This window comes from Clostridium sp. YIM B02555 (assembly GCF_022320955.1).
Taxonomy (GTDB): domain Bacteria; phylum Bacillota; class Clostridia; order Clostridiales; family Clostridiaceae; genus Clostridium; species Clostridium saccharoperbutylacetonicum.
The window spans coordinates 57,672-503,688 of record NZ_JAKJJY010000002.1 but is presented as its reverse complement, the minus strand read 5'-3'; the positions used below and the strand labels follow the sequence as shown (position 1 = coordinate 503,688).

General features: G+C 30.2%; 339 protein-coding genes, 7 pseudogenes and 1 riboswitch (1 of these 347 running past the window's edge). Of the genes and pseudogenes, 70 read left to right on the top strand and 276 right to left on the bottom strand.

All coding sequences use genetic code 11. The features are described from left to right. Positions 1–302: 302 nt before the first annotated feature. The 6 genes from L3B98_RS05500 to udp all read right to left on the bottom strand — a co-directional run bounded on the left by L3B98_RS05500 (position 303) and on the right by udp (position 5,353). Positions 303–1,412, bottom strand: coding sequence for a BMP family ABC transporter substrate-binding protein (locus tag L3B98_RS05500; RefSeq protein WP_238915898.1), 1,110 nt, complete (start codon positions 1,410–1,412; stop codon positions 303–305). Positions 1,413–1,434: 22 nt separating this feature from the next. After that, positions 1,435–2,148 carry a purine-nucleoside phosphorylase gene (gene deoD, locus L3B98_RS05495; RefSeq protein WP_015394741.1) on the bottom strand — a complete coding sequence of 238 codons (714 nt, stop codon included), beginning with the start codon at positions 2,146–2,148 and terminating at the stop codon, positions 1,435–1,437. A gap of 25 nt (positions 2,149–2,173) precedes the next feature. After that, a complete protein-coding gene (locus L3B98_RS05490) occupies positions 2,174–2,848 on the bottom strand; it encodes a hypothetical protein (protein ID WP_238915897.1) in 675 nt (224 codons plus the stop codon). 29 nt (positions 2,849–2,877) lie between these two features. Further along, entirely contained in the window at positions 2,878–4,068 is a 1,191-nt protein-coding gene (locus L3B98_RS05485) for a phosphopentomutase (protein WP_077365809.1), read from the bottom strand. 68 nt (positions 4,069–4,136) lie between these two features. Further along, complete coding sequence (gene cdd, locus L3B98_RS05480; protein WP_077365811.1) at positions 4,137–4,538, bottom strand: cytidine deaminase; 402 nt, start codon at positions 4,536–4,538, stop codon at positions 4,137–4,139. A gap of 38 nt (positions 4,539–4,576) precedes the next feature. Next, entirely contained in the window at positions 4,577–5,353 is a 777-nt protein-coding gene (gene udp / locus L3B98_RS05475; protein WP_077365813.1) for a uridine phosphorylase, read from the bottom strand. A 361-nt stretch (positions 5,354–5,714) separates the two neighbouring features. On the opposite strand from udp, the gene L3B98_RS05470 reads away from it, so the two are divergent. Further along, a complete protein-coding gene (locus L3B98_RS05470) occupies positions 5,715–6,449 on the top strand; it encodes a GntR family transcriptional regulator (RefSeq protein ID WP_077365815.1) in 735 nt (244 codons plus the stop codon). 111 nt (positions 6,450–6,560) lie between these two features. On the opposite strand, the gene tkt is transcribed toward L3B98_RS05470, so the two are convergent. From tkt to L3B98_RS05425, 9 genes are all read right to left on the bottom strand, one after another. After that, the gene (tkt, locus tag L3B98_RS05465) at positions 6,561–8,552 is read right to left on the bottom strand and encodes a transketolase (RefSeq protein WP_238915896.1); all 1,992 of its coding nucleotides are present in this window, start codon (positions 8,550–8,552) and stop codon (positions 6,561–6,563) included. Positions 8,553–8,657: 105 nt separating this feature from the next. Then, the gene (gene mmsB, locus L3B98_RS05460) at positions 8,658–9,872 is read right to left on the bottom strand and encodes a multiple monosaccharide ABC transporter permease (RefSeq protein WP_077365819.1); all 1,215 of its coding nucleotides are present in this window, start codon (positions 9,870–9,872) and stop codon (positions 8,658–8,660) included. Between the two features lies 1 nt (position 9,873). After that, the gene (mmsA, locus tag L3B98_RS05455; protein WP_077365821.1) at positions 9,874–11,424 is read right to left on the bottom strand and encodes a multiple monosaccharide ABC transporter ATP-binding protein; all 1,551 of its coding nucleotides are present in this window, start codon (positions 11,422–11,424) and stop codon (positions 9,874–9,876) included. 69 nt (positions 11,425–11,493) lie between these two features. After that, on the bottom strand, positions 11,494–12,624 hold the full coding sequence (gene chvE / locus L3B98_RS05450; RefSeq protein ID WP_015394750.1) for a multiple monosaccharide ABC transporter substrate-binding protein: 1,131 nt from the start codon (positions 12,622–12,624) through the stop codon (positions 11,494–11,496). A gap of 117 nt (positions 12,625–12,741) precedes the next feature. Continuing rightward, a complete protein-coding gene (locus tag L3B98_RS05445) occupies positions 12,742–13,014 on the bottom strand; it encodes a hypothetical protein (RefSeq protein WP_077365823.1) in 273 nt (90 codons plus the stop codon). Between the two features lie 63 nt (positions 13,015–13,077). Continuing rightward, a complete protein-coding gene (locus tag L3B98_RS05440) occupies positions 13,078–14,685 on the bottom strand; it encodes an FGGY-family carbohydrate kinase (protein ID WP_077365825.1) in 1,608 nt (535 codons plus the stop codon). 226 nt (positions 14,686–14,911) lie between these two features. Next, on the bottom strand, positions 14,912–15,565 hold the full coding sequence (gene fsa / locus L3B98_RS05435) for a fructose-6-phosphate aldolase (protein WP_077365827.1): 654 nt from the start codon (positions 15,563–15,565) through the stop codon (positions 14,912–14,914). 76 nt (positions 15,566–15,641) lie between these two features. Further along, positions 15,642–16,328: an L-ribulose-5-phosphate 4-epimerase gene (locus L3B98_RS05430; RefSeq protein ID WP_077365829.1), complete on the bottom strand. Its 687-nt coding sequence runs from the start codon at positions 16,326–16,328 to the stop codon at positions 15,642–15,644. 456 nt (positions 16,329–16,784) lie between these two features. Then, positions 16,785–17,867, bottom strand: coding sequence for a GntR family transcriptional regulator (locus L3B98_RS05425; protein WP_077365831.1), 1,083 nt, complete (start codon positions 17,865–17,867; stop codon positions 16,785–16,787). Positions 17,868–18,271: 404 nt separating this feature from the next. On the opposite strand from L3B98_RS05425, the gene araA reads away from it, so the two are divergent. Continuing rightward, entirely contained in the window at positions 18,272–19,738 is a 1,467-nt protein-coding gene (gene araA / locus L3B98_RS05420; protein ID WP_077365832.1) for an L-arabinose isomerase, read from the top strand. A 144-nt stretch (positions 19,739–19,882) separates the two neighbouring features. Here the strand turns inward: araA and L3B98_RS05415 are convergent, their stop codons facing one another. The 7 genes from L3B98_RS05415 to L3B98_RS05385 all read right to left on the bottom strand — a co-directional run bounded on the left by L3B98_RS05415 (position 19,883) and on the right by L3B98_RS05385 (position 29,080). Next, a complete protein-coding gene (locus tag L3B98_RS05415; protein ID WP_238915895.1) occupies positions 19,883–21,652 on the bottom strand; it encodes a sensor histidine kinase in 1,770 nt (589 codons plus the stop codon). Positions 21,653–22,151: 499 nt separating this feature from the next. Next, positions 22,152–23,144, bottom strand: a complete 993-nt coding sequence (yjfF, locus tag L3B98_RS05410; protein ID WP_077365834.1) for a galactofuranose ABC transporter, permease protein YjfF — start codon at positions 23,142–23,144, stop codon at positions 22,152–22,154. Further along, the gene (locus L3B98_RS05405) at positions 23,141–24,181 is read right to left on the bottom strand and encodes an ABC transporter permease (protein ID WP_238915894.1); all 1,041 of its coding nucleotides are present in this window, start codon (positions 24,179–24,181) and stop codon (positions 23,141–23,143) included. The genes yjfF and L3B98_RS05405 overlap by 4 nt, the downstream gene beginning before the upstream one ends. Continuing rightward, the gene (locus L3B98_RS05400) at positions 24,178–25,698 is read right to left on the bottom strand and encodes a sugar ABC transporter ATP-binding protein (protein ID WP_015394760.1); all 1,521 of its coding nucleotides are present in this window, start codon (positions 25,696–25,698) and stop codon (positions 24,178–24,180) included. Before L3B98_RS05400 ends, L3B98_RS05405 begins: the two co-directional genes overlap by 4 nt. Positions 25,699–25,802: 104 nt before the next feature. Continuing rightward, positions 25,803–26,807 (bottom strand): ABC transporter substrate-binding protein, encoded by a 1,005-nt coding sequence (locus L3B98_RS05395; protein ID WP_077365836.1) that lies wholly within the window; start codon positions 26,805–26,807, stop codon positions 25,803–25,805. Positions 26,808–26,923: 116 nt separating this feature from the next. Next, positions 26,924–27,877: a substrate-binding domain-containing protein gene (locus L3B98_RS05390; protein ID WP_077365838.1), complete on the bottom strand. Its 954-nt coding sequence runs from the start codon at positions 27,875–27,877 to the stop codon at positions 26,924–26,926. Continuing rightward, the gene (locus L3B98_RS05385; protein ID WP_077365840.1) at positions 27,878–29,080 is read right to left on the bottom strand and encodes a response regulator; all 1,203 of its coding nucleotides are present in this window, start codon (positions 29,078–29,080) and stop codon (positions 27,878–27,880) included. It lies immediately after the preceding gene. 233 nt (positions 29,081–29,313) lie between these two features. Here L3B98_RS05385 and L3B98_RS05380 point away from each other — a divergent pair, with 233 nt between their 5' ends. Then, a complete protein-coding gene (locus tag L3B98_RS05380; protein ID WP_238915893.1) occupies positions 29,314–30,369 on the top strand; it encodes an aldose epimerase family protein in 1,056 nt (351 codons plus the stop codon). Positions 30,370–30,587: 218 nt separating this feature from the next. On the opposite strand, the gene L3B98_RS05375 is transcribed toward L3B98_RS05380, so the two are convergent. From L3B98_RS05375 to L3B98_RS05340, 8 genes are all read right to left on the bottom strand, one after another. After that, entirely contained in the window at positions 30,588–31,460 is an 873-nt protein-coding gene (locus L3B98_RS05375) for a Cof-type HAD-IIB family hydrolase (RefSeq protein WP_077365844.1), read from the bottom strand. Positions 31,461–31,950: 490 nt separating this feature from the next. After that, a complete protein-coding gene (locus L3B98_RS05370) occupies positions 31,951–33,267 on the bottom strand; it encodes a PTS sugar transporter subunit IIC (RefSeq protein WP_238915892.1) in 1,317 nt (438 codons plus the stop codon). 230 nt (positions 33,268–33,497) lie between these two features. Next, positions 33,498–33,806 (bottom strand): PTS sugar transporter subunit IIB, encoded by a 309-nt coding sequence (locus L3B98_RS05365; RefSeq protein WP_015394767.1) that lies wholly within the window; start codon positions 33,804–33,806, stop codon positions 33,498–33,500. Positions 33,807–34,046: 240 nt separating this feature from the next. Then, positions 34,047–35,315, bottom strand: a complete 1,269-nt coding sequence (locus tag L3B98_RS05360; RefSeq protein WP_077365846.1) for a L,D-transpeptidase family protein — start codon at positions 35,313–35,315, stop codon at positions 34,047–34,049. Positions 35,316–35,680: 365 nt separating this feature from the next. Beyond that, a complete protein-coding gene (locus L3B98_RS05355) occupies positions 35,681–36,583 on the bottom strand; it encodes a chemotaxis protein (protein WP_077365848.1) in 903 nt (300 codons plus the stop codon). 169 nt (positions 36,584–36,752) lie between these two features. After that, positions 36,753–37,898 (bottom strand): toxic anion resistance protein, encoded by a 1,146-nt coding sequence (locus L3B98_RS05350; protein ID WP_238915891.1) that lies wholly within the window; start codon positions 37,896–37,898, stop codon positions 36,753–36,755. A 27-nt stretch (positions 37,899–37,925) separates the two neighbouring features. After that, positions 37,926–39,137: a 5-bromo-4-chloroindolyl phosphate hydrolysis family protein gene (locus L3B98_RS05345; RefSeq protein WP_238915890.1), complete on the bottom strand. Its 1,212-nt coding sequence runs from the start codon at positions 39,135–39,137 to the stop codon at positions 37,926–37,928. A gap of 258 nt (positions 39,138–39,395) precedes the next feature. Further along, positions 39,396–40,091: a manganese catalase family protein gene (locus tag L3B98_RS05340; protein WP_238915889.1), complete on the bottom strand. Its 696-nt coding sequence runs from the start codon at positions 40,089–40,091 to the stop codon at positions 39,396–39,398. 370 nt (positions 40,092–40,461) lie between these two features. Between L3B98_RS05340 and L3B98_RS05335 the strand changes: the two genes are divergently transcribed. Further along, positions 40,462–42,177: a methyl-accepting chemotaxis protein gene (locus tag L3B98_RS05335; protein ID WP_238915908.1), complete on the top strand. Its 1,716-nt coding sequence runs from the start codon at positions 40,462–40,464 to the stop codon at positions 42,175–42,177. A 74-nt stretch (positions 42,178–42,251) separates the two neighbouring features. On the opposite strand, the gene L3B98_RS05330 is transcribed toward L3B98_RS05335, so the two are convergent. The 8 genes from L3B98_RS05330 to argS all read right to left on the bottom strand — a co-directional run bounded on the left by L3B98_RS05330 (position 42,252) and on the right by argS (position 54,157). Then, positions 42,252–43,478: an aminopeptidase gene (locus L3B98_RS05330; RefSeq protein WP_238915888.1), complete on the bottom strand. Its 1,227-nt coding sequence runs from the start codon at positions 43,476–43,478 to the stop codon at positions 42,252–42,254. A gap of 169 nt (positions 43,479–43,647) precedes the next feature. Continuing rightward, positions 43,648–45,153 (bottom strand): glutamate/gamma-aminobutyrate family transporter YjeM, encoded by a 1,506-nt coding sequence (gene yjeM / locus L3B98_RS05325; RefSeq protein WP_077365860.1) that lies wholly within the window; start codon positions 45,151–45,153, stop codon positions 43,648–43,650. 337 nt (positions 45,154–45,490) lie between these two features. Next, complete coding sequence (locus L3B98_RS05320; protein WP_238915887.1) at positions 45,491–46,048, bottom strand: rubredoxin-like domain-containing protein; 558 nt, start codon at positions 46,046–46,048, stop codon at positions 45,491–45,493. Between the two features lie 209 nt (positions 46,049–46,257). Next, a complete protein-coding gene (locus L3B98_RS05315; protein WP_238915886.1) occupies positions 46,258–48,816 on the bottom strand; it encodes a LuxR C-terminal-related transcriptional regulator in 2,559 nt (852 codons plus the stop codon). A gap of 37 nt (positions 48,817–48,853) precedes the next feature. Beyond that, positions 48,854–49,810 (bottom strand): ABC transporter permease, encoded by a 957-nt coding sequence (locus L3B98_RS05310; protein WP_238915885.1) that lies wholly within the window; start codon positions 49,808–49,810, stop codon positions 48,854–48,856. Positions 49,811–49,887: 77 nt separating this feature from the next. Beyond that, positions 49,888–50,634, bottom strand: a complete 747-nt coding sequence (locus tag L3B98_RS05305; protein WP_238915884.1) for an ABC transporter permease — start codon at positions 50,632–50,634, stop codon at positions 49,888–49,890. A gap of 11 nt (positions 50,635–50,645) precedes the next feature. Then, positions 50,646–51,590: an ABC transporter ATP-binding protein gene (locus L3B98_RS05300; RefSeq protein ID WP_015394780.1), complete on the bottom strand. Its 945-nt coding sequence runs from the start codon at positions 51,588–51,590 to the stop codon at positions 50,646–50,648. Positions 51,591–52,393: 803 nt separating this feature from the next. Then, positions 52,394–54,157 carry an arginine--tRNA ligase gene (gene argS / locus L3B98_RS05295; RefSeq protein ID WP_238915883.1) on the bottom strand — a complete coding sequence of 588 codons (1,764 nt, stop codon included), beginning with the start codon at positions 54,155–54,157 and terminating at the stop codon, positions 52,394–52,396. A gap of 392 nt (positions 54,158–54,549) precedes the next feature. Here argS and greA point away from each other — a divergent pair, with 392 nt between their 5' ends. Further along, positions 54,550–55,014 (top strand): transcription elongation factor GreA, encoded by a 465-nt coding sequence (gene greA, locus L3B98_RS05290; RefSeq protein WP_015394783.1) that lies wholly within the window; start codon positions 54,550–54,552, stop codon positions 55,012–55,014. 125 nt (positions 55,015–55,139) lie between these two features. Here the strand turns inward: greA and L3B98_RS05285 are convergent, their stop codons facing one another. The 3 genes from L3B98_RS05285 to L3B98_RS05275 form a co-directional block, all read right to left on the bottom strand. Beyond that, entirely contained in the window at positions 55,140–55,820 is a 681-nt protein-coding gene (locus L3B98_RS05285) for a DUF5680 domain-containing protein (protein ID WP_238915882.1), read from the bottom strand. 227 nt (positions 55,821–56,047) lie between these two features. Further along, positions 56,048–56,881, bottom strand: a complete 834-nt coding sequence (locus L3B98_RS05280) for a PRD domain-containing protein (RefSeq protein ID WP_238915881.1) — start codon at positions 56,879–56,881, stop codon at positions 56,048–56,050. A gap of 23 nt (positions 56,882–56,904) precedes the next feature. Further along, positions 56,905–59,028, bottom strand: a complete 2,124-nt coding sequence (locus tag L3B98_RS05275) for a PTS transporter subunit IIABC (protein WP_238915880.1) — start codon at positions 59,026–59,028, stop codon at positions 56,905–56,907. A gap of 293 nt (positions 59,029–59,321) precedes the next feature. Between L3B98_RS05275 and L3B98_RS05270 the strand changes: the two genes are divergently transcribed. Beyond that, positions 59,322–59,552, top strand: a complete 231-nt coding sequence (locus L3B98_RS05270; protein WP_015394787.1) for a hypothetical protein — start codon at positions 59,322–59,324, stop codon at positions 59,550–59,552. 110 nt (positions 59,553–59,662) lie between these two features. On the opposite strand, the gene L3B98_RS05265 is transcribed toward L3B98_RS05270, so the two are convergent. The 8 genes from L3B98_RS05265 to L3B98_RS05230 all read right to left on the bottom strand — a co-directional run bounded on the left by L3B98_RS05265 (position 59,663) and on the right by L3B98_RS05230 (position 70,660). Beyond that, positions 59,663–60,139: an Lrp/AsnC family transcriptional regulator gene (locus L3B98_RS05265; RefSeq protein WP_238915879.1), complete on the bottom strand. Its 477-nt coding sequence runs from the start codon at positions 60,137–60,139 to the stop codon at positions 59,663–59,665. Next, entirely contained in the window at positions 60,132–60,599 is a 468-nt protein-coding gene (locus tag L3B98_RS05260) for an AsnC family transcriptional regulator (protein ID WP_238915878.1), read from the bottom strand. Before L3B98_RS05260 ends, L3B98_RS05265 begins: the two co-directional genes overlap by 8 nt. A 27-nt stretch (positions 60,600–60,626) precedes the next feature. Beyond that, entirely contained in the window at positions 60,627–61,610 is a 984-nt protein-coding gene (nirJ2, locus tag L3B98_RS05255) for a putative heme d1 biosynthesis radical SAM protein NirJ2 (protein WP_238915877.1), read from the bottom strand. Between the two features lie 55 nt (positions 61,611–61,665). Further along, positions 61,666–62,835 carry a putative heme d1 biosynthesis radical SAM protein NirJ1 gene (gene nirJ1, locus L3B98_RS05250; RefSeq protein ID WP_238915876.1) on the bottom strand — a complete coding sequence of 390 codons (1,170 nt, stop codon included), beginning with the start codon at positions 62,833–62,835 and terminating at the stop codon, positions 61,666–61,668. 706 nt (positions 62,836–63,541) lie between these two features. Further along, a complete protein-coding gene (locus L3B98_RS05245) occupies positions 63,542–64,600 on the bottom strand; it encodes a cadherin-like beta sandwich domain-containing protein (protein ID WP_238915875.1) in 1,059 nt (352 codons plus the stop codon). Between the two features lie 350 nt (positions 64,601–64,950). Further along, positions 64,951–66,222, bottom strand: a complete 1,272-nt coding sequence (locus tag L3B98_RS05240) for a TolC family protein (RefSeq protein ID WP_238915874.1) — start codon at positions 66,220–66,222, stop codon at positions 64,951–64,953. Between the two features lie 106 nt (positions 66,223–66,328). Continuing rightward, the gene (locus L3B98_RS05235) at positions 66,329–69,418 is read right to left on the bottom strand and encodes an efflux RND transporter permease subunit (protein ID WP_238915873.1); all 3,090 of its coding nucleotides are present in this window, start codon (positions 69,416–69,418) and stop codon (positions 66,329–66,331) included. Positions 69,419–69,430: 12 nt separating this feature from the next. Further along, the gene (locus L3B98_RS05230; protein ID WP_238915872.1) at positions 69,431–70,660 is read right to left on the bottom strand and encodes an efflux RND transporter periplasmic adaptor subunit; all 1,230 of its coding nucleotides are present in this window, start codon (positions 70,658–70,660) and stop codon (positions 69,431–69,433) included. A gap of 710 nt (positions 70,661–71,370) precedes the next feature. Here L3B98_RS05230 and L3B98_RS05225 point away from each other — a divergent pair. Continuing rightward, the gene (locus L3B98_RS05225; RefSeq protein ID WP_238915871.1) at positions 71,371–72,081 is read left to right on the top strand and encodes a sensor histidine kinase; all 711 of its coding nucleotides are present in this window, start codon (positions 71,371–71,373) and stop codon (positions 72,079–72,081) included. Positions 72,082–72,101: 20 nt separating this feature from the next. Next, a complete protein-coding gene (locus L3B98_RS05220; protein ID WP_015394797.1) occupies positions 72,102–72,764 on the top strand; it encodes a response regulator transcription factor in 663 nt (220 codons plus the stop codon). A gap of 37 nt (positions 72,765–72,801) precedes the next feature. Here L3B98_RS05220 and L3B98_RS05215 read toward each other — a convergent pair whose 3' ends face one another. Beyond that, positions 72,802–73,767, bottom strand: a complete 966-nt coding sequence (locus L3B98_RS05215; RefSeq protein WP_238915870.1) for a DHH family phosphoesterase — start codon at positions 73,765–73,767, stop codon at positions 72,802–72,804. A 287-nt stretch (positions 73,768–74,054) separates the two neighbouring features. Between L3B98_RS05215 and L3B98_RS05210 the strand changes: the two genes are divergently transcribed. Continuing rightward, positions 74,055–74,561 (top strand): flavin reductase family protein, encoded by a 507-nt coding sequence (locus L3B98_RS05210; protein ID WP_238915869.1) that lies wholly within the window; start codon positions 74,055–74,057, stop codon positions 74,559–74,561. Positions 74,562–74,629: 68 nt separating this feature from the next. Here L3B98_RS05210 and L3B98_RS05205 read toward each other — a convergent pair whose 3' ends face one another. From L3B98_RS05205 to L3B98_RS05195, 3 genes are all read right to left on the bottom strand, one after another. Beyond that, complete coding sequence (locus L3B98_RS05205; protein ID WP_238915868.1) at positions 74,630–75,307, bottom strand: fructose-6-phosphate aldolase; 678 nt, start codon at positions 75,305–75,307, stop codon at positions 74,630–74,632. Between the two features lie 36 nt (positions 75,308–75,343). Then, entirely contained in the window at positions 75,344–77,749 is a 2,406-nt protein-coding gene (locus tag L3B98_RS05200) for a glycyl radical protein (protein WP_238915867.1), read from the bottom strand. Between the two features lie 239 nt (positions 77,750–77,988). Further along, a complete protein-coding gene (locus L3B98_RS05195; RefSeq protein ID WP_238915866.1) occupies positions 77,989–78,741 on the bottom strand; it encodes a DeoR/GlpR family DNA-binding transcription regulator in 753 nt (250 codons plus the stop codon). A 251-nt stretch (positions 78,742–78,992) separates the two neighbouring features. Here L3B98_RS05195 and L3B98_RS05190 point away from each other — a divergent pair, with 251 nt between their 5' ends. Together L3B98_RS05190 and L3B98_RS05185 are read left to right on the top strand one after the other, a co-directional pair. Further along, positions 78,993–79,895, top strand: coding sequence for a glycyl-radical enzyme activating protein (locus tag L3B98_RS05190; RefSeq protein ID WP_238915865.1), 903 nt, complete (start codon positions 78,993–78,995; stop codon positions 79,893–79,895). 147 nt (positions 79,896–80,042) lie between these two features. Further along, on the top strand, positions 80,043–81,593 hold the full coding sequence (locus tag L3B98_RS05185; RefSeq protein WP_238915864.1) for a nitrite/sulfite reductase: 1,551 nt from the start codon (positions 80,043–80,045) through the stop codon (positions 81,591–81,593). Between the two features lie 100 nt (positions 81,594–81,693). Here the strand turns inward: L3B98_RS05185 and L3B98_RS05180 are convergent, their stop codons facing one another. Together L3B98_RS05180 and L3B98_RS05175 are read right to left on the bottom strand one after the other, a co-directional pair. Further along, on the bottom strand, positions 81,694–81,828 hold the full coding sequence (locus L3B98_RS05180) for a hypothetical protein (RefSeq protein WP_015394805.1): 135 nt from the start codon (positions 81,826–81,828) through the stop codon (positions 81,694–81,696). Positions 81,829–81,855: 27 nt separating this feature from the next. Continuing rightward, positions 81,856–83,037 (bottom strand): MFS transporter, encoded by a 1,182-nt coding sequence (locus L3B98_RS05175; protein WP_238915863.1) that lies wholly within the window; start codon positions 83,035–83,037, stop codon positions 81,856–81,858. Between the two features lie 521 nt (positions 83,038–83,558). Here L3B98_RS05175 and L3B98_RS05170 point away from each other — a divergent pair. The 5 genes from L3B98_RS05170 (at position 83,559) to L3B98_RS05150 (ending at position 89,416) form a co-directional block, all read left to right on the top strand. Then, complete coding sequence (locus L3B98_RS05170) at positions 83,559–84,620, top strand: Gfo/Idh/MocA family oxidoreductase (protein WP_238915862.1); 1,062 nt, start codon at positions 83,559–83,561, stop codon at positions 84,618–84,620. A gap of 38 nt (positions 84,621–84,658) precedes the next feature. Next, positions 84,659–85,774 (top strand): Gfo/Idh/MocA family oxidoreductase, encoded by a 1,116-nt coding sequence (locus L3B98_RS05165; protein WP_238915861.1) that lies wholly within the window; start codon positions 84,659–84,661, stop codon positions 85,772–85,774. Positions 85,775–85,854: 80 nt separating this feature from the next. After that, complete coding sequence (locus L3B98_RS05160) at positions 85,855–86,769, top strand: sugar phosphate isomerase/epimerase (RefSeq protein ID WP_238915860.1); 915 nt, start codon at positions 85,855–85,857, stop codon at positions 86,767–86,769. Between the two features lie 108 nt (positions 86,770–86,877). Beyond that, complete coding sequence (locus L3B98_RS05155; RefSeq protein ID WP_238915859.1) at positions 86,878–88,326, top strand: FAD-dependent oxidoreductase; 1,449 nt, start codon at positions 86,878–86,880, stop codon at positions 88,324–88,326. 382 nt (positions 88,327–88,708) lie between these two features. Beyond that, on the top strand, positions 88,709–89,416 hold the full coding sequence (locus L3B98_RS05150; protein ID WP_238915858.1) for a methyl-accepting chemotaxis protein: 708 nt from the start codon (positions 88,709–88,711) through the stop codon (positions 89,414–89,416). A 61-nt stretch (positions 89,417–89,477) separates the two neighbouring features. Here L3B98_RS05150 and L3B98_RS05145 read toward each other — a convergent pair whose 3' ends face one another. From L3B98_RS05145 to L3B98_RS05115, 7 genes are all read right to left on the bottom strand, one after another. Then, entirely contained in the window at positions 89,478–90,035 is a 558-nt protein-coding gene (locus tag L3B98_RS05145) for a nitroreductase family protein (protein ID WP_238915857.1), read from the bottom strand. Positions 90,036–90,135: 100 nt separating this feature from the next. After that, on the bottom strand, positions 90,136–91,188 hold the full coding sequence (locus L3B98_RS05140) for a TIM barrel protein (protein WP_238915856.1): 1,053 nt from the start codon (positions 91,186–91,188) through the stop codon (positions 90,136–90,138). Positions 91,189–91,200: 12 nt separating this feature from the next. Further along, positions 91,201–91,608 (bottom strand): DUF6379 domain-containing protein, encoded by a 408-nt coding sequence (locus L3B98_RS05135; protein ID WP_238915855.1) that lies wholly within the window; start codon positions 91,606–91,608, stop codon positions 91,201–91,203. A 331-nt stretch (positions 91,609–91,939) separates the two neighbouring features. After that, a complete protein-coding gene (locus tag L3B98_RS05130; protein WP_238915854.1) occupies positions 91,940–92,890 on the bottom strand; it encodes a flavodoxin family protein in 951 nt (316 codons plus the stop codon). Between the two features lie 206 nt (positions 92,891–93,096). Beyond that, positions 93,097–94,860: an N-acetylmuramoyl-L-alanine amidase family protein gene (locus L3B98_RS05125; RefSeq protein ID WP_238915853.1), complete on the bottom strand. Its 1,764-nt coding sequence runs from the start codon at positions 94,858–94,860 to the stop codon at positions 93,097–93,099. Positions 94,861–95,003: 143 nt separating this feature from the next. After that, positions 95,004–96,317 carry an NADH-ubiquinone oxidoreductase-F iron-sulfur binding region domain-containing protein gene (locus L3B98_RS05120; RefSeq protein ID WP_238915852.1) on the bottom strand — a complete coding sequence of 438 codons (1,314 nt, stop codon included), beginning with the start codon at positions 96,315–96,317 and terminating at the stop codon, positions 95,004–95,006. Between the two features lie 2 nt (positions 96,318–96,319). Then, positions 96,320–98,449 (bottom strand): FAD-dependent oxidoreductase, encoded by a 2,130-nt coding sequence (locus L3B98_RS05115; RefSeq protein ID WP_238915851.1) that lies wholly within the window; start codon positions 98,447–98,449, stop codon positions 96,320–96,322. A gap of 413 nt (positions 98,450–98,862) precedes the next feature. Between L3B98_RS05115 and L3B98_RS05110 the strand changes: the two genes are divergently transcribed. Further along, a complete protein-coding gene (locus L3B98_RS05110) occupies positions 98,863–99,867 on the top strand; it encodes a LacI family DNA-binding transcriptional regulator (RefSeq protein ID WP_077365930.1) in 1,005 nt (334 codons plus the stop codon). 93 nt (positions 99,868–99,960) lie between these two features. On the opposite strand, the gene L3B98_RS05105 is transcribed toward L3B98_RS05110, so the two are convergent. The 5 genes from L3B98_RS05105 to L3B98_RS05085 all read right to left on the bottom strand — a co-directional run bounded on the left by L3B98_RS05105 (position 99,961) and on the right by L3B98_RS05085 (position 106,533). Then, complete coding sequence (locus L3B98_RS05105) at positions 99,961–101,010, bottom strand: 2-hydroxyacid dehydrogenase (RefSeq protein ID WP_238915850.1); 1,050 nt, start codon at positions 101,008–101,010, stop codon at positions 99,961–99,963. Positions 101,011–101,022: 12 nt separating this feature from the next. After that, positions 101,023–102,570: an FGGY family carbohydrate kinase gene (locus tag L3B98_RS05100; RefSeq protein ID WP_015394821.1), complete on the bottom strand. Its 1,548-nt coding sequence runs from the start codon at positions 102,568–102,570 to the stop codon at positions 101,023–101,025. 162 nt (positions 102,571–102,732) lie between these two features. Then, positions 102,733–104,709, bottom strand: coding sequence for an FAD-dependent oxidoreductase (locus L3B98_RS05095; RefSeq protein ID WP_238915849.1), 1,977 nt, complete (start codon positions 104,707–104,709; stop codon positions 102,733–102,735). A 30-nt stretch (positions 104,710–104,739) separates the two neighbouring features. Continuing rightward, positions 104,740–105,885, bottom strand: a complete 1,146-nt coding sequence (locus L3B98_RS05090) for an iron-containing alcohol dehydrogenase (RefSeq protein WP_238915848.1) — start codon at positions 105,883–105,885, stop codon at positions 104,740–104,742. A gap of 12 nt (positions 105,886–105,897) precedes the next feature. After that, positions 105,898–106,533: a class II aldolase/adducin family protein gene (locus L3B98_RS05085; RefSeq protein ID WP_238915847.1), complete on the bottom strand. Its 636-nt coding sequence runs from the start codon at positions 106,531–106,533 to the stop codon at positions 105,898–105,900. 166 nt (positions 106,534–106,699) lie between these two features. Here L3B98_RS05085 and L3B98_RS05080 point away from each other — a divergent pair, with 166 nt between their 5' ends. Next, the gene (locus tag L3B98_RS05080; RefSeq protein ID WP_238915846.1) at positions 106,700–108,667 is read left to right on the top strand and encodes an HTH domain-containing protein; all 1,968 of its coding nucleotides are present in this window, start codon (positions 106,700–106,702) and stop codon (positions 108,665–108,667) included. Positions 108,668–108,705: 38 nt separating this feature from the next. On the opposite strand, the gene L3B98_RS05075 is transcribed toward L3B98_RS05080, so the two are convergent. The 8 genes from L3B98_RS05075 to L3B98_RS05040 form a co-directional block, all read right to left on the bottom strand. After that, positions 108,706–109,515 (bottom strand): hypothetical protein, encoded by an 810-nt coding sequence (locus L3B98_RS05075; RefSeq protein WP_015394826.1) that lies wholly within the window; start codon positions 109,513–109,515, stop codon positions 108,706–108,708. Between the two features lie 2 nt (positions 109,516–109,517). Then, positions 109,518–110,705, bottom strand: a complete 1,188-nt coding sequence (locus L3B98_RS05070) for an MFS transporter (protein ID WP_238915845.1) — start codon at positions 110,703–110,705, stop codon at positions 109,518–109,520. Positions 110,706–111,052: 347 nt separating this feature from the next. Further along, complete coding sequence (locus L3B98_RS05065) at positions 111,053–112,429, bottom strand: glycoside-pentoside-hexuronide (GPH):cation symporter (RefSeq protein ID WP_238915844.1); 1,377 nt, start codon at positions 112,427–112,429, stop codon at positions 111,053–111,055. A gap of 273 nt (positions 112,430–112,702) precedes the next feature. After that, entirely contained in the window at positions 112,703–112,843 is a 141-nt protein-coding gene (locus tag L3B98_RS05060) for a hypothetical protein (protein ID WP_017810385.1), read from the bottom strand. Positions 112,844–113,098: 255 nt separating this feature from the next. Next, positions 113,099–113,722: a TetR/AcrR family transcriptional regulator gene (locus L3B98_RS05055; protein WP_238915843.1), complete on the bottom strand. Its 624-nt coding sequence runs from the start codon at positions 113,720–113,722 to the stop codon at positions 113,099–113,101. Continuing rightward, positions 113,715–114,920, bottom strand: a complete 1,206-nt coding sequence (locus L3B98_RS05050; RefSeq protein ID WP_238915842.1) for an MFS transporter — start codon at positions 114,918–114,920, stop codon at positions 113,715–113,717. Before L3B98_RS05050 ends, L3B98_RS05055 begins: the two co-directional genes overlap by 8 nt. Before the next feature lie 522 nt (positions 114,921–115,442). Then, complete coding sequence (locus L3B98_RS05045) at positions 115,443–117,392, bottom strand: FAD-dependent oxidoreductase (protein ID WP_238915841.1); 1,950 nt, start codon at positions 117,390–117,392, stop codon at positions 115,443–115,445. Positions 117,393–117,510: 118 nt separating this feature from the next. Continuing rightward, positions 117,511–118,758 (bottom strand): OFA family MFS transporter, encoded by a 1,248-nt coding sequence (locus L3B98_RS05040; RefSeq protein ID WP_238915840.1) that lies wholly within the window; start codon positions 118,756–118,758, stop codon positions 117,511–117,513. Between the two features lie 263 nt (positions 118,759–119,021). Here L3B98_RS05040 and L3B98_RS05035 point away from each other — a divergent pair, with 263 nt between their 5' ends. Beyond that, positions 119,022–119,567, top strand: coding sequence for a PadR family transcriptional regulator (locus L3B98_RS05035; RefSeq protein WP_238915839.1), 546 nt, complete (start codon positions 119,022–119,024; stop codon positions 119,565–119,567). 100 nt (positions 119,568–119,667) lie between these two features. Here L3B98_RS05035 and L3B98_RS05030 read toward each other — a convergent pair whose 3' ends face one another. Together L3B98_RS05030 and L3B98_RS05025 are read right to left on the bottom strand one after the other, a co-directional pair. Further along, positions 119,668–120,513, bottom strand: a complete 846-nt coding sequence (locus L3B98_RS05030; RefSeq protein ID WP_077365960.1) for a Cof-type HAD-IIB family hydrolase — start codon at positions 120,511–120,513, stop codon at positions 119,668–119,670. Positions 120,514–120,711: 198 nt separating this feature from the next. After that, complete coding sequence (locus L3B98_RS05025; protein WP_015394835.1) at positions 120,712–122,187, bottom strand: family 1 glycosylhydrolase; 1,476 nt, start codon at positions 122,185–122,187, stop codon at positions 120,712–120,714. 247 nt (positions 122,188–122,434) lie between these two features. Between L3B98_RS05025 and L3B98_RS05020 the strand changes: the two genes are divergently transcribed. After that, positions 122,435–123,298: a MurR/RpiR family transcriptional regulator gene (locus L3B98_RS05020; protein WP_238915838.1), complete on the top strand. Its 864-nt coding sequence runs from the start codon at positions 122,435–122,437 to the stop codon at positions 123,296–123,298. Between the two features lie 126 nt (positions 123,299–123,424). Here the strand turns inward: L3B98_RS05020 and L3B98_RS05015 are convergent, their stop codons facing one another. Both L3B98_RS05015 and L3B98_RS05010 read right to left on the bottom strand, forming a co-directional pair. Beyond that, positions 123,425–123,796 (bottom strand): hypothetical protein, encoded by a 372-nt coding sequence (locus L3B98_RS05015; RefSeq protein ID WP_015394837.1) that lies wholly within the window; start codon positions 123,794–123,796, stop codon positions 123,425–123,427. Positions 123,797–124,083: 287 nt separating this feature from the next. Beyond that, complete coding sequence (locus L3B98_RS05010) at positions 124,084–127,062, bottom strand: glycoside hydrolase family 3 protein (protein WP_238915837.1); 2,979 nt, start codon at positions 127,060–127,062, stop codon at positions 124,084–124,086. A 156-nt stretch (positions 127,063–127,218) separates the two neighbouring features. Between L3B98_RS05010 and L3B98_RS05005 the strand changes: the two genes are divergently transcribed. Continuing rightward, positions 127,219–128,400: a helix-turn-helix domain-containing protein gene (locus L3B98_RS05005; RefSeq protein ID WP_077365970.1), complete on the top strand. Its 1,182-nt coding sequence runs from the start codon at positions 127,219–127,221 to the stop codon at positions 128,398–128,400. A gap of 200 nt (positions 128,401–128,600) precedes the next feature. On the opposite strand, the gene L3B98_RS05000 is transcribed toward L3B98_RS05005, so the two are convergent. The 3 genes from L3B98_RS05000 to L3B98_RS04990 all read right to left on the bottom strand — a co-directional run bounded on the left by L3B98_RS05000 (position 128,601) and on the right by L3B98_RS04990 (position 132,749). Then, positions 128,601–129,797, bottom strand: coding sequence for a cadherin-like beta sandwich domain-containing protein (locus tag L3B98_RS05000; protein ID WP_238915836.1), 1,197 nt, complete (start codon positions 129,795–129,797; stop codon positions 128,601–128,603). Positions 129,798–129,973: 176 nt separating this feature from the next. Next, on the bottom strand, positions 129,974–130,942 hold the full coding sequence (locus L3B98_RS04995) for a tRNA-dihydrouridine synthase family protein (protein WP_238915835.1): 969 nt from the start codon (positions 130,940–130,942) through the stop codon (positions 129,974–129,976). A 94-nt stretch (positions 130,943–131,036) separates the two neighbouring features. Next, a complete protein-coding gene (locus L3B98_RS04990; protein ID WP_015394842.1) occupies positions 131,037–132,749 on the bottom strand; it encodes an MCP four helix bundle domain-containing protein in 1,713 nt (570 codons plus the stop codon). Positions 132,750–133,120: 371 nt separating this feature from the next. Between L3B98_RS04990 and L3B98_RS04985 the strand changes: the two genes are divergently transcribed. Further along, entirely contained in the window at positions 133,121–134,662 is a 1,542-nt protein-coding gene (locus L3B98_RS04985; protein ID WP_238915834.1) for a helix-turn-helix domain-containing protein, read from the top strand. Between the two features lie 141 nt (positions 134,663–134,803). On the opposite strand, the gene L3B98_RS04980 is transcribed toward L3B98_RS04985, so the two are convergent. The 5 genes from L3B98_RS04980 to L3B98_RS04960 all read right to left on the bottom strand — a co-directional run bounded on the left by L3B98_RS04980 (position 134,804) and on the right by L3B98_RS04960 (position 141,065). Continuing rightward, positions 134,804–136,198: an amino acid permease gene (locus L3B98_RS04980; RefSeq protein WP_015394844.1), complete on the bottom strand. Its 1,395-nt coding sequence runs from the start codon at positions 136,196–136,198 to the stop codon at positions 134,804–134,806. A gap of 164 nt (positions 136,199–136,362) precedes the next feature. After that, a riboswitch (glycine riboswitch) is annotated at positions 136,363–136,462 on the bottom strand. A 306-nt stretch (positions 136,463–136,768) separates the two neighbouring features. Then, positions 136,769–137,740, bottom strand: a complete 972-nt coding sequence (locus tag L3B98_RS04975; RefSeq protein ID WP_015394845.1) for a U32 family peptidase — start codon at positions 137,738–137,740, stop codon at positions 136,769–136,771. Positions 137,741–137,758: 18 nt separating this feature from the next. Continuing rightward, positions 137,759–139,099, bottom strand: a complete 1,341-nt coding sequence (locus tag L3B98_RS04970) for a hypothetical protein (protein WP_238915833.1) — start codon at positions 139,097–139,099, stop codon at positions 137,759–137,761. 11 nt (positions 139,100–139,110) lie between these two features. After that, complete coding sequence (locus L3B98_RS04965) at positions 139,111–140,232, bottom strand: serine hydrolase domain-containing protein (RefSeq protein ID WP_015394847.1); 1,122 nt, start codon at positions 140,230–140,232, stop codon at positions 139,111–139,113. A 323-nt stretch (positions 140,233–140,555) separates the two neighbouring features. After that, positions 140,556–141,065, bottom strand: a complete 510-nt coding sequence (locus L3B98_RS04960; RefSeq protein ID WP_238915832.1) for a QueT transporter family protein — start codon at positions 141,063–141,065, stop codon at positions 140,556–140,558. 514 nt (positions 141,066–141,579) lie between these two features. On the opposite strand from L3B98_RS04960, the gene L3B98_RS04955 reads away from it, so the two are divergent. Together L3B98_RS04955 and L3B98_RS04950 are read left to right on the top strand one after the other, a co-directional pair. Next, positions 141,580–143,634 (top strand): 5'-nucleotidase C-terminal domain-containing protein, encoded by a 2,055-nt coding sequence (locus L3B98_RS04955; protein WP_238915831.1) that lies wholly within the window; start codon positions 141,580–141,582, stop codon positions 143,632–143,634. Between the two features lie 540 nt (positions 143,635–144,174). Continuing rightward, complete coding sequence (locus L3B98_RS04950) at positions 144,175–145,350, top strand: YibE/F family protein (RefSeq protein ID WP_015394850.1); 1,176 nt, start codon at positions 144,175–144,177, stop codon at positions 145,348–145,350. 71 nt (positions 145,351–145,421) lie between these two features. Here the strand turns inward: L3B98_RS04950 and L3B98_RS04945 are convergent, their stop codons facing one another. The 9 genes from L3B98_RS04945 to L3B98_RS04905 all read right to left on the bottom strand — a co-directional run bounded on the left by L3B98_RS04945 (position 145,422) and on the right by L3B98_RS04905 (position 156,129). After that, complete coding sequence (locus tag L3B98_RS04945) at positions 145,422–146,750, bottom strand: prolyl oligopeptidase family serine peptidase (RefSeq protein ID WP_238915830.1); 1,329 nt, start codon at positions 146,748–146,750, stop codon at positions 145,422–145,424. A 168-nt stretch (positions 146,751–146,918) separates the two neighbouring features. Next, positions 146,919–149,408 (bottom strand): helix-turn-helix domain-containing protein, encoded by a 2,490-nt coding sequence (locus L3B98_RS04940; RefSeq protein ID WP_238915829.1) that lies wholly within the window; start codon positions 149,406–149,408, stop codon positions 146,919–146,921. 221 nt (positions 149,409–149,629) lie between these two features. Further along, positions 149,630–150,436, bottom strand: a complete 807-nt coding sequence (locus tag L3B98_RS04935; protein ID WP_015394853.1) for an ABC transporter ATP-binding protein — start codon at positions 150,434–150,436, stop codon at positions 149,630–149,632. Continuing rightward, positions 150,436–151,467: an iron chelate uptake ABC transporter family permease subunit gene (locus L3B98_RS04930; RefSeq protein WP_238915828.1), complete on the bottom strand. Its 1,032-nt coding sequence runs from the start codon at positions 151,465–151,467 to the stop codon at positions 150,436–150,438. The genes L3B98_RS04935 and L3B98_RS04930 overlap by 1 nt, the downstream gene beginning before the upstream one ends. Beyond that, entirely contained in the window at positions 151,464–152,462 is a 999-nt protein-coding gene (locus L3B98_RS04925) for an iron ABC transporter permease (RefSeq protein WP_238915827.1), read from the bottom strand. The genes L3B98_RS04930 and L3B98_RS04925 overlap by 4 nt, the downstream gene beginning before the upstream one ends. Next, the gene (locus tag L3B98_RS04920) at positions 152,462–153,487 is read right to left on the bottom strand and encodes an iron-siderophore ABC transporter substrate-binding protein (protein WP_077366000.1); all 1,026 of its coding nucleotides are present in this window, start codon (positions 153,485–153,487) and stop codon (positions 152,462–152,464) included. The genes L3B98_RS04925 and L3B98_RS04920 overlap by 1 nt, the downstream gene beginning before the upstream one ends. A gap of 189 nt (positions 153,488–153,676) precedes the next feature. Beyond that, complete coding sequence (locus L3B98_RS04915) at positions 153,677–154,552, bottom strand: formate/nitrite transporter family protein (RefSeq protein ID WP_238915826.1); 876 nt, start codon at positions 154,550–154,552, stop codon at positions 153,677–153,679. 31 nt (positions 154,553–154,583) lie between these two features. Further along, positions 154,584–155,321 carry an alpha/beta hydrolase-fold protein gene (locus L3B98_RS04910; protein WP_015394858.1) on the bottom strand — a complete coding sequence of 246 codons (738 nt, stop codon included), beginning with the start codon at positions 155,319–155,321 and terminating at the stop codon, positions 154,584–154,586. A gap of 4 nt (positions 155,322–155,325) precedes the next feature. Further along, on the bottom strand, positions 155,326–156,129 hold the full coding sequence (locus tag L3B98_RS04905) for an AraC family transcriptional regulator (protein WP_238915825.1): 804 nt from the start codon (positions 156,127–156,129) through the stop codon (positions 155,326–155,328). Between the two features lie 178 nt (positions 156,130–156,307). Between L3B98_RS04905 and L3B98_RS04900 the strand changes: the two genes are divergently transcribed. From L3B98_RS04900 to L3B98_RS04885, 4 genes are all read left to right on the top strand, one after another. Further along, positions 156,308–157,402, top strand: coding sequence for an iron ABC transporter permease (locus L3B98_RS04900; RefSeq protein WP_238915824.1), 1,095 nt, complete (start codon positions 156,308–156,310; stop codon positions 157,400–157,402). 4 nt (positions 157,403–157,406) lie between these two features. Beyond that, a complete protein-coding gene (locus tag L3B98_RS04895) occupies positions 157,407–158,177 on the top strand; it encodes an ABC transporter ATP-binding protein (RefSeq protein ID WP_238915907.1) in 771 nt (256 codons plus the stop codon). Between the two features lie 28 nt (positions 158,178–158,205). Continuing rightward, entirely contained in the window at positions 158,206–159,246 is a 1,041-nt protein-coding gene (locus L3B98_RS04890) for an ABC transporter substrate-binding protein (RefSeq protein ID WP_238915823.1), read from the top strand. A gap of 379 nt (positions 159,247–159,625) precedes the next feature. Beyond that, complete coding sequence (locus L3B98_RS04885; RefSeq protein WP_238915822.1) at positions 159,626–161,428, top strand: cell wall-binding protein; 1,803 nt, start codon at positions 159,626–159,628, stop codon at positions 161,426–161,428. Positions 161,429–161,487: 59 nt separating this feature from the next. Here the strand turns inward: L3B98_RS04885 and fliB (L3B98_RS04880) are convergent, their stop codons facing one another. The 5 genes and pseudogenes from fliB (L3B98_RS04880) to L3B98_RS04860 form a co-directional block, all read right to left on the bottom strand. After that, on the bottom strand, positions 161,488–162,630 hold the full coding sequence (gene fliB, locus L3B98_RS04880) for a flagellin lysine-N-methylase (protein ID WP_238915821.1): 1,143 nt from the start codon (positions 162,628–162,630) through the stop codon (positions 161,488–161,490). Between the two features lie 303 nt (positions 162,631–162,933). After that, a complete protein-coding gene (locus L3B98_RS04875; protein WP_238915820.1) occupies positions 162,934–164,046 on the bottom strand; it encodes a 5-methyltetrahydropteroyltriglutamate--homocysteine S-methyltransferase in 1,113 nt (370 codons plus the stop codon). 165 nt (positions 164,047–164,211) lie between these two features. Then, on the bottom strand, positions 164,212–165,120 hold the full coding sequence (locus tag L3B98_RS04870; protein ID WP_238915819.1) for a LysR family transcriptional regulator: 909 nt from the start codon (positions 165,118–165,120) through the stop codon (positions 164,212–164,214). Positions 165,121–165,193: 73 nt separating this feature from the next. Beyond that, the gene (locus tag L3B98_RS04865; protein ID WP_015394880.1) at positions 165,194–165,946 is read right to left on the bottom strand and encodes a TSUP family transporter; all 753 of its coding nucleotides are present in this window, start codon (positions 165,944–165,946) and stop codon (positions 165,194–165,196) included. Positions 165,947–166,029: 83 nt separating this feature from the next. Continuing rightward, positions 166,030–166,926: pseudogene (locus L3B98_RS04860) on the bottom strand (DEAD/DEAH box helicase); the annotation flags it as partial. 589 nt (positions 166,927–167,515) lie between these two features. Between L3B98_RS04860 and tnpA the strand changes: the two are divergent. The 4 genes and pseudogenes from tnpA to L3B98_RS04840 all read left to right on the top strand — a co-directional run bounded on the left by tnpA (position 167,516) and on the right by L3B98_RS04840 (position 174,983). Further along, a pseudogene (gene tnpA / locus L3B98_RS04855) lies at positions 167,516–167,987 on the top strand (IS200/IS605 family transposase). 418 nt (positions 167,988–168,405) lie between these two features. Continuing rightward, positions 168,406–171,558: a hypothetical protein gene (locus L3B98_RS04850; RefSeq protein WP_238915818.1), complete on the top strand. Its 3,153-nt coding sequence runs from the start codon at positions 168,406–168,408 to the stop codon at positions 171,556–171,558. A 224-nt stretch (positions 171,559–171,782) separates the two neighbouring features. Next, positions 171,783–172,904 (top strand): hypothetical protein, encoded by a 1,122-nt coding sequence (locus tag L3B98_RS04845; RefSeq protein ID WP_238915817.1) that lies wholly within the window; start codon positions 171,783–171,785, stop codon positions 172,902–172,904. Positions 172,905–173,003: 99 nt separating this feature from the next. Then, positions 173,004–174,983 (top strand): radical SAM protein, encoded by a 1,980-nt coding sequence (locus L3B98_RS04840; protein WP_238915816.1) that lies wholly within the window; start codon positions 173,004–173,006, stop codon positions 174,981–174,983. A 290-nt stretch (positions 174,984–175,273) separates the two neighbouring features. On the opposite strand, the pseudogene L3B98_RS29065 reads toward L3B98_RS04840, so the two are convergent. Continuing rightward, a pseudogene (locus L3B98_RS29065) lies at positions 175,274–175,560 on the bottom strand (hypothetical protein); the annotation flags it as partial. Between the two features lie 132 nt (positions 175,561–175,692). Between L3B98_RS29065 and L3B98_RS04835 the strand changes: the two are divergent. After that, positions 175,693–175,791 (top strand): annotated as a pseudogene (locus L3B98_RS04835) (transposase domain-containing protein); the annotation flags it as partial. A gap of 400 nt (positions 175,792–176,191) precedes the next feature. Here the strand turns inward: L3B98_RS04835 and L3B98_RS04830 are convergent. The 4 genes from L3B98_RS04830 to L3B98_RS04815 all read right to left on the bottom strand — a co-directional run bounded on the left by L3B98_RS04830 (position 176,192) and on the right by L3B98_RS04815 (position 184,689). Then, positions 176,192–176,419, bottom strand: a complete 228-nt coding sequence (locus L3B98_RS04830) for a hypothetical protein (protein ID WP_238915815.1) — start codon at positions 176,417–176,419, stop codon at positions 176,192–176,194. Positions 176,420–176,910: 491 nt separating this feature from the next. After that, on the bottom strand, positions 176,911–181,560 hold the full coding sequence (locus tag L3B98_RS04825) for a hypothetical protein (RefSeq protein WP_238915814.1): 4,650 nt from the start codon (positions 181,558–181,560) through the stop codon (positions 176,911–176,913). A gap of 302 nt (positions 181,561–181,862) precedes the next feature. Beyond that, positions 181,863–182,363: a hypothetical protein gene (locus L3B98_RS04820; protein WP_238915813.1), complete on the bottom strand. Its 501-nt coding sequence runs from the start codon at positions 182,361–182,363 to the stop codon at positions 181,863–181,865. Between the two features lie 676 nt (positions 182,364–183,039). After that, complete coding sequence (locus tag L3B98_RS04815; RefSeq protein ID WP_238915812.1) at positions 183,040–184,689, bottom strand: ATP-binding protein; 1,650 nt, start codon at positions 184,687–184,689, stop codon at positions 183,040–183,042. 105 nt (positions 184,690–184,794) lie between these two features. Here L3B98_RS04815 and L3B98_RS04810 point away from each other — a divergent pair, with 105 nt between their 5' ends. After that, positions 184,795–185,028, top strand: a complete 234-nt coding sequence (locus L3B98_RS04810; RefSeq protein WP_238915811.1) for a helix-turn-helix transcriptional regulator — start codon at positions 184,795–184,797, stop codon at positions 185,026–185,028. A 140-nt stretch (positions 185,029–185,168) separates the two neighbouring features. Here L3B98_RS04810 and L3B98_RS04805 read toward each other — a convergent pair whose 3' ends face one another. From L3B98_RS04805 to nagB, 7 genes are all read right to left on the bottom strand, one after another. After that, a complete protein-coding gene (locus L3B98_RS04805) occupies positions 185,169–185,852 on the bottom strand; it encodes a hypothetical protein (protein ID WP_238915810.1) in 684 nt (227 codons plus the stop codon). A 193-nt stretch (positions 185,853–186,045) separates the two neighbouring features. Next, complete coding sequence (locus L3B98_RS04800) at positions 186,046–186,429, bottom strand: hypothetical protein (protein WP_238915809.1); 384 nt, start codon at positions 186,427–186,429, stop codon at positions 186,046–186,048. Beyond that, on the bottom strand, positions 186,426–188,594 hold the full coding sequence (locus L3B98_RS04795; protein ID WP_238915808.1) for a site-specific integrase: 2,169 nt from the start codon (positions 188,592–188,594) through the stop codon (positions 186,426–186,428). Before L3B98_RS04795 ends, L3B98_RS04800 begins: the two co-directional genes overlap by 4 nt. A 12-nt stretch (positions 188,595–188,606) precedes the next feature. Next, the gene (locus tag L3B98_RS04790; protein ID WP_238915807.1) at positions 188,607–190,616 is read right to left on the bottom strand and encodes a phage integrase N-terminal SAM-like domain-containing protein; all 2,010 of its coding nucleotides are present in this window, start codon (positions 190,614–190,616) and stop codon (positions 188,607–188,609) included. Next, entirely contained in the window at positions 190,594–191,991 is a 1,398-nt protein-coding gene (locus L3B98_RS04785; RefSeq protein WP_238915806.1) for a site-specific integrase, read from the bottom strand. The genes L3B98_RS04790 and L3B98_RS04785 overlap by 23 nt, the downstream gene beginning before the upstream one ends. Positions 191,992–192,486: 495 nt before the next feature. Continuing rightward, positions 192,487–194,544: an SNF2 helicase associated domain-containing protein gene (locus tag L3B98_RS04780; protein WP_238915805.1), complete on the bottom strand. Its 2,058-nt coding sequence runs from the start codon at positions 194,542–194,544 to the stop codon at positions 192,487–192,489. Positions 194,545–194,723: 179 nt separating this feature from the next. Next, complete coding sequence (gene nagB / locus L3B98_RS04775) at positions 194,724–195,458, bottom strand: glucosamine-6-phosphate deaminase (RefSeq protein WP_238915804.1); 735 nt, start codon at positions 195,456–195,458, stop codon at positions 194,724–194,726. A gap of 301 nt (positions 195,459–195,759) precedes the next feature. On the opposite strand from nagB, the gene L3B98_RS04770 reads away from it, so the two are divergent. Then, on the top strand, positions 195,760–196,515 hold the full coding sequence (locus tag L3B98_RS04770) for a MurR/RpiR family transcriptional regulator (protein WP_238915803.1): 756 nt from the start codon (positions 195,760–195,762) through the stop codon (positions 196,513–196,515). A gap of 169 nt (positions 196,516–196,684) precedes the next feature. On the opposite strand, the gene L3B98_RS04765 is transcribed toward L3B98_RS04770, so the two are convergent. From L3B98_RS04765 to L3B98_RS04665, 21 genes are all read right to left on the bottom strand, one after another. Continuing rightward, positions 196,685–198,421, bottom strand: coding sequence for an N-acetylmuramoyl-L-alanine amidase family protein (locus L3B98_RS04765; RefSeq protein ID WP_077366025.1), 1,737 nt, complete (start codon positions 198,419–198,421; stop codon positions 196,685–196,687). Positions 198,422–198,815: 394 nt separating this feature from the next. Then, positions 198,816–199,394 (bottom strand): TetR/AcrR family transcriptional regulator, encoded by a 579-nt coding sequence (locus tag L3B98_RS04760; protein WP_015394885.1) that lies wholly within the window; start codon positions 199,392–199,394, stop codon positions 198,816–198,818. Between the two features lie 222 nt (positions 199,395–199,616). Further along, positions 199,617–200,762, bottom strand: coding sequence for a glucose-1-phosphate adenylyltransferase subunit GlgD (gene glgD / locus L3B98_RS04755; RefSeq protein ID WP_238915802.1), 1,146 nt, complete (start codon positions 200,760–200,762; stop codon positions 199,617–199,619). Next, positions 200,752–201,897 (bottom strand): glucose-1-phosphate adenylyltransferase, encoded by a 1,146-nt coding sequence (locus tag L3B98_RS04750; protein WP_238915906.1) that lies wholly within the window; start codon positions 201,895–201,897, stop codon positions 200,752–200,754. Before L3B98_RS04750 ends, glgD begins: the two co-directional genes overlap by 11 nt. A gap of 801 nt (positions 201,898–202,698) precedes the next feature. After that, positions 202,699–203,964, bottom strand: coding sequence for a PTS transporter subunit EIIC (locus L3B98_RS04745; protein WP_238915801.1), 1,266 nt, complete (start codon positions 203,962–203,964; stop codon positions 202,699–202,701). Positions 203,965–203,991: 27 nt separating this feature from the next. Next, the gene (locus tag L3B98_RS04740) at positions 203,992–205,602 is read right to left on the bottom strand and encodes a DUF4038 domain-containing protein (protein ID WP_238915800.1); all 1,611 of its coding nucleotides are present in this window, start codon (positions 205,600–205,602) and stop codon (positions 203,992–203,994) included. After that, positions 205,602–207,077 (bottom strand): alpha/beta hydrolase domain-containing protein, encoded by a 1,476-nt coding sequence (locus L3B98_RS04735; protein WP_238915799.1) that lies wholly within the window; start codon positions 207,075–207,077, stop codon positions 205,602–205,604. The genes L3B98_RS04740 and L3B98_RS04735 overlap by 1 nt, the downstream gene beginning before the upstream one ends. A 533-nt stretch (positions 207,078–207,610) precedes the next feature. Next, positions 207,611–208,633, bottom strand: a complete 1,023-nt coding sequence (locus L3B98_RS04730; protein ID WP_015394891.1) for a substrate-binding domain-containing protein — start codon at positions 208,631–208,633, stop codon at positions 207,611–207,613. 301 nt (positions 208,634–208,934) lie between these two features. Continuing rightward, on the bottom strand, positions 208,935–210,230 hold the full coding sequence (locus L3B98_RS04725) for a DUF4038 domain-containing protein (protein ID WP_238915798.1): 1,296 nt from the start codon (positions 210,228–210,230) through the stop codon (positions 208,935–208,937). 280 nt (positions 210,231–210,510) lie between these two features. Then, complete coding sequence (locus L3B98_RS04720; RefSeq protein WP_238915797.1) at positions 210,511–211,935, bottom strand: L-fucose/L-arabinose isomerase family protein; 1,425 nt, start codon at positions 211,933–211,935, stop codon at positions 210,511–210,513. A gap of 149 nt (positions 211,936–212,084) precedes the next feature. Further along, the gene (locus L3B98_RS04715) at positions 212,085–213,566 is read right to left on the bottom strand and encodes a glycerol kinase (RefSeq protein WP_238915796.1); all 1,482 of its coding nucleotides are present in this window, start codon (positions 213,564–213,566) and stop codon (positions 212,085–212,087) included. A gap of 49 nt (positions 213,567–213,615) precedes the next feature. After that, positions 213,616–214,548, bottom strand: a complete 933-nt coding sequence (locus L3B98_RS04710; RefSeq protein WP_238915795.1) for a transketolase C-terminal domain-containing protein — start codon at positions 214,546–214,548, stop codon at positions 213,616–213,618. Then, the gene (locus tag L3B98_RS04705) at positions 214,548–215,372 is read right to left on the bottom strand and encodes a transketolase (protein ID WP_238915794.1); all 825 of its coding nucleotides are present in this window, start codon (positions 215,370–215,372) and stop codon (positions 214,548–214,550) included. Before L3B98_RS04705 ends, L3B98_RS04710 begins: the two co-directional genes overlap by 1 nt. 453 nt (positions 215,373–215,825) lie before the next feature. Then, the gene (locus L3B98_RS04700) at positions 215,826–217,928 is read right to left on the bottom strand and encodes an alpha-glucuronidase family glycosyl hydrolase (RefSeq protein ID WP_238915793.1); all 2,103 of its coding nucleotides are present in this window, start codon (positions 217,926–217,928) and stop codon (positions 215,826–215,828) included. Positions 217,929–218,069: 141 nt separating this feature from the next. After that, positions 218,070–219,134 (bottom strand): mannonate dehydratase, encoded by a 1,065-nt coding sequence (uxuA, locus tag L3B98_RS04695; RefSeq protein WP_238915905.1) that lies wholly within the window; start codon positions 219,132–219,134, stop codon positions 218,070–218,072. A 193-nt stretch (positions 219,135–219,327) separates the two neighbouring features. Further along, a complete protein-coding gene (locus L3B98_RS04690; protein ID WP_238915792.1) occupies positions 219,328–221,295 on the bottom strand; it encodes a hypothetical protein in 1,968 nt (655 codons plus the stop codon). A 155-nt stretch (positions 221,296–221,450) separates the two neighbouring features. Next, complete coding sequence (locus L3B98_RS04685) at positions 221,451–222,290, bottom strand: carbohydrate ABC transporter permease (RefSeq protein ID WP_015394900.1); 840 nt, start codon at positions 222,288–222,290, stop codon at positions 221,451–221,453. Continuing rightward, entirely contained in the window at positions 222,290–223,225 is a 936-nt protein-coding gene (locus L3B98_RS04680) for a sugar ABC transporter permease (protein WP_015394901.1), read from the bottom strand. The genes L3B98_RS04685 and L3B98_RS04680 overlap by 1 nt, the downstream gene beginning before the upstream one ends. 175 nt (positions 223,226–223,400) lie before the next feature. Continuing rightward, positions 223,401–224,729, bottom strand: coding sequence for an ABC transporter substrate-binding protein (locus L3B98_RS04675; RefSeq protein WP_077366038.1), 1,329 nt, complete (start codon positions 224,727–224,729; stop codon positions 223,401–223,403). 211 nt (positions 224,730–224,940) lie between these two features. Beyond that, a complete protein-coding gene (locus L3B98_RS04670; RefSeq protein ID WP_238915791.1) occupies positions 224,941–226,656 on the bottom strand; it encodes a methyl-accepting chemotaxis protein in 1,716 nt (571 codons plus the stop codon). A gap of 38 nt (positions 226,657–226,694) precedes the next feature. Next, on the bottom strand, positions 226,695–227,516 hold the full coding sequence (locus L3B98_RS04665; protein ID WP_238915790.1) for an MBL fold metallo-hydrolase: 822 nt from the start codon (positions 227,514–227,516) through the stop codon (positions 226,695–226,697). Positions 227,517–228,271: 755 nt separating this feature from the next. On the opposite strand from L3B98_RS04665, the gene L3B98_RS04660 reads away from it, so the two are divergent. Further along, positions 228,272–229,060 carry a response regulator gene (locus L3B98_RS04660; protein WP_077366041.1) on the top strand — a complete coding sequence of 263 codons (789 nt, stop codon included), beginning with the start codon at positions 228,272–228,274 and terminating at the stop codon, positions 229,058–229,060. 9 nt (positions 229,061–229,069) lie between these two features. Further along, positions 229,070–230,815, top strand: a complete 1,746-nt coding sequence (locus tag L3B98_RS04655; RefSeq protein ID WP_238915789.1) for a sensor histidine kinase — start codon at positions 229,070–229,072, stop codon at positions 230,813–230,815. An 86-nt stretch (positions 230,816–230,901) separates the two neighbouring features. Here the strand turns inward: L3B98_RS04655 and L3B98_RS04650 are convergent, their stop codons facing one another. Together L3B98_RS04650 and L3B98_RS04645 are read right to left on the bottom strand one after the other, a co-directional pair. After that, positions 230,902–233,490: a glycosyl hydrolase gene (locus tag L3B98_RS04650; protein WP_238915788.1), complete on the bottom strand. Its 2,589-nt coding sequence runs from the start codon at positions 233,488–233,490 to the stop codon at positions 230,902–230,904. 44 nt (positions 233,491–233,534) lie between these two features. Beyond that, positions 233,535–234,902, bottom strand: a complete 1,368-nt coding sequence (locus tag L3B98_RS04645) for a PTS transporter subunit EIIC (protein ID WP_238915787.1) — start codon at positions 234,900–234,902, stop codon at positions 233,535–233,537. 260 nt (positions 234,903–235,162) lie between these two features. Between L3B98_RS04645 and L3B98_RS04640 the strand changes: the two genes are divergently transcribed. After that, complete coding sequence (locus L3B98_RS04640) at positions 235,163–236,152, top strand: AraC family transcriptional regulator (protein ID WP_077366045.1); 990 nt, start codon at positions 235,163–235,165, stop codon at positions 236,150–236,152. A gap of 118 nt (positions 236,153–236,270) precedes the next feature. Here L3B98_RS04640 and L3B98_RS04635 read toward each other — a convergent pair whose 3' ends face one another. The 25 genes from L3B98_RS04635 to L3B98_RS04515 form a co-directional block, all read right to left on the bottom strand. After that, positions 236,271–237,068, bottom strand: a complete 798-nt coding sequence (locus L3B98_RS04635; protein ID WP_238915786.1) for a polysaccharide deacetylase family protein — start codon at positions 237,066–237,068, stop codon at positions 236,271–236,273. A gap of 116 nt (positions 237,069–237,184) precedes the next feature. Continuing rightward, on the bottom strand, positions 237,185–237,439 hold the full coding sequence (locus tag L3B98_RS04630) for a DUF6171 family protein (protein ID WP_015394911.1): 255 nt from the start codon (positions 237,437–237,439) through the stop codon (positions 237,185–237,187). A gap of 6 nt (positions 237,440–237,445) precedes the next feature. Then, positions 237,446–238,924: an alpha-N-arabinofuranosidase gene (locus L3B98_RS04625; protein ID WP_238915785.1), complete on the bottom strand. Its 1,479-nt coding sequence runs from the start codon at positions 238,922–238,924 to the stop codon at positions 237,446–237,448. Positions 238,925–239,000: 76 nt separating this feature from the next. Beyond that, complete coding sequence (locus tag L3B98_RS04620) at positions 239,001–240,596, bottom strand: response regulator (RefSeq protein ID WP_238915784.1); 1,596 nt, start codon at positions 240,594–240,596, stop codon at positions 239,001–239,003. A gap of 14 nt (positions 240,597–240,610) precedes the next feature. Then, positions 240,611–242,425 carry a sensor histidine kinase gene (locus L3B98_RS04615; protein ID WP_015394914.1) on the bottom strand — a complete coding sequence of 605 codons (1,815 nt, stop codon included), beginning with the start codon at positions 242,423–242,425 and terminating at the stop codon, positions 240,611–240,613. A gap of 221 nt (positions 242,426–242,646) precedes the next feature. Then, positions 242,647–244,185, bottom strand: a complete 1,539-nt coding sequence (locus tag L3B98_RS04610) for a glycoside hydrolase 43 family protein (RefSeq protein ID WP_238915783.1) — start codon at positions 244,183–244,185, stop codon at positions 242,647–242,649. 21 nt (positions 244,186–244,206) lie between these two features. Continuing rightward, positions 244,207–245,754, bottom strand: a complete 1,548-nt coding sequence (locus L3B98_RS04605; RefSeq protein ID WP_077366051.1) for a glycoside hydrolase family 43 protein — start codon at positions 245,752–245,754, stop codon at positions 244,207–244,209. 12 nt (positions 245,755–245,766) lie between these two features. After that, entirely contained in the window at positions 245,767–246,903 is a 1,137-nt protein-coding gene (locus tag L3B98_RS04600; RefSeq protein ID WP_238915782.1) for a glycosyl hydrolase family 8, read from the bottom strand. Further along, positions 246,903–247,799 carry a carbohydrate ABC transporter permease gene (locus L3B98_RS04595; protein WP_015394918.1) on the bottom strand — a complete coding sequence of 299 codons (897 nt, stop codon included), beginning with the start codon at positions 247,797–247,799 and terminating at the stop codon, positions 246,903–246,905. The genes L3B98_RS04600 and L3B98_RS04595 overlap by 1 nt, the downstream gene beginning before the upstream one ends. Positions 247,800–247,815: 16 nt before the next feature. Next, a complete protein-coding gene (locus tag L3B98_RS04590) occupies positions 247,816–248,775 on the bottom strand; it encodes an ABC transporter permease subunit (RefSeq protein WP_015394919.1) in 960 nt (319 codons plus the stop codon). A gap of 81 nt (positions 248,776–248,856) precedes the next feature. Continuing rightward, the gene (locus tag L3B98_RS04585; RefSeq protein WP_077366053.1) at positions 248,857–250,527 is read right to left on the bottom strand and encodes a sugar ABC transporter substrate-binding protein; all 1,671 of its coding nucleotides are present in this window, start codon (positions 250,525–250,527) and stop codon (positions 248,857–248,859) included. A 613-nt stretch (positions 250,528–251,140) separates the two neighbouring features. Continuing rightward, entirely contained in the window at positions 251,141–252,673 is a 1,533-nt protein-coding gene (locus L3B98_RS04580) for a carboxylesterase family protein (protein ID WP_238915781.1), read from the bottom strand. A 119-nt stretch (positions 252,674–252,792) separates the two neighbouring features. After that, positions 252,793–254,298: a glycosyl hydrolase gene (locus tag L3B98_RS04575; RefSeq protein ID WP_238915780.1), complete on the bottom strand. Its 1,506-nt coding sequence runs from the start codon at positions 254,296–254,298 to the stop codon at positions 252,793–252,795. 33 nt (positions 254,299–254,331) lie between these two features. Next, positions 254,332–256,146 carry a family 43 glycosylhydrolase gene (locus L3B98_RS04570; RefSeq protein WP_238915779.1) on the bottom strand — a complete coding sequence of 605 codons (1,815 nt, stop codon included), beginning with the start codon at positions 256,144–256,146 and terminating at the stop codon, positions 254,332–254,334. Between the two features lie 48 nt (positions 256,147–256,194). Next, positions 256,195–259,038, bottom strand: a complete 2,844-nt coding sequence (locus L3B98_RS04565) for a glycosyl hydrolase 115 family protein (protein WP_238915778.1) — start codon at positions 259,036–259,038, stop codon at positions 256,195–256,197. A gap of 19 nt (positions 259,039–259,057) precedes the next feature. After that, entirely contained in the window at positions 259,058–260,821 is a 1,764-nt protein-coding gene (locus L3B98_RS04560; RefSeq protein ID WP_238915777.1) for an ABC transporter ATP-binding protein, read from the bottom strand. A gap of 5 nt (positions 260,822–260,826) precedes the next feature. Then, a complete protein-coding gene (locus L3B98_RS04555; RefSeq protein ID WP_015394926.1) occupies positions 260,827–262,647 on the bottom strand; it encodes an ABC transporter ATP-binding protein in 1,821 nt (606 codons plus the stop codon). A 114-nt stretch (positions 262,648–262,761) separates the two neighbouring features. Continuing rightward, positions 262,762–264,477, bottom strand: a complete 1,716-nt coding sequence (locus L3B98_RS04550; protein ID WP_238915776.1) for an SGNH/GDSL hydrolase family protein — start codon at positions 264,475–264,477, stop codon at positions 262,762–262,764. Between the two features lie 694 nt (positions 264,478–265,171). Continuing rightward, positions 265,172–266,026 carry a carbohydrate ABC transporter permease gene (locus tag L3B98_RS04545; protein WP_015394928.1) on the bottom strand — a complete coding sequence of 285 codons (855 nt, stop codon included), beginning with the start codon at positions 266,024–266,026 and terminating at the stop codon, positions 265,172–265,174. 21 nt (positions 266,027–266,047) lie between these two features. Beyond that, positions 266,048–266,932 (bottom strand): sugar ABC transporter permease, encoded by an 885-nt coding sequence (locus tag L3B98_RS04540; RefSeq protein WP_015394929.1) that lies wholly within the window; start codon positions 266,930–266,932, stop codon positions 266,048–266,050. 251 nt (positions 266,933–267,183) lie between these two features. Then, on the bottom strand, positions 267,184–268,491 hold the full coding sequence (locus L3B98_RS04535; protein WP_015394930.1) for an extracellular solute-binding protein: 1,308 nt from the start codon (positions 268,489–268,491) through the stop codon (positions 267,184–267,186). Between the two features lie 170 nt (positions 268,492–268,661). Then, positions 268,662–270,269, bottom strand: a complete 1,608-nt coding sequence (locus L3B98_RS04530) for a response regulator (protein WP_238915775.1) — start codon at positions 270,267–270,269, stop codon at positions 268,662–268,664. Further along, positions 270,262–272,079 carry a sensor histidine kinase gene (locus L3B98_RS04525; RefSeq protein ID WP_238915774.1) on the bottom strand — a complete coding sequence of 606 codons (1,818 nt, stop codon included), beginning with the start codon at positions 272,077–272,079 and terminating at the stop codon, positions 270,262–270,264. Before L3B98_RS04525 ends, L3B98_RS04530 begins: the two co-directional genes overlap by 8 nt. A gap of 485 nt (positions 272,080–272,564) precedes the next feature. Continuing rightward, complete coding sequence (locus tag L3B98_RS04520) at positions 272,565–273,539, bottom strand: glycoside hydrolase family 43 protein (protein ID WP_238915773.1); 975 nt, start codon at positions 273,537–273,539, stop codon at positions 272,565–272,567. A 37-nt stretch (positions 273,540–273,576) separates the two neighbouring features. Further along, the gene (locus tag L3B98_RS04515) at positions 273,577–275,709 is read right to left on the bottom strand and encodes a glycoside hydrolase family 3 C-terminal domain-containing protein (protein ID WP_238915772.1); all 2,133 of its coding nucleotides are present in this window, start codon (positions 275,707–275,709) and stop codon (positions 273,577–273,579) included. A gap of 127 nt (positions 275,710–275,836) precedes the next feature. On the opposite strand from L3B98_RS04515, the gene L3B98_RS04510 reads away from it, so the two are divergent. The 5 genes from L3B98_RS04510 to L3B98_RS04490 all read left to right on the top strand — a co-directional run bounded on the left by L3B98_RS04510 (position 275,837) and on the right by L3B98_RS04490 (position 279,330). Beyond that, complete coding sequence (locus L3B98_RS04510; protein WP_015394935.1) at positions 275,837–276,622, top strand: AraC family transcriptional regulator; 786 nt, start codon at positions 275,837–275,839, stop codon at positions 276,620–276,622. A 407-nt stretch (positions 276,623–277,029) separates the two neighbouring features. Next, positions 277,030–277,995 carry a hypothetical protein gene (locus tag L3B98_RS04505; protein ID WP_238915771.1) on the top strand — a complete coding sequence of 322 codons (966 nt, stop codon included), beginning with the start codon at positions 277,030–277,032 and terminating at the stop codon, positions 277,993–277,995. A gap of 4 nt (positions 277,996–277,999) precedes the next feature. Beyond that, positions 278,000–278,536, top strand: coding sequence for an RNA polymerase sigma factor (locus tag L3B98_RS04500; RefSeq protein ID WP_015394937.1), 537 nt, complete (start codon positions 278,000–278,002; stop codon positions 278,534–278,536). Then, positions 278,517–278,822, top strand: coding sequence for a hypothetical protein (locus L3B98_RS04495; protein ID WP_238915770.1), 306 nt, complete (start codon positions 278,517–278,519; stop codon positions 278,820–278,822). The genes L3B98_RS04500 and L3B98_RS04495 overlap by 20 nt, the downstream gene beginning before the upstream one ends. A 4-nt stretch (positions 278,823–278,826) precedes the next feature. Further along, the gene (locus tag L3B98_RS04490) at positions 278,827–279,330 is read left to right on the top strand and encodes a hypothetical protein (protein WP_238915769.1); all 504 of its coding nucleotides are present in this window, start codon (positions 278,827–278,829) and stop codon (positions 279,328–279,330) included. A gap of 134 nt (positions 279,331–279,464) precedes the next feature. Here the strand turns inward: L3B98_RS04490 and L3B98_RS04485 are convergent, their stop codons facing one another. The 12 genes from L3B98_RS04485 to L3B98_RS04430 all read right to left on the bottom strand — a co-directional run bounded on the left by L3B98_RS04485 (position 279,465) and on the right by L3B98_RS04430 (position 296,773). After that, the gene (locus L3B98_RS04485) at positions 279,465–279,839 is read right to left on the bottom strand and encodes a DUF956 family protein (RefSeq protein WP_015394940.1); all 375 of its coding nucleotides are present in this window, start codon (positions 279,837–279,839) and stop codon (positions 279,465–279,467) included. Between the two features lie 273 nt (positions 279,840–280,112). Continuing rightward, entirely contained in the window at positions 280,113–281,024 is a 912-nt protein-coding gene (locus L3B98_RS04480) for a PTS system mannose/fructose/sorbose family transporter subunit IID (protein ID WP_015394941.1), read from the bottom strand. Positions 281,025–281,043: 19 nt separating this feature from the next. Next, a complete protein-coding gene (locus L3B98_RS04475; RefSeq protein WP_015394942.1) occupies positions 281,044–281,850 on the bottom strand; it encodes a PTS mannose/fructose/sorbose transporter subunit IIC in 807 nt (268 codons plus the stop codon). Between the two features lie 36 nt (positions 281,851–281,886). Further along, positions 281,887–282,864, bottom strand: coding sequence for a mannose/fructose/sorbose PTS transporter subunit IIA (locus L3B98_RS04470; RefSeq protein ID WP_015394943.1), 978 nt, complete (start codon positions 282,862–282,864; stop codon positions 281,887–281,889). Positions 282,865–283,308: 444 nt separating this feature from the next. Further along, complete coding sequence (locus tag L3B98_RS04465; protein ID WP_077366070.1) at positions 283,309–285,798, bottom strand: TIM-barrel domain-containing protein; 2,490 nt, start codon at positions 285,796–285,798, stop codon at positions 283,309–283,311. A gap of 96 nt (positions 285,799–285,894) precedes the next feature. Then, positions 285,895–286,836 (bottom strand): alpha/beta fold hydrolase, encoded by a 942-nt coding sequence (locus tag L3B98_RS04460; protein WP_077366071.1) that lies wholly within the window; start codon positions 286,834–286,836, stop codon positions 285,895–285,897. A gap of 402 nt (positions 286,837–287,238) precedes the next feature. Further along, a complete protein-coding gene (locus L3B98_RS04455; RefSeq protein WP_238915768.1) occupies positions 287,239–289,749 on the bottom strand; it encodes a TIM-barrel domain-containing protein in 2,511 nt (836 codons plus the stop codon). 153 nt (positions 289,750–289,902) lie between these two features. Beyond that, positions 289,903–291,405 (bottom strand): MFS transporter, encoded by a 1,503-nt coding sequence (locus L3B98_RS04450; protein ID WP_015394947.1) that lies wholly within the window; start codon positions 291,403–291,405, stop codon positions 289,903–289,905. Positions 291,406–291,453: 48 nt separating this feature from the next. Then, positions 291,454–292,857, bottom strand: a complete 1,404-nt coding sequence (gene uxaC / locus L3B98_RS04445; protein ID WP_077366073.1) for a glucuronate isomerase — start codon at positions 292,855–292,857, stop codon at positions 291,454–291,456. Positions 292,858–293,155: 298 nt separating this feature from the next. Further along, complete coding sequence (locus tag L3B98_RS04440) at positions 293,156–294,766, bottom strand: mannitol dehydrogenase family protein (RefSeq protein ID WP_275298368.1); 1,611 nt, start codon at positions 294,764–294,766, stop codon at positions 293,156–293,158. A gap of 104 nt (positions 294,767–294,870) precedes the next feature. Further along, positions 294,871–295,932, bottom strand: a complete 1,062-nt coding sequence (gene uxuA, locus L3B98_RS04435) for a mannonate dehydratase (RefSeq protein ID WP_077366075.1) — start codon at positions 295,930–295,932, stop codon at positions 294,871–294,873. 169 nt (positions 295,933–296,101) lie between these two features. Then, positions 296,102–296,773 (bottom strand): GntR family transcriptional regulator, encoded by a 672-nt coding sequence (locus L3B98_RS04430; protein ID WP_015394951.1) that lies wholly within the window; start codon positions 296,771–296,773, stop codon positions 296,102–296,104. A 338-nt stretch (positions 296,774–297,111) separates the two neighbouring features. Here L3B98_RS04430 and L3B98_RS04425 point away from each other — a divergent pair, with 338 nt between their 5' ends. Further along, positions 297,112–297,987, top strand: coding sequence for an AraC family transcriptional regulator (locus tag L3B98_RS04425; protein WP_015394952.1), 876 nt, complete (start codon positions 297,112–297,114; stop codon positions 297,985–297,987). 187 nt (positions 297,988–298,174) lie between these two features. On the opposite strand, the gene L3B98_RS04420 is transcribed toward L3B98_RS04425, so the two are convergent. Both L3B98_RS04420 and L3B98_RS04415 read right to left on the bottom strand, forming a co-directional pair. Then, the gene (locus tag L3B98_RS04420; protein WP_077366076.1) at positions 298,175–299,752 is read right to left on the bottom strand and encodes an AMP-binding protein; all 1,578 of its coding nucleotides are present in this window, start codon (positions 299,750–299,752) and stop codon (positions 298,175–298,177) included. Between the two features lie 47 nt (positions 299,753–299,799). Further along, positions 299,800–300,786 (bottom strand): 3-oxoacyl-[acyl-carrier-protein] synthase III C-terminal domain-containing protein, encoded by a 987-nt coding sequence (locus tag L3B98_RS04415; RefSeq protein ID WP_238915767.1) that lies wholly within the window; start codon positions 300,784–300,786, stop codon positions 299,800–299,802. A 457-nt stretch (positions 300,787–301,243) separates the two neighbouring features. On the opposite strand from L3B98_RS04415, the gene L3B98_RS04410 reads away from it, so the two are divergent. Both L3B98_RS04410 and L3B98_RS04405 read left to right on the top strand, forming a co-directional pair. Further along, positions 301,244–302,086: a methyl-accepting chemotaxis protein gene (locus tag L3B98_RS04410; RefSeq protein WP_238915766.1), complete on the top strand. Its 843-nt coding sequence runs from the start codon at positions 301,244–301,246 to the stop codon at positions 302,084–302,086. 320 nt (positions 302,087–302,406) lie between these two features. Further along, positions 302,407–304,521 (top strand): M6 family metalloprotease domain-containing protein, encoded by a 2,115-nt coding sequence (locus L3B98_RS04405; protein WP_238915765.1) that lies wholly within the window; start codon positions 302,407–302,409, stop codon positions 304,519–304,521. A gap of 115 nt (positions 304,522–304,636) precedes the next feature. On the opposite strand, the gene L3B98_RS04400 is transcribed toward L3B98_RS04405, so the two are convergent. From L3B98_RS04400 to thiS, 10 genes are all read right to left on the bottom strand, one after another. Further along, positions 304,637–306,007, bottom strand: a complete 1,371-nt coding sequence (locus L3B98_RS04400; RefSeq protein WP_238915764.1) for a HAMP domain-containing sensor histidine kinase — start codon at positions 306,005–306,007, stop codon at positions 304,637–304,639. Next, the gene (locus tag L3B98_RS04395; RefSeq protein WP_238915763.1) at positions 305,997–306,698 is read right to left on the bottom strand and encodes a response regulator transcription factor; all 702 of its coding nucleotides are present in this window, start codon (positions 306,696–306,698) and stop codon (positions 305,997–305,999) included. The genes L3B98_RS04400 and L3B98_RS04395 overlap by 11 nt, the downstream gene beginning before the upstream one ends. 12 nt (positions 306,699–306,710) lie before the next feature. Then, positions 306,711–307,967: a hypothetical protein gene (locus L3B98_RS04390; protein WP_238915762.1), complete on the bottom strand. Its 1,257-nt coding sequence runs from the start codon at positions 307,965–307,967 to the stop codon at positions 306,711–306,713. Positions 307,968–308,027: 60 nt separating this feature from the next. Further along, positions 308,028–308,393 (bottom strand): hypothetical protein, encoded by a 366-nt coding sequence (locus tag L3B98_RS04385; RefSeq protein ID WP_238915761.1) that lies wholly within the window; start codon positions 308,391–308,393, stop codon positions 308,028–308,030. Between the two features lie 105 nt (positions 308,394–308,498). Beyond that, positions 308,499–308,672: a hypothetical protein gene (locus L3B98_RS04380; RefSeq protein ID WP_238915760.1), complete on the bottom strand. Its 174-nt coding sequence runs from the start codon at positions 308,670–308,672 to the stop codon at positions 308,499–308,501. A 269-nt stretch (positions 308,673–308,941) separates the two neighbouring features. Beyond that, complete coding sequence (locus L3B98_RS04375; RefSeq protein ID WP_238915759.1) at positions 308,942–309,538, bottom strand: thiamine phosphate synthase; 597 nt, start codon at positions 309,536–309,538, stop codon at positions 308,942–308,944. Further along, complete coding sequence (gene thiH, locus L3B98_RS04370) at positions 309,531–310,688, bottom strand: 2-iminoacetate synthase ThiH (protein WP_238915758.1); 1,158 nt, start codon at positions 310,686–310,688, stop codon at positions 309,531–309,533. The genes L3B98_RS04375 and thiH overlap by 8 nt, the downstream gene beginning before the upstream one ends. 13 nt (positions 310,689–310,701) lie before the next feature. Beyond that, complete coding sequence (locus L3B98_RS04365; RefSeq protein ID WP_238915757.1) at positions 310,702–311,478, bottom strand: thiazole synthase; 777 nt, start codon at positions 311,476–311,478, stop codon at positions 310,702–310,704. Positions 311,479–311,539: 61 nt separating this feature from the next. Beyond that, positions 311,540–312,349, bottom strand: a complete 810-nt coding sequence (gene thiF, locus L3B98_RS04360) for a sulfur carrier protein ThiS adenylyltransferase ThiF (protein WP_238915756.1) — start codon at positions 312,347–312,349, stop codon at positions 311,540–311,542. Position 312,350: 1 nt separating this feature from the next. Further along, positions 312,351–312,548 carry a sulfur carrier protein ThiS gene (gene thiS / locus L3B98_RS04355; RefSeq protein ID WP_238915755.1) on the bottom strand — a complete coding sequence of 66 codons (198 nt, stop codon included), beginning with the start codon at positions 312,546–312,548 and terminating at the stop codon, positions 312,351–312,353. A 330-nt stretch (positions 312,549–312,878) separates the two neighbouring features. On the opposite strand from thiS, the gene L3B98_RS04350 reads away from it, so the two are divergent. Next, positions 312,879–314,207 carry an APC family permease gene (locus L3B98_RS04350; protein WP_077366085.1) on the top strand — a complete coding sequence of 443 codons (1,329 nt, stop codon included), beginning with the start codon at positions 312,879–312,881 and terminating at the stop codon, positions 314,205–314,207. 59 nt (positions 314,208–314,266) lie between these two features. On the opposite strand, the gene L3B98_RS04345 is transcribed toward L3B98_RS04350, so the two are convergent. From L3B98_RS04345 to L3B98_RS04265, 17 genes and pseudogenes are all read right to left on the bottom strand, one after another. Then, positions 314,267–316,834, bottom strand: a complete 2,568-nt coding sequence (locus tag L3B98_RS04345; protein WP_238915754.1) for a Ryanodine receptor Ryr — start codon at positions 316,832–316,834, stop codon at positions 314,267–314,269. 191 nt (positions 316,835–317,025) lie between these two features. After that, positions 317,026–317,874, bottom strand: coding sequence for a helix-turn-helix domain-containing protein (locus L3B98_RS04340; protein ID WP_238915753.1), 849 nt, complete (start codon positions 317,872–317,874; stop codon positions 317,026–317,028). Positions 317,875–318,007: 133 nt separating this feature from the next. Next, a complete protein-coding gene (locus tag L3B98_RS04335; protein WP_015394969.1) occupies positions 318,008–318,412 on the bottom strand; it encodes a Rid family hydrolase in 405 nt (134 codons plus the stop codon). Positions 318,413–318,638: 226 nt separating this feature from the next. Then, positions 318,639–319,766 (bottom strand): FAD-binding oxidoreductase, encoded by a 1,128-nt coding sequence (locus L3B98_RS04330; RefSeq protein WP_015394970.1) that lies wholly within the window; start codon positions 319,764–319,766, stop codon positions 318,639–318,641. A gap of 1 nt (position 319,767) precedes the next feature. Next, the gene (locus tag L3B98_RS04325; RefSeq protein WP_009172312.1) at positions 319,768–320,097 is read right to left on the bottom strand and encodes a (2Fe-2S)-binding protein; all 330 of its coding nucleotides are present in this window, start codon (positions 320,095–320,097) and stop codon (positions 319,768–319,770) included. Between the two features lie 11 nt (positions 320,098–320,108). Next, complete coding sequence (locus L3B98_RS04320; RefSeq protein ID WP_238915752.1) at positions 320,109–321,686, bottom strand: FAD-dependent oxidoreductase; 1,578 nt, start codon at positions 321,684–321,686, stop codon at positions 320,109–320,111. A gap of 29 nt (positions 321,687–321,715) precedes the next feature. Then, positions 321,716–322,027 carry a (2Fe-2S)-binding protein gene (locus L3B98_RS04315; protein ID WP_238915751.1) on the bottom strand — a complete coding sequence of 104 codons (312 nt, stop codon included), beginning with the start codon at positions 322,025–322,027 and terminating at the stop codon, positions 321,716–321,718. 33 nt (positions 322,028–322,060) lie between these two features. Next, positions 322,061–323,197: a tyramine oxidase subunit B gene (locus L3B98_RS04310; RefSeq protein WP_238915750.1), complete on the bottom strand. Its 1,137-nt coding sequence runs from the start codon at positions 323,195–323,197 to the stop codon at positions 322,061–322,063. Positions 323,198–323,408: 211 nt separating this feature from the next. Next, positions 323,409–324,029: a hypothetical protein gene (locus L3B98_RS04305; RefSeq protein ID WP_238915749.1), complete on the bottom strand. Its 621-nt coding sequence runs from the start codon at positions 324,027–324,029 to the stop codon at positions 323,409–323,411. A gap of 33 nt (positions 324,030–324,062) precedes the next feature. Further along, positions 324,063–324,200, bottom strand: a complete 138-nt coding sequence (locus L3B98_RS28830; RefSeq protein WP_343073621.1) for a hypothetical protein — start codon at positions 324,198–324,200, stop codon at positions 324,063–324,065. A 124-nt stretch (positions 324,201–324,324) separates the two neighbouring features. Beyond that, positions 324,325–325,689, bottom strand: a complete 1,365-nt coding sequence (locus L3B98_RS04295) for a PTS transporter subunit EIIC (protein ID WP_015394975.1) — start codon at positions 325,687–325,689, stop codon at positions 324,325–324,327. 41 nt (positions 325,690–325,730) lie between these two features. Next, positions 325,731–326,030 carry a PTS sugar transporter subunit IIB gene (locus L3B98_RS04290; protein ID WP_077366092.1) on the bottom strand — a complete coding sequence of 100 codons (300 nt, stop codon included), beginning with the start codon at positions 326,028–326,030 and terminating at the stop codon, positions 325,731–325,733. A gap of 89 nt (positions 326,031–326,119) precedes the next feature. Further along, a complete protein-coding gene (locus L3B98_RS04285; RefSeq protein WP_077366093.1) occupies positions 326,120–326,422 on the bottom strand; it encodes a PTS lactose/cellobiose transporter subunit IIA in 303 nt (100 codons plus the stop codon). Positions 326,423–326,627: 205 nt separating this feature from the next. Next, a complete protein-coding gene (locus tag L3B98_RS04280) occupies positions 326,628–329,378 on the bottom strand; it encodes a sigma-54-dependent transcriptional regulator (RefSeq protein ID WP_077366094.1) in 2,751 nt (916 codons plus the stop codon). Positions 329,379–329,709: 331 nt separating this feature from the next. Beyond that, positions 329,710–330,100: pseudogene (locus tag L3B98_RS04275) on the bottom strand (transposase); the annotation flags it as partial. 724 nt (positions 330,101–330,824) lie between these two features. Beyond that, positions 330,825–330,959 (bottom strand): annotated as a pseudogene (locus L3B98_RS04270) (two-component sensor histidine kinase); the annotation flags it as partial. Continuing rightward, positions 330,941–331,768, bottom strand: coding sequence for a helix-turn-helix transcriptional regulator (locus L3B98_RS04265; protein WP_077366095.1), 828 nt, complete (start codon positions 331,766–331,768; stop codon positions 330,941–330,943). The pseudogene L3B98_RS04270 and the gene L3B98_RS04265, both read right to left, overlap by 19 nt. Before the next feature lie 140 nt (positions 331,769–331,908). Between L3B98_RS04265 and L3B98_RS04260 the strand changes: the two genes are divergently transcribed. After that, the gene (locus tag L3B98_RS04260) at positions 331,909–332,763 is read left to right on the top strand and encodes an NAD(P)-dependent oxidoreductase (RefSeq protein WP_238915748.1); all 855 of its coding nucleotides are present in this window, start codon (positions 331,909–331,911) and stop codon (positions 332,761–332,763) included. 273 nt (positions 332,764–333,036) lie between these two features. On the opposite strand, the gene L3B98_RS04255 is transcribed toward L3B98_RS04260, so the two are convergent. The 3 genes from L3B98_RS04255 to L3B98_RS04245 all read right to left on the bottom strand — a co-directional run bounded on the left by L3B98_RS04255 (position 333,037) and on the right by L3B98_RS04245 (position 336,887). Continuing rightward, the gene (locus L3B98_RS04255; protein ID WP_343073599.1) at positions 333,037–333,276 is read right to left on the bottom strand and encodes a hypothetical protein; all 240 of its coding nucleotides are present in this window, start codon (positions 333,274–333,276) and stop codon (positions 333,037–333,039) included. A gap of 218 nt (positions 333,277–333,494) precedes the next feature. After that, a complete protein-coding gene (locus L3B98_RS04250; RefSeq protein ID WP_238915747.1) occupies positions 333,495–335,210 on the bottom strand; it encodes a methyl-accepting chemotaxis protein in 1,716 nt (571 codons plus the stop codon). A 42-nt stretch (positions 335,211–335,252) separates the two neighbouring features. Then, positions 335,253–336,887, bottom strand: a complete 1,635-nt coding sequence (locus L3B98_RS04245) for a helix-turn-helix domain-containing protein (protein WP_238915746.1) — start codon at positions 336,885–336,887, stop codon at positions 335,253–335,255. 181 nt (positions 336,888–337,068) lie between these two features. On the opposite strand from L3B98_RS04245, the gene L3B98_RS04240 reads away from it, so the two are divergent. Next, positions 337,069–339,033 (top strand): alpha-L-arabinofuranosidase C-terminal domain-containing protein, encoded by a 1,965-nt coding sequence (locus tag L3B98_RS04240; protein ID WP_077366099.1) that lies wholly within the window; start codon positions 337,069–337,071, stop codon positions 339,031–339,033. 270 nt (positions 339,034–339,303) lie between these two features. Then, positions 339,304–339,864, top strand: coding sequence for an RNA 2',3'-cyclic phosphodiesterase (gene thpR, locus L3B98_RS04235; RefSeq protein WP_077366100.1), 561 nt, complete (start codon positions 339,304–339,306; stop codon positions 339,862–339,864). Positions 339,865–339,980: 116 nt separating this feature from the next. Here thpR and L3B98_RS04230 read toward each other — a convergent pair whose 3' ends face one another. The 8 genes from L3B98_RS04230 to L3B98_RS04195 all read right to left on the bottom strand — a co-directional run bounded on the left by L3B98_RS04230 (position 339,981) and on the right by L3B98_RS04195 (position 351,082). Continuing rightward, complete coding sequence (locus tag L3B98_RS04230; protein WP_238915745.1) at positions 339,981–342,320, bottom strand: ATP-binding protein; 2,340 nt, start codon at positions 342,318–342,320, stop codon at positions 339,981–339,983. Between the two features lie 4 nt (positions 342,321–342,324). Continuing rightward, complete coding sequence (locus L3B98_RS04225; RefSeq protein WP_077366102.1) at positions 342,325–343,368, bottom strand: uroporphyrinogen decarboxylase family protein; 1,044 nt, start codon at positions 343,366–343,368, stop codon at positions 342,325–342,327. Then, on the bottom strand, positions 343,368–343,997 hold the full coding sequence (locus tag L3B98_RS04220; protein ID WP_015394987.1) for a cobalamin-dependent protein: 630 nt from the start codon (positions 343,995–343,997) through the stop codon (positions 343,368–343,370). Before L3B98_RS04220 ends, L3B98_RS04225 begins: the two co-directional genes overlap by 1 nt. 507 nt (positions 343,998–344,504) lie before the next feature. Further along, a complete protein-coding gene (locus tag L3B98_RS04215) occupies positions 344,505–344,816 on the bottom strand; it encodes a glutaredoxin (RefSeq protein WP_077366104.1) in 312 nt (103 codons plus the stop codon). 174 nt (positions 344,817–344,990) lie between these two features. After that, positions 344,991–346,406 (bottom strand): hypothetical protein, encoded by a 1,416-nt coding sequence (locus L3B98_RS04210; protein ID WP_238915744.1) that lies wholly within the window; start codon positions 346,404–346,406, stop codon positions 344,991–344,993. Positions 346,407–346,651: 245 nt separating this feature from the next. Further along, the gene (locus L3B98_RS04205) at positions 346,652–348,106 is read right to left on the bottom strand and encodes a glycoside hydrolase family 1 protein (RefSeq protein WP_238915743.1); all 1,455 of its coding nucleotides are present in this window, start codon (positions 348,104–348,106) and stop codon (positions 346,652–346,654) included. 80 nt (positions 348,107–348,186) lie between these two features. Next, positions 348,187–350,052, bottom strand: coding sequence for a beta-glucoside-specific PTS transporter subunit IIABC (locus L3B98_RS04200; protein WP_238915742.1), 1,866 nt, complete (start codon positions 350,050–350,052; stop codon positions 348,187–348,189). 190 nt (positions 350,053–350,242) lie between these two features. Continuing rightward, positions 350,243–351,082 carry a PRD domain-containing protein gene (locus L3B98_RS04195; protein ID WP_238915741.1) on the bottom strand — a complete coding sequence of 280 codons (840 nt, stop codon included), beginning with the start codon at positions 351,080–351,082 and terminating at the stop codon, positions 350,243–350,245. A gap of 378 nt (positions 351,083–351,460) precedes the next feature. On the opposite strand from L3B98_RS04195, the gene L3B98_RS04190 reads away from it, so the two are divergent. Further along, on the top strand, positions 351,461–352,522 hold the full coding sequence (locus L3B98_RS04190; RefSeq protein WP_238915740.1) for a lactonase family protein: 1,062 nt from the start codon (positions 351,461–351,463) through the stop codon (positions 352,520–352,522). Positions 352,523–352,616: 94 nt separating this feature from the next. Here L3B98_RS04190 and L3B98_RS04185 read toward each other — a convergent pair whose 3' ends face one another. The 6 genes from L3B98_RS04185 to L3B98_RS04160 all read right to left on the bottom strand — a co-directional run bounded on the left by L3B98_RS04185 (position 352,617) and on the right by L3B98_RS04160 (position 357,756). Continuing rightward, the gene (locus L3B98_RS04185; RefSeq protein ID WP_238915739.1) at positions 352,617–353,858 is read right to left on the bottom strand and encodes a pectate lyase; all 1,242 of its coding nucleotides are present in this window, start codon (positions 353,856–353,858) and stop codon (positions 352,617–352,619) included. A 281-nt stretch (positions 353,859–354,139) separates the two neighbouring features. After that, positions 354,140–355,765, bottom strand: a complete 1,626-nt coding sequence (locus L3B98_RS04180; protein WP_238915738.1) for a family 43 glycosylhydrolase — start codon at positions 355,763–355,765, stop codon at positions 354,140–354,142. Positions 355,766–356,361: 596 nt separating this feature from the next. Then, complete coding sequence (locus tag L3B98_RS04175) at positions 356,362–356,637, bottom strand: barstar family protein (RefSeq protein ID WP_077366112.1); 276 nt, start codon at positions 356,635–356,637, stop codon at positions 356,362–356,364. 27 nt (positions 356,638–356,664) lie between these two features. Then, positions 356,665–357,186, bottom strand: a complete 522-nt coding sequence (locus tag L3B98_RS04170) for a ribonuclease domain-containing protein (protein WP_238915737.1) — start codon at positions 357,184–357,186, stop codon at positions 356,665–356,667. 2 nt (positions 357,187–357,188) lie between these two features. Continuing rightward, positions 357,189–357,353: a hypothetical protein gene (locus tag L3B98_RS04165; protein WP_238915736.1), complete on the bottom strand. Its 165-nt coding sequence runs from the start codon at positions 357,351–357,353 to the stop codon at positions 357,189–357,191. A gap of 61 nt (positions 357,354–357,414) precedes the next feature. Beyond that, positions 357,415–357,756, bottom strand: a complete 342-nt coding sequence (locus L3B98_RS04160) for a helix-turn-helix domain-containing protein (protein WP_015394999.1) — start codon at positions 357,754–357,756, stop codon at positions 357,415–357,417. Positions 357,757–358,060: 304 nt separating this feature from the next. Between L3B98_RS04160 and L3B98_RS04155 the strand changes: the two genes are divergently transcribed. Next, the gene (locus tag L3B98_RS04155) at positions 358,061–358,966 is read left to right on the top strand and encodes an aldo/keto reductase (protein WP_238915735.1); all 906 of its coding nucleotides are present in this window, start codon (positions 358,061–358,063) and stop codon (positions 358,964–358,966) included. 250 nt (positions 358,967–359,216) lie between these two features. Here the strand turns inward: L3B98_RS04155 and L3B98_RS04150 are convergent, their stop codons facing one another. The 10 genes from L3B98_RS04150 to L3B98_RS04105 all read right to left on the bottom strand — a co-directional run bounded on the left by L3B98_RS04150 (position 359,217) and on the right by L3B98_RS04105 (position 371,366). Continuing rightward, positions 359,217–360,683 (bottom strand): MFS transporter, encoded by a 1,467-nt coding sequence (locus tag L3B98_RS04150; RefSeq protein WP_238915734.1) that lies wholly within the window; start codon positions 360,681–360,683, stop codon positions 359,217–359,219. Positions 360,684–360,987: 304 nt separating this feature from the next. Further along, positions 360,988–361,410, bottom strand: a complete 423-nt coding sequence (locus L3B98_RS04145) for an HIT family protein (protein WP_238915733.1) — start codon at positions 361,408–361,410, stop codon at positions 360,988–360,990. A 175-nt stretch (positions 361,411–361,585) separates the two neighbouring features. Beyond that, complete coding sequence (locus L3B98_RS04140) at positions 361,586–363,091, bottom strand: MFS transporter (protein WP_238915732.1); 1,506 nt, start codon at positions 363,089–363,091, stop codon at positions 361,586–361,588. Positions 363,092–363,131: 40 nt separating this feature from the next. Next, positions 363,132–364,544 (bottom strand): glucuronate isomerase, encoded by a 1,413-nt coding sequence (gene uxaC, locus L3B98_RS04135; protein ID WP_238915731.1) that lies wholly within the window; start codon positions 364,542–364,544, stop codon positions 363,132–363,134. A 409-nt stretch (positions 364,545–364,953) separates the two neighbouring features. Continuing rightward, complete coding sequence (locus L3B98_RS04130) at positions 364,954–366,567, bottom strand: mannitol dehydrogenase family protein (protein ID WP_275298367.1); 1,614 nt, start codon at positions 366,565–366,567, stop codon at positions 364,954–364,956. 111 nt (positions 366,568–366,678) lie between these two features. Further along, a complete protein-coding gene (uxuA, locus tag L3B98_RS04125; RefSeq protein WP_015395006.1) occupies positions 366,679–367,740 on the bottom strand; it encodes a mannonate dehydratase in 1,062 nt (353 codons plus the stop codon). Between the two features lie 145 nt (positions 367,741–367,885). Further along, positions 367,886–368,557, bottom strand: a complete 672-nt coding sequence (locus L3B98_RS04120) for a GntR family transcriptional regulator (RefSeq protein ID WP_238915730.1) — start codon at positions 368,555–368,557, stop codon at positions 367,886–367,888. A gap of 391 nt (positions 368,558–368,948) precedes the next feature. Beyond that, positions 368,949–369,557: a hypothetical protein gene (locus L3B98_RS04115; RefSeq protein ID WP_015395009.1), complete on the bottom strand. Its 609-nt coding sequence runs from the start codon at positions 369,555–369,557 to the stop codon at positions 368,949–368,951. A 157-nt stretch (positions 369,558–369,714) separates the two neighbouring features. Continuing rightward, on the bottom strand, positions 369,715–370,431 hold the full coding sequence (locus L3B98_RS04110) for a DUF2461 domain-containing protein (RefSeq protein ID WP_238915729.1): 717 nt from the start codon (positions 370,429–370,431) through the stop codon (positions 369,715–369,717). 116 nt (positions 370,432–370,547) lie between these two features. Further along, positions 370,548–371,366 carry a helix-turn-helix transcriptional regulator gene (locus L3B98_RS04105; protein WP_238915728.1) on the bottom strand — a complete coding sequence of 273 codons (819 nt, stop codon included), beginning with the start codon at positions 371,364–371,366 and terminating at the stop codon, positions 370,548–370,550. A 182-nt stretch (positions 371,367–371,548) separates the two neighbouring features. On the opposite strand from L3B98_RS04105, the gene L3B98_RS04100 reads away from it, so the two are divergent. Further along, positions 371,549–372,790 (top strand): MFS transporter, encoded by a 1,242-nt coding sequence (locus L3B98_RS04100; protein ID WP_238915727.1) that lies wholly within the window; start codon positions 371,549–371,551, stop codon positions 372,788–372,790. Positions 372,791–372,841: 51 nt separating this feature from the next. Further along, on the top strand, positions 372,842–373,636 hold the full coding sequence (locus L3B98_RS04095) for a nitroreductase family protein (protein WP_238915726.1): 795 nt from the start codon (positions 372,842–372,844) through the stop codon (positions 373,634–373,636). Positions 373,637–373,823: 187 nt separating this feature from the next. Here the strand turns inward: L3B98_RS04095 and fliB (L3B98_RS04090) are convergent, their stop codons facing one another. Continuing rightward, a complete protein-coding gene (gene fliB, locus L3B98_RS04090; protein WP_238915725.1) occupies positions 373,824–375,035 on the bottom strand; it encodes a flagellin lysine-N-methylase in 1,212 nt (403 codons plus the stop codon). A gap of 322 nt (positions 375,036–375,357) precedes the next feature. On the opposite strand from fliB (L3B98_RS04090), the gene L3B98_RS04085 reads away from it, so the two are divergent. Further along, a complete protein-coding gene (locus L3B98_RS04085; RefSeq protein ID WP_238915724.1) occupies positions 375,358–376,242 on the top strand; it encodes a LysR family transcriptional regulator in 885 nt (294 codons plus the stop codon). 90 nt (positions 376,243–376,332) lie between these two features. On the opposite strand, the gene L3B98_RS04080 is transcribed toward L3B98_RS04085, so the two are convergent. The 10 genes from L3B98_RS04080 to L3B98_RS04035 form a co-directional block, all read right to left on the bottom strand. Beyond that, on the bottom strand, positions 376,333–377,298 hold the full coding sequence (locus L3B98_RS04080) for an NmrA family NAD(P)-binding protein (protein WP_238915723.1): 966 nt from the start codon (positions 377,296–377,298) through the stop codon (positions 376,333–376,335). A 468-nt stretch (positions 377,299–377,766) separates the two neighbouring features. Continuing rightward, complete coding sequence (locus L3B98_RS04075; RefSeq protein ID WP_238915722.1) at positions 377,767–379,173, bottom strand: family 1 glycosylhydrolase; 1,407 nt, start codon at positions 379,171–379,173, stop codon at positions 377,767–377,769. 2 nt (positions 379,174–379,175) lie between these two features. Continuing rightward, a complete protein-coding gene (locus tag L3B98_RS04070; protein WP_238915721.1) occupies positions 379,176–381,032 on the bottom strand; it encodes a beta-glucoside-specific PTS transporter subunit IIABC in 1,857 nt (618 codons plus the stop codon). Between the two features lie 148 nt (positions 381,033–381,180). Then, entirely contained in the window at positions 381,181–382,014 is an 834-nt protein-coding gene (locus L3B98_RS04065) for a MurR/RpiR family transcriptional regulator (protein WP_238915720.1), read from the bottom strand. Positions 382,015–382,143: 129 nt separating this feature from the next. After that, the gene (gene hxlB / locus L3B98_RS04060; RefSeq protein WP_238915719.1) at positions 382,144–382,686 is read right to left on the bottom strand and encodes a 6-phospho-3-hexuloisomerase; all 543 of its coding nucleotides are present in this window, start codon (positions 382,684–382,686) and stop codon (positions 382,144–382,146) included. Further along, on the bottom strand, positions 382,683–383,306 hold the full coding sequence (locus L3B98_RS04055) for an orotidine 5'-phosphate decarboxylase / HUMPS family protein (RefSeq protein ID WP_238915718.1): 624 nt from the start codon (positions 383,304–383,306) through the stop codon (positions 382,683–382,685). The genes hxlB and L3B98_RS04055 overlap by 4 nt, the downstream gene beginning before the upstream one ends. 262 nt (positions 383,307–383,568) lie before the next feature. Next, complete coding sequence (locus L3B98_RS04050) at positions 383,569–384,894, bottom strand: 6-phospho-alpha-glucosidase (protein ID WP_238915717.1); 1,326 nt, start codon at positions 384,892–384,894, stop codon at positions 383,569–383,571. Between the two features lie 123 nt (positions 384,895–385,017). Then, entirely contained in the window at positions 385,018–386,613 is a 1,596-nt protein-coding gene (locus L3B98_RS04045; RefSeq protein ID WP_238915716.1) for an alpha-glucoside-specific PTS transporter subunit IIBC, read from the bottom strand. A 356-nt stretch (positions 386,614–386,969) separates the two neighbouring features. Next, positions 386,970–387,743, bottom strand: coding sequence for a MurR/RpiR family transcriptional regulator (locus L3B98_RS04040; RefSeq protein WP_238915715.1), 774 nt, complete (start codon positions 387,741–387,743; stop codon positions 386,970–386,972). 216 nt (positions 387,744–387,959) lie between these two features. Continuing rightward, complete coding sequence (locus tag L3B98_RS04035) at positions 387,960–389,411, bottom strand: DHA2 family efflux MFS transporter permease subunit (protein ID WP_238915714.1); 1,452 nt, start codon at positions 389,409–389,411, stop codon at positions 387,960–387,962. Positions 389,412–389,595: 184 nt separating this feature from the next. Here L3B98_RS04035 and L3B98_RS04030 point away from each other — a divergent pair, with 184 nt between their 5' ends. Continuing rightward, a complete protein-coding gene (locus L3B98_RS04030) occupies positions 389,596–390,468 on the top strand; it encodes a LysR family transcriptional regulator (RefSeq protein WP_238915713.1) in 873 nt (290 codons plus the stop codon). Between the two features lie 57 nt (positions 390,469–390,525). On the opposite strand, the gene L3B98_RS04025 is transcribed toward L3B98_RS04030, so the two are convergent. The 4 genes from L3B98_RS04025 to L3B98_RS04010 form a co-directional block, all read right to left on the bottom strand. Beyond that, positions 390,526–390,672, bottom strand: coding sequence for a hypothetical protein (locus L3B98_RS04025; RefSeq protein WP_238915712.1), 147 nt, complete (start codon positions 390,670–390,672; stop codon positions 390,526–390,528). A 21-nt stretch (positions 390,673–390,693) separates the two neighbouring features. Continuing rightward, a complete protein-coding gene (pepF, locus tag L3B98_RS04020) occupies positions 390,694–392,502 on the bottom strand; it encodes an oligoendopeptidase F (protein WP_238915711.1) in 1,809 nt (602 codons plus the stop codon). 323 nt (positions 392,503–392,825) lie between these two features. Continuing rightward, entirely contained in the window at positions 392,826–395,249 is a 2,424-nt protein-coding gene (locus L3B98_RS04015) for a flavocytochrome c (protein ID WP_238915710.1), read from the bottom strand. Between the two features lie 14 nt (positions 395,250–395,263). Next, positions 395,264–395,863, bottom strand: coding sequence for an NADPH-dependent FMN reductase (locus tag L3B98_RS04010; protein WP_238915709.1), 600 nt, complete (start codon positions 395,861–395,863; stop codon positions 395,264–395,266). 173 nt (positions 395,864–396,036) lie between these two features. Between L3B98_RS04010 and L3B98_RS04005 the strand changes: the two genes are divergently transcribed. Continuing rightward, on the top strand, positions 396,037–396,960 hold the full coding sequence (locus L3B98_RS04005; RefSeq protein WP_238915708.1) for a LysR family transcriptional regulator: 924 nt from the start codon (positions 396,037–396,039) through the stop codon (positions 396,958–396,960). Positions 396,961–397,047: 87 nt separating this feature from the next. Further along, a complete protein-coding gene (locus tag L3B98_RS04000) occupies positions 397,048–397,986 on the top strand; it encodes an FAD:protein FMN transferase (RefSeq protein ID WP_238915707.1) in 939 nt (312 codons plus the stop codon). A gap of 232 nt (positions 397,987–398,218) precedes the next feature. On the opposite strand, the gene L3B98_RS03995 is transcribed toward L3B98_RS04000, so the two are convergent. Genes L3B98_RS03995 through L3B98_RS03985 form a run of 3 tightly spaced genes read right to left on the bottom strand, consistent with a single transcriptional unit; the run spans position 398,219 to position 402,376 of the window. Then, positions 398,219–398,962, bottom strand: a complete 744-nt coding sequence (locus L3B98_RS03995; RefSeq protein WP_238915706.1) for an SDR family NAD(P)-dependent oxidoreductase — start codon at positions 398,960–398,962, stop codon at positions 398,219–398,221. Positions 398,963–398,990: 28 nt separating this feature from the next. After that, entirely contained in the window at positions 398,991–400,421 is a 1,431-nt protein-coding gene (locus L3B98_RS03990; protein WP_238915705.1) for an MFS transporter, read from the bottom strand. A 41-nt stretch (positions 400,422–400,462) separates the two neighbouring features. Next, on the bottom strand, positions 400,463–402,376 hold the full coding sequence (locus L3B98_RS03985; protein ID WP_238915704.1) for an NAD(P)/FAD-dependent oxidoreductase: 1,914 nt from the start codon (positions 402,374–402,376) through the stop codon (positions 400,463–400,465). A gap of 179 nt (positions 402,377–402,555) precedes the next feature. On the opposite strand from L3B98_RS03985, the gene L3B98_RS03980 reads away from it, so the two are divergent. Beyond that, entirely contained in the window at positions 402,556–403,149 is a 594-nt protein-coding gene (locus tag L3B98_RS03980) for a TetR/AcrR family transcriptional regulator (RefSeq protein ID WP_238915703.1), read from the top strand. 276 nt (positions 403,150–403,425) lie between these two features. Here L3B98_RS03980 and L3B98_RS03975 read toward each other — a convergent pair whose 3' ends face one another. The 7 genes from L3B98_RS03975 to L3B98_RS03945 all read right to left on the bottom strand — a co-directional run bounded on the left by L3B98_RS03975 (position 403,426) and on the right by L3B98_RS03945 (position 412,267). Continuing rightward, complete coding sequence (locus tag L3B98_RS03975) at positions 403,426–404,877, bottom strand: family 1 glycosylhydrolase (protein ID WP_238915702.1); 1,452 nt, start codon at positions 404,875–404,877, stop codon at positions 403,426–403,428. Between the two features lie 13 nt (positions 404,878–404,890). Beyond that, positions 404,891–406,741 (bottom strand): beta-glucoside-specific PTS transporter subunit IIABC, encoded by a 1,851-nt coding sequence (locus tag L3B98_RS03970; RefSeq protein WP_238915701.1) that lies wholly within the window; start codon positions 406,739–406,741, stop codon positions 404,891–404,893. A 161-nt stretch (positions 406,742–406,902) separates the two neighbouring features. Then, complete coding sequence (locus L3B98_RS03965) at positions 406,903–407,733, bottom strand: PRD domain-containing protein (RefSeq protein WP_238915700.1); 831 nt, start codon at positions 407,731–407,733, stop codon at positions 406,903–406,905. A gap of 221 nt (positions 407,734–407,954) precedes the next feature. Then, a complete protein-coding gene (locus L3B98_RS03960) occupies positions 407,955–409,304 on the bottom strand; it encodes an MATE family efflux transporter (RefSeq protein WP_238915699.1) in 1,350 nt (449 codons plus the stop codon). A gap of 197 nt (positions 409,305–409,501) precedes the next feature. Beyond that, the gene (locus tag L3B98_RS03955; RefSeq protein ID WP_238915698.1) at positions 409,502–410,557 is read right to left on the bottom strand and encodes a HAMP domain-containing sensor histidine kinase; all 1,056 of its coding nucleotides are present in this window, start codon (positions 410,555–410,557) and stop codon (positions 409,502–409,504) included. Further along, complete coding sequence (locus L3B98_RS03950) at positions 410,554–411,231, bottom strand: response regulator transcription factor (protein WP_015395039.1); 678 nt, start codon at positions 411,229–411,231, stop codon at positions 410,554–410,556. Before L3B98_RS03950 ends, L3B98_RS03955 begins: the two co-directional genes overlap by 4 nt. Before the next feature lie 184 nt (positions 411,232–411,415). After that, positions 411,416–412,267 carry an undecaprenyl-diphosphate phosphatase gene (locus L3B98_RS03945; protein WP_238915697.1) on the bottom strand — a complete coding sequence of 284 codons (852 nt, stop codon included), beginning with the start codon at positions 412,265–412,267 and terminating at the stop codon, positions 411,416–411,418. A gap of 211 nt (positions 412,268–412,478) precedes the next feature. On the opposite strand from L3B98_RS03945, the gene L3B98_RS03940 reads away from it, so the two are divergent. The 3 genes from L3B98_RS03940 (at position 412,479) to L3B98_RS03930 (ending at position 414,985) form a co-directional block, all read left to right on the top strand. Next, positions 412,479–413,114, top strand: coding sequence for a TetR/AcrR family transcriptional regulator (locus tag L3B98_RS03940; RefSeq protein WP_238915696.1), 636 nt, complete (start codon positions 412,479–412,481; stop codon positions 413,112–413,114). Between the two features lie 107 nt (positions 413,115–413,221). Further along, positions 413,222–414,430: an alpha/beta hydrolase gene (locus tag L3B98_RS03935; protein ID WP_238915695.1), complete on the top strand. Its 1,209-nt coding sequence runs from the start codon at positions 413,222–413,224 to the stop codon at positions 414,428–414,430. Positions 414,431–414,529: 99 nt separating this feature from the next. Next, positions 414,530–414,985, top strand: coding sequence for a DMT family transporter (locus tag L3B98_RS03930; RefSeq protein WP_238915694.1), 456 nt, complete (start codon positions 414,530–414,532; stop codon positions 414,983–414,985). Between the two features lie 463 nt (positions 414,986–415,448). Here L3B98_RS03930 and L3B98_RS03925 read toward each other — a convergent pair whose 3' ends face one another. From L3B98_RS03925 to L3B98_RS03895, 7 genes are all read right to left on the bottom strand, one after another. Further along, positions 415,449–415,652 carry a DUF4177 domain-containing protein gene (locus L3B98_RS03925; RefSeq protein WP_015395043.1) on the bottom strand — a complete coding sequence of 68 codons (204 nt, stop codon included), beginning with the start codon at positions 415,650–415,652 and terminating at the stop codon, positions 415,449–415,451. Positions 415,653–415,996: 344 nt separating this feature from the next. Beyond that, positions 415,997–416,569 (bottom strand): dihydrofolate reductase family protein, encoded by a 573-nt coding sequence (locus tag L3B98_RS03920; RefSeq protein ID WP_238915693.1) that lies wholly within the window; start codon positions 416,567–416,569, stop codon positions 415,997–415,999. A gap of 505 nt (positions 416,570–417,074) precedes the next feature. Then, complete coding sequence (locus L3B98_RS03915; RefSeq protein WP_238915692.1) at positions 417,075–418,715, bottom strand: alpha-glucosidase; 1,641 nt, start codon at positions 418,713–418,715, stop codon at positions 417,075–417,077. Between the two features lie 53 nt (positions 418,716–418,768). Next, entirely contained in the window at positions 418,769–419,593 is an 825-nt protein-coding gene (locus L3B98_RS03910; protein WP_065417157.1) for a carbohydrate ABC transporter permease, read from the bottom strand. Further along, positions 419,590–420,453: a sugar ABC transporter permease gene (locus tag L3B98_RS03905; protein ID WP_015395047.1), complete on the bottom strand. Its 864-nt coding sequence runs from the start codon at positions 420,451–420,453 to the stop codon at positions 419,590–419,592. The genes L3B98_RS03910 and L3B98_RS03905 overlap by 4 nt, the downstream gene beginning before the upstream one ends. 174 nt (positions 420,454–420,627) lie before the next feature. Continuing rightward, a complete protein-coding gene (locus L3B98_RS03900) occupies positions 420,628–421,878 on the bottom strand; it encodes an extracellular solute-binding protein (protein ID WP_238915691.1) in 1,251 nt (416 codons plus the stop codon). Positions 421,879–422,257: 379 nt separating this feature from the next. Beyond that, positions 422,258–423,283, bottom strand: coding sequence for a LacI family DNA-binding transcriptional regulator (locus tag L3B98_RS03895; protein WP_238915690.1), 1,026 nt, complete (start codon positions 423,281–423,283; stop codon positions 422,258–422,260). A gap of 51 nt (positions 423,284–423,334) precedes the next feature. Here L3B98_RS03895 and L3B98_RS29060 point away from each other — a divergent pair, with 51 nt between their 5' ends. From L3B98_RS29060 to L3B98_RS03880, 4 genes are all read left to right on the top strand, one after another. Next, entirely contained in the window at positions 423,335–423,505 is a 171-nt protein-coding gene (locus L3B98_RS29060; protein ID WP_343073595.1) for a WYL domain-containing protein, read from the top strand. A 79-nt stretch (positions 423,506–423,584) separates the two neighbouring features. Next, positions 423,585–424,382, top strand: a complete 798-nt coding sequence (locus tag L3B98_RS03890; RefSeq protein ID WP_238915689.1) for an SDR family oxidoreductase — start codon at positions 423,585–423,587, stop codon at positions 424,380–424,382. 180 nt (positions 424,383–424,562) lie between these two features. Continuing rightward, positions 424,563–424,850: a Dabb family protein gene (locus L3B98_RS03885; RefSeq protein ID WP_238915688.1), complete on the top strand. Its 288-nt coding sequence runs from the start codon at positions 424,563–424,565 to the stop codon at positions 424,848–424,850. Between the two features lie 649 nt (positions 424,851–425,499). Continuing rightward, the gene (locus L3B98_RS03880; protein ID WP_015395052.1) at positions 425,500–425,886 is read left to right on the top strand and encodes a MerR family transcriptional regulator; all 387 of its coding nucleotides are present in this window, start codon (positions 425,500–425,502) and stop codon (positions 425,884–425,886) included. A 114-nt stretch (positions 425,887–426,000) separates the two neighbouring features. Here L3B98_RS03880 and L3B98_RS03875 read toward each other — a convergent pair whose 3' ends face one another. From L3B98_RS03875 to L3B98_RS03840, 8 genes are all read right to left on the bottom strand, one after another. Further along, on the bottom strand, positions 426,001–426,933 hold the full coding sequence (locus L3B98_RS03875) for an oxidoreductase (RefSeq protein ID WP_238915687.1): 933 nt from the start codon (positions 426,931–426,933) through the stop codon (positions 426,001–426,003). 978 nt (positions 426,934–427,911) lie between these two features. Then, positions 427,912–428,868 (bottom strand): D-2-hydroxyacid dehydrogenase, encoded by a 957-nt coding sequence (locus L3B98_RS03870; protein ID WP_238915686.1) that lies wholly within the window; start codon positions 428,866–428,868, stop codon positions 427,912–427,914. Positions 428,869–428,890: 22 nt separating this feature from the next. Beyond that, the gene (locus L3B98_RS03865) at positions 428,891–429,793 is read right to left on the bottom strand and encodes a sugar phosphate isomerase/epimerase (protein ID WP_238915685.1); all 903 of its coding nucleotides are present in this window, start codon (positions 429,791–429,793) and stop codon (positions 428,891–428,893) included. 152 nt (positions 429,794–429,945) lie between these two features. Further along, positions 429,946–430,644, bottom strand: coding sequence for an RraA family protein (locus tag L3B98_RS03860; RefSeq protein WP_238915684.1), 699 nt, complete (start codon positions 430,642–430,644; stop codon positions 429,946–429,948). Positions 430,645–430,714: 70 nt separating this feature from the next. Beyond that, a complete protein-coding gene (locus L3B98_RS03855) occupies positions 430,715–430,939 on the bottom strand; it encodes a hypothetical protein (protein ID WP_238915683.1) in 225 nt (74 codons plus the stop codon). Positions 430,940–431,087: 148 nt separating this feature from the next. After that, positions 431,088–432,071, bottom strand: coding sequence for a hydroxyacid dehydrogenase (locus tag L3B98_RS03850; RefSeq protein WP_238915682.1), 984 nt, complete (start codon positions 432,069–432,071; stop codon positions 431,088–431,090). Positions 432,072–432,120: 49 nt separating this feature from the next. Continuing rightward, on the bottom strand, positions 432,121–433,260 hold the full coding sequence (locus L3B98_RS03845) for an amidohydrolase family protein (protein WP_015395060.1): 1,140 nt from the start codon (positions 433,258–433,260) through the stop codon (positions 432,121–432,123). A gap of 109 nt (positions 433,261–433,369) precedes the next feature. Next, entirely contained in the window at positions 433,370–434,782 is a 1,413-nt protein-coding gene (locus L3B98_RS03840; RefSeq protein WP_238915681.1) for a DASS family sodium-coupled anion symporter, read from the bottom strand. A 428-nt stretch (positions 434,783–435,210) separates the two neighbouring features. On the opposite strand from L3B98_RS03840, the gene L3B98_RS03835 reads away from it, so the two are divergent. Beyond that, positions 435,211–437,088, top strand: coding sequence for a sigma 54-interacting transcriptional regulator (locus L3B98_RS03835; protein ID WP_238915680.1), 1,878 nt, complete (start codon positions 435,211–435,213; stop codon positions 437,086–437,088). Between the two features lie 427 nt (positions 437,089–437,515). Here L3B98_RS03835 and L3B98_RS03830 read toward each other — a convergent pair whose 3' ends face one another. Together L3B98_RS03830 and L3B98_RS03825 are read right to left on the bottom strand one after the other, a co-directional pair. Continuing rightward, on the bottom strand, positions 437,516–438,241 hold the full coding sequence (locus L3B98_RS03830) for a phosphatase (RefSeq protein WP_077366160.1): 726 nt from the start codon (positions 438,239–438,241) through the stop codon (positions 437,516–437,518). A gap of 32 nt (positions 438,242–438,273) precedes the next feature. Continuing rightward, complete coding sequence (locus L3B98_RS03825; protein WP_238915679.1) at positions 438,274–438,984, bottom strand: ATP-binding cassette domain-containing protein; 711 nt, start codon at positions 438,982–438,984, stop codon at positions 438,274–438,276. 288 nt (positions 438,985–439,272) lie between these two features. Here L3B98_RS03825 and L3B98_RS03820 point away from each other — a divergent pair, with 288 nt between their 5' ends. After that, positions 439,273–440,049: a DeoR/GlpR family DNA-binding transcription regulator gene (locus L3B98_RS03820; RefSeq protein WP_173696445.1), complete on the top strand. Its 777-nt coding sequence runs from the start codon at positions 439,273–439,275 to the stop codon at positions 440,047–440,049. Positions 440,050–440,216: 167 nt separating this feature from the next. Here the strand turns inward: L3B98_RS03820 and L3B98_RS03815 are convergent, their stop codons facing one another. The 4 genes and pseudogenes from L3B98_RS03815 to L3B98_RS03800 form a co-directional block, all read right to left on the bottom strand. Continuing rightward, positions 440,217–441,011 carry an ABC transporter permease subunit gene (locus tag L3B98_RS03815; RefSeq protein ID WP_238915678.1) on the bottom strand — a complete coding sequence of 265 codons (795 nt, stop codon included), beginning with the start codon at positions 441,009–441,011 and terminating at the stop codon, positions 440,217–440,219. An 18-nt stretch (positions 441,012–441,029) separates the two neighbouring features. Beyond that, positions 441,030–441,666: pseudogene (locus L3B98_RS03810) on the bottom strand (ABC transporter ATP-binding protein); the annotation flags it as partial. After that, positions 441,665–442,801 carry a helix-turn-helix transcriptional regulator gene (locus L3B98_RS03805; protein WP_238915677.1) on the bottom strand — a complete coding sequence of 379 codons (1,137 nt, stop codon included), beginning with the start codon at positions 442,799–442,801 and terminating at the stop codon, positions 441,665–441,667. The pseudogene L3B98_RS03810 and the gene L3B98_RS03805, both read right to left, overlap by 2 nt. Before the next feature lie 215 nt (positions 442,802–443,016). Beyond that, a complete protein-coding gene (locus L3B98_RS03800) occupies positions 443,017–443,343 on the bottom strand; it encodes a helix-turn-helix domain-containing protein (RefSeq protein ID WP_015395070.1) in 327 nt (108 codons plus the stop codon). Between the two features lie 225 nt (positions 443,344–443,568). On the opposite strand from L3B98_RS03800, the gene L3B98_RS03795 reads away from it, so the two are divergent. Together L3B98_RS03795 and L3B98_RS03790 are read left to right on the top strand one after the other, a co-directional pair. Further along, positions 443,569–443,877 carry a cupin domain-containing protein gene (locus L3B98_RS03795; protein ID WP_077366170.1) on the top strand — a complete coding sequence of 103 codons (309 nt, stop codon included), beginning with the start codon at positions 443,569–443,571 and terminating at the stop codon, positions 443,875–443,877. Between the two features lie 93 nt (positions 443,878–443,970). Beyond that, on the top strand, positions 443,971–444,393 hold the full coding sequence (locus L3B98_RS03790) for an EamA family transporter (RefSeq protein ID WP_015395072.1): 423 nt from the start codon (positions 443,971–443,973) through the stop codon (positions 444,391–444,393). 207 nt (positions 444,394–444,600) lie between these two features. Here L3B98_RS03790 and L3B98_RS03785 read toward each other — a convergent pair whose 3' ends face one another. Then, on the bottom strand, positions 444,601–446,017 hold the 3' portion of the coding sequence (locus L3B98_RS03785) for a phosphomannomutase/phosphoglucomutase (RefSeq protein WP_238915676.1). The gene runs 98 nt beyond the window's last position; only the last 1,417 of its 1,515 coding nucleotides appear in the window; the start codon falls outside the window, past its right edge; its stop codon occupies positions 444,601–444,603.

The window sequence follows — 446,017 nt, the reverse complement described above, 5'->3', positions numbered from 1 at the left end:
ACTTACCAGCTCCATTTTCACCAAGTAACGCGTGAATCTCACCCTTTTTCAATCTAAGAGTAATATTATCATTAGCTACTATTCCTGGGAATTCTTTTCGAATATTTAGCATTTCAACTACATATTCCATTAATTACTCCTCCTTATTTAACTCCTAATTGTTATAACTATAATTGATCTTTGCAAAAAATAAAGGATGAAATTTCTTTCAGATTTAAATCTATAAGATTAACAAACCTGTAGAAATTCATCCTTTTTGTTTTACTATTAGTAGAATCCTAACTACATTGTCTTAGGAATTATTATTTTATTAATGATCCATCATTTTTGTCATTCACTTTAACTGATCCATCTTTAAGTTTTCCAACCACATCATTAACTGTTTTCATTGTATCGTCAGTTAAATTTGGATTCTTTTCTGGGATACCAACTGCATCCTTTGTAATATCAAATATTAATGTTTGACCACCTGGGAACTTACCATCTTTTAATTGCTTAACCATTTCATAACTTGCTGTTTCAACTTTCTTTACAGCAGAAGTAAGAACTACTGATTTATTATCTGCACCAACACCATCTTGATATTGATCTCTGTCAACACCAATAACCCAAACTGGCTTACCAGCTGCTGCTCTTGCTTTAGCTTCTGTTATAACACCATTTCCAACTCCACCAGCTGCACAGAATACTGCTTTTACGCCTCTGTCATACATTTGAGCTGCAAGTTGTTGTCCTGCTGCTGAATCGTTGAATGTACCTTGATATACTACATTTTCTGCTTTTAATGTCATTTTAGTTCCTAAATTCTTGTTTGCATAAGCAACACCTTGTTGGAATCCCCAGTTGAATTTTTGAACAGCAGGAATTTCCATACCACCAATAAATCCTAGGTCTCCTTCTTTAAGTTGAACTGATGCTGCAACACCTGCAATAAATCCTGCTTGATGTTCTGCAAATAATATAGATACTGCATTGTCTCCTACTTTGTAGTTTGCTTTTGGAGTAGCACCATCATTTGGAGTACCATCAATTAATACAAAGTGTGCATCCTTATATTGATCTTGAGCTTTGAAAATAGCTGTTTCAAATTTAAATCCTGGAGTAGCTATAAACTTAAATCCAGAGTCGTAAAGATCCCCAATGTTCTTTAAGTAATCCGCTTCAGTTTCTCCACTTGGTTTAACATATTTTGTTTCAGTTCCAAAATCTTTTTCAGTCTTCTTTAATCCTTCCCAAGTACCTTGGTTGAATGACTTATCGTCGATTGTTCCTGAGTCAGTTACCATACCTACTTTTAATTTTTCTTCTGACTTACCTGATTTATCTCCAGCACCTGATGAACTTCCACATCCAGCAAATAAAGTAACCGTAATTGCTGAAATTGCTAATAATGATAATAATCTTTTTTTCATAAAATTTTCCTCCTAAAATTTATTATTTTGCTATTTCAAGGGCTATTTTCATCATTTCTGTAAAACTCAATTGTCTATCTTCTGCTGAAAGTGATTCTCCAGTTAACACGCTATCTGAAATTGTAAGTAAACATAATGCATTTTTTCCAGCCTCTGCAGCGTTCATATAAAGTGCAGCTGCCTCCATCTCTACAGCAAGAATACCCATGCTTCTCCACTTATCAGTTGCTGTTTTATCTGCGCAATAAAATGTATCAGATGATAATATATTTCCTACAACAACATTAATATTATTTTCTTTTGCTGCTTCAACTGCATTACTAACTAAATCAAAGCTTGCTATAGGAGCGAAAGTTCCTGGTAAATTATATTGAGACGCATAATTAGAATTAGTAGATGCACCTAAACCGATTACAACATCGCGTAAATTTAACTTCTCAGATAAACTGCCTGCTGTTCCAATTCTGATAATGTTGTCTACACCATAAAAATTAAACAATTCATAGGAATATATTCCAATAGATGGCATTCCCATTCCGCCTCCCATAACAGAAACGCGTTTTCCTTTATAGTTACCTGTGTATCCAAACATATTTCTAATTGTATTAAATTGAACAACATCCTCTAAGAAATTTTCTGCAATAAATTTAGCTCTCAGTGGATCACCTGGCATTAACACTGTTTTGGCTATTTCTCCTAATTGTGCCCCAATATGGGGAGTTGGTGTATTTGTCATAATTCTCTCCTCCAAAAATCACATTTTAAATCTTATCTTTATTTATTTTTAAATGTACCAGAACTACTTTTTTAAATAGTTCTGATACAAATTGTATACTTGGGCCTCCTGCAAAGGCAGCAATTGCTGTTACCAAGCCAGCCTTCCCACCTAGGGTAAATCCAATAGTAACTGAAGTAATATCACATATTATCTTTGCTGTTCGAAATTGAGACTTTATTTTATCTCTCAATATCATTGCTATACATGTAAACGGATCTAATCCAATGTCTATAGCTATGAAAATTCCTAGACCTATAAATATCATTGAACACCCACAAATTGCACTTAATATTCTCCATTCTAAAATAAAAGGGAAATTGATATAATCATAAATTTTGGCACCTATTCCTACAAAAGTTCCCATAGGAATAGTATATATAAATGTACCTATATTAATATATCTTCTATTTAGTATCACTACTATTATTATCAACGAATAATTTACTACATTTGTTATTATTCCAAGTCCACTTTGTGGAAGTCTACATGCATTACGAACTCCATCATATAAAATTGCCACTGCATCATTTCCAAGCATTGCAGCTGAATTAAATGCAATTCCAAAGCCTATAAATGCTACCCCAATTAATGCTATTGCAATTTTTACAAGAAATATTTTATTGTATTCCTTCTTAATTTTATTAATGAAACTATTCATTAACCACTACCCTTCCTTAGCTATACATATTAAACAAGCTTACTTAATACTGATTCACCGATTGTATTTTTTGGCATTTCTATTTGAAAATTATCTGCTATTGTAGCACCAATTGCAGCAAAACTATTACTGGTTTCCATCAAACCACTTTGTGTCATTGATGGTGAATATGCTAAGAAAGGAACAAATTCACGTGTATGATCAGTACCTTTATAAGTAGGATCATTACCATGATCAGCAGTGATTATTAATAAATCATCCCCTCTTAATTTATCTAGTAATTTACCTAAATTAACATCAAACTTTTCTAATTCCTCTGCATAACCAACTGGATTTCTTCTATGTCCCCACAATGCATCAAAATCAACTAAATTGATAAAGCATAATCCTTTAAATTCTTTATCTACAAGCTCTAAAGTTTGTTCCATACCATGAACAGAGCTTTTTGATTTATTAGATTCTGTAATTCCTTCTCCGTCAAAAATATCATTAATTTTTCCTACAGAGATAACGTCTAGTCCACTATTTTTTAATACGTTAAGAGCAGTTTCTCCATATGGTTTTAAAGCATAATCATGTCTATTACTTGTTCTTTTAAATTCACCTTTTTTTGCTCCTAAATATGGTCTTGCTATAACTCTTCCAACTTTCCATTCATCTTTAAGAGTTATTTCTCTAGCTATTTCACAGCAACGGTAAAGCTCCTCTAATCCAAAGGTTTCTTCATGACCACAAATTTGTAACACAGAATCTGCTGAAGTATATACAATCATATCCCCTGTTTTCATTTGATGTTCACCAAGTTCATCTAAAATTTCTGTACCGCTGGCACTCTTATTCCCTACAATATTATGTCCTGTTCTTTTTGTTAACTCATCTAGCAATTCCTTTGGGAAACCTGTATCTGTAAATGTTTGAAATGGAGTTTCTATTTTTAGTCCCATCATTTCCCAATGGCCAGTCATTGTATCTTTACCTACACTTGCTTCTTTCATTTTCATAAAATGAGCTAATGGCCTTTCAACTGCTGCTACATGCTTTATTGGATGTAAATTTGCTAACCCAAGCTTTTGCAAATTAGGTATTTTAAAGCTTTCAACACTTTCTGCTATATGCCCAAGCGTATCTACTCCAGTATCTCCATATTCTCTTGAATCGTTCATTTCTCCAACTCCAAGAGAATCTATTACAATTGTAAAAATTCTATTATATTTTTTCATATTTCATCCTTTCTAAGTTAATAATGCTTTAATTATTTTATGCATTATAAACAATTGATTTTATTTTTTTACTTCAAATCTTCTTCGCCAAAAGACATTGGTAATAATTCTTCTATATCAGTAAGTTTTTCTATCTTTTTATTAGATAATACTATTGGTGTATTTTTTTCTAATAACTCTGCTAATACCTGTCTGCATGCTCCACATGGAGTTGCTACTGTTTTTCCATCACTTACAATAGCTATTGCTTCTATATCACTTTTACGATATCCATTGGAATAAGCTTGAAAAATTGCATTTCTTTCAGCACAATTTGTTAATCCATAAGATGCATTTTCTATATTAGCTCCTATAAAGTATTTCTTATCTTTAGTTAAAACACAAGAACCAACATGATACTTTGAATAAGGTGCATATGCATTTTCCATAGCTCCAAAGGCTTTATCTAAAATATCTTGATATTTATCCATATTTCCCATCTCCCATAATTAAATAATTTATTATTAAATTATTTATTCATATCAGCTTTTATTAGATTTCTAATTCCTTCAATAGCAACTTCTATTGCAGCTTCCGTATCATGCACTTGTGCATTTTCTAACCCTGCCTTTTCACGTTCTTGGTTTGCTACTACTAGGAAAACTGATCCTACTCTGACTTTTAAATAACTTCCTACTACAAATAATGCAGCTGACTCCATTTCAGAAGCAAGACATCCACATCTTAACCATGCATCCCATTTATTTAATAAGTCATAACTTACTGGTTTTGTTTCTGGTGAATGTTGTCCATAAAATGAATCTTTACATTGAACAACTCCTGCGTGGTAAACTTTATTTAATCTCTTAGACGCATCTACTAAAGAATTTATAACCTCTAAATTTGCTACAGCAGGAAATTCAATTGGCGCATATTCTTTACTAGTACCTTCTGCTCTAATTGCTCCAGTGGCTACAACTACATCTCCACCTTTAACATTTATATCCATTCCACCACATGTACCTATTCTTACAAATGTATCAGCTCCACAGTTTACTAATTCTTCTAAGGCTATTGCAGCTGATGGTCCACCTATCCCAGTTGATGTAACACTTACTTTAACCCCATCTAAATATCCAGTATAAGTTACATATTCTCTGCTATCAGCAATTAACTTTGGATTCTCGAAATGTGCTGCTATCTTTTCACATCTTTTTGGATCTCCTGGCATGATAACATATTTTCCAACTTCTCCTTCACCAACATTTATATGATATTGTTTCCCTGAACCTTGTGAATAATTCATATTTATCCCTCCATTTATTTCATAAAAATCATTTTTAGAATACGATTACAAGAGTCTTTTAAAAAAATGTCGGACACATCATTAACTTGTCTATTAACTTGTATCTTTGTCTGTACACTGAGAATATCATGCCTAATTATTTCTGTCAAGTTCTTTTTATTTATTTTATATTTTAGGGTTATACCTAACTTCAAATCTATGTTAAAATATATTGTGTTAATAACGATAATTGAGTATTATAAAAATATTATTGTCATTAATATGAAATCGAAATTATATTTATTATTATATACTTATAATAATATTATGTATATGTCTACTTGTCTAAACAACCTTATGTCTGTAGAAAGGTGATATTTTTATGAATGAGTTTAATATAACTGTAAATGAAAAAGAATTGAGATATGTGAGTGTTTATAATCAACTTTTTAAAATGATAAATGAAGGAACTTTTCCTGAAGGCAGTAGATTGCCATCAGAACCCGAACTTTCAAAATTAATTGGTGTGAGCCGAACAACCTTAAGACAGGCACTTGCATTATTGCAAGATGATGGATTAGTAAATAATATTCGAGGCAAAGGAAATTTTATAGTGAAGGCTAAACCAAAAAAGGATATTGGTTTAGAAACAATGGGGCATCCTATATACAAATGTATAAACGATACCATTGATGAAGTTAAAATCCAATTGCGTATAGAACCGTCTACAGATTATTTTAATCAAATTTTAATAAAAAAGACTGCTGCTGTTGTATTAATAGATAGGTGGTATAAGGCTCAAGGTAAGGCTATAGCATACACTTTTACTTTACTACCAATTGAAACCATTTCCAAATTTAATTTGGATTTAAACAACCAAGATCAAATTTTAGAATTTATAGAGAGAGAGCTTTATGAAATATCTAGTGATATTTTGGTTGAAATTAAGTATTCAACTTCTGGAAATTTTGCTGCCAAAGCTTACCCCATTTCACCAGAAAATCAATTTCATCTAATACAAGAAACTATCCATAAAGACTCAGAATTTCCAATAGCCTCTAACAAGCACTATTTACCTATAAAAACTAGCTCTATCAAATTTCATCCAAAAAAATAATCAGACAAATGGAGCAGCCACACTAAAAAATTAGTGTGGCTCTTTTTCACGAAAGAAATAAATCCCAAACTAAATAAGTTTGAGATTTATTGTAAAACATTATTATATTACTTATTTTTCAACTACTTTGATTGCTTTTTCAACAACATTTTCTACAGTAAATCCAAATTGTTCAAATAAAACTTCTGCTTTACCTGATGCGCCAAAGGTATCTAAGGAAATAACATCTCCATCTAAACCTACATATTTATGCCATCCAAAGGATGTTAAAGCTTCAACAGCTAGTCTAGCTCGTACTGCTTTTGGCATTACTGATTCTTTATAAGCTTCATCTTGAGCATCGAATAACTCAAAGCTTGGCATACTTATTACTCTTGCATCAATTCCTTTTGCTGCTAGTTCATCTGCTGCTTTAAAGATTAATTCTACTTCTGAACCTGATGCCATTAATAGTACATCTGGAGTTTCTTTCTTTGAATCTTTAAGGATATATCCACCCTTTAAAGCTCTCTTTGGACATCCATCATATAGTGGTAACTTTTGTCTTGTTAATACTAATGAAGTTGGTGTAGCTCCATTTGTTACAGCATAATACCAAGCGGCTGCTGTTTCTTTTGAATCAGCTGGTCTAAACACTGTCATATTTGGCATGCTTCTAAGTGCTGCTAAATGTTCTATTGGTTCATGAGTTGGACCATCTTCCCCTACTCCAATACTATCATGAGTTAATACATAAGTTACTGGAAGCTTCATAAGAGCCGATAATCTCATAGCACCTTTCATGTAATCACTGAATACAAAGAAGGTTGCACAGAATACTTTTAGTCCTCCATGAGCATACATACCATTAGCTATAGCTGCCATAGCATGTTCTCTAACTCCAAAGTGAAGGTTAGATCCACTTCTATCTTCTGCTGAGAAATCTCCTCTATCATTCATATGAGTTTTATTAGATGGTGCTAAATCTGCTGATCCACCTATAAAATTAGGAATAAGCTTAGCTAATCTATTTATCATTATTCCTGAAGATTCTCTTGTAGCCATTTCTTTATCAAAGCTCCAAAGTTCTTCATTATTTAATAATGCATCTTTATCAATTTCTCCACTCATCCATTTTGTATACTCTGCTGCTAATTCTGGATAAGCTGCTGAATAAGCTTTAAATAATTCATTCCAAGCTGTTTCAGTCTTTTCACCTTTTGCTACATGTTCGTTCATATTTGTGTAAACTTCATCTGGAACATAAAATGCAGGTTCAGCCTTCCAGCCTAAGTTTTCCTTCATAGCTTTTACATTGTCTGCTCCTAAAGGTTCTCCATGAGCTGAAGCTTTTCCTTGTTTTGCTGGACAACCAAATCCAATTTGATTTTTAACTATTATCATTGATGGCTTTTTAGTTTCTGCTTTAGCTTCTGCTATTACTTTTTCGATTGCATCTATATCATTTCCATCTGCAACCTTTAATACTTGCCAGCCATAAGCTTCATATCTCTTTGCTACATCTTCTCTAAATGCTATATCTGTATTTCCTTCTATTGAAATGTTATTTGAATCGTATAGTACTATTAGCTTTCCAAGTTCTAAAGTTCCTGCAAGAGATGATGCTTCTCCTGAAATTCCTTCCATAAGGCATCCATCACCAACTATAGCATATGTATGGTGATCAACTATGCTATACTCTGGCTTATTAAACTTTTCTGCTAAATGCGCTTCTGCTATTGCCATACCTACTGCATTACAAATACCTTGTCCAAGTGGTCCTGTTGTTATTTCAACACCTTTAGTATGACCATATTCAGGATGTCCTGGTGTTAAACTTCCTACTTGTCTGAAGTTCTTTAAATCTTCAACGGTTAATCCATATCCAAATAAATGTAGTAATGAATATTCAAGCATTGAACCATGTCCTGCTGATAATACAAACCTATCTCTATTATCCCATTCAGGATTTTTTCCATTATGATTCATTTTTGTCCATAATGTAAATGCCATTGTTGCTGAACCAAGTGGTAATCCCGGATGTCCAGATTTTGATTTTTCTATAGCATCTGCTGATAATACTCTTACTGCATTAATTGATAACTTATCTAATTCTCTACTCATTTCTTACCTCACTTTAACTTATTTTACTATTTTTTCTAAATTAGCAATATGGAATTTAATTGACAATTTATAACATAACATTGTCAAGCTATAATTTAATACTCATTATTTCTTCTTCTTTGAGTATAAATCAAATACTACTGCAAATAGTAAAACAAAACCTTTAATAGCCATTTGCCAGTTATTATCGACTCCTAGTAAAGACATACCATTATTAAGAACACCTAATACTAATCCACCGACAACTGCTCCCATAATTCTTCCTGTACCACCACTTGTTGATGCACCACCAATATAACAAGCTGCCATTGCATCAAATTCAAAGTTAACTCCTGCTTTTGGTTGTGCCGAATTAACACGTGCTGCATAAACTAATCCTGCTAATGCTGCCATTACTCCCATATTGATAAATACTAAAAATTGAGTTCTAGCAACCTTTACACCAGATAATGCTGCTGCTTTTCTATTACCACCAACTGCATAAACTTGTCTACCAAATACTGTCTTAGTAGTAATAAATGAGTAAATCCCTATTATTATTCCAACAAGTATCAATACATTAGGTATTCCTTTGTAACTTCCTAACATAAAAGCTCCAATTAGAATTACTGCAACTACCACAGCATTTTTAGCAAAAAATACATTCTTGCTTTCAACTGTAAAATTATATTTCTTTAGTTTCTTCCTGTTTTTAATATTTTTTAATACTACAGCTAACGAGAATATAATTCCTATAATTACTGTTGATCCAACTAAATAACCTGCACCCATTTTGAAGTAAAATAGTGGTGGTAAGAAACCAGATCCTATCTCTGCAAATGATGTTGGAAATGGTGCTATTGTTTTACCATTTAATATTATCATCGCAAATCCTCTAAATGCTAACTGACCAGCTAAAGTTACTACAAATCCTGGAATTTCTTTGTAAGCTATCCAATATCCTTGAGCTGCTCCAACAATTCCGCCTAATACAAGTGATATAATAATAGATAATCCTGGATTAAGGCCTTTACTAACCATACACACACCAGCTATGGCTCCAATAAATGCGCAGACTGAACCTGCTGAAAGATCAACTGTACCTATTATTACTACCAATAACATACCTATTGCAACAATCAATACATATCCATTTTGTTGAATTAAATTAGTTATATTAAGAGAGTTTAACATAATTCCTTTAGTTAGAATTTCAAATATAGTTATTACCGCTATTAATACAGCAAACATTCCGTTTTTTCCCATAAAACTCTTAAATGAACTACCTTTTTTAACTTCGTCTTTTACACTATTATTTGTTTCAACTTTTACTTCACTCATCTTACTCTGCCTCCTTGTTTTTTGCCGTAACTATTTTACTCATAATAACTTCTTGAGTTGCATCCTTAATATCTAGTTCCCCTATCATTTTCCCTTCATTCATGATGTAAATTCTATCGCTTATACCAAGAACTTCTGGTAATTCAGAAGAAATTACAATAACAGCTTTTCCTTGTGCTACTAAGTCATTTATAATTGTATAAATTTCATATTTTGCTCCAACGTCAATTCCTCTAGTAGGTTCATCAAGAATTAATAAGTCTGGTTCTGCATAAATCCATCTTGAAAGGATTACTTTTTGTTGATTACCACCACTTAAATTTCCTGTAAGCTGCAATATACTTGGACTTTTTATATTCATTGATTTTCTAAATTCTTCTGCAGCTAAAATTTCAACTTGTTCATTTATAACACCCTTATTAGAAATTTTATTTAAAGAAGCAATTGTAATATTATGACGTATATCATCAATTAAATTTAAACCTGCATCTTTTCTATCTTCAGTTACGTAAGCAATACCTGCATCAATTGCATCTTTAACTGTTTTTATATTGATTTCTTTTCCTTCTTTTATAAGAGTTCCAGAAATATTTGCACCATATGTTTTTCCAAAAATACTCATTGCAAGTTCAGTTCTTCCTGCACCCATAAGCCCTGCAATTCCAACCACTTCACCTTTTCTCACATTTATATTGACATTATCAACTTTTTTTCTATCTGGATATTCCGGATTATATACATTCCAATCCTTTACTTCAAATAACACCTCTCCTATTTTAGGAGTTCTCTTAGGATAACGATCTGAAAGTTCACGTCCTACCATACCTTTTACAATTCTATCTTCAGGAATTCTTCCGCCAGATGCATCTAAAGTTTCAATAGATGCTCCATCACGTAATATAGTTATAGAATCACAAACTTTAGAAACTTCATTTAATTTATGTGAAATCAAAATACATGTTATTCCTTGTTTTTTTAACTCCAACATTAAATCTAATAGATGTTCACTATCATCTTCATTTAATGATGCTGTTGGCTCATCTAATATTAATAATTTAACATTTTTTGATAGGGCTTTAGCAATTTCAATTAGCTGCTGCTTACCAACACTTAATGTATTTACTATGGTATCTGGATCTTCATTTAATCCAACTTTTTTAAGTAATTCTTGAGTTCTTGTTCTTACCTCATGCCAATCTATAACTCCATGACTCGCAATTTCATTTCCAATAAAAATATTTTCACCTATACTAAGGTAAGGACTTAACGCTAATTCTTGGTGTATAATAACAATTCCATCTGCTTCACTATCTTTAACAGTTTTATATTTACATTCTTTTCTGTTGTACAAAATAGCACCTTCATACGATCCATAAGGATATATTCCACTTAAAACTTTCATTAAAGTAGATTTACCTGCTCCATTTTCTCCACAAAGTGAGTGAATTTCTCCTTGTTGTACTTGTAAATTAACATTATTTAATGCTTTTACACCTGGAAATGTCTTAGTTATATTTATCATTTCAAGAATAATATCATTATTCCCTAACATATATTATGTCCCTCCTTGTTTAAATAATAGTAGCAATTTATTGCTACTATTATTTTTATAATTTGATTACTATTTGTTAAGGTCTGCTTCTTTTATATATCCTGAGTCAATTAATTCTTTTTTATAATTATCCTTATCTACAGAAACTGGAGTACATAAATATGATGGTACAACCTTTACTCCATTGTTATAAGTTTTTTCATCATTAACTTCTGCTTTTTGTCCTTTTAAAACTGCATCAACTGTTTTAACTGCTTGAGCTGATAGTTTTCTTGTATCTTTAAATATTGTTTGTGTTTGCTCACCTTTAACAATTGACTTAACTGTAGCTGTTTCTGCATCTTGACCTGTTATTACTGGCCATGGAAGATCAGCACTACCGTAACCAACACTTCTTAAAGCTTCTACAATACCACGACTTAAACCATCATAAGAAGAAAATACAGCATCAACTTTTTTACCTTTTGAATAATTAGCAGTTAATATGTTTTCCATTCTATTTTGTGCTAAAGCGCCATCCCATCTTAATGTACAAACTTCATCAAATTTAGTTTGACCTGAAGCTACAACTAATTTTTTAGAATCTATATAAGGTTTAAGAACTTCCATTGCACCATCATATAACATATGTGCATTATTATCATCTGGAGAACCTGCAAATAATTCTATATTGAATGACTTAGTTGCATTTTTTAAATCTAATTTCTTTTCAATATATTGTCCTATTTGAGTCCCTACAAGCTTATTATCAAAAGAAATATAGTAATCTACATCTGCAGTATTTTTAATTAAACGGTCATAAGCTATAACAGGAATATTAGCTGCTTTAGCTTTTGCACAAACGTCTGTTAATGATTCACCATCAATATTTGCAATTACTAAAGCACTTACACCCTTTGTAATTAAGTTTTCAGCTTGTGATACTTGTGTTTCTACAACATCTTCTGCATATTGAAGATCTGTTTTATAGCCAAGATCTTTTAAACCTTTTACCATATCGTCTCCATCTTTTATCCAACGTTCAGAAGACTTTGTTGGCATTAAAATACCAATTGTTTTTCCACTAGTATTTGAATCACTTGTTGCACTACTAGAATTTTTGTCATCTGCACCTCCTGGAGCAGTAGTTGTAACACCACATCCTCCTAATGATCCTAAAAGTGTCATAGATAGTAACATTGCCATTAATTTCTTTTTCATAATTGTTTCCCCTTCCATCTACACATATTTAATTTAATTTTTATATTTTCTTTTGTTCCATCTAATCGTTATCATGTGTGATAAATTCAAACAGATCAAAAGGTAATATCTTTACATTTACTTGTAAAAGTTGTAGGACAATTCCCAAATAACTAACAATGCCATAGCATTCGCATATAACTTATTTACATCAAACTTATACTCTACATTCTTTTTTTTGTATAACAGATGAATAGCCACACACAAAATAATAATTGCTCCAAACATCGCCAATGGCAAAAAAGATGGTGTTAGAAATCCAGCATCGATCATAACAAAATATAGTAATAATCCTGGTGCTATTAGATAATATAATAACCTATTGCTCAATGTTACATTCTTTTCATTCATTGAATCATCTCCAATCTAATAAAAATTATGGTTTAATATTCAATAATAAAGTATATTTAATATTTATTTAAGTTTATCTACTGCTGCCCTTTCAATTGTAAGTCCATTTATATAACGATTTATAAATTGGTTAAAACCTTCAACGTCATTTTTATCAGGACTAACCTTAGTACCAATCTTTCCTGCAAATACTTTCTCTACTAGATAATTCTCTAATGTCTCATTTTCAGCTTTATTAAGCATATAGGATGCAAGCAATGCAATTCCCCATGCGCCACCTTCTCCAGCAGTTTCCATAACAGAAACTGGAGCATCTATAGCGGCAGCCATAATCTTCTGTCCAACCTCTTTAGTTTTGAATAAACCTCCATGACCTAAAATTTCATCTAATTTAACACCTTCTTGTTTAAGGAGGATATCTAAACCAATTTTTAATGCCCCTAATGCTGTGAATAAGTTAACACGCATAAAATTAGCTAAGCTAAATTTACTTTCTGGTGACCTTACAAACAAAGGACGTCCTTCTTCAAAATTAGTTATATGTTCACCTGAGAAGTAGTTATATGCTAATAATCCACCACAATCTGAATCTCCTTCAAGAGCCTTATTATATAATGTTGCAAAAAGCTTTGTCATATCAACATCTACACCCATTGCTTCTGCAAATTCTTTAAACAAACCAACCCAAGCATTAAGATCTGATGTACAGTTGTTACAGTGAACCATAGCTACTAGATTGCCAGTAGGTGTTGTAACTAGATCAATTTCTTCATACACCTTTGATAGTTCTTTTTCAAGTACAATCATTGCAAACACAGATGTTCCTGCTGAAACATTACCTGTACGCTTTGCGATGCTATTAGTAGCAGCCATTCCTGTTCCTGCATCACCTTCCGGAGGACAAAGTGGAATACCTGCCTTTAATTGTCCTGTGACATCTAAGAGCTTTGCCCCTTCTTCAGTAAGTGTACCTGCATCTTCACCAGCCAATAAAACTTTAGGTAATATTTCTTCCAGTTTCCATGAGAAATTCTTTGAAGTTATTAATTCATCAAACTGTTTAATCATATTTTTATTAAAGCTTTTACTATCAATATCTATAGGGAACATTCCTGATGCTTCACCTACACCTAAAACTTTTTGTCCTGTAAGTTTCCAATGAATATACCCTGCTAAAGTTGTTTGGAAACTTATATCATTTACATGTTCTTCATTATTTAAAATAGCCTGATAAAGATGTGCAATGCTCCATCTTTGTGGTATATGATAATTAAATACTTTTGTCAATTCTTCAGATGCTTTTTGTGTAATTGTATTCCTCCATGTACGGAAAGGTACCAAAAGTTTTCCTTCTTTATCGAAAGCCATATATCCATGCATCATTCCACTAAATCCAATTGCTCCTATAGTTTGAAGTGTAACACCATATTGCTTCTTAACATCTTCAACCATATTCTTGTAACTATCTTGAACACCAGCCCATATATCATCTAAACTGTAAGTCCATATGTTATTAATATATCTATTTTCCCAATCATGACTACCTGAAGCTATAGGTGTATTATCTTCATCAATTAGAACAGCTTTAATTCTAGTTGAACCAAGTTCTATGCCAAGTACTGTTTTTCCATTAATAATAGCATTCTTTAATTTGCTCATATCGTGACTCATAAAACCCTCCATTTTATTCAGTTAGGAGTTAAGAGTTAACTGTTATGAGTTAACAGTTAGTTCTTAACTTATTAGCTGAATTTTTTAATTTATTATAAGATGCATATCTTTTTTACTATACATTAATTATTTTCTTAGTATCCTCTAAAAAATTTAGACTTAAACATAAATTCACCAAAATTACTTAGTAATTTCATTCTTAACTATGATCTGTGAACTTAGTTTGTTAACTGTTAGCTGGAAAAGCTGCTGCCCAGTCTGCTTTAAATTTTTCTAATCCTTGATCTGTTAATGGATGCTTTAGCATTTGCATTACTAAATTAAATGGTATTGTTGCTATATCTGCTCCTGCTTTGGCTGCTTCAATTACGTGAATTGGATTTCTTACACTTGCTGCTATTATTTCTGTTTCTATTCCATGTACTGCAAATATTTCTGCTATATCTCTTACTAAATCCATTCCTATCATTGATATATCATCTACTCTTCCTAAAAATGGACTTACATAAGTTGCTCCTGCATTTGCTGCAAGTAGTGCTTGAGTTGCTGAGAATATTAAAGTTACATTTGTCTTTATTCCTTCACTAGATAATACCTTTGTTGCCTTTAAGCCTTCAGCTGTCATTGGAATTTTTACTATCATATTTTTATGAATTGCTGCAATTTCTCTTCCTTCTTTTATCATTCCTGCTGCATCTTCACTTATTACTTCTCCACTTATTGGTCCATCAACTATTCCTGTTATTTCTTTAATTACTTCGTTAAAATCTCTGCCTTCTTTTGCTACTAGTGATGGATTTGTTGTTACTCCACAGATTACTCCCATTTCATTTGCTTCTTTAATGTGATCTACATTTGCTGTGTCTAAAAAAAATCTCATAATATTACATCTCCCATTTATTAATTTAAAATTTTTACTTATTTAATATCTTACATATTTATTTAACTTAATTTCATTATTGTCCATAATAAGCATTTGCACCATGTTTTCTCAAGTAATGCTTATCTAAAAGATGCTGCTTAACTCTTTCAACATTACTATTTAATGTCATTGTTTTATAAGCCATTTCAGCAACTTTATCCAATACAACTGCATTATATACAGCTAAATCTGCATCTTTTCCCCATGCAAATGGTCCATGATTTTTTACTACAATAGCTGGAACTTCTAATGGATTTTTATCACCTATTGTTTCAACTATCACATTTCCTGTTTCTTTCTCATATTCGTTGCTGATTTCTTCATCAGTCAAGTCCCTAGTGCACGGAACATCTCCGTAAAAATAATCTGCATGAGTTGTACCAAAAGCTGGTATATCCATTCCAGCCTGAGCAAAAGTTGTTGCCCATTCTGAATGAGTATGAACCACGCCTCCGATATTGGAATATTTTTTATATAAAACTAGGTGAGTTGGGGTATCTGTTGATGGTTTATATTTTCCTTCAACAACATTCCCTTCTAAATCTACAACCACCATATCTTCAGCTTCCATTGTTGCATAATCAACACCACTTGGCTTAATAACTACCAAGCCTGTTTCTCTATCAATTTCACTTACATTTCCCCATGTATAAATAACAAGGCCTTTTCTTTGAAGTTCCATATTTGCTTCATAAACTTTTTCTTTTAATTTTTCTAACAATTTTAACACCCCATTTTGTCAGTTTACAGTTTACAATTTACAGTTCACAGTTGTGGTGTAAATCACTACATATATGTTAATATTTTTTAGTGTTACAGAACTTTTTTCACTGTTTACTATTAAATTAAAACTATTAGCTGATTTTTAAATTATTATTTTGGCTTGATAAATGATATACTTACGGTTAATCGTAAGTATTTCTTATACTCTCTAGAGTATACGGTTACACGCTTTGCAAGGTTTTACACCGTCTTTTTTCAAGAACTTCTGTTTCCCTTGCTGAATAAACTTTCATAATACACTTTAATTTTAATACCTTTCCTACCTCCTTGTTGCATATATGTACGTACAAGAATACGTAAAAAGAATAAAAATTTATATATATTATTTAAATTTATCTTTGCTTTAGTACAAAGCAAAGATAAAAATTTTAACCATTCTAACTTGTCCACATATTTATTGTAACTCTACTCTTGAACAAGATTCTCTAACAATAAGTTCAGCACTGTAAGTATACTGAGGTTTATCTATTCTACCCTCTATCATATCTATAACACATTTTGCTGCTCTTACTCCCATATCCTCTTTAGGGTGTTTTATTGTTGTAAGTTTAATGTCGGATGAAACTGCAAGACTTGAATCATCAAAACTCACAATTGACAGGTCTTTAGGTATTTTTATGTTTTCTTTTCTACATTCATCTATTACCCTTAAAGCAACCTTATCATTATAACAAACAATTGCAGTAGGCCTGTTTTCATAACTAAGAATTCTTTTAATAAACTGGTCAATGTACATTTCTTGATTATCTGTTATATATTCTCCAACTATGCTTTTATTAAAGCTCAAGTTATATTCACTAAGTGCCTTAATATATCCTCTTCTTCTTTTTTCACCCTGTAAGTCATCGGCCTTGAATAAGGCTGCTATATTTCTGTGCCCAAGTTCCAATAAATAATTTGTTAATTTGTATCCACCCTGTTCATCATCTACTAAAATATAAGCAGAATTTTCCTCATCACAATTTGCATTGATTGCAATATATTTAATATTATTTTTTTCCAACTTTTTAATACTCTCATGGTGTAAATTGTTTATTGTACTTTGAGCTGGTTCTACTATTAATCCTGCTATATCTTGGTTAATAATGTTTTCAAAACAAATTCTTTCATTGTTTATATCATTGTTACTATTAAATAGCAGTAAATTATATCCTTTTCTTCTCAGTTCTTCTTCTATACCTGATATTATCTTTGGAAAAATATAATCTGATATATATGTTGTAAGAACCGCAACGTTTTTCTTTATTTCATTTTGCTTTTTATTTGAGTAAAAGCTTCCTTTTCCTCTTTCTTTATATATCCAGCCTTCTTGAGCTAAATAATTAAGAGCTTGTCTTACAGTGTGCCTACTAACATTAAATTGCTTGGCTATATCATTTTCAGAAGGTAATTGTTCCCCCGCTGAAACCTTATTGTTTTCCAGAAGGCCGATATAATATTTTTCAATAAGCTCATGCTTTGTTTCAGCTTCTTTCATTTTCCTCAACTACTTTCATCAAATAAAATATGCAATACTACTTTACAAACATAATTTTTTTCAAGTTGTACGCACTTGATAATTTGATTATATAATCTTTTTTTTATTATATCAACTGTTTTTACAAAAAATTTTCTTTATCAATCATTTTTTTAAGTGAATACAACCATTTTTTCTAAAATAATTTAACATTCACCTACCAAACAAACCCTTGATTTTATTACATCTTGGATATCTCCCCTCAACTTTTATATAGTTATTTTTTCTAAATATTTATTTTTATCTTGTATGCACAACTATGTTATATTATAATAAGATTGTACAAACAACATTGTATTTTGAAAAACATGTAAATGAATACATGAAAAAATAGTCATTTTATTATATTTTAGGAGGAATGTTAAATGATAAAGTTAAAAAACTATGAATTTTGGTTCATTACTGGAAGCCAACCTCTTTATGGCCCAGAAGTAATTGATCAAGTAGCTGATAATTCAAAAAAAGTAGTTGAAGGTTTAAATTCAAAAAATCTGCCTTACAAAATAATATTTAAAACAGTTGCAACTGATTCTGATTCAATCAGAAAAGTATGTAATGAAGCTAATAATACTGAAAATTGTGCAGGTATAATCACATGGATGCATACATTCTCACCAGCAAAAATGTGGATTCATGGTTTAACTCAACTTAGAAAGCCATTACTTCATCTTCATACACAGTTTAATAAAGAAATTCCTTGGGGAACAATAGATATGGACTTCATGAACTTAAATCAAGCTGCTCATGGAGACAGAGAATTTGGATATATTGGTGCTAGACTAGATATACCAAGAAAAATAGTTGTTGGACATTGGACTGAAGATTCTGTTGCATACGACATTGCTAAATGGATGGCTCCAGCTGTTGCTGTGACTGAAGGTCAACATATTAAAGTTGCCCGTTTCGGTGATAATATGAGAGATGTAGCAGTAACTGATGGTGATAGAATTGAAGCTGAAATTAAATTTGGCTGGACTGTAGATTACTATGGTGTTGGCGATTTAGTTAAATCAATGGACAAGGTTACTGAAAGTCAAATCGATGAACTTATGGCTGAGTATGCTAAATTGTATGATATAGATCCTAAAGCATCTTTAGCTTCAATTCGTGAACAAGCCAAAATAGAAATAGGTATAAGATCTTTCTTAGATGCTAAAGGTTATACTGCTTTCACAACTAACTTCCAAGCTCTTCATGGAATGAAACAACTTCCTGGATTGGCTGCTCAGCATTTAATGGCTGAAGGTTATGGATTTGGTGCTGAAGGAGATTGGAAAACAGCTGCTCTTCTTAGAGCTATGAAAATCATGGCAAATGGAAAAGCTACAGGATTGATGGAAGACTACACTTACAATATGGATTCTGAAAATGGATTAATTCTTGGAGCTCATATGCTTGAAGTTTGTCCAACTCTTGCTGGAACAAAACCTGTTATTGAAGTTCATCCTCTTGGAATTGGTGACAAAGAAGATCCAGCTCGTTTAGTATTTAAAGGAGCATCTGGTCCTGCTGTTGCTGCTTCATTAATAGACATGGGAAATAGATTCCGTTTAGTTGTCAATAGTGTTGATGCAGTTGAAATGACTGAGGACATGCCTAATTTACCAGTAGCAAGCGTTCTTTGGAAACCACAACCATCATTAAAGGAAGGTGCAAAAGCATGGATACTAGCTGGTGGTGCTCATCATACAAGTTTCTCTTTTGTTCTTGATGAAGAGCAATTAGTAGATTGGGCTGACATGGTTGGTATTGAATGCATTTTGATTAATAATGAAACAAAATTATCTACATTCAAAAATGAATTGAAAATTTCTAGTACAGCTTGGAAATAGTCAATTTTAAATTAGCTATAATCTTTTTTAAATAAACAAAATGGTGAATTGTAATTTCCTTATAAATAATACATTTTACTCTATAAGGTTCCCCTCCTTTATATTACAATTCACCATTTTATATTTGCAAAAAATGAAATTTATCTACTCACCATCTATTATTGGATGCTTAAGCAGAACTGTAGTCCCTTCACCATATATACTTTCATATTGTAAGCCATATTCATCCCCATATATAATTTTTATTCTTTCATTTACATTAAAAATTCCATACCCTATCTCATTTTTCTTTTCATTACCATTTCTAAGCATATAATTTATTTTATTCAACAATTCTTCTTCCATCCCTTTACCATTATCACTAATTGTGAAGATTAACGTATTTTCTTTAATTTCTCCCTTAATGAGAATTCTCCCACTTCCTCTTTTTTCTTTTATTCCATGATAAATAGCATTTTCTACTAAAGGCTGCAATATTAATTTTATCAATTTATATTCTAGCATATTATCATCAACTTGAATTTCATAATCTAATTTATCTTCATACCTTATTTTTTGTATGGTTAAATAACTCTTTATGTGGCTTAGTTCTTCATTCACACTTATTATTTCTTTCCCTTTACTTAAGCTAATTCTAAGTAAATTAGTAAAAGCCTCTATTATTTCTATAATATCTTCTTCATTATGTTCTTCTGCCATCCACCTTATTGTATCTAACGTGTTATACATGAAATGCGGCTTTATTTGTGCTTGCAAAACATTCATTTCTGCAATTCTTTTTTTCTTTTCTTCAACTTGAACTAAATTTATTAAATTACTTATTTCTTTAACCATAGTATTAAAAGATCCACCTAGTTCTCCTATTTCATCATTATACTTAGCATTAAATGTTACAGTTAAATCGCCTTCTTGCGCTTTCTTCATAAGTTTCTTCAATTTTTTTATAGGATTAACAATAGACCTTGTGAATATTATAACTAATATTTGTGCAATTATTAGTGCTAAAACTGCAACTATTGCTGAATAGTATTTTATATCTTCAATAACGCGAAGGCTCTCACTTTCAGGAAATACACCTATTGTTTCCCAACCAGTATATTCTGATTTAATTTTTGTTAACTGATAATTTTCTCCATTAATATTTTTTATTATGATTTCATTATTAATTTTATCTATCCATTCATTTTTAATTCTATATACCACATTATTCACTGGTGTATAAACTATTTCCTTATTGCTATCCATAATATAAATAAAACCTGCTGTACCTGGTTTTGAATTTTCAATAATATCTTTAATTACATCTAACTTAACATCAATAAGAATTACACCATTTATTTTTTTACTAGAAGAATCAACTACTGCTTTTGAAACAGAAAAAACTTCATCTGCTGAATATCGAAAAATATTATCAATATTTCGTCCTGTTGGCTTAGTAAACAAGTGTATCTTATCAGGTTCATTATAAGCTCTTAAATACCATTCTTCATTTATCAAGGATTCTCTAGACACCTTATTCATAACATCACTTATGTATCCGCCATTATTATTAACCACCATTATCCCAGCTATTTTAGGGTTAAACTTCACAAAACTATATATTGATTTATAAGCCTCATCTTCTAAATTGTCATTTTTCAATTTATTATCACTTAGAAATTTCAATATTCTTGGATCGGTAGACATATAATTCATAATATTTTCAGTGTTATCAACATATGATTCTATATTATAATTTATTTGTTTTATTATTTGATTAGTATTTTCATTTTGAGAGAAATTTATTGAATTTCTATATGACAAATTTCCCAATATTGTTATCATCATCGTAACAATTAAAATAACCCCAAAAAAATAAAAAATAAGCTTACTGCTTATGCTTCTATTCATAAAATATGTCTTAAGCTTATTCAATCCATCCCCTCCCAGTCATAAAAAACTCTATAAATCTTCAATTTATACTACTATTCTACTATAAACCAATCTTATAATCTATTTTTAAAGAAATATAATAGCTATAAAAAAATCGCAGGCGACTGTGGAGCCGTAGATTTTTAATATTAAGTTCCGTATTGTGCTTCGCACTCTTTTTATAGGTGCGCATCTGCCTTTTCGAACGTATGTGAGAAAAATGTGCACCTTAGAAAAGGCAGCTATGCTGCATATAAGAACGTTTTATGCAGGCGAATATGATTTGTTTTTTATTCTTCTCGTATACACAGTTCATATAAATAGCCCTTTTCATATATTATCCACAGATTTTACTAGATTATAAATTCCTGAAGAATAAAAAACCTATTATTTAAAACTTAAAATAATTAATAGCAGATTGCTTATTTTTGACTTATCCAAATTTGTTTAATTCAAAGATAAGCAAGTACAATCTGCTATTATAAATTTTAAATTATATATATTAAGTTAATGCACTTTTCCGTTTTTCATCTCTAATAACAATGATTCTCTGTAATACAATAAACATGAATAGCAACATTCCAACAGCAATTTTAGTCCACCATGAATTCAAAGTACCATCAAACATTATAAGGCTTTGAATTATACCTGTTGTAAGTACTCCAAATAATGGACCAATAATATTTCCATAACCTCCAGTTAATAATATTCCTCCAATTACACACGCTGCTATAGCATCCATTTCTGTTCCATTACAATGAAGTCCATAGCCTGATAGAGTATATATTGTAAACAACAACCCACCTAGAGCTGAACAAAATCCTGAAAATGTATATACAAGAATTTTTGTTCTTTCTACTGGTAATCCCATTAGTTTTGCTGAATTTTCATTTCCTCCAATTGCATATACTGTCCTTCCAAACCTAGTGAACTTTAGCATATAAAAAGCACCAGCTACAACCATTAAACTAACAATAACATTAATTGATATAAAAGCATCTGGGAGTATCGAAATTCTGTATGAAGAAATATCAATAAATAATGGATTATCAATCATAATTGTATCAATACTTATAATATAACTGGCACCTCTTGCAAAGAACATTCCTGCCAATGTAACTATCCATGGATGTAAATTAAATTTTTGAATTAAAATTCCTTGAACAGTTCCAAAAACAATTCCAACTATAAGCACAATTAGTATAACCAAAACAGGATTCACACCTTTTTGTAATAAACTTGCAGTGATCATACTTACAAAAGCTATCATAGCACCTACTGATAAATCAATTCCACCTGTTAAAATCGCAACAGCTTCACCAATTGCTATAACAATTAAATATGCATTATCTATAAACAAATTTGAAAATACTTGCGGAGATAAAAATCCATTATATAGGATTGAACCAATTAAAAATAAACTTATAAATAATACTATAGTAGCATAAATGGCAATGTAATCTTTGTTTAATTTCAATAAACTCTTTTTATTCATGCTCTTGCCACCTCTTTTTCCTTAGCTTCATTTTTAGATGTCTTCTTTATCCTGATCATCTTTCTAAATTCTGGCGATTGAATTATACATACAACTATAACAACTATTGCTTTTACCACCAAAGTTATTTCTGGCGGAACCCCTAAACTATATATTGTAGTTGTTAATGTTTGTATAAACAGAGCTCCAACAACAGTTCCTGCAAGATAAAATCTTCCTCCAACCATTGATGTTCCACCAATAACTGTTGCTAATATTGCATCGAGTTCTAGCCATAAACCAACATTATTAGCATCAGCACTTTTTATATTTGCACATAAAATTATGCCAGCTATCCCTGCAAGAACTCCGCAAATAACATAAAGTGAAAAAACAACCTTTCTAGATTGAATTCCTGCAAATTTACAAGAATTGCTATTAACGCCTATAGATTCAATAAAAAGGCCTAGAGCCGTTTTTCTTATTAAAGCATACATAATTAATCCCACAAAAAATACAATAAATATTGCTACTGGAAGTATAACGTAACCAGTTCCTATAAATATAAATTCCTTATTTGTAAAAGTTAAAATCTGTCCACCTGTTATAAGTTGTGCAATTCCCCTACCTACTATATATAAAATCAAAGTTCCAACCATTGGTTGAACCCCTATATATGAAACTAAAAATCCATTCCATACTCCACATAGTAGGCCACTGATTATTCCAACAGCTACTGCCATTGGAACCGATCCTCCATCAACTATAACTGTTGCTGATAGTGCTGCACTTATTGCAATTATAGACCCAACAGAAATATCAATTCCTTGGGTTGCTATAACAATTGTCATTCCAAGTGATATTAGAATTAACGGGGCTGCACGATTTAAAATATCAATTGTATTTCCAAATAAATGTCCATCCTTCATAGTTATACTCAAAAAGCTTGGTGTCATTATAAAGTTAAATAATAATAATATTATCAAACTTGCTAATGGCCAAAATATTTTTGTATTGTAAATTTTCACAAAAAAATTCTTTTCCTTTTTATCTATCATGCAGTTGCACCTCCTGCTATAGTTTTCATAATATTTCCTTCTTCTATTTCATCACCACTTAATTCGCCTATAACATTTCTATCTCTAAGAACTATAACCCTATCACAACACTTAACTACTTCTGGAAGTTCTGATGAAATAAATAAAATTGTCATTCCCTGTTTTGCTAATTTCAAAATTAATTCTGTTATTTCATTCTTAGCTCCTATATCAATTCCTCTTGTTGGTTCATCTAAAATTAGTAACTCAGGCTCGGTTGCAAGCCATCTAGCCAAAATCACTTTTTGTTGATTACCTCCACTTAAATTACTGATCTTTTGTTCCATACTTGGTGTTTTTATTCTAAGTAAATCAATATATTTTTGGGAAATTTCTTGCTGTTTTTTCATTGGGATATATTTAAATATTCCTTTGCGAGCCTGTAATGCAAGTATTATATTTTCTCTTATTGTTAAATCTCCAACTATTCCTTCAACTTTTCTATCTTCAGGGCAAAATCCAATTCCCTCTTCAATTGCCTTTTGCGGATAAATATATGAATAAGACTTTCCATTAATAGTAATTTTGCCACTTGTAGCCTTATCAATTCCAAATATAGCTCGTGCACATTCGCTTCTTCCAGATCCAAGAAGTCCTGCAAAACCAAGAATTTCTCCTTTCTTTATTTCTATATCAAAAGGACTAATAGTTCCTATTCTTCCAAATTTATCGGTTTTAATAAAATTTTCTCTTTCTTTATTTACAACTTCTTTTTTAGTCTTTGCATTTTTTTCTATCTCACTATAATCTTTCCCTATCATTTTAGAAACCAATTCAATTCTAGGCAGTTTATCTGCATCATAAGTTCCAACTAATTCACCATTTCTAAGTACTGTAAGTTTATCCGAAACTTCATATACCTGATCCAAAAAATGAGTTACAAATATTATTGACATTCCTTCTTCTCTAAATTTTTTCATTATCTTAAATAACTGCTTTACTTCTTTTTCATCTAAACTAGATGTTGGTTCATCTAGAATTAATATGCCTTTAGATATATCTACTGCACGTGCAATAGCAACCATTTGTTGAACAGCAACAGAATAATTGTTTAAGGCCTTTTTTACATCTATTTTTAAGTTCAACCTTTCCTGCAATAACTTGTCCGCATCAGTATTCATTTTTTTCCAATCTATACTTCCATGCTTCATAGGTTCGCGCCCAATATATATATTTTCAGCCACTGTTAAATTTGCGCATAAATTAACCTCCTGATAAACTGTGCTAATACCATGGCTTTGAGCTTCCTCAGTAGATGATATTTTTATTTTATTTCCTCGCAAAATAATTGTGCCTTCATCTATTTTATATACTCCCGTAAGTACCTTTATTAATGTTGATTTCCCAGCTCCATTTTCCCCCATAAGTGTGTGTATTTCACCTTTTCTAAGAGTAAAATCAACATTTGAAAGGGCTCTAACACCTGGAAAAACCTTACTGATATTTTTCATTTCTAAAACTATATCAGAATTTTCCATATATATCACTCCTCATACTTTTATGTAACGCAAACTTGTACGTACTTCATTTTATTAAACATAAGAGCATGGACTAGTATCCTGCTCTTATATTTATCTTTAAACTAATATTTTCTATTAGGTAATTCTGCTGCTGCATCCTTTTGTAAGAATTGGCTTTCTTTTGAGTTAATAGTTTTTTCAACATTCTTACCATCTAATATATTTTTAGATACTTCTAATAATTGTGGTCCAAGAAGAGGATTACATTCAACAGTTGCATTAGCTTTACCATCAACCATTGCTTGGAAAATATCCTTGATTCCATCAACTGAAATTATATATATATCTTTTCCTGGCTTCTTACCATATTCTTCTATAGCTTGTATAGCTCCCATTGCCATATCATCATTATGAGACCATAATACATTTATCTTATCTCCATCTGATTTCAAGAAAGCTTCCATAACTTCTTTACCTTTTGCACGTGTGAAGTCACCAGTTTGCGATTTTATTATCTTATAATTTGGACAGTCTTTGATTGTATCATTAAAGCCTTGTTGTCTTCCAACCATTGCTGTAGATCCAACAGTTCCTTGAAGTTCTGCTATATTTAATTTTGCATCTTTACCAAATTGATCTATTATTATTTGAGCTGCCTTTTTACCTTCTGCAACCATATCTGAACCTAAAAAGCATTTATAAAGTGAATCGTCTGATACTGTAACTTTTCTATCAACTATTACTACTGGGATTTTAGCATCTTTAGCTTCTTTAAGTACAGTATCCCATCCTGTTTCTACAACTGGATCTAAAGCTATTATATCTACTTTTTGAGCAATAAATGATCTTATAGCTTTTATTTGATTTTCTTGTTTTTGTTGACCATCAGAAAATTTCAAATCAAAATTAGAATCTAGCGTTGGAATTGATTTTATTGAGTCAGTTTCTGCTGTTCTCCATCCGCTTTCTGCTCCAACTTGTGCAAATCCAATTACTTTTTTAGCTGATGAACTTTTCGCTGATGTTTGTGCAGCGTCTCCTTTTGATGCTGAGCCTCCACAACCTGCAAGCATACCAACACATAATACGGTACTTGCCACTAATGCAATCATCTTTTTTAGTTTCATAATTAATTCCCCCTATATTTATGTTTTCGTTTTCATGAGTTAATTATATAACTGCTCTTTAAAATTGTATTTGCATTAATTGGCACTTTTGTATACTTTTAAGACTTATATTAATTTTAATTACTTCCAATAGTTTCTTTAGTTATTTTATTGCATTCTAATAATATTTTCTTTGGAATTTCCTCTTTATTTAATATTTTAAGAGCATACTCCACGGCTTCTTTTCCTCCAGTTTTACAAGTAAAGGTCCCTTGAAGTATACCATTCCTAACCATCTCTTTTCCACCTTCCTGACCTTCAAGCCCATCAACTCCAATTATCTTTATATTCTTTAAATTGTTCTTCACTGCAGCATAATACGCTCCAAGTGCCATATAATCACTATGTGCAAAAATAATATCTACATTATTGTCTTCTTTTAAAATCTCCTCAAGTTTATCTTCTGCTTCAGTTTCTTGCCAATTTCCAACAATAGTTCTATCCACAGAAACATTTTTATGTTTAGTGATTGAATTTCTAAAGCCATTAGTAATTTCTTTATCTGTACTTGAATCTAACATTCCTTGAACTTCTATAACTTTGACTTTATCTTTATCTTTACCTGCTAATTCACCGACTAACTCTCCAGCCTGCATACCTATAGATTCTGTATCAGAACCAATATACAAAGTGTAATCGTATCCACTTATAGCCCTATCTAACATAATAACAGGTGTAGTTTTATATATTTTCCCTACTGTACCTGTTAATTCTTTCGAATCGTTTGTTGATACTATAAGGACATCTGCACCAAAATTAATTAAATCTTCAATATCTTTTTTTTGTTTTTCAGTATCTCCACCTGCATCTTTAAATATCATCTTTATATTACTATGCTTTTTAGCTTCCTCCTGGATTTCCTTATTCATATATACTCTCCAGGGCTCATACAAGTTAACTTGGGACATTCCAATAATAAAAGTATCTTTTTTTTGAGAGTTTATCCTACTGGAATAGAGTTTATAAATGATAATAAATAATATTAAAATCAATATTGTAAACAAATAAATTATATATTTTTTATTCTTCATTTATTTTCCCCTCTTAAACTCTGTTGGTGAAATTCCAACTACTTTTTTGAAAGCTCTACAAAAATAATGTTGATTACTATACCCCACTAACTCCGCAACATCATATATTTTAATTGATGGATCTTCCATAATACACATAGCCTTTTTTATTCTTACATTAGTTAAATAATCAATAAAGGAAAGGCCTGTCTCTTTCTTAAGCAACTTGCTTAAATACGATGATGTAACTTCCAATTTATCAGATATATCATTTACGCTTAAATCATTTGAATAATAATTATCCTCTATATATTTTATGGCCAACAAAATTATAGGGCTACATTTTCTTTTTTTATTCAAATCATTTACTATTTTTAAATATTCATGCTTTATTTTTAATATTCCCTCTGCAACATTTGCTTGTTCAACAAGCACATTGCACTTTAAATATTTACCAATTTCCATTTCCACCTGATTGCCAAGGTTAATCCATTCCACCATATCATGTATATTTGCAATCAATACTACGTTATTCTTATCATCGTTAAAAATAAACTTTTCATTTGATTTATTAAATTTTTCATTTAGCAAATTAGCAATTGCAAATTCTAAAAGTTCCATATTCCATCTTTTCTCTGCAGTTTCTAAATTTAATTTTTCTATTGGTTTAACTAAAATAAGCCCAACATTATTATTAAATTTAATTTTAAAATATTCAATTTCTTTTAACATCTGTTGATCATTTAATTTGTTATCTAGCCATTCACTAAAAAAATTTTTCTTCAATATTTCTATATTTTCATTTAATTGCTTTTCTACCCAATCTAAATAATTAGTTTCATTTTGAATTTCATTAAGTTTGGATACTGCTTTTAATATTATCTCTTCCATATTCTTTTTGTTGACTGGCTTTAAAACATAATCGAAAACATTATACTTTAAAGCTTTTTGTGCATAGGAGAAATCATCATATCCACTTATAATAATAACAATGCTTCTATAATTAATCTCCTTAAGTTTTTCCAAAAGATTGAGGCCATTCAGAAAAGGCATATTTATATCTAATAAAATTATATCAGGTTTCTTTTCTTTTATAACTTCCAATGCGATTTCGCCATCTTCTGCCTCACCTACGATATTAATATTAAGTTCATGCCAATCTAATAGATTCTCAATTCCTCTTCTAATTTTAGGTTCATCATCAGCAACAACTAATTTCCACATAAAACCCTCCGCTATTCTGTTTTTTGTATCAAATGGTAGTACTTATTTCCCCGATATTATTAATAGTAGTAATCTTTTGGAAATTTATCAATAGATTTTTGAAATAATTTTCCAAAACATTGTATGTACAATTCTTATGTATTATAATATACTTGTGCATACATTAAATCAATATATTTTATGTAAATGTATACTTTATGAGAAATATTTATTACTAATCGGAGGTGTTCATAGTGGCAATAGAAAAAAGACCTTTTGGAAAAATGCCTAATGGAGAAGAAGTTGATATCTATACATTAAAAAATGATAATGGAATGAAAATAGAAATAAGTACTTATGGTGGTACAATTGTATCCGGAATAGTTTCAGATAAAAACGGAAATTTTCATGATATAGTATTAGGTTATGATAATCTAAATAGTTATTTAAGTGGAGATAAGTATTTCGGTGCATTAATCGGACGTTTCGGAAATCGAATACAATATGGTAAGTTTACTCTTAATAATAAGGAATATACTTTAGTACAAAATAATGGAGAAAATCATCTTCATGGTGGCACTAAAGGCTTTGATAAAGTAATCTGGAACGCTAAAGTAATTGAAACTGAACCAAATACATTAGAACTTTCTTATTTAAGTCCTGATGGTGAAGAAGGATACCCTGGAAATCTTGATATAAAAGTTAAATATGTACTCACTGAAGATAATGCTTTAGAAATTAATTATTTAGCAACTACTGATGAAGATACTGTTGTAAATCTTACGAACCATGCTTATTTCAATTTATCTGGGCATTCTTCTGGAGATGTGCTTAAGCAAAAGTTAATGATTAATGCAGATAAATTTACTCCAAACGACAAATATTCAATTCCTACTGGGGAAATAACAAGTGTTGAAAATACACCTATGGATTTCAGGACTTTGACTCCTATTGGTACAAATATAAATTCTGATCATGAACAAATTGTTTTTGGAAATGGATTTGACCATAATTGGGTACTAAATTCTAATGGTTCAATTGATGTGAAGTCAGCTCAAGCTGTTGATGAAAACACTGGCATAGTAATGGATGTATATACAACAACTCCAGGAGTTCAATTCTACAGTGGAAATTTCCTTGATGGATCTGATATAGGCAAAAACAATACTGCCTACAATATTAGAAATGGTTTCTGCCTTGAAACTCAATTTTTCCCTAATTCTATTAATTGCAGCAATTTCAAATCACCAATATTGAAAGCTGGGGAAATATACAAGCATAAAACAATATATAAATTTTCCATACTATAAATAAAGCTTATAAATATTGCCCATAAAACTTTATGACTAAAGAATTATGAGTAAATAGGAGTTTAATGTCAAAAGCCTGAGAGGCTTTTGGCATTAAACTCATTTAAGAAATCACCAGTTAATCTCAACCTTATCCATTCATTATTCATCATCACCTATAATTACTATCTTTTACTTCTTACACAAATGAACTATTGTTGAAATTACCGCTCTATATTTTACATATGTTTTTGCTCATCCAAAACTCTATAAATTGCCTTAGCAACCCCCAGATTATCATTAGTATCTGTTATGTATTTTGCAATTTCTTTTATTTCTTGAATTGCATTTCCCATAGCAACTGATTCAGTAAATTCTGTAAACATTGAATAATCATTAAAACTATCCCCGATAACCATAACCTCATCTTTATCAAATCCCATTTTTTTCGCTACTTTAGCAAGAATAATACCTTTTTGGGCCGTTACATGAGTAATTTCTATATTATCTTTAAAGGAAGATGAAACCGCAATTCCTTCTATTTCACTTGTTATTTTCTTCATTTTATTGATAATTTCTACATCCTTATGAAATGCTACAAATTTTCTAACTTCTATATCAGAATTAAAAAATTCCTGTAAATTTTCTATATAATTTAGCTGTATAAAATATGCTTCTTTTTTTGCCCATTCAATAGCTTCATCTTGACTCAACTCTGGATGAAATGATAATGTCCTATACACCATTTCCTTTAATGCTTCTTCTTCTGTATCCGTAGTAAATATTCCTTTATTGGTAAATATCCTTGCAGATACTTTTTCTTTATGTAATAATTCTGTTATTTTCAATGCAGTCTTCAATTCTATATTAATTTCTTCTAATATATTCCCATCTTCATCTCTATATTCTGCACCATTCATTAGAACACATTGACATCTTATGTTGTTTTCTTTTAAGAGAGATTGGACAGTAAAATATTCCCTCCCTGTTGATATAGCAAATGCTATTCCAGCTTCTTCAGCTTTCTTAATAGCTGTTACAGTTTCCTCATCTATTTTATGCATTTTGTTTAGCAATGTTCCATCCATGTCAGATGCAATTAATTTTATCATTCTGGAATCAGCTCCTTGTTTCTATTATATTTTTATCCTAGTATATTATAACAATAATATACTACTTGATAAACCTATAGATATCCAAATTAATAATCAAACTTATAAATGTAATATACATGCATCATTGAGAAATTATAATCGTAACACTACACTAGAAATTACATACATATTTGTGCAAGCGGCATATGAAATTAAGCTGTGATGGTTATTAGTGGAAGGTTGTTCCACTTTCTGCTTGTCATAAATTTACTTTAGGAACATGCAGAAATGGGTGCAACCTTCCACTTAGAACCCATCCAGCGAAAATTTCATTAGTCCGCTGTAATAAATATGTGTTTAATTTCTGTAAGTTCCGCATATGTTTAATTCTTGCTTTGGATATCTATATCTATTAACAAATTCACCATAAAAAACCCAGTATTTCATTTGCATATTTGCATAGAAGATACTGGGCTTAATTTTAGTTATTTATATTTAAAATTTATTTTCAAGAATTTTGAGCTTCTTGTTCATTCTTATAATTAATATTATCTTGTTTCTTAAAGAATGGTAGATAAATAAAGAAAGAAATTACTAATACTACAATTTGCAATAATGCGGTTCTAACTCCTCCAACTAAAAGACCTGAAATTGGAGCTGGAGTTGTCCATGGAACTGATACTGCACTAAATGGAGGCACTAATCCTGTACCTATTGCAAAATAAGTTATTAATCCAGATACTACTGGTGTAAGTATAAACGGAACTGCCATAAATGGATTCATTACTATTGGTGTTCCAAAAGTAACTGGTTCATTTATATTAAATATACCAGGTAATATTGATAATCTACCTAATTGTTTAGATTGAGCTGATTTTGAAAAGAACAACATACATATTACAAGACCAATTGTCATACCAGAGCCTGTTACTGTCATGAATTGATCAACAAATTGTTGTGTTACTATATGAGCTCCATTTGCAATTGTTAATTCCTTACCACTATTAATTATTGCTTGATTATCTAATGTATTAGATGCTAGTATTCCTGACATTACACCACCGACAATTGATGCACCATGAACTCCAAACCACCATAAGAAAGGAATTAGGAATCCGATTACAATAACTCCACCTAAAGAATCAGTCATACCTTGAAGTGGTGTTTGTAATACTTTATATATCCATTCAATTAATGTTGTTTGTAGTCCCCATTTAAAACCTGAGTAAACAATTGTAGCGCCTAATATTATAACTGCTGCTGGTATTAATGCTGCAAATGAATTAGCAACTCCTTGTGGTACACCAGCTGGCATTTTAATTGTAATATTTCTACTCATAAACAATGAATAAACTGCACCTACTACTAAACCAATAATAATAGCTGTAACCATTCCTTTTCCGCCAGCCCATGCTATTGGAATAACATCTCCAACTACTTCACCACTTTTTGGAGCAATAACTGTTGAACTTGTTGTTAATAAAAATACAACAAATGAGATTACTCCAGCTGATAAAGGCTCATGTCCTTCATTTTTTGCATAAGTATAACCTATTCCAATTGTTGCTATAAGAGCTATTACGTTAAAAGTTGCTCCGAATGCTTTCCATAAAGGGTCTGTCCATCCTGCACCTAAAGTTGCAGCTAACCAATCGTTTAAAGGTTGATAAGGAAGTTGTGCAAGTAATAAAAAAACTGAACCAACAAGTGTTAACGGCAATGTGTACAAAATACCGTCCTTTAATGCTACAACACCTTTCATACTAACAAATTTCATAATTGCTGGCAGTATTTTTTCATTAAATGTAGTTGCAAATGATGACATAAATAATTCCTCCTTAAAAATAATTTACTATAAGTTCAAAAAATGATAAAATATATGAATAATAATAAATGAGTCAGATTTATTATTATTTTTACTTTTTAATTATGATTGTCCATGTGGTTTACTTACTAATTTATGCCACATGGCACTTTTTATTATAACTATCACTTTAATATAAATTATTATTTAGCTTTTTTATTATTTATTTCCCTGTCATACTTATTTAACTTCTATTTATTTGCTAATTTTAAAGCAAAATCTAATACTTTTTGGCCATTCATCATTCCATAATCAACCATTGGAATTACATCTACCGGAATGCCCTTTGGTTCACATACTTTTTTGGCCTTTGGCAATGTATAGCCAACTTGAGGTCCTAATAACGCTACATCTACTCCATCTAAATTTTTATCCATCTGCCCTTCTGGAAAGGCTTCAATATCAACATCTACACCTTTAGCCTTAGCTGCATCCTTCATTTTATTAACTAAAAGGCTTGTCGACATTCCAGCTGCACAAAATAATCTGATTTTTATCATAAACATCCTCTCCTTAAATTTAAAATAAATTAATTGGTATAAACTTATTATAAATGATAATTTTTTCTATGTAAAGGTTTTAATAAAACTTATTTTTTATATTTCGACACAAATACTTCTTATAAAAAATCAGATTTAAATCAATTTTTATATTATTAATGAATTTTACTTAATAGTTTAAAATATTTTCTATTTAAAAAAGAAAGTTTCAATAAATTTTATTGAAACTTTCTATAATATTTAGTAGTGACAAATAACTGTATCCCCTACATTTATATAGTTATATATTGATTGTGCTAAATAATATGGTAGATTAACGCATCCATGAGATCCATCTGTTTTGTAAATTTGTCCTCCAAATACTGATCTCCAGCTTGCATCATGTAAACCTATATTTTTATTGAACGGCATCCAAAAACTAACAGGAGATCGATAATCTTCTCCAACTAATTCTGTGTCTCTTTGTTTAGCATATAAACGATAAACTCCATCAGGTGTTGAATTTCCATTGCTTTCATTTCCAGTAACAGTATCTCCCTCTGTGACTAAATTACCATTTTTATAAAACCATACGTGTTGCTTTGATAAATCAACTTCCACAAAAGTATCTCCAACATTACTAAAATATCCAGCCGCAGCTGTTTGCGTATATATTGGACTCTTCGATATAGCTTGTCCATTTCTAATATTAGTTATTAAAGCTTGTGTTTCCTGCGAACTATCGATCATCCAACTATGATTATTACCATAATATCCACCAGAAACTTTTATCCCTGAACCTAGTGAAGAAGTATAAAGATATGCCAAGTTATCTACATAACTTCTTACCATACTTTCATAAAGAACTATCTGCAAATTTGCATCAAAGCTTATCCAATCCTTTATTGTAGATCCATCTAAAACTTGAGTCATACCTCCTATATCATATGTTATCTTAGAAGATATATATCTATTCGCTGCATTCTTTGCATTAACAATTTGAGGAGTGGTCTCAGTAATTTTAGGATTTTCATAACAATTAGCTGATTCTAAATTTATTACAGCATCACTATGTTTAATAGCTTTTACTATATTTTGATATAGTGCATCCCTATTTACTTTATTTCCTTCCATTTCTTTTATAATAACGTAGTTATTATTTTGATACACAATATAAGCATTTCTAGGTTGAATTGTTCTATTTGGATCAAGACATACCAACTTGTTTATAATTTCTTGTAATAGCTTGTCATCAAAAGAAACAGCATCATTATTATTAGAATCAGTTTTCAACTGAATATCAGTCCCCTTAATTACTTCTTTGCTCCCTCCTTTTTCTTCTAATGTTAACGCATATGAATCTAAAGATGTTATCTCACTTTTTGTAGTCATAGAAGAAGTTTCTTTTTTTGTTTTAGCTGAAACACCTACTGAACTAACCAAAAACATACAAACTATAATTGCTAATATACCGAAAAAATTAATAAAACTTTTTATATTTTTATTTTCTATATATTCTTTTCTCTCCATAAAGTATCCCCCGTAGTTTATCTAAATTAAGTTGACAATTTGAAATTTGGTTAATCTTATTACCTTATATAAATCACTCCTTTTTAACGTTATATATAACATAAAATTTTCTAAAGATAGATTGTAAATTTATCAACCCTCTGATATTATACAATATTTTCCACTAAAAATCCAATCTATTATATCTTTATTTTATTATGCATTTTCTATAGCAAAAAAGCATAGTATTTCCATAGAGACACTGAAAAGTCATACTTTTTTTGTAACCTGGTTTTTCAGTAGTCTCAATTTCTATACCACACTTTATACCATACTTACCTTTATATATTTTTTGCAAACAAATAAATTAAAAGTGTTAATGGTTCCTATTTTTCTAATAACCTATCTATAGTATCAACTAAGTCACTAACTTCAGGTTTACTTAATTGTGCATCAGCCTTTACCGATTCTCCTTTATGTCTCAATTCTTCTGTAATCAATGATGAGAATATTACAACAGGAAGTTTGCCAAGAGTTAAATCTTCCTTAATTCTTCGTGTAAGAGTAAGTCCATCTAATTGTGGCATTTCTATATCTGTAATAAGTAATTGTGCCTCTTGTGTGAAGTCTTCACCTTTATCTTCTGCTAATTTAGTCAAATAATCTAATGCTTGTTGTCCATCATCAAAAACTTTCATGTTCCTAAATCCTGCTTTTGTCAAGGTATCCTTTAAAAGTCTTCTAATTAAAGCTGAATCATCCGCTAAAACTAATTTTATATCCGATCTATCCTTATAATTAACTTTAACAAGTCTATCTTCACTTATTCCAACACTTGGCGCTATATCTGTAACTATTTTTTCAAAATCAAGCATAATTAATACTTTACCATTTAAAAGTATATTACCAACAGATAGAGAATTTTCTGATAAATCATCCGGCTTCCTTATTTCACTCCATTTTATACGATGAACTCCAACTATGTCATCAATATTAAAGGAAACTTTAATTTTATTAAATTGACATATTATAACTTTCTTTCCGAGATCAGACGGTAATTTTTTAGACAAAATATACTTTAGGTCAATTAAAGTAATGATTTCATTTCTACATAAAATAAGTCCTGCTATTTCTGGTTTAGGATCTGGTAATCTAGTTAATCCACTAGTTGGCATTTCTATTACCTCTTTAACTTTTACAACATTAATAGCATAGTGATTTCCGTTGGCAACGAATTCAATTATTTCTAATTCCCCAGTACCTGATTCTAATAATATATTATTATTCATAATCTCTCTACCCCTTATCTAAAATTTATAATATTACTTTTTATAAATTCATTAAAATCTTTATTCATATTATCGCTATTATTAACAAATTCTTTATAAACTTATTATACCATTTATCTATACTAAATGGTAACATTTTAATACAATATTAGTCATAATATTCTTGTATCTATTGTCTAAGACTTAAAAGTTTGTTTTTTAATTGTTCTTCTATATTTCGCAATTCAACTTCTGCAGATTTACGCTTTTCTCGGCCTTCTGTTTGTATACGAAGTACTTCGTCTAAAGTTGTGATTAATGATTCATTTGTATTTCTAAGGGTTTCAATATCAACAATTCCTCTTTCAGATTCTTTAGCTGTTTGAATAGTTGACATTTTAAGTGTTTCGGCGTTCTTACGTAAAAGTTCATTTGTCATATTAGTAACTTCATTTTGAACTTTTGCAGCATTATTAGAATGTGCTACCCCTAATGCTAGTACAATTTGACTCTTCCAAAGAGGAATAGTATTTACAATAGTAGATTGAATTTTTTCTGACATTAAAGAGTCATTATTTTGAACCAACCGAATTTGTGGTGCCATTTGTAATGAAATCATTCTTGTTAATTCTAAATCATGAATTTTTTTCTCAAAGCGGTTGCAAAGAGCCACAAAATCATTTGTTGATTGTGCATCTTCAGGAAGCCCACTCAACTTAGCCCTTTCAACTAAAATTGGAAGATCTTCATTTTCCAACTTTTGAAGCTTCTTTTTGCCCGCTAATATATACATAGACAATTCTTTAAAATAAGTCTTATTTATTTCATACATCTTATCAAGCATAGCAATATCTTTTAAAAGTTGAATTTGATGTGTTTCAAGCATTCCACAAATTTTATTTATATTTCCTTCAACTTTATCATATTTTGCTTTCATTTGAGTAAGCTTTTCTGAAGTTTTCTTAAATAAACCTAAAAAGCCTTTCTTTTCTTCTATAGACTCAAAGTTCTTTAACTCACATACTACATTAGTAAGCATATCTCCAACTTCACCAAGATCCTTAGTCTTTACATTGTTTAAAGCTGTTTCAGAAAAATCCGCTATTTTCTTTTGAGATCCTACACCATATTGTAAAATTGAATTTGAATTTGTCACATCTATTTTCTCAACAAATTCATCTACCATCTTTTTCTCTTCTTCTGTTAAAAAACTATCATCAAGGGCTTCAACTTGCTTTGCTTCCTCCCCCACCTTAACAATAGGCGCCTCATCTTTAAAAGGTTCAAATGTTAAATTTGGTGTAACATTAATATCTTCTTTAAATGGATCATTCACTTTTAATTCCTCCTTATGCAAGCTAAATTATTTTTCAAAATCTTTTTTAGTTAAACCTTCTTGTGTAAATAATGTTTCAAGAACAGATATATCAGTTGAAATATCTAAAGCTAACTCTTCAAATAAATCATCAAGTAACTTCTCAAAAGCCATATTTATGCTATCTATTGCTTTTTCAATTTCACTTTTTGCATTTTTTATATTCACTCCTTGAACTGGCTGCTCATTTAATTCTTTATATGAATTAACCAATTTTAAAGTCATAGGAAGATAATGATTAATAAATTTATTAACCTCTGATAATTTGTTAGGATTCTTTTCTATATACTTAAGTATTTGTATCACTATATTTTGAAGTTTATCTAATTTTCCAGATATCTTTTCCTCCTGTATTGCATTATTTACATTATTTATTTGTTCAATATAATTCTGCCCAATTTCAATCACTTGCAGTAATTCTTTTTTTTCAGGGTCACTTTTTTCTCTTTCCATTTGCTCTTGTTTTTTCAATTCATCTTCTTGTCGCTTTTTAAAAGCCTTTTCTGCATTCAAATAATTTTCATAAACCTCATAATTTAACATAAAATAAGTTTGTTTCTCATCAAACCTACCTTCTGGAAACATATTTAATTCAACCATTTTCTTTAAGTCTTTTATAACAAATTTATTTTTCCTTTCAATTGATACAGCTAATTCCTCTGTGCTACAATATTTTTTTTCTTCAAGACAAGTTACATATTTTTTGAATCTTTTCACTCTATTTCTTAATGTTCTCCCTTTTAAATAAAAAAATAAACTCACAAGAAAAAAACAAATAAAAACTGTTAAAAATACATTATAAGTAGTTGAATAATTTTCCATAATTAATATATATATTAATCCAATTATTGATAACGTCCCAAATAATCCACTTCCAATTGAACCAAATATAGTGTAAAGCATACCTGATATTCGTCCAACAGGTTTTCTAGCAATATATCGTTGTAATTCATTTTGATTTTTGGCTACGTTATAATTATTCATTGTGTTAATATTCCTATATTTGTCTTTCATTTTAACTTTAATTTTATCATTTATATGATCTGATTTATCTTTAAACTTTACTTTTATTTCGTTTATTGTTCCTTCAGTTTTATCATCAATTTCTTTTTTAATTTTAGCAAAATCTATAGCATCAAATGCACTTTTTACTGTATCCATAATTTGATCTTCCAGATCAGAAAAATCCTTTTTTCCCATACTCATGCCTCCAAATTATTTTCTTAGGATACTCTTACAATACTATGTATATTGTAATAATATTTTGTTTAATTATATCTCATTCTTTAGATAATTACAATTTGTAACAACTTTATCATTTATATTTATTATTTAACTTAATATATTTCTAGGTTACTTGCCTATAAAACAAAAAGCATCTGCAGTACAGATGCTTTCACTATTATAAATGATTTACTTAGTTAGTATATATGTTAAGATTACCTTTTTCTAAATCATCTATTTATGAACCAAAACCCTATCTTCTTTATTTGGACTTTCAAATTTCACTGATGTTGGATCTGGTGTCTTATGTGAAGGTCCAGGTGTTGATAAATCAAAATAAAGTTTAGAATCTTTTGTAACCCCAAAATCTTTATTTGAGCCTGTATTTTGAACTTTATTCAATGCCTCTCTAAACAATGCATTATGTGCTTCTTCTCTATTTAACAAGAAATCAATTGTTGCTCTAACTTCTTTATCTTGAATTTGACGATACAAATATTCATATACTACTTTCGCTCTTTGTTCAGATGCTATATTAGATAATAAATCTGCAACTAGATCTCCAGTAACTGTTACATAATTGGCTGTCCATGGCTCTCCAGAAGAATTAATTAATACGGGCGACAATCCACACTGAACATGAGTTTGAATTTCTCCACTAGTAACTTTTTGATTATCAACTTCATGACCATTAAGTAAATTTATTGTTTGCGCTACCATTTCCATATGACTAAGTTCTTCTGCTCCAATATCCATAAATAAATCTTTTATTTCAGGATCTTTTATTCTAAAACTTTGTGAAATATACTGCATTGCAGCTTTAAGTTCTCCATTACCTCCACCTAACTGTTCCTGCATTAATACTGCATACTGAGGGTTTATTCTCTCTACCTTTACATCCTTTAATAACTCCTTTTTATGTTCAAACACAAATAACACCTCCTAATAATATAAATATTACCCTTTTAGTATTTCTACTTTCATTTTTAAATATTCATTTCAAATTTATTTTGTAGAAATATGTATAATTCTAATTCATATATACATTCATAATTTATATTTGCTAGATTTCATTAAGTTTTTCCCATAACAATCCAGTTAAAAACTTATAAATATAATAATAAACTCTCAAAGTGGTAACGTTTTTTGTAGAAATTTTAGATTTTTTGGGTATATATTGCTATTTACCTTGCGTATTTATTAACTAATAGCGTATATTATAAGTAAGTAATTATCATTTTGTGTTATTATTTATTCAGTATTTTCAATAATAATACAATGTTTTTAGGGGGAATTTATGATGAAGTGGTTTAATAACTTAAACATGTCAAAAAAACTAATACCTGCTTTTATAGGTATTGCATTACTAATAGCATTAGTTGGTTCTGTCGGAATACGAAACATGCAAATTATGAATAAAAATTCAAATACTGTTTATCAACAAAATCTTTTATCTATTGAACAAATGAATAAAATTAAGCAAAATATTTTAGAGATAAGATATAATCTATTAAAAATTTCAAATCAAGCCAATAAGGAAAATCAAAATCCTGGTTTGGAAAAAGAAATTTCAAATTACTCAGCTGAAACAGATGAACTTTTGAATACTTATGAAAAGAATTTTTTAACTGAAGAACAAAAACCAATCTTAGAAAAGTTAAAAAAGGATTTGCAAGAATTCAGATCAATCTATAATGATGTTATAAAATTATCAGATCAACAAGATTTTGAAAAATCTAAAGTTAGATTTACTGAAATAGCTACTGCAAGAGCTAATGTATTTAAAGGGTTAGATGATTTAATTCAAATTAATGAAGAACTTGCTGCCAATTCACATAGCCAAAATTCAAATGCATACAATTCTTCATTATATTTCATACTAACTGTGGTTATCATTGGATTAGCGCTTTCTATAATAATTGGTACATCTATATCAGTCATCATTTCAAAACAATTGAAACAAGTCTTAAATTTTGCGGAAGCAATTGGTGAAGGTGATTTAACCAATAAAATAGCTATAGATAGTAGCGATGAAATAGGACGACTTTCAAAAGCTTTAAATAAAGCTGGTGAACACATAAAGGAACTTATAACTAAAATAGTAATTAGCGCCGAAAAAATAAATTCTTCTAGTGGAGATTTATCTGCTACTACCGAAGAAATATCATCAATGATGAATACTTCTGGAGAAGCCACTGAATCTATTGCTAAGGGTGCGCAAGATTTAAGTGCTACAACAGAAGAAGTCCATGCTTCCATGGATGAAATAGCACGAGATACGCATGACTTAGCAGATAAATCCGAAGAATCAAAAACTTCTGGAGATGAAATAAACAAAAGAGCTATTGAAATTAAACAAAAAGCTGCTGAAAATATTAAACAAGGTAATATAATATATGAAGAAAAGAAACTTAATATAATAAAAGCTATTGAAGAAGGTAAAGTTGTTGAAGAAGTCAAGATAATGGCTGATTCAATTGGAAGTATATCTGAACAAACTAATTTACTTGCACTAAATGCAGCTATAGAAGCAGCTCGGGCAGGAGAACAAGGAAAAGGCTTTGCAGTAGTAGCTGATGAAGTAAGACAGCTAGCCGAACAATCTTCTGAAGCTGTAATTCAAATTCAAAATATGGTTACTCAAGTTAGAAATGCTTTTGATGCCATATCTTCAAGTGGCCAAGATATATTAGATTATATTGCCAATAATGTACAACCAAGTTATAACTTGTTGCTAGATACAGGTGTACAATATGAAAAAGATGCTGAATTTGTTAGTCACATGGCTATAGGTATATTTAATGCCACTAAACATATGAATGACACGGTAACTCAAGTCAATAAAGCCTTTGAAAGTGTTTCTCTCACAGCTGAAAAATCAGCTGCAAGCTCTGAAGAAGTATTAGCCAGCATCAGTGAAATTACTAAAGTAGTAGCTCAAGTTGCAGATTCAGCTCAAAGTCAAGCTGAACTAGCATTAGAATTACACGAACTAGTTCAAAAATTCAAGATTTAATTCTATTTATAATAAGTTTAAGCACAATCTAATGATTTATATATTAATCATTAGATTGTGCTTATTTTAACTACCTATATTAACCAATCACCATTCTTAAATACTTGAATTTTTTCACCATCAGCTGTTTCACCAATAATTTCAAGGTCTGCTGAACCTACCATAAAATCAACATGTGTTAATGAATCATTAACACCATTTTCTAAAAGTTCCTCTTCCGACATATTGTCACTATCTTTCAAGCAACTTGGATATGCCTTACCAAATGCAAAATGACAAGATGCATTTTCATCAAATAATGTATTATAAAATATCAATCCTGAATTTGATATCGGCGAATTATATCCAACCAAAGCAACTTCTCCAAGATATCTTGCGCCTTCATCAGTATCCAAAATTCCCTTTAATATTTCTTCTCCCTTTTCTGCTGAAAAATCAATTATCTTTCCATCTTTAAAAGTCAATTTAAAATTATCTATTAAATTACCACCATAATTTAATGGCTTTTTACTAGTAACATAACCATTTACACCATCTCTCTTTGGAAGTGTAAATACTTCCTCAGTTGGCATATTAGCTACAAATTTAGCTCCATCTTTAGTATATTCTGCTCCTGCTAACCATTCATGTCCTTTTGGAAGCTCCACAGCTAAATCTGTACCTTCAGATTTGTAATAAAGAAATTTAAAACTTTTTTCATTCAAATAATTTTTTCTAGTTTCTAATTTTGATAAATGTTCTTCCCACGCCAAAATCGGTGACTCTTTATCTACTCTTACGATTTTAAATATTGATTCCCATAGCTTCTCAACAGCTTCTGTCTCTGATACATTTGGAAATACCTTTTTAGCCCATCCTTTTGTAGGTATTGATACAACACACCATGGCACTTCATTACTCATATAAGCATCATTAACCTTTTTCAAAGTTTTACTTGCTGTTTTAAGTTGAGCCGCTATTTTATTCGGATCCACTCCTCCTAAAAGCTCTGGATCTTGTGCCGCTATACTAATTAATCCAGTTTTTTCTTTTATAAGTTGTTCTCTTGCTAGTGCACGATATATTGGCTCCATTTCAAAACTCTCCATCGGAGCTTTATTATATCTTATTAATGAAAGCTGCTCATCATTATATTCTACGATTACATTTATAGCTCCAGCTTCATAAGCTTTTTCCGCTATCATTCTAGCAAACTCTGCACATTCTATTGGTGAATTTATAAGTAACTGTTGATTTTGTTGTAAATTAATACCTGTTTTAACTACGAGTTCTGCATATTTTTTTAACATTTCTGTATTCATTTTTACTATCTCCTATAATTTTACGATATTTTACCATCATTATATCATACTTTACAATAATCATTATTGAGTTATAAAATTAATTTTACTTAACATTTTAAAATAGAAAAAGGATACTTAATGATTTATACATAAAAAGTATCCCTTTTCTATATTACACGAATCTAATCTAGATATCTTTTTTAGTTTTATTTTCATAATTCCAATACATTATCAATGCAATAATTGAAAAAATTGCAGGGCCAACAACACTCCAAATTGTAGTTTGCATATCACCTTCTAATGCTGGCTGTATAATTGAGAACAAATTAGCGAGCCCTACTGTTAATACAACTATACAAGTCCAAAGGTTAGCAACCCCTTGAGATTTAAATACTACAAAAGGCTTATTTATTTCACTTTTCTTCTTAAAATAAGGAAATGCAGCTGCTATAAACATATATGGAAGTGTCATTGCAACATTGGTCATTGATACAAGTATATTGAAGAAAGCTGCCATTGAGTTTCCTCCAAACGCAACTAATGCTATTACTATACAAACTATTGTTGCTTGAATCCACATTGCATTAATTGGCAACCCATTTTTAGTTTCTCCAATTTTCCCTGGCCATAGTTTAGCTGGAGTTCCTTCTATTATCTGCTTTAATGGTGAATACATTAGTGTAAAAAATGCCCCAGATAGTGCCAAGAACATTGAAAGTCCAACAAATCTTGCAACACCATGACCTAACGCTACAGCTGTAGCTTCACTTGCCCCAAACGCAGAACCAAGTGAATATCCTAAATTAGACATAACTATATAACTCGCATTACCTAAATTAACGTTTTTAATTCCCATTACAGTCGACCAGTTTGTGAATACTCCAACCAATAATATTCCTAAAGAATAACCAATCGAAATTATAGCTGATGATATTAGTATCCCCTTTGGAAAAGTCCTTTCAGCATTCTCAGTTTCATCAACTAATCCTCCAACTGCTTCTATTCCTCCATATGCAAATAAAGCATAAACCACAAATGCTAAAGAAGCAATTATATCTCCTGAATATTTGGGATTTGGTGTTTGTGTAAATGAACTAATACCTTTAATTGGTTCAGCCAATTGTCCACCATTTCCTAAAAATACGCATATTGCGCCAATCCACAAAAATACATTCAACAACAAAACTGCTGTTCCACCTAATGAAGTTACCTTCTTTATCTTTTCAAGACCTTTAGTAGATGTATATGTCACTGTTATTATCCATATAATTCCCAAAACTCCTAATACTTGTGGTCCCTGAAGTCCTAATATACTCCAGCTTTGTGTTGTATCTTCTCCAAATATAGCATTTGATACTGGAACCCACATACCAGATGACACATTAACCATCCATGTTATATAAGAAAAGTACCACATAAAGGTTCCTATAAATGCAAATCTTGGTCCAATAGATTTCTCCATCCATGAATAGATTCCACCTTTTTCTTCTTTAAAAGCGGCTCCCATTTCAGCTACCATTAATGCAAATGGAACAAAGAATGTTATCCCTGATAATATATACCAAGGAATCGCAGCATACCCCATCTTATAAAATGATCTTGGAATATTGTTAAATCCATATACAGATGTAAAAATCATTAATGCTAAAGGTATCAACGTTAATTTTTTTGATGATTTTTCTTTCGCTTTCATTTTTCCTCCTTAATTTATATTGTAATCATTATCATTAGAACAAAAAATTTTTCGTATGTTTTTACAATTTCACTCAATGTAATATTTTAATTATAATTTTATTTTTTCCACACCATTCTATTTTATGTATCCATTCTGACAACTCATTTTAATATAATAAATTTCTTCTTTTTAAATTTTACAGAATTTTAAAAGCTTAATGTAGTAACACTAAGCTAATCACAAATTATATTATATTTTATCCATGCCTATAATGCAATGTTTACTTTATTACGCAAAAGAGAAGCTTCTCATATAACTAGAGTTAGCTTCCCTTAGATATTGATTCAAATTTATTTTAACCTGGCATTACACACTCAAAAAGTTTGCTTCCCATCTTTCCTAATACCACGCATAATCCTAAATTTATTAAAGCTACAATGAAAATAAAAATCTTTGAAACGGCTGTATAAGATGCAATTATGAAAAGACCAGGCATTATTAATGATCCTATAAACAAAGCTATTCCTAGATATATTTTTATTTTTAAATATGGTGGAGATAGTTTTTTAAATCGAACTTTTGCATCATAAATTCCAGCTATAAATGCCAAGATAACAGTTATTGGGAAAAATATAGACAATGTTTTATTTACTGTAAGTAAATTATTACTCATATCTTCTGGTAATATAAACGATAATATGAAAAATCCTAATATAAATACAGCTATAGCTTCCGGGAAATGTACAGATATTGGATGCAAATGTAAATCTAAAATCTTTTGTCTTTTTTCATTAATATTAAACTTATGTTCAACAAAGGCTGTCTTGGGAACTCCACAAGCTGGGCAAACATCTTTTAATTCCGCCTCTTCCATTATAAATCCACAAACTTTACAACGTACATACTTCTTCATATTCTAACCTCCTCAAAATTATAGCTAATTTATTTTTAACTATATTACCTATATATATTATCTCTCAATACTACCTATTTTCGCAAGTTTTTCATATATTTTTCACAAAAATACTTTATCCTACAGTTTCTATTCAAAAATATAAGAATAATAGAATTGCTTAACATCTTCTATTATTCTTATTCACCAAAAAATTCTATACTTTTTTCTTATATAATTATTTTCCTACCTTCATTTACTGCTTCAACCCTATTTTTAACTCCAAGTTTGGAGTATATGTTTATTATATGAGTTTTTACAGTTGATATAGATATAAATAGCCTTTCTCCAATTTCTTTATTACTCAGCCCATCTATTAAAGCCTGAAGAACTTCTATTTCTCTAGGACTTAAAACTTCATTTTCATCCCTTATCCCTATTAAATCACAAAGCTTCTTTACAAATACTTTATTATCTGCATCTTCTAATAATTGAGTTTTAAATTTTTGTATTATTTCTTTTAAATAAACTCTTGTTTTATAATAAGGAAATAATATATCTTCATCCCTAGAATAATATATTGCTTCTTTCAGACTGTTTATACATTCTCTTGAATTTTCTAATTTAATTTTATCCAATAATATTACTCTCCAAATTAATGAATATACAAGTAAATATCCAATTCCACTTTTTCTACAAGCAAATACAATATTGCTAAACTCATCAAAACTCTCTTTATATTTCTCTTTTTTATACAGAACCATCCCATAAGTTAACCTTAAAATATCTGGATAAACTGATTTTTTATACTTTTCCTTAAATATCTTTACAAATTCATCATATTCTTCTGCTTTTATCCTATTTTCAAAAAACAACAATCTAATTTTAAGTGCAAGCATTTGAATATAAGAATAGTTATCTTTATTTTCTTTATCTATGTTATTTAATAATTTTTCGCACTCATCAATATTACCTTGTATATATTTTACTTCTGCAAGATTATAATTAATGTTAACCTCTAAAGGTTTAAAAGCAGCTCTTTCTTTAAACTCTTCAAGTGTTTTTTGGGCTTCCATTAAAAGTTCTTCTGCCTCTTTATCCATAAGTTTTTTAATATAAATTCCTGGAAGTCCCACTGTTCTCATTATATCAAAACAATACCTATAATTTTTATTATTAATGTGTTCATTTAATTCTTCATAGTACTTTAAACACTCATTTAGCTTTCCTATACTTTCCAACACAGAAACTTTATTATATTTATATATTAAATCCACATAGCGGTTATTTAATTCTTTATTTGATTCTTTAATTAGTTCCATCATTTCAAAAGATTTTGTGTATTCATTAGCAAATCCTAATGCCCATGACGCTAAAATATAGTAAACTGTCTTAGTAAGCACATTTAAATCCTTATCAATTTCTTTAGGAAAATTAAAGCAACTCTCTTCTACATAAGTATTATTTAATATAATACCAAATAATTTAATCGCATTCCCAAGGTTATTCTCCTTGCTATAATTAAGTGATTTAATTATTGTATTGCATCTCTCATAATCTAAATTTAAATAATTGAAAAATAATGAGATAAGCGTTAAATCTGCGCTTCCATTATAATATTCTAATGGAAATTCATTTAATACTTTTGTTGATACAATGTTATGTGCATTTTCTTCTAGTATTTTTAATGCACTATTATATCTATTATAATTTATATAAATCCTTATAACTTCATCATAATTATTCTCTTTAATTAATGAAGCTGTAAGCTTATCTATAATATCATTTTTGACGCTTTCTTCATATTTATCAAAAAGTTCTACAAGATGCTGCCTTAAGATATTATGATATCTATATATCTTTTTTTCTTCATCGATTGTAATTATCAACATATTTTTTTCTATTAAATTCTTTATTATTTTAAAGCCATCCTTATTATCAATATCTTTATAAATATCAGGATTCACATAGTTTAAGGGCGAAGTTTTAACCAAAAAATCAATTTCATCTTGTGACAAACTCCCTATAATTTCATTATTCATATAATCAATAAATAATTTATTTCCACGCGGTATATTTTTTATAGTTTTATTATTTCCTAATACAGTTAACAAAAGCTTAATTGCTCCTACCCAGCCCTCCGTAATTGAATAGATTTCTTTAATTATCGCCTCATCAATGATTTTATCAGTATTATTTTTTATAAATTCCTCTGTTTCTATTAAAGACAAATTAAAATCTGCTGAACCTACTGTAACTATTCCACCTTTCATAAGAATATTTCCTATATAAAGTTTAACATCATATCTTGAAATCAAGATAAAATGTACATTTTCTGAAGAATTTGCTACAAAATATTCAATAGTTTCAAGTAGAAATTGATCTTCTATATAGTGAAAATCATCTAATACTATAAATAGCGTGTCTTTATTTATAAGCTCGTTAATTAAGGATGATATCAATTCAAAAATATCCTCTCTTTTTACTAATGGATTTATCATATCAATGTAAAAATTCAAATCTTCAATATTATCTCTTAATCCATGTAAAACATAAGTCCAAAAGTAAGTTAAATCATCACTGTTTTCATCTAATGAAAGCCACATATAATTAGCTTTATCTTCAATGTAATTAGAAATAAGTGTACTTTTGCCAACAGCAGCTCCACCTTTTACAACTGCCAGCTTATTTTCTTTAATGTTAAGAAGCTTGTCTTGTATATTTTTATTTCTATGAAGCATATTTTTACTTTTTGGTCTTATTAGTCTTGTATGAAGAATATTTTTCATTTAAATCACCCTAATAACTTATTTTGTTGTATATATTTTAGCATATATTGGCTTTTCTAAGCTTAATTTTATTTATTAAATATGAAAGAATTATCATTATTATACAAACAAAAATAACATTAATTATATCAATATAATTTGTCTTTCCGTTTTCTAGTGCAATTGTAAAATTCAAAATATGCTTTTGTGGCATTATATCACTAATTATATTTATTAAAGTATTATTAGAAATAGTAAAGAAGCTTCCTGCAAGCAAAGTTGTTATTATATTAATCATAACTCCTAACATACTTGCACTTTCTTCTTCTTTTACAATTGAAGAAATTAGTAATCCAAAAGCCGAAGCTAATAAAGCTAATTCCAACACTATAAAATCCAATTCAAATACAGTAACATTTGTATCTAATTTCAGCACTTCTTTTGCTATTGTTACTACTATTACCGTTGGGACAAAAATCATAATAAAGACTGAAACAAAATGGCTTAATATATACTGTTCATAAGATATATCAGCACTTATAACTCTTTTTGATATCCCCTTTTTTTCATCAAAGTAAAATCTATAAAGCATTACTCCTAATAATATTATAAACATAGTTATATATCCAACTATATTAGCAGCCACACCTCTCTTTTCACCATCTTTAATTTCAACATTTTCTCCATTAGCTATTTTCAATAACTTGCTTTTAAAATCATTTCCTTTAACAGTATCTACCTGCACTTTCCCATCTTCATAATATATAACAGCATCATACTTGTTTTTTACCAAATCCGAAAGAGGCACTTTATTTTCAAGTTGTGTGATATTAGCCTCAGCACTGTTAAAATTAATATTATCATTTCTAACCACTCCAATATTTGCTCTTTCAACAAAGCTACTTGAAAAATATATAGCAGCTGTTATAACTATTGGTGTTATAATAATAGGCATTATCAAATAGGTTTTACTATTTATCATTCTATATAAAATTCCTTTTATAACATTTATCATATAAATTCTCCTTATCTTTCAGAATAATTAGTTCTATCTTCCGTTTATGACTTCTGGTCTTTCAATTCAATCATCCTCTAACCGATATAGTCTTCTGGTTTATAATTAATATGCACAACAATCAGACATATTATAGAGAGAAAAATTAATCCTAAAATAATTGCATTATAGTTTTCAAAATTATTATCATATATTACATTAAAACTCGAATCTAATATCCACTTTATAGGTGATAAGTTTGAAACTTTACTAATAACTTTTCCTAAACTATCTACAGGAAAAAACATTCCAGAAAGTAGTGATAAAACAGCTCCTATATCTGAAAGTATCATATTAGTAAGCTCCTCTTCCTTTATAATCATACATACTGCACCTCCAATTGTAACTGTAAACAGCAAAAATACCCAAAACAATCCTAGTATATATACAAAATTACTTCCACCAAAATTTACTAGTCCAAAATAATTCATCAATGACATATTTATAGAAACTGTTATTATCATAAATAAATATGAACTTAGTATCTTAGACATGTAAATAGATATTTTTGAAACTGGTGCATAAGCTATCCTTATATTTCCCTGCCTTAACTTCTTTTCCAAAAAAGTGTTTGGAGTTATTGTAATAGACATAATTATTATATATATCATCATAGTAACGCCATAATAATCATAGGAAGTAATTCCCTCTCCTCCATAAAGACTTGAAAATACGAAGCCAAATAACCCCAATAAAAGCCAAGGATAAATAACACATGCCATTACAACAACAGGCGTTGTAATTAAATTTTTAAAATCTTGCTTAATAAGCTTCCAAAAAACCATTTTATTCACCTCTAATCCCTTAAGTTTCTTCCTGTAAGCTTTAGAAATACCATTTCTAAGTTTCCTTCTTCGCTTGTTATATGGCTTATTTTTATATTCCTTTCAATTAAGCCTAAAATAATCTTATCAAGATTTTCTATTTCCTTAATAGTTGTTATACTAAAACAATTCTCTGTAAGTTCAACTTTTTGAATTCCTTCTATTTCATATAAAAAATCAAACTTCATATTATCATTTTTCATAGACGATATTGATATTTTATAAACTCTTGTGTTTCTATAACTTTCCATCAGTTCTGGTATTGTACCTTCTGCTATCTTTTTTCCTTTGTCCATTATTACTACTCTATCGGCTATCTCCTCAACCTCTTCCATATAATGAGTTGTATAAATTATTGTAGTACCAGTATCTCTTAGTTTTTTAATTGATTCTAATATGTGATTTCTTGATTGCGGATCAATTCCTACAGTAGGCTCATCTAATATTAATATCTTTGGCTTATGAGCTATTGCACAAGCAATATTAAGTCTCCTCTTCATCCCTCCTGAAAAGGTTATTGGCTTGCTATTCTTTTTATCCTCTAGCCCAACCATCCTTAAAGCTTCTAATACAGCATCTTTAAGTTCTTTTCCTCTCAACCCATACAAGGATGTAAAAAATTCAATATTTTTATATGCAGATATCTCTTCAAATATGGCAAGTTCCTGCGGCACTATGCCTAGCTGAGCTTTTATCCACCTTTTATTATCCTTTATGTCGCTTCCAAAGAATTTTATTTCGCCATCATCATGCTTTAATATGGTAGAAAGAATATTTATTGTTGTACTTTTTCCTGCCCCATTAGGTCCTAAAAATCCTAGTATCTCTCCTTTAAACAAATTGAACTCTAATCCGTTAACAGCCTTATTCTCCTTATAATATTTTATTAAATTTTTTACTTCTAATATTGTTTCCATTAATCTCACCTCTTAAAACTATATTACTCTCTAGTCCTAGTAGTTGTATTCAACCGAAAGGTTGATTTTAATATATTAAAAATCAGGACTGTCAAATCCTATCAAGTTATTTTTCCAATTTATAATTTCATGCAATAAAAAAATCGCAGGCGACTGTGGAGCCGGAGATTTTTTTTACGCATCTGCCTTTTCGAACGTATGTGAGAAAAACTTGGCAGGCGAATATGATTTGTTTTTTATTCTTTTTTTATACACAGCTTATTTAAATAGCTTTTTCATATATTACCCACAGATTTTACTGCATTATAAATTAATAAAGAATAAAAAAAAGCCTTAGATTTCTCTAAAACTATCTGTTCATAAGTTCTATAAAATTATCATGTCCCATTAAAAGTGAAAAATAAATGCTGAAAACTGCTAGAAACGAGTTTGCCATCGGTACAATACTTAAGATCACCAGGCTCATAATTACTTGCCAACAAAATTTATTATGTTTAAAGTCTATATTTTTCCTATTTATTAATACTCTAATTAGAAATAATAACAAAAATATGTAACTTAACAATGTTGATACAGAAAATAGAAATAACATATGGAATCAAACTCCTTTGTCATAATATAAATTTATTTGTCTCTACTAAAATTATATACCTATATTTCCTCATTTACCAATTATGAAACTTTTTTATTACATTACCATTATTATCTTTAATCTCCTTAAAATATATTAAAAAAACCCTAAGTATTATTAATATTTAATAATATTTAGGGGTAATAATTTCATAAAATTATCTTTAATGTTATTACATTTTATCAGGAACTTCCATACCTAATAAGTCTAATGCAGTTTCTAAAATATTTACAGTTAAGGCTAATAGGTTAAGCCAGGAAACCTTCTTTTCTTTATCTTCTTCTGTTAATATTCTATTTTCATGATAGAATCTATTGAATAAATTTGATATTTCATAAATAAATTCACATAATCTATTAGGTGATTTATCCTTAAATGTGCTTTCAACAACAGAATTAAATCTTACAAATGCAAGCATTAAATCTCTTTCTACATCAGTAGAGGGAACCTTAATTTCACTTGCAAAATCTCCAAGTTCTTCCTTAGCCTTATTAAGAATAGATTTAATTCTAACTGCAGTATATAAAATATATGGTCCTGTATTTCCTTCAAAAGAAGAAAATTTATCAATATCAAAAATATAATCCTTTGTAGGTATATTTGATAAATCTCCATATTTTAAAGCTGATAAACCAACTATTCTTGCTATCTCATCAACTTCATCTGCTGATATTCTATTATTATCATTAAGTCTTTCTTTAACATTACCTTTTATTATAGAAATAAGATCTTGAAGTCTCATAACTCCACCTTCTCTTGTTTTAAAAGGCTTTCCGTCTTTACCATTCATAGTTCCAAATCCAACAAATTCAAAGTTTAATTCATCAGATACAATTTTAGTCTTTCTAGCACATCTGAAAACCTGTTCAAAATGTAAGCCTTGACGCTTATCAACTACATATATAATTTCCTTTGGATTATAATCTCTAACTCTTTCAATTATAGTTGCTAAATCAGTTGTTCCATAAAGTGATGCCCCATCTGACTTTTGTATTATAATTGGAGGCATTGGTTTCTTGTCTGTTTCCTCTTCTACTTCTATTACAAGAGCACCTTCACTTACATGAGTATAATTATTATCGTTGAAATATTTGATCATATCTTCTATATAAGGGTTTGCATCACTTTCACCCTTCCATAAATCAAACTCAACGTTAAGAGCTGCATAATTCCTTTTTAAATCAGAAACTGAAACATTAATTATATGCTTCCAAAGAGCTATATACCCTTTTTTTCCTTCTTGAAGTTCTGCTGTCGCCTTTTTAGCTAAAGCCATTGCTTCTTCATCACTCTTCGCAAGCTTACTTGCAGCTGGATAAATATCCTCAAGCTCATCAATTGTAAATGGTGCCACTTCTGGATATTCTCCAGTAAAGTTTTCATCAAAATATGGAAGCTCTGGATGTCTTCTTTGAACTTCTGTAATAACCATACCTATTTGAAGGCCCCAGTCTCCTAAATGAACATCGCCTATTACTGAGTGACCTAAATATCTTCCAATTCTCTTTATTGATTCCCCAATGATAGCCGAACGTAAATGTCCAACGTGTAATGGTTTAGCAATATTAGCTCCGCCGTAATCCACTACTATAGTCATAGGTTTTTCAGCAACTGTACATCCAAACTTCTCATCTTTGTAGATATCGTTTATGTAGTTAGTTAAGAAGCCATCTTTTATATTTATGTTAATAAAACCAGGTGCAACAGCAGTAATATCTGCAAAAACTTCTTCTTGTTTTAAGACTTCTGCAACTTCATTCGCTATTGCTATTGGTGCTTTCTTATAAACCTTTGCTGCTTTTAATGCACCGTTACATTGATATTGACATAAGTCAGGTCTGTTTGATATTTCTACCTTACCATATTCCTTATCATAACCTAAGCTTTCAAATTTAGCTTGAACTAATTCGGTTAATTGGATAACTAAATTTTTCATTGAAACCTCCTAAAATTATTAATATTTAAGTATTCTCAAAAAATACATTACAATCTTTATTTGTTTTTGAAGATACTAAAAATCAAAAAAGTCTCTTATGGATATAAGAGACAAATAATCTGTTAATAGCTCCCTTTGATTTACAAAAATGAATCTGCAATAATAAATTAATTGTAATGCTAAGAGGCTTTTCTGTCAAGAATTGAACATATTATTCTTACTTTCTGTATATATATTACAATTGTCAATTTATAATCAATATTGATTTCCTATTGAAATCTTTAAGCTTTAGAGAATTAGTTTTACTGTATATAATATTAAAATCACTTTCATTTTTTCTTTAATATTATATAATATTAACATAATGTATTTTTAGGGAGGTTTAGTTTTTTATGAATAATGTTCTAACTGAAGAAAATATTAAAAAGCTAAGAGAAGAGTTAGATTATAGAATGACTGTAAAAAGAGCTGAAATTGCAAAAGAAAAATTGGTAGCTGCAGCACATGGTGATAGATCTGAAAATGCTGAATATAAAGAGGCCTGTAGAAACTACAGGGAAAATGATAATAGAATTCAATATTTATTAACTATGATTTCAACAGCAACCGTAATTGATGATACAGATTTAGATACATCAGTCCTTGGCATTAACAGCAAGGCTAAAATTAGATTTGTAGAAGATGGTGATGAAGCTATTATAAGTCTAGTAACAACTATGGATTTAGATCCTGAAAATATGCTAATAAGCATAGAATCTGATTTAGGAAAAGCTCTATCTGGGAAAAAAGTTGGAGATATTGCCGAAGTCAATGCTCCAGGTGAAAAATACACAGTTGAAATATTAGAAATACTATAATTTTATAATTAAGTTTTATTTTTTGATGCTAATAAAATATCTGTACAAAATTAAAAACAACTAATGATGAGTGAAGAATAATCCCACTCAAGATTATTCTTCACTCATCATTAATTTTCCATGCCTCATTTGATTTCTCCACCGTGAAAAAAGCATTCATATACCTTAGTATCTTCAAAATAGATTTCTTCATATCCTTGAAACCATTCAAATTCACCATTTATAATACAATGATACTTATATTGTCCGTTTTGATAAATAATAGGTCCCCTGTATGGATTTTCTTTAGAAACTAAGCTTAAAGCTTCCTTCAAAAAACTCCCTGAGAATCTCTCATCCAAAACCCTCCCCATATAATTCATTGACCAAAATGGAATTTCATCTTTCCATAAAGCTTCTTCACCTGCGAATTGTTCTCCACCTAAATATGTATCTATATATTTTAAGCTTCCTTCTAAATATTCTAAATCATGTGAATTTGGCCTAGACGGTCTGATTTCTGGACCTTTTCCTGCATATGTTGCCTTTTTAGCTTTACATAAAAAGGTAATTATTTCTTCATTTATTGGCTTCTCTTTATTTTCCTTTATACATAATCGGCAATTTTCTTCATAATCATTAACCAATTTATCAATACTTACTTTAAAAAATTCACTCAGTAAAATTAAGTTTGCAATATCTGGATAAGAGTGTCCAACTTCCCATTTTGCCACTGCTTGTCTTGATATCCCTAAGAATTCTGCTAATTTTTCTTGTGATAATCCTTTTGCTTTTCTAAGTATTTGTAACTGTTCTTGAAAACTCATCTTTTATCCACCCCCATTATGAGTATACTTTGAATATTATCATATTTCTATCAAGCAAATATAACAATCTTGTCAACTAATAGTTGCTTTTTCAAAAATTAAACTCACATTAATGTATTGCTACATCATTGTGAGTCCTATTATTGTTATAATTTATACCTTCACTTATTTTATACAGAAGTATTTAATAGAAGTTATTCGTCTAATTTTAATCAAATAAAGCCCTATTACTCTGATTCATCAGAAAATACTCTTTCAATATGCATAGCAAGATAACCAATCTCTACAGCTTTAAAATCTTTTTTTAATCCACTGCCTAATTTCTTACATATTCCTTCTGCTATTGCAAATGATCTTGGGAATCTTTCACTTATATAGTCATTCATATCAAGCTTTATTTCTTCACCTTTTAATATTCTTGCAGCCATGTATTTAATATGACTCATAAGACGATTATAAGATAAGGATTCAATATCAATCTTCTTTCCAATACTATCTTCTATGGATGTGATACATGATCTAACAAGAATTGCTATTTCCATTGCCTGCGACACTTTCTCGTTGCCTAAACTTGAATGAATATGGATTGCTATATACCCTATCTCATCTTCATTTATCTCTACACCTACTAGATCTTTTATAATATCTTTCCCTTTGTCGGCCACCTCATATTCTTCTGGAAATAGTGCTTTAATATCTTGTGTGAATGGATTACTAATTTCTTCTTTATTTATTATTCTTTTTACCGCAAATGAAATATGATCAGCAAGAGGAAATAAAATGTTAGCATCAATCTTTTTAAATTTCTTTTCTGCTTCTAAAATGATTGAACTTGCAATTTCTAAGAACTCAGACTCTATATCATTAATTAAATCTTTTAATGGGCCTCTCTCTGTTTGTTGCTGCAAAAGATATATACTTGAATTATCAGGTGCTTCCATACGTTCATTTACTTTTTTACCAAAACCTATGCCTTTTCCAAGCAAAATGTATTCTTTATTAGTATCCATGTTGATTGCAAGCACACCATTATTATTTAGTGCTTTTATCACTCTGAACATCTTATGCCTCCTCCTTATATATTTTATTCTAATATATCAACTGCAATTAAAGCTTCTCCCATTTTTACTTCACCAGTTTTTAATAACCGTACTTTTTGCTTTCTGCTTAATGTAGTACAAATACATGGTGATATAATTGATGGCGCATTGTTTTTTATAAATTCTAAGTCAAAGCTTAATAACTTGTCACCAGCTTTTACTTTATCACCATCTTTTACAAAAGTTTGAAAGCCTTTACCATCAAGTCTTACTGTATCTATTCCAATGTGTATAAGTAATTCAATTCCATCAGCTACGGTTACTCCAACTGCATGCTTTGAAGGGAATACAAAACTTATCATCCCATCTGCTGGCGCTACAACTATACCCTCACTTGGAATAACTACTGCTCCATCTCCCATCATTTTGCTTGCAAAAGCTTCATCCGGTGCCTCAGATAAATCTTTAGCTTCACCTGTTAATGGACTATTTAATATTATTGTATTAATAATTTTTCCTTGAATTTCTTTTTCATCAGCTTTTTCTTTTTCTAATACTGTATCCATTATAACTTCTTCATTTGGAGCTGTAATTAAATACTCCTCTAAATTTGATTTAATAACAGTTACCATTGGTCCATATATAATCTGAACCCCTGTACCTTTATGAACTACCCCTGATGCGCCAGTTTGTTTTAATAATGCCACATCAACCAATTCAGATTTATGTACTGTGCAACGTAATCTAGTAGCACAACAATCAATATCTGAAATGTTCTTTTTTCCACCAAGTGCTCTGCAAACCATGGCTGAAAATACATCTTCAACATTTTCACTTTGAGAATTTTTCTTAGCATTTACATCGCTTCTTGTATACAATTTAACTTCCTCAGCATCCTCACGACCTGGAGTTTTTAAATCAAATTTCTTAATTAGAAATGTAAACAATACATAGTATACCACAAAATATCCAACCCCTACAATAACAACCCATATCCAACTTGTTTTAGCATTTCCTTGTAATATACCAAATAAAAACAAATCAATAAATCCACCTGAAAATGTCATGCCTACGCCAACACCACACATGTGCATTAACATATATGCAGCTCCTGCAAATATACAATGAATTCCATATAATGCTGGTGCAACAAATAAGAATGTAAATTCAATTGGTTCTGTAATCCCAGTAAGCATTGAAGTTAAAGCTGCTGATAATAACAATCCACCAACTACTTTTCTCTTTTCTGGTTTAGCACATTGATACATTGCAAGTGCTGCCCCAGGCAAACCAAATATCATTAGTGGGAACTTACCCGACATAAATCTTGTTGCTGAAACGCTGAAGTGTGTTATTCCTGGAGTTCCAAGCTCTGCAAAGAATATATTTTGCGCACCTTCAATAACTTTACCACCAACTTCTGCTGTCCCACCAACTGCTGTTTGCCAGAATGGTAAATAGAATACATGATGAAGTCCAAAAGGTATTAATAAACGTTCCATTAACCCATAAACCCAAGTTCCAGCATAGCCTGATGCAAGTACTATACTTCCAACTTTATAAATACAACCTTGAACTGGTGGCCAAATATAAAACATTAAAATTCCGACAATTAAATAAACTATAGAACTAATAATAGGTACAAACCTTGTTCCACCAAAGAATGATAATACTTGTGGAAATTTAATTTTATAATACTTGTTATGTAATACAGCAGTTCCAAGCCCTACAATAATACCACCAAAAACACCCATTTGTAATGAAGTAATACCCAGTACTGATACTGTTGCCCCAGTTAACATTGCCTCAGAACCACCATGAATTTTAATCATAGCACCAAGTGACGCATGCATTATGAGAAATGCAATACCAGCAGCTAAAGCTGCAACTTCTTTTTCTTTTTTAGACATACCAATTGCAACGCCTATTGCAAATATTAAAGATAAGTTATTGAATACTATATTTCCTGCATCATTCATTACTAAAAGAAGGGCATTAATAATTGTACCAGGACCTATTAACTCAGTAAGTCCATAGGCATCAAGCATTGTACTATTTGTAAACGACCCACCAATTCCTAAAAAAAGACCTGCCACTGGTAAAATCGCGATTGGAAGCATAAATGCTCTTCCTACACGTTGCAAAACACCAAAAATCTTCTCTTTCATTGTTTTCTCCTTTTTACTTTATTAGGTTTCTTTAACTTAGGGTGTTTTTTCTGCCTTTCGCGCGCAAAAAAGCATCAACCAACATAAACATCCTAAAATATTCACGTATAGTTAATGCCTACCTGTCAGTTACACACTATCTCATTATGAGAAATAATATCATATTTAAAATAATAGGTCAATATTTTTATTCCTATGTATTAATAGCTAATTTCTTGAAAGACTAATAATATACTACAATTTTCAATCAACAATTGTAAGTTAGCGAAATTATTTTGTTAGGAGTGATCATAGTGACCAAAGAAAGGACACCTTACAATCCAACCCCTGGAGATTATGATACAGAAAAGTTAACTGATCTCCATTCCTCAGAAACAAATCCATCTTCTTATGCTAGAAATATAAAACAAAATTCTGAAAATAAAAGTAGTCTTTCCGACTCCACAGAAAGGATACCTACATTATCAAAATATTCTAACATGAATTCTGATAATGATGAAATTGAAAAAAAAGGTGAAATATAAGCTGTTTATAAAATATTATTACTCTGAATTTTTAAAATAAATGTAACAGCTCAAGATAATGCAAAAATATTATCTTGAGCCTTATTTATTTTATTAACCAATAAACACCATTAATTAAAATTCATAAAATATTTCATACTAGTCTTCTTCAATTCCCTAGTACTATATAAAACCTTATAATTTTTCACACCGATATTATCAGCTATTTTTTCTATAATTCTATTACAGCTTTCCCTATCCTTTTCGTGAATCATTGTATATAAATTATAGTCCCATGCTTCAAAGGGTTTTCTCTCATAACAGTGACTTACTTCAGAAATAGATGCCATATATTTTCCGATTCTATCTAAATCCTCACCACTGACCTTCCACACTACCATAGCATTAGCCTTAAAACCTGCTTTTCTATGGTAAATTATAGCTCCTATTCTCTTTAAAATGCCACTATCACTATAAGTTTTCATTTTGCTTAATAGTTCATCTTCATTTATATCAAGTTCTGTTGCCATTTCTCTATATGGATCTGCTGTAATTGAAATATCTTCTTGTAATCTTCGTATTATTTTCTTATCTAAATTATTAAGCATTATTATCATCTCCTTGAAAATTCAAAGCAACTTTTACTTTAAATAATTTAACAGATGGCAAACTTATTATTTGATCTAAAGCCGTTTTTTCTTTTATTTCTTGTAAAATATTATTTAGATTTTCATTTGAATTTGTTATTATTGTAAACCACATGTTATATTCATCTTCTCTTAAATAATTATGGGTTACTTCATAATAATCATTTATACAAGCTGCTACTTCATCAATTCTATTTTCAGGTACTTTAGCTGCACATAAGGTACTTGTATATCCTATTTTTCTAGAATTAAAAATCCCGCCTATTCGTCTTATAATCCCCTGATTTTTCAAATTATTTACACGCTCTAAAACTTCATTTTCTGTAAGTAATAATTTTTCTCCTAATAATTTAAATGGCCTTTTATCTATTGGAATTTCATTTTGCATAAGATTAAGTAATTTTTTATCTATTGTATCCATAGAAATCCTCCATACCATAAATGAATTTTAATTGTTAAAAATACATATTCTATCTGAAGACATATAGTCACCGTCGTTATAATATGCTGCTCTTGCTCTGCAGCCTCCACAATTCTTTTTAGCTTTACAACTATTGCAAATTCCTTTATAATCTTGAGTTCTTAGATTATTAAACAGCTCATTGCTCTTCCATATTTCATCAAAAGGCACTTCTTTAACATTACCAGCTACTTCTGGTAAATAAGCACAAGCTTGGACATCCCCTCTTGGATTAATAATACAATAATGCAATCCTGCTATACATCCTCTTTTAAATCTAATATCCATCCCAAGTTTTTCAGCAATTCTTACAAATTGAGGTGCACAGGTTGGTTTAATTTCTATATCTACTTCCTTTTGCTTTTTCATTATTGCTGTTAATAATTCTTCATATTCTTTTGAAGTTAATAGTTCATCTTCTATATTTTTTCCTCTTCCTGTAGGAACAAGGAAGAATATGTGATGAGCTGCTGCACCCATTGCAACTGAAAAATCTGTTAGACTTGTTATCTCATCTTTATTCCAATCCATAACTGTTGTATGTACTTGAAATCTAATTCCTAAATCTCTACAATTTTTCATAGCATAAATAGTGTCTTTAAATGCTGAATCGCTCCCTCTAAAATGATTATGTTTTTCCGAACTTAGACTATCTAGACTTATTCCTATTGCAGAAATTCCTGAATCTTTCAGCTTTTGTGCCATTTCGATTGTTATTAGAGTTCCGTTGGTTCCAAGTACAGGGCGAAGTCCAGCCTTAGCTGCATGACTTATTAACTCAAAAATATCTTCTCTCATTAATGGCTCTCCACCTGAGAAAATCATTATTTTAAAATTAGCTTTTGCAATTTCATCTATAAGTTTTTTTGCCTCTTCTGTAGTTAATTCTCCTTGACTCTCCTTACCTGAATCTCTATAGCAATGGCTGCATTTCAAATTACATTTATTTGTAGTATTCCACGATATTATCATTTTTCTCACTCACCTTTACTCAAGCTTCTCTTAATCAAAAATCATTAATCATATATTAGCAGCCAGAATGAATTTCTTCATCTGTAAGATAACATGCAGGATCTTCTGCCCAAAAATCATTATGTACAGCTTCTGCCCTTGTTCTAAAATTTCCATTACAAACATTTAGCCACTTACAATTAGAACATCTTCCTTTTAGTAATTCCTTTCTATTTCTTAGTCCATTAAGTATTTCATTATTTGAATTTCTCCATATCTCCCCAAACTTCTCTTCTTTAACATTTCCAAAAGTATACTGCCAGGTAAATTGATCTGGATGAACATTCCCATAAAAATCTACATTAGCGAAAGCCATTCCTGACCTATTTCCACCATTTGTTTTTAAGAGTCTTAATATATTCTCACTTTTATCTTTATATTTTTCTAAGGAGCTCAAATATGTATACACTGCATCTGCATGATTATCTACAGTAAGAATCTCAACACTTGGTCCAAACTCTATAGCCTTACTTATAATTAAATCCAAAACCTCTCTTGTTTCTTCCTTTGAAATATCTTCTTCCACCATCTTGCTTCCTCTTCCTGAATAAACCAAATGATAAAAACATACCCTAGGGATTTTTTCTTCTTTTATTAATCTAAATATATCTTCTAATTCCTTATAATTATTTTTATTTATGGTAAATCTAAGCCCTACTTTTTGTCCTACTTCAATACAATTTCTAATTCCTCTTAAAGAACTTTCAAATGCTCCATTGACTCCTCTAAATTTATCATGATTTGAGCCAATACCATCAAGACTCACACCTACATAACCTAAATTTATTTTCTTTAAATCTTTACAAATATCTTTATCTAAAAGAGTACCATTAGTTGATATGGTGCTTCTTATTTTTCTATTACTTGCATGTTCAATAATATCAAGAATATTTTCCTTCATTAAAGGTTCTCCACCTGAAAACAACAATGCTGGTACATTAAATTCTTTTAAATCATCAATAAATTTCTTTGATTCCTCTAAAGTTAATTCACCTTCATATATCTTACTGTCTGAACTTGCATAACAATGCTTACATTTCAAATTACAAGTCTTTGTACAATTCCAAGCAACTACTGGTCCTCTTCCTGGGCTTACTCCATACTTCTCTAATGAAGCTCCTTCCACATACCTTAAACTATCTCCATAGTTATTAGAATCACATAAAAGCTTAGTTATACTTATCATGTTTTCTCATCCCCCTCTTAATGTCATATCTTATTATCAATAACTTTTCTTTTTTCATAATTGTTATATTTTGATTATACACTAAAAAGGTACAGATTGTTATATTTACTAATTATTTTAGTTGTATATTCTATGATATTAAGGCTTTGTATTTTTCTGAAGGAGTTAGATAATATTAGATAATAGATTACTTCATAAAAAATATTATAGTTTGTTTTAATAACAATGAAAATTTTTTTATTTTAGATAAAGTAAAATTTAATACTTTCATCGACTTAACTACGTTATTAAAATAGTAAGATTATTTTTTGAAGTATTGCACAAAAAAGAAGACTCAAAACTTAGCATAGCTTTGAATCTTCTTTTTTTGTAATTTTTAATCATATAGATATCCAATTTAATAATCAAGCTTATAAGTGGAATATACATGTATGATTGAGAAATTATAATAGTAACACTACACTAGAAATTAGATACATTTTTCTGGAAGCAGGCATGTGAAATTGAGCTGATGATGGTTCTTAATGGGGGCTTGTTTTATTTACAGTTTGTCCAGATTTTACATCTGGAACACACTGAAATGACGACAAGCCGCCATTTAGAACCTTTCAGCGAAAATTTCACTAGTCCTGTGGAAGATAAATGTATCTGATTTCGGTAATTGTTGCATAAGTATAATTCTTGCATTGGATATCTATATATAATCTTATTTAACTTGAAGTAAAGCTCCTTTAAAGCCATTAGATAATGGGTTTAAATAATATGATTTCCCATTAGCGGAGCTCTTTATCCAGCCTACCTGCATAACTCCATTTTCATTCATGTAGTACCATCTACCACCTATGTTTTGCCATCCAGTTTGCTTTGACCCATCTGGTCCTATATAGAACCAGTCTGCTCCTATTTGCTGCCAACCTTCACCTAGTGATGTATTAAGACCGCTTGTACTACTTGTAGTTGATGATGAGTTTGTATTACTTGTACTAGACTCTCTAGTAATATTTAAAGTATATTCTCTTTCATTACTATCATCATCTTTAATCTTTACATCAATCGTATTTTTACCTTCCGATAATGAAACCTTATCTGTCCAATCATCGCTGTCATCATCTACTTTATCTCCATTAATTCTAACAGTGTAATCTGAATCAGTTGGTTTTGCACGTACTTTAACACGATCTACTTTATTTTTAACAGTTATATCAAATGATGATTTCTTCTTATCAAAATTAAAATCAATATCATCATTATTATATGATAAAGTTAATTCATCTAAATAAATATCATCATTATTGTTGTCATTATTATCACTATCTTCTTGTTCTATCTTTAGGTTATATGTTTCTTTAAGATCAGACCCTTTATATGCTTTAAGTTTAAGAGTCATATTTCCTGAAATTTTAACATACTCATCTTGATCAATTTCAGTATCACTTTTGTATATTTTTACTTTATCACAATCGGTTCCTAGATCAATATCAGTAACTTTAATTTTGCTAACATTACTATTGACCTTAGCATATAAAGTTGTAGGAGCTTTTCCATCTATTTTACTCAACTTATACTTGCTATTATAACTGCTTTTTGAATATACATATACATTATCATCTTTATTAGTTTCTAATTTCACATCAGTAATATATCCTGAAGAATCTGCTGCATATGCTGTTTTTATCCCTAAATTCAAAACATTTGGTGCTGCAGTAGTTACCAAACTAAACGCTAAAGCAAATGATATTATTTTTTTAATACTTTTCCTATTCATTATCATCCCTACCTTATAATTACTAATTATTTTTATCTTTGAAATTGTAGTTTATTAAATAAGCATCCATAAATTCTGTATAATATATTCATTTTACAAAATTTACTATTTAATTATACTAAAAAATATTCAATCTAAACTTAAATCAACCTTAAATTTTAATATTATTTCTAATAATATTTTTTAAGATTTTAAATTTATCTAATTATAATACAATTCAAATTAGTAAAGTGTTGCAAAAAAATAAAAAAATAACTGTCACATTAAACAAGGTGATCTCTGTTTAGTGTAACAGCTACTTTTAATGAAATTCTAGTAAGATTTTATATCAATTCTATAATTTAAATTACTTACTTTGAACCTGAAGATAGAGTCCAAGGCTTTTGAATTTCATCTTTTAAAGTATTGTATCCATCAATAGCAGTTCTTAATTGAATATTCAAATCTAGACTATTAACAACTAATGCATCATAATCTGATTTAGTCATCATCCCCAAATCATACTTGAGTTTTGCATTACTAATTTGTTTATTAGTCAATTCTATATTACTCTTTAGGTAGGTTATACTATCTTCAGTTTTAAGAAGATTTGTGTATAAATTTCTTAAAGTATCTTTTAACTGCTTTTTAGTCATATTTAATGATATATCAGTTGTATCCATACTTAGTTTCTTACCTAAATATTGTAAACGTGCTGATAATGCATTTGAATATGCACTCTTCTTCGCTGTATAAATATTATAGTCATTCATATATGTTTCAATTGGTTCTCCCAGAGTTGATGTTGGTGGTGCTCCTGCATTATCAGTCTTATCTTTTGCATCTCGTACCATCTGTTCAGATACTTGGTTATCATGATCATTATAATACTCTTTATCAATCTTATTTGCTTCTATTTGGTATTTTAAATCTTTATCTATAACGTCATCAAAATATTCATCTATATCTCCATCAATTTTTAATTTGTCAAACTGAATATCTTGTTCTAAGCTATATTTCGTTACATCTTTACCAGTTAATACTTTAAAACTATATATTGCATCCTTTAAAGTATTTTCATTAAATTTTTGTGTATATTGTAAATTTTGAATATTAAGCTGACTATTTTGTAAATCAACTTCAGTTACAATTCCTAGATTTTTTTTCAATTGTAAATCATTTAACTGCTTAGTTCTAACTTCTAAATCTTTTGCTGCTTTATCTATTTTCATTTGACTTGTAACAATGTTGTTATACGCAGTAGTAGTTTTTTGTATTACAGCATCTTCATCAAATTCCCTTTTTTGCTCAGCCTGATTAAGTGAATTATCTCTAGTATCCTTGTTATAATCTTCTTTGTCACCTGAAACACTAGTTGCATCATCTATTCTTTCATTTACATCATTAACTTTATCTTGATAACTTACTTTTTTATCATCAATTGCTAATGTATCACTATTACTTATTGCCACCTTTATAGCTTCATCTAAAGTAAAAAGTGGTTTTCCACTTATTGTTTGTGTACTTGTCACAGTATTAGAATCTTGTTTTGTAGTATCTGCTGCAAAAACTGGCATTATACTTCCGCTCATAATACTAATACCAATTGCAAAGGCAACAAGCTTATTTATATTCTTTCTCATGCATATTCTCCTTTTCATTTAATTATCTACTTATTAATTCAAAGCTGAATTTAAAGGGACTATATAAAAATAAATTTTAGTATAGTCTCTTTAAAATTTTTGATATCTATAAATTTAAATTAGATTCTTCTTTAGGTACTTTTGAACTTTTTTTACTCTTTAACCTAACAAACTTTTTCTTTAAATCATCTAACAATGTATATGCTATAGGAACTACCACCAAAGTTAATATTGTAGCTGTGATTAATCCTCCAATTATAGCTTGTGACATTGGTGCACTCATTTCTGAACCTGTTTTATTAGAAACAGCTGAAGGCAGCATACCAAATATCATAGCTAAAGTAGTCATAATTATTGGACGAAGTCTTACAAGTCCAGCTTCCCTTAGAGCTTCTCTTATAGGCATACCTTCATTCATTCTTTCCTTAGCTGCATCAATAAGCAAGATTCCATTTTTTGATACCAATCCCAAAAGCATTACTATACCAATTAGTGCCGGCATAGTTATTTCATTTCCAAAGGCGAATAATCCAAGCATAGCTCCTATAATAGCAAGCGGTAATGCAAACATTATTGCTCCTGGATCAATGAAACTTTCAAATTGTGCTGCCATAACTAAGTATAAGAACAGGATTGACAATATTATTGCTTGAACTAAACTCACCATACTCTTTTGCATCATTTGATTCGTTCCACCTAGAGATAAAGAAACTCCAGCTGGTAATTCACTTTTGATTTTTTGAAGATATTTATTTTGGAAAGTACCTGATGGAGTACCTGAAACATTACAAGATATTTCAATTTGTCCTTGTCTTCCGTATCTGTGTAATTCCGATGAAGTTGTCCCAATTACTTTCTTAGTCACTTGTTTTATCGGAACTTGAGTATTATTTGTACCAGAAACATAAATTCCATCAAGATCACTAAGATTTTTACGTTGCCCTTCATCAAGAAATACTTTAACGTCATACCTATCTTTACCACCATCATATTTTGTTACAGTTGAACCATTGAATAATATTCCTAAAGTATTTGCAACATCTGAACTATTAACTCCTAAATCTGCTGCTTTATCACGATCTACATCTATCTTTGCTACAGGCGTACCAGATTTATCATTACTACTTACATCTCTTGCATTAGGATCTTTAGCCATTTCTTCTTTTATTTTATTTGCAAAGGCTTGAAGCTTTTCTCTATCATCACTGACAAGATTATAAGTTACATCCTTTGAACCTCCGCCGCCTCCCATAGACGCAGCTGCAACTGTAACTTGTGTCCCTGGAATTCCACTTAAATCTGCCCTAAGTTTTTCAGCTATTTGCCTTGAACTATCCTTACGCTGTGTTTTATCAGTTAATTCCAGTTTGATTGATGTCTTACTTTTACTTACATTAGAATACATAGATTTCACTTCTGGATACTTGCTTTTTATAATTTCCTCAAATTGTTTATTTTTTTGATTTGCTATATCCAAAGTTATTCCAGCATCAAAATTAACATTAACAGTAACTTGTCCATTATCAGTTGTCGGCATCATAGCAAATCCCAAAGTACTAGCTAATCCTAAACTCACAACAAACATAAGCGCACAGGCAATTAAAATTATCAATCTGTGCTTAAGAGCTTTTGTTAAGAAATTTGCATATTTTTTAGATAAACTATCAAATTTCTTATTAAATGATTTAAAAAACTTACCAATGAAGGTTTTGCTTTCCTTTCTCTCTGCTTTAAGCATTCTAGAGGACATCATAGGAACTAAAGTGAAGGATACAAATAAAGAAACTGCCATGCTGAAAACAATTGTCATTGCAAACTCAATAAAGTATTTTCCAAGCATTCCTTCTATCATTGCTATCGGTAAAAATACGGCTATAACAGCAGATGTAGTTGCTATAACTGCAAATCCAATTTCAGATGTAGCTTCTCTTGCTGCCTCTAGTGGACCTTTACCCATATGCAAGTGCCTTACAATATTTTCTATAACAACTATAGCATCATCAATTAAGAGTCCAACCGCCAAAGATAAACCCATTAATGACATTGTATTTAATGAAAAGTTCATTAATTTCATGCAAATAAAGGTGGTTATAATTGAAATTGGAAGTGACAATGCACTAATAAGAGTACTTTCCCATTCATTTAAGAACAAGAAAACAATAATAACTGCTAATGCACATCCCTCTATAATAGTTTCTTGAACACTGTCTACTGTTCGTTGAATTGATGCTGAATTATCACTAACAATATCAACCTGAGCACCTTCTGGTAGCGAACCTTTAATTTGGCTTATTATTTTTTTTACATTTTCTGCAACTTCAACAGTATTTGCACCTGATTGCTTAACTATATTTATACCAATTGACTTATTACCTTGATAATAAGCTTGACTAGTTCTCTCTTGAACAGAATCTTCAATTGTAGCAATATCTTTTAATCTAATTTCTGTTCCCTTGTTATTTTTTATCAAAATATTTTTTAAATCTTCGACCTTTTGTATTTTACTATTTGTTGTAATAGAAATTTCATTATTTCCATCGACAACTTTACCACTCGATTGATCAATATTATCATTTTTAATACTACCTACAACTTGACTTGCAGTAAGACCATTTGAAAGTAATTTATCATTATCTAATTTTATATGAATTTCTCTTGTATCTTCTCCTGATACATCCACAGATCCAATACCAGAGATTGTATATAATTTTGGTTTTATAGTATTATCTACAACATCAGACAAGACTTGATTATCATCTAATCCATAAACTGCAATAGATAAAATAGATGATGCTGACATATCAAATTTAGAAATTACCGGGTCATTAGCATCTGTTGGTAATTGCCCTACAATAGCAGAAACCTTATCTCTAACTTCCTGAGCTGCAACTTCAGAATCTTTACTCAATTCAAATCCTATAGTGGTTTGTGACATACCCGAGGTTACAGTTGTAGTTATGGTATCCACTCCTGAAATTTTTTGAACTGCATCTTCAACTTTTTTTGCGACCTTCGTTTCTAGCTCTTGTGGTGTTGCACCTGGTTCTGTTACAACAACTGAAACATAAGGTATATCTGCATTCGGCATGTCATTAAGTACTAATTTTTGATAATTTGTATACCCTAAAATAGTGAGAGCAATCATAATAACTGTTACAAATACAGGTCTTTTAATACTAATATTAGCTATATTCATTTATTCTCCCTCCTATTTAGAAACATCTTTTGCAGAATCACCATTTGATGAATTATCACTTGTACTAGAAGTTTCTATTGTATCTCCATCTTGTAAAGTACCTGTATTAGAACAGATGATTTGATCTCCATCCTTTATACCATCATTTATTTCTACATTGTTATCATCAGTTTCTCCAATTTTAACTTTTTCCTTTTTAGCTTTTCCATTATCATTTATAAAAACTGAATAATTCCCTTCTGTTCCAACTAGTGCATTTATTGGTACTGTTATAATTTGAGTCTTTTCTGAACTTAAAAGTTCTGCTTTTGCATAAACTCCTGGATATAATGACTTATCACTATTATCTATTTTTATTTTACAATTAAAAACTCTTGTTGTTGTATCGGCTAATGCCTCTATGTTTTGTATTGTACCGTCATATGCTTTATCATTTCCTTCTATTTTAACAGTTGCGGCTTGTCCAGTTTTTATACTGCTTATTTTTTCCTGTGGCACTTGTATTGTTGCATATACTGAAGATATATCATTAACCTTTGCAAGTACTCCCCCTGCAGATACCATTTGTCCTACACTCAAAGCTTTGTCACTTATTACTCCACTTATAGGTGCTTTAAGGACTGTATTAGCTAAATCACTTTGATATTTCGCTATAGACACATTTTGTGCTTCTAAATTTGCTTTTGCAGTTTCAATACTTGCTTCTCCTGTATTATAGTCTGCTTTAGCATTATTTAAAGCTTTCTCTGCTGCTTCAAAATCAGTTTGCGATATAGCTTTACCATCAAAAAGAGTTTTCTGTCTGTTATAAGTACGCTGAGCATCATCTAAATTAATTTGAAGTTTTTGCAATGATACTTGCGAGGAATTTAATTGTTGTTGAATTACTTGTAATTGTGCTTGTGCTGAGTTAATACTATTTTGTATATCTTGATTATCTAATGTTGCTATTATATCACCGGCATTTACATATTTACCATTTTCTATGGCTACAGAAATAACCTTTGCTGATATCTTACTTGTAACTGCACCTTGTTGATATGCTTCTAACGTTGCCTTATATGTATCACCATTATTTTTTTCTACCGATTTTGCTGTTTTTACTTCAACAGCCGTTTTACTTTCTGTTGCTACAGTATTAACCGTTTTAGCATTTGAAGCCATTTTATTCTTAACAACTATAGCGCTCACTACTGCAATAATAAGAACAGCACATATAACTATTTTTTTTACGTTCTTCATTTTTACCCCCCTAGTCAAATAAATTAACTTAGTATCAATTCATGATCTTGTTTATTTTTACATTATCTCCTACATATTATATATATTTTTTGGCATATTCTCCATAGTTAAATTTTATTTGTTAATTTGCCTTTATAATAGTTACTTTAGTTACCAAAATTTATATGACTTTAGTAACATATTTTCAAATAGGATAAATGTTATAATATAAATATGACATTTGAACTGAAGTAGGTGATATTAATAAAATGATAAACTCAAAAAAATATATTTCTATCATGAAATATATTACTTGTATAATAATCTTTGTATCAATGTATATAAATACTTATATTGAATACTCAAATCACTATATTGATATGATCTCATGCTTTCTTCTTATCACAATCATAATTATCAATACATATTTTATAGATTTAAAATCAAAATATCCAAAGAAATTTTTTTATATTCTATTATTTATTACTATTTGTATTTCATCAATACTTCAATATTCTTTGCCTGGAATAAATACCGCTAGTTATAGTTATGTCTTATTGGTATATATCTTTAAAGAACAGAAAAATAAAATGAAAATGTTTTTACCAATACACTTTATCTTATTTTTTACCACTACTTATTTTGTCCTTTTAAGACGAAATGGAATTACTATTTCACTTCAATTATTTATAATGTGTGTTATACTATTATCTTATCTCGGTTTTTCTGGTATGTTATACAGCATAAGAACTCTAGAAATAGAAAAAGAAGAAGTAAAACAATTAAATTCAAAACTTAAATTAGCTAACATAAAATTGCAAGAATATGCACTAAATATAGAGGAAGTAGCAACTTCTAGAGAAAGAACAAGGGTTGCTCAAGAACTTCATGATTCATTAGGACATTCTCTAATGGCACTTGCGATGCATCTTGAATTTGCAAAAAAAATATGTAATACAAAACCTCAAAAAGTTGAAGAAGTATTATCACAATCTGAAAAAATAGCAAAATCAAGTATTAATGATCTTCGAAAAGCCGTTACTGTACTAAATTCAGAAGTTGAAATAACTAATTTTAATGAGGCAATAAAAAAACTCATAGATAATTTTTATTTATTTAGTAACATTCAAATTACTTATAATAAAAATGAAGAAATTGAAACTTTAAGTCCAATTATAAAAACTTCATTTTATAAAACCATTCAAGAATCTATAACTAATAGTTTGAGGCATGGTAACGCAACAGAAATTAATGTAAAAATAAAGAAAAGTGATCAAGATTTAGAACTTACTGTTACAGATAATGGGATAGGTTGTAATAATATAGTTAAATCAAATGGATTGAATGGTATTGAAAATAGAGTAACTGCCTTGGGTGGCTCAACTTATTACTTCAGTCATAACGGTTTAGGTTTTGGCTTAAAAGTTTCTATTCCAATATAAAAAGCGAGGTAAATATAATTATGATAAATGTTATTTTAGTTGACGACCAAAAAATAGTTAGAGAAGGAATTAAAATGATTTTAAGCTTAGATGACGAAATAAAGGTTGTAAATGAAGCTGAAAATGGCAAGGAGCTTGTAGAGTTTCTAAAAACTAACGAATATCCTGATGTAATTCTTATGGATGTCAGAATGCCAATTATGGATGGTGTCCAAGCAACTAAAATCGTTAAAGAGAATTTTAAAAATATAAAAGTAATAATATTAACTACTTTTAATGAAGATGAGTATATATTTGATGGAATTAAAAATGGCGCTGATGGTTATATATTAAAGGATGCTGGGTCTGAGGAAATAATTAAAGCTATTAAAACAGCATATAGTGGAAATATACTTCTTAATCCTGAAGTGGCAACAAAAATAGTTAGGGCTTATACTGCAATTTCAAGCGGCAAACAAACTTCAAGCCTTTTAAATGAAGAAAAAAAGAAATTAGAGATCCTTACAAAAAGAGAACTTGAGGTTGCAAAATTAGTTGCTCAAGGAAAAAGTAACAAAGAGATTTGCCTTGAACTTTTCATAACAGAAGGAACAGTAAAAAACTATTTAACAAAAATCTTTGAAAAATTAGAATTAGCAAGTAGAACTGAATTAGCACTCTTAATTAATCAAACCAATATATAACAACAATTCCATAGCGATACTTAGAAGCAAAGTATTGCTATGAAATTAAAATCCTATTTATTTTATCAACAAAAAGACTATATATTTTTTCTTCATTAAATTTAGAAATATCTTTTATTAAACCACCAGCCATATCTGCATGACCCCCTCCAAATCCAATTCCATTTAATACATCTTGAATAATAATTGCAGCATTTAACTCACTTTTTTCACTTCTAATAGAAAAATTTATAACTTCATTATTTTTTGCACATAAAATCACAAAATTCACTTCCTGCAATGATAATGCAAAATCTCCAAGAATTCCAAGTAAATTTTGATCACATCCTTTATCAAAATAGCAGAAAGCTATAGTTGAATTGAATTGGATATTAGAAATCAAAAACTTATAAAAATTCAAATCCTCTATTCTAATATAGTTCCTAAGTATTGAATTAACTAATTTTATGTCAGCTTTCATATATAAACAATTGAAGGCATTAACATCTTCTTCTGATACTCCTCTTGAAAGATGCGCTGTATCCATATTTAATCCAATCATAAGGGCAGTTGCTACATCTTTAGATATATTCTTTTCAAGTTCTTTATAATATGTATAAATAATAGTTGAGCAAGAACCATAATTTTTTCTTATATCAACATACTTAATGTTTTCAGGATCTTTAACCTCATGATGATCAATCACTAGTATTTCTTCCCCATTCAAATCATCAACATTGCTGTTTCCTTTGCAACCATCGACTATTATTATTTTATCTTCTTTGCATATATTAAATTCTTCATATTTACTAATTTTTATTTGCAGAACCTCAATCATTTTTGTTAGTGAATCTCGTTGAATTTCACCTTTATATATGATATTAGTTTCAATCCCAAATCCAAGCAAAAGCCTGCTTAATCCAAATGCTGATGCCACTGCATCATGATCAGGAAAATTATGTGTTTGTACGAAAATTCTTTTTGCATTTTTTAGTTCATTAATTAAAGCTCTAATTTGAAACATTTTAATATGCCTCCTTATGTAAATTAATATATAAACTTAAAATTTATATATTATCTTTTAGAAAATTTTAATTCTTTTTTCTACCATCAATGGATATATTCCATATAATCAGCAAAACTCCTTTAAAATCTCTCAATAAAGTTCATTATATCCTTTTTTCATTTTCACTCTAATAGAAATTGTGAATACTTTTAATTTTATTCATCAAGAGTTATAATTCAAATATGCAAATAAAACAATATTTTTCGCAACAATAAATTTAATATATTTTTAAAGGATGTGCTGTTATGTCAAATTTTTTTACTGAAAATATAAAAGAAGGAATGAATTATTTACACAAGCACGGTGCTTTTCTTACAGCTAAAGCTGGAGATATTACCAATACTATGACTATCTCTTGGGGGAATATAGGTTTTCAGTGGAATAGACCAGTATTTACTGTTCTAGTTAGAAAATCAAGATATACACATGATCTAATTGAAAAGGCTAATGAATTTACTGTAAGTATACCTCTAACTGATAAAATGAAGTCTCAATTGGCACTATGTGGAAGTAAATCAGGTAGAGATATAAATAAGTTAGATGCAGCTAATTTAATACTATGCGACGGAAAAACTTTAAACACTCCTGTAATAGAGGATTGTGAACTTCATTATGAATGTAAAATTGTATATAAACAAGAAATCAATTCTGACCTTTTAGATTCAGATATTAAAGCTTCTTTCTATGGTGAAGATGATTATCATACAATTTATGTTGGTGAAATAGTTGACTGCTATAAAATTGAAAAATAATTACAATAAGAGAACCTGTTATGTTTTAAATTCTAAACACTTCAGGTCCTCTTCGTAAAGATTAATTTCTATAAATCAGCAATGGACACTTTTCCAAATACGGCTTCCCAATCCTTTGAGAAATCATCAACTGCTTTTTCAATTGCTGGCATTTTTAAAGCATCAAGTAAAATTTCAGGTGCCATTGTTGCTGTTTGTGCACCAGCAGCAAAAGAATCATTTACTTGTCCTATGTTTTTAAAACTTGCAGCAAGTATTTTAGTTGAATAATTATATTTTTCAATCATATCTGCAAGAGCTTTTATAACCTCACGCGGATTAATATTCATATTTTCCATACGGTTAAAATATGGTGCTATAAAATCTGCTCCTGCTTCCATAGCTAATAATCCTTGCGCAGTTGTATAAATTGCAGTTGCTGTTATTGGTACTCCTTGAGCCTTTAAGACTTTTATTGCTTTTAATCCTTCTGCATTAACAGGAATTTTAATGCATACCTTGTTATCAATATTCTCTAAAATAGCCTTTGCTTCTTTTAAGATTCCTTCACAATCTTCTGCAACAACTTGAATATGAAGAGTCTTTTCTATACCTATTATTTCGCGAATCTTCCTAAAGTGATTAAAAAAATCAATTTTACCTTCCTTTTTAATTATACTTGGATTACTTGTTACCCCTGCAATAGGAAAAATTTCAACTCCCATTTTAATCATTTCAATATTGGCTGTATCTAACATATATTCCATTCAAATTCTCTCCTTACTATTTACTCAACTCACTTCTTATAAAGCTTGTTCAGTTCTTTCAATTATGTCATCTTGAGTTTGCTTAGATAATACATTGAAAAATGCACTATATCCTGCAACTCTTACAATTAAATCTCTATATTTTTCCGGATTTTTTTGAGCATCAAGCAAGGTATCTCTTGATACTACATTGTATTGTACATGAAATCCTTCCAATCGATTAAAGAAAGTTCTTATCAATGCAATTAATTTCATTCTATCTTCTTCTTTTGCTAGCATTTGAGGGGTAACCTTTTGGTTTAATAATACTCCACCGGTTATATCATGAGTTGGTAATTTAGAAACTGACTTAAACACTGCTGTAGGGCCATTTTTATCCATTGCATGAGAAGGTGAGCATCCTTCTGCTAAAGGCTCCCCTGCCTTTCTTCCATCTGGAGTTGCCATAGTTCCAGCTCCTTGTGGTACATTTGCTGAAATTGACGAAGTTCCTGCATAATAAGTGCCTCCAATTGGTCCTCTTCCATATCTAGTATTTTTGTGTTTCTTTATTTCATCTATATAAATATCGTAAGCCTCTTTTAATAACAAATCTATATAATCATCATCATTTCCATACTTCGGTGCTTCCTCAACTAATATTTCTTGAATCTTTTTATATTCCTCTCCTTCAAAATTATTAATTAATGAATCCCATAACTGTGCAGGAGTGAAATTTTTATCTTCAAAAACGCATTTTTTAATTGCCGCAAGAGAATCACCAAGATTTGCAATTCCTACTTGAAGGTCACTTATAAAATCATATACTGCTCCACCTTCCTTTAAATTCAATCCTCTTTCAATGCAATCATCCGTTAAAGCTGAGCACAATACATCTGCTGTTACTTCTTCCAAGGCTAAATCTGCACAGCTATCAATTATTACACTATGTCTTGTAAATTCACGTATAATTTTCTCCCATGCTTTCATAACTTCTTCAAAAGAAGTCATATCTTTAAAGTGTCCCACACCTTCACAAAGCTTAATTCCAGACTCAGGATCAACTCCATTATTTAAAGCAATTAATAAAGATTTAGGGAAATTCAAGAAGCTCATTCCAGTACATCTGTAACCCCATTTACCCGGAACAGCTACTTCAACGCAACCTATTGCACTATAATTATATGCATCTTTTTCTGCTACTCCTTTTTCTATAAATGATGAAATTATAACTTCATCACTATTAAAAGCAGGCATACCAAACCCTAATCTCACTACTTCTATGCACTCCTTCATAAAATCATTAGGTAATCCTCTATGATAACGCACTGTTAAATTAGGTTGTGGCAATTTAGTCTGTGCAACACTTTTTAATATTAAATAACTTAATGGATTTACTGCATCTTTCTTATCTACAGTTTGTCCTCCAACTGTAACATTTTGATACAAAGGACTTCCTGCACTAAAGCGTGTATGAGACCAGCTTCTTATTTTATTTATAGTAAAAGTCTTAAGCCATAAATTGGTTAATAGTTCAGTTGCACTAGCTTCATTGATTTTATTAGATTTCAAATCTTCTTTATAAAACGGATATAAATACTGATCCATTCTTCCATAAGAAAGTGAATGCCCATTGGATTCAATTTGCAGAATCAAGTGAATCATCCAAAGAGATTGTACTGCTTCGTGAAAGGTTTCTGCTGGATAATATGGAACTTTATTTAGTATTCTTGACATTTCAAGCAGCTCTGCTTTTCTAGACGCATCAGTTTCTTTTTCCGCCATTTTAAGTGCTAAATCTGCATAACGTTTTGCAAAAACTACAACTGCTTCGATTACAATTAAAATTGACCTATAAAAATATGATTTCTTTAAATTCCTATAATCAGTGAGATCTAATTCCTTCAATTTTTTTTCTGTTCTTTCTTTGAAATTAATCAATCCAAGTTTTAATACTTTTTCATAATTCACTGCTATATGAGCATCCCCTGAAGTAATATTTCCTTCTGCCTTTATTATTCCCAAATCATAAAAAACTTTACTTTCAGCTGGCATTCCAGCAAGTCCTCTATCTTTTAAGGTTTTATGCTCCCAAAATGGTGCAATTTCTCTTAAGACTTCTTTACTTTTCTCTGTAATATAAAATACATCTCCATCTCGTTTTTCAAATTCATCCAGTTCATCTATAACCCAATCCATAGCATATTCAGGAAAAATAGGTGCTGAACGATTAGAGGATGCTTGGTTACCTGCAATTAGTGTCTCATCTTCAATAAATATACTCATATTTTCCAATATATTTTCTAAACACAATGCTCTACGTAAAACCATAGGCTTATCTGCATGTTCACTATAGCTATCTGTAATAAGTTTTGCTCTTTCCACACAAACCATGGGTTTTACATTTAATAATTCCTCTCTGAAATTGTGCATTCTTTTAGTTAATTCTCCAAAATGACTCATAACCATTCTCCCTTCATTAAAATCATATTTTCTTTCATTTGAAACTATATTCTTTTCTTTTATAATTTAATTATATATTCAAATTATCATTTGTCAATATTATAGTTTCATTCGAAAGTAATTTTGTGTTTTTCAAAATAAAAAGTAAAAAATACACAGGATATAATTTTTAAATAAAATATCATATCCTGCGTATCTCTTGTTTTCTTTTATTATGCTACTTTTCTTTCTCCAATGTATTAATTTACACTTACCATTTGAACCTCAACTTTTTCCTTTTTCAAATTTTCAAAAATCTCTTCAGGAATATTATCATCTGTAAACAAATAACTTATTTCATTAATTTTAAACTGAGATACAACTCCACGCTCTGAAAATTTTGATGAATCAGTTAAAATTATTATTTTATCAGCACTTTCTGCCATAGCCTTAACGGTTTCTGTCCTCATAAGGTTTTTCCCAGTAAACCCTATTTTAGAGCTATACCCATCAGTTCCAATAAATAATTTATCTACAAAAAAATCTTTAACACACTTTCTAGTTAAAGGTCCTACTGAAACTTGAGATTCAGGTTGATAATCTCCACCTAACAACACCACTTTAGCATTTCCTTCTCTAATATAATTTGCAATGAAAGTTGAATTAGTAATTATAGTTATATCTTTCTTATTAAAAGCAAGCTCTTCTGCAAGCAACGCACAAGATGAACCAGACTCAATCATGACAGTTTCTCCATCTCTTACAAGCTCACTTGCTAAACGGGCTATCTTTCGTTTTATATCATAATTAAAAGCTAATCTGCTGCTGATATCATCACTTGAAGTCATAACGGCATAGCCATGCTCACGCTTTAATAGTCCTTTTTCTTCTAATGCACCAAGGTCTTTACGTATAGTTACTTGAGATACTTTTAAAAGTTCTGCTAATTTACTAACTTCTATGCGCTTATTTTTATTTACAATTTCAAGAAGCTTTGTATATCTATTTGTCATAAAGCCCCCTCCTATCTATTAATATAATGGTAATTATAACATAACTCCTTTGTTAAATGAACCATTTAAATTTCGAATAAAATTTGATTAAGTAATCATTGCACATTTTCAGCTAGATTATATTCTTTTTCTTTTATTTTATTCATTTGAAATAATATTAATTTCAAATGAAATTTTATATTTACACTTATTTTTTTTCATGTTAAGATTAATCCAATAGAAAAAGATTAATTTATATGGAGATGATTTATATGAATGATATAAATGCATGTATTTTTAATATTCAAAAATATAGTATACACGATGGTCCTGGAATTAGAACTGTCATTTTTTTCAAAGGTTGTCCTTTAAGCTGCCTATGGTGTTCAAATCCAGAATCACAAGATAAAAATATACAGCTTATATGTGATGAAGCAAAATGTGTACAATGCCTTCATTGTATAAGTGTATGTCCCAAAAGCGCTATAACTTCATATAAAAATCATATAAAAATTGATTCTAACAAATGTGTTTCTTGTTTTAATTGTAAAAATTCTTGTCCTCAGAAAGCACTTTCAGTTGAAGGTAAATTTATGACAATTTCAGAAGTAGTAAAAGAAGTAATGAAAGATGAAATGTTTTATGAAGAATCAAATGGAGGTGTAACTTTATCTGGTGGTGAAGTATTTATGCAACATGAATTTGCATCAGAACTTTTAAGATCTTTGAAGGAAAAGAATATACACACTGCAATTGAAACTACTGGATATACTTCAAAAGACATATTCTCAAGCCTAATTGAACATATAGATTTATTATTATTTGATATAAAACATTCTGATAGAGAAAAGCATTTAAAAGCTACTAATGTTTATAATGATATTATTATTGAAAATTTAAAAATTGCCATAAATAATGAAAAAGATATTATAATACGCATTCCTGTTATTCCAACTATTAATTCTAGCTTAGAAGATGCCAGAGGCTTCTGTAAGTTACTAAAATCAATAAATGCAAAAAAAGTGAATTTACTTCCATTTCATCAATTTGGACAGAAAAAATATACACTTTTAGATAAACCTTATGCTTTTCAAGACACTAAGCAACTCCATGAAGAAGATTTGCTAGACTACCAAAATATATTTCTTGAAAATGGCTTTGATTGTTATTTTTAATACATTGGCAAATATTTAAAATGTTATTCTAAATGTAAACTAGATTTTTACTATGAATAACATTTTGTTTTTTATAATACACTAACCCTATAAATTTATGGTATAATACTTTATGAGAATAATTTTCAAATCAAGGAGGCAACCATTTTGAATAAATTAAAAGAAGAATTATTGCTTGAAATAGAAAGCTTTAAAGAGTTATGTAATAAATTTATAAAAGGTGAAGTTTCTGCAGCAGATTTTAAAAAAGTATCTGGCGGAATGGGTGTGTATTCTGAACGTAGCAAACAAGAACTTATGATAAGACTTAGAATACCTTCTGGTATAACAAATATATCTCAAATGAATTGGTTATGTGATATCGCTGAAAAATACAATTTAGATAAAATACACTTCACCACAAGAGAAGCTGTTCAGTATCACAATCTTTCAGTTGATGCAGTTTGTGGAATAATGAAAGATGGAATTGAAAATGATGTATATTCTAGAGGAGGTGGTGGAAATTATCCAAGAAATGTTGCTTTGTCACCTCTTTCTGGTGTAGATAAATTAGAAGCTTTTGACGTTACTGAATATGCCCTAGCTGTTAATAATCACTTTTTAAGTAAAATAACCTCTTATAAATTTCCTAGGAAATTTAAAGTATCTTTTTCTAGCAGCAAAACTGATCTTGGTCATTGCAATATAACTGATTTAGGATTTTTAGCAACAATTAAAGATGGAAAAGAGTATTTCAAAGTGTATATGGGTGGAGGTCTTGGACAAAACCCCAAAATTGGAGTTGAATATGATGAGCTTATCGAACCTAGCAAAGTTTTATATCATATTGAAGCCATGACTAGTCTTTTCATAGCTGAAGGAGATTATGAAAATAAAAATAAAGCTCGTATAAGATACATCGTTGAAAGACTTGGCAAAGATGCTTTTATCGAAACATATAAAAAACATCTAAAGGAAGTTTGTGACAAAGAAACTTTAGATCTTAATATATCACAAAAAAACATTATTAAAGAAGGTAAAACAATAAATCTAAAACATTCTAGATTATATGAACAAAAACAAGAAGGTCTATATAGTGTCTATTTTCATCCAATTGGAGGACAAGTATATATTAAACAATTAAGAGAAATTTTAGATAGTTTAAAATCTGTGGAAGCCTTAAACATAAGACTAACTATGACAGAGGGAATTTATTTTAGAAATTTAAATGGTGATGAAGCAAAAAAACTTCTAGAGTTAACTCAAAATCTTGGAGGAGAAACAGCTCTTGAACAAAGTGTTTCTTGTATTGGTGTTCCAATTTGCCAAGTTGGAATTTTAGAAAGCCAAAAGACTTTAAATCAAATATTAACTTACTTTAAAGAAAAAGGATATACAAAAGATGTATTGCCAAGAATTCATATTTCAGGATGTCCTAATTCATGTGGAGTTCATGAAGTAGGTGCAATTGGATTCACTGGTAAACGTAAAAGAGTTAATGATGTTGTTGAAGATGTATTTCAACTTCATATTAATGGATCTTTTGAAGATAATAATGCTAGACTTGGAAAGGTATATGGAGATTTACTAGCACGTGAAATTCCTGAATTTTTATACGAACTAGCTTTATTATTAGAAAATAAAAATATCGATTTTATTGATTATTTAAATAGCAACGAATCAGAATTTGAAGAATTAATAACTAAGTATCTTAAATAAGCTAAATACATAATCAAAATAAACATTCTAAAGGTATCTGTTTTTCAGCACCTTAAGAATGTTTATTTTTTTACACTATTCCATTATATAAAAATTTCTTCTATAGGTTTAACACTAACTCTACTCCACCATAGATACCTGCATCATTTCCTAACTTAGCAAGTTCAAATTTTGTATCTTCGCAAGCATGAAATGCCTTCTCAGCAAAGTATTTTCTAAATCCATATTGTCTCATTTCTTTTCCCACATTAATATTCTTATTTTAGTTAAGTATTTGTTCTTTAGCATTTTTACTTTTTATTATAACTAAAATATAGCTGCAAATTGATAATACAAACATTCCGATAGCACAAATAATAAATACTCCATTAGTTGATATGTTTTTGAATATATAATTAGTAAGATTATTTATTATAATTGGCGACAATAGACCTCCAATTCCTCCAATTACTGCAAAAACACCATTTGCAAGAGCTATAGAAATTTGAGGTACTGATACTGAAATAATATATGAAGCCTGCGCCATAAAGCAGCTCAAAGAAATTCCTAGGCATGCACTTCCAAAAAGTATCCCCAAAATATTATGGGTTAAAATTATAACAGATAAATATCCTAATCCAGCTGCAAAAATAGCAAAAGGTAATGTATTACGCTTTAAAGCTGATGATATTCTTGAAAAGTTAAAACCAACTAAAAGTGCAAATCCGCCTTGCACTGCAGCTACTATTCCTGTAAGCGCTGAACTTCCATTTAAATTCTGTAAAATATGAGTAGCTATATTAGTCATAAAGGCTGTTATAAACAAAGTATGAAAAAAGCTAATTAAAGATAATTCAAATACCATTTTATTTAACTTTAATTTTTGTGTAGCACTTTGAGTCTGTGCTCCTGTATCTGGCAATTGATATATTACAATTATGAATGCTGCAAGGGCAATTAAGTGAACTAAGAAATACTTTTGATATCCAAAGTTCCCCAATATTCCACCAACAATATTTATGAATATCGAACCAATTCCCATTCCTGTAACATGAAGTCCCATAAGCGCAGCACGATCCTTCCCATCAAAGAAATCACTAATTATTGCAGCATTAAGTGGAGATATTATTCCAAATCCAAAGCCTACAAGAACTCTTGAAATCATCACAAATGAGAAACTATCTATCAAAAGCGGACTGGTTCCTACAAAAGCAATGAGTAATAAACCAATTGACACTATTTTTCTTTTTGAAATTTTAGTTACTAACCATCCAACCAATATTGATGCTACCATTAGCAAAAAATAAGGTATAGTTTGAAGTGTTTGGACTGCATTGGCTCCCTCTTCTTTAAACGCTACATCTAACATGCCTAATATAGGTGCTACTCCAGTTATATTTAATCCAAGTACAAAAGCTATAGAAAATATTGATATTTTTATACTGTTATTACTTTTTTGTCTCATGAATAAATTCCACCTTTCTGATCAATATTTAAACGTAATATTATCTATAAGTATATTTTTATGATACTGTTTACATAAATTTGTAAATCATCTGAAATTATCTGTAATAATAATACCACACTCTTAAACATCTTCAATGTATTTTCTGAAAAATATTTATTTTTTCATGAATCTTATTTTATAAATTCTATAAATACATTATTTAATATGCTACTTTTGAAAAAATCACTACTTATATATAATTGATTTTATATGTGTTTTCATATTACTTAGTAAAAATTTTCTTCTAATCTTTTTTTCTGAAGATTTTATTTTGATTTATATTATATCAATTACTTTAAAGCTAAGTTATAATCATAATTTGCAACTTTATTTAACTTCAATATAACCATATACATTTTTTTCTGAAAAAATATTCACTTTTTTCGATTTATATCTTGTATTTTTCATGAAAAAAGTGTTATAATGTTTTCATGAAATATGATATGTTATTTCAAACTCATATAAGGAGGAGTAATTAAATGAAAGTTAATTTTGGAATAATCGGATTTGGATTTATGGGACATGTACATGAAAAAACATTAGCTTCATTAGATTCAGCTAATTTAGTTGCAGTATGCGATATTGATGAAGAAAAAATGTCTGATGCTATAACTGAAAATGTTATAAGAACTACCAGCTTTGATGAATTGTTAAAGATTGATGATATTAATACAGTAATAATTTCAATAAGTAATCATGTTCATAAAGAAGTTGTAATCAAGGCTGCAAAGGCAGGTAAAAATATAATTTGCGAAAAACCTGCTGCTATGAATGTAAAGGAATACGATGAGATGATAGCTGCTGTAAAAGATGCGGGAGTAATGTTTACAGTACATCAGCAACGTAGATATGATGTAGACTTTAGAACTGCCAAAGAAGTATATAATCAAGAAACCTTAGGCAATGTATATACTATTCAATCCAAGTTATATGGGATAAATGGAAATATGCATGATTGGCATGTATTTAAAAAGTACGGTGGTGGAATGTTATATGACTGGGGTGTTCATTTAATAGATCAAATGCTTTATATGGTTGATAGCAAAATAAAGACTATCTATGCTGATTTAAGAAATGTTATTAATGAAGAAGTAGATGATTACTTCAAAATTTTATTTAAATTTGAAAATGGCATAACAGCTGAAATAGAGCTTGGAACCTACTTCCTAGCTGATAAACCAAAATGGTTTGAAAGACATTGGTTTATTGGTGGAGATAAAGGAACTATGTATAGTGATGGTTTTGATCCAGAAGGAAAAATTGCAAGAACAACTAGACTTCTTAAAAATGTTCCTGGAAAAACTACTATGACGGCTTCTGGTCCAACACGGTCATTTGGTCCACCACAAGATGGAGTTTTAATCACTGAAGATTTGCCTAAAGTAAACGTTGCCCACATAATGTTTTTTGAAAATTATTTTAGGGCATTAGAGGGAAAGGAAGAATTAATTGTTAAAATCCCTGAAGTAAGAAGAGTTCTTGCTGTTATGGAAGCCGTAAGAGAATCAGCAGCCTCTGGAAAATCTGTTGATTTTGAATAAATACTAAATGAGTTTTAAATGAAAAGGAGAAATTAATTATGAGAAACGGAAAAGTTCAAATTGCTATCGTAGGTTGTGGAGGAATTGCTAATCAAAAACACATGCCATCTATAAAAGCTAATTCAAGCAAGGCAGAAATTGTTGCCTTCTGTGATATTATCCCTGAACGTGCTGAGAAAGCTGCTGCCGACTTTGGAACACAAGATGCAAAAACATATACAGAATATAAAGAAATGTTAGCAGATAAAAGTATAGACTTTGATGTTGTACATGTATGTACGCCTAATGTTGCTCACTGTCCAATTACAGTTGCAGCCTTTGAAGCTGGAAAACATGTAATGTGTGAAAAACCAATGGCTCATAACACTGAAGATGCACAAAAAATGATCGATGCTTGGAAAAAATCAGGAAAGAAATTTACAATTGGATATCAAAATAGATTCCGTGATGATACAACAACATTAAACGCTTCATGCAAAAATGGAGAACTTGGAGAAGTTTATTTTGCAAAAGCACACGCATTAAGAAGAAGAGCTGTTCCTACTTGGGGTGTATTCCCTAACAAAGCACTACAAGGTGGTGGTCCATTAATAGATATCGGTACTCATGCTTTAGATATAACACTTTGGATGATGGATAACTATAAACCAGTTTCTGTAACTGGACAAGTATTTTATAAGTTAGGACGTCAAGCTGATGGTCCTGATGGAAATGTATTTGGACCTTGGGATCCTGAAACCTTTGAAGTAGAAGATTCAGCCTTTGGTATGATTAAAATGGAAAATGGAGCTGTTGTTTACCTTGAATCCTCTTGGGCATTAAATGTACTAAAATCTATGGAAGCTTCTACTACACTTTGTGGTACAAAAGGTGGAGCTGAAATTCATCATGGTGGAAGTTATCCAAAAGATGAGCTTATCTACAACAGCGTAGAACATAATCAACTAATGGAAAAAGTTATCTCACCTGCTGGTATTGTTGACTTCTTCCAAGGTGGAGCTTCAGCAGAAGGTGTACGTGAGCAGTCACAATGGATGGATGCAATCATAAATGATACAGATCCACTAGTTAAACCTGAACAAGCTTTCGTGGTAACACAAATTTTAGATGCAATTTATAAATCAGCTGAAACTGGTAAAGAAATATACCTTTAACAAATAGTAATTTAAGCCTTAAGAGTGAGTCTCTTTTGGCTTATACTATGAAAATTTTTCTAAATTGGAGGAATCATAACATGAAATTAGGTTTTGTAAGTGCTATTTTAGATACTTATACATTTGAAGAAATGATTGATTTTGCAAGCGAAAACGATTTCGAATGCGTAGAAGTAGCCTGTTGGCCAAAAGGAAAAGCAGAACGTAGATATGCTGGCGTTACACACATAAATGTAGATGAACTTAATGACAATAAAATTACTTATATTAAAGATTATTGTTCTAAGAAAAATGTAGCTTTATCTTCTCTTGCATATTATCCAAACACCTTAGATCCTGATCTTGAAAAAAGAGAAACTCATATTAACCATATCAAGAAGTTAATCGTTGCATCTAACAAATTAAATATAGGTGTAGTAACTACTTTTATAGGTAGAGATCAAAATAAAACTGTAGAAGAAAATCTCGAAATATTTAAAGAAGTTTGGACTCCAATAATAAAATTGGCTGAAGAAAATAAAGTTAAAGTTGCTATAGAAAATTGTCCAATGTTATTTACAAATGATCAATGGCCAGGCGGACAAAACCTTGCAACAACTCCTGCTATTTGGAGACAAATGTTTACTGCAATAAAAAGTGATTATTTCGGACTAAATTATGATCCATCACATTTTGTATGGCAACAAATCGATTATATTAAACCACTATATGAATTCAAGGATAAAATATTCCATGTACATTATAAAGATATTAAAGTTTACAAAGATAAACTAGATGATGTTGGGATTATGGCTACTCCACTACAATACATGTCTCCAAAATTACCAGGTCTTGGCGATGTAAACTGGGGTAAATATGTTTCTGCTTTAACTGATATCGGATATAAAGGCAATACATGCATAGAAATTGAGGATAAAGCTTTTGAAAGCTCAGATGAAGAAATTCAAAAATCTCTATTACTTAGTCAAAAGTATTTAAAACAATTTGTGATCTAATACTTCTTTACTCACAAAAATTTTTTAAATAAGTAAATACAAAAATATAATATAAACTAATTTAAAACTATAAAATTTGAAGAATTAAAATCTAAGGAGGATCTTATTATGAAAGAAATTACATGCGATGTAGTTGTCGTTGCTGCTGGTCCATCTGGACTTGCTGCTGCAATTTCAGCTGCTGAAAATGATATGTCAGTTGTAGTATTTGAAAAGTCAATGAACACAGGAGGGGCAGCAAATATGGGTATGGGGCCCTTAGGGCTTGGAACTAGCGTTCAACGTAAAGACTTAGCAACTGTAGATAAAGATAAAGCTTTTGACATGTTTATGAATTATACACATTGGAGAGTAGATGCAACTTTAGTTAGAAAATATTTTGACAAATCTGCTGATACTATAGATTGGTTACAAGATATGGGCGTTGAATTCTATAAAGCTTCTAAGTATTTCCCTGCTTCAGAGCCTACTTGGCATATTGTAAAACCTGAATCTGGTATGCCTGGTCCAAGAGCTGCTGCTACTATGATAAAACGTATGACTGAAAGAGCTGTAGAATTAGGCATTCAATTCTATTTTGAAACACCTGGAAAAGAATTAATAAAAACTGATGGCAAGATAACTGGAGTTATCGGCGAAACTAAAGATGGTGAAGAAATAAAAGCAAACTGTAAAGCAGCTATTATTTGCACAGGTGGTTTTGGTGATAATGTTGAAATGATAAAAGAATACACTGGATATGAATGTGGAAAAGACTATTTTGGTTTCCGTATTCCTGGTTTAGTTGGAGATGGAATCAAAATGGCTTGGAATGCTGGTGCTGGTAAAAGTGATGTTAGTATAGAAATGTGTTCATCTCTTCCTGGAGAAAATATCACAGCTTCAATTCATGCTGCATTCAACCAACCAAATCTATTAGTTAATTTACAAGGTGAACGTTTCTTTAATGAAGAACACTTTGAAAACAGTACTTATGCTGGAAATGCTATAAATATCCAAAAAGATCGTTGTGCTTTCATGATTATTGATGAATCGATTAAAAGACAATATCTTAAAAGAGGTGTTGATGTAGTAAGTATGGTTTTAAACCAAGAAACTATTGATGGTTTTGATGAACATATGGAAACAGCAATTTCTCAAGGAAATCCTTACTTATTTATTGCTGATACTATTGAAGAATTAGCAGAGAAAACTGGAATTAATTGCGATAACCTATTAGATACAATTGATGATTATAACGATGCTTGTGACTCAAGAGACGAAGCTTTTGGTAAAAAGGCTGAATATATGAGACCAATAAGAAAAGGAAAATTCTATGCTGCTAAATTCTTCCCTGGTGCATATGGTTCATTAGGTGGAATTAAGATTAATCATAGAACAGAAGTTGTTACACAAGATTACGAAGTTATTGAAGGCCTTTATGCAGCCGGAACAGATACTTGTACAATTTACGGTGACAGTTATATGTTTTTATTACCAGGTAACACTATGGGATACGCATTAAACAGTGGACGTATGGCTGGTGAAAATGCTTCTGATTACGTAAATACCTTATAACTTCCTTAAACTATAATTGAAAATTAAATATATACACATATAATAGTATAAACCAAATCCCATACATACAAACTCCTCTATGTATGGGATAATTCTTAATTTACAAAACTTAATATCATTACTATTAAAGAATTCTAAAACTACATAAATCAATTTAATTATTTAGTCCATAAATTCCAAAATAAACACTATTTCAAATATGAAAGGAGAAAATTTAAGCACTACATATTTTGTGTTTGATGTGTGATAATCTATGAAAAATGAACAGATAAACTCTCTAATTGAATTAATGCCTTATATTAATTCACTTTTTAACATAAATACAAACATCGCTATAACCGACCTAAATCAATTTATTTCAGTTCAGCAAGGTGATGGCGCAATGAACGTAAATTGTAAGGCAGGAGACCCATTCAATACTAATAACCCCTTTTTTGAATCTATATCTAAAGACAAAAAGACTTTTACAGCCTTTAGAGCTCCTGATGATACATTCAAAGTCCCTACCTGCTCAACAATTACACCTTATTATAATGCTGATAACTCCATAGCAGGTTTTATACTTGTTGTACGTGACCTTGAACAACAAACAACGGTGCAAAACCTATCCATTAATATTTCACAGACCTTCTCAGACTTTAATAAAAGCTTTGATAATATTCTTAAAGAAATTTCTAAATTATCAGAAGAAGCCCATTCTAATGTTCAGGATGCTAATATGCTAATGCAGCGTATCGATGATATAGATATTATAATAAAATCAATTCAGAATATTGCCAATCAGTCTGGCCTACTAGCTTTAAATGCGAAGATTGAAGCTGCACGAGCTGGAGAAGTTGGAAAGGGATTCGGAGTTGTTGCTACAGAAATCGGAAAACTAGCTAGTTCAAGCAAAAATTCTGCTGAAGCTGCTAAAAACTCTTTATCAGCTATGAAACAAGCTATTGAAGAAATTAATATACGGATCAATTCTATTGAAAATAGCACCAACAATCAAGTAGCATCAATTAGTGATATATCAAAAAATGTAATCGATATCCATGATGATTTATCAAATTTAGCAGAAACTGCAAAACTTATTAAAAGTTAAACAAAAGCCCAAGTGACTTGGGCTTTTTATTTAACACTTTATTTGAATAATCTCGTTAAACTTATTTAATTCTAGTTATTTTATTTTCATCTAATTCATGTTGCTTTGAAATCATATCTGCATGCCCAATAGCAATAGCTGCTACAAATTGATTTCCTTTTGGAATGCAAAATAATTCCTCATAAACGGCTTTCTTATTTCCAATAAACGCTACTCTCATTCCACCAAGTATAATGCTAGAAAGACCAATACTCTCAGCAGCAATTACAATATTTTCAATTGCAATTCCACAGTCAAGCATGTCAAAATGTCCTTTTAATGGAGATGAGACTACCACTAATAATGGTGCATCAAAAATAACTTTGTTATTACGTGACTTTAATCTTTCAATTGCTATTTCATCACCTGAATTCATAGCAAGTTCAACAAGATAATCTTCTAAACCTGTTATTAATTTTGTATCTTCTACAAAGGAGAAATGCCAAGGCTGTAAATTAGCACCACTAGGTGCTGCTAGAGCTGCTTTCATTAAAATATCTATCTCTATTTCACTTATTTTATCTTTCTTAAATTTACGTATAGAACATCTTTTCATTATTGATTTTATTGTACCATTCATATTAATTCCATATCCTTTCTATTAATTAATAAATGTGCATAATATAATAAATTATTATGCACATTTATATGTTAAATATCTAGTTAATTATAGGTAATTATTATTCTTCTATAGCACGTCTTAAAGCTTCTTGATGACGTCTAACTTGTTCAATGCTGTCAACTTCAAAAGCATCATTAATCATTCCATGTCCTTCATATTCAGTAGACAAGAAGCCATGGTAGCCTGCCTTTTTATAAGCTACAACTATTTCTTTAATTGGCATTGATGTTTCTTCATAATTTTCATCTATTTCATAACATTTTGCATGTGTATGATAAATATATTTTATATTATCAATAACATCTTGAGGATCACACCATGTGTAATTAAATGAAGCTCCTGCATACGCCATATCCACTTTGCTTCCATTAGCTTTAGTAATTGCTTCCATTAATTCTGGCATTCCATTAGCCTTCATGTATTCACCATGTGCACGCCCAAGATTTGTATCATATTTAATCTTTGTAAATCCTTTTGCTACTCTATTTGCAAAAGCTTCATCTACAAGCTTAACACAGTCTAAGTTAGCACCTCTACGTATAGCTTGTTCACGAAGTTGTCTTGGAATCTTATTGCAGAATATACCAAAGTCAGGCATAAATCCAAAGTGCTTTGTTCCAGTACGAAGGATCATTTCCATATATCCATCTGCCCAACCAGAATTTAAAGAGAATGGTGAATGAACTTCAATACATACTTTAATATCATTTTTTTCTGCACACTCAAGACTTCCTTCAATAACGTCCATTGGTGTTGCAACAAGAGTACGTAAAGTTTTGAATCCAAGTTCTTTTGCTATTTTAATATCTCTTTCCATCATTTTAACTTGCTCACGAAGAGTAAGAGTTCTATTATCATAAATATGATTTTCCAAAAAGGCATCATAGCAAGTAGGTTCCGTACCGTACTTTTCCATCCAACCAAACCATTGTTCTTTAAATTCTGATGTGATTATAGGAAAAGAATCCACCATTTGTTCAGCTAAAAGTTCAATTCCTGTAGCTCCAGCTTTTGCTGCTTCTCTAATACATCCTTCTAAATCGAGTTTACCAACATAATATTCTGATTGATAACTATATAACGATACACTTCTTCCAATTTTATAATCCATTGCTATTTCCCCCTATCTAATCTCAAAATCATATTCACCAGGATGTACTAAAATCATTGGCATATATGACGGTGCAATAGTTTGAGTACATTTAATATGATGTTTACCTGTTTTTAATCCGCCTTGTTTCATTACAGTAACTGTAGCAAATTGCCCAAATAACCAACGATTATCTATAACTGTACGCATTTCTTCTAAAGTAAAGGTTTCACCATTTACAGCAAAACGAATATCTTCTCTTTGATATGCTTCTCCATCAACCTCAACTTCAATATTTCTTATAATAGAAAGTGTAACTCCACGATAATATTGGATTCTCATATCAAATTGGAATCCTACTATTTCATCATTCACTACAGTATTTTTAAATCCATCTGGATTATACATATGCTTTGCAAACATTTCCTTTACTCCCTTCATTTTTTATCTAATAACTATATACTTTAAAATTATCAATTATCAATGATCAGTACTCGATTGTCAATGATCATTGATAATTGACAATTGAATATTAAGTTCAGTTTTGAATCTTTAAGATTTGAACAATTCTTTTTTCAATATATATAGCTTAATTTTCAATTTTGAAATTATAGATACCAATCATATTTTTCATTGTCTGCACTTTATAAATATTAATCTTTTTATTATCAAATATTATATGGCTTTATATAATATTTTAATTCCATAAATATATGTCACTTACACAATTGATATAATTGGCATCTACTAATAAGTTGAATTAAAATATACCTTATTTAATTAATTCATCAAAATTCTTATATTTTTCTAACATTTTAGGTAAAGTCTCTTGGTTTGCTTGTAATTTTGGAACACAAACTTTTATCATACCTTGGATTTCATCATAATGTTCTTGTAATCCAATCTTAGTTCCTCTTGCACGATTTTGTTGCTCTTTACTAAATTCAACCTTTACTTTATCTCCCTCTATAGATAAATGACCTTCTATTCCACAGATTGGACATTCAACTGTTGTAGTTTTATTTACAGTAATTAAATTACAATGGCAAACTGGACAAGTCCCCTCTTCTCCAAACCATTCAACTTCTTCATATGGCTTTCCAACCGCTTCAGCAACTCTCTTTCCTAATTCTCCAACCCTGTTCATTAAATCTTGATCTAAAACAGGATTTGCAGTTCTTCCCATATCATAAGCATCAATTTGTCCAACAACTTTCATCATTAATGAAAATCCAAATATATTCATTGTTGGAAGTCCTAATGAAACCCAGTTTTGTGTACTAGCTCCACCTACAGAAATATATCCTACATATCTATCTTTAAATGCTCTTTCATCTAATAATTCTGTACCTGCTGCAATACGCTTATTTTGTTCTGCTACAAGCGCGGCTCTGTCATGAGCTGGTCCAAAACGATCAATAAAATTCTTTAGTTGCCCTGATGGTGCAATTGCAAATACTGGTGCAGCTAATATTACTGCATCCGCATCTAAAACAGCTTGTTCTAATATTTCATAATCATCTTTTATAATACATTTAATTTGTTTACCATTATTTCTTCCTGCACTACAAGCATCACAGCCTTTGCAGTGTTGAATATTCATATTAACAGCATTTATAAATTGTACATCCGCACCTGCTTCTTTTGCTTTATAAAGAGCCTCCTTAACTAATATTTCACCACATCTCATTTTTCTTCCAAAAGATATTCCTAATACTTTCATTTCAATCTCCTTTTCTTGATTATCTTCTAATCAAAATCATATTTTATATTTAAATAATATTAATTTAATTATTTACTAATTTGTTTTATAGGCATTCATTCAAACAATGAATGCCCATACTAAATCATATATTTTTACTTTTAAATTTACTCACTCGCATTGATCGCTGAGAAATATATTTAACAAAATATTTGCTTTTGTATAACTTACTTAACCCAAGCTCCATTGGTACCTAATACATATCCATCAACTGTTGTATTAGCAAGCATTGCTCCTGATGCATTACAGTAGTACCAAGTTCCATTGTCATTGATCCAGCCTGTTTGCATTGCTCCTGATGCATTTAAGTAATACCAAGTATTACTCACATTTTTCCATCCAGTTGCCATAACACCTGTAGTTGGATCTAAATAATACCAAACAGTCCCATCTTGTTTCCAGCCTTTAGCTGCTGTTCCATCTGTATTAACAAAAGTCCATGTTCCATCTACTGCTTTTGTCCATCCCGTTTTTGCAGCTTCTGTAGTTTTTGTATCAGTTGTTGTTTTATCTCCAGATGAAGCTTTGTTTGATATTACTGAATAAACGTTATTACTATTGCTTGCTTCATCGCTCCATACTAATATATTATTTTTATCACTAGCCTTTATCTTGCTCATTGCTCCATCTACTTTATAGATCTTCTCAAAACTCTCTTTTCCATCCCAATCCTTAATATATCCATTACTTAAGCAATATAAATCTCCTCCACCTATTGCCCATGCATCTTTATTTTCTATATCTGTTGAATCACTATCACTTAAATCTACGTAGCTATAGCCATTTTTATTTTTTAAAGTAACAGTTTGTCCATATAATTTATTATTACCGTTGTCTACATAAGCACTTGTTATGCATTTTGCACTTGTTGTAAATAACGGAGTATGATCACCACGTGATGGATCATAAATTCCAAACAATGATTCATATGTTCCATTTTCATCAGTTAAAAAATAAATATTTGTTGACTTAGGATACTTAATTCCATCCACGTCCCCAGAAGCTTGTTCTTTTGATAATTTTTCTAGCACTCTTACTGAACCATCGCCATTAATATTGCCGCTTACTGCCTTATGACCATTTTGTCCACCAAACTTTACTGTACTAGTTACGTCTTGATAACTTCCAACACCTTTTTGTCTCGAATATATTGATAAATCTGCTACTCTAAATATGTCTGCATATCCTTCTGTCAAAACAGCATTCTCCTTTATTGCTGCTTTAAATTCATATGTATTCCCATCAGTACCTTTTAATTCATAAGTGTCTTTTGTGTTTTTAATAGTAACGCTCGCACCTGTTGAGTAAACTTTAAGATCTCCTAAGCTATAGTCCCCATCTATATATTTTCCTTCTGTATCTGCATATATTGTAGATTTTGTTTGTCCATTAAGACTAGCAGTTTTTAGATCATATTGATAATGGCTCCAAGTTCCAAAAGGACCATCGAAAAACACTTCACGAGTTCCTGCACCATATCGTTTTGCTTGAGCTACAGGTATAGCATTAACTGCTGCATCAGTAAATCTTCCATCATTATCATTTTTTATATTTTTTCTTACAGCTGATGCTGCATCATCTATTACATCATCACCTATGCTGTCATCTGTTTTTTTACCAGTTTTATAGTCTAAATAGTAATCTCCATCTTGAAATTCTAGATATTCATTCTTGTAAGTTTTTCCTACACTATCACCTGTTTCAATTCCATCAACCTTAGTATACTTATTATCGGCTACATAATAACCAGCTTCTTCACCATTTATTTCTCCACCAATGTAGAATAATCCATCACCTTTTGCATCACCTTGATAAACCGTGCCTTCTTGAGCATCAATTGTTTTAACATCTGCCGCCATAACTGGAACCATTGATACAACAGATGCAGCAGCAATCAATAAACTTGTAACTTTTGTAAATCTTTTTAACATATTCTTCATTTCCCCTTACTTTATTATTAGTTTATTTATTTTAATATTTTCTTTACATTCAAAAAGCTTTGTAGATATATAATCAAAGTTTTTTAATACTAATAAAGAAAATTAATTAAAAACAGAGGTCAAATATATTATTTTCATCTTCTCTTTTTCCATCTTCCAACGCGAGTAAGCTTATCCGGACCTATAGATTTATTCCCTGAAATTTTTACTATTGCAGAAACTGGACAAATATCTATGCATTTACCACATTTAGTACAGTCAAACTCATCAATCATATGAATATATCCACTTTTTCCTTCAATTGCATCAAATTCACATACCTCCATGCATTCACCGCATCCATCACAAACATCGCCCTTTATAGCAATATTTTGAGAATTCCCACATAAATCAACAGGACATTTTTTTCTTTTAATATGTGATTCATAGTTAGTTTTGAATAATTCCATTGAAGTTTTTACAAATTCAGTTGACTTTTGTCCGTAGCTGCATAAAGTTTCTTCTGATACTTCACTCGCAATTTCTTCTATTAATTCAAGATCTTCAGCTTTACTTTTTCCTTCTGTAGCATCTGAAATCATTTGCTTTAATTGATATAAGCCCTCTCTACAGAAAGTACATTTTCCACATGTACCTTCATACATTTTTGTTATTCCTTGTTTTGCAAAATCTACAATACATTCTTTTTTATTTAGAACAATAATTTCATTAGTACTGCTATTTTCAAAAATAGTTTTTTCTGCTTCAGACTCAGCAAGACACCTTCCACTTTGTCCTCCAAGGACAATTGCTTGAATTTCGTCTGCAAAACCTCCTGAAACTCCCTCAACTATCGCTTGTACATTGGTATTTCCAGGAACTTCTCCAATACCTGGTTTATTAACGGCTCCTGTTACTGAAATAATCCTTGAAGGAATATATTCTTCTTCTACATCAAAATATGCTGCAATAGATGCCATTGTATCAACATGATGTATTAAATCATATTCTTCTACTTGTCTCACATCAATTTTTCCAATAGCAAATTCAACTTCAAAACCATATAATTCTATTTCTTTTATTTTATTTTCTAAAACTTTTTTTAAATTTGCCTTTTCTTCTGGAATATAAAGAATTCCTTTTAAGACGTCTACTGCTCTTCCTGCTATTGCCATGCCCCCTAAAACATTAGCTGGATCATTTTCAAGAAGACATATTGAAACATACGAATTATCTATATTATTAAAGCCAGTAATCAACTTTTTTTCTTCATTATTAGGTGCAGAAATCACTTTTTTCCACTTATCAGCAACACTTTCTGAATACACACCACATTCTTTTAACTGAATCTTCTCAATTCTAGCTATTATTTCTTGTGCTGATAAACTCATTGCTTTATATAATCCTTCAGATTCTAAATTATTTGTATTAAAATTACGCATAAGAATTGGTTTAAATTCATTTATCATAGTTAATCGTTGCCCCTTTCAATAGTAATTCCAGCAAAATCATTCCAAGTTTTAGGCTTTGATATTCCTAGACGCAAATCACATTGTAAGCATCTGCTGCTTTCTTTATTTGCTTGTTCACAGGTAAATCCATTTTCTGCTCTGCTAAAATTATTCTTTCGAGAATTCACATCAACTTCATTAGTAATAATTCTTTCTTCATATCCAAAGCCTGCTTTTTTACCTATACATTTGTTAGGCTCGTCTACATCAATAAGTTGTTCTTCTATATTTCCATCTCCACCCAAAAATTTATCTATGGATTTAGCTGCATCTCTTCCTGAAGCAACAGCTTTTACTACAGAATTAGTGCCATAAATTGCATCTCCTGCAGCAAAAATACCTTTTTTATTAGTTTCTTGCATGTCATTAACAACAATTGTATTTCCTCTACCTAATTCAAAGCCACTACCTTCATTAATTTCTGGCCTTTGTCCTGTTGCAAATATAATTTGATCAGCTTCAAGTGTATGATTTGAACCTTCAACTAAATTTATTGTCAATCTTCTGTTTTCATCAAATGACATCGATTCTACATCTACCAATTCAATCCCTGTAACCTTACCTTCTTCACCTAAAATTTTTGCAAATGATTTAGAATGATGAATAATAATGTCTTCTTCAATGCCTGCTTTTACTTCATCTTTTGAAGCTGGTATATTTTCTTCATTTTCTAAGCATGCCAAATGAACATTTTTTGATCCAAGTCTTACTGCAGTACGTGCACAGTCAAAAGCAACATTTCCACCACCAAGAACTATTACCTTATCACCTATCTTTAAATCTTCATTCAAACTTGCAGCTCTTAAAAAATCCGTATTAACCAATACACCATCTAAATCGTTTCCTTCAATTGGTAAACGTATACCTTTATGTGCTCCAATTGCAGCTAGAACTGCATCATAACCTTCATTTAATAATGATTCAAAGTTTTCTATTCTTTTATTAGTAACAATTTCTACCCCTATTTCTTTAATAAGATTAGCTTCTTCTTCTATTACATCTCTTGGTAGTCGATACTCTGGAATTCCTACTCTTGTCATACCACCAACATAAGGAAGTGCTTCATAAACTGTTACATCATGTCCTTGCTTTTTCAAATAATATGCTGCACTTAATCCCGATGGACCTGCACCAATTATTCCAACCTTTTTCCCTGTAGGAGGAAGCTGTTTTCTATTTTTCTTCCAAAGTTCTTTTTCATCATTTTCTACAGCAAAAAGTTTTAATTCTCTAATAGATATTGGTTCATTTACATTTCCTCTACGACACTCTGCTTCACAGGGATGACTACAAATATGCCCTAGTATTTTAGGTATAGGAAGTTTCTCTCTAATGACCGCTGTTGCTTCTGAATATTTGCCTTCATTTACAAGTCTAATATATGTAGGAATATCAGTTCCAGCTGGACAAGTATTTCTACATGGTACTAACGCTGTTTCTTTATTCTTATTAAGATCAATTAGTTCTTTTTTATCCATTAAAGCTCCTGTAGGACAAATTTCAACGCAGGCCCCACAAAATTTACAATCTGCATCAATAAGTAATTTTTCATGTGGCGAACCAATATAAACTTCGCCATTTTTCTTTTGATAATCTATAGCATTGACTTTACGAACCTTCTGACATACTCTAGCACATCTTCCACATAATACACATCTTGTCATATCATGATCAAATAATAGATTAGAGGTATTTTTAGGAAACGGTTTCACTCTCATCCTCAAACGCTCAGGTCCAACTCCTAAATATTGAATTAAAACTTGTAATTCACATTTTCCATATTTGGGACAAGTAGAGCACTCTTCTGGGTGTGCTGCTAGAATTAATTCCATTGCAAGCTGACGTTTCTTATTAATTTTTTCTCCTTGAGTCTTAATAACCATTCCATCCTCAACCTTTAAAGTGCAGCTTGTAACTATCTCCCCATTATTTTCAACAACACAAAGTCTACATGCACCAAGTTCTGGTAAGTCAGGATGATGACATAAGTGTGGTATGTATATTCCTGATTCTAACGCACAATCCAATACACTTTTGCCTTCTTTAGTTATAATTTCTTTTCCATCAATATTTATCTTAATGTCTTTCAAACTAAATACCTCCATTCATTTTCATTAAATGTCGTTTATTTCATCGTATCGTTTTCATTAATTGCTTTTTATTTTTCATGATATTTCATAATTAAATTATATCATTTTTTCATTAAAAGTCAAACTTTTTACAGAAAATAATGAAACTTTTTTCTTTATTTTCTGTAAAATTGATTTTTCATTCTATTTTTTTTAATTTACTGGCAATGTATTTCCATATCCTTCTAATTTAAATAATCTATTGATTTTATTTTTCATATATACTATAATTTATTACAAATGTTTTACAGAATTATCATATTAAAATTTGCCTATTAATTTATCTAACTATTCTAATATTTCATATAATAATAAATAATTTAATGCTATTTTCTTTAAAGCATTCTAATTCAACCAATGTAAGGAGGTACGTCATGGCTACAGTTATAGATGTTGCAAAAGAAGCAGACGTTTCAGTTGCAACCGTTTCCCGTGTATTAAATAATAGTTTTATGGTAACAGAAGAAAAGCGCGCACGTGTTCTTGCTGCTATCGAAAAGGTTGGCTACAAAGTCAGTACTAAAAATAAAGAATTAAAGCGTAACAATTCAAAGGTTATCTTAGTTATTACCGGTACCCTTCTTGAAGATTTATTTAGTAGTTTTCAAGATACTGCTAGCGAACTTGGATATCATGTTATCTACCATTATTGCGGTAATCAAATTAGTACAGAAAGTGCAAAGGAAGTTGTTAATATACTTAAAAATAATGTCATTGCAGGAATTGTATTGTTAGATATAACAGAAAGTAATAATGACTTTAAACAACTACTTAGTCATTATCCTATAGTTCAGATAGGAAATCCTCTTATAGATACAACTGATAATTATATTGTTTCAGCTGATGATCGCAAAATAGCTTATGATGTAGTTTCTCATCTCATTGAAACTGGTAAAAAAAGAATTGCTATTATTTCTGCTGAAACTGAAGGTAGATTTGTACATTTTGAAAGAGATCGTGAAAGAGGTTACATGGATGCATTAAGAGACAATGACTTACCTTGTGATGACTCCTTGAAATTCCATGTTGACTTTACAATGGATGGCGGAAGTGATGCAACAAAAAAAATTCTTGCTTCAGAAAACAGGCCTGATGCTATTTTCTGTATAAGTGATACTCTAGCGGTAGGATGTATTTACAGATTAAAAAGAGCTGGCATCTCTATTCCAGATGAAATTTCTGTTGCAGGTATTGATAATACTGAAATTACAGAGTTTTTTGATCCTCCAATCACAACTGTTGATCAATCCTTTAAGGAAATCGGCTCAGAAACCATTAAAATGCTAGTCTCGTTAATTAACGGTGAATTATCTAGAGGTAGAAAAATATATATAGAACATCAGCTTATAATAAGAAAATCTACACAAAAAGATAATTAATATATTAAAATTTTGACATATTTACAATAGAAAATAGGAACCATAGAGATTACTTTCACTCTATGGTTCTTCTATATATAACTTTCCTCTAAACTATCTTGTCCAAATGTATTTTCTTTCTTTTCCTTCTAGATAAGCTATAACATCCTGTGCCATAATTTCGCCTGACCAATTATCTACATCTATTGTTAAGCCTGCCATATGAGGAGTACAAACAACATTTTTCATCTTTAATAATGGGTGATTTGCTGGGACAGGTTCTTGCCAGTAAACATCTATCGCTGCTCCTGCAATCACTTTATTTTCTAATGCTTCAATTAATGACTTTTGATCAATTACAGCTGCTCTTGCTGTATTAATTAAAAATGCACTTTTTTTCATTTTGCTAAACCATTCAAAATTAACACTTGCTTTTGTTTCCTCTGTTACTGGTAAATGAATACTCACAAAATCACTAGATGCTAAAAGCTCATCTCTTGATACTGGTTTAACATTATCTTTTTCCATTTTCTCTGATGGGCAATAAGCATCAAAGGCAACTACTTTCATTCCAAAAGCTTGGCAGATTTGTGCAACTTTTGATCCAATTGCACCATATCCAACTATACCAAGGGTCCTTCCATACAGCTCACATCCGATACCATAATCAGTGTATGGATGATTTTCATCTAAAGGTCCCCAAATAACATTTTTTTCATCTGGTACATTATAAATATCTTCTACCGGCTCGCCTAAATGATCCCCCATCAATAACCCTGCAGCACTTGACACCATATTTCTTGATACAGCAATCATTAAACCTATATTAAATTCAGCAACCGCTTGAGCATTTCTACCTGGTGTATAAGATAATTGAATTTCCTCTTCTTTAAGTGTATTGTTATCTACTGTTACAGGTGTTCCTTTTGCAACTCCAATAAATTTCATTCCAGAAGCTATCCATTCCTTTAATGTATCAGCTCCAGCATTTTCATCTCCTAAAACAACAATTTCATAACCTTTACATTCTTCACGAATAATTTCTTCTGTAACATTACCTTTACCATGCTTTAATTCACCAGCAATTGTTACATCACAATACTGTTTAATTTCCTCCATACGCTCATTTGGAATACTTGTACATAAAACTAATTTCTTTTTCATTAACTTTTCCTCCTAACATATACTGTTTATAACAGATTCATATTCTTTTAAGTTACTATTTAAAGCTTTATACATCGAAACATAAAAAGGATAAATTTTTTCATATTTTTTTATCCATTCTTCCTTTGGATGAATCACTTCTTTTATTTTAATCATTTTTTCCATAGTTTCATTTATATCTGGATAAATTCCCACTGCATTTCCTGCAATCAAAACATCCCCAAAAGGTACATCAAGGTTACTATCTAATATTTGAATATCCATATTTAATATTGATGCTTTAATTTCAAGCCAAGTTTTACTTTTAGCTCCACCACCAGCAATTTTAAAACTATTAACTTCTGCTCCAGCTGCTTTCATCTCTTCTAAAACATGTTTCACAGCAAAAGTTGTCCCTTCAAACACGGCCCTTAGCAAATCTTCTTGAGTAGTATTCATTGACATGCCAATAAACATTCCTTTTGCATGAGTATTCCATAATGGAGCTCTTTCCCCTAATAAATATGGAAAATATAGTACTCCATTACTTCCGGCTTCAACTTTAGCTGCCAACTCATTTATGATATCGAATACATTCTTGCCTGTAAAATTAGCTTGTTCAAGATAATTCTTACCAAGTGTGTCCAAAAACCATTTAATGCTAGCACCTGTACAACTAATAGGTGCATCAAATACATATGGTAATCCATTAATAGATGAAACCTTCGAAATAACTGGTCTATCATAAGCACTTTGTCTTGTATGTCCTGCAAAAATCAAAGATGAAGTTCCTGCAATTTCTGCTGCTTGACCCGGTTTAGAAATCCCAATGGCACACATTGATGCAATCCCATCTGTTGTTCCTGCCATAACAGGAATCCCTGGTAATAATCCTGTTTGCTTTGCCGCTTCTTCTGTTACATATCCAATTATTGTATTACTAGCTACTGGTTTTGGAAAAATTTTTTCAAAATCCACACCAATAATATCCCCTAATCTTTTTGACCATTTCTGGCTGTTAACATCATAGCACTGAGATAAAATCGCCTGGTCTATATCTGCACTATAAACCCCTGTAAGCTTATAATTCACGTAAGAACTCGCCTGAAGAAACTTATGTGCATTTTTAAAAATTTCAGGTTCATATTTTTTTAACCACATTAATTTACATGGAAGAAATGATGCATCTGGCTCTCCACCAACAATAGCTTTATATTCATTTCTATCAATTTTGTTAAGTAATTCATTGAATTCCTTTTCTGCTCGCTTATCCATCCATATAATAGCATTTCTTAAAGGTATTCCATTTCTATCTACAGGTAAAATCGTTGGAGTTTGAGAACTAATGCATAATCCTGCAATATTTTCAGCAATGTTTGCTGGCAAATCACTGCAAATTGTGAGCAAAATATTTTTTATTCCATTCCACCAATCATCTGAGTTTTGTTCTGCCCAGATATTGTTTATAAAATGCGTCTTATAAGTTTCAGAATGATTTTTCACTACATTTCCATCTTCGTCAAACAATATTCCTTTTGAATTTGTAGTTCCAAGATCAATTCCTAATAAATATTTCTTCATTAAAATAGTTTCCTCCTCTCTTTTGCTTATGTTTGATTTACATTTAATAACCTATATATTTTATACACCTAAAAATAACAAGTCCAAGGTTACCATATATTATTGGCAAGGAGGTAAATCATTTGGTAGATGAACTTGTTATTTTTCCAACATGCCTTGCTTTTATATCATCATTGCTGAATAATATGCATTATTTATAGCGTGATAAATCTGTCCAACATTTTTACAATCACCAATTATATAATATTCATCCACTAAGTCACATAATTCATCAACTTTATCATATGGTGCTCTAAAACCAAGTGCACAAACTATACTATCTGCTTCAATAATAAATTCTTCACCATTTCGTGTGCATAATACACCTGAAGGTACTATTTCCTTTACCATTGTATTTCTATATATAGTAGCTGATTTTTCAACTTCTACCATTAAACCACCTCTATAGAATGAATTCACATCTTCAGCAACATCATTTTTCATTTCAATAATTGAACATTCTTTTCCATCATGTTTAAAAGAAACTGCCGCTTCACTTCCAACTAATCCGCCTCCTAAAATCACAACCTTTTCCCCTAATTTATCGTGATTTAGTTCTGCATCAATAGCCATAATAACTTTTGGAGAATCTATTCCTTTGATTGGTGGTACAAGTTCTTTTGAACCTATTGCAACAATTAGCGCATCGGGAGCAAATTCTTTAACATATTCTTTTGTAACTTCTGTATTAAGAATTACTCTTACTCCAGCATCTTCTACTCTCTTAATCAAGATATTACAAAAATCTATAATATCCTTTTTAAAATATGCCGCACCAGCTGGATAAAGGTTTCCACCTAATTTATCAGACTTCTCAATTAAAGTTACATCATGTCCTCTTTCTGCCACTGTAATTGCTGCTTGCATTCCAGCTGGGCCACCACCTGCTATCAAGACTTTTTTCTTATTAAATGCTGTCTTATCTCTTAATTTTTCAGGAAATTGCTGCCCCATAGTTGGATTAACTGAACATTTTACTGTTTCACTCTTGCTAGTCTCACCAAAACATTCATAACAACGTAAACAAGGAGTTATATCCTCAGTTCTTCCTTCAAATGCCTTTTTAGGTAAATACGGATCTGCCAATAAAGCTCTACCAATTTCCACAAAATCTGATTGTCCTGTAGCTATGATTTCTTCCATATGAGCTGGATCATTTAGACTTCCAACACATGCAACTGGTGTTTTTACATGTTTTTTTATCTCAGCTGCAAGATATACATTAACTCCTCTTGGAAAGAAAGATGATGGATGCGTTCTGCAAAACATTGCAGGATCTTCATGATTTCCGCAGGAAATGTTAAATAAATTAATTTTATTTTCAACCATTTTCGCTACTTCAATACAATCATCAAGATTAAGTCCAACCTCAGTCATATCATCTCCAGAAAGACGAAGTTCAATTGGAAAATGTGGACCTACAGCTTCACGCACAGCATCTAACGCCATGATCAGAAATCTAGCGCGATTTTCCAATGGACCTCCAAACTCATCTGTCCTTTGATTCATAACAGGAGATAAAAACTGTGAGAACAGCCATCCATGTGCTGCATGAACTTGAACCATATCAAAACCACAATCTTTACATAATCTTGCTGCTTTTCCGTAGGACTCAACTATTTCTAGAATTAACTCCTTAGGCATTTCAAAAACTTCACCTTCTGGTGTAATTTCATGACTAGAACCATAAGCAACAGTACAACAATCCATATCCCCACCAACACTAGCAAGTCCTCCGTATTTACCACCATGTGATAATTGAATATTGGCATATGCACCAGCATTGTGAATTGCTCTTGTACATTCTGCAAGCCCTTGTTTTACACCAAAAGAATCTAACTGTAATTGCTTATTATGAGACTTTCCAGTTGCTGAATGAACAATTGCTTCTCCGTATGTAACAACACTTGCACCACCTAAGGCTTTTTCTTCTAAGTAGGCTATCATTTCTTTTGTAAAATGACCTTCTGTTGTAATCATACTAGGACTTGTAGGTGCTGCTATTATGCGGTTTTTCATTCTTATATTTCCAATTCGAAGTGGAGAAAATAGGTGTGGATATTTTGCTCCCTTTCTACAACACGGATTTTCTTTTTCCATAAATTTTCCTCCTCAAGTAATAGAACACTACTATAATGCTTTCTTTAAAATTTCTAATACTTGTTGTTTAGTAATATTCTGTCTAGGATTAAAATTTAATACTGGTTCTTTTATTACATCTTCCGCAAGCATGTCAAAATCTTTTTCTTTAATTCCTTGTTCTGATAATGTTTTTATACCAAGAGTTTTTATTAGCCTTTTTAATTCATTTGATATCAAATACTTATCTTTTTCAATTTCTCCTGATATTGAAAGTCCAATAGCCTTTGCAAGTTCCACCATTTTTTCAGGGCAACTTTCTGCATTAAACTCCATAACATATGGAAGCACCGATGCATTTGCCATACCATGAGCAAGATGAAAATGTGCACTTAACGTATGTGCAATTCCATGAACTAGTCCTAAATTAGCATTAGAAAAACCAAAACCTGTAACGATACAACCTAACATCATTTGTTCTCTTGCTTCCATATCAGTTCCATCAGCAACTACTTTAGGTAAATTATTGTACAGAATTTCTAATCCTTTTAAGGAATTATATTCAGTAAGAGGTGTTGCCATATTTGAAATATAACTTTCAACTGCATGAGTAATTGCATCCATACCTGTTGCTGCAGTTACTGATGCTGGCATAGTTTTTGTAAATTCCGGATCAATGATAACATTATTTGGTGTAAGTTTATTATCAATAATAACGTATTTGCACACTGCCACTGTATCAGTTAATGCAACTACATTTGTAATTTCACTTGAAGTACCAGCTGTTGTAGGTATTGCAATTAGTGGTAGTACATCATTTTTTACATTTCCAATTCCACCATATTGTCCAATTGGCCCTGGATTTGTCATTAATATATTCACTGCTTTTGTAAGATCAATACTACTTCCTCCCCCAACTGCAATAAACAATTCTATTTTTTCATTTAATGCAAGTTTAGCAGCTTCTTCCACTAATTCATTAGTTGGATTTGGAAGTACCTTATCAAAAATCACAACATTTACATCAACTTCTTTTAGTGTTTCCAGTACTTGATCTGCAATTCCTGCCATTTTAACACCATTATCATAAACGATCATTACATTTTCTGCACCATATTGCTTTAACATAGCAGGTAGTTCTTTTACAGAATCCTTACCAAACATAATATTGCTACTCACGAAAAAGTTACTTACCATTAATTTTTCCCCCTATACAGCTTGATCTGCCGCAATCAACTCTTTCATTTTTTGTACTGCTTCTTCTGGAAGTGGTTTGAATATTCCAGCTGATTTTGCATAATATTGAGTAGTTGCCATTTCTTCTGTATAAATAGTGGCTGCCATTGCTGCTTTAATATTTTTTCCACAACAAATCATTCCATGATTTTTCATTAATACAGCTCTTCCATCGCCTAATGTTTTTACTACTAAATCTGCAAGATCATTACTTCCTGGCATAGTAAATGGAACAATATTAATTGGTACAAATTCAGCTTGTGGTGGTGTTGTTGGCAGTAATTCACCCTCCATAGCTGCTATTGTTGCAAACATACCATGTGTATGAACTGTTGCTTTAATGTCTGGTCTTGCTCTAAGAATTGCAGTATGCATTGGAACTTCTGATGAAGGTTTATATGGTCCATCTAACCATTTTCCATTTAAATCTACAATTGCAATGTCTTCTGCTTTCATTGTTTTGTATGCAATTCCACTTGGAGTAATTGCAACAACATCTTCTTCTTCATCTCTTACTGCAATATTTCCTGATGTACCCTTAATTAATCCCATATCAACCGCATCTAAAATTGCCTCTAGTACTTGTTTTCTAATTTTTTCGTATTTCATTTATGAATTCCTCCTTGTTTTTTATAATATAATATTAATATAAGGTTTTCATGCTTCTCAACTCATGTTTTTCCTCTTTAAAACGGAAATATTATTCTTCTATACTTACTATAAAGTTTATTATTTGATATAATTTTATAAACGTATGACACAGGAGGAGCATTTCATGAATTCCAATAACTTGATACTTAGGCAAAGAAAACTATTAAATTATATACAGAATCAAAAGAGTTATGTGACTGGTACTGAATTAGCAACTTATCTTCAAGTATCACCTCGCACCATTCGTAATGATATCACTGAAATTAACAGTAAATTGTTCAATAGAAAAATACAGATTATATCGGTACGAAGCAAGGGTTACATGCTAGAAGCATCAAATCCTGAAACATTAAATAACTTTAGCAATTCTAACAATACATTTTTAACACGCGAGGATCGCGTTCGATATATTGCTTTTAAGTTATGTTTATCAGATTCTCCAATTAATATTTATGATTTTGAGAGTGAAATGTTTATCAGCCATACTACTCTGGATCACGACTTACAAGCATTGAGAAAAAAATATATTTTTTCTTTTCCTCATATAAAGTTAATGAAATCAAAGGATTCTTTAACATTCGAACACAACGAAAGAAAGCGCCGTGCAATACTCAACGCTCTCTTTCATGAAGATTGGGATTATAACTCACATGGAAACGCTTATTACAATTATGAATATGTAGACGAACAAGTTTTGGATATCATTACAAATGAAGTTAAATATTTTTTAAATAAATATTCTATCCAGTTGGAAGATTTGAATAATGTAACATTAAATCTATCCATATCAATTATGTACCACCGTATACAATCCGGATATAAATTAAATGCTGATCCATCTGTAACTGACATTGCTCTAGACACTACAGCAAAACTAGCAGTAGACGACATATTAACCTCACTAGAAAAAAAACTCAACTGTCAATTCGATTCAATTGAGAGATTCGATATCTATCTTTATGTATCTAGTAATCGTCTTATGGATGCTTCTAAATTAAATTTTGATACAGTATCACATTTTTTTTCAAAAGAAATATTATATATAACTGATGTTTATTTACAATCAGTCAAAAATACTTACCATATAGACCTTAGTCTTGATGAAGATTTTTATATTACACTATTGCAATATGTCCGTTATTTACAATTTCCTATGCATAATTTTATTAAAATCCAGGATAATTCTGATATTGCAAGAGCTAATTTAATAATTGAATTTGAAATTGCCTACTTATTCCAAAACGTTGCTTTAAAATATATGAAATATCGCCTAAATTATATAGAACTCTTGTACCTTGCATTTTGTATCTCAGGCGCTTTGAAATATAGAAATCAAAATATTGAAAATTCTAAATTTAAAACTGTAATCTTATGCCATCTAAATCTATATGCACTTTGGTCACTTAAAAGAAGATTATTAGATAGATTTAATACATACATAGACATTGTATCCTTATTGCCTGTAAGTTCAAAAGATAACTATGATTTTTCAAAAGTAGATCTTATTATAACTACAGTAAACAAAAAAATTACAGATACACCTAACCCTGAGATATTTTATATATCTCCACTATTAACTCAAATGGATCAAACAAATCTAGAACTATATCTTTTAAAGAGGCAATCAGACAGATTATATTCTTTAAATCTTCCGCCTCTACAAGATTTGTTCAATTGTGCTTTTTGGCACGAAAAATTAATTCTTGACGATAAGATTTCTATTATAAAATTACTAGCTTCAGATTTTATAAATGAACAGTTAGTTAGCGCAGAATATTTATCGAATATATTACAACGAGAATCTATATTAACCTTTGCTTTTCAACCTGGAATTGTTTTAATGTATTCTCTTGTTCCAAGTATGAAAACTTGCCTATCCATTGCAACTTTAGAACACAGAATTAAGTGGAACAATTATAAAATCCGTACAATAATAATGGTTGCTATTAAACCAGAGCATGCAACAATTATTTTTAAACTTTTCAATAATTTATTTTATAGTGGATACAATCCAGATTATATTCAGCACCTAAAAACAAAAGATGAGTTAATGAAATATCTTCAAAAAATATTTAGATTAAAAATTGAGTAAGAGGTAGACAAATGTCTACCTCTTACTCAATTTTAATATCATATTTCTGTTTTCTTTTCTAGATATTCTTCTTTATATAATTGTGGAAGTATTACTTTTAGTCCACCTTCCATCTCCAGTACATTATGTTCTAAAAGACCTAAAAGACTCTCTTCTGTTACAATATCATCACTCTTTAAAACTGGTATAAATCTATTTCCCAAAACTTGATATCCTTTCCAAAACCTTGTTCTCATTTCTATTCCATCTTCTGTTTCATATATAAAATGAGCTACTACAGTTGGTATTGGTCTTACAGAATAATCACCATTAAGTACTCTAGACGTTGCATTAGCTCCATCTACCATTACTAACTTAGATTCTTTCATTTTTTCAACATCTATACCCATTCGTTCTGGAACTTCCCTGAACAAATCTTGAATATATACATCTTCTAATGGGAACCCTGTACCACAAGTTTCAAGATTCCATTTAAATCCTGAATCATAATGGTGCTTTGGACACCATATTTTATATTTTAAATTACTTTCTTCTCCTGATGTCCACCAACTATTCCACCATTTGTACATTTCTAAAGTTACTCCTGGCATCTTGTGATAAGCTGCAACATATCCACATCCATTTGGCAAAATACAATATCCATTCTCAACTTTTATTTTTTCAGGTTCTATCATATCATTTATTCTATCCCCTAAAATTACATCTTCTGGATTCATCATAATTTTATTGTCTATAATCTCTTTGACTTCATCGTTTATTGGAGTGTCTTCTCTATAAAAATACTTTGAATATGAAATTTTTTTTTCTTTTTCAGTTAGTATTGGCCTATTGTTTTCACACGTAAACATTATTATCTCTCCTCTACTTGCACAAAACTTTTTTCTATATTATTAGTTTCAATATATTTTTTTATTGGATTTGTAAAAAGATATAATCCAGCTATTACTATAGTGGAAATACCACATACAACGAATATACTACTCACATCATTTCCAATAATATTAGCTATCATTTTAATTACAAATGGTGTTACAAAATTTCCAATATTAGCGAAAGCCCCTACAATAGCCATTGCCATAGCAGCACTCTCTGAACTTACAAGCTCTACTGTAAAAGTCATTGCTGATGGTGATCTAACAGCAAAACCAAACCCTATAAAAAATGCTCCTAGGTACACAAATTTAATATCATTTGAAAACGCAGTAATAAGAAATCCACATGCTATAAAAGAAACCGCTATACAAAATATATTTCTTTTAAATATCTTGGTTAATCTTCCTACTATGAAGCCTGCTGGAATACCTATCAACATAAATAACGAATTTACAACCCCTGCTACTTCAACACTTCCAAGATTCTTATCTTGAATGAAAAATGCTATATTAGAATTGTATGCAGTCACAAAAATCTGACATAAAAAGCCTAAAAATGCGAAATAAAACAACCTATTATTTAAATTATTATTAGTTTTTTCACTTTTTTTTAAAGGCCTATCATTAGGTAAAAATTTCAACACAATAAATATACATGGTATAAACATTAAAAGTATCAAATAAGAATATGACCAATTTATTGCTGCTACTTTTCCACTAATAACAGATACAATTGCTCCGCCTATGCTAATTGCTGTTGATTGATACCCCATAATACTTGCACATTCCAAATCTTCGAAATAATCTGAAACTATATTCGAGCTTAGGGTTGTAACAACTCCAACTCCACTTCCAATCAAGCCACTTGCAATATATAAAACAATTAAATTGCTATTAAAAAGTACTGGTATCAAACCACTTATCACTATAATAAACATACTTATCAGTACCATATTTTTTTTACTAAAATAACAAACCATTTTTCCCGAAATCAACATAGCTGGAACTGCAATTATAGAGGGAATCGTATAAATCAATTGTATTTGAGTGGCTGTTGCATTTGGAAAGGATTTATTTATCTCCGCTAATAGTGGTGCAATTAACATATAGCAAAGCGCCAATGTTGACATACATAATACTGCAATTATTATTTTTCTTTTTTCCATCTTATCTTCCTCTCAATTTTATAGTTCTATGATTAATTTTAAATACGAACTTTCTCTGCCAGAATCTAAAAACTCTCAAAGCATTCTTTTCTTTTTATCAATATCTGAAAACATTCATTTCCATATACTCATATTAATAAAATTTCAGCATTTAAACAAACCGTTATTTTCCGCTGTATAAAGGAATTATTTAGTTTTAACTTTTCTTGAAATAATACAATAACTCTAACATAATATACCTAATTCTATTAAAAACATTTAAGTAAGTAATTAATAAACATAGTATATATGTTAGAGCTATATGATCAAATATTCAAAATTTTAACTATTCTAATTCAAATATTATTTTATTCAGCATGTTCTCCATGACGAATTTTTAATTCTTTACGTATCTCTTCTACCTTTGACTCAGGTAAGTTATACATTAATAATGGAATAAGTGCTAATATAAAGCAAGCTGCTGGCACTAAATTAACAGAGATATTAATACCTCTAGCTATTTCGGGAGTAACTGGTTGCCCTGCTACAAATCCGAAAAGACCAATGATAAATATGCCTAATGAAGCACCAACTGCTGAAGCAACTTTTGTTCCTAAAACTTGCATTGCAAAAGCTGTACCATCTGGACGTCCACCATATTTCCATTCACCAAAATCAATTGAATCTACTGTCATACTGCTTCCACATGGTCCTGATATATATCCTAATCCATATACAACGTGCGATGCAATTAAGAATGGTATATTTGTAGGATCACCAAAGAATATCATTAACATTGCTAATGTTTGAAGTACCATCGCTAAAATAGCAGTATTTTTCTTACCAATCTTTCTGATAACTTTTGGAGAAAAAGGCATTATAATTGTTCCAACTATAACTTGCATCATCATAAAAAGTGTAATAAGATCAAATCTTCCAACTACAAACATGTAATAGAATACTGCAACACCAAGACGACCAAACATTCCAATCATTGAAACAATAGTATATATCGTTGCAAGAATTAATGGTTTATTTTTTACTATAAGCCTTGCAGCTTCTTTTACAGGAAGTGCATTTTCTTTCTTAACTGTAACTACTTCTCTTGAAGTTTTAAATACAAGGAAGAATATAGGCAAAGATACTAACGCAAAGATACCTGCAGTTCTTTGATACCCAACAGATTCAACACCATTACCAAAGTACTGAACAAGTGGTAATGTACATAAATTAAGAGCAATCATACCTATTGTCATACCAAGCATTTGAGCTGCATATAAACGATTAATTTCATTACCGTCTCTTGACATAACTCCTGGTAATGAAAGATATGGAACATTAACTACTGAATAACACATGCTTAAAAGTAAATAAGTAACAAATGCATATATTATTTTGCCAGTAGCACTAAAATCAGGAACTGTAAAAGTTAAAATTGTTAGTACTACAAGAAATGGTGCACCAAATAAAATATAAGGCCTAAAACGTCCCCATTTTGTATGTGTACGTTCCATTATTCCTCCAATAATCGGATCAAATATAGCATCCCATATTCTTACAATTAACATAATTAATGCAACTGCACCTGCAGCAATTCCAGCTGCATTTGTATAAAACAAAATTAAATAAGTACTTACCATTGTCCAAGATAATTGAGAAGCAAAATTTCCAGAACCATAAGCAAATATACTAGCAAATGATAATGGTTTTTCATTACTATTTACATTTTTTTCATTACTTGACATAAAGATCCCCCTTGTTTCTTTTTATATTTTATGTGCATCACTCTACACTCATCTTAAGTCTAAACAATTCCAATAGTTAAATTTTTATATATTATATATACGTTTTCATAACTATTGCATTGAATCACTAATTACAAGTATTGTTATATCACCTCAACTCATATTAAAATATAAAAACTCTCATTCTTCATATGATTTTTTATGTAATTTTTAGGAATTTTATTCTGAAAACCCCATTTAAATATTACATTTTTATCCTATGAACATACAAAACTATATCTTGATCAAGGACATTAAATTTTTAACAGCTGTTTTCTGTAATGTATAAAGCAAGTATATAACGTTTTCATTTCCTTTGCAATACTTTTTTTCTGTAATTTTTTTATTTTCTTTATTTTTTACATCTTTTTTCATATTTAATTTCAGAAAAAGCATTGATGTGTGTCCTTTAGCTTTCTTTTATATCCACAAATTTTATAGTAACTTATAGTTTTTTATAGAAAAAGGCTTCATAAACTTTTTAGAGTTTATGAAGCCTTTATTATTTGTATATATATTAACTTTCTATTTCCTTATTCTTTTCATTTTTTTACACATTTTATCCTAATTTATTTCTGAAAAACAGATATAAAACTTCTATCAGCTTTACAAAATTTAATAATATATACATTAACAAATGTATTTTATAATCATATCTACTACTGAAAATGCGATTTCTTCATAAGATACAATCCCATATTTGCAAGGTAGTTTTGCATAGCACATTCTCTGCAAAACTCCTGTTATTGTTTGATATATATAATATTCTGTTTTTACAGGATCTAAATCCTGCCTAAAAGTTTTTTCTTTAATACCTTTATTAATTATTGAATTTAAAAAATCTTTATCATTTTCTTCATTAATAAAATTTTCAAACATTTCATTTGATTTTTCATTTCTATCATAATATAGATCAAACAAAACCATAAATTTCATTTGATTTCCAAATTCCTTTGCAAAATCTATCCATGCACCAAGTACTAATTTAAGTCTATCAATTGCACTGGCATTAACATCATCCCTAGCTGTTATAAACTCCACCATATTATCCAAAACATCTATTTGAACTTGAAATATCAACTCGTCAATAGATTTAAAATGTTTATAAAATGTAACTCTGCTAACACATGCTAACACGCAAATATCTTTGACATTAACATTAGTGAAATTATTTTTTAAAAATAACTCTCTTCCTGCTGCAATAATATCTTCACGATTTTTATTTTTTATATTTTTATGCCAAGAATCACTCATTGTCCATCCTCTCATTCTTAGGTGTAATTTTTTTATTCTTAACTAAAAATATACTTCCTAAAAGAATTAATGCACTAAATATGTACGGAAGATTAATTTGTTTATCAAATAGTGTTCCTGCTATAATTGGACCAACTATATTCCCCATACTCATATATGTTGTATTCAGTCCTGAAACAAATCCTTGTTCATTACTTCCAGCTGCATTTGAAAGCAAGGTGTTTACTGTTGGTCTTAAAAAAGAATTGAATGCAAAAAATATTGACGAAATAACAATAAGATAAGCAAAGTTAACTTTTATTATCATTAGTAAAAGAGAAACAGCTAATATAAAAAGAGAAATTTTAATCAAATTATATTCACCAACTAATCTTATTGCTTTATCAAGAAGCCACATCTGCACCACAATTCCAATAGCAGCTCCTAAAGTTATCAATATCGATATATCCTTTGATGTGAAGCCATATTTATCTTGAACAAATAATGAATAAACTGTTTCAAAGCCAACTAAACCAAAAGTCATAACTAAAATAAGTAACAAATACTTGAAATAAGGTTTATGAAATGATTGTGTAAGCTGCTTAACAATAGATTCCTCAGCTCCTGATGCTTTTAATTCATTTCTTTTTTCTAAAGGTAAAGTTTCTGGTAATATAAAAGTTAATATGGTTGCAATAAGTCCTAACCCTGATGCAAAAAAATAAGGAATTCTTATACCAAACTGAGCAATAAGTCCACCTAGTCCTGGACCTAATACAATACCTAAATTCATAGCAGCACTTAAATATCCCATGCCTTTTCCACGAGTCTCTCTAGTAGTAATATCTGCCACATATGCGAGAACAGAAGGAACCATAATTCCAATACCTATTCCACCAATTACTCTAGCCAAATATAAAAGTATTAGCGTATGAGAAATTGCAAATATAAAATCTGAAATAACAGTTAAAAACAAACCACATAATATCATTATTCTTCTTCCATATTTATCTGAAAGCTTTCCACCTATAGGTGAAAAGATGAATTGCGTTGTACCAAAAGCAGCTACTAAGTATCCTGCTGCTGTTCCACCTGCATTAAATTGTTTTAAATAATCTGGTAATATAGGAATAACCATTCCTTGCCCTAATAATGCAATAAATAAGTTTAGCATTAATATAAATAAAGGGAACATATTTTTATTTTTTGAATTTGTCATTTTAACCTCCTTGGATTACACACAGTAAATAGTTTACTCTATGTAACTCATTATAATCTAATTTTAAAAAAAGGTAAATACATTTTATTGTTAACTCTAAGTAAAACAATTTTATAGATATGCAAAGCAAGAATTAGACTTATGTTGTAACTTACCAAAATCCAATACATTTGTCTTCTGCAGGACTAGTGAAATTTTCGCTGGAAGGTTCTAAATGTGAGCTTGTCATCATTTCAGCGTGTTCCAGATGTAAAATCTGGACAAGCTGAAATGAAACAAGCCCCAATTAAGAACCTTCAACAGCTCAATTTCACATGCCTGCTCCAGAAAAATGTATCGGATTTCTAGTGTAGTGTTACGATTATAATTTCTCAATAGTGGATTTATATTCCATCTATAAGTTTGATTATTAATTGGGATATCTATAAACTAAACAAACCCTAAACCATTTTCAAAAAATAGTTTAGGGTTGTCCTTTTACAACAAAAATATTTCTCAGTTTTTAATTCTTAAATCTCAATATTAAATATCAAGAGCTGCATGATATCCTTGATATACTGCAGTTGTTATAGTTGATGGACGTACACAATCTCCAATTTCTCTAACCCAAAGTGCAGAATCAACTAATTCATCTACAGTATTTCTGCTTGCTCTCTGTCCAAGTGCACAGATTACTGAAGTACCTGGTACTAAATGTTCAGAACCTTCTGTGTCTGCACATAGCACTCCTTCTTTTGTAACTTTTAATCCTTTATATTCTGTATGAACTTGAATACCATTCTTTTCAATTTCAGCTAATAAAATTGGACGATGTCTTATATTTGCATCTGGAGCAAGTTCAGGTCTCATTTCTACTAAGTGTACTTTCTTTCCTTCTTGTGCAAGATGAATTGCTGCTTCACAACCTGCAAGACCTCCACCAAGAACTACAACTTCATCACTAACTTTATCCTTTTCTAAGTAATAGTTATTAACAACCACTACATTATCTCCATCTAAACCTGGAATTGGTGGGACAAGTGGATCAGAGCCAACTGCTATAATTAATGCATCAACATTTTCTTTTTCAACGTATTCCTTAGTAACAGTTGTATTTAATCTAATTTCAACACCTGCATCTTCTGCTAATTTTCCTAGAGTAACACCTAATTCATACATTTCATATTTAAATGGAAGAGCTTGTTCTCCTTTAAGTATGCCACCTACTTCATTAGTTTTTTCACAAAGTATAACTTTATGTCCACGTTTTGCAGCAGTTATAGCCGCTTCAAGACCACCTGGTCCACCACCTGCTACAAGAACTTTACGAGAAGTTGCTGCAGGAACAACTTCCATTCCACCTAATTCACGACCAATTAATGGATTAACAGTACAACGTCTTGTAGATGTCATAGCACGTTCAGCCATACATGTGAAACATCTTAAACATTTTACAATATCCTTATCACGATTGCTAACAACCTTTTGTGGAAGTTCATGGTCAGCTAAAAGTGCACGAGCCATTTCAACAACATCGGCTTTTCCACTAGCTATTATTTCTTCCATCATTTCTGGATCATTTAATCCACCAAGAGTTGCAACAGGAACACTTACATGTTTCTTAATTTCAGCTGCAAGATGAACATTTGAACCATGTGGTAAGAACATAGAAGGATGTGTTAAACCAAATCCTCTTTGGTATGTTCCTGCTGATACATGAAGTAAATCTACTCTTGATTCAATCAGCTTAGCTATTTCAACACCTTCTGCTAGATCATATCCCCCATCAAATAATTCAGATCCACTAAATCTAAATTCTATTGGGAAGCCTAGTCCAACTGCTTTACGTACACTATCAAGAACTTCTTGTGCAAAACGAACTCTATTTTCTAAAGAGCCACCATATTTATCTGTTCTCTTATTGAAGTAAGGAGATAAAAATTGATTAATTAACCATCCATGTCCACCATGAATCATGACCATTTCAAATCCTGCTCTTTTAGCTAATGCAGCAGTATCTCCATAATATTTTACTATATCATCTATTAATTCTTGAGTAAGTTCTTTTACAGGTCTTCCATCTGGACGAACCCCTTCACTTGGTCCCCATTGTGCCATTCCTTCTTTTTTATCCTTATCAGTTAAATATGTTCCAGCATATTGCCCTGAGTGAGATAATTCAACACTTGCAATTGCACCGTGACGACGAATAGCATCTGCTGTATATGTAAAACTTGATAATGATCCAACTGTTTGTAAATCTAAATGATACATATGTGATGCTTCTGTTTTTGGATGAACCACAACTTCACTTACAGTAACAGATGCAGCTCCTCCTTTAGCTCTTAATTCATAAAAAGCTGTAGATGCTGGTCCAATGGTACAATCAGCTGTAATATCTGTTCCACCCATAGGAGCAGAAAACATTCTGTTTCTAAAAGTTACATTTCCAATTTTAATTTGTTTACTTAAGTTTGGATATTTTCTTTCCATCTTTTCATTCTCCTTAATAAAATAAATTTAAATTTATATTTTGTTATTTAATTAACTCAATTCACCTAAAATTCTTGTCTAATAATTAACAGGCAATGGTTTACATATTCATCTGTTTTTACTTATTTCCCGCAATTTCCTTTTTGTGCATATATCGATAAATAAAAGTTAATCCAAAACCAATAACGCAAAGTATAGCTGCTATTAAAAAGGCTCTTTGATAACTCTGATCAGCTGCATATACATTTTTCATTACTGTTGGTCCAAAATAACCTGATATTGCAAAACCAATAAACATTATTCCATAGTTAACACTATTATGCGTAGTACCAAACTGATCCGCTACAAATCCTGGTAAAACACTCATAAATGCTCCAAAAGATAAACCTACAACTATGATTCCTGCATAAAATTTCATCACATCTCCTTGCCCTGAAAAATACAAGCATGTAAGCCCAACAACAGCAAGAACAAAACCAGCAGAAAGTGTATTATTTCTACCTATTTTATCTGAAAGATAACCTGCAATTATACGACCACAAGTACTAAATAACGCTAACACAGAAACTACAGTAGTAGCAGCAGTAACTGACATCCCAATCATTCCTTGTGCTAAAGGAGACGCCATTGATGAACACATCAATCCATAAAAAGCACCACATAAGAATACTAACATCATTACATAGAAAATCGGAGTTGAAATCATTTCTTTCCAGTTTTTATCGTTCTTATTTAATTTGTTTCCTTGAGAAACTGGTGGTGTCCAACCTTCAGGTACAAACCCTGCTGGGCACTTTTCTATTAAAACTGAGCAGCCACATACAATGATTAGGAAAGTAGCACCTATTATCTTAAATGCTGCGGTTACTCCAAAATTATTTATTAATATATTTGCAACTGGTGATATTATTACCGTACTAAAACCATAGCATGCAGTTGTAATACCTCCAACAAATCCACGTTTATCTGGGAAAAATTTAATTGAATTATTGATTGTACATCCGTAAACCATTCCAATACCAAGACCAGTTAGTATACCATAACCAATTACTAACATTCCTAATCCGTTAGCAAACCCTGATAAAATCATCCCTCCACCAAAAAGTATTCCTCCAAAGAAGATAACTTTTTGAGGACCAAAAGTATCATTTATTCTTCCTCCAGTAATCATAGTAATAGGTCCAACAGAATTAGTAACAGTAAAAACTATCGCCAGTGTACCAGCTGTCAAGGTTGCACCTGTAACTTGACTCAAGTACTTTGCCATAGGACCTGCGAAAACACTCCAAGCATACATAGAACCAATACATAAGTTAATAAAACAGCTTGAGATTAAAATAATCCATCTTTTTTTTGTTAATTCCATAAAAGATCCCCCTTATTTATTTTTGTTAATATTATCACAATTTCATGTTAATAATATCACAATTAGACAAAGCTGTAAATATAAACATATAAATATTTACATGTTTTATTGTATATATTTTTCATTATATATTGTTTAGGCTCTATTAAGTAAGATATACTTAATAATGCTTATGCATTCCATATTTCCGAATGTACTAATTTTATAGAATTGTAATTTTAGAAAACAATGTTATAATAAATGTCGAAGAAAGAGGTGTGTTTATGAGAACACTTAAATATGCAATTTTAGGATTATTAAATAGAAGACCTATGACTGGTTATGATATAGGAAAAGAATTTAACTTTCAATTAGCTGAATTTTGGAATGCAAAACATAGTCAAATATATCCAGAATTAAAAAAATTAGTAGACGAAAAACTTATAGTTTATGATATTGAAATCACGGGAGATGTTCTAGAAAAAAAAGTTTATACTATCACTGAAAAGGGAAAGAAAGATTTTTTAAAATGGTTAAAAAAAGATGAGCCTATGGAGCCGACTCCAAAAAACATTTTTCGCCTTAGAATGTATTTCTCTAATAATTTAGAGTTAGAGACTAGAATCCATCTGCTAACTCAACAACTAGAACAACATCAAGACAGGCTTACATTTTTACATACACAATTAGAACCATATAAGGGTGTTCCTGATCCAAATAGTGATGCTTTTGGAGATTTTCTTGTTTTAAATGGAGCAATAATAAGAGAAGAGTCTAGTATAAAATGGTTAAAACTATGCCTTAATCATTGTAATAATGCAGTTAAATGAAATGCATAACTTTGTATATTTTATACATATTGATTTTTTAATTAACTTTTTTAAATATAAATAGGAATGTTGCTTTTTTACAACATTCCTATTTATATTACTATATTAATCCATGCTTTTTTAAACTATTATAAATACCACCTTCATCGTGAGTATCAGTAATTTCATCTGCTATTTCCTTTAACCCTTCCTTGGCATTTCCCATAGCAATTCCTAATTCACAAAACTCAAACATTTCAATATCATTCAATCCATCACCAAATGCAATTGTATCTTTAACATCTATGCTTAGATGTTTTAAAAGAACTTCAATTGCAGTTGCTTTATGAACTTCTGGCACACCAAGTTCACCACTATCCTCACCAAAAGCTGGAACTGTACAATGTATAACTTCAAATTCATTTTTAAATTCTTCTTTTATTTGTTCAAAAGAAATTTCTTTAGGTTCTAGAAAACATGCTTTATTAACATCATCTCTATATAAGTCTTGCCCTGTAATCAATGCTTCAATAAAGTGATTAGGATTATGTTCTTTCTTATGTCTGGCAACAGGATCATTTTCTATATCTCCATAAATAATTTTTTCTAATTTTGGGATTAAATTTTTACTTGCATATAATCCGCCATTAGATTCAATATAGAAATCTACATTATGTTTGTTAAAAAACTCTACTAAATGCCTGACATTTTCTTCACTGACTTTTTTATGATAAAGCATTTCATTACCAACTTCAACAAATCCTCCTCCTGCACCAATTATCCCATCAAAGCCAATTTCCATTATATAATCGTATATTTCTGCTTTTGATCGTCCAGTGCATAAATAAACCAAATGTCCATTTTTTCTAGCTTCCTTAACTGCTATTGCAGCTGATTCAGGGACAAATCCCTCATCATTACACAGTGTTCCATCTACATCTATAAAAATAATTTTTCTATCTGTCATAATACTCCCTCATTTCCTTATAAGTGTAAAGTTTATGCGACATGTTTAATAAATTATGAATAATGAATGATTAATGAGGATATTCATTTGGAATATCCTCATCTTAATAAATTTCAATTTGCATATAAGATCCGTTGTTGCAGCATAGCTGCTTTTTTTATAGGTGGAATGATCCGAATTGTGGCATAGCCACTCTTTTTATATGTGGATATCTTCTCCATTTGAATTAATTACTTTCTTATACCATTCAAAGGAATCTTTTTTACTTCTTGTAAGAGGTCCATTTCCATCATCATTTTTATCTACATAAATGAAACCATAGCGCTTTCTCATTTCACCAGTACCTGCTGATACGAGATCAATACATCCCCAAGGTGTGAATCCCATTAAATCCACTCCATCTTCCTCTACTGCGAGCTTCATTGCTTCAATATGTTTAGCTAAATATTCTATACGATAATCATCGTGAATTGAACCATCTGCTTCTACCTTGTCAATAGCTCCCATTCCATTTTCAACAATGAATAGTGGTAAGTTATATCTTTCTTGTAATCTGTTTAATGCTAATCTTAAACCAACTGGGTCAATTTGCCATCCCCAATCTGTAGCTTTTAAGTAAGGATTTAAAACTGAAGTAGACATATTCCCATCTGTTACTTTTTTAGATTTATCTGCTGTTACAACTGAACTTGAATAATAAGAGAAACCAATATAATCTACAGTGCCATTTTTAAGTAACTCATCGTCGCCTTCTTCTTTAACTAATTTTACTCCTAATCTTTCATATTCCTTTAACTTATATTCAGGATAGACCCCACGACATTGAACATCTGAGAAGAAATGTTTTTGTTGGTCACTCTTCATTAATAATAATTCATCTTCTGGATTACATGTTAATGCATATGTAGAACCATAAGCAGTCATCATACCTATCTTAAAATCAGGATTGATTTTATGTCCTAATTGTACTACTTTTGCGCTTGCTAAAAATTGATGATAAACACTTTGAGCTTTAGACTGATCATCATTTTTAGTAACTCCTCCTGCAAAAACAGGCATGAAGTCCATAATATTTATTTCATTGAAAGTCATCCAATATTTAACCTTATCTTTATATCTATTAAATATTGTCTCACAATATCTTGCATAAAAATCAATAACTTTTCTATTTAACCATCCACCATAATTATTTGCTAATGCAAGTGGAGTTTCATAGTGAGAAATTGTAACTACTGGCTCAATTCCATATTTTAACAATTCATCAAATACATTATCATAAAATTCTAATCCTTTTTCATTTGGTGCTGCATCGTCACCATTTGGGAAAATTCTTGCCCAGTTAATAGATAATCTAAAACACTTAAATCCCATCTCAGCAAATAAAGCTATATCTTCTTTATAATGATGATAAAAGTCAATAGCTTGATGACTTGGATAATATTCTCCTTCATGGCATTCTAATTTTGCTCCATCAGGAATCGATTCAAACGGAAATACTCCTTGTGATTTTTTAGTTCCATCCGGCATAGTATAAGTAATTCTTCTTGAAGATTTATGACTTCCATTAGTCATAATATCAGCAGTACTTAACCCTTTACCATCTTCTAAATATGCTCCTTCAAATTGATTGGCAGCTGTAGCACCGCCCCATAAAAAATCTTTTCTAAATGCCATTTTTATGATCTCCTCTCATTACTTAAATTTTGATAAAAACTATTCAAAAATAACTGAACCATATATATTACAATTATCAATGAATATTAACGTTTTCTTTCTATGGTATAATCATATATAATCTATACTTGAATTTAAAGCTTTTAATTATATTTTAGAAGGGTATTTCATTTTTTCCACTTATTTTGTAGTAAATTATGAAATGCAATTCTAATTTGATTAATCTATTAGTAAAAGGAGTACAATTATGCTAATTTCAAATAAACTAGAATCAATGAGCTCTTTATCTAAATCTGAAGAAGTTCTTGCTAATTATATTCTTAAGGAAAAAGAAAATATTGAGAATTTATCTACTAAAGATTTAGCAAATGCAACCTTTACATCTCCTTCAACTGTAGTCCGTTTATCTCAAAAATTAGGGTTTAGTGGCTGGAATGAATTTAAAGGAAAGTATCTTCAAGAGCTTAAATATCTAAATACTCATTTCTCTTCTGTTGATGCTGATTTTCCCTTTGAAGCCCACGATACCTTTATGAATATTGCATCAAAAGTAGGTCATCTTGCTTCAAACAGCATTGAAGATACTTTATCTTTAATAAAAAATGACACTCTCAAAAAGGCTGTTCATTTATTATGCAAATCTCAAATAATTAATGTATATGGTGTTAGCAATTCATTACTTATGGCTTATGATTTCAAGCACAAAATGCTGCGAATCAATAAACAGGTTGAAATTATGAGTTTACCAGGTGAACAGCTATTAGTAGCTTCAAATTCTTCCCCTGCTAATTGTGCCATATTAATTTCTTATTCCGGTGAATCCCAGGAAATTTTAAGAATTGCTGAAATATTAAAAGCAAAAAACACCCAAATGATTGTATTAACAAGTATTGGTGAAAACTCATTAACAGCCTTTGCTGATTGTATTTTTTCTATATCAACTAGAGAAAAGTTATATTCTAAAATAGCAACCTACTCTAGTAATAATTCCATTCATTTAATTTTAGATATTTTATATTCTTGTGTTTTTAAAATGAATTATGATTATAATCTAAAGTATAAAGCTGATATTTCTAAAAACATAGATGAAAGATTTTCTACTAAATTATGAGACTGAAGATGAATAATAAAAATTTCATCTTATCCATAAGTAAAAATTAATATATTGAAAATAAAGCCTAAATCTAAAAGCATCTGCAGGATATATTTACTACCCTGCAAATGCTTTTATAATGATTTATTTATTTGGCTCACATGGATATATATAATTTGCTATGGTACGAGCTTTTAAGTGATGTGGTTCACAATCCTCATCTTCTGGAAGTACAAACACTATTTTACGTTCAATTGTTCCACATGCATCTTTAACACATTCATCGTGTTTATCTGCCATTGTAATAAAACCTTTAAACGCAAGTATTCTATTATATTGGTCGTATATAATACATGCAACAGCTACTTTTTTGCCAATACATACATCATTTACTTTTACATTTACTGATACCAATTTAGCGCCATGTCTTTCCAAATCTATTGGACGAGAATTAAGATAACTACATAATTCACATGAACTTTCAGTGCACCTAGAAAAACTACCATATTTGCCCATTTAATCCAACTCCTTTTTACATTAAATTAGTAATGAGACAAGAATTATTCAACCTGATTCGGTCATTCGAAGTTCTCATAACTACATATATCATCAAAATATATTCTTAAAATAAAGCTTATAAGTTGATATATGTTCTCCTAAATCAGATTACTCTTTCATTACAAATTTATGCTTTTGGATTCTTCGAGCTTATATAAAATATAGTTTCTTTATATTTTATATTCTTAATATATTCCACTAGAAATATTTTTGTGAAAAAACAACTTGTTTTCCTAACTAAAAATTTATTTATTTCCAGCTACAACATTGTCCTTTGCAAGTTCTAAATAATCTTTAAGATTATTATATTTTTTTGTATATGATTTAGCAGTAACACCTTTATCTGAATTCATTTTTGCAAATTGTGTTGATTGCATTATAGTATTTAACACACGACTTGCAGATCTTTGAACGTCCCCCAAAGAAAGTGTATTATTATCTAAATAGTTGCCCTTGTAAGTTACAGTTCTATCATAACTCGAAGTTACTGACATTACGTCTGAATCATTCACTTTTGAAGTTGAATTTTGAGCATCCTTTTTATCAAAGGATATGCTTGCTTTACCTGCTTTTATCATTTCTATCGCCTTAGCATTTAAAGCTGTCCCAGCTGTGACTTTTGCTGCTACTGTTGCTTTTCCATCTGAACTTGGAATAAAATCATTCCATAATTCAACTTTTTTTATATCAACCCCAGTTCCAGTAAAATTAAAGGTTGTTTTTGTATCAACATAACCATCTTTAGCAAATGTAGGAGGGCAATCTTCTATACCTTGTAATATTTCTAATTGAGAACCTCCTGGCATAATTAAATCATTTCCTGCATGCATAGATTCAACGGGCTTTGCCTGTGAAAACCAGTCTGTCATTACAAGTCCATCAAACTTCCATTCACCACGAGCAATATCTGTTAACAAATCATAATTAGCTCCTGAATATTTTCCATTTATTTTATTATACGATGACATAATTGCCATAGGCTGTGCATTTTTAACTGCCATTTCAAAGCCTTTTAAGTAAATTTCTCTTAGAGTCCTTTCTGAAATTGTGTTATTTTCAAAAAATCTACTATCCTCTTGGTTGTTTACAGCAAAATGCTTTATTGTCACTCCTATACCAGGGTTAGCTTGCACACCTCTTGTAGCAGCTGCTCCCATTGTTCCTGTTATAAATGGATCTTCCGAATAATATTCAAAATTACGCCCACAAAGTGGATTTCTATGAATATTCATACCTGGAGCAAGCCATAGAGTAACGCCAAACTCTAACATTTCCTGTCCTATTCCATTGCTAACTTCCTCTACCATTTTAGGATTCCAAGTTTGAGCCAATAAGCTTCCAATTGGCCATGCAGTAGCATATTGATAATAAGTTTTATTGTTCTCTTCATAAGATTGTGTGATTCTAATTCCTGCTGGCCCATCTGATAATACTATGTTTGGAATTCCATCTGTGTCATAATAATTTCCTGTCGTTTCCCCAGCTGCACCTTTTACTGAATTTGCCTGTGCTCCAACAATTGATGAACTTCCTCCCATACCAACACCTTCGACAATATCAGCCAATTTTTCATTTGGTAATCCAGCAACAAATTGCTCCATGCTTATTTTATTATTATAAACATCAATTAATTTAGCATCCTTTTTCACATCAACTTTTTCAATATTTTGTTTACAAGGTGACATGTTTTTTATAGCTTCATTTGAATCTTTTGGAATATAAGTAGTAGTTTCTTCATTATCGTATTTTGATGCATTATTTCCATCTATCAAATTTAATGCTTGTGCAGATAAATTAATTTTTTGAGCCTTTCCTATTTCATCTGCTTCACCTGAATATGAATAATGTGTAGCTCCTTTATCAGATAAAACATCTATATTTTTATCAAGTTTCATTTGGTTGCTAATTTTTTCTGTAGCAACATCAGAATCCAATGTTAAGACAGCAGCAACATGGGTATTCCTAGAACTATTACCTACGCGAACAATATAATTTCCTTTTTCCATTATATATGAAGCATCTGACTCATTGTAGGAAGACATTTCAGAAGTATCATAGCCAATAGTAAGAGTTTGACTTTCTCCTGGCGCTAATAAATCTGTCTTTCCATATCCAGCTAATTCTTGATATGGCTTATCTAATTTTCCATCAGGTGCTGAAAAATAAACTTCTGCAACTTCCTTACCTGAATACTTCCCAGTATTTTTAACTTTTACCTTTACTGTTACTTGCTTTTCATTAGCTTCAACCGAAACAACATTCATATCGAAAGTTGTATATGATAATCCATATCCAAATTCATAATTAGGTTTTTTGTTAAAACTATCAAAATATCTGTAGCCTACATAAATGCCTTCTTTATAATCTTCTTGAGTGTTATTTCCATCATTACTGCTAAATGTAGCTGAAGATGGATAATCACTATAGTTTGCAGCCCAAGTATCTGTAAGCTTTCCAGAAGGAGTTACTTCTCCATCTAACATTTTTACAACCGCTGTTCCGCCTTCCATTCCAGCTTGAGATATAAGCAGGACTGAATCTAATTCTTGAATTTCCTTAACAAAATTTGTATCAATTACACCTCCAACATTCAATACTACGATGCTATTTTTAAAAGATTCAGCCATTTTTTTGATATTTCCATATTCCTCATCTGATAAATAATAATCACCTTTTGAAGCCGTTCTATCCTTTCCTTCACCAGAACTTCTACTTATAACATAAATTGCTGTATCTGTACCTGCTGCTGCTTTTATATCTTCATCCGTCAATTTATAATCCGGAAGACTGTAGGCTAGAACCAGAAGATTTCCTGCATATTTTTTATTATATTCAGCAAGTCCCTTATCATATTTTTCTTTATAACCCTCTAACCACCCAGAAGTTGTTATGTTATATCCTGCATTCTTAAAAGCGTCCCATACAGATACTTTATATCTCTCATTTACATCTCCCGAACCTGTACCACCTTTAATAGTGCCATAGGCTCCTCCTCCAAATAACGCTATTTTACCTTTTGAAGCTATTGGTAATGAATTATTTTTGTTTTCTAATAACACCATTCCCTCTGTTGCGGCATTCATAGAAAGTTCTGCATTTCTTTTTTCTCTTTCACTAACTGCATTAGAAGTTGTTGCTGCATATGCTGAAATACAAGGTGTCATGAGCATGACGCAAGTTACTATACTAGCAGTAATTTTACTTAATAAGAATCTTCTTTTCATTATATCCCCTCCATACATTTAATAAAATAACCATTTTTAATAACATCATTATTATATTTATCACCCAAATATTATTTTAGTATACGTTTACTTCTATGTATTGCATTTTTATTAGCTATATTATATTATTGTTATATATTGGAGGTAAATTAAGTCATGATTGATGTAAAAAAGTATTGTGAGTATATATACAGTTCTTTCTTTATTCCAATTTATATATACGAAAATAAGGAACTGACACTTTGTTATCCTATTCAAAAAAAATATACTTTGCCACCAACGACTTATCTTATAAAATTATTGGAAATGAGAAATAATTTAAACTATACCATTACAAAGTTCTATTCTTATTATGGATGCATTCAAATTAAAGATAGCAATACTTGTATTGTTATAGGTCCAATAAGTGCCTTACCATATTCAAAAGAAACTCTATTTAGTATGAGAAACGATTTTTCCATTGATGAATCTAGTTGGGAATCCTTTTGCAATTTTTTCTATAATATTCCTACTCAAAACCTTGATATCTTTATAAATACTCTTATACTTATAAATTACACCTTAAATAATGAGGAGATGTCACATAAAGATTTAAATAATAATTTAGATTCCAAATTACATAATATAATTAACCAAAATTATTCTAAACATACCGCTGAATCAATGGAAGAAAATATTTTAAATAACAATTATTCTATTGAAAATGAATTTTTCAGATATATTGAAAATGGTGACATTGAAGGATTATCAAATTTTCGTATTCAAACCCAAAATATGAAGGTAGGAAAAATAGCTGATAATAACTTAAGGCAATCAAAAAATATATTTATTGTGGCAGTTACTTTAGCAACCCGAGCAGCAATAAAAGGAGGCCTCTCGCCTAATATTGCCTATAACCTGTCAGATATTTATATCCAACAAATGGAGCGATTAACGGATATTAATGCTATTAATTCTCTTTTAAATAATGTTTTGTATGATTATACTAATCGTACTGCCAATTCAATAATTCCATTAAATTCTGATACAGTACTTCATCGTGTTATTCAATATGTACGCGAAAATACAAATAAAAATATTACAGTTGCTGATATAGCTGAATATTTTGGTTTTAATCGTTCTTATCTCTCTCATAAAGTCAAAAAACAATTAGGCTTTGATTTAAGCAATTTTATTAGACAATGTAAATTAGAAAATGCAAAAGATCTATTAGCCTATTCAAATAAGAGTATAAGTGAAATAAGCAATTTTCTTTGTTTCTCTAGCCAAAGTCACTTTCAAAGAGCCTTTAAAAATCAATTTGGTATTACACCACAAACTTATCGTAAATCTGTATAATAAAATAACCTTTTATGCATGCGAATATGATTTGTTTTTTATTCTTTTCTTATGCACAACTCAGTTAAATAGTCTTTTTTATATATTATCCACAGATTTTACTGAATTATAAATTCCTCGTAAAGAATAAAAATAAACTCACAAAAATCTCATATATGACTTTTGTGAGTTTCCTAATTAAAGTTATATCTTAATATATATTATTGTATCCAAGCTCCATCAACCCCGACTTTATATTGACCAATCATAGTATTAGTTGCCATCGCTCCATCAGCACCAACATAATAATATTTACCTTCCGTCAATATCCAAGAATTCACTGACATCATTCCATCTGTACCTAAGAAATACCACTTTCCGTAACCTCTATCAAAATACCATGTTTTCTTCAATAAATTTCCTGTAGAATCATAAAATTGCCACCCGCCATTTACTTGAACCCATCCAATTTTAGTAGCTACATCATTTGATTTTTTCTGATCCAGAGGTGCAGGGCCTGCTTGAGGATTAGTAATACCATTAGGCTTACTTGAATCACTATCATTCGTTGCTGCTACTGCAGACTTACCACTTTCTCTTGTTATCTTTAAAGTATACTCCCTTTCATTATCACTGTCATCTTCAAGTTTTATTTTAAATTCATTTTCACCTTCGCTTAAATCTACTGTTTTCTTAAACTTATCATCGCTATTTACATCAGATCCATCAATTGTAACTGAATAAGTGTCATCATCTTCATCTGGTGGTACAGCTTTAATGGTTGCTTCTGTCACATCATTATCTACACTATATGTATATGTAGTCTTCGAATCTGATAATGAAATGCTATCACCATTTACAGAAAGTTTGTCCAAATAAATGTCATCATAACTATCAGAATTATCTTCGTCATCACTGGTGCTAGTAGATGTACATTCAACTTTAATTGTATATGTTCCTATTACATTATCATCATCACCATATCTTACATCATCATCTGGTTCTGAACTGTATATCCTTACAATTAATTTTGTAGTATCCGAGGATAATGAAATGCTATCTCCTAGTTCTTTACCTTTAGTTGACCCTGAAGTTCCTTTAAATACTCTAACATATTTTTCATCAGGTCCATCAGCTTCAATTTTAACCTTACTAGTTGAAGTTTTTGCATAATAGGTATCACCTTTTGTCACATCATTATCATCTACTTTGTTATCACTTTCATAATCACTATCACTATAAAGTTGTATATCACTTCCACTTGCTTTTTCTAATCTCAAACTACTCAATGTATCTGTAGAATTATCTGCAGCATAAACTTTTGTCGTCAACAAGTTTAAGTGGGTTGCTGGCGTTGATACCGAAAATGCTCCTATTGCTAGGACAAGTGCTATAACACGCTTAAGATTTTTGTTCATAAATTATCCTCCCTTATTTCCAAATAAAAAAGTATATTAATTCTAGCTTTGAAATATTTCCTTTTAGGAAATCATTTCCTATAATAGCTTTCAATTATTATATTAACCATGTTTTGTTACATTTATGTCACATTTTCATCACATTATTATAACAAAACTCTAAAAATATATAAAAATCATAAATCTTCCTTATAGAATAATCCTGCTCCTACTATAATATTCTGCTCTTCAAATAAACTTGAAACTGCTTCATTATAATCAAATAATTTTTGTGACTTCTTTATTTTTTTAGCATATTTTTTATTATCAGAAAATATGTAGATCATATATCCCCATAATTCTTTCATTCTAAAAATTGCATTTTTTTCTTCATTGAATAATTCAATATATTTATTTAAAATTTCATCATGAAAATCTTTTAATATTTTTTTATCTAGATTAATATTGCTTTTTATTAAATTCATTAAACCTGGATTAGCTAATATACCTCTTCCTAGCATTACTGCTTGCACTTCTGGAAAAGCTTTTGTTAATCCTTCATAATTTTGAACTGTAAAAATATCTCCATTATAACACAATGGATTAGTACTTAACCTTAAGGCATCACTAAATACCTCTAAATTAGGTTTATTACCATAAAAATCTTTTTGTGTTCTAGGATGAATTATTAATTCCTCTATAGGATATTTATTGTAAATTTTTATTAGCTCGTAAAATTCTTCTGGATTATCCTTCCCTATTCTAGTCTTTATTGATATTTTCATATTATTTATCTTAAATATTTCGTCTAAAAAAATATCTAAATCTTCTCTTTTGGCCAAAAATCCTGAACCTCTGTTTTTAGAAACTACTGTTCCAGCAGGACAACCTAGATTCAAGTTGACTTCTTCATAACCTAATTCTTGTAATTTCTTAGTAGTATATATAAATCCCTCTGAATCATTAGTTAGAATTTGTGGAACTAAATTCATCCCAATATTATTTTCAGGTAAGATATCTCTTAATTCTTTAGTTTTAAGACTCCTACTTTTATTTGGAACAATAAAAGGTGCAAAATATTTATCAATATTTCCAAAAAACTTTTCATATGAATTTCTATAAATAAATCCAGTAATACCTTCCATTGGGGCAAAGTAATATTTCATTTAAAAACTCCTCTTAATTATAATGTTTTAAATATTCTTTTCTATTATAAATAAAAATCCACGATATTTCCATCGTGGATTTTTAAACAAGATTTTAAATTTTAAATTTATGAATTATTTCATTAAGATTTTGAGCTAATTCTGCTTGACTTTGAGCTGTTACTGCAACCTGTTCTATTGCTTGAGTTGTTTCGTTCATACTTTCTTTTATTGTTTCTGCCTGTTCTGTAGATTTTTGGGTTGATTCTGCCATATTTTGAATTGCTCCACTTACTTGTCCAACTGTAGCTGTGACTTCTTCTGACATTGCTGCTATCTCTTCTGACATATTACTTACAAACTCAGAATCATCATAATATTGTTCACCTGTTTTCTTATATTCTCTAAATTGATCATCTATATCATTATTTATAAATTCTAAGATCTCATTCCCTGTATCCAAACTCTTTTTAAAAGCTGCTTCTACTTTAACTATAGTATCTTTAATATTTTTTACTGCTTCTCCCGATTCTTCTGCAAGAGTTCTAACCTCTTCAGCTACAACTGCAAAACCTTTTCCCATCTCTCCAGCTCTTGCAGCTTCTATAGCTGCATTTAATGCAAGTAAATTTGTTTGATCTGCTATATCAGCTATTGTATCTGCCATAACTCTAATATCATTAACCACTTTTCCATCTTCAATAACATCTAACATTCTTTGTTGTTTTTCAACATATATAAGTCTAGCATCTTCAATTGTTTTTTGACTTTCAATTTTAACCTTATTTGCTCTTTCCTTAGACTTATTTGCATTAGTACTTCCATCCATTGCTTTTTGTGAAAGTATATTTATACTTGAATCCACTTCTTGGATAGATGCACTTATTTCTTCTGCTCCTGCACTAGAATCATGCATATTATCATTAATATTATTTACTGCCTCATCTATACTTACTGCTTTTGATGCTAGTTCCTCAACAGTTGCTGATAGTTCCTCACTATATGCACCTATATCCTGAGATTTTTCTTGAATAACCTTAACCAGATTGCTTACATTTTCCTGTGCTTTATTTAATTCAACACCAGTTTGGCCAAATTCATCTTTTCTTGTAATTGTCATTGCCGTTGAAAAATCGTAAGACGATAATCTTTTAGCAAATTCAACTATTTTTTGAAGTGGCTTATTTATATTTTGTGCCATAAGGAATCCTAAAGTAATTGCAATTATAAAGCCTAACACTGTTATTGCAATCATAGCCGTAGTTGATTTAGCATTAATTGCTTGAATATTTTCATTAGCTACGTTAGCATCGTGTAAGTTTATCTCTATCAATTTATCTAAACTGTCAAACATCGCCTTTCTAACTTTAGGGATATCAGCATATTTCTCTTCTGCCTTTACATAATCATCTGAATCTACATACTTAGTAATTTCTGTTCTTATCTCCCCATATTGCTTAAAGCAACTTATAAATATCTCATATTCTTTCTTTTCTTTATCACTTACAATGAGATTTTCATACTCATTAATATATTCATCATTTTGTTTTTGATTTTCCAAAATATCATTCATCAAATCTGATTTTTCTGAAGATTTTTTTTTGAATACTAGTGATAAAATATCAGTTCTGATTTCCGAAAGATTTTCCTTCATATCAGTTAAAATATAGACACTACGCAAATTAATTGAATACATTAATTCTGATTTTTCTCCTATATTCTTAAATGATATAATACCAACCACACCTACAATTCCAATTAGAACTGTTACTATTAAAAATGCTGCTATTAACTTGACCCTAACTTTTACATTTCCTAAAAACCCCATTAATTATCCCTCTCCTTTATTTTTGCGAATTTAAAATACTAAAAACATTCCTACCATAAAATCATTTAAATGTAATAATTTACAATTTAATAATTCATAATGTTGATTTATCTATTATGATATAATATTAAATAATTGTAATCATAATAATATATATGTTGCAAAAAATTGTTAAAAACTCAACTATTTCTATCTGAAATCAGCATTAATTTATTATTGTTCATTAATCAGCTAATTAATAAAAATATATACAGCAATTTAGTCCATTTAATATTATAATATTTTATCATTTATAATTCATTGTGCAGAACTAAAAACATTATTACTAATAAAAGTGCAAAAAGCACAATCATTGTCGAAAGGTTGATTAAATGTTAACGTTCCATAGCTTATTAAAAAGAATAGATAAAACCAACTTAACAATTCATAGTAATAAAAAGAACGCCATTCAATATACTATGGTTACTCTGCTCATTAACGCATCATCTTTGCACGATAATACTTTATATGTTGGTTTTATTTCAGATTTAGATAATATGTGTCTAAATCAATCTTATGTTGGTTTTATTTTAATACCAGATATTCCTTTAAAAGAAGATATACATATATCAGGTGAATTTGCTATTTGGGATGAGACCATTTCACTAGAAGTTCTTTATGACATTATTCAAATTGAATTTCGTAAAAAAGTAGAATTAGCTTCAAATATGTCATCAATTTTTTCTGCATTAATCAAGGGACATAGCTTAAGAGAATTAATTGATATTGGAACAAAAATATTAGGGAATCCTATTATTGTCACAAATTCTGCATATAAGGTACTAGCTATGTCAAATTTCCATATAGATGAACCTTTTTGGGAATTTGCTAGGACTCATGGGTACTGTTGTCAGGATTCCATTACTTGCTATAAAAATGAAGGTATTACTAAAAAAGTTATTGAAAGCGATATTCCAGTATTATTTACCGATGGAGTAGCGAAAAAAATTAACATAATATCAAATAAATTAACTATGGGAAATCAAATTTTAGGCTATATTGGAGTACATGCAATAAATAAAGAATTCTCTCCAAGTGATATTGATACAGTTAAAATGCTTTCTGATATTCTTACAGTTGCAATACGAACGGATATTTATGAAGAGGCAATTACCCCTACAGTCCATGAGGATATAATAATAGACCTGTTAAATGGAGAAATTCCTGCCACAATTATTCTTTCAGATCGCTTACATAATGCTAATTGGTCTTTAAAAAAATACTTCTGCCTTGTAAAAATTCCATTATTTAAATCAGATCAAAGCATAAGTTTTTTGGACTATTTATATACTAGATTAATAGAAAGATCTACTATTTCTAAGATTGCACGATACCATGATTCTCTGGTAGTAATAATCAATTATAATAAGCAAACTGAATATGATATAGAGCTCAATAACATCAAAGATATTTTAAACAACAACAATATTAAAGGTGGTATTAGTAGGATTTTTTCTAAATCTGAATTTGAAAATTTAAGTTCTTATTATCACCAAGCCTCCATAGCCTATGAAATTGGTACTCGTACTAATAAAGCTTCTATTTGTATATATCCTTATGAAAATGTTGATTTATTTCATTTATTTTCTAAACTTAAATATAAAGATGAACTAAAAATATTTTGCCATCCTTCGTATAATAAATTATTAAAACATGATAAATTAAATGGAACAGAATATTGCAAAACTATTTATGAATATATTTTATGTGCAAATAACATCTCTGCAGCAGCAGATAAATTATTTATTCATAGGAACACCATGGCCTATCGCCTCAATAAAATCAGTGAAATTACAGACCTAGATTTAACAAATGGGATAAATATTTTCAAATTATATTTTTCTCAAAAAATTAGCGAGTGGTTAAAATATTAGTGCTTTTAAGAATTTTATGCAACAATTACCGAAATCTTATACATTTATATTCCTCTTCTATTTAAAAATCTTCATGAAAAAGAAGTTAACGTATTTTATAATCTAATACATTAACTTCTTTTAAATCTATTATGATTCTATTTATATTTGTTTTGACATAACTACTTCTTCATTTTTCTTTTTTGATTTAGCTACATTATATATTAATGCAAGCATTATAAACCATGCGGGTGTTACAAATAATGCTACGCGCGTTTCATTATTAAGTGCTAATGTAACAAGGACAAAAGCAAAAAATACTAAAATTATATAGTTAATAACTGGATAAAACGGCATTTTAAATTTATTCTTAGCTGCAAGTTCAGGTTTAGTTTTGCGATATTTAATATGGCAAATCACGATAATTGCCCAAATAAATATAAAACAAAATGTTGATATACTTGTTATTAATACAAACACGCCTTCAGGCATAATATAATTCAAAACAACTGAAATTAAAATAACAATTGCAGAAAATACTGTAGCATTAGAAGGTACTTGAGTAGAAGTTAATTTTTTCATAGATTCAGGAGCATTCCCTTCTTTAGCAAGAGAGTATACCATTCTGCTTGTACTAAAAATTCCACTGTTACATGCAGAAGCTGCTGAAGTTAATACAACAAAATTTACAATACTTGCTGCTGCTGCTATTCCTACTGCTGAAAACACTTGTACAAATGGACTTTTTTCTGGATTGATTGAATTCCAAGGGTATATGCTCATAATAACAAAAAGTGCTCCAACATAGAAAATAATTATTCTAATTGGAATATTGTTAATAGCTTTAGGAATAACACGTTCTGGGTCTTCAGTTTCTCCAGCTGTTAAACCAACTAATTCTATTCCAGTAAAAGCAAATACCACCATTTGAAATGAAAGTATAAATCCATTTATTCCATTTGGAAACAAGCCTCCATTACTCCAAAGATTTGCAAAGCTTGATGCACCAGCATCTGTAGAAAAGCCCTTAATAATCATAAAGGTACCAATTACAATTAATGCTAAAATTGCAATAACTTTAATTAGTGCAAACCAAAATTCCATTTCACCAAATAATTTTACAGCTGTAAGATTCATAATTAATAATATTACAAGAATCATAAGACTTGGAACCCATTGTGCCACATTTGGAAACCAATATTGTATATAAAGTCCAGCAGCTGTTACATCTGCCATAGCGAGTGAAATCCAACAGAACCAATAAGTCCATCCTGTAATAAAGGCTGCTCTTTCACCTAAATAATCATATACAAAGTCAACAAAAGAATGGTAATTTAAATTAGAAAGTAGCAATTCCCCAAGGGCACGCATAACAAAGAAACAAATTATTCCAGTTATCATATAAGCAAATAAAATAGATGGTCCAGCTAAGTGAATGGACCTTCCAGAACCAAGAAAAAGTCCTGTTCCTATTGCTCCACCGATTGCAAGTAGTTGCACGTGACGATTTTTAAGACCTCTTGATAAATTTTGATTGTTTGATTTTGATTGTTCCATTTTATCCCTCCATCTTAGTTAAAAGGCTGTTATTTTATAATGCCTTTTCCTATAAGTATTTTGTGGTTGGAGATACAAATGGGAATAGATAAGATCTAAATGAAGCAATAATACTATTAAATAGTTATCTATAAAATAATAATATATCACTTTGATAAGATATGTATCTGTCCCCTGTCCTTTTACCTGAGAGTTTCACCATATGATTTCTCATATAACTTGCTCCTTCGGTGCTCTATTTCGAGTCTCTCCAAGGGTTCATCCAATAACGGTCATCTCTAACTTAATAGGTACCTGAAAGATTTACTTCTTCGGTGAACAGCATTGCCATTACTCTCCCGCTATCTTCATCTGAACTTTTTTAAATTTTATAAATAAAATATTAAATTTTACTGTTATATATTAATATATTTTCATCAAACTTGCAATATTTTTTTCATTTTAATTAGAATTAAAATATATTTTTATCACAATTCCAAATTAACCATGAATTGTATAAAAAAATAGTAGATGATCCTATTTTTTCATCAAACCACCTACTATATTATGTATATTATTAAATTTTTTAATTTAATAATAACATGAACCACTACACTTATTACAAAATAGTTTATCTTTCATTTTTTCTTCAAAAGCTTCACACTCTTCAAGATCTTCAAGTATGCTTAATGCTTTTCTTAAATCTTCCACATCTCTTTTCATATTATCAACAGAATTCCCTCTTCCAACAACTTTTAAATGTGTAACACCAGCAATTTTCATTTTTTGTAAAGAACATAATCCACAACCAGTACCACCAAGTACATCTGAATCTTCCATTTCATCTACTATGTCATAATCACTTTCCATATAAGCTTCAAGTTTTTGATCAACTTCCTTAAAATTATTAGCAAATTTATTTTCTTTAGTTAACTTATATGGCATTTTGCATAAATGAATCATCTCATCACAATGTAGAGAGTTGCAAAAAGCTCCTGTATAATGACATCTCTCATTTAAAATAAATGCCTCATACTCAATATTTTTATCTTTATTATCTTCTATACATGCTTTCATATCTTCAATGGAATTTTTCCTATGAAATATATAACGTGATATATCAAATTTATTAAAAAAATCAACAGAAAGACGATTAAGTTCAACACATTCCCCACTTAAATGAATTGAACATTTTATCCCGTTTTCTTTTAAATATAATATAAGTGCAAGGTCTGCTATAATAAACTCATAGAATCCAATATCTATCAAAGCTTTTATCATTTTAGCTATCATTTCATATTGTTCTTCTAGGTAATACAAATAATTAAATGTTATATTTACTGGAACTTTGTATCTATCCATCATTTTTTTAAGTATTTTCATATCCTCAAAAGAATTTATTTGAACATTATAGTAAAGTACTTCTCTCCTATTTAAAGGAAATAAACTACCATATTTTTTATTCCACTCGTATGGAACATATCCACAAAATACTTCATCCACTCCTGCTTTTACCAAAGTTAAATAATCGTCAATACATCCTAAGCCTGCTACTATCTTCATTAGCTTTTCCTCTTATCTTCATATAAAATTTAAAACAATTCTATCTATGCCACTGCTAACATAATATTCTAATTCCTTTGGATTTTTAAGCAAAGTGTCATCAAAAGCAAACAAGGAATTATACCTTCCAACCATATTTAAATGCTTTGGATAAGCAAATATATAATCTTTACAATATTTTTCACAGCTAGTAATAAGTTTCTGCTTTCCTCTATCCATGGTTGTACATTTAGCATATAGCGGACAATATTGTGAGGTATTTGTTTGGTAAAAAGGAATATGAATGCTATGTTTTCCTTCTGCAATTGATATTCTATAACCACAATTTTCATATTCATATCGTTCTATGTTACAATCTTTCAAAAATTTATTAAAGAGCGCACTATTAAGATTGTTTTTCGCCATAAGTTCCTTATTTTCAGCATAACCTTTTTTATAAATGTACCTTGGATCTTTTTTTCTCTTATTCAATAAAACTCCTAGGGACAGCATAAAAAAATCTAATTTCTCTTCAACTAGTTTCAACATGCCAAAATCATTTATTATAATTTCTATTTTTTCACTTTTATCCTTACACCAAGCATATACTTTTTCTATTATATCTTTAGTTTTTTCTATATAGCAATCTCTTAAATATGTAAAACACAATGTGATATGAAGATTTTCCCTATAAGCTTTATCTAACAGCTTCTTTAAAAGTTCCACTTCTGGAAATAAATTATGACAAAATTCATTTCCAATATAAAGTCTTGTAACATCCATTTGAAATAGTTTATGTGTATTTATAAAATTTTCTTTTAAATACTCCTTAGTAAAAGCTTTAATGTCTTTGTGCATATATTTTTTATACAATGTATCGTTATCTAAAGCAATAGCGAATTCTATTGAATTTAGAATAGTATTATCCCATTCTAAATAATTCAAATTAGATAGCCATTCTTCTTTTTGCTCTAAATAATCCTTATAAAATTCAGTATCCTTTTCCGCTGGGTATCCAACCATTTCCTTTGAAAATTCACTGTCTTCACCAAAGGTTTTTGACATAATATATTTTGAATAATTTCTAAAACTATTTCTAACATTATAGGAATATTCTTGTGAATCAATAGCAAAAGTATAACTTAGATAAAATTCAAATTTTGTCTTTTCAATAAGAACATGACTACTTATTTTAACTTCTTCATATTTATTTTCATTAAATATATAAAACATTACTTTTATACTATCTATATTTTCTATTTCTTCTGAAACACGTACCGTTAATTTTTGTGGAGATATCTTTAAAATACGCACTTCTATATTATCTAATAGACAACTTATGAGACCTGCTGGTAATAATTCAACTTCTTCTTTTTCCAAAATAATACCTCTTATTTATTTTCTAAAATTTTTGTTACTCCTGTAGCTATATAATTTACATAAGGATCATCATCTCTATTACTTAATATAATAACTAAATACCTTTTATCAAGGTTTCTCTTTACATATGAAGTATATCCTGGTAAATCTCCACCATGAGAAATACTTTTATTTCCTAAAGTACTTTCATCGATAAACCATCCATATCCATAATCTGATAAATTAGGAGTAAACATTTCATTTAGGGATTGTTTATTAATTATTTTTTCTGAATATAATGCTTCTTCCCACCTGTACAAATCTTCAACAGTTGAGTACATTTCCCCAGCTGATGCTATAAAAGATCCCTCAGTATCAATTGACTTTTCATATTGATTTTGGCTATTAATTATTTCAGCGTAACCAATAGCCTTGTTTTTCATATCATTTCCATTACTTAAAAATCCTGTACTATTCAAACTCAAAGGCTTAAGTATGTTTTCTTCTATATATTCTTTATAATTTTTTTGGGATACTTTTTCTATTATATATCCGAGTAATATGTAATTAGAATTACTATACTTAAAATCCGTTCCAACCTCAAACTCAAGAGGTTCATCTTTAAATAGACTTATAAGTTCTTCTAAAGTGTATACCTGCTCTCCACTTTCAACATTCCCAATTGAATCAACATAATCTGGAATTCCAGAAGTATGATCAAGAAGATTGCAAATCTTTATTTCATCTCCTTTTGGGTAATCTGGAATGTATTTGCTAATAGGATCTTGAACACTTAATAAATTCTTTTCTTGAAGCATTAAAATTGCTGTTGCTGTAAATTGTTTTGTTATAGAAGCAATTTCAAACTGAGTCTGCGTAGTATTTTCAATATTATTATCATAATCTGCCATTCCAAAGGCTTTATCAAATAATATAGTACTTCCTTCTGTAATAAGAATTGAACCACTAAATTCATAGTCTTTAGAATAATTATCAATATATTCTATTATCTTTGACTGAGTATACTTATTAATTCCGTTAGAACTTTCTCTTAGCGCTTTTGCCTCATTAGGTTCATTGCTTGAACACCCATTAAGCAGTAGCACTATCACGATTGTTAGCGCTACAATATATATTATAAATTTTTTTATCATAAATTATTTCCCTCAAAATCTGAATATTAGTAAATCCGTTTAAAAATTAACTACATAATCTTCTGTTAAATTTTTTTATATTATAACACAGTTTCACTAATTAATTGTTCAAAAAAATACGCTGTCAAAGAAAATTAATTTCTTAAACAATAATGTATCTTACTTAAAATGAAAATAGAATTAATAGCTAAAAGTAAAAAAACGTGTAATCTACAAATTTAAATAAACCATAAAAATACACTGTCTCCTACAATTAAGTAAGGGCAGTGTATTTTATAGTTTTCATTATATAAGTAAAACGTAATTTTCTAACTTAACTAATATTAATTATATTTTACAGATAATCCATGATATTTATTTTGTATCAACTTTATAACTGGTACTCCAACTATTGTTACAATTACAAATTCACCAACTGCAACTTCTCCAATCGATAGTAAAAGGGGAAGCTCATAAACATAGTAAAGCATCCAACCAACTATTAAACCATTAAACACTGTTGGCCAAAGTGATGCCACTAATAATGATACTTTTGTATTCTTAACAAACTTTCCTGTAAGCGAAATAGCATAAACACTAATAAATGTTGCTAAAGTACCAAATACTATATCCATTACGCCATTTGGTCCTAGCATATTTGCAATAAAGCATCCAATTGTAAGCCCTCCGATGTAGAATGGGTCAAATATTGCTAATAATACCATTATTTCTGATACTCTAAATTGTATAGGTCCATAACTAATTGGAGCCAATGCAACTGTTATTGCTGCATAAAGTGCAGCTATTATAGCTGTTTTTACTACTCTCTGTACTGTTTTATTATTATTATTCACAAAAATTCCTCCATGTATATAGATAATATTCTCGAAATTAACATTGCAAATATAATTATCAAAAATCTCCAAACAAAAAAATCGTAGGAATCATCCTACGATAAATAAACTCGACAACAATAAAAGCTTTCATTAATAAAAAATTAATTAAACCTTTATTACTCTAAATTATTTAACCGTAGTTTTGTTTTAAGTCAGGAGGCTTTCGAACTGACTAAATGCTAATTTTCATCCTTCTGATTATATCAAATACCTCTAAGTATTACAAGTGACATATTTTCATTTTAACATACTCGTAAATTTTATTGTATAATTCGAATATTCTGAAATTTAAATTTCAACTATAAATATATAATATTAAAATTTTAAGCCAATTATTATAATTATGTAAAATGTTCATTATTAATATGTTTTTAACTTGATTGGCATAAATTAGCGCAGTATAATAAAATAGCATAATCAAACATAATATAACAAAATTAATAATTAAAAGAAAGCAGGAGGGGTAATTTTAATGTTTAAACGTTTTAAAAACAAGAAATTATTATCATCAATAGTTGCGTCAATGATGTTATTTACTTTATTTTCACCAATAACAGTAAAAACTGTCAAGGCAGAAACTAGCACTAAAGTAGTTGATTTAACCGAATCTAAAGCTACTAGTGGAAATAACAACACTCTTTCATCGCAAAATGGAAGCGTTACCTTGCAAATTTTAACAACTACAGATTCTCATGGTAGATTTTTACCATACGATTATGCAATAAATAATGCTGACACTTCAGGAAGTCTTGCACAAATATCAACCCTTGTTAATCAATTAAGAACTAAAAACCCAAACACAATTCTTGTTGATGCAGGAGATATTATTCAAGATAATTCAGAATCATTATTTATAAATGATTCAACTAACCCAATGATATTAGCAATGAATAAAATAGGTTATGATACTCTTACTTTAGGAAATCATGAATTCAATTATGGAATACCAGCTTTAAAAAATGTAATGAAACAATTTAAAGGTAAGGTACTAGGTGGAAATGTATATGATACTGACGGTAAAACAAAACTTGCAGCACCATATGCAATAGTTGAAAGAGCTGGAGTTAAAGTTGGAATAATAGGTATGGTTACACCTAATATTACAAAATGGGATTCTGCTAACTTAAAAGGATATACAGTTACAAATCCAGTTGATGAAACTAAGGCTGCAATTGCAGAACTTAAAAAGCAAAATGTAAATACAATAATAGCTGTTCAACACATGGGAGAAACTGAAGAATACGGAGCTGAAGGATCAGGCGCTATAGACGTACTAGATCAATGTCCAGAAATAACAGCTTTTGTAGCTGCTCATTTCCATGTGAAAATAGCTAACGACTATTATTATGATCATAAAATATATTCATTAAATGCTGCTCAAAATAAAGTAACAGCAATAGCTAAAGATGGAACTACTACTGATGCTACAATAGATGATTACAATAAAGCAAAAGCTAATGGTACAGTAATCGTTGAAGCTAACAAATGGGCTAAAACTCTAGGACAAATTAATCTTACATTAACTAAAAATTCTAAGGGTGAATATACAGTTGCAAATAAAGCAACAGATATTACTACAGCACTTTTTGATATAGCTCCTAAAAATGTAGCTCCTGTACAAGCTGATACAGATCTTGTAAATTCATTAGCAAGCTATAATCAAAGAGCAATTAATGATGCCAATACTCCAATAGGTGCATTAAAGGGTGGAAATTTAGCTCCTGCTAATGAAATCAAAGGAGTAGATCAAGCAAAACTTCAACCTACACCAATGGTTAGTTTAATTAATGCAGTTCAAATGTATTATGGTGAAAAAATAGCAAATCATAAAATAGATGTATCATCTGCAGCTGTATTTAAAAACGGACAAAATATATTAGAAGGACAAATTAAAAAATGTGATACTGCTAATATATATCAATTTGATAATACATTATATGTTCTTAAAATGACAGGAAGTCAACTTAAGAAATACATGGAATGGTCTGCTTCTTATTACAACACATATAAACCTGGAGACTTAACTATTTCATTTAATCCCTCTATACCTGGTTATAACTATGATATGTTTGCAGGAATAAAATATAATATAGATATATCAAAACCTGTTGGAAATAGAATAGTTAATTTAACTAAGAGTGATAACAGTAAAATAAATGATTCAGATGTACTTTATGTAACAGTTAATAACTACAGAGCTTCAACTCAATTATTAACTGCTGGGGTTATCTTCAAAGCAGGTGAAACACTTCCAACACTTGTAGGTAAATCAGAACAAACAGTAGGATTAGGCGATGGAAGAATCAGAGATCTAATTGGACAATATATTAAGGATGTTAAAGGCGGAACCATAACTCCTGTTGTTGATAATAACTGGAGCATTGTAGGTAACAACTGGGATGCTAATCAAAGAAAAACAGCAGTTCAATTGATTAATGATGGAAAAATAAGTCTTGCTGGAGTTTCAGGTGAACAAACTTCTGCTAATTCAAAAGCAGTAACTTCAGATGATATAAAAAATAAGTAATCACTAAGTTGAAATTACAAATAATTTAAACAAAATGTAAAGTCATAGGGACTAATGAATTTATCTCTATGACTTTACTTATAGATATCCAAAGCGATAATTAGACTTATGCAACAATTACCGAAATCAGATACATTTATCTTCCACAGGACTAGTGAAATTTTCGCTGGAAGGTTCTAAATGGCGTCTTGTCGTCATCACAGCGTGTTCCAGATATAAAATCTGGACAAGCTGTAAATGAAACAAGACCCAATTAAGAACCTTCATCAGCTCAATTTCACATGCCTGCTTCCAGAAAAATGTATCGGATTTCTAGTTTAGTATTATAATTATAATTTCTCAATGATGCATGTATATTCCCTTTATAAGTTTGATTTATTAATTTGGATATCTATATATATTGCAATGATCAATCAATGTCGATTTCCTTTGAAATCTGTATTTTTTCAAAAGTTCTTTTTTGAAATATGTATATTTAACTACTAATCTAACAAAATGGAAATACCTATATTACGCAAAATTATAAACATAGGAGTAATTATGAAAAATTTTAATAGAAATACTTATATATGCATAGCTATACTGGCAATAATTATATTAGGCTTATTCACTTTTTCTAATATAGAAAGCAACAAGCAAAAACTTAATAATAGCAGTTATTCTTTTGCAAAAGCCAAAGTTGATAAGATTACTTTTGATAATCTTTATGAATTAGAGGATAAAAGTAAAGAAGTATTAGAAGCTAAACAAGAATTTGAAATTACAATACTTGATGGTGAACACCAAGGTGAAAAATATAAAATTCGAAATACCATCGAATCTTTAGATATACATAAAATTGTAGTTAGTGAAAATGATGAAATAATAATAAATTACACTCTTTCAAATGACGATGGAAAAATAAACTCAATACATTTATATGAAATTTCTAGAGAAAATTATTTATATCTACTAATAGGAATATTTATGTTTTCTGTTGTTTTAATTTGTGGAAAAAAAGGGATCAAATCAATATTAACTTTAATTTTCACAAGCTTTATGATAATAAAAGTATTAATTCCAATCTTAATTAGTGGTTTTAATCCAGTAATTGCAACAATTGTAGTATGTATTGTGACTGTAGCTTCATCTCTATTTTTTATAACAGGAATTAATAAAAAGACAATAATTTCAATCCTAGGTACAGTTGGTGGAATTTTAATTTCAAGTATTACAGCTATAATAATAGGAAACCTATGTAAAATAACAGGTCTTGCTGAAACTGAATCACAACTTATTGCCTATAATAATTCAAGTTTAGGACTTGATTTTAAGTCAATATTGTTTGCTGCAATAATAATTGGTTCTTTAGGTGCTATTATGGATGTCAGTGTTTCAATTACGTCTGCTATGGATGAAGTATTACAAATAAAAAATAATATAAGCAAAAAAGATTTTATACAAAGTGGTATGAATATTGGAAAAGATATTATAGGAGCCATGTCTAACACTTTAATTTTAGCTTATGCTGGAGGAGCTTTTAGTTTAATATTCCTACTCGCTGCTCAAAAAATGACTTATACAACTATCATTAATATGGAAATGATATCTACAGAAATAATAACAGCCTTTGCTGGTAGTCTCGGACTTGTTTGGACTGTTCCTATTACAGTCTTCGCAATGGCTGCGTTAGTTTTTAAAAGCAATTCTAAAAATAAATCCAAAATCTCAAAATAATATAAAAAGAAAAAGAACTCCATCCGTTAAATAGACAGATGAGAGTTCCTTTTTCTTTATGCCATCAAATATTAACTTAATTTTTGGTCAGCCAACCATTCCATAATTGTTATAGTCTTATTACCTATGTTTGTTTTACATTGATTATTATAAACATAAATCCAAGACCAATGTCCTGCATATTCATATGGTGTTCCATCTTCCTTATTATATAATCCTGTAGTATCTACTACAGCATCAAATAGTGAAAGATGAGCATTCTTTGCACCAGCTGCAATTAAACGATTATAAGTTGGAACTACATAATCTTTTACTGGTACTGTTGTATCAGTTTTAGCTGCTGTGAACCATATTGGAAGGTTCTTTAATTTATTAATATCTTTATCTGAAATTAATGTATCCTTTAAAGCTTCACATGTTGGGAATGCTGCTGCAAAGTAATCTGTATAATCTCTTGCCATAAGCATTGTCATATACCCACCATTAGAATCTCCGCCAATATAAATTCTTTTCTTGTCTATATTATTATTCTTTGACACATAATCTTCAATTAGAGCCATAAGAGCTTTTTCATATTTTGAGGTTCCATCTCCAAAACCCTTGAAGCCATCCATCCAAAATGTAGGTGCTTGAGGGGCTAATACATATGCTCCTCCAAAATATGATTGCATTTCCCTTGATGCAAAATTATCTGCCTTATTACCTGTTATAGGAAGGAGCCCATCTAATCCACCTTCACCCATTCCATGTAACCATATCACTAATGGTTTCTTGCCTCCATCTTGATCTGGTGCATAACTTGCATATTTCATTGTGACATTATCATAAGTTCCACTTTCTACTTTGAAATTATCAACAATTTTTTTAGTATCCCCTGCAAAACTGTTAATAACTAGCCCTGATACATTTCCTGCACTAGAAGTGATATCTTTCTGTTGAGTAATTGTATATTTACAATTAACCCATCCATTAAGATTAGTTTTTATATTGTAATTAATAGGAGAACCTAAAGCTACTGTTGGGCCAACTTCCATTTCAATAGTTACATAATTTCCACTACCTACATAGTTGCCTTCTTTATCAGAAACATAAACTCTAGTAATTTTACGGTCTCCTTCAGCACCTCCTAATAACTCAGTTCCTGCTCTATTTTCGGTTCTAACAACGTGAGCCTTAAAAGTATCTTTGGTTACAGATCCCTGATTTACTGTTTTACCTAAATTAACAATTAATCTTGGAACTGCTACACCCCAATCATATACTTCTGTAACAGTACTATATGATGGTGAAGTCGAACTTGTATCTGCTGCTAATGCTGTAATACTAGAAGAAAGTACCATTGAAGTTGCTAAAATAATTGCCATAATACCCTTCCTACCTCTTTTTATTCTTTTAATCATTGTTTATCCCCCTTATTTAAATTTAAAATATATTTTTTTAAATCCTTTACATATAAATTATATTGCTAAAGTTATTGTAAAGCATTCCATTTTTAGATACTAAATATACTTTTTATTGTATTAAAGTTACTTTTATCGAACTAGGATTATAATTTTAACTTATAAAAGTCAAAAAAGGGGATATTCTAATTCTATTAACATAACCTCTTGAGGTGCCATTTTTTCATTAATAAACAAATTTTTATCTGAATATATCACTTCTCTTTTATATGCAAAAATTGACTTTTCCTTTAAATATCTTATTTCCTCAATATATAATTTCTCTGTAGCGCCCATTTTTACCCATTCATCATAAACTGATCCATTTTCACTGTTTAATTTATAAGTCTTTTTAATAAATTCACCTTTTAAATCACTGAGTCTAAAGATAATATCTTTTATTGTATTATTAAATACGACTTCCCTTTCAGTTAATGTTACTTCTTTTGGAATACACTTTGTCCTATCACTTTTAAAGTGACAATAATTGCTAACTAATATCTGAATAGACTCATCTGCTTTTTGCGTTATTATATAATTTTCACCTTTTTCAATTATTCTCTCTCCCAGTTTATTTAAAAAACTATACGCATGATATATGGGCTTTTTTAGTCCATTTATTGTAACAAATCCTACTCCTCCATGAAAAGTAGTCTTGTTTGTATTTTTCACCTCTTCAAATATATCCGTAAAAGTCCAATAACCAAGCCCCTCTACTTTGTTAAAATTCTCAATTATATTTTTAACTAAAAAAGCGCTCTTATAGCAAGTATCATGAAGAAGATCTCTTGGGTCAGGGATATTATTCCATTCAGTAAGAAATAGTGATTTATTTAATGTTCTAGACTTTTTTAATTTTTCAAAAACCATATCAATATTATTTGATATATAATTTTGATTAGAGTATATGCTATACTTTAAAGAATCTTGAAAGATAGCTTTATCTTTTGCATTATTATTTATCTTTGCCATAAGCGAACTTATACTTTCATTTTTATCTTCTGGTTCCACAGCATATGCCTTACCTGAAATAAAATCTAAAACTATATTTTCTTTTGTGCAAAAAATATCATAAACTTCAAGTAAATTTGTATTTATCATCTCCTCTAAATGTGAATTTACTCCACCAACTTTAAGATTATTATTAATTTTTTTAACAGAGAAATAAGTTTCTTTAAAAAATTCTAAACTCTTCTCAATATTTGTTTCTCCATGTATAAACCCATCCCATATTTCAAAATACCAAGTATTCACTTCTTTAATTCCATATCTTTGAAGTAAATGTAATAAGAAGTTTTCAATAAGCTCTTTCCACTTATTCACATCCTTAGGGAAGCTCATATTTGCATTCCAGTTAAATACTAGCCTTTTCTCAGCAGCTAACTTTTCAGGCATAAACCCTAATTCAATAAAAGGCTTTATTTTTACCTCCATAAAAAAATCAATCAATTCATCAACATAACTAAAATTATATTCTGGATTTCCATCAGAATCTTCACCGTATACCATCATATCATCAGAAAATATTCCATGGAATCTTATATATTCAAAAGGAATATCATTTTGAATATTTCTAAGCTGATTTCTCCATTCACCTCTTAAACCCTCTGCCGCTCTACCAAAAGCAGCAAGTTTTCTCCAGGATTTCTTTATCGTCTCCTTAGTTCCCTTAAAATATATCTCATACTCTTCTCGTTCTTCTGGAAACGCTTTGATTCTTTTGTTATCAATATTACTATAAATTTTTACTAAATTTATTAGTTCTACATCTTTAATATTAGATTTTTCTATTTTAATTTCTGGATTAATCAAATCGTTTTTTCTAAATACTGCTGGAGTTGTATTATAATTTTTCTTAAAAGCTTTAAAATAAGATTTAATATTGGAAAATCCATTTTCCAAAGCTACATAAGTTATAGTATTATTACAATTTCTTAAATCTACTAAAGACTCTCTAAGTCTGATCTTTGTTATGTATTCATTTAGCGTTATTCCCATGTACTTTGGAAAATATCTAGATAAATATTGTGGGTTAAGCTCTACCATATCTGCAATTTTAGTTAAAGAAATCTTTTCTTTATAATGACAATTAATAAATTCTATTATACTTTTTAGTCTTTTTTCTTCTGCATTTATAGTAGTTTTCCTGTCAAAATTACGATCCTGATATTTATTTACAAGTAATAAAATTAATTCAATTATTATACCTTTTATTTTAAGTTCATGTCCCTTCTCTGCTTTGCACAAAATATCAATTGTTTTATACAAATAACTCCACAACAATCTTATCTCTTCTCTTTGATTGTAAATATATTGATTATAATTTAGAGAAAATTTCAGATTTGAAAGGCCTTCAAAATCAGTATTAAAATAATTTGTATCTATTTCTAAGATACATACTTCATTTTCTGGAGAACCATCTAATGAATAAATGCTACTGCTATTTAAAAGAATTACCCCTCCTTCTCCAAGCAAATCTTTCTTTCCAATTCCTTCAATAATTATATTCCCTCTTAAAGCAAATATGAGTTTCAGATTCTTACTATAATTGTATGCTGCTTTTTTAATGCTACAATTATAAACACTTAATGGTATATTCTTCAAGTATGAAAATTTCATTTTTTCTCTCCTAATATCATTAAAGACCTTTTAAATATGATTAGCCCCATATATGTTTTTTTCTTTATAATTATAATTTTATTGTATATTAAATAAAAGGCAAGTAATTTTTATTTTTTCAAAATTACTTGCCAAATATAAGATTAATTAACTCAATTATTTTAAGAAAATCTAAATTTTATATTTTCATATATTTCATTTTAAAAATAAATTGACCTACATTAATTATCAGAATAATGCCTTCCCTTTGGCACAATAAATGGTGAATTTGATACTGGATCTTGTATAACGACACAATTCAATCCAAATACTGTCCAAATTAATTCTGAAGTTATAACTTTTTCTGGTTCACCTTTATCAATTAATTTCCCTTCGCGAAGAGCAAATATATAATCTGCATATCTAGCAGATAAATTTATATCATGAAGCACCATTACAATAGTAGTTCCTCTTTTTTTATTTAAATCTGTTAATAAATCAAGAATTTCTACTTGATAAGCAATATCAAGATATGTAGTCGGTTCATCTAAAAGAAGTATATCTGTTTGTTGCGCAAGAGCCATAGCAATCCAAACTCTTTGACGCTGTCCCCCTGATAATTCATCAACACATCTATTTGCAAGTTCTGTTATTCCCATTATTTCAAGTGCTTCCTCTATTGCTTCAAAATCCTTTTGACTCATGCTTTTTAAAAAAGATTGATACGGGAACCTTCCTCTTGAAACTAAATCCCAAACAGTTATGCCTTCTGGAACTACCGGTGATTGTGGAAGTAATCCTAAGATCTGTGCTAACTTTTTAGAAGGCATTGAAGTTATTTTTTTGCCATCAATTAGAACTTTTCCTGAGATAGGCTTAATAAGCCTAGCCAGTGTTTTAAGTAATGTTGATTTCCCGCATGCATTTGCTCCAAGTATAACACTAATTTTATTGCTAGGAATAACTATATCAATTCCATCAACTATTATCTTTTTGTCGTATCCAGTTACAATATCTTTTGCTTCAAGTAGTTGCTCATTTTCATTCATTACGCTCGTCCTCTCCTATTCATAGTTATTAGAAGCAATAGCATATACGGAGCTCCTAAAATTCCAGTAATTATTCCTACTGGAAACCTTGTACTAAATACATACTGTCCAATCATATCTGCTCCAAGTACTAATATTGCTCCAACTAAACCTGATGCAAAAACATTTGGTGCTCCAAATCCAACAAGTCTTGCTGAAATTGGTCCTGCTAAAAATGCAACAAAGGCTATAGGGCCAGTAACAGCTGTTGCAAATGCAATTAAAAATACCGAACTTAAGATTAATGATATTCGTATTAAATTTATTTTAATACCTAATGTTATTGCAAATTCATCTCCTAATTCTAGTATTTGAAGTTGATTTGTTAAACATAAAATAATAACTCCAAATATAACTACAACTACAAATAAAGTTGGAATCTCTTTAATACTAATTCCATTTAAACTTCCACTCAACCATGTGAGTGCATTTGAAACTTCATATTCTGATGCTTTAACTAATAAAAAAGATATCAATGCATTTGCCATTGCTTGTATTCCAATTCCTATAAGTATTAATCTACTGCTTGAAAACCCTGAACTTTTAGATAGTATATATATAAAGAACGAAAGAGAAATTCCAGAAATTACAGCTGCTATAGAAACAATACTTCCGCTTATATGAAGAACTAATATACTAAATACTGCTGCAACACTAGCACCTGAACTAATACCAATAATATCAGGACTGGCTAACGGATTTCTAAGCATTGTTTGAAATGTATTTCCTGCTATTCCAAAGGCTATTCCTACTAAAAGTCCACAAAGCATTCTGGGTAAACGTAAGGTTTCTATAGTAAAGGTTGCACCTTGAATTTGTTCTCCTAATAGCACTTTTGTAACTGTAGTTAAAGAATAATTAGTTTTACCATATAAAAGCATAATTAAGCAAAGACCTACAGTTAAAACAAGTAGAAATATATTAACACTAAGCCTACGAATTTTCCTTTTAGTATAGCCATCTTTTAGCATGGAGTGAGTAGTTTGAATCATATAGCTCTCACCTTCGCTTTCCTGGCAATTATAATAAGGATTGGTGCTCCAAAGAATGCTGTAATAATTCCTACCTGAAGCTCACCTGGACTTCCAATTACTCTTCCCAAAACATCTGAAATTGTTAAAAGTACTGCCCCCCCAATTGCAGACATAGGAACCAATCCTCTTAAATTTGCCCCAAGAATAAGCCGTATACTGTGAGGAATCATTAATCCTACAAAACCAATGGGGCCAGCAATTGCCGTGATTGCACCACATAGTATAACCCCAGCAATTGCACATATTATTCTAATAATACCAATATTAACTCCTAAGCCAGTTGCCACCTCATCACCTAAAGCTAATACATCTAGTGCTGGTGTTGATATTATACTTATTATCAATCCAATTATTAAATATGGTAAAATTAAATTAATACTATCCCAAGTTGCACCACTCACACTTCCCACCTGCCAAAATCTATATGCATTCATTACCTCACTTCTAGGAAGTATAATTACACTTACTAAAGAGGTTAAAACTGCACTAGTAGCGGAGCCTGCCAACGCAAGTTTTATTGGAGTCATTCCTCCGCTTCCCATAGATGCTATTCCATAAACAAATATTGAGGTTATTCCAGCTCCAGCTAACGCTATCCATATATATTCATTAGCTGAATTTATATTAAAAAATGCTATTCCAATTACAACAAATAACGATGCACCCGTGTTAACACCTAAAATGCTTGGATCAGCTATTGGATTTCTAGTTATTGACTGCATTAACGCTCCTGATATTCCAAGAGAAGCTCCTGCCATAACACTAAAAATTGTTCTTGGTATACGTTCTCTTACAACTATTGCTGAAAAAGACATATCATCACTATTTATCAAAGCATTTATCGCTTGACTAAATCCTACATTTTTTGATCCAAATGCTAATGATAACATCAAGCATATTATAAGAAGAAAAATACTAATTAAATAAATTCCTATTGTTTTCGTATTTCTCATTATGCTTTCTCTTCTGCCTCTCCAATTATTTTTAAATATTCATCTATTGTTGCTGGAATTGATAAGGCACTTGGAGTGCACGATGCTGCTAATGCTGAACCTTCTTCTATAAGTGCAACAGAACCTCTTTTTACAGCTGGAACAGTTCCTAATATTGCATCTGCTTTTAATTGTTTTAATAGTTCATTGTTTCCATATGTTACTATAACATCTACATCTGCTAATTTATCAATATTTTCTGAACTAATTTCAATGGCAAAACTATTTGAAGATTGAGCAAGTTTTTTAACACTGTCGGGTAATTCTAAGCCCAAATCAGTAAGATATGCTGCCCTAGGATCAGTTGGAAGATATATATAAAACTTACCTAAGTCAGCAGGATTAAAGTAACAAAAAGCAGCTTTTTTACCTTTAAGCTTAGGATACTCACTAGTTTTTTCTGTTATTTTCTTTTCTAAGTCTGAAACTAATTTATTTCCTTCATCTTTTTTCCCAATTGCATTAGCATTAATTGTTATTTGGTCACGCCAATAAGTTTGCCAAGGAAGTTTAGGATATGCTACAACAGGAGCAATTTTACTTAATAAATCATATTCTTCTTGTGTAATTCCTGAATATGCAGCTAATATTACATCTGGTTTAGCATTACTAATAGCTTCATAATCTAATCCATCTATATCGTCAAAAGTTACAGGTTTTTCAACTCCTAATTCCTTATATTTTTCTGCTGTCCATGGTAATAAACCATTTTTATCTGTTTTTCCATAGTTAGCCTTAGATATACCAGCTGGAACAATACCTAATGCTAAAGGTACATCTTGATTTCCCCAAGAAATTGTAACCACTTTTTCTGGTTGTTTTTCAATTACAGTCTCCCCAAAGGCATGTTTAATTGTCATTGGATAAGAAACTGAAGAACTTTGTGTTGCATTAGTTTTATTTTGATTTTTTCCAGTCTCACTTGAACATCCAGTTATGAGTAAAGTACAAGCAAGAATGATCGTAGTTATTCCTTTTAGTTTCATAGTCTTCCTCCTAAGTATTGTATCAATTCTATTAAATATTTCTTCAAATTCAAATGATAATGAAAATAATTATCATTTGAATTCCAGTATTATTTTATAGTTGTCATTATAATTTGTCAACCTTACTTTGAAATTCTCCATTTTAGATAGATCTAATTTTCATGACACTACTATACGTAATCTTTAACACTATATGTCTATTTTCTTATCCAAACTTTTACTATTTCTAATATATACATACCAGTAAGCTACACCGACAAAAATGCCTCCTCCAATTATGTTTCCTAATGTTACAGGAATTAAATTTCCAGTAAAAAATGTCTCCCAGTTCAAATGATTCAATTTTTCTGGTGTTACCCCTAACACAGCTGCCGCATCTGTTAATGACTCATTATTTTTAGCCAAGATACCTGCTGGAATATAATACATATTTGCTACACAATGTTCAAAGCCAGATGTGATGAAGAGCCATATAGGAAAAAATATAGCAAGGATTTTCCCAGTCATATCTTTCGCTCCATATGCCATCCATACAGCTAAACATACAAGCCAGTTACACATAATCCCAAGAAATAAACCTTGTGTAAATGTCAATCCAACTTTATACGCTGCAATTTTTATTGTAACTGCACCAAGCATACTATCACCACTACTAAAAAGCCCCGACTCGTTCATCATATATGCTATAAATATTGACCCTATAAAGTTTCCAACATAAACAAAAAACCAATTTTTAAGCATTGCTTTTATGCTTACTTTTTTATCTAAAACACCTACAAGTATCATAGTATTTCCTGTAAATAGTTCTCCTCCAGCAATTAAAACCAACATAAGTCCAGTTCCAAAGACAGCCCCCGCAAGAACTTTTCCTAGTCCATAAGTCTCTGCCTTTGCAAAAAGGTTAAACGCTGCCATATTTGAGCCCTCTGCCGCAAAAGCAATAAATGCACCCGCTAAAATTCCAAGTATAAGCATATTTACAATAGTTGTTTTTGATTTCTTAATCCCAGTCTGGATTGTTGCTTCTGTAATTTCTGGCGGTGTTAAATAATTCTTTGTACTCATTCTAAATCTCCTTTCCAATATGATAATTTCTTTATTTTTTACTCATCAAAAACTCTAATGCCATTTTGTATCTATTTAGCACATTTTCATGATGCTCATAATCATCCCAAATCATCTTTACATTGTTTTCCCCTATCCTTCTGTTAAATATTTCATAGGATTTCTCAGAAAACTTTGGAGCATACCTATGTATAGTACTTTTATTTTGCCCTTCCTTTTTACCTGAAATCATTAAAAGTTTAAACTCATTATTTATCATATCTTCTGCTTCAATGAAATTAATCCAATTTTCATACCACTGAGATGCACATATACTCGCAATTTTACCATAATTGTTGTTTTTATAAACTGAATATACGGACACTAAAGCACCAAGAGAATACCCCATAATTTTCCGATCCTCTTTACTTTTGCTTATTTTAAACTCACTTTCAAGATAACTTTGTAAATCATTCAATAAAAATTCTAAATAATTATCAGCTTGTCCTTGAAAATCATGAAATTTCTTGTTTAATGCTTTTGAAAACCAAGGTGTGTATTCATCTAATCTATCAATTGGAGTGACTCCAACCAAGATATGCTCCTCTAGAGATCCGTCAAAAAATTTTTCCTCTATATAGTCTACTAACTTTGTTAGTATTTTTTTAAATTCATCGCCATCTTGAATATAAATCACTGGATATTTTTTATTAGGAAGATCATATCCACTGGGTAAATATATAAATATTTGTCTATCAAATACTTCTCTTATAGAAATTGTCCCTTTCATTTATCTATCCTCGCTTTAATTTATTTGGAGATATTCCAAATTTTTTTTTGAATAATCTACTAAAATAAAACTCATCATTATAACCAACTCTTTTAGAAACCTCTTTAACCTTTAAGCCTTTATTCAATAATGTATAAGCAACAGTCATCCTATATTGAATCAAATAATCTATAGGCCTCATTTTTAAATGTTTGTTAAACAAATAAGATACTCTATTAACTTTTTGCCCATATCTATCAGCCAGTTTACTTAATGAAATTTCTTCCATATAATGTTCTGAAATATATTTACTTATATCCTTTGTAAGCTCTTCTTCATTCAACTGCTTTTTATGATTTTGTTCTCTAAGAAGTTCTTTTAAAAATAAACCGGTCTGTATTTGAAGCATTATCTTAGAAGTTATTTCTTGCCTTGCTGATATTTTTATAAGCTTATTTAAAGATTCTATTACATTATCATAATCATTTATTGTAAATTCAAAAGCTGATCTCATGTAAGAATTTGAATTAGTGTATTTACCTGCCACATAATAGATATTAATATGCTCAAATTCTTCTCCTCCTAAAACTTTAAATGATAAATTTTTATTCTTGCATCCATGGATAACCCTTCCTCTCTCGCCAGTAAATATTTCATTATCAAATTCTATTTTAGCTTTTCCTTTTATAGGAAAAATGAAAGCTGAAAGATTGGTTTTATATGTATTTCTCGTTGCTGTTGAGTCTTTAGTGAATTTATCAACTCGTACTATTTCAAAAGAATTTTCCCTAAACTCTTTTATCAAATCATTTTTTATTATGCTTTTCATAATATATCATCTCCTTTCAGTACTTCTCGATGATTAAATAATTATCCATGTTTTAATTTTTGTTTATTCTATTAATATTCTATATAACTTATAATTTCCACATAAATGATAATCATTATCATTAGTTTTATAACAAGTATACTTTATTTTTTTCATCTAATCAAGAAAGGATATTCAAATGAAAGATATTATAAACGCTTCTTATAAACAGAATCAAAAAAATAAGCATTCCTTCAAACTATTTGTTGTAATTTTGATAGGATTGTTAATTATTTCTGCCATATTATCAATATCATTTGGTTCTTACAGAATAAAACCCTCTATATCCTATGGAGTGATTTTAAATAAAATTTTGGGATTGTCTTTAAACGAATTTAATGATGCAAATCTCCCAACATATAATGTTGTATGGCTCATTCGTGTACCAAGAATACTTCTTGCAATTGCTGTTGGAGCTGGACTCAGTTTATGTGGAACAGTTATGCAAGCTACTGTACAAAATCCTTTAGCTGAACCGTATATACTTGGAATTTCTTCTGGAGCTTCTTTAGGTGCTACTTTTTCATTGATGCTCGGAATTGGCTCCTTTAGTTTATTTTCTGTTAACGGTGTTGCTTTTTGGGCCTTTTTAGGTGCATTGGGTGCTTCTGTTTTAGTGCTGTTGCTTGCTTCCATAGGTGGGAGGATGTCTTCTTCTAAATTAGTTCTTTCTGGAACAGTGCTTAGTGCCTTATGTAATTCCCTATCCAATTTCATCATATCTATAGCAAGTGATGCTGAGGGTATGCAAAGTGTGAAATTCTGGACCATGGGATCATTAGCAGCAGCCAAATGGGAAAATATAGGTTTCATTACTATTATTGTCTGTATCTGTTGCATATTTTTCTTAACTCAAGGAAGACTTTTAAATCTGATGTTAATGGGTGATGAAGCTTCCATTACCATGGGCCTCAATTTAAATATATACAGACGAATTTATATGGTAATTACATCGCTTTTAACAGGTGTACTAGTTGCAAATTGTGGAATAATTGGCTTTGTTGGTCTCATAATTCCTCATATCTCAAGATCTATAGTTGGGCCAGATCATAAAAAATTGATGATTGTATCTATCCTACTAGGCAGTATTTTTCTTGTTTGGGCTGATACCTTCGCTAGAATAATAATTCCTAATGCAGAATTATCTATTGGAATCATTACAGGTTTAGTCGGCTCGCCATTTTTTGTTTATATCTTACTTAGAAAGAGCTTCGGTTATGGAGATAAAAGGTGATTTAATGGATGTTGAAATTAAGAATTTAAATATAACTTTATCAAAAAAAGAAATAATTAAAGGAATTGATCTAACTGTTACTGGTAATAAGTTTGTTGGGCTAATAGGCCCTAATGGTAGCGGTAAATCTACTTTATTAAAAGCTCTGTATAGAGTATTGAAACCCACATATGGTGATATTTATATTTATGGAAAAAATATAGAAAGTTATAGTAAAAAATCTTCAGCTAAAATTCTTGGAGTAGTTAGCCAATTCAATAATATAAATTTTGATTTTAATGTTATTGATATTGTTTTAATGAGCAGATCTCCTCATAAAAACCTACTTGAAAAAGATACAAAAGTTGATTACGATATAGCACTTAATGCTCTATCTTTAGTTGGGATGTTAGAATCTGCTCAAAAAAGTTTCAATCTTTTGTCTGGCGGAGAAAAGCAAAGAGTTCTACTTGCTAGAGCTATAACACAAGAACCAAAGATATTAATATTAGACGAGCCTACTAACCACCTTGATATTAAATATCAATTGGAAGTTATGAATATTGTAAAGAAGCTGAATATTTGTGTATTAGCAGCTTTACACGATTTAACCTTAGCTTCCCAATTTTGCGATGAAATCTATGTACTAAAAGATGGACAAATTGTATGCCAAGGTATTCCAAAAGATGTGATAACAAAAGAAATGATTAAAGAAGTCTATGATGTAAATTCAAATGTGTTTGTAAATCCAACAACTAAAAGAATTTCAATTGATTATTTTACAGAAGATTTATAAAAATTATTCAATATAAGGAGAATTTTAAATGAAAAGAAAAATTTTATTATTAATTATGTCTGTAACCTTAATGACTACAATATTTACTTCTTGTGGAAACACTACAACAAATAATAATATCCCAAAACCCAAAGACTCTTATTCATCATCTGAAAATTCATCTACTAAAACCTCGTATCCTGTGAATTTTGATGCCTTTGATTCAAAAGGGAATATTTACAATCAAACTTTCAATGAAGCACCTAAGAAAGCAATAACAAATAATCAGTCTTCTACTGAACTGCTATTAACCTTAGGTCTAAAAGATTCCTTAATTGGAACTGGGGATTTAGATACACCTATACCAGAAAATCTTCTAAATGATTATAACTCTATTCCTTCAGTAGCAAAAAAAGGTGATGTTGCTAAAGAAGTTGTTATAGGCTCTGGAACAGATTTAGTAATTGGACGAAGTGCTTCATTTGAAGATAGCAGATATGGTTCAATCTCAAGTTTAAATCAGGTCGGAATAAATACTTATGTTCAATTAGCAAGTAAAATGAATGCTGATATTAATTTAACTACAATAATTCAAGATGTTAAAAATGTAGGAGTTATATTTAATGTCCAAGATAAAGCTAATAAATTAGCTGATTCACTACAAAAAACTTTGGACAAAGTTAAATCAAAGGTTCCAAATAAGGGCGAAAGGAAAAAAGTTTTATTGGTAGTTAATTATAGCGGTGGAGCTTTTACTGTTTATGGCGCTAACGCTTCACTACAAAAAGAAATGTTGAATGTTTTAAATGCTGATAATGTAGTAGAAAAAGGTGGTTCTGTTTCTTTCGAAAATGTAATTTCAGCTAATCCAGATTATATTGTTTATGTAACAGCTAACAAAAATTCTGCTGCCGATAATGATGCCGTAGATAGAATTTTAACTGAGTCTACAATTCAAAATGTTAATGCTATAAAAAATAAAAATATTATTTCAGTTGACTATACTGAACTTATGGGATATGGAATCAGAACCTTTGATTGCTTAGAAAAACTTGCTTCTGCATTTTATCCAGAAAACTTTAAAAGTTAAATTTCAAAGTTATAGATATACGATGCAAGAATTATACTTATGCAAAACATACCTAGATCAGATACATATTTATTACAGCGGACTAATGAAATTTTCGCTGGATGGGTTCTAAGTGGAAGGTTGCACCCATTTCTGCATGTTCCTAAAGTAAATTTATGACAAGCAGAAAATGGAACAACCTTCCACTAATAACCATCACAACTTAATTTCATATGCCGCTTGCACAAATATGTATCTGATTTCTAGTGTTATGATTATAATTTCTCAATGATACATGTATATTCCATTTATAAATTTGATTATTAAATTTGATATCTATAAACAATTTTATATTAGCCTATTAGGCATTATCAAAATAATAGGAGGAAAGTTAAAAATTATGATTAAAAGAATTACAAAATCTACAAGTATATTAATCTGTATAGCTTCAATTATATCAATTGCACCAGCTCATGCCGCGGACTATAAGGTATTAGATGCACAAGAAGGAACTATCTATAGTGCAACTGCAAAAGGAAAAGGTATTTTTCTTGATGGAGAAATAAATGGTGAAGAAGAAGCTGTATATTGGATATCTGAGGATGGAAAATATAATAAACTAAATGGAATAAATACTGGAGCTACTTTTAGTGATTTATTATTAAATAAATATCTTGAAATTGATGATGGCTCAAGTGATTATTCTTATATAGATATAACAGATAATTGTAAATTGTTAGATTACGATGTTAGAGAAGACTTGGAAGATGCTGAAGCAATACTTCTAAAAAGCAAAATTAAACATGATAATGATGGTAGATTCGAGGAAAGCTATTATAGCAGCTCAAATCTAATTAGTGCTACCATTGAAGGAAAGAATAAATTTCTAAGTTCTAGCAATGGACTTGCCATTTATAAATATAAACTAAAAAAACCTCAAATTAATGGAGATTATTATTCTACTATATATGCAAATTTACAAGGTAATTATGTTGATGTAGATTATGACTTAGGTAACCTAAAAGTTTCTATGAGTACAACTAGTTCTGCTGTCACAATAAAAAATACTAAAGACACTTATGAAATAAAACAAGATGGAATAACTTATGAGTTAAAAGCCGTGATTAAAGAAAATAAATATGTAACAAGTGATTCTGACACAATATATAGGCTAGCTGATCTTACTATCTATAAAAAAGAAAAGGGCGCTTCCGATTCTACTTATAAGCCTGCAACAAATGAGTTAAAATTCGGAAAAGACTACTATCAAGTAACTGATGGAAATTCCGTCACAGTATTACAGAAATTTTCTATGACTCCAGCTACAGATACTATTGATGGAATTAAATATCCTAAAGATTCTACTATTTATTTTATAGCCGATGAGGATGGAAATAATGAGTATTTATTAGGTAAATCAGTTGCTGATGCAATCAAAAAAATCGGCTTATCTAAAGGAGCAGGAAAAGTAAAAATAACAGCCAATTCACAAGGACTTTATAGTATGTATCAAGATTCTGTGCAAAAGAAATTATATGTAGAAAAGCTAAAATTAAAATCAAAGAATGGATTTAATTACATAGATTGTTATGATTATTATAGTTCAGATGTAGATTCAATAGATAGCTTAAATACACCTGGTAGTTTACCGTGGTTTGTAAATAACGCATATGTTAAAGCATGGGATGGTAAAAATTTCAACAAACTTTATAGAATAGATGGATCTATGGATAGTGTATCTATAACTAGTAAAGATAATATGATTGCTTGGAATACAGATACTGGAGTGTATTCAATTGTACATAATATAACTTCAACAAAAGATAAAAATGCTGTTTCAGTAAGCACCACAGTAAATCCACAGACAACAACTAATGCAGCTATTACACTAGATAATTCCTCTAATGGTTGGGTATTAAATCAAGATAATACTTGGACTTACACATTACAGGATGGAACAAAGAAAACTGGATGGTTGAATACTAATGGAATCTGGTATTATTTTAATGCTGATGGAATAATGTCTACAGGATGGATTAAGGACAATGATATTTGGTATTACTTAGACACCACAGGTTCAATGAAAACTGGATGGATTCATTATAATAGTTCTTGGTATTATTGTAATCCATCAGGGGCTATGCTGCATGACACAGTAATTGATGGATATAAATTAGGCATAGATGGAGCTTGGACAAATTAGCCAACTTAAACACCCCACAAAATCTACTTTATTAAGATTTTGTGGGGCATAATAGCCTGTTAAAATAAACTTATAAAACACAAGTATCCAATTTCTAAAATCGGATCTTCAAAACCATCTCTCAAAAATTCAGTAACTGCTTCTGAATTATTACCGATAATTCTAGAAAAAGTTACTATATAATCCTTTATATCTTGAATTTCTATTTCCTTATTATTATTTATACAATATTTCAAAAATACAGCATACCTAACCATTAGATATTCTAATATAATAAGTTCAAAAGAAATTATAAGTTCTTCAATATCATCGCTTATGCAACTGCTTATAATATCAGAAACTATCCAATTTTCAGCAAACTCACTATGTTGTTCGAATAAAATCTTATATTCCTGCCACTTAACTGAAAGATTTTCAACCTTCACAGCTTCCGCAAAATCAGAGATATCTTTTAATAGAAGTTCAAAACTAGAAACTTCCTTATAATTCTTTGTAATATCTAATAATAGATAATTAATTTCTTCAACTGACTCATTTATCTCTGAATCTATTTCCTTGCACATACCTATAACTTCTTGTAGATACTTACTGTCCTCATATTTTTCTAATTCCTCTTCTAAACCCTCTTCACTAAGTTCTTCATCTTCCAATATATTTAATAACATTTGAAAACAAACCAGCAACTTTTCTTCTAATAAAAAATTATCCTTCTGAACAATATTAACCAAAGTATCTCTAACTTTAAGTTCTAGTAAATTATTTTTTGTAGCTTTCTTATTATCTGAGAATATATTTATCTTCCCAGATAAGCCACTTATAATTTCAACTACTTCCGGACAAGCACAAGATAATGAAAATTCCCTTCTATCTTCAAATTTATTTTCTACCCTTGGAAATGTATGACATATTGACGATATATACTCTTCTCCATGCTTTTTTACTATTTCACATAATCCTTTCATATCTAAAAACGGACACGTTTCATGATTTTCCTTAGCTATAGAATAACTAACATTATCTCCTGATTTTTTCACTTTTATATTCTTTAATATTTCACTGCATTTGTCTTTTTCCCATTTGTTATAAGTATCAGCATCTACGCTTACATCCCATCCCTCACAACAGGTTAATTTACATTTATCTGCCGTACACTTAAACTTATCATAATTTGTAGTTTTTAAAATATCTATCGTTTTATCCATATAAATAACTCCAATTTTCTATAATATATATCTTCCAATTATCAATGTTCAATTATCAATTATCAGTTAATGATGAAAGCTCCAAGGAGAAAGTTCGTGTAACCAAATGTAACATTTGGACACTTACTTTTTGGACACTTACTTTTCCTTCAGTATTTCATGAATTGAAATGTACAATCTTAATCAGAACTTATATATCAATTTTAACATTAATTATAATTAAATTCTTCTATTTTCGTACACAAAAAATTTCACTGGATACTTATATTTCAGTGAAATTTTTTAAATAACATTATTTTATTTTTATTTCCATACCTCTTTTGAAATCTCTAGTACAAGTCTTAATTTCTCCCATTGTTCCTCTTCTGTAAGTTTATTTCCTTCCTCTGTAGATGCAAATCCACATTGAGGACTAAGAGCTAAGCGCTCTAAAGGAATATATTTTTCTGCTTCATGAATACGTTCAATTATATTCTTCTTATCTTCTAATGTTGAGGACTTAGTAGTAATTAGTCCCAATACAACTTTCTTATCTTCACTTACATATTGGAGCGGTTTGAAATCTCCAGAGCGTTTATCATCAAATTCTAAATAAAAGGCATTCACATTTTCATTTGCAAAAAGATCTTTTGCTACTCGGTCATAACCACCTTGGCAAGCCCATGTAGAATGGAAATTTCCTCTGCATATATGAGTGTTAATTACTAGATCCTCAGGCTTATCTTCTATTGCAAGATTATTAATTCGGATCAGTTTTTCAATAATTTGTTGTAATCCTTCTTCATCAGTTCCAAAGATAAAACAAGCATTAGGATCAACGCATACTCCCCAGGTGCAATCATCAAATTGGATATTTCTACAGCCTGCTGCATATAAGTCTTGTATCACTTTTTTGTAACCTTTAGCTATATCTTGAATCAAGTCTTCCTCATTTTGATATATTGATTTTGTTCTTTCTAAATTGTCTGGCGTAATCATTTGAAATAAAAATTGTGCTGGTGCAGGTACTGTCTGACGTGCAACTGTATTTTCATCCTCAAATTGTTTTACAAATTTAAAGTGTTCAACAAAAGGATGATTATCAATAGATACTTTTCCTACCAAAAATGTATCATCGATTAATGCTGGCTCTCCATGAAATGGAATTCCTTTCTTTGTCTTTTCATGCCCAACACCATTAAATGCCCACATAAAATCAAGATGCCACGAACTTCTTCTAAATTCACCGTCTGTTATAACTTGAAGCCCAACTGTTTTTTGTTTTGCAATTAAATCAGTAATTGCTTCATCTTCAATTTTTTTCAACTCATCTGCATTAATTTTTCCTTTTGCAAACTCTTCTCTTGCCTGTTTTAAATGTTCTGGTCTTAAAAAACTTCCTACAATATCATATTTAAAAGGTGCATTATCTTTCATCTTCTTCCTCTCCTATCACTCTTATTATTTATCTAAATCCTTTATTATTGTCTAGTATAAACTACTTTTACTTTCTTTAAAAATACAAAAAAATGTGTATTAGTTATAGTTTTTAACTATATCCAACACACATTCTATCTAAATCATTATAACAAATCCTTTATTCTAAACATATTCTAATACATGCTTTTTTAATGCAGCCATATAAGCCTCCCCATATCTGCTAAGTGGCATCTTTCTTTGCCTAATTACTCCTATTCGCATATATTCCTCTACCATAAGAGGTCTTGCTATGATATTTTCTCCATTCAACTCTTTGCTGATTACACCTGTACTTACCGTATAACCATTTAATCCAACTGCAAGATTAAATAAGGTTGCTCTGTCTCTAACTTTAATATTTTTATTACGATCAAGGGTACTTAAGATTTCCTCAGAAAAATAAAATGAATTATAATCCCCCTGCTCAAAAGAGAGATATGGATAATCCTCAAGTTCCTCCAAGGTAATTTCTTCTCTTTCAGCTAGTGGATGTTTAGAACTAATAAATACATGAGGTTTTGCTTCAAAAAGTTCTTCAAACTCTAAATCGTTTTGTTTAATAAACTTCATAATCACTTCTTCATTTTTAGATGAAGTATATAAAATTCCTATTTCACTTTTTATTCTACTTACATCTTCAATAATCTCATATGTCTGAGTTTCTCTTAAAGTAAAATCATATTGATTCCCACCAAATTCACGAATTACATCTACAAAAGCATTTACTGCAAAAGAATAGTGCTGAGTAGAAACCGAAAATCTCGGGCTTTGTTCCTTTTCATTCAAAAACTTTTCTTCCAGTAAATTAGCTTGTTCAAGTACTTGCCTTGCATATGCAAGAAATTCATTTCCTATATTTGAAACTACAATTCCCTTGTTAGTTCTATTAAATATAGTAATATGCATTTCCTTTTCTAGATCTTTAATAGCATTAGTAATTGTAGGCTGAGAAATGAATAATTCCTTAGCTGCATCACTAATTGTTCCTTTGTCTGCAACAGTTACTACATATTTTAATTGTTGTAAAGTCATTATTCCTTATCTCCTTCCTAATTAATAATTACCTATTAACTTATAGATTACCAACTTCTATTATATTTCTCTCTTATAACATTTCAATTAATACTTTGATCAAAAAAATTGAAAGTACAGTTATAATTATAGGACGTGCTATTTTTGCTCCACTTTTAGTAAAATAACCTGCACCAAAATAATTTCCTGCAATACTAAATAAACCTGCTGCTATACCTAAAGGAAACAATACTTTCGCATTTATAATGAAAGTTGCCAATCCAGCTATATTGGATGATAAATTAATAGCTTTTGTTGTTCCTGCCGCATTATTTAAACTTAAATTAGCAATTCCAGTCAATAATAAAATCAAAAAAGTTCCAGTCCCTGGTCCATAAAACCCATCATAGGCTCCAATTAAAAAAGCTATTAACATACACTTAAAATATGTCTGAATATCCACATCATTTTCAATATTTTGCTTTTGATTGAAATCACGTTTACGCAGCACATAAAATGCAGTAACAGGTAAAATTACTAACATTAATAATTTTAAATATGAATCATTTATTTTTAGAGAAAGCATTGCCCCTAATGGTGATCCCAGTAAAGCGCAGATTACACTGCATGCTGCCAATTTTAATTTTATGTATCCATTTCTAGCAAAACGATATGTAGCTATAACAGTTCCCATACTGGAACTCATTTTATTTGTTCCAATTGCAAAATGAACTGGAACTCCAGCAAGCATATATGCTGGAAGCGATATAAGTCCACCGCCTCCTGCTATTGCATCTATAAACCCTGCAAGAAATACAAGCGGACATACTATAATATATTGAATCATTTCTACCCCCATAAGTTTTAGTCATAAATTGATATTAACAATTAATTAAAGTAAAATCAAATTTATATATATTGTACTATTTACTATCTATCAAACAACTGCATTAAATCATCCTTTGACAGACTACTAAGTAAGCTGCTGTTTTGAAGCCCTCCAGTCAAAATATCATTAATAAGCTCTTTCTTATCTTCCTGAAGCAAAATAATTTTTTCTTCTATTGTACCTTTGGCAACTAATCTAATTACTTCTACTTCCTTTTCTTGGCCAATTCTATGAGCTCTATCCGTTGCTTGATCTTCAACTGCTGGATTCCACCACGGATCAAAATGTATAACAAGATTTGCTGAAGTTAAATTAAGTCCAGTACCTCCAGCTTTTAAAGAAATTAAAAACACTTTAACAGCTTCACTATTGTTAAATTCCTTAACTAGTTTAATTCTATCCTTTGGCTTTGTCTTTCCCTGTAAATGAAAAAAATCAATTTCTTCTTTATTTAAGCGTTCTCCAATTTTATCTAAAGCTGAAGTAAACTGTGAAAATAAAAGCACTTTATTCCCAGTCTCAATATGTTCTTTTATAAGTTCAACGGCCAATTCTAATTTTCCACTTCCACCATCATAATCCTCTAATATAAGTGAAGGATCTAAACATATCTGCCTAAGTTTAGTTAAATATGAAAGAATCTCAATTCTTTTATCATTATTATCCTTCATTTTTGCCTTTACTCTTTTGATATAATTACTATATAAACCTTTTTGAGCTGCCGTCATTTCAACTAAAAGCTTCTTTTCTACCTTATCTGGCAGTTCCTTCATTACTTCATTTTTAGTCCTTCTCAAAATAAATGGTTTTATTAAAAGTTTAAGACTTTCTAAATTCTCTTCTCCTTTTGAAATAAATTTTTCTTGAAATACTTCCTTAGAATATAAGTATCCAGGCATTACAAAATCAAATATAGACCAAAGCTCAGTCAAGTTATTTCCAGTCGTATCATTATTTTATTGTTATGTCATTAACAAAATTTCTAGTAATAGCGATAATTTGCATTACATTGATTGATCAATGCTAAAGAAAAGTTAATATACTTAAATTTAAAAATAGATTTTTTAAATTTAAGTGAAAGCAACTTATTTTATGCTATTGCTAACCACTAAATTTTTATTTATTAAAATCATATACATTATTTATAGTTTGATACTTTGAAATAACGTTTTGTTTTCGATACGATCTGCTGCATCGAGGTAAACACCAAGCCATACGTACCTCGAAGCTAGTTTGAATTTTTGAGATAATCTATACAAGCATAGAAGGTATTTCTATTGAACAGAAAAAAAGCTATAAAACCGTACACACCATCGCAGATTTTATAGCATAGTTATCCACATAAAAGTGCTGTATTTCTAAGGTTTTCCACAAATCTTAGAAATAGTCTTTCTGTATTGTGAATACCACCTGCTACGCGGGTGGTTCTAAAGAGCTTTCAGCGGTGAGTAGAAAATAAAAAGCCTCCATTGTAAAATTATAGTAGGTTTGCTGACCAATACTATAAAACAATGAGGTGTGTCCGCAATGGACAATAGTAGTTTAGCACATAGTAAATGGAATTGTAAATATCACATAGTTTTTGCACCGAAGTACAGGAGGCAAATAATATATGGAAAAATAAAAGTGGATATTGGAAGAATTTTAAGGGAACTATGTGAATATAAAAAAGTAGAAATTATCGAAGCGAATGCATGTAAGGATCATACATATGCTTGTTAGTATGCCACCAAAATTAAGTGTATCACAGTTTATGGGATACTTAAAAGGCAAAAGTTCATTGATGATTTTTGATAGACATGCAAATTTGAAGTACAAGTATGGCAACAGACAATTTTGGTGTAAAGTATACCACATTGATACTGTGGGAAGAAATAAAAAGGTTATAGAAGAATATATAAAAAATCAAATACAAGAAGATATAGCATATGAACAATTAAGTTTAAAGGAATATATTGACCCGTTTACGGGTGAGCCGGTAAACGGAAACAAAAAATAAAGCACCTTTTAGGTGCCAGTTTGTAAAGGTATGCGGTTGGCAAACCGTTCAATGTGCGAGTAGCACAGCCAGTAACAAAGCCTTACAGGCGCAGAGCAAACCACCCGTTTTACGGGTGGTCCTGCTTTCTATTATTTCTTGCATCTAAATGTGGTATCTTGACCATATGGATAAGAAGCGGAACTAACTAAATATAATAAAGAAGATGCCATTTCACTTTTCTTGACCATTTTCAAGTTAACTTTAAAAACTTGAAAACTTATTTTAGAAAATTGTCTCAAACTTTTCCACTTTCTTATTGGGCGGTCACGTCACATTTAATTTTCCATTATTATTCTATGAAAACTATTTTAGTAAGAAATTGTATTTATGTATAAAAAATAATGTAAAAAGAAAAGATACTAATGAGGTGATAGTGATGAGTATTGAAACATTAAAAAAATACCTAAATATTAGTGAAGGTAAATTAATTCTTAATGAAAATACATTACCAGATAATCTATTAAAAGATTTTTTTGAATTTTTTAATAATGATCCTATTGTTATTGAAAAAGCTGAAGAAATAAAAAGTGATATTGCTGAGGTCATAAAAGGAAATATATTTTTTTTGGATACTTTAATTCCTGTTGAATTAACTTTAAGTGAAAATTCCTCAAAAAAATTAAGTTGCACATTAGAACTCATTCCTGAATCTCAATCAATTTTATCTTTAAATAAAATTATTAATCATATTTTTCCTAATATGAATGAGATTCCAGAATTATATGCTAGTACATTAAAGTTTTATAAAGATACTGAAAGTGATTTTATTTTAAATGCTAAAATGAACGATAAAACTGTATGGACAATAGAACTGGGTTCAGCACCTTTGGTTATAAGTAATATTAAGTTAAAACTAATTAAAACTTCTAAAGGTTTTGAAGGTCAATTAGATGGAGAAATACAACTAGATGAAGATTTAGTTTTAAATTTGTCTTATAAACTTCCAGGAGATTTTATATTACAACTTGAGTATCCTAGAGTTAATTTTCTCAAGTTATTTGAAAGCATTTATGGAAATACTTTAAAATGGAACTATTCATCAAAATTAATGTTACCACCATCTGAAGCAATAATTAAATTTATTAATGGTAAGCCTAGTTTTAATTCAATAGCAAATATAGAAGGTTTAGGAGTTATCATTTTCTCTATTTTCTATAAAGAAAAATGGCACTATTCATTGATTTTTGATATTAACTTATCAAATCTTTCGAAGATACCAGGACTTGAAACTCTTGAATCACTAGAATCTATTGTGAATGTCAACAAAATGTCAATGTGCATATTATCCGATGAAGTACAATTGGAATCATTGTCAAAAGAAGCGCATGAAATAGCAGATTTCTTTGAATATAAAGATTTTAATTTTCCAATAGCAAAACAGGTTTTAGATGAGGGGTTATCTATACTTATTCCTTCTGCCATTATTAAAAATGAGGCGTTAAATCTTTTGGTTAATTATTTTAATGTAATAAAAAGTACAGAGAATATTTTTACGGTAGCTGTTAGTTTGCCTGATCCAACAGCTGATTCAAAATTATTTATTCCATTTTTTACCGAAATTCAAGCTGGTACTACAATAGAAGGTGAATTAGGGGCATTGTTTAGAAGTAATAATATAGATGTATTTCTTGAAGCAAAGGTTAATACTATAATTCAAAGTCAACTAATTCAAGTTAATGTTATAGCAAGTGTGTTTCCAACTGGAGTATTAATTTCTGGAACGTTCAATGGAAGTATTAATTTTAATCCACTACCAATTAAACTTAATAATCTATCTTTAATAATTGGATTAAACAATATTGGTATTCCTAGTTTTGGATTTTACGGAAATATAAATATAGAAAATCTTGATAGTTCAATTGCATTATTTTTTAATTCAACTGATCCAAGTCAAAGTATGATAGCAGGATCTATAAACAGTCTAACATTAAATGATTTGGTAAAATTATTCACTGGAGAGTTTCTTCCTATGCCTATGGGCGAAATTTTAGGTTCCATTGGTTTAAGTGGAATAAATGCTTTTGAAATGCCAATTAGTGCTTCAGAGATGCTTAGAAGTAGAAATTATGAAGGTATTTCATCTGCATTTTGGGAATATGGTAAATTAGATTTTCCCAAAGCCAATAATGAAGTTTTGTTAGTTGAAGTTGATAAAGATTCTAGATGGACTCTAACAAATTTAGTAACTATGACACATTATTCTTTATTATTAAAAAGCAATCATATTAATGTAGAGGTTCAACCTCAGATTTATTGTGCACCTCAAGATACATTTATAGGTTCATTAAAATTTCCTCAAGGGTTTCATATGGAGGGGAAAATAAATCATTTATTTTTTAAAGCACAACTTAGAATAGTTGCAGAAATTAACAAAGGCATATCTGCCAAAACAGAAATTGATCCTATTACAATTTTTAAGCCTGATTTTTTCTCTATCACTGGAAAAGATAACAGCGGACCTAAACTTTCTTTTTCTACATTTTCTCAACCATTGGAAACTGAAAGTATGTTACAAGAACCTCATTTTCTGTTAAATGGAAATATTCATTTGCTTGGTGTAGATATATTAAACACATATATCTATATAAAATCTAATTCTATTTCTTTTAATGCATCAGTTTCACCTTTTATTGAAAAAATAGAATTAGAGTGCAGTTTAGATAATAGTTCAAATTTTATTGGAAATGGAAATTTTACAATTGGGATAAATAGGCACTTGGATGCAGGTTCTCTTGGAAAAACAGATGTAAAAGTTTTGGTGAATTTAGCACTACATATGACTTTCCAAAATGGAACTTCCCAAGTTCTTTGTGACGGAACATTTGATTTTTTTGGCATTCATTGTACTATACCTTCAATTGATTTGACAGCTAATGAAAAAGCATTGTTGAACATATCAGATGTTTTATGGGAAAGTATGAATAATATTATAATGATGCTTTTAAAGCATGCAGATTATTGGTTATCTATGCTTAAAGAAGGCATACTTAAAGAAGTTGAGTTGTTACCAGAACATATTGGAAGTATATTAGCTGAAGTTCATCAACTTTCACCAAATGATATTTTGAATAAAACAAAGAATATTTTAGGATATGGTACAGATGACATGACAAGAGCACTAAAAGGCGCTGGTATAAATGCAAATGATATTATAAAAGAACTTCAAGCAATAAATATTTCAATAGAGGATATTAATTCTGTCATAAAGAATGTATTTTCAGATGTACATGTAGATATTACTGTTAGTCACATTGATATTCCATCTGGCCCACATGTAGATGTACCTGAAAATCATCTTGATACTCCAGAAAAGAGAATAGACAGGCGAGATCATCTTGATACCCCAAGACAGCATACTGACACTCGCAGACTTGGCTTTCATACTGATATTACAGTTGTACCTCATACAAACGTTACTAATTATACCGATATGGTTGTTACTCCTAGAGTAAATATAACAACACCACATAAAGATGAAGTCATACCACCACATACAGATAATAAGGTACATGTTGATAGTAAGAGTTAATAATGTACATTTTAGTTATTAGAATTTAGTATACAAAGATTTGTTTAATTATTTCTTATTATAGATAGTTAACAGTATAACTTAATTTATTTAATTTGCCATTATGAATATAATATCAATTTATTTTAAATAGTAAATTGGATTAAAAATGAGTTAATGTTTAGAGTCAATTATCTATAAGAATTTATCCATAATTAAATATTTGATGAAAGGAATATTGATAAATGCTTAAAGCGATTGTTAAGATACCAATTGAGTTAAAAGTTATTCTGAGATTATTTGGACATAATAAATGGCAATCAGATGATGAAATAGAAGCACTTATAGAAAAAGCTAATAAAAATAAAATGCAAACAGAAATTGGCCCTATTATAATTTCTAAGCCTGATTTTTTCTCTATCACTGGAAAAGATAGTAACGGTCCTAAACTTTCTTTTTCTACATTTTCTCAACCAATGGAAACTGAAAGTATGTTACGAGAACCTCATTTTCTGTTAAATGGAAATATTCATTTGCTTGGTTTAGATATATTAAACACATATATCTATATAAAATCTAATTCTATTTCTTTTAATGCATCAGTTTCACCTTTTATTGAAAAAATAGAATTAGAGTGCAGTTTAGATAATAGTTCAAATTTTATTGGAAATGGAGATTTTGCAATTGGGATAAATAGGCACTTAGATGCAGGTTCTCTTGGAAAAACAGATGTAAAAGTTTTGGTGAATTTAGCTCTACATATGACTTTCAAAAATGGAACTTCCCAAGTTCTTTGTGAAGGGACATTTGATTTTTTTGGTATTCATTGTACTATACCTTCAATTGATTTGACAGCTAAAGAAAAAGCATTGTTGAACATATCGGATATTCTATGGGAAAATATGAACAATATTCTTATTCTGACTTTAAAGAATTCGGATTATTGGTTATCTATGCTTAAAGATGGCATGCTTAAAGACGTTGATCAATCACCGGAACATATTGGAAGTATATTGGCTGGAATTCATCAACTTTCACCAAGTGATATCATAAACAAAACAAAAGATATTTTGGTATATGATACAGAAGATATGATAAAAGCACTAAAAGGAGCTAATGTAAATGAAAATGATATTATAAAAGAACTTCAAAAAATAAATATTTCAATTGAAGATATCAATGTTGTTATAAAGAAAGTATCAGGAGTTCATCTAGATATTGTCAATGAACATGTAGATATATTTTATCCTCACCGAGGAATTGCTGACAATATATCAGGTTCTCATATGTATGTTGACTATGGCCCTCATCATGATGTTGCCAGATCTCATACAGATACTCAATTACCTATTGATACTAACAGTTGATTCTAATATAAATGTATATAAAAAATCTATCCTATTATATTAACGTCAAAAAATAACAAGAATTATTATTGGAATAACTGTATTGAAATGGAGGTTATTATGTCAGTCGAAATAAAAGCATTAGGTGTTGAATGTAATTTGAATTGTAAATACTGCTATGAGAATAGCCAACGAAAGTCTAAAACTATAAAAAAAACATATGATATTGAGAAAATTATAAAGTCTATTGAAAGAGAAGGAGAGCCTTTTGTTTTATTTGGTGGAGAACCTTTACTTATGCCAATTTCAGATTTAGAAACATTATTTGAAATAGGTTTAAAAAAATTTGGACGAAATCAGATTCAAACTAATGGAATTCTTATTAATGATAGACATATAGAACTTTTTAATAGATATAATGTTGATGTAGGAATATCTATTGATGGCCCTGATGAGCTAAATGATTTAAGATGGCAAAATAGTATAAAGACAACAAGAGAGAATACTAAGAAAACAATTAATAACATAAAGCGTTTATGTTATGAGCATCGACCTCCTGGATTAATTATTACACTACATAAACTCAATGCATCAAAAGAGAGATTAGATCAACTCATAAATTGGATTCGTGAATTAGATAAATTACAAATTTTAACTATGCGACTTCACCTACTTGAGATTGAATCTGAATCTATTCGTCAACAATATAGTCTTAGTGATGAAGAAAATATATCTGCTTTACTTAAATTTATAGAATTACAAGAAGAGCTAAAATATATTAATATCGATATTATAGATGAGATAAAGAATGAATTATTAGGTAAAGATAGAAGTACATCTTGTGTTTGGCATTGTTGTGATCCATATGCAACACAATCAGTAAAAGGAATTGATGACAGTATATTTATGTATAATTGTGGAAGAACTAACAAAGATGGTGTTGATTTTATTAAAGCCAATAAAGAAGGATTTCAACGGTATATAGCTTTATATAATACACCTCAAGAATATGGGGGGTGTATGGGGTGTCGTTTCTTTATAATATGTAAAGGTCAATGTCCTGGAACTGCACTAAATGGTGATTGGAGAAATAAATCAGAGCTTTGTAATGTATTGAAAGAACTATTTTCTCATCTAGAGAATACGCTTTTAAAGAATGGAGAGCATACAATAACTGAAGAACCAACACGTTATTATATAGAGAAAAAGTTATTATCTTATTGGGAAAAGGGAATTCAAACCACATTAGAAAGCATATGTTTAAGTATGCCATCAAACATCGAAAGTTCTATTGAATATTCAAAAGAAAAAATATTTAAAATCCCAAGCTTCGTTGAATATAGTTTTGTAGGAGAAAAACAATATCTATATTGGAAGTCACGAATTTTCAATATACGTATAGCTTTGGCAAGAATAGGAATATTATCTGTTTCAAACGGTGTTGTTCCAATTTCATTAATTCGAGTACCAACAGATAGACTATTTGAATTTCATGAATATGCAGCCAAACATAAAGTTCATCTAAAGTTACTTCCTAGAAGGAAAGAAGATATATTTGAAAGGGTAATTGTTGGTAAGTCTCTTGACCTAGAGACATTTCATAAAAGTTTAAATAATGAAGATTATAACTTAATTTATAAATTGTTAGGTGCTTCTTATTGTTGCCTTAAAAATCTTCAAGACAAATATAATAATGATTATACTTCAGTAATAGATTTGACAGCACCATTAGACAATTATATAAGTGAAAATCAAATTCAATATAACCAAATTTTAAATATATTTTTCCGACCATTAGGAATAGATTTACTTGGATATTTACCATGCACTTTGCATTGTGAAAAAAGTAATAAATTAGTCAATACAAAGTTAATTTTAGGTAGAGAAAATGGCATGAAAAATGAAGTGGATTGGCTAGAAGAAATGTTAAGTTGGCCATTAGAGTGGAGTTCATTACATGGCATAGCAGAACTTAAAACGGGAATTCTTAGACTTTCTAATAATTCTTTTTTCAGCAATAATAAGATTACGATACAATATAATGGAAATCGTATATCATCAAATGCTGCAAGAGGTTTATCTTTTGTATACAATAAATAAATTACTGAAAAATAGTTCTTCTTATATGAATATTTTGGTGTTATCAAGTAAAACTTCTGCTTTTTTTCCGCCTTCCACTCACCAAAATAGAGCACGAATGCACTCTTATGAATTATAGTATATCTTTATAACAAGACTTTAGATAAGTTTCTAGCACGAAATTTAACGACCGATGGGAAATTAGTCAAAAATAAAATAGAAATTAACCATTTTAGTATCAAAATCATTTATAAATTTTGCGTGTATATTTATTCCAATAATCACCTTCATCAACTTCAATATCATGAAAACTACATGATGTTAGTGTAAAAATATAAATTGCCATTCAGTAGAGTGGCAATTCCTGTCTTATTAATTCTTTTTGCAAGAAACCTGAACCTACATGTGCCCCAGAGAAGATATTCTTCCCGAAATTCAGGATGTGCTTCAAATTGGACACCGGGCAAATTTTCAAACCAAATTCAAGGTAACTATAACTATACGGTTTCAAACCGTTAGCCTTGGCTGTTTCAACCATACTATAAACTACTGCGTTGGCTTCAGCTCCTTTGGGACTTGCACTAAAAAGCCAATTTTTTCCTTCCCATAGTAAAAGGTCGTATACTGTTTCGGGCATGTTATCTTCATATAAGGATAACATGTCGTAGATAGTATTTGTGGTTTCTACATAGGAAAACATAACTAACATTTGATTGACACTATAGATGATGCTAAAGCTAGTGCCATAATTTATAACATTGCAGAAACAAGAAAAGCAAATAACTTAAATCCATACAATTATTTTGAGTTTGTTCTTACAGAAATTCCGAAGCATATGGAATATACTAATCTTGATTTCTTAGAAAAGCGTCTCACTTGGTCTGAAAAACTTCCAATTGAATGTAAAAAATAAAATAAATAATTCAATTTGCCGCAAAAATGGCGGCTATATTTCTATCCAGTACGCCTGATCTGGCGTTTACGCATTGAGCATATATGCAAACTTATAAACAAAAAACACAGGAGATTACTTAATATCTTGTGTCTACAATTATTGTTTGGGAAATCCATATATAACATACTAATCACGAATCATATTTCATATTTAACTCTAATAGCTTTGCTCAGATAGAGTAACAAAAAACTAGTGTTTACAAGCCACTTTATGTATACTTTTAATACCTTTATTCTAATTTTGTTTGTATTATATAGATAATGGGAATTTGATTCTATAGATTATGAAACTCAAACCCAGCTTCTGGTTTTCCTATTTCAAAACCTAATACTGCTGAAGCTTCCTTCTTAAACATTTCAAACCACATATTCCATTCTTCTTGCTGCATTTCAGCATAAAATTGCAAACCACTAGGTTCAACTGAAGCATTAATTATTCTTTTGTCATTATCTTGTGCATACCAATGAGGAATTCCATAAATAAAACCACTCCACCCCGGCATCTCAGTATATAGTTCATGCTAACTTATCCCATATACCCTCTGGTGATGAGTAATGAATATTCAGATTATGATTGTGTATTTCCATAAAAAATTCTCCTTCTATTTAATGCTGCAACTCTCCTACACATTATTGTAATTATCAAAAGTTAGGAGTACTTCTGTAAATTTAAACTCAATCCCAAATCAAAGGTTTGAGTTTTTTTCTGCCTAACTTCGTATAATTTGCTATGAATAATCTTTACTTCGCAGTTATTTACATTAACTACACTTTTTAAATAAAACCTTTATATACTTTAACTTCTTGTTATTAGCCTAATGGATATATAGATAATAGGACGTTGTATTTTATTTATAATATGATTCTGTAACGACTATAATGTAGAGCTTTTTTATAAAAAGAACATATTAAAATTTTCTAATATGTTCTTACAATTATAACTTTTATTTAAATGGATACAAAAATTCTAACCCTAAAATATGATTCTCATTGATTAGCTGTCTATCCCTGTTGTCAAATTCCTTATGTGTAAAATTCCACTTTCAAACATATCATCCCATGCATCAAGGCATTTATCGAAAATTCTATCATCATAGTCAAAAGATTGATCATAAAGTCTTAATAATAATTCCGATACTTCTTCAACTCTATAATTTAACCTATAAGTGCTTACTTTCAGTTCCTTATTATTCATATTTGAAAAGGCATCACATATGCTGAAAATTATATCAGAAAAATCCAGTAAATTATCCTTATAGTCCTGCAATATATACAATAACCTTGTATCATCTAAAAAAGCTTTGGATGAAATATATTTCTTCACAAACTGTATATTATCTTTAACTTCGATGATATCTCTATCAAAAGCAAATCCAGTTTGTTTTCTTACTTCTTCATTATCATCATCTATGAATCTTTCTATTATTTCTCTACATTTTGCAGCATAATCAGGTTTAGTTATCAAATGAGATGCAGCTAATATTACTGCTTTTTTTTGGCTTACAGTTCCATTACAACATTTCTCTAAATCTTCATCAAATATTCCATAAAAAATATTATATGCTGAAATCATTTCTGATGCTTTTTCCAAAATTTCTTCATTTGATGATAAAAGCATTTTGCCTATTATAGATGAAATTATTTCTGTATGAGTTTTTATAGTGTAATTAATAAACTTTATAGAATAATAAGATCCCGGTATCCTCAAATCATCTTTCGTCGCAATATTGAACCATTCAACTGCCTTATCTATATTAATGTTTATAATTGGCATAAGTGCAAACACTGATGCCATTCTAACAACCGGATGAGAATCTTGAATAAGTGTCTCAATTGCGGGAGTTACCTTATCAATCAGATTCTTATTATTCCATAATAATCTTCCAATTGCCTCTGCTGCTATCCCTTTAACACAATTAATTGTATTATCAAAGAGAGTGTGTATTGTTGCACTATCCATATTTTTATCCCACTTAGCATCCCATACATTAAGTTGTCCATTTTGTGGATCAGGAAAATTCATTGCCAACGATAATAATCTATCTATTATTTCCACTGGCCATGTTTCTTCTGACCTATCATTAATCAGCCTACAAAATGAAATTGCAATGCTGCGATCATTTAAACATTTAAACTTATTTAAAATAGTTATTATAGTTTCTATTGATGCTGGCTGCCAACTTCTTTTAATTTCTTCAGGAAAGTTATCCTCTACTTTAACTAACCTTAAAGCATCAAATATAGCAGAGATATATGGAGGATGAGTTTCTTGTGGAAAATTTAACAATAATTTTGCGAATCTTTCTGGATAATACTTTGCAACAGTGCACAAACTCTTCGAAAATTGCCATACTGATGATTCAGCATTATGTTCTTTATCAATGCGTTTTGTCTTCCCCGAATGATCAAAAGAAATATTCTTATTTTTTATTATATCAATCCATGCTTTTTCACTTATCTTTAGGAGATTTTTATCTAGTGTAGAACCAATCCAATGTGTATGAAAATCTCTAACTCCCATAATATCCTCTCTAGTGTAACCTACGTATCTTCTTTTTAATACGCTCAATAACGCCAAGGATTTCTTACTCATTCTTTCCTGATCTAAGCATGATAAAAGCAGATACTGGGCCCTACCCCAATAGTGGTAGTAATATCCCTGTTTCCTGATTCCTAAATAATATTTGGCATTTTCAATTTCATTAATCTCATGGTACCGCAATATTTTATCTTCAATCATTGTAAATATATCTGTAGAACAATAAGGACTTTGGTTTAGAATTATTTCGCTTGCTAATAGGTAGTGAGGACCACCTATACTATTACCTACTTCAAGTCTTGTAATATCCTCTAGCAACCAGCCAATTGCAGTATCAGCATATTCTTTAGAAATACCTGATAATATTTTTGCTATCATCGCATTCAACGTTGATGAATTATATGACTTAATTTGATTAATTTTATCTATAAGAGTTTTGGGACTATTCTGAACCAAATCCATTCCTGCTTTAATAAGTAGTTTCATTATTCCCTTTTCTATTTGTATTTGACCATGCTCATAATTCTCATAAAGCAGGTGATAATTCCAATAAGATTCATCCAATTCATGTACAGCTAATTTTACATACTCATCTATCAACATATTCCATGAAGAAAGTGGTTCATTATCGGCTACCATTAGCAGTGCTTCCAAATCCATATCATACCACTTGTATAGTCTATTTCTCTGATTCTCTTTATTAATATCATCAATTTCATTGTCATTTAAAAGTTTTAATGCTGATTGTAGGAGTATTAATGCTCTGATTGGTGTCTTTGAACAAACGTTTTTCCAGTTAATTAAATATGGATATTCTCCTTTTTCCATTAAATCGATTCTCATTTTAAATAAAGATTCAGAATCTCTTTCTATTTCCATTCCTATAACACCATTTATTGCTCTATTCCACTCCGGACTTTTATCTATATGTGGTTTTAACAATTCAGCAACCTCATCAGGCATCTTTATGCAAACAGATTGCAGAATATTCATGCCTTGATTTACTTCCTCTTTGTCTTTCGAATTCAACCAATCATCTATTATATTGTTTTTAACTAAAAGTCTGACAAAAAATTCATTATTGATGATAGTTGTATTTATTACATGCTGCTTCCAGTGAAGATTACCAAGAAGAATTATAATAATATTCTCCAGGCCTCTATTAGGCTTGGTACTTTGGCCCAGGACTTCTAATGCTAAATGTTTAAAGTTGAACCTGACTTTTTCGGAGAAAAGAATATCTTTAACTATCTTGATAAATTTGTTTGGAGATTCCTCAAATAATAAGTTCAAAGCTTGACGGAGCTGTTCTCGTCTAAAAAGCGTCTGTTTTTCCTTATTTCCAATCCAAGTAAGTATGTCTCCTCCTTCAGCTATTTCATTCACAACCTTCTCAGCTATAAGAAAATCCAAATAACTCTGATGACAAAAACTAATAATATTATCCTGCTGCTGTGTTATTCCATTTGATTGAAGAGCAGCAATCACTTTGTCAGAAAACGCCCTTACATAACTTGACGGTATAGATATTGTTCCATTTTTTTCACAATATGTAATAAATCTATCTAAAGTACTTTTAAAATCACTAAAATTTATAGCTTCATTTTCAATGTCCTTAATTTTTTTGTTCCAAAATTGCCTTAATAAATCAATAGATGTAGTAAAGGTAGCATCCATATTTTCTTTACTTAACTCGCACCACATAGCAAGATTTTGTGGAATTGATAATAATACCTTTTGTTCAAATGCCATGTTATTAAAAACATCGCCTATTACTGACATAACATTTTCTGCTGATAATCTATTAACTTCTATCCTTTTCCAGACTTGTTCATTATCTTTACTTTGAACGGTTAACCAATTTTTTATCTCAGGGTCATGATTTAAATCAAAAGTACGACAAGCTATCAGAACTTTAATATCTTTATCTATTCTTCTTAATGATAATACTTCCCTAATTAATGCCTTACAAACATCCATAGCGTCAAGCGAATGATTGCTAGTCCACCGCACTGCGTCAAGTTGATCAATTATTAAAATACATGGGTTTGTACCGGAAATTGCATTTATGCACTGGACCGGTGAATCGGGTAAATCCATACTTTTACCATATTGTAACGTGGAGTTTTTGGGAATCTTTCTATCTACCCTTAGTGGCAGATATGATATTCCTTCTATTTCTAATCTCTCCATTAGCTCCAGCAATACTCCGCTTTTACCCATCCCCGCATTTCCGTGTAGTATAACTAATCCACTTTTTTGCAATGCATTAAAACATTCATCCGTTTCACTTCTAGAGATAATGCTCTTATTTATTAAATTTTGAAAGATTGATTCTTTAAACTCAGTTCTAAGTTTCTGTATTATTGGAAATATTCTTGTATCTCTAGTCAAATACTTGGGTATCGCTCCATTTTTCATTAGAAAATTATATAAATCATCACAATGAATTGGGTTGCCGAGCCTGTCATTTTCCTCAGCATAATTTATCAATGTATTATAAATAAACTCTGTATCTCCGGCAAACAAAATACTGATTTCCGTTAATAAATCTTGTTTACTTTCATAATCACCTAAATATACAGTTATTTTCAGCCGTCTAAGATAATCAAAAACCTCAGCTCTGTTTTCTTCTTTTTCCTGATCCAAATCTATAGCAACACAAAATTCCCTATAAATCTTTATTCTTGACTGACCTTTCTCAATAATCTGATATTTATAGAAATTCTCTGAGTTGCCATCCGACATACGCGCACTTTCACATACATCTGCTAACTTAGTAAAGCCTACTCCGGAAACAAGCATAAATTCATGACTTTTATCTCTATTTAATTGAAACTTCATATTTCTCAAAATGTCTTTCTGCTTTAAATCTCCGATGGTCCAATGTTCATTACTTCCGTTTCTTGCTTTACATTGTTGAGCCTGCCTAACTCCACCCTTATAATGTATCCAAATATCAACACCATGCTCATCATCGCCAATAGATTCTATAGTTACAGACTCTAGCTCCTCTCTTAATAACCGCAAAAACTGCTTGACTAGCCATCTGCCTTCATGACGATTTCCCAGCTTATCCGCCCTTCCGCCTGCTTCAAGTGCCATTAAGATTCCTCCTCTTTTTATTACTTATTATTCTTAATTCATTTCCTTTTCATCCACCTACAATAATCTAAAGAGATTATTATAATTCCAGAAGTTAAAGGAAATAAAAACTTTATTACTTTAACAAATTAATATTTTATATATACTATACGCCATTTATAATAAGGTTAACTATTCATTATCCTAAACCATCCTTAAATACTTTTTAGCTCTATGCAAATAAACTTCCCATTATAGACATAATCACAATCTTTTAAATTAAATTTTCTCTTTTTTATAGCACAAGTGTGTTTCATAAAATCTTATGAATCTATCATAGGAATGTCAATCCATTCTACATTATCATTTATATACTTTAATATTTTTTTTATTGTATTTAAAGTAATGCATAATAACGGAACATATAATATGAACCATACATTTAAAAATGAATATGCCTTATATGTTATACATATTAAAATCAACCACCCACCAATAAATATCCCTAAATCTCCATAGATAAGTATCACCTCATAATTTTTTAGTATTGGAGTAAAATTGAGTAATTCAAATGTTAATCCGTATATAAACAATCCAAATGCTAATAATCCTACAAATCCTTTATACTGTTGAAAATAATCAAGAATCATAGTATTATACTTGCATATTTCTACAGGTATAAATATATTAATCTTTATTAGTAAATTCAAAAGTGAATTGAATGCTAAATAATATAATTCTATAACAAATATAACTTGCACTATCTTAAACAAATTTAATTTTTTAATTAACTCTTCTCCTGCTTTTTTTAAATACCCTTCCATTCTCGTCCTCCTATTAATTTTTCTTAATTCAAAGCATTGTTATATACTTTTTCTAAATTACTAACTTTAAAATTTCTATATCATATCACTATTTGCTAAAATTTGGTATAATAAGAGAGCTACATTTTCTCTAGTTCATTGTGGAAGATTCATATATACAGTATGATTTTCCAATATTTCATTTACTTGAGCTATTATATATTCTTTACTTTGCATTAAACATTTCTTCTATAATATTTGAATTATCTCTTGAAATTATATTTTTCATGCTTTTTTATAAGATTTAATATCTTAAAAAGATATCAATATTACCTTTAATACTCCTTATTTTTTCTGATAAACTTCATTATATTGTAAATTATACCACCTAATCATAATGAATAAAATATATGTATTAAATGTATTTATATATACTTATTGATGCCTAATATCTAATTCCTGTTTCTATATATCATAAATGAATGCATTTATCTTTAAATCCCATGTCTTATAATTAATAAGTTTCTTGAAACAATTTAAATAAGACCTATCATCATAACATAGAAATTGTATGAAGTATTTAATTAACTTTATTAACAAACTTCATAAACTATAATGACGATAGGATATTAACAGCTTTATATTTAATTTCAATATGCTTTATAATAACAAAATAATCATTGTTGTTATTATAAATTTAAATAATGCATTGAATTTCTAAATCTTTCTTCTCTATCTCCTTTACAACATCAAATAAAACAATAATAGGTATAATCTTTTCTACCCCATATTTTAAGTACCATAGATTATTGTCTTTAATTAATTTCAATTCAACTCCATCTACAAGTTTCCTACGTTCATTTACTTCCATATCTATTTTCCAACATATAATATAATCAAATGTTTTATATGGATGTTCATGCTTAAATATATTGCTCAATAAATATTCTACCTCTACTAATTTAGCTTTTCCTTTGCTATCTAAACAAATTAAATCAGTAGTTGATTGATGAGAATAATGAGCAATACTCTCTATTCCATTAATATTTTTCTTATATTTATCGTTGCTTAATATTGCTGTTAATAATATTATAGCTTGTGCTTCATTATCAGGAACTTTTACTATTGGAATTCCATCTATATTTAAATCTCTTAATTCTACAAATTGTTTTAACCTATTATTTAGTAATAAATTTTTTTCAATAATATAACTTAATTCTTCTTCTTCTCTCCTCATTTTAAAATATACATTTTCAGTTATAGGCATTATATCATCACTTATTATCTTCTTAACAGAATCAAGTACCCATTTTATTTTAGGATCATCTTCGTTACTTATATTATTTCTATCCGCAGTTAATTCAAAGTTCTGTGAATTAACAAGAATATGAAAATGATGATAATTAGGATCAGATATCAAATTAGATTTTTTACTAAATGCAATAAAATCTTTTGCTAGATATAATCCAAATCTTCCTTTTAATCTTTCATTAGGTTTTAATTTACATACACTTCTTCTACAATTATAGCCTGATACTGTGCCATACATTTGAAAAGACACATATTCTCCATTAATATTAGTACTTCGATGATATGGTCCAAAATGTCTACAATAATTTACTGAACGTTTATATACTTTCTCATTAATATCCATAGGAGGGTTCTCTTGTGGCGGAAAGAACTGATGTGTTCCTGCAATTTCTTCTTTAATATTGTTTATTTTATCATTTATAAATATTCTCGGAGCTACTTGCATATTTTTAACATAATTATTTAACTCCTTAAATGTTGCAAATAAAGTTTTAAAACTTCCCCCTGCTGTAAACCATAAGATATAATCTTTTAAGGTATCAAAATTAAATGTTTTTTCAGGATTATCCATATTATATCCTTCTATTATAACAATAGTTCCATTTCTTCCTGTTTGGGTTGTAATTTCTTCAATGGTATAGCTTGGAATCATGTTATTACTTAATTTTTGCCATGGTTCAATCATCTCAGCTCTAAGTCTCTTATTTTCTCTTTGTGTTTCTACGATAATGCGCTTACTTTTGAAAAAAATTTTAGTCCCTAATCCTTTTTCACCAATACTCCGTACATCTTTTCTAGAATCCCCAAGATTAAAAAAACTATTTATATTATCTCTATCCATACCGCATCCATCATCTTCAATCTCAATACAAAAAATCCCTTTACTGTTTCTGCAAACCTCAATATTAATATTTTTGCATTCCGCATCCATTGAATTGCTTATTGCTTCTCTAGGAAGTTCTAGCGGATTAACTAAATTTTTAGCTATCTCTCTATATAAAGATATATCTTTAACTACTGGTATATACTCTTGCATCAAATCACCTCAAAAAATTTTTAAAATGTGTGGTTATCACACATTTTATTTTGTTCATTTTATTACAATTAATACATAATTATAGCGATTGGATTGATTATTATTATGAAAAGGAACATTATCGGAAGAAAAGTAAGAAATATTAGAAAGACTAGAAAATTAACTCAAGAAGAACTTACCGCCAGAATTCAACTGAGAGGTCTAAATATTGATCGACCAATGCTATCCAAAATAGAAAATGATTCTAGAGAAGTTTATGATTTTGAAGTAAAAGCCATTGCTGAAGCTCTAGATATATCGGTAAATGAACTTTTTATTGACAAAATAACTAAAGAATAAATATAGAATAATAATCTAAATTAATCTATATTTATTCTTTAGTTAGCAAAAAATCTTTTATTATCTGTATAAAAGATATATTTAATTTTCTCCCTGTTAGCTAACAAATATACTAAAATAATTTTGAATATGTTAATATCTCAATCTAACTCATTAATTTCCTTTCTATACAAACCATCACTATTAAATAAATCACTAATTTCAATAGACAATCTACTCTCCTCTTCAAGAACTTTTTCTCTCTCTTCATCCGTATACCTTTCAGAATAATCTATTATTTCTATCTCACCATTATAAAAATTATTTTCATACTTCTTTATTAAATTCTTGTATTCCATAACAAGATGATCATTTCTTAAATGATAGTTTATTGGCCCACTATCATGAAAATTTATCGAAAGGTGATTCGGATTACTCTTTATTTTAGATAACGCCACCTCCAATATTTCCATTTGTATAGTGGTTAGATCTATTGATATTCTAGTTTCTCTATTTGATATTTCCTCTGGAACTGAAATCTCATTCCAACACCATATTCTAACATTCGCTTGCTTAGCATATTCCTTATGAAAATTGATAATTGCTTGATATAAATTAAAAACCTCTATTTGATTATCAAGTTCATAAATTTCGTCTAAAAACAAATCATTATCACTTCCTGTTCCATATGCATCTCGTAATTCAAATTTCCATTTTCCATATTCTTTCCAAATTTCCAAATCTACAAGAAACTCACCATAAGTTGATTTTACTAAGTTGTTTTTAAATTTTATCATCATTCTATAGAAATCTAATTGCTCTGTTAAAATTTCTTTAATATCCATTATTCTAACCCTCACTTTATTTATTATTCTTACAATCATAATTTCACTTACTAAGTTGCACTATTAATTTTATTAGATAGCTCTATTTAGTCCCGTATATTTACACCTAAAAAATCGCAACTACGGTATTTGTATCTTTAGATAATCCATTTGTAAACAATCACACAACGACAACTTCTTTTATATTTTAATCCTAAAGTCCTAACATCTCTTTAGTAAACCTATATTCTTTCTGAAGCCTCTTATATTTTTCCTCTAATTCTTTTTTTTCTTGTTTCAATTTCTTATTTTCTCTCAAAATAGCTGAAAACTCTTGTTTAAGGTTTGGCGTTAATAATACTTTTTCTTCGTCCTTATATTCAGCAATAATTTCCTTATATGGATTTCTATTGAGTGTTGATAGAGATAATCCAGATAATTCCACTAACTCATCATATATTAATGGAATTTTTTCAGTTCTAAAATAATTTAATGTTTTTAACAGTACTTTCTTGTTTTTTTGTACTTTTCTCTTTCTTGCTTCTTCTAGATTTTTAGACCCATTTATTCCTCTTATACTCATACTCTTTTCGTTCACTTTCTACATTCCTTTCTACTTTCTTTAGATAATGCAACTTTAAAGAGACATTCAAAATGTTTTGTAACATCATCCGCTAAAAGATTAAACTTAATCTCATAAAATCTTATTAATCTCTCCAGCAACAAATCATCCCGATTAATTAGCCCTTTTAACTTATTCTTTTTATGTAGTTTTCTTGCTATATATATCCTTTTAACTAGATTGTCAAACACTTTAATATGTATATTTTCAACCTTAAGATCCTTACACTCCAAGCAAGGTATTTTCATTTTTTCACATTCGAAATCTTCTTCATTTAGAATCATTGCAAGACAACTACCACATGGTAACGGTAAAGCAAACTCTGGAAATTCTTTAAATGCCATTTCAAGTGCTACCATATTAATACTCTTTTTCTCTATCTCAAGCAATTGTCTACTTAATTCTTCAATGTAGTTTTTTTGAAATTGAACAATATCATTACTTTTTTCATAATACCCATTTTTCTTAACTTGAGTAATGACATCTTCATAGAATGTACTGAAGACTTTAGCTGCATTTTTAGTCCTTGATTCTTTACTAACGATATAATAATATAATGATTCAAGATCCTCATGTCCCACCATCTCAGCTACACTAATTTCAGATATTCCAAATTCCAACCATGTTGTTATTCTAATTTTTCTTAATATATAGAGGGAATACTTAGGTTTATTATCATGATTCACAATGCCATTTTCCACCAATAATTTATTAAAAGTATCTCTTAATGATTCAGTATTAATAACTCTATCATTAAATGCAAATAATCGCTTTACCATCTCACCATCCCATTCTTTATAAATTGGAATTGACTCTTTGCTAAAATTTTGTAGTTCTTTAATAATATTAATTACTTCTGGTATAAGTGGTATATACCTCTCCTTAAATCCTTTTGCCATATGGACATGGAAGTTAGGACTTTCTTTAGTTCCAGTTATACAGTCCCATTTAGCTGAAATAACTTCGCTTGGTCGTAAAGCCATATGATATATTAATTTCATCATATTTTTCTTAATATATAAATATTCTGTGGATTCATCCATTCCATAAATTGCTTTTTCTATAGCAATTCTATCTTTGATAGGTACCGGTAGTGGGCGAATTGTTGGACGTTTCTGCCTTAATTTAAAAAACTCACAATTTCTGCCAATAATAAATTTTACCAAGTCATAATTTAATAGATTTTTCTTTTTTAAATATAATAAAAATCCTCTTAATTTACTTAACTCACTATTGCATACACTTATAGTTCTAGTTTTATTAGTACCTTCAGATATTCTTGTCCTATTCCAGTTAGCAAATTCTTCAATGTGATCTATGTTTATATCAATATAATTATCTATTTCTGAATAGTTGTTCCAAATCCAATCTACAAAAATTCTCGCAATATGCTTTGAATGATTTGCTGTTGACCTAGATTGTGTATCATTTATTCTATAAATATATTGAAAATAGTGTTTCCTCATTACTTCATTTCCATTGTTCAGGTTATTTTCCTTTAAATCTCTTTTAATCACTTCATAATTTAAAGTTGCTCCAACTCTAGAAATTCGTTTTGCAATATTAAACAATTCTCTATTTGCTTTGGCATTTAATTGAAATTCTCTATATTTATATATATCATCTTCACTAATCTCTTTTAATTCTTTACCTGTTGCAAGAATAATCTTTATGAACTGATTACAAACATATTTAAAACCTACTTCGTTATACTTAGCTGCCTTCATAGAATTTATAATTAAAAATTTTTCCTCATTGGTGAGTATATCTGGGAAATGGTATCCTTTATTGCCAAGAATATTCCAATCACCTTTTAATCTTTTGCACATTAGCATTATATGATAATATCTAATATTCGTTATTTTATATACAGGATATTGTATAATTTTATCTTCTGGCTTCGCTGACTCCCAATCATTAACATTAGGAAATTTATGTATAGTCATTTCATAAAGCTTAATATTGTGCTTCCTAGTCATTGTGCTCATCTTTCCTTGTTTAACAAGCAGACTTAGTATTTGATTATATTCTTCTTTACTTAAATGCTCTCTATTTTCTTCTATACCTAAAAACTGAATGTATTCTTTTATATTTAGATTCTTATGTTCTTCTTCTATTTGAAATTCTCTCAATAAATCCATTTTACTCCACACTCAATTCTCATTTATTTGGCTTACTAAATTATGGATTTCTTGCTCGGACATTCCCAACTGAATAAGCCATTTCTCCTGATACTTTAAATCGATAATAAAATCCTGAAATGATTCTTCTTCTATAATTTTGTATTTATCCTCGTTCATGATTTTGTATTGTAATATATAGAAATTATTTATGTACCTACTCTGAAGTTGTTTCAAATATCTGCTACAAGTAAAAAAATAGATACATCCTTCACATACCCTTCGTAATTTACATGAATCACTACTACAAAAACCGAATCCCAAATCCTTAATAGTTTCTTTAATATTTTCTTTCACAAATGTTGCTGATACATTCATTTTTTTTACAATGTCCAATAACTGATCTGGAGCATATGGAGTCTCTAACATAGCATTAAGTATTTCTGCTGCCCTACCAACAATTTTCCCCTCCTCTATCATTCTTACTGCATCTTGTTTCTTTTTTCCTATATCTTGAACCACATAATTTCTAAGCATTAGCATGCTCTTATGATCAGAATCACATTGAACTGCACTTAAATTACCTTTTGTAACCTCATAAATATCATTAAATTTTTGATGTCGAAAAGCATGAAGTTTAATATTTTTATATAATACAATCTGTCCATTTATATCGCGAATATCTGATAGAATCATTATTTTATCAAAAAAACTATAAACACTAGTTCTATATAATATTTTTCCTTCATATTCAAATAGTGAATAATATTCTTTTCCTGACTCATCATCATAGAACAAAATTTTATCCCTACTATTAAATCTTTCTTGCAGGAAATTAACAGAATCAATTCCCCAAGGCATTATAGATGTTGGTTTATTTATAATTCCTGACTTTTCTTGTATTTGCGAAGTTATATCTCCTACGCCATCTTCAGTAAATGAAATACAATCTGGTCCCAACCAATAAAGTTCCTTTCGGCGTAAACCACATGCTGATGCTATTAGTAGAAAGTGCCGTGCTAACAATTCAAATTCATCATTGGGTTCATATGTTAATATTGTAGTAAATACCTTAATATAATGTTCCCTATTTTGATACATTCTTTTATTACTTTCAGATATATGATGATCTCTTAGCCAAACACGTTCACCTAACTCTACTACTTCTTTCATAATAAATCCCTTTGTGTAACACCATTCAAAAAAAATACTTACACTATTTATATATCCTTCTCTTGTATCAGATGCAAGCTTCTGCATATTTATAAGGGTTTTCTTATATTTCTCCCAGTGTATTCTTTTAATATTGTTTAGTTCATTGATATCTGGAAATTCTTCTTTTAACCACTTAAAAAATCTTTTCGTAGCGGATTTGTATTGTTGTCTTGTCTTTTTATCTTTATATGGTTTTTGATCCAAATAAGAGTAATATCTTTCAATGACATTTATAAATCCTATCTCCTCTGTACCATATTTATATTCGTTATCTCTAATAAATCTTCGTACATTATAAGGCTTTATCCTGCCAGTAACTATTCTTTCAATAAGCGAAATTCTTGTTCGATAATAATAGTCTATATTTTTGTACCTTTGCACTAATTCTTTTTCAAAATCTCTAATATCATTCAATGAAAACTCTCTAATATTTGATTTTTGAGTTACAATACACATCTTGATAAGAAATGAGCATATTTCATTTATGCGATATCGATTTGTCTTCCATTTTTCGTATTTCTCATTGCAAACTCTTATAAAGTCCTCGTCTATCATATTGAAAAATTTTGCAATATGATACGCATTACTAATTTTGCACTTAAAGACTGAAATATCACATTTAAGTTCTAATCTTATAGATGTATATAGATATACAGGATCCAGACGTGTTCCTTCTTTGATATCATCTTGATACTTTTCAATAGAATCGTACTTCATACTAAACTTTTTATATAGATTTTTACCTAACTTATAAGAATTTGAAGCATGCGAAACTTCTGTGTAAAAAGTTAAAAATTCATCAATATTAATCTGTTTTATTTTGATCACCCCTTTGTTTTCTAGCCATTTCCATCTGCCTATTAAGTTCTTTTTTCTGCTCAGTAAAAAAGTGCATATATGTAGTCTTAGTAACTTTAGGACTTGAATGTCCTAAAGTTCGGCATAATAAATCCAAATCTATATCTAAGCCTTTTTTTTCTCGAATACTATATATCCATGTAGATGCAAATGTATGACGTGTCGAGTGTATAGTTAATTGCCCATTCCCTTTCCTTTTCTCAAGTCCAGCTTTGTCAAGTATCTTATAGAATTTATCATAAACACTTTTATATTTCAGTCTTGTCCCATTTCTATTTATAAATAAAAAGTTATGCTCCTTTAAACGTTTTTTCTTCAAAACTAGTTTTCTATACAATAAAGCTTCAGTTAATAAACTCTTTAAAATTCTTGTCATATCACTAATTTCAACTTCTCGTGGCTTATCAAATTTTACTGATAAATCTGGTGGATTAGTTTGATCAACTTCAACTTTAACTCTCCACATATCTTCTCCCAAATAACATATATGTGAATCTAACTTAAAAAAATCAAATTCAAATCCGTTTAATGGACAATCAAAATATTTTATTGCTCTTGCTTCTGCTTCTCTTAATCCAGTTATTAAAAGCAAGTAAAAATATAATCTATATATTGGATTTTCTTCTCTTAGTGCTTCTAGAAATGCATTTTCCTCCTCAGGTTCAAAAATACATTCCCTATCAATTGGATTTCCATATCTTGATTTCTTTCTAATTTTAATTCCTGCACCAATCAATATTCCTTTTATTGTATATACTTCTTTCTTATGTTTTGCATAACTAGTCATATCTATGTTGGAATCAGGATATAACAATGATGTCTCAAATATGTCATCTAAATTAATGTCTTTATTTTTCTTTTCCACAAGATATTCAAAATACGCTTTTACTGTTTGCACTATCCCACAGATGGTCTCTGATGCCATTCCTCCAGAATTAAATTTGTCTATTACTTTAATCATATTATTATTAAATTCATTTCTTACTGGTACTCTAGTTAACATGCTTCTTTTAATACAGTCTTTTACCCTAAAATTCTGATTAATTACTGACAGATAGTTCACAATAAAGTTATGTAGGTACATGAAATCAACTAATTCAGGAGTGAGTAATTCAAACATCATAAAATCATATATATACGCTAAGTCATAAGCAGTTCTTTTTATACTATTTAATTTATCTCCTTTTTTAATACTCCGATAAGTTAAGTAATCATATACTTCCTTAACAGGTTTGTTCTTTGGAGACATTAGAATATAAAAAATCCTCTTTCCTTCACCATTTTTAATTTCTCTAACATAATGCATTCCTTCTATATTCAATTCTGCATATTTACTTTCTAACATTTACATCACCCCCGTCATTAAAATTAATTTCTTTGTTTTATATCATATAGCGTACTCCTACAAAACAAATTTGTTTTGTTTAAAAAATAAAACGTCCCTAGGTAAATCCTAGGGACATTTTTAAAACTATATATTTTATTTCTACATGAATAAAACTGAAATTTCATATTTCAACCAACCTTCCGTAATGCTTTACAATATTATACCATACTCTTACATTATTTGAATACCTTGTTTATGAATAAACTTTTCATAAACAAAATAGTCTTTTTATACTCCTAGTCTTCTATTTTTATTAGGTTTCAACTTTCACGTAATGTAATTTTCTTTATGAATTTGATTTTTCACGATACCCAAACACTTATCTCTTCATCAGTGTTTTCAAACTATAATATATAGATATCGTTATTGTATATAAAATTTACAGGTTGTCATATACAATTTATACTCAACCTTGCAGTTAGAATGATTTAATAGCTGTTAATTCCTAACATATTAAAAATAATGATACTCAATAGGTGTCCCGGTTAATGCAAACTTTATTTTAGCTTTGATTTCTTTTATAACTTTTGTATTTTGAGCAGAAGCATTCTTTATGTTTTGGCCTTCATCAATGATACAATAGTCAAAGCTAATATCTTCATAGTAATTTATATCTGATCTCAAAGTTCCATAAGTTGTTAAGATTACGTCATAATTACTACTATTACTTATTTCTTCAATTCTTTGTGCTCCATGTACAATTAGTATGTTTAGACTCGGAGCAAATTTTTGAAATTCTTCTTTCCAATTATAGATTAGAGAAGTAGGACAAACTATAAGGCTTCTTTTACTTTTTTCTGAAAGCAAAAATGCAATTGTTTGAATTGTTTTTCCTAGCCCCATTTCATCTGCTAATATTCCACCAAAGCCTAATTCACTTATGGTTTTAAACCATTTAAAGCCCCTCATCTGATATTCTCTAAGTTCTCCTACAAAGTCATCTGGTAAAAATATTTTCCTGCTATTTATATTGGCTAATTTTTTTTCTATATCATTTAACTCATTAGTTCCTTTAATGCTGCCTAATCCCTTATTCACTATATTTTCATATAAATATAATGCTTTACTTTTTTCTACTTTAACACTTCCATCTACTAGGTTCTGATCAATGTTTAAAGCTTCCAAAAGCTTAAAAAATTCACGTACATTATCATCTTCAAAATCTAAAAAATCATTATTTCTTGTTTTATAGAACCTATTCTTGCTTCTATAAGCTTCAAAGGCACTATTTAGCTCCTTTAATTCTAGATTTCCAATATTATAAGAAAAATTATATTCTCCAGAATTCTCAAATAAATTAGCTTTAATGAATTCTGAAGTGTAAATTTTTTGATTACTTATTCCATTTCCTAAAGTGATCTTTCCTAAACCTTCAATGCTATCTCCCACACCTTTTAATAAATCAAATAATTCCTCATCTCCACCTGTGAACATGAACTTATTTTTCATCTTGATAAAATTTCTCTTTTCCATTTCTAAGAGTAATTTTTCTTCTTTCATATTATCCCTTATAAAATTATCTTCTCTGCTATTTTTATTTAATATATTAACTCTTTTACCACCATAATTTAGGATTGAATCACAATATATTCTACCCCCATCCTCAAATACCAAAAACTCTACTTTTAATGAGTTAGATACAAGGTTTCTTAGACTTTCTGAAATATTAATATTTTCAGTTATACTGCTTAAGATTGAAATTAGTTCAATATAAGTTTTTATATTTTTACTATAAACAATTTCTCCATAAGCCTTGAGTTTTTCATGTAATGTTGCATAATTATCACATTGACTTTTTGAAGGAAGGTAAAGTTCATTTTTAAAGTAATAAGCATCATTGTTAGAATTTAATAGTATGGGCAGCTGCTTATGAGTAGATAAAATTATCCGCTCCTTATCATCCTTTAAATTAAAAGTTATTGGCATATCCTTATGAAAAATTGGTACCGTAAATTCTATATGCTCAAACTTAAATTTGATTTTTCTATTTTCTATTCCTTCTAAAAATCTTCTGAGTTCATTAGGCTTAATTATAAGCTTTTCATTTCTTGAAGCTGTAAGCACTTCATAATACTCAGACTCTTTTTCTGTCTTACGAATAAGCTTAGTAGTTTCAGTATTCCCCCATATTTTATACTTATCTACAATACTTTTTTCTGAATCTTCTCTAGTTTCATTATGACCCTTTGATAATAGACTGAAAAATTTGTAGCTAGTAGCAGTTATATGACTACACATTAAGGTATATCCATTTGAAGCAAATTCTTTGAATTCATCGCATGAACATTTTGCTCCCTCTAGCTTTTTCTTTTGAAGATCAATTTTAATGTGAGTATTAAACTCTTTAATTTTACTTTTATCTGTTACTTTGCCATATACATGATAAATATTTTCTATCTTCTTACCTTTAAAATATGTCACTAAGCCTCTATTAAAAAGCTCTTCCCCTTCATTTTTCATAGCATTAGATGCAGACTTAAATATTATTGCTTTTAATTCATTTAGTTTCAAAGAATCACCCCTTTCACTCTTTTAATAAAAAAAATCATAATTTCCATAGGTAATATTATAACATAGTAATTGATATCCTTTTGATTTATTACTAAAAGAACCCATGAAAATCTAAGACTTTAGATTTTCATGGGTATTACGTTAAATGAGAGAGATAACAAGTTCATTAAAAATTTTTATTAGTTATTTTTAATTAATTCTCCTACTTTTTTATCTACTATTACAGTAACATCTTTATGCATTTGAAGCATAGTTGCTGGATTTTTGCTAGTTATATTTCCAGAAAAGATTTCTTTTACTGCATCAGCTTTACTATCACCATTGGCAAGCAATAAGATTCTCTTTGATTTCATAATTTGACCTACTCCCATTGTCAATGCTGTTTTTGGTACTTCATCGATTGAGTTAAAAAATCTTGAGTTGGCAGCAATTGTACTTTCAGTTAATTGAGTCAAATGTGTGCCAGAAGTCAATGCATCAGCAGGTTCATTAAATGCTATATGTCCATTGCTTCCTATCCCTAAAATTTGTATATCTATTCCACCTAACTCGTCAATTTTCATATCGTAATTTTTAGCCTCTTCCTCAATATCTTTTGCTAATCCATTAGGTACAAAAGTATTTTCCTTTTTTATGTTTATATGATTAAATAAATTTTCATTCATAAAATATCTATAACTTTGAGGATCTTTTTCACCTAATCCTATATATTCATCTAAATTAACAGTCTTAATTTGAGAAAAATCTATTTCATTATTTTTATTCATTTCAATAAGTTCTTTGTAAGTTCCCACTGGAGTGCTTCCAGTTGCTAGTCCAAGGATTGCATTTGGTTTTTCATTAACTACAGCCTTTATTTTATCTGCTGCAACTCTGCTCATTTCTTCATAATTTTCAACGACAATTAGTTTCATATCAATTACCTTCCTTCATCTGTATATTAATTGTCAATGATCAGTGATCAATTGTCCTTTTTTGATTTCCAAAGGAAACCAACCTACGCTGATCTTTGATCCTCAATCATTGAACATTGTTTATCATTGCCACATTCCTATTCATTTCTAAATATTTCATAATTATTGTTCCTGTTAATTGCATATTACTATATAATATTTATAAATTAAATACTTTAGAAAGCTTTAGAAACCTGTTGTCATGGAATGGAACATGTTATCATAGAAGTAGAGAAAATTCTAAAATAAGAGGTGCTATAAGATGCTTGATATAACAAAATTGTTTGGAGATATAAAACTCACGACTCTAGAAGAAAGCGTAATTACATATATATTAACTAATCTTGATAGTTGCATGGAAGAAGGTATAAGAGGAATAGCAAAAAAAACATATACTTCTACTTCAACAATAATGCGACTATCAAAAAAACTTGGCTATAATGGTTTTGTAGAATTAGTATATTCACTTAAACTAAAATTATCCACCGAAGATAGCAGCGAATTTATTAATGCTATAGAAAATAAACAAATTTTTGCGACTAATTATGAAAATGCTGTTGATGATTTTATTGATTATATAGAAAAAGGAAATATATTAATATCTGGAGAAGGTTTTTCAGAACTTGTTTCAAAGTATATGTATATGAAACTCTTAGTTCTTGGTAAAAAGAGCGTACTATCAACTTTTATAGATTTTGATATTCTTTTTGATAACCATGTAGAAACAATATATTCAGTTATGCTTATTTCAAAATCAGGTGAAGGTGGTCATTGTGTAAAAACCTGTATGCTTGCAAAAGAAAGAAATTTAAAAGTAATTTCATTTACTGGAAATGCCCAAAGTACACTAGCCAAAAACTCTGATATCACTTTCATAATTCCAGACTGCGAAAAATTAGATAATGACAATTATTATCCCAATCCTTTCTTTGGATACTGCATTGAAACTTTCGAACTTGTAATTCATAAGTATTTTTCAAAATATAATGTTAAGCCAAGGATATCTAAAAATACATAAAAATAAAAAGATTGCCAGAATCAAATGTTCCAGCAATCTTCCTATTTTTAAAATTTAGTAGAAAATTTTTGCTTAAATTTATAAAAGAGCAAATATAAATTTTGCAAAACATCACTATTAATTAAGGTTCACTAAGTTATAATCTAATACATTCTTATTTTGTATATTATTAATTAATCCAAGCTCCATTAGCTCCTAATACATAACCATCAACAGTTGTATTAGAAAGCATTGCACCTGATGCATTTAAGTAGTACCAAGTTCCATTATCATTAACCCAACCTGTTTGCATAACTCCTGATGCATTTAAATAATACCAATTTTCGTTGTCACTAACCCAACTAGTTTGCATAACTCCTGCTGTATTTAAATAATACCAATTAGCTCCATCTTGTAACCAACCTGTAGCATTAGTTCCATCTGCCTTAACGTAGTGCCAAGTTCCATCTGCAGCTTTAGCCCATCCTGTAGCAGTAGTAGTTGTAACTGCTGCTGAAGTAGTTGTATCTGCATCTTTAGTATCAGTTTTTCCTCCGATTACTGCATAAACTTCATCATCTTCATTCCAAGCAACTATATTATCTGCATCATAAACAGACATTTTATTAAATGATCCGTCTACTTTATATACTTTATTCCAATCAGAATCATTATCCCATTGATAAATATTTCCACTATCTAATCTCCAAACATTTCCATTAGCATCAACTTCAACACAGTTTGAACTGTCTTCAATATCCTCATCTGATGAATCATTTAAATCAGTGTAATATAAACCATTATCTGATTTTAATTCTGCTGTTTGTATTTTAACTTTGCTACCTGAAATTGTATACCCAGTTACTTTTCCATTAGCTATAGCAAAATTTGTATAACTAGCAAAATCATCACTAGCCTTTTTACCATCTTCATCACAAATTATATAAGTTGTAACTGTTTTAGCATATTTAGCTCCACCAATCTCATCAGAGTTTTGAGCCTTAGATATTTTTTGAACTGCTGTGAACTCATATCCATTAGTTACAGGTCTATATACATTGGAATCAGAGATTGATTTTCCACCTATTTCATAAATTGTAGAGTGATTATCCGTATTTTTAACAGTTACTGTAACTATTCTATATATATAATCCTTATCTTGTCCAATTACTTTATCTTGTGCTACAGTTGCAGAAAGTGAATCTTTTGATGATGCTGTATCATATGTGTCATTTGTATTTTCTATATATTCTGATTTAACAACTGATGCTGTAGTTGTTGTAACTTTTATTTTTCCTAAATTGTAATCAGCATCAATATAATTTCCATTATCATCAGTAAATACATTTAAAGTAGCCACACCATTAGATGATTGAGCAGCAAATCCATTTGTTGCATCTTTATTGGCCAATTTAACATAATACCATGATTCTCCGAATTTAGCATTTGGAATATCATTTGTTTCATCTATTGTTTGTACATAATCTGCTGCATATTTATTTCCATCTTTAAGATATCTTCCATCTGTATCAGCTTTAACTTTCTTTTTCAAATTAGTTGCAGCATCATCTCTTGTATTCTCATCAATAGATTCATCTGTAACTTTACCATTTGTTAAATCAACAAAGTTATCTCCATCACTAAGATTTACATATTTAGTTCCATAAGTTGCTGTATCAGATCCAGCATCAATATCCGATAATTCATTGTATTTTCCACCAACCAAATAATAAGAGGCTTCATCTTTATCATTGATTTCTGCATCAATATAAACCTTACCATCTTTATAAGCTACTGCATTATAAACAGTACCATCCTGTGAGTCTACCTTTTTTACATCTGCAGCAAAAGCAGCTGTTGGCATTAAAGATACAACAGAAGCCGATGCTAATAATAATGAAGCTATTTTTTTTGTTCTTCTAAACATATTTTTCCTCCTAAAAATTCTAATTTATTGTGAAATCCCACAAATATTTATTTTTCTAACTTTTAAGTTAGATCTTTATATTTTCATCCAGCACTTTCTATTTTAATTACAAAATATTTTATGCTGAAAGTAAATAACGCTTTAAAATACTCAGGTATCTTTTTATAACTTTTTATAAACCTCAGTATTTATATATTGATTAAAAACATACTCAAGTATGTTATGTTTTAATTTTATCATCAAATAGTAATTAGTCAATAGTTTTTAATTATTTTTTTACTTATTTAAACTTCATAGTTTGCTTTTAAATAAAAAAAGTTGCCCGAATAGCAACAACTTACGCTATTCAGACAACTTCTATATTAAAATTTATTTTTTTTAATTTTATAAAAAGTTATGGTTTAAATATAATCTCAAATAATTTTCTCAATTCAGCTTTTTCATCAAAAGTACCTCCAGAAGAACTCCATTTTACAAATATGCCCAATACACCTGCAAAATAGCTAGATAATAATTCATCTGAGCTAAAACTATTTCTTATTTCACCATTATGTTGACCTTTTACAATTAACTTTATTAATAATTCAAAATATTCTTTCAACCTCTCATTACTACCCATATATAAATGAATCAATTCGTTTCTTTCAAGTATATCAGTTATTATTACATTTTTAAACAAATTAGGTCCAATTTCTAACATACTTTCTATAAAGTATAGTTCTATAGCTTTCCATAATTGCTCATAAGTTGAATCTATAGTAATAATCTCATTCATAATGGTATAAGTATCTTTTTTTATTAATGTGTTATAGTAACTTATAAGTAAATCATTTTTAGATTTATAATGATGATAAAATGAACCTTTTGTCACTCCACATTCATCACATATCTCATCTATTGACACTTTTCCAAAATCCTTTTCTTTAAACATTTTTATTGCTTGATTTAATATTTTCTCTTTCATGCATTCCATATGTATTCCCCAATCAGTTAATATATGATACGATTCTAATTCTATATTAATTCATTAATAAATATAATACCACTATATTCAAATACTATCAATTGTAATATTATCTCAAACTTGACACATTATATTTTTTAAAAATAAAGACCACTGAGAGCATACTATTGCTCCAAAGTGGTCTTCTAAATTTTTATTTCTTTAAAATATTTTCTCTTACCATTAATAGATTTATAGATTTCTCCTATTAACAATATCATTTTTTACATGGCTATCTTTTTTTATAATAATTGGATTAGTATCAGATCCAATTATTCGCACACCTTCATCTACAATTACATTCTTATCTAAAATAGCATTTTTTATGTATGCATTCTTCTTAATATTCGCGCTTGCCATAATAATAGATTGTTCAATTATGGCAGATTCAGAAATTTTACATCTTCTAGCAATCAGTGAATCTACCACCGTTCCATCTACTATAGATCCTGAAGCAAAGTGACTATTATTTACAATAGAATTTTGTGCATAATAAGTAGGAACTTCATTTGCCAATTTTGTATATATTTTTTGATTTGAGTATAGCAATGAATTAAATTTACTTGATTTAAGCATGTCCATATTAGCACGATAATATGATTGTATATCATAAATGTTACTTAAATATCCTGTATATTCATAATTCATACAAGATATTGTGTTTATTTTTTCTCTAAGAATTTTGATTATACTTTCTGCTTTTTCATCATAATTTTCTAATACTTTTATAAGCCATTCCGTTTTTACGATAAAAATATCCATACATAAGTTGTATTTTTCATTAGGTTCTAATTTCTCCTTACAATTATCACTAAGTGAAATATTTCCATCTGATTGTAAATCAATTAATAAATTGTTACAAGAAATATTTTCAGAAGTAACACGTTTATAAACTACAGTCATATCACGATTACTATGTTTATGAATTTTAATAATTGCCTTTAAATCTATGTTACATAGCATTTTACTTCCCATAATTACGGTAATTTCTGAACTCGATTTTCGTAAATAATCCAAAATATGTGAAATAAAGCCTTGCTCATATTCACCTTCTTGATTTTTCTTATTAAAATGCATAATAAACTTGTTCCTTAGAGAATCTAATCCCCATTCTTTTCCACCATTAATATGATCAAATACTGACTGCATATCGTCTTGGTTCATCAATAGAAATAGTGCCTGAATATTTGCATTTATAATATTTGATAATTGAAAATCAAGCAAACGGTATTTACAATCAAATGGTAGCATTGCCAATGGACGATGAGCTATCAAATCATTTAAATCTCCATGACAATTTAAATTATCAATTATCCCACTTACTCTATTAGTATTCATTTGAAACCACCCCTATCACTTCTGAATTACCAACAACATATATTTCTCCTTCTGAATATACTGTTGCATTGTCACCTACTACAGCATTTTCCCCTATAATTGCATTCTTAATGAAAACATTCTTTCCAATTGTTGCACCAGGCATAATAACACTTTTTTCTATTTTGCTTCCTTCCTTAACACGCACATCAGTAGATAAAATCGAGTCTTTAATTTCTCCTGCAATATAACATCCATCTACAATTAAAGAATTTTTAATAACTGCTGTTTCAGTGAAAAAATGAGGTGGTGAAATTGTATTTTTAGAATAAATTCTCCAATTATGATCACGCATATCTAAATCATTTTCAATGTTAATGAATTCCATATTAGCTTCCCAAAGAGAATCAATTGTTCCAACATCTTTCCAATACCCATCAAAACGAAAAGCATATACATTTTCTCCCGACTCTAGATATGATGGAATTACATGTTTTCCAAAATCAATCATTTGACCATCTTTAGAATAACTATTAATTAAAACTGCTCTAAGCCTTTGCCAATTAAAGATATATATTCCCATTGAGGCCAAATTGTTTTTTGGTTCTTCTGGTTTTTCTTCAAACTCTATAATACGAGAATTTTCATCAGTATTCATAATTCCAAAACGAGAGGCTTCATCAATTGGCACTTCTATTACTGCAACAGTTAGAGATGCATTTTTTTCTTTGTGGAATTCTAACATTTCTTCATAATTCATTTTATATATGTGATCACCTGATAAAATCAAAATGTATTCAGGATTTACTTGATCAATATAAGCAATATTTTGGTATATAGCATGCGCAGTCCCTTGAAACCACTTTTCTCCATCAGAACTAGAAAAAGGTTGCAAAATTGTCAAACCCGAATCAATACCATCAACCCCCCAACTTGAGCCATTTCCCAAATGGCTATTTAAAGCTAAAGGTTGATATTGTGTTACAACTCCTACCTCTTTTATTCCTGAGTTTGTACAATTACTTAAAGTGAAGTCTATAATTCTGTATCTACCCCCAAATGGTACTGCTGGTTTAGCAATATGTTTAGTTAATGCACCCAAGCGAGTTCCTTGACCACCTGCTAGTATCATAGCTAGCATCTCTGTTTTCATCATAATATTAGGTGAATAAATCACCTTCCCCCCTTCCATAAATCCTTTATCTTTATATAAAGATAATCCTTTCACTAATTGATATCATTAAGCTAAATCTAGATGTTTTCTAATTATGTGCATTATTTCTAGTTGTTTATAGTTCATTCTCTTCAGATATGTACTAAATTTACTAATTAATTCATTATATTTCTGTATTTTTTAATAATATGTTTTCGATACCCTTTGTAGCTTCATATATATTCATGACAACCTAAATAATTATAGGATATAGTAACCGCAGTTTATACAAACGTTTATAAAATAAAAATACAAAAGATATCATTTAATTTTGAGTTAAAGTTTTCCTAATGAATACACAACTTAAATAATTTTTGACTGCTAATAATCCCTCCTCATTACATAATTTTCTTTAAGTAAACGTATTCAAATCGTTATAGAGAATGTACTTGTTTATGTTTATATGATAACTTAATTAAATATAATTGTCAAGGTTAGGATAAAGAGGGCATAGATGTAAAATAAAGTTATACTTTGGGAATACAATCAATAATAGAACTTTTTAATTACAAAATCCTTCTTAAATTATAAGAAGGAATACTTGAAACTTTATGTTGCTTCAAGTATTCCTCTTATTTGTTATTTCATATAGATATCCAAATTAATAATCAAACTTATAAATGGAATATACATGCATCATTGAGAAATTATAATTGTAACACTACATTAGAAATTAGATACATTTTTCTGGAAGCAGGCATGTGAAATTGAGCTGATGATGGTTATTAATGGGGCTTGTTTCATTTACTCAACTACCCCACTTTCTTGCTCTTCTAATAAACTTTTATTATCAAGCTTTTTGAAAAATGGGAAATAAATAACCGCTGAAAGGACAATAAGTGCTAGTTGCAATAACGCCATCATAAAACCACCCTGCATGAAAGCACTAAATACTACTGGTATTCCAAAAGGAAGCTGAAAGCCTGCAACATGAGGAATTAAACCTATATATATTGCTAAATAAGCTACAATAGCTTGAACTATTGGAACCCCTATAAATGGTATAGCCATAATTGGATTGAATACCATTGGAAGTCCGAAAACAATTGGTTCATTTATACAAAATAATCCAGGTATAATAGAAAGTTTACCTAACATTTTCAACTTTTCACTCTTAGCTAGAAAAACCATAAGAATACAAAGTCCTAAAGTTCCTCCTGCTCCACCAATTCCGAAAAATAGATTATAGAATTGTTGTGTTATTATATGTGGTACTTGAGTTCCTGCGGTATAGGCTGCTAAATTTTCTATATCCATAGGAAGATATAACGCAGTTATAAAGCTACTTACTACCAATGATCCATGCATTCCAAAGAACCATAAAATCATTTGAATTAAACCAATAATTAAAAATGAAAAGAAATTATTACCTAATTTAGATAATGGCACTTGTATAATTGAATAAATAAATTTAGTGAATGATCCATATCCAGTAGACATAAATATTCCTGTAATTGTTATAAACACTATTCCTACTATAACCGCAGGTATTAATCCTGAGAAGGTATTTGATATAGTACCAGGAACTGAATCTGGCATTTTTATTACTATTTTCTTATCTAAAAGAAACACATACAAACGAGTCGCTACCAAAGCAACTATCATACCTGTAAACAAACCTTGTACACCAAACCAAGTAAGTGAAAACATGTTTGCACCAGATATATTATCCATAGGTGTTACTATTAAGAAGCAAAATACACTAAGTAATGCCGGTATAATAGGATCTTTTTGAAAACTTGCAGCTAACTTATATGCTATTAAAAATGATGCATATAATCCTAAACATCCAATAGATAAGTTATATGGAATCAAAAGAATTTTAATTAATCCACTTGTTCCCAAAAAAGCTTGCCAAGGTGCAATTGGAATTCCAACGAACATAATTGCAAAGGATCCAATCATCAACACTGGGAGTGCTGACATCAAGCCATTAGAAATTGCCTGCAAGTATTTATTAGTTTGTATAGTATACGCAATTTTTTGTACTTTTTCACTATTCATTGTCATAAATTTTACCTCCAAATTATATATTAATTAAATTATTGTTTTTTCAACTACTAATAACCAGTCTCCCTGTTCCTTTTTTAATGGAAATTCAAATGACCCCTCTTTTATATTCAAAGCTTCAAATGCTGTTGTATATTCTCCGCTTCGAGGATCAAACCACGTTCCTGCATATTCACCATTTACTAATCCGTGAATTTTCATAGTCTTTCTTGCTGTATCTCCATAATAAATAATCATTTTATCTTTACTTTCATTAATAGATGCTAAAGGAACTTTTTTACCAAAAAGATTGTTATCATTTACATTGCCTGCATCTTCATAAGGCATAAATTCCCAGAAGCGTGTTTTTTCATAAAAAGCTTTCATATATCCCATCTGTTTGGCTCCTATTCCATCAATAGCCTCATACCAAGTTATATCAAAGCGATTAAAAATATTCATAGGATTCGGTTCACCTTTTTCCCATACATTGTCCCAAATTCCCTGTGCACCATAAGTATAACCACATCCACCTAACTGTATTGACATATATGCTACTCTTCTCAGCATATCTGCTGTACACATTCGAGTTCCATTTTCCTCTAATGTAGAGCAGAACTCATAAAAACACTCTGCTTCTATAAACGGCTTTTTAGAATATTTTTTATTAAATTCTCTATAATGATTAGGACTTATTGGCAAATCTCCATGTCCTGCCTGATTTAAAGTAAAATCAAACCAGCTTTCATCTTGATAATAATCTGCAAATGGTCTCTCATTTGTATAATGAGCAGTCTGCAATGTTCCATAACAATCTAATTTTTCTATGTATAAAGCAACTTCCCTCCAACCATTTATTAATATTTCTCTTTCTTCACCACCATTATACCCAGCAACTTCTCCTGCTAGTGTCCAAACTATAGGTAATGCACCGTATCTTGCTACTATGTATCTTGCTAAATTCTTTTGACCTTCTACATCATTGATTATTGACATGAACCAAGCTAAACCTAATGCATTTACAATCCCTAAATCCGCTATATAATGCATACGCTTATCAAGTTCATTCTGATAAAATTCAATATTAGGAAGTTTCCCATTTTCACTTTCAATCCAATAATTTTTATCACCTTTCATAATGGAATCGCTTCTAAGATTAGTTTGGTAGACATTATAGCCTTGATATACACGCTTTTTAACCATACCTTTGAACATGCTATCCATTTCCGCGTGATTGGACTCATCCCAACGTTCTTTATAAGCAAATTCCCAATGAGTATCACCTAACCAAAAGAATGGAGTCCCATCAGCATATATTAAATATCTTCCAGATGAATGAACTTTTAAAAATCCATGTCGATAAATTTCTAAATCACCAGTATATTCAATGCATTCTATTTCACCAGCTAGGTTATTTAGTCCAGATTCTTCATCTGCAATAATTTTATAATTCCAAAAGCCCAATTCTATAGGTGCAAAAGAGATTTTATAGGTATTCTCCCCATCCCAATACGCCTCTCTTTTAAGCTTCAACCCTGATGGGGATGTAAAAACAGCTATTATGCTTACATCTATAAAAGGATTTTCATAACTGCAATTACTACTAAACGCTAAAATTATCTGACGCCATTTTTCTACTTTCTGATTTGCATAATTCATTATTTTAATCCCCTTTTTCTTGCTAACCCTATTGCTATTTCTATTAATTCCTCTGCATCTTCTTTACAAATAAAGCCTTTTGATATTTGTTCTTCAGTATCTAATGCGATTAATTTTCTATAATTCTCAATATCACCATATAATTCTTTAAGCATTCCTGAAGAAAATGCTTCTTGATATCCAAACAAACCATCTTTATCTGAATCTAGATCTACAAAACTCATTCCAACCTCTATATTACTTGTACTGTTATAACGTCCTGTTGGATAATTAAGCAAGCAAGATCTTAAGCCCCCTAATGCATTTCCAAAAGCATCCTTGCAGTTTTCTCCATCCGCATCAACTTTAATACGTTTACAATGATTGGGAGCAACTCCAGTTCTAACCCAATGAAACAAGTTTCGAAAGGCTGCAGCAAAAAAAATCTGGGATGGATAATCATTACCTTCTTCATGTTTTCCTATATATTTAGGAAGATGATTTATTCTTTTTAAATCAGGATCATTTTGATAATAATTAACATAACTATACATGGTATCATGACTAGCTCCAGTAACTTCATATAATCTATATTTAAAATCTGGACTATCGCTATCCTGCCTCATTGTACGCCAGCTTTCAAATCTACCATTTTCACTTTCTGTTTGTACTGCTATAAAAGGCTCACTGACTTTTTCTATTCTTGATAATTTATAATCATACTCTTTAAGTAATTCATATTGATTTACTGGTATAATTAGATTACGTACACCACCACCTGTTAAATAGCCATCAAATACTGCACTCCCCTTAGAAACTTCTGGACGATATGCAAAACTATTTACATATCTAAAAAGATAACATGCTGATTGGGACCATCCTGTTAAATAAAGGTGTTTTCTCGGATACTTAAGCAATGGGTTTTTTTCTTCATCTGAACGTATTAACCATGCTAAATCTGTTAACATGTCCCAAAATAATCCTGTCTCATATGTAAGATCAATATCTGGCAATATGTTTTTTCTTTTTAAGGCTTCTTCTATTTCAAAAGGAAATGGAATTTCAGGCATTGGATTTTTCCAGGATAAGCTTTCATATCTCTCTTCATTAAATTCCAACATTTTCTTTATAGTATTTGGCTTACTAGTTATACCGATATAAATATCTCCATTTCGTATAAATTCTTTATGACCTAAGATCCACATACGATCTATTTCCATAAATGATGTTGGATTAATTATTTCTATTACAACATTTCCACTGCAAGCCTCTGGATTCTTTGGACCACGAACGACAAATCTATTAATATACGGAGCATCTTCTGTTGCTACTTCTACTTTTTCATTTTTATCAATAGAACGATACACATTAGCTGTACCATACATAAAATATTCTGTCTCTTCATATCCTTTTTGAGATAGCTCGCAATACTTTTCAGCAGTAGCAAATGGATAATTGGTATCTGTTATTGATAGCTGTTTAATTTTATTTATCATAGCTTTCCTCCTGTTCCTTCTAAGGCACAATCACTGTAATCCTTTTCCTGGTGGATTTTAATTAATAACAATATTACTTACAACCATTACTTATTAAATATCTTATAAATATTTACTTAAAATTATAAAACCAACTAGAATTATCATTTCTATTTTTCACTTAAAAATGCTTGTTTATTTTTCACTTATCTCTAATAATTTATATCTTTTTTTAGCAATTTATCTACTACAAACTCCAAGATATACAATCATTATATTACATCAAAAACTTCCAAATGCCTCTATTTTATTAACTATAAGTACCTCTTAAAAATTTGAAATTCCTGAATTTCATCAAATATTTTTTATTAATGTTTAAATAACTCTTAATTAAGTATGTATTTATTATATATCGTTTTCATAAATATTTCAATATTTTAAATAAATTTTTTGTTATATTTTTATAAATTTTTAGTTATTTTTTGATAAAAAAAGAAGGTGATTAAATAACTTTTATCTTAATCATCTTCATATAAATTTAAAATTCACAATAATTATTTAATTAGTTTAGCTACACTACTTCTTTCTATAAGCTTTGTATCAATTTCTATTTTCAACGGAACATTTTCTCCTTCATCGTTTATTTTATCTATAAGCCTTCTCACTGCTATACTTCCCATTTCTTCCGTATAAACCTTAACTGTTGTCATATTAGGGTTGCTTAATGAAGAAAATGGTATATCATCAAATCCAATAATAGATATATCTTTTGGTATACTAATACCTTTCTCCTGCATAGCCCTCATAGCACCAAGTGCAATAATATCATTAAATGCAAATAAAGCCGTTGGCAGCTCTTTTCCTTTATTTTTTTCTAAATATTCCTTCATATCTTTATAAGAACCATCCAAAGTAGGTTCAAGCAATATATCATCTTCTTCTCTAAATTCTAAACCAGCTTCTTCAATAGCTTTTTTAAAGCCTTTATGGCGATATTCAAAATTACTGATATTTATCGAACTTCCTAACATACCTATTCTTTTATGCCCATTATCAATAAAATATTTAGTTGCTCTATAGGCTCCACTAATATTATTAATCACAATATAATCCTGACTCTTAAGTTCAAAATAACTATCTAGCACAACAATTGGAGTATCCAAACCTTCAAAATAAGAGAAATCAGCATCATTCATTTCTGTTGCTAAAAGCAATATTCCATCTATTTTACCTTGATTTATAATTTTCAAGACATTTTCTTTATCATGTTCTCCATGAATAACCTGAGATATTAATAATTCATATCCACTTTCCCTGCATTCCTTCTCACACGCATCTATTAGTGCCGAGAAAAATTGTGTATCAGATACTACATATCCGTGCTTTTTAAAAAGAAGTAATTTCACTACTTTTTCTTCATTCTTTTTATGATTGCGGAAATATCCTAATTCTTCTGCAATTTTAATAATTTTAGATTTAGTTTCTTTCCCAACACCTTTTCTATCATTAAGTGCATTTGATACTGTTCCTGGAGAAACACCAGCTAATTTAGCTATATCCTGCATTATAGTTTTCATTATTACTCTCCTACCTATTTCTTTAACTAATATTATTTTCATACTTACTTAAATATAGTATAAACCATTATTACTAAAAATAAAATATTTATAACTAAATATTTATTTAATCATTTATATAATATACTACAAATTATATAGTCAGTATGAATCACACACACTTTTATTTCTAATTATCACAAAAATTCTCTAAAGCGCACTAATGAGAACTTTAATCAAAATTAACTTTCCCTACTATATGTTAGACAAGCTAATTTCAAACAAGTTCTCATTAAATACTTTTAGCCAAAAACTTTTCGGCTTATTTTTTTCTCATAACAATAACAACATCTTTTTCAAAACTATGCATATAAATTGTTGTTTTTTCATCTTTAACTTCAACACTTGGAATAAATACATTTTTACTTACCAGATCAATAATTTTAATATCATATGACGATAAATTCTTGTCTATTCTAACATTTGTATTTGCAGGTACATAAATTAATATTTTATCTTCACCTCTAGTTGATGCCATTCTAATATCATCAGTTGAATTCATGATTTTATCCATAGGAATTAATTCATGAATTCCATATAAATCTAACATATATTTTATATATCCATAATCCCATGCACCTGGATATTTAACAGCATCATTCCAAGGATTAGGACTATCAAAGCCTTCTCCTATTCCTAAACCAAATCTTTTTCCTATCTTATGCCAGCTATAAATACCGTGTGCTCCATAGGTTACTCCTGCACAAGCTCCTGAAAGTAAACTCATCCAAGCTGCTCTTCTAACATCAAATTGATAAAACCTACCATACATATTTCTACTATAACCCATTTGCTCGTAACATGGTTCTGAATTTATTATAGGTTTAGCTGGATATTTTTCATAAAAGTTTTTAGCAAGCAAGTAAGGCATAGCTGGATTTTCAGCATTGTGTCCTGATTGATACATATAAAAATCAATAAGTTCAATGAATTCTTCCGGAATAACCTCCAGCCTTCCCCTTATATGTAAAGTCTGCAATAAGTCAGGCGCTAATTTTCTCAATTTATTAGCTGCTTTTAAATAATACTCTTTAGTATCTTCACCATCAAAATCTGTGTCTCCACTAATTACATAAATTGGATTTAAATCCGAAAAAGTTTCATTTACTTTTTCAATATATTTATCTATAAATTCATAGGGCATAATATTATTACTGGACATCTTGCTAAACATCTTGCTAGCCCAAGTATTAGGAACATAATTACACCATAGTACTACAAGTGCTAATTCAAATCCTTTTTCCTTAGCCATTTCACACATATGCCTAGCACGATCAAAATACTCTTGATTAAATTCAGTAAATTTAAAAATTTTAGGGAAGCTATCATCACATGGTAACGGATAATAGTTAAGCTCTGTTCCACTCGCATCCCATTGAGGAAGTATATTTATTTGAATCACGTTGAAGCCTTGAGTTTTTCTTAAATTTAAATAATATTCCCATTCTTCTAATGTAATATTAGTAAATGCACTCCAACAAGTATCTGCTAAATAAAAAAATTGTTTCTTATCTTTTTTAAATATACGACTATTCTTTTCAACTATAATTTGTGACATTTATCTCACCTCAAACATTTTTATAAATAACTATTAATTTTTTTTACTAAAAGCAACATGGTAAAAATGATAAATTAAGCCATATTAATATTATACCTAATTTATCATTTCTGAGATATACACTTCTAAAAGGAGAAGCTATGCACCTCTATAAAGAGTAGCTATGCTATAATAAGGATCTTTCCTGCAATACAGAACTTACATGAAAAGCCTAAGGCTTTTCTTCCTTAACCCTTAACTTATAATTCTCAACTCTTAACTAACCTATAAATTTAATATTTTACTCTCCACGAATCCAAGCTTTTACTTCTTCTTCAACATCATCATAGAAGTCGGGTTTTAAATTAGGTATATACTTGCAAGCTTCATATACAACTGGTAATACATCCTTATGAATTCCTGTACAATGATGAACGTATGGTCCAGTTACAAGCTTATCTTCAAGTCTTGATAGGTTTTCTACTTCTACCCATAAATATGCACCTTGAATATATGGTCCTTCAATGCCTTTAGCATTTCCTAATAACATTGAATATTCTCCATTATCTCCATCAAATCTTAATAATGATATATCTCCACCTTTTATTTCAGCATAAGAAGCTCCACTACATCCACTTTCCAAAGCAAATGGTGTTGCAATTTTTGCTTTTTGATTCTTCTTAGTTAAAGATATTGGAAAACATCCACAGTGTTGAAGAAGCTCTCCATTTTTATTAGTTGGATGTACTACAGTCCAATCTGCAAAGAATGGTGAAGCTTGTCCCATAGTTGCCGCTTGAGCTATTACCGAAGTTATTGCTCCATGAATGTCTGTTTCACATACAACTGGAATTCCTTCATCAGTCATCAAGGCATTAGCCATACATGGCATAATTTTCAATTCATCCTGAAGAGCTGTCCAACACTGGATAGCAACTGCACTACATCCATATTCGCCTGTTAATTCAGTATATGCAACTTTTAATGCTGCAACATTTTCGACTATTTCTTCTGAAACAGTAATGTCTAATACTTCTTTCATATATTTAATAGTATCTTGTACTTTCTCAGTTTCTTCTGCTTTAACCTTTTTTACTTTTGCTACAAATTCTGTCATTGAAATCGGATAAATTTGAATTCCAAACTTTTCTAATAATTCACCTTCATTACACATCATTGTCCAGAAAGATGATGGACGTGTGGAAATTTGAAGTATTCTTAAACTACCAAGTTCTTTAACCACATTAGTAGCCGCTATGAAATTTCTAATTCCTCTTTCAAAAGCTTCATCCTTTAATGATGAATTTGGAATATAAGTAAATGGTACTTTAAAACGTCTTAATATTTTACCAGTTGCAAATAATCCACATTGACTGTCTCTAAGTCTTGTTCCATCTGTTAAAGGTGCGTCATCACGAGGTCCCCATAATAATACTGGTAATTGCATCTTTGCAGCTACTTTAGCAACTAAATCCTCTGTCCCAAAATTACAATGTGGAAAGAATAAAGCATCAACCTTTTCTTTTTTGAATTTTTCTATTACTGCTTCTAAATGTGCTTCTGCAAACAACAAGCCTTCTTCATTTATATCATCTATATTTACAAAATCCACTTCTAATTCCTTTAATCTTTCACAAGTTAAATCTTTATATCTTATAGCATCTTCCTTACTAAATATTGATCTACGAGTTGCAGCAACTCCTAATTTAATTTTAAATTCTTTCATTTTGATTCCTCCAATATATTTTTTAATCTAAACGTTTTTACTAACTTTAATATTCTATAAACATCTTTTTTTATTTTTTCATATTCGCTATTCAATCTAAATAAGTAATGAAATATATCTGAAATTTACATTTGAGCAGCAAGCACCTTCTACTTTTTAACTAAAATATTCTGTACAGCCGCAAGCCAACCCTGATATTTTTTATTTCTAAGATTAGTGTCCATTTTAGATTCAAATTTAATTTTCTTTATCTTATTAAAAATTGTTTTATCATACACTCCAAGCGCCATACCTGCTGCATATGCTACTCCAATTCCTGATAATTCTTCTGAATCTGGAACCTGAACCGCCATTTGGAGTATATCACTTTGAAACTGCATCAAATATTTATTTCCAGTTGGGCCTCCATCTACACAAAGTTCTTCAATCACAATACCAGAATCTTTACTCATGGCTTTTACTACATCTGTGATTTGATACGCTATGGATTCTAATCCAGCCCTCACTATTTCAGCTCTGCCTGTGGTTCTAGTAATTCCTAAAATTGTTCCCGTTGCTTTACTATCCCAATAAGGTGCTCCAAGCCCTGTAAATGCAGGTATTAAATATAACTGATCATCTGAATTCGCTTCAAATGCAACTTGTTCAGTTTCCGTTGGTGACGCAATTAATTTCAGATCATCCTTAAGCCATGTAATAACTGCACCTGTATAGTTTATATTTCCTTCTAACACATAATTAACTTTTCCATTCATCCCCCATGCTAGTGATGTTACTACCCCATGAGTACTTAAAACTGGTTTTTCACCAATATTCATCATAATTGAAGAGCCTGTCCCATATGTAGTTTTAATCCTTCCTGGTTCTAAACATCCTTGTCCAAAAAGTGCTCCATGCGAATCACCTAATACACTATGAATCGGTATTGCCTTATCTAAAAATCCTTCAAAATCTGTTTCTCCAAAGTTTGAATTAGAGTCACATACTTCTGCTAGATTATTTGGGTTTATTCCAAATAATTCACATACTTCTTCGTCCCATTTCAGTTCCATTATATTGAACAGCTGAGTTCTAGAGGCATTTGAATAATCTGTTTTATAAACAGCTCCTTTTGTCAGCTTATAAATTAACCAACTATCCATTGTACCAAAATACAACTTATCAGCTTCAGCCTTTAATTTTGCTCCTTCAACATGTTCAAGTAACCACCATATCTTTGCTGCTGGAAAATAAGGTGATAAATTCATGCCAGTCTTTTGACGAACAAGTTCTGCTTTCTCTATTTTTTCTAAACGTTCACATATCTCCGTTGCTCTAGAACATTGCCATACAATAGCATTATCAATTGATCTTCCTGTTTCTTTATCCCATACAATTGTAGTTTCCCTTTGATTACTTATTCCTACACCTACAATCTCATTTCTATTAACTTTGGCCTTTTTGATCAAATTCTTAACCACTTCAATTGTATTATGATATATTTCCATGGAATTATGAGATACCCAGCCTTTGTCATTAACAATTTGTTCATGTGGTAAATCTGTTCTTTGTACAAGAGTTCCTTCTTCATTAAACAAAAGTGCCTTTGTTCCTTGAGTACTTTGGTCTATTCCTATAATATATTTTGCCATTTACATCACTCCATTGTTACATTCCCTATTTCTTATGAATTAAATCTACTTAATTTAGAAGTTCTTCTGCTACCTTAACTAAATTTTCTGCTGTTAATCCATAGTAATTAAATACTTCTTTAGTATTTCCTGTTATAGGTGCTTCATCTGCTATTCCAAGTATTTTCATTTTTGTAGGAGCCATTTGACAAACAACTTCAGATACTGCTGCCCCAAGACCACCGTAAATACTGTGTTCCTCTATTGTAATAATTCCTTTTGTTTCTTTAGCTGCTTTTATGATTGCTTCATTATCTAAAGGTTTTATAGTGTGCATGCTAAGAACTCTGCAGCCTATGCCTTTAGCGTATAATTCTTTACTTGCATCTAATGCGACTTTGACTGTTTCTCCTGCAGCAATTATTGTAATGTCATTGCCTTCATGAAGCATATTTGATTTTCCGATTTCAAATTCAAAGTTTTCATTTTCATAAACATCTTCTACTGGATTTCTTCCAATTCGAATGTATGCAGGCTTATTATATTTTTGAAAGGCTTCAATCATCTTTTTTGTTTCAAATCTATCTGCTGGAAGCAATACTGCAATATCTGGAATAGCTCTAATAACAGCAATATCTTGAAGTGAATGATGTGTCATCCCTAGTGCGCCATAGCTTACACCGCCACTAATTCCGATTAACTTAACATTAGTTTTTGAATATGCAACATCAACTTTTATTTGTTCAACACTTCTCATAGATAAGAAACAAGCTGGCGAAGCAACATAAGGCTTTTTACCACAAGTTGCAAGTCCTGCTGCAATTCCTACTGAATCTTGTTCTGCAATTCCCACTTCAACAAATTGTTCTGGAAATTCAGCGGCAAAGGCTCCCATTGATGCTGATCCTCTAGAATCACAAGTTAAAACCATAATATCTTTATCTTCTTTTGCAAGTTCCATTAATGTATCACATATTACCTGACGATTAGAAATCTTATTCATTATATAGTTCCTCCTTCTAATTCTTTGACAGCTTGATTATACTCCTCTTCTGTTAGAACTCCATGATGCCATTTTACATTGTTTTCCATATAAGAAATTCCTTTACCTTTAATTGTTTTTGCAATAACCATTGTTGGTTTTCCTTCTTTAGCAGGAATATTATCAAATACTTTTAGCAATTCTTCAATATTGTTTCCATCTACCTCTACTACTTCCCAGCCAAAGCTTGTCCATTTACTGCTTAAATCTTTTAAGTCCATAACTTCTTCAGTGGACCCTGAGATTTGAAGGCCATTTCGATCAACTATTCCTACTAAATTGTCTAATTTGTAATTAGCAGCTGCCATAGCCCCTTCCCAAACAGAGCCTTCAGCTTGTTCTCCATCTCCCATAAGTGTAAAAACTCTATAATTCTTATGATCACGTTTACCTGCCAATGCCATTCCTACAGCTATTGATAATCCATGTCCCAAAGATCCTGTGTTTACTTCAACACCATTATTTTTATTATTAGGATGGCCAATTAATGTAGAACCATATTGACTGTAAGTTTTCAATTTTTCTTTATCAAAAAATCTTTTATCCCCCAAGATATAATAAAGAGATTCTGCAACATGCCCTTTACTTAATATAAATCTATCTCTGTCAGGATCACTAAAATTTTTAGGGTCAATATTTAGTACTTTATAATAAAGTGTTGTTAAAATATCAATACTAGACATAGATCCTCCAACATGACCTGCTTTAGATGAATAAACCATATCAAGAACACCTTTTCTTATTTGTCTTGCTTTTAGTTCTAAGTCTATTACTTCTCTTCCCATAACTCTCCTCCTAAATATTTAGTTTATATAAATTTTCAACTTACTAATTTAGTTTTATTTTGTACTTCCAATTATACCATCACTAATTATTTTAGTAAATATTTTTATTCAATATACTAAATATTTATTTATTTTTTATTCAAAAATCGAAGATCACTTTATTTGTCTGAATATCCCTTTAATACAAATCCTATAAGGAAGTATTTTTCTATAACTCTTATTTTTATCAATAAATAAAAGTTAAAAAATCACTAAAAAATTTAGTTAATTCATCTTAAATACAAAATATGAATTTAAATAATAATTCCTATATGGATGAAAATCAGTTTCTCTCTAAAATAAATAAAAAAACCTACGAAAATCCGATTTCTAGATTTTCATAGGCTTAATGTATAGAATCAACTTATATTATTGAAACTCAAAATTAACTATTAAAATTCATTAACTTACATGCTAGTATATTGTTCTACCCTTTCCGTCTTCTATTCCAGACATTCTATAAAAATAAGTATTAACTTGGTCTCTCCAATCTCTAGCACTATCCAATTGTATATTAAGTCGTTCAAGAACTTGCTCATATACAGTCTTATCTATTATACTTGCTAGCTCTTTCCACTTGCTTATAAATTCTTCTACAGCTTTGTAACCTTCAAAATGTGTGTCATAAATATGTTGGATAACAGTTTTTCCTGATCTTAATGCATGTGTATAAGGAACATGGTGGAAAAATAATAGTAGCTCATCTGGACAAATTTCTAAATTATTATACTTACTTTTAAGTGGTTCATTATATTGACCTGCATAGCCTGTCCCACTTTCTAGAGTACGGTCAATTCCAATTCCTTTGCAGTCTGCTCTATGATAGGTTCCCCATGGAGAAAATTCATATCCATCTACATCTGGTCCATAGTGATGTCCTGGTGATACCATCCATCCTATGCCAAGTGGTGCTGTATAATTTTCATAAGCTCCCCAAGAATTCAATAATATTTCCATTACATTTTTCATTACTAATTCGTTATCTCCAAAAGTAAGGTTAATCCATTCTTCTGAGATTTCTTCACTTGTAAGCTCACTATTCCAAGCAAGTCTTCCATATCCATAAAGATTTGCTTGAGCTAAGAAATGACCTGTCCAAGTTTCATCGCTACCTACATTAACTATTGCATTTATCCCACTGACTCTTTTAGCTACGTTGCTTTCACTATCCCCATTTGCATAAGTTATAGTATTCAATGCTTCTTTCCACAACGGGATTAAATAGCAAACATGTTTTTGCTGTCCTGTGTATTCTTGAGTTATTTGAAGTTCCAATAATTTATTAGTTTTATCCATATCTCCAAATAACGGTGATATTGGTTCTCTAACTTGGAAATCTAATGGACCATTTTTAATTTGAAGATATACATTATCTAAGAATTCTCCATCTAATGGATCAAAACAATCATATGCTGCCTTAGCTCTATCTATTGAATGATCTCTCCAATCTTGTCTGCAGTTATATACAAAGCATCTCCATATTAATATTCCTCCATATGGTGCCAATGCTTCTCCAAGCATATTAGCTCCATCTGCATGATTACGACCATAAGTAAATGGTCCCGGTCTTCCCTCTGAATCAGCCTTTACCATAAACCCACCTAAGCTTGGAATTTCACTATATACATATTGAACTTTTTTCTTCCACCATTCTTTCACCTTTTCATCTAAAGGATCAGCAGTCTCTAAATCCTTCAATGTAATTGGTGCTGCAAAATTAATACTTAAATAAGTTTTAATTCCCCATTTATTAAATATGTCACTGATAGTTTTTACAATATTTATTTTCTTATCTATTAAATAAGTTTCGGCTTCATGAACATTAGTATTATTTATGATTGCTCCGTTGATTCCAACTGAAGAAAGCATTCTAGCATAATCATTAATCCTATCTAAATCTGTTGCTACTTGATAGTCATCATTAAATGCTTTTCTTAAAGCTCTACTAGTTGCTGTTATGCCTCCTATTTCCTGCATAACTTCTTTCATAATTTCTTTATTGCGGTTGCTTTCAAAAAGTATAGATGTACCTGCAAATCCACGTTCTATAGTTCCATCAAGGTTGTCCCAATGATTTATTAATCTGAGATCTTTCTTTGGATTATCTATGATTTCCATGCCTTTAAGCTGCTTATTTTGTTCAAATAAACGCAATAATGCAAATACTCCATAAAGGATACCAGTATCGTTCCTAGCATAAACACTTATACATTCAGTTTTTTTATCAGTTAAAGTATATTTTATTTTATACCCGTCATTAACTAAGCTATTGTCTTCTTTTTTAACCAAACTTATATACTTAAAACCAGTAATGTCTTTTTCATTTTCATAAATTACTTGAGTTTTTTTATCATTATCACTTCCTTTAAAGGCTCTCTTTAGTTCTGATAATGCTGAATCTATGATTTCACTTTTGCAAGAAACAAAAATCTCTTCAAGGTATTCTTTATGCTTACTATTTTTTATTCCATCATGATTTAACCAACAAGAATATAATTTACTCTCTTTGTCTATCATCTTAATTACCTCCACTTTTTTACTACACTGCTAATTAATCTGTATTTCCTAATTGTTCCGTATTGCAGCATAGCTGCTCTCTTTATAAGTGCATAGCTGCTCTTTTTATATGTGCCTACCTCTTAACTTATATCCCCTAACTTATAACTGTTTTCTAAGGCTTTCCAAAATTCCATTTAAGTATGCCACTCCAAGGGCTCTATCATAAAGTCCATATCCTGGCATAGCTACTTCTCCCCAAATCATACGTCCATGATCTGGTCTTACAATTCCTTTAAAGCCAATTTCATATAAGGCTTTCATAATTTCATACATATCTAAAGATCCGTCAGAAGATAAATGTGCAGCTTCATCAAATTTTCCTGGAGCAATATGCTTAATGTTTCTAACATGGGCAAAATGAATTTTTCCCTTTAATGCTCTTATGATATCTGGAATATCGTTATTCATATTAGAACCTAATGACCCTGTACACAAGGTAACTCCATTACAAGGACTGTCCACCATAGTTACTAATCTTAATAAATTTTCCTTACAAGTCATAATTCTTGGAAGTCCAAATACTGGCCAAGCCGGATCATCTGGATGTATTGCCATTTTTATATTATATTTTTCACAGGTTGGCATTATTGCTTCTAGGAAGTACTTTAAGTTGTTAAATAATTTTTCATTATCTACATCTTTATAAAGTTCAAATAATTCTTTAATTTTAGCCATACGTTCTGGCTCCCAACCTGGAAGCATAAATCCATTGGCTTTTGAATCCATAGAAGATAATAAGTTTTCAGGATTGATTTTATCTACAAGTTCTTGATCGTAAGATAACACTGTTGAACCATCAGGTCTTACTTTAGCAAGATCAGATCTTGTCCAATCAAATACAGGCATGAAATTATAACAAACAACATCTATCCCTTCTTGCCCAAGTCTTTCTAAAGTAGTAATATAATTAGCAATATATTTATCTCTATCAGGTGCACCAACCTTAATCGAATCATGTATATTAACGCTTTCTATTCCTGCAACTCTTAAGCCTGCCGCTTCAACTTCTGCCTTCATCTCTTTAATTCTCTCTAATGGCCACACTTCTCCAGGCATTGTGTCATATAAGGTAGTAACTACTCCTGTTACTCCTGGAATTTGTCTAATTTGTTCTAATGTTACTGAATCTGCTTCTTTTCCAAACCATCTTAGTGTCATTTCCATAATTATTTTCTTTCCTTTCTTAAGCCATAAATGCAATAAACGCATTTAATTCACCCTTATTTTACCTTCTCAATTTATAATTTAATTATAAAAGTTCTAATTAGAATTATACATCTCAATTTACGAAATTAGGTAAAAATTTCATAAATTGATAATTAAAATAAATATTTTTAACTTAGTCCATTTTGACTTTTTAATTTACTTCCCAAAAGTCTCCAGCTAAGCCTTCTATAATAGATCCACTCGCCCATGGCATCAAACAAAACCATGTACTAGCGAGAGAACCGTCACTATATCTTTCTGATAGCAGCCCTTGAGAATGACAGAACCTCTCAGACATCCAACCTTTTTTTCCATAATCAAATTCTTTATCATAGGTGTTATAGGTTTGACATCCCCAGCCAATAGTATCCAACATACGAGCTTTCACATATTTGTCTTCAGTATTTTTCACTAGGTACAATAATTCATCCACAATATTACTTGACATTGGATGAATATGTGGATTAGCAATAGACGTTACACTCCCTCCACAGCTTGACCACCTATTTTTACTAAGTGGCGGAACTTTAATTGGAGAATTATAGCAGAACTTAAAAGAAAATTCATAATCCATTGCATCTTTCATATGTTGCAAATAAATTTTTTCACCTGTTAATGCATGTATAAATCTGATAGCTTTTATATAAGCTAAGATCCCCTCAGAATCAGTAGCTTTATCTGTATCAAGAGGCCCTCCATAACATTCCATATGCTTAATATAGGTTTCATAATAATGCCTTTCGCTTTTCATCAAACTATCTAAGTGTGATTTATCACCTGTAAGATAGCAATAATATGCTAAAGCTGCCATACACCATGTACCACTAAAGGAATCATATTCAATTCCTGCACCAGTTTTTTCTGATAATATGAAAGGATATTCATTATCTGTATTTTTAGTCTTCTCAATTTTCATAAGAATAGAATTTACAAAGGCCAGCCACTCCTCATGATGGCAGTTCTTAATTTTAATTTCATAGTCATAAGCCTTTAAAATATAAAAAAGCGCCTGCCCTATCAAGTAGGAACTGTGTCCTGGTGTATGCATTCCATCAAACCACCAGCCATAATTGCTCCATTTTCCATTGTCATAAGCTCCAAAAGGCAATCCGGTGACAGAATTCAACGAATTATTCACAATGTTTGTTATACAAGCTAATGCTTGTTCACGCATAGACTCATTCTCAAGCCTTAGTGCCGCCATCAATATAGGGGTTGCAACTGATAATCCATTGGTCCAAGTTATAGATATGATTTTGTTATACCTATAATCTCCACTATTTTCATTCTCAAAAACTTGTCCTGAATAACTACTATCTTCAGGAAGCCATGCATCTTGGTAAACTGCCAGTGATAAATCTTCAACTGTTGTCTTTATATCACTTGCCTTTCTTGGCTTTTGATGATATCTATAATAAACTTCTTCAATTACAGGATTTATATCCAGCTCACTTTTTGCATAAAACTCATATACATCCATTGCTACTTCAATAATTTCTCCTGGTTCCAATTCGAAGCAATTTTCGCTTAAAGAAGTTCTCTCTCTAACATCATGTGATTTTATAAATAACCATGGTGCATTTTCATACCCTAACGTATAGCCTATAGTCCCTTTCTCTAATGAGCAAGTATATCCTGCATATTGATAAAATTCACTGTCTACTTCTGGTTTCCATTGCTGTTTCATCCCATTTTTATTAATAAAATATGGACTTGCACAAAATCCGTATATTTTATTGCTATCATACACCAAAGCTACTGGATGAGATAGTCTATCACTTCTTACCATCCATGAAGGAGATGATGGGCGCTTTATCTCCTCCCTAAGTCTTGGAAATTCATTAGGAACATTCTGTGGACACTCACCACGATTCCTTCCGTACATAAATGCAGGCATAAAATAGCGCGGACTTACTTTATTAAATTTTAACTCTAAATGAATAACTCCTGACCAATTTATTTTATTTTCATTGTTAATGACTACTTTTACTTGAAATGGATTCTTTATACTTCCATTTCCGCCTACTACATCTATAGATGCTTTTAATCCATGCTCCTTCAATGGAAGATAATCTATGTTCTCTTGTTCTTTATTTCTTGCTGTCATAATAAATTCCATGTTAATCACCACCTAACAATCATTCATGCAATCTTAATTCCTTGCATTTTATAATTATAATTTCGCATTTTATTAGCTTACTAAACAATACTTTATGCTTAAAAAACAAAAGCATAGCTATGATAAATTAACTATACTTTTGCCATTTAACTATTTTACCCCTTCATTCCTGTTGTCGCGATTCCTTCTACAAAATGCTTCTGGGCAAAGAAGAATATTAAAATACAAGGTAATATACTTACTAATGCCATAGCCATTATCTGACTCCAGTTAACTGAGGCTGATGCATCAAGTGATATCCTAAGTGCTAGAGGTAAAGTCAACTTATTAACACTATTAATGTAAACTAAAGAATTAAAGAAATCATTCCATGTCCACATAAATTGAAATATTCCTGCTGAGAATAATGCTGGTTTACTTAATGGCAACATAATTCTTAAAAATATAGTAAAGGAATTACAGCCATCAATTGTTGCTGCCTCGTCCAATTCTCTTGGTACGCCTCTAAAAAATTGAACTAACATAAAGATGAAAAATGGATATCCAGCAAAAATTGCAGGTACAATAAATGGATTATAGCTATCAATCCAACCTAAATCTCTAAATAGCATATATTTAGGGATTATAACAACAGCATTTGGAAGCATAAGTGTAGATATCATAAGCGCAAATAATATCTTTTTAAATGGAAATTTAAATCTTGCAAAACCATAAGCCACCACAGCACTTGACATAACTGTAAATAGTACAGTTGGTATAACAAGCTTTATTGTATTAAGGAAAAATGTGCTATAACCATATTGTCCAGTTCCTTTCCAACCTTGAATATAGGAATCAAACGTAAATGCTTTAGGAAGTAGTGCTGCGGAACCAAATAATTCATCATTACCTTTAAAGGAAGCGAAGAAAAGCCACACAACAGGGTAAATCATAACTATTCCAACTATTATTAAAATTGCATATCTAAGAATTGTGCTTCTTGATTTTTTTTTCATTAGAAATCGCCTCCATCATCATAATAAACCCATTTCTTTGAACTTTTAAATATTATAACTGTGAAGAACAATATTATTAAAAATAGAACCCAAGATAAAGCAGATGCATATCCCATTTTAAAATATCTAAAAGCTTCTAAGTACAACTTCATTCCATATAAATAAGTTGATTGCATAGGTCCACCGCCTGTGATTACAAAGGCTGATGTAAATTCTTGGAATGACCCAACTAATTGCATAATAACGTTAAAAAATACTATTGGTGTCAACATTGGTATAGTAATAGTGAAGAACATTCTAAACTTTGATGCACCATCCATTATTCCAGCCTCATATAATTCCGCTGGTATCTGTTTTAATCCAGCAAGAAATAATACCATTGAAGAACCAAATTGCCATACAGTTAGAATATCTAATGTAAATAATGCTAAACTAGGACTCCCTATCCAATCTAAAGGTGGTATTGAAAATATAGATAAAATCTGATTTATTGTCCCATCCTTCATAAATAAGAAACGCCATAATACTGATACTGCAACACTTCCTCCAAGTATAGATGGAATATAATATATAGTTCTAAAAGCATTTATAAATTTTAATTTTGAATTTAAAATCATTGCAATAAGTAACGCAAAAGCTAATTTTGCAGGGACAGATGTAAATACATATATTATTGTCACACTTAGAGATTTCCAGAATTCTGGATCTATTGTAAATATACGAATATAATTATCTAAACCAACAAATTTAGGTGTTCCACCTAAACTTAAATTTGTAAATGAATAATAAAATGATGAAATCAAAGGGTATAATTGAAAGCCAATAAATCCCAATAACCATGGAGCTATATATAATAATCCAGTATATTTTTTTAATACCTTACTTTTTTTGCGGGTAACACTACTCTTTAAATTAATTGCTGTATTTTGTTCCACGTAAAAACCTCCTACCTTTACTTCAAATCAATAGCTTGAAATAGCTAATTATTTATACAGTAAAAGCTCCAGCTTAATATATAACTCTTTCCTTAGAAAAGTTAATATACTCAATGGAAATTAAGCTTATTTGCTGGAGCTTTCTAAAAATAACATTGCCATGTGTTGATTAATTCTAGTTTGCAGCGCTCTTCAATTCTTTTAATTTATTTTCATAAAGCTTAATCAAGTCATCCGCTGCTTGTTCAGGTGTAAACTTTTTATATGCAACATTTTCAATTTCAGTCAATAAAATATTTCTTATTTCTGAATTACTAGAAACACCATTATATATTAATCCTGGATTTTTTGTTGCTGCTTCAACAGCTTTAACTGCTAATGGGTTTACTTTATTTGCATCTAATGCAGCTTTTCTTGAAGCTTCTACAGGAGGTATAGATCTAACATCTCCTAAAATTTTAGCTGCTTCCTTATCATTGAAGAAAAAGTTCATAAACTTTGCTGCTTCTTTTGCATTAGCAGATTTTTTATTAATACAAAGTAAAGTCGCTGGTCTTACTACTATTCCTGAACTTTTTGCATCTTTAGGCACTGGATATAATGTAACATCTGCACTATCTCCTAAAGTACCAGTAAGCACTCCTATACCAGCTGCCCAAGTAAATGCACCACCAAATTGCTTATTTATCCATGCAGTATTTTGCTCTGGTTTAGATTTAAAAGTAAAGCTTTGCTCTGCTGGTTGTACAATTCCTTCATCAAATAACTTCTTTTCAAGCTCAAAAGCTTGAGTAAGTGTAGCTTTGTCAAATCCAATTGTATAATCATCTTTTATCCATTGTTGTCCAGTTTTTTGGATAACATATGGCATAATAATAAAGTCAATAAAATTATTTTGTTCAGCATTTATTAAGTAATTGTTACTATTTTGTGCATGAACTTTCTTTCCTTCTTCAATTAATTTATCCCAATCTAAATCTTTAGTTATATCTGCATTAGCAGCTTTTAAAATATCCTTATTGTAAATTACAGTTAATGCATTTAATCCCATTGGCAATCCTTGAATTTTTCCATTAAGTGTACAATAACCATCTAAGAATTTTTTATCAAACCCACTCATGTCAATTGTGTCTTTAAATTCATTTAAGTCGTAAAACATTTCCCCCTGTTTTGCATAATCATAAATCCAAGGATTATCTACTTGGATAAGATCTGGTGCAGTACCACCACCTAATTGAGTTGATAATTTATCTTGATATCCATCAACACCACCATATTCTGCTTCTATCTTAACATTAGGATTTTGTTTCATATACAAATCTATTGCATCTAAAGTTGCCTTATGACGTACATCGCTTCCCCACCAAGAAAATCTTAGAGTAACTTGTTCTCCTTTGCTACTATCTTTAGCAGCATCTTTTGAAGAGCTGCCACACCCCACAAACATAGATGCCGTTATTGAGAGGGCACATAAAATACCAATGATTCTTTTTCTATTTTTCATAAATATCCTCCTAAATCTTATATAGTGGTAAACACACTAAAATTTCACTAATTGCTGCAGCTTTAATGTTATTCTATCACATATGTAATTCTTTACATAAGTGATCTATTATTAGAAATGGTATCGTTTTAACAGGACTTTTTTTATAATAAATACTAGAAGGTATCGTTTTCTTATGATTAGTGTCAATATCTCATAATTGTAAACATCTTCACACTTTAAATTTCTGTATCATATTTGTCAACTTTTGTGCAAGTTCTGCTTGACCTTCTGCAGATTTAGCAACATCATTAATAGCAAAAGTCACTTCATTAACACTATTTGATATATCCTCCGAACTTGTAGCTGATTTTTCTGCTGTCCCAGAGACATTTTGAAATGCATATGATATTTGTTCAACTAATTCATTCATTTGCTTTGAAGATGCTGAAATTTCATTTATTATACCATCCATAAATTTTGCATCATCTTCATACTGAATACCTGTTTTATTAAGAAACTCATAATTAGATTTTACATTATTATCTATAAACACAAGTACATCTTGACTACTTTTTGATAATTTCGTCACCGCTAGCTGTACTTTAGTTACCATTGCTTGTATATTCATTACTACCTCAGAAGATTGCTCCGCTAAATTCCTCACTTCATTAGCAACAACTGCAAACCCTTTACCTTGTTCTCCAGCTCTAGCAGCTTCAATTGCTGCATTTAATGCTAATAAATTAGTCTGTTCTGCAATGCTTCCAATAGAATCTGCCATCATCCTAACTTCATTCACTACTTTTGCTTCTTCAATAGCATTTAATATGTGAGATCTATTTTCCATATATATTGAATTGCTTTCCTTTATTTCATTTGCTGCTTTATCTTTTATGTACAATGCGCGCTTTTTAATATCATTTACAGAACCTGCTGCATCATTTGCTCTATTGGCAAGACTATTTGTGTTTGCTGTTATCTCTTCTGTTGATGCACTAACTTCTTCAGTTGTAGAACTCAAGTCCTGCACCCCTGCAGATATTTCTTCTATTGACTCATTTATAGATTCCATTTTAGCTGAGACTTCTTCTACTGTAGCTGATAATTCCTCACTTGTTGCCCCCATATCACTTGCATTATGCATTATTTCATTTATTAGACTCTTTATATTATTATTAGCTTTATTTAATGCATTAGAAAGATTTCCAAACTCATCTTTTGAACTGATTTTTATTGATTTAGTTAAATCACCATTACCAATTGCTTCTGCAAAATTCAAAACTTTTTTTATTTGTTTAGATATCCATATAGCTATTAAAGTCCCTAACATAATAGCTATAACTAAATTTACAGTTCCTATCATAATTATTTTATAAATAGCACTCTGATATGTAAAATTATTTTCTTTATATAAATCATCAGCTTGATTTGTATTAATTCTAATTAAATTGCCTAAGTGATTATATAAGGCTGTCTTAACAGGTCCTAAATTAAGATATTTGTCATCAGCTTCACTATAATTATTTTCCTTTGCTAATTTCATAATTAATTCACTTGAATCTTTATACAATTTTATATCCTCTTTTATTAAAGCTAACGCGTTTTTTTCTTCATCAGATAATGCTGTTTTTTCATAGGTAGCTATAATTTCTTCATTTTCTTCATATAATCTCTTAACTTCCTTTTCAGCAGCTTCATTTTGATTATTTATATTTCGCTGAGCATCAATTTTTAAAATATCAAATCGAATATCTGCTATATTCTGCCTTATAGTTGTTAATTGTTTTATGGACTCAAGATTATCATTATGCATTTTATCTGCATTAGCTTTGATTAGTTTCATATTCATTATTCCAACACCTCCTGCTAAAACAATAAATAATGCTACTAAAACAAATGCAGAAATTAGTTTTTGTATAGTTTTTAGATTTTTAAACCACTTCACAAAATATCCCTCCAAATTTTCTCTCGTAATTTTTGGTATTACAATTTATCTTCACTAAAAACAATAGAAACATATTCCTTACTGGCAAAGGGTTCGCCACCTTCAGAATACATAAATGCTTCATATGGATATGCTTCATTAAAATAAGGAGTGCTTTTAGAAATATCAATATTATCAACACAGCGAATCAAATTATGTAATAGCTCTTTGTTATAAGGTTCATTAGAATGAGATGTAAGAATAATATCAACCTCTAATTTGTTTAATTTATTAAGGCTGTCTATATAGTCACTCATTTTCTCACTTTCCTTTAAAAACATCCATACGTGTTGTAATACCGTGTCTCCAGAAAGTAAAAGTTTCCTTTTTCTTTCAATTAATGAAATACACCCAGCTGTATGCCCCTTACAATAAATTACTTCAAGCTCATATCCTCCTAAGTCAAATATTTCACCTTCTTTTATAGAAGTAAAATTCATATTATAATCTCTACTTATATATTCTTCTTCACTAAAATCTTTCGGAACTCCTATATTTTTTTTATAATTATTCACAGTCCATTTTCTCTTATCTGATAAAAGAATCTGCTTTGCTAATGTTATATCAGCTTCATGAATATATATATCATCAAACTCATAGTTTCCTCCCATATGGTCAAGATGACCATGGCTGTTTACAACAATAATAGGTAAAACAGTTATAGATCTAATTGCTTGTTTTAGCTTTCCGATACCATAACCGGTATCAAATAACAATGCCTTTTCATTTCCTACCACTAATGTACAGCATATTTTATTAGGATCACTTATATGATATACTCCATCCATTACTTTCCTAATTGAATAATATTCATTATACATATCAATCACTCCAATTCTTAAAATCACTTTATTATTAGCCTGCAACTTAATAAATTGCTCATTTTTTACAAAATCCCTTAAACTATGCACTTTATTATAGATATCCAAATTAATAATTCAACTTATAAATGTAATATATACATATGTACTATTGAGAAATTATAATCGTAACACTACACTAGAAATCAGATACATTTTTCTGGAAGCAGGCATGTGAAATTGAGCTGATGATGGTTGTTAATGGGGGCTTGTTTCATTTCAGCTTGTCCAGATTTTACATCTGGAACACGCTGAAATGATGGCAAGCCCGCATTTAGAACTTTCCAGCGAAAATTTCACTAGTCCTGTGGAAGACAAATGTATTGGATTTCGGTAAGTTTCGCGTAAGTCTAATTCTTGCTTTGGACATCTATAGTGCATAATAATGCTATTCTACCATAAATGTAATTATTTACATAAGATATCTATTATTATAAATGGTATCCTTTTATCATAACTTCATAAATGACTAGTAAAAAAGGTATCTTTTTATTATAAAATTCATCTTATTATTATTATTAGAGTCAATTTCTCACCACTATTACTATACTTAAGGTTTTATATATGCAATATTTATTATTCTATGTTAAAATCTTTATGTATACGTAATCATACAATTATAAGTTCCTTGACATAAAATACTAATTTTACAATAATATTAATGTAATACTAAATATTATAACTATATAAAGATACTTGATAGGAGGAGTATTATAATGTATAAACTACTTGTAGTAGACGATGAAGGTGAATCAAGAAATTTATTGTGTAGCTATTTCCCATGGGGTGATTTGGGATTTGAAATTGTAGATCAATTAGAAAATGGAAAACTCGCGTTAGAATATATTTTGAGTAATCCCGTAGATGTAATCCTTTGCGATATAAAAATGCCTTTTTTAGATGGTATTGGACTTGCTAAAGAAATATATGATCGCAATATTAAAACAAAAATTATTTTTTTAAGTGCTTACAAAGACTTTGAATATGCCCGCAATGCCCTAACTTATGGTGTTAGCCATTACATTGTAAAACCTTCAAAATATAATGAAATTTTTGAAGTGTTTTCTTCTTTGAAGAAAACTTTGGACAATGAATGCTCATCTAACAAAGATGTTATTTCAGATATGCCAGTAAATGATTTTAAAGACTTATCCAATTATGACTCAAAAATCATATCATTTGTCAAAAATTATGTAACTGAACATTATAAAAATGCCAAACTTGAGGATATTGCTGAATCTGTTCACATGAATCCTAACTACTTAAGTCAATTTTTTAAGCAAAAAACTGGAGAATGCTTTTCTAATTATTTAATAAGAATAAAAATGAATCATGCTGCTAAACTCTTAGATGATATAAGATATAAAACATATGAAGTTAGTGAAATGGTTGGTTATAGTAATACAAAAAACTTTACTAGAACCTTTAAGAATTTCTATGGAAAGAGTCCTAAAGAATATAGAAATCAAAGAGAGACAATTGATACTGGCGCTTTTGAAAGGTGATGAATTTATTTGAATAAGAACTTTTTCATAAAGAATTTAATTATATTTTTGCTCCCTATCCTAATACCAACATTTGTATTAGGTTCTTTATCAATAATTATTACTCAAAGATATATTAAAAATCAGATAACAGTAAATAATGCAGATCTTCTAAATCAAACCAAATCTAACATTGACTTGATTTTTAATGAATTAGATCCGCTTAATATACAATTCGATTACACACCAAGCATTGCTTTAACTCTAAAGAATGTTTCAAAAGAAGAAACTTTACTTTCATCAGATTTAATAAATACAGATAAAATTTGCTTCTTTTTGAATTCATTTGCTAATTCGAAGCCGTATATTTATTCTATTCACATCTATTACCAAAATGAGAATGGCAGGTTTTATACCACTAATAATGGTATAACAAATTTAAATAATTACTTTGATACCTCTTGGTACAAAAACTATTTGAATCATAAATCAGATGAAAAAATGTGGATAGAAGCACGTAACATAAAACAATATGATTTTGAAGAAAAAGAAACCAAACTTATAACAGTTTATAAAAGAATGGCTCTAAATAATGGTGTTATAATATTGAATATTAAAGCTGATTATATACAAAACTTACTTAATAAAGCAGCTACTGCACCTGAACAAAAAATCTTTATACTAGATGATAATGCCAATGAACTTATTAGCAACAACACATCTACTAATATAACTAATTTTGATACAAATGAACTCTTAAAATTAGATAATAATATTTTATACTCTCCATCAGAAAAAAGATTTCTAAGTAAATCAATCATTCATTCTGATAAATTTTCTTGGAACTACATATCTATAATTCCTGAAGACATTTTATATAATGTTTCTATGAGATTGTTTAAAAACACTATTGCATTATTGATAGTTTCGTTTATTTTAGGGTTAATTCTAACTTTCTATCTTACTCGAAAAAACTATAAACAAATTTCAAATATTATATCTATAATTGATTCAGCTAAAAATAATCAGACTCTGCCAGTGATAAATAGCAGTACAAAAAATGAATACAGTTATATTATAGAAAATTTACTTACAACCTTTATTGAACAGCATTATTTAAAAGTACAATTATCTGAAAGAAAATATAAACTAGAAAATATGGAGCTTATTGCACTGCAATCTCAAATAAACCCTCATTTTTTGTATAATACATTACATACAATATATTGGGAAGTAATAAAGGAAACTGGGAGTAATAGTAAACCGATTAAGATGATAGAAAACTTATCTAGCATATTAGACTATTCTTTAAGAAAACCTTGTAACAAAGTTATTCTTGAGGATGAAATTTTATATACTAAAGCCTATCTAGATATTCAAATGATTAGATATGCGGATAAATTTGATGTAATATGGGTTTACGACAATATGGTAAAATCTATTTCAACAATTAAGTTATTAATACAGCCCTTAGTTGAAAATTGTATTTACCACGGAATAAAAAATAAGGAAGGGAAAGGTAGCATTAAAATAAAAATAACATTAAAAAATGATTCATTAATGCTCTCAATTATTGATAATGGAATTGGAATTGATAAACAAAATCTTGAAGCAATAAAAAATAAGTTGAATTTTGATGGCAATCACACAGATCATATTGGTTTGTTTAATACAAACAAACGCCTCAAATTAACTTACGGAAATGATTATGGTCTTAAAATAAATAGTAAATCAGGCTTTGGAACTGTAATTTACATCATAATTCCCACATCCTAAGCCTAATTAAAATTATGCAGCCAATAAAACTAATTAGTATTAATCCCTTAAATAAATAGCCTCACTATAACTAGTGAGGCTATTTATTATTCATAACTTTCTATTATAATGCTTTCTGTAATGCCAATTGGTTCTAATAACATGTATTGGGATAACCAGTCATATTGTTCTCTAACTAGTGTTGTACTCACGTCTATTACCAACTTATTTTCACCTTCAAAAATGTAATCAGAAATATCAAATCTATATGGTGGAACTATTTTCATACCTATTTCTTTGTTATTTAAGATAACTTTTGCACTTTCTGAAACTCCTTTTAATACTAAATAGGATTTAGCTTTTTTTGAATCAACGTTGAAACTCATTTCATAGCGAATAATCCCTGCAAAATCCTCTTTTCCATCTAATTCCTGTAACTGAATTAAAGAGTCTAAGGTTATTGCATCCTCGAATACGTTAAAATCTTTGCTAGTTGCAAAAGATACTTTATATATTCCCTCTACTGCTTTTTCTTCTACTTTTGTAAGAATTTGGGCCCTTCCACATTCATACTCTAGTTGAGTATGAGGAAAAATAACTATCTTTGATTCATAAGGATAGAGATTTAATTTTAAAGCATTTTCATCTTCTTTAAGTATATTCTCCATTGCATTATAAGTATATGCTGTACTTGAAAATGGTATTTTCAACTTTGTAGATATAATATTATATGGATGTTCATTTACAAACATAAATATATGACCATCTTCCTGTTCATAATGATAATATCTCAAATAAGGCTCGTAAGAGCTTGTAGATATCTCATATAACCCAGCTTTCTTTAAATCGTCTACTAAATCATCTAAATTAATCACATGAATATTTTTTTCTGCTTTCATTTCTTTTAAAACAGATTCAATATAATTTCCTTCACTTTCACGTACAGGTAGTGCTTCTAAGAAATAAATAGGCATTTGTTTTTTAGCAAATACTAAGATTTTTTCTAAAAATGCTTTTGGTAAAGCTTCTGCATAAGGTACTACTAACCCTTTAAAAATTTCTTTATTCACTTTTATGCCATCATAATTACTTTCTGCTTTTACTAATTCATCTATTGGTAAAATATCAAAATCTATTTGATTTCTTGTGAGTTCTGCTGCTGGCTTTTGAAGAAGCATATATTCTCCAGCCCACTCTGCTTCTCCATGATACACAATAGCTAAAGGTGCTCTATGAATACCATCAGAAAGTAAATGACTCATACGATTTGTATAATCCATCAATAGTTTAAAGCCTTCAAATTGTGGATTTTTTCCATGAGCATAAAAATGCGGAGGACAGTCAAAGTCAGGATATTGCTTTGGATCAAACGCATGAGGCACAAATTCATTTACTCCACGAACTAACATATGATCAATAGTCCATTTCATTTTTTTATTACCTTCTGCCCAGCCATATGCTCCAAAAACTTCACACATAGTTCTTCCTTTTTTCTTAGGATCCATGTGTCCAAATGATGTTCCGAGCTTAGCTAATGCATAATGAAAAAATTCTCCATCCCATCCATTGCTAGTCATAGCCTTATTTACGCAGTAATCCTGCCCTGGCATTAGTTGATGAAGTACCTCATCAATACCTGCCATATGCTGACCTGCCATAGCACGATAAAAATGTCCTGCTCCATATCCAAGTCTTCCATGAGCATTATTGTCCTCTATAGTATGTCCAATATACATAACATTATGTTCTTCACACCAATTTCCTATTCTTTGATTAAAATTTTCTGAATATAGTCTACTCACTAAATCCATATATGCATATCTCATTTGATGAGCTTTTTCTCCACCTTCTATAAATAAAAGTGGCAAATACACAAGTGAAGAAATTCCTAATCTTTTATCCATAAGCTCTAACATATCTTTACGCCAAGGTAGTACCATGTCAAAACGTCCTATAGAACCTAACGGTCCATGCATATTTCCAAAACGTGGTTCATCTGAGAAAAAGCCAACTATAGTTTGTCCAAACTCTTCTTTATATCTTTCATAATGAGACTCATATACAGTATTAATTAAAATATCTGTTGCTTCTGGATCAATTGGATTTAAATATCCCTCTGTCTGCTTTTCACCGCCATTAAAACTGCTATACAGAATCATTACACTCCACTGACCTTCTGGCAAATCGAAGGAAACAATCTTATTTTCCTTTACTCCTGCAGTAATATCTATTAAAGTATCTGGATCTACTTTTTCATAATCTAATTTTTTACCAAGAATAACTCCAATTATTTCATCTTCCTTGTCTGATAATGCATACTTAATAATTGCCTCTGCATTTTTCATAGGGCCAACAAAATCTAATATCTTTAACCCTAAAAATCGCTTACGAAGATGAGGAAATTCATTTTTTATGCGACCATTTGCAAAGCCTGTTGGAAAGTGAGAATCATCTAAAATCCAAACCTTCATATCTCTTTTTTTAGCTTCATCTATTATGGCGTCTATATCCATCCACCACTTATCCCCTAAAAAATCAGGATGTGGTCTAGCCTCTACGCAAACCGATTTGATTCCTGAATTATAGATTTTATCCATATAATCACGCAATACATGCTCTTCTTCACCGTGCTGCCAAAATAGAGGAAAAATGTGATTTGGATATTTTCCTGATAATACTTCTTTTACTTTTTTCATGTTTCTTCTCCTCTTAATTAATTAAAAATCAAATGTTTATTAAGTTATTTTTCGTCACCTTTTACCCCAAATAAATATGCCAAAACACCTGAAACTACAAATGATGCTGCTGAAGCTACTAAGTAAATAATAAAATGTCCATTATTTCCTGTTGGGTTCAAGAACATTGGAGCTCCTAGAACTCCTCCACCACCAAATCCATACATCATTAATCCTGCAGCTGCTGTAATAGCCCCTCCAATACCACCACCTATAAATGCACATACAAAGGTTCTCTTATATGGCAGTGCAATACCATAGATAATTGGCTCTGTTACTCCTAACAATCCTGTTAAACAATTTGAAAATCCAAAGGCCTTCTTTTCTTTATCTTTAACCTTTAATCCAAAACCTAACGCCATACCAGCTAAAGCATAAACAGTTACTGAAAGTATAGCATTTATTGGGTCTTGATGCATAGTTGCTATATTATTTATTAATATTGGAATAAATGCATAATGTAATCCGAAAATTACAATTACCTGCCAAAATGCACCTAAGAAAATACCAGTAAATAATGGACTAAAGTTATAAAGACCACTGGTTAAAGCTGCTAATCCACTACTCATATATGTAGCAATTGGTCCAATTACTAAAAATGTAAGTGGTACAACTATTATTGCAGTAATACAAGGTGAAAACATTGATTTAAATGCTGTAGGTAATTTTTCTGTAAAAAATCTTTCTATTTTTGCAGCTACATATGCTGCTATAATTATTGGAAATACAGAGCTTGTGTAGCTCATTAATACTACTGGAATTCCTAAAAAAGTTAATCCAGTATGCTGACTATAAGCAGTTACTATGTTAGGATATACAAGTGCTGCCCCAATAGCAGCTCCTAAATAAGGATTACTTTTAAATTTCAAAGATGCAGAGAATCCCAACATAATTGGTAAAAAGTAAAAAAAGCCATCTGCAAATGCATAGAGAATTTGATACGTTCCATCAGTAGGAGCTAATAGATTAAAAGTCGTACATAATGATAATGCACCCTTTAATATACCACTTGCGCCTAATACTCCAAGAATTGGTCCTATAACAGCTATAATTGTTTTAAAAAAGGTATTAAATAAATTATCTTTCTTTTCACTGTCTTCTTTTTTTATTTCTGTAGTACCATCTGTCATACCAATCTCTTCACAAACAGCAGCATAGGCTTTTTTAACCTCTGTTCCAATAACAACTTGATATTGTCCCCCTTGCTGAATTACAGATAAAACCCCTTTAGTGTTTTTAATTTCATCTGTTTTTGCAAGCTTTTCATCCTTTAAAACAAAACGTAATCTCGTTACACAATGTGTTAGATTTTCTATGTTATCTTTTCCACCAATAAGAATTACTACTTGCTTTGCTAAATCTTTATAATCCATAAATTTTCCTCCTTAAGTTTATAAATTTAATATTTATTATTGCTACATGTAAATGATATCATTCTAATCGTTATGCAAAAATATCAAAACAAAAGAAGTTGACTGACCAAACTTAATATTATAATATAATCTTAAATTTTGTTATAAATTATCAATATAATCAATATTTTTAGTTTAGTGAATCAACTCAAAACTTTACGAATTTATAATATTTTAATATAGCAGGAATTGTAATCAAACTAGGGAAGAAGGTTTTTAATATGAATCATAGAGAACTAGATGAAATGCTTAAGCCTCTTACAGATCGCGAAATTTATCATAAAAATCACGGCAATATATCAAGTTTTTATAATCAACTTAGCCAAATTGATTATGAAGGTAAAAAAATATATTTGTTTAACTTAGCAAATCTACTATCTGGAGAAAATATTACTCTTTCGAGGCATACGCGTTTTGCTGAAGTACCAATGCATATACATGATTATATAGAACTAAGCTATGTATATTCTGGAAAAGTTACAGAAATAATTAAAGATAAAACTATAACTTTAAAAGAGGGGCAAGTTTCTATAATTGACACTGGAATACCCCATTCTATTTTGCCAACAACTGAAAATGATATAATTATTAATATGTTAATGCGTAAGGAGTATTTTACAACATCTTTTCTAAGCAGATTATCAACTAAAGGTATCATATCCCAATTTTTAGTCAATGCAATTTCAGATAAAACTAATCACGATAATTATATTATTTTCAATTCGGATAGTAATGAAAAAATGCCTAACCTCATAAAAGAGCTCCTATGTGAATATTATGATAAATCTTTGTTTTTTAATGAAATTATAGATTGCTATATGATATTAATATTTACAGAACTACTAAAAACATTTCAATATGATACAAATAAATCTCTTTCAAATTCTAAAGGAACTGCGACAGTTATTGATATCCTTAATTATCTTGAAGAAAATTATATGACCTGCACTTTAGCTTCAACTGCTAATCACTTTAATTTCCATCCAAATTATTTAAGTTCATTAATTAAAAAAAGTACAAATAAGTCCTTTAAAGAACTTATTCAAGCACAAAAGCTAACGAGATGCTCGATCTTACTTTCTAACAGCAACATGCCAATTTATGAAATTGCTACTGAAGTTGGATACCAAAATCTAAACTTCTTCTATAAGAAATTTAAAGATTACTTTGGAGTTACTCCTAATGAATTTCGTCATAAATATAACTCATGACAATAATATTAAAATTATCGAAATAATATAAAAGTGATGTTAATTACTCACAATTTAAGTAATTAACATCACTATACTAATATTTCAATATTAATTTAGTTGCAGTGTTTCATATCTATTACAGACTTCTTGTTTCTCCACCTTCAATTCTTACAGCTTTATCATCTACGCTAATCCATACTGTTATTGCAGTGGGATTATAAACTATATCTCCTTTAGCTGAAAATTCAAGTTGCTTTAATGCCTTTATATATCTCATTACATCAACATTTGCTGCAAACCAAATTTCATCACTTTTAGAAACTAACTTACAAAAATCTTCAATTAGATTCCAATTATTATTTCTTTCAAACTCAAAACTATGTCCCCAAACGTACATAAGCTTTAGTTTTCCTTTAAACTCATAATCTAAAAACTTTTGTCCAAGTTCCATAAGATTGTCATCATGATGACAAGTTGCATTCCAAGCTAAAAAATCTTCTGGTATATAAAAATCATGATGCGAGATTACAGTTCTTGAATACTGCATTCCAATGCTATCAAGAATTTTTATTAGTTTCCCATTAAAAGCTCCATATGGATAAGACATTCCTTTTATTGGATAACCAACTAAAGATTCTAAGCATTTTCTGTCTTCAATTATTTCTTCTATAATTGCTTCAACAGGTATGCAATCTAAAAACGGATGAGTTTTTGCATGCACTGAAACCTCGTGACCTTTATAAAGTTCTGCAACTTCAGCTTTTGTAATAAAATTTTCCTTATCTAACATTCCAGAATTTAAATGAAACGTACCTTTTACTCCATACTTATTAAATATGCTTATCAACCTTCTATCAAAAATCTGACAGTCATCATAACTCATAGTCAATGCTTTTGTTCTTCCTTCTGGAAACAGATCAAAATTTATATTCATAATTCTCACCTCAAAATTAATATATGGTCCAATTATCAAAGCTCAATTGTCTATTATCAGTTGCTATACAAGTCTTAACAAAAAGAGTTCTTGCAAACAAATTTAACACAATATAATTACCATGCAGAATATGGACAATCTTTTTCCCGCTGTAAGGCTCTTATCTGAACAATGCATCCACATTGCATGCAGGTTGTACTATACTCTAGATACTTACATCCCCCACACTTTTGAAGCCTTTTACTGTAGGTTTCTTCAGATACTAATTTAAAATTTCCGCTATTAACAATACTAATTACCATTGCTTTTATGTCTTCTGATGCAACTTTAACACTTGCTGAGCACCCTTTACAGTTATCTATATATGACATAAGCGCTTATTCTAATTCTAATGTAACTAATGACATAGCAGGTAATTCTGCTGTAAACTTGCCTTCTGCTATGCTAGCACCATTAAATACTTTTGGTGATACTTTTTCTGGTTCTTCAAAAGTATTATGAGCGTTCATTACATCAGCGGTAAGTATAGTGCCTGTCACTTTAGTCATAACATTTCCTCTTAATTCACATTGAATATCAGCTGATTTTGTAGGACTTAGATTGCATATAGATATATGAATTTTTCCTTTTACATCCACTGAAGCAGTTGCGCTTACCTGTGAAATCTTATCATCGCCACAAACATAATCAGGTGCTTCAATATTTAAGTCAATTAATTCAGCATCTTGATGAACCTTGTACATATTAAAAGCATGGTATGTTGGAGTTAAAATCATCTTACTTCCCTCTGTAAGTATAACTGCTTGAAGTACGTTTATTGCTTGAGCTATATTAGCCATTTGAACTCTATCACAATGCTCATGAAAAATATTAAAATTAATTCCAGCAATTAAAGCATCTCTAATTGTATTTTGCTGATATAAGAAGCCTGGATTTGTTCCTGGTTCAACATCAAACCAAGTCCCCCATTCATCAACAATTAAAGCTACTTTCTTATCAGGGTCATATCTATCCATAATTGTTGAATGTTTCGAAATAAGCTCCTCCATAAACATTGATTTTTTCATAGTCATAAACCATTCTTCTTCACTAAACTCTGTAGCAGAGCCTTTACCTAACCAAAAATCTCCCGGAACTGTGTAATAATGCAAGCTTAATCCATCCATAAATTTACCTGCTTCTCTCATAAGCACTTCAGTCCAGTTATAATCATCACCATTAGCCCCACAAGCTATTTTAAAGATTTTATTATCACCAAAATTTCTTACATAACTTGAATATCTTCTATATAAATCAGCATAATATTCTGGACGCATATTACCGCCACAGCCCCAATTTTCATTTCCAACACCAAAGTATGTAAGTTTCCAAGGCTCCTTGTTACCATTTTCTGCTCTTAAATTTGCCATTGGTGATTCTCCATCAAAAGTCATATATTCAACCCATTCTCTCATCTCTTGAACTGTTCCACTTCCTACATTACCACATACATATGGTTCTGCACCTAAAAGCTCACATAATTCAAAAAATTCATGTGTACCAAAATGATTGTTTTCTGTAACTCCACCCCAATGTACATTAACCATCTTAGGTCTTGTTTCATGGACACCTATACCATCCTTCCAATGATATTCATCAGCAAAACATCCTCCTGGCCATCTTAAAACTGGTAGCTTTAACTCTTTTAAGACTTCCACTACATCTTTTCTAATTCCATTTATATTAGGAATTTCAGAATCCTTTCCTACCCAAAAACCGCCATAAATGCATCTTCCTAAATGTTCAGCAAAATTTCCATAAATATTCTTGTTTATTTTTCCTTTTTTAATATCTGTATTTACAACTATCTTTGACATATTACACCTCTTAACTCAAATTTTATCTATATTCTATTAACAATGATCAATGTTAATAGATCATTGTTAATTAATCCTATCTGCAACAAAATTGTTTTCTATATTGTAATGGTGTCTTTTCTTTCAATTGAACAAATTTATTTATAAAATAATCCGTATTACTATATCCAACCTTCTCTGAAATTTTATAAATTTTATCGTCACTTCGTTTTAGTAATTCTGCTGCTTTTTCAATTCTATATGCGTTTAAGTAGTCTTTAAAGGATACGTTATATTGCTTTTTAAATATTTGACCTAAATAAGCGCTATTAATGTAGTACTTTTCACTTAAATATTTTAAGCTTAGCTTTTCCATATAATGTTCTGAAATCTCTTTGTCAATTTGACTTAAGATTCCTTGGAATGAGTGCTGCCTTAATTGATTTAAATATTCTGCAAATTCCAAAGAAAATGTTTTCAAATGATTTACACTTCCTCTACTTATCATTTGTTCAAAAGAAATCGAAGTAATATATTGCATTACTTCCTCTTGGTCAATTTCCGAATTTAGTTCCTTTGCAATATTAATAAGATTACACAATAGATAATTAATATTTATTTTTATAATATCTAAGTTTATCTTATGTTCTCCGAAACTCTTGTAAATTTTCTCTACACACGTCACTATTTCTTCCTTATTATTATCCTCAATCTCATGAATTAAATAGTCCATATATTTTTTTTCTTCACTACAGTTTAATTCTTTTCTTTTTGCCATTTCATCATAATATGCAATATTATTTTCAATTGAAAAATCAGAAAATAATTTAGCTACAGTTGCAGATTTGTATGATAATGCTATTGCTTCAATATTATCTACTTTCTCACCTACATAAATAAAAAAATCATATTTTTGAATTTGTTGCATACTTGTTTTAAAATTTAAAATATATTCATGCTCATCCATTCCTTTTTCTTTCGCAAACCTTTTATCATAAATAAATCCAATATCATAACATTCCTTAGCTTGTCCCATATCAATAATCACATTATAATAATTTTCCTCAAGCCATCCAATAATATTTTGATAAAAAATCTGCTGTTGTTCCATTTTTTCATTTTCTGATATAGTTATTTCATCATGATTATTATAATTAATTTCAATAATCAAATATCTCAAATCAGAAGAAAAGTTTTGATATTTTTTAATGTATTCTAAATTTGCTTTATTACACTTACCATGTATAATTTCATTAAAAAATCTATCATACACAACCTTATCTTTAATTTTCTGCATTGTTTGTTGTTGTTCCTGCTTTATAAATTCTTCTTTAAAAGAACTCAATACTTTAATCAGTTCCTCTTTTTGGATTGGTTTTAAAATATAATCATTCACATTACATTTTATTGCTTTCTTTGCATATTCAAACTCATAATATCCACTTAACACAATTATTTTAACTTCTTCTGATATATTTTTACGCACATATTCAATTAATTCAATTCCATTCATTTCTGGCATTTTTATGTCTGCAATTATTAAATCAATATCTTTCTTTTCCAATTCCTTTATTGCTTCAAGTCCATTAGCAGCTTCTCCAACAATTTCATAACCATATTGTTCCCAATTAATTAGAATCTTTAACCCTTGTCTAATAAATGGTTCATCATCTACAATCAATACCTTTATCATAATATCCTCCTATATTAGAAATCATTATTTTGATTATTTTTAAATAAAGAATTAGTAAAATTTGATTCATCAAGATAAATTTGTATTGTAACATCTGTTCCTTCCCTTGGTTTACTATCAATTTCAAATTTCATATTATTATTACAATACATTTGTAAGCGCATATAAGTATTAAGTACTCCAGTACTTTTACTGTTACTAAGCATATCTATTTCAGCATTTCTTAATTTATTTCTAAGCAAATCCAACTGTTCTTTATCCATCCCACTTCCTGTATCTGAAATCTCTATAATTAAACTATTATCTGACCTAACTATAGAAACGTTAACACTGGCATTATGAGATACTTCTTCAATACCATGAACACAAGCATTTTCAACAAAACTCACAATTGATAATTTGGGAATTTTTATATTTTTACATTCTTCCATAATATAAAAGCTGAAAGATAATTTTTCACCAAATCGGTACTTTTGTATTTGAAGATAATTTTCTACAAAGGTCATCTCATCTTCAATGGTAATATGATCTTCTCCCCAATTTATTGTTTTCCTCAGTAGCACTGATAAATTTTCAATTATATCTGCTGTTTCACTCTCACCTTTAATTAAACTTCTCATTCGAATACTTTCAAGAGTATTAAACATAAAGTGTGGATTAACTTGACTTTGGAGTGCCTTTAACTCAGCTTGTTTTTTTGCTAACTCAAGCCGCTGCTTCTCAGCATCTCTCTTAAATACTACTTCTATTAATTCCTTAATTCTCAGTACCATTAAATTATAGCTTCGAATCAGTTTCCCTATCTCATCTTGTCCTTCATTGCTTTCTATTGTGGAAAATTCTTCTTTTTCTACTTTTCCTAAATAGATTCCAAGCAATGTTACTCTATATCCAATTGAATGCGATACCAAACCAATAATTATTGTCGGTAATAATAAATTAAATATTGCTAAGCCAAATAATATTTCTTTTTTCTCTACAATTTTTGATAATGGACTAACTTCATCTGCTGTAATAATGATATCCCAAGTTTCATTTGCTACCTTAAACCTAAAGAAATCGCTAAATTTAATATCTTTTGCTTCTATAGAATCTATGGTATCAAACATCTCTTTACCAACATTAGATTTTTTATTAGAAAACAATATATAATTTTTATTACATACATATAAGTTTGCGTCCATTTTTTCATTTAAAATATCATTTAGTATAACGTTATAATCCACATCAATTTTTAAAATATTCTCATGTGATTTATCAAAATTATCTAGTTTTCTTGTGATACTAATTGTTCTTGCTGTATTGTTGAATTCAAAATTTTTTCTATTATTATCATAATATACAGATATATTCATAGCTTCTTTATTTTTATGAAATTGCCTATACCACTCACTTTGACGTATTTCTGGTGTTAACTTTATGAAATTACCACTATCGCTAATTGTTTGGTTATCAGTATAAATTGTAACTTGATATACGTGTTGTGAATTGTAGTAGTAATTGATTACATTATTCTGCAATAAATAATTATAACTCTCATAGTAATCAAGTAAGCTGCCATATCTTTTTGTAATAAAATCGTTTAAAGTTATATCATTATGTAGATGATCAGATACTAATACACAATCATCTAAAACAGAACCCAAATCATACTTAACCCTCTCTACTGCATGCTCCATATTTGTCTTTTGTTCTCTTACGCCATTATTCTTTATAGTTATATATACAATAGAATTAGTAACTATGATAGGAATCAGAACACAAAATAAATATATTATTAATAATTTTGTTCTAATGCTATAATTATTTATTATATCTAATTTCTTCATTCCATTACCTCTTTTTCTAAAAGCACTTGTCCATAATTCTATAATATAATACTATCTTAAGTTAAGCAATAATTTAACTCCTTATACTAAAATATCCATAAATTTTCGATATAAATTTTTTCTAACTTACACGTCTAGACTATTCCTAATTAACTTCTAATTAACCATGCCCTCTTAGTGAATTAATTGATCATTGATACTTGAAATTTGACACCTATAGTTTATTTTAAAATATTATATTTGAACTCTGAAAATTCAGCAGCCCCTCCTATTTCTTTTGTAGAAAATAAAAACAATCCAAAGCGGCATCCTACAAACTGATCCATCTTCCATACCATATTATGTGTAATACCTAGTTTCTTCCATGTTCCTGCATCTTCATAATAAAATTCGCACTTATCTTGATTATCTATAAAATAACCAAATGCTTTAATTGTAACCATCGCTTTACTTATGGGAATTCTTGCATATTCAGTTCCAGGCTCATTATCTACCAAATTTCCAAATATAGATTTGTCATCAGTTGCTCTTGCTAACATTACCAAATAATATTTATCTCCTTCTTTCGTTAAAGCAATTAAGCCATATGAACTAATCAAAAAGCAAAGCCCTGCATAATCACCATCTTTAAGTTCTTCTCCATTTAAAGTTACAATTGCTTCACAGGCTGGTCCCATAGCACGCTGTGTAAGTGTATTTACTGCATAATTTATATTTTGACTTATTTTCCCTGAATGGATTCGATATGTTCCTGTTTTTTCTGTTACTGACCACAAATCACTTGAAGGAATGTGATTCCATTGCCATATATTTTTCAAACTAACATTTCCGTTTACATCTGCTTCATAAACAAAATCATCATTTCCAACAAGTTGCTTGTACTTATATTCTGGTCTTGTACTTGGAATTTCAATATATTGTGGTGCTTTTTTATCGAATACTGGAAAATCATTTTCAAAATGCATTGGAACAATAACAGGTATACGGCCAACAGCACCATGATCTTGAAATAAGATTCCATACCATTTTCCTTCTGGAGACTCTACGATTCCTCCTTGAGCAATTCCCGAATTGTAGTATCCCATATCATCATCAAAAACCTCTCCCCCAACAAATTCACCTTCTAATGAATCTGCTACAAAGCAAGCTTGGGTTCTACGCTGATGACCAGACTTTAATATATGAATAAAAAATACGTAATACCTACCATTAATTTTATAGAAATGAGCACCTTCATAGCCAAGTATATATTCTTGTGTCTCACTAACTATAATTCTATTTATACCACCTGCTTTTGGCCTCGAAAGATCCTCTTCCAATTCTGTAAGATGAATTTCAGTATTTCCATAAACAATATAAATTCTATCATCATCATCGAATAGTAGTGAACAATCATGATAAAAGCCATCAATTTCACTCTTTATCCAAGGGCCATCAATATTATCAGCTATAAATAAATAAGTTTTTTGTGTGTCATTAGCCACAAAGCATACATAGAATTTTCCCTTATGATGACGGAGGGAAGCTGCCCACATACCCTTTCCATAAATTTGTTTTTCACCTTCTAGCTTTTGAGCTGGTGTATCCTCTAAAGCTTCATAAACATAGGAGGCTATTTCCCAATTTATTAGATCATAGGAACGCAATATAACGCCACCTGGCATAAAATGCATTGTCGTAGTAATCATATAATAAGTATCATTAACTCTTATAACATCTGGATCTGGATAATCAGCCCAAAGAATAGGATTATTAATCATATTAAAGTCTCCCTAAATATTTTATCTTGTATTTTTATATTCAAACCAATAGAAATCTGCATAATTATTAGTAGGGTTACCATTGCTGCTTGCATACATTCCTATTGTACAGCCTACAAAGCCTCCAGCTACTTCTGTACTCAAATTTTTACTGTTAACATTTTCTTGTAATACCTTAAAATTAATTCCATCATTTCCATAATAAAAAGTTAAATTCTGACCATTGCTAACTATTTTTAAATACAATTTGCCAGGACAAATTTCTTCTTTTGAAATTAAAACGTCTTCTCCCTTAATACATTCAACAATTTGAAGTATATTTTTTCCTTTATCCTTAATACATTCATATCTCATATGATATTCATTACTTTGAACTACTGCAATTCCAGCACTCTCTTTCTCATTGACCGGATTAAATTCCATCATAGTAGACACCATGTAATAATAATCTTTTTGTCTAATTCCTATATAGGCTGGATTGTCTAAGTCTTTTAATGATTGTTCTTTTAAGTACAGTCTTAAGCAGCCTTCCTTGTCTGTTAAGGAATATAAACTTTCACTTGGATTTCTCAAAAATACAAAAGAAGTATCTAACGCCTTTCCATAGAAATGATAACAGGCTTCTTTTGGTTCTACTTTATATTCTAAAAGTTCATGTTCCTGCTCAAGTTCTAATATTCCAACACCGGGATTTACTACTGGCCAACCCTCTTCCCATATTACTTTAGCTAAAAAGGGTTCTCTTCCAGTATTACAATAGCCCTCACAGGTTCTACTTGCTAGCATTACCATAAACCATTTATCACCTTGTGTTTTTACTAAGTCTCCATGTCCAACATGCTTTATTGGATAATTTTTTCCTAAATGTCTATGAGTAATAATAGGATTACGTGGACAGCCTTCATACTTTCCAAATATAGATTTACTTCTTGCAATAGTAACACAGTGCTCAGGGCCTGTCCCTCCTTCTGCAATCATCAAATAATAATAACCGTCTTTTTTATAAAGATGAGGTCCTTCAGGCCAAATTACATCCCTCATCGCACCTTTCCATATTTTATGACTTTCACCTATAAGACACATAGTATTTAAGTCTAATTCTTGAACCCAGTCTTCCCAATCCCCATTATAACGTACGCCATCTGGATTTGGTCTTGTCCCTACATAATAAGCCTTTCCATCATCATCAAAGAATAAGCTTGGATCAATACCTTCTGCTCCTTCTAGCCAATATGGATCAGACCATGGTCCTTCTGGTTTTTCTGCAGTTACAATAAAATTATCTCCATGCGATACATTTGTAGTAATTAAATAATATGTTCCATTGTGATAACGTAATGTTGGAGCAAATATTCCTCGAGAATGACCTACTCCTTCTAAATTTAGTTGCGATTTTCTATTTAATATATTTCCAATTTGTTCCCAATTAATCAAATCCCTACTATGAAATATTGGGACTCCAGGAAAATATGCAAAGGTAGATGTTACTAAATAAAAATCTTCTCCCACTGCACATATTGATGGGTCTGGATAGAATCCAGATATAATTGGATTTTTTATTTTACTCATTTTCACTTACCTCTACTTCCAAATTTTGTAATTCCCACTCAACGCTAAGAAAGCAAATAAATATAAACAATTATCATAATACCTTCTTTCACCAGTTCTTAAAGGCGTATTCCAAAATATATCAACACATTCTTTTCTGTATTTTCCCTTGCTTGCTAGAGATGCCATTGCATTGGTTGCAATAATAGCTACTGGATGTAGAGCTTTTTGTTCTATAATTGTTCCATCCACTTCATATATTAAATCTGCTTTCCCTTTAACTTTCTCACAAAAAAAAGTTTGAATTTTATCTGTACACTCACATTCCCATTCCGAAGCTTGAAACCATTCATAAGATAATCCCAAATTAGCTGCTACTCTATAAGAATCACTATAAAATCTCTCATGATAGCCTCTCTCACATGGTGAATCGCAAGGAATTCCATCATACCTTGAAAACTCTGGTGCTAATCCTGTAACAGGATGACAAGCTTTTTTTAGATATTCTCTACTGCATTTAGCAGCTTCCTTCCAAAATTCTTGATCCTCTTCATTACACCAAAGTGAGAATAATTCATAAAAATGTGGAAGATGATAAGAAGGATCAGTGAAATCCAAATTCGGCACAAACTTTATGAGTTTATTTTTAGGCTCCCACATAGGATCCCCTGGTTCCTTTTCTCCTTTATGAACACATTCATGAAGCAGCTGTCTCCCCTCTTTCGAATAGTTGAAGATGCCTTCCCCATCTCCCCATCTGTTTGAAGCAAAAAATAATGCCATAGCAAAGTATTCTTCTCCATCAGGCGCTGGCCCCATTGAATTTTTTTCTCCATTTAACTTTACGGACCAAGCAAAATAACCTTTGTTCCAGCCTTCTTCCATGAACATATAGGTTTTTGTCCACTTCCATAACCTATCAAATTCCTCTTTCATATTTCTTTGAACACACATCATCATGGCATATGACATACCTTCTGTCCTTGCATCATTATTACCCGTATCCACGAAATATGCCATATCATCCCCAAAGGGATGATATAGTCTTTCATCATCATTTCCATAAAATATGGTATTGTAGATATTTTCTAATCTTTTTTCAATATCACAGGCAGCGTATCCATATTCCTCAAATACATTGCTATATGAATTTGTTTTATAAGCATTCATTATTCTTTAACTCCTCCAATAGTAAGTCCTGAAATAAAGTATTTTTGTAAGAAAGGATAAATGAACACAATTGGTAACGCTGTTACAATTGTAATAGCTGAACGAATAGATTGAGAGGTTACAATACTTCCAGAATTTTTAACTATGTCAGCAGTACCAGCACCACCCTGTTGTGTTGCAGCAGATAAAACTTTCATAAGTTCATATTGAAGGGTTGTTAGAGATGGACTCTGTGAACAATAAAGCATGGAATCAAACCAAGAATTCCATTGTCCAACTGCTATAAATAATGCAACTGTTGCAAGGGCAGGTTTACATAATGGTAATATAATTTGAATAAAAATCCTAAAATCTCCTGCACCATCAATTTTTGCTGACTCAACTAAGCCATCTGGCAATCCATTCATATAAGTTCTTAAAACAATCATATTAAAGGCAGCAACTAAGCCTGGTAAGATATATACCAAAAAGTTGTTTGTTAGATGTAAATCTTTCATTAATACATAGGTTGGAATCATTCCACCATTAACATACATTGTTAATACATATATTATTGAAAGCTGCTTTTTGAATATAAATTCTTTTCTACTTAAAACATATGCAAGCATTGCTGTTAAAAACACTTGTACAACTGTAGCAATTACAGTTCTTGAAACTGATATAAATGCTGCTTGAGTTAAGTTAGGATTGTGAAATACTGTTTTATAGTTTTGAAGAGAAAATACTCTTGGCCATATATAAATACCACCTCTTACTGAATCAACACCATCATTAAATGAAATAGCTAATGTATTTAATATTGGATACAGAGTTACAACTACAAATATTGCCATAAATACTCCTATAATAGTATCCCATATCTTATCATGTCTGCTTCTTTTTCTACTTCCTACCATTTAAATACGCCTCCTTTTAGAATAACCTTTCTTCTCCAACTGATCTTGCAAAACGATTTGCTATAAATATCAATATTATACTTATTACACTTTTAAATATACCTGCTGCTGTAGCTAAGGAATAATTACTTAAACTAATACCATATCTCAAAACAAAAATATCTATTGTTTGAGATACATCTTGAATAAGACCATTTCCAAGTATATATTGAATTTCAAAACCAGCATTTACAATATTTCCAAGATTCATAATAAGTAATATAATTATTGTTGGCTTAATACCTGGTAATGTAACATGCAACATTTTTTTAAATCTTCCAGCTCCATCTATTTCAGCAGCTTCATACAAATCTGGATTAATAGAAGTAATTGCTGAAAGATAAATTATACTTCCCCAACCAACTTCTTTCCAAACATTTGCTACTCCCACTATCCCCCAAAAGTATTTAGGATCTGCAAAGAAATTTATAGGGCTACTTATTATATGTAATCCCAGTAATATTTGATTAATAATCCCTGGATCTGGTGAAAGAATCATTTGTACAAGACCTGTTACAATTATCCACGAAAGAAAATGTGGAAGATAAGATACTGTTTGTATAAATTTCTTAGCCAAAACTCTTCTTACTTCATTTAGTAATAATGCAAAACCAATAGAGCAAACAAAGCTTAAGGTTAAATTAATTATAGCCATACACAAAGTATTTCTTAATACGTTAAAAAAATTAGAATCAGAAAATAAAATTTTAAATTGATCTAAACCACACCAAACCTGATCAAATAAGCCTTTTGCTGGCTTAAACTTTTGAAATGCCATTACCCACCCAATAAGAGGTGCATAACAAAAAATTGCAACCCAGATTATAAATGGAATAGACATAATAATTAGAGTTTTCTGCTTCTTCATTTGCTCGAATAGATTCTTTTTTGCTTTTGTTTTTACAGGTAATTTTTGATCTTTTACTCCTAGTTCCATCACAATTCTCCCTTACATATTTTTCTTATATTTTTTTAATAATAGGGTATCTAAAAAGATACCCTATTTGTTATCTAATATTTAGTTCTTGAACTTTTCTACTCTTCTCTTTACTTCTTTAGTAAGAGCATCTTCATATGCCTTTATATCTGCTTGAGTCGTTAATGTAGTTTGATATTGGTTCCATGTTGAATCAAAGTCATTTGTGCTAGACATAACAACCTTTGGAAGCCATTTCTTTTTAATTTCATCCATCTTTAACATTGCCATATTTTGTGGATCATCAGCAGACCAAGCACCAGTTGCTGAGTAAATTGGGAACCAAGGTTCGTTCTTTTCTGCTGGAACATTTAGGAAGTCAGTCCATTTCTTATACCCATATCCCTTTAAAACCTTCTTATCAGTCTCTGATAAAGTAGCTTCAAATTCACCTTGTTGTTGCTCTGGCCATATGCAATTGATACCATCATCTAAATAACCTGTACCATATTGAGGAAAATAAGAGTATCTGCATTGATTAGCTTGCATCCAATCTTGATTTTTATAATGTTCTCTCTGCTCATCTGTCATATAAAATACACCTTTATCATCAACTTTATAATCCTTATCTTTTTCTCCCCACCATCTTAATGTTAATAGATCATTAGATAATAAATCATTTATAACTTTTAATGCTCCATCTACATCTTTGCAACTAGTTGTAATTCCAAGTCCACTACCAGTATTAAAGGCTGGTTGAGTTCTATATTGTGATTTTACATTAGGATCAAGGGTTAAACCTAATGGTACCCAAGTTCTTTCATCCATGTGTTGTTGCAATAATGCTTTTTCTGAATCATTAAATTCCCAATGTTGATCAACCATTCCAAGTACTCTTCCTGTTGAAAGCTTTGATTTATATTGATCATAAGATAATGTAAATGTTTCAGGATCTATAATTCCCTTATTATATTCTTCATTTAGTTTCTTGAAATACTTTTGTGCTTCTGGAATTGTGTTATAGTTTTTCGCAGTAAGTGTAGCTTTATCTATAATTGCCTTTCCATCGTTTGGATATCCAGCTACAAATTGAGGTGGATTTTCTAAACAGAAATATCTCCAATCATCACATAAAATATCAAATCCTATAGTTGGTTGTCCATTTATAGTTGGATTAGCTGCTTTATATTTTTCGATTAAATCAAAATATTGATCAACAGTTTTTATTTGTGGATAATTAGCCCATTCTAAAACTGCTTTTTGAATCCAAAAAGCTTCATCATTGTGTTGTACTTGTGAATCTTTTCCTCTTGTCTTTCCAAATTGTTGTATATAATAAATATGCCCGTCTGGCTTTCTTAACTGTTCCCATTCATTAGGTGTTAAATAATTTTTAATGTTAGGATATTTATCTATTTTATCTTCCAATGGAATAAGTGCACCTGCATCCACCAATGCCTGTGTTCCTTCTCCTCCTTCAATAAAATCTGGATATTCACCACCAGCAATCATTACCCCTATTCTTTCTTTTGCTGTTTGCCCTGTAAGCCATTGTTCATTAACTTTAGCTCCAATTTTTTCAGCAATTACATTCTTTACTCTATCGTTATCAGGAATTTCCTTTCCTGCAACAGCAAAGAATGCTGTAAACTCTTTAATCTTTCCATTACTAGCACTGCTTGTCTCCTTTGTTTGATTACCACAACCTGCAAGAAGACTTAATGACACGACTCCTGTTAGGAGCATACTAGTAATCAATTTTGTTTTTTTCATTACCTTTCCCCCTATCTTAATATTTACATATTTATATATTTATATTTTAATAATTATGAGCTTTATGCTGTAAACGTTTTTGTCTACGAAATAAAGTTTATCACTTGTACATACATCCAACAACCTAACAAATTATATAAAAAACATTAAAAATTATATATTTGTATAAATATAGCAATTATCATTTATCAATTATCTACGGACAAACCCATTTGCAAAAAATCTATTTTTTATAAAGATATCCAAAGCGAGAATTAGACTTATGCCAATTACCGAAATCAAATACATTTATCTTCCACAGGACTAGTGAAATTTTCGCTGGAAGGTTCTAAATGGCAACTTGTCGTCATTTCAGCGTGTTCCAGATGTAAAATCCCCAAGGAGAAAGTTCGTGTTTCCAAATATAAAATTTGGACACTTACTTTTGGACATTCACTTTTGGACAAGCTGTAAATGAAACAAGCCCCCATTATGAACCTTCATCAGCTCAATTTCACATGCCTGCTTCCAGAAAAATGTATCTGATTTCTAGTGTAGTGTTACGATTATAATTTCTCAATGATGCATGTATATTCCATTTATAAGTTTGATTATTAAATTGGATATCTATATACTATAGATTCTTTTCTTTTTTGAAATACCCTTTTACTAGAAATTTCATCAGATCACTAGGCTGTTCCTTTATAAATTCAGCCTTTTCACCAAATACCATTCCATATGGCATTTCAGTAGTGTAGCTTTCCCAATGTGGCATATCCTCTCCAGTTGCATCTTTACCATTTGGATTTCCAGAACAGATAAAATTTGTCCAATAGTTGCACATTTGACGAGCAAGATCATAATGCTTGCCAGTAAATGGCCTCCAACATTTAGCAAGGGTCTCAAAAAAGAACCAAAGATCTACAGAATGGAAGGTTCCGGGATTATCCCATCCTGGTATTTCTGCATCAAAATTATAATAATATAAAGGACTATTAGCATTTGTATCCCCATTAGCCTGTCCCATAATACGAATGCCATATTCAATGCTACTCACTGATGCCTTTTCTATTACTTCTTCGATATTAGCTGATTTATCAGCTTTGCAAAGCTTAAGATACTCCTCAGCAGCATCTCCAAACATTTCAATAGCCATTTCTTTAAATTCATCTATATTCTCAACTTTTGGAACATTAAAAAATTCAGACGAAGTGTGGCCAAAAAGCACAGGAACCATCAATCTCTTATTTTTAATAAAAAGCTCAAGTGCATCCCCTACACAAAACACATTATCATGAACAGTTCCCCAATATTTCTTATATTCAACAGATTTATCTCTAATATATTTTGCATCAAGCTTACGTGCTTCACTAAGTGAAGACACTCCTAAAAATTCAAAGAATTTTATTCCTTCCTGCTCAGCTTCTGCTAGATTGTACTTATCTAAAGGCATAGGATTTCCTTTATAAAGTGTAGTGATAATACCACTTTCTATAATAGCCTTTTGACAAAAGCCTTCATTTTGAGGTGAAGTTATTTGAGTCATTACACTTCCACCTCCAGCAGACTGCCCCCCAATTGTAATATTATTAGGATCACCACCAAAAGCTTCAATATTACGTTTAACCCATAGTGTACCTGCCCTTTGATCTAGGTTTCCAAAATTAGCTGGTGCTTCTGGAGCTTCTGCTGTTATTTCAGGATGGCATAAAAATCCTAAAACATTCAAACGATAATTTACTGTTACAACAACTACACCTCTTCGTGCAATACGCTCACCATCAAATTCCATTTCTGCTGTATTCCCAAACTGAAGCGCTCCTCCAAAGTACCATACAAATACAGGTAATTTTTCATTAGGATTACATGCTGGCGTCCATACATTTAAGTATAAACAATCTTCATCCATAGGAATGTCTGGATCTACAGCCCATTCCCTTGTATAAATGTTATTATCATCTATAACTGTCTGTGCTTGCATTGATATTGGGGCAAATTCAAATGCTTTTAAAACACCTTCCCAGTCCTTTGCAGGCTTTGGAGCACGCCAGCGGTTTTCACCTACTGGTGGAGCAGCAAATGGAATACCTTTAAAACTTGTTATACGTGGATCTGCTGCTGGCAATCCCTGAACAATACCATTTTCGACTTTTACTCTTCTTAACATATTAATTTAATCCTTTCCATAAGCTAAATTTTAGTGCCTTCGTCACATAATTGTAGTTGCCAATTAATGAATAAATAATGATGAAAGAAGACTAATTTCCATGCCATAAAAAATCATTATTACATTCCATAAAATTCTTCTTTATTGTATCCAAGGTACGTATCTGTGTTATCCGTAACTGGTAAAATTTCTACCATACATAAGTGATTGCAAGGAATTTTTAATTCCATTTTATAAATTCCTTCTTGTTCAATTAATCTATCATCTGTTTGAAGCGGTTCTGCAGAATTTTTTAATATATCTAATTGTTCTTTATTTAAGCTTCGCGGCTTTCCAAGATTACTCCATGTTTTCATTGGATTTGCGTACTGTCCACCAACTTCTTTTTTTACTGCAATGGCTTGTTCTCCTATAGCAGGTAGCAATAATTCATAAACTTCATCAGAATATTCTTTATCGCCTTTCACATCTTTGTAGTTCCAGCCAATAATTACATACCTATCATCATTTTTAGTAATAACTAAATGTTCATCCCTGTAAAGCAGTTCCTTACCAGCTTTAGAGAAAAACTCAAAAGCATAAAATGTCGGTTTTTTTATAGAATTTAGAGCAATTAACCCAAAGCCTCCATGGAATACTGATTTAGGAACGTCCAATTCCTCAAATACATCACTAAAGGTCCAGTAAGAATAAGAATCAGCATATTCTCCAGCCTCACTAAGAATACGAGCAATATATGCTGCATGAAAATCCATATCATGCACTGGACAAATTGGAACATAAGAACTATTAAATTCTGTTATATGAAGCGGCATATTAGCTATACGCGAATAATCCTTCATAATCCTTCTAGTTTCTTTAAGCTCTTCAATCATGTAAGTTGGATCATTCAAAGTATGATATATATAATGTCCTCGGTCAGTTTGCTGATCAGCAGTATAGCAATGGCGAGTAATAAAATCTAACGGTGAGTCATTTTCAATACAGTGCTCAAAGAATGCTCGTAGCCATTTTTCTGTTTCAACACCACAAATTGCAGGGCCTCCTATCTTGATTCTTGGATCTATTTTCTTAACAGCTTCTGCTGAATAATCATAAAGCTTGAAATATTCCTCCATGGTTCCAGCCCAAAATACAATATTGGGTTCATTCCATACTTCTATAGGCCATGTTACTACTTCTTCTCTACCATATCTATCTATTAAATGAGTTAAGGTAGCTGTAATTAACTCGGCCCATTTTTCAAAGGATACAGGAGGCGTTACATTTCCCTTCCAATAAAATACTGTATTATCACCAGTTTTAAGTTTTTCCGGCATAAATCCAAGTTCTAGAAATGGCTTAATTCCATTTTCCAGATAAGTATCCATAATTCTATCTAAATACGTAAAATTATAAAAAGGATATATTTGCCCATCCATTTCACATTCACGATATATTCCTACATCATCACAAAACAATCCATGACCACGGATATACTTGAAATGTATTGACTGTTGAGCTATTTTTAAATGATCAATGTATTCCTTTTGAAGTGCTAGTCCCATTCTTCCAGTGCCAACACAATATGACGCATTATTCTTAAATAAATTGCCTGAAACAGGCACCTTAACTTCCTTTAACATACGTAAGGCCTCCTTAATAAATTAATTGCTATATTACTTTACAATGATATCCATAGTTACATTTCTTAACTCTGGATTCAAATCCTTTTCCTCTATTAAATCCAATACTGGATAATCATCAATATCAAAATGAACACGACGAAGTCCAGAAGATCTAGGTCCATCAACCCCTGGTCTTGCATGATAAGCATTCCATACGTTTCCCTCATCATCTATAACATAAGAATTATGACCAGGTCCATATTCTCCAGGTGCACTTCTGGAAGTAAGTAAAGGATAATTTCCCTTTTCCCAGCTAGAAGGTTCTAATAAATCTGCATTTTTGTCTGCACAGAGTAATCCTACAACATAAGTAGCATCTATCATTGCACTAGCAAAGGTTAAAAATAACTTTTCATCTCTTATCAAGGCAAATGGTCCTTCATCAACAAAAACATTGTTATTTGCCCAGCCATAATCTGGTTTAGATAGAACTACTGGATCACTTATAAGTTTCCACGGTTCTTTTGGATCAACCTTAGCAATATAAAGCCATGCTCCAAGATCCTCTGGTAAAAATTCACGTTGTGACCAAACTACATAATACTCTCCCTTTATTTCAAAATTTGTCATGTCTAGAGAAATAGTCTTCCCTGCTTCACATAAATAAGTCCCATCTTTCTTTAATACACGGTGTGGTCTAGACCAGTCTGCTGCATTCATTGGATTTCCATCTTTTTTTAACTTCATAACATGTGATTCTTCATAAAAAAACTCTCCTGAAGTCGCCCCATGGAAGATATATAAATCTCCTTCAACTATGTGAAATTCTGGTGCCCATAAAAGACCTTTAATATCCTCATACATATTAGAATCAATTATTAATTTTTCTTCAGCCTTTAATAAATCTGGTATATTATCTGCTTCTCTCATATATAAGCTGTGATTTCCATCAGCATCATTTGTTGCAATAAAATAATATTTTCCCTTCCATTTACCTATACATGGGTCTGCACGATCAGTAGCAATAGGAAATTCATAATGATCTTGATGTACTTTACCTGTAATTCTATAGTTTCCTGGCTTATTCCAATCTATCTCAGATAAATTCCAATCTACATTCTTCATAGCTGTTGTGCCATCACTATAAATAGCAGTAACTTTTACAGCTTTCAGTTCATTTTCTGATGCAACATTTACACTTTCAGGTACTTTTATTTCCACATTAGTAGGTACTATAAGCTTGCAAATAAGGCGATGTGCTACCTCTGATGAAACACCTATAACATTCCTTGGCACTATTCCCTCTATTTCTGTATTAACAGTTTCTATAATAAACGCTTCTGTATTTTCAGGCATGGAAGCACTGTTTATATTCAATATATCAGCAGTAAAATTCTTATAATAGTTCCCATTCTCGTCACTCCAACAAATTACATAAACTTTTTTATCCTCATCATAATGACATTTAATATCACTTACATAAGTATCTCCTTTTAAATCAATCAAACCAATTTCTTCATACTGTAAAAGATCTTCTGAAGTAAATAAAAGCACTCGACCTTTGCTCTGCTCATCATTTTCACCTTCTGCCTCTGTACGTATAGCAATAACACCAAAAGTACCATCTGCCAAATAAAATAAATAAGGATTTTTCAAGCTCTTTGCATTAAGAGATCCATTATCATTTTCTGTAGCCTTAGCAAACAAAACTCCTGAATTGTGATTTAATTCCTGAAATTCCACTCCATCTTCACTGTAGGCAATATGCATACTATATGCCAATTTCTCTGAATAAATTAAATTTTCCTGTGGTTTTCTTGTATAACAAAGTACATAGTTTAAATCCTTTTTAATTTTAGTTATCATATATTTCTTCCTCCTTGATAATTTATAATAATTCTACCTTTACCACTATTATTCTTTATAATAAAGACTTTCTTCTGGTCCCAAAAATGAATCTTTAAGTTTTCCTTTTGATAAAACAAGCTTTTGTAATACTACTCCTGCATCTAACCCATAAAACTTTAATCTATGCATTCCCTTACTCAACCTGTGTTTAGTCGTAGTTATATGAATATTTTCCAGTACTCCATCACACCAAATATCATTATCATAGCTACCAGTAATAAAATCTTTTGGTAAAGTATCTGCTATAATTGGACTTTCATCATCAAAAGCTACAGCATATTTTAATCTACTATTTTCATAAAGATTATTTGTAGGTGCAACATAGGTTGTTAATGTATACTCTTCATCATTATTTACTCTTAATAAGTATTCCAAATATGGTGCCTGCTCCGGTTTTTCAAAGGACACAGTTGTAGGAAACATCTTCATTGATGACAAAGTACGTCCATAGTTTTCAAGTACTTTCCATTCCACATTTGATTTTGCAATATTATTTGCTGTATGCTCTGCTTCAATAGAAACTACATCATGTGTTTCAATAAAGGTCCTATTAGGTAGATCTGTAATATCTATAACTTCAACTATAATCTTTACCTTTACTATTTTCCCTGAGCCAGAAATAGTTATAAAGCCATCTAATGATTTTGATACTTTGTCCCAATCTATTGAAACAATAATATCCTTTCCAGTAGAAATACTTCCATGCATACTATTTACCTTTATAAAATCTGAACTCGTTTCCACTTTATAATCAAATTCTGTACTTCCACCATTACTGATCGTGATAAAATAGCTTTCTTTCCCCAGGTTTGTGAATACTGGTAGTTCTGCTATACCTTCATTATATGCCTCTTCAGTTCCTTGAATATCTACAATCATAATACTTCTTTTTTCTGGAATAACGCTATAAATTTCTGGATATGTCCAACCATCAGGGCTCCATTCTTTATATCCAATATGAGGAGAGCTCATCATTCCCTTCCACTTACCAGCTGACATACTTTCATTGTAATACTTCTGCATATCAATATCTTTTTCCTTACATTCTTCAACCAATAAAGCATAATTATTAGCAAGAATACTCTTTCGTCTATAATACAAATTATTTAATCCTGCATATATCTGCATTTTAATAACATTTGCTGATGCCACGGAAGGATAGTAAACTAACTGATAGTATGCATCCTTATAAACTTCTGGAATCTGCTCGTAATATTTTTGGGCTTTCCCCTCTATATCGATTACCTTTTCAAGAACTCTTTTAGCTTCATTATAATTTATACAGCTGTATGTCGAAGCATACGTAACCTCTGGTTTTCTGCTTCCACTCATTTTCGTATAGTGTGTTAATACACTTTCAATTCCATCTATTAAATCCTCTTTAACAGCATTTCCAAATTGTTGTAGAGCCCACTTCTTTGTGTATTCTTTGGTCTTATTCCTTCCATTGATTCCCCAAGTTTCAAAGTCATATGCTAAATCTAAGAAGTATGATACAGGGAATTCCATCGGCTTTAAATCTCCGATATTAACGATCCATATATCTCTTACACCATAATCATAAGCCATAGACATTTGTTCCCATACTTTTTCAAGAGGAGTTGTATTTACCCATTCATAAGAACGTGGACCTCCATGATAATCAAAATGGTAATACATTCCCCAGCCTGCTTTACGATTTCGTTCTTTTTCTGTTGGAAGTGTACGTACATTTGCAAAATTATCATCTGCCAGCATAATTGTTACATCATCCAATTCATTCCAAGTTCTTAAACCTTCTGCTTTATCTGTTCCATACCAATATTTCTCAACTTCCTTATATATAGTAAGAACCTTAGGTACATTATTTAAACCTTGCTCTATTAATAAACGTTTTTGCGTTCTAATAATATTCTTTAATAGTCCAATATTCTCTTCTTCAGAACCTTTTAAAGCAGAATCCTGCTCTCCTCTCATACCTATTGTGATTAAGCTTTCAAGTTTTTTGTTTCGTTTAAGACCATCTTCCCAAAACTTTGTAATAGCATCAGCATTACTTGCAAAATCCCATACTTCATTTTCACCATACTTATGGTGAATTTGTTTCCATTCCTCACCCGCACGAAACATAGGCTCATGATGTGAGGTTCCCATTACAATACCATATGTATCAGCAAGCTCAGCATTAGCTAAGGGATAACTTTTCCCATTTTCACTAAATACAGCACTCCACATAGCGGGCCACATAAAATTCCCTTTTAATCTAAGAATCAATTGGAATACTTTATCATAAAATTCTTCATTAAAGTCTCCAAATGTATTAGTTACCCAAGAGCCTAAGGATGGCCATTCATCGTTTAAAAAGAATCCTCTATATTTTACAGATGGTTCCTTGGAAGTAATATTTAAATCTTCTTCTGAAAAAACAAGTTCAGATTTTTTTACTGGTACAACATCACCAAAGTAAACCCAAGGACTTACTCCAATTAATTCGGATACACGGTAAATACCATAAATTGTTCCTCTCTTTTCACTTCCAACTATAACAACAGCCTTCTCTATACCTTCAATCGGCTTTTCAACAACCTGTATCTTATAACATTCACGCTTGTCCTTTATAGAGGATACATCTAATATGCCTTTTAAAATTAATGAATCTATTAAGTCATTATTTCCTATAGAACCTGCAATTACTATGGTTTCTTTTAATTCTTCTATAACATTTACCACTTTTGGAGTTACTCCAGTAACCATATTGATGTCTTCTACAAAAGAATTTGCTACAAGCTTTAAGCCCTTATAATCTTTTCCTTTTGGATCTATATATATTGCTGCTGCTTTTCCTAATTTAGCAATCATTACATTTTTCATAATACATATTTTCCTCCGCTTAATTCAAACTATAATACAATCGTCTAAGTTTCATAAGTTCCTCATGAGTCCCTTCCTCTGCAATTCCCTTATTAGCAATATATAAAATCCTATCTGCATCCCTTATGGTGGATAATCTATGAGCAACTATAAATGCAGTTTTATCTTTAAGGATTACATCCATTGCCTTTTTAATTAAATTTTCTGTTTCTGTATCTATTGAACTTGTTGCTTCATCTAGTATAATAACTGACGGATTCTTAAGAATTATACGAGCAAAACTTATAAGCTGTTTTTCACCTGCTGATAGTCCTGCTCCACGTTCTTCTAACTCTTGATAAAAGCCATCCTTCATTTTATTTATACATTTATCTGCAAAAATAGTTTTAGCAGCTTCAATACATTCATCATCTGTAGCCTCTGGTCTTCCATATCTTATATTGTCAATAACAGTTCCTTTGAATATAAAGGGATCTTGCATTAATACACCAACCTCTCTACGAAGAGAAGCAAGAGTCGCATCTTTTACATCAATACCATCTATCTTAACCTTACCATTCTTTACATCATAAAATCTTGTAATAGTATTTATTACTGTAGTTTTACCTGCACCTGTTGGTCCCACTAAGGCAATAGTTTCTCCTGGCTTTACATTCAAAGTAAAATTTTCTAAAACATTTATATCATCTTCATATGCGAAGGTGATGTTTTCAAAATCAATCTGTCCCTTAACATCCTTAAGCTCTACTCCACTATCCTTACTTTCAATATCAACAGGATAGTCAATAGTATCAAATATTTGCTCTAAATTTGAACTTACCTGAGCTAGCTGCTGGATAATAACAGCAACCTGCGTGATAGGGCCACTAAAAAGACTCATATAGCTTATGAAAGCAATAACTGTACCTGCATCTATACTATTATTACCGTGAAGCATCATATATAAGGATATTCCAAAAAGACAAAGAGTTCCGATATTCCAAAATACTTCAACTGTAGGTGTATTTAATTCATTTCTCATAAATATTTTCATCCAAGTTTTAGCACAAGTTTCTTGAATCTCCATATACACTTTTTCATTAATAGCACTTCTATTATTATTTTTAACTATTTTTTCACCCATAATTGATTCCACAAGAAATGCTGTTCTATTTGAATTCCTAGCTCTGAGATATGCAAATAATTTTCTTATTACATATCTTAACCCAAAAACACAAACCATCATTGGAATAACTGCTCCCAAAACTATAGCTGTAAGCTGCACACTTATCGCCAGCATAAATACTGTTACAGCTACTATCTTTACTATATAAACAAGAAATAGCAGCAAATTATTTGTGAAAAAGTTGGCTAAATCGTTAATATAATCTGTAACACGCACAACAATTTTACCATCTGGTCTTGAATCAAAGTAATCAAAAGGCAGTTCCTGCAGCTTATAGAATATATCCTTTCTTATTTGTGCAATTATATTATGTCCCATCTTCCCCATAAGTCTTTGATGGGCAAAGTTAATGCCAATCTCAGTACCTGCTAAGGTAATAAATCCAATAATTATAAGTAGTAATTCACCATAATCTTTAGCTATAACTGTATGGTTAATTATATATCTAAGTAATAATGGTGCAGTCATAGAAGCTATAGCTGCAATCAACATCAAAAAACATATAAGCATAAAAACTTTTTTATATGGAAGTACATATTTTATAGTTCTTCCAAGTTGTTTAATATCTATTTCCTTTTGAATAATCTCGTCCTGAAAATAAGTATTTCTCTGTGCCATTTTCCTTACACCTCACCTTCAGCTAAAGCATCAAAGTCAATAACAGATTTTCTCTGTGCTTCTTGAATTTCATATACATTAGCAAAGTGTCCTTTAAGTTTCATCAATTCCGCAAAGGTTCCTTTTTCTAAAATCTTTCCATCCTGCATATATATTATTTCATCGCAATCTATTACTGATGACATTCTGTGAGCTGAAATAAAAATAGTTTTATCAGGATAATGCTTTTTAATATCTGTTAGAAGTTTCTTCTCAGTATCAACATCTAAAGCACTAGTTGAATCATCCAATATAAGTATAGGTGCATCTTTAAGCAGTGCTCTAGCTATAGAAACTCTTTGTTTCTGTCCTCCTGAAATACCAATACCCTTCTCTCCAACAATAGTGTCATATCCTACTGGAAGTTTTTTAACAAAATTATGTGCTTGAGCATGTTTTGCTGCCTTAATAACTTCTTCCTTTTCAATATCAGGCTTTGCATATGCTATATTAGAGTCTATTGTGTTAGAGAAAAGAAACACATCCTGAAATACATATGAAAAACTGCTTCTTAGTGCTGTTAATGAATACTCCCTAATATCTTTTCCATTTATTTCAATTTTCCCACTAGTTAAATCATGGATACGTACCAAAGATTCCAAAAGTACACTCTTTCCACTTCCTGTGCCTCCTACTATACCAATCTTTTTGCCATAAGGAACCTCAATACTTATGTCTTTAAGCACCTCATTACCTTCCATAACAAGATATGCATTATTAATGCGGATATTAGGAACACCTGTTATTTTCACATTTTCTACTGTTTCAATTATCTTAGACTTACAATTCATAAAATTCATCATTTTTTGTCCGGATACAAACTGTTGCTGCATTTGAAACAACATGTTATTAATTTGTGAAATATTGTCCATCATCTTAAGCACATAGTTAGAACAAGCAAAAAGAAATCCTATAAGCATATATCCTTTGATAACAAGAATTGTACTAACAGCAATGGTTCCAATATATGCTATCTGCTTAATTGAGCTAAATACAACTTCAAACTTAGACGATAGCTTAACTTGATTGATATATGAATCTTTTAATTTTTCATTAGCTTTATCGAATTTTTTCTTTTCAATATCTTCATTTGTGAACGAGCGAACCAAACGTACTGCTTCAATATTCTCTTGAACATTTAAACTCACCTCACTGTTGCCTTTTCTTATATTTTTATAATTGATCCTTGCTGCTTTTCTAAATTTCATCAAGGCCACAACAAAAAATGGCATAATAATTAATGGGATAGCAAGCAGACTAATATTAATACGACATAATAAAAATCCACATATTATAAGTACAAATAAACTATCAAATATATTAGGAATCATTCTACAAAAAAGTTCCTTATACATAATTGTATCTGAATTCAGGGTTGTTAGAAGTTCTCCCGTATTATACTCAGCAACAGTCTCACTATCTAACTCCATAAGTTTACGAAAGGTTACTGCTCTTAAGTCTGTCTCTAAATTAAGACCAAGATGCTGATTAATAACATTTTTAACATAAATAAAAATTATCCTTGTAAGTAGAAAAATCATAAAAATAACTACTAAGCTAAAAAAAAGCTTCATTGAATGAATCTGACCATATTTTTCATTGAGCATAAATGAAAATATACCATCATTTGTAGGTTTATTATCACAAATAACATAATCTATAAACATTTCTGAAAGCAGTGGAATCATCAAATCTGCAATTATGGCAGCAAAACTTATAATCTGAGCTGTAATTGCCAATGGTAAGTTCCTCTTCCAATATTTAAACCCAAATTTCAGTACTTCCATTGAAAAACCTCCTTTGCCATACTATAAAAGCATTTTTTATAATATAGGTATGCATAGCAATAAAATTATAGGTGGTATTATCCACCTATAACTTGATGTTGAATTTGGAACTTTCTAGTTATATCCAAATCCAAGAATTGTAAAGTACTTATCAAAACTATCATCTGACATCTTAATTTCAATATTATGTTCCTTACTAATCTCCTCTTGATATAAAATTACAGCATTGCAATGTGTCCAGCCTACTGCTTGAGGATCTGCTGTTAAAATATAAGTACCATCAACATAGATATCAGCCTTACCAAAATCAATACTTGCAGTATCTTTAAAGACTAACAGTAAACTTCGACTTTTAACTTTTAAACGGAAACTTTCCCTTCCAGATTCAGGTGCATGCATCCAATTATATGGAAATTCAGGCGTTCCTTGAGGCTCACAATCCACTTCCACAAATTGAAGATCTTTATCTGTTTCTTTAAAACTTCCTTGCTCTATTACTGCTCCACATGAATTATCCTTTTTATCAATTAGATGTACATCTAAAAATGAATTACCTATAGCTGGAGCTATATCCAATTCAATATCCATTTCATCGCAAGCATTCTTTGAAGTCTGTTCGAATAAATATGCAAGAGAGTCTGTCATTATAGTATGTCCATCGTTTGTAGGATGATATATATCATAAAAGAACTGTCTCTTGGTTATTATATTTCCCTCTTCTCTAGTAAGCTTAAATTGCTCAACCACAGCATCAGATATACTTACCATTGGCAAATTATATAACCTTCCAACTGGAGAAAGTCTTTCTTGAAGATTCCAGTCATTAGCAAATACACTGAATAATAATATCACTGCTGGCTTATTTTTAGCAGAAAGTATATTTAAAACCAAGCTTTCATAACATATACCTTTTGTCTCATCTCCTTCATCATTTACTGCAAATTCAACAACTACAATATCAGGGATTACTCTTCCATCTCTTAAAACCTCTCTGTCATATCTTATAAGACCCAGTTCTGAAGGCGTTCCTCCCACTCCAGCTTTTACAAAATGAACATTTTCTCCATCACCTTTTCCAAACATTTCTTTAAACTTTAAGTATGATCTATAAGCATAACAGTTTGTATTTGTTGGTTTTGCCCCAGCCCCTTGGGTAATTGACCCACCTATATAAGCAACAGTTACATCTTCTCCTCTTTCAGCCTTATCTATAGCAGCTTTAAGTCTTTTGTTATTCCCTATATTTAATAGAGATTTCTTAATCATCGAATTATACTTGTCACTTCCAAATTCTACTGGTGGATCTATTGAAATTTCAGGCACTTCATAGCCATCATTGAGATAAACCTTAACCGTTACCTCTGCTGTTAGTTCTGGCTTTTCAAACTCAAAAGCCATCTTTCCAACAACATCATCATCTTTTGACCACTCATAATCTTTAAGCGTAATAATTACTTCTGATCCATCCTTAGTACAAGGAATTTTAATAAGTGTTCCACTTTTATACCTGTCTAATTTTCCGTAATTATGAAGTACAAAGTCGATATTTCCTACATCTTTTGAGGCTTTTACACAAACTCCAATGCTGTGAACCAATTTATGAACACCTTCGCAACTTTTTAGTGCAGTTAGAATATTTTCATCCTCAACCCCTCCTACAAAATTAGCATCAAACGCAAATCTTCCTTCATCTAAATAAACTTCTTGAGAAGGTTTACCTTCAAATCGTGCAGTAGCTTCTATAAGTTTATTTATCATTATATAAAAACCACTACGCTTTTTCTGTGGATCTTTAGGTGCTTTAGGCCCTGATTCTATATTATTTATCATATTCTTATCCTCCATCCTTTAATTTTCTCTATCAATATTTCTCTCATCATCCTATGATCAAATAATCCCTTAAAAACTTAATAATTCTATGTCTATTTTGCAAAAAAATTATTCACAATTCAAAGAGCTCCGAGGTAAATCAACATTAATTGATCATTGAGTATTTAAAATTGATAATTTCAATAGAACTATAGATATCCAAATTAATAATCAAACTTATAAATGGAATATACATGCATCATTGAGAAATTATAATCGTAACACTACACTAGAAATTAGATACATTTTTCTGGAAGCAGGCATGTGAAATTTAGCTGATGATGGTTCTTAATGGGGGCTTGTTTCATTTTCAGCTTGTCCAGATTTTACATCTGGAACACGCTGAAATGACGACAAGCTGCCATTTAGAACCTTCCAGTGAAAATTTCACTAGTCCTGTGGAAGATAAATGTATCTGATTTCGGTAATTGTTACATAAGTATAATTCTTGCATTGTATATCTATAATATTATTATCCAAATTTTAAAGTCTCTTTATATCATTTTAAATTAATTTCAAAAACTAAACTGGCAATAAATTAATTAATTATAGACATATATTGCACATAATGTTATTTTCTTATAAAATAAAGTACCCATGAAAATCAAACTTTTAGATTTTCATGGGATTCAAATGTAAGGTTTTAAATATGCTACTAACCTTTTAAAGCACCAGCTGTTAAGCTCTTATGAACTTGACTGCTCATTAGAAGATAAATAATAACCGTAGGAATAGTAGCAATAACCAAAGCTGCACCTATTGGCCCCCATTCTGTTGAATATTTCCCAGCCATAGACTGAATTCCTACTGTCAATGGTTTATAGGCAGCCTTACTAATAAATACAGTTGCAAACATTAATTCATTCCAAGCTTGCAAGAATGTAAATATGGAAATTGTTGCTACAGCTGGCCTTAATATAGGCACAATAATACTGAAAAATATTCTATAAATACTGCATCCATCAATACAAGCTGCTTCCTCAATTTCTCTAGGAATAGATTTCATAAAGCTTGTAAGAATAAGAATAGCCATAGGAATAGCAAACGCCACATAAGGTATAATTAATGCCCAATAAGTGTCCAATAACTTAACTTTACGTAATATTAAAAATATTGGAAGAAGTGCTGCATGAATTGGTATCATTAACCCTGCCATAAAAAGCAACATTGTTGTATTTCTAAATTTCCATTTCATCCTAACCAATGCATAAGAAGCCATTAGTGAAACTATTACTGTTAAGAATATAGTAACAGCTGTAATTATTACACTGTTCATAAAGTATACCCCAACATTTGCATTAACTAATGCCTTCCCATAGTTTTCCCATAAAAACTTTTCAGGCAAACCAATTAAGTTACCTCCAAATATTTCACTATTATTTTTAAGGGAGAATGTTATTAGCCAATATAGTGGGAATATTTGTATAACTGCCCATATAATGAGCACTATGTATAATAGCTTGTTTACAATTTTCCCTCCAAACATTTTTGAAATATAATCGCTACTCATTTTTCATACTCCTCTACTCATTTATTCCACATCATCAGTTTTGAAAAACTTCTGTATAATTCCTGTAAATACAAGACATTCTATTATTATAAAAATTGCTATGGCACTTCCATATCCATACATGCTTCGTACAAATATATTATTAACAAGCAATGTACTTGGTACCTCACTTGCATGGTTAGGCCCACCATTAGTCAATACATATACAAGATCAAAAATCTTCAAAGCACCTATAACAGAAAAAGTCACACATACTTTAAGCATAGGTTTTATTAGTGGTATAGTAATTCTAAAAGCCATTTGAATACCTGATGCTCCATCAAGTTTTGCGGCTTCATATATATCTGTAGGAATTGATTTTATGGCTGCATACATTAGTAACATATGGTATCCTACGTATTGCCATAATGTAGGCACAAAGGATGCTCCAAGCGCTGTAGTTGGATCTGCTAACCACGCTTTTGCCATATTTCCAAGACCTATTGATTTCAAAAAACTGTTGAGTAATCCATAATCCGGATTATAAATCTTCATCCAAAGTTGTCCAATAACAACAGTAGAAATTATTACAGGTATAAAATAAACGTTTAAAAAAAACTTTTCTCCTTTAACTCCATTAGCAAGTACTAATGCTAAAAATAAACTAATTGGTAATTGAATAAACACTGATACAAGAACAAAATATAATGAATTTTTAATTGATAAAGTAAAACCACCTGTAGTATTAGCAAAAAGCTCTTTATAATTTTGTAACCCAACAAATACTGGATTTTTTAAGCCATCCCAATCAAGAGTGCTGTAATAACCTGAAATAAATATAGGTAGAAATACTATTAGAATAAAAAAAATCAGTGCAGGAAATAAAAAAAACATTATAGCTTTTTTATCCGAAAGAACCTTATCCATTGTTAACCTCCTTAAAAATAAGTCATTTTGAAATAATTATCATATTCAATTTACCGAATAATATCTTTCCTATATTACCCGTAGAAAAACAAAGTAGTATAAATCCAATCAAAGGATTCATAAACTGTATATATTAGATTGGATTTGTAGAAATCTATAAATTCCACAAATCCAATTGTATTTAAGAACTTATTGACAAGGATCAAGTTAAAATGAAGTATTAACTTCTGTTCCTCTTCAAATTTAAAACATTACTTGGCATTCATTTTTTGCATATCTTTAGCAAATTGTTCTGGTGTAACTTGTAATGAGAACAATTGTGTTAATTCTTTTTGATAATCGTCACCATCTTTAGTTGACAATTTAGAATTAAACCATAAAGTGGTTGTCTTTGCTTCCTTAAGATTTTTAGCTATTTGTAAATTTAAAGGGTCAATTTTAGATTCATCTACATCCATTTTCCAAGTTGGTATTCCAGCACCTGCTAAATATGCTTCTTTTGAGTGGTGTTCAGTAATATATTTTTGAAGTTTAACTGCTTCTTCTTTATGTTGTGTTTTAGCACTTACAAAGAATCCTTCAGCAGCTCCACCTGTAAAATCATTAATGTCGCCTTTTCCACCTTCAATAGTTGGGAATTTCAATGCAAGGACTTTACCTTTAATCTTAGATCCATCTTTATCGATATTACCAACAGTCCAGCTACCATTTACATACATTGGAATTTTACCTTCGTAAAACCCTATTTCTGATTCATCTCTTGTTACACCAAGAGCACCATCATTAAATGCTTGTAGTTTTACTAATTCTTGAAATTTTGCAGCAGCATCTATAAAACCTGGATCTTCATAAGAACCTTTTTTCTCAAGTGCATCATTAACTACCTTAGCACCTGCATCACGAATAGACATAATATCAAAATACTGTGTTGTAGGCCATTCATCCTTGGCACCTACAGTCATAGGTGTAATTCCCTTAGCTCTGAAAGCTTTAACTGCAGTTACTAATTCATTATAAGTTTCAGGAATCTTAATTCCATTTTGATCAAACAATTCTTTATTTACAAAGAATACTGCGGTTGCTTGTGTATAAGGTAAACCATATACTTTTCCATCAAAAGTCATATTAGATAAAACTCCTGGAAGTAATCTATCTTTAGTTCCATCATTTAAATAATCGTCTATAGGTAAAATTTTTCCAGCATCCACATAACCTTTGACAGACCCTCCAGCCTGTGAGTAGAAAACATCTGGAAGTTCATCCCCAGCTGCTGCTGTCTTAATTTTAGTATCATAAGCTTTAGCTTCTGTTTCATCAATATCTAGCTTAATGTTAGGGTTTTCTTTTTGAAAGTCATCTAATACCTTAAGAAAAGGTTTTCTGTTCGACTCACTATCAGCAGCCCATACATGCCATAATTTTAAAGTAACTTGTTTTGAATCACCAGACGCATTAGCACTTTTACTATCGCCTGAAGAGCTTGATCCACAGCCAACTGCACTAGTTACTAATAATAAAGACATAGAAATAGTTGCAAGTTTTTTTAAGACATTTTTCATTTTTTTACCCCCTGAAATTAATCATTATTTTTTTATTTTACAGTATTTATTTTAGTTCACTCTTAGCTTAGTTAGAACGTAAAATATTTACTTAAATGGGTAGTTTTTTTACATCTTTAAATCGTTTTCATTAATAACACATATAATTTATTCTACTTTTGTAATCCCCTTCAAATAATTTGAGCCTTCTTGAAATCACTTACAGATATGCCAGTATATTTCTTAAAGCACTTTCCAAAATAATTAGGGTCAGGTACTCCAATTTTTTCGCATACTTCATAATTTCTTAAATCTGTTTCTTTAAGTAATTCTATAGCTTTCTCAATTCTAATCTTTGTTAAATATTCAATAAAACTATATCCTATTTCCTGTTTAAAAACTCTGGACAAGTAACTGGGATTTAAATAAAATTTATTTGCTATACTTGAAAGTGAAAGTTCTGGATCTGAAATATTTTTTTTAATATATTCTGCAATTTCAACAAAAACTTTGTTAACTTTTTTTGCTCTAGCTCCTTTAATAAACTTAGTTGTATTTAAAATAAACCAAATCAAATATTCTCTCATTTCAGTAATTTTATCAATTTTTAGTATAGAATTATAAGGGAAATCTTTATTTTCAAGCATTTGCTCATAATCCAGTCCTAATTCTGTTATTGAATTAAAAACCATAGTTACAATATTAATTGATAATACTCTTACCTGCCCAATATTATAATTTTTAGTTGTATCGATATCTTTAAAGATTTTATCAATAATAGCTCTACTCTTCTCATCAATTCCTGCTTTAATATAAAATCCCAATTCATTAGTTTCTTCATTCTTTACATCTAAACCGTGATTATCAATACTTATATCATTAAAGCAAATCACCTGATTTTTTCCATAAACCACCTTATAATTTAATGCTTCAAAAGCCTCCCTATAAGATTTCTTTATATTTTTTAAATCTTTATACGCATTTCCTATCCCTACACTTACATAACAATTGAGTCTATTTATCAATAGTTCTTTAATCTTTTCACAGCTAAATATAATATCTATTTTGGGATTACTATTTAAAATAACTATCTTACGGCTATTATCAATAATTACATGTACATCTTCATAATCTTGAAAATATTTTTTAACTATTTCTGCGCAAGCCAAATCCAATAAAACAGAGTCTTCTTCACTTTTAAACTCTTCATTATCAATATGAGAAATTCCAATCAAGGCAACTTGTATATACTTGGTAATGCTTTCCACTGAAAAATATAAAATCTTATCTATAATATTCTCTGAAGAGTAACTTCTTTGAATTAAATCATTTAGAAACTTTTCTTTTAAATATAAAAAGTTTTCTGATAATCGTTCTTTAAGTTTTATATATTCTGCTCTGCTCATTCTTTCAGTTTCAATCTTACTTTTTAAACTTGAAACTGATTCCTTAAGCTTTGCTCTTTTAATTGGTTTTAACAAAAAGTCACTTATCCCTATCTTTATTCCTTCCTGTGCATACTCAAACTCTTCATAAGCTGTCAAAACAATAATTTTTATATACGGAAATCTTTTTATAGTTCTTTTGCTAAACTCCAAGCCATCCATAAATTGCATACGTATGTCTGTAATTACAATATCAATATTAATTTTTTCCAACATATCAAGAGCTTCTTGACCACTTGATGCTTCTCCTGCAATTTCTATTCCAATTTCATCCCAATCTATGCACCTCCTAATTAAATTTCTGGTATTTTCTTCATCATCTACAATTAGTATTCTTATAAAATTATTATTCATTTTCCCAACCCTCTTCTATAGGAATTGTAATATTAACCTTAGTCCCATATCTTTTTCTACTTTTAATTTCATATACATCTGAAGTACCATAAAAAATTCTTAATCTTTCTATAGTTCCTCTTAGACCAAAACTCAAATTATTATTATCAATTTTATCACTTACAACTTTATCAAGCTCTTCCTCCGTCATCCCAACACCATCATCTTCTATGGATATATTTATTAAGTTTTCTATTAGCTCAACTGTAAGTTTTATTATTCCATGCTCCCCTTTTGGCTTTATCCCATGATATAATGCATTTTCTGCAATTGGTTGCAAGACAAGCTTTAATATTTTAAAATTAAGAACCCTTTCATCAATTTCATAAGTGTCTGTAAAAATATCACCATATCTTAGCTTTTGTAATAAAAAATAGTTTTTTACTATTTCAATTTCTTCTCCTACAGTAATTACTTCTCTTCCCTTGCTAAGGCTAGTCCTATAGTATTCACCTAAAGCTTCTAAAGCATCATAGACTTCATCACACTTTCCAGATAGAGCAAGATATCCCATAGCATCCAGAGTATTATATAGAAAATGTGGTTTTACTTGTGCTTGAAGCACGCTTAATTCTGCCTTCCTTTTCACCTTTTGTTCTTCAATAATTCTATTGATAAGCTTTTCAATTTCATAAACCATAATATTATATCCATCTCTGAGTTTACCAATTTCATCATTACCAACTTCAATATTTACTTTTTTAAATTCTCCATTTTCTATTCCCTTCATGGATTTTAAAAGCTTCTTTATAGGTTTAGTAATTAATCTAGATATCGAAATGGCACCAATAAACAACAATATTCCATTTATTATAGTAAAAACAAATGCCATAAGATATACTGTGCTTGATTCCTTTGAAAGCTCCTTAAAAGGGATTTTACTGACAATAGTCCAGTTATATTCTTCAATTTTTAATGAAGAAAAAATATATTCCTCTCCTTTTATTTTTTCTATTATTGAATTCTTCTCCTCTTCAACATCAGATTTAATTAATTCTTTTCTTATCAATTCATTTATTTGATTAAAATCTGATACATCCTTAGGATTTACTATAAAATCATTATTTTCATCCATAAGTAAAATATTAGTACCATTTTTACTTATGATATCTTTGTAACAGTTAACAAAATTACTTTCATTTATATTAATAATTAGTGTTCCTATTGGCTTCTGCGATTCCATGTCATTTATTACCCTAATAAAGGATACATAGTTTTCATTTGGATTAAGGTCTGCTTTTTCTCCAGCATTTAATCTTAATATATAGTATCCCTTTTCATTAATAGCAGCCTTATACCAATTTGCACTTTCAACTTTATTAAGTTTAAAACTCTTTCTAGACTGCTTGTCTATATAATATTTATTTCCAAAGTTGTCATAAATATAAATTGAAGATACGTTATTCATAGAATCAATCATACTACTTAAATAACCATACATATCAATCTGAACATCGATACCATTTCTATTATTTGAATTTTTCAATATTGCTTGTATGTCTTTATTAGATATTATTATTCTTGAATTATTATTTATGTTTTGTATCATAGAATTTATATTGGATTTTATGGTATAAAGGGTTTGAACAGACAATTCACTAACCTTTTTTGATGTAATATCATCATATATTTTTTCATAAATCAAACTACTTACAGTTACTGAAAAAATCATCAATATTAGATATATAAATACTATTTTTGAACTTATCTTTAGATCCATGTATCTTTTACGTATTCTTATTAAGCTTATCATTATTATCTTCTCTTTCATTTAAACTTAGCTTTCATAATCACTGTAATCAACCTATTCATTATATAAAAGATATTATTTCATCTAAACTCGAAACTGTTTACATAATATTACAACTTTACTGACAAATTTAAAACCCATGTAATTATAGTTTTTGTATCAAAAATTATAGTATCTTTTAAAATTATTTTTTGATGTATATGTTCCAATTTTCAAATAATGATAACAGCCTACGGAAAAATTCATTTTTCCAAATATAAAATTTATTACAAAATAAATTGTTCAACACTGAAAATCAACACTCATTAAAAATTAATAATTATAATATTTATATCAAAAAAGTCTAAAAAAAATAGGGATATTAAATTACACTTTAATATCCCCTTACGTCTATTTGTTATAAGTTCTAATTAAGATTTTGGAAGCTATTTTCACAAAATCCCAAAAGGATTTCGTGACTAATGGCAATTGATAATTAGAACTCATATATTAATTCTAAATTATTTTTATAGTTCAATTTTTTGTATAGTACCATCTTCATTATATTTTAATTCTGTGAATTTTACGCAACGCTTGTTATCTGCTCCACCTGATAATGAACTATCATGATAGAATAAATACCATTTATCTTGGAATTGAACAATTGAGTGATGTGTTGTCCATCCTATTACTGGGTCAAGTATTTTTCCTTTAAAAGTATAAGGTCCTTTTGGATTTTTACTCATAGCATATACAATGTAATGAGTAGAACCAGTAGAATATGAAAGATAATAATTTCCATTATATTTATGAACCCATGGACCTTCAAAATATCTTCTATCTTCATCTCCAGCAAGTAGTGGATTTCCATCTTCATCAACTATTGATATTTCTTCTGGACTTTCTTTAAATGTAAGCATGTCCTCATTTAATTCAGCTACTCTTGGTCCTAAAGCTGGAGCTGTAACTGCTGGGCCTTCAGCATCTGCCTTAAAAGTACCAGTTTGCCATTTTTCTAATTGTCCACCCCAAAGACCTCCAAAGTAAACATAGGATCTATTGTCATCATCCATTAAAACAGCAGGATCAATACTAAAACTTCCTGGTATATAATTTTCCTCAGCTTTAAATGGTCCAGCAGGATTTGAACTAGTAGCTACACCAATTCTAAAAATTTCATCTTTATCTCTTGCTGGGAAAAACAAATAATAAGTTCCATTTTTATATACAGCATCTGGAGCCCATAATTGCTTACTTGCCCATGGAATATCCTTTAAATGAAGTGCTTCTCCATGGTCAATACAAGGTGAGTTAGTATCATCTAGTGATAAAATATGATAATCTTCCATGTTGTATTGGTCACCATTATCATTTGAAATTTGAACTTGATCAAGATCATGAGAAGGATATATATAGATTTTTCCATCAAATACGTGAGCAGAAGGATCTGCTGTATAAATGTGAGTTACTAATGGTTCCTTTTGTTTTACAATATTATTCATATAATTCTCTCCTATCATTTTTTACTTAAATAATTGTTTATATTAATTCAATATCTGCTTCTAAAGGAGTTATTCCTGTTAGTTCCTTACTTCTGCCATCAGGTTGTGCTATTCCAACAAATAATTTAAATTTTTTACTGTCAAGGATTCTATCCCCTTCATCATTTACAACTTCAAAAGCTCTTTTATTTATTGTCATTTTTACAACTTTACTTTCGCCTTCATTTAAAGCAACTCTCTTAAATGCTGATAAACTATGATTGTCAACTGCATATTTTGATTCAAGATCCTTTATATAACATTGTAGAACTTCTTCAATGTCAAAATTTCCAACATTAGAAATTTTAATACTTACTTCTACACCTTCAAAATCTTTACTAATATCTGATACAGATAAATCTGACAATTGCACCTTAGAATAAGTTAATCCAAAACCAAATGGATATAAACTTTCATTTTTCATGTAACGATAAGTTCTATTCTTCATAGAATAATCAGTGAATTCTGGTAATTCCTCAGTAGTTTTATAAAAAGTTACAGGCAGTTTGCCACTTGGTGAGCATTTTCCAAATATTAAATCTGCTATTGCTCTTCCTCCAAAACTTCCTGGATACCATGCATTTAAAATTGCTGCACAATTTTCTTCTTGCCCTTGCAACGTTAATGCACTTCCAGCACCAAGAACTACTATTACAGGCTTACCTGTAGCAATTACTTTTTCAAGTAACTCCTGTTGTTTACCTGGTAAATTTAAATTTAATTTATCACCAGCTCCATCACTATTACCTGCATCTCCTTGTTCGCCTTCAATTGAAGAATCTAAACCTAGGCAAAGAATAACGACATCACTGTGTTCTGCTACAGTCACAGCTTCAGCCATTCTATCATCTGGCTCAGCTAAATCTTGAACTCTATCTTTATATAAGTGACATCCTTCAGAATAAAAGATTCTTATATTCTCTGAATCTACAGCTTCATGTATTCCTTCTAGAACTGTGATATACTTAGAAGCTGTTCCAAAATAATTTCCCTTTAGCATTAATTCACTATCTGCATTTGGCCCAATAATTCCAATTGATTTTAATTTTGATTTATCTAATGGAAGTAATCCATTGTTTCTAAGCATTACAATAGACTTTCGTGAAGCCATTAATGAAACTTCGTGATGTTCTTTACAGTCATTCATTGTATAAGGTATTTTGTTAAATTCACATTCTTCATCGAACATACCTAATCTAATCCTAGTTGCCATCAATCTTTCAGCTGCTCTTGTTATATCTTCTTCTGTTACTAAACCTTCCTTATATGCTAATAACATTTGAAGATATACATTTCCACAGTTTAGATCACAACCATTTTTTATTGCTAGGGCAGCTGATTCAGTAGCAGTACTTGTTACACCATGGTATAAATGGAAATCTGCAATAGCCCAGCAATCAGATACTACATGTCCTTTAAATTGCCATTTTCCTCTTAAGATATCCTTTAATAAAAGCGAACTTCCACAACAAGGCTCATCATTAGTACGATTATATGCACCCATTACAGCCTCAACATCAGCTTCTTTTACACAAGCTTCAAAAGCTGGTAGATAAGTTTCATATAAATCCTTTTTACTTACAACTGCATTAAATTCATGTCTTAAACCTTCTGGTCCACTATGCACTGCAAAATGTTTAGCACAAGCTGCTATTTTTAAATATTTTCCATCACCTTGTAAACCTTTAACAAAAGCAACTCCTAATCTTGAAGTTAAATAAGGATCCTCTCCATAAGTTTCATGACCTCTTCCCCATCTCGGATCTCTGAATATGTTTACATTTGGAGACCAAAAAGTTAAGCCCTTATATATATCTTTATCTTCTTTCTTTGAATTTTCATTGTACTTTGCACGACCTTCTGTTGCAATAATCCCTGCAATTTTTTCTAAAAGCGCATCATCAAATATAGCAGCTAATCCAATTGCTTGAGGAAATACTGTTGCTGTACCTGCTCTAGCCACGCCATGAAGCCCTTCATTCCACCAATTATATCTTGATATATTTAAATGTTTTATAGCTGGGGCCTTATACGTTAATTGCTCAGCTCTTTCTTGTAACGTCATTTTAGAGACTAATTCTTTTGCCTTTTCTAATGCATATTCATGAGTTATTCTTTCAGTAAATTGCATATGATTCCCTCCAAACTATAATTATTCCTAAATTTACATTTTAATTAATTATAACTAACCTTATGTTGACCTAACAAGAAATTACTTATATAATTATAGACATAATTTATCCTTTTGGAGGCTTATTATGTTAAAATATGAAGCATATCATTTTGGTGAAGACACTCTTTTTTCAAATTACTATCCAATAAGTCTTAATTATCAAATTCATCTACATCGCAGTTTTGAGTTTATTTTTGTAAAGGATGGCAATATAGAAGTTTTTGTTAACAATAAAAATTTCACTCTAAAGAAAAATAACTGTATGCTGATTTTACCATATGAAATTCATTCCCTTTCAACCAAAGATTACTCTGAATTATGCATTTGTGTATTTTCTCCAAAATATATCAAAACATTTGAAAATATAGCATATGGTAAATATCTCGAAAATCCTGTGTTTAATCTATCCAATGCCTCCCAATCATTAATACTAGATAGAATTTTCAATGATAATGCTAACCTACTTCAAATGAAGTCATGTCTGTACTTAATATGCTCCGAAGTTATGGAACATACACAATTACTTATAAGTGAAAAAAATGATTACGAATTAATTCATAAAGTTCTAAATTATATTCAAAATAATTTTACCAAGGATATTTCCTTAAAAAGTATTGCTGATGAATTTAATTATAGCTATAATTATCTTTCTAAATACTTGAATAAAGTTTTAGGAATCTCCTTTGTAGATTTTATTAATCAAAATCGAATTAGCTATGCTTCATATCTATTAACAAATAGTGACGATACAATTACTGATATAGCTTATAAATGTGGCTATTCAAGTATACGTTCATTTAATAGAAATTTCTTTAGCATTACAAATACCACTCCTAAAAATTATAGAAATTCCAAACTAAGTTTTACATAAATTCTAGATTTTTTATTCTTTAGGAATTTATAATAAAGTTAAATCTGTGGATAACTTATTGAAAAGGCCAATTAAATAGGTTTTGTGTGTCAAAAAGAATAAAAAATAAATCTTATTCGCCTGCATAAAATGTTCTCATATGCAGCATAGCTGCCATTTCTAAGGTGCAGATTTTTCTCACATACGTTCGAAAAGGCAGATGCGTAAAATAACATACATAAGTAGCTAACAATACTATAAATTCTGCTAACTTAAATGTCCCATGAAAATCAAGTTTTGATTTTCATGGGTTTCATTATTAATGTGACAATTTATAATAAAACTTAAATTTTTTTATTTTAAACGTGGGATTACCTATTTCCATTACGTCTAAATATATGAAAATAAAATTCACGGAGGATTTTTATATGAGAAAAATAGGTACAACCACTTCTGCTATATGTTTTATACTTCTTGGTATTTGGATTATGATTAATTCCAACAATCCAGATTTAGGGAAAAAAATCATAAAATTTTGGCCAATAGTAATTATTTTAATAGGCATAGAAATTTTGTATTACACTTTAGTAAAAAAAGAAAATGAAAGAATAAGAATCAGTGGTCTTGTTTTTGTTATAATAATAGTTTCATTTTTAGCCAATATATCTACAGACATTTTTAACAATATAAAACAAAATAATGTTTCATTTGATTTTAATAGAAGTTTCTTTGACAATGTCTTTGAAAGTAAAAATTTACAATCAATTGATAAAAAAATTACTTTAGAGCCTATTGGTAACAAATTAAATTTTGAAACATTAAATGGTAAACTTAATATAGAAAAAGCTGCCGACAATAAAATAACTATAGATACTGAATTATTTATAAAACAAAACAGAACTTTGAATGATTATGAATTGAATCCTATAAATGATTCAAATGGGTATACTATAAAAATTATAGATGATAATATAGATTCAATTAAAGCCACAATCTATTTGCCCGAAGGATATGATGCATCTATAAAAGGTTCTAACCTTAATGTATATAGTGATAGTGCTTTAAAGCTTACAACTTTAAATTTAACTGCTGATAACGGAAAATATGATTTACAAGGTGATATTCCAAATTCATCCCTAAAATTAGAAAATGGTAAGATAGATTTAAACAATAATTTATGTAAAAACATTGATATTTCTATGAATAATGGTTCGATATCTTTAGATACAAAGGATAAAAATTTATCAGTCAATACAGATATAAATCATGGTACTTGCAAAATAAATGATGAAAAAAGAGTTAACTCTGGAATTTCTAAAAAGCTAGGTACTGGTGAAGACATAATAAAAGCTAAATTAAATAATGGAACTATTAAAATAAATAGTGGAGAGTGAAAAAATGGAGGAGCAAGAATTCATTAAAAAACTTAAAACAAAAGATGAAAATGCTTTTATTTACATGGTAGATCTTTATAAAAAAAGAATTCTCTCCTTATGTTGTTCCTATACTACTGATTACTATGAGGCAGAAGATTTGTCTCAAGAAGTTTTTATAAGTGTATTTAATAATATTGATAAATTTAGAGAAGATTGTTCCTTTTCCACTTATTTATATAAAATTACAACTTCTAAGTGTATAGATTATACAAGAAAGAGAAGTATTAAAAATTTTTTAACCGGCCTCTTTACCTTTTCTAAAGAATCCGAGCAGGATATAGATGAGCAAAATTTTATACGGCAAAGTATTCAATCTCTACCACTAAATTTAAAAACACCTCTTGTACTATATTATTATATTGGATTAACTCAAAAGGAAATTGCAAATGTATTAAATTTACCTTTAAAAACAGTTGAGGGAAGAATTTATAGAGCTAAAAATAAATTAAAAAATATTATTGAAACGGAGGTTCACTTTTATGCAAAACAGAAGAGATGATCTTGATAGTATAATTATTAATTCTTTTGAAAATGTTCATGTGCCTGATGATTATAATGAAAAACTAATGAAAAAACTTCATAAAAAGCAGCTTCCTAATTCTAAGAGAAATACCCTAATCCCTTCCTATGCTTTAATAGCTGCTGGTTTATTTAGTATTTTTATTAATATTACTAGTATTCAAGTACACATTACAAAATTCGAATCTCGCTTCCTTGATAAAGCTATAGTTACTGAACTTAACCAACATTCTATTATTAATTTTATCAAACAATTAGGAGAGTGAAAATATGAACAATAGAAATAGTTTTCTTACATTTATAACCGCCTGCATCCCTGGTGTTGGATATATGTATCATGGATTAATAAAAAAAGGAGTCCAGGTTCTATTCTTATATATGCTTATTGGCCCAATTTTATCTTTTATTGGACTTGGTTTCTTGTCTCATTTAATTAAAATTTGTATATGGTTTTATACCTTCTTTGATACCTTTTCTATTTCAAATAAAATCAAACGTGGAGAATATGTTCCTGATTCTGAATTCATTTTTAAGAACTATGTTAACACAGAAAATCTCTACAACGAAAATCCTTCATGGAATGAACGAATTAACAAACAAGGTTGGGTAACTTTGGGATCTTTTTTAATTATTCTTGGGGCCTTATCTATCTTAAATCAAATTTTTATCGATAATGATATTTATAAATATATTCGATCTTACGCATCACAATACTTCATTCCTATAGCATTGATTATTATAGGTATCTCGATTTTATTTAAGAAAAGAGACTAATGTTACGTCTTTTAATATTAACGCTATTGGTATAGATCTTATATATAAAAATAATTTCTAAAGGAATTTACAATAAAATTAACATATATAAAAAAGCTTCACAAAATTTTGTGAAGCTTTTTTATATATGTTAATTAACTCTTTTTAAACATTGACTTCACTGCACGTTTCACAACATCAAAAAAACTTAACGAAGAAACCATGTGCTCTGGATCAACATAATTTCGAATAGTACGAAGTACCTTTTTTGCATCTTTAGATGAAAAAGTATATGTACCATTTTTCTTCGTTCTAATTGCATATCGGGGAATCCACTTTCCCTTAAACATTACGGATGCTATGACATAGTCAACCTCTTCCCAAGGAATTTGAATAAATTTACGAAAATCACGAGAATTATAAAATTCAAAACCGTTGTCACCAATCATTATCTTTCCATAATCTGCAAGGCCTGTAAAAGCTGTTGCTTCAATCACTAGGTCTACTTTTGTATTGATTGATTGAACCATCTAATCTACCTCCTTTCTAATTATACAGATATCTATTTTAATTATATATAAATTTCAATCAACATTGTACTATCTCTATATTTTCATACTTCATTTTTCTAACTTTCTCTGCAAAATTTTCCTCATCACCTGACAATTGATAGTTGAACTTTGATAATTATAGCATATATATTTTATTTACACCTCTTTTAATTATTCCAAAGCATATTAAACTTAACTACTTTATTATGTTAAGAAAAGCCCAGGCTAAAAGCCTAGGCTAAGTGAAAAATGTTACATTAAACCGATCAAGTGGAATACTATACCAATTGCAAATAATCCAAGAATGATAACAATTGGAGATACTTTCTTCTTAAGTAACCACATACAAAGTAATGTAATTAATAATCCTACAAGACCAGGAATTAATGAATCTAAGTTATTTTGCAATGTTGTAACCTTAGTATCAGTTAATGACATACCAGATCCTTGTTGTAATAGAGCTTGCTTTATACCTTCTGCTCCTTGAGGAAGTTTGCTCCAATCAATGAAAGCACCTTCACTTAACTTAACAGATGATACTACTGGAGCAAATTTAACAGATACCCATCTGTTAACTAATGATCCTAAAATGAACATACCAAGGATAGATGATCCTTTTGTAATATCTTGAAGCATATTACCTGATAAGTCATCACTAATACGAGATCCAGCTTTGAAACCAAACTCTTGTGTGTACCATGTAAATGCCATACGAATGATATTCCAAGCAAGGAAAAAGATAATTGGTCCAAGAATGTTACCACTTAAAGCAAGTGAAGCACCTAATGCTCCTAAAATAGGTCTTACAGTAAACCAGAAAACTGGATCTCCGATACCAGCTAAAGGTCCCATCATACCAACCTTTACACCTTGAATAGTTACATCATCAATTGCCATACCATTTGCACGTTCTTCTTCTAATGCTAATGTTACACCTATAATTGGTGAAGCTACATATGGATGAGTATTAAAGAACTCTAAGTGACGTTCTAATGCAGCTGCTCTATCTTCTTTACTCTTATATAATCTTTTGATTGCTGGGATCATTGCAAATGCCCAACCACCATTTTGCATTCTTTCATAGTTCCAAGAACCTTGAAGGAAAAATGAACGGAACCAAACAGAAATACGATCTCTTTTACTTAATTTTAATTCTTTTGACATTTTCGTTTCCTCTCCCTTCTTAGTATCTATCGATAAGATCCCCTAAAGGATCACCAGTATTTGAACTTCCACCATTACTTGAACCACCTTGTTTGCTAAGTGCTAAGTAAATAAGAGCTATAGCAACACCGATAGCACCAAGTCCTATAAGTGTGATTTGTGAAATAGTTGCTAATACAAAACCAATTGCAAAGAATGGCCATACTTCTTTTGTAGCCATCATATTTATTACCATTGCATAACCAACAGCTACAACCATTCCACCACCAACAGCTAAACCACCTGTTAACCAAGCAGGCATTGCAGCAAGTAATGTACTGATTGGGCCAGCACCAATTGCTAAAATCAATCCTGCTGGAATTGCAATACGTACACCTTGTAAACAAATAGCAGCAACTTGCCACATTTCAATAGCTTTGATATTTCCTTCTTTAGCAGCAGCATCCATAAAATGAACAAATGCTGTAGCTATTGTACGACAAATAATTGTTAATAATAACCCTGCAACTGCTAGAGGAACAGCAATAGCTATTGCTGAAGCAACTCCTGCTTCGCCTTGACCTCCAAGAACTAAAATAATTGCAGATGCAACAGATGCAAGCGCTGCATCTGGTGCTACGGCAGCACCAATGTTTGCCCAACCTAAGGCCATCATTTGAAGACTACCACCTAATATTAAACATGGTACTAAATGCCCTGTAACTAAGCCGATTAACGTACAAGCAACTAATGGTTGATGAAATTGGAATTCATCTAAGATACCTTCTACACCAGCTAAAAATGCTATAAAAATGACTAATATAATTTGAACTATATTTAAAGTCATGGTTATGAATCCTCCTTTTTTATCTAATTAACTAGATTATTTTAATTTATTTAATTCTTCTTGTGCTCTTTTAAGTATTTCGTCCATATTTCCTTTTGAGTCATTTGGTACTTTACGAACATCAAAATTAAGTCCAGATTGTTTTAACTTATTGAATGTATCAATGTCTCCTTGGTTGAACGCAAGAACCTTGCTTGGTTGAACCTTTCCTATAGAGTGAGCCATTGAACCAACATTGATTGTCTTTAGTGGTATTCCACCTTCTACTGCTCTAAGAACATCTTGTGGATTTTCAAAAAGAAGCATTGCACGTTGACCACCAAAATGCTTATCATCCTTTGCAAGTTTAATCATATGATCAACTGGAACAACATGTGCTTTAACTCCTGGAGGAGAAGCTTGTGTTATTAAATTCTTACGAAGCTCATCTTTTGCTACTGCATCTGAAACTACAATAATTCTTGTAGGATTTACAGTTTTTGTCCAAGCAGTTGCAACTTGACCATGAAGCAAACGAGAATCAATACGAGCTAAAACATATTCAAACGATCCTGGTGCACCTGCATTAGATTGCCCTGCTCCAGCTCCATTAGATTTAGCAGTATCTGCTGGTTCTAATTCTTCTGGTTTAACTTTAACTCCTTCTTTACCTGAATTTAAGATAAACGCTGCAATTTCATGTGCAGATTCCATTGAAAGACGTGCACCATAAGCTTCAATAAGCATTGGTAAATTCATACCAGCTACAATTGCCCATTTATCTTTATGTTCTTCAAATAGAGCATTTGCTTGATTGAATGGTGTACCACCCCAAAGATCAACTAAGAATAAAACCTCATCTTGGTTGTCAAAGGATGCAATTGCTTCTTTCAATTTTGCTCTAAGATCATCAGGTCCTTCACTAGGCATCAACGTAACAGCTTTTACGTTTTCTTGTTCTCCAAAAATCATTTTACCAGATTGCATGATACCTTCAGCGAATTCGCCATGACTAGCAAGAATAATTCCTACCATTTTTTTACCTCCTATTTTTTATTTGTTACAAAAACAAAAGGCATGAGCATTAGAAATAAAATAAAACAATATATGTAAGCTTTTCATCACACTACTTGTACTCCAAATTAGATCATAAAATATATGATAATACCGTATAAAACCATACAAATTATGTGATGTGCCAAACAAATATTAAATTATTTTATTACCTATGCTCATGCCTGATCGAATCAGTAACACGCTAGATATTTTTATTTCAATATAGCCCATTTAGATCCCTTTATTAAAGGTTTCCCTTATGACTACCTTTACATACTAACACGTTTTTCTCTATTGCGCAATATATTTTTAATTTTTTTTAATCTTATATTAATCTTTGAATAAACAATATCCATAATATCTGATTTACTACAGATATTATGGATAAATATATGTTTTAGTATAATCTACAAGGAACTCATATTATATAGAAATCAGATCCTTAACATCAGAGTCAATATATAATACATAGTTTTCTTCAATATTTTTATATTTTATTTTAGCTGTCTTTTGTTCCATATCGTAGTACCAGCCTTCTTCACTTGCTTCCCATTCTTTTTTATCTAGGAACATTTTAAGTTTTTTATTTTCTAGTCTTACTTGCATTGGTGCTATATCTTTACAGAATGCATTTACTAACATTTCACTAACTGTTGTTTTATAATTACCTTCTTTGTCAAAGACAACCTTTATTCCAGCTTCATTGTTAATGCTTATAGTTGTCTTTAAATATTCTCCATTCTTATAATTGTTTGTAGTACCATCATCTTCATACAATACAAAACTTGATTCTTGTGATGGCTCTATTAAAATATTAAGCTTATCCATTGAATCTTTATGAATATTCATTAACTCTTCACATATTGGAACAATTGCACCACTTCTAAAGAACATTGGAATTGATCCAAGTGTAACTTCAACTTCAATTGTTTGGCCTCCTTGATAAGCTTGTTTTGTATACCAATCAAACCAAGTTGCTCCTTCTGGTAAATATACCTTTCTAGTTTTTGCACCTTTTTCAAGAACATTAGCAACTAAAATTGAATTTCCAATCATAAAATCAAAACTTTCTTCAAGCAATTTTTTATCCTGTGGGAATTCATATATTAAAGGTCGCATAACTGGTGCTCCTTCTGTAGCTGCCTCAAATAATAGTGAGTAGTAGTAAGGAACTAATTTATATCTTAATTGTATAGCATTTCTTATATACTTAGTATAAGATGGACACATCCAAGGTTCAGTAACTGTATTATCATTGTTACAAGAATGAATTGAAAATCTTGGTTGGAATATTCCATTTTGAACCCATCTTACAAATAATTCTGGTTCAGGTACTGGTCCAAAGAATCCTCCTATATCACAACCTTGATTTGCTACACCTGAAAGCCCTAATCCTAATATTACAGGAATATTAAATTTCAAACTCTTCCAGCTTGTATTATTGTCTCCAGCCCAAGTTTGTGCATAACGCTGAATTCCAGCAAATCCTGCTCTATTTGTTATATATGGTCTTGTATTTGGATAAACTTCTTCCACAGTTTCTTTTGCCATAAGTGCCATTAAGTTTGGCATTATTGGCCTTAATCCACTTACTTCTTTCTTCATACCCTCAAAATGGCAAACAGCTTCTGTATTATTTATTTCATATTCGTTATTATCATTCCATATAGATGTTATTCCAAGAGAAACTAGCGATTCTTTTAGATGCTTTTTCCACAATTCTCTTCCTTTAGGATTAGTGAAATCTACAAAAGAAGCTTGACCTCCCCAATATCTATCAGTTTGTGAGTTTTCTTCTTTTTCATCCTTTATATAAGCGCCTGCTTCATCAAATTCTTTGTATAAAGGATGAGAAATTAGCATACCTGGTTTTATATTAGGTGCTAGAGCTGCCCCTTTTTCCTTTAACTTGCTTACAAACTCCCCTGGATTTTTAAATCTATCATGGTTCCAATTGAATACATATCTTTTCCCATCTTCACCAGTTGTATATCCTGATGACATAAAGAAACCATCACAAGGAATCCCTTCTTCTTTACATCTATCTATGAATTGCAAAATAGCTTTATCTGAATCTTCCTCAAGCTCTGTGTAGTACATAGTTGACCCCATATATCCTAAGGAATACTTTGTTGGCATTGCTGTTTTTCCTGTTAAATCTGTGTAATTCTTTACTACATCTTTTATTTGTGGTCCATTTATGAAAAATGTATCTAATTCACCGCCATCAGCACAAAAATAACTATATTTATTCCAGTATCCACTTCTCTCACATCCCATATCGAAGGTAGAATCATAAGAATTATTATAGAATATTCCACTTGCTAGATTATTTTTACTATTAAGCTTTATGTAAAAAGGAATATGCTTATAAAGTGGATCTGTGCATTCTGAATCATAACCTATAGTATCCACATTATGCATTCTCATTCTTCTTCTTTTCTTATTTAAATATCCAGCTTTTTCCCCAAATCCATAAAAATAATCTTCATCCTCCAAACATGAGTAATGATATAATCTTCCTAATGTATCCTTAACATATGCCTTTTCTTTTAAATCTGAATGTAATACATTTCCTTGCTTATCAGTAATTTCTATACCAAATGGCTCTTTATAAATATTTACATTAATATTTTTTGTTGCTAATACAATATAATTTCCTAAATCCTCATATTTAGTACTAATTGCTTTAACTCTTGTTCTTTCATTTTTTAATAACTCATCCATCTTATCTTCCCATGCTGTCATAACTAAAGCATATGAAGCTTCATCTTTAAACTCTTCATCAAAAGTGCAGCGAATCCTCACTATATCATCATTTAAGAGTATAATTCTATATTTGGCTGCGTTTGTAGCAATTTCTAGATAATCCTCAAAATTATCTAATCTTATTATTTTATTACTTATCATCATAATATTATCCTCCTCAATTATATCTATATATACAATCAGTCATCTATATAGGCCTTTTTCTAAAAAAGCTTATATTTACTGTATTATTCCCTTTAATTATTTAGCAATAACAGAATTCATAAAATCTATAATTCCATTTTCAACTTCATCCATAATATCAGTGTAATATTGTATTTCGTGACTATATCCTGAATAAACTTTTGTTTTAACCTTATGTCCTGTTTCTGCAAGCCAGTTTGATACTGCATAAACGCCTTCTCCATACTGTCCAACTGGATCTTGATCTCCAGCAATGTTGTAAACTGGAATTTCTTTTGGTACTTTCTCTGCCCACTTAGTTCCAACTATATCATTCATCATATTAACGAAGTAATATAGTGAACGTATATTAGGTGGCATTAATAAGTCACTATATATATCTCTTGCATGATCTTCATTTACGGCTTGTTCACCACATGCCCAGTTATTTGCAGTAACTGGATTTTCTTGATATCGTTCAGATTTCCACATCCACCCCATAAGTTGTTCTAGGCAGGCTGGATCAACTTCTTCACCTTTCCCATCATCTATTAGTTGCTTAAAAATAGGCATAACTGTGCTTGCTGACTTAAATACTCCTGAAGTTCCACATACAATTAGACCATCAATTCCTTCTCCATAAGTAGCAGCATAGCATCTAGCAATCATTGATCCCATACTATGACCAAACATGAAATAAGGTAATCCTGGATTCTTTTCTTGAACAATTTGACGAAGAGTATGCTCATCTTCTACCATTGTAATATATCCTTTATCTCCCCAGTCACTCCAATTATTCGAAACATAAGCTGTTTTTCCATGTCCAACATGATCATCAGCTGCAACTATAAAACCTGCTTCATTTAATTTTAATATCATATGTATATATCTACGCGAATGTTCATGATAACCATGTAAAAGCTGAATTATTCCTATCGGTTTTTTAATTGGATTATAAATCCAAGCTTGCACTTTATCTTTTTTGTTAAATGATTCAAAACTTATTTCTTGAAATGCCATAATAAATCTCCTTACTTATATAAATTCTAAAACTATCTTTTCAATTATAGATATCCCAATTAATAATCAAACTTATAAATGGAATATATATACTCTCTTGAGAAATTAAAATTACTAAACTACTCTAGAAATATGATACATTTTTTCTGGAGCAGACATGTGAAATTGAGCTGATGAAGGTTATTAATGGGGGCTTGTTTCATTTTAAGCTTGTCCAAAAGTGAATGTCCAAAAAGTGAATGTCCAAATTTTATATTTGGAAACATGAACTTTCTCCTTGGAGATTTTACATCTGGAACACGCTTGAATGACGACTAGCCCACATTTAGAACCTTTCAGCGAAGATTTCACTAGTCCTGCGGAAGATAACTGTATCATATTTCAGTAATTTATAGCATAGTACTATTCATCTCCCATTCCAATTAAATCAAATCTTTCACAAGAAACTATGATATCAAACTCCTTCTTTTCTGGTTTCTTGCATTTAACTAAAACTGTTCTGTCTGATAGCTCATAATACCATCCTTGTTCTGATTTTTCCCAAGACGTCTTGTTAAGGAAACGTGGTATTCTTTCATTATCAACAGATACCCAGTATGCTCCCTTTTCTTTGCTCACTAATTTAATTCTAAGTTCAGATATTTCATTTTCATAGCTTCCTGTTGTTTTAAATGAAATCTTCTTACGTGCTCCACCGCTTACACTAATTTCTGTATTTTCATATACACCTTTTTCAAAATCCTTGCTTATACCATCATCATCATAGAACTTGAAGCTTCTTTCTGCTTCTCCTCCAATTAAAATGTCCAAGCTCTTCATTTTATCTGTAGTTATATGAGTTACTTCTTCATTTGTTATGAATATTCCATCACCTCTTAAAAACATAGGTATGCTATCAAGTGAAACTGGAATTTGAATTACTTGTCCACCATTATATGCCATCATATTATTATTCATATCATACCAAGTACAACCTTCTGGTAAATAAATTTCTCTTGATACTGCTCCCTTTTCTAGAACATTTGCAACTAAAACTGATGGTCCAAACATAAATGTCATATATTTATCATCATAGCAGTTAATATCATCTTGGAATTCCATAAACAGCGGACGCATTATTGATCTACCTGTAGTATGAGCTTCATACATTAATGAATATAAATATGGTAACATTCTATAACGCTGTCTATAAGCATGGCGAACAAATTCATTATTTTCTTCATACATCCATGGCTGAGTAACAGTGTTATCATTATTTGCTGAATTAATACAGAATCTTGGTTGGAATATACCATTTTGTATCCATCTTAATAAAAGTTCTCCTTCTGGAGCTCCTCCAGCAAATCCTCCAATATCACAACCTGTGTTTGCTACTCCTGAAAGCCCCATTCCAATTATAGTTGCTATATTAAATTTTAATGTTCTCCAATCTGTTAAATTATCTCCTGCCCAAGTTTGTGCATATCTTTGAATTCCTGCAAATCCAGCACGATTTATAATATATGGACGACGATTTGGATAAAGTTCAGCAATTGCCTCTTTCCCAACATAAGCCATCATATTTGAATGCATGATTTTTAATTCAGCCATAGTACCTGGTTTTCCATCAAAATCACATAAGGCATTTCTATCTTCTATACCATCATATTCGCAGTTATCATTCCAAACTGTTATTGTTCCTTTGCTTAGAATATTTTCTTTAAGTAGTTTCTTCCATGTTTCTCTACCAGAAGCCTTAGTAAAGTCTACAAACCTTCCAGTACCACCCCACCAGCGGCCATGATAATCTCCATCTCCGTCTGGATTTTTAATGAATACATCATTGTCTTCGAATTCTTTTTTATAAGGATGCTTAGGTAATATTCCTGGTTTTAAATTAGGTATAACATTAAGTCCCATTTCATTCATTTTTTCAAGGAATTCATCTGGATTCGGAAATCTCTTTCTATTCCAATTAAAAATATATCTTAAATTGTCTTCTTCTCCAGAAGAATAACCAGATGCCAATTTAAAGTTATCTATATACATTTTTTCATCAAAATGTTTTTTAATTACTTCATATATTTCCTTATCGCAATCTTTTTCTAGTTCAGCATAATACATTGTAGAAGCCGTATATCCTAAACTTTGCTTTGGAGGCATTGCCTGCCTTCCTGTTAACTTTGTGTAATTATCTAAAACATCTTCAACTTTTGGTCCATTGATGAAGAACAAATCAATATCTCCTCCATCAGCTTGATAATAACTATAGCGTGGCCAATATCCACTAATTTCATTTCCCATATCAAATACTGAATCATAAGAATTATGATAGAATAATCCTAAAGCATGACGATTATTGTTATTTAACTTTATGTAAAATGGTATATGCTTATATAAAGGATCACCAAATTCCGGATCATGTCCAATTGCATCCTTAGGTGACATACGCATTCTTCTACCCATTTTATCTACTTTCCCTGTCTTTTCACCAAATCCATAGAAATGATCATTTTCTAAGTCTACTTCATTATAATGTGAGATTCTTCCTAACTGATCGCATTCAAAAGCTCTATCTGCTAAATCACTATATATTTTCTCACCATTTAATTTATATATAGAGAAATATAATGGTTCTTTAGACATAACTAATTTCAATGTTTTTGTATTAAATATAATTTCTTTTTCTGTTTCTTCAAAAGAGATATCTAAAGCTGTTATTCTTTTACGCTCATCCTTAAACAATGAATCTAATCTATCTTCCCAAGCAGTCATAACCAATGCATACGACTCTTCTGACCACTTTTTATCAAAAGAAGTTCTAATACGTATAATATCATCTGACATAAAGATAATTTTTATATCTGCCGTATCACCTTTTACTAAATAGCCATTTTCAATTTTGTCCATAGATAAAAATCTTTTTAATAACATATAAATTCCTCCTATATTTTTAATGTGCCTTATGAAACATTAAATTAAATAACAAGTCCATTTTTTCATTATCCAACCATAAATGGACTTGTTAATTATTTGATTTCACCTAAAGTCATTTGTTACTTAATTTACATTACTAACTAACTTAACTTATATAGCATTCTCTTTCCAAACACTTTCATATTTATAGCCTGTAAGATCTTCAACAACTTGTTTTGTTTCTTGATCAACATCATTTTTAGATCCACCATTTTTTAGTCTTTCAACTTCATCTATTAATATCTTATGTGTTTCCTTATTTAATTTGAAAGTAAATGCAAGAATTAAAGAAAGTGCAAATAAACCTACACATCCAATAAGTAAAACATATCCAATAATTTGTACTGTTTGAGGAGATTGGACATCTTGTCCTTTAACAAATCCTCCTTCTTGTAACACAACACCAATTAAGAATGTTGCAAGAGCTACTGTACTTTTTCTAGTAAATGTCATAACTGCAGCAAAAAGACCTTCTCTTCTTTTCATTGAAACAATTTCATCTACATCTGGGATAAATGGGAATACTGTCCAAGGAGTTAAAACCGCCAATGATCTAAATGCGAAATAAACTATAGAAATTCCAAGTAAAATAGCAGTCTTTCCTTCAGGATTAAATAAATAAACACCATAATAAGCTAATACACTTAAAATCATAAATGTATAAGTAATTTTATATAACTTTGTAGGTCCTAGCTTTAAAAATAAAACTCCACCAATAATTGTTCCTGGTATACCAATGATACTAAAAGAAAGTAAATATGCACCAACAGATGATGAAACTTTTAAATTATATACACAGAAGAATAAGAATACGGCATTAAATATATCACCCGCAGTGAAAGATAATAAATAAAGTCCTAAGTGTTTTCTAAAGCATTTAAGCTTAAATGTAGAAACATATTCTCCAAGCACCTTTAGGTAATCCCCAAAGCTTCTACCACCTTTAGAATTTTCTCTTTCTAACAGTTCTTGTTCCATAGCTGGTGTAATTTCTCTTTCCCAAGTTACTTTATAAGTTATAAAAATACAAATTGCGTATAATACTGCAAAAAATAATCCATTATAGAAATATGCATAAGGGTTCTTTTGACCAAAGTGACCAATTAATTGAGCTGGAACAAAAGTTCCTAAAAATTGACCTAAAGAAGAAATAACAAGTCTACAAGTTGAAATTTTTGTTCTATCCCCAAAATCAGTTGTCATTTCAGTAGGTAATGTTTCCCATGGTATTAATATCATTGCTGCAATTATTTCAAACAATAAATAGCAGCTTAAATAGAACCAATATCCCATTCCAATTGTCCAAATTAATACATAAACTGCCATTAATGGCGCACCAATTAGTAAGAAGAAACGACGTCTTCCAAACATCTTTCCAAGCTTAGTTTTATAAAAGTTATCAGAAATACTACCAATAAATAAGCTAGCAACTGCATCTACAAAACGTGCTATTGCAACAATTGAAGCCCCCTCTATAGGTGTAAGTCCACAGAAAGTTGTATAAAAGAACAATAAGAATGCTCCAATTATTGTAAATGCTCCACCACCCATTAAATCTACTAATCCATAACCAATACATACAGGCAAAGTAATCTTTTTATCTTTTCTAGACATAATTTCTACCTCTTTCTTCATTAATATTCTTAATAGCAAATTTTTAACCTAAATACTGAAATATTCTTTCGCATTGTTGTAACATATACCTTCAACAATTGTTTTTAATAATTTCATATTTCTTGGAATTTCACCATTTTCAACCCATTCTCCAATCAAATTACAAGCTATTCTTCTAAAATATTCATGTCTGGTATATGATAGAAAGCTTCTTGAATCTGTTAACATTCCAATAAAACGACCAAAGGTTCCAAGATTAGCTAGTGCTTTCATTTGTTCAATCATTCCATCTTTGTTATCATTAAACCACCAAGCAGCTCCAAATTGTATTTTCCCTGGTATTCCATCACCTTGAAAATTTCCTATCATTGTTCCAAGAATATAGTTATCCTTTGGATTTAATGAATACAAAATTGTTTTTGGAAGTGAGTTTTCTTTATCTACAGAGTCTAAAAGCCTTGATAGTGGATATGCTATACTCTCATCATTAATAGAATCAAAGCCTGCATTAGCCCCAATTTTTTCAAACATCTTAGTGTTATTATTTCTAAGAGCTGCAATATGAAGCTGCATAACCCATCCAAGTTCATGATAAAGCTTAAATATATGTATTAATGTATAAGTTTTATATTTCTTTTCTTCATCTATACTTACTGCTTCTCCACGCAAAGCCTTAATAAATATAGCTGATGCTTCTTCCTTCGATGTATCTGAATATACTACCACTCCATCTATACCATGATCTGCAATCCTACATCCTACTGAATGAAAGAACCTTACTCTTGAATCAAGTGCTTTTAAAAATTCATCGTAATTACCTATATTAACTTCTGATACTTCTTCTAGTTTTTTTACCCAGTGAACAAAGCCTTCTTGACCTATCTCAATTCCCTTATCCGGCCTAAAAGTAGGTAAAACATTTACATTAAAGTCCTTCTCTTCCTTAAGTTTTATATGATATTCCAAGGTATCAGTGGGATCATCAGTCGTGCATATGGCTTCCACGTTAGATTTTCTTATTAAATCTCTTGCTCTAAAGCCGTTTTCTCTTAATAATTTATTTGCTTTTTCCCAAATCATTGGAGCAGTGTCTTCATCAAGAGGTTCATATATTCCAAAGAATCTTTGAAGTTCTAAATGAGTCCAATGATAAAGGGGATTACCGATAGACATTGGTATAGTTCTAGACCATGCTAAAAATTTATCGTAATCATTAGCATCTCCTGTTATATATTTTTCTTCTATACCATTACATCTCATTGCTCTCCATTTATAATGATCTCCATACAGCCATACTTCAGTTATATTTTCAAACTTTTTATTTTCATATATTTCCTTTGGATCAATATGGCAGTGATAATCAATAATAGGCATATTCTTTGCATAATTATGATATAAATCTATAGCTGTTTCATTTGATAGTAAAAAATTATCATCCATGAAATCTTTCAAAATTCATCATCCTACTTTCAAATAGATATTTGTAAAGTATTGAAATAGTTAGGTTTATTAGCAAATAATAAAGTTACCATATAATATAATCTATACCTATTCGATACTTTACTATAATGTTTTCATTTACATTTAATGTAACATTGTTACTTTATGTAATTTATGATATAATGTAATCCACAAAAATTTTTTAGACATTTTTACCATTCTTTGCTTGTACTATTTAGCAGAATATAACAAGTGCAGAATGGGAAAATGTTTATTTTTTTTACATAAATATTAATTATGTAACCTAGTATTAACATTCAAGATATTTTTCTAAAGTTAACCTCACTGCTCCAACACCTGAAATCATTTCATCAAAATAACCTTCAATTTTCTCTCCTAAACCTATTTCATAAAGGTCTATTCCAAAAATTTCTTCATTTATTAGTATTGGTTTTAAGATGTTACCTGAGGCTGTTTTTTCATTTAATTTAACATTAGCTACATATTTTTTCAGCTCATCTAATAATGGATCTGGGCTTAATTCCATTGCATTACCATTATCATCTATTGCCATTAAATATCTGCACCAACCTGCAATAACAAGTGGAATATATTTAAGTTGTTTAGGATCTAAATCTTCTCTATTACTATAAGCTTTAATTGTTTCTCCAAATCTTATACCAACTTTTTGAGATGTATCTGAAGCAATTCTTTGAGGTGTATCAGGTATATATGGATTTGGAAGTCTAACTTCAACTACCTCTTTAATAAAGTCTTCAGGATTTATTATTCCAGGATTTACAACAACAGGCATTCCTTCTTCATATCCAATCTTTTCAACTAATTTCTTTAAAGCTGGATCTTTCATTTCATCTGCTATTAAGTTAAATCCAAGAAGGCATCCAAATACTGCTAGAGACGTATGTAGCGGATTTAAACAAGTACAAACCTTCATTGTTTCAATTCTTTCTACAGTTTCTCTGCTTGTTAAAAATACACCTGCAGCTTCTAAAGGCATACGGCCATTTGGAAAATCATCTTCTATTACAAGATATTGTGGGCCTTCTGCATTTACAAATGGTGCTATATAAGTATTTTTGTTAGTTGTTACAATCTGAGTACTTTCGAAGCCATCTTTTTCTAATGTATCCTTAACGCTTTGTGATGGTCTAGGTGTAATTTTATCAATCATACTCCAAGGGAATGATACCTTCTTCTTATTATTGATATACTTAAGAAAATCTTCTTCTACAAGTCCATTTTCAATCCATTTATTTATCATTGTTTCCATTGCATTATGAAGTTTCTCACCATTTTTTGAACAGTTATCCATACTTACAAATGCTATTGGATGTTGTCCATTTTGATATCTTACATATGCTAAGGATGCAACTTTAGCAATAATACTTACAGGATGTTCTAATCCATCTGTTATATCTTCCTTTAATAAATTCTTCACACTATAACCTTTTTCTGTTATTGTAAAGCTTGCTATTTGCAAAGACGGATTTGAAAATATTTCTTTTAATCTATTCCATTCTTCTTTTCTTGAATAGTCACCAGCTAGACTTTCACCTATACTTCCTACTACTTTCTTTTCCAAGGTTCCATCTGGTTTCATAATTACTAATAAGCTTAAATCATCATGAGGGGAATAAATTTTATCTATAATTTCATAATCATATCCTTCTACGGCAACAATACCTGACTCTGCTTTTCCAGTATTTAAAAGTTCTTGCTGCAGCATTGCTATAAAACCTCTAAATATATTTCCTGCTCCAAAGTGAACCCATGTAGGATTTTCCTTAGTTAAAGCTGACATTTTGTCGTAATCAAATTTTGGGAGTTCTATTCCAGCCTTTTCCCATAAAGTTTTATCCTTGATACTGTCTTTGCTTAATACTATTTTGGTATTACTCATTTTTCTTTTCACCTCTTAATAATCTTATTAAAAAGATTGTCCTCATTTTAAAATAATAACTAATAAAAATTTATTTATTATAAATTGAGTTTAAATTTTAATATCTATTTATTTCTTTGTAATGAATCCCATATTCCCCATATGTACATAATTCCAAGTGCTCTATCATAAAGTCCATAACCTGGTCTGCATTGTTCATTCCAAATATGTCTTCCATGATCTGGTCTTGCATATCCAGTAAATCCAACTTCATCATATGCTTTAACTATGTCACATATATCTAGAGAACCATCACATGTTCTATGAGATGTTTCAATAAAATCACCATTTTCATAAATCTTTACATTTCTAATATGTGCAAAAGCAATTCTATTTCCAAATTCTCTTATCATAGCTGGTACATCATTATTTGGATTTGAACCTATTGCTCCACTACAAAGAGTTAAACAGTTATAAGGATTATCTACAAGCTTTAATAATCTTGCTAAATCATTTCTGTCTTTTACTATTCTTGGTAGTCCAAAGATTGACCAAGGTGGATCATCCGGATGTACTGCCATCTTAATATCATTTATTTCTGCAACAGGTATAATTTGCTCTAAGAAATATTTTAAGTTATTCCATAAATCTTCTTCTGTTACATTCTTATATGCTTCAAAAAGCTGTGATAAATTTTTAAGTCTTTCTGGCTCCCAACCTGGCATTGTAAGGTCTGGATTTGATGCTATTTTATTAACTAATTCCATTGGATCTATATCATTAATCCTTGCTTTTTCATAGAAAAGAGCTGTTGATCCATCTTCTGCCTCTTTGTATAGATCTGTTCTAAGCCAGTCAAACACAGGCATAAAGTTATAACAAATAACTTTTACTCCAACCTTAGCTAACTTCTCTATTGTTTTTTTGTAATTTTCAATGTATTTATCTCTTGTTGGTAATCCTAGCTTAATATCCTCATGAACATTAACACTTTCAACAACGTCTAAGTTAAATCCATATTTATCAGTTGCTTCTTTTACCTTAAGAATTTTTTCCATTGGCCATTCTTCACCAGCTGCCATATCATGAAGAGCCCAGACAATCGATTCCACGCCTGGAATTTGTTTGATTTGATCAAGTGTTACGGTATCATTTCCTTCACCGTACCATCTAAACCCCATTTTCATAGTTATGTTCCTCCTATTACTCTACTTGGTTTTTAATGCATTAGTTCGTATAAAATAATATGTAAAATTATTGATTCCATACCTCTTTCAAGCATCACCTCCTTTAAATTAAGAATACAAGTAAGTGCCTTATTATTTTTAATTTCTATAATTCATAAAAATCACTTAATTATTTGAAATAGTTTGGATACATTTCTCTCACTTGATTTTTATCTAATACAACCATATTCAAATGCTTTCTCATTGACTCTTCTGCTTCATTTTCATTCTTGTTTTTTATTGCATTAAAAATCTCCTTATGCTGTTCATAAATATTATCCCAACTTTGATTTGATACAAGTCTAAGTACACGTATTCTTTGAAATTCAGTACTATCGTCACTTATACTTTTCCATATTCTTTTTCTATTACAGCCATCAAAAATTATCTTATGATATTCTTCATCTGCGGCAAATAATTTTTTATAATCATGATTTTCCATATACATTTCTTGAAGTTTTAAATTCATTTCCAAGGCCAATAAATTTTCATTTGAAAATTTATTGCATGCTTCTTTTACTACGGCCCTTTCCAAATGTTCACGTAAAAATCTTCCTTCTTCTACAGCAGATAAATCTATTAACGAAACTTTAGTTCCTTTTTGAGGATAAATATTCACTAAGCCTTCTTGAGCTAAACGGACAAGTGCTTCTCTTACTGGTGTTCTACTTACGCCATACTTTTCCGAAAGCTCATTTTCAGAAATCATAGTGCCTGGCTCGAGATATATATTAATTATTTCTTCTCTAAGTTTGTAATATATTGTTTTACTTGTTGTGTTCTTATTCACTTCTAAAGCCATTATATATTTTCTCCCTTGTTTAGAATAACCATACTTGTATGGTACTTATGAGTGCAGTTATATCCAAAAACCGTTTACAGCTATTGTAAAAATAAATGCCGCTTTTTTTCTCAGGCACTTTCCATGCTTAAATTATAGTTGAAAGGTTAAAAAAAAAATATGCTTCTATTGCTTAATAACTTGTAAAAGTTGCTGTAGTAAAATATAATATACCTAAGTTTTATTAAAAAATGTGACTTTACATGATTATTTCTAATTTTTAAAACGTTTAATTGTCTAATAATTCAGTAAATTTATTGCAATTTCTACAAAATCTAAAAATATTATAGGAGGTACAAATGAAAAAGAAAATACACGATTTTTTTACTCGTAAGCATATGATTTCCAGCGATTATGAAATTTTTCACTTCTTAAATACTGATCTTCCATTTCAATATTTACATAATCATGATTTCTATGAACTTTATCTATATCTCTCTGGAGATGTTACTTATTTAATTGAAGGAAAATCCTATAATCTTAAATCTGGTGATATCATATTGATTAATACAAATGAGCTTCATCGTGCAGTTATTAATAGTATGAAGGCTCCTTATGAACGCATCGTGCTATGGATAAATAAGTCTTTTTTACATGAGTTGTCAACAACAGAAACTGACCTTACGCAATGCTTTGAAAATATAGAAAAGAAGAATGTATTAAGACCTGATTTTCAAATTCAACAAAATATAAGAGCTCAGCTGAGTAAACTTCTTGATCTTGAAAATTATAAAGGTATAGGCAAAGATTTACTATATAAAGCTTATATGCTAGAACTTATAATTCAATTAAACAATCTTGTACTAAACGATAAATCTGATTTAGATATTGAAATAACAAAGAGTAATTTGATTGATGGAATAGTTGAATATATCAATAATCATATCAATGAAGAAATTACTATTGACGAACTTTCTAAAGAATTCTATCTTAGTAAATTTCACCTAGCTAGGGAATTTAAAAAATACACTGGTACTTCAATTCATAGATACTGTATGCAAAAAAAGTTAATTGCTGCAAAAGAGTTGATTCTAAATCATCATCCAATAAATGTTGTATATAAACAATCTGGATTTGGAGATTACACAAACTTTTTTAGAGCTTTTAAAAATGAGTATGGTATTTCACCTAAACAGTTTTATAAACTTATGGTTAAATCTGATTCGGAAATATGATTTGTTTTTTATTCTTTTCTTATACACAACTCAGTTAAATAGTCTTTTTCATATATTATCCACATATTTTACTGTATTATAAATTTCTAAAGAATAAAAAAATTAAGCATCTTAAAATAACTAAATTATCTCTAGTTTCTTTAAGATGCTTAAAATTATGATTAAAATATATATTACTTTTCTTAATTTAATTGACCGCAATTTCAACTAATTCACTAGAATTAATTTTTTCACATGCAATTTGCTTTAATAAATTGCGCCTAATTTTCCCAGTTGATGTTAATGGAAATGAATCAATAGATTCTATATACTTTGGAATCTTACACTTTGATATTTTTCCACATAAAAATTTTATTATATCTTCTTTGGTTAATGAAGAAGTTTTATTAATTTTAATAAAAGCAAATATTTCTTCTCCTAAAATTTCATCTGGAACTCCAACTACAATTGCATTTTCAATTTCTGGGTGCTTTATAAGATGATTTTCAATATCTACAGGCGAAATATTTTCTCCCCCCCGAATTATTACATCCTTAAGCCGTCCTTTTATAGATAAATAACCGTCTTCATCTATAAATGCCAAATCACCTGTACGTATCCAGTCATCAACAATAGTAGCATTTGTAGCTATTGGATTATTATAATATCCAACCATGCTATAAGGACTTTTTACATATAATTCACCTTCAGAATTTTTAGGCAGTATTTCTTTAGTTTCTGGATTGCATATTTTTATCTCCACATGCTTAACTGGTTTACCAACTGTATTTATTTTAGGATCATTTTTATCATAAACCGTAGTTTGCGTTACTCCTAAAGTTTCAGTTTGTCCAAAAGTATTGTTTAATTCAGAAATAGAAAGTTTCTCCATTATGTCTTTCATGAGGGTTTTAGCAGAAACTGCCCCTGCAATCATTCCAACTCTTAAACTTGAAATATCGTATGAGTCACAATTTGTTAATAAATATTGATACATTGTTGGTACTCCATGAAAGCCAGTACATCTTTCACTTTCAATTGCTTTTAATGCAACAGAGGTTTTAAATTTTTTCATTAAAACAATTTTACTACCAGCTAAAAGACCTAAAATTGCAGAATATTTACCACCTAAGATATGATTTAATGGAAGAGTAACTAATATAGTATCTTCAGAAGTATACTTAAAATTCTCAAGAAAAGAAAGGGGGCCATTTAATACTGCACTATGGGTAAACATGATCCCTTTCGGATTTCCAGTAGTTCCTGAAGTATAAAGAATTGTAGCCATATCATTTACCGAAACATTATTATATACAGCAATCAGTTCATCTTCTAGAGCTTTCTTCATTTGCGACATGATAAGACCTAAATTAAACAACGTTTTCATTTTTAACGTAATTTTTAAATAATCAAATTTTTTTAAGTCAACTTTCTCAATCATATCCTTATCGCTTACTATTAATATTGTGGATTGAGATTGTTTTAACATATAATCTATTTCCTCTTCAGTAGAAGAATAATTTAAGCATACACAAACAGCTCCTATTTTTAATATTGCCAAAAACACTATTATCCATTCTGGGGAATTGCATGCCAATAAAGCTACATGATCTCCTTTTTTTATTCCAATTGATATTAAACTTTTTGAAATTAAATCTATTTCTTTACTAAGCTTTTCATATGTAAATCTTCTACCATCTTCAACATAAACTAATGCTTCCTTATCAGCAAATTTATTAAATACCCTGGTTATATATGTCCCTATAGTTTCATTAATTAATTCCATAATTAATACACCTCTCATTCAAAATAGAAAATAGTATAAAGATTAAATTAATATTTTATTAATGAGGTTATATGGGTTGATCCAGCTGCAACAGTACAAAATACTACATAATCTCCACGTTTGATACGCCCTGTTTTTATTCCTTCATAGAATACAAGGAATGGACTTGTAGTTCCTGTATATCCATATGTATCACCAACATACAGGCTTTTTTCTTCGGAAAGCCCTAATTGCTCACGTAATGTAACTATATTTTTGTAAGCTATTTGAGAAAAACAAAACATAGAAATATCCTCAATAGCCAATTTACTTTTATCTAATATTGAATTTATGTTTTCTATAGCTCCATCTATCCACCAGGTTCCAAAGGATTTCCATTTTACATACATTTCTTCCTTGGGAGCATCATAAATATGTGCAAATCCACATTTAGGAAACCTAACATAATCAATAAAATCATTATTAACACTTACCTTAGTGTCAATTAGCTTACAATCTTCTTCAGTTCTTTCTAATATGACAGCACATGAAACATCTCCATATTGTCCATAACACTCTTCATTTTCTGGACTCACTTGTGGAGTTAGATAATCACTCCCTACCAAAAGCACTCTATTTATTTGTGGATTTGTTGATATATACCTATTAACCAAGTCTAGGGCATAGGTCATTCCAATACAGTTTACATTCATATCATGACAAAAGCATTCCTTTTTCCCTTTAATGGCATTATGAATAATTAGTGCTGACGTTGGAGAAACATACTCTGAAAGCATACCTGAATATACAATCATATCTATATCTTTTCCTGTGCAATTAGATTTTTTTAGTACCTTATGAGAAACTTCTATTGCCATAGTCAATGCATTTTCACTCTCACGATTAATTTCATATCTGTATTTTCTTCCTAAGGTTTCCTCAAAAAATTTTTTTACATCTTTTCCTTGTTTCTTGAAATGTTCTATGTAGTAGTCATTGTCAACAATATTTCTTCCATGATACACTTCAATATCTCTAACTTTAACATTTTCCATATCATTTTTAACTATATTTTATTATAGTATTAAAAATATAGTTAATCCACCTCCTTTATATGTTAATTATGGTATTATATATAATATAACATATTATTTAAAATTTATCATTGATATTGTTCATATTTCAGATGCAAATTATCATTTATAAGCAAAACATTGTGTATATCATACACTTCTCAATAAAAGCATACATTTTTTTCATAATTGTTAATATGACAATTATATTTTTATAAAAATATCAAATTAAAACAATTACAATGTATCCAATACTATTTAATTATATGGTAAAATATATCTAAGATAAATTTTCCAAATAAACAAATGATAACTCATTAGATGAATATACTAGCTTTTACGTTAATTATAAGGAAATTGAAACTAATATTTAAGAAAAGGAGGCTTAGTATACACTCTATAAAATAATAAATAAATGGTAAAAAGGGGAGAGATGAAAATGATAAAAAAAATATCTGATAACAAATTAATGGAATCCTTTCACACTATGATGCCATACTTCAAATATTACTTTGGAACAGAATTAGGTTTTACTATTTCTAACTCCGAGGAATTCCTTCTAGTGCAAAATAGCGAGCATCTAAAAATTAATTTTAAAGCAGGCGATAAAATTCCACCTGGATCTGCTGCTGATACCTGTTTAAAAAGAAAAGAAATTATACATATTACTGTACCAAAAGAAGTTTTTGGATTTCCTGTAGAAACAATAGGCATCCCAGTTATTGTTGATGATAACGTTGAGGGTACATTGATAACAAGTATGAGCGTTGACAATACGGTGAAGAAAGAGAAAATATCAAATCTTGCAAATATATTATCAGGAGCCTTAACGCAAATGAGTAAAAATGCAGTGGAAATGGCTTCTACTTTTCAACAAATAGGTGAAACTAATGAGAGCATTAAGAATTTTATTCTTGAGACAAAAGAAAGTTCTAAAAAAACTGATGAGGTTTTAACATTCATTGAAGGTATTGCAAAACAAACCAATTTACTTGGGCTAAATGCAGCTATTGAATCAGCAAGAGCTGGAGAATACGGAAAAGGATTTGGGGTAGTATCTTCTGAAATTAGAAATCTTTCCAACTCAACAAAAGAATCAATAATGCAAATTAATGAAATTTTAAATAATATACAAAATTCAATAAATGAAATTTATGAAAGGTTTGAAAAATCTAATAATTTATTAGGAAATCAAACAGCAGGACTTGAAGAAATTACTGCAACTATCGAAGAACTCACATCTAATGCAACTCAATTAAATGAATTTGCACGCCAAGACTAAAATATAAATATACCCTTACCTTCATAAAATATGCTGTTGTAAGTTTGCGCTTTTTTACAACAGCATATTTTATGTCGATTTTTCATTTTTTCCTTTTTTGATGTTATACTCACAAATAATTACAAACTTCCAAAAATAGCTATAAATCACCAATTCTACACATTTAACGCCTTCCCTTATATTCCAATATTATTATAAATTAGACATTTTTACACAAAAAGTATTTACATTTTTATGAATTTTTGAGATTATATAATAGTTGGCCAACTAAATTAAAGAAATTCTTTTACTTTAAACGAATATAAGGAGAGGTATGTATAATGAGAAAAATAATGAGATGTTTAACGACTACAGCTATTGTAGCAACTATATGGGGTGGTATGAGTATAGGTGCATCTGCTGCACCATATACTAATCTAAAATATGAATTATCACAACCAGATGGAAGTAAAGTTCAGGTTAAAATTACGGGGGATGAATATTTTCAACAAGTTGAAAGCTTGGATGGATATACACTTTGCCGCGATAAAGATGGTTGGATATGCTATGCAAAGTTAAATGACGATAGCACCGATTATGTTTCAACTGGAGAAATATATAAAAATTCTAGTGAATTAAGTGATTCAAAATTTGTTGTTAACGCTAACAATAAAAGTGAAAAAACTAATCTTCAAAAACATTTAAAAATAAAAAAAGAAGCCATTAAGACAAAAGTAAACAAGGTAAGAAAAAATTTACATGCTGATGATTATCTTTCTTCTTCATTAGCTAAAAGTAAAATTGATGATAATACAGATAACTTACTTGATTCTAAGGCTCAAGCTTCTTCCCTAAGTAATGTACAAGGGTTAACAATTTTAGTTAATTTTACTGATCAAGACAGTGACATATCAAAATCAGATATCAATGATTTCTTGAATGGAGTTGGATATACAGGCTATGGGAATAATGGTTCTGTACGTGATTTTTATTATGATGTCTCTGGTGGCAAACTAACATATACTAACAATGTAATAGGATTTTATACAGCTAAACAACCAAAATCATATTATGATGATTTAGATGAAGAAACTGGTACATATACTAAAGCAAACGAACTTACAGAAGAAGTTTTTCAATGGCTAAAAACTCAAAATTTTGATCCTTCAAAAATCACAAAGGATGCTAACGGCTATGCCAAAGCTGTCAATATCCTTTATGCAGGTAAACCAGTAGCAGGTTGGGCAAAGGGATTATGGCCACATCAAGCTTGGTATGGAAAAAATGTCAATATAAATGGCATGAAAATCCAAAAGTACGAAATGTCTAACATAGGTGATGATTTATCAATATATACAATCTGCCACGAAAGTGGACATATGATTTATGGATATCCAGATTTATATGATTATGATGGAGATTCAAATGGTACTGGTGCATATAGTTTAATGAGTGGAAATTCTGATCAAAAAAATCCTATTCCACCTGACCCTTATTGCAGAAATATCATATCAGGTTGGAATACTCCAACAACTATGAATTCTTACAGTGATGGAACAAAATTAGAAGCTGTTGCTGATCCAAACGGAAATCAATATTCATATAAATGGACAGGAAATAATTCTAAAGAATACTTTCTTGTTGAAAATTTACAAAAAAAAGGTAGATATGCTACCTTGCCAGATTCTGGTCTTGGAATTTGGCATGTAGATGAAAATGGTGATAACTCTAAAAACCAAATGACCTCAAGTAATCATTTCCTTGTATCTATTGAACAAGCTGATGGTAAATTCGATTTAGAAAAAAATAGAAATGCCGGAAATGTGGGAGATTTGTTTAAAAGTAGCTATAAAGATTCATTCAATGATTCCACTTCTCCTAATTCTAAATGGTGGAATGGAACATCTTCCGGTTTAAATATTTCACAAGTAAGTGCTTCTGAAAATAAGATGACATTTGTTAAAGGAATAGGTAATTCGAATCCTGGAAACAATCCCTATCCAACAAATCCAGATACTAATAAAGATTCAAATATAGCCAGACAAGCTACTGTTACTACTTCTTATGTGTCTGATTGGGAAACAATAAAGGCATTAAATGATGGAAAAGACCCTAAGAATTCAAATGACAAAAGCAACGGAGCATATGGAAATTGGCCAAAAACTGGATCACAATGGGTACAATATCAATTTAATAAAAACTTTACTCTATCAGGTTGCGATGTGTATTGGTTTAAAGACGGGCAAGGTATAGATGTACCAGCTTCATATAGAATATTATATTGGGATGGACAAGCTTGGCAGGATGTAAATAATGCAACAGGCTTTGGTACTGAAATCAATAAATATAATACTACTACTTTTACTCCAGTATCAACAAATGCAATAGCAATTGAAATGGAATCAAATGGTTCTAGCTCAACAGGAATTCTTGAATGGAAAGTATATGGTAAATAAAAGTTTGTGAATTTGAAAACTTAAAATGATCTGTGTCACATCATTTGATAATTTTTTAAATGATGTGACACAAATCTTCTATTTCTAAATCTCATGCTTTTTCTCATCATATTCTTCATTCTATTAAAGGCAGTGTAATTATCACTGATGTGCCTTTTCCATACTCACTTTCAATTTGAATAGTCCCTTTATGCATTTCTACTATATTTCGAGAAATTACTAATCCAAGTCCTGCACCTATTGATTTAGGATCAATCTTATAAAATGACCTCATTACATGCTCAAGCTCCTCTTCTTTAATACCAATGCCGCTATCACTTATTTGAATAATAACAGAATTATTATTAACTGCTTGAGTGACATAAATTGAACTATCTTTATAAGAAAACTTAATAGCATTATCTAATACATTAAGTATAACTTGCTTTAACTTATCTCTATCTGCCTTAAAAATAAATGGTATTGCTTCAACAATAATTCTAATTTCTTTTTTTTCTGCTTTTTTTTGAAGTTGAAAGGCACCCTCACGAATAAGTTTATCTAAATTAAACTTTGAGATATTGAGATCTATTCTATCAGCTTGATACCTTGAAAAGTCCAAAAGATTCTCCACTAAATTTATAAGACGTTCTGATTCTCCATTAATAATTTTTAATCCAAATCTTAGTTCTTCGTCAGTCATTTCATTTGGAGATTGCATTGTCTCAATCCATCCCTTAATTCCTGTCAAAGGCGTTCGGAGTTCATGTGAAATTGATGAGATGAATTCATTTTTTAAACGATCTGTTTTTAATATTTCATATCCCATATAATTAAGTGTTTTTGCTATTTCTCCAAACTCATGTGGATACACCTTTTCAATTTTCACCTTATACTGACCAGCAGCTATTTTATTTGTAAAACTAATAATATCATTTAATGGAGTCACTATGATCTTCCCTAAGTGTAAGCTTAACATAAATACAATAAGTGCAACAACTGCGCAAATAATCATTCCATAACCCAATAAACTCATAATTAAAGAATTCACTTTTGTTAAAGCTGTAGAATATCGTAAAATTCCAATTACTTGACCATCAAAGGTAAGAGGCGTATATACACACATGATTTTCTCACCAGAATATTCATTTTCCTCAATTTTATTAATAGTTTTCAGTGCTAGTACAGAAGGATCTAACGAATAGTTTTTATCTCCATAAAAGCCTGTTGATGATTGAATCAATTGCCCATCTCTTTTTAATAATTGTAATTCCGCTCCTTTAAGCTGATAATTTTTAATAATTTCATCACTAAAAGCTCTTAAATCAGTGTTAGATAAATTAGTTTGATTTTCAAATACAGATGGTACTGACTCCACATGATTTTGAAAGGTATTAACTATTCCTTGATAATAATATTGTCTTATCCCAGTAACAAAACCTAACATCACAAGTCCTAGGGTGAGCAGAATAATAATCATAAAATAAAAAATGACCTTACGCTTCATAGGTTTGCTCCCTCCAAAGGTAACCATATCCCCAATCTGTACATAAATACTTTGGATTTGCTGGATCATCTTCAATTTTTCTACGAATACGCCTTATATTAACGTCAACCACTTTTACATCACCTATATAATTTATTCCCCAAACTTCATCTAAAATATTATCCCTTGTAAACACTTGATTTCTATTACTAATTAAAAATTGGAGCAAACAATATTCGGTAGGAGTTACTTTTACCTCTTGTCCTGAACGGAAAACTTTTTTGTTTTTCACATCAAGCTCAAAAGGACCTGATTTAAGAATTGAACCCTCCTCCTTTGAAACTATATAATCTAGTCTTCGAATTAGTGAGATTATCCTTGCTTCTAGCTCATCCATGCTAAAGGGTTTAGATAAATAATCATCGGCACCATTAATAAGGCCTTTAACTTTATCTTCCTGCTGTGTTCTCGCTGTAAGCATAATAATTCCAACAAGTTGGCTTATTTCTCTAATTTTTTGGCAAACCTCAAATCCATCAATACCTGGAAGCATTATATCTAATAATACGATATCAATTTTTCTATTTTTAAAAATAATCAAGGCCTCTTCTCCAGTCTCAGCTTCCCAAACCTCATATTTTTTCTTTTTCAAATTTAGAGAGACAAAACTTCGAATTGAAAGTTCATCCTCAACAACAAGAATTGTTTTCATATTTTGCCCCCATTAGAATTCATCTTCACTCAAATGAAAATTTGCATTTGAGATTGATAATTCTTCTTTCATATCAGTATAAAATATTGTATTCTCCGTTTCTCCCAACTTAATTTTAGAATCTATATAGGCCTCTTTATTTATCCATTTTACCTCAAACAAAGTTTTCTGATTTTCATTGTCTATTAACTTAACTGCTTTATCAAACTTTTGAACTGTTACCTTATCATACCATTCAGATGGAATTGTAATATAAAAATTCTGTCCAGTATCATTGTATCGTTCTTCAACAGTTTGTTTTGTTCCATCAACACTGTATGTAGAATAAGTATAAATAAAAGGAATTTCAGCCATTGCTGCATCTTCAAAACCTTTAGGAATATACATTCCTCCGACTTCCGTGATACCGTCCTTATTAATATTTCTACTATATAATGGATATGCTTTGAACAAAACACCATCTTCTTCATTTCCAACTTTAACAAGCTTTCCATTATTGTATGCAATAATCTCTGTCAGCATGGAGTGTGCTCCCAAAGAGCTATCTATAAATAAAGCTTTTTCCCCATCTGCTAGTTTTCCACTAACAATATTTTCATGTATACCATCTGGGTTTAATTCAACTAAATAGACAGATTTTAGCTGTCCATTTACATAACTAAACATTTCTGCAGTTTGTAATTTATTTCTTTCACCCTCTAATAATATAACCTCTGGTTTTTTATCTTCATTATAGTCAGCTATGTCTATTTCCTCATATGCTCTATCCACTTTTTTAACCAAAGATTTGCTCTCTAATTCATAAATGTAAAGCTGCTTATTCACCTCAGAATCTGACATAGAAACGCCAAGAATCACTTCTTTTTTTCCATTTCCATAAAGATCATCAATCTTAAAATAATCAAGAGTATTATAACTAGTAGCTATATCTGATTCTTTAGTCCACCTTCCTTCATCTTCTTTTAACATTAGTAAATGAACTTGTTGATTTTCTCTAGTATCCCTATATAATATCAAGGCTTCATCTTTATCGTCTCCATCTATATCTTCCACAAAAATAGATTGCTTTTGTTCTGCTTTCTTAGGTACCAAATATTCAGCACTATGAGGTAAAATTTCCTTTAAAACTTTGCTAACCTCATCTTGTTTCAAATTTGAAAGCATAGGAGTTTGAATCATCTCAATAGTATTTCCTACATTTCCACAGCCAGTTAAAATCCCTACTATAGATAGACCTATAGCTATCAATATTCCAAATTTCCTCATCATTACCTCACCTTCTTTCTTTATATATACTATCTAATTTACATTCTTGTAAATACTTTATTTTTAAAAATCGTTCTTTAAAATATAAACTGCATAAGTTTCTCCTGTATTTGTATCATAATTGATTGATAAAAATATACCATTGTATTTAAAATGAGCATCACCATTTTTGTCACTTATGGACCTTCCAAATACTTCTTTAAATCTACTTATATTTTCACCAATTTTCACGCCATTTAAATTAGCATCCTTTCCCATAATAAGAACCTGGTCCACCTGAGTATTACTTTTTTTATCAAACCAAACTCTTATAGCTGCTTTTTTGAACTCTAATCCACCTTCATCTACAGAACTTGGTTTTTCATTCAAGGTACTCAAAAGTTTTTCTTTATTTGCTCCTAATAGGCTTATATAGTCTTTGAAATTCATTTCATCAGCATCAATTTTTGATTTATCTATACTCTTCTTAGAATCGATTTGTTTTTCGTCCTCTAGAATTTTAGAAGCTGTTGCTACCTTTGCATCTTTGCTATTTCATTCATTATTATCTTCAGAATTTTTATCAACTACTACTTTCTTATTTTCAGCATCTGCTTTAGTTAATTCCTTAGATTCACAGCCAATTAACCCAATCAAACTTATCGTAATAAAACTTACCATAGTTACAACTAACAAATTCTTGAATTTCTTTTCAAATTTATTCATCATAATAACTCTCCTAACTATTATTTTATTAACAAGCAATAATTAACTTTCTCTTCTTTAAGTATAAATACTTATGTCTTGTTATTTGATAACTTATCTAAAGTATAAGAGTTTTCTATATAAAAGTGGTTACAAATAAGTTACAGTTTTTAATATATACCATAAGCTAATGTGCCAATTCTAGAAAAACATAAAATAACCCACGAAAATCTCAAATTAGATTTTCGTGAGTTACATGGTAAAACAGCTCTTCTATATTACTTATCATATTTTTATTTAGATATAAATAGCCTTGGATTTTTGCAAGTCATCAGCCCTGACATGATACAAATACCTTCTGCACCTGCATTAATAACTTTTTCAGCATTTTTAGGCAAAATACCACCAATTGCATAAACTGGAATACTCACTGAATTACAGACTGCTTCCAAGAAATTTAGTCCTCTTGATGGAATACCTTTTTTGCAGTCAGTAGCAAATATATGTCCTGTTATGATATAAGTTGCTCCTAAATTCATAGCTTCTACTGCTTCACTTACTGAATGAATCGAAACTCCCACTTCGTCAAAATCATTACAAACATTCGGATTAGATTTTAATAAATGTAATGGCAAATGGATTTTTTTACATTCAAGTTCTTTTGCTACATTAAAGTAGGTATGCAATATGCACTCTGTATTGTTATTTTTACAAACTTCTAATACTTTAGTAGCTAAATCTTTATATTCATTTTCAGATAGATCTTTTTCTCTAAGTACTATGCTTACAAACTTAATCTTTTTTTCATTTAATCCACATATATCTTGTATCTTCTCTGAAAAATCCTTATTACAAAGCTTGCGATTAGTAATTGCTAATAATTTATACATATATATAATCACTCATAACTACTTGAAGCCCTGACTTTGTAATTGCTTCAGCTATTTCTTCTACTGTTCGTCCATCTGAAATCTCAAATTGTTCATCACCTTTAGCCTCTTCTTCATCACTATGCCCACCTATTCCAACTGAAACTCCTGCTGAAATTTTAGTTGCTGCAATTCCAATAACATTATCACGAAAATGAGCGCATTCACGAGTTGATATCGTAATGTTTGCAAAAGGCAAGAATATTCTATATGCAGTAATTATCTGTAAAAGCTGCTTTTCATGTACGTCTTTTGGATTAATTTTATCATTATTGATTATTGGACGTAATCTTGGACATGAAAGAGCAATTTCCGCATGTGGATATTTCCGTTGGAGAAGGTATGCATGAAAGCCTGTTGCAAAAGCATCCTTTCGGAAATCATCTAATCCAAGAAGTGCCGCAAATCCAACGCCCCTCATTCCACCTTTTAAGGCTCTTTCCTGTGCATTGAAGCGATAAGGAAAAATACGTTTGTGTCCAGCCAAATGTAATGTTTCATATTTATCTGAATTATAAGTTTCTTGGAATACAGTGACAAAATCCACACCACATTCATGTAAATATGAATATTCATCTGAGTTCATTGGATATACTTCAACACCAACCACATTGAAATATTTTCTAGCTATCTTACAGGCTTCACCAATGTACGAAACATCAGACATACTACGACTTTCACCAGTAAGAAGTAATATTTCTTTTAGTCCAGTCTTTGCAATACTTTGCATTTCTTTTTCTATTTCTCCAGCATTAAGCCTCGCACGCTTAATTTTGTTATGACAGTTAAATCCACAATAAACACAATAATTTTCACAATAATTTGCAATATAAAGAGGTGTAAACATATAAACTGAATTTCCAAAATGCTTACGTGTTTCCAATTTAGCACGCTTAGCCATTTCCTCAAGAAAAGGAATGGCTGCAGGTGATAATAAAGCTGCAAAATCCTCAATATCTAATACATCTTTATTTAGAGCCCTAAGCACATCATTACCTGTATATGTTTCATAGTCATAGGCTTCCATTTTTGAGATAACCTGATCCATAACATTAGATTCAATGACCTCCATCCCTTGCATATATTCCATATGATTAACACGTTGTTCCATTTAAATCCTCTCCTTAATCTTCAAGAAATCCAGTCAATGGTGATGAAGCTGATGCTCTATTATCAAGTACTCTACCAAGTCCTGAAAGATATGCACTTCTTCCTGCTTCTATAGCATTTTTGAATGCTTTTGCCATAGCTGGTACATTACCTGCTGTAGCAATTGCTGTGTTCGCCATAATAGCAGCAACTCCCATTTCCATAGCTTCGCAAGCCTGAGAAGGTCGTCCAATTCCAGCATCCACAATTATTGGAAGTTCAATTTCATCAACTAAAATTTTGATAAAATCACGTGTACTTAATCCTTTATTTGATCCAATCGGTGCAGCTAGTGGCATAATTGCCGAAGCTCCAGCACTTACCATATCCCGTGCAGCATTTAAATCTGGATACATATAAGGCATCACTACAAATCCCTCTTTTGCAAGAATTTCTGTAGCTTTAATTGTTTCATAATTATCTGGCAACAGATACTTCGAATCACGAATAACTTCGATTTTAACAAAATCTCCGCATCCAACTTCACGAGCTAAACGTGCAATACGAACAGCTTCTTCAGCATTACGAGCCCCTGATGTATTCGGAAGTAAAGTAACATTTTTAGGTATATAATCTAAAATATTTGCATTACCATCTAAATTAGCACGACGTAATGCTAAAGTAATAATCTCTGCACCAGCATTTTCAACAGCTGCCTTTATTAAATCAAGTGAATATTTTCCAGATCCTAATATAAATCGTGAATTAAATTCATGTCCACCTATAATAAGTTTATCAGTATTATTTTCCATAATTTTTTCTCCTTTAATTTCTTACAATTGAACAACTCTCTCTTTAAAGTTATCTTTAATTTTATACTTCTTCTATCCCAAGTATTAACCTTAAAATCATATTTGATTGATGGCCTGCACAAATAGATACCCTTGGAGCCATTAGACCTCTCCCTACCATAGCACCTGTTTCCCTATCGCCACATAAATAAAAATTATCTGTTATTTTTTTTGTAACTATTGTATTACTACTCTCATATCCTGCCATTCCTGAAGCTGACACAATTCTCTTTTGTGGATAACATTCAATAATACCATTTACAAGCAGTGCTTTAGCTTGTGGATTATCAAAAGCTTCACAAATAATATCATCCCCTTCAAATAATGATTGAATGTTTTCCTCTGTGACTTGTATCGTATCAATCGTTACTTCAATAAATGGATTTATTTCTTCAATTTCATTTTTTAATGCCTCTGTCTTATATAAACCAAGATGTTTAATTTTATATTGCTGACGATTTAAGTTACTAGGCTCTACTATATCAAAATCAATTAAATGTAAATGCCCTACTCCTGTTCTTGCCAAACTTACTGCTATATTTGAGCCAAGTCCACCAAGACCTGCAATTGCTACTTTGGCAGCTTTAACTTTTTCAAATACATGTGGAGTATGCCTAGCACACATCAAGCTTTCAAATTCATCTTTTGGCGGCATTTTACCTTTTTCAATAAAGTTTACTTCATCATTTTCACTAAGTTCATAATCATCAAAAGTTTGGAATCCGTTAAAAATAGTTATTATATTCTCTTGATTACCATAACTATTTTTACGCAAATCATGAAGCTTCAAACAATTAGTTGTTACTTTTTTCCCATTAATCTTTATATTCAAATCAGCCACCTCCTACAAAGCTCACAACTTCAATAACATCTCCATCAGCTAATATTTTGTCTTTATATTGAGTTTTAGGTATAATAGAACCATTACACTCAACTGCAACGAAGGAAATTTTATACCCTTCTCGTACTAAATAATCAGATAAACTCAGATTATCTGCATTACTTATTTTATTGCCATTTACGTATATCATAGCCACCCTCCTAAAATTTGGATATAATAAAAAAGGCCACACGAAGACTTACACCCATGGTGGTGTACCCCTTCGTGTGACCTTAATCATCACTCTATAATAAATAATACTAACATAATTCTAGACTGTCAATATATAATATATTTAACTAATAAATCTTTTGTTCCGAAATTTACAATCATTAAAGATTGTAAGCTGTTACTATAGAAAAAAGAAGCTTCTCATAAACATATATTTAAAAATAATTTTTATTGGATTTAGGGCAAGGGTGCTCTGCTAAGCAGAACGCCCTTGCCTTTTATAATTTGGAATATAATGGAGGCGTTTATTATGGAACATGGACAATTGAAACGAACTTTAAAAACAAGCGATTTAGTAATTTTTGGTTTAGTATTTATGATTCCCTTAGGGCCAGCTGGAATGTATGGTGTATATTTAGAACCATCTGGTGGAATGGTTGCATTGTGTTATTTAATAGGGATGGTAGCTATGTTCTTTACTGGAATGAGTTACAAGGTAATGGCACAAAAGTTTCCAACAGCAGGCTCTGTATATGTATATGTTCAGAAAGGTGTATCACCTGCATTAGGTTTTCTAACAGGCTGGGCTATATTATTAGATTATTTTTTAATGCCAGCAACTGTTGTTATCATTGGAAGCATTTATGGTAATTCACTTATACCTTCAATTCCAGCTTGGGTTTGGATATTAGGCTTTATCGTATTTAGTACAATAATTAATGTTTTAGGTGTAGATTTAATGTCTAAATGCAGTTGGGTTCTATTTACATTGCAGATTATTGTAATTATAGCTTTTATAGGATGTATTATTAGGCTTTTACTTAATGGAACTATTCATTTTAGCATGATTTCATTTTATAATCCTGAGCAATTTGATTTATCCAGTATTCTTAAAGCAACAGGTATCGTTATTCTTAGCTATTTAGGCTACGATGCCATAAGTACCTTAGCAGAGGAAACTATTAATCCAGAAAAAGCTGTGGGGAAAGCAATCATACTTTCAATTTTAATTATTGGATTAATTTTTATCGCTACAACTTTTTTTGCAGGAATGGCTTATCCGAATTATCAAGACTTAAATCCTGATACAGCCTTCACAGATGTTGTTACCTTTGTAGGTGGGACATGGCTAAATGTCATAACAACAATTACATTGATTCTTTCCTTTGGAATAGCTACAACACAAGCTTCACAAGTAGCAGTTGCAAGAGTACTTTTTGCAATGGGACGCGATGGAGTATTGCCAAAACAGCTAGCATATATCAGCAAAAAAACACATAGTCCTGTATTTGCCACTGTATTGGTAGGAATCATAATAACACCTATTTCACTTTTTTGTTCTCTTAACTTTATTAGTTCCATTGTAAGTTTTGGTGCATTATTTGGCTTCATTTTATTAAATCTTGCTGTAATCAGTAGATTTTTACTACATAATGACGAATCAATAAGCTTACAAAAGAAAATAGTAAATTACGGAATATGTCCTGTAATTGGTTTTGCAGTAACCATGTGGATTTTTATTAATCTGGATGCAAATGCACATCTAATTGGAGCAATTTGGCTATTAATCGGTGGTTTATATTTAGCTAGTGTTACAAAATTCTTTAAAAACCCAGTTCCACAGTTAGAATTAAATTAATGAAAATAATAGACCACGAAAATCCATATAAATTTTCGTGGTCACTATACTTAATATCTCTAAATCTTATTTTCGCAATAACATAAAAATTTCAATTTTTCTAATTTGAAGTTTGACTTTGCAAGTATTTCTGGCCAAATCTTAATCATTTCATAAGTTTCTTCTTTCTTTTCCTTAGATAGTTTTTCAAAGCATACTAAGTTAGGATCATCTTTCTTATACTTAGCCTCTCCAGCTTTAAAATTCAATTTTTTCTTATAATTGTACCACTGATCATGTTTGGTTTTTGCTAATATCTCAACTTCTCTTTGTGTAAATTCTATAGCTTCCAGCTTTTCATTAACTGAAACCAAATCATAATTTATTTTAAGCAATGAATTTGGGATACTTTTTACTTGCTCTCGATAATAATTTTTTACATCTTCATTTAACTTATTCCATGGTACTAATAATTCACTATTATCACCTTTTTCCTTATTTAAAGACAAATAATTATTATGAATCGCAATTGAAAGTTCTTCTATTTTTTCACTGTAAAAAGCATCATGCATTAAATGACGTAAAAATTGTTCTTCATCTACATGTAATTTTAATTGCTCCTTAGACGGCAGCGATGACTGCTCCCATTTTTTTGCATTGGTTAATATACTCATTTCTAGTATGGCTTCCATTGATCTTGATTCGTGCTTATATCTTCTAATTTTAAGTAACGCTCTAAGAACACCATTATCAATTTGTGCTTCTCTATTTTCATTTATTAAATGAGGTACTTTACGTTCTATCAAAGAACGAAGTAACATAGCTCTTCTTATTATAAATAATTGATCATAATTATCATCAGTTTGATTTGGTCCTAAAATATTTACATAACCTCTTAAGCGGCTTATAAAATCTGGTCCCTTTGCTCCTTTAAATTCAGCTAAAAATTTCTTTTGCTCCTCTTCACTTTCAATATCTTCACCAGAAAATCTACTAAAGGTAATGCTTGTTCCACCTGCAAATACAAATATAGCTTTCCCTATTGGATGAGTGGAATCTCCTTGTCTAAATACTCCATCTTGCATAGGAGCTAAGAAATATTTTAACCAACCTAATTTACCATCAAGGTTAGAATCAAATTCATCAAAAAATACCAATGGTATACTACCTTCCAAAACAACATCTCTTACCTTGTGAAAAGCATTTGCTAAATCTAAAGGCGAACTAAATTGAGATAAATTAAAATCTAACTTTTTAATTAAATTAGAAGCAATACTATTCGCTATTTCAACTATACCAAAGGATTTTCCAGAACCAGGTGTTCCGAATACAGCTATAGAAAGCGGTCTAACTGTATTTTTAGTAGAAATGTATTCTAACATAAGATTTTTTATACTCCTATAACTCTCTATTTCTGCCTTATCAACAGTAGTCAAGTTACCAAATTTAGCTATTGGCATTGAGTTAAGAGCACTTTCAACTCCATTTTTTACTATGTCATATGCTATTTCTGCTAAATTTGTAGAACTCTTATCCTTTAATATATACCAACAAGCACGGCAATTTGGATCTGTCCTTGTAGGAACAACTACATCTTGAACATATTCTTCCTTCACGAAATCATCATCGGCTTCAATAAATATAGAAGCATCAGCGCTATAGGTTGGTGGTTCTTCTCCAAAACCATCTATAAAGAACTTTTGTGCAGCAACAATACCTTTGCGTATTCCACCACTTATTAATTCATGTAAATCTTCATTTTCTGGTATTCCAGAAACAATAGAACTTGAAAGTCCTGCTACAAAACAGGAAGTAAGGCCATACATTTTACCTTGATAATCCTTAATAAAACCACCTTCAAATTCATAAGGTAAAAAATATAATTTAGTTTCCTTTACATCACTATTTCTATAATAAATTGCGCCTTCAAGACCAAAAGGAATTATTAAATGACTACAATTTTCTAAAAAAGAAAGATTTGGATTATTATGAATCTGCCAAATGAAGTCTTGAGCAGTCCTTTCCCAAGATAAACTTTTACTTATATTTACTCCTTTTGAACGTAAATCCTCAGCATTTATAATAACAATCGTATTTTCATTATGAAACTCTTGCAGCTGTTTCCATAGTTCACTAGAATCTATAGGATTACTCATTTGATATAAGATTATTGGTGATGTATTATTTTCTTTCAAAGCCAAAGGCCAAAACTCTTTATTTGCGTTAAAACTATTATTTTCATCATCTAATATAATTAGCTCTGCATAAGGATCATCCTCTATAATTGGAAGGAGCTTAGGAATTCCATGACTAGGTCCTGTAAATCCCATAAATCTACTAACCCTATAAACTTTATTTTTATCATTTTTATTAAACTTTGGGAAAAGTTCTAATTCTACAGTTGAATTAAGAAATTCTTCTGATAAAATCAATTCAATATCTTGTAATTTAGGTGATATTACTGATTTCCCTGTTGCTAATTCAACAAGCTTTGATAGGAATAAAGCTTCACCATTTTTTAAAGTTCTATGCATATTTAACTGACTCTGCCAGTTTAATCCCTTGTTATTCTGTGGGTATGTCATCCACTGTAATGTATTTACACATACGTCTCCTGATACAACAATTTTTATATCTTTATTTTCCACACTAACACCTCCTATTAGAAATTATTATAGTATAATAATTATCATCTAACAAATACTTTTCTCTAACAAATATTTTCAATAAATATTATTTTAATCTAAATACCACTCCCCTAATATCTTTTTCCAAGAGTATAATAAAATTTTTAACAAAAAGAGACACTTTAAAGTGTCCCTAACAAAACTTTTATGCTTTATATAATAATTATTCGCTTTTTATATTCCGCCTCTTTTAGTGCCTTTATATACATTTTAGGTGTTGTATTTGTAAATTCATGAAAATCCTTAATCATATGAGACTGATCATAATAACCTAATTCCATAGAAATCTGTGCCAAATTAGATTCAAGCATATCTTTATCTAACTCATTTAAAATACTCAATAAATATTGAAACCTCATAAGTTTGCAAAATACTTTTGGAGATAATCCAAACTCCTTAGAAAATGTTTTATTTATATATCTAACTGAATATCCTGTTGCTTCTGCAAGTTCATTAATTTTAATCTTCCCTGCTGTCTGTGTGATACTATTCAGCATATATTTTTTCAAATCCTTGTATTTATTAACTTCATTTAAATTAGCATATAGCTTTATATATCTTTCTAAAAACACCTGTATCTGATAATTGAAATCTCTACTTGAAGTTATTTTTTCAAATAACTCGTTATCTTTTATCACCTCTAAAAATGGAATTTCATTCTCAACCAACTCTGACATGGTTATATTTTCAAATTTGAATGGACTTCCTGGTAAAAATCTCACTCCAAAGAAATATTTATTTTCATTATTATGAGTTAAAGTAGGACGAAGAACTGTTCCACATATATGTGCATATGGCGCCTTATCATCACAACAAAATAGAATATCAACACAGCCATCTGGTACTGCAATAAATTGCTTTTCTATAATATCTTCCTTTGTAAAGCAATAGAAATGAGAAATTCCATAATTCATTATAACTGCTTTATAATAATGAGACGTCGTCATTACAAAATACGGCTGCTTAGGACTAATAATATTCTCTTTTATTTCTCCCATCATATATCCTCCCTTCAACTTATTTACTCACTTAAAATAAATATTTATATCCACTATATATCATTTACTTGAGCTTGAAAATATATTTTTAAAGATTATCCATAATAAATTTATTTTAATTATTTAAAATTATATTTTATTCTACCTTGCATCCAATAGCTGCATCCATTTCTATTTCAACTAACTGAGTTGGTCTGTTGAGCATAGGAGTACCAATCATTGTAAAAAGTGGCTTAACCTCAAAAAAAATCTCTGAGTAAGCTCTTGCAATTTCAGCTCCATATTTCATATCAGTTGTATAACCTTTTATTCTAATTACTTCTTCTTTTTTAGAACCAGCTTTCTCTAATAATTTCACCAGCTTTTCAAAAATATACTTTGCTTGCTCATAGGCACTTTCTTCACTAAAAACTGTACCATCAGGCTGTACAGCTGTAGTACCTCCAATATATATAAAAGGTCCTACCTTTACCATTCTAGAATATCCTGTTTTTTCTTCTAAGGGAGCCCCTGATGAATAATTTATTCTTGTTAAATCCATATCAATTCTCCTAACTCAATAATTTAATATTTTTTCGTATAATAATTTTTCTGGTCAGTTTTAAGTTAATTTCCAATCCCGAAACTTGCTAGAATCTAAAAACATTTACTATAGATTTTAAATGCGTTGTATAGATATTTTATTTAAAAATTTAAATTATAAACTAGAAATTGCTGCATATAATTTTTGTAAGTTATAATATAATTCAAATTCTCGAGTTGAATATTTAAATTTTAGCTTTAAACCTATCATAACGAAAAGCACTTATATCAAGAGTCATCTCTTTTCCTTCAACCATTTCTGATAAAAGCATACCTACTGTAGGTGATATTCCAAAACCATGACCAGTGAAGGCACAGGCAAGTATAAGTCCTGGTACTTCTTCTACATGACTTATTACAGGTACGTGATCTTTACACTCATCTATCCAGCCTGCCCAAGTACGAACTATTTTGGCCTCTTTTAAATCTGGAAAATACTTCATTATTCCTCTGCATATACATGAAGCTGTAATACTTGCTGTAGTTGGTGTTCCATTGTCTTTATTAAGCGTTTCAAAACCTGATGCACCTCCAAAGACAAAAGAACCATGCTTACTTTGATGTCCATAAAAATCGGCTTCAGCAGTACCAAGCATTTGATAAAACATTGGCTTTTGAGCTTCTGTAACGAGAACTTCTAAAAGTACTTGATTCATTGGAATATCTATCCCAACTGTAGCAGCCAACTTTCGACTTTCATAGCCTGCTGCAAGAATTATATGTTCCCCTTCATACACATTATTTTTAGTTATTACTTGCCTTGCTTTACCACCTATTTTTCTAATTTCAATAACTTCTTCTCCTGTGATAAAATGAGCACCTAATTCCCTTGCTTTTCGATAAAAACCCAAGGTTGTAGTTAAAGGATTGGCATGTCCATCAGTAGGACACCAGCTTGCACCTATAACTTCCTCTGAAAGATATGGATTAATTTCTCGTACTTCATCTCCAGAAATTATGTTTACCTCAAGTCCACAATCCTGAGCATTCTTAGCAAGATTAGTCAAGATCTTCATATGCTCTACTGTTTTACCTAATCTTAAATTACCTTCTTGATAATATTCCACATCTACCCCTAATTCTTCAGATAGCTTTGGCCAAAGATTTTTTATACCATACATAGCAAGTGGAAGTTCTCTTTTATCACGTCCTGATTGACGAACACCTCCACCATTTCTTGTTGAACCTCCATCTCCAATACTGTCACCTTTATCGAGGACAATAACAGAATGACCTTTTTTTGATAAGTAGTATGCTGCTGCATTTCCAATTACACCACTTCCAATGATAATTACATCTGCACTATTTTTCATGTTATTTACCTCCTACTTGTTCATTTCCGAAGACTTCCATTTCTATAGGCCTCATAGGTGCACGTGATACTGCTGGTTCCAATTCTAAAGGTGATATTTTAAGCTCTCTTGCCACAATCCCCTTAACTAATTTACCGCACGTTTGTCCCTGGCAAAGCCCCATACCTGTTCTTAAATATCTTCTAATTTCTGTTATGGTAAACATACCATCATGTACTGCTTTTCGTATTTCACCCTTTGTAATTTCTTCGCAGCGGCAGATTATCATATCATCATCAGGCTGCGAAATAAATTCACCTATATCTCTTGATCTATCATTTACTTTACTCATAATCTTACCTCCTATGCCTGCTTAAAGAATCTTACTTTCATTCCCATTTCACTTGGAACCTTTATTGTTACTAAATTTGTATTATCAAAAGCTTTAACAGCCTTCACCTCTAATACTTCCACCTCACATGCTTCTTTTCCACTTCTATCTAAACCAATACCTTTTGCACCTTTTTCTGGTAGTGGTAAGAATTCATAAGGAAGTGTCACTGAAGTATAACCTTCTTCATAATCTTCATTCACAAGAAAAATTGATTGTCCAGAACATGATGCAACGCACATTCCACAGCCAATACAAGTTGATTCTTCATCAACAACCGGAAGAGAAGTAATATTAGCTCCTATCTTAATACAGTTTTTTGGACACGCATCTTGACATGGATTACAAGGAATATTTTGCGAACATTCTATAACTGGATGAATTCCTTTCATAGTTTTAACGCCTGGATATTTTATAACTTCTTCGTCAGTTAAATATCCTTTCTTAAGAAGATTCTTTGAAACCTCAAAGCCTTCATCTGTTTTTTCAATATCTTTTCCTTTATTTTCTGGACCAAACATACCTTGTCTCAAACTTGATAAGGCCTTTTCCAATTCTCCTGCCTTTTCTTCTAATTCTTCTTTCTCAACAAACCCTAATCTATAGGAAGCTGCTACTCCCGCAATTCTTCCCTCTATCATAGCTGAACTTGCTTCTTCAATTCCCGAAACATCTCCTGCAGCAAAAATCCCCTTAATTGAAGTTTCACCATATTCATCACATATAGGAACATATCCACCCTTTTTAGGATTCTCCTCCATTTCACAACCAGCCATTTTAGTAAGCTGTGACATGGGTGAAAGTCCTACGGCAAGGCATATAGTATCAACATCAAAGTGCTTTTCTGTTCCAGAGATTATCTGCCAATTACTATCTACTTCCCCAATAGTAACTCCTGTCACGCATTCCTCGCCTTCGGCTTTAATTATTGTATGAGATAAATAAAAAGGAACCCCACATCTAGCTACCTTTGCAGCATGAACACCATAACCACCAATTCTAGGTGCTGCATCTACAATTGCAACAACTTTACAACCAGCTTGTATAAGTTGATACCCTACAACTACTCCAACATTTCCACTTCCAAGCATAAGAATTTTATTACCTGGTTTTACTCCATGAATATTTATCATAGTTTGTGCAGCACCTGCTCCAATTACTCCTGGAAGTGTCCATCCATCAAAGGTAACCATATTTTCAGATGCTCCTGTTGCAATTATTACTGCATCTCCTTTGAAATGAATAACTTCATCATCTATATTTACAGTAACTTCTTTATCTAAATAAAGTCCAATTACTATAGCATTTAAAATAACTTCTACCCCAACATCATTTGCTTCTTGTAATAATTCTTCTCCTATCTTAAAGCCCCTAATTTTGGCTCTATGCTCCTTTGAACCAAAAAACTTGTGTATTTGCTTAAATAGTTGTCCACCTGGTTTAGAGTTTTCATCAAACACAACAACCTTAAGTCCTCTTTTTGCAGCCTCTATAGCAGCCGAAAGTCCTGCTGGCCCTGCTCCAACTACTATCACATCATATCTTTTCATTCAACTAACACTTCCTTTCATAAAAATTTCTATGCTTCTTTTTTAGCTGAAACACCATATTGTGTTTGAACCTTAATACCTTCTGCAAGTGGTGTTACACAAGTTCTTACATTTGGTTTGCCATCAACTACCATTACACAGTCTGTACATCTCCCAATAGCACAAAATATCCCTCTCGGTGATCCTTTTTTAGTATGTCTATGAACTAATACTCCAGCAGCTCTTAAAGCTGCTGCTATTGGTTCTCCTTCATATCCTTTAAATGTTTTCCCATCAAATTCAAAATTAACTAAACGTCCTTTATTATGTTTCCCTAAAATCGGATGATTTTCAATTCTCATATAAAGCACTCCTTTCAACTCTGCTAATTAAACTTAAGCTAATTGTGGTTCATCCCAAAGATTTAACTTAGTCCCAATTCCTTTTTCAATTGCTCTTCTGTAAACTATAGTTCCCCATGCAACATCTTCTATTGGCATTCCTCCAACTGAATAAATAACAATTTCATCTTCCTTGCGATGTGCCGGTATCTTACCAGTTAACACATCTCCTAAATCATCAATTTTATCTTTACTCATCTTTCCTTCAGCAATTAAATCCATGCAGTGTACTGCAGGAATTGGAATAGAATTATATGCTGGGAAATCCATTTCTTCTGCCCATGCTTCATATAATTGAATATTATCTGTAACAGTTCTTGCTCTATTTAAAATAAAATCATCATCAAATCTTGCTGCTGCTGGACAACATAGTATTGCACCTGGTTTAATCCATTCTTCACTTATATAAGGATATTCGTTTATATCACCAGTTGGGCTTGATGTAGCAATATGTACAATATCGCAATCTCTAACAGCAGCTTCTATTGTATCCACCACTATGATATCTTTAATTTGTGGATATTCCTCATTAAGATATTGAATAAATCCATCAATTGATTTTTTACTTCTCCCCTTAATCTTAACTGTTTCGATTCCTGATCTAACCGCCATAGTTGCTGCAAAGGCTGTCTTACTCATAACACCAGGTCCGATAATTCCAACTACTTTAGAATCTTCCTTTGCAAAATATTTTACTCCAACTCCAGGAACTGCTCCTGTTCTATAAGCACTTAAGATATTAGCTGACATATATGCAATAGGAGCTCCAGTGTCCTTATCATTTAAGGTAAGCATAAGTATTGATCTTGGTAGTCCCTTAGTTCTATTTTCTACATTTGATCCATACCACTTCATTCCAGCCATATCAAACTTTCCACCTAAATAAGCAGGCATTGCCATAAATCTTCTATCTGGCCCATCCTTAGGCATATTAGGGAATATAGGCTCTTCTGGGAAGACCATCATAACTCCATGTGAATTTCCATTAGGTCCACCCATACGGTAGTCTCCCATTTTTAATAACTTGAACATTTCTTCCATGGCTTCTACGCATCCAGCCATTTCTTTTACTCCAGCTTTAATCATGTCTTCTTCATTTAAATAAAGAAAATCTATCTTTGTATCTTTCATATTAATACTCCTCCAAACTTAACTATAAATTTTATAGAAAAAGGTCTAGGTTCTTCTTCGAACCTAGACCTCATTGTCTTTCTTGTATTTAATATTACTTTAAGTATTTAAAATAAAATTGTAAAAATCGGAACAGAGTTTCAAAGTTTTTCAATTACAATCATGGACTATTAATATAAAAAACTTAAGTTATGATTTAAAGTCTACAACATTATAATTCAGAATAGCATTTATCAACTATTTCTTTAATTTCTTCTGATAGTTCAATTGATGATGAAATAACTAATTGATTCATAAAATTATTGTTAAAGATTTGATAGTAAAAGTCTTTTCCCATTTCATCTATATCTTCATAGTTTTCCTCTAACTTTTTAAACAGTGTTTCCTCACCAAGGCCAGTTCTATCTATAAAGTAATATATATTAAGCTTATTCACTTTTACATGTTCCTCTATTAGCTTAAAATTATCTTTATCAACAACAAATCCATAAACGTAGTCTTTATCGGTTTTCTTAGAACCTTTTTTTACAGTTAAGCCAAACATTGATACTTCAGGTATTTTCTTTATCTCAATTTTTTTATATGGTATTCTTGTAAATTCTAAGTGTTTTACCATTTCTATAAATGTACTTTTTGATTCTTCCTGAGGTCCACAATAAAATAATTTAGAATCTATAACTCCAAGACATAAATTATCTCCAATTAACTCTCTTAAAACCTTTTCTTTAAAAGCATCCTTTTGTTTTATTCCATAATACCCTACAAAAATCTTTAATCTATCTTCATCTTCTTCGCTTCTTACCTTTAACTTGTTTCTACCGAATAAAAACATATTATTTTCCTCCTCAATAAGTAATCTATACTATTATACTATATAACATAACTTATAGAGTAAGTAAAACTTATAAATAATATGTTCTCTTAAATATTCAATACGATACTCATCATCAACGTATCCATTTTCATCTGGAGTATCTACAGCTCCAAGCCCATTTTCAACAATATTGAAAAATGCACAACTTAAGAGCTTCTCTTAAATTGTGCACTAAATTTAATTTGCTAAACTCATTTATATAGGCAATTATTTAAAACTTACATTTGCCTAAATATTATCACTTTAATTTTTACTATTTTTCTGAATTTTCAGCTTCTAATTCATTCAGATAACTCTTCTTATCTATTACACTAAAGAATGGTAAGTATATTAAAGCACTTAAAGCAATTATTAACACTTGCACTAACGCAACTCTCCAGCCATCTACACCACCTGCTAAGAATCCTGACATTAATACTGGAGTTCCAAGAGGAACTATTGTTGTTAACCTTGGTACTACTTTAATGTATGTTAATATATATCCTATTACACTTGCTATTAATGGTGTACATATCCATGGAATTGCCATGTAAGGATTAAGCACCATAGGGGTCGCAAATACAATTGGTTCATTTATTCCACAGATATTAGATAATACTGCTAATTTTCCAAGAGTTTTATATTGCTTACTCTTAGCTCTCAAAGCCATATATATACAAAGTCCAAGAGTTGCCCCAGAACCTCCGCATAAAGCATATACGCTAAAGAAACTTCTATTTATAATATTAGGTAATTCATATAATGATACACCTGCGTTCATTGCTTCAATGTTAGCTGCAGTTAACGATGTCCATAATGGATAAAATATTGGTAATATAACTGCTGATACACCATGCACTCCAAAAAACCATAATATTTGTGCAAGTAATATAGCAAATAGGAATGAGAATATATTATTTCCAATAAATGCTTCTAATGGTTTTTGAATCAAGGTATATATTAAAGAATGTAATCCGTCTATTCCTTGTATTGGTAATAATGTAGTAGCTTTATTTAAAAGCATAAATAATATTATGATAACAAATCCAGGAATTAAACCTAAGAAAGATTTTGTAATTGTTGGTGGCACCCCTTTAGGCATTTTAATAGCTAATCCACTATCTATTAATTTATTATATATAACTGTTGATATTAATGCTACTATAATTGCAACAAATAATCCTTTTGCACCTAAATAATCAAAAGTGAAAACATTAGCTGCTGGAGCTTTTACACCATCTGGCAATACAACTTTATTAGCTTTTAAGAAATTATTAATTATACCTGAAGTATTTGAAATTGGTGTTATAGCTAAGAATGTAAATAATGAAATCATTCCTGCTACACCTGCATCTTTATCAAATTGTTTTGCAAGGCTAAATGCTATAAAAAATACTGCATATACTGCAAGCATATCATTAGTTACCATATTAGGTATTGTTAATATAGACTTTAATCCTGTATTTGTAATAAATTCTTGATATGCTGGTATTGATAATGAATTAAATAATGAAAATATAGCACCTACTATTATAACTGGCATAATAGTCATAAATCCATCACTTACAGCTTTCAAATACTTGTTAGCTGCTATTTTATTAACCTTTGGTATTAAATTTGTTTGTATATACTCTTTCATTGTTGTTCCCCCTTATTAAAATATATATTAAAAATTTATTTTTACATATTTAAAGCATCATTTAATACTTTTTCACCATTCATCATTCCATAATCAATGCTATCAATCACTGCTATTTTCATTTTTTTCGAAACATATCTTTCTTTAATTTCCTCTAATAAATATCCTACTTGTGGTCCTAATAACAAAATATCTGTATCGTTTTCATATTCTATAAATTTTGATTCAGCGATAGCCCTTATTACTACATCTACCCCTTTATCTTTGGCTGCTTCTTCCATATTAGAAACTAACATACTTGTTGAAAATCCCCCTGCACAAATTAATGTGATATTTTTCATGATAAATTCCTCCTAAGATGGTAATTAAGTATATATAAATTTAATTAAAAGTAATATAAAATACTTTTATTTTAAAAGCAAAACTATCTTTATTTACTAAACTTTTCATACATGTCTACAAATTCTTTTGCCATATCTTTAATTGTCATAGCATTCATTAAGTGATCTTGAGCATGCACTAATAGTAAATCAACTTCTGTTTTATTACCTTTTGCTTCATTATGAATTAAATTCGTTTGCACACTATGAGCTTTTCCTATTTCTGTTTCACATTCTTCTAACTTTTCTCTAGCTTTTTCTATATTTCCATTCTTAGCAATTCTTATTGCTTCCATTGCTCTACTTCTTGCATTTCCAGAATTAACTATCAACTCCATTATTATAGTTTCCATAGCTTTGCCTCCAATTCTCTCTCCAACTCTATTGTTCCTACACTAATATATAAGCAATAATCATGCCATGTTTTATCCTTTTTTTAAAAAACTAGTTTTGCTCCTAGTTCACTGTTTTCAATACTTTGAGAAAAAGAAGCTTTTTAAGAAAAAACAACACACATATTCAATGTGTGTTGTTTTTTCTTGCTTTTCGCAACCCACATCACTTATGTGGGTTATTTTTTAAATACACCTTAGGATTAAAAAAATTCATTAAGCAACATATCTCTTCATCAGAAATAATAATTGAATATTTAGTATTTAATGAAGTACATGCACTTTTTATAATTCTATATAAATTAAGGTTTTCTTTTATATAAGTATCCTTACCTTGAAAGTCATCTATATTTTTCCCTTCTAAAAGCCTATCTATCATGCAAGACATATGAAGAGCTATTCCTATAAGTACGTTAGTTGTAATTTTAATATTTAAAGCTTCAGAAACGGTTTTGCTGAATCTTTTAACATCCTTAAGAACTGCTTTTCCATCAACATTTTTTAATTTATTCTCCAAGGTTTCCTGCATTTTTACATAGGTTTTTTCTATATCAATTAACTTTTGAATATTATCAATGCAATTTCCTTCAATAATATCATCTAGCATAAATTGAGGATAATCTAAATCTAATTCAAATGGTCCTACAAAACATAATATATCATATGCTTTTTTTATTTTTTCTATTCTATCATAAATATTTTCCTTACCTATAAAATTAAGTGGAACTATCTCAATAAAATTATGGTCAAACTTAACAGAATCTTCAATAAGAGTTTTAATAGTCTTTGCACCACCTTCACCAGTCGTACAAATTGTTATAATAGCTAATTTTTTTTCTTCACTTTCTTCTGGCTCATAATCCAAAACATTATTGTCATATAAATTGTTTACTTCTAGGGTTTCTTTATAAATTTCATCCAATGAATAACCTATTATTGCTTTTCTTGTTGCTTCTATTGCATGTAATGTACATGCTAATGGTACAGTTCTTGTTTTTATCTTAAATTCACTTTCAACTTCTTTCCCAAAGGTTGTTAATGAACCCATGTCTACAAGAAAAAGTATATCTGTTTTAATTTGATTTTCTCTTATATATTCTTTAACCTTTTCCAAAATATTCTTCGGTCTTTCTTCTATTGGTGCATTTATTCCTATAGCATATTTGCTTCCAAGTAAACTATTAACTGCATCTGCCATGGAGGTAGCTGTACTAACTCCATGAGCAATTATTATTATTTTAACGTCACTTCTTACTACTTTAATATTTTGATCATCATATATTAAAAACATGGTAATAAATCCGGCCTCATCTATAGGCATATGTATATCAATGTCTCTATCAATAATTTTTATTGCATTTAAAGCTATTTCAAATTCATTTTCATATTCTTTTCTTATAGAATTTAATTTAGGATTTGAAATCTTCTTATTTCTTCTAATCCTATCTATTGAATTATTAATGTGTACAGCCAAACCATAATAAATCTTTTTATCAAGTTTTCTTTTTAATTGATCTTCGCAGAATTCAATAACATCTTCTATAACCTCCATTATATCTTTATCTACAATATTATTTAAATTTGTAGTATCAATTTTACCATAAACCTTATTCATATATTTTTTGAAATAATCTTCTATGTTTTTTTCCATTTCTTCTTCAAGTTCTATTCCTCTTATTCCCCTACTTTTAAGTTCTCTAGTTCTTAGGTCCAGCATTTCATAGATATTTTCATCAGTTGTATTTTCTTCAAAAATAATTTTTTCTTCATTTTTATCAAAGATACAATATCTTTTATTTATATCGATAAGTTTATTCCACAATTGCCTATGTTCTATTTCTTTATATAATCCTTCCCTTATATAAGATAGTAAATCCACACTATTTATTTTGATATCATCTTTTCTATTTGACAAATAATCTGCATATGCTTTTGCACAAGCAAGCTGTATATCTGATTTTAATTGCCCAACATTATTTTCACAATTATAAGATAAAAATGCTTTGATTGAATTGATAGATACTTTAATACTTTTGCCAAGTCTTCCTGACTCTTCAATCATAAATTGTTTTATAAGATTAAACCTTTCTTCCATCCCTCTATCTTTTAATGCAGGTATGGTTATTACCATTGGAATTCTTCTTGTAAATGTTTTCAGCAGAGTCGTGTTTGGATCTTCAGTAGTTGCTGTTATTATAAGTACACTTGCACTTCTTTCACTATCGGTTTCTCCAAGTCTTCTATATACCCCTTTATCCATAAAGGTAAAAAACATTTCCTGACCTTCTGCTGGAAGCCTATGAACTTCATCTAAAAACAAAATTCCTCCGTCTGACTTTTCAATAAGGCCTGCCTTATCTAAATCTGCCCCAGTATATGCTCCCTTTTTTGCTCCAAATATTTGTCCAAGCAGTAATTGTGGATTATTAGCATAATCCGCACAATTAAAAGTTATAAAAGGACTATTTTTTGATTTCACCTTCATCTCAATTGCATATTTATATATTAACCCTGCAAAAGTTGATTTACCAACACCAGTTTCTCCAAGCAATAAGATATTCATTCCATTTGGTGGATATAGTATAGCAGCTTTTGCCTGTTCAACAGCAACATATAAACTCGGATTTTTTCCAAGAAATATATCCATAATAGATGTGTCATTTATATTATGTTCTTTTATCTCTTTTGATTCACCATTATTAGTTTGATTCTTATTGTACCCATCATTTATTTTAAATAATGTAGGTTTCCCTTTTGTTTTTATAACCTTTTCTTGTGTTGCTAATTTATTTAAATCTTTACTTACATTTGCTCTATCTAAATTTAGCATTTGGGCAATATCAATTGCTGAGGCTCCATTAGGATTTGAATCTTTCAACTCTTTAAGCTTTATAAGCACTAAATCAATTCTCCTCATTTGCCAATTCCTCCTTTTTTTGTCTTGTACTTTTGTATGAATCTTATTATATTATGATTAAACCACAAAAACTGTAAAATAATGTAGTTTAGTTTGGTAACACTATTTCAATTCCTTGTTTTAAAGCATTTTTAGCTTTTTCTTGTGAATAATATGCACCACCAACTAGTAGTTTACAATTTGAATCATTGTTTTTTGAAGCCAAATTGGCAATAACATCATCAGCAAATTTTGAATTGCTATGAATATTCTGCTTAAGATCATATTCAATTATAATTAGCAATCCAATAATAACATTAATAGGTGAATTAGGTCTTGAGGCTTTATCACTATATAATTCAGCATTATAAGGTTCTTTCTTCTTAAGTATGTGGTAAATAGCAGTTAAAAGCATTCTTGCAATTGCAATAATAGCTCGCTTGTGTCCATAACATTTTTTTAGATTTAAATAGCGGTTTCGAATTTCAGGATGCTTCTCACTTTTAACGACAGCGGTAGCACACTGTACTAATAGAGGTTTTATATAACAACCAGCTTTTGAAATTGTTACTGACTTTTTCTTTCCAGCACTCTCATTATTCTGAGGTGTAAACCCTGCCCAAGAGAAAATTTGTAAGCTTAAATCTGTACCTCATTAGGTCACGAAGTTCCCTAATAGGTAAAGGCGGCATAAAGCTACCAGCAACAAGATCATGCTTAAACAAATCGGCAATCCATTTAGCAATAAAAGAGATTTGTTTATTCAAAGATAAGTCTGCGTGCTTTAAGTCACACTTATTTGTGCTTGGACGAATAATCTACACATATAATTATGCGGTCACTCCTAATAGGAGCAGCCCACTCGCCTCCCCGTGATTTGTAGTTAACTGTTATCCCTACAAAATAAATAATATAAAATAATTCGCTCAAAGCCAAGAACCGATAACATTTCATTGCGCTTTATGCCTTGAGCGAGCGAAAGGAATGATTATGATTATGAATGAAGTAATAAAAGAAGCAGACTCTGCTGTAGCACTTAAAAATATGATGCTCGCTGCTCATTCACTTAATATTTGTTCGTGCTGGATATAGTCTTTAAGTATCGTTCGAGATGATCCCAATGTTATAGGTATGCTTTCAGAACTTGGTATTCCAGAAAATTATACCATATTGGGCACTGTTGCTTTAGGTTTTAGCAATAATATTAATTAAAAAGCGGCACCTCGAAAAGATGGAACTGTAAATATTATAAAATAAATTTTTAAGCTGAGTGAAAGTTATTATCGCTCACAACTGAATAAAAGTATGTGCGTAAATCATACACTTTTATTTAATTTTAGTTTCCCACTTATTTAATCTTTTCAGAGTGACTTTCTACCACTTAAATTGCACAACATTGCCAACCACACCGATTTAATGTAACTCCCTAACGTTAAAGCTTAATTCTTCGATTTCATCGCACTATAGTTATTTAAATGGTAATCTTACTTCAAATGTAGTACCCTTATCATCACTATAGGCCGCTACCATTCCTTGATGTAATATAATATTTCTTGTAATAGCTAACCCTAATCCAGGCCCAACTATATCACTATTTCTTGTTTAATTTTTTCTGCTGTAGCAGGTGAAGCTGTATAAATCATTACTTTTAAATCAGGATAGTTTGATAATTGCAAATTCACATGTTCAAACTCCAACTCTCCAATTTCAGGATGATTCCATACTTTATGACAATCAGTAACAGTTTTAACTTCATAACGAGGCCACCATAATCTGAATAATTCACTTTTCTCTTTAAATCTCTCAATCATTTCATTTAATCTTGCATCTTGGGGATACCTAGCACAATCTGCCCTAAATCTTGCAATAATGATTTTAGCTCGTTCCTCCAAATCTGAGTTAACTTGTCTTTTTAATGTATCTGTTAAAAATTGCTCCAATATGTTTGGCTTTGTATCTAAATTCTCAGAATATGAAGAAAACCTAAATAAAAATTCTGCTGCACGATTCCATAACAATACATCCCAATATTTATTCATTATGTATGCAGGATTAGGTTCTAATGCGAAAACAGTTCTTTCTAATCCTTTACTAACTTCTTTATAAATTTCTATTTCTTCTAATTCATCTGATTTGGATAATAAAAAAAGATATCGACGTTCATCATCAGATAATTTTAATGCAGCAGCCAAACTTTCTAATACTTGATGAGATGGATGTACGTCTTTCCCCTGTTCTATAGACGTGTACCAAGAAAGACCGATATTTGCAAGTTGAGCAACCTCTTCCCGTCGAAGTCCTGGAGTACGGCGACGTCCATGTGAAGGCAATCCAACCTGTTCCGGTGTAAGACGTTCTCTAGTTGCACGTAAAAATTCACCTAGTGACTGCTGTACTGTAATCTCTTTCATTTACTTTCCTCCTTATATCCTACCACTCTCAATCATAGGATAACCACAATATGGTTAAACTATTTTAATCCTGATATATTAGAAATATAACATAAAAATAATTAATAAACAAAACTATTTAGATTGGAGTGAATTAATTAATGAAGATATTTTTAACTGGGGCAACAGGCAAAGTTGGAAGCCGTTTTGTACCATACCTACTTAAACAAGGACATGCTGTTCGTGTTCTTGTAAGAACTGCTGAACAAGCACTCGCATTGAAAGAACAAGGTGCTGAAGTAGTCATAGGTGATCTTTTGAATAATAAAAATCTCGCTGACGCTATAAGAGGTGTTGATGCCGTAGTACATACAGCAGCTCAATTTCGAGGTGATATTAATGAAGAAATAGCTACAGCAGTGAATCTAGATGCGACTATTGAATTAGCTAAAGCAGCGCTAGATTCAGGTGTCACAAGATTTATTTTTACCAGCACAGGCAATGTATATCGCGATTTAAATGTAAACAGACTATGTAAAGAAGATGATGTTCTTATACCATCTAATTTGATGTATCCAAAAACAAAACTTGCTGCCGAGGAAGCTTTACTAAAATTACATTGTGATCAAGGGCTAGATGTTCGTATTATGAGATTATCATTTGTCTATGGTGATGGTGATCCACACATTGAAGAAATATTACCTTACATGATTAACTGGAATCCGTTAAGAAAGCAATCTATGATTCATCATGAAGATGTCAATCAAGCATTATTACTTGCTGCTAGCACACCTGATATTGGCGGCCGTATCTATAACGTTGCAGATGATAATCCTATTGCTATAGGTGAATTATATAAACTGTATGAAGGACCAGAGCAAACACCTACTGAAGATGGATGGCTTATGAATAACCTATGGGAATTAACTGCAGATCCTGCTCGTATTAAAGATGAACTAAATTTCCACCCAAAATATCCTTCTATTTATGTTGCTAAGGATATGGGAGCCTTATAGGTGCAATTTACAAAACCTAGAAAGCATATAAATAACGCTAAATTTTAATTATAAAATTGATTGTTGTTTAGCTTTAGATAAAAAAATCATAATAGCCAAATTATAAATTATGATGGAACACTAACTGACTACTACTCAAGTGATAAAGGAATTTAACTAGAAAAACAGTCATATCAAAGCTTTTAGTTTATGACTTTGTGAAAGGTCATGAACTTAAAACTTTTGGTATGACTGACTTAAAAGACAAATATTTTGTCCCGAGATGAATATAGTTTATTCATATAACCATAAATCATAATCTTCAGCATTTTTTCTTGACGATACTTGATTTTCTCTTACTCGAGAATAAGCCGAATAATATAAATCTTTTAAATCCATCTCCTCTACAAATTGACTTAGTAAACCCACCGAATCATTGGCTGGTATTATATAATCAATATTTAATGGAAGTTTTAATTGATAAAACGTTTGATTAATTGTATAATTTTTCTGCGAAATATTTTCTTTTAGCATAGAAATATTTTATCATAAATCCCAGATTCATAGAGTTTGAGATTTATTTTTTTGCACGAAAATGAGCTGTGCACTAATTATTTAGTGCGGCAGCCCCTTTTCTATCCCCCATATACGTACTTTCACATTGATTGGCAGCAAAGCCACACACGCACAAATTTTGGGTGGAAATTATATAATATGTTCCTTCGATGCTTACATTTATTTTAATTTATCCATTATATCTTGAATTTTTGTATCATTTGATTAAGTTTCTGAGAAAGCTCTGCTTGAACTTGTGAAGCTTTTGCCACCTCATTAATAGCACAAGTGATTTCCTCAACACTTCCTAGTATTTCCTCAGATCCTGTTGCAGATTCCTGTGCGACTGCCGATACATTTTCAATTGCACTACTCACTTGAATTATTACCTCATCAATTTGCTTAGATGAAGCTGCAAAGTTATTTACTACATTTGTCATAAACTCAGCATCTTTTTCATATTGAAGACCTGTATTCATTAAGAATTCGTAATTAGGTTTTACATTATTAGATATAAACTCAAGAACATCTTGTCCACTTTTAGAAAGATTGTCAACTGAATTTTGAATTTTCGAAACCATATTTCTGATATTCTCCACAGCTTGAGACGACTGCTCAGCTAGCTGTCTAACTTCATCAGCGACTACAGCAAAACCTTTTCCTTGTTCACCAGCTCTAGCAGCTTCAATAGCAGCATTTAAAGCAAGTAAATTAGTTTGTTCTGATATCTCTGCAATAGAATCTGCCATTATTTTAACTTGCTCAACAACTCTTGCTTCCTCAATAGCTCTTTCAATATTAGAACAATTTTCTTCATAAATTAAATTACCTTCTTCTATGTTTTTGGATGCAGTATTCTTTATGTTTATAGCACGTTCTTTTATTTCATTTGCCGAAATCATTGTATCAGTAGCACTTTTTGCAAGAATATTAGTGGTAGCAGTGACTTCCTCAGTTGAAGCATTTACTTCTTCTGTCGTAGCACTTAAATCTTGAGAGCCCTTAGATATATGTTCTGTAGATTTATTTACAAGCTCCATTTTAGAATAAATCTCTTCTGTATTCGCTGAAAGTTCTTCACTTGTAGCACTGATTTCACTAATACTATTAACTAATTCACCAATTAAATTATGTATATTACTTTTTGCGTTATTTAATGCACCTGCAAGGTTTCCTATCTCATCTTTAGATTGTATTTCTATTGACTTAGTTAAATCACCATCACCAAGAGCATTAGCAAAGATCAACACTTTTTTAAGCTGTTTTGAAATTGCAATTGATATGGATAAACCAAGAATAATTGCTATAATAAAACTTAGCATTACTAAAGCAGTTGTAATATAGGAAGTATTTCTATATGTTAATTTGTTTGAAGCATTAGAGTTATCAGCATCAGATATATTATTATCTATTAATTGATCTAAAGTCGATTCTATAGATCTTCTAACATTAACAACATTTCCTTTAAATCTTTCATTAGCAGCATCGTAATTATTTTCATCTACCAACTTTGATATTGAATTCATCTCTTCTTTATATGTACTTGCACTTTTTTTCAAATCAGAAAGAATTTTCTTATCATCAGCAGAAGTTAATGTCTTTTCATATGTTTCCATAAGTTGATTACTCTCATCAAATAAAGAGTTAATATCTTTATTTAAAGTAGCATTTTGTGGACCTTTACTTTGAAATATGATTCTTATAATATCGGTACGTATTTCAGCAAAGTTAAGTCTTAAATCATATAGACATTGTATTGAATTTAAATTTTCATCATGCATTTTTATTGCATTATTATTAATTTTGTTCATATTATTTAATCCGACAAAGCCTACAACCCCAACTAATATTGCTACAATAATAAAAGCTGATATCAATTTTTGAGAAATTTTTAAATTTTTAAAATAGTTCATAAACAATTTTCCTCCCTAATGTGTAGTTAAATATTATAACTTTTAATTATAACCCCAAAATTTTTCGCCAGTATATTCTAATATTTTAAACGATAAGTAAATACTTACGAAATCATCAATATTATTTAAATCAATATTGATGATTTCTTCTATCTTAGAAATTCTATAATATAAAGTATTTCTATGTATATTCATTACTTTTGCAAGTTCAGTCTGATTTTTAAAATTTGCTATGTATGAATAAAGAGTTTCTAAATAATCTGTATTATATTTTTTATCATAATCAATAAGTTTCAAAAGTGAAGGATGACAGAATTCCTTAAGTGACTCATGACCAGAACATAAAGAAAAAATATGTTGCAAAATATATGAATCATAGAAAAAAATAAGTTTGTCACTATTTAAGCACTTCCCTAATTCTATTGCTTTAAGTGACTGTTTATAGTATTTATCAATGTCAATTAAGTTTGAAAATGGCCTGCTAATTCCACAGAATATATTCTGCTCCCCTAAAAAAGTATTTAGTTTTTCTGAATAAATTTCAAGAAACGTCTTATCACTAATATAATTAATCACTGTTACAATATTTCCATTGTATAAAACACATACAGCATCTGGGAAAAGTTTTTTCAAAAAATTTCGAATAAATTTAAATTGAATTAATGATATTTTTTCTTGCTCCATATTAATACTGATAATACGTAGCCATTCTCTTAAATTCCAATTAGCGAATTTAAGATTTTCATTGACAGCCTCTTGATTTTTAATTTTTTCATTAAGTAAATCTAAGATTAATAAATCTCTATTGTCTGCATTTGTTGTTTCATAATATTTGTGTTTCTGAAGTTCTATAGAAAGTGTCTCACTTAACTGATTGATTAATGTTATATCACTTTCACTAAATGGCTTAAATACTTCAAGTATTACAGCTTGCCCTAAAAATTTATTTCCAGAATAAATATTGGCCCATATTCTTGATTCGGCAAACTTAGTATTTTTAGACGAGTTAAGACTTAGAATAGACTTAGAATTTTCATTTAATTCATTTCCATTTTTCACTCTATTCTTAAATCTACTATTAGGCGCTTTTAGATATATAGGCATTGATGAATTTAATACTTCATTGGTTAAGAATGTGTGCAATTTACTATATATCTGATAACCTCGCGATTTAATATTATCCCATACAGGAATGTCAACTTCGATATTTTCTGTAAAGGCAAGTATATTCAAATTAGCATTTCTAACAAAAATAGGATTGCCAATAAGTTCAAAGCCAATGTTAACAATATTCTGAAGCCCATCATCTTGTGAAAGAGCCTCTAGCAATCTTAAAGAGCTATAACTTAACCTTTCGTATTCAGAAAAAATATCTAAAATCAAATTAAAAATTGATTCAATACTACTGTAAGAAATAATTACTATGTTACTCTTTATTTCTTTCCCAATAGAATTATACACTTTATCTTTAGATATAATTAAAAAATTAGCTTCATGTAAGTGAATATGCTCAATTGGAAGCTTTAATACATCCGCCACATATAGTATATTAGGAGCAAAATCTGTAGGAGCAGTTTCTACATATTTTACAGATTGGATAAAAGTTATATTTTTATTGTTAATATAGCTTTGTGGATCATACATCTTTAACTTTTCTATAATAGTGCTAATAAACATTCACAGATACCCTCCATAAATTATATATTTCTATAGATAAAAACAATAAGCCTTTGTGCATATGCAAAAATATTTTATATTATTATTTGTGCTTGTGCATATTGTTGTTGAAAAATTATATCTTTAATATATTATATATCGAAATATAGCTAAATAATTACATTAAAGGAGGAATATCATAATGAACAAAATAAAAATAAAAGCATTACTACTAGCTCTCTCATTGATAGTAATTATTCCATTTCAAACTGCAAGCTATGCAGCAGAACAACAACCTTCAACACAAATTACAGTAAATGTATCTGAGAATGGTAAAGTAATAAATCCTGAACTGTTTGGAGCCATAATCAATTGGACTAAAAACGGAGAAGGTGCTGCAGATCCAAAAACGGGAAAAGCCTATCATTCATTTGAGAAAATGGTGAAGCAATTAGGAATTACCTCAATTAGGTATGGAGGTGGTACTATAAGTGCAACTTGTTTTGATTGGAAGCGTGCTATTGGTCCAATGGATCAAAGACCTATGAACCGTGCAAGAGATGGTGGCCCTGGTCAACCTTCAACTTTTGGTCCAGATGAAATTGGTGATTTACTTGACAAAACTGGTGCTAAAGGTGTTATGATTCTAAACATAAATAGAGATGACGTACAAAGTGCTGCTCAATATTTAGCTTATATGACAGCACCAGTAAGTGAACATCCTTCTTCTGATCCTAATGATCCAAGTTATTGGGCTGCTCTTAGAGCAAAAAATGGTCACCCTAAACCTTATGATTTTAATTGGTGGGACGTTGGAAATGAAGATGATTTAGCTGTAGCTACTCATTGGCGTGATGGAAAACCAGTTGAAATTGGAGCACATACTACTAATGCTACAAATGTAAAATCTGCATTATATGCCTTTGGTGGTACTACCTTATTTGAAAATCAAGATACTATTGGTTATGCTGATTTAACTCCTGATTCATCAATTAGTAAAGGAACAGGAAATCAAGATTTCTATGCAAGTTATCCACCAGTTGCACCGAAAAGCCAAACAGTTTATGTAAATGGTGCTGAATGGAAACAAACAGATAATTTTAAGACGGCTTTACCAACTGATGAAGTTTATACAATTGAAAATAAAAGTGGTAAAATTACATTTGGTGATGGCATCCACGGTAAAATTCCAGCTAAGGGAAGCAAGGTTACAATTACATATAAATCTGGACCTCATGGCGGATTTGTTGATTATTACAAAGCCCTAAAGGCTGTTAATCCAAATATTAAGGTTGCTGCACAAGATGGCGAAACTGGATTTTTTGAGGCAATGGGTTCAACTTATCCATATGATGGTGTTGCTTATCATCCACTTACAGATGGTTTTCCAAAAACTAATCTTCCTGTAGATGAATTTACAAAACAGTTATTTCTAGCACCAGGCTTCCAAAAAACTAAATTAGGAAATATGCAAAATGAAATAGATAGTTATGCTGGAAAGCATGTTCCACTTATTCCATCAGCATATGGGCATGGTCAAGGAAATATACCAAAGGATGGGGATAAAGCCTTCCATTTGAATTTATCAGACGGTCTTTTGAATGCAAGTGAACTTATCCAATATCAGAACCTAGGAATTCCTCTTGCACATAGATTTTTACTTAACGATACCCCATTTAATCCAGATGAAACTGATGCCCCAACAGCTCGAAGATTTAATGCTGCTATTATAAGCAATGGAAAAGATGACAATTTCGTTGCAACACCATCAGGTTTATCCATTGAAATGATGTCTAAATTAGGTGGCATGACTCAAATTACCACAGAAGTAAAAAATAATCCTAAAATTGAGCTTGCAAAAAGTGCTAGTTCTCCAAATGTAGATACTTTATCTACAATTGCTGCTAAGGATAATCACGGAAATGTTGAGTTACTAGTTGTTAATCAAAGTCCAGATAGCGATGTAACAACACAAATAGTTTTAGATCAATATACTCATGCAAAAAAAGCTAAAGTATTTACAATGAATGGTTCAAGTATATATTCTATGAATACATTAGATCAACCAAATAATGTTACTATTAGTAATAGTGATGTTAATGTAGGTAAAGGTGATTTCAATTATACTTTTCCAGCTCATTCTATAACTAGAATTGAATTAGAGTAAACATAAATATAGATACTCAACGTAAGAATTAGACTTACGCGAAAATTACCGAAATTCAATACATTTTACCCCAACAGTTTATAATATAAATCTGTTGGGGTATTTTATCACTTCAATTTATGGATGTTAAGCATACTCTTTGAAATCCAAAGAAATGCACTTAAGCAACCAGGTAGTTAATTTATATAATAATTAGTATATAAATTAACTTCATAATTTTCTAAATATGAATTATAATTATTATAATTTAAAGGAAAGGATGAAAATATATTGAGAGTATATATTGCTATAGATTTTGAAGATAAGATTAAGGATTATTTTGATAAAATAACCACTAATATAAAAGCACATTGTACTAGTGGCAGCTTTACAAGAAAAAATAACTTTCATATGACGATTCGCTTCATAGGTGAAGCTGATGATCTTCAAATTACAAAAATAAAAGAAATACTAGACAAATCAGTTTTAGAGTTAAGTCCTTTCGAATTATTAATAGCTAACTTAGGCATTTTTAAAAGAAAAAAGACTAATATTTTATGGATTGGTGTAGAACAAAATTCTGTTCTTTCTAAACTTCATGAAGAAATTACCAATCTATTAATAGAAGCAAAGATTCCCTTTTATGATAAACTTTTTATGCCACATATAACTTTAGGTCGTAGAGTAATGTTTAATGAAGATTCCGAAGACTTGAATAGCTTAATTCAATTTGAGAAATTTTCAATTCCAGTAAAAGCAATAACTTTAATGGCTAGCAAAGAGGAAAATGGAAAATTTAATGGTGTGCCAATTTATAAAGTTAACCTAAAAAACACGACCACCTGTAAGTAGGTATTCAAGCCACATACAAATGCTCGTGAATTCATGATCATAAATTTTCACTATAAATGTATATATCATAGCATTTTTCCCATTTTCTATTTTTCCAATGTTTATATAGACTCTATTTATATATTTCGGTACTTATTAATAATCTCTTTAAGTTCCATAACGTCAATTGGTTTACTAATATAATCATCCATACCTATATTAATACATATATCTCTATCCCCTCCCATTGCATATGCTGTAGTTGCAATTATAGTAATATGTTTACCAGTTAACTTTTCTTTTTCTCTAATTATTTTTGTAACTTCAATTCCGCTCATATCTGGCATTTGAATGTCCATAAGAATTATATCAAAATCCTCGTTTTCAAGTATCTCCAGCGCTTTTAAACCATTTGAAACTATTTTTATTTTCCATCCTGTATATTTACATAATTGCTTCATAAATCGCTGACTAATCATATCATCTTCAACTTGCAATATCCTAACTTCTGGGTAATTTTTATCATCTTTAAGCATTTTCTGGATATTTGATGCTTCATTATTATCATTATTAATATCAGCTAAACAAGTAAAGTAAAAATTGCTTCCCTTACCATACTGGCTTTCAACAGATATTTCTCCCCCCATGAGTTCGATTAGATTTTTAGAAATTGCAAGTCCCAAGCCTGTTCCTTGAAATCTTTTTGTTGTCGAAATATCCAACTGTGAAAAATAATTAAATAATCTAGGGATGTCTTCTTCCTTAATTCCAATCCCAGTATCTTTTACAGAAAACATTAACTTCACTTTATTATCCGTAGCTTCAACTTTATCTACGAATACATGGATTGACCCTTTTTCAGTAAACTTAATTGCATTTCCTATTAGATTGGTTAATATTTGCATTAATCTACCCTTATCTATTATAATTTCATTTGGTAGATTATCGTCAACAGTAATATAAAGATTCAAGCCTTTATTCTCCGCTAAGTATGTAAATAAGTTTCTACTTTCCTTCACTAGATCAAATATATTTATACATTCAGACTGCAATTCGACCTTACCTACGTCAATTGCTGAAAGATCAAGTATATCATTAATAATTTGGAGCAGATGTTTTGAAGAAGTTTCAATAGTTTTTAATATATCCATTTGTTCATATGTCAATTCTGAAAATTTCAATAAGCTAGTCATTCCCATAATCCCATTCATAGGTGTTCTTATTTCATGACTCATATTTGCTAAAAACTTACTTTTTGCCGAATTAGCTCTTTCTGCTTCTTCTTTTGCTTCCTTAAGCTTACTCTCAGTTAACTTATGCTCTTCAATTTCTTCTTCTAACATACAGTTTGTCTCTTCTAGATGACCATTAACTTCTAATAATTGAGAAGTTCGTCTATCAACAAGCATCTCAAGCTTAGTATTTAGTGAAAGAAGTTCTTCATTTGTATTGACTAATTTCTCATAAATCTTCGAATTGAAAAGCATTATTCCTAGAATTATCATAATTGTTTTAGATAAATCTAAATAGCTTTCCAAATAATTCGGAAACATAATATTTTCCACTTCCATATATCCCATTAGTTCATTGTCAAAAGTTATCCTAAAAACAAATCCTGCTCCTGAGGAAGTGAGAAAATAGTTTTGCTTAAATTCTATATTGTCAATATTATACAATTCACTTTTATATGATTTTTCTTGATAGAAAAACATCTCTTCTTTTTTGTCTTCAATTACTGGAAGAAATGCAATATATTTAGCACCTGTCAACATTTCAAATAATGTGAAAATATTTTTAATTAGTTCTTCCTGCTTTAAAAGCGTTGCTTTTTTTTCAAAAAAATCAAATACAAGAGCATAATCCGTGACTTGCTTATTTTTTGAATTTAAAATATTCTCTAATCGATTAGCTTTCCAGTTTTTATATAAATTGTTTATAGTGCTTGAAAAGCAATTGAGACCCACATCTATAATTTCATATTCCATTCCTATATATTCTGAAAACTCTATCAAATCAGGTAGTATATTGCTATATACATCACTGTTGATAAGAACGACCTTTTTACAGTATTCTGAAAAAAATTCACGCGCATTTTCTTTATTAAATCCATATATGTCTATAATAATATGCTTCCATCTTCTTAACCAGCCTGGTGTAGTCAAATAATATCCTTTTGAAGAAAGATATTCTAGTAGATTATCTCCAGACAATAATGATAGACATGAGTCGAAAATATTTTCGCCAGTAAACGTCTCGTCTTTTCCAGTTTCCTTTTGAATTGGCAGCAAAATAACTTCGTCCCTGCTATAACCTGACAAAATAATACGATCATAGAATTCTTGCCTTCGATTCTTGCAATTTATACAGTCCATTGAATGGTATTTAAATTTAATTTCTTCATTATTCAAGATATTCCGTACACTCTCCGCCTCAATTTTAAAACTTTCACAAATCAAAATACATAGTTTATCATCCATACCATTACCTCCAATTTAATGGATATCTGCCCCACTTATTTACACTTTCTGAGATTTCATGAAGAATATCCTCATTAACCTGATAAGGAATATCTCCTATACTGTCACATAGAATAAAGCCACCACCAGCCCCAGCTTTTCTTATTGCTTCCTTAACATTAAATTCAGCATCAGATCTGTTCCATTTGCACATTTCAATACCATTTAAATTTCCAAGCAATGTAGCTCTTTTACCGACTTTCTTTTTTATTTCAGTTAAATCGTCAGTATGGCTTACCAAAATAGCTTTAATCCCAGCTTCAAGGATTTCCTCAAGTATTGATGTAGAGCTTGCTGAAGAAGTAGCAATTGCTACATCTCTTTTAATAGTTGGTATGGTTCTCTTTGCGGAAAGAAATCCTGTCTTTAAATATACACTTTTAGGAATAATTGAAGATACAGACATAGAATCTATTAACGTTATAAAGGTAGCACCTGCCATCAATTGCATATTAGCCCATTCGGTGCAAAATTTTTCGTTAATTTTTATAAGATGCTCCAATAACTCTGGTTTCTCATAAATTAGTTCAATATATTTATTAAACCCCATTTGAAGAATGGGAAGTGAAAATGGTGACATAACACCACCACCAATAGGTACCGATGTCCCTACTTCACGCTTAAGCATTGATATCGTCTCAAGACAATTCATAAGAATTTTTGATTTTTTAACCTCCGGTGGTTGTAATTTTAAAATATCATCAAATTTCTTTATTATTGGTTCACCAGCATTAGGAGGACCATCCTCCTTGAAAATAACTTCACTTCCAAAGGCTGCATACTCATGAGCAACAGAATAAAATGGATTCAAACAATCATTGTGGAATTTTTCAAGAAGCATCATTTGCCCCTTTACTACATTTTCAGGCTTACTAAAATAGTTTTTAATCGACATGTCTAAAAATTTTGCACAGTAATGTGTACACATTATAAATAATGGTACTTTGTCCGGTTCCTGCATGCTCATAGCTGTCAATACTCTTTCCATAGAAGTATACCTTTTTTCCATTAAGAATCCTCCTTAATCCACCTATCTAAAATAGCAATATTATCAGCTGCACTTTTCCCCATTTCATCTGCACCAACTTCCTTCCAAAGTGCGTTATCCATCAAAAAAGGTGCACCTCCAACTAATATCCTGACTGAAGGATCCTTTTCATGAAGCATTTGAGATATTTTCTTAATTTTTAAAGCAGAATTATACATTAATACTGATATCATAAGTATTTTTATTTTATCTTCAGTGACTTTCTTTAATATCTCCTCAGGTTCACTTATAGTACCATAGTCTATAAGATCAAAACCGCTTGACCTAACAACAGCACATACAATTTTCTTTCCAAGAGTGTGATAATCCTCAAGTGTCACTATTGCAATTGGCTTTGCATTCTTAATCGGGAAATTTTTTTCAGCCAAAATAGTAATAGCAATTTCTTCACACAGCCTGCTGCTCATATATACTTGAGATAAAGCCACTTCCCCTTTTTCCCACTTATCACCAATTGAATTTAAAGACTTAACTATATACTCATCAATAAAATCTATCCCATTTTTTTTAGCTAAAAAATGTTGAAGAATTTTATTAACTTCTAATTTATCGTAATTAATCAGAGCCTTTTCAAATACTTCCCAGTTCATAAGTTAACTCCCTTCTTTATTAAATAAACTTTTCAATTCACTTAATATTTTCTTGTTACTTAATACTGTAATATTTTATGCAGAGAGATATTCATGTCTAATATAATGAAGATTTTTATATGAATTCAGTAGATTTTCCAATTAGGTATGTTAAACGGTAACCGCATTATTAATCAAATCATTACAATTATTATACTCCTTATTATTATATTTTTACATGTTTTTTAACGCATATGACAATAAATAACAGGTCTAAAATTAACAATATAAGTTCCGATGTTGCAGCAGAGCTGCTCTTTTTTAAACTTGATCTTAATTGCAGCAGAGCTGCTCTTTTTAAAGGGGCATATTTTTTAACTTACATGATAATAAATTACAAGTCCCAAATTGTCAATTTAAGTTCCGTTGTTGCAGCAAAGCTGCTCTTTTTTAAGGTGTATATTTAGACCTCCTTAACAAAAAAAATTCCCAAAACCGCAGTTTTGGGAAAAATAACACGCACAAATATTAACATTTACCACTACCATCTATAGAGCAGCTATTTACTACATTCTTAGTTTTATCTATATCCAAATAGTCAAATATGTCTAAAGTTTTTGTTCCATCTTCTAAAATAAAAAATGGAATACCTATTTTGCCTTCTTTAATAATATTAGCAAACATTTCATCATTATCACGATAAGATAAAAATTGCTTTAACATCGTAGTGCTCTCGATAATATTCTTATAATTTAATTCAATATCCTTATGTTCTTCTAAAATGGCTTTTGCTTCAACGCAATTTGGGCAAATTGCTGCACCATACATTGTTATTTTCATTTTATTATCCTCCTGTTTTTTAATACTTAATAGTCTTTATTATATAATTTAATTTCTTTTTCAAAAACTATTATCATCTCCTAATATTATTTTATCATATATTATATATTCTTCAATAAATTTTAAACTATTCATTCTCTAGACACTGTATGGCTATTTGAAAACACAAGATAATTAATCTTCACTTTTAAGTATTGCTGGTATATTAGACAATCTCAGTAAATCACCAAAATGACTTGTTACTCCAATATTTCCAATTAACTCTACTCCAATATTTTTATCTTTTATTAAATTAATCTTATTTCTTAATGAGTCCAAACCATCTTTAACAAAAACTTTTTCATAATGTGATGGACTTCCATAGACAATAATATTTCTCTCTGAATTTTTGTATTTATTTTCACCTTTTAACTGATTTAATTGAACCAGCCATACATTCTTTCCATCATATACCCATTCAAGAGAGACATCACCCAATTCTTTATGATAACTTCTTATCTTATTATTTAAAGTTTTTACTGCTTTAATAATTTCTGCTGGTAATTCTAATTTATCCTGCTCACCAACCATAAATTTATCTCCATTACCATAAACCCCTTCTATTAAATCACCATCTTCATATTCTCTAACAAAAGAAGCTCCAGAATATAAAGCGTCTACAGCTGCTTGAGATAAAATTGAAGCAATATTTATTTCATTTAAGCCTTTGGCTTCTTCTTCCTCCATTAATTTAAATGGATCAATCCAGCTTGACCCTGTGAAAAACTTTCCTGGTTCTTTTCTAATAGGGCATGTTCTGATCCATTTTTCATTCAAACCAGTATCAATACCAAAAGTAAAAGGTGCTATCTTTCTCGATATAACAGTAGTCTTAGGAACCATAATTCCTAAGGAATCAGCAATTAATAATCCAAAGACTTTATCTCCAATAAATCTCGAAAAATTATTTGGCCAAGATATTTTTCTTTCATAATCTACTTTTTCATAATACTCATATTCCCAAATGATAGTATGCTGCTTCCTAACCCCTTGTCTATTAGGATGAATGCTAAACTCAATTCTATAATTTGTATCAAAGTTAATATCAGGCGAAAAACCATATACATTCTTTAATAAATTTAATCCTATTTCTCTTGGTAAGGAACACACACCTTCCTTTTCAATACATTTAGGTGTATCTTCAGGTGAAAACTCTATTACATCGCCTAATGCAACTCCTGAAACTCCACAATCATTTATATCTATATTTTCATTAATAATTGAATATTTATTATTTAATGAGTTTTCATTAATAATCTCTAAAATTTCTTCTATATCCTTAATTCCTTTATTATAAACTAACTTGTTTCCTTTCATAGCTTTTTCACTAAAACTTCTTATATTTACAGCTTTAGATGGTGCAGAAAGAATTAATTTTTCGATTAGATTTTTAGTTGAAGTTTCTTCATTATCGCCAAAATTATTAATATGAATGAATCTGGTTTTTAAATTTAGATCTGGTTCGAAACTTATAAATTGAGCTACATTAGCTATTTTATTAGCTATTAAATAATCTAATTTTTCATCTTTCATTTGATTTTTTTCCAACATAATATCCTTACTCCAATCCATTAGAAATATGACTTCATCTGACAAGTTTTATACTTGTCTCCTACTAATTTATCTGCCTTAGTTAAATTATAGTATGATTTAATATAATTTTATAGATAAAAAATATTATTATCCAAATATACGCCAAAATGAGCTAAAACACTAAATAATTAATGCTTTAGCCCAAAACTTTTATACATTATGGACGATAAAATCCCCGCCTTTTCTAACACTTCATGATAAACTTACAATTCTTCTCCATTTGTTTTAATTAAATTTTTATACCAATAGAAAGAATCCTTTTTATAACGTTTCATACTTCCATTTCCATAATCATCTTGATCCACATATATAAAGCCGTAACGTTTTGTCATTTCAGATGTACTTGATGAAATCATATCAATGGGTCCCCACATAGTATAGCCAATAACCTTCACACCATCTCCAATCGCAAGTTTCATTTGCTCTATGTGTTGCCTTAAAAACTCTATACGATATGGATCATTTATAGTAAAATCGTCATTCAATTTGTCTATAAATCCAGAACTATTTTCTAATATAAATATTGGCAAATTATATCTGTCATAAATATGGTTTAAAGTATATCTGAGTCCAACTGGGTCAATCTGCCATCCCCATTCATTTGCTGGTAAATGAGGATTTTTAAATACACTATGAACATTTCCTGCTGTAAGTTCTAGCTGCTCGCCATCATTACTTGAAATCATTGAATTATAATAAGACATTCCAACAAAATCTGCTGTATAATTTCTTATGCTCTCCAAATCTCCTTCTTCAATATGAAGTTTAATATTGTTCTTTTCAAAATAAGTTTTCGAATAATATGGATATTTACCTTTATTTAAAATATCTAAGAAAAATAAATTTTTCATTTGATCATCACTTTGCATTGCAAGTGCATCTGTTGGTTTACACGTATATGGATAAGTTGTGAAATATGCTACCATACTTCCTATCTTATTGTTACTACCTATTTCATATGCTAGTTTTTTTGCCTTTGAAGCTGCAACAAATTGGTGATGTAAGCCTTGGAATAACATTTCTTCATAATTAGGTTGTCCTTCATTCAATATCCCTAATGTCTTAGCACCAGCTTTAACACTCATATTTATTTCATTAAAAGTAACCCAATATTGCACTTTTCCTTTATATCTATTAAATATAACTTCACAATATCGTAAATATAAATCTATTAATGCTCTATTATACCAGCCACCAAACTTTTCTATTAAAACTATTGGCATATCGAAATGAGAAATTGTTATTAATGGCTTCATATCATATTTAATGCATTCATCAATTACATTATCATAAAACTTTAAAGCTTTTTCATTTGGTGTTTTATCATCTCCATTTGGAAATACACGTGCCCAAGATATAGAATATCTAAAAACCTTAAATCCCATTTCTGCAAATAAAGCTATGTCTGACTTATATGTATGATAAAAATCTATCCCTCTACGCTTTGGATACTTTATAATATCATGGTCATTTTTTGCTTCATTTATCATCTCCATATTTATCTGGATTTGCTTTGTAATTTTCCTATCATTTTTAGGATTAAATTTCATTACTTCTGGTATTGTTAATGTTTTTCCCTCTTCATTATAAGCACCTTCTGCTTGACAAGCAGACAATGCTCCTCCCCATAAGAAATCCTTTGGAAATTCTTTATTCATATGCTTCTTTTCTCCTTCTTACTATGCTTTAATAATAGTTTTGACTGAATTATCTTCTATTGAATTCTCTTGGTATTATTTTACTTAATCACTTTAATAGCCTCTTCACCTATAGCTATTAACCCAACTTTGTTGGGAAGTATATCTTTGTATTCCTCAACATTAGTAATTAATACTGGTGTAATAACATCATATCCTTCACTCTTTATACCTGCTATATCGAATTCAACTAATAAATCTCCAGATTTTACCTTTTGCCCTTTTTCAATATGTACAGTAAAATATTTTCCTTCTAAATTCACTGTATCTAAACCAATATGAATAAGTACTTCCACTCCATCATTTGATATTAATCCAATTGCATGTTTAGTATTAAATAATGCTTCAACGGTTCCATCAAAAGGAGCTACAACCTTTCCAAAACTTGGTACAATAGCAACACCTTTTCCCATTATTCCTTCTGAAAACACCTTATCATTAACTTCAGCTAAATCCTTCGCTTCACCTTCTATTGGGCTTTTTATAAAAATTTCTGAAGCTTTATTATCATTCTTATATTTATTTTCATCTGTCATTTTTTCTTCAATAGTTTCTTCTTTTATTCCTGCAATAAAAGTAAATACTGCTGCTAAAACAAATGCTGCGATTGTTCCTATAATAATGTAAATATATTTACTAGCTTGATATGTTCCTAAACTTAATACACCTGGTATAGTTACTGCAGTACTACTAGCATTTACCATTCCAAAGAAGCCACCAACAATTCCGCCTGATAAACATGCGGCAAAGAATGGTCTTTTATATTTTAAATTAACTCCATATATTGCAGGTTCAGTTACACCAAATAATGCAGTAATTGAACTAGAGCCAGCAGCTGCTTTCATTGTCTTATTCTTCGTCAAAATAAATACTGCAAAAACTGCTCCTGCTTGTGATATATTTGCTGCAATAGCACTTGGAAGCATTGGAGTATATCCTAGTTCCGCTACTTGTTGAATTTGCATTGGCATAATTGAATAATGCATTCCAAACATAACCAATATTGGTCTAAAGAATCCTAAAATAAATCCTGCAATAATTCCATTTGTTGCAAATAAAAATGCAATAACATTTGATAACCAAGTCCCTACATATGAACCAAAAGGTCCTATAACAATTAATTCAAGTGGTACCATTACTAATAATGTCAACATAGGTACTAAAATCACTTGTAACATATCTGGTATTATCTTACTTATAAATTTATACACATAACTCATTATCCATACAGTTAATATGATTGGAATAACTGTTGATGTATATTTAACAAGTAAAATAGGCATTCCTATAAAATCAATTGTGCTCACACCTGTAGTAGCAATATTTGATGCTGCTGTCAATATAGTTGGATGAATTAAACATCCTGCTAAAGCTATAGATAAATATTCATTTGTTTTAAACTTTCTAGCTGAACTTACTGCTAAGAAAAATGGCATGAAATAAAAAATAACATCTGCTATCATATTAAATATAGTTATAAATCCTGATTTACTATCTATCATTCCTGTTGCTGTTATTATCGCAGACAAACATTTCATCATTCCGCAACCAACAAGTGCTGGTAAAACCGGTGTAAATATTCCAGCTATGGTTTCTATAGCTTTGTTTATTGGATTCTTTTTTTGTTCACTAAATTTTTCATCTAAAATATCAGTAGTGTCTATATTACTTATTTTAACGAACTCATCATAAACTTTTTCAACCTTACCTCCAAGTACTACTTGAAGTTGTCCTCCACTATTTTGTGCCTTTAATACACCTTCTATTTTACTTATTTCTTGTAAATTTGCTTTTGAATCATCTTTTAATACTAATCTTAGTCTTGTTGCACAGTGAGTTGCATTAGAGATATTTTTTTCTCCACCGACAAATTCTAAGACTTTTAATGCTATATCCTTATTTGTCATAATATCCTCTCCTAACTTATAATTTTTGAAAAACAAATATTTTTTTCTATATTTATAACTAATCAAATTTTAACTAGTATTCAAATTTGATAATTTAACAAATAAAAAAGACCAAAATAAACGTACCTAAATATAAGTAGCGATATTTTGGTCATGCCTGATCGAATCAGTAACAGTCCATATTATTAATTTATTTATTATTAACTTCTCTGGATTTCACTCTTTGAATATGCATCATCAAATATAATTTTTCATCTGCTGAACAATACCAATTGTAATTTTTGTATAAATATTCTTCAATTTTTTTGACGCATTTATATTCTTCATTATATTTTTTTTTCATTATTTCATACATAAATTCATTGTCATCTTCTAAATTTTCTTTATTGATTTGTCTTAGAATAAAGTACCTAATATGAGTTACAAACCTTGTAAAATTAAAAGATTCTTCATTAAATTCAATTTTAAAATAGTATTTTACAATATTTAAAAGCTCGCCTGTAATTGACGTTACTTTTGTGGTTTCTGCTATATCTTTTGTATCCATTTGAGCGTTTATAAAATGTAAGGCTATAAATGGAGCTTCTTCTGTACTCATTTTTATTTTCAATTCATCATTAATTATATTTACAGCTTCAAGCCCTACCTTATATTCATTTGAATATAAATGCTTTATCTCCCAATAAAGTGGGCTTTTTATTTCCATACCCTCTTTACTTCTTTGAATTGCAAAATTTATATGATCGCATAAGGTTAGAAATATAATTGAATTTAATTCTTTATTCAATACTTTAATTCCATAACTGATTACTTTTTCTGTTACTGCAATAATTTCTGTTGGCATGGAATCTAGAATTTCTGATGCTCTTGTGTTCTTTGGAATAACATATATCTTTTCTATAACTGTTTCATCTGTGATTTCATATGGTATCTTTTGAAATCCAAGACCTTTGCCAACAACAATAATTTCTTCATTGTCCTTATTTAAGGCTAAAACCACATTATTATTTAATTTTTTAATAACCTTCATCTTTCATCATCACCATTCCAACTCTAATATAATAATTATATTATTAAACAAAAAAAGCCAATCTATAGATTAAATTATCTACAAATTGGTCATGCCTGATCGAATCAGTAACAGTCCATACATTATGTATACGTATACTGTATCATTAAAATAATTTCCTGTCAATATTTTTTTTAATATAGCTATTATCTTTCTTTAATCTATAATTCTCATAAGTAATAATTATATTTCCCTTGAAATTTTGTTATTTTTCTAATAGACTACCCATATACACTCTAATTTAAAATATCATTATTAATTATTAATTATAACTTATTAACTAATAAACTATTTAATTTCTATGAATATAACAGAACTTTAAATTTAGGAGGAAATATTATGGAAAATGGCAAATATATTGCATACGTTGGAACCTATACATATGGTGATAGCAAAGGTATTTATAAACTAACTCTCAATGAAAATAACTCTACCATTGAAAATATTGAACCTGTTAGTGAACTTTCTTATCCTACTTATTTAACTATTAATAAAAATAATACTCATCTATACTCAGTTGCAAAAAATGGAGTGGAAGGTGGTGCTTACGCCTTTGAAATAAACCCAATAGATTATAGTTTAAAAGCTTTAGATCATAATTTTAAAGAAGGAAAATCTCCTTGTCATATAATTCTAGATAAAAACGATAACTATCTTTTTACTTCCAATTATCATGAAGCTGAACTTATTTCATATAAAATAGCATCTGATGGTAGCATTGAAAAAGCTGTTGATACTGTAATTCATAGTGGAGATGGGCCAAATAAACCTAGGCAAGATAGTGCACATATTCATTTTGCTGATCTTACTCCTGATAATAAATACATATACACTATTGATTTAGGACTCGATAAAGTATCCTTATATAAATTAAAAGATGGTTATTTTAAAGAAGTAGCTGATTTAAATATAACTCCTGGTTCAGGACCAAGACATATGGAATTCCACCCTAATGGGGCCTTTTCATATTTACTTAATGAACTAAGTTCAAAGATTACTGTTTTAAAATACCATAAAGATAAACCTTCTTTTGAAGAAGTAGAATATATCTCTATGCTACCTGCAGATTGTTCAGTAGAAAGCACTGGTGCTGCAATTCACATATCTTCTAATGGAGATTATCTATATGCTTCCAATCGTGGACATGATAGTATAACAGTTTTTAAGGTGGACTCAGTTTCTGGAAAATTAACCTTTGCATCAAATACAAAACTTCAAGGACAATCTCCACGTGATTTTTCAATATCTCCATCAGGTAAATTTTTACTTGCAGCAAATCAAACTACAAGTAATGTAGAATTATATTCTATAAATCAATTAACTGGAGAACTTACTTATTTAAATATATCTGAACATATACCAAATCCTGTTTGCATTAAATTTTTAAATCAAGCTAATTAATTTGTTTATATCCTTAATTAACTTTAGAAGTTTATTCAAATAGCCTACAAAAATCAAAATTCTAGATTTTTGTAGGCTTAATGTTATCAGTTATCTAAAAACAGCCTAGTCCGTTTAGATCACTATTACTATTAAGATGCATAAATGTAATATCAGGTAACTCACCATCTTTTCCACGTGGCCTTGTCATTTGACTTGCATCTAAACTTTGGAAATCATCTGCTGTTACAGAAACTCCGCTTTTATTCCAAGAATTATCAGTTACATTTTCATTAGGTAAATTAGCATCTTTTAAAGCTACTCCTCCAAAGGAAATATTATTATGTAAAACTTCCCTTGTTCCTGGAATATCGGTAGCATCACTTGTGCTTACTCTCTCAAGCATATCAAAGTTTCCAAATTTATTATTATATGCAGTATTATTTGTCCAAGTGGCTGATTTTCCTGGTTGATGATTTGCATAAAAACCATGTGCACCATTGCTCGCAGAAAGACAATTTTTAACTGTGTGAACAGGTGCTACAGCTGGTGGTGTACCCATTGCATATCCACCTATTTTAAACCCATTCGAATCTCCACCAGCGTTCATATTATATGCCCAGCAGGTATCAAAAGTATTTGTTCCTGTAGATGTAAGGCAATCATATCCATCATCACTACAATTCCAAGCACGACATTCTTTAAAAGTAACACCTTCTCCATGTGCACCGAAACCATCTGTATTTCCCATTGATATTCCCTTTACTCCAATATTATTATAAGAATCACATCTATAGCATGTACCTGTTCCATGATTTACAAAATAAAATCCATTTGCTGCATTATCATGACAAGTTACTCTATTTAATGTAACATTTCCTTCTACTCTGAAACATTCAGACTGTTTTTGAGTTCCTACTGGAACTCCAGTAACATTAATTCCTGTAATAGTAACGTCTGTAACACCTCTTGCTATTCTAAAAGCCGCTACACGCTTAGAAGTTGTTATATTCGAAAAATCAAAAGTTGGCATATCACTCATAGAATACGCTTTATATGTAATTCCACTTTTCGTTATATCAATTACATAGTTATAAACATTATCTGATTTTGCTATATTAAATTTTTTATAGATTCCTCCCATAATGTACACAGTATCTCCAGAAGAAGCTACTGCTTGAGCTTTTGCTATACTCGCAAATGGAGCTTTTAACTTTCCCGAATTACTGTCATTACCAGTTGTAGAAATATAGTAGTCTGCTGCATAAGCTTTAGTAGCTGACATAGTTAATGCTGAAGCTAAACCTATAGCCACTGCTCCTGTACATAAACAAATTTTTTTAATAAACTTTCCCATAAATTTTTCTCCTTTTTATTAATATTATGTATTATTTTGGCAATAAAATTTTCTCACTTAACTTAGCATAATTTCCAGGGAAAGTAAATACTTGTTGATTAAAACGCCTAAATCTATACTTAAAAAGATTCTTCTTTCCTAATTTTCTTAAATAATATTCCAATCTTCCACTATAAATATCACTACTCTACTTAGGTTATAACATATTTTTTCTATTCAAAAAGCGACACTTATTGCGTCGCTTTCTAACTTTTATCTATTATCTATTTCCTATGGAATAATTATTTGCCCACACCTGTTGCAGTAGGGCTAAACTTAAAGTAATCAAAGTCAGCATATCCACTAGTGTCAGAACCAGTTGTATAATTAAAGAGAGCAAACCTGTATCCTATAAACCATAATTTATAGAAAAAGTCCATTTTTAAATTACTACCAAGCTTTGTCCAGCTATTAGCATCATAACTATAATAAAATTTAGCTATTTGTGTATCACAATCAGCATCAACCTTCAAGTACACAGTGTTGTTATCAAGGTTAATAGAAGTTTCTGTCCCATCTACATTATATTGAACTAGTTTCTTATTTCCATTATCATTCCTTACTGCTATATAGCCATATTTACTATGGAAAGCTGATAATCCTGAAATCTGACCAGGTTTGATATTAGTTGCGTCTAATTTAACCCATCCTGAAGATTTTGGCCCTTGTATTCTCTGGGCTAGAGTGTTCCTTGCTTCAAGAATGTTAGCTGCGTAACTTGTTTTTAATCTTAACCAACCTGGATGTTCAGACAAGCTCCATTTTGAGTTGTCTGGATTATGATTCCACTGCCACTGCGAAGATATGGCTGTTGCTTTTGTAAAGTCATCACTTGTATCAGGTGATTTTATTCCATTTCCTGATGCAGGCTTGTTATATGTTGCTGGTACTTTACCACTTCCGTTTACACCTATCATTGGCCAGTCATTAATCCATGTAACAGGCGCAATCTTCGGAATACGTCCAACTGCACCCTTATCTTCAAACAGTGCTGCCCAATTATAACTACCATCTTCAACCACACAAACCTGATGATTTGCACCATCATCTAAAATTACCTTTTGTTCATAAGTACCTGTAAGAGTTTTAGATCTCCAGGCTTTCTCTATACGTTGGTACCCTCCACCATCCTTTACAGGTGTTGAAAGTATATAGTAATAACCATTTTTCTTAAAAATCCTATTACCATCATGAGTACTACCGCCATCAAAAATTTTCTTATTTATACCTCCAGCCTTGACAGATTTACAATCTGTATTTAACTCTGTTATTGTACACCCTCCATTAACAAGATATACTCTTCCATCAGTATCAAAGAATAAATCTGCATCATGTGCATATCCTATACCTTTAATTTCTGTAAAATCCCAGCCACCAAAATCCATTGGAGCATTTCTTGTACATACAAAAGTTTTACCTAGATCAAGAGAAGAAAAAGTAGCATAAAACTTACCATTATTATACTTTAAACTTGGAGCCCAACAGCCCTTACTGTATACGTTTTTTCCACCTACTAAATTATACGCATCAGCATGTGATTTATCAATACCACTCATTCCTACATCAATCCGATCATATGCATAAGAACAAATTTCCCAATTTACAAGATCTTGTGATTTTAAAATAGGAAGACCTGGCATATAACTAATGCTAGAGCATCCCATATAGTATGTTGATCCAACTTTAATAACGCTGTTATCTGGATAATCAGCATACATAACAGGATTCTGATAAGTTCCATTTCCTAAATCTGAAGTATATGCATTGGCTGGAAGAACTGGTGATGCTAGTAACACAAAAGATAGTACAGACATAGAAATTATCTTATTGAGGTAGTTTCTTTTTTTGTATAACTTGTTTTTTAACATTCTTGTTTCCCCCTTTATATTATAATAATATTTATTGTAGGACGTAAAAATCATAGACTTTCTACGATTTAGCAAATAGATTGTCTTTAAGAATTTATACCACTAAAAAGTAAAATTTATCTGCGCATAATAAAATCCAATTATGATATATATATTATCAAAAGTAAATATCAAGCATAATCATGCATCTAAACAATTACATTTTCTCATAATATTTACATTAAATAAATATACTTTTCTCTAAACGTACAAAATAGTGCATAAAAAGAAATTTTTAATTGTTTTATATATTCTTCAACTATTCCTTAGAACAATAAAATACCTGCAAAAATCTAATTTTAGATCTTTATGCGTTTCACTATGGAAGATAATTCTTGTCTGCTCTCACGATAAATCAAAAACCGTATTGGATTTTTCCAATACGGTCTTATACATTCGTGTTATTTCATTGTGAAACAAAGTGTCAGTATCATTTCTATTTTTTTACTATGCTATTGGTTATAATTATTTTTTAAGATTTATTATAAATCTAATCAAGTAAACTAAATCTCCTAAACTTGCAAAGAAAACAAATTCTATTATTCCTCTTGTTTTATCTAAGAAAAAATTATATTAAGTTTTCCCCCAGTAAATTTTTCAGCTTCTTTAAAAATTTCTAAGGTATTTTCAGCATAATCACCTAAGAGGCCTTTACTTTTTTGAAAGTCAACCCATTCAATTGTAAGTGGCAATTGAATATCAGTAGTTAGACAATCCCATAGTGCATCTAAGTTTTCACCATAATGATTAGGAAGCTTTAATTCCTGTTTTAAAATTTGGTGCAAAATATTTTTATCCAAAAGCTTACTACCTTGTATTACTACTTTATTCAAGCTATTCACATCCTTTTAAATAAAAAATTATTTTCCTTTATATAATACTTTAAATGTTTTGTAATGATCTGATGTAGAATAAATTAATCCATCATTGGAATAAAGGATCCTATCATCTCCACGATGTCCTCCATTATAGTTAATATCGCATTCATGCCAAATTCTATTAGGCGCATCTGGTAGAGATTTTTCAGCATTTTTAAAAATATCTCCACCTATACTTTTACCAGGTGCAACTTTGCTAAGATCATCTCCTGGCTTCCATCCAAGCTTATCCGCTTGTGCTTTTGTTATAAAATTTTCAGGCAACGTTCCATTTTTATGTATATAATCTGCAACACCTTGAAAATCATTAATTATTTTTTTATCTTTTGAATCTCCATTTTGGCCAGAGTCTGCCTTTTTATCTTCTGATTTTGTATTCTCCACATGGTTGTCCTGTTGCTTATTTGCAGCAGTTTTATTTGTCGCCGCACATCCAAATAAACTTATGAACATAAGTAAAAGTATAAAAACATTAGAAATTTTCTTTATAAATAATTTTTTCATTTTTAATCCTCCATATTAATAACCTTAATTTTTTTTATATTTCTGATTCCAAATCCAAGTCTCACTGAAGACCAAGGCACTTGTACACAATATTTTAGATTTCCATCTACTTGTATCTCAAATTTATTACTTCTATTTGATTTAACCTGATTAACACAAATAATCATGATTTACCCTCTCATCATCTATACCAAGTATATTAACCACATCTCAATACTATCTTTTATATTAAATCCAGTTAATTCCCTTCATATAATGTTTTCCCCAATCCTCCATCATTTCCATGACAGGTATAAACTTTTTGCCCATTTCAGTAAGACTATATTCAACTCTTGGAGGGACTTCATTATATGATTTTCTAAATACAAGATTATCGTCTTCAAGTTCTCTTAAATGCTGAGTTAGCATTTTTTGAGTAAGAACAGAATCATTAAATGCTCTTTTTAACTCTGAAAATCTCATTACTTCATTGTGAGCTAAAAACCATATTATTGAAAGTTTCCACTTACCTAATATTATTCTTTGAGTTAATAGTAATGGACATCCCTTTTCCCAATCATTAACTATCACATAAATCACCTTCTAAATTACTTTTTAGTAACTATACCACAAAAAAGTACCTAATTTCAATATTCTTATTATTCCCTTATACTAAATATAAATTAGTTAACTAATTAAAAATATTAAAGCTAAAATTATAATAAGCTTTAATTATTTCCAAAAATTGATATATTTTGTTTTATATCATGTAAAATCATTATCTATCAATGGAAGAAAATATAAAACTCTAACTGTTGGAAAGTTATACGAATCAATTCCAACAAAATTTTTTCCAATCAATTATAAATTCTTATTATATCGGAGGTATGATAAAATGAAAAAAATTCAACTTGGAAAATCAAGTATTAATGCATCTGTTATAGGGTTAGGCGCTATAAATTTTGGTACAGCTATTAATGAGGATACTGCATTTAAACTAATGGACCATTATGTTTTAAATGGAGGAAATTTAATAGATACAGCAAACAATTATGCAGTATGGAATGGCGGAGAGGGAAGTGAAAGTGAAAAAACAATAGGTAAATGGATAAAAAGAAATGGTAAAAATAAAGATCTTTTTATTGCAACAAAACTTGGTGCTTTGCCAAAAGAGGCTGGAAAAAGAGATTTTTCAGATATGCAGGGATTAAGTAGTTCTGTTATTATCGACAGTGTTAATAAATCTTTAGATAACCTGAATGTCGACTATATTGATTTATTATATTTACATGTTGATGATTTTAATACACCACAGGAAGAAACTCTTGGTGCATTAAATGAACTTATAAATAAAGGTTTAATAAAAGAACTTGGTTGTAGTAATTTTAGAACATGGCGCATAGAAAGTGCCAGAAATATATGCTTGAAAAATAACTATAAATTTTTTTGTGCTGTACAGCAGAGATTTAGTTATTTATCACCTACAATAGATTCAGATTCTTTTCCACAAGTACCAGCTAACAGAGAGCTAGAAAGTTATATAGATTATTATAAAGATTTAACACTCATGGCATATTCACCTTTATTAGGTGGGCAATATAATACAGATAAAATAAAAAAAGATGAGTATAAAACATACTTTAATGAAATTAAATTAAAAAAATTATTAAATGAACAAAGTGATCCTAATTCATATGTTCTTAATTATATAAATACTCAATTTGGTGGCAGTATTGCTTTAGTTAGAACTTCTAAAGTTGATCATTTAAATAATATAATGCAATCAGAATTTTTCAAGTAAGCCTCCAAATCTTTGATTTGCAAAGATAGGCTTAATCAACAAAAGTGAATAAGCTTTAATTTAAAAGAAGCTTACGAACTAATAAAACCTATATGATGGTCATTTATAAAAGAAAACCCTCGGTATTCCTGTCGAGGGTTTCATTGGTGGAGGCGAAGCGTGTCATTTAAAATCCACTAATTTCGGCTTACCCCGAAAAGAAAAAACTTCTGATAAATTCATTTATATGAATTTATCAGAAGTTTAAAATTTATTTATTGGATTGTGACTTAATGCTTTCTCTATGGGTAACATTTTCTATTTTATTTAATATGATTGAATGAGGAAGTAAAAACACAATAATAAGTGCTACTACTAAAACTAGGATGCCAAAATAATAAATATCTCTTTGTGCAAGAATATAAATATCATTTACACTTAAGTTTGTATTTCGATTATAAAACAATTGACGAGAAGTAAGCATAACACTACTAAAAGCAGTCCCCAATGTTTGTCCAAGATTACGCATAGTGGCTAACATTCCAGAAGCAACACCAGCCTTATTCCTAGGGGCCGAATTTAAAATAGCAGTATTGATTGAAGACACACTCAAGCCATTTCCCGCTCCCATGGCAATCAAAGTGACTATAACCACAATATAACTCGAGGAATCTTTTAAGCAACTCATAAGTAAGCAGCTTATACAAATACAAATTAATCCTATGGCTGATGGTAATCTTGTTCCATGTTTATCAGTCATGCTCCCTCCAACAGGAGACATTATCATCATCATAATTGGCCATGCCAGCATTACAAGTCCTGACTGATCTGATGGTAATAAAAGTATATCAATCAAATAAAATGGTACCAAATAGATAATTAATTGCTGTACAAGATATGAAAGTAAACATATCACATTCGCCATAGAAAATGTTTTATTCTTAAATAATTGTAACGACATCAATGGTGATTCTATATGTTTTTCACGTATGACGAATATATATAAGACAAATATACTTAAAAGCATACATCCAATAAAATAAGTTGACTTCCATCCCCATTTATTAATAAAATTAACCCCTATTGAAAAAGCACCAATTGACATTGAAAATAAAGCAGCTCCAAACCAGTCCATGCTTCTATTTTTTGAAACATTTGTATTGTCACTTGGCATAACAAAACAAGTTGAAATAAAACCTAAAAGACAGAACGGCACATTAAAGTAGAAAATTGCATGCCATGAAAAATGAGTTAATAAAAAACCTCCAATAGTAGGTCCTGCTGCTAATCCTACAGAAATAAATATTGAACTAACCCCAAGTGCCTTGCCACGCTCTTCTAAATCAAAAGTTCTACTAACAATTGCTTGTGTAATAGAAACCATAATACTATAACCTAGTCCCTGCATACATCTAAAAAAAATCAATATTTCTAAATTTACTGATAATAATGGTGCTACAACACATACCAACCCAAAAAATAAGAAACCAATTTTAAATTGCCGTTTATAACCGTGTAATTCCGCAGTCCTCCCAAAAATCAGCAAAGTACAGCATGGTATAAGTGAATATACTAGCGCTAACCAGCTGACATTACTCTGATTAACACCAAATTCTTTTGTTAATGTTGGAAGAGCAATATTTAAACTATTTATAGAAAATGATACAACTAAATTTGCCATACTTGTAACTGCAAAAATCATCCATTTATTATATTTACCTTCAAGTATTTCTTTCATTATCAATATATCTCCTTTTCATAATAATTACATTGACTTATGTCTTTTAATTTCCATTAATCAAATATGTATTTACAGTTCAGATTATTGATAACGCTAATTTAAATCATATAAACTACTATAATATATTGATTCATACTATTTTCTATTCATATGTATTGTATCAATTATATAGAAAATTTTCACTTCTGATTTTTGCGACTCATGGATATCTCCTAAATAAAAAAGAATCTTAAAAATGCTCTTGTGCATCATTAAAATTCTTTTTACATGTATATTCTCTGTTAATTATAATATCATAAACTTATAAATTTTCTTTTATAAGTTTAATTCTTTCAATATATTCTTTATCGCTTAAATAAGTTTTTTGAGGATTCATTTCAAACACTCCGCCCCATTCATATTCATCTTTATATTTAGGTACTAAATGAAAATGAAGATGAGGAAGTGTATCTGAATATGCTCCATAATTTACTTTATCAGGTGAAAAAGTCTTTTTAATTGCAGAAGCTGCTCTTGTAACATCTTTCATAAACAATTCTAATTCTTTCTCATCTAGTTCAAATAATTCATTTACATGCTTATTATAAGCAACAATACATCTTCCTTTATGACTTTGTTCCTTAAACAAATAAAGGGTAGATACATTAAGCTTGCATATTTCAATCATTAGATTATCAAGTTTTTCATCCTTATCACAATATAGGCAATTAATTTTATTATTCATATTAAAATCTCCTAACTTATTATAGTAATTTTATTTATAATTAGCTGCCTTAAAATAGTAATATATTTCCTATCTTAAGACAGCCACAAGAATTAAATTAAAATATTCTTAGTGATATGGTTATAATTTTCACAATTCAACTTATAAAACTTTTTTATATTAACTAAAAATTATTCTAAACTACATTTTCTTTCCAAACATTTTCATACTTATATCCAGTAAGGTTTTCAACAATTGCTTTTGTTTCTGGAGTCACATCTTGTTTTGATCCATTATTTTTTAGACGTTCAACTTCATCTACTAGTATGCCATGTGTTTTCTTGTTAAGTTTGAAAGTTACAGCACAAATCAATGCTATACCAAGTAATACTATACAACCAACAGTTAATAGACCTGCTATAGTTGATACTACTAGTGGTGATTGAGTTGCTTGCCCTTTTACAAATCCACTTTCTTCTAATACAATACCTATAATAACTGTAGCTATAGCAACACTACTCTTTCTAGTGAAAGTCATAACTGCTGCATAAAGACCTTCTCTTCTTTGTCTTGTAACCATTTCATCAACATCAGGTATGAATGGGAATACATTCCATGGAGTAAATTCCAATAAACTTCTTCCAACTTGATAAATAGTACCAATTACAAATAATAAGACAAGATTTGTTCCTAAATTACCTACATAAAGTCCATAAAATCCTAATATACATATAATCATTATTGAGTAAGACATTTTATATAAATTACTTGGCCCTACTTTAATCATTAAAAATCCACCTAAGATTGTTACAGGTATACCAATTAAACTAAGTGAAAGTACATTGGCTGCAGTGATAGATGAAACCCCTAAATTATACACACAAAAATATACAAATACTGTATTAAACAAATCTTTAGCAGTAAATGAGCATATATAAATTGCTAAATGCTTTCTAAAGGCTTTAATTTTCAAAGTAGATATATAAGCTATAGCTACTTTTACAATTCCCTCCAATTGCTCACCTAGACTCTTACTTTGAGAACCCTTTGATAGTTCTTCTTCCATTTCAGGAGTAAGATCTCTTTCCCAAGTTACTCTGTGTGATATTAATATACAGATTGCATATAAAATAGCGAAAATTAATCCATTCATGAAATATGCTTGAGCACTCTTTTCACCAAAGAAAGCTATTAATCTTCCTGGAACAAAGGTAGCTAAAAATGTTCCTGTTGCTGATATAAACATTCTTGATGCTGATAACTTAGTTCTATCATTAAAATCTTTTGTCATTTCAGCAGGCAATGTTTCCCATGGAATTAATACCATTGCTGCAATTATTTCAAATAGTAAATAAGTAACTAAATAGAATACATAACTTCTTCCTGTTACCCATAATAACACATAATCTGCCATTAAAGGTGCTCCAATTAATAGGAAGAAACGACGTCTTCCAAAAAGTTTTCCAAGCTTAGTTTTATAGAAATTGTCAGATATACTTCCTATAAATAAACTGGCAACTGCATCTACAATACGGGCAATACCAATGATTGAAGCACCTTCAATTGGTGTTAATCCTGCAAATGTTGTATAGAAAAATAGTAAAAATGCTCCTATAATGGTGAACGCTCCACCACCCATTAAATCAACTAATCCATAACCAACGCCTCTGGCAATTGTAATCTTTCTATTATTATTTGACATATGTTTTTTCCTCACTTTCATCTTCTACGCACGTGTATAATTATCTTTCATTAAATGCAAAATGTGTTTTTGCATTTTTATAACATATTCCTTGAACAATTTTTTTAAGTAATTTCATGTTCTTTGGCACTTCACCATTTTCTACCCATTCACCAATTAAATTACAAGCAATTCTTCTAAAATATTCATGTCTTGTATATGATAAGAAACTTCTAGAATCAGTTAGCATTCCAACAAAACGACCTAATAATCCAAGATTGGCTAATGCTTTCATTTGTTCAATCATTCCATCTTTATTATCATTAAACCACCAAGCTGCTCCAAATTGCATTTTTCCTGGGATTCCATCTCCTTGAAAATTTCCTATCATAGTTCCAAGAACATAATTATCCTTTGGATTCAATGTATATAAAATTGTTTTAGGAAGAGAATTTTCCCTGTCTACAGAATCTAAAAGCCTTGAAAGTGGATAAGCTATGCTTTCGTCATTAATTGAGTCAAATCCTGTATTAGGTCCTATTTTTTTATGCATTCTTGTATTATTGGCTCTAAGTGCTGCAATATGAAGCTGCAATACCCATCCAAGTTCATGATAAAGTTTAAATACATGTCTTAAAGTATATGTTTTATATTTCTTTTCTTCCTCTGTACTTATTGCTTTGCCTTCAAGCACTTTAGCAAATATTGCTGCCGCTTCTTCTTTTGTTGTTTCTGCATAAACAACTACACCATCAATACCATGGTCTGCAACTTTGCATCCAACTGAATGAAAAAATCTTATTCTTGAATCTAAAGCTTGTAAAAACTTATCGTAATCACTTATTTTTATTTCAGATATATCTTCTAAAGCTTTTACCCATTCAACATAGCCATCTGCATTTATTTCTACACCTTTATCAGGTCTAAATGTAGGTAAAACATTTACATTAAAGCTAGTATCTTCTTTAAGTTTTATGTGATATTCTAATGTATCTATTGGATCATCAGTTGTACATATAGTTTCTACATTTGATTTTAAGATTAAATCTCTTACTGCAAATCCATCTCCACTAAGTAGTTCATTAGCCTTTTTCCAAATCATTGGGGCATTATCTTCATCAAGAGGCTCATATATTCCAAAGAATCTTTGAAGCTCTAAATGAGTCCAATGGTAAAGAGGATTTCCTATAGACATTGGTATAGTTTGTGACCAAGCTAAGAATTTGTCATAATCACTTCCATCTCCTGTGATATATTTTTCATCTATGCCATTGCTCCTCATTGCTCGCCATTTGTAATGATCTCCATACAACCATGCTTCTGTTATATTATTGAACTTTTTATTCTCATATATTTCCTTTGGATCAATATGACAGTGATAATCGATAATAGGTAAATCCTTTGCATAATTATGATATAACTCTATAGCTGTTTCGCTAGATAATAAGAAATTTTCATCCATGAAATTTTTCAAATTCATCATCCTACTTTCAAATAAATATTTCATATTTGTATAGTATTGAACTTAACAAGTTAATAACCCACACTATATTAGTATAAGTATATTATTGCAATCTGTATCTATCCAACACTTTACCATAACGTTTTCTTAGATTTGATATATTGACCTTTAGATATCGATAATTTTTTTAATTAAGCTAATTTACTTTCCTTAACGTAGTAATTTCCAAAACTCTTCTTATTGTTTTAATACACCACTGTCCCGATAAGGAAAGTTGTAAATTAGCTTGATTTATGTTATAATTTGCTTCACATTATTTTTCTTAAACATTTCTATCATTCTTTGTTTATCTTATTTGACAGAGTAAAATAAATGGAGAATGATAAAAATGTTTATTTTTTATGCATGTAATTATCTTAAATTATTTGCACTCTAAATACTTTTCTAAAGTTGATCTGACAGAACCAACTCCTGAAATCATTTCATTGAAATAGCCGACAATCTTTTCTCCTAAACCTATTTCATAAAGATTTACACCAAAAATTTCTTCATTTGTTAATATAGGTTTTAAATCTTCTTCAACTAATTCTTTAGTACCTAATTTTACATTAGCTACATATTTCTTCAATTCATCTAATAATGGATCTGGGCTTAACTCCATTGCATTACCATTATCATCTATTGCCATTAAATATCTGCACCAACCTGCAATAACAAGTGGAATATATTTAAGTTGTTTAGGATCTAAATCTCCTCTGTTACTATAAGCTTTAATTGTTTCTCCAAATCTTATACCAACTTTTTGAGATGTATCTGAAGCAATTCTTTGAGGTGTATCAGGTATATATGGATTTGGAAGTCTAACTTCAACTACCTCTTTAATAAAGTCTTCAGGATTTATTATTCCAGGATTTACAACAACAGGCATCCCTTCTTCATATCCGATCTTTTCAACTAATTTCTTTAAAGCTGGATCTTTCATTTCATCTGCTATTAAATTAAATCCAAGAAGGCATCCAAATACTGCTAGAGACGTATGTAGCGGATTTAAACAAGTACAAACCTTCATTGTTTCAATTCTTTCTACAGTTTCTCTGCTTGTTAAAAATACACCTGCATCTTCTAAAGGCATACGGCCATTTGGAAAATCATCTTCTATTACAAGATATTGTGGGCCTTCTGCATTTACAAATGGTGCTATATAAGTATTTTTGTTAGTTGTTACAATCTGAGTACTTTCGAAGCCATCTTTTTCTAATGTATCCTTAACGCTTTGTGATGGTCTAGGTGTAATTTTATCAATCATACTCCAAGGGAATGATACCTTTTTATTATTATTGATATACTTAAGAAAATCTTCTTCTACAAGTCCATTTTCAATCCATTTCTTTATCATTGTTTCCATTGCATTATGAAGTTTCTCACCATTTTTTGAACAGTTATCCATACTTACAAATGCTATTGGATGTTGTCCATTTTGATATCTTACATATGCTAAGGATGCAACTTTAGCAATAATACTTACGGGGTGTTCTAATCCATCTGTTATATCTTCCTTTAATAAATTCTTCACACTATAACCTTTTTCTGTTATTGTAAAGCTTGCTATTTGCAAAGATGGATTTGAGAATATTTCTTTTAATCTATTCCATTCTTCTTTTCTTGAATAGTCACCAGCCAGACTTTCACCTATACTTCCTACTATTTTCTTTTCCAAGGTTCCATCTGGTTTCATAATTACTAATAAGCTTAAATCATCATGAGGGGAATAAATTTTATCTATAATTTCATAATCATATCCTTCTACGGCAACAATACCTGACTCTGCTTTTCCAGTATTTAAAAGTTCTTGCTGCAACATTGCTATAAAACCTCTAAATATATTTCCTGCTCCAAAGTGAACCCATGTAGGATTTTCCTTAGTTAAAGCTGACATTTTGTCGTAATCAAATTTTGGAAGCTCTATTCCAGCCTTTTCCCATAATTCGCTCTTTTTAATACTTTCTTTACTTAGTACCAATTTTGAATTACTCATTCTTATTTTCACCTCTTCAAAACTATTGTTAACGTTAATTATTTCTAGCATCTTAGCATACTAAAAGAAAGAATTTTCTTTTAAATATTAATTTCATTTTTTCTCTAAATTCTATTTATTTCTTTGTAATGAATCCCATATTCCCCATATGTACATAATTCCAAGTGCTCTATCATAAAGTCCATAACCTGGTCTGCATTGTTCATTCCAAATATGTCTTCCATGATCTGGTCTTGCATATCCAGTAAATCCAACTTCATGATATGCTTTAACTATGTCACATATGTCTAAAGAACCATCACAAGTTCTATGAGATGTTTCAATAAAATCACCATTTTCATAAATCTTTACATTTCTAATATGTGCAAAAGCAATTCTATTTCCAAATTCTCTTATCATAGCTGGTACATCATTATTTGGATTTGAACCTATTGCTCCACTACAAAGAGTTAAACAGTTATAAGGATTATCTACAAGCTTTAATAATCTTGCTAAATCATTTCTGTCTTTTACTATTCTTGGTAATCCAAAGATTGACCAAGGTGGATCATCCGGATGTACTGCCATCTTAATATCATTTATTTCTGCAACAGGTATAATTTGTTCTAAGAAATATTTTAAGTTATTCCATAAATCTTCTTCTGTTACATTCTTATATGCTTCAAAAAGCTGTGATAAATTTTTAAGTCTTTCTGGCTCCCAACCTGGCATTGTAAGATCTGGATTTGATGCTATTTTATTAACTAATTCCATTGGATCTATATCATTAATCTTTGCTTTTTCATAGAAAAGAGCTGTTGATCCATCTTCTGCCTCTTTGTATAGATCTGTTCTAAGCCAGTCAAACACAGGCATAAAATTATAACAAATAACTTTTACTCCAACCTTAGCTAACTTCTCTATTGTTTTTTTGTAATTTTCAATGTATTTATCTCTCGTTGGCAATCCTAGCTTAATATCTTCGTGGACATTAACACTTTCAACAACGTCTAAGTTAAATCCATACTTGTCAGTTGCTTCTTTTACCTTAAGAATTTTTTCCATTGGCCATTCTTCACCAGCTGCCATATCATGAAGAGCCCAGACAATCGATTCCACGCCTGGAATTTGTTTGATTTGATCAAGTGTTACGGTATCATTTCCTTCACCGTACCATCTAAACCCCATTTTCATAGTTATGTTCCTCCTGCTTTTTCTTGAGTTTTCTTAACTTTAGCTTAGCTATATAATTTCCATAAGAACATAAAAGTTCTAATTTCATATTTTATATAAGCCTCACCTCCCTTAATTACTAATAAAGTAATTCAAAATCACTTTATTATTTAAAATAATCTGGATATATTTTTCTTACTTCATTTTTATCAAAGGTAACCATATTTAAATGTTCCTTCATAACTTCTTCTGCTTTTTCTGCATCTCTATTTTTTATAGCATTGAATATTTCTTCATGTTGTGAATAGATATTATCCCAGTTTGGGTTAACTTCTAATCTAAGCATACGAATTCTTTGAAACTCTATACTACCATCATTGATACTATCCCATATTCTTTTCTTATTACTTCCTTCAAAGATTATCTTATGAAATTCTTCATCGGCTTCAAATAATTTTTTATAATCATGATTTTCAATATACATTTTCTGCAGTTTCAAATTCATTTCTAGTGCTAATATTTTTTCAGGACAAAATTCCTTGCATGCTTCTTTCACTACAGCTCTTTCTAGATGTTCACGCAAAAATCTTCCATCCTCAACAGCATATAAATCAACTAAAGAAACAACTGTCCCTTTTTGAGGATAGATGTTAACTAATCCTTCTTGAGCTAAACGAACAAGCGCTTCTCTTACTGGAGTTCTACTTACACTATATCTTTCTGAAAGTTCTTTTTCAGAAATACTAGTTCCCGGTTCAAGGCATAAATTTATAATTTCTTCTCTGAGTTTATAATATATAGTTTTGCTTGTAGTATTTTTCTTTATATCTAATGTCATTAATTATTCTCCTTTACCTTTTTTACTTGCCATACTTGTATGGTAGTTAACTCTATACTTAATCTTACTATTTTTATCATGTAAAGTAAATTGAATAATTTATTCTTATAAAACTATTTGACTTCTACTGCATAATAAACTATATTTTTTTGAACATATATTAAAATAATTATCATTACCATACTTGTATGGTAGATATTTTTATTTTATCATAACCGTTTACAATGTCAAGCAAATATTTTATAATTTTTTGAAAATCATCCTAGCAATTATTATTGTGATTACTATAATCCTTTTAAGTATTAAATGGATTATTAATCCACTTAGATATCAACGATAAAAAAGAATCTTAAAAATGCTTTTATGCATTATTAAAATTCTTTTTACATAATTATAATTTTTTAACCTTGAATTTATCACTATTATTTACTATTTTAATATTTAAATTATTTAATAATTTATCCAAACTTTTTATTTGATTAATATATTTTTTATTATTTTTTTCAATTACCTTTTCTATCATTTTAATTATAGCTTCTTTTTCTTCAGCATCTAATTTAATTCTTTTACATATATATTCCCTGTTAATATGAATTAATGTAGTCCAAATTTGTTCTTCTACTATATTGTTAATATTCATCATAACCCATGTAAAATCTTTTCTTCTATCTTTTACAGGATATGCCTCCCTAAAGAATTTTATAAAGGCATTTTCTTCTTTAGGCTCCTTTTCAACTACATATTTGCCAAACTGATTTTTTAATTCATTTTGAAGATACATAATAGTATTTGGCTTAACTTTATCTGACATCTTCTCAATATTATCATAGATAAAATTATAAGTATCTTGAATTTTCTCTGGATCAGCTTCTCCTTTTTTTAATATCCTTGCAACATCTATATATTCTAAAATGTTCTTCTTACAATTTAATTCTTTATTATATAACTTTTGCCATATTTCTTCTGCACTTAAATTCTCTAAGCTTAAGTTTTCTTCCATGCCTACACTCCTCTATATCTTTTAAGATAGTATATATTAATAATAATCGTACTTATAAAAATACTTGTAATAAATTGTTATCAATATTCGCGATAATTTTATCACAATAAAACAAAAGGAGCAATTATAATAAATACTATTCTGAAATTTTATTTTTCTATTTATTTATCTCCTTACTTTTTCTAACTTCCACACTACATAAATAATCATAAATAGGTTTGAGCATAGTAAAAGCTGTTGTCAAATCTTTTAATATGTCCTTTGTAAAAAGTCTCTCAACTTCAACATTGTTGTGAACCAAATGGATACTTTTCCTGTTATACCATTTGTTTATATTTGTTGGTTTAGTAGAATCTAAAATTCTTTTATATTCTTCTCCCTCAATTGTAAATACATTTTGTTTATCAAAAAATGATATAGCTTTTTCAAAAGACTTTTGATTCTCATCTATCATTTTACGGAATACATCCATAGATTCTTTAGATGCACTATAATATCCCATCCCATAACGATAAGATTGTGGAGAAATTTCAAAGAAAAAGGCTGGAGCATCTCTCCATTCTTTTTTTCCCCTTTTAAAGGTTAAGAACATGGTATTTTTATATAAAGACTTGTCCTTTGAAAATCTTATATCTCTAAAAATTCTTGATACTGTTTTATTAATTACAGGGGCAACCTCAATAAGATCATCAATGCTAAGCATTTGCTCACTTAAATCTATCACCAAATTTTGAAATGGTTTTAATAAATATTTGTTATAGTCATCTCTATGGCTTTCGAACCATTCTTTACTATTATTTACTCTTACATCATTAAGAAAAGTTAAAGATTCTGGTGAAAAACCTTCAAATTTACTGACATTATTTTTGTCCATTTTAATATCCTCCATTCCTAAAATCACTCTAAATCTAAGACAAGGTAAGTTAATAAACACTCTAAGTGAACAAACATAAAATAAATCTTTTTAATTTCAGTCATAGTATATTTGATTTATACTAACATAAGTTGTTCTAATTTATTTTTTGTATAATCATCTATTGGCATTTGAATGGTTATATACGCTCCCTCTATTTCTGTAGACATAAATGAAATATAGCTTAAGTATAAGTCTCCTACTAACGGATGATGTAAAAGTTTTTGCCCCTCTGGTGTTCCCATAATACCTTGATTACTCCACCATTTGTTAAATAAACAATTTTTTTCATTCAATTCATTTATAATCTCATTTATTGTATTATCATTCTCGTAATAGCTATAATTTGCTCTTAATTGTTCAACACGTAGTTTAGAATGCCCCTCCCAATTATCTAATAATCCCTTTAGATAATCATCATTAAAAGCTCTCCAAACAGAATTTCTTTCTTTTTCATTCATTTTTTCATAATTACCATAAACTTTTAGTGCTGCCGTATTCCATCCAATCATTGTTAATTTGCTATCAGTAACGTATGCTATGTTAGGATTCTGATTGTCCAAAAATTTTTGTAGCGTATTCGAAATGATAGCGGCAGTAATGTCTTCCATAGGTAATTTTTTATCTGTCAAATTAAATAAATATCGTTTTTCTTCATTATTTAATTGCAACACTCTACTCAAAGATATTAATACATCTATTGATGGATTAACATTTTGTCCTTGTTCAATACGCACATACCAATCAATACTTACTCCTGCTAAATCAGCGACTTCTTCTCTCTTTAGACCTTTTACTCTTCTTTTTTTATCAAATTTGAGTCCAAATTGCTCTGGCCTTAATGTGGATCTTTTCTTTTTTAAAAATAATCCAAGTTCTTTATTTTTAGACATCATTACCAGCTCTCCTATTTATATTTAATTATTAATGATAATACATATAATTTACAAATTATTTTACAAATAATTCCATCTGTAATAAACATGGTATTTTTAATCATATGATAACTTAGCTTCTATTTAAAATAATACTTTCATTATACACTATTCTCATGAAATATAGAGAGGAAGATGTAAAAATGAACAGAGATTTAAAAAACAAAAATTTTTCAAACAAATTATTATTAATTTTATCAATTATTTGTGCAATTATAGTAGCTAATTTATACTACGACCAAGTTTTATTAACCAATATTTCTAATGATTTTTTTGTACCTGCTTCATCATCTGGTAAGCTTATAACTGCTATACAGATAGGTTATACAATTGGATTATTATTTGTTGTACCATTGGGGGATAGGTATAGCAGAAAACACTTAATCATATTAAGTGTTATTTGTTCAGCTGCATTATTATATTTAATGACTTTAGCCTCAAACTTTAATTTAATAGTAATTATAGGATTTTTTATGGGACTTTCAAGCGTTTCAGCACAGCTTATAATTCCATTTGTTTCATCAAATATTTCATCAGAAAAACGTGGTGTAATAGTTGGGCACTTATTAACTGGAGTGTTTCTTGGAGTTCTACTCGGCAGAGTATTAGGCGGAGTTGTTGGTCAATTATTTGGATGGAGAGGAGTTCATGAATTTGCAGCAATAGTTTTATTAATTTTTACAGTGTACTTATATTATTCTCTTCCAAGTGATAATGTTAAAAAAGAAAGTTCATATAAAAATATTATATTATCCTTACCTCCATTACTAAAAAAAGAGAAGGTATTAAGAGAAACAATAGTTTTTGGCGCTGCTGCATTTTGTGCCTTCAATATCTTTTGGGTCTCCTTATCCTTTATTTTAGAGGGTTCTCCTTATAATTATGGGAGTGCCATAGTTGGACTTTTTGGTTTCTTAGGTATTGCAGGCGCTCTTGCAGCTGGATTTTCAGGAAAACTTACAAACAGCAAGAATGTAAGCTTGTGGAATCTTTTAGCTCTAGCTATAATGTTTATCTCTTTTTTGATCTTAGGTATGGGTTGGTCTAAACTTATAATTATAATTTTTATAACTTTTATTTTAGATGTTGGGTCAAGAATGAATATGTCCCTAAATCAAGGAAGGATTTATAAACTTAGTCTCCAAAATCATAGCAGATTAAATTCCCTTTACATGGTTGGATATTACTTAGGTGGATCTCTTGGTTCATGGATAAGTACCTATGTATATCATTCATTTGGTGTTAAAGGGATTACAATGGCAAGCTGCACTATACTTTTACTAGCCTATATTTATTATTTAATTACTAATAATCTTTTTAATCGAAAAAACAGCATAAAATCCTCAAATATAATTAGCACTAAAAATGAAACTGTACATCAATAATTTATAAAATTACTTAAGTCAAATATATTTAAAATAAAGGAGAAAATTAAAATGAATTTGATAACTGTAAATCAAGAGAAGTGTATTAAATGTGGTTTATGTGTAAAAGAGTGCCCAGAACGAGTATTAGAACTTAGTAAAAATGGGCCTAAAGAAGTCTGTAGTGAAGAGTGTATTTCCTGTGGCCATTGTGTAGCTATATGTCCAAGAGAAGCAATTGATAATATAAAAACGCCCTTATCCACTCAAATAAGCTCAAAAAAATTTCCAAAACTAAGTCCTGAAGATGCCGAAAACTTTCTTCGTTCAAGGCGTTCAATCCGATCCTATAAAGAAACTCCCGTTCCAAGAGAAAAATTAATAGAACTTGTAAATATTGCACATTTTGCTCCAAGTGGACATAATCTTCAAGGTGTATCGTATGTTATCATCGATGATAGAAAACTTCTTGATAAAGCTGTTAAAATTGTAATTGAAGAATTCGAAAAGGATAATGTGTCAAATAACTTTACAAAGCCCTATCGTGAAAAAGGAACTGATACAATTTTGCGAGGAGCCTCCAGTCTTATACTAGCAACTGCTGATTCAAGCTTCCCACGCGGAAGAGAAAATTCAATTCTTTCATTTACATATTTGGAGTTATATGCACCAACATTAGGCTTAGGCTCATGTTGGGCTGGAATGTTTGAAAGAGTTGCTATGAAGGAAAATTCCCCACTAATTAAATTATTTAATATCAAAAGTAATAAAAAAATCACTGGTGCTGTTATGGTTGGATATCCTAAATATACTTATCAAAGATTAGTTGACAGAAATCCATTAGAATTTACTTTTATAAATCAGTAATATCCTTTTTTTAAAAAACATGACCATCTGTAAGTAGCTATTTAAGCCATATACAAATGGTCATAGATTTTATGATGTAGATTTCACATAATAAAAGCTTTTCTAACGTCAATGCCAACAGTTAGCAGATGGTTTTCTGAACGATAAAGTATAAAATAAAAAAATCCTATATAAAACCTTTGATTTACTACAAAAGTATTTTTGCAAATTCCATATTGTCATAGCTATTTTCTTTAATATATTCTAAGATATCACTTCTATAGTTCTTATCATGCTCAACTGCTTTTGCAAATACTTGAATAAACTCTACCATATCTTCCACAGAGTCTTTTCCATTATATATGTATTTTCCAACTAGATAAAATCTCATCATTGAATATCTAAATAAAAGTAGAATATATCCATCAAACATACAATCACTTTCTGAAAAAGGGAATAAATTATTATATATAAAATTAACAATATAACTTTCAAATATATAACTATTGCTTTCTATATACTCCTCTGTATATTTTTCAAATGCATTTATATATTCATCCTTATTTTCTATTACATGTTCATTATCTTTAATATTATATCCTTGCATAATTTCTTTAGTATACTTTTTAAATTTATGGCTATCATTTTCATTTAATATATCTAAAGAATCAAGTACATTCTTCAAAAATGAAACCTGAAGTACATAATTCATACTTTCTCTTTTATAAGACTTAGCTTCGCTTTCTATATCATATTCTCTTATAAATTCTTTTATTTCATTACTTTCTATATCTTCTAGTTCATTTAAGAAATCACCCAGAACATATAATCTACAGCTGAAATTCAAATTTCTATTTTGTATTATTTTTATTGAAAAGTCTCGAATCTCCTTGAAATACCTTATCGGTGTATCTTTGAATTCAGATGATCTAGTATCAAGTATACCTGACATAATATACTTACCTAAACTCTTCTCACTTTCCTTAAATTCTATCTTCTCTTTACTTCCAAGAATAATTCTTGCTGCCTCTGGACATGCTGCATCAAGAGATATTTCATAATGATCATCTATTTTATTTAGTACTCTAGGAAATTGGGTACAAACACTAGAAAGATAATCTTCTCCAAATTTCCCTTGAATCAAACAGTAATTCTCATCATCTAGAAACGGACATCTTTTTGTTTTTCCCAACTTAATTCTTCCATAATCTAAATCTTTATTAGTACAATATTGATTGTTATGAACATTTTTTTGGAACATTTTTTTCATTGCTTCATCTGTGACTTTGTGATATTTTTTAAATGTTTCTTTATCAATATCTATATCCCATCCAATGCAACAGCTATCTTCACATTTTCCTCCAATACACTGAAACTTATCTATATAGGATGGATATATCATCTTAACATTCTTTTGCATTTTTACCTTCCTTGCCTTTTAATATTTTCTTGATTGTGCCCAAAGCTAATTATATCATCAAAATAACGTATATTGAAAATTATAATTTAAAATTCAGTTTATTTTGTACCTGAACAAGACCTTATAATTTGTATATCACTCATTTAAATAATATCTTACAATTTATACAATCTGATAATGATTTTTAACCCAAGCCACTAAAAGACAAACGTTTAATAGATTACTAGAATATTAATATACTAACATTTATATTCTTTTAACTGAAATTGAGATATGTTATCATTAATAGAGAACATCTATTAATTATAGGAGGTGAATCAATATGCACATTAAGCAATTTGAATGTTTTGTTCATTTAGCTGAAACTCTCAGTTATTCTAGAACAGCAGAACTTTTATACATCACACAGCCTACTGTCACCCATCAGATTAATACTCTAGAAGACGAACTTAGATTAAAGTTATTTATTAGAACAAAGAGAAAAGTTGAGCTTACTCCAGCAGGTGTTTCTTTTTATAATGATATGAAAGATATTCTAACAAGAACAAACATAGCTATAGCAAAGGCAAAGAATTATGCAAAAGACTTTGAGTCTAATTTATCTATTGGTTATGAAGGCAATACAGAGGTAAAGTATCTTCCCTATATATTAAGTTCATTTAAAGAAAATTTTCCACATGTGCATATATATTTGAAAATTTCTGATTTTAAAGAGAAAAGAAATCTCTTTACTAATCATAATTTCGATTTAATTTTTACTGTGAAGGAAAGTATTGAGGACTTACCAGATGTTGACTACGAAGAACTTTTTACTAGCAAATTTGTTTGTGCATTACCTAAAGACCACCCACTAGCTTGTAACAGTATAATTAGAATAGATTACTTGAAAGATCAGTCTCTGATTTTGTTAGATCCTTTAAAATCTCCATCTGAAATGACACGAGTACAAAAAGATATTCAAATGCAATGTCCAATGTCTACTATTTATTTCAGCGATGGACCACAGGTTGCATATACGATGATTAAAGGAAAACTTGGAATTGCAGTAATGCCAGACTTTGTATGTCCAAACGATCCTGAGCTTTCCATCATTCCTATAGATATAAATGATATAGTTTCTTATGGCATTGCATGGCACAAAAACAATAAACAGAGTCATATAAAAGGCTTTGTTAACATTACAAAGCAAATATATAAAAATTTATAGATTATGACCAATAACAATCTAAATTTAAATTGTTATTGGTCTCTTTTTAGTTAAATAAAAAATACCATGGTATAATTTAGTAAAGTAGAATTATTGAACTTTCCCTAATTCCCAATAAGTAGTTATTTTTTCTTTCCATACAAAGCTATATTTTTCTAGCAATTCTTTAGGATCTATTGGTTTTCTTCCTGTCAATTTTTCAACTGTATCTGTTTCAATTGCCATTAACCCATCTCTAATACCAGATTCATTTGTTACCATATCATTAGCACACCATGGCACTGGTGATTTTGAGTAATTTCCTTTTGATGTACGTGGTATATATATTGAATCTAAATAATCATAATATTCTTCTTCATTTATTGTTATATATTCATAATCAATACCTGATATTTCACGAATCATATTGCAGATTTCATTTTGGCCAATTAATTGACCTGTTACATCGTAATCTTTATTGTGTTCACCTTTGCCTAATAATAGTGCCGTAGCAACACGTCCACTATCATCTTTTGCAATAAATGTAGCTTTTCCTTCTCCTGCTGTAGTAACCCATCTATTGTTATCTAAATTTGCCATCATAACAGAATTAAGTAAGTAATTTTCTAAGTAAAGATTATTTCTCATAATATTATAATCTACACCAGATGCTTTTAAATATTCTTCTGTTGCTGTATGATCTGGTAATACATATTGCTTGTACCCTTCACGGTTAGCACCAAAGAATGAAGTATATGTAATGTGCTTTACACCTGCTGCAATAGCAGCATCTATTACATTTTTATGTTGCTGTACGCGCTCTGGTCCTATTACTACACCAGATACCATATAAAGACGATCTCCACCTTTAAATGCTTCTATCATTTGTTCCTTATTGTCATAATTTGCTTCTCTTACTGTAACCCCCTTTTCTTCCCAAACCTTTAAGCGTTCTTCTCTTAAACGACTTTTATCTGGACATGTGAAGATTAATTGATCTCCAAACACCTCATTTAACATATTAGTAGCTACTCTTCCACCTAATTGCCCATCTGCTCCTGTAACAATATAACGCATATTTTTCCCTCCATTTATTTTTAATTAAAATATTGATAGAATAATATAATAAGCTGCTAGCAAAGCTTAAACATTTACATTAAGTAATAGATTACTTGTTAAAATATTAACACCTTTATGTTCGAAACTGAAATTAAAAATTTCTATTAGTAATAGAAAATTTTTATTAATACAAAATATCAATTAATATGCACATTAGATAATTGTAAATTACAGCCTACTTATTCTATAAAAACTAAATAGAGATACTGAATAAATCTATTTCATTGCAAAACAAAAGACCCACGAAAATCGAAATTTCAGATTTTCGTGGGTTTCATGGTGAAGGCTAAACACGGAATATAAAATCCAGCAATAAAGAACTTTTCTTTTTTGATCTTTTATAGGTTCCATTTCCTAAATCATCTGCATATACGTATATAAATCCATAACATTTACTCATTTGAGAATTATAATAATTCCTGCATTTTATCTGACTAAATTTTCACCATTACTCTCTATAATTTGTTTATAATAATTATAACTTTCTTTTCTCCTACGATTTAATGTTCCACTGCCATCATTATTTCTGTCTACATATACAAATCCATAGCGTTTTTTCATTTCTCCAGTACCTGCTGAAACAATATCTATAGGTCCCCACCAGGTATAACCTAATATGTTTGCTCCATCTTCTATTGCTTCTTTCATCATGATTACATGCTCTTTTAAATACTCCATTCTCTCATCATCATGAATCTTTCCATCCTCAGCAATTTCATCACTAGTACCCAAACCATTTTCTACAATGAATAATGGCTTATGATAACGATCTGTAAGTTCATTACATACATAACGTAATCCTAATGGATCTATTGGCCATCCCCACTTACTTTCTTTTAAATATGGATTTTTCTTTCCCAATAATCCTCCAGTATTGCCAAGAATCTTCATTCCTGCTTCATGTAAAGATGAACGGTAATAACTAAATCCTAAGTAATCACAAACACCCTTTTTCAAAATTTCTTTATCTTCTGCTTCCATTTCTATAGAAATATTGTTTTCCTTTGCTATACGATTAAAGTATGCTGGATACTCTCCAAGAAGCTGAATATCACTATAAAATAGCGAACGACGACGCAACTCATAGGATTCAAAAACATCTTCTGGCTTACAGCTGGCTGGATAAATTGGAGATAAAGAAAGCATACATCCAATTTTGAATTCTTCATTAATATCATGACCCATTATAACAGCTTTGGCACTTGCCACTAACATATTGTGACTAGCCTTATAAATATCTTGAAGCTTGCTTTCATCTTCCTTTACTTCAATTGCAGCTGCAATAAGTGGTAGTGTATGAGCATGATTTATTTCATTAAATGTCATCCAATATTTTACTTTGTGTTTATATCTGTTAAATATAACCTCACAAAAATTTATATAGAAATCTATTAACTTTCTATTTTTCCAACCACCATATTTTTTTATTAAGTTAAGTGGTGTTTCAAAATGTGAAATTGTGATAACAGGTTCCATATTATACTTTAGCAATTCATCAAACAAATTATCGTAAAATTCTAATCCCTTTTCATTTGGCTCTGCTTCATCTCCATTTGGGAAAATACGGCTCCAGGCAATTGATGTTCTAAAGCACTTCATGCCTAATTCTGATAATTCTTTTAAATCTTCTTTATAAGTATGATAGAAATCAATTGCCCTATGACTCGGATAATATTTATCATCTTCTATGTTTAAAGATACATCCTTGAAACGATCCTTCCCAACAGGAAGTACGTCTGCAATACTTAACCCTTTCCCATCTTCATTAAAAGCGCCTTCAGCCTGGTTAGCTGCAATTGCTCCACCCCATAAAAATTCTTTTGGGAATCCCATATTTATGCCTCCTTAATTTTCAACTTTATAACTCTCTCTTCATTAGTTACATGACGATATTCGTCTATATTTATATCATTAAATATTTCACTATTAGTTATAATCATCATTGTTGTTATATCATAATCTTTTTCCTTTATTGCTTCTAAATCAAATTCAATTAATTTTTGTCCACATTTTACACTTTCACCTTGATTAACAAGCATTTTAAAATGCTCCCCTTTTAATTCAACTGTGTTTATGCCAACGTGGATTAATATCTCTACACCATCACTTGATTTAATTCCAATTGCATGACCTGTTGGAAATGCCACTTCAATTGTTCCATCAATTGGTGCTGTTATTACACCATTTTCAGGTATAAAAGCAACTCCTTCTCCCATTGCCTTACCTGCAAAAACTGCATCCCTAACTTCTTCTATATTAATCATTTCTCCTTGAACACATGAAACTAATTCTAAATCATTATCATGATTCTTCTTAGATTCTGAAGTTGTTTTTCCTTCATCAAAACCAAAAAAGTATGTTAATGCTGCTGAAATTGTAAACGCCATAGCTATACCTATTATATAAATTGTAAAAGTTTCTCCGAAGAAAGCTGGTAATGTTGTTAATGCAGGAAATACATATACAATTGCCTTAGTTTGAAACATTCCCATAAATGCTCCTGCAATTCCGCCTGCTATTGTCTGTGCAATTAAAGGCTTTTTATATTTTACTGATAAACCATATACAATAGGTTCTGTAATTCCACCCAATAATGCCGGAACCAAAGATGATGCTGCAAGACCTCTTGTTTCCTTATTTTTAGAACGAAGAAACACTCCTAAAGCAACACCTGCACTAGCAAATGTTGCAGCTGCAATCATTGGTCTTATAACATCATAACCAAGATTTGAAAGATTGTTGATCATTATTGGAACAACTCCCCAATGGATACCCAACATAACTAAATATGTCCATCCTGCACCTACAATAAGTCCTGCTAACAATCCACTACTACTACTTAAGGTATTAATTACATATCCCAATCCATTACCTAGTGTTACTCCAATTGGTCCAATTACTATTACAGCTAGTGGTACCATAATTAATAAAGCCACCATTGATAATGCAAATATTTCTATGCTTTTAGGAATAAATTTCTTTAAGAATTTTTCTAAATATGAATATGCCCAAATAGTTAAAATTGCAGGAATAACAGTCCCTGAATATCCCATCAGTACAACTGGAATACCAGCAAAATATGCCATATCTCCATTTGCTTTCATTAATCCTGTAAAATTAGGTTCCATTAACGCTCCAATTATTGCAACTGAAATAAATGGATTGACCTTAAAAGTTTTTGCTGCACTAAACGCTAAAAATAATGGTAAGAAATAGAATACACTATTTCCAGCAGCACTTAATATTTTATAAGTACTTCCTGCTTTATCCATAAGTCCATATGTTGTTAAAATTACAAGAACTGCCTTAATCATACCCGATCCAGCAAGCGCTATTATTATTGGAGTAAAAATAGATGCCATTGTATTAAACGCACGAGTTAATATATTTCCAGATGGCTTTTCTTCTATATCACTTGTTTTAATTTCACTTTTAATTTGAGGATACATTTTTAATACTGCATCAAAAACATCTGCTACTTCATTTCCAATAACAACTTGAAATTGACCATTTCCTTCAACTACAGTTAATACACCTTTTATATTTTTAATTGATTCCTTATCTGCTTTTGACGTATCCTTTAACTTAAATCTTAATCTAGTTACACAATGGAACAGGCTATTAATATTCTCCACGCCTCCAACCTTATCAACTACTTCTCTTACAAGTTGCTCATAATTCTTCTTTGCCATAGTTCTTCCTCCTATAATAACTATATTTTTGATACCGGTTACATCGATGTAACATAATTATAGCATTCACAATTACTATAACTTTTAATTTCGATTTTAAGAAACTTTATGACAAAAAAAAAAAAGTGTGGTATAATTAAATATTTACTCACACTTGATCTATCTCTTTCTTTCTTTTTCTATATCTAATTGCAATAAAATCAGTAATTACTTGAAATAATATTGAATGAGTCTGCACACTTGATGCATGCTGAAAAGTAATACATAGGTCTACATAAGGATGCTTTTCCATTTCCTTATTAGCTGTAATTACAACAATTTTAGCCTTAGTTTGTTTAAAAATATTTTTATCAACATTTCCTGCCATCAACTGGTACTTTTTTATATAATCTCCTGAGTTAGTAAATATAATAACCAAAGTGTCTTCATCTGAATTTTTAATATACTCATTTTGCTCTACATCATTTATGTGTGTAATAATGTATTTTTCATTATAAGCAAGTTTTATTTGTAAATCCATTGCTGCAGATTCTGAATATAAAAGTCCGAAAGCTGCCACTTTATCATATTTTATTAAATCTTCAACTAATTCATCTATCTTATTCATATCAACACTAGATTTTGCTAATTTTAAATCATCTATAATCACATCTATATATTCCTCTTTAGTGTGGTTTTCCATATAACTTAAAATATTATCACTATAATTTAAATAATTAGAATATTTATCGCTTTTATAAGAAGATGCCAACTTTAATTCTAGAAAATCATCAAATCCTATATATCTCGTAAATTTAGAAATCGTTGATTTAGAAACAAAACACAAATCTGCAACTTCTGATATTGTCATATCTTTTATAGATGCAAAATTACACAATAAAATATTTGCTATATGATAATATGTTGAGTCTTCCTTCCCATTATTCAAAATTATTAATAATCTATTTAATAGTGTACCCAAGTCCATCCCTGCCTTAATCATTTATATTCAGCCAAAGTTCAACTGTTAATCTAATCACCTATTTTATTAGATTTAATCCAATTTATCAATAATAAATATGTATTTTTTATTTGTTGCCTTACTAATAAAATTTTTTTACTTTTAATAATATTATTCTACATTTACGTGATTCTTTGAGACTTCACTATCTGATAAATTATCTTTTTTACTTATTAATAAGCATATCTCATCTAAAACTATATGAACAGATTGATCAAATAAAGAGCTTAAAAGTTGAATTGATGCAATACCATTATCATTTTTTGTTTTTCCTGGAACCTCAAGCATAAAATTTGATATTTTTGCAAGAGGAGAATCTTTTTTACTTGTAACTCCAATTAAAGTTAGTCCAATGTCTTTTGCTGCTTTTGCATTGCTTAATGTATTTTTTGTTTTTCCAGAACCAGATATTGCAACATATATATCACCCTTTTTTAATGCAGGTGTTATTGTTTCTCCCATTACATACGAATTATAACCAATATGCATTAAACGCATTGCAAATCCTTTTGCTTGGAATCCACTCCTTCCTTCTCCATCAACAAAAATTCTTATTTCCTTTTTAAAAACGCTTACTATTTTTTTTATTTCCTCTTCATCTACTTTTGCTATTACCTCCTTAATTTCTTCTAATATTTGATCTATTGTTCTCATTTCCCCATTGCCTCCTTAAATTGTTTTGCTTTTTGTACCGGATTTTCTGCATTGGTAATTGCAGAACCTACTATAACCAATTCTATATTATGTTTGCTTAACTCTTGGATACAATCTAAAGTAATCCCTCCTGCAACAGCAATTCTACTGACTTGTGGAAATCTTTCTTTAAATTCTTTTACTGTTTCTGCTGGATTTAATAATTTTTCTCTATCAATAGACGCATGTATACAGTAAATAGCATTTTTAAAATGTGATATTTCTTTAATCTTTTCATCTGAACATTGCAATAAATCTATCATCATTGTCCCATTATTTTGTTCAGAAACTTCATAACATTTATCTATAGTTTCTAATGCTGCACTTCCCATTACAGTTAAAATATCAAAACCTTGTTTAAAGCCTTGTTTAAACTCATAAGCACCTTCATCACTAGTCTTAATATCTCCTAATAATTTTGATGTATTTTTTTTACTAGTCAACTCTTTTAGCTCCAAAAGTCCATAATCCTTAATTAACGAGGTTCCAATTTCAATAACATCTGCTAATCCATCAAATATTTCGGTTAAGTTTTTTGCCTTTTCAAAAGAGACTCTATCTATAGCAACTTGTAACTTCATTTTATCCTCCTTGTTGAATATTTTAAATGAATTTGAACTGGAATTTCTTATAAATTTAATAAATTATGAAGACAGAGGATTTTTTACATCTGCTCTAATTTCAGACTTAATACTATTTATCTATATTACCTGCCTTCATAATTCATATCTTAACCTAAAATATTGTTGCTTTCAAACACAATTTCTTCACCTCTTATAATAATTTATAATAAGGATAAAGATATTGCTGTCTATCTTTATCCTTATTCAAAGTAAATCTTAATTAATTTAATACTGGCCAGTACTCTTTATTTGCTTCTATTAATTCATCTAATATTTGTTTAGCAACTGTTGCACTAGGGACTGTCTTAGAAAGCGTTATAGCTTGCCACAATTTTTGATAGGATTTTTCTATCCAAGCTTCAACAACTAGCTTTTCTACTGACACTTGTTGCTCCATTAATCCTTTTTGGAATTGTGGAATCTTTCCTAATGCTAATGGTTCTGGTCCATTACTTCCTACAATACATGGTATTTCAACCATTGCTGTAGGCTCAAAGTTTTCTAAAGCTCCATTATTAGGTACTATTAGTAACATTCTAGCATGAGTGTTATATGCAATGGCTCTAGCTAAATCCACTATATAAGAAGCATGTTCATCTATTTCCAATTCACAACCTTCTGTGGATTTATTTTTAATAACCTTTCTACATTCTCCAAATACAAATTTTTCACGTCCATCCATTACTTCATTTGCTCTTGTATATTCTTTATCAGAATGCTCAACTACATAGTCTGGGAACAAATAATATTTTAAATAAGTGTTTGGTAATGTGCTCGGATCTATTGCATATACATCTTTAGCTTTGGCAAAAGTATCATTCCAACTAGCATCAGTATGTTGAGTATCTCCCTTATCTGCTACATAACCATATTTTGCAACGTGTTCTTTTAATTTTGGCATCAAGTCGTTACCATCTTTATCACGTATATCTGACCACCACCCAAAGTGGTTAAGTCCATAATACTTAACTGTCATTTCTTTTCTTGACTCTAAGCCTAATATTTCTGCCATTCTTGTTTCTATTCCTATTGGCATATCACAGATGTTTAATATCTTTGAGTTCGACCTTAGTCTTCTTGTTGCCTCTGCAACTATTGCTGCTGGATTCGAGTAATTTAGCATCCATGCATTTGGTGAATATTTTTCCATATAGTCAAGGATTTCAATAACTCCACCTATAGATCTCATTCCATAAGCCATTCCTCCTGGTCCACAAGTTTCTTGTCCAACAACTCCATATTTTAATGGAATTTTTTCATCTAACTCACGCATTGCATATTTACCAACTCTTATATGAGCCATAACAAAATCAACATCTGTAAAGGCTTCTTCTGGATCTGTTGTTGCAAGGAATTCTATTTCAGGTGCCTTTTCTTTTAAAATTATCTCACAAGCTCCAGCTACTATTGCTTGTCTTTCCTTGTCGTTATCGTAAAATTTAAGTTTTCTTAAAGGAAACTTATCTAGATTGTCTAATAGCATTAATACTATCCCTGGAGTAAAAGTACTTCCTCCACCTGCTATTACTATTGAAAATTTTTTCATAATTTTTTCCTCCTTAAATTGAAATACATTTTTTTATTTATTAACTTTAATTAAACAATACAAGTATTTTTACCTTAAACACTTTGCTTTAATATTATATTAAATTAATTTTTTTACATTAACTTATAGCTTTTTAAGTAAACCTTCAAACTCCTCCCTCACTTGAGGAACTGACAATCCAACTATAACTTGAATAGCTTTTCCATTCCTTACCACTCCATGAGCTCCAGCTTCTTTGAATACACTATCTGGTGCTAATTTACTTTCATCTTTTATTGATATACGCAATCTAGTGGCACAATTAGTAACATCATCAATATTTTCACTTCCACCTAAAGCTTGCAAGAATTGCAAAGCTTGACTTCCATCTGATGAATCATTCTTAACTTCTCCTGATTCACCTTTTTTTGCTTTATAATCAGCTTTAGTATAAAGTTTTGCCTCTTCGTCATCTGGTTCACGCCCTGGAGTAGCAAAGTTGAACTTTATTATCAAGAAACGGAATACTAAGAAATATATAACTGTAAAGCATAACCCTATTACTATTTGAGTTATATAAGTACCTGGATGATATTTGAATAATGGTAGCCAGTTCTGTGCAAACCAATCAATTAATCCACCTCCAAAATTACCTACAACACCAAATGCATATTCTGTTGCTGCTAAAGTTGCAGCCAACACAGCATGCACTGCAAACAATGCTGGAGCTATAAATAAGAATGTGAATTCAAGTGGCTCAGTAATACCAGCCACAATAGCTGTTATTGCTGCAGGTATAAGCAAACCAGCCACAATTTTTTTCTTCTCAGGTTTAGCAGTTGTGTAGATAGCTAATGCTATACCTGTACATCCAAATATCTTAGATGACCCATGAAGTGCAAACCCACCAGCTGGAAACATTTCTTTTAATGAATGTGCACTTGTTGCAAAATCTGCTAAATGTTTCGGCCAATATGAAGCAATACCATCTGGAACTACTGCTGGTCCAAAAATAAACGGTCCATAAATGAAGTGATGTAATCCTGTTGGAATCAAAATACGTTCTAAAAATGTATAAATCCATACACCAATAACTCCAGATGAAGCTAAAAATCCTTGTAGTGCCCCTATTCCGCCTTGAACCTTTGGCCAAACCAAACACATCAATAAAGCAGTTGGAATCATTACGAAAAATCCTATCATTGCTACAAAAACTGAACCTTGGAATATTCCTAAATAAGCTGGCAATCTCTTTTCAAAGAACTTACCATGTAGATATACAGCTATACCTGCAATTAAAATTGCACCTATCATTCCAGTATCAAGAGTCTTTATACCTGCAATCATTGCAAGTCCACTTGATATCCCATCAGTAACTCCAGGTGGTAAATCAAAGTTAACACCAAAGCTTGAACCTGAAAGAGTAAGGATAGCATTAATAAAATAATTAAATGTTAAATAGATTAATAAAGCTTCTAGACAAGCACGTGCTTGCGCTTTTTTAGCTAAGACAATTGGTAATCCAACTACAAACAATAATGGTAATTGATTAAATACTGTCCACCCACCTTGTTGGACCACATACCAAAAGCTATACCATGCTGTACCTTTGGTTGCTATTGATCCCATAATATCTGGATTTGTAAACAAAATAGAAAATCCAACAACCATACCATAAAAGGCAAAGAATAAAACTGGAACAAACATCGCAGCTCCAAAGCGTTGAATTTTTCGCATCATTTTTATGACCCCCTTAAGAATTTTTTATCAATAATTATTGTAATAATTTCAAGAAAGCAATCTTCTTACAGCCTTAGCTTTCTTTAAGTTGTATTAAATTTTTTATTTACAATTTAACAAAAATTAATTGTGTTTATAATTTAAATTTTTTTATCAAGATATCTTGTATGAGCTAATATTAACAATTACTTAAACCCTTTTCAATGCTTTTAATCCACTTACTTCCTATGTGCATTTTTAAGTCATTTGCACAAAATTTGTGCATTCGCACAGGTTATATTTCTTCAATTTTCTTTATACAAACCAAAAAAGTTGACACATAAATATTGTGCCAACTTTTTATTCATATATACACTTTATAATATTGTACCATCTTCTTTTAAGTGCCCTAAATACGTGATATATTTTAAGAATAACATTTCTATTAAGATGAAGTACTGACCTACATTTTCAAAAGTAACCACATCTTTTATCCTTATATGCTTTGTAATTATGTATAAATTCTGTTCACATAATCTTGCTACTGGATTATCTGTTAACTTTGTAATAGAAATGGAAGGTATATTTTTAGCCTTCACTTTTTTTACATGTTCCACTGCTGACTTTTTTTCACCAGATAGCGATATAATTACAATTAAATCTTCTTCTGTAGCTGTTTCTAGCACTGTATCCATTTCACCTTCTCCATGCAATGTAACGAAAAACTTATTTACACTAAGAAAGTGTCTTTTAAGTTCGTTTGCTGCTGCGATTTGCACAGTTCCAGTTCCATAAACAAAAAGATTTTTTGCACGATAAATCATACGACATATTTCCAAGACATCCTTCTCTTTCATTTCATTTATTGTTCTGTAGTAATCTTGATACACTTCTTCTACACTACTATCTTTAATATTATCATTCTCATTAAATTCTAATTTCAGCCTTACTTTAAACTCTCCAAACCCTTCTAAAGATAGTTTCTGAGTAAATCTAGAAATTGTTGTTCTTGAAATATTACATTTCTTTGCTAGTTCGTCAATAGACATTCTACAACATTCACGTTTATTGTTACATATATATTTCCATATATAACGGTCATTTTCATTTAGCTTATCATAATTATTATTAACCAGTTCTTCTAATTTCATATTTACTCCCTATCTTTAAACAAATATTTCTCTACATTATAGCATTCTAAACGTTTTCCGTAAACATCAATACATCGCTTATATTACTAGGATAGCATATGAAATATCCCACGAAAATCCAATATTTATATTTTCGTGGGTTTCATGGAGGAAGCGAAGCGTGAAATTATAAATTCACTAACTATTAGAAATTGTGATTAGTAATAAATTTATAAATTATACCATATTTTCTTTTTCATTATGATTATCATTCCATTTTGAGTATAAAAGAAATAAACTTAATATTAGCGCAATTACAAAGAAGATAGTAAAAAACTTGAAACTAGAATCTATTGAACTAACTAGATTGCCATTAATATTTATGCTGTTTAAATTTCCTATTCCTATGATGGCTTTTGAAACTACATCAGCAGGTATAACAACTTCTATTGTTAATATCGCTAATGTCTGGCTTAATGCTTTACCAACATTCATAATAGTGTAATGCATACCTGATGCTGAACCAGATTGCTCTTTAGGAACCGCTGATAATATAGTTTTTGCTAATGAAGGCCAAGCCAAACCATTTGCTATTGATAATAATATTAGTGGAGTAACTATAGCTGAAATTGATAATTCATCTTCAAGATTTCCAAGAAAGAATATTCCTATAATAAGAAATATAATTCCAAAGGTGAGAGTCTTTAATGATCCAATATGATCTACAAGTTTCCCTGCAAAAGGACCAATTACAAGCTGTGGTACAGATAGTGAGATCATTAACAGGCCTGACATAGTAGGACTTAAATGTAATGCACTTTGCAAATATATACTTAACAATAAAGGCAATGAAAAATATGCAATACAATAACATAGTGTAATTACAAGTCCAATTGAATAATTTCTGTATGAAAGCAAATTGAAATTAAATAGTGGATTCTCCACACGCAATTCTGTAATTATAAATGCAATCCATAATAAAATTGCAGTTATTAATAGCCCTAAAGTTTCATAAGATAACCATCCTAATGATTGTCCTTCTGAAAGCACTACCATTGTTAATACTAATCCTAAGCTAAACGTTATTATCCCAGTGAAATCATTTTTTTGCTTCATATTAAGTTCAGTTTCTTTCATTACTAAAAGCGCTCCGATTATGCAAAGAAGTACAAAAGGTACTGTGATAAAAAATATTGAACGCCATCCTAACTGGGTAATTAAAACGCCTCCAACTACAGGTCCAACTATTGCTCCAATAACCCATGAAGTAGCATTGATACTTAAAGCAAGTCCAAGTTGGCTACTAGGAAAAGTCTTAACTATAGTTGGAGTTGCAGTTGCCGTAGCCAAGGCAGCTCCACTTCCTTGAATTAACCTAAATATATTTAAAGTTAATCCTGTATTTGCAATTCCACAAAGAATTGTACCAACTGCAAAAATTATAAGTCCTATCACAAAAATACGTTTTGTTCCAAATGTATCTGCCCACTTTCCAGCAGGTAATATTAGTACTGTACTTGCAATAATATAACCTGTAATTATCCATAAGCCTGAAGTCATCGAAATATTTAACCCTTCCATCATCTTAGGTAATCCTATTATCACTATAGTTGAATCTAAATTTGTAATAAATGAAACCAATGTAACAACAAGTAAAATACTCCATTTGTGTGTTTTTAAATTTGTCATATAATCTCCTTATCTATAAATGGAATAAATTTTCGGCTGCAAATAAAACTTTATATGGTTTATCCCATCGAAGCCATTTAATTTTATTTTCTACCTATAGTTTACAATGAATTATATATCATGTAAAATGATTATATCAGATACAAAGAATCACTTTTAATGATTTATAAATCGAGGTGAAAAAATGGAAAGTAATGAATTAAGAATTTTCAGAACTGTTGCCCAAACAGGCAGCATAACGAAGGCTGCCAAAGCCTTAGGCTATGTTCAATCTAATGTCACAGCTAGAATTCAGCAATTAGAATCTGATTTAAACACACAACTTTTTTATAGACAACGTGGTATGATTTTAACTCCTACTGGTGAAAAATTACTCACTTATGCTGAGAAAATAATTTATTTATTAGATGAAGCTGAGAAAGCTATACAGGATTCTTGTGAACCCTCTGGAAGTTTGTCCATTGGTGCCATTCACACAGTATCTGCTATCCGTCTCCCTGAACTCCTAGCTAAATATCATAAAATCTATCCCAAAGTCGATTTATCTCTTACAACAAGTCAATCAGATGAACTTATTTATAAGGTAAATCACTTTCAGTTAGATGGTGCTTTTGTCAAAAACACTTCTCTTATTGATGACAATTTTGTAAAGGAACTTGAATTTGAAGAAAATTTAGTACTTATATCTAATCCTAAATATACTAATATTGAAGATCTATATTGCAAGCCCTTAATAATGAGTACAGCAGGGTGCCCTAATAGAATACAACTTGAAAACTGGCTTAAATCGCAAGGAATTTATAATATCAGATATATAGAATTTAATAATTTGAATTCTATTATTGAAGGTGTGATGGCTGATTTAGGTACATCACTCGTGCCTAAATCCACTATTGATGATTATGAAAAAAGAGGTCTTATCAAATCATTTTCTATATCTGAGAAATATAATACTACAAGAACATTTTTTATAAGACGAAAGAATTCTCTAATGACTAGTTCCCTTTCAAAGTTTATAGAAATAATTGAACAAAATACATCATATAAAAGACTTTAAACTCTCACCTAATAAAATAAACCCACGGTAATATTTAAATAAATATTGTCGCGGGTTTCAATGTGGATGCGAAGCATTACCTTTAAATCCACTATAAACTTTACTGCTTTTCTCTCCTTCCTGCTCCAGCATATCTATTTTTTTACTTAACTCTGTATCCTGTGAATCCATTTTCAACTGACTATTAAGAATTATAATTAACATTATCTTATTATAAAAATGAACTTATCCTTCAATTTCCTCAGTAAGCTTAACTATCTCATCGATTATGTTCCCTATATATTCAATCGTATCAATAAGCGGTTTATCTGTTGTTATATCTACTCCTGCCATTTTTGCAAGCTCTACTGGTGTTTTAGTTGCACCTGCTGTAAGTACTTCTCTCCATTCTTCTATTGCTTTATTGCCTTCTTCTAATATTCTCTTGCTTACTTCTGTGGCAATAGTAAGACCTGCACTATATGTGTAAGAATAAAGACCCATATAATAATGTGGCTGTCTCATCCAGGTTAATTCTGCTCCATCTATTAGCTCTACATCTTCTCCCCAGAATTTTTCAAGTATTTCCTTTTTTATTTTACTAAGAGTTGAAGCCTGAATACTTCCACCTACATCAATTATTTTGTAAACTTCTCTTTGATAAGCTGCTTCTAAAAGATGAGTTACAAAATTATGATAATAGGTATGCCCAATCATTGAGGATAAAACCCATCTTCTAAATCTTTTATCCTCACTACTATTTAAAAGATAATTTGCCATAAGAAGCTCATTCATAGTAGATGGTGCTTCTACAAAATATCCCGAAACATCTGTGTCAAATACATTTTGATTTTCGTTACATAATTTAAAGTGGCCTGCATGCCCAAGTTCATGGGCTAATGTAAACACCTCTGCCATCTTTTCGCTCCAGGATAACAATATGAAGGAATGGCTTCCATAAGGACTTGCACAAAATCCCCCTGTTGATTTACCCTTATTTTGTGCAAAGTCAATCCATCTTTCATCATAAGCTGCTTTAACCATTTCTAAGTAATCATCACCTAATATCGCTAAAGCATCCTCAATATACTTTTTAGATTCTTCTATAGTAACATTGGGATCATATTCTGGGTCAACTGCAATCTTTAAGTCTGCAAAAGTCATTTTATCAAGTTTATGTATTTTCTTTAAAAGTTTTGCATACTTTCGCATATGATGTGATAGCTTCTCCATTATAAGATCTATCTGTCTGTTATATAAATCCCTGTCAACCTTTTGAGGAAATAATAAACTATCTATAACTGAATCAAAGCCTCTTAATGTAGCCAGCGTTTTTTCTTTCTGCACTTGAAGCTGATAAGCTGCTGCTGTAGTATATTGATATTCTCTTAACTTATCACTAAAGGCTTTAAATGCAGCTCTTCTAATTTTTGCATCAGTTTCATATTCGTATTCATTTTCAAAAAGTGCATAACCAAGAGGATATTCATTGTTCCCAACAGAAAAACTCTTAAAATCCATATCTGCATGCTTAGCCTGCTCATAAACTTTATAAGGTCCTTCCAAAGTTCCAGATAAAGCTGCTAAAACTCTTTCTACTTCTGGATGAAGTGCATATCCTTTCTCTCTTTTTTTATTTTTTAAATAATTACTGTTTTCTTTAGATGCACTTATTGCAATCTCTAAAACTTCATCATCTACTTGAATAATCTCACTTTCTATAAAACTTAGTCTACTTTCAATGTCAGCTATTATATTTATCATTTTGGAATATTTATCTTGATTTTCATTATTTGTATAATCCACTGATAACGAAAGCTCTACATAAGAACTTGTAAGATACTTAAGTTGATATAATTTTTTTAGTTTATCTAAGCATTCGTTAATCTTATTTGCTGTATTCAATTTACCTTTATAATCTTCTTCTATTTTTAAAGCAAGTTCTTTCATTTCACTTACAGCACTCTCAAATTTTTCATCTGTGGCATAAATAGCAGTTAAATCCCAAGTAATATTCTGATCTACGTCTTTTCTTTCTTTAAGAATTTTTTTCATTAATAATGCCCCCTTTTTATGTCTTTCCTATAACTTGTATTTTATATCTTTTTGATTATTCAGTCTACTTTAATTATGTATTAGTAGTACATGCATACGAGAATTTATATAATTAGAAAAATTTATACTATACTTATCTTATAAATTTAATCAATAAATATTGATTAAGAGAATGTCAAAAAGAAAGAGCCTACACCAACATTTTTACTTATGCGTGTATAGGCTCTTCTTCTTTGTATATGACACCTTGACAGTTTATACCGTCAGTTGTTTAGGCTAGAATAGGTAAGTTAAATTTATTATTTTAATTATCTAAACATTAACTATTTCATTTCATCAATTGCAGTTTTACCAGCAATTCTTCCAAAGGTAAATATATCAGTTAATGCATTACCGCCAAGACGGTTACCTGCATGGATACCTCCAGCAACTTCTCCAGCAGCATAAAGATTTTTAATTGGTTTATCATTTTCATCTAATACGTGGGCTTTAGTGTCTATCTTAAGTCCACCCATTGTATGATGAACTGCTGGCTTTCTAGGAGTCGCATAAAACGGTCCCTTTTCAACTTTTAAGCTAAATGTATCCTTATGGAATTCAGGATCAAATCCTGCATCAACATATGAATTATATTTATTAATAGTATCTATAAGAACTGCAGGATCCATACCAACTTTTACTGCTAGCTCTTCTAGTGTATCTGCTCTAAATAGAGTACCAGCTTCTACTTGACGGTCTAGCTTTTCTTGACTTGTATTAGCTGCGCCTTTCTTTATTTCATCATCAGCTATAAGGTAGAATAAACCACCTTGGTCAATAGCCGCTTTTGTTAAAACATCTCTTCCAGAGAATTCATTAATAAATCTCTTTCCTTCTTTATTTACCATTACAAAGTTTTCAGGTGGCACTTGAACTCCGCTGAATAATTCACCAGTTTCTGGGTCAGCTACAGGCATCATTTGAGTAAATCCCATTCCTGTAAGTGCTGCACCTACTGTTTTACCAAGCAATATTCCGTCACCAGTCATAGCATAAGAATTGGTAGTTCTTATATTATCATCAATTTCAGCCCAGTAAGTGTTATATTCTTTTAGCATCTTTGTATTAGCACCAAAACCACCACTTGCAAGCACTACTGCTTTAGCATGAACAGTTATCTTTTGGCCATTGACACCAGTTGCTATTACTCCTTTTATTTCACCATCTTCTATGATAAATTCTTTTACAGGGCTATCAGTAATGATTTTTCCTGAATTATCTTGCACATATTTTGATAATGCAAGTATAAATGCTGTACCATAGCTTTTAGTAGGCTTATGACCACGACGCCATAATGCACCAACAGGAGCAAACACTATGCTCTTATCATACTCAACCCCTATTTCTTCTAGCCATTTAACACTTTCTAAAGCTCTGTCCGTAAGTATCTTTACTAGGTCATATTGTCCGTATATGGTGTTGCCATTAAGGTCAGTTCTTTTACCACCAAAATATGTTTGCATTCTATGAAGTAGTGGAGAGTCAAATAGATGTCCCTTTTGTGTGTCAAACTTTTCTTTGTAATCAGAAAATTCTTTTCTAAGCGCGCGGAAATCATCTATATATTCTGGATGAATTAAGCTCTCATCTGTAGCTAGTAGTTCTTCAATAGTATGTCTTTCTCCTGGATTTTCTTCAAACTGGCTTTGCCACTCTGGATCTGCAGCATTAACAGGGCCGCCTGAACGTATTGTATTTCCACCTACTGCTGGATATTTCTCAAGAACAATTGCACTTGAACCATTTTGAAGCGCGGTTGCAGCTGCACTTAATCCAGCACCACCTCCACCTACAACTACTACATCACAAGTATATTCTTCATCTACTTTGATTAGGCTGCTAGCAGGCTTTGGACGTCTCTTAAGTATGTCAGGGTTAACTCCTGCAAGCTTAACTGCTTTAGCTACGCCGTCTAGTACAGCATTACTAGTTTCAGAAGCACCAGAAAGAGCATCAACATTTAATGTCTGTCCTTCAATTATTTTATCTGGTATTCTTATAAATGCAACATCTGCAAGACCTTCTGTCTCTCCATCTGTAGTTATATCTATACTTTCTATTCTGTTTTCACTAAAGGATACTTTCATTGGAAGACTTCCACTATGACCTATTGCACTTACCTCATATTCTCCTGGTTTAAAGGTAAACTCTTCTTCTTCGTTAAGCTGATTTGCAATCTTAGAAAAACGCATAAAGCGTAGGAAGCATATTTCTAGAAAGTCTATGGTTCTTTCATCTTTTAGATTATCTTCCTCATCAAATGCTTTATGTGCGCTTCCAAGTAAAAATTCATATCCTGGCATTACATTTGCGTCAACACCTGGTGCATCTAAGATTTGACGAAGATGTAACTGTGCACGAGAAGAGCCTTGAACATCAAGAGAGGCTCCAAGAATCATCACTGGTTTACCAGCAAGTGGATGAAGATCAAAGCTTAGCCATTCAATTAAGCTTTTAAGGCTCGATGGAATTGAGTGATTATACTCAGGAGTAGCTATAATAACACCATCACTTGCTGTAATTTTATCATTAAACATCTGTATAACTTCACTTGAAGACTGATTATCAGATTGATTAAACATCGGAACATCTTTAATCTCAAGTATTTCTATATCTGCCTTTGACTCAAAGTATTTTTTCATAAACTGAAGTAGTTTACGATTATATGAACTCTTTGCATTAGTTCCAGTAATTGCTATAAATTTCATTGATATTAATCCTCCTACTCTTGCCAAGTGTATTTTTTATCTTTTTTATTTAAAACTTTTTCTGCTAAAAGTTTTAATGTAATATCCGTAAATAGAAGAAACTCTCTGAAAACTTCATCAAGCTCTGATAGCTTATCTGAATAGATAAGATTTCCTGCATTATCAAATGCACCTTGTGATTTTCCTAAAAGGAACTCACTACTTGGCATGATTCTGGCAGCAAGCTCAGGTGAATCAAGTATTTGTCTAAGATGTGCTTGTGCACGAGAAGAACCAAGTATACCAAGCGAAGCTCCTACTATTAAAACAGGCTTGTCAGTAAGTGCCTGACTAGTATAACTAATCCATTCAAGAGCACTCTTTAAAACCGCAGGTATAGCATGATCATACTCTGGAGTTGCTATTATTACTCCATCTGCTTTTAGAATTTTATCAGATAATTCTGCTACCTTTTCAGGAATATCAGAATCCTCTGGTTCATTAAAGGCAGGTAAATCCTTAATTTCATATAATTCTATCTCTGCTTCATTCGAAAAATGCTTTTGCATAAATTGAAGCAACATACGATTAGTTGACACGTCTGAGTTAGTGCCTACAATTGCCAAATATTTCATGGTAATCCCCTTTCTTCATTCAAAAAATTTCATAATTTTAGTAATTTCTTGATATAATTTTAACATATTAAATATATTATATCTAATAGTTATTTATTGAAGTTTGATAACATATTTGTTATAATCAAACACAAGAATAAATAAGTTAATTATTTAACAAAAGGATGAATTAAATGTCAAAATACTACTCTCAAGATATTTTGTATTATATTGATGCCATTTTAAAATACAGCAATTATGGCAAAGCTGCCAAATCACTTTATATTTCTCAACCTCACTTAACACAGGTTATTAAAAGGATAGAAAGTCAACTAAACTGCGAGCTTATAAGTCGTAGCAAGCTGCCATATCGTTTAACCGAACAAGGGAAGATATACTACCAGTACTTAACTTCAATAGAAAATAATTATGCTAAGCTGCTTAGGGAAATATCAGCTGTATCAGATATAGATAACAAGGTTATAAAGATAGGAGTGCTTCCTAGCCTTGGAACCTACCTTTTACCTCTTTTTTTACCAAAGTTTTTGGATATGCATCCAAACTGTAGAATAGAACTTTCAGAGACTTTACCAGAAAAAAATGAGAAACTCACTCAGAATGGTGAATTGGATTTTTGGATTGGACAAAATTCAAGAAATATTTCTCCGAACTTAAACTCGATTAGTTGGGGGAAAGACAGCTACCGTGCTATTATTCCTCACTGCTGTGATCTATATCAAAAAGATGTCTCAATTATTCCAGAAGGAACTATCGACATAAACAAACTATTGTGTCAAAAGCTGATACTAACTTCCAAAGGTTCTGCTATAAGAAAGCAGATTGATCAATTATTAAGCATTTATAAGGTGGAACCAAAAATCATAATTGAAAGCACTGAAATCCATACTGCACGCAAACTTGCAACGAGTAATTTAGGAGTGACCTTTATACCAGAGAGCATCTATGTAAAAGAGTGTCCATCCGAGTACAATATATATCAACTTCCAATTGATGAGCTGAATTTAGATTATTTTATAGCATATCACAATGAAAGAAAACTAACTAATATTGATAAAGACCTTATAGATGCATTTCTAATTCATGGGCAAAATAATTAGGCACATGATAATAAATAACAAGTCCAAAATAGGCTGAAAAGAAGACTTGTTATTAATTTGATAGTGCCTTAAATATAGGAGATCAAAATGAATGAATATAAGAAGATAATATATCTTATGGGAACAAAAATCTCTCTATATATAAAGGGAGAAGCTGCTGAAAAGCTTGCAGAAAAGGCTGAGGCTATGCTAATTCATTATGAAGAAGTCTTTAGTGCAAACAGTGATAACTCACAGCTCGCGATGCTAAAAAAAACAGCTTCATTGGCTCCGCAAGAAGTAGATGCAGAACTATATGAGCTGATAAAAATAGGAAAAAAACATAGTTTATGTGAGAATACATATTTAAATATTGCAATAGGGCCATTAATAAAGTTATGGAGAATAGGTTTTAAGGATGCACAAGTGCCAGGGAAAGAAGCCATTGTAAAAATCCTGGAGCTTTTAAAGCCTGAAAATATCCAACTAGATGATGAAAAAAAGACCGTGTATTTCTTAAAAAAAGGCATTGAAATAGACCTTGGAGCTATAGCTAAAGGCTATTTTGCTGATAAAGTTATGGAATTCTTTAAGGAAAATGGGGTTGTTTCAGCTATGGTAGATATGGGAGGTAATGTTCTTGTTTTTGGAGACTCACCATCTGAAGGCAGTGACTGGAATGTTGGAATACAAAATCCATTTCTACCAAGAGGAAATTCAGTTGCACTTGTCAAAATAAGAAATCAATCCGTTGTAACCTCAGGAATATATGAGAGAGTTTTCGAAAAGGATGGCAGTAAATACCACCATTTATTTGATAGTAAAACAGGTTATCCAATAGAAAGTAATATAGCTTCTCTAACTATTATTGCTGATAAATCACTAGACTGCGATATATATACTACAAAATTGTTTGGATTAGATGCTGCTTCAATTATTCATAGAGTTAATAAAATTGAAGGTATGGGTGCTATTGTAATAACTGTGGGTGGAAAGTTAGCCTATACAAATAATCTTATAGGAAGAATATATCCATTGACAATGTAATATTCCCAATTTACCCTTACCTTTCAAAAAACATAACTGCCTGTAGTATATAAATTTTCATATTCCCACCACTTTCCGCACAAAAAACCTACACATGCATAAATAAATAGGTTCTTATAAAGTCCTAATTATTTTATGTATGTGTAGGTTTAACTCTTAACAATTACCCCATCGTCTACAGGCCTAAGTGTTATTTGGGGTTAAAATCTTTATTATCAATAGAGTATTCTGGTTATATCATGGTAGTTCCTCCATTATCTGATATTACCTGTCCAGTTGTAAAATTAGAAGCGATGAAGTAACGTACTAACAATTCCATCTCCTCGACATCTCCTACTCGTTGTAATGGAGTGCTTTTTAGTCTTTCTTCCATCACTTCAGCTGGAGCAGAATAAAACATATCAGTTTTATGTGAACCAGGAGCAATAGCATTAACTGTGATATTATGTGGTCCAAGTTCACAGGCTAATGATTGCGTTAAACCTCTAACACCAAACTTTGAAGACGCATATGCTGTGCAGCCAGGCATACCTCTAAGTCCAACTGCTGAGCAAAGATTTATTATCCTTCCATAGTTTTGCTTGATCATCAATGGTGCAAAATAATGACACATATTGAAAGTACCCTTTAAATTCATGTCTATTACTTTTCCAAAATCATCTGGATCCATATCAACTAAGTTTATATTTCTATAAATACCTGCATTATTAATAAGAACATGAAGTTTCTCGCCAAAGTTACCAACAGCAAAGTTGTATAGTCCTTTGACACTTTCCACATTTTCAACTTGTAACTTAAAAATCTCAACATTAACACCAAAACGTTCTATCAAATCATTCTTAACAGCTTCCGCTTTATTTGTATTGGAATTATAGGTGATAATTACATCATATCCTTCTCTTGCCAACTCAATGGCCATGTTTACTCCTAAGCCTCTTGAAGCTCCTGTAACAATACCGTATTTTTCACTTTTCATATTTTATCCTCCTTCAACTAATAAGTCTTTATTTTACTTTTTTTAAAGTAAAAGCCAAAATAATAGTTAACGCACCTGAAATCGCACTACAAACAAAGGCTGCTTTAATACCTGCATTCATATTAACAGAAGTAGAAAGTGAATTAAAAACAGCTTGCAGGAATGCAAGTCCAACACTGCTTCCTAATGTAATCCCCATATAGACATTTGCTGTACCAACACCAATACTTTTCTCTGGAAGATACTTAGCACATGCAATATATGGAAGAGTCATAGTCAATATATAGCCTAAACCATATAAAAATGATAATCCATAAATAATTGGTAAATTACTCATTCCAACTTCAGGATAAATCCATACACCATAGATGAATGTAGGTACTGTCATCATTACTACACAAATCATCATAACTAGCTTTGCTTTTCCAGTCTTTTCTATTATCTTTGCTGCTACTGGGGATGCAATAAGGGATGCAATAGATAAAATTGTAAATGGTACCCCCGAAACAATTGCTGATGTTTGTGCTACTTTTTGTAAATATAACGGCATAAAATACACTTGAGCCATTCCTGGTAGAGATATAAATATTGAAATCAAGAATATTTTTACAAAGTTTAAATCATTCTTAAACAAATCCCATGGTAATAATGATCCCGCTCCTGCTTTGTTTTCAGCTATTACAAGGCCAATCATTGCGATAATAGCAATTAATAACCCAATAATCATTTTAATGTTAGTCCATCCTAATGAATTTCCATAACTACACACAATAACGATAGAGGTTATTAATATTGTAAAAAATACTGTGCCCGCTACATCAAAAGGAACTGGTTCATAGAATCTATCTCGCGTATCCCTTGGACATAATGTAACAAACATAATTAATCCAATAATTTGAAAAGCACTAATCGTAAAGTAAGTTGATTGCCAACCAAAATTATCAACAAGCATCCCTGAAAGTGTAGGACCTATTACAGAAGTTAATGATTGAAAAATACCTAAAATTCCAATCCATGTACCTCTTTGATTTGATGGCCAAATCTTATTCATTGAAGCTGCAATTTGACCACAAACAATACCATTACCTACTCCTGTTAATACACGTAAAATTACAAATATCAACATATTCGGTGCTTTTAGAGTAAGCATATTACATAATAAAATAATAGATAATCCTACTATAATAGTCTGTTTCAAACCTGTTTTTGGTGCAACACGAGCCGCAATGACTGTTGCGATGGTCATTGCTACAGTCATCAATGTAGCTCCCAATGTATATAACTGCATTGCATCCCAGCCCGCGATTATATGAGGCAATGCTATACCAAATGCACGGAAACTGAAATTACAACCAAATACAGAAACCAGTAATGCTATCGCTACTATTTTCCTTTTTGAAGGTTCAAGATAAATTGCCACATCATCTTCTAAAACAACATTATTTTCTTTATTACTCATTTATTCATCCCCTTATAAACTTTTATAACATAATTGTCCTTTTACAAAACACGAATAGCATGATACCCTTGATGAATAGCTTGTAAAATTTTACCTGGTTGAACATTATCACCTATTACTACAGCATCAAATCCTGCTTCTTCGATCTGATCGTATAATTCTTGATTAGAACGGAATCCAACAGCAAATACAACATTATCACATTCCACTTTCTCCATCTTTCCATCTTTCTCAACAACTACACCATCATCTAAAATTTCAGTTAATTTAGCACTTGAAATTATTTTTAGACATGATTCATTCACTAAGTATCGTAAGTTTTGATCGTTTGCTACAAAATGGGATGCTGTTTTTAAAATGTCATCCATCATTTCTACAATTTTTACCTTCTTACCTTGCATAGCTAACTCAACAGCCGTTTCACTTCCTACTAAACCACCGCCTATTATAACAACGTTTTCACCTATGCTCCTTTGATTTAGCAAAACCTCTTCTGCCATTACCACATGTTTTTTATCATAACCTGGAACTCTTATCATGATTGGTGTTGCACCTGTGGCAACCACAACATAATCCGGATTATATTTTATAACATCTTCTACAGTCGCTGTGAACCCTAATTTGAGATCAATATTATACTTATACACTTGTCTGCTTAAATACTCCACATGAGACATAACATCTTCTTTGAATCTTGGTGCACCAGCAGCAGTCATTTCTCCACCCAGATATGTGTTTCTTTCCCATAGACTTACCTTAAATCCTCTTTGTGCAGCAGTAATAGCAGCTTTCATTCCCCCTGGTCCGCCACCAATTACTAATATATTTTTAGCTTCTGTAGCAGGTGTAAGGGCGTATTCTTTTTCATAACCAGTTGTAGGTGTGACTGCACAAGAAAGAATCTTTCCATTCATTGCATTGTAATGACATTCTCCACAACCAATACATGGTATTATTTCGTCTAATTTGTTACTTCTCACCTTGTTTGCCCAATGTGGATCTGCAAGTAAACCATGGCCAATTGCCACAAAATCAACAGTATTTTCTTTTAGGGCTTTTTCTGCTACATTTTTATGGTTCAACTTTCCATGCGCCATGATTGGTACATTTTTCACAACTTCTTTAATTTTTTTGACCGCTTCAATGTCAAATCCAGGTTGTTGATAAACACTACTTACCATTCTCCATCTACAACTATAGGCACCTCGTCCTATGTGCAACAAGTCAATACCCATTTCATCTAACATTTTTGCAATGGCAATACCTTCTTCTAATGGCCTTTCCAATCCATCAACACTATCAATAGTAAGTTTAACAGCGATAGGAAAATTAGGACCACATGTTTTTCTTATTTCAGTAATGATTTCTGTTAAAAATCGTGTTCTATTTTCAAAACTACCTCCATATTCATCTGTTCTCTTATTCCAATATGCAGATGTAAACTGGTCAATCAAATAGCCACCATAGGCATGAACCTCAACCATATCTACACCGGCTCTCATTGCTAATTGTGCAGAGTATCCCATAGCCTTAACCAGATGTTTTACTCCCTCAGTAGGCATTTCCTTGCAAATTAAGTCTGCAAATGCATAACTAGGCACTTGACTTGATGAATATGGCGGTGTAAATGGATCTATAAAATTCATCCTTCCAATACCTGGTGATAATTGCAAGCATAACTTTGACCCATACATATGAATCTGATCAGCTAACTTACCTAATCGATCATTTTGATGAAAATTATTATGAAGATTACATGGTCTTGGTTCAAATTCTTCACTACAAACTGTACAGCCAGTAATAATCAAGCCAACTCCACCCTTTGCTCTTTCAACTAAATAATCAATGTTGCTTTGGGTAAAACCACCGTCAATATCTGCTGGTTGCCCCATAGGTGCCATTGCAATCCTATTTTTAATAACTAGATTTCCTATTTTCCCTTTTTGGAAAAGCATTTCTCTACCACTCCTTCTATTTGATTAAATCATCTAGATGTTATAGAATATATATATTACCGTAGGATTTCACAGCCTATCTGCAGTCCTACTTTTTAATACCAACATCCTATATTTTAGTACCACAGTACTAAAATATAACATTATTTATTTTTTGTCAATGTTTTCAGGAGGATTTTATGTCAAAAACAACAATTTCTAAAACACAAACTCGTATCACTACTTGTGCCTTAACATTATTTAAAGAGCGTGGTTATAATAATGTAACTATTCAAGATATATGTAAGTATGCTGAAGTTACTAAAAGTACCTTTTATTATCATTTTCCTTCAAAAGAAGCTTTAATTGAATATTATACAGATGAAATTTCTCAATCAACACAAGAGAATTTTTCAGACATTATATCTCATGATTCATATATCCAGCAGTTATGGGCCTTATTTAATTCTTACACACAAAAAAACAACGAATATGGCGTTTCCATAGTAAACCAAGTGTATTCTACAGTGTTAAGCACTTGTGACGAAATTGACTTTCCCGAGTCCTTAAGCCTATTTAATACTGTGGTTATTATAATTAAAAAAGCACAGAAAGCTAAAGAAATAAACAATTTATCTTTACCTTCTGAACTTGCAAAAATTTTATACTATGGAGCAAGAGGTATTGTTTATTCTTGGGCTGCCGAACAAGGAGCATTTAGTCTAGAAGATAAATTAAAGGATCTTTTTAATACACTATTACTTCCTACTGAAGAGCATGTAATTACCCTTTAGTAATCTATGACAAGTTTAATTGCCTGTTTCACTTTTTCAACTATAATTATCCAAAAGATTCTATGTCATTCTTTTGACCTCATGCATCATTAGAACAACACATTCTAGCTTCACACAGAATTAAGCAAATACATAAATATTCCTTAGTTCTGGGTATTTCTTAACCTCATTAGCAAAATTTCCTCAGACTTTTAGTCTGAGGAAACATTTAATATTTTCACTGGTAAATAGCAATGAATACTAGTTATAAGTAATGATACTGGGTATAAAGAAAATTTAATTCAAGTCTTCGCCATTTGACTCAATGACCTTCTTATACCAATAGAAACTCTTCTTCTTGCTTCGCTTTAAAGTTCCATTTCCATCATTGTCTTTATCCACATAGATAAATCCATAGCGCTTTTTCATTTCACCAGTAGACGCACTAACTAAATCAATGCATCCCCAGGCTGTATATCCAATTAAATTTACTCCATCATAAACAGCTTCTTTCATTTGTTCAATATGTTCCTTAAGAAATTTAATTCTGTAAATATCATTGATACTTCCATCTTCTTCAACTACATCAACTGCCCCCAAACCATTTTCAACAATCATAATTGGGATTCTGTAGCGATCGTAAATATGGTTTAATACATACCTTAACCCAACCGGATCAATCTGCCAGCCCCAATCATTTGCCTTTAAATATGGATTTCTAAAGCCACCAAAAACATTTCCTTGAGTTTCATCTCCTCCTGGACGTGTACCAACCACATGAGACTTATAATAGCTGAAGGTATAAAAATCGACACACCCATTTTTCAAAATCTCTTCATCATCTTCTGCCATATTAATCGTAATGTTGTTCTCTTCAAAATAGCGTTTTGCAAAAGTTGGATATTCTCCGCGCACTTGCACGTCACTACACAGCATATTGTTTACCTGATCCTTTTTTTGAGCAATAACAATATCTTCAGGTTTACATGTACTTGCATAACCACAACTATAATTAATCATGCATCCAATCTTAAAATCCGGATTTATTTGGTGAGCTAAATTTACTGCCTTAGCACTGGCTAAAAATTGATGATGTAATGCTTGAAATCTCATTTGAGTACTATCAACTGCTGTATTATTGAAGATTCCACTATCATCTACAAGCAAAGCTCCTGCTAAATACGCTCCTGCTGGAACTAGTAAACTATTAATCTCATTAAAGGTAATCCAATATTTCACTACATTTTTATAACGTGTAAAAATAGTTTCACAGTAGCTAATATAACAATCAATTGCTTCCCTAGCTGCCCATCCATTGAACTTTTCAGTTAATGCAAAGGGAGCTTCATAATGAGAAATTGTAACTATTGGTTCAATATTATATTTCTTTAACTCTGCAAATACTTTATCATAGAACCTAAGTCCTTCCTCATTTGGAGTCTCATCATTCGCATTAGGAAATATTCTTGACCATGCAATAGACATCCTAAAGCATTTAAATCCCATTTCAGCAAATAATTTAATATCTTCTACATAATGGTGATAAAAGTCTACCGCTTCATGTGAAGGGTAGTTTACTCCCTCCTCTAATTGTTTTGTGATACGCCTTGGAATTGTATGGGTTCCGCTAGTCATCATATCAGCTGTACTTGCTCTTTTCCCATCTACATTCCATGCACCTTCATATTGGTTAGCTGCAGTTGCTCCCCCCCACAAAAAGTCTTTTGGTAATACATTTTTCTTGTTCATCACTATTCTCCTCTTAAATAATAGTTATTAATCTTTCTCCAATATCAATTTTTTGTTTTTCTGTCACTAATATGTCTGTATATTCATTGGAATTAGTAACAATGATTGGTGTCACTAACTCATAGCCAGCTGCCTTAATTTCATTAATATCAAACTCGATTAACAAATCTCCAGTATTTACATTATCCCCATTTTTTACATAAGCTTTAAAATACTTACCTTCTAATTTAACAGTATCCATACCAATGTGAATTAAAATTTCAATACCGTCCTCTGAGGTAATTCCAACCGCATGTAACGTAGGGAATATTGCTGAAACTTTCCCATTTACAGGAGATACTAACTTTCCTTGAACTGGATTAATGGCAACTCCTTTTCCCATAATACCACTTGCAAATGTTTCATCTTTGATTGTTGATAGTTCAACAACTTCACCTTTTAATGGAGATGTAATCATGTTATTATTATTCAAAGCATTAGTTATTGTTCCTTTTGTCTTTTGAGTTTCTCCTTCCTCCACTACATCATCAAATCCTAAAATCAATGTCAAAGCAAATGAAACCACAAAACCAATGACACAACCAATAACTGCATTTATTAGGTTAGAAGGATTTGCTGTAATAAATGCAGGTAGCGTTGCTAAACCAGTAACACCCATAGCTGATCTTACTACTCCAAAGGCTCCAACATATATTCCGCCTATAATACCACCAATCACAACTGCAATTAATGGTTTTCTTAATCTTAAGTTAACACCAAACATGGCTGGTTCAGTAACACCAAGTACAGCTGTCATACTTGTAGAAGTAGCAACCTGTCTGAAGTCTTTATTTTTTGTTTTTAACGCAACTGCTAATGCTGCTCCACCTTGAGTAAAACTGTGAATTAACATTCCTGGTCCAATAATACCTTCTACTCCTGTAGTAGTATAAGCTGTAATAGCAATTGGACCTAAGCTATAGTGCATTCCTGTCATAATAAGGAATGGGAATGTTCCACCAACAATTCCTGAAACTAACCATCCTGCATGTGTATTAATAAATGTTACAGCACTAGCAACATAGATACCAATAATAGCCCCTAAAGGTCCAATGGCAACTAATGTAAGAGGCGCCATCACAATTATAATAATTAACGGTTTTAAAATAGATTTTACTACATTTGGTGAAAATTTTTCTGCAAATTTTTCAACATATGACATTACCCATACTGCTAAAATAATAGGAATTACAGATGATGAATAAGTTGTTTTCGTAATTGGAAGTCCCAAAAATGTCACATATTTTCCATCACTCATTAATGCTGAAAAACTTGGATGTAGTAATACACCTGCTAAAGCCATTGCTAAACCAACATTACATTTAAACTTAGTAGCTGAACTCCATGCAAGTAACATAGGCAAAAAATAGTACGCTGAATCACTGATAAATGTCAAAATGGTATAAAGTTGACTATCGCTTGGAAGCAACGCAGCTGATTTTAATATGACAAGTACAGCTTTGATCATTGCACAACCAATCATTGCTGGTAAAATAGGAGTAAAGATTCCAGAAAGAGTGTCTAGTACAGTGGAGACTCTTCCTTTTTTTGCGGAATTCATTGCAGTAGTGGCACTTTTAAAATCTCCTAACTCCATCAATTCCTTGTGAACGTTATTCACATTATTTCCGATAATAACCTGATATTGTCCCCCGCTATTTGCAACCCCCATAACACCTGTAACTTTTTTAATAGCTTCATTATCTGCCTTTGCATCATCTTTTAGATTAAAACGTAATCTTGTTGCACAATGAGTTACATATTCAACATTTTTTTCTCCACCAACAAGCTTTAAGATGTCGGCTGCCGTCTTCTGGTAATTCATATTATTTCCTCCTAAAAATCACTTTATTTTTTTATAAAAAAAGACCTAGAGTCTAGCAGATATATAGCTACATATGCTATACATTTGCTAAACTCTAGGTCTTGCCTGCTTAATCAGTAACAATCCTAGTTATATTCATTATTCTTTTATTTCATCACTTTTTATTGAATTATAACTCTTTTAATATGAACAGTTAAATATACTAATTCTTCTTCTGTCAATTCTTTTTGATAATCCTGCTTGATTAATTCTCTAATTTTCAAACTGCATTGATATTCATTTTTATATTTTGCTTTGATAATATCCTGAAATTCTTCATCATTGCTTTCTATAGTATTATTGCTAAATAAGCGATAAGCAAAGAATTTTAAATGAGTAACAAACCTCATATAATTCAATGAATTTTCATTAAAATTAATTTTATATTGATACCTAACTAAATTCAAAACTTTCTGAATCAACTGAGTTATTTTCATAGTTTCTTCCATTTCTGAGCCTAATTCAGCATTGACAATATGTAAGGCAATTGATCCTGCTTCATCTTCAGTCAATTCCACATTGAATTCTTTATTAATTATATCTACACCTTTTAATGCAATACTAAATTCTGGTGCATAAAATTTCTTTATTTCCCACAATAATGCATTTTTAAAAATTAAGCCATTTAAATATCTTGCTACTGCAAAATTAATATGATCCGTTAATGTAATATAGATATTTTCATTAAGTTCCTTTCCCAAAGTCTCTTTTGCATATCTAATAATACTATCAGACACTCTCATATATTCTATAGGTATTTGAGCAAGGAGTGCATATAACTTGCCAGTTACATTTTTAGACTTTAAGAAAAATTCCTTTTCGATTTTTTCCTCATCTACTTCGTCTCCTTTTTTCTTTTGAAAACCTATACCACTTCCTAAAAGTATTAGTTCCTGTCTCCTAACATTCACTGCACAAATTACATTATTATTGATGATTCGCGTAATTTTCATTTTATCCTCCTTTCAAAACATATCATTTATATTTTTGAGCATAAAAAAAAGACCATTAATTATGCAAATATGTAATATTTCCATAATATTAAGGTCTTGCCTGCCTGCCAGTAACAATCCTAATTAAATCTATCATTAATTTATGTGATTATGATATCATTATCATTGATATTTGTCAATACATAATTATTTTAACTTTCTGTTACTCCTGATTCTTTGCATCAACATCTTTTCCTTCTAATCCTAAGCCATAAAATAATTCCTATCAAACATGATAATCCCTCTGTAGCTGTCATAGACCAAATAACACCATTAACAGCAAATAGTAAGTTTCCTACAATCAAAATAGGAATAAATAGAACACCCCTTACAGAAGCCATAACTGTTGATTTCATACCATCTCCTTGGGCTTGGAAGATTCCAGTGAAAAATTCACATAGTGCAGCAAATATAGTTGAAGAAAGTTGAGCTATGAGAGTTATTTGCCCTATAGCAATGACCTTAGGATCAATACTGAATATTCCAATAATCTGTAATCTGAGTGTAAATATAACTGCTCCTATAGCTAATGTTAGACCTAGAATATACAATATTGTTTTTCTAATAATCTCCATAAGACGTTTTTGATTATTGGAAGAGTAAGCAAATGCAATTAGTGGTACAACTCCCATTGCAAAGCCCATCCCAATACAATCTACAATTTGAATAACTCTTTGTGCTACTCCAAATCCGGCAACAATATCGTCACCATAAATCATAGAATAATTATTGAAAAATACGCCTATAATTACCATAAATCCACTAAGTAATAAAGCCGAAACTCCAACCTTAAAAATTTCACTATAAATTTCTTTACTTGGTTTAAAATTCTTAATTGACAAACTCTGAACAACACTCTTCTTTTGCAGATAATATATAAAATACAAAACTGAAACTATATTACCACAAAGAGAGGCTAGTGCTGATCCCATAACATTCATATTAAGAATAAAAATGAAGAATGGATTGAGTATTATATTAATTATAATACCTGCTATAGTACCATTCATGGAAACATTAGATGCTCCCTCAGCACGTACAGCTGCTTCAAGCGCCATATTAACAATAATAACTGGAGCACCAATAACAAGTATCATAACAAAATTTCTTGTATATTGTAGAGTCTCACCACTTGCTCCTAAAAGAGGTAAAATGAAGGATAAAAAAGGTAGACATATAATCGTAAAAATAATGCCTATAATTATTGATGACCAAAAGTTAATAGAACTAACTTTTTTGGTACTGTCTGTATTTCCTTCACCTAAAAGTCTCGATATATAGGTTCCTGAGCCTACTCCAAACATTTGCCCAAGTGCCATTAGTACTGATGAAAATGGCAAGGCCAGTATCACTGCTGCCATCATTGCAGTGTTATTAAGTTTACCAATAAAAAAAGCATCTATGATATTATAGACAACTGACGTTATACTACTAAGTATCATAGGAATAGCCATATGCATTATTGCTTTTGTAACAGGTGCTTTTTCTAGATAATAAAGTGATTTTTCATCTATATTTTCCATGTTTTCCATTATAAAAACTCCTTCCATTATATGAGTAATAAAATTTTTCATTAACAAAAATATTATTTATAAAACCTATTTGAATGCTACAAACATAGTATATTGCTACAATTTAAACTCAATTTAAATGGAATTTAAACGCAATGTAAACAAAAAGAAAAACCACATTCCATTAATTCAGACTGTGGCTTTTAACATATTAGATTTTATTTTGGTAACCAAACAGTAAATTCTGTACCATTTCCAATTTCACTCTTAAGAGTTATTTTCCCCCCATGTAAATCAACAATCTTTTTTACGATTGATAGCCCAAGTCCATTTCCGCCCAAAGAACGATCACGAGATTTATCTGCTTTATAAAACCTCTCAAAAATTCGCGGTTGATCTTCTTGTGAAATACCTATACCTGTATCGGAAATTTTACATTCAATTGTGTTTTCATTGCTTGATATGTTAACTCCTATACTGCCGTTTTCTGGTGTAAATTTAATAGCATTATTAAGCAAATTTATAAATACCTGACTTAATAAATCCTCATCTCCACATATTGTGGTTTCATAAAGAGAAAGATCAAGTGTTATATTCTTTACTGACCACTGTGGCTCTAGCATAAGTAAAATACTTTCAATTTGCTTGTTAATTTGATACTTCTTTAAGTTTAAATTATTATCTTTCGCTTCCAAATTAGATAATCTCAATAGATTTTCGCTTAATTTTGATAATCGTTTACTTTCAGTTTCTATAATATTTGCATAGTGTGATATTTGTTTCTCACTTAAATTCCCCTTTTTCAATAACGTAGCAAATCCTGATATAGAGGTTAATGGTGACTGTATTTCATGGGATACATCTGATATAAAATCTTGTCGCAGTTTTTCCAAAGCTTCTAGATCCTTCGCCATTCTGTTGACATTGTCTGCAATCTCATTAAAAGGATCTAGTTCATTTGTTTTAACAAGCACATTGAAATCACCAGAAGCAATTGTGTTCATGGCTTCAATAGCTCCTCTTAATATTGGAAAATGTGAAAGATCAAATCTTTTATGTTTATTAGCAAATTTCCAGTGCAAATAGAAATTTACTTTCCAAGCTAAAAAATATATCACAGCAGAAGCTAAACTTTGAATAATAAATATTAGATATGAAGGAATATTTTCTGTTTTTCCGAAAATAAATATACAAATATAATATCCACTTGTAAGTCCAAGTAATGTTGTAATAAAAATAAGTATTAACATGAAAAAATACCTGTTTTCTCTCACACCACTTCCTCCAATCTGTAGCCAAGTCCTCTAATTGTTGTAATTTTGAATTTATAAATATCAGACGGAAATCTCTCCCTAAGACGGTTTATATGAACATCAAGAGTTCTCTCGTTCCCTTCAAAATCAAGCCCCCACACTTCTTCGATTAACCTATCACGAGAAAGAGTTTTACCAGAATAACTTCCAAGCGTAAATAAAAGTTCAAATTCCTTCATTGGTATATCGCATTTCTCATTGTTTTTAACAATAGTATAACTACTTTTATCTATAACTAAATTCCCAATGCTAATAGTCTGTGAAGCAGCTACCTTATACCTCCTCAAAAGTGCTTTTATTCTAACAAGCAACTCATCGACTTCAAAGGGTTTTGTTAAATAATCGTCTGCACCAAGCTCAAAGCCCTTTACTTTTTGGGAAAGCTCGCTTTTGGCTGTTAACATTAAAATTGGCATATCCTCATAATATCTGCGTACTTGCTTACAAAATTCATAGCCGTCCATTTGAGGCATCATAATATCAAGCACACAAAGGTCTATTTTTTTCTCTCCAAGTTTTTGAAATGCATCCCTTCCATTTACAGCTTCATACACAGTGAATCCGTCATTTTTCAATACTTCACAAATAAGTTCTCTGATATAGTCGTCATCATCAATAACTAAAACTTTATTCAAAGCTACCACCTCCCTCTTATAAGTATACAATATGAATTTAAATACAATATAAACTAAATTTAGTTTTTTCATTCTTTATAATTGAAATACTAATAATTTTCCATTTTCAACAAGAAGCTACTTTTCTACTATACACCTTGCTTAAATTACTAACTTCTTAAATGTTCATTTTAAGATCTCCATTCTACGCTGCTAATTTAATAATATTAGTTAATACTAATGTTCCAAGTAAGAAACCTACAATAATCCTATATATTGCAAATACCTTCATTGGTTTCTTCTTTAAATAGTTTATAAATTTTTTCATAACTATCAAAGCCACAACAAATGCTACAACAGTTCCCATTATTAATGAAATCCATAAAGTTTCATTCATAATTGAATAATTAAATTCATACAAATCTTTTGCTGATGTGCCTATCATAGCTGGAATTGCTATAAAAAATGAAAATTCCGCTGCTATTGGTGTTGATAATCCTGCAATCCATCCCCCCATTATTGTGGATGCACTTCTTGACATACCCGGCCACATACAAAAGAGTTGTAATAATCCAACCTTAAATGCTTGTTCAGGTGCTATTTTGTCTATACTACACACTTTAGTTTTCTTATTTCTATATATCTTTTCAATTATTAATAATAACAAACCACCAACTATAAACCCAACTATAACAGCCTCTGGTATAAATCTTGCTTTTATTTTACTATAAAATAATAATCCAGTAATACCCATTGGAATAGATGCAATAATAACATTTATTCCAAATCTAAAACCTTTTTCTCCTTCTTTTCCTTTGGTAAATATAAATATGAAAAATTCTATTATACTATCTTTAATTTTTGTCCAATATAATACGACTACTGCCATTATAGCTCCAATCTGAATTACCACTTCAAACATCTTTGCATATTCTCCGCTGAAGCCAATTGCCCATCCTACCAATATCATATGTCCTGTTGAAGATACTGGTATAAATTCAGTAATACCTTCCACTATTCCTATTATAATTGCTTTTAATATAAATATTATATCCATCTCTAATTACTCCTTACAAATTATTCAAACTAGCTTACCGCTCCGCTTCTAAGCTTAGTTTATATCAAAGATCTATAATGTACCATTTGAAAAGCTTACATGAATGTGACATTTATGTAAGTTTTAATAATTGGATAGAAAAAATTATTTTTATACTATTGCATTCTATTTAAATATGTTTTATAATTTCATTGAACAGGCGGTGAATAATTTGAATAATAATAACACTAAACTTACGAACCGAGATCTTCAAGCAATAGAAAGACGTAGTCAGCTTTTAGACTCAGCAAAGGAACTATTTGCCTCAAACGGTTACCATGCAACTACAACTAGACAGATAACAAAGAATATTGGCATGGCTGACGGACTTATTTATCACTATTTCCCAGATGGAAAAAAGCAAATTTTAGATATAATTATTAAAGAATTTATTGATGAAAAATGGATTAAATTTGAAGAAGATCTATCCGAAGTTACCTCTGACACACCACTTAAAGAAATTCTTCTAAAATTGGGAAACATAATATTTAAGTATATTGGCAATGATAAAAATATAGTAATTATATTATTAAGGGAACAAAATATATTATCCGATGAATATATTAGTACTTTTAATAACCATATAAAGAAAGTAATTCATAAAACAGAGCTCATCTTAAAAGAGAAATCCGAAAAAAATGAAATAGAAGCTTTTGACTTTTTCATGATGGCAAATCAGTTTTGGAGTGCTATCTACACGTATATATTACAAAATATACTTTTTGGAGAAAAAAATTTGTATTCAATAAGTAAAGATGAGTATTTAGAACAAATTATAAATTATACTCAAACAACTTGGAAAAAATAAAAATTCCTTTGTGGAATTTTACACTTTTCATTCACTGAATGTTCAATTAAAAAAATATATTTACTAACAATAAAACTAAAAATTATTATATAGAGGAGGATTTAACTATGAAACTACATTTTCAAGACCAAGCATTTTCATTTGAATTATTAAGAGCTGCAACTTATGCAGGATATCAAGGAGCAGAAATAGGTGAAGCCTTATCAACAGCTGCTAAAATTAAAGAAGGAGACTTTGATAGCTGGTATGAAGAATGGAAAAATACTGCTGAAAGAGTTGAACAAATAGGTATTGACTGCTTAAATAAGAGACATAAAATAAGTGCTAGAGAGGCTTTCCTTAGAGCTCATAATTATTATAGAACTGCTGAATTCTTTTTACAAGGAACTGATCCAAGACGTAGTGAAAACTTTGAAAAAAGTGTTGAGACTTTCGAAAAAGCAATGAAGCTTATAGATTCACATTTTGAAATAGTTGAAATACCATATGAAGGTACATATTTAAAGGGCTATTTCTATGGAGCATCAAACTATGATAAAGCTAATGCCTCAACAATACCAACTTTATTATTTATCGGTGGATATGACTCCACTCTTCAAGAACTTTATTTCTGTGGGGCTGCTCCAGCAATAAAACGTGGTTATAATTGCTTGATCTTTGAATGCCCAGGACAAGGAGAAGCTTTAAGAAAGAATAACCTTTATATGCGTCATGATGCGGAAGTTCCAGTAGGTGCTGCAATAGATTACCTTGAAACAAGAAACGATATCGATATTAATAAAATATCCTTACTTGGTATGAGCTTAGGTGGTTACTTTGCACCAAGAGCAGCAGCTTTTGATGAACGTATAAAAGCATGTATTGCTTTCAACGTATTCTATGACACTTATGAATCCACTATAAATCAAAATCCTCAACTTGAAAAAGTATTAAGCTTACCAACAGAACAAAAAGAAGCAATGCTTGCAAAAGCTGAAGAAAATAATTCAAATCTTCGTTGGATGCTAAACAATGGTAAATGGGTATTTGGCTTAAAACACAGATATGAAGTTTTTGATGAAATGAAGAAAGCTTCCTTAAAAGGCGTTGCTGAAAAGATTAAATGCCCTATATTGCTTACTATGGGAGAAACAGATCACTTTGTTTCTAATGATCAATTAAATGCCCTTTTAGATTCAATAAAAGCACCAAAGACAGTTCGTGTCTTTACTATAGGTGAAGGCGCAGAAGAACATTGTCAGGAAGGTAATCATGCACTATTCCATCAAGTTATGTTTGATTGGCTAGATGACATATTTGAAAATTATTTAGACTAAAACTCAAATTAATTGTAATTACTCTTTTAATAAAGCTTTCTATGTTTAATTTAATTTCATAGAAAGCTTTATAATCTTAAATTTAATGGAGGTTATACTATGACATTCCTGTATTATTTACTCTCATTAATATCAGGCTTTGCTTTGACTCTGCAAGTTGGTATAAATGGAGCTTTTCGTTCTAAAATAGGAAATCCTATACTCTCATCTCTTATCAGTTTTGCTGTTGGAACTTTAGGGCTTGCTTTGGTATTTTTTATCACTATATTAAATGGCTCCAGTACTTTACCAACTGCAGCAAACATCAGAAATACTAGTTGGTGGATGTTAACGGGAGGATTGTTTGGAGCCTTCTATATATTTTCAACTATATTTTCATCTCCAAAAATTGGATTTGCGAATATGTTTAGTCTTGTAATATGTGGTCAGATAATCCTTTCAGTACTATTTGATCATTTTGGATTATTAGGCAATCAAATTCATCTATTAACTCCTCTAAGAGCTATAGGAGTTTTTTTATTAATTTTAGGAGTTTACATAATTCAAGCTAATTAGGTAAATTCAAATCATTTATAAATTGTTTTACTAACTAATTTAATGATTCTATACAAGTTAATAATATTTATTAACGAGGAAGGTGCAAAATAAGCAATCCATGATAAAAAATTTTTCACAGAAATTACGCGAATGATTTACCCAACAGATCTTATAACTAAAGCCTTTAACTCCTTTGTTATTTTTTGAGCAAGAAAAAGACACATTGAAGATAGCTTCAATGTGTTCTTTATACACTATGACTTCTTTTACAAAGTCTCTTATGAACTTTTTTCATTTAGTAACATTCCTGCTAATTATATATTCTCCAAAATTGCTTAACAGGCTTCTTACACGTGCTTCTGTAACTATTTGTTCCACATACAAATGGTCGTAGATTTTATTGTTGAGATGAAGCACGTTTACCAACATCAACTATGTATCTTTAAAGAAAATAATTAATTAAATTCTTCGATAAGACTGATTACAATTTCTCAAAAACTAGTGTAGCTTGAATTCTGTCTCCACCCATAAAACCTTTACTACCTGACGAAGCAGTTGTGATAGTATGTAATTTATAGCCTTTACTAGCTTGTGTATTTATAACTTTTTCTAATTCTGTCAAGTTACCTGAGCCTGTCCCAATAAACTTTTCTTTTAGTACAACTTGCAAAACAACATATTCCATAATATTACATCCTTCCATTAGTACACATATTTATATGCATGACGTATCATATCTACATAATGTTTATAATTCCTAATATTAATAATATCATCTAAAGTTTAACTTTAAAAGCAAAATTTATCACTTAATAGATAATATATAAAATTTAAAGTTCTTTAATAATAGAATAGATCCTTAATAAAAGAAACTGTTACAAATGTTATTTCTGTTGAATATAAAACATCAAAAAATGGTAAAAACCCACGACATTCTTAGTCGTGGGTTTCATAAAACAATGCTCTTCCCATTTAATGTAGCTTCCTGGTTAACATATAATATAATGGTCTTCTAAATTAGTATCTATATTAATTATTGACTATTCCATAGTGAAGTGCAATTACCCCATTTGAGAAATTTCTATTTTCTATAAATTTTAGATTAGTTATCTTTTTTATATCCTTGAACATTGGCATCCCTTCATTCAATATTATTGGATTAACAAAAAGCCAAAATTCATCAATTAATCCTTCGTTCAATAATGACTGCGTTGCCCGTGGACTTCCAAATATTAAAATATTTCTACCCTCTTGTTTTTTTATTTCATTTATGTTTTCTGATAAATTATCATTAATAAATTTTACATTACTAAATTCTGTAGTTTTAATAGTTCTCGATAAAACAATTTTTGAAACTTTATTATACCATTCAGAATGTTCAATATCATGTTTCGTAGCATTAGCTTGTTCCCCTGCTGTTGGCCAATAATTCTGCATCATTTCATAAGTCACTCTACCATAAAGGGCTGAATCAGCCTGATCTGTCATTTTTGCAACAAAATCAAACAATTCATTGTCCACTAATATCCATTCCATCTCCCCATTTTTACCTGCAACAAATCCATCAAGTGAAATGTGCATAAAGCTAATTAATTTTCTCATAATTGCCTCCTATTAAACTAAAATTTATCTTGCCCAAAACAAAATTCCAAATAATTTTAATACAAACAATATTAGCTGTTTAGACGCTTCACCAGCTTTTCATCCATCCCTTATGCAAAAGTTGATATCCAATTTAATTCCGTTTGCTAATGTAAATGCTGCTATAAAAATATACAATAATTATATTCTATTGTATACTATGTCTTTAAATTGTTTCTTCGATTATATTAATAATACCATAGTTCCCTCTTTTCTAACACTAATTTAATTTAAATCAAGACATAAGACTCTACTTTTATATAATCGATGGTTTCATGGGTGGGGGAAAGGTACGACCTTTAAAATCCACCAAATAAATTTTCACATAAATACAATCCCATTCCTTTACTTCTACTAACTTTACTATAAATATATTTAATCATTTAAAAATATACATATTAACTATATAAAATTATTCCGAATAAGCTAAAGAAGAACAGTATTATACCAATTTATAAAAAGATTTCTATAATATAAACTTATAAATTCTAGATTCGTATGGTTTAAGCTTTATCCTGTCAACCAAGTCATTTTCATTAACACTATAATTTGAAATTAAAAGCTCTTTAAATTTAAATTCAATTTTTCTTTCAATTGCAAACTGTGTCTCATTTCCTGTAAAATTACACATTACTAGTAACATTTCATTTTCTAAGGTTCTTGTATATGCAAAAATTTCTTTGTTTTCTTCTAAAATCAATTCATATTTTCCATGAACTACTACTGGATTTGATTTTCTTATTTTTATTAATTTCTTATAGTAATTAAATATAGAATTTTCGTCTTTTAATTGCGATTTAACGTTTATTTCCTTATAATTAGGATTTACTTTTATCCAAGGCTGTCCACTTGTAAAACCTGCATTTTCACTATCATCCCATTGCATTGGAGTACGAGCATTATCTCTGCCTTTTGTATATATAGATTGCATTATTTCCTCATGAGAATACCCTTGTTTTTTTCTTTCATTATACATGTTTATAGTTTCTATGTCCTTATAATCCTCTAACTCTTTAAATCTTACATTTGTCATACCAAGCTCTTCACCTTGATATATATATGGAGTCCCCTTCATTCCATGTAATAATGTAGCCAGCATTTTCGCACTTTCTATCCTATATTCTTTATCATTTCCCCACCTTGAAACTATTCTTGGTACATCATGATTATTCCAGAATAAACTATTCCAGCCTGTGCCTTCTAGATCTACTTGCCATCTAGATAATGCTCTCTTTAAGTCCAATAATTCTAACGACTTCAAATCCCATTTTTCTTTACCTGGCTGTTGATCTAATAAAATGTGTTCAAATTGAAATATCATGCTAAGTTCACTATCATCTGGATCTGAATATTTCTTAGCTATTTCTGTAGTGCATCCCCAAGTCTCTCCAACTGTTAGTAAATCTTTACCGCTGAATGTTTTCTTATTCATTTCTCTAATATATTCATGAAGTTTTGGACCATTAGCTGTGATTTTTTCATCAGGAATCTTTCCTATAAGGTCAATAACGTCCATCCTAAATCCACCAATACCTTTATCAATCCAAAAGTTCATCATTTTATAAATTCTATTGCGCACCTCTTCATTTTCCCAGTTCAAATCTGGCTGTTTTTTACTAAATAAATGTAAATAATACTGCCCTGTAGTTTCATCATATTGCCATGCACTACCGCTAAATGTTGATCTTAAATCATTTGGTTCTTCTCCATTTACTGGATCTCTCCATATATAATAATCTCTATAAGGATTATCTTTTGATTTCTTAGATTCGATGAACCATTTATGTTCGTCAGAAGTATGGTTTACAACTAAATCCATAAGAATTTTTATTCCTCTTTTATTTCCTTCCTTAATAAGATTATCCATATCTTCCATTGTTCCAAATTCGTCCATTATATCTTCATAATCGCTTATATCATATCCATTATCATCGTTTGGTGATTTATATACAGGAGATAACCATATTACATCTATCCCCAATTCTTTCAAGTAATCTAACTTCTCTATTATTCCTATTAAATCTCCAATTCCATCTCCATTAGAATCATTAAAACTCCTAGGATATACTTGATAAACAACACTTTCTTTCCACCATTTTTTATCCATGACTTATTCTCCTTTTAATATTACTTATTTTATTTCGTTTAAATGCATTTTTATTATTTAACAGCGCCAGTTACAATACCATTTCTTATCCATTTTTGTGCAAAGATGTACACAATAAACATTGGTAATAATGCTAGCAAGTATGACGCAAAAGCCAGATTATAATTTGTAGTAAATTGAGACTGGAATACATATTGAACTAAAGGCAATGTAGCCATTTCTGGCTTGCCCAAAATGATAAGTGGCAACATGAAATCATTCCATGTCCACAAACAAGTAGTAATTGCAACTGTAGCATTAATAGGCTTTAATAAAGGGAAAATTATTCTCCAAAATACTTGAAAAGTTGAAGCACCATCTATTGTTGCTGCTTCTTCAAGTGAAACTGGAATTGATTTAATATAACCTGAATATAAAAATATATTAAAAGGTAATCCAAATACAACATACAAGCATATTATTCCAATGATATTATCCATGTTTAAAATATTTACTTGCTTTACAAGAGGCAGCATAATTATTGGAAATGGTACAAACATAGCACTTAAGAAGTAATAGTATAATGCATTAAAAAACTTTTTCTTTCTATTTCTAGCTATAGCATATGAAACCAAAGAATTTGAAAGTATTGTAAGAATTAATACTGAAATTGTTATTGTTAAACTATTTTTTAGAGCATCAAAGAAATTTGTCATTTCAATGGCTTCAGTAAAATTTTCAAAACGCAATGACTTTGGAAATGATAAAGCACTTGGTACCATATCTTGTGGAGATTTCACAGCTATTAATATTGTTAAATACAATGGAAATATTATAGCCACTAAGGCTCCTGCTATCATAAGCGTAGTTACTATCCAATTAGTTTTGTTTCTCCTCATAGTACTTTTTCCTCCCTCTTTTCAAGGACTCTAAGCTGAAATAATGATATTGCTACAATTACGATGAAATAAATAACAGCATTCGCAGATTGATATGCAAAACTTCCTTGGTTAAATCCTCCGTTATAAATTACATAAGATATTGACTGAGTAACAGTTCCTGGTCCTCCTCCTGTCATAGCCACAACCTGATCAAATACCATTAAAAATCCTTTCATACATAAAACCATGTTAATTGTGAAAAATGGTGCTATTAATGGAAATGTTATGCTTTTAAATCTTTGCCATGAACTAGCGCCATCAATATCACAGGCTTCGTAAACATCAGTATCAATTGTCTGAAGTCCAGATAAATATATGATTGTATTAAAGGCTATGGATTGCCATGCTGCTACAAACACTATTCCAAGCCATGCAAGTTTTTCATCACCTAAGATGTTTTTACTAAGCATAGAAATGTTCATAGTCTCTCCAATGTTTGGTATAACATGAGCAAATACAAAATTGAATATAAATGCTACTATTAAAGTTCCTAATATGTTAGGAATAAAATATATTGACTTTAAAGTATTTTGAAATTTAATTTTTGAGTTTAAACCTACAGCAATTAAAAGACTTAAAATATTTACTATAATTGTAGTTATAATTGCAAATTTGAAAGTAAAAATGTACGCATGCATAACATTACTATCTTGAAATACTGCAATATAGTTTTTTAATCCAACAAAACTCCAATCACCATATCCTTTTGAATTAGTAAAACTATAAAATACACCTTCTAAAAGAGATAATGTATGAAATATAAAGAATAACAAAACTGCTGGTATAGTCATAATATAAAAAGCTTTTTTCTTTTTCAAAACCTTCAGCCCCCTATTATTTTTTTCATTTAACAAATAAATATTATTAACATATAGCATAGGTTGTCCTAAATTCAGTCTATTTTCCTAGAAATATTATTTTTCATGATTATCAATAAATATCTAGCTACAGTCATCTTTTAGGACATCCTTATGCCTTTTATTTTCTCCTATTTATTGCTTGCTATTAGCTTTATCATATTCAGTATCAAGTTGTTTTAAGAAGTCTGCCTTATCTTTTTTACTATAGAATCCTTGAACTAAACTTGCTGCATCAAATGAGCTTGGATAGTAGTGATCAGGGAAAACACCTATTTTTCCATTTTTAAAGCTTTCTTGTACATCCGTTACACTTTGATCATCTTGTGTCACATCTTTAACTGCAGAAAATGCGAATTGATCTTTTATATATTTTTTAGCATTCTCCTTTTGAGTCATAAATTCTATGAATTTTTTTGCTTCATCAGAATGTTTTGACTTACTTGTTATTCCCAATAACACATCTATACCAGATACTATATTATTTTTAGATGGATCGTTACTTGCAGGTAATGGGAACATACCTATATTAATATTAGGATTTGCTTTTTTTATTTCACTAATAGCCCAGTTACCTTGTAAATACATTGCTGATTTACCTTGTGCAAAGGCTGCATTACCATCATTGTATGATACTCCTAAAATATCTTCTTGCCCAAGGGTTCCTATAGTCTCCATCTTGTCCACTATTTCTCCATGTGTAGCTTCAAAAGTTGTTTTTCCTGCTTTTTTATCAGCTAAGAAATTACTAGGCTCCAAGTCACTAGCTATAACATTCCAGAAACACATTCCAGTCCATGCATCTTTAAGTGTCAAATAAAATGGTAATTGACCTGAATCTTTAATTTTTTTCGATACAGCCATGAATTCATCCCAAGTTTTAGGAATTTGCAATCCTAGCTTCGAAAATATATCTTTATTGTATAAAATGCCATCAGCATTAGTAGCATATGGAACTCCATATATCTTTCCGTTATCATTACTTGCTATGCCATGAAGCATATCTAAATATGGTTTTTGTATATTTTCAATGATGCTATCATTAGTAAGATCAACAAGAGCATTTGCATCTACTAGCGCACCATAGTTTACATCTGCACCTAGAGCTACTAAATCTGGCATATCATTTTTTGCAAGTCTTGTTTTTAAAACAGTACCAGCATTTGCAGGCGAATTAATTGAAATCTCAATATTAGGATTCTTCTCTTGAAATTCATTAGCTAATGATTGCAATATTGTTTTGTTTTCTGCCTTAGTTGAAAATAACTCTAATTTTACTTTTCCATTTTCTGTGCTACCTCCCTTAGAACCACATCCTGCTAACAATGAAATTCCAATTACTGAACTAATAGTAATTGACATTAGTAATTTTAATTTTTTATTCATTTCTATTCCTCCTATTTTGTAATTTCAGTATACGATTACGTAGGTTTAATATTATATTAATCATACTATTTTAGGTATATTAACCCTAAAAAGTACATTTTAATATCTATTTTTACTTATTAATACTTAATCGTTTACGTAAGCCATAAAAATTTACGTAATAATTTTTTTGCAAATCTTATATGAAACTATTACAAAGTTTAAAACTTAGAATTGTATATAAAACTTGTAATATAGCTTAATACTATTTTATAAATAATCATTGAAATATCTTATTTTCCTATAATCGGTTATATATATTGCTATTAATTTTCTACATTTCAGCTGCAATTGAGCACTTACAATACTAGAACTGTAAATTTAAATTTATTAGCGCAACTTATATATTTTTAATTTTTTTCACTGTTTCTCTTTCTATAATTTCAAATGGCATTATTATGCTTTCAACTTTTTCCTTGTAAGAAATTCTTTTTATTAACATTTCAACAGATTTTTTACCCATATCATATAAAGGTTGTGCTACTGTTGTTAAAGGTGGATATGACATTTCAGCTATATTTGTGTTATCATAACCTATTATAGAAATATCCTCTGGTACTTTTAAACCATTCTTATGTGCTACAGATAATGCTCCAACAGCACAATCATCAGATACTGCAAAAATAGCTGTAAATTTCTCACCTGTCTTTAGAAGTTCATTCATTCCTTCAACTCCATCTATAAAGCTAAAACCTTTTTCTTTAATAAGATTTTTCTTTATAGGTATGTTATTATCTCTTAATGCTTGCAAAAATCCATTTAATCGCGGTACTCCTGCTATAGGGTCTTCAGTCGGTCCAGATATAATTGCTATTTCTTTATGGCCATTTTCAATTAAATATGTGGTTGCTGAATAAGAAGCTTGATAATCATCAACCTTAACATAAGGTAATGAATACTTATACGATAATCCTGAAACAAGAACTGTTGGAATATGTGAATCTATTATCCTTTTGCATAAAGTATCATCTGGGGGTATGCTGCAAACAATCAATCCATCTACCTGCCTTTCAGATAATACCTGAAGATATTCTGACATCCTCTCCCACTTATCTCCACCATTACAAATTATAACGCTATAATTATTCCGTTGTGCAAAGTCTTCTATTCCATTTAAAATTTCTACATAATATGTAGTGCTTATTTTAGGACGTAACACCCCAATAGTTCGTGTTTCCTTGACCTTGAGATTTCTTGCAATGGCATTTCTTTGATAACCAAGTTCATCCATAACTTCAATTACCTTTTTTCTAGTTTCTTCAGAATAACCATCTAGATTATTTATTATCCTAGAAACTGTAGCTACAGAAACATTAGATTTTTTAGCGACATCTTTAATTGTGGGTCTTTTAATATTACTATTCATAACATATTCCTCTTTTTCAGTAAACGTTTAAGTAATTAAATCTTATCATAGTTGTACTTAATTGTCTATATTTTTTATATAATTATTTCTCTTCCAGAGGATGAATGGCTCTATAGCTACATCCTTTCCTTTGGCACAACTCTTCAAGTCATCGAACCTATAAGTGTACTCAATGAATTTGCAAATCGTCTAGAGAGTATGGCAAATAAATATCATTCCTAAACTTGACATAATGTCGTCAAGTTTACTTGATTATACTGACTAAGAAAACAAATTTATTTATAAGGAGGTATTTTTAATTATGGAAAATACTTTATCACTTGATATCAACAAAGAACTAGATGGTAAACGCATACTTGTGACAGGCGGAACTAAAGGTATTGGTAGATCTATTGTTGATCGTTTATTTAATGCGGGTGCAACAATAATAACAACTGCACGAACTATGCCCAATGATTTACCAGATTCTGTAGGCTTTATTCAAGCAAATGTTAGCACACCAGAGGGTGCTGAAAAAATTATTAAAGAAACCCTTGAAAAACTTGGAGGATTGGATATTTTAATAAATAATGTAGGAGGTTCTTCCTCTTCCACTGCTGGAGCATTAAGCTTAAGTGATGATGACTGGTTACAAGCATTTAACCAAAACCTATTTTCATCTGTACGTTTAGATCGTGGTTTTCTACCATCTATGATTAAACAACAGAAAGGTGTAATAATTCACATATCATCTATTCAGCGAAAGCTTCCAGGCATAATGACTATGCCATACTCTGCTGCCAAAGCAGCTATAACCAATTACAGCAAAAATCTAGCTACGCAGTTTGGCGGAGACGGAATACGAATAAATACAGTTGCCCCAGGTTTTACAGAAACAAAAGCTGCTGAGCGTCTTATTGAAAGAATGGCAGAAAATTCTGGAATTGACTATAATAGCGCACGTCAAGAATTAATGGATAACCTCGGTGGCATACCACTTGGTCGTCCGGCAAAACCTGAAGAAATCGCTGAACTTGTTGCTTTTCTTATATCAGACAGAGCTTCCTACATTACTGGTAGTGAGCATATTATTGATGGCGGCATAATTAGAACCATATAGCACCAAAGGATAGTTTACAAAATAACGCAATATGAACTTATTTGACTATATATTAATTACCAGTATAGAAGAGACTTTATGAGTACTTTACTAAAGGATATCTATGTCATAAAATTGTCTTCTAATCGATGGTCAGGTAATCCTACAAACTACATTAAATATTTTAGGAGGTAAAAGAATATGATCGTAAATAATTTATTATTAAAATTAAGAAATATAGATGCTGATACTATTAAAAAAACTCAAGAAATTCTTCTAAGTATGAGAGGAAAAATAGAAGTTCTAATAGATATACAAGCTGAAATAAATATACGTCCTGGTGAAAGCAATTATGATATAATTTTGATTACAAAATTTGCATCATTGGAGGATTTGGATAAATATCTTATTCATCCTAAACACTTAGAAGTTGCTAAATATATAGCCAGTGTCTTAGATACACAAGCATCTGTATGTTATAACTTATAAATAATAACGCAACTACTTCTTTTAAAAATAATAATTAATATATTTAATACTAAAATAAGAGATTCCTGCCTTCCTAAATTATCTTCAAAAAGTTAATGTAGGAAGGTTTATTGCGCTTAGAAATTGGTATATGTTGCAATAATACTTACCAAGACTCAGATATAAGGTATAATTACTTAAATGAATTTCCATCTCCTTGTATTTCTATAGCTTCCACTGCATATGAATTATTAGATTAGATAAAGTCTGTTATTGGAAAAGGTGTTATTAAACAAAAGAAAAATTATAATAAATCCAAACTTAAAGATTGTTACAGTTATTTTCTAAAATATAATAATGCAATTAAATTACTGGAAGAAATTTATCCTTATCTAGTGATTAATTCAAAAAGAAAAAGAGCCGAACTTATATAAAATAAGTATAAAGATCTAACTCCTAGTAATAGTAGCTATTCTGAAGAACTTCTACAAGCAAAATATGATTTTTATATCTAATCTAATTTTTTATCTTTCTTTTAAGGCATTAAAGCCTTGAAAATTCTTGAAATTGCGTTTATACTAACAGTACCAATTAGAGTTCTATCTAAGTCTAATCAGCTTTAAAAACCTTTTTAATTGTTTATAAAATCTTATTTAAGGAGAATAGCTTAATGTATACAATAAACGAAGTGGCTAATATTTGTAATATTTCACCTTATACAATTCGGTTCTATGACAAAGAAGGGCTTTTACCTTTTGTCTCTAGAAATAGTACTGGAAATAGACAGTTTAGTGATTCAGATTTAAACGTTGTTAAACTTATTTGCTGTTTAAAGAACACTGGAATGCAAGTTAAAGAGATCAGAAGATATATTGATTTAGTTATGCAAGGCGTTGAAACCAATGGACAGCGAAAGCAGATTATGATTGATCATCGGAAAGAGGTTATAAAGCAAATAGATGATTTAAAGAAAAATTTAAATATCATCGATTTAAAAATTGCTCTTTATGATTCCGACGACAAGTCGTCTCTTTCTCATATATTTTCAGAACAATAAGATAACTAAAAAAAGCAAGGCATTCTGCGGTATTTTAAAGTAGAAGACTTTGCTTTTATTCATTTAGCCTAGTATAGATACTTACCTATTATGTTTCAAATTCTCAAGTTTTAATTAAATAAATTTTACGTTTGTCAGCTTTTCTGATTCTTCCCAAAGCTTTGAAGCAACCTTAATATCCATTGCCTGAGGTGCAATTGTAGCTATAGTAGGATACCCCCTCATCTCTTTCATTTTTGAAGGTCCATAATAGGTTCCGCCTGTTGCATTTTCTGCTGTCGCAGCATAAAGTGATGGCCACGCTCCATTAGCTGCTGGCTGAAATAAAAACGGACCCATTAAACGTCGTATAATTCCATTTACGCTATTCTTTCCAGCTCCATTAGGAATTAGTTCCGTTCTGGATATTCCTGGATGTGCACTCATACTAGTAATCCCCCAGCCAGCTGCATCACTTCGTCGTTGCAATTCAAACGCAAACATAAGACATGCAAGTTTTGACTGAGAATAGGTTACCATTGGTTTATAATTGTGTTCTGCTTGAAGATCATCGAAATCTATAACTCCTGTAAGATGAGCTAAACTACTCAAGGTAATTACTCTAGGCTTATTTCCTTTTTTAAGAAGAGGAAGCATTTGTGCTGTTAATGCAAAATGTCCAAAATAATTTGTACCCATTTGCAGTTCAAATCCATCTTTTGTAACCAATCGCTTAGGCGGGGCCATTACCGCTGCATTGTTTATAAGAATATCTAAGCTTTTGCATTGCGATCTCATTCGTTCACCAAATGCTTCTATAGATGCAAGATCTGCTAGATCAAGTTCTTCAAAACGTATATTCCCAGAAGGATTTATTTTCTTAATCTTTCTTATAGCTTCTTCTCCTTTATCCCTATTTCGACCAGCCATTATAACCTCGGCTCCTGCGCGAGTCATCTCCAATGCTGTTTCATATCCAATTCCACCAGTACCTGTAATAACAACCAAGCGATTTTTTTGTGATGTTATATCTGCCGAGGTCCAGTTACGTTTGATATTTTCTGCCATAATAAACACTCCTTTTAATTTCTTCTGTACTAGCTTGTACACTGATTGATTTTATTTGTTTTATAATATAGACCCTATTTACCTCGCATGCCTTTCATAACTAAAATCATAAATTCCACTTAGGTCTTCTTTTGATACAATATATCTTACTTCTGAAAATACTTGAGTGATTTCAAGTATATTTTTTCTTGCTTACTAAATTAATAATGCGTTTTAAAAGTTATTAATTTGTGCTTTATATAAATGATAGCACTTAGAGTTTTATAGAAGTCAAGCGTTTTATTAATTGGATTTTTTGAACTGTACATCACATTGAATAAGTCGTTAAATCTGTTATCTTTCCGTTTATGCAATCCACTCCTTGCTCGAAAATACATAATGATTATTTAATACCAAAGACGCTCCTGAATCAGCTGAATGTTATTAAAATACACTTGTATATTTTTAAGTTAAAAATCGCTTTTTTATCTCTATAACCATTCTCTTCATACCTGGCATAATTCAAATAAAATGCTTATTGAAAAAATTATCTTATATAATAAAAATAGAAATGAACAGGCAATCACTTAGAGTACTATCTAAGTAATTGCCTGTTTATCTTAATAATATTTTCTTATAAGATTATGTATATAGAACCTTCTCCAAATCTATACAAATTAAAATAACCCACGAAAATCCAAATTTTAGATTTTCGTGGGTTTCATGGTGGAGCCGAAGCGGACCTTTAAAATCCACCATAAATTCACATACAGAATCCTTGTTTATATTTATCATAATCTATTTTTTGTAATTTACCAGAATAAAGTTAACTTGCACCAAAATATTTTATTAAGGCCTATATACCTCATCTATAATTTCAAACCCTTTTTCCTCAAGTAGCTTATCTACCCATTGTCTACTAATGCATCCATTATATCAAATTGAATACTTTACCATAGTTGAATATATTCTAACATGTTATAAAATTATTTTTAATGATTATTTATTAACAACATTCTTTGGTTCGCCCTTTATAAATGCATCTAAATTGTCTACTGCTATATTCATAAGTCTTTGTCTGCTTTCTTTTGGAGCCCATGAAATATGGGGAGTAATAATACAATTTTTTGCAGTAAGTAATGGATTGTCTCCTTTTATTGGTTCTGTTGATACAACATCAACACCTGCTGCGTATACTTTTCCACTATTTAATGCATCTGCAAGATCTTGTTCTACAATTAAAGGTCCTCTTGAATTATTAAGGATAATTACCCCATCCTTCATTTTTGAAATGTTGTCTCTATTTATAATTCCTTCTGTAGATGGAAATAAAGGACAATGTAGTGCTATAACATCTGATTCAGAAAATAATGTATCAAGAGATACATACTCTGCAAGTTCATTAGATGCATCCTTTGGATATCCATCAAATGCTATAACTTTCATGCCAAGTGCTTTTGCAATTCTTCCTGTAGTCTGCCCAATGCGACCAAAACCGATAACCCCCATTGTCTTGCCTGCTAATTCGATTAAAGGATAATCCCAGAAGCACCAATCGTTATTGTTTTCCCAACGTCCATCATGTACTGCTTTATCATGGTGAGCAATATGATGGCAGATCTCAAGCAAAAGTCCAATTACAAACTGACCAACTGCATCCGTCCCATATGTTGGGATATTAGTAACTGAAATACCTTTTTCCTTAGCTGCTACAACATCAACAACATTGTATCCAGTAGCTAACACACCAACGAATTTAATATTAGGACATTGTTCAAAAGTCTCTTTTAAGATTGGTGTCTTGTTTGTAAAAACAACCTCTGCACTGCCTATTCTTTCAACAATCTTATCCACAGGTGTTCTATCATATACCGTTAGATTTCCTAACCGCTCCATACCATCCCATGTTATATCACCAGGATTTAATGTATAGCCATCTAATACTACAATATTCATAATATTAATTACCTCCAAATTATTAGTCTTCTACAAGAGCCCATGCTCTATTAATAACTCTCTTTGTATTTGCTAAAACAATGTCCCCATCTTCATCACCCCAAGGCTTTACCTCTAATGACAATACATAAGGATTCTTCGCATTGAAAAAACCTTCTTCTTTTAATACTGTAAAAAAGTCTACTAATTCTTCAACATCATTTGCACTATTAGGAAATCCAAATCTTGGATGTTGATCGCCATAAGCTTCACATCCCTTTTCTACTACTGCATTTCCAATGTGGAAATGTGTGATATAAGGTCTTAACGTTTGTATAACAAATTTTGATGTTTCATAAGTTGTTGGGAAATGAGATAAATCAACCAATAAACCAAAATTATTATTCGTCATTCTCATATCAGCTGCAAATTGTGCTGCATAAGGTGCTGGTCCAATTAATGCTGCTTTTTCCATATCAAAATCAAATGCTTCCAGCTCAATCATCATATCTTTTTTAGCTGCATAATCACATAAATTTCTTGTTGTTTTTAATAATTGAGAATATGCTTGATTTTTTGTTTCTGATTCCCATTTTCCTGCTAAAAATGCAATACCTTTTGCGCCTAAATATTCTGCTTCATCTATTGCTTCAATTAGTGTAGCTTCTGCTTTTTTTCTTCCTTCTTCATTAATATCATTTGGATTTAAACCAGATCCTAATAATCTAGGCTGTGCTCCATAACAAACTTTAATATGTGATTGTTCTAATATTTTTTTCATAGCTGCACGTGTTTCATCATCTGCTACTTTAGTTACCTCTAAAGCTGTAAAATAAGGATCACATGCAAGTGATTTAACAGATTCAAGTAAAGGATAATTTACTGGTGGATGTGACATCCATTGAATAGTTCCTACTAAAAAATACTTTTGAATTGGATCTTTCATTTTTCTACCTCCTGAACTTCATTAAAGTATATTTAGAATCAAATTTAAAAATAATGCCACTTTAACTGATATAAAGTAGCATTATCTCCTATATTTTTCTAATACACCTAATTTATCACTATTATCATCTATTTAGATGTATAGAAACTTTATTAAGCCCTATATACCTCATCTATAATTTCAAACCCTTTTTCCTCAAGTAGCTTATCTACCCATTGTCTATTAACTGTTCCTGATGCTGAAGCTGCAACCTTTGCTGCATCTCCTGCTGCAATAGTTTTCGCTTTCTCTAATATTTGCGCTGCATCATTTTTAGGAATTACTATTACTCCATCAGCATCCCCAAGAATTATGTCTCCTGGGTTAACAGCTATACGCCCACAAGCTATTGGCACATTTACTTCACCAGGACCTTCTTTGTAAGGACCACCAGGAGTTGTCCCTGTTGCGTAAATTGGCATTATATATTTTGATATTGTATCAATATCACGTATAGGTCCATCTATTACTATTCCTTCAATCTTTTTAAAATCTGAAAGATATTTATACATAATTTCGCCCATTATTGACTGGCTTCTATCTCCTTCATTTGAAAATACAATTACATCTCCTTCTTCAGCCATATTAAGCGCTTTATGTAATGCAAGGTTATCACCAGGACGAGCTTTTACAGTTAAAGCTACTCCACACATGCTCTTTGTTGGACTTGACATTAATTTTATATCTGAGTGAAGTGCACATAAACGACCCATAGCATCTGCAACATTAGCTGCTGGAATTTCACTAAATGCTTTCACTAATTCTTTATCTGGAAGTTCTCTCTTTAAAAATATTCTATTTCCTACTGGCATATTAATCTTCTCCTTTTCGTCTAATATTATCATATATAAATATTATTAATAAAATTTAGTCTTTACAGCTTTATTCAATTGTTTTTTCTTTAAATAAGTTGTTATATTTATTTAAGGCTATATCTAATTTTTTACTTAGGCCAATTACTTCTGCATCTAATTTTTTACTTATATCAATTACATCTGCATCTACTAACTTATATCTATCCTCTATATAAGTATTTAATTCTATTAAAATATTTAGTTCTTGTCTAATTTTATAAATAAACATATCTATTTCTTCTAATGTTTCCATATAATTCGCCCTACTGCTAATATTTTTCATAAATATTAATATATTAATTTATACATTGTACAATAAATATACTGCAATATTTAAGCTAATATAGATTAATTAAATGTAAAATATTAATTAGATAAAATATATCTATACTATTTTTTAATTAATCTTCAAAAGTTTCAGCTGTATCCCAATCTATTGCTTTAACAGGCCATGTTGGTTGTTTTCCTTCATACACTTCATTAATACCAATAGCAGAATGAAGTGATGCTCTATCAGTTGCTTCCTTTGTAGCTGCACCAATGTGTGGTGAGACAACAACATTTTCTAAATATAATATAGGATTTTTTGGATCTACTGGTTCTTGTTGAAGAACATCTAATCCTGCACCAGCAATAACTTTATCTTTACATGCTTCATAAAGTTCAACTTCATTTACAATAGCACCTCTAGCAGCGTTGATAAGGAATGCTGCTGGTTTCATCATTTCAAATTGTTTCTTTCCAACAAATCCTTTAGTAATTTTAGTAGTTGGACAATGAAGAGAAACAAAATCACTTTCTTTATAAATTCTTTCAATATCTCTTACTACTTCTACACCTTCAGGGAAATCAGCTCTCTTCTTATATGGATCATATGCAAGAACTTTCATATTAAAACCATGCATACATTTATTAGCTACAATTGAACCAATATTACCGCATCCAATAATACCAACAGTTTTTCCATCAAGCTCACTCTTAGGTGTTTTTAGTTTAGCTTTATAGTAATCCTCAATAAAGTCTCTTCTAACTACTGTGTAGTTTCTTGAACAATAAAGCATATACATCATTGTTACTTCTGCAACAGACATACTATTGGCTGTTGGGCAATAAAGAACTTGTACACCATGATCCTTTGCTGCTTGTAAATCAACAGTATCAAAACCTGCTCCATGTCTCACAATAACTTTTAGTTTATCAGCTGTCTCAAATACTTCTCTAGTAATCTTAGAAAGACGAACTATCATAGCATCTATACCTTTAATATCTCTAATTATATCTTCTGTTTCCATTCCACTTCCTGTAATAAGTTCATGGCCTTTGCTTTCTAGATATTCTCTGCCTTCTTCCATAATTTCTTGTGGTAATAAAATTTTGTATCCCATTATAATATCCTCCTACTAATCTTTAAATTATTTATTTTATTTTGTATTTTCAATTTTCATAAATATAATCTGGTGCACAGTACATGATATAACCATCTTTAATAGTCATTTCTGGTTTAAGCAATTTATCAGCTAAGAAAGTTGAGCCTTTCCAGTCTCTATATAATTGTTGTTTATCCATAATGTCAAAAATTGAAACATCTGCATATGCGCCTTCTGATAGACAACCAATTTCATTCTCCATATTCATAAGTTTTGCTGGTCTTTCCGTTGTCATCTTAACCACTTCATTTAAGCTAATTCCCATACATAAATATCTAGACATTAAATTGGGAAGTGAAAATATAGGTCTTCTATACATGCTGCCCAAAACTAGATCTGTACTGCACATATCTGCTATAAACCCTTGTTCCATAGCCTTTGTCATTACTTCAAAATCACCATGTTTTCTACCTTCAGCAGTATCAAATATGATTCCTCTTTTTCGAGATTCTAGTACACAATCATATAGTTTTCCATTTTCATCTATGATTGTATTTTTTACTCCCTGATAAACATGTTGAAATATATCTCCTGGTCTAAGTAATTCTAATACTTCTGAAGTTGGAACTGGAATATTTGTACAATGTACTTCAACTGGACATCCAATTTTATTTGCAATATCAATAGTTGCAATTAATGGTTGAATTCCGAGTCCTTCTGCTAATTCCTCGCTTTGTCTAATTTTCAATCCTAAAATGTTATCCTTATTTTCTTTAAATATCCTATCCATCTTTTCAGGATTAAAATATTTTGGATTAATGCATTCATGATAACTTGTAGTAACAAGTCCAGCAGAACAAACTTGTAAAAAGCTTTTTATTCTGACTTTACTACGAGCAATAACAGCCTGCCTAAATATATTGTAATTTGAAACACCCGCTGTAAAATCTATCGCACTTGTAACACCTGTTGGTATATATGCTGTATCTGGATAAAGACCTATATCTGTTCCATCCTGAAACATATGAGCGTGGGAATCAATAAGTCCTGGAAATACATATTTACCCTTTGCATCAATTACATGCTTTGCTTCTTCGCCCTCTTCATACTTGGTTATTTTGCCACCATAAATAGCAATTGGCCTGACTTCGTCCACATTATTTTTAGGATCAATCACATGTCCATTTATAATTAATAAATCTAACATTTCTTTTCTTCCTCTCCTTAAATTTTTAATACTTTGTAGAATTTCAAAAACATTAATTTTATTTATGCATTATGATAAAAAACATATGTCTTTTTATCTATTGGAGAATTTACCAAAGTCCAATTACTTTCCAATAAGGTAAGCCTATGCATAAGAATATAACTAATGCTACACCAACCATTATTGTTCCTACTCTCCAGAAATCCTTTTGAGTACAATATCCAGTTGCAAAGGTATAAATCCCTGCCCCATTTCCATAGTGAGTCAATAGTGCACCATAACCTGAGAAGAATGCAAGTAGTAATGCAACTACCATAATAGGTGCTTGTGTAGTTAATGCTAATGCAAATAGTACAGGATAGAAGGATGCAACAAAGGCACTATTTGACACAAAGAAATATCTAACTGCTAAACTTATTAAAAGTAAAATAATTGTAGCCACTATTCCATTTAACTGAGATAGCTTCAAATAACCTTCTAGTACTTTTGCAAGCCAAGTATAAAATCCTTGTGATGCTAATGCTGATGCTACTCCATAAAAAGAACCATACCAAACAAATGTATTCCATGCACCTTTTTCTCCAATAACATCATTCCAATTAAGAATCCCAAACAATAAGGTAAGTGCTAAAAATACAAATGCTACAATCTGCATTGTTAAACTTACAAATTGTATTTTAGGTCCAAACATCCACCCAATAATAGCTAATGCAAATAAAACAGATAGTATTTTTTCTTCTTTTTTCATTGGTCCCATCTCTTCAAGACCCTTTTTCATCATTGGTTTTATGTCCCCAAGCTCTTTTAACTCTGGTTTATAAACCTTATATACCACAATAGGGCTAAGTATTAAAACCAATCCTGCAGGAACGACAGCTGCCTTAAACCATGTCATCCAATCCAAATTAACATTAAGCATTTTTTGTGCAAGAGAAGCTGTAATCGCATTTGTTGCCATACCTGTTAAAAAAAGCACTGCTGTTGACATAGATATTACATACATGAGCATTGTTAAATATGCACCAAGCTTACGTGGCTCTTTTTCAGGTGTTGATCCTACACCCTCTGCAATATTTCTAAAAATCGGGTAATCAATTGATGTACGAGACGTATTTGAACCAGTAGCAGGACTTAATATTAAATCTACTATCATTAACATATATCCTAATCCTAATGAAGTTTTTCCAAACCTAGTAAGCAAGTTATATGCAATTCTTTTCCCGAGACCTGTTTTAACAAATGCTGTACATACAATACAAACTGCTAAAATAAACCATGCCATATCTGTTCCATAGCCTGCATAGGTTATCTTAGGATCAATAAACATTGACATAATTCCTATAATAATCAGTGTAATAACTGGTTCTGAAAACGGCTTAATTACTAAACCTAGTAACAATGCTATATATAATGCCACAACATGCCATGTTTCTGGCTTTAACCCTTCTGGTACTGGCATCACCCAAAGTGCTAACGGTATCAGAATAACCGGACATAGCTTTAATAAAGTTTTCTTATCCATTGATTTTCTCTCCTTTGCATTTTATTTTCATCGCTCCACTTAATATGTACTGAATATCTCACTACAACAATATTTAACTTCTTAGTTAGACATAAGATATTTTCACTGCCCCCTTTCAAATCGTTTACTTGATTTTGGTATCTTAAGACTTATTAATGAACTCTATATCTATTTATATAGCAAAACATGTGCCAAACTTTTTACAAAATTCAATTTTTTTTTACTTTTCTGACAAAACCCTCTAAAACCCCAGTATTCGTTTACATAAAATCAATAAAATTATTTTTAGTATGCCGAAAATTCATCTATATAAATATCTTGCACTTAACTAAACTATAATGTATACTTTCAAAATGAAACACTTTTTCATTTCATTATATTTCATCTTGAAATATAATGAATATAAATTAATTAGAGGTGATATCAAAATGAATAAGGATATTATTATTATGTCTTCATCTACAAGCTTTACTAAAAAATTTAATAAACTATTAAAAAAGAAGAAGCTAAGTTATCCCATTATTGAATCTACCGGAAATAGGGCTATAGAAATAGCAAACCAATTTGTTACTGAAGGTACTAAAATAATTATTACTCGAGGTAAGAACCTATCTCTTTTGCGTCAAAATATAAATACTATTTTAATAGATGTCCGTTATACCTACGAAGACATATATTTTTCATTAAAAGAGGCAAAAAATTACTCAAATAAAATAGCCTATATAGGCTTTGACTTAGCTTATGATGTAGCAGCAAAATTTAAATCTATTTCAAAAGAGGATTTTTTACTTATACAGCCCGACTCAGTATCTCATGTTGATGAAGTTGTTAAAAAATATTCAGATAACGGTATTGAGGTATTTATTGGAGGTATTACTGTAGCAAATTCTGCTAAAAAATACGGAGTTAAAAGCATAATGATAGATGTCGATGAAATTTCTCTTGATATAGCTTTGAATGAAGCTATATCTTTGCTTAACTTTGAACTAGAACGAAGAAAAAATTATGAAACAATTACCCAAATTTTGAATTCCACAACTGAAGGTATTATTGGAATTGATCAATATTCTCGAATTAGATATATAAATGACAGAGCTAAAAAATTCATAACTGATGAAAATAACAATGTTTTAGTAGATGAAATAGTTAACCTGCCAGTAGTTAAGAATACAATAAAACACGGCACTGCTAAATACAATGAATTACTTAAAATAGGGAATACTTCATTGATACTAAACAGTCGTCCATTAAAAATAGATAACAATATTTTTGGAGCAGTTGCAAGCATACAAAAATCAGATTATGTTCAAAGTGCTGAAAAAGAGATACGTAAAAATTTAAATACAAAAGGTCATATTGCCAAAAAAAATTTTAACGATATAATAGGTAAAAGTAAAATTCTAACAAAAGCAATAGACAAAGCAAAAAAATTTGCAAAATCCGATAGTACTATTTTAATAACTGGTCCTTCTGGAGCTGGAAAAGAAATTTTTGCTCAAAGTATACATAACTATAGTAATAGACATAACGAACCCTTTGTTGCTATAAACTGTGCAGCTCTTCCTAAAAGTGTATTAGAAAGTGAACTCTTTGGTTATGTCAAAGGAGCATTTACTGGAGCAAGACCTGAAGGAAAAACCGGAATATTTGAATTGGCACACAATGGTACTGTTTTTTTAGACGAGATTGGAGAAACTTCACAGGATATACAAGTAAAACTACTAAGAGTTATTCAAGAAAAGGAAGTTATCAGAATAGGTGATGACAAGGTTATACCTGTTAATGTAAGAATAATTAGTGCTACTAATAAAAACCTGTTAGAAAGAATTGAAAAAAATGAATTTAGAGAGGATTTATATTACCGTTTATGTGTTCTAGAATTAAGGCTTCCTTCATTAGATCAACGAAAAGATGACATTCCACTGTTAATTAAACATTTTATTTCTAACAATGCTCCAGGCATTAAAATCACCAATGAAGCCCTTCAACTTCTTGGTAGTTTCCCTTATGCTGGAAATATACGACACCTTCAGAATACTGTAGAAAGACTTATTGTAATGTGTGAAAACAATATTATTGACGAAAACTTAATTTATGAGGTTTTAGATTTAAATCCTAACGATTTAGAAAAAAAATTTATACAAGAATTCTCTGAAGATCAGAATAATACTATTTCAGAAATTGGAAAAATAGAAAATCAACTTATAAAAGATGCTTTAAAAAAATATAATGGCAATAAAACCAAGGTGGCAAGAGAACTTGGAATGAGCTACACAACCCTATGGCGCAGACTTAAGAATATGTAGGGATACTAACGGATTATCATTACACTATATACAATTTTTCTCTAAATCCATACAAATTAAAGAAATCCAGTAAAATCCATTTTTTGGGGTTTTTGGGCGTAGTTTTTGATTGTAGTGCCACCCGTGACAATAAAAACACAACCACCTGTAAGTAGCTATTCAAGCCATATACAAATGGTTGTGGATTTCATGGTGGAGGCGAATCGTGACCTTTAAAATCCACCGATAAAATTAATTTCATCTTAGTTCTCAATATATTGCATATTAATAACTTTAATTATAAAGGTGATATTCTCTTGTTTCCATATAAGAAAGAGGATGGGTTTTAATAATGCTAAAACCTGATCTTGCAACTTTAGATAAATTTTGATTAGCTTCAGATATAGAAGCTAAATTATTAATATTTACTTGTTCTTTAAAAATAAATTTAGTTTTGAATTCTATTCATTTTAATTTTATTCTTAAAATCTGTGACAGAATTATTGATAACAAGTTTTTCTGGAAAATCAGCTTCATTTAATATTTCATAAGAAAAATCAAATCTACTAATATCTGTATCTATATGTGCGTCACTTGATAAGATAATCTGCACATTATATTTCTTGCATAACTTTAACATATCAATATTATTCTCACGTGCATTTTTGCGGCAGTTTATTGGATTTATAGAATTATTATTTAATTCTAGCAGAGTATTATACTTTTTCGAAGCTCGTACGATTGTATCGTAATCTAGCGGACATGAACCATCGTCAGGATGACTAATTATATCAATTTTATATTTTTTTATGACTTGTACAACTGCATTCGTATTTTGCTCTATTGTGCCAGGTATATAACAATGATTATGGATTCCTGCTATTCTAATATCCAATTTATCTATTATTCTATCTTCTAAGCTAAGACTTCCATCGTAATCCAATATATTAATCTCTGCACCCAACATCAATTCTACTCCATACATTTCTCTTGGAACCACTTTAAGATTTTCAAAATAAATATCAGAACAAGTTCCTGGAATCCCACGAGCATGCTCCGTAATCCCCAATAGCTTCAATCCTTTTTTTGAAGCTGCTTTCATCATTTCACGAATTGTACTATATGCATGACCACTTGCTATAGTATGTGTATGAACATCTAATTCTACAATCATATTATTTCCTCCAATTTTTAATTAATAAATTACTAATGCCATTTTAATTTATTTGAATAATTGTAATAGTCTTCTAATGAAAAATATTTAAGCAATATTTTTTTCATAGAAGATTTAGCTACTAACTGTCCATTCTTCAAAATAGCTACTCTATCACACATCAATTCCATTTGGAAGGTGTTTTCACTACTTATTAAAAATGAGGTTCCTTTTTTAACTTGTTCAAGAAGAATTATACGTAAAATATACAAACTTTCCATATCCATTCCTGATCCTGGCTCATCTAATATTACTAGTTTTGGATATGTAAGAAAAATTATTGCTAGTCGAAGCCTTAATTTCATGCTTTCTGTATATTCCTTTACGGGTTCTATCACATAATCTGATAGACGGGTTAAATTTAATAAATAATCTATATACTCCTTGTCCATATTTTCCAACCATTTTGCTGCTAATTTTAAATGATCACTTGCTGTTAAATTATTATATAATATAGGCGGATTAAATAATGATTTAACATTTTTAATAATTCCATCTTCTACATTACAATTTTCAACTAAAACATTACCAAAATCTGCATGTAAATCTCCTGCTAAAATTCTCATAATAGTTGTTTTTCCCGACTCAACTTCACCCAAAATACCATAAATCTCCCCCGAATCAATATTAAACGAGATATTTTTTATTCCTTTTCCATTCTTATATAGCTTACTAATATTCGAAATTTCTAATAAGTGAGTCATATTTCATTCTCCTATTCCTTATATAATAAACATCATTAACATATTCAACAAAAATGATTAGTCAATTAAAATTAAAGCTTTTAAATAATTAACACAAACTTTGTAAATGCCTCCTTATATATTTCATGTTTACAATAAAAATTTTATAATATAAAATATTTATAAACAACTCGCAAATACGCATATTTTTATGCACAAACCGCAATAATACGCATCAAATATAAACATTTACTAGTAATTACGCACAATAACTAATAAATATTCACAATAACGAAAGAAGGTTATATAATGTTTATTGAAGAAAGACAACGTAAAATTATGAATATCCTGAATGCTAAAGGCAGTGTTAAAGTCATTGATTTAGTAAAAGAATTTAGTACTTCTGATGATACTATACGGAGAGATTTAAAATTACTTGAAAAGCAGGGATTGCTTCAGAAGACTTACGGTGGAGCTATTCTTCCGCAGCAAACTGGAAGTTATCCTACATTTTCAGAACGTACAAAGATAAAAAAGGCAATCAAAAATACAATAGCTAGCTATGCAATTGATTTTATAAAGGATAATGATACTTTATTTTTAACAGGCTCCACAACCGTTGCAAACATGCTGCCTGAGCTTGCAAAATATAAAGGAATAACTGTTATAACAAATTCAATATCTATTGCAAATGAGATACTAACTATGCACTTAAATCTGAAACTAGTTCTGATTGGTGGAGTTATAGAAATGTCTAATGGTAATGCTGTTAGTGTCGATTCCTTATTAACTATAAAACAATTAAAGGTAGATAAAGTTTTTATAAGTGCCTGTTCTATATCTGAAGCAAATGGATTATCTATGGCATCAATTGAAGAAGCACAAATAACAAAAGCAATTATGGAATCTGGTAGGCAAATTATTATATTAGCTGATAGCAGCAAATTTGGTCATACCTCTTTTGCATATGTAGGTGAACTAAAACCTGAATATATATTAATTACTGATTCTGACGATAAAATAGAAATAGAAAATAGATTTCACGAATTAATTAATGATGGATTAATGATAGTCTTCTCCAAATAAAATCTGCTCTTACAAATAGGTTTATCTCATTTTAAATATTTGTCACTCTAAAATTTTTTATAAGTGAAAAAACCACGAAAATCCAAAAAAATGATTTTCGTGGTTTTCATGGTGGAGGCGAAGCGTGACCTTTAAAATCCACTAAGCAAGTTAATTGTAATAGATATTTAAATCAACTTCTCATTAATAAATTTAGATGAAATTCTCTTTATTGATATATAATCAAGTATCAAGAGAACACCGCCAGCTATAAACATTACAAGATTACTGAGCAAAAGCACACCTGTCATTTGACCTATTAATACAATAATCACTGGAAGTACAAGAAGACCGCTTACCTGCTGTGCCTCTTGGAAAGTTTCTGACTTTGCTGATACCCTCACAGTAAATACTAAGGATAATAAATTGATTGCAGGTGAAATCCAAAATATAATTATAAGCCATTCTACATCTGGAAAAATGAGTCCTCCAAAATACATAAAGCCACCTATATTACATATAACTCCAAAGACTACGAATGAAATCAAAGTTATGATGTAAGATGGTATAAGCACGCCTAAAATCTTGGCTCTAAGTAATTGTTCCATGGATATTGGAGTGTAAAGAAGAGATTCTAGCGTTCTATGTTCCTTTTCTCCTACAAAACTGCTGGCTCCAATTACTCCTGAACACATTATAGGAATTATAAGAAAATATGATGGAAACATAAAATTTATCATTACTTTTATTAAAAGTTGAGCTTGAGAATATGAGGCATATTCAGAAGGCAATTTTTTTATAAGAGGTGCCATCTTTGTAATCATACTTGAATCATTTCCAATAAAACTTACACCTATAAAAAGCGCAATTGGCATAATTATAATTAAAATGATTGGTACTATAGTCATAGGTAAAATAACACGTTTGGAACTTGTTATTTCATTTATATCTTTATATATCAATGCTTTTTCACTTCTATTCATATTCACCCCCCTCCAAACTTATAATGTTATATCATTGGACTGACCTTTTATATATTTAAAGTACAGTTGTTCCAAAGACCATTTCTGCTGAGTTGCTTCAAAGATTTCCCCACCACTTTTTAGTATGCTTTGTATTAGATAATTTACCTCTTCATCTCCTGAAATAGATTTAACATATATATCATTACCTTCATGGATAAAATTAAATTTCTCTGAAATATTATTGCCTCTAATTTTTAATTTAAGAGTTGCATTTTTCCTTGAAGCCACCTAAACCAAGTATATTGCCATTATTAATAAAACCATATAAAGTACAAATATCTTCAGCATATTTTAATTGATGAGTACAAAGAAAAATTGTAACCTGGTTTTCCTCTGCAAGTTCTTTTATAAGTTTTGTAACATTCAGAGCATTTTCTGGATCTAAACCAGAAGTTGGTTCATCAAGGAATAACACTTTAGGATTATGAACTAATGCCACTCCTAGTGATACTCTCTTTTTCATTCCTGTACTTAACGCTTTCACCTTTTTATTATTTACCTCTAGTAACTCAAGTCTTTTCAAAATAAAATCAGCACGTTCACCAAGTTGATTTTCATCAATTCCATGCATTTTCCCAAAAAATATTAGGTTTTGTTTCACAGTAAGATTCTCAATATTTATTGCATTCATCTTCTCCATCTAACTTCCCTTTCAATTTTTTAACAAGCAAGTTATATCGTTCATCTTCTTTTAATGATATAAATGCAGGATTTTCAGTAATAGATCTAACAAGTTTTTCCTTAATGATTTTTTCGTCAACTGGAGTATTTGCTCCAATAAAATTACTTCCCTCAAGCCATTGATTAACCTTATTAAAGTATTCATTTCCTTTAAACGTCAATGGGAACTTAATATTACAAACAGCGTTTACATATTGCTTTAGTGCATCTATGGCATTTTCTTTCTTTTCTTGAATTAAATATCCTTGGGCAGCAACAATATGAATTCCTAAAACATCATTTGTAAAAATCTCATTAAGCATAAAAGAATCAATAATTTGAATGCCTTGAGAATAAATTTTTTCAAATAAATCTGGTTCCTTTATATTTAAATAAAGATAATTGTTTAGCAGAGTCAATATATTTATTACCTTATTGAAAATCAGTATTTGATTCACTTCATTTGCCTTAGAGGTTTCTCCCTTCATTTGATAAGCATTAATCAAAATGACATCATCACCACTATACGGTAATAATTTATTATCTAATAGTTGAATAACTTTCTCGTTATTTCCAAGGGTCATCTCTGCCAATGCTTCCATAGTATTTGCATTTTTTATGTCAGAAATGCTATCCGATTCTTCCTTTATTCTTTTACTCAACACAATACATTGCTTAAGGATTTCTTTTCTTATTTCACAATCTTTTTCTAAGATTGAATAATTTAATAACAATTGAATCATAGAAAGCAAAAATGGAAAGCAGGAATAGTATTTTTTTATTAATTCTTTACACTGATTAACTACTTCATCAAATGGCTTTACAGCAAATTCATATGAAAGTTCATTATAGATTTTTTTAATATATTCCTTTGTAAGCTGAGGAGAATAACCCAATAATTCATCTACTGAAATATTGAAATAGGTTGCAAGCTCTGGAAGAAGTAAAATATCAGGGAAGCTTACTCCTGATTCCCATTTTGAAACAGATGCTTTAGAAACTCCAATGTAGTCTGCCAGCTGTTCCTGTGTTATTCCCTTTGCTTTTCTCTTCTCAATAATGCATTTGCCTATATTTAATTTTTTCATATCTATCACCTACCTCTAATTACATTTTATGATGCGACCTACTCTGTGTAAATGGATTCCTAGTTGATATTTGTAGAAAAAGTTAACTAACAGGAAACTTGATTTTAAAATTAAAGCCTTGCTTATTTTAATTAAGCAAGGCTTTAATCATATCTTTGTTGAATTATCATTCCAACTTATATTGCAAAAATGTATATATTCAAATTTAACCTTTATCAAGGTTGTTTATTAGATTTTATATAATTCTCTCCCCAAATATTCATAGAGTCTAAAACTGGCTTTAGGCTCTTCCCTAGCTCTGAAAGTGAATATTCAACCCTAAGTGGCACTTCTGGGTACACCTTTCTAATAATTAATCCATCAGCTTCCATTTGTCGAAGTTGTTGAGTTAACATTTTTTGGCTTATCCCATTAATTCCTCTTTCGAGTTGGTTAAACCTTTGTGTTCCATCATCATGTAGATTTCTTAAAATAAGAACCTTCCACTTGTGACCAATAAGTTTAACAGTCTCTTCAATTGGACATAACTTACCGCAAGTCATTAGCATTCACTCCTATCATATATATATTAATACTTACTATTTAGTTAGTACAATACAAAATAGTGCCTTCTTGTAAAAAATTAATAGTGCTTATATTATAATACTATAATTCATCAAAACATAGGAGGAAAGTTTTTATGAAAATTTTAAATGTGCCTTTACCATAAAGTAGAACTTTAATAATTAATTTAAAATAAATATCATAAATTAAGGAGACGTATGACTATGAAAATTTTAAACATTAACGATATTACAGAAAAAATCAAAAGGAAAGCACTATTTACAGAGGGCACAATGGACTCAGGCATTTTATTCTACGAACCTGGTGAAACAATGGTTCCTCACAAACATTCAGATTTAGATGAAATATTTTATGTGATTAGTGGAAAGGGAATAATAAATATAAACGGAAAAGATTTTTTAATTAAAGAGAATGATGTAATGCTATCTCCACATGAAGAAAGTCATGGATTCACAAATAATGGAGATGAAAACTTAGTAATCTTACAAATAAAAAACACTATTATGATGTAATTTCAATATTTATAATCATTAGGATAAGGGACTTTGAAGCTTTTATTCTAATGATTACTACTTCAAAACATATAAGAAAGGATGTATTATTATATGTACTATATATCTATGATAATCACAGTTTTAGCAACTGTAATATATAATATTAGTCAAAAATCTATTAACCAATCAATAAATCCATTTATATCAATGATAGTCACGTATATTACCGCAATAATATTCTCTATATTGGCATTAATTATTTTACCAATAGACCGAAATATTATAAGCTCTCTAAAACAATTAAATTGGGCAAGTTATGTATTAGGGCTATCTGCATTAGGCTTAGAGATAGGATATTTATATATCTATAGAAGTGGATGGAATATAGCTGTTGCTCCTCTTTTTGTAAGTATAATTTCAACAATAGTGTTAATTGTCGTTGGTATTTTTATTTATAAAACAAAAATATCCCCTATGAATACTCTAGGAATATGTTTAAGTATAGTTGGATTAATTCTAATGAATAAAAAATAATTCTTATCAATTAAAAGCATAATTAATAAACTTATTATCAATTGATAATAAGTTTACTAATTATGCAGGTATATTTTATGAATACAAAATCGTTTCATGGTGGGGCGAAGCGTGACCTTTGAAATCCACTAATTATGATTTAGCATTTAAGTGTCTTATATTCCACTCATAGCTAAACCATCTCTGCTCACATCCAACCTTTTATAATTAAATATTTAAATTATCATACATAGTAAGGAAAGATTTAAGAGTTTTTAACATCTCCTCTACTCCTCCATCAATATCACTTTCAATATTTACTGCAAGGAGGGGTTCATGTAATGATAATCTTAATAAAAACCAACCTTCTTCTTTAGCACAATTTATTTTTATTCCTTCATAATTTTGAGGTTCAATATTCCATCCTTGAACTTTATGCGAGAATTCCTTTAAATTATAAATAACTGATTGACCATAAGTTTTAAAGTCATCAGAAGCTATTTTTATTCTAATTTCCTTACTTTCTTTAGGATTCTTTAAATCTTTTATCAAATAATCAATGTCTTTTCCTTCTTTTTTTAATTTAGACATTTCTATAAGAATTTTTACTATAAGATAAGCACCATCATCTAAAAAGTAATTTTCTTTTAAAGCTGCATGACCTGATGTTTCTATTGCTAGAGGGCATTCAATTCCTTCATTATTTAACCTTTTAGCTTCATTTATAACATTTTTATATCCTCTTTTAAATCTGTGATGAACTCCACCTAAATTAGTTAGAAATTCTGTTACCCCTGCTGAAGTTATGGAATCAGTAACTATGGTTGACTTATTTTTTTCATTGATTATTATTGAAGATATTAAAGCTATAAGTGCATTTTTATTTATTTCTTCTCCAGATTTTGATACTATCGCTGCTCTATCCACATCTGTATCAAAAATTATTCCAAGATCTGCTTTAGACTTTAAAACTGCATTCCTTATAAACTCCATAGCTTCTTTATTTTCTGGATTAGGTATATGATTAGGAAAATTTCCATCAGGGTTTAAAAACTGGCTTCCTTCTATATCAGCTCCAAGGCTCTTTAACACCTTGGTTGCAAAGAAACCTCCTGCTCCATTTCCAGCATCAACTATTATTCTAGCTCCTTCTAATGGTTTTTCTTCCCCTACAGCTTTTCTTACTTTATCGACAAGAACCTTTGAATAGTCATCCACTAAACTAAACTTTTTGACCTTACCCTTTAAACTTTTTGATGAGTTTTCTTTTTCTAAAGAAAATTCTATTATACTTTCAATATCTTCTTTTTCACATCCACCAACTGAGGTAAAAAATTTGAGACCATTATAGTAGTAAGGAAGGTGACTTGCTGTAATCATAATTGCTCCATCACATTTATAATCGTCTAATATAGTTGTCATAAACATTGATGGCGTTGTAGTCATTCCACAGTCAAATACAGTTACTCCTTCTCTGATTAAAGCTTCTGTTAGAGAATCTTTTAAAATAGTACCAGATAATCTTGAGTCCATTCCTAGAGCTACTTTTAAGTTCTTCTTAGTATCACCATTGCGTTTTAACCACTTAAAAAAACCACTTCCTATTAAAGCTATAATCTCAGGAGTTAAATTTGCTTTATGCTCT

Bases quoted from the DNA above. Each gene is read 5' to 3' on its own strand.
- L3B98_RS05500 (WP_238915898.1), bottom strand. From the start codon at position 1,412: ATGAAAAAAAGATTATTATCATTATTAGCAATTTCAGCAATTACGGTT.
- deoD (WP_015394741.1), bottom strand. From the start codon at position 2,148: ATGACAAATACACCAACTCCCCATATTGGGGCACAATTAGGAGAAATA.
- L3B98_RS05490 (WP_238915897.1), bottom strand. From the start codon at position 2,848: ATGAATAGTTTCATTAATAAAATTAAGAAGGAATACAATAAAATATTT.
- L3B98_RS05485 (WP_077365809.1), bottom strand. From the start codon at position 4,068: ATGAAAAAATATAATAGAATTTTTACAATTGTAATAGATTCTCTTGGA.
- cdd (WP_077365811.1), bottom strand. From the start codon at position 4,538: ATGGATAAATATCAAGATATTTTAGATAAAGCCTTTGGAGCTATGGAA.
- udp (WP_077365813.1), bottom strand. From the start codon at position 5,353: ATGAATTATTCACAAGGTTCAGGGAAACAATATCATATAAATGTTGGT.
- L3B98_RS05470 (WP_077365815.1), top strand. From the start codon at position 5,715: ATGAATGAGTTTAATATAACTGTAAATGAAAAAGAATTGAGATATGTG.
- tkt (WP_238915896.1), bottom strand. From the start codon at position 8,552: ATGAGTAGAGAATTAGATAAGTTATCAATTAATGCAGTAAGAGTATTA.
- mmsB (WP_077365819.1), bottom strand. From the start codon at position 9,872: ATGAGTGAAGTAAAAGTTGAAACAAATAATAGTGTAAAAGACGAAGTT.
- mmsA (WP_077365821.1), bottom strand. From the start codon at position 11,424: ATGTTAGGGAATAATGATATTATTCTTGAAATGATAAATATAACTAAG.
- chvE (WP_015394750.1), bottom strand. From the start codon at position 12,624: ATGAAAAAGAAATTAATGGCAATGTTACTATCTATGACACTTTTAGGA.
- L3B98_RS05445 (WP_077365823.1), bottom strand. From the start codon at position 13,014: ATGAATGAAAAGAATGTAACATTGAGCAATAGGTTATTATATTATCTA.
- L3B98_RS05440 (WP_077365825.1), bottom strand. From the start codon at position 14,685: ATGAGTCACGATATGAGCAAATTAAAGAATGCTATTATTAATGGAAAA.
- fsa (WP_077365827.1), bottom strand. From the start codon at position 15,565: ATGAGATTTTTTTTAGACACAGCAAATGTAGATCACATTAAAGAAGCA.
- L3B98_RS05425 (WP_077365831.1), bottom strand. From the start codon at position 17,867: ATGAAAGAAGCTGAAACAAAGCATGAGCTTATTGAAAAATATTATATC.
- araA (WP_077365832.1), top strand. From the start codon at position 18,272: ATGATAAAGTTAAAAAACTATGAATTTTGGTTCATTACTGGAAGCCAA.
- yjfF (WP_077365834.1), bottom strand. From the start codon at position 23,144: ATGAATAAAAAGAGTTTATTGAAATTAAACAAAGATTACATTGCCATT.
- L3B98_RS05405 (WP_238915894.1), bottom strand. From the start codon at position 24,181: ATGATAGATAAAAAGGAAAAGAATTTTTTTGTGAAAATTTACAATACA.
- L3B98_RS05400 (WP_015394760.1), bottom strand. From the start codon at position 25,698: ATGGAAAATTCTGATATAGTTTTAGAAATGAAAAATATCAGTAAGGTT.
- L3B98_RS05395 (WP_077365836.1), bottom strand. From the start codon at position 26,807: ATGAAACTAAAAAAGATGATTGCATTAGTGGCAAGTACCGTATTATGT.
- L3B98_RS05390 (WP_077365838.1), bottom strand. From the start codon at position 27,877: ATGAAGAATAAAAAATATATAATTTATTTGTTTACAATATTGATTTTA.
- L3B98_RS05385 (WP_077365840.1), bottom strand. From the start codon at position 29,080: ATGTGGAAATTAGTTGTTGCTGATGATGAACCTAAAATTAGAAGAGGA.
- L3B98_RS05375 (WP_077365844.1), bottom strand. From the start codon at position 31,460: ATGATAAAATTAATTGCATCTGACATGGATGGAACATTGCTAAACAAA.
- L3B98_RS05370 (WP_238915892.1), bottom strand. From the start codon at position 33,267: ATGTCATCATTTGCAACTACATTTAATGAAAAAATACTGCCAGCAATT.
- L3B98_RS05365 (WP_015394767.1), bottom strand. From the start codon at position 33,806: ATGATAAAAATCAGATTATTTTGTGCAGCTGGAATGTCGACAAGCCTT.
- L3B98_RS05360 (WP_077365846.1), bottom strand. From the start codon at position 35,315: ATGGAGAGAAAAGAATATATAGAAAATAAAAATATAAAAAGTTTTATT.
- L3B98_RS05355 (WP_077365848.1), bottom strand. From the start codon at position 36,583: ATGAATAATAATATATTATTAGAATCAGGTACTGGGGAATTAGAAATA.
- L3B98_RS05345 (WP_238915890.1), bottom strand. From the start codon at position 39,137: ATGGGAAAAAAGGATTTTTCTGATCTGGAAGATCAAATTATGGATACA.
- L3B98_RS05335 (WP_238915908.1), top strand. From the start codon at position 40,462: ATGAAGTGGTTTAATAACTTAAACATGTCAAAAAAACTAATACCTGCT.
- L3B98_RS05330 (WP_238915888.1), bottom strand. From the start codon at position 43,478: ATGAATACAGAAATGTTAAAAAAATATGCAGAACTCGTAGTTAAAACA.
- yjeM (WP_077365860.1), bottom strand. From the start codon at position 45,153: ATGAAAGCGAAAGAAAAATCATCAAAAAAATTAACGTTGATACCTTTA.
- L3B98_RS05320 (WP_238915887.1), bottom strand. From the start codon at position 46,048: ATGAAGAAGTATGTACGTTGTAAAGTTTGTGGATTTATAATGGAAGAG.
- L3B98_RS05315 (WP_238915886.1), bottom strand. From the start codon at position 48,816: ATGAAAAATATTCTTCATACAAGACTAATAAGACCAAAAAGTAAAAAT.
- L3B98_RS05310 (WP_238915885.1), bottom strand. From the start codon at position 49,810: ATGATAAATGTTATAAAAGGAATTTTATATAGAATGATAAATAGTAAA.
- L3B98_RS05305 (WP_238915884.1), bottom strand. From the start codon at position 50,634: ATGGTTTTTTGGAAGCTTATTAAGCAAGATTTTAAAAATTTAATTACA.
- L3B98_RS05300 (WP_015394780.1), bottom strand. From the start codon at position 51,590: ATGGAAACAATATTAGAAGTAAAAAATTTAATAAAATATTATAAGGAG.
- argS (WP_238915883.1), bottom strand. From the start codon at position 54,157: ATGAAAAATTTAGTTATCCAATTAACCGAATTAGTTCAAGCTAAATTT.
- greA (WP_015394783.1), top strand. From the start codon at position 54,550: ATGAATAATGTTCTAACTGAAGAAAATATTAAAAAGCTAAGAGAAGAG.
- L3B98_RS05285 (WP_238915882.1), bottom strand. From the start codon at position 55,820: ATGAGTTTTCAAGAACAGTTACAAATACTTAGAAAAGCAAAAGGATTA.
- L3B98_RS05280 (WP_238915881.1), bottom strand. From the start codon at position 56,881: ATGTTCAGAGTGATAAAAGCACTAAATAATAATGGTGTGCTTGCAATC.
- L3B98_RS05275 (WP_238915880.1), bottom strand. From the start codon at position 59,028: ATGAAAGAGAAGATTTTTGGTGTTTTGCAACGTGTAGGAAGAGCATTT.
- L3B98_RS05265 (WP_238915879.1), bottom strand. From the start codon at position 60,139: ATGCTTAATAATTTAGATAAGAAAATAATACGAAGATTACAAGAAGAT.
- L3B98_RS05260 (WP_238915878.1), bottom strand. From the start codon at position 60,599: ATGGATACAATAGATAAAAAATTACTTAATCTTATGCAAAATGAAATT.
- nirJ2 (WP_238915877.1), bottom strand. From the start codon at position 61,610: ATGATAATATCGTGGAATACTACAAATAAATGTAATTTGAAATGCAGC.
- nirJ1 (WP_238915876.1), bottom strand. From the start codon at position 62,835: ATGATAAGTATAACTAAGCTTTTATGTGATTCTAATAACTATGGAGAT.
- L3B98_RS05245 (WP_238915875.1), bottom strand. From the start codon at position 64,600: ATGAATAGGAAAAGTATTAAAAAAATAATATCATTTGCTTTAGCGTTT.
- L3B98_RS05240 (WP_238915874.1), bottom strand. From the start codon at position 66,222: ATGAGAAAGAATATAAATAAGCTTGTTGCCTTTGCAATTGGTATTAGT.
- L3B98_RS05235 (WP_238915873.1), bottom strand. From the start codon at position 69,418: ATGAATATAGCTAATATTAGTATTAAAAGACCTGTATTTGTAACAGTT.
- L3B98_RS05230 (WP_238915872.1), bottom strand. From the start codon at position 70,660: ATGAAGAACGTAAAAAAAATAGTTATATGTGCTGTTCTTATTATTGCA.
- L3B98_RS05225 (WP_238915871.1), top strand. From the start codon at position 71,371: ATGTTATACAGCATAAGAACTCTAGAAATAGAAAAAGAAGAAGTAAAA.
- L3B98_RS05220 (WP_015394797.1), top strand. From the start codon at position 72,102: ATGATAAATGTTATTTTAGTTGACGACCAAAAAATAGTTAGAGAAGGA.
- L3B98_RS05215 (WP_238915870.1), bottom strand. From the start codon at position 73,767: ATGTTTCAAATTAGAGCTTTAATTAATGAACTAAAAAATGCAAAAAGA.
- L3B98_RS05210 (WP_238915869.1), top strand. From the start codon at position 74,055: ATGTCAAATTTTTTTACTGAAAATATAAAAGAAGGAATGAATTATTTA.
- L3B98_RS05205 (WP_238915868.1), bottom strand. From the start codon at position 75,307: ATGGAATATATGTTAGATACAGCCAATATTGAAATGATTAAAATGGGA.
- L3B98_RS05200 (WP_238915867.1), bottom strand. From the start codon at position 77,749: ATGAGTCATTTTGGAGAATTAACTAAAAGAATGCACAATTTCAGAGAG.
- L3B98_RS05195 (WP_238915866.1), bottom strand. From the start codon at position 78,741: ATGACAAATAGATATACAAAGCTTCTTGAAATTGTAAATAAAAATAAG.
- L3B98_RS05190 (WP_238915865.1), top strand. From the start codon at position 78,993: ATGAATGATATAAATGCATGTATTTTTAATATTCAAAAATATAGTATA.
- L3B98_RS05180 (WP_015394805.1), bottom strand. From the start codon at position 81,828: ATGAGACAATATGGATTTAGAAAATACTTTGCTGAGAAGGCATTTCAT.
- L3B98_RS05175 (WP_238915863.1), bottom strand. From the start codon at position 83,037: ATGAGACAAAAAAGTAATAACAGTATAAAAATATCAATATTTTCTATA.
- L3B98_RS05170 (WP_238915862.1), top strand. From the start codon at position 83,559: ATGAAAGTTAATTTTGGAATAATCGGATTTGGATTTATGGGACATGTA.
- L3B98_RS05165 (WP_238915861.1), top strand. From the start codon at position 84,659: ATGAGAAACGGAAAAGTTCAAATTGCTATCGTAGGTTGTGGAGGAATT.
- L3B98_RS05160 (WP_238915860.1), top strand. From the start codon at position 85,855: ATGAAATTAGGTTTTGTAAGTGCTATTTTAGATACTTATACATTTGAA.
- L3B98_RS05155 (WP_238915859.1), top strand. From the start codon at position 86,878: ATGAAAGAAATTACATGCGATGTAGTTGTCGTTGCTGCTGGTCCATCT.
- L3B98_RS05150 (WP_238915858.1), top strand. From the start codon at position 88,709: ATGAACGTAAATTGTAAGGCAGGAGACCCATTCAATACTAATAACCCC.
- L3B98_RS05145 (WP_238915857.1), bottom strand. From the start codon at position 90,035: ATGAATGGTACAATAAAATCAATAATGAAAAGATGTTCTATACGTAAA.
- L3B98_RS05140 (WP_238915856.1), bottom strand. From the start codon at position 91,188: ATGGATTATAAAATTGGAAGAAGTGTATCGTTATATAGTTATCAATCA.
- L3B98_RS05135 (WP_238915855.1), bottom strand. From the start codon at position 91,608: ATGAAGGGAGTAAAGGAAATGTTTGCAAAGCATATGTATAATCCAGAT.
- L3B98_RS05130 (WP_238915854.1), bottom strand. From the start codon at position 92,890: ATGAAAGTATTAGGAATATCTTTTGGAAGAAAAATGAGATGTGGTGAA.
- L3B98_RS05125 (WP_238915853.1), bottom strand. From the start codon at position 94,860: ATGTTAAAAAGATTTACAAAAGTTACAAGTTTATTGATTGCTGCTGCA.
- L3B98_RS05120 (WP_238915852.1), bottom strand. From the start codon at position 96,317: ATGATAAATGAATTTAAACCAATTCTTATGCGTAATTTTAATACAAAT.
- L3B98_RS05110 (WP_077365930.1), top strand. From the start codon at position 98,863: ATGGCTACAGTTATAGATGTTGCAAAAGAAGCAGACGTTTCAGTTGCA.
- L3B98_RS05105 (WP_238915850.1), bottom strand. From the start codon at position 101,010: ATGAAAAAGAAATTAGTTTTATGTACAAGTATTCCAAATGAGCGTATG.
- L3B98_RS05100 (WP_015394821.1), bottom strand. From the start codon at position 102,570: ATGAAGAAATATTTATTAGGAATTGATCTTGGAACTACAAATTCAAAA.
- L3B98_RS05095 (WP_238915849.1), bottom strand. From the start codon at position 104,709: ATGGAAAAAGAAAATCCGTGTTGTAGAAAGGGAGCAAAATATCCACAC.
- L3B98_RS05090 (WP_238915848.1), bottom strand. From the start codon at position 105,885: ATGGTAAGTAACTTTTTCGTGAGTAGCAATATTATGTTTGGTAAGGAT.
- L3B98_RS05085 (WP_238915847.1), bottom strand. From the start codon at position 106,533: ATGAAATACGAAAAAATTAGAAAACAAGTACTAGAGGCAATTTTAGAT.
- L3B98_RS05080 (WP_238915846.1), top strand. From the start codon at position 106,700: ATGAATTCCAATAACTTGATACTTAGGCAAAGAAAACTATTAAATTAT.
- L3B98_RS05075 (WP_015394826.1), bottom strand. From the start codon at position 109,515: ATGTTTACGTGTGAAAACAATAGGCCAATACTAACTGAAAAAGAAAAA.
- L3B98_RS05070 (WP_238915845.1), bottom strand. From the start codon at position 110,705: ATGGAAAAAAGAAAAATAATAATTGCAGTATTATGTATGTCAACATTG.
- L3B98_RS05065 (WP_238915844.1), bottom strand. From the start codon at position 112,429: ATGTCAAGTAATGAAAAAAATGTAAATAGTAATGAAAAACCATTATCA.
- L3B98_RS05060 (WP_017810385.1), bottom strand. From the start codon at position 112,843: ATGAAAAAAGATGTAAAAAATAAAGAAAATAAAAAAATTACAGAAAAA.
- L3B98_RS05055 (WP_238915843.1), bottom strand. From the start codon at position 113,722: ATGAGTGATTCTTGGCATAAAAATATAAAAAATAAAAATCGTGAAGAT.
- L3B98_RS05050 (WP_238915842.1), bottom strand. From the start codon at position 114,920: ATGACAAATTCAAAAAATAAAAATATGTTCCCTTTATTTATATTAATG.
- L3B98_RS05045 (WP_238915841.1), bottom strand. From the start codon at position 117,392: ATGGAAAGAAAATATCCAAACTTAAGTAAACAAATTAAAATTGGAAAT.
- L3B98_RS05040 (WP_238915840.1), bottom strand. From the start codon at position 118,758: ATGGAATTAACAAAAAAAAGATGGATTATTTTAATCTCAAGCTGTTTT.
- L3B98_RS05035 (WP_238915839.1), top strand. From the start codon at position 119,022: ATGAGAACACTTAAATATGCAATTTTAGGATTATTAAATAGAAGACCT.
- L3B98_RS05030 (WP_077365960.1), bottom strand. From the start codon at position 120,513: ATGACAGATAGAAAAATTATTTTTATAGATGTAGATGGAACACTGTGT.
- L3B98_RS05025 (WP_015394835.1), bottom strand. From the start codon at position 122,187: ATGGCATTTAGAAAAGATTTTTTATGGGGCGGTGCTACAGCTGCCAAT.
- L3B98_RS05020 (WP_238915838.1), top strand. From the start codon at position 122,435: ATGCTAATTTCAAATAAACTAGAATCAATGAGCTCTTTATCTAAATCT.
- L3B98_RS05015 (WP_015394837.1), bottom strand. From the start codon at position 123,796: ATGGGCAAATATGGTAGTTTTTCTAGGTGCACTGAAAGTTCATGTGAA.
- L3B98_RS05010 (WP_238915837.1), bottom strand. From the start codon at position 127,062: ATGAAAAGAAGATTCTTATTAAGTAAAATTACTGCTAGTATAGTAACT.
- L3B98_RS05005 (WP_077365970.1), top strand. From the start codon at position 127,219: ATGATTGATGTAAAAAAGTATTGTGAGTATATATACAGTTCTTTCTTT.
- L3B98_RS05000 (WP_238915836.1), bottom strand. From the start codon at position 129,797: ATGAACAAAAATCTTAAGCGTGTTATAGCACTTGTCCTAGCAATAGGA.
- L3B98_RS04995 (WP_238915835.1), bottom strand. From the start codon at position 130,942: ATGAAATATTACTTTGCCCCAATGGAAGGTATTACTGGATTTATTTAT.
- L3B98_RS04990 (WP_015394842.1), bottom strand. From the start codon at position 132,749: ATGGGGTTTTTAGGAAATGTAAAAGTTAGGGTCAAGTTAATAGCAGCA.
- L3B98_RS04985 (WP_238915834.1), top strand. From the start codon at position 133,121: ATGTTAACGTTCCATAGCTTATTAAAAAGAATAGATAAAACCAACTTA.
- L3B98_RS04980 (WP_015394844.1), bottom strand. From the start codon at position 136,198: ATGGAACAATCAAAATCAAACAATCAAAATTTATCAAGAGGTCTTAAA.
- L3B98_RS04975 (WP_015394845.1), bottom strand. From the start codon at position 137,740: ATGAAGATAGTAGCAGGCTTAGGATGTATTGACGATTATTTAACTTTG.
- L3B98_RS04965 (WP_015394847.1), bottom strand. From the start codon at position 140,232: ATGATAAAAAAATTTATAATATATATTGTAGCGCTAACAATCGTGATA.
- L3B98_RS04955 (WP_238915831.1), top strand. From the start codon at position 141,580: ATGTTTAAACGTTTTAAAAACAAGAAATTATTATCATCAATAGTTGCG.
- L3B98_RS04950 (WP_015394850.1), top strand. From the start codon at position 144,175: ATGAAAAATTTTAATAGAAATACTTATATATGCATAGCTATACTGGCA.
- L3B98_RS04945 (WP_238915830.1), bottom strand. From the start codon at position 146,750: ATGATTAAAAGAATAAAAAGAGGTAGGAAGGGTATTATGGCAATTATT.
- L3B98_RS04940 (WP_238915829.1), bottom strand. From the start codon at position 149,408: ATGAAATTTTCATACTTGAAGAATATACCATTAAGTGTTTATAATTGT.
- L3B98_RS04935 (WP_015394853.1), bottom strand. From the start codon at position 150,436: ATGAATGAAAATGAGCAACTACTTGAAGCAAAAGATATTGTAACTGGA.
- L3B98_RS04930 (WP_238915828.1), bottom strand. From the start codon at position 151,467: ATGATTCAAACTACTCACTCCATGCTAAAAGATGGCTATACTAAAAGG.
- L3B98_RS04925 (WP_238915827.1), bottom strand. From the start codon at position 152,462: ATGAGAAATACGAAAACAATAGGAATTTATTTAATTAGTATTTTTCTT.
- L3B98_RS04920 (WP_077366000.1), bottom strand. From the start codon at position 153,487: ATGAAACTAAAAGGAATAACTACGATCATTCTTGCTTGTACTTTACTC.
- L3B98_RS04915 (WP_238915826.1), bottom strand. From the start codon at position 154,552: ATGAGTACAAAGAATTATTTAACACCGCCAGAAATTACAGAAGCAACA.
- L3B98_RS04910 (WP_015394858.1), bottom strand. From the start codon at position 155,321: ATGAAAGGGACAATTTCTATAAGAGAAGTATTTGATAGACAAATATTT.
- L3B98_RS04905 (WP_238915825.1), bottom strand. From the start codon at position 156,129: ATGAAAAGCATAATAAAAAATGATTTGATAAAAGAGTTTAGGGAAAAT.
- L3B98_RS04900 (WP_238915824.1), top strand. From the start codon at position 156,308: ATGAAAGATATTATAAACGCTTCTTATAAACAGAATCAAAAAAATAAG.
- L3B98_RS04895 (WP_238915907.1), top strand. From the start codon at position 157,407: ATGGATGTTGAAATTAAGAATTTAAATATAACTTTATCAAAAAAAGAA.
- L3B98_RS04890 (WP_238915823.1), top strand. From the start codon at position 158,206: ATGAAAAGAAAAATTTTATTATTAATTATGTCTGTAACCTTAATGACT.
- L3B98_RS04885 (WP_238915822.1), top strand. From the start codon at position 159,626: ATGATTAAAAGAATTACAAAATCTACAAGTATATTAATCTGTATAGCT.
- fliB (WP_238915821.1), bottom strand. From the start codon at position 162,630: ATGGATAAAACGATAGATATTTTAAAAACTACAAATTATGATAAGTTT.
- L3B98_RS04875 (WP_238915820.1), bottom strand. From the start codon at position 164,046: ATGAAAGATAATGCACCTTTTAAATATGATATTGTAGGAAGTTTTTTA.
- L3B98_RS04870 (WP_238915819.1), bottom strand. From the start codon at position 165,120: ATGACTTTACAACAATTAAAATATGTAGTAACTGTTGCAGACAAAGGA.
- L3B98_RS04865 (WP_015394880.1), bottom strand. From the start codon at position 165,946: ATGATTCAATATATTATAGTATGTCCGCTTGTATTTCTTGCAGGGTTT.
- L3B98_RS04850 (WP_238915818.1), top strand. From the start codon at position 168,406: ATGAGTATTGAAACATTAAAAAAATACCTAAATATTAGTGAAGGTAAA.
- L3B98_RS04845 (WP_238915817.1), top strand. From the start codon at position 171,783: ATGCTTAAAGCGATTGTTAAGATACCAATTGAGTTAAAAGTTATTCTG.
- L3B98_RS04840 (WP_238915816.1), top strand. From the start codon at position 173,004: ATGTCAGTCGAAATAAAAGCATTAGGTGTTGAATGTAATTTGAATTGT.
- L3B98_RS04830 (WP_238915815.1), bottom strand. From the start codon at position 176,419: ATGCCGGGGTGGAGTGGTTTTATTTATGGAATTCCTCATTGGTATGCA.
- L3B98_RS04825 (WP_238915814.1), bottom strand. From the start codon at position 181,560: ATGGCACTTGAAGCAGGCGGAAGGGCGGATAAGCTGGGAAATCGTCAT.
- L3B98_RS04820 (WP_238915813.1), bottom strand. From the start codon at position 182,363: ATGGAAGGGTATTTAAAAAAAGCAGGAGAAGAGTTAATTAAAAAATTA.
- L3B98_RS04815 (WP_238915812.1), bottom strand. From the start codon at position 184,689: ATGCAAGAGTATATACCAGTAGTTAAAGATATATCTTTATATAGAGAG.
- L3B98_RS04810 (WP_238915811.1), top strand. From the start codon at position 184,795: ATGAAAAGGAACATTATCGGAAGAAAAGTAAGAAATATTAGAAAGACT.
- L3B98_RS04805 (WP_238915810.1), bottom strand. From the start codon at position 185,852: ATGGATATTAAAGAAATTTTAACAGAGCAATTAGATTTCTATAGAATG.
- L3B98_RS04795 (WP_238915808.1), bottom strand. From the start codon at position 188,594: ATGGATTTATTGAGAGAATTTCAAATAGAAGAAGAACATAAGAATCTA.
- L3B98_RS04785 (WP_238915806.1), bottom strand. From the start codon at position 191,991: ATGTTAGAAAGTAAATATGCAGAATTGAATATAGAAGGAATGCATTAT.
- nagB (WP_238915804.1), bottom strand. From the start codon at position 195,458: ATGAAACTAATTGTCGTTGAAAATTATGAAGAAATGAGCAGAGTTGCA.
- L3B98_RS04770 (WP_238915803.1), top strand. From the start codon at position 195,760: ATGCTTGATATAACAAAATTGTTTGGAGATATAAAACTCACGACTCTA.
- L3B98_RS04765 (WP_077366025.1), bottom strand. From the start codon at position 198,421: ATGTTTAGAAGAACAAAAAAAATAGCTTCATTATTATTAGCATCGGCT.
- L3B98_RS04760 (WP_015394885.1), bottom strand. From the start codon at position 199,394: ATGGAATGCATGAAAGAGAAAATATTAAATCAAGCAATAAAAATGTTT.
- glgD (WP_238915802.1), bottom strand. From the start codon at position 200,762: ATGAATACTAATAGAGTAAGTGGGATAATTGATAATTTAAATTGTCAT.
- L3B98_RS04750 (WP_238915906.1), bottom strand. From the start codon at position 201,897: ATGATGAAAACAGAGATGCTAGCTATGATACTAGCAGGTGGTCAAGGA.
- L3B98_RS04745 (WP_238915801.1), bottom strand. From the start codon at position 203,964: ATGACAATGAATAGTGAAAAAGTACAAAAAATTGCGTATACTATACAA.
- L3B98_RS04740 (WP_238915800.1), bottom strand. From the start codon at position 205,602: ATGAATTATGCAAATCAGAAAGTAGAAAAATGGCGTCAGATAATTTTA.
- L3B98_RS04735 (WP_238915799.1), bottom strand. From the start codon at position 207,077: ATGATAAATAAAATTAAACAGCTATCAATAACAGATACCAATTATCCA.
- L3B98_RS04730 (WP_015394891.1), bottom strand. From the start codon at position 208,633: ATGAAAACTATAATGCAGGATATAGCTAAATTAGCTGGTGTTTCTCCA.
- L3B98_RS04725 (WP_238915798.1), bottom strand. From the start codon at position 210,230: ATGTCACAAATTATAGTTGAAAAGAATAGTCGTATATTTAAAAAAGAT.
- L3B98_RS04720 (WP_238915797.1), bottom strand. From the start codon at position 211,935: ATGAAAGAATTTAAAATTAAATTAGGAGTTGCTGCAACTCGTAGATCA.
- L3B98_RS04715 (WP_238915796.1), bottom strand. From the start codon at position 213,566: ATGGCAAAATATATTATAGGAATAGACCAAAGTACTCAAGGAACAAAG.
- L3B98_RS04710 (WP_238915795.1), bottom strand. From the start codon at position 214,548: ATGAATAAGATTTCTAATCGTCAGGTAATATGTGATACATTAATGGAA.
- L3B98_RS04705 (WP_238915794.1), bottom strand. From the start codon at position 215,372: ATGGGAAGAGAAGTAATAGACTTAGAACTAAAAGCAAGACAAATAAGA.
- L3B98_RS04700 (WP_238915793.1), bottom strand. From the start codon at position 217,928: ATGATAGACAAAGAGAGTAAATTATATTCTTGTTGGTTAAATCATGAT.
- uxuA (WP_238915905.1), bottom strand. From the start codon at position 219,134: ATGGAAATGACACTAAGATGGTTTGGAAAAGAAGCAGATTCAGTAACA.
- L3B98_RS04690 (WP_238915792.1), bottom strand. From the start codon at position 221,295: ATGGAATTTATTATGACAGCAAGAAATAAAGAACAAGAGAACATAGAT.
- L3B98_RS04685 (WP_015394900.1), bottom strand. From the start codon at position 222,290: ATGAAAAAAAAATCAAGAAGCACAATTCTTAGATATGCAATTTTAATA.
- L3B98_RS04675 (WP_077366038.1), bottom strand. From the start codon at position 224,729: ATGAAAAATAGAAAAAGAATCATTGGTATTTTATGTGCCCTCTCAATA.
- L3B98_RS04665 (WP_238915790.1), bottom strand. From the start codon at position 227,516: ATGTATAATGAATATTATTCAATTAGGAAAGTAATGGATGGAGTATAT.
- L3B98_RS04660 (WP_077366041.1), top strand. From the start codon at position 228,272: ATGTATAAACTACTTGTAGTAGACGATGAAGGTGAATCAAGAAATTTA.
- L3B98_RS04650 (WP_238915788.1), bottom strand. From the start codon at position 233,490: ATGAAAAAAGTAAAAGAAGTATTATCAGGAAAATATCCAAATCACATT.
- L3B98_RS04645 (WP_238915787.1), bottom strand. From the start codon at position 234,902: ATGGATTATAAAGATTTAGCAAAGCAAGTAGTAATTCTTATTGGTGGA.
- L3B98_RS04640 (WP_077366045.1), top strand. From the start codon at position 235,163: ATGAATCATAGAGAACTAGATGAAATGCTTAAGCCTCTTACAGATCGC.
- L3B98_RS04635 (WP_238915786.1), bottom strand. From the start codon at position 237,068: ATGAATATAAATTTTGATCTGTTTCCAGAAGGAAGAACAAAAGCATTG.
- L3B98_RS04630 (WP_015394911.1), bottom strand. From the start codon at position 237,439: ATGTCATATATAGATAACTGTAAAGGGTGCTCAGCAAGTGTTAAAGTT.
- L3B98_RS04625 (WP_238915785.1), bottom strand. From the start codon at position 238,924: ATGTCAAAGATAGTTGTAAATACAGATATTAAAAAAGGAAAAATAAAC.
- L3B98_RS04620 (WP_238915784.1), bottom strand. From the start codon at position 240,596: ATGATAAAGGTATTGATTGTAGATGATGAACCATTTATTAGACAAGGG.
- L3B98_RS04615 (WP_015394914.1), bottom strand. From the start codon at position 242,425: ATGAAGAAATTAGATATAATAAATAATTATAGCATTAGAACAAAATTA.
- L3B98_RS04610 (WP_238915783.1), bottom strand. From the start codon at position 244,185: ATGATTAATAATCCTATTCTTTGGGCTGATTATCCAGATCCAGATGTT.
- L3B98_RS04605 (WP_077366051.1), bottom strand. From the start codon at position 245,754: ATGAGTAAAATAAAAAATCCAATTATATCTGGATTCTATCCAGACCCA.
- L3B98_RS04600 (WP_238915782.1), bottom strand. From the start codon at position 246,903: ATGAATGCTTATAAAACAAATTCATATAGCAATGTATTTGAGGAATAT.
- L3B98_RS04595 (WP_015394918.1), bottom strand. From the start codon at position 247,799: ATGGTAGGAAGTAGAAAAAGAAGCAGACATGATAAGATATGGGATACT.
- L3B98_RS04590 (WP_015394919.1), bottom strand. From the start codon at position 248,775: ATGGAACTAGGAGTAAAAGATCAAAAATTACCTGTAAAAACAAAAGCA.
- L3B98_RS04585 (WP_077366053.1), bottom strand. From the start codon at position 250,527: ATGAAAAAAACAAAATTGATTACTAGTATGCTCCTAACAGGAGTCGTG.
- L3B98_RS04580 (WP_238915781.1), bottom strand. From the start codon at position 252,673: ATGTTAAGAAGAGTAAAAGTCGAAAATGGTATTGTTCAGGGATTGCCA.
- L3B98_RS04575 (WP_238915780.1), bottom strand. From the start codon at position 254,298: ATGTTAAAGGAAGTTAAGGTGCCTGTTTCAGGCAATTTATTTAAGAAT.
- L3B98_RS04570 (WP_238915779.1), bottom strand. From the start codon at position 256,146: ATGATAACTAAAATTAAAAAGGATTTAAACTATGTACTTTGTTATACA.
- L3B98_RS04565 (WP_238915778.1), bottom strand. From the start codon at position 259,038: ATGAAAAATGTAATGATTGCTAAATTAGGAAAAGCAGCAGCAATATAT.
- L3B98_RS04560 (WP_238915777.1), bottom strand. From the start codon at position 260,821: ATGGCACAGAGAAATACTTATTTTCAGGACGAGATTATTCAAAAGGAA.
- L3B98_RS04555 (WP_015394926.1), bottom strand. From the start codon at position 262,647: ATGGAAGTACTGAAATTTGGGTTTAAATATTGGAAGAGGAACTTACCA.
- L3B98_RS04550 (WP_238915776.1), bottom strand. From the start codon at position 264,477: ATGATAAATAATATAGAATCAGGGCCTAAAGCACCTAAAGATCCACAG.
- L3B98_RS04545 (WP_015394928.1), bottom strand. From the start codon at position 266,026: ATGAGTAGCGATTATATTTCAAAAATGTTTGGAGGGAAAATTGTAAAC.
- L3B98_RS04540 (WP_015394929.1), bottom strand. From the start codon at position 266,932: ATGGATAAGGTTCTTTCGGATAAAAAAGCTATAATGTTTTTTTTATTT.
- L3B98_RS04535 (WP_015394930.1), bottom strand. From the start codon at position 268,491: ATGAAAAATGTCTTAAAAAAACTTGCAACTATTTCTATGTCTTTATTA.
- L3B98_RS04530 (WP_238915775.1), bottom strand. From the start codon at position 270,269: ATGAATAATAATTTTATAAGAATACTAATTGTAGATGATGAAGAAAAT.
- L3B98_RS04525 (WP_238915774.1), bottom strand. From the start codon at position 272,079: ATGAAAGAGAAGATAATAATGATAAGCTTAATAAGAATACGTAAAAGA.
- L3B98_RS04520 (WP_238915773.1), bottom strand. From the start codon at position 273,539: ATGAATAATATTGTAAAACAAAAGGAACCATTAGTAACTCACATTTAT.
- L3B98_RS04515 (WP_238915772.1), bottom strand. From the start codon at position 275,709: ATGCAATTTACTGAAAGAATAACTCATGAATATGCATTAGAAAAGGCA.
- L3B98_RS04510 (WP_015394935.1), top strand. From the start codon at position 275,837: ATGTTAAAATATGAAGCATATCATTTTGGTGAAGACACTCTTTTTTCA.
- L3B98_RS04505 (WP_238915771.1), top strand. From the start codon at position 277,030: ATGAGAAAAATAGGTACAACCACTTCTGCTATATGTTTTATACTTCTT.
- L3B98_RS04500 (WP_015394937.1), top strand. From the start codon at position 278,000: ATGGAGGAGCAAGAATTCATTAAAAAACTTAAAACAAAAGATGAAAAT.
- L3B98_RS04495 (WP_238915770.1), top strand. From the start codon at position 278,517: ATGCAAAACAGAAGAGATGATCTTGATAGTATAATTATTAATTCTTTT.
- L3B98_RS04490 (WP_238915769.1), top strand. From the start codon at position 278,827: ATGAACAATAGAAATAGTTTTCTTACATTTATAACCGCCTGCATCCCT.
- L3B98_RS04485 (WP_015394940.1), bottom strand. From the start codon at position 279,839: ATGGTTCAATCAATCAATACAAAAGTAGACCTAGTGATTGAAGCAACA.
- L3B98_RS04480 (WP_015394941.1), bottom strand. From the start codon at position 281,024: ATGTCAAAAGAATTAAAATTAAGTAAAAGAGATCGTATTTCTGTTTGG.
- L3B98_RS04475 (WP_015394942.1), bottom strand. From the start codon at position 281,850: ATGACTTTAAATATAGTTCAAATTATATTAGTCATTTTTATAGCATTT.
- L3B98_RS04470 (WP_015394943.1), bottom strand. From the start codon at position 282,864: ATGGTAGGAATTATTCTTGCTAGTCATGGCGAATTCGCTGAAGGTATC.
- L3B98_RS04465 (WP_077366070.1), bottom strand. From the start codon at position 285,798: ATGATGATAAGTAATAAAATAATAAGATTAGATAATTTTGAGGATTAT.
- L3B98_RS04460 (WP_077366071.1), bottom strand. From the start codon at position 286,836: ATGGCATTTCAAGAAATAAGTTTTGAATCATTTAACAAAAAAGATAAA.
- L3B98_RS04455 (WP_238915768.1), bottom strand. From the start codon at position 289,749: ATGTTATTAAAAAGATTTTTATCTATGGACAAAATTGAAAATGGCTAT.
- L3B98_RS04450 (WP_015394947.1), bottom strand. From the start codon at position 291,405: ATGTCTAGAAAAGATAAAAAGATTACTTTGCCTGTATGTATTGGTTAT.
- L3B98_RS04440 (WP_275298368.1), bottom strand. From the start codon at position 294,766: ATGAGTAATACCAAAATAGTATTAAGCAAAGACAGTATCAAGGATAAA.
- uxuA (WP_077366075.1), bottom strand. From the start codon at position 295,932: ATGAAAATGGGGTTTAGATGGTACGGTGAAGGAAATGATACCGTAACA.
- L3B98_RS04430 (WP_015394951.1), bottom strand. From the start codon at position 296,773: ATGGCTTTAGAAGTGAATAAGAACACAACAAGTAAAACAATATATTAC.
- L3B98_RS04425 (WP_015394952.1), top strand. From the start codon at position 297,112: ATGAAAAAGAAAATACACGATTTTTTTACTCGTAAGCATATGATTTCC.
- L3B98_RS04420 (WP_077366076.1), bottom strand. From the start codon at position 299,752: ATGGAATTAATTAATGAAACTATAGGGACATATATAACCAGGGTATTT.
- L3B98_RS04415 (WP_238915767.1), bottom strand. From the start codon at position 300,786: ATGGAAAATGTTAAAGTTAGAGATATTGAAGTGTATCATGGAAGAAAT.
- L3B98_RS04410 (WP_238915766.1), top strand. From the start codon at position 301,244: ATGATAAAAAAAATATCTGATAACAAATTAATGGAATCCTTTCACACT.
- L3B98_RS04405 (WP_238915765.1), top strand. From the start codon at position 302,407: ATGAGAAAAATAATGAGATGTTTAACGACTACAGCTATTGTAGCAACT.
- L3B98_RS04400 (WP_238915764.1), bottom strand. From the start codon at position 306,007: ATGAAGCGTAAGGTCATTTTTTATTTTATGATTATTATTCTGCTCACC.
- L3B98_RS04395 (WP_238915763.1), bottom strand. From the start codon at position 306,698: ATGAAAACAATTCTTGTTGTTGAGGATGAACTTTCAATTCGAAGTTTT.
- L3B98_RS04390 (WP_238915762.1), bottom strand. From the start codon at position 307,967: ATGATGAGGAAATTTGGAATATTGATAGCTATAGGTCTATCTATAGTA.
- L3B98_RS04385 (WP_238915761.1), bottom strand. From the start codon at position 308,393: ATGAATTTCAAAGACTATATAAGCCTATTAGGAGCAAATAAAGAAAAA.
- L3B98_RS04380 (WP_238915760.1), bottom strand. From the start codon at position 308,672: ATGATGAATAAATTTGAAAAGAAATTCAAGAATTTGTTAGTTGTAACT.
- L3B98_RS04375 (WP_238915759.1), bottom strand. From the start codon at position 309,538: ATGTATAAATTATTAGCAATTACTAATCGCAAGCTTTGTAATAAGGAT.
- thiH (WP_238915758.1), bottom strand. From the start codon at position 310,688: ATGGAACAACGTGTTAATCATATGGAATATATGCAAGGGATGGAGGTC.
- L3B98_RS04365 (WP_238915757.1), bottom strand. From the start codon at position 311,478: ATGGAAAATAATACTGATAAACTTATTATAGGTGGACATGAATTTAAT.
- thiS (WP_238915755.1), bottom strand. From the start codon at position 312,548: ATGATATACGTAAATGGCAATAAAATAAGTAATGCAGATAATCTGAGT.
- L3B98_RS04350 (WP_077366085.1), top strand. From the start codon at position 312,879: ATGGAACATGGACAATTGAAACGAACTTTAAAAACAAGCGATTTAGTA.
- L3B98_RS04340 (WP_238915753.1), bottom strand. From the start codon at position 317,874: ATGATGGGAGAAATAAAAGAGAATATTATTAGTCCTAAGCAGCCGTAT.
- L3B98_RS04335 (WP_015394969.1), bottom strand. From the start codon at position 318,412: ATGGATTTAACAAGAATAAATTATTCATCAGGGGCTCCCTTAGAAGAA.
- L3B98_RS04330 (WP_015394970.1), bottom strand. From the start codon at position 319,766: ATGAAAAATAGTGCAGATGTAATTATCATTGGAAGTGGTGTAATTGGA.
- L3B98_RS04325 (WP_009172312.1), bottom strand. From the start codon at position 320,097: ATGAGTAAAGTAAATGATAGATCAAGAGATATAGGTGAATTTATTTCG.
- L3B98_RS04320 (WP_238915752.1), bottom strand. From the start codon at position 321,686: ATGAAAAGATATGATGTGATAGTAGTTGGAGCAGGGCCAGCAGGACTT.
- L3B98_RS04315 (WP_238915751.1), bottom strand. From the start codon at position 322,027: ATGAGAATTGAAAATCATCCGATTTTAGGGAAACATAATAAAGGACGT.
- L3B98_RS04310 (WP_238915750.1), bottom strand. From the start codon at position 323,197: ATGAAAGATACAAAGATAGATTTTCTTTATTTAAATGAAGAAGACATG.
- L3B98_RS04305 (WP_238915749.1), bottom strand. From the start codon at position 324,029: ATGTTTTTATTCGGTAGAAACAAGTTAAAGGTAAGAAGCGAAGAAGAT.
- L3B98_RS04295 (WP_015394975.1), bottom strand. From the start codon at position 325,689: ATGAAAGAGTATATACAAACAAATTTAATACCAAAGGTTAATAAAATA.
- L3B98_RS04290 (WP_077366092.1), bottom strand. From the start codon at position 326,030: ATGAAAAATATCACATTAATTTGTGCAGGGGGATTTTCAACAAGTATG.
- L3B98_RS04285 (WP_077366093.1), bottom strand. From the start codon at position 326,422: ATGGAAACTATAATAATGGAGTTGATAGTTAATTCTGGAAATGCAAGA.
- L3B98_RS04280 (WP_077366094.1), bottom strand. From the start codon at position 329,378: ATGAGGAGAATTGATTTAGTGCTTATAAAGCTTAAAGAGTTGAAAGAT.
- L3B98_RS04265 (WP_077366095.1), bottom strand. From the start codon at position 331,768: ATGAAAGAGATTACAGTACAGCAGTCACTAGGTGAATTTTTACGTGCA.
- L3B98_RS04260 (WP_238915748.1), top strand. From the start codon at position 331,909: ATGAAGATATTTTTAACTGGGGCAACAGGCAAAGTTGGAAGCCGTTTT.
- L3B98_RS04255 (WP_343073599.1), bottom strand. From the start codon at position 333,276: ATGCTAAAAGAAAATATTTCGCAGAAAAATTATACAATTAATCAAACG.
- L3B98_RS04250 (WP_238915747.1), bottom strand. From the start codon at position 335,210: ATGAACTATTTTAAAAATTTAAAAATTTCTCAAAAATTGATATCAGCT.
- L3B98_RS04245 (WP_238915746.1), bottom strand. From the start codon at position 336,887: ATGTTTATTAGCACTATTATAGAAAAGTTAAAGATGTATGATCCACAA.
- L3B98_RS04240 (WP_077366099.1), top strand. From the start codon at position 337,069: ATGAACAAAATAAAAATAAAAGCATTACTACTAGCTCTCTCATTGATA.
- L3B98_RS04230 (WP_238915745.1), bottom strand. From the start codon at position 342,320: ATGGATGATAAACTATGTATTTTGATTTGTGAAAGTTTTAAAATTGAG.
- L3B98_RS04225 (WP_077366102.1), bottom strand. From the start codon at position 343,368: ATGGAAAAAAGGTATACTTCTATGGAAAGAGTATTGACAGCTATGAGC.
- L3B98_RS04220 (WP_015394987.1), bottom strand. From the start codon at position 343,997: ATGAACTGGGAAGTATTTGAAAAGGCTCTGATTAATTACGATAAATTA.
- L3B98_RS04215 (WP_077366104.1), bottom strand. From the start codon at position 344,816: ATGAAAATAACAATGTATGGTGCAGCAATTTGCCCAAATTGCGTTGAA.
- L3B98_RS04210 (WP_238915744.1), bottom strand. From the start codon at position 346,406: ATGTTGGAAAAAAATCAAATGAAAGATGAAAAATTAGATTATTTAATA.
- L3B98_RS04205 (WP_238915743.1), bottom strand. From the start codon at position 348,106: ATGAATAAAGAATTTCCAAAGGATTTCTTATGGGGAGGAGCATTGTCT.
- L3B98_RS04200 (WP_238915742.1), bottom strand. From the start codon at position 350,052: ATGACAAATAAGGATATAGCATTAAAAGTCTTAGAATTTGTCGGTGGA.
- L3B98_RS04195 (WP_238915741.1), bottom strand. From the start codon at position 351,082: ATGAAGGTTATTAAAAAATTAAATAATAATGTGGTTTTAGCCTTAAAT.
- L3B98_RS04190 (WP_238915740.1), top strand. From the start codon at position 351,461: ATGGAAAATGGCAAATATATTGCATACGTTGGAACCTATACATATGGT.
- L3B98_RS04185 (WP_238915739.1), bottom strand. From the start codon at position 353,858: ATGGGAAAGTTTATTAAAAAAATTTGTTTATGTACAGGAGCAGTGGCT.
- L3B98_RS04180 (WP_238915738.1), bottom strand. From the start codon at position 355,765: ATGTTAAAAAACAAGTTATACAAAAAAAGAAACTACCTCAATAAGATA.
- L3B98_RS04170 (WP_238915737.1), bottom strand. From the start codon at position 357,186: ATGAAAAAATTATTTATAAAGAAAATTTCTAATGTTTTTATACTTTTA.
- L3B98_RS04165 (WP_238915736.1), bottom strand. From the start codon at position 357,353: ATGATTATTTGTGTTAATCAGGTTAAATCAAATAGAAGTAATAAATTT.
- L3B98_RS04155 (WP_238915735.1), top strand. From the start codon at position 358,061: ATGAAAAAAATTCAACTTGGAAAATCAAGTATTAATGCATCTGTTATA.
- L3B98_RS04150 (WP_238915734.1), bottom strand. From the start codon at position 360,683: ATGAAAGAAATACTTGAAGGTAAATATAATAAATGGATGATTTTTGCA.
- L3B98_RS04145 (WP_238915733.1), bottom strand. From the start codon at position 361,410: ATGAATAATAAAATTAATTGCCTATATTGTGATAAGGATGAAAAACTT.
- L3B98_RS04140 (WP_238915732.1), bottom strand. From the start codon at position 363,091: ATGTCAAATAATAATAGAAAGATTACAATTGCCAGAGGCGTTGGTTAT.
- L3B98_RS04130 (WP_275298367.1), bottom strand. From the start codon at position 366,567: ATGAGTAATTCAAAATTGGTACTAAGTAAAGAAAGTATTAAAAAGAGC.
- uxuA (WP_015395006.1), bottom strand. From the start codon at position 367,740: ATGAAAATGGGGTTTAGATGGTACGGTGAAGGAAATGATACCGTAACA.
- L3B98_RS04120 (WP_238915730.1), bottom strand. From the start codon at position 368,557: ATGACATTAGATATAAAGAAAAATACTACAAGCAAAACTATATATTAT.
- L3B98_RS04115 (WP_015395009.1), bottom strand. From the start codon at position 369,557: ATGGAAGAAAACTTAAGCTTAGAGAATTTAAGTGCAGAAGAAATATGG.
- L3B98_RS04110 (WP_238915729.1), bottom strand. From the start codon at position 370,431: ATGGACAAAAATAATGTCAGTAAATTTGAAGGTTTTTCACCAGAATCT.
- L3B98_RS04105 (WP_238915728.1), bottom strand. From the start codon at position 371,366: ATGATGTCTAAAAATAAAGAACTTGGATTATTTTTAAAAAAGAAAAGA.
- L3B98_RS04100 (WP_238915727.1), top strand. From the start codon at position 371,549: ATGAACAGAGATTTAAAAAACAAAAATTTTTCAAACAAATTATTATTA.
- L3B98_RS04095 (WP_238915726.1), top strand. From the start codon at position 372,842: ATGAATTTGATAACTGTAAATCAAGAGAAGTGTATTAAATGTGGTTTA.
- fliB (WP_238915725.1), bottom strand. From the start codon at position 375,035: ATGCAAAAGAATGTTAAGATGATATATCCATCCTATATAGATAAGTTT.
- L3B98_RS04085 (WP_238915724.1), top strand. From the start codon at position 375,358: ATGCACATTAAGCAATTTGAATGTTTTGTTCATTTAGCTGAAACTCTC.
- L3B98_RS04080 (WP_238915723.1), bottom strand. From the start codon at position 377,298: ATGCGTTATATTGTTACAGGAGCAGATGGGCAATTAGGTGGAAGAGTA.
- L3B98_RS04075 (WP_238915722.1), bottom strand. From the start codon at position 379,173: ATGGGATTCCCAAAAGAATTTTTATGGGGTGGAGCAATTGCAGCTAAC.
- L3B98_RS04070 (WP_238915721.1), bottom strand. From the start codon at position 381,032: ATGGCAAAGAAGAATTATGAGCAACTTGTAAGAGAAGTAGTTGATAAG.
- L3B98_RS04065 (WP_238915720.1), bottom strand. From the start codon at position 382,014: ATGATTAAGGCAGGGATGGACTTGGGTACACTATTAAATAGATTATTA.
- hxlB (WP_238915719.1), bottom strand. From the start codon at position 382,686: ATGAGAACAATAGATCAAATATTAGAAGAAATTAAGGAGGTAATAGCA.
- L3B98_RS04055 (WP_238915718.1), bottom strand. From the start codon at position 383,306: ATGAAGTTACAAGTTGCTATAGATAGAGTCTCTTTTGAAAAGGCAAAA.
- L3B98_RS04050 (WP_238915717.1), bottom strand. From the start codon at position 384,894: ATGAAAAAATTTTCAATAGTAATAGCAGGTGGAGGAAGTACTTTTACT.
- L3B98_RS04045 (WP_238915716.1), bottom strand. From the start codon at position 386,613: ATGATGCGAAAAATTCAACGCTTTGGAGCTGCGATGTTTGTTCCAGTT.
- L3B98_RS04040 (WP_238915715.1), bottom strand. From the start codon at position 387,743: ATGAAATTAGAAGAACTGGTTAATAATAATTATGATAAGCTAAATGAA.
- L3B98_RS04035 (WP_238915714.1), bottom strand. From the start codon at position 389,411: ATGACAAATTTAAAAACACACAAATGGAGTATTTTACTTGTTGTTACA.
- L3B98_RS04030 (WP_238915713.1), top strand. From the start codon at position 389,596: ATGGAAAGTAATGAATTAAGAATTTTCAGAACTGTTGCCCAAACAGGC.
- L3B98_RS04025 (WP_238915712.1), bottom strand. From the start codon at position 390,672: ATGTTAATTATAATTCTTAATAGTCAGTTGAAAATGGATTCACAGGAT.
- pepF (WP_238915711.1), bottom strand. From the start codon at position 392,502: ATGAAAAAAATTCTTAAAGAAAGAAAAGACGTAGATCAGAATATTACT.
- L3B98_RS04015 (WP_238915710.1), bottom strand. From the start codon at position 395,249: ATGAAATTTATAGCAATTACTGGAACTAATGCAAAGAGTTCATATAAT.
- L3B98_RS04010 (WP_238915709.1), bottom strand. From the start codon at position 395,863: ATGAAATATTTGGCAATTGTAGGCACTAACTCAGACGTGTCAACTAAT.
- L3B98_RS04005 (WP_238915708.1), top strand. From the start codon at position 396,037: ATGTCAAAATACTACTCTCAAGATATTTTGTATTATATTGATGCCATT.
- L3B98_RS04000 (WP_238915707.1), top strand. From the start codon at position 397,048: ATGAATGAATATAAGAAGATAATATATCTTATGGGAACAAAAATCTCT.
- L3B98_RS03995 (WP_238915706.1), bottom strand. From the start codon at position 398,962: ATGAAAAGTGAAAAATACGGTATTGTTACAGGAGCTTCAAGAGGCTTA.
- L3B98_RS03990 (WP_238915705.1), bottom strand. From the start codon at position 400,421: ATGAGTAATAAAGAAAATAATGTTGTTTTAGAAGATGATGTGGCAATT.
- L3B98_RS03985 (WP_238915704.1), bottom strand. From the start codon at position 402,376: ATGCTTTTCCAAAAAGGGAAAATAGGAAATCTAGTTATTAAAAATAGG.
- L3B98_RS03980 (WP_238915703.1), top strand. From the start codon at position 402,556: ATGTCAAAAACAACAATTTCTAAAACACAAACTCGTATCACTACTTGT.
- L3B98_RS03975 (WP_238915702.1), bottom strand. From the start codon at position 404,877: ATGAACAAGAAAAATGTATTACCAAAAGACTTTTTGTGGGGGGGAGCA.
- L3B98_RS03970 (WP_238915701.1), bottom strand. From the start codon at position 406,741: ATGAATTACCAGAAGACGGCAGCCGACATCTTAAAGCTTGTTGGTGGA.
- L3B98_RS03965 (WP_238915700.1), bottom strand. From the start codon at position 407,733: ATGAAAATTACGCGAATCATCAATAATAATGTAATTTGTGCAGTGAAT.
- L3B98_RS03960 (WP_238915699.1), bottom strand. From the start codon at position 409,304: ATGGAAAACATGGAAAATATAGATGAAAAATCACTTTATTATCTAGAA.
- L3B98_RS03945 (WP_238915697.1), bottom strand. From the start codon at position 412,267: ATGGATATAATATTTATATTAAAAGCAATTATAATAGGAATAGTGGAA.
- L3B98_RS03935 (WP_238915695.1), top strand. From the start codon at position 413,222: ATGAAACTACATTTTCAAGACCAAGCATTTTCATTTGAATTATTAAGA.
- L3B98_RS03930 (WP_238915694.1), top strand. From the start codon at position 414,530: ATGACATTCCTGTATTATTTACTCTCATTAATATCAGGCTTTGCTTTG.
- L3B98_RS03925 (WP_015395043.1), bottom strand. From the start codon at position 415,652: ATGGAATATGTTGTTTTGCAAGTTGTACTAAAAGAAAAGTTTATTGGG.
- L3B98_RS03920 (WP_238915693.1), bottom strand. From the start codon at position 416,569: ATGAGAAAATTAATTAGCTTTATGCACATTTCACTTGATGGATTTGTT.
- L3B98_RS03915 (WP_238915692.1), bottom strand. From the start codon at position 418,715: ATGGATAAAAAATGGTGGAAAGAAAGTGTTGTTTATCAAGTATATCCT.
- L3B98_RS03910 (WP_065417157.1), bottom strand. From the start codon at position 419,593: ATGAGGAGAAACAAAACTAATTGGATAGTAACTACGCTTATGATAGCA.
- L3B98_RS03900 (WP_238915691.1), bottom strand. From the start codon at position 421,878: ATGAATAAAAAATTAAAATTACTAATGTCAATTACTATTAGTTCAGTA.
- L3B98_RS03895 (WP_238915690.1), bottom strand. From the start codon at position 423,283: ATGAATAGTAATATTAAAAGACCCACAATTAAAGATGTCGCTAAAAAA.
- L3B98_RS03890 (WP_238915689.1), top strand. From the start codon at position 423,585: ATGGAAAATACTTTATCACTTGATATCAACAAAGAACTAGATGGTAAA.
- L3B98_RS03885 (WP_238915688.1), top strand. From the start codon at position 424,563: ATGATCGTAAATAATTTATTATTAAAATTAAGAAATATAGATGCTGAT.
- L3B98_RS03880 (WP_015395052.1), top strand. From the start codon at position 425,500: ATGTATACAATAAACGAAGTGGCTAATATTTGTAATATTTCACCTTAT.
- L3B98_RS03875 (WP_238915687.1), bottom strand. From the start codon at position 426,933: ATGGCAGAAAATATCAAACGTAACTGGACCTCGGCAGATATAACATCA.
- L3B98_RS03870 (WP_238915686.1), bottom strand. From the start codon at position 428,868: ATGAATATTGTAGTATTAGATGGCTATACATTAAATCCTGGTGATATA.
- L3B98_RS03865 (WP_238915685.1), bottom strand. From the start codon at position 429,793: ATGAAAGATCCAATTCAAAAGTATTTTTTAGTAGGAACTATTCAATGG.
- L3B98_RS03860 (WP_238915684.1), bottom strand. From the start codon at position 430,644: ATGCCAGTAGGAAATAGAATATTTTTAAAGAGAGAACTTCCAGATAAA.
- L3B98_RS03855 (WP_238915683.1), bottom strand. From the start codon at position 430,939: ATGGAAACATTAGAAGAAATAGATATGTTTATTTATAAAATTAGACAA.
- L3B98_RS03850 (WP_238915682.1), bottom strand. From the start codon at position 432,071: ATGGGATACAAAATTTTATTACCACAAGAAATTATGGAAGAAGGCAGA.
- L3B98_RS03845 (WP_015395060.1), bottom strand. From the start codon at position 433,260: ATGTTAGATTTATTAATTATAAATGGACATGTGATTGATCCTAAAAAT.
- L3B98_RS03840 (WP_238915681.1), bottom strand. From the start codon at position 434,782: ATGGATAAGAAAACTTTATTAAAGCTATGTCCGGTTATTCTGATACCG.
- L3B98_RS03835 (WP_238915680.1), top strand. From the start codon at position 435,211: ATGAATAAGGATATTATTATTATGTCTTCATCTACAAGCTTTACTAAA.
- L3B98_RS03830 (WP_077366160.1), bottom strand. From the start codon at position 438,241: ATGATTGTAGAATTAGATGTTCATACACATACTATAGCAAGTGGTCAT.
- L3B98_RS03825 (WP_238915679.1), bottom strand. From the start codon at position 438,984: ATGACTCACTTATTAGAAATTTCGAATATTAGTAAGCTATATAAGAAT.
- L3B98_RS03820 (WP_173696445.1), top strand. From the start codon at position 439,273: ATGTTTATTGAAGAAAGACAACGTAAAATTATGAATATCCTGAATGCT.
- L3B98_RS03815 (WP_238915678.1), bottom strand. From the start codon at position 441,011: ATGAATAGAAGTGAAAAAGCATTGATATATAAAGATATAAATGAAATA.
- L3B98_RS03805 (WP_238915677.1), bottom strand. From the start codon at position 442,801: ATGAAAAAATTAAATATAGGCAAATGCATTATTGAGAAGAGAAAAGCA.
- L3B98_RS03800 (WP_015395070.1), bottom strand. From the start codon at position 443,343: ATGACTTGCGGTAAGTTATGTCCAATTGAAGAGACTGTTAAACTTATT.
- L3B98_RS03795 (WP_077366170.1), top strand. From the start codon at position 443,569: ATGAAAATTTTAAACATTAACGATATTACAGAAAAAATCAAAAGGAAA.
- L3B98_RS03790 (WP_015395072.1), top strand. From the start codon at position 443,971: ATGTACTATATATCTATGATAATCACAGTTTTAGCAACTGTAATATAT.